Annotated in this window: 377 protein-coding genes, 4 pseudogenes and 1 riboswitch (1 of these 382 cut by a window edge); of the genes and pseudogenes, 182 read left to right on the top strand and 199 right to left on the bottom strand. The window is 64.0% G+C overall.

Annotated features, from left to right (window positions below; translation table 11 throughout):
* From LB564_RS14555 to LB564_RS14545, 3 genes are all read left to right on the top strand, one after another.
* The coding region (locus tag LB564_RS14555) for a beta strand repeat-containing protein (protein WP_224538686.1) at positions 1-3,269 on the top strand (3,269 nt) is incomplete at its 5' end.
* 62 nt (positions 3,270-3,331) lie between these two features.
* Entirely contained in the window at positions 3,332-5,026 is a 1,695-nt protein-coding gene (locus LB564_RS14550; protein ID WP_224538684.1) for a type I secretion system permease/ATPase, read from the top strand.
* A gap of 19 nt (positions 5,027-5,045) precedes the next feature.
* Entirely contained in the window at positions 5,046-6,383 is a 1,338-nt protein-coding gene (locus tag LB564_RS14545) for an HlyD family type I secretion periplasmic adaptor subunit (protein WP_224538682.1), read from the top strand.
* Positions 6,384-6,530: 147 nt separating this feature from the next.
* On the opposite strand, the gene LB564_RS14540 is transcribed toward LB564_RS14545, so the two are convergent.
* From LB564_RS14540 to LB564_RS14500, 9 genes are all read right to left on the bottom strand, one after another.
* On the bottom strand, positions 6,531-6,998 hold the full coding sequence (locus LB564_RS14540) for a metallophosphoesterase family protein (protein WP_224538680.1): 468 nt from the start codon (positions 6,996-6,998) through the stop codon (positions 6,531-6,533).
* Between the two features lie 10 nt (positions 6,999-7,008).
* On the bottom strand, positions 7,009-7,917 hold the full coding sequence (locus tag LB564_RS14535) for an MBL fold metallo-hydrolase (protein WP_224538678.1): 909 nt from the start codon (positions 7,915-7,917) through the stop codon (positions 7,009-7,011).
* 352 nt (positions 7,918-8,269) lie between these two features.
* The gene (locus LB564_RS14530) at positions 8,270-9,082 is read right to left on the bottom strand and encodes an SDR family NAD(P)-dependent oxidoreductase (protein ID WP_224538675.1); all 813 of its coding nucleotides are present in this window, start codon (positions 9,080-9,082) and stop codon (positions 8,270-8,272) included.
* A 19-nt stretch (positions 9,083-9,101) separates the two neighbouring features.
* Positions 9,102-10,079: a sugar phosphate isomerase/epimerase family protein gene (locus LB564_RS14525; protein WP_224538672.1), complete on the bottom strand. Its 978-nt coding sequence runs from the start codon at positions 10,077-10,079 to the stop codon at positions 9,102-9,104.
* Positions 10,080-10,108: 29 nt separating this feature from the next.
* Positions 10,109-10,876, bottom strand: coding sequence for an SDR family NAD(P)-dependent oxidoreductase (locus tag LB564_RS14520; RefSeq protein WP_140710862.1), 768 nt, complete (start codon positions 10,874-10,876; stop codon positions 10,109-10,111).
* 48 nt (positions 10,877-10,924) lie between these two features.
* Positions 10,925-12,031, bottom strand: a complete 1,107-nt coding sequence (locus LB564_RS14515) for an ABC transporter ATP-binding protein (protein ID WP_224538669.1) — start codon at positions 12,029-12,031, stop codon at positions 10,925-10,927.
* Positions 12,032-12,098: 67 nt separating this feature from the next.
* Positions 12,099-12,911, bottom strand: coding sequence for a carbohydrate ABC transporter permease (locus tag LB564_RS14510; protein ID WP_411910233.1), 813 nt, complete (start codon positions 12,909-12,911; stop codon positions 12,099-12,101).
* Positions 12,912-12,996: 85 nt separating this feature from the next.
* The gene (locus LB564_RS14505) at positions 12,997-13,932 is read right to left on the bottom strand and encodes a carbohydrate ABC transporter permease (protein ID WP_224538666.1); all 936 of its coding nucleotides are present in this window, start codon (positions 13,930-13,932) and stop codon (positions 12,997-12,999) included.
* 66 nt (positions 13,933-13,998) lie between these two features.
* Entirely contained in the window at positions 13,999-15,252 is a 1,254-nt protein-coding gene (locus LB564_RS14500; protein ID WP_224538664.1) for an ABC transporter substrate-binding protein, read from the bottom strand.
* Positions 15,253-15,469: 217 nt separating this feature from the next.
* Here LB564_RS14500 and LB564_RS14495 point away from each other — a divergent pair, with 217 nt between their 5' ends.
* Positions 15,470-16,615, top strand: a complete 1,146-nt coding sequence (locus LB564_RS14495; RefSeq protein ID WP_263493350.1) for an ROK family transcriptional regulator — start codon at positions 15,470-15,472, stop codon at positions 16,613-16,615.
* Between the two features lie 365 nt (positions 16,616-16,980).
* Here the strand turns inward: LB564_RS14495 and LB564_RS14490 are convergent, their stop codons facing one another.
* The 4 genes from LB564_RS14490 to LB564_RS14475 all read right to left on the bottom strand — a co-directional run bounded on the left by LB564_RS14490 (position 16,981) and on the right by LB564_RS14475 (position 19,881).
* The gene (locus tag LB564_RS14490; protein ID WP_140705086.1) at positions 16,981-17,613 is read right to left on the bottom strand and encodes a class I SAM-dependent methyltransferase; all 633 of its coding nucleotides are present in this window, start codon (positions 17,611-17,613) and stop codon (positions 16,981-16,983) included.
* A 99-nt stretch (positions 17,614-17,712) separates the two neighbouring features.
* Entirely contained in the window at positions 17,713-18,312 is a 600-nt protein-coding gene (locus LB564_RS14485; protein ID WP_140705088.1) for an NADPH-dependent F420 reductase, read from the bottom strand.
* Positions 18,313-18,344: 32 nt separating this feature from the next.
* The gene (locus LB564_RS14480) at positions 18,345-19,097 is read right to left on the bottom strand and encodes an SDR family NAD(P)-dependent oxidoreductase (protein ID WP_140705090.1); all 753 of its coding nucleotides are present in this window, start codon (positions 19,095-19,097) and stop codon (positions 18,345-18,347) included.
* A gap of 49 nt (positions 19,098-19,146) precedes the next feature.
* Positions 19,147-19,881, bottom strand: a complete 735-nt coding sequence (locus LB564_RS14475; RefSeq protein ID WP_140705092.1) for an SDR family NAD(P)-dependent oxidoreductase — start codon at positions 19,879-19,881, stop codon at positions 19,147-19,149.
* Positions 19,882-20,208: 327 nt separating this feature from the next.
* On the opposite strand from LB564_RS14475, the gene LB564_RS14470 reads away from it, so the two are divergent.
* Positions 20,209-21,105, top strand: a complete 897-nt coding sequence (locus tag LB564_RS14470; protein ID WP_140705094.1) for a LysR family transcriptional regulator — start codon at positions 20,209-20,211, stop codon at positions 21,103-21,105.
* A 231-nt stretch (positions 21,106-21,336) separates the two neighbouring features.
* Here the strand turns inward: LB564_RS14470 and LB564_RS14465 are convergent, their stop codons facing one another.
* The 6 genes from LB564_RS14465 to LB564_RS14440 all read right to left on the bottom strand — a co-directional run bounded on the left by LB564_RS14465 (position 21,337) and on the right by LB564_RS14440 (position 27,808).
* Positions 21,337-22,077 carry a ribonuclease activity regulator RraA gene (locus LB564_RS14465; protein ID WP_140705096.1) on the bottom strand — a complete coding sequence of 247 codons (741 nt, stop codon included), beginning with the start codon at positions 22,075-22,077 and terminating at the stop codon, positions 21,337-21,339.
* Between the two features lie 23 nt (positions 22,078-22,100).
* Positions 22,101-23,264, bottom strand: a complete 1,164-nt coding sequence (locus LB564_RS14460) for a mandelate racemase/muconate lactonizing enzyme family protein (protein WP_140705098.1) — start codon at positions 23,262-23,264, stop codon at positions 22,101-22,103.
* Between the two features lie 33 nt (positions 23,265-23,297).
* The gene (locus tag LB564_RS14455) at positions 23,298-24,395 is read right to left on the bottom strand and encodes an ABC transporter ATP-binding protein (RefSeq protein ID WP_140705100.1); all 1,098 of its coding nucleotides are present in this window, start codon (positions 24,393-24,395) and stop codon (positions 23,298-23,300) included.
* 10 nt (positions 24,396-24,405) lie between these two features.
* The gene (locus LB564_RS14450; RefSeq protein ID WP_140705102.1) at positions 24,406-25,296 is read right to left on the bottom strand and encodes a carbohydrate ABC transporter permease; all 891 of its coding nucleotides are present in this window, start codon (positions 25,294-25,296) and stop codon (positions 24,406-24,408) included.
* Complete coding sequence (locus LB564_RS14445; protein ID WP_140705104.1) at positions 25,293-26,252, bottom strand: carbohydrate ABC transporter permease; 960 nt, start codon at positions 26,250-26,252, stop codon at positions 25,293-25,295. The genes LB564_RS14450 and LB564_RS14445 overlap by 4 nt, the downstream gene beginning before the upstream one ends.
* Before the next feature lie 77 nt (positions 26,253-26,329).
* A complete protein-coding gene (locus LB564_RS14440; protein WP_224538661.1) occupies positions 26,330-27,808 on the bottom strand; it encodes an ABC transporter substrate-binding protein in 1,479 nt (492 codons plus the stop codon).
* Between the two features lie 184 nt (positions 27,809-27,992).
* Here LB564_RS14440 and LB564_RS14435 point away from each other — a divergent pair.
* The 5 genes and pseudogenes from LB564_RS14435 (at position 27,993) to LB564_RS14415 (ending at position 32,967) form a co-directional block, all read left to right on the top strand.
* Positions 27,993-28,701 (top strand): annotated as a pseudogene (locus LB564_RS14435) (GntR family transcriptional regulator).
* 48 nt (positions 28,702-28,749) lie between these two features.
* The gene (locus tag LB564_RS14430; protein WP_224538657.1) at positions 28,750-29,916 is read left to right on the top strand and encodes a mandelate racemase/muconate lactonizing enzyme family protein; all 1,167 of its coding nucleotides are present in this window, start codon (positions 28,750-28,752) and stop codon (positions 29,914-29,916) included.
* Positions 29,917-29,972: 56 nt separating this feature from the next.
* Positions 29,973-31,331: a mandelate racemase/muconate lactonizing enzyme family protein gene (locus tag LB564_RS14425; protein WP_224538656.1), complete on the top strand. Its 1,359-nt coding sequence runs from the start codon at positions 29,973-29,975 to the stop codon at positions 31,329-31,331.
* Positions 31,332-31,431: 100 nt separating this feature from the next.
* Positions 31,432-31,758, top strand: coding sequence for an NIPSNAP family protein (locus tag LB564_RS14420; protein WP_224538654.1), 327 nt, complete (start codon positions 31,432-31,434; stop codon positions 31,756-31,758).
* Positions 31,759-31,767: 9 nt separating this feature from the next.
* On the top strand, positions 31,768-32,967 hold the full coding sequence (locus LB564_RS14415; RefSeq protein ID WP_224538652.1) for a mandelate racemase/muconate lactonizing enzyme family protein: 1,200 nt from the start codon (positions 31,768-31,770) through the stop codon (positions 32,965-32,967).
* Between the two features lie 124 nt (positions 32,968-33,091).
* Here LB564_RS14415 and LB564_RS14410 read toward each other — a convergent pair whose 3' ends face one another.
* Positions 33,092-33,982 carry a LysR family transcriptional regulator gene (locus tag LB564_RS14410; protein ID WP_224538650.1) on the bottom strand — a complete coding sequence of 297 codons (891 nt, stop codon included), beginning with the start codon at positions 33,980-33,982 and terminating at the stop codon, positions 33,092-33,094.
* A 101-nt stretch (positions 33,983-34,083) separates the two neighbouring features.
* Here LB564_RS14410 and LB564_RS14405 point away from each other — a divergent pair, with 101 nt between their 5' ends.
* Entirely contained in the window at positions 34,084-34,878 is a 795-nt protein-coding gene (locus LB564_RS14405; RefSeq protein ID WP_224538648.1) for an SDR family NAD(P)-dependent oxidoreductase, read from the top strand.
* Between the two features lie 189 nt (positions 34,879-35,067).
* Here the strand turns inward: LB564_RS14405 and LB564_RS14400 are convergent, their stop codons facing one another.
* Together LB564_RS14400 and LB564_RS14395 are read right to left on the bottom strand one after the other, a co-directional pair.
* The gene (locus LB564_RS14400; protein ID WP_140705122.1) at positions 35,068-35,661 is read right to left on the bottom strand and encodes a DJ-1/PfpI family protein; all 594 of its coding nucleotides are present in this window, start codon (positions 35,659-35,661) and stop codon (positions 35,068-35,070) included.
* Between the two features lie 147 nt (positions 35,662-35,808).
* Complete coding sequence (locus LB564_RS14395) at positions 35,809-36,510, bottom strand: GntR family transcriptional regulator (RefSeq protein WP_224538646.1); 702 nt, start codon at positions 36,508-36,510, stop codon at positions 35,809-35,811.
* Between the two features lie 151 nt (positions 36,511-36,661).
* Here LB564_RS14395 and LB564_RS14390 point away from each other — a divergent pair, with 151 nt between their 5' ends.
* From LB564_RS14390 to LB564_RS14330, 13 genes are all read left to right on the top strand, one after another.
* Positions 36,662-37,888, top strand: coding sequence for an iron-containing alcohol dehydrogenase (locus LB564_RS14390; RefSeq protein WP_224538644.1), 1,227 nt, complete (start codon positions 36,662-36,664; stop codon positions 37,886-37,888).
* Positions 37,889-37,905: 17 nt separating this feature from the next.
* Positions 37,906-39,393, top strand: a complete 1,488-nt coding sequence (locus LB564_RS14385) for an NAD-dependent succinate-semialdehyde dehydrogenase (RefSeq protein WP_224538642.1) — start codon at positions 37,906-37,908, stop codon at positions 39,391-39,393.
* Between the two features lie 10 nt (positions 39,394-39,403).
* Positions 39,404-40,219, top strand: coding sequence for an alpha/beta hydrolase (locus tag LB564_RS14380; RefSeq protein ID WP_224538640.1), 816 nt, complete (start codon positions 39,404-39,406; stop codon positions 40,217-40,219).
* A gap of 302 nt (positions 40,220-40,521) precedes the next feature.
* Positions 40,522-41,553: a substrate-binding domain-containing protein gene (locus LB564_RS14375; RefSeq protein WP_224538638.1), complete on the top strand. Its 1,032-nt coding sequence runs from the start codon at positions 40,522-40,524 to the stop codon at positions 41,551-41,553.
* A 97-nt stretch (positions 41,554-41,650) separates the two neighbouring features.
* Positions 41,651-43,186, top strand: coding sequence for a sugar ABC transporter ATP-binding protein (locus LB564_RS14370; RefSeq protein WP_224538636.1), 1,536 nt, complete (start codon positions 41,651-41,653; stop codon positions 43,184-43,186).
* 19 nt (positions 43,187-43,205) lie between these two features.
* The gene (locus LB564_RS14365; RefSeq protein ID WP_224538713.1) at positions 43,206-44,192 is read left to right on the top strand and encodes an ABC transporter permease; all 987 of its coding nucleotides are present in this window, start codon (positions 43,206-43,208) and stop codon (positions 44,190-44,192) included.
* A gap of 24 nt (positions 44,193-44,216) precedes the next feature.
* Positions 44,217-45,197: a sugar-binding transcriptional regulator gene (locus tag LB564_RS14360; RefSeq protein WP_224538634.1), complete on the top strand. Its 981-nt coding sequence runs from the start codon at positions 44,217-44,219 to the stop codon at positions 45,195-45,197.
* The gene (locus tag LB564_RS14355; RefSeq protein WP_224538631.1) at positions 45,194-46,189 is read left to right on the top strand and encodes an aldo/keto reductase; all 996 of its coding nucleotides are present in this window, start codon (positions 45,194-45,196) and stop codon (positions 46,187-46,189) included. Before LB564_RS14360 ends, LB564_RS14355 begins: the two co-directional genes overlap by 4 nt.
* A 22-nt stretch (positions 46,190-46,211) precedes the next feature.
* Positions 46,212-47,903 (top strand): glycerol-3-phosphate dehydrogenase/oxidase, encoded by a 1,692-nt coding sequence (locus LB564_RS14350; RefSeq protein ID WP_224538629.1) that lies wholly within the window; start codon positions 46,212-46,214, stop codon positions 47,901-47,903.
* Positions 47,894-48,736 carry a class I fructose-bisphosphate aldolase gene (locus LB564_RS14345; protein ID WP_224538627.1) on the top strand — a complete coding sequence of 281 codons (843 nt, stop codon included), beginning with the start codon at positions 47,894-47,896 and terminating at the stop codon, positions 48,734-48,736. The genes LB564_RS14350 and LB564_RS14345 overlap by 10 nt, the downstream gene beginning before the upstream one ends.
* A gap of 17 nt (positions 48,737-48,753) precedes the next feature.
* Positions 48,754-50,268 (top strand): FGGY-family carbohydrate kinase, encoded by a 1,515-nt coding sequence (locus LB564_RS14340; protein ID WP_224538625.1) that lies wholly within the window; start codon positions 48,754-48,756, stop codon positions 50,266-50,268.
* The gene (locus tag LB564_RS14335; protein WP_224538623.1) at positions 50,265-51,884 is read left to right on the top strand and encodes a GMC family oxidoreductase; all 1,620 of its coding nucleotides are present in this window, start codon (positions 50,265-50,267) and stop codon (positions 51,882-51,884) included. Before LB564_RS14340 ends, LB564_RS14335 begins: the two co-directional genes overlap by 4 nt.
* Complete coding sequence (locus LB564_RS14330) at positions 51,884-52,555, top strand: hypothetical protein (RefSeq protein ID WP_224538621.1); 672 nt, start codon at positions 51,884-51,886, stop codon at positions 52,553-52,555. Before LB564_RS14335 ends, LB564_RS14330 begins: the two co-directional genes overlap by 1 nt.
* A gap of 24 nt (positions 52,556-52,579) precedes the next feature.
* Here the strand turns inward: LB564_RS14330 and LB564_RS14325 are convergent, their stop codons facing one another.
* The 10 genes from LB564_RS14325 to LB564_RS14280 form a co-directional block, all read right to left on the bottom strand.
* A complete protein-coding gene (locus tag LB564_RS14325) occupies positions 52,580-53,143 on the bottom strand; it encodes a hypothetical protein (RefSeq protein ID WP_224538619.1) in 564 nt (187 codons plus the stop codon).
* A complete protein-coding gene (locus LB564_RS14320) occupies positions 53,140-53,712 on the bottom strand; it encodes a L,D-transpeptidase (protein WP_224538617.1) in 573 nt (190 codons plus the stop codon). The genes LB564_RS14325 and LB564_RS14320 overlap by 4 nt, the downstream gene beginning before the upstream one ends.
* Entirely contained in the window at positions 53,699-54,862 is a 1,164-nt protein-coding gene (locus LB564_RS14315) for a CpaE family protein (RefSeq protein WP_224538615.1), read from the bottom strand. Before LB564_RS14315 ends, LB564_RS14320 begins: the two co-directional genes overlap by 14 nt.
* On the bottom strand, positions 54,859-55,467 hold the full coding sequence (locus LB564_RS14310; protein WP_224538612.1) for a TadE/TadG family type IV pilus assembly protein: 609 nt from the start codon (positions 55,465-55,467) through the stop codon (positions 54,859-54,861). The genes LB564_RS14315 and LB564_RS14310 overlap by 4 nt, the downstream gene beginning before the upstream one ends.
* 38 nt (positions 55,468-55,505) lie before the next feature.
* Entirely contained in the window at positions 55,506-56,063 is a 558-nt protein-coding gene (locus LB564_RS14305) for a TadE/TadG family type IV pilus assembly protein (RefSeq protein WP_224538610.1), read from the bottom strand.
* Positions 56,064-56,068: 5 nt separating this feature from the next.
* Positions 56,069-57,517 carry a Tad domain-containing protein gene (locus LB564_RS14300; protein WP_263491216.1) on the bottom strand — a complete coding sequence of 483 codons (1,449 nt, stop codon included), beginning with the start codon at positions 57,515-57,517 and terminating at the stop codon, positions 56,069-56,071.
* A 124-nt stretch (positions 57,518-57,641) separates the two neighbouring features.
* Positions 57,642-57,866, bottom strand: coding sequence for a hypothetical protein (locus tag LB564_RS14295; RefSeq protein ID WP_224538606.1), 225 nt, complete (start codon positions 57,864-57,866; stop codon positions 57,642-57,644).
* A 55-nt stretch (positions 57,867-57,921) separates the two neighbouring features.
* Entirely contained in the window at positions 57,922-59,364 is a 1,443-nt protein-coding gene (locus LB564_RS14290) for a type II and III secretion system protein family protein (RefSeq protein ID WP_224538604.1), read from the bottom strand.
* 55 nt (positions 59,365-59,419) lie between these two features.
* Complete coding sequence (gene cpaB / locus LB564_RS14285) at positions 59,420-60,457, bottom strand: Flp pilus assembly protein CpaB (protein ID WP_140705162.1); 1,038 nt, start codon at positions 60,455-60,457, stop codon at positions 59,420-59,422.
* Between the two features lie 92 nt (positions 60,458-60,549).
* Positions 60,550-60,765 (bottom strand): Flp family type IVb pilin, encoded by a 216-nt coding sequence (locus LB564_RS14280; protein ID WP_140705164.1) that lies wholly within the window; start codon positions 60,763-60,765, stop codon positions 60,550-60,552.
* Positions 60,766-61,308: 543 nt separating this feature from the next.
* On the opposite strand from LB564_RS14280, the gene LB564_RS14275 reads away from it, so the two are divergent.
* The 6 genes from LB564_RS14275 to LB564_RS14250 all read left to right on the top strand — a co-directional run bounded on the left by LB564_RS14275 (position 61,309) and on the right by LB564_RS14250 (position 66,250).
* Entirely contained in the window at positions 61,309-62,697 is a 1,389-nt protein-coding gene (locus LB564_RS14275) for a CpaF family protein (RefSeq protein ID WP_224538601.1), read from the top strand.
* Positions 62,697-63,665: a type II secretion system F family protein gene (locus tag LB564_RS14270; RefSeq protein ID WP_140705168.1), complete on the top strand. Its 969-nt coding sequence runs from the start codon at positions 62,697-62,699 to the stop codon at positions 63,663-63,665. Before LB564_RS14275 ends, LB564_RS14270 begins: the two co-directional genes overlap by 1 nt.
* A gap of 18 nt (positions 63,666-63,683) precedes the next feature.
* Entirely contained in the window at positions 63,684-64,634 is a 951-nt protein-coding gene (locus LB564_RS14265; protein WP_140705170.1) for a type II secretion system F family protein, read from the top strand.
* A 54-nt stretch (positions 64,635-64,688) separates the two neighbouring features.
* Positions 64,689-65,249 carry a tetratricopeptide repeat protein gene (locus LB564_RS14260; protein ID WP_224538598.1) on the top strand — a complete coding sequence of 187 codons (561 nt, stop codon included), beginning with the start codon at positions 64,689-64,691 and terminating at the stop codon, positions 65,247-65,249.
* A 2-nt stretch (positions 65,250-65,251) separates the two neighbouring features.
* Entirely contained in the window at positions 65,252-65,791 is a 540-nt protein-coding gene (locus LB564_RS14255; protein WP_224538596.1) for a prepilin peptidase, read from the top strand.
* A 294-nt stretch (positions 65,792-66,085) separates the two neighbouring features.
* Positions 66,086-66,250 (top strand): hypothetical protein, encoded by a 165-nt coding sequence (locus LB564_RS14250; RefSeq protein ID WP_224538593.1) that lies wholly within the window; start codon positions 66,086-66,088, stop codon positions 66,248-66,250.
* Positions 66,251-66,272: 22 nt separating this feature from the next.
* Here LB564_RS14250 and LB564_RS14245 read toward each other — a convergent pair whose 3' ends face one another.
* From LB564_RS14245 to LB564_RS14215, 7 genes are all read right to left on the bottom strand, one after another.
* Positions 66,273-66,548 (bottom strand): hypothetical protein, encoded by a 276-nt coding sequence (locus LB564_RS14245; RefSeq protein ID WP_224538591.1) that lies wholly within the window; start codon positions 66,546-66,548, stop codon positions 66,273-66,275.
* Between the two features lie 82 nt (positions 66,549-66,630).
* The gene (locus LB564_RS14240) at positions 66,631-67,149 is read right to left on the bottom strand and encodes a ferritin-like domain-containing protein (RefSeq protein ID WP_140705178.1); all 519 of its coding nucleotides are present in this window, start codon (positions 67,147-67,149) and stop codon (positions 66,631-66,633) included.
* 137 nt (positions 67,150-67,286) lie between these two features.
* Positions 67,287-68,300 carry an ATP-dependent DNA ligase gene (locus LB564_RS14235; protein ID WP_411910157.1) on the bottom strand — a complete coding sequence of 338 codons (1,014 nt, stop codon included), beginning with the start codon at positions 68,298-68,300 and terminating at the stop codon, positions 67,287-67,289.
* A 43-nt stretch (positions 68,301-68,343) separates the two neighbouring features.
* Complete coding sequence (locus LB564_RS14230; RefSeq protein ID WP_224538586.1) at positions 68,344-68,787, bottom strand: PPC domain-containing DNA-binding protein; 444 nt, start codon at positions 68,785-68,787, stop codon at positions 68,344-68,346.
* 25 nt (positions 68,788-68,812) lie between these two features.
* Positions 68,813-69,130: a plasmid stabilization protein gene (locus LB564_RS14225; RefSeq protein ID WP_224538584.1), complete on the bottom strand. Its 318-nt coding sequence runs from the start codon at positions 69,128-69,130 to the stop codon at positions 68,813-68,815.
* A 107-nt stretch (positions 69,131-69,237) separates the two neighbouring features.
* On the bottom strand, positions 69,238-70,950 hold the full coding sequence (locus tag LB564_RS14220; RefSeq protein ID WP_224538581.1) for an HAD family hydrolase: 1,713 nt from the start codon (positions 70,948-70,950) through the stop codon (positions 69,238-69,240).
* A gap of 10 nt (positions 70,951-70,960) precedes the next feature.
* Positions 70,961-71,932 carry an SDR family oxidoreductase gene (locus LB564_RS14215; protein ID WP_140705188.1) on the bottom strand — a complete coding sequence of 324 codons (972 nt, stop codon included), beginning with the start codon at positions 71,930-71,932 and terminating at the stop codon, positions 70,961-70,963.
* Positions 71,933-72,502: 570 nt separating this feature from the next.
* On the opposite strand from LB564_RS14215, the gene LB564_RS14210 reads away from it, so the two are divergent.
* From LB564_RS14210 to fghA, 7 genes are all read left to right on the top strand, one after another.
* The gene (locus LB564_RS14210) at positions 72,503-73,222 is read left to right on the top strand and encodes a Crp/Fnr family transcriptional regulator (protein WP_140705192.1); all 720 of its coding nucleotides are present in this window, start codon (positions 72,503-72,505) and stop codon (positions 73,220-73,222) included.
* Between the two features lie 136 nt (positions 73,223-73,358).
* Entirely contained in the window at positions 73,359-73,649 is a 291-nt protein-coding gene (locus tag LB564_RS14205) for an ArsR/SmtB family transcription factor (RefSeq protein ID WP_140705194.1), read from the top strand.
* A 32-nt stretch (positions 73,650-73,681) separates the two neighbouring features.
* Entirely contained in the window at positions 73,682-74,797 is a 1,116-nt protein-coding gene (locus LB564_RS14200; RefSeq protein ID WP_140705196.1) for an alkene reductase, read from the top strand.
* 152 nt (positions 74,798-74,949) lie between these two features.
* Positions 74,950-76,275, top strand: coding sequence for an LLM class flavin-dependent oxidoreductase (locus LB564_RS14195; protein ID WP_140705197.1), 1,326 nt, complete (start codon positions 74,950-74,952; stop codon positions 76,273-76,275).
* Between the two features lie 26 nt (positions 76,276-76,301).
* Positions 76,302-77,321, top strand: coding sequence for an NADP-dependent oxidoreductase (locus tag LB564_RS14190; RefSeq protein ID WP_140705199.1), 1,020 nt, complete (start codon positions 76,302-76,304; stop codon positions 77,319-77,321).
* Positions 77,322-77,520: 199 nt separating this feature from the next.
* Positions 77,521-78,081 carry an FMN reductase gene (msuE, locus tag LB564_RS14185; protein ID WP_140705201.1) on the top strand — a complete coding sequence of 187 codons (561 nt, stop codon included), beginning with the start codon at positions 77,521-77,523 and terminating at the stop codon, positions 78,079-78,081.
* A 148-nt stretch (positions 78,082-78,229) separates the two neighbouring features.
* The gene (gene fghA, locus LB564_RS14180) at positions 78,230-79,087 is read left to right on the top strand and encodes an S-formylglutathione hydrolase (RefSeq protein WP_224538579.1); all 858 of its coding nucleotides are present in this window, start codon (positions 78,230-78,232) and stop codon (positions 79,085-79,087) included.
* Here the strand turns inward: fghA and LB564_RS14175 are convergent.
* From LB564_RS14175 to LB564_RS14150, 6 genes are all read right to left on the bottom strand, one after another.
* Positions 79,084-80,016, bottom strand: a complete 933-nt coding sequence (locus tag LB564_RS14175) for a nucleoside hydrolase (RefSeq protein ID WP_140705203.1) — start codon at positions 80,014-80,016, stop codon at positions 79,084-79,086. The genes fghA and LB564_RS14175 overlap by 4 nt on opposite strands.
* A gap of 11 nt (positions 80,017-80,027) precedes the next feature.
* Positions 80,028-81,041 (bottom strand): nucleoside hydrolase, encoded by a 1,014-nt coding sequence (locus tag LB564_RS14170; protein ID WP_140705205.1) that lies wholly within the window; start codon positions 81,039-81,041, stop codon positions 80,028-80,030.
* A 10-nt stretch (positions 81,042-81,051) separates the two neighbouring features.
* Positions 81,052-82,038 (bottom strand): ABC transporter permease, encoded by a 987-nt coding sequence (locus LB564_RS14165; RefSeq protein WP_140705207.1) that lies wholly within the window; start codon positions 82,036-82,038, stop codon positions 81,052-81,054.
* The gene (locus LB564_RS14160) at positions 82,026-83,066 is read right to left on the bottom strand and encodes an ABC transporter permease (protein ID WP_140705209.1); all 1,041 of its coding nucleotides are present in this window, start codon (positions 83,064-83,066) and stop codon (positions 82,026-82,028) included. Before LB564_RS14160 ends, LB564_RS14165 begins: the two co-directional genes overlap by 13 nt.
* Positions 83,063-84,631: an ABC transporter ATP-binding protein gene (locus tag LB564_RS14155; RefSeq protein ID WP_224538710.1), complete on the bottom strand. Its 1,569-nt coding sequence runs from the start codon at positions 84,629-84,631 to the stop codon at positions 83,063-83,065. Before LB564_RS14155 ends, LB564_RS14160 begins: the two co-directional genes overlap by 4 nt.
* Before the next feature lie 103 nt (positions 84,632-84,734).
* Positions 84,735-85,739, bottom strand: coding sequence for a BMP family protein (locus tag LB564_RS14150; RefSeq protein WP_140705213.1), 1,005 nt, complete (start codon positions 85,737-85,739; stop codon positions 84,735-84,737).
* A 254-nt stretch (positions 85,740-85,993) separates the two neighbouring features.
* On the opposite strand from LB564_RS14150, the gene LB564_RS14145 reads away from it, so the two are divergent.
* Positions 85,994-86,578, top strand: a complete 585-nt coding sequence (locus tag LB564_RS14145; protein ID WP_140705215.1) for an amino acid synthesis family protein — start codon at positions 85,994-85,996, stop codon at positions 86,576-86,578.
* A complete protein-coding gene (locus LB564_RS14140; protein ID WP_224538577.1) occupies positions 86,575-87,159 on the top strand; it encodes an amino acid synthesis family protein in 585 nt (194 codons plus the stop codon). The genes LB564_RS14145 and LB564_RS14140 overlap by 4 nt, the downstream gene beginning before the upstream one ends.
* 58 nt (positions 87,160-87,217) lie before the next feature.
* Here the strand turns inward: LB564_RS14140 and LB564_RS14135 are convergent, their stop codons facing one another.
* Genes LB564_RS14135 through LB564_RS14125 form a run of 3 tightly spaced genes read right to left on the bottom strand, consistent with a single transcriptional unit; the run spans position 87,218 to position 89,690 of the window.
* Positions 87,218-88,411, bottom strand: a complete 1,194-nt coding sequence (locus LB564_RS14135; RefSeq protein WP_224538575.1) for an amidohydrolase family protein — start codon at positions 88,409-88,411, stop codon at positions 87,218-87,220.
* Positions 88,412-88,452: 41 nt separating this feature from the next.
* The gene (locus LB564_RS14130; RefSeq protein ID WP_140705221.1) at positions 88,453-89,001 is read right to left on the bottom strand and encodes a MarR family winged helix-turn-helix transcriptional regulator; all 549 of its coding nucleotides are present in this window, start codon (positions 88,999-89,001) and stop codon (positions 88,453-88,455) included.
* Positions 89,002-89,045: 44 nt separating this feature from the next.
* Complete coding sequence (locus LB564_RS14125) at positions 89,046-89,690, bottom strand: cysteine hydrolase family protein (RefSeq protein WP_224538573.1); 645 nt, start codon at positions 89,688-89,690, stop codon at positions 89,046-89,048.
* On the opposite strand from LB564_RS14125, the gene LB564_RS14120 reads away from it, so the two are divergent.
* Genes LB564_RS14120 through LB564_RS14110 form a run of 3 tightly spaced genes read left to right on the top strand, consistent with a single transcriptional unit; the run spans position 89,689 to position 91,582 of the window.
* On the top strand, positions 89,689-89,886 hold the full coding sequence (locus LB564_RS14120) for a hypothetical protein (RefSeq protein WP_224538570.1): 198 nt from the start codon (positions 89,689-89,691) through the stop codon (positions 89,884-89,886). The genes LB564_RS14125 and LB564_RS14120 overlap by 2 nt on opposite strands.
* A 38-nt stretch (positions 89,887-89,924) precedes the next feature.
* Positions 89,925-90,779 (top strand): NAD-dependent epimerase/dehydratase family protein, encoded by an 855-nt coding sequence (locus tag LB564_RS14115; RefSeq protein WP_224538567.1) that lies wholly within the window; start codon positions 89,925-89,927, stop codon positions 90,777-90,779.
* Positions 90,776-91,582 (top strand): SDR family NAD(P)-dependent oxidoreductase, encoded by an 807-nt coding sequence (locus LB564_RS14110; RefSeq protein ID WP_224538565.1) that lies wholly within the window; start codon positions 90,776-90,778, stop codon positions 91,580-91,582. Before LB564_RS14115 ends, LB564_RS14110 begins: the two co-directional genes overlap by 4 nt.
* 103 nt (positions 91,583-91,685) lie before the next feature.
* Here LB564_RS14110 and LB564_RS14105 read toward each other — a convergent pair whose 3' ends face one another.
* The 7 genes from LB564_RS14105 to LB564_RS14075 form a co-directional block, all read right to left on the bottom strand.
* A complete protein-coding gene (locus LB564_RS14105) occupies positions 91,686-92,756 on the bottom strand; it encodes a Gfo/Idh/MocA family oxidoreductase (RefSeq protein WP_224538563.1) in 1,071 nt (356 codons plus the stop codon).
* Position 92,757: 1 nt separating this feature from the next.
* Positions 92,758-93,651 (bottom strand): carbohydrate ABC transporter permease, encoded by an 894-nt coding sequence (locus LB564_RS14100; protein WP_224538562.1) that lies wholly within the window; start codon positions 93,649-93,651, stop codon positions 92,758-92,760.
* On the bottom strand, positions 93,651-94,583 hold the full coding sequence (locus LB564_RS14095; RefSeq protein WP_224538559.1) for a carbohydrate ABC transporter permease: 933 nt from the start codon (positions 94,581-94,583) through the stop codon (positions 93,651-93,653). Before LB564_RS14095 ends, LB564_RS14100 begins: the two co-directional genes overlap by 1 nt.
* Complete coding sequence (locus tag LB564_RS14090) at positions 94,580-95,518, bottom strand: sugar phosphate isomerase/epimerase family protein (protein WP_224538557.1); 939 nt, start codon at positions 95,516-95,518, stop codon at positions 94,580-94,582. The genes LB564_RS14095 and LB564_RS14090 overlap by 4 nt, the downstream gene beginning before the upstream one ends.
* Before the next feature lie 96 nt (positions 95,519-95,614).
* Entirely contained in the window at positions 95,615-96,964 is a 1,350-nt protein-coding gene (locus LB564_RS14085) for an ABC transporter substrate-binding protein (protein WP_224538555.1), read from the bottom strand.
* Between the two features lie 257 nt (positions 96,965-97,221).
* Positions 97,222-98,505, bottom strand: coding sequence for an NAD(P)/FAD-dependent oxidoreductase (locus LB564_RS14080; RefSeq protein WP_224538552.1), 1,284 nt, complete (start codon positions 98,503-98,505; stop codon positions 97,222-97,224).
* A gap of 132 nt (positions 98,506-98,637) precedes the next feature.
* Complete coding sequence (locus tag LB564_RS14075) at positions 98,638-99,741, bottom strand: histidinol-phosphate transaminase (RefSeq protein ID WP_263491219.1); 1,104 nt, start codon at positions 99,739-99,741, stop codon at positions 98,638-98,640.
* A gap of 215 nt (positions 99,742-99,956) precedes the next feature.
* On the opposite strand from LB564_RS14075, the gene LB564_RS14070 reads away from it, so the two are divergent.
* From LB564_RS14070 to LB564_RS14030, 9 genes are all read left to right on the top strand, one after another.
* On the top strand, positions 99,957-100,730 hold the full coding sequence (locus LB564_RS14070; RefSeq protein ID WP_224538550.1) for an SDR family NAD(P)-dependent oxidoreductase: 774 nt from the start codon (positions 99,957-99,959) through the stop codon (positions 100,728-100,730).
* A gap of 83 nt (positions 100,731-100,813) precedes the next feature.
* On the top strand, positions 100,814-102,136 hold the full coding sequence (gene hisD / locus LB564_RS14065; protein WP_224538548.1) for a histidinol dehydrogenase: 1,323 nt from the start codon (positions 100,814-100,816) through the stop codon (positions 102,134-102,136).
* A gap of 14 nt (positions 102,137-102,150) precedes the next feature.
* Complete coding sequence (locus LB564_RS14060) at positions 102,151-103,176, top strand: zinc-dependent alcohol dehydrogenase (protein WP_224538708.1); 1,026 nt, start codon at positions 102,151-102,153, stop codon at positions 103,174-103,176.
* 32 nt (positions 103,177-103,208) lie between these two features.
* The gene (hutC, locus tag LB564_RS14055) at positions 103,209-103,940 is read left to right on the top strand and encodes a histidine utilization repressor (protein ID WP_224538546.1); all 732 of its coding nucleotides are present in this window, start codon (positions 103,209-103,211) and stop codon (positions 103,938-103,940) included.
* Between the two features lie 104 nt (positions 103,941-104,044).
* On the top strand, positions 104,045-105,337 hold the full coding sequence (locus tag LB564_RS14050) for a hypothetical protein (RefSeq protein ID WP_224538544.1): 1,293 nt from the start codon (positions 104,045-104,047) through the stop codon (positions 105,335-105,337).
* Between the two features lie 240 nt (positions 105,338-105,577).
* Positions 105,578-106,588 (top strand): ABC transporter substrate-binding protein, encoded by a 1,011-nt coding sequence (locus LB564_RS14045; protein ID WP_224538543.1) that lies wholly within the window; start codon positions 105,578-105,580, stop codon positions 106,586-106,588.
* 121 nt (positions 106,589-106,709) lie between these two features.
* Positions 106,710-107,477, top strand: a complete 768-nt coding sequence (locus LB564_RS14040) for an ABC transporter permease (RefSeq protein ID WP_210242270.1) — start codon at positions 106,710-106,712, stop codon at positions 107,475-107,477.
* A gap of 10 nt (positions 107,478-107,487) precedes the next feature.
* Positions 107,488-108,270 (top strand): ABC transporter ATP-binding protein, encoded by a 783-nt coding sequence (locus LB564_RS14035; RefSeq protein WP_140705255.1) that lies wholly within the window; start codon positions 107,488-107,490, stop codon positions 108,268-108,270.
* Between the two features lie 293 nt (positions 108,271-108,563).
* The gene (locus tag LB564_RS14030) at positions 108,564-109,988 is read left to right on the top strand and encodes a DHA2 family efflux MFS transporter permease subunit (protein WP_224538541.1); all 1,425 of its coding nucleotides are present in this window, start codon (positions 108,564-108,566) and stop codon (positions 109,986-109,988) included.
* 53 nt (positions 109,989-110,041) lie between these two features.
* Here the strand turns inward: LB564_RS14030 and LB564_RS14025 are convergent, their stop codons facing one another.
* The 3 genes from LB564_RS14025 to LB564_RS14015 all read right to left on the bottom strand — a co-directional run bounded on the left by LB564_RS14025 (position 110,042) and on the right by LB564_RS14015 (position 115,405).
* On the bottom strand, positions 110,042-111,934 hold the full coding sequence (locus LB564_RS14025) for an ABC transporter ATP-binding protein (protein ID WP_224538539.1): 1,893 nt from the start codon (positions 111,932-111,934) through the stop codon (positions 110,042-110,044).
* Entirely contained in the window at positions 111,934-113,814 is a 1,881-nt protein-coding gene (locus LB564_RS14020) for an ABC transporter ATP-binding protein (RefSeq protein ID WP_411910158.1), read from the bottom strand. The genes LB564_RS14025 and LB564_RS14020 overlap by 1 nt, the downstream gene beginning before the upstream one ends.
* Positions 113,815-113,974: 160 nt before the next feature.
* Positions 113,975-115,405 (bottom strand): NAD-dependent succinate-semialdehyde dehydrogenase, encoded by a 1,431-nt coding sequence (locus LB564_RS14015; RefSeq protein ID WP_224538534.1) that lies wholly within the window; start codon positions 115,403-115,405, stop codon positions 113,975-113,977.
* Positions 115,406-115,517: 112 nt separating this feature from the next.
* Here LB564_RS14015 and LB564_RS14010 point away from each other — a divergent pair, with 112 nt between their 5' ends.
* From LB564_RS14010 to LB564_RS13965, 10 genes and pseudogenes are all read left to right on the top strand, one after another.
* Positions 115,518-116,198 (top strand): GntR family transcriptional regulator, encoded by a 681-nt coding sequence (locus LB564_RS14010; protein WP_140705262.1) that lies wholly within the window; start codon positions 115,518-115,520, stop codon positions 116,196-116,198.
* A gap of 3 nt (positions 116,199-116,201) precedes the next feature.
* Positions 116,202-117,192: pseudogene (locus LB564_RS14005) on the top strand (proline racemase family protein).
* Positions 117,193-117,222: 30 nt separating this feature from the next.
* Positions 117,223-118,065, top strand: coding sequence for a transporter substrate-binding domain-containing protein (locus LB564_RS14000; RefSeq protein ID WP_224538532.1), 843 nt, complete (start codon positions 117,223-117,225; stop codon positions 118,063-118,065).
* Between the two features lie 50 nt (positions 118,066-118,115).
* Positions 118,116-118,799: an amino acid ABC transporter permease gene (locus LB564_RS13995; protein WP_411910159.1), complete on the top strand. Its 684-nt coding sequence runs from the start codon at positions 118,116-118,118 to the stop codon at positions 118,797-118,799.
* Positions 118,796-119,650, top strand: a complete 855-nt coding sequence (locus LB564_RS13990) for an amino acid ABC transporter ATP-binding protein (protein ID WP_224538531.1) — start codon at positions 118,796-118,798, stop codon at positions 119,648-119,650. Before LB564_RS13995 ends, LB564_RS13990 begins: the two co-directional genes overlap by 4 nt.
* Before the next feature lie 87 nt (positions 119,651-119,737).
* On the top strand, positions 119,738-121,216 hold the full coding sequence (locus LB564_RS13985) for an aldehyde dehydrogenase family protein (RefSeq protein ID WP_224538529.1): 1,479 nt from the start codon (positions 119,738-119,740) through the stop codon (positions 121,214-121,216).
* Positions 121,217-121,230: 14 nt separating this feature from the next.
* Positions 121,231-122,925: a GMC family oxidoreductase gene (locus tag LB564_RS13980; RefSeq protein ID WP_224538527.1), complete on the top strand. Its 1,695-nt coding sequence runs from the start codon at positions 121,231-121,233 to the stop codon at positions 122,923-122,925.
* A gap of 17 nt (positions 122,926-122,942) precedes the next feature.
* A complete protein-coding gene (locus LB564_RS13975; RefSeq protein ID WP_224538525.1) occupies positions 122,943-123,725 on the top strand; it encodes an HpcH/HpaI aldolase family protein in 783 nt (260 codons plus the stop codon).
* Between the two features lie 22 nt (positions 123,726-123,747).
* Positions 123,748-125,013 carry an NAD(P)/FAD-dependent oxidoreductase gene (locus LB564_RS13970; protein WP_224538523.1) on the top strand — a complete coding sequence of 422 codons (1,266 nt, stop codon included), beginning with the start codon at positions 123,748-123,750 and terminating at the stop codon, positions 125,011-125,013.
* 55 nt (positions 125,014-125,068) lie between these two features.
* Positions 125,069-126,511, top strand: coding sequence for an NAD(P)-dependent oxidoreductase (locus tag LB564_RS13965; RefSeq protein WP_224538521.1), 1,443 nt, complete (start codon positions 125,069-125,071; stop codon positions 126,509-126,511).
* A gap of 17 nt (positions 126,512-126,528) precedes the next feature.
* Here LB564_RS13965 and hutH read toward each other — a convergent pair whose 3' ends face one another.
* The 5 genes from hutH to LB564_RS13940 form a co-directional block, all read right to left on the bottom strand.
* A complete protein-coding gene (hutH, locus tag LB564_RS13960; protein ID WP_224538519.1) occupies positions 126,529-128,025 on the bottom strand; it encodes a histidine ammonia-lyase in 1,497 nt (498 codons plus the stop codon).
* A gap of 130 nt (positions 128,026-128,155) precedes the next feature.
* Positions 128,156-129,259, bottom strand: coding sequence for an alcohol dehydrogenase family protein (locus LB564_RS13955; protein WP_224538517.1), 1,104 nt, complete (start codon positions 129,257-129,259; stop codon positions 128,156-128,158).
* Positions 129,260-129,268: 9 nt separating this feature from the next.
* Positions 129,269-130,648: an aspartate aminotransferase family protein gene (locus LB564_RS13950; protein WP_224538515.1), complete on the bottom strand. Its 1,380-nt coding sequence runs from the start codon at positions 130,646-130,648 to the stop codon at positions 129,269-129,271.
* Positions 130,649-130,684: 36 nt separating this feature from the next.
* Entirely contained in the window at positions 130,685-132,178 is a 1,494-nt protein-coding gene (locus LB564_RS13945) for an NAD-dependent succinate-semialdehyde dehydrogenase (protein WP_224538513.1), read from the bottom strand.
* A gap of 129 nt (positions 132,179-132,307) precedes the next feature.
* Positions 132,308-132,799 (bottom strand): Lrp/AsnC family transcriptional regulator, encoded by a 492-nt coding sequence (locus LB564_RS13940; protein ID WP_140705286.1) that lies wholly within the window; start codon positions 132,797-132,799, stop codon positions 132,308-132,310.
* A gap of 83 nt (positions 132,800-132,882) precedes the next feature.
* Here LB564_RS13940 and LB564_RS13935 point away from each other — a divergent pair, with 83 nt between their 5' ends.
* From LB564_RS13935 to LB564_RS13860, 16 genes are all read left to right on the top strand, one after another.
* On the top strand, positions 132,883-134,268 hold the full coding sequence (locus LB564_RS13935) for a PLP-dependent aminotransferase family protein (RefSeq protein ID WP_224538512.1): 1,386 nt from the start codon (positions 132,883-132,885) through the stop codon (positions 134,266-134,268).
* A gap of 125 nt (positions 134,269-134,393) precedes the next feature.
* Positions 134,394-135,185 (top strand): ectoine/hydroxyectoine ABC transporter ATP-binding protein EhuA, encoded by a 792-nt coding sequence (ehuA, locus tag LB564_RS13930; protein ID WP_263491225.1) that lies wholly within the window; start codon positions 134,394-134,396, stop codon positions 135,183-135,185.
* A gap of 70 nt (positions 135,186-135,255) precedes the next feature.
* Entirely contained in the window at positions 135,256-136,107 is an 852-nt protein-coding gene (ehuB, locus tag LB564_RS13925) for an ectoine/hydroxyectoine ABC transporter substrate-binding protein EhuB (protein ID WP_140705292.1), read from the top strand.
* Positions 136,108-136,267: 160 nt separating this feature from the next.
* Positions 136,268-136,927, top strand: a complete 660-nt coding sequence (gene ehuC / locus LB564_RS13920) for an ectoine/hydroxyectoine ABC transporter permease subunit EhuC (protein ID WP_140705294.1) — start codon at positions 136,268-136,270, stop codon at positions 136,925-136,927.
* 34 nt (positions 136,928-136,961) lie between these two features.
* On the top strand, positions 136,962-137,621 hold the full coding sequence (gene ehuD, locus LB564_RS13915) for an ectoine/hydroxyectoine ABC transporter permease subunit EhuD (RefSeq protein ID WP_224538510.1): 660 nt from the start codon (positions 136,962-136,964) through the stop codon (positions 137,619-137,621).
* 3 nt (positions 137,622-137,624) lie between these two features.
* Positions 137,625-138,404 carry an ectoine utilization protein EutA gene (eutA, locus tag LB564_RS13910; RefSeq protein ID WP_140705298.1) on the top strand — a complete coding sequence of 260 codons (780 nt, stop codon included), beginning with the start codon at positions 137,625-137,627 and terminating at the stop codon, positions 138,402-138,404.
* A 5-nt stretch (positions 138,405-138,409) separates the two neighbouring features.
* Positions 138,410-139,402 carry a hydroxyectoine utilization dehydratase EutB gene (gene eutB, locus LB564_RS13905; protein ID WP_224538507.1) on the top strand — a complete coding sequence of 331 codons (993 nt, stop codon included), beginning with the start codon at positions 138,410-138,412 and terminating at the stop codon, positions 139,400-139,402.
* Positions 139,399-140,391 (top strand): ectoine utilization protein EutC, encoded by a 993-nt coding sequence (gene eutC, locus LB564_RS13900; RefSeq protein WP_224538505.1) that lies wholly within the window; start codon positions 139,399-139,401, stop codon positions 140,389-140,391. The genes eutB and eutC overlap by 4 nt, the downstream gene beginning before the upstream one ends.
* A gap of 137 nt (positions 140,392-140,528) precedes the next feature.
* On the top strand, positions 140,529-141,707 hold the full coding sequence (gene doeA, locus LB564_RS13895) for an ectoine hydrolase DoeA (protein ID WP_224538503.1): 1,179 nt from the start codon (positions 140,529-140,531) through the stop codon (positions 141,705-141,707).
* 5 nt (positions 141,708-141,712) lie between these two features.
* Positions 141,713-142,714, top strand: coding sequence for a N(2)-acetyl-L-2,4-diaminobutanoate deacetylase DoeB (gene doeB / locus LB564_RS13890; RefSeq protein ID WP_224538501.1), 1,002 nt, complete (start codon positions 141,713-141,715; stop codon positions 142,712-142,714).
* Positions 142,711-143,550 (top strand): GntR family transcriptional regulator, encoded by an 840-nt coding sequence (locus tag LB564_RS13885; protein ID WP_224538499.1) that lies wholly within the window; start codon positions 142,711-142,713, stop codon positions 143,548-143,550. The genes doeB and LB564_RS13885 overlap by 4 nt, the downstream gene beginning before the upstream one ends.
* A 216-nt stretch (positions 143,551-143,766) precedes the next feature.
* Complete coding sequence (locus LB564_RS13880) at positions 143,767-144,069, top strand: hypothetical protein (RefSeq protein WP_224538497.1); 303 nt, start codon at positions 143,767-143,769, stop codon at positions 144,067-144,069.
* A gap of 19 nt (positions 144,070-144,088) precedes the next feature.
* The gene (locus LB564_RS13875; protein ID WP_224538495.1) at positions 144,089-144,388 is read left to right on the top strand and encodes a hypothetical protein; all 300 of its coding nucleotides are present in this window, start codon (positions 144,089-144,091) and stop codon (positions 144,386-144,388) included.
* 1 nt (position 144,389) lies between these two features.
* Complete coding sequence (locus LB564_RS31635; protein ID WP_224559157.1) at positions 144,390-144,971, top strand: hypothetical protein; 582 nt, start codon at positions 144,390-144,392, stop codon at positions 144,969-144,971.
* A gap of 126 nt (positions 144,972-145,097) precedes the next feature.
* Positions 145,098-145,886 carry a DeoR/GlpR family DNA-binding transcription regulator gene (locus LB564_RS13865; protein WP_224538491.1) on the top strand — a complete coding sequence of 263 codons (789 nt, stop codon included), beginning with the start codon at positions 145,098-145,100 and terminating at the stop codon, positions 145,884-145,886.
* Positions 145,887-145,968: 82 nt separating this feature from the next.
* Complete coding sequence (locus tag LB564_RS13860; protein ID WP_224538489.1) at positions 145,969-148,446, top strand: FAD-dependent oxidoreductase; 2,478 nt, start codon at positions 145,969-145,971, stop codon at positions 148,444-148,446.
* Between the two features lie 7 nt (positions 148,447-148,453).
* Here LB564_RS13860 and LB564_RS13855 read toward each other — a convergent pair whose 3' ends face one another.
* A complete protein-coding gene (locus LB564_RS13855; protein ID WP_224538486.1) occupies positions 148,454-149,323 on the bottom strand; it encodes a LysR substrate-binding domain-containing protein in 870 nt (289 codons plus the stop codon).
* A gap of 261 nt (positions 149,324-149,584) precedes the next feature.
* Between LB564_RS13855 and LB564_RS13850 the strand changes: the two genes are divergently transcribed.
* The 9 genes from LB564_RS13850 (at position 149,585) to LB564_RS13810 (ending at position 160,340) form a co-directional block, all read left to right on the top strand.
* Complete coding sequence (locus tag LB564_RS13850; RefSeq protein ID WP_140705902.1) at positions 149,585-150,784, top strand: 2-aminoethylphosphonate--pyruvate transaminase; 1,200 nt, start codon at positions 149,585-149,587, stop codon at positions 150,782-150,784.
* Between the two features lie 24 nt (positions 150,785-150,808).
* Positions 150,809-152,065, top strand: coding sequence for a phosphonoacetate hydrolase (gene phnA / locus LB564_RS13845; protein ID WP_224538484.1), 1,257 nt, complete (start codon positions 150,809-150,811; stop codon positions 152,063-152,065).
* A 261-nt stretch (positions 152,066-152,326) separates the two neighbouring features.
* Positions 152,327-153,784 carry a phosphonoacetaldehyde dehydrogenase gene (gene phnY / locus LB564_RS13840; protein WP_140705315.1) on the top strand — a complete coding sequence of 486 codons (1,458 nt, stop codon included), beginning with the start codon at positions 152,327-152,329 and terminating at the stop codon, positions 153,782-153,784.
* Between the two features lie 70 nt (positions 153,785-153,854).
* Positions 153,855-155,213: an aspartate aminotransferase family protein gene (locus tag LB564_RS13835; protein WP_224538482.1), complete on the top strand. Its 1,359-nt coding sequence runs from the start codon at positions 153,855-153,857 to the stop codon at positions 155,211-155,213.
* Between the two features lies 1 nt (position 155,214).
* A complete protein-coding gene (locus LB564_RS13830) occupies positions 155,215-156,225 on the top strand; it encodes an NAD(P)-dependent oxidoreductase (RefSeq protein WP_224538480.1) in 1,011 nt (336 codons plus the stop codon).
* 254 nt (positions 156,226-156,479) lie between these two features.
* Positions 156,480-157,508 carry a 2-aminoethylphosphonate ABC transporter substrate-binding protein gene (locus LB564_RS13825; protein WP_224538478.1) on the top strand — a complete coding sequence of 343 codons (1,029 nt, stop codon included), beginning with the start codon at positions 156,480-156,482 and terminating at the stop codon, positions 157,506-157,508.
* Between the two features lie 32 nt (positions 157,509-157,540).
* Entirely contained in the window at positions 157,541-158,686 is a 1,146-nt protein-coding gene (locus LB564_RS13820; protein ID WP_224538476.1) for an ABC transporter ATP-binding protein, read from the top strand.
* Positions 158,679-159,539 (top strand): 2-aminoethylphosphonate ABC transporter permease subunit, encoded by an 861-nt coding sequence (locus LB564_RS13815; protein ID WP_224538474.1) that lies wholly within the window; start codon positions 158,679-158,681, stop codon positions 159,537-159,539. The genes LB564_RS13820 and LB564_RS13815 overlap by 8 nt, the downstream gene beginning before the upstream one ends.
* Before the next feature lie 291 nt (positions 159,540-159,830).
* A complete protein-coding gene (locus LB564_RS13810) occupies positions 159,831-160,340 on the top strand; it encodes an ABC transporter permease subunit (protein ID WP_224538472.1) in 510 nt (169 codons plus the stop codon).
* Between the two features lie 11 nt (positions 160,341-160,351).
* On the opposite strand, the gene LB564_RS13805 is transcribed toward LB564_RS13810, so the two are convergent.
* From LB564_RS13805 to LB564_RS13770, 8 genes are all read right to left on the bottom strand, one after another.
* On the bottom strand, positions 160,352-160,801 hold the full coding sequence (locus tag LB564_RS13805) for a MaoC/PaaZ C-terminal domain-containing protein (protein WP_224538706.1): 450 nt from the start codon (positions 160,799-160,801) through the stop codon (positions 160,352-160,354).
* The gene (locus LB564_RS13800) at positions 160,798-161,874 is read right to left on the bottom strand and encodes a Gfo/Idh/MocA family protein (protein WP_224538469.1); all 1,077 of its coding nucleotides are present in this window, start codon (positions 161,872-161,874) and stop codon (positions 160,798-160,800) included. The genes LB564_RS13805 and LB564_RS13800 overlap by 4 nt, the downstream gene beginning before the upstream one ends.
* The gene (locus LB564_RS13795; protein WP_224538467.1) at positions 161,867-162,196 is read right to left on the bottom strand and encodes an L-rhamnose mutarotase; all 330 of its coding nucleotides are present in this window, start codon (positions 162,194-162,196) and stop codon (positions 161,867-161,869) included. The genes LB564_RS13800 and LB564_RS13795 overlap by 8 nt, the downstream gene beginning before the upstream one ends.
* Before the next feature lie 9 nt (positions 162,197-162,205).
* A complete protein-coding gene (locus LB564_RS13790; RefSeq protein WP_140705335.1) occupies positions 162,206-163,318 on the bottom strand; it encodes a mandelate racemase/muconate lactonizing enzyme family protein in 1,113 nt (370 codons plus the stop codon).
* A gap of 1 nt (position 163,319) precedes the next feature.
* The gene (locus tag LB564_RS13785; RefSeq protein WP_224538466.1) at positions 163,320-164,417 is read right to left on the bottom strand and encodes an ABC transporter ATP-binding protein; all 1,098 of its coding nucleotides are present in this window, start codon (positions 164,415-164,417) and stop codon (positions 163,320-163,322) included.
* A gap of 3 nt (positions 164,418-164,420) precedes the next feature.
* The gene (locus LB564_RS13780; RefSeq protein WP_224538464.1) at positions 164,421-165,287 is read right to left on the bottom strand and encodes a carbohydrate ABC transporter permease; all 867 of its coding nucleotides are present in this window, start codon (positions 165,285-165,287) and stop codon (positions 164,421-164,423) included.
* A 17-nt stretch (positions 165,288-165,304) separates the two neighbouring features.
* Positions 165,305-166,201 (bottom strand): carbohydrate ABC transporter permease, encoded by an 897-nt coding sequence (locus LB564_RS13775; RefSeq protein ID WP_140705341.1) that lies wholly within the window; start codon positions 166,199-166,201, stop codon positions 165,305-165,307.
* A 126-nt stretch (positions 166,202-166,327) separates the two neighbouring features.
* Positions 166,328-167,647: an ABC transporter substrate-binding protein gene (locus LB564_RS13770; protein ID WP_140705343.1), complete on the bottom strand. Its 1,320-nt coding sequence runs from the start codon at positions 167,645-167,647 to the stop codon at positions 166,328-166,330.
* A 167-nt stretch (positions 167,648-167,814) separates the two neighbouring features.
* Between LB564_RS13770 and LB564_RS13765 the strand changes: the two genes are divergently transcribed.
* Positions 167,815-168,600 carry an IclR family transcriptional regulator gene (locus LB564_RS13765; RefSeq protein WP_224538462.1) on the top strand — a complete coding sequence of 262 codons (786 nt, stop codon included), beginning with the start codon at positions 167,815-167,817 and terminating at the stop codon, positions 168,598-168,600.
* 64 nt (positions 168,601-168,664) lie between these two features.
* Positions 168,665-169,504: an amidohydrolase family protein gene (locus LB564_RS13760; protein ID WP_224538460.1), complete on the top strand. Its 840-nt coding sequence runs from the start codon at positions 168,665-168,667 to the stop codon at positions 169,502-169,504.
* Positions 169,505-169,569: 65 nt separating this feature from the next.
* On the opposite strand, the gene LB564_RS13755 is transcribed toward LB564_RS13760, so the two are convergent.
* The 8 genes from LB564_RS13755 to LB564_RS13720 form a co-directional block, all read right to left on the bottom strand.
* Positions 169,570-170,538 carry an ABC transporter permease gene (locus LB564_RS13755; protein ID WP_224538458.1) on the bottom strand — a complete coding sequence of 323 codons (969 nt, stop codon included), beginning with the start codon at positions 170,536-170,538 and terminating at the stop codon, positions 169,570-169,572.
* 1 nt (position 170,539) lies between these two features.
* Entirely contained in the window at positions 170,540-171,484 is a 945-nt protein-coding gene (locus tag LB564_RS13750; RefSeq protein WP_224538455.1) for an ABC transporter permease, read from the bottom strand.
* Positions 171,481-172,224 carry an ATP-binding cassette domain-containing protein gene (locus tag LB564_RS13745; RefSeq protein WP_224538452.1) on the bottom strand — a complete coding sequence of 248 codons (744 nt, stop codon included), beginning with the start codon at positions 172,222-172,224 and terminating at the stop codon, positions 171,481-171,483. The genes LB564_RS13750 and LB564_RS13745 overlap by 4 nt, the downstream gene beginning before the upstream one ends.
* Complete coding sequence (locus LB564_RS13740) at positions 172,217-172,954, bottom strand: ATP-binding cassette domain-containing protein (RefSeq protein WP_224538451.1); 738 nt, start codon at positions 172,952-172,954, stop codon at positions 172,217-172,219. Before LB564_RS13740 ends, LB564_RS13745 begins: the two co-directional genes overlap by 8 nt.
* A gap of 82 nt (positions 172,955-173,036) precedes the next feature.
* Positions 173,037-174,224: an ABC transporter substrate-binding protein gene (locus LB564_RS13735; protein ID WP_224538449.1), complete on the bottom strand. Its 1,188-nt coding sequence runs from the start codon at positions 174,222-174,224 to the stop codon at positions 173,037-173,039.
* A gap of 24 nt (positions 174,225-174,248) precedes the next feature.
* Positions 174,249-175,418, bottom strand: a complete 1,170-nt coding sequence (locus LB564_RS13730; protein WP_224538447.1) for an extracellular solute-binding protein — start codon at positions 175,416-175,418, stop codon at positions 174,249-174,251.
* Positions 175,415-176,575, bottom strand: coding sequence for a CaiB/BaiF CoA transferase family protein (locus LB564_RS13725; protein ID WP_224538445.1), 1,161 nt, complete (start codon positions 176,573-176,575; stop codon positions 175,415-175,417). Before LB564_RS13725 ends, LB564_RS13730 begins: the two co-directional genes overlap by 4 nt.
* A 2-nt stretch (positions 176,576-176,577) precedes the next feature.
* The gene (locus LB564_RS13720; protein ID WP_140705363.1) at positions 176,578-177,129 is read right to left on the bottom strand and encodes a MaoC family dehydratase; all 552 of its coding nucleotides are present in this window, start codon (positions 177,127-177,129) and stop codon (positions 176,578-176,580) included.
* 201 nt (positions 177,130-177,330) lie between these two features.
* On the opposite strand from LB564_RS13720, the gene LB564_RS13715 reads away from it, so the two are divergent.
* Positions 177,331-178,428: a lactonase family protein gene (locus LB564_RS13715; RefSeq protein ID WP_224538443.1), complete on the top strand. Its 1,098-nt coding sequence runs from the start codon at positions 177,331-177,333 to the stop codon at positions 178,426-178,428.
* A gap of 25 nt (positions 178,429-178,453) precedes the next feature.
* Here the strand turns inward: LB564_RS13715 and LB564_RS13710 are convergent, their stop codons facing one another.
* Positions 178,454-179,446 (bottom strand): Tim44 domain-containing protein, encoded by a 993-nt coding sequence (locus tag LB564_RS13710; protein ID WP_224538441.1) that lies wholly within the window; start codon positions 179,444-179,446, stop codon positions 178,454-178,456.
* Between LB564_RS13710 and LB564_RS13705 the strand changes: the two genes are divergently transcribed.
* The gene (locus LB564_RS13705) at positions 179,369-179,542 is read left to right on the top strand and encodes a hypothetical protein (protein WP_224538715.1); all 174 of its coding nucleotides are present in this window, start codon (positions 179,369-179,371) and stop codon (positions 179,540-179,542) included. The genes LB564_RS13710 and LB564_RS13705 overlap by 78 nt on opposite strands.
* On the opposite strand, the gene LB564_RS13700 is transcribed toward LB564_RS13705, so the two are convergent.
* Both LB564_RS13700 and LB564_RS13695 read right to left on the bottom strand, forming a co-directional pair.
* A complete protein-coding gene (locus LB564_RS13700) occupies positions 179,516-179,815 on the bottom strand; it encodes a zf-TFIIB domain-containing protein (protein WP_140705369.1) in 300 nt (99 codons plus the stop codon). The two genes, LB564_RS13705 and LB564_RS13700, sit on opposite strands and share 27 nt — an antisense overlap.
* A 182-nt stretch (positions 179,816-179,997) precedes the next feature.
* Positions 179,998-180,987 (bottom strand): zinc-dependent alcohol dehydrogenase family protein, encoded by a 990-nt coding sequence (locus LB564_RS13695; protein ID WP_224538439.1) that lies wholly within the window; start codon positions 180,985-180,987, stop codon positions 179,998-180,000.
* 102 nt (positions 180,988-181,089) lie between these two features.
* Between LB564_RS13695 and LB564_RS13690 the strand changes: the two genes are divergently transcribed.
* Both LB564_RS13690 and LB564_RS13685 read left to right on the top strand, forming a co-directional pair.
* On the top strand, positions 181,090-181,992 hold the full coding sequence (locus LB564_RS13690) for a LysR family transcriptional regulator (RefSeq protein ID WP_224538436.1): 903 nt from the start codon (positions 181,090-181,092) through the stop codon (positions 181,990-181,992).
* A gap of 93 nt (positions 181,993-182,085) precedes the next feature.
* The gene (locus LB564_RS13685; protein WP_224538434.1) at positions 182,086-183,732 is read left to right on the top strand and encodes an acetolactate synthase large subunit; all 1,647 of its coding nucleotides are present in this window, start codon (positions 182,086-182,088) and stop codon (positions 183,730-183,732) included.
* A gap of 37 nt (positions 183,733-183,769) precedes the next feature.
* On the opposite strand, the gene LB564_RS13680 is transcribed toward LB564_RS13685, so the two are convergent.
* The 8 genes from LB564_RS13680 to LB564_RS13645 form a co-directional block, all read right to left on the bottom strand.
* Positions 183,770-184,939, bottom strand: a complete 1,170-nt coding sequence (locus tag LB564_RS13680) for a substrate-binding protein (RefSeq protein WP_224538432.1) — start codon at positions 184,937-184,939, stop codon at positions 183,770-183,772.
* A 41-nt stretch (positions 184,940-184,980) separates the two neighbouring features.
* Positions 184,981-185,682: an ABC transporter ATP-binding protein gene (locus LB564_RS13675; RefSeq protein WP_224538430.1), complete on the bottom strand. Its 702-nt coding sequence runs from the start codon at positions 185,680-185,682 to the stop codon at positions 184,981-184,983.
* Positions 185,683-185,684: 2 nt separating this feature from the next.
* Entirely contained in the window at positions 185,685-186,389 is a 705-nt protein-coding gene (locus tag LB564_RS13670) for an ATP-binding cassette domain-containing protein (RefSeq protein ID WP_224538428.1), read from the bottom strand.
* Positions 186,386-187,372 carry a branched-chain amino acid ABC transporter permease gene (locus LB564_RS13665; RefSeq protein ID WP_224538427.1) on the bottom strand — a complete coding sequence of 329 codons (987 nt, stop codon included), beginning with the start codon at positions 187,370-187,372 and terminating at the stop codon, positions 186,386-186,388. The genes LB564_RS13670 and LB564_RS13665 overlap by 4 nt, the downstream gene beginning before the upstream one ends.
* Positions 187,369-188,226, bottom strand: a complete 858-nt coding sequence (urtB, locus tag LB564_RS13660; protein ID WP_224538424.1) for an urea ABC transporter permease subunit UrtB — start codon at positions 188,224-188,226, stop codon at positions 187,369-187,371. The genes LB564_RS13665 and urtB overlap by 4 nt, the downstream gene beginning before the upstream one ends.
* A 4-nt stretch (positions 188,227-188,230) precedes the next feature.
* The gene (locus LB564_RS13655; protein ID WP_318012800.1) at positions 188,231-189,352 is read right to left on the bottom strand and encodes a class II histone deacetylase; all 1,122 of its coding nucleotides are present in this window, start codon (positions 189,350-189,352) and stop codon (positions 188,231-188,233) included.
* A gap of 82 nt (positions 189,353-189,434) precedes the next feature.
* Positions 189,435-192,149: a LuxR C-terminal-related transcriptional regulator gene (locus LB564_RS13650; RefSeq protein ID WP_224538420.1), complete on the bottom strand. Its 2,715-nt coding sequence runs from the start codon at positions 192,147-192,149 to the stop codon at positions 189,435-189,437.
* A complete protein-coding gene (locus LB564_RS13645) occupies positions 192,146-192,793 on the bottom strand; it encodes a GNAT family N-acetyltransferase (RefSeq protein WP_224538418.1) in 648 nt (215 codons plus the stop codon). Before LB564_RS13645 ends, LB564_RS13650 begins: the two co-directional genes overlap by 4 nt.
* Positions 192,794-192,969: 176 nt before the next feature.
* On the opposite strand from LB564_RS13645, the gene LB564_RS13640 reads away from it, so the two are divergent.
* The 4 genes from LB564_RS13640 to LB564_RS13625 are packed head-to-tail and all read left to right on the top strand — an operon-like array spanning position 192,970 to position 197,304.
* The gene (locus LB564_RS13640; protein ID WP_224538416.1) at positions 192,970-194,271 is read left to right on the top strand and encodes an ArgE/DapE family deacylase; all 1,302 of its coding nucleotides are present in this window, start codon (positions 192,970-192,972) and stop codon (positions 194,269-194,271) included.
* Positions 194,268-195,326: a phosphotransferase gene (locus tag LB564_RS13635; RefSeq protein WP_224538414.1), complete on the top strand. Its 1,059-nt coding sequence runs from the start codon at positions 194,268-194,270 to the stop codon at positions 195,324-195,326. The genes LB564_RS13640 and LB564_RS13635 overlap by 4 nt, the downstream gene beginning before the upstream one ends.
* Entirely contained in the window at positions 195,327-196,634 is a 1,308-nt protein-coding gene (locus LB564_RS13630; RefSeq protein WP_224538413.1) for an aspartate aminotransferase family protein, read from the top strand.
* Positions 196,635-196,647: 13 nt separating this feature from the next.
* Complete coding sequence (locus LB564_RS13625) at positions 196,648-197,304, top strand: GntR family transcriptional regulator (protein WP_224538410.1); 657 nt, start codon at positions 196,648-196,650, stop codon at positions 197,302-197,304.
* Positions 197,305-197,325: 21 nt separating this feature from the next.
* Here LB564_RS13625 and LB564_RS13620 read toward each other — a convergent pair whose 3' ends face one another.
* Genes LB564_RS13620 through LB564_RS13600 form a run of 5 tightly spaced genes read right to left on the bottom strand, consistent with a single transcriptional unit; the run spans position 197,326 to position 202,055 of the window.
* Positions 197,326-198,630, bottom strand: a complete 1,305-nt coding sequence (locus LB564_RS13620) for an NAD(P)/FAD-dependent oxidoreductase (RefSeq protein ID WP_224538408.1) — start codon at positions 198,628-198,630, stop codon at positions 197,326-197,328.
* The gene (locus LB564_RS13615) at positions 198,627-199,610 is read right to left on the bottom strand and encodes a branched-chain amino acid ABC transporter permease (protein ID WP_224538405.1); all 984 of its coding nucleotides are present in this window, start codon (positions 199,608-199,610) and stop codon (positions 198,627-198,629) included. Before LB564_RS13615 ends, LB564_RS13620 begins: the two co-directional genes overlap by 4 nt.
* The gene (locus LB564_RS13610) at positions 199,607-200,515 is read right to left on the bottom strand and encodes a branched-chain amino acid ABC transporter permease (RefSeq protein ID WP_224538403.1); all 909 of its coding nucleotides are present in this window, start codon (positions 200,513-200,515) and stop codon (positions 199,607-199,609) included. Before LB564_RS13610 ends, LB564_RS13615 begins: the two co-directional genes overlap by 4 nt.
* On the bottom strand, positions 200,512-201,258 hold the full coding sequence (locus tag LB564_RS13605) for an ABC transporter ATP-binding protein (protein WP_224538401.1): 747 nt from the start codon (positions 201,256-201,258) through the stop codon (positions 200,512-200,514). The genes LB564_RS13610 and LB564_RS13605 overlap by 4 nt, the downstream gene beginning before the upstream one ends.
* Positions 201,255-202,055: an ABC transporter ATP-binding protein gene (locus LB564_RS13600; RefSeq protein ID WP_224538400.1), complete on the bottom strand. Its 801-nt coding sequence runs from the start codon at positions 202,053-202,055 to the stop codon at positions 201,255-201,257. The genes LB564_RS13605 and LB564_RS13600 overlap by 4 nt, the downstream gene beginning before the upstream one ends.
* A gap of 127 nt (positions 202,056-202,182) precedes the next feature.
* Between LB564_RS13600 and LB564_RS13595 the strand changes: the two genes are divergently transcribed.
* From LB564_RS13595 to LB564_RS13565, 7 genes are all read left to right on the top strand, one after another.
* Complete coding sequence (locus LB564_RS13595) at positions 202,183-202,917, top strand: GntR family transcriptional regulator (RefSeq protein WP_224538398.1); 735 nt, start codon at positions 202,183-202,185, stop codon at positions 202,915-202,917.
* On the top strand, positions 202,914-203,396 hold the full coding sequence (locus tag LB564_RS13590) for a DUF3830 family protein (protein ID WP_224538396.1): 483 nt from the start codon (positions 202,914-202,916) through the stop codon (positions 203,394-203,396). Before LB564_RS13595 ends, LB564_RS13590 begins: the two co-directional genes overlap by 4 nt.
* Entirely contained in the window at positions 203,397-203,756 is a 360-nt protein-coding gene (locus tag LB564_RS13585) for a TIGR04076 family protein (protein ID WP_224538394.1), read from the top strand. It abuts the gene before it with no gap.
* Positions 203,753-204,808 (top strand): aldo/keto reductase, encoded by a 1,056-nt coding sequence (locus LB564_RS13580; RefSeq protein WP_224538392.1) that lies wholly within the window; start codon positions 203,753-203,755, stop codon positions 204,806-204,808. The genes LB564_RS13585 and LB564_RS13580 overlap by 4 nt, the downstream gene beginning before the upstream one ends.
* 4 nt (positions 204,809-204,812) lie before the next feature.
* On the top strand, positions 204,813-205,235 hold the full coding sequence (locus LB564_RS13575; RefSeq protein ID WP_224538389.1) for a DUF4440 domain-containing protein: 423 nt from the start codon (positions 204,813-204,815) through the stop codon (positions 205,233-205,235).
* A 47-nt stretch (positions 205,236-205,282) separates the two neighbouring features.
* On the top strand, positions 205,283-206,542 hold the full coding sequence (locus LB564_RS13570) for an ABC transporter substrate-binding protein (protein ID WP_140705413.1): 1,260 nt from the start codon (positions 205,283-205,285) through the stop codon (positions 206,540-206,542).
* Positions 206,543-206,755: 213 nt separating this feature from the next.
* Positions 206,756-208,150, top strand: a complete 1,395-nt coding sequence (locus LB564_RS13565) for an FAD-binding oxidoreductase (RefSeq protein ID WP_224538387.1) — start codon at positions 206,756-206,758, stop codon at positions 208,148-208,150.
* Positions 208,151-208,153: 3 nt separating this feature from the next.
* Here LB564_RS13565 and LB564_RS13560 read toward each other — a convergent pair whose 3' ends face one another.
* From LB564_RS13560 to LB564_RS13525, 8 genes are all read right to left on the bottom strand, one after another.
* Complete coding sequence (locus LB564_RS13560) at positions 208,154-208,954, bottom strand: ABC transporter permease (RefSeq protein WP_224538385.1); 801 nt, start codon at positions 208,952-208,954, stop codon at positions 208,154-208,156.
* The gene (locus LB564_RS13555; RefSeq protein WP_224538383.1) at positions 208,951-209,784 is read right to left on the bottom strand and encodes an ABC transporter permease; all 834 of its coding nucleotides are present in this window, start codon (positions 209,782-209,784) and stop codon (positions 208,951-208,953) included. Before LB564_RS13555 ends, LB564_RS13560 begins: the two co-directional genes overlap by 4 nt.
* A 35-nt stretch (positions 209,785-209,819) precedes the next feature.
* Positions 209,820-210,923: an ABC transporter ATP-binding protein gene (locus tag LB564_RS13550; RefSeq protein ID WP_224538381.1), complete on the bottom strand. Its 1,104-nt coding sequence runs from the start codon at positions 210,921-210,923 to the stop codon at positions 209,820-209,822.
* 76 nt (positions 210,924-210,999) lie between these two features.
* Entirely contained in the window at positions 211,000-212,025 is a 1,026-nt protein-coding gene (locus LB564_RS13545) for an ABC transporter substrate-binding protein (protein WP_224538379.1), read from the bottom strand.
* 53 nt (positions 212,026-212,078) lie between these two features.
* Entirely contained in the window at positions 212,079-213,077 is a 999-nt protein-coding gene (gene araD1 / locus LB564_RS13540) for an AraD1 family protein (RefSeq protein WP_224538377.1), read from the bottom strand.
* A 29-nt stretch (positions 213,078-213,106) separates the two neighbouring features.
* Complete coding sequence (locus LB564_RS13535; RefSeq protein WP_224538375.1) at positions 213,107-213,886, bottom strand: SDR family NAD(P)-dependent oxidoreductase; 780 nt, start codon at positions 213,884-213,886, stop codon at positions 213,107-213,109.
* 9 nt (positions 213,887-213,895) lie between these two features.
* Positions 213,896-215,623, bottom strand: coding sequence for an IlvD/Edd family dehydratase (locus LB564_RS13530; RefSeq protein WP_224538373.1), 1,728 nt, complete (start codon positions 215,621-215,623; stop codon positions 213,896-213,898).
* Entirely contained in the window at positions 215,620-216,411 is a 792-nt protein-coding gene (locus LB564_RS13525) for a FadR/GntR family transcriptional regulator (protein WP_224538370.1), read from the bottom strand. The genes LB564_RS13530 and LB564_RS13525 overlap by 4 nt, the downstream gene beginning before the upstream one ends.
* Positions 216,412-216,472: 61 nt before the next feature.
* On the opposite strand from LB564_RS13525, the gene LB564_RS13520 reads away from it, so the two are divergent.
* Positions 216,473-217,402 (top strand): aldose 1-epimerase, encoded by a 930-nt coding sequence (locus LB564_RS13520; RefSeq protein ID WP_224538368.1) that lies wholly within the window; start codon positions 216,473-216,475, stop codon positions 217,400-217,402.
* 22 nt (positions 217,403-217,424) lie between these two features.
* On the opposite strand, the gene LB564_RS13515 is transcribed toward LB564_RS13520, so the two are convergent.
* From LB564_RS13515 to pcaQ, 8 genes and pseudogenes are all read right to left on the bottom strand, one after another.
* Positions 217,425-218,870, bottom strand: coding sequence for an aldehyde dehydrogenase (locus tag LB564_RS13515; protein WP_224538366.1), 1,446 nt, complete (start codon positions 218,868-218,870; stop codon positions 217,425-217,427).
* 41 nt (positions 218,871-218,911) lie between these two features.
* Positions 218,912-219,694 (bottom strand): annotated as a pseudogene (locus LB564_RS13510) (coniferyl-alcohol dehydrogenase); the annotation flags it as partial.
* A 2-nt stretch (positions 219,695-219,696) separates the two neighbouring features.
* Positions 219,697-220,755 carry a branched-chain amino acid ABC transporter permease gene (locus LB564_RS13505; RefSeq protein ID WP_224538365.1) on the bottom strand — a complete coding sequence of 353 codons (1,059 nt, stop codon included), beginning with the start codon at positions 220,753-220,755 and terminating at the stop codon, positions 219,697-219,699.
* On the bottom strand, positions 220,752-221,648 hold the full coding sequence (locus LB564_RS13500) for a branched-chain amino acid ABC transporter permease (protein ID WP_224538364.1): 897 nt from the start codon (positions 221,646-221,648) through the stop codon (positions 220,752-220,754). Before LB564_RS13500 ends, LB564_RS13505 begins: the two co-directional genes overlap by 4 nt.
* Positions 221,645-222,367 (bottom strand): ABC transporter ATP-binding protein, encoded by a 723-nt coding sequence (locus LB564_RS13495; RefSeq protein WP_140705436.1) that lies wholly within the window; start codon positions 222,365-222,367, stop codon positions 221,645-221,647. Before LB564_RS13495 ends, LB564_RS13500 begins: the two co-directional genes overlap by 4 nt.
* Positions 222,364-223,107, bottom strand: a complete 744-nt coding sequence (locus LB564_RS13490) for an ABC transporter ATP-binding protein (RefSeq protein WP_224538705.1) — start codon at positions 223,105-223,107, stop codon at positions 222,364-222,366. Before LB564_RS13490 ends, LB564_RS13495 begins: the two co-directional genes overlap by 4 nt.
* Positions 223,108-223,128: 21 nt before the next feature.
* Positions 223,129-224,445 carry an ABC transporter substrate-binding protein gene (locus tag LB564_RS13485; RefSeq protein WP_224538362.1) on the bottom strand — a complete coding sequence of 439 codons (1,317 nt, stop codon included), beginning with the start codon at positions 224,443-224,445 and terminating at the stop codon, positions 223,129-223,131.
* A 138-nt stretch (positions 224,446-224,583) separates the two neighbouring features.
* Positions 224,584-225,501, bottom strand: a complete 918-nt coding sequence (pcaQ, locus tag LB564_RS13480) for a pca operon transcription factor PcaQ (RefSeq protein ID WP_224538360.1) — start codon at positions 225,499-225,501, stop codon at positions 224,584-224,586.
* Between the two features lie 93 nt (positions 225,502-225,594).
* Here pcaQ and pcaD point away from each other — a divergent pair, with 93 nt between their 5' ends.
* Genes pcaD through pobA form a run of 6 tightly spaced genes read left to right on the top strand, consistent with a single transcriptional unit; the run spans position 225,595 to position 230,407 of the window.
* Complete coding sequence (pcaD, locus tag LB564_RS13475; protein ID WP_224538358.1) at positions 225,595-226,401, top strand: 3-oxoadipate enol-lactonase; 807 nt, start codon at positions 225,595-225,597, stop codon at positions 226,399-226,401.
* Positions 226,394-226,804, top strand: coding sequence for a 4-carboxymuconolactone decarboxylase (gene pcaC / locus LB564_RS13470; RefSeq protein WP_224538356.1), 411 nt, complete (start codon positions 226,394-226,396; stop codon positions 226,802-226,804). Before pcaD ends, pcaC begins: the two co-directional genes overlap by 8 nt.
* Positions 226,797-227,549, top strand: coding sequence for a protocatechuate 3,4-dioxygenase subunit beta (pcaH, locus tag LB564_RS13465; RefSeq protein ID WP_224538354.1), 753 nt, complete (start codon positions 226,797-226,799; stop codon positions 227,547-227,549). The genes pcaC and pcaH overlap by 8 nt, the downstream gene beginning before the upstream one ends.
* A complete protein-coding gene (gene pcaG / locus LB564_RS13460; protein WP_140705450.1) occupies positions 227,549-228,163 on the top strand; it encodes a protocatechuate 3,4-dioxygenase subunit alpha in 615 nt (204 codons plus the stop codon). Before pcaH ends, pcaG begins: the two co-directional genes overlap by 1 nt.
* 19 nt (positions 228,164-228,182) lie before the next feature.
* Positions 228,183-229,235, top strand: a complete 1,053-nt coding sequence (locus LB564_RS13455) for a 3-carboxy-cis,cis-muconate cycloisomerase (RefSeq protein ID WP_224538352.1) — start codon at positions 228,183-228,185, stop codon at positions 229,233-229,235.
* Entirely contained in the window at positions 229,235-230,407 is a 1,173-nt protein-coding gene (gene pobA / locus LB564_RS13450) for a 4-hydroxybenzoate 3-monooxygenase (protein WP_224538351.1), read from the top strand. The genes LB564_RS13455 and pobA overlap by 1 nt, the downstream gene beginning before the upstream one ends.
* Before the next feature lie 30 nt (positions 230,408-230,437).
* Here pobA and LB564_RS13445 read toward each other — a convergent pair whose 3' ends face one another.
* Positions 230,438-231,109 (bottom strand): FadR/GntR family transcriptional regulator, encoded by a 672-nt coding sequence (locus tag LB564_RS13445; RefSeq protein ID WP_224538348.1) that lies wholly within the window; start codon positions 231,107-231,109, stop codon positions 230,438-230,440.
* Positions 231,110-231,331: 222 nt separating this feature from the next.
* Between LB564_RS13445 and LB564_RS13440 the strand changes: the two genes are divergently transcribed.
* The 11 genes from LB564_RS13440 (at position 231,332) to LB564_RS13390 (ending at position 245,246) form a co-directional block, all read left to right on the top strand.
* A complete protein-coding gene (locus tag LB564_RS13440) occupies positions 231,332-232,210 on the top strand; it encodes a fumarylacetoacetate hydrolase family protein (protein ID WP_140705458.1) in 879 nt (292 codons plus the stop codon).
* Positions 232,207-232,986: an alpha/beta fold hydrolase gene (locus tag LB564_RS13435; protein WP_140705460.1), complete on the top strand. Its 780-nt coding sequence runs from the start codon at positions 232,207-232,209 to the stop codon at positions 232,984-232,986. Before LB564_RS13440 ends, LB564_RS13435 begins: the two co-directional genes overlap by 4 nt.
* A gap of 52 nt (positions 232,987-233,038) precedes the next feature.
* Positions 233,039-234,367 carry a metal-dependent hydrolase family protein gene (locus LB564_RS13430; RefSeq protein WP_140705462.1) on the top strand — a complete coding sequence of 443 codons (1,329 nt, stop codon included), beginning with the start codon at positions 233,039-233,041 and terminating at the stop codon, positions 234,365-234,367.
* Entirely contained in the window at positions 234,364-235,410 is a 1,047-nt protein-coding gene (locus LB564_RS13425; RefSeq protein WP_224538346.1) for a branched-chain amino acid ABC transporter permease, read from the top strand. The genes LB564_RS13430 and LB564_RS13425 overlap by 4 nt, the downstream gene beginning before the upstream one ends.
* On the top strand, positions 235,407-236,432 hold the full coding sequence (locus tag LB564_RS13420; RefSeq protein WP_224538344.1) for a branched-chain amino acid ABC transporter permease: 1,026 nt from the start codon (positions 235,407-235,409) through the stop codon (positions 236,430-236,432). The genes LB564_RS13425 and LB564_RS13420 overlap by 4 nt, the downstream gene beginning before the upstream one ends.
* 53 nt (positions 236,433-236,485) lie before the next feature.
* Entirely contained in the window at positions 236,486-237,733 is a 1,248-nt protein-coding gene (locus LB564_RS13415) for an ABC transporter substrate-binding protein (protein WP_224538342.1), read from the top strand.
* Between the two features lie 25 nt (positions 237,734-237,758).
* A complete protein-coding gene (locus LB564_RS13410; protein ID WP_224538340.1) occupies positions 237,759-238,544 on the top strand; it encodes an ABC transporter ATP-binding protein in 786 nt (261 codons plus the stop codon).
* A complete protein-coding gene (locus LB564_RS13405; RefSeq protein ID WP_224538338.1) occupies positions 238,537-240,753 on the top strand; it encodes an ABC transporter permease in 2,217 nt (738 codons plus the stop codon). Before LB564_RS13410 ends, LB564_RS13405 begins: the two co-directional genes overlap by 8 nt.
* Before the next feature lie 89 nt (positions 240,754-240,842).
* Positions 240,843-243,029 (top strand): flotillin domain-containing protein, encoded by a 2,187-nt coding sequence (locus tag LB564_RS13400; RefSeq protein ID WP_224538336.1) that lies wholly within the window; start codon positions 240,843-240,845, stop codon positions 243,027-243,029.
* A gap of 255 nt (positions 243,030-243,284) precedes the next feature.
* Positions 243,285-243,722: an SRPBCC family protein gene (locus LB564_RS13395; protein ID WP_224538334.1), complete on the top strand. Its 438-nt coding sequence runs from the start codon at positions 243,285-243,287 to the stop codon at positions 243,720-243,722.
* Positions 243,723-243,731: 9 nt separating this feature from the next.
* Positions 243,732-245,246, top strand: a complete 1,515-nt coding sequence (locus LB564_RS13390) for a zinc-binding dehydrogenase (RefSeq protein WP_224538332.1) — start codon at positions 243,732-243,734, stop codon at positions 245,244-245,246.
* Between the two features lie 9 nt (positions 245,247-245,255).
* Here the strand turns inward: LB564_RS13390 and LB564_RS13385 are convergent, their stop codons facing one another.
* A complete protein-coding gene (locus LB564_RS13385) occupies positions 245,256-246,539 on the bottom strand; it encodes a D-tagatose-bisphosphate aldolase, class II, non-catalytic subunit (RefSeq protein ID WP_224538330.1) in 1,284 nt (427 codons plus the stop codon).
* Positions 246,536-247,489, bottom strand: coding sequence for a sugar kinase (locus LB564_RS13380; protein WP_224538329.1), 954 nt, complete (start codon positions 247,487-247,489; stop codon positions 246,536-246,538). The genes LB564_RS13385 and LB564_RS13380 overlap by 4 nt, the downstream gene beginning before the upstream one ends.
* Before the next feature lie 247 nt (positions 247,490-247,736).
* Here LB564_RS13380 and LB564_RS13375 point away from each other — a divergent pair, with 247 nt between their 5' ends.
* Entirely contained in the window at positions 247,737-248,771 is a 1,035-nt protein-coding gene (locus tag LB564_RS13375) for a LacI family DNA-binding transcriptional regulator (protein WP_224538327.1), read from the top strand.
* Here LB564_RS13375 and LB564_RS13370 read toward each other — a convergent pair.
* From LB564_RS13370 to LB564_RS13360, 3 genes are all read right to left on the bottom strand, one after another.
* Positions 248,759-249,709, bottom strand: coding sequence for an alpha/beta hydrolase (locus LB564_RS13370; protein ID WP_224538325.1), 951 nt, complete (start codon positions 249,707-249,709; stop codon positions 248,759-248,761). The genes LB564_RS13375 and LB564_RS13370 overlap by 13 nt on opposite strands.
* Positions 249,710-249,729: 20 nt before the next feature.
* On the bottom strand, positions 249,730-250,878 hold the full coding sequence (locus LB564_RS13365) for a Gfo/Idh/MocA family protein (RefSeq protein ID WP_224538323.1): 1,149 nt from the start codon (positions 250,876-250,878) through the stop codon (positions 249,730-249,732).
* A gap of 268 nt (positions 250,879-251,146) precedes the next feature.
* Positions 251,147-251,908, bottom strand: coding sequence for a DeoR/GlpR family DNA-binding transcription regulator (locus LB564_RS13360; RefSeq protein ID WP_224538704.1), 762 nt, complete (start codon positions 251,906-251,908; stop codon positions 251,147-251,149).
* Between the two features lie 161 nt (positions 251,909-252,069).
* Here LB564_RS13360 and LB564_RS13355 point away from each other — a divergent pair, with 161 nt between their 5' ends.
* The 12 genes from LB564_RS13355 to LB564_RS13300 all read left to right on the top strand — a co-directional run bounded on the left by LB564_RS13355 (position 252,070) and on the right by LB564_RS13300 (position 263,647).
* Positions 252,070-252,870, top strand: a complete 801-nt coding sequence (locus tag LB564_RS13355) for a class I fructose-bisphosphate aldolase (protein WP_140705494.1) — start codon at positions 252,070-252,072, stop codon at positions 252,868-252,870.
* A 3-nt stretch (positions 252,871-252,873) separates the two neighbouring features.
* A complete protein-coding gene (locus LB564_RS13350; protein WP_224538321.1) occupies positions 252,874-253,857 on the top strand; it encodes a PfkB family carbohydrate kinase in 984 nt (327 codons plus the stop codon).
* A gap of 54 nt (positions 253,858-253,911) precedes the next feature.
* Complete coding sequence (locus tag LB564_RS13345) at positions 253,912-255,057, top strand: ABC transporter ATP-binding protein (RefSeq protein WP_224538319.1); 1,146 nt, start codon at positions 253,912-253,914, stop codon at positions 255,055-255,057.
* Between the two features lie 109 nt (positions 255,058-255,166).
* The gene (locus LB564_RS13340; RefSeq protein WP_224538317.1) at positions 255,167-256,414 is read left to right on the top strand and encodes an ABC transporter substrate-binding protein; all 1,248 of its coding nucleotides are present in this window, start codon (positions 255,167-255,169) and stop codon (positions 256,412-256,414) included.
* A gap of 137 nt (positions 256,415-256,551) precedes the next feature.
* Positions 256,552-257,448, top strand: coding sequence for a carbohydrate ABC transporter permease (locus LB564_RS13335; RefSeq protein ID WP_224538315.1), 897 nt, complete (start codon positions 256,552-256,554; stop codon positions 257,446-257,448).
* A 5-nt stretch (positions 257,449-257,453) separates the two neighbouring features.
* Entirely contained in the window at positions 257,454-258,296 is an 843-nt protein-coding gene (locus LB564_RS13330) for a carbohydrate ABC transporter permease (RefSeq protein WP_224538314.1), read from the top strand.
* Positions 258,297-258,358: 62 nt separating this feature from the next.
* Positions 258,359-259,180, top strand: coding sequence for a sugar phosphate isomerase/epimerase family protein (locus LB564_RS13325; protein WP_224538311.1), 822 nt, complete (start codon positions 258,359-258,361; stop codon positions 259,178-259,180).
* Positions 259,181-259,184: 4 nt separating this feature from the next.
* Positions 259,185-260,261 carry a Gfo/Idh/MocA family protein gene (locus LB564_RS13320; RefSeq protein WP_224538309.1) on the top strand — a complete coding sequence of 359 codons (1,077 nt, stop codon included), beginning with the start codon at positions 259,185-259,187 and terminating at the stop codon, positions 260,259-260,261.
* Entirely contained in the window at positions 260,261-261,079 is an 819-nt protein-coding gene (locus LB564_RS13315; RefSeq protein ID WP_224538306.1) for a sugar phosphate isomerase/epimerase family protein, read from the top strand. Before LB564_RS13320 ends, LB564_RS13315 begins: the two co-directional genes overlap by 1 nt.
* Positions 261,079-261,912 carry an alpha/beta fold hydrolase gene (locus LB564_RS13310; protein WP_224538304.1) on the top strand — a complete coding sequence of 278 codons (834 nt, stop codon included), beginning with the start codon at positions 261,079-261,081 and terminating at the stop codon, positions 261,910-261,912. Before LB564_RS13315 ends, LB564_RS13310 begins: the two co-directional genes overlap by 1 nt.
* Positions 261,909-262,631 (top strand): ribulose-phosphate 3-epimerase, encoded by a 723-nt coding sequence (locus LB564_RS13305; protein ID WP_224538302.1) that lies wholly within the window; start codon positions 261,909-261,911, stop codon positions 262,629-262,631. Before LB564_RS13310 ends, LB564_RS13305 begins: the two co-directional genes overlap by 4 nt.
* Positions 262,628-263,647 carry an ROK family protein gene (locus tag LB564_RS13300; protein ID WP_224538299.1) on the top strand — a complete coding sequence of 340 codons (1,020 nt, stop codon included), beginning with the start codon at positions 262,628-262,630 and terminating at the stop codon, positions 263,645-263,647. The genes LB564_RS13305 and LB564_RS13300 overlap by 4 nt, the downstream gene beginning before the upstream one ends.
* Positions 263,648-263,781: 134 nt before the next feature.
* Here the strand turns inward: LB564_RS13300 and LB564_RS13295 are convergent, their stop codons facing one another.
* A complete protein-coding gene (locus LB564_RS13295) occupies positions 263,782-265,110 on the bottom strand; it encodes a dicarboxylate/amino acid:cation symporter (RefSeq protein WP_224538297.1) in 1,329 nt (442 codons plus the stop codon).
* 308 nt (positions 265,111-265,418) lie between these two features.
* On the opposite strand from LB564_RS13295, the gene LB564_RS13290 reads away from it, so the two are divergent.
* Genes LB564_RS13290 through LB564_RS13280 form a run of 3 tightly spaced genes read left to right on the top strand, consistent with a single transcriptional unit; the run spans position 265,419 to position 269,046 of the window.
* The gene (locus tag LB564_RS13290) at positions 265,419-267,239 is read left to right on the top strand and encodes an ATP-binding protein (RefSeq protein ID WP_263491251.1); all 1,821 of its coding nucleotides are present in this window, start codon (positions 265,419-265,421) and stop codon (positions 267,237-267,239) included.
* The gene (locus LB564_RS13285; RefSeq protein ID WP_224538292.1) at positions 267,236-268,588 is read left to right on the top strand and encodes a sigma-54-dependent transcriptional regulator; all 1,353 of its coding nucleotides are present in this window, start codon (positions 267,236-267,238) and stop codon (positions 268,586-268,588) included. The genes LB564_RS13290 and LB564_RS13285 overlap by 4 nt, the downstream gene beginning before the upstream one ends.
* A gap of 29 nt (positions 268,589-268,617) precedes the next feature.
* The gene (locus tag LB564_RS13280) at positions 268,618-269,046 is read left to right on the top strand and encodes a GNAT family N-acetyltransferase (protein ID WP_224538289.1); all 429 of its coding nucleotides are present in this window, start codon (positions 268,618-268,620) and stop codon (positions 269,044-269,046) included.
* Here the strand turns inward: LB564_RS13280 and LB564_RS13275 are convergent.
* The 9 genes from LB564_RS13275 to murA form a co-directional block, all read right to left on the bottom strand.
* Complete coding sequence (locus tag LB564_RS13275) at positions 269,043-270,158, bottom strand: anhydro-N-acetylmuramic acid kinase (RefSeq protein ID WP_140705523.1); 1,116 nt, start codon at positions 270,156-270,158, stop codon at positions 269,043-269,045. The genes LB564_RS13280 and LB564_RS13275 overlap by 4 nt on opposite strands.
* Positions 270,158-271,165: a serine hydrolase domain-containing protein gene (locus LB564_RS13270; protein ID WP_224538287.1), complete on the bottom strand. Its 1,008-nt coding sequence runs from the start codon at positions 271,163-271,165 to the stop codon at positions 270,158-270,160. The genes LB564_RS13275 and LB564_RS13270 overlap by 1 nt, the downstream gene beginning before the upstream one ends.
* Positions 271,166-271,394: 229 nt before the next feature.
* Positions 271,395-273,143 (bottom strand): ABC transporter ATP-binding protein, encoded by a 1,749-nt coding sequence (locus LB564_RS13265; RefSeq protein ID WP_224538284.1) that lies wholly within the window; start codon positions 273,141-273,143, stop codon positions 271,395-271,397.
* The gene (locus LB564_RS13260) at positions 273,140-273,979 is read right to left on the bottom strand and encodes an ABC transporter permease (protein ID WP_224538281.1); all 840 of its coding nucleotides are present in this window, start codon (positions 273,977-273,979) and stop codon (positions 273,140-273,142) included. Before LB564_RS13260 ends, LB564_RS13265 begins: the two co-directional genes overlap by 4 nt.
* Positions 273,979-274,938, bottom strand: coding sequence for an ABC transporter permease (locus LB564_RS13255; RefSeq protein ID WP_224538279.1), 960 nt, complete (start codon positions 274,936-274,938; stop codon positions 273,979-273,981). Before LB564_RS13255 ends, LB564_RS13260 begins: the two co-directional genes overlap by 1 nt.
* A 37-nt stretch (positions 274,939-274,975) precedes the next feature.
* Positions 274,976-276,487: an ABC transporter substrate-binding protein gene (locus LB564_RS13250; protein ID WP_224538277.1), complete on the bottom strand. Its 1,512-nt coding sequence runs from the start codon at positions 276,485-276,487 to the stop codon at positions 274,976-274,978.
* A gap of 120 nt (positions 276,488-276,607) precedes the next feature.
* Complete coding sequence (gene murQ / locus LB564_RS13245; protein ID WP_224538274.1) at positions 276,608-277,531, bottom strand: N-acetylmuramic acid 6-phosphate etherase; 924 nt, start codon at positions 277,529-277,531, stop codon at positions 276,608-276,610.
* 93 nt (positions 277,532-277,624) lie between these two features.
* Positions 277,625-278,515: an N-acetylglucosamine kinase gene (locus LB564_RS13240; RefSeq protein WP_224538272.1), complete on the bottom strand. Its 891-nt coding sequence runs from the start codon at positions 278,513-278,515 to the stop codon at positions 277,625-277,627.
* Positions 278,512-279,768 (bottom strand): UDP-N-acetylglucosamine 1-carboxyvinyltransferase, encoded by a 1,257-nt coding sequence (gene murA / locus LB564_RS13235; protein ID WP_224538270.1) that lies wholly within the window; start codon positions 279,766-279,768, stop codon positions 278,512-278,514. The genes LB564_RS13240 and murA overlap by 4 nt, the downstream gene beginning before the upstream one ends.
* Before the next feature lie 132 nt (positions 279,769-279,900).
* Between murA and LB564_RS13230 the strand changes: the two genes are divergently transcribed.
* Positions 279,901-280,761: a MurR/RpiR family transcriptional regulator gene (locus tag LB564_RS13230; RefSeq protein WP_224538268.1), complete on the top strand. Its 861-nt coding sequence runs from the start codon at positions 279,901-279,903 to the stop codon at positions 280,759-280,761.
* 5 nt (positions 280,762-280,766) lie between these two features.
* Here the strand turns inward: LB564_RS13230 and LB564_RS13225 are convergent, their stop codons facing one another.
* From LB564_RS13225 to LB564_RS13215, 3 genes are all read right to left on the bottom strand, one after another.
* Positions 280,767-282,122 (bottom strand): glutamine synthetase family protein, encoded by a 1,356-nt coding sequence (locus tag LB564_RS13225; protein ID WP_224538266.1) that lies wholly within the window; start codon positions 282,120-282,122, stop codon positions 280,767-280,769.
* Between the two features lie 541 nt (positions 282,123-282,663).
* The gene (locus LB564_RS13220; RefSeq protein ID WP_224538263.1) at positions 282,664-283,362 is read right to left on the bottom strand and encodes a GntR family transcriptional regulator; all 699 of its coding nucleotides are present in this window, start codon (positions 283,360-283,362) and stop codon (positions 282,664-282,666) included.
* A gap of 199 nt (positions 283,363-283,561) precedes the next feature.
* On the bottom strand, positions 283,562-285,604 hold the full coding sequence (locus LB564_RS13215) for a N,N-dimethylformamidase beta subunit family domain-containing protein (protein ID WP_224538260.1): 2,043 nt from the start codon (positions 285,602-285,604) through the stop codon (positions 283,562-283,564).
* A gap of 390 nt (positions 285,605-285,994) precedes the next feature.
* Between LB564_RS13215 and ftsZ the strand changes: the two are divergent.
* From ftsZ to LB564_RS13120, 19 genes and pseudogenes are all read left to right on the top strand, one after another.
* Positions 285,995-286,951, top strand: a pseudogene (gene ftsZ / locus LB564_RS13210) (cell division protein FtsZ); the annotation flags it as partial.
* Positions 286,952-287,217: 266 nt separating this feature from the next.
* Positions 287,218-288,603 carry an SWIM zinc finger domain-containing protein gene (locus LB564_RS13205; protein ID WP_224538257.1) on the top strand — a complete coding sequence of 462 codons (1,386 nt, stop codon included), beginning with the start codon at positions 287,218-287,220 and terminating at the stop codon, positions 288,601-288,603.
* A complete protein-coding gene (locus LB564_RS13200; RefSeq protein WP_224538255.1) occupies positions 288,600-290,039 on the top strand; it encodes a DUF5691 domain-containing protein in 1,440 nt (479 codons plus the stop codon). Before LB564_RS13205 ends, LB564_RS13200 begins: the two co-directional genes overlap by 4 nt.
* A gap of 20 nt (positions 290,040-290,059) precedes the next feature.
* Positions 290,060-291,139, top strand: coding sequence for an ATP-binding protein (locus tag LB564_RS13195; RefSeq protein ID WP_224538252.1), 1,080 nt, complete (start codon positions 290,060-290,062; stop codon positions 291,137-291,139).
* Between the two features lie 4 nt (positions 291,140-291,143).
* Complete coding sequence (locus LB564_RS13190) at positions 291,144-293,393, top strand: DUF5682 family protein (protein ID WP_224538250.1); 2,250 nt, start codon at positions 291,144-291,146, stop codon at positions 293,391-293,393.
* Positions 293,386-294,621, top strand: coding sequence for a VWA domain-containing protein (locus LB564_RS13185; protein WP_224538249.1), 1,236 nt, complete (start codon positions 293,386-293,388; stop codon positions 294,619-294,621). Before LB564_RS13190 ends, LB564_RS13185 begins: the two co-directional genes overlap by 8 nt.
* 253 nt (positions 294,622-294,874) lie before the next feature.
* The gene (locus LB564_RS13180) at positions 294,875-295,849 is read left to right on the top strand and encodes a sugar-binding transcriptional regulator (RefSeq protein WP_224538247.1); all 975 of its coding nucleotides are present in this window, start codon (positions 294,875-294,877) and stop codon (positions 295,847-295,849) included.
* Between the two features lie 45 nt (positions 295,850-295,894).
* Entirely contained in the window at positions 295,895-297,340 is a 1,446-nt protein-coding gene (locus LB564_RS13175) for an extracellular solute-binding protein (RefSeq protein ID WP_140705558.1), read from the top strand.
* Between the two features lie 157 nt (positions 297,341-297,497).
* The gene (locus LB564_RS13170; RefSeq protein ID WP_015318968.1) at positions 297,498-298,421 is read left to right on the top strand and encodes a carbohydrate ABC transporter permease; all 924 of its coding nucleotides are present in this window, start codon (positions 297,498-297,500) and stop codon (positions 298,419-298,421) included.
* Between the two features lie 9 nt (positions 298,422-298,430).
* The gene (locus LB564_RS13165; protein ID WP_140705560.1) at positions 298,431-299,288 is read left to right on the top strand and encodes a carbohydrate ABC transporter permease; all 858 of its coding nucleotides are present in this window, start codon (positions 298,431-298,433) and stop codon (positions 299,286-299,288) included.
* Between the two features lie 2 nt (positions 299,289-299,290).
* A complete protein-coding gene (locus tag LB564_RS13160; RefSeq protein WP_224538245.1) occupies positions 299,291-300,409 on the top strand; it encodes an ABC transporter ATP-binding protein in 1,119 nt (372 codons plus the stop codon).
* Positions 300,406-301,530: an ABC transporter ATP-binding protein gene (locus LB564_RS13155; RefSeq protein WP_224538243.1), complete on the top strand. Its 1,125-nt coding sequence runs from the start codon at positions 300,406-300,408 to the stop codon at positions 301,528-301,530. The genes LB564_RS13160 and LB564_RS13155 overlap by 4 nt, the downstream gene beginning before the upstream one ends.
* The gene (locus LB564_RS13150; protein WP_224538241.1) at positions 301,530-303,083 is read left to right on the top strand and encodes an FGGY-family carbohydrate kinase; all 1,554 of its coding nucleotides are present in this window, start codon (positions 301,530-301,532) and stop codon (positions 303,081-303,083) included. The genes LB564_RS13155 and LB564_RS13150 overlap by 1 nt, the downstream gene beginning before the upstream one ends.
* 10 nt (positions 303,084-303,093) lie before the next feature.
* Positions 303,094-304,134: a 2-hydroxyacid dehydrogenase gene (locus LB564_RS13145; protein WP_224538239.1), complete on the top strand. Its 1,041-nt coding sequence runs from the start codon at positions 303,094-303,096 to the stop codon at positions 304,132-304,134.
* Between the two features lie 46 nt (positions 304,135-304,180).
* Positions 304,181-305,698: a glycerol-3-phosphate dehydrogenase gene (locus LB564_RS13140; protein ID WP_224538236.1), complete on the top strand. Its 1,518-nt coding sequence runs from the start codon at positions 304,181-304,183 to the stop codon at positions 305,696-305,698.
* A 48-nt stretch (positions 305,699-305,746) separates the two neighbouring features.
* Positions 305,747-306,688 (top strand): sugar phosphate isomerase/epimerase family protein, encoded by a 942-nt coding sequence (locus LB564_RS13135; RefSeq protein ID WP_224538234.1) that lies wholly within the window; start codon positions 305,747-305,749, stop codon positions 306,686-306,688.
* A 265-nt stretch (positions 306,689-306,953) separates the two neighbouring features.
* Entirely contained in the window at positions 306,954-307,787 is an 834-nt protein-coding gene (locus LB564_RS13130; protein ID WP_224538231.1) for a substrate-binding periplasmic protein, read from the top strand.
* A 2-nt stretch (positions 307,788-307,789) separates the two neighbouring features.
* Entirely contained in the window at positions 307,790-309,154 is a 1,365-nt protein-coding gene (locus LB564_RS13125) for a dicarboxylate/amino acid:cation symporter (RefSeq protein WP_224538229.1), read from the top strand.
* A complete protein-coding gene (locus tag LB564_RS13120) occupies positions 309,151-309,945 on the top strand; it encodes an aspartate/glutamate racemase family protein (RefSeq protein ID WP_224538227.1) in 795 nt (264 codons plus the stop codon). The genes LB564_RS13125 and LB564_RS13120 overlap by 4 nt, the downstream gene beginning before the upstream one ends.
* A gap of 51 nt (positions 309,946-309,996) precedes the next feature.
* Here the strand turns inward: LB564_RS13120 and fba are convergent, their stop codons facing one another.
* Complete coding sequence (gene fba, locus LB564_RS13115) at positions 309,997-311,061, bottom strand: class II fructose-bisphosphate aldolase (RefSeq protein WP_140769184.1); 1,065 nt, start codon at positions 311,059-311,061, stop codon at positions 309,997-309,999.
* Between the two features lie 269 nt (positions 311,062-311,330).
* Here fba and LB564_RS13110 point away from each other — a divergent pair, with 269 nt between their 5' ends.
* Genes LB564_RS13110 through LB564_RS13100 form a run of 3 tightly spaced genes read left to right on the top strand, consistent with a single transcriptional unit; the run spans position 311,331 to position 313,345 of the window.
* On the top strand, positions 311,331-312,101 hold the full coding sequence (locus tag LB564_RS13110) for a DeoR/GlpR family DNA-binding transcription regulator (protein ID WP_224538225.1): 771 nt from the start codon (positions 311,331-311,333) through the stop codon (positions 312,099-312,101).
* 18 nt (positions 312,102-312,119) lie between these two features.
* On the top strand, positions 312,120-312,878 hold the full coding sequence (locus tag LB564_RS13105) for a triose-phosphate isomerase (protein WP_224538205.1): 759 nt from the start codon (positions 312,120-312,122) through the stop codon (positions 312,876-312,878).
* Positions 312,879-312,904: 26 nt separating this feature from the next.
* A complete protein-coding gene (locus LB564_RS13100) occupies positions 312,905-313,345 on the top strand; it encodes an RpiB/LacA/LacB family sugar-phosphate isomerase (protein ID WP_224538203.1) in 441 nt (146 codons plus the stop codon).
* Here LB564_RS13100 and dhaL read toward each other — a convergent pair.
* From dhaL to LB564_RS13080, 4 genes are all read right to left on the bottom strand, one after another.
* A complete protein-coding gene (gene dhaL / locus LB564_RS13095; RefSeq protein ID WP_224538201.1) occupies positions 313,342-313,977 on the bottom strand; it encodes a dihydroxyacetone kinase subunit DhaL in 636 nt (211 codons plus the stop codon). The two genes, LB564_RS13100 and dhaL, sit on opposite strands and share 4 nt — an antisense overlap.
* A gap of 10 nt (positions 313,978-313,987) precedes the next feature.
* Positions 313,988-314,995, bottom strand: coding sequence for a dihydroxyacetone kinase subunit DhaK (locus LB564_RS13090; protein WP_224538200.1), 1,008 nt, complete (start codon positions 314,993-314,995; stop codon positions 313,988-313,990).
* Positions 314,996-315,070: 75 nt separating this feature from the next.
* Positions 315,071-315,544, bottom strand: a complete 474-nt coding sequence (locus tag LB564_RS13085) for a 6,7-dimethyl-8-ribityllumazine synthase (protein WP_224538198.1) — start codon at positions 315,542-315,544, stop codon at positions 315,071-315,073.
* A gap of 77 nt (positions 315,545-315,621) precedes the next feature.
* Positions 315,622-315,769, bottom strand: a riboswitch (FMN riboswitch).
* A 100-nt stretch (positions 315,770-315,869) separates the two neighbouring features.
* The gene (locus LB564_RS13080; protein ID WP_224538196.1) at positions 315,870-317,045 is read right to left on the bottom strand and encodes an MFS transporter; all 1,176 of its coding nucleotides are present in this window, start codon (positions 317,043-317,045) and stop codon (positions 315,870-315,872) included.
* 48 nt (positions 317,046-317,093) lie between these two features.
* On the opposite strand from LB564_RS13080, the gene LB564_RS13075 reads away from it, so the two are divergent.
* The gene (locus tag LB564_RS13075; protein ID WP_224538193.1) at positions 317,094-317,633 is read left to right on the top strand and encodes an Lrp/AsnC family transcriptional regulator; all 540 of its coding nucleotides are present in this window, start codon (positions 317,094-317,096) and stop codon (positions 317,631-317,633) included.
* Here LB564_RS13075 and LB564_RS13070 read toward each other — a convergent pair.
* Both LB564_RS13070 and oiaX read right to left on the bottom strand, forming a co-directional pair.
* Positions 317,630-318,958 carry a four-carbon acid sugar kinase family protein gene (locus tag LB564_RS13070; protein WP_224538191.1) on the bottom strand — a complete coding sequence of 443 codons (1,329 nt, stop codon included), beginning with the start codon at positions 318,956-318,958 and terminating at the stop codon, positions 317,630-317,632. The two genes, LB564_RS13075 and LB564_RS13070, sit on opposite strands and share 4 nt — an antisense overlap.
* A gap of 2 nt (positions 318,959-318,960) precedes the next feature.
* Complete coding sequence (oiaX, locus tag LB564_RS13065; protein ID WP_224538189.1) at positions 318,961-320,211, bottom strand: 3-oxo-isoapionate-4-phosphate decarboxylase OiaX; 1,251 nt, start codon at positions 320,209-320,211, stop codon at positions 318,961-318,963.
* Between the two features lie 264 nt (positions 320,212-320,475).
* Here oiaX and LB564_RS13060 point away from each other — a divergent pair, with 264 nt between their 5' ends.
* Positions 320,476-321,189 carry a transcriptional regulator NanR gene (locus tag LB564_RS13060; RefSeq protein WP_224538187.1) on the top strand — a complete coding sequence of 238 codons (714 nt, stop codon included), beginning with the start codon at positions 320,476-320,478 and terminating at the stop codon, positions 321,187-321,189.
* Between the two features lie 4 nt (positions 321,190-321,193).
* Here the strand turns inward: LB564_RS13060 and LB564_RS13055 are convergent, their stop codons facing one another.
* The 10 genes from LB564_RS13055 to LB564_RS13010 all read right to left on the bottom strand — a co-directional run bounded on the left by LB564_RS13055 (position 321,194) and on the right by LB564_RS13010 (position 334,251).
* Positions 321,194-323,032 carry a hypothetical protein gene (locus tag LB564_RS13055; protein ID WP_224538184.1) on the bottom strand — a complete coding sequence of 613 codons (1,839 nt, stop codon included), beginning with the start codon at positions 323,030-323,032 and terminating at the stop codon, positions 321,194-321,196.
* On the bottom strand, positions 323,029-324,063 hold the full coding sequence (locus tag LB564_RS13050; protein ID WP_224538182.1) for a Gfo/Idh/MocA family protein: 1,035 nt from the start codon (positions 324,061-324,063) through the stop codon (positions 323,029-323,031). The genes LB564_RS13055 and LB564_RS13050 overlap by 4 nt, the downstream gene beginning before the upstream one ends.
* A 2-nt stretch (positions 324,064-324,065) precedes the next feature.
* On the bottom strand, positions 324,066-325,130 hold the full coding sequence (locus LB564_RS13045; protein WP_140705602.1) for an ABC transporter permease: 1,065 nt from the start codon (positions 325,128-325,130) through the stop codon (positions 324,066-324,068).
* Entirely contained in the window at positions 325,130-326,698 is a 1,569-nt protein-coding gene (locus LB564_RS13040) for a sugar ABC transporter ATP-binding protein (protein ID WP_224538180.1), read from the bottom strand. Before LB564_RS13040 ends, LB564_RS13045 begins: the two co-directional genes overlap by 1 nt.
* A complete protein-coding gene (locus tag LB564_RS13035; RefSeq protein WP_224538177.1) occupies positions 326,695-327,357 on the bottom strand; it encodes a DUF2291 family protein in 663 nt (220 codons plus the stop codon). The genes LB564_RS13040 and LB564_RS13035 overlap by 4 nt, the downstream gene beginning before the upstream one ends.
* A 144-nt stretch (positions 327,358-327,501) precedes the next feature.
* Positions 327,502-328,443 carry a D-ribose ABC transporter substrate-binding protein gene (locus LB564_RS13030; protein WP_224538175.1) on the bottom strand — a complete coding sequence of 314 codons (942 nt, stop codon included), beginning with the start codon at positions 328,441-328,443 and terminating at the stop codon, positions 327,502-327,504.
* Between the two features lie 268 nt (positions 328,444-328,711).
* Positions 328,712-329,539 carry a phosphogluconate dehydrogenase C-terminal domain-containing protein gene (locus tag LB564_RS13025; protein WP_224538172.1) on the bottom strand — a complete coding sequence of 276 codons (828 nt, stop codon included), beginning with the start codon at positions 329,537-329,539 and terminating at the stop codon, positions 328,712-328,714.
* A gap of 108 nt (positions 329,540-329,647) precedes the next feature.
* A complete protein-coding gene (locus LB564_RS13020) occupies positions 329,648-330,682 on the bottom strand; it encodes an ABC transporter permease (RefSeq protein WP_224538170.1) in 1,035 nt (344 codons plus the stop codon).
* Complete coding sequence (locus LB564_RS13015) at positions 330,679-333,153, bottom strand: ATP-binding cassette domain-containing protein (RefSeq protein WP_224538168.1); 2,475 nt, start codon at positions 333,151-333,153, stop codon at positions 330,679-330,681. Before LB564_RS13015 ends, LB564_RS13020 begins: the two co-directional genes overlap by 4 nt.
* 75 nt (positions 333,154-333,228) lie before the next feature.
* Complete coding sequence (locus tag LB564_RS13010; protein WP_140705611.1) at positions 333,229-334,251, bottom strand: ABC transporter substrate-binding protein; 1,023 nt, start codon at positions 334,249-334,251, stop codon at positions 333,229-333,231.
* A 346-nt stretch (positions 334,252-334,597) separates the two neighbouring features.
* Here LB564_RS13010 and nanR point away from each other — a divergent pair, with 346 nt between their 5' ends.
* The 4 genes from nanR (at position 334,598) to LB564_RS12990 (ending at position 338,417) form a co-directional block, all read left to right on the top strand.
* The gene (gene nanR / locus LB564_RS13005; RefSeq protein ID WP_224559168.1) at positions 334,598-335,311 is read left to right on the top strand and encodes a transcriptional regulator NanR; all 714 of its coding nucleotides are present in this window, start codon (positions 334,598-334,600) and stop codon (positions 335,309-335,311) included.
* Positions 335,312-335,384: 73 nt separating this feature from the next.
* A complete protein-coding gene (locus LB564_RS13000) occupies positions 335,385-336,680 on the top strand; it encodes a ribulose-bisphosphate carboxylase large subunit family protein (protein WP_224538162.1) in 1,296 nt (431 codons plus the stop codon).
* A gap of 39 nt (positions 336,681-336,719) precedes the next feature.
* Positions 336,720-337,565, top strand: coding sequence for a phosphogluconate dehydrogenase C-terminal domain-containing protein (locus LB564_RS12995; RefSeq protein WP_140705614.1), 846 nt, complete (start codon positions 336,720-336,722; stop codon positions 337,563-337,565).
* A 54-nt stretch (positions 337,566-337,619) separates the two neighbouring features.
* Positions 337,620-338,417: a sugar phosphate isomerase/epimerase family protein gene (locus tag LB564_RS12990; protein ID WP_224538160.1), complete on the top strand. Its 798-nt coding sequence runs from the start codon at positions 337,620-337,622 to the stop codon at positions 338,415-338,417.
* Between the two features lie 11 nt (positions 338,418-338,428).
* Here the strand turns inward: LB564_RS12990 and mtnA are convergent, their stop codons facing one another.
* On the bottom strand, positions 338,429-339,523 hold the full coding sequence (mtnA, locus tag LB564_RS12985) for an S-methyl-5-thioribose-1-phosphate isomerase (protein ID WP_224538157.1): 1,095 nt from the start codon (positions 339,521-339,523) through the stop codon (positions 338,429-338,431).
* A complete protein-coding gene (gene mtnK / locus LB564_RS12980) occupies positions 339,520-340,794 on the bottom strand; it encodes an S-methyl-5-thioribose kinase (RefSeq protein ID WP_224538154.1) in 1,275 nt (424 codons plus the stop codon). The genes mtnA and mtnK overlap by 4 nt, the downstream gene beginning before the upstream one ends.
* A gap of 137 nt (positions 340,795-340,931) precedes the next feature.
* Here mtnK and LB564_RS12975 point away from each other — a divergent pair, with 137 nt between their 5' ends.
* The 3 genes from LB564_RS12975 to LB564_RS12965 all read left to right on the top strand — a co-directional run bounded on the left by LB564_RS12975 (position 340,932) and on the right by LB564_RS12965 (position 344,621).
* A complete protein-coding gene (locus LB564_RS12975) occupies positions 340,932-342,443 on the top strand; it encodes a sugar ABC transporter ATP-binding protein (protein WP_224538153.1) in 1,512 nt (503 codons plus the stop codon).
* Positions 342,444-342,524: 81 nt separating this feature from the next.
* The gene (locus LB564_RS12970; RefSeq protein WP_224538151.1) at positions 342,525-343,520 is read left to right on the top strand and encodes an ABC transporter permease; all 996 of its coding nucleotides are present in this window, start codon (positions 342,525-342,527) and stop codon (positions 343,518-343,520) included.
* A 48-nt stretch (positions 343,521-343,568) separates the two neighbouring features.
* Positions 343,569-344,621 (top strand): substrate-binding domain-containing protein, encoded by a 1,053-nt coding sequence (locus LB564_RS12965; RefSeq protein WP_224538148.1) that lies wholly within the window; start codon positions 343,569-343,571, stop codon positions 344,619-344,621.
* Between the two features lie 70 nt (positions 344,622-344,691).
* Here the strand turns inward: LB564_RS12965 and LB564_RS12960 are convergent, their stop codons facing one another.
* The 4 genes from LB564_RS12960 to LB564_RS12945 form a co-directional block, all read right to left on the bottom strand.
* Positions 344,692-344,967 carry a type II toxin-antitoxin system RelE/ParE family toxin gene (locus tag LB564_RS12960; protein ID WP_224559173.1) on the bottom strand — a complete coding sequence of 92 codons (276 nt, stop codon included), beginning with the start codon at positions 344,965-344,967 and terminating at the stop codon, positions 344,692-344,694.
* Complete coding sequence (locus tag LB564_RS12955; RefSeq protein WP_140705629.1) at positions 344,968-345,243, bottom strand: type II toxin-antitoxin system ParD family antitoxin; 276 nt, start codon at positions 345,241-345,243, stop codon at positions 344,968-344,970.
* Between the two features lie 95 nt (positions 345,244-345,338).
* Positions 345,339-347,393, bottom strand: a complete 2,055-nt coding sequence (locus tag LB564_RS12950; RefSeq protein ID WP_224538146.1) for a bifunctional aldolase/short-chain dehydrogenase — start codon at positions 347,391-347,393, stop codon at positions 345,339-345,341.
* 84 nt (positions 347,394-347,477) lie between these two features.
* Entirely contained in the window at positions 347,478-348,443 is a 966-nt protein-coding gene (locus LB564_RS12945) for a sugar-binding transcriptional regulator (protein WP_224538144.1), read from the bottom strand.
* A gap of 203 nt (positions 348,444-348,646) precedes the next feature.
* Here LB564_RS12945 and LB564_RS12940 point away from each other — a divergent pair, with 203 nt between their 5' ends.
* The 4 genes from LB564_RS12940 to LB564_RS12925 all read left to right on the top strand — a co-directional run bounded on the left by LB564_RS12940 (position 348,647) and on the right by LB564_RS12925 (position 355,919).
* Positions 348,647-350,287 carry an acyl-CoA synthetase gene (locus LB564_RS12940; RefSeq protein ID WP_224538142.1) on the top strand — a complete coding sequence of 547 codons (1,641 nt, stop codon included), beginning with the start codon at positions 348,647-348,649 and terminating at the stop codon, positions 350,285-350,287.
* A 447-nt stretch (positions 350,288-350,734) separates the two neighbouring features.
* Positions 350,735-351,340 (top strand): TetR family transcriptional regulator, encoded by a 606-nt coding sequence (locus tag LB564_RS12935; RefSeq protein WP_224538139.1) that lies wholly within the window; start codon positions 350,735-350,737, stop codon positions 351,338-351,340.
* Between the two features lie 48 nt (positions 351,341-351,388).
* Positions 351,389-352,531: an efflux RND transporter periplasmic adaptor subunit gene (locus tag LB564_RS12930; protein WP_140705638.1), complete on the top strand. Its 1,143-nt coding sequence runs from the start codon at positions 351,389-351,391 to the stop codon at positions 352,529-352,531.
* Between the two features lie 241 nt (positions 352,532-352,772).
* A complete protein-coding gene (locus LB564_RS12925; RefSeq protein WP_224538137.1) occupies positions 352,773-355,919 on the top strand; it encodes an efflux RND transporter permease subunit in 3,147 nt (1,048 codons plus the stop codon).
* Positions 355,920-355,995: 76 nt separating this feature from the next.
* Here the strand turns inward: LB564_RS12925 and LB564_RS12920 are convergent, their stop codons facing one another.
* The 16 genes from LB564_RS12920 to LB564_RS12845 all read right to left on the bottom strand — a co-directional run bounded on the left by LB564_RS12920 (position 355,996) and on the right by LB564_RS12845 (position 373,915).
* Positions 355,996-357,705: an APC family permease gene (locus LB564_RS12920; RefSeq protein WP_224538136.1), complete on the bottom strand. Its 1,710-nt coding sequence runs from the start codon at positions 357,703-357,705 to the stop codon at positions 355,996-355,998.
* Positions 357,706-358,061: 356 nt separating this feature from the next.
* A complete protein-coding gene (locus LB564_RS12915) occupies positions 358,062-360,431 on the bottom strand; it encodes a DUF1989 domain-containing protein (protein WP_224538133.1) in 2,370 nt (789 codons plus the stop codon).
* 350 nt (positions 360,432-360,781) lie between these two features.
* Positions 360,782-361,402: a sarcosine oxidase subunit gamma gene (locus tag LB564_RS12910; protein WP_224538130.1), complete on the bottom strand. Its 621-nt coding sequence runs from the start codon at positions 361,400-361,402 to the stop codon at positions 360,782-360,784.
* The gene (locus LB564_RS12905; protein WP_224538127.1) at positions 361,395-364,376 is read right to left on the bottom strand and encodes a sarcosine oxidase subunit alpha; all 2,982 of its coding nucleotides are present in this window, start codon (positions 364,374-364,376) and stop codon (positions 361,395-361,397) included. The genes LB564_RS12910 and LB564_RS12905 overlap by 8 nt, the downstream gene beginning before the upstream one ends.
* A 226-nt stretch (positions 364,377-364,602) precedes the next feature.
* Entirely contained in the window at positions 364,603-364,878 is a 276-nt protein-coding gene (locus LB564_RS12900) for a sarcosine oxidase subunit delta (protein WP_224538126.1), read from the bottom strand.
* A gap of 14 nt (positions 364,879-364,892) precedes the next feature.
* On the bottom strand, positions 364,893-366,146 hold the full coding sequence (locus LB564_RS12895; RefSeq protein ID WP_224538124.1) for a sarcosine oxidase subunit beta family protein: 1,254 nt from the start codon (positions 366,144-366,146) through the stop codon (positions 364,893-364,895).
* Positions 366,147-366,183: 37 nt separating this feature from the next.
* A complete protein-coding gene (gene glnT, locus LB564_RS12890) occupies positions 366,184-367,491 on the bottom strand; it encodes a type III glutamate--ammonia ligase (protein ID WP_224538122.1) in 1,308 nt (435 codons plus the stop codon).
* 30 nt (positions 367,492-367,521) lie between these two features.
* On the bottom strand, positions 367,522-368,850 hold the full coding sequence (locus LB564_RS12885; protein ID WP_140733753.1) for an FMN-binding glutamate synthase family protein: 1,329 nt from the start codon (positions 368,848-368,850) through the stop codon (positions 367,522-367,524).
* Positions 368,851-368,856: 6 nt separating this feature from the next.
* Positions 368,857-369,579 carry a GXGXG domain-containing protein gene (locus tag LB564_RS12880; RefSeq protein WP_140705657.1) on the bottom strand — a complete coding sequence of 241 codons (723 nt, stop codon included), beginning with the start codon at positions 369,577-369,579 and terminating at the stop codon, positions 368,857-368,859.
* Between the two features lie 4 nt (positions 369,580-369,583).
* On the bottom strand, positions 369,584-370,480 hold the full coding sequence (locus tag LB564_RS12875) for a class II glutamine amidotransferase (RefSeq protein WP_140705659.1): 897 nt from the start codon (positions 370,478-370,480) through the stop codon (positions 369,584-369,586).
* Between the two features lie 85 nt (positions 370,481-370,565).
* Entirely contained in the window at positions 370,566-370,895 is a 330-nt protein-coding gene (locus tag LB564_RS12870; RefSeq protein WP_140705661.1) for a hypothetical protein, read from the bottom strand.
* Complete coding sequence (locus tag LB564_RS12865) at positions 370,892-371,581, bottom strand: hypothetical protein (protein WP_224538120.1); 690 nt, start codon at positions 371,579-371,581, stop codon at positions 370,892-370,894. The genes LB564_RS12870 and LB564_RS12865 overlap by 4 nt, the downstream gene beginning before the upstream one ends.
* Positions 371,582-371,626: 45 nt before the next feature.
* Positions 371,627-373,030, bottom strand: coding sequence for an APC family permease (locus tag LB564_RS12860; protein WP_140705662.1), 1,404 nt, complete (start codon positions 373,028-373,030; stop codon positions 371,627-371,629).
* A gap of 14 nt (positions 373,031-373,044) precedes the next feature.
* Positions 373,045-373,206 (bottom strand): hypothetical protein, encoded by a 162-nt coding sequence (locus LB564_RS12855; RefSeq protein ID WP_224538118.1) that lies wholly within the window; start codon positions 373,204-373,206, stop codon positions 373,045-373,047.
* Between the two features lie 32 nt (positions 373,207-373,238).
* Positions 373,239-373,616 (bottom strand): hypothetical protein, encoded by a 378-nt coding sequence (locus LB564_RS12850; RefSeq protein ID WP_140705664.1) that lies wholly within the window; start codon positions 373,614-373,616, stop codon positions 373,239-373,241.
* A gap of 11 nt (positions 373,617-373,627) precedes the next feature.
* A complete protein-coding gene (locus LB564_RS12845; RefSeq protein ID WP_140705666.1) occupies positions 373,628-373,915 on the bottom strand; it encodes a hypothetical protein in 288 nt (95 codons plus the stop codon).
* Positions 373,916-374,202: 287 nt separating this feature from the next.
* Between LB564_RS12845 and LB564_RS12840 the strand changes: the two genes are divergently transcribed.
* The 4 genes from LB564_RS12840 to LB564_RS12825 are packed head-to-tail and all read left to right on the top strand — an operon-like array spanning position 374,203 to position 377,987.
* On the top strand, positions 374,203-375,336 hold the full coding sequence (locus LB564_RS12840; protein WP_224538115.1) for an aminomethyltransferase family protein: 1,134 nt from the start codon (positions 374,203-374,205) through the stop codon (positions 375,334-375,336).
* A 42-nt stretch (positions 375,337-375,378) separates the two neighbouring features.
* The gene (locus LB564_RS12835; RefSeq protein WP_224538114.1) at positions 375,379-375,975 is read left to right on the top strand and encodes a dimethylamine monooxygenase subunit DmmA family protein; all 597 of its coding nucleotides are present in this window, start codon (positions 375,379-375,381) and stop codon (positions 375,973-375,975) included.
* On the top strand, positions 375,972-376,937 hold the full coding sequence (locus LB564_RS12830; RefSeq protein ID WP_224538112.1) for a PDR/VanB family oxidoreductase: 966 nt from the start codon (positions 375,972-375,974) through the stop codon (positions 376,935-376,937). The genes LB564_RS12835 and LB564_RS12830 overlap by 4 nt, the downstream gene beginning before the upstream one ends.
* A gap of 9 nt (positions 376,938-376,946) precedes the next feature.
* Positions 376,947-377,987, top strand: coding sequence for a heme-dependent oxidative N-demethylase family protein (locus tag LB564_RS12825; protein ID WP_224538110.1), 1,041 nt, complete (start codon positions 376,947-376,949; stop codon positions 377,985-377,987).
* 167 nt (positions 377,988-378,154) lie between these two features.
* Here LB564_RS12825 and LB564_RS12820 read toward each other — a convergent pair whose 3' ends face one another.
* The gene (locus LB564_RS12820; protein WP_140705676.1) at positions 378,155-378,874 is read right to left on the bottom strand and encodes a helix-turn-helix domain-containing protein; all 720 of its coding nucleotides are present in this window, start codon (positions 378,872-378,874) and stop codon (positions 378,155-378,157) included.
* 259 nt (positions 378,875-379,133) lie between these two features.
* On the opposite strand from LB564_RS12820, the gene LB564_RS12815 reads away from it, so the two are divergent.
* A complete protein-coding gene (locus tag LB564_RS12815; RefSeq protein WP_224538107.1) occupies positions 379,134-380,492 on the top strand; it encodes an NAD(P)-binding domain-containing protein in 1,359 nt (452 codons plus the stop codon).
* Between the two features lie 19 nt (positions 380,493-380,511).
* On the opposite strand, the gene LB564_RS12810 is transcribed toward LB564_RS12815, so the two are convergent.
* The 7 genes from LB564_RS12810 to LB564_RS12780 form a co-directional block, all read right to left on the bottom strand.
* Positions 380,512-382,491: an ABC transporter permease gene (locus LB564_RS12810; protein ID WP_224538104.1), complete on the bottom strand. Its 1,980-nt coding sequence runs from the start codon at positions 382,489-382,491 to the stop codon at positions 380,512-380,514.
* Complete coding sequence (locus LB564_RS12805) at positions 382,488-383,567, bottom strand: glycine betaine/L-proline ABC transporter ATP-binding protein (protein ID WP_224538102.1); 1,080 nt, start codon at positions 383,565-383,567, stop codon at positions 382,488-382,490. Before LB564_RS12805 ends, LB564_RS12810 begins: the two co-directional genes overlap by 4 nt.
* A 78-nt stretch (positions 383,568-383,645) precedes the next feature.
* Positions 383,646-384,620 carry an ABC transporter substrate-binding protein gene (locus LB564_RS12800; RefSeq protein ID WP_224538100.1) on the bottom strand — a complete coding sequence of 325 codons (975 nt, stop codon included), beginning with the start codon at positions 384,618-384,620 and terminating at the stop codon, positions 383,646-383,648.
* 28 nt (positions 384,621-384,648) lie between these two features.
* Positions 384,649-384,804: a hypothetical protein gene (locus LB564_RS12795; RefSeq protein ID WP_224538098.1), complete on the bottom strand. Its 156-nt coding sequence runs from the start codon at positions 384,802-384,804 to the stop codon at positions 384,649-384,651.
* Positions 384,805-385,084: 280 nt separating this feature from the next.
* Complete coding sequence (locus LB564_RS12790; protein ID WP_224538096.1) at positions 385,085-385,849, bottom strand: SDR family oxidoreductase; 765 nt, start codon at positions 385,847-385,849, stop codon at positions 385,085-385,087.
* Between the two features lie 85 nt (positions 385,850-385,934).
* Positions 385,935-386,801, bottom strand: a complete 867-nt coding sequence (locus LB564_RS12785) for a DUF427 domain-containing protein (protein WP_224538093.1) — start codon at positions 386,799-386,801, stop codon at positions 385,935-385,937.
* Between the two features lie 208 nt (positions 386,802-387,009).
* Positions 387,010-388,665, bottom strand: coding sequence for an ABC transporter substrate-binding protein (locus tag LB564_RS12780; RefSeq protein ID WP_224538091.1), 1,656 nt, complete (start codon positions 388,663-388,665; stop codon positions 387,010-387,012).
* Between the two features lie 116 nt (positions 388,666-388,781).
* On the opposite strand from LB564_RS12780, the gene LB564_RS12775 reads away from it, so the two are divergent.
* Positions 388,782-389,684 (top strand): LysR family transcriptional regulator, encoded by a 903-nt coding sequence (locus LB564_RS12775; RefSeq protein WP_224538089.1) that lies wholly within the window; start codon positions 388,782-388,784, stop codon positions 389,682-389,684.
* 37 nt (positions 389,685-389,721) lie between these two features.
* On the opposite strand, the gene LB564_RS12770 is transcribed toward LB564_RS12775, so the two are convergent.
* The 9 genes from LB564_RS12770 to LB564_RS12730 all read right to left on the bottom strand — a co-directional run bounded on the left by LB564_RS12770 (position 389,722) and on the right by LB564_RS12730 (position 401,906).
* The gene (locus tag LB564_RS12770) at positions 389,722-391,764 is read right to left on the bottom strand and encodes an ABC transporter ATP-binding protein (RefSeq protein WP_224538087.1); all 2,043 of its coding nucleotides are present in this window, start codon (positions 391,762-391,764) and stop codon (positions 389,722-389,724) included.
* Complete coding sequence (locus tag LB564_RS12765; RefSeq protein WP_140705694.1) at positions 391,757-392,635, bottom strand: ABC transporter permease; 879 nt, start codon at positions 392,633-392,635, stop codon at positions 391,757-391,759. The genes LB564_RS12770 and LB564_RS12765 overlap by 8 nt, the downstream gene beginning before the upstream one ends.
* Entirely contained in the window at positions 392,632-393,585 is a 954-nt protein-coding gene (locus LB564_RS12760; RefSeq protein WP_224538702.1) for an ABC transporter permease, read from the bottom strand. The genes LB564_RS12765 and LB564_RS12760 overlap by 4 nt, the downstream gene beginning before the upstream one ends.
* 2 nt (positions 393,586-393,587) lie before the next feature.
* Entirely contained in the window at positions 393,588-395,948 is a 2,361-nt protein-coding gene (locus LB564_RS12755) for a molybdopterin guanine dinucleotide-containing S/N-oxide reductase (RefSeq protein ID WP_224538700.1), read from the bottom strand.
* 137 nt (positions 395,949-396,085) lie between these two features.
* Complete coding sequence (locus LB564_RS12750; RefSeq protein ID WP_224538085.1) at positions 396,086-397,744, bottom strand: ABC transporter substrate-binding protein; 1,659 nt, start codon at positions 397,742-397,744, stop codon at positions 396,086-396,088.
* Between the two features lie 242 nt (positions 397,745-397,986).
* The gene (locus LB564_RS12745) at positions 397,987-399,171 is read right to left on the bottom strand and encodes a mandelate racemase/muconate lactonizing enzyme family protein (RefSeq protein WP_224538082.1); all 1,185 of its coding nucleotides are present in this window, start codon (positions 399,169-399,171) and stop codon (positions 397,987-397,989) included.
* The gene (locus LB564_RS12740; RefSeq protein ID WP_224538081.1) at positions 399,168-400,277 is read right to left on the bottom strand and encodes a mandelate racemase/muconate lactonizing enzyme family protein; all 1,110 of its coding nucleotides are present in this window, start codon (positions 400,275-400,277) and stop codon (positions 399,168-399,170) included. The genes LB564_RS12745 and LB564_RS12740 overlap by 4 nt, the downstream gene beginning before the upstream one ends.
* Before the next feature lie 32 nt (positions 400,278-400,309).
* Positions 400,310-401,002 carry a GntR family transcriptional regulator gene (locus tag LB564_RS12735; protein WP_224538078.1) on the bottom strand — a complete coding sequence of 231 codons (693 nt, stop codon included), beginning with the start codon at positions 401,000-401,002 and terminating at the stop codon, positions 400,310-400,312.
* A gap of 115 nt (positions 401,003-401,117) precedes the next feature.
* Positions 401,118-401,906, bottom strand: a complete 789-nt coding sequence (locus LB564_RS12730) for a 2OG-Fe(II) oxygenase (RefSeq protein WP_224538076.1) — start codon at positions 401,904-401,906, stop codon at positions 401,118-401,120.
* Between the two features lie 114 nt (positions 401,907-402,020).
* Here LB564_RS12730 and LB564_RS12725 point away from each other — a divergent pair, with 114 nt between their 5' ends.
* A complete protein-coding gene (locus LB564_RS12725) occupies positions 402,021-402,929 on the top strand; it encodes a LysR substrate-binding domain-containing protein (protein ID WP_224538073.1) in 909 nt (302 codons plus the stop codon).
* Positions 402,930-402,973: 44 nt separating this feature from the next.
* Here LB564_RS12725 and LB564_RS12720 read toward each other — a convergent pair whose 3' ends face one another.
* The 3 genes from LB564_RS12720 to LB564_RS12710 are packed head-to-tail and all read right to left on the bottom strand — an operon-like array spanning position 402,974 to position 407,688.
* On the bottom strand, positions 402,974-404,128 hold the full coding sequence (locus LB564_RS12720; protein WP_224538071.1) for an efflux RND transporter periplasmic adaptor subunit: 1,155 nt from the start codon (positions 404,126-404,128) through the stop codon (positions 402,974-402,976).
* Between the two features lie 15 nt (positions 404,129-404,143).
* Positions 404,144-407,320, bottom strand: coding sequence for an efflux RND transporter permease subunit (locus LB564_RS12715; RefSeq protein ID WP_140705920.1), 3,177 nt, complete (start codon positions 407,318-407,320; stop codon positions 404,144-404,146).
* The gene (locus tag LB564_RS12710) at positions 407,314-407,688 is read right to left on the bottom strand and encodes a hypothetical protein (RefSeq protein WP_224538069.1); all 375 of its coding nucleotides are present in this window, start codon (positions 407,686-407,688) and stop codon (positions 407,314-407,316) included. The genes LB564_RS12715 and LB564_RS12710 overlap by 7 nt, the downstream gene beginning before the upstream one ends.
* A 123-nt stretch (positions 407,689-407,811) precedes the next feature.
* Between LB564_RS12710 and LB564_RS12705 the strand changes: the two genes are divergently transcribed.
* Entirely contained in the window at positions 407,812-408,402 is a 591-nt protein-coding gene (locus LB564_RS12705; RefSeq protein WP_224538698.1) for a TetR/AcrR family transcriptional regulator, read from the top strand.
* Between the two features lie 326 nt (positions 408,403-408,728).
* Here LB564_RS12705 and LB564_RS12700 read toward each other — a convergent pair whose 3' ends face one another.
* The 9 genes from LB564_RS12700 to LB564_RS12660 form a co-directional block, all read right to left on the bottom strand.
* Positions 408,729-409,751, bottom strand: coding sequence for a LacI family DNA-binding transcriptional regulator (locus tag LB564_RS12700; protein WP_224538067.1), 1,023 nt, complete (start codon positions 409,749-409,751; stop codon positions 408,729-408,731).
* Positions 409,752-409,778: 27 nt separating this feature from the next.
* Complete coding sequence (locus tag LB564_RS12695; protein ID WP_224538065.1) at positions 409,779-410,555, bottom strand: ATP-binding cassette domain-containing protein; 777 nt, start codon at positions 410,553-410,555, stop codon at positions 409,779-409,781.
* Positions 410,556-410,558: 3 nt separating this feature from the next.
* The gene (locus LB564_RS12690) at positions 410,559-411,545 is read right to left on the bottom strand and encodes an ABC transporter permease (RefSeq protein ID WP_140705708.1); all 987 of its coding nucleotides are present in this window, start codon (positions 411,543-411,545) and stop codon (positions 410,559-410,561) included.
* A 117-nt stretch (positions 411,546-411,662) separates the two neighbouring features.
* Complete coding sequence (locus LB564_RS12685; protein WP_140705709.1) at positions 411,663-412,598, bottom strand: substrate-binding domain-containing protein; 936 nt, start codon at positions 412,596-412,598, stop codon at positions 411,663-411,665.
* 326 nt (positions 412,599-412,924) lie between these two features.
* Positions 412,925-414,010, bottom strand: a complete 1,086-nt coding sequence (locus tag LB564_RS12680; RefSeq protein WP_224538063.1) for an ABC transporter ATP-binding protein — start codon at positions 414,008-414,010, stop codon at positions 412,925-412,927.
* Complete coding sequence (locus tag LB564_RS12675; protein ID WP_224538060.1) at positions 414,000-414,608, bottom strand: helix-turn-helix domain-containing protein; 609 nt, start codon at positions 414,606-414,608, stop codon at positions 414,000-414,002. The genes LB564_RS12680 and LB564_RS12675 overlap by 11 nt, the downstream gene beginning before the upstream one ends.
* 295 nt (positions 414,609-414,903) lie before the next feature.
* Positions 414,904-415,974: an ABC transporter substrate-binding protein gene (locus tag LB564_RS12670; protein WP_224538058.1), complete on the bottom strand. Its 1,071-nt coding sequence runs from the start codon at positions 415,972-415,974 to the stop codon at positions 414,904-414,906.
* A gap of 28 nt (positions 415,975-416,002) precedes the next feature.
* A complete protein-coding gene (locus LB564_RS12665; protein ID WP_224538055.1) occupies positions 416,003-416,824 on the bottom strand; it encodes an ABC transporter permease in 822 nt (273 codons plus the stop codon).
* Positions 416,821-417,705 carry an ABC transporter permease gene (locus tag LB564_RS12660; RefSeq protein WP_224538053.1) on the bottom strand — a complete coding sequence of 295 codons (885 nt, stop codon included), beginning with the start codon at positions 417,703-417,705 and terminating at the stop codon, positions 416,821-416,823. Before LB564_RS12660 ends, LB564_RS12665 begins: the two co-directional genes overlap by 4 nt.
* A 208-nt stretch (positions 417,706-417,913) precedes the next feature.
* Here LB564_RS12660 and LB564_RS12655 point away from each other — a divergent pair, with 208 nt between their 5' ends.
* Positions 417,914-418,842, top strand: the 5' portion of a protein-coding gene (locus LB564_RS12655; protein ID WP_224538050.1) for a fumarylacetoacetate hydrolase family protein. The gene runs 235 nt beyond the window's last position; the window shows 929 of its 1,164 coding nt (coding positions 1-929); it begins with the start codon at positions 417,914-417,916; its stop codon lies beyond the right edge, outside the window.

Here is a 418,842-nt window from a genome sequence, read left to right as displayed (position 1 = left end):
ATGGCGCAACCTCGGTCGCCTCGCTCACCATCACCGTCAACGGCGTCAACGACGCACCGGTCGCGGTGGCCGACACCAATTCCGGCCTCGAGGACACCACCATCACCGGCAGCGTCGCCACCAACGACAGCGATGTCGATGACGGCGCCGTCCTCAGCTACAGCCTCAATGCGCCGATCGCCGGCCTGACCCTCAATCCCGATGGCAGCTACAGCCTCGACGCCAGCAATGCCGCCTACCAGCACCTGGCGGCCGGCGCCTCCACCGATGTCGTGGCCAGCTACACCGTCACCGACGAACATGGCGCAACCTCGGTCGCCTCGCTCACCATCACCGTCAACGGCGTCAACGACGCACCGGTCGCGGTGGCCGACACCGCTTCGGTGAAAGAGGACACAGCGCCCAATCCGGTCAGCGGCAATGTGCTGACCAACGACAGCGATGTCGACACTGGCGATACCCGCAGCGTCACCGCCGTCAACGGTTCGGCCGGCAATGTCGGTGCCAACCTAGTCGGCACTTACGGCACGCTGCATCTCAACAGCGATGGCACCTACACCTACACGCTCAACAACGCCCTGGCCTCGGTGCAGGCTCTGGCAGCAGGTGCCACAGCCACCGACGTCTTCACCTACACCAACGCCGACAACCATGGCGGCTCATCGAGTTCCAGCCTGACGGTGACCATCAACGGCACCAATGATGCCCCGATCGTGGTTGCCGACACCGCTTCGGTGAAAGAGGACACAGCGCCCAATCCGGTCAGCGGCAATGTGCTGAGCAACGACAGCGATGTCGACACTGGCGATACCCGCAGCGTCACCGCCGTCAATGGTTCGGCCGCCAATGTCGGTGCCAACCTAGTCGGCACTTACGGCACGCTGCATCTCAACAGCGATGGCACCTACACCTACACGCTCAACAACGCCCTGGCCTCGGTGCAGGCACTGGCTCAAGGTGCCACAGCCACCGACGTCTTCAGCTACACCAACTCAGACAACCATGGCGGCTCTTCGAGCGCCAACCTGACGGTGACCATCAACGGCACCAATGATGCTCCAGATATACATCTTGTGGCGACAGGGACGCCGGACACAGCGTCCGCGACCCTGACAGAGACCAATGCCGGCCTGTCGAGATCGGGCACGCTGACGGTGACCGATGCCGATGTTGCCGACACTGTCAGTTCCACGGTCACAGCTGTCGTGGCGTCAGGAACGACGGCTGGTCTCACTTCAAACGCGGCCCAACTTCTTGCCATGATGGCTGTTTCGCCGATATCGGGCTTGGCCGCCAATCCTGCGGACACCCACAACCTTAACTGGACCTTCAACTCCGGCACGCAGGCATTCGATTACCTTGCTGCCGGTCAGTCCCTGACGCTCACCTATACTGTCCAAAGCACCGACAATAACGGTGCGTCGGATACCCAGACCGTCACCGTCACCGTCAACGGCACGGACGAGGCGAGCAACACGCTTATCAGTACGGTCGCTGCGAGCAAGCAATCAAGCAATAACAGTCCAAGCACAGCTCAAATAACTTTCAATACCACGAGCATACATGCAAACTTCGTCGACATCACATCGGCAATCCATGTGTCGAATGCGACCAATGACGCGTTCATAGTTGCTGGCAGCGGCCATTTTGACGCGGCGACACAAACGTATTCGTTTGACGTAAATAAGGGTTCTGGCAACAACGGATCAACTTACAGCGTTACTATCGATGCTGGAGCGTTCTCGGATAATGCAGGTCATACAAACGCAGCCGCGACCCAAGGCGGCCTCAAGCCCGCTGGCACCTCCGGCGAGCCCATCAATCTCGCCTTGACCGACCCCTCGCACGAGGACGCGCTCATCACCGTCACCGTGAAGGACGTGCCTACCGGCTGGACGATCGACGGCGCGACGCACAACGCCGATGGATCCTGGACGGTTCAGTCCAGCGCCATCCACGAACTGACGGTGACAACGCCGGCCAATTTCGTGGGCGCCGCAGTGCTCGACGTGCAATTGACCTGGATCAATGCCGACGGCACCTTGGGCAGCGCATCGATCGCCGACAATGTCGAGGCCTACGCTCCGGGATCGCCGATCTTTGCCTGGTCCAGTGACGACGTGCTGACCGGCTCGCACGGCAACGATCTCTTCGTCTTTTCGCAACCGATCGGCGCCGACACGGTGCACAATTTCGACGCGGCAGCCGACCAGATCGACCTCATCGGCTATAACGGGTTGGCAGACTTTGCCGACCTCCAGTCGCATATCGCCGACGACGCCAACGGCAATGCGGTGATCGCGCTCGGCGACGGGCAGTCGATCACGTTGGAAGGCGTGCATTCCTCAACGCTTGGCGCTGGCAATTTCGTCTTCGATCAGACGCCTGTGGTCGCCAATTCAGGCACCATGACGATCGGCGACGGCGCGTTGCTGCCGCTCAGCGGCATTATCAACAACAGCTGCCTCATCTCGCTCGACTCGACCGGCGGCGATACGCTGCTGCAGGTCGTTCAGCACGGCGTGACCTTGCAGGGCGGCGGGCAGATCCTGCTGTCCGATAGCGCCGCCAACATGATCTCCGGCACCGGGCCGGACGTCAGTCTGGTCAATGTCGACAACACGATCTCCGGCGCTGGCCAATTGGGCGGCGGGATGCTGAGCCTCGACAACAGGGGGACAATCATCGCCTCGGGCTCGAACGCGCTGGTCATCGACACCGGTGGCAGCGTCGTCGTCAACTCCGGAACGCTGGAAGCAACGGGTTCTGGCGGTCTGACGATCACCGGCGGCCTGGCGAATTCAGGCATGCTCTGGGCCAATGGCGGCAACATCGTCATCCACGGCCAGGTTACCGGCGACGGCGATGCCACGATCGGCAATCTGTCGAAGCTCGAGTTCGGCGGCGCCTCATCGACGGATGTCACCTTCGGACACGACGCTGCCGGCACGCTGCAACTCGACGATTCTTTCGATTACAGCGGACGGATCGGCGGCATCACCAATGATGACAGACTGGACCTCAGGGACATCCTGTTCGGTGCGGGAACGACGGCCGTCTATCAGGCAAACCAGGATGGCAGCGGCGGAACGCTGACCGTTTCGGATGGCACCCATGGCACCGCGTTGCATCTGGTCGGCAGCTATGATGCGAACGCCTTCAAGCTTGCCGATGACGGCCAGGGCCATACCGTCGTTTCGTATAATCCGGCGGAATTCACGCTGACCGGCATCGGCAATGGGGCGATTTCAAGCGACTTCGTGGTGTGAGCGAAAACGGCCGCCGGCTGTGGCGCTCCCTGACCTGACGAGTATCGAGTGGGGTTCTGGAAGTGGATAGCAAGTCTCGAATTGTAAAGGATGCGCTCCGGGCATGCCGCCGCTATTTCCTGCTTGCGGCGGCATTCAGCCTGGCGATCAACCTGCTTTACCTCGCCTCCCCACTCTACATGCTGCAGATCTACGACCGGGTTGTCACCAGTGGCAGCGAAACCACGCTGGTGATGCTGACCCTGGTGTTGCTGGCGGCCTTCCTTTCGCTGGCGGGTCTCGACCTGGTCCGCGCCTGGATCCTGACGCGTGCCAGCGCCCGGCTCGACCGGTTGCTCTCGGCAAGGATCCTCGCCGCGTCTGTCGAAACCCCGTCGCCCGGCTCCTCGCCGAGCCAGCCGATCCGCGACTTCGATACGTTCAGGCAGGTCATCACCGGCAGCGGCATCCACGCCCTGTTCGACCTGCCGTGGTCGCCCATCTACATCGGCATCATCTTTCTGCTGCATCCTTGGCTCGGCTTCTTCGCATTGGGCTGCTCGCTGCTCTTGATCGGCATGGCCGTGCTCAACGAGTATCTCGTGCGCTCGCCGCTGAAACAGGCCAACGAGCTGGCGACGAACAACTATAACTTCACCGAGATGAGCCTCAGGAACTCGGAAGTTGTTCGCGCCATGGGGATGATTGACGGTCTCATCCGTCGCTGGGGGCGCGACCGAAACCTGGCGCTGCGGCGCCAGGCGGAGGCAAGCGACCGTGCCGCCCTGATGTCGGGCCTTATCCGGTTTCTGCGGCTGACCATGCAATCGCTGATCCTCGGCCTCGGCGCCTATCTGGTCATCGAACGGCAGATTACCGGCGGCACCATGTTCGCGGCGAGTCTCCTGCTGGGCAGGGGGCTGCAGCCTGTCGAGCAGATCGTCGGCCTCTGGCGCAGCCTGATCCTGGCGCGGGCAGCGTTGGCAAGAGTGGAGAAGCTGGTCGACGGGGGCGCGCGGAACGAAAGAGCGTTCAACCTGCCCAAGCCCAGCGGCACGATCTCCGTCGAGCAGGTAAGCTTTGCAATTCTCAGCCAGCAAAAGGTGCTTCTGCGGGAAGTGTCGTTTCGGCTGGAGGCTGGCGAGGCGCTCGGAATCGTTGGCCCCTCCGGCGCCGGCAAGTCGACCCTGGCGCGCCACCTTGCCGGCGTCATGCAACCCAGTCGCGGCACAGTCAGGCTGGATGGCGCCGACCTGTCGCAATGGGGGCACGACGCATTAGGTGATCACATCGGTTACCTGCCGCAGGATATCGAACTCTTCTCCGATACCGTCGCCGCCAATATTGGGCGCTTCAAGACCAATGTCGACCAGGAGGTTATCGAGGCCGCGCGGCTTGCCGGCGTGCACGAGATGATCATTCGCCTGCCGCAGGGCTACGAGACTCAGATCGGCGAGGGCGGCGCCGTGCTGTCAGGAGGATATCGGCAGCGGATTGCTCTTGCCCGGGCGGTGTTTGGAACGCCGAAGCTGATCATTCTTGACGAGCCGAGCTCCAATCTCGACGCCGACGGCGACCGCGCGCTGAGCGACTGCGCGATCGAGCTCAAGCGCCGCGGCAGCACGGTTATCATCGTCTCGCATAGGCCCTCGACCTTGGCGAATGTCGACAAGATCCTGCTGTTGCGCGATGGCGCCGTCGAGGCGTTCGGCATGAGAAACGAGATCGTGGCGCTGCTCAATCAGCGCGCGGCTCCAATGGCGGTGGCAACGCAATGAGCTGTGGTCGGAGAGATCGATGAGCGACAGCGCCCTCACTTACCATAGCCTGCCCGGCGAGGTCGGCCTCGTGGCTCCGGATTCAATCCGCGTGCCCGCCTATATCGGCCTGCTGATCATAATGGGCTTTTTCGGCATTTTCGGCGGCTGGGCGGCCTTTGCCCCTCTGAACGGCGCCGTGCTCGCCGACGCCATCGTCAAGGTGGAAGGCAATCGCAAGAGCGTCCAGCACTTCGACGGCGGTACAGTGAAGGAGATCCGGGTAAAGGATGGCGACGTCGTCAGGAAGGGCGACATAATGCTGAAGCTGGACGACACCAGGATTCGGTCCGAGTTCAATCTCTATGCCCAGCAATACGCGCTGTTGCGCGCAACCGATGCCAGGATCCGTGCCGAACTGGACGGCAGCGAGGCTGTCGCCTTTCCCAAGGACATCCTCAAAGAGCACGAGGACTACCTCAAGGACGCAATGGCAAACCAGATCGCCGACCTGGAAAGCCAACGCGCCTCGATGGCCGGCGCCAGGCAGATTCTCGAGCGGCGCATTGCCGAGCTCGAGGAGCAGATGCGGGGCAAGCAGTCTCGGGTCGAATCCTACCAGGCTCAGCTTAAATCGACGATCGAGGAGAAGGCCAGCCTGTCGAAGCTGCTCAAGGCCGGTTTGACGACTCGCCCACGCATCCTGGAACTGGAAAGGTCGGCCTCGGATTTGCAGGGCTTGATCGACGATAATCTCGGCGCCATCGGCGGCAGCCAACAGAGCAAAGCCGAACTTGAGAGCCAGATCGCACAATTGACCAACGAGCGCCGGACCAAATTGTCGGCCATGCTGATCGATACGCAATCGAACCTGTCCGATCTCATACCCAAGATGTTCGCCGCCCAGGCTGCCATGGATCGGGCCGAAGTGCGTGCGCCCTATGACGGCCAAGTGATGGATTTGAGCGTCTTCTCGATCGGTGCGATCGTGGCGCCGGGCCAGACCATCCTCGACATCGTGCCGACCGAGAATTCGCTGATCGTCCAGGCGCAGGTTCGCGTCGAGGACATATCGAACCTGCGTCCCGACATGGCCGCCGAAGTGCGTTTCACATCATACAAGCAGCGTTCGATACCCATAATTCATGGACGCGTCACCCGCATTTCGGCGGATCGCATTACCGATACCAAGACCGGCTTTCCCTATTATCTCGCGGACGTAGCGGTCGATCCGGTGGAATTGGCAGCGGCCCCGCAAATCGCGCTTTATCCGGGCATGCCGGCGTCGGTCATGATCGTTACCGAGCAACGCACGGCACTCGACTACATTTTAGGCCCGCTGGTTGTATCGTTCCACTCAGCGTTTCGCCAGAAGTGACGGAAATCCAACACGCACGCGCCGATAACTCCAGCTAACCAGTCGTGAATATCCTTCCCTCCGCATTGCGGCGCTCCTGGCCATGAAAAATCCAGGAGACCGTTGGATATGGGCGTGGACGTATGTTAAGGGGTGTGCTGAATTGGTTCAGCCGCTTACCAAGCTCCACATCGAGGGCTGCATGCTGTCGCGAGTGATGTCGATGGTCGCAAGGGTGACAGGCAGCTTAAACCGTCGTGGGCCAGCGCTGCCCGGATTCAAATAGAGCACGCCATCCACTGTCTCCATCCTTGGCACGTGCGAGTGACCGGACACGATCAAATCGATGCCCTGGACAACCGGGTTGATCTGCAGCGTCTTGAGATCATGAAGCACGTAGATTGCTCGTCCAGCGAGGCGGACGAGCTCGGTTTCCGCGTATTCCACTGCCCACCCACCGGTGTCCACGTTTCCTCTGATTGCGGTAACCGGTGCGATACCGCGAAGCGCTGCGATGATCTCAGGGCGACCGATATCTCCTCCATGAATGATGTGGTCGACCCCGGCTAGGCAGCGCACTGCCTCCGGCCTCAGCAAGCCGTGCGTGTCCGAGATGACACCAATCCTGAATGTCATAGCTCTGCCATCAGACGGTGAGGGTGGACAAATCCGTTGCGATAAGGCTGTTCGTAAACGTCCGGACCGCTTCCGCGAGAATTTCTTCGTCAGAATAGCGGCCGGAGATGTGCGTAAGAACGAGTTGCTTTACATCACTGGTGGCTGCCAGCGATGCCGCCTCCGCAGCCGTCAGATGTCCATAGTCGCGCGCCATGGTCGCATCTCGTTCCAGGAATGTGGCTTCGATGACAAGCAGGTCGGCGCCGCCCACCTTGTCGGCCAATCCATCGGTGGTTTCGGTGTCGCCTACAATGACCAGCTTCTTGCCGGCTTCGGGTGGTCCGAGGACTGCTTCGGGAGCAATCGTCCTGCCGTCTGGGAGAGAAATTGAACGTCCTTCGGCCAAGTCCCTCCGGATCGGACCGTCTGGCACACCGAGAGCTACCAAGCGGTCCGAACGGAGGTGACGACGCGCCGGCGTCTCGAAGACGAAGCCATAGCTGTCGGTGTCGCGATGGCGAACTTGAAAGCAATCGACCGTGAACTCATCCACCTCGAACACGCGTCCGGGGACAAGCGGCACGAGTTGCAGCGGGATCGGCGCGCGTCCTTCACCCCAAAGGCCAGCGAGCATGCGGGCGACGACGTCGAGCGTGTCTGCGCTGCCATGAACGGTTACAAGGTCCTCGCTCTGCCGGAGCCGAAGCGTCGAGAACAAGCCCGGAATCCCGAGCACGTGGTCGAAATGCGCGTGGGTGAGGAGCAGCCGATCAAGTCGCCTGAATCCGGCACCACCGCGCAGAAGCTGACGCTGGGTGCCTTCCCCGCAATCGACCAGCACCCGTTGACTACCGGCTTCAACGAGCAGCGCCGGATGATTGCGCTCGGCCGAGGGCACGCTGGCCGAGGTCCCGAGGAAGATGAGCCTGAAGGTCATGTGAGCAGTCTACATCGCGGACAATGAGACCTCAAAGCGGGGGAGGGAGCGGTCTTGGATAGACTTCGCGTAACGGCTTGGCGTCCGATCTCAGTCATCGAAATCGGGGTTTTACCGCCTGAAAGCAGGCATCTCGGATATTGTGCATAGTCCGCTCCAGCAGATGTGACCCGCTCAAGTTGACGGTGGTTTTGGCGGCAAGCCAGAATGTTCAGCGACTGCCCGTCCCATGGCGACAACACGCGCGCGGCAGCGTGAAAGTGGCGCCGGCCGCGTTGTCCGCTTTCTCGCGCGGTCTGCAAGCCGACGCCGGCTTTCGATCCTGAAGCGAACGGCGGCTTTGCGCGGCCTTTCAACCTGGAAAGATCGTGAAACCACCATCGACGCGGATGACCTGACCGTTGATGAAGCGCGCGCGCGGACCGGCGAGAAAGGCCACCGCCTCGGCGATCTCTTCCGGCTCCGCATAGCGGTTAAGCGATTTGCTGCTCGAATCCATGCGCTTCGGATCGACCACTCGGGTCGCCTGGAACCGGGCCGTCTTGGTGGCGCCGGGGCTGACCGCATTGATGCGCACGCCGTCGTCGATCAGTTCCTTGGCGAGGCAGCGCGTGTAGTGCACGACCGCGGCCTTCAACGTCGAGTAGACGACCTCGGGCGAGCAGCCGAGATGTGCCGCCGCCGACGCGATGTTGATGACGGAGCCGCCCCCGCGCTGCTTCATTGGCGGCACGAAGGCCTGGCAGACCAGCATCGTGCCGATCAAATTGTTCTCGGTGAGCACGCGGATGTCCTCGAGTTCGATGTCGAGGGCGTTGTTCGGGTTCGGCTTGCCGCCCTTGGCGCCGATGTCGCCGCCGGCACAATTGACCAGCACATGCACCTCACCGAGATCGGCCTCGATCTTGCGCTTCATCTCGGCTACCGCCTTCTGGTCGCCAATGTTGCCGGTCACCGACGTGACCTTCGTCCCATGACGCTTCAGGCGCTCGACCACCTCGCCGAGATTGGCGAACTCTCCATATTTGGCCGGCGCTGTTTCGTCCATGTCGTGGATCGCGACATTGGCGCCGAGTTCCGCCAGGCGCTCGGCCATCACGCGACCCAAGCCACGGCCGGAGCCGGTTACGAAGGCGGTCAATCCATCGAGTTCACGTGTCGTCACCAGATCTTCTCCACTTTCATCAAATCAGATTGCGCATGTTGGCGGCGCTGCGCCGGATCATGTCGAGCTCATAGGAAACCAGGGAACCGTCGTCTTCGCGCTCCCAAGGAGTGCGGTAGTCCGCATCGTCGGGCAGCCGATTGCGCTGCGCGGCGCGCAGGCAGGCGGCAAAGTCGCGTGCCGTCTTCGGCGGATAGCCGTGCCACCATTCGTCGCTGAGAAAGCGGACATGCCTCGCCTCCAACGCGCCCGGTTCCAGGACGGCGGTCATGCGATCGTGGTGTTCAGCAAGAATTGCCAACAGCTCGGCAAACGGCACTGCTCCATCGCCGACGGCACAACGGATCAGCCGGTAGCCTTCGGCCGTGAACTGCACGCGGTAATCCTTCAGGTGGATATGGCGGACATAAGGTGCGATCCGCCTGACAAAATCGAGCGGTGCTTCGCCGACCGGGAATGTGTTGCCGGTGTCGAAGGTGACGCCGACGCCTTCGCCGCCGAGCGCGCAGAAATCGGCGAGTTCTTGGCTGGTGAAGTCCTGGTGGTTTTCGATCGCAAGGACATGGCCCTCGGCCATCGCGCGGGGACCCCATTCTCTCAATCTGTCTCGAATAATACCGACGAACTCGCCCCATTTCTCGCCAGCGGCATTACGGTCGCCACACAGAACCGGCGTCAGCGCGGTTCGGATGACTTTGGCCCGCAGCAGGCGTGCGGCCCGGAATGCCTCGTCGAGCGGTTCGCCCACCAAAAGACCGCCGCTGACGATCGGTGTGATGCCGAGGCCGGCGAGCTTTTCGCCCAGTTCGATCACCGCGTCGTCGGAAAGCTCGGTCAGCCACGGCACCCAGATCTCGAGAACCCGCGCGCCGAGTTCGGTCGCCAGCGCGATGAACCCTTCGAGCCCCGCCGGCCTCGGATTGGCGCGTGGCGTGCCGCGGCCCTGCAGGCCGAGATGATAGGTCAGACCGTAGGGGTTGAGGCCGACCTCGATCATGGGGCGATCCTTTGAAGGGAGTTTTGCGGTCATCGCAGGCCGGCATCCACGGTGATCGACTGCTTGGTGATCATGCGGCTGTCGTCGGCGGCGAGGAACAGCACCGTCCGGGCGATCTCGTCGCCCAGCAGAACTTGGCGGATCAACTGGCGCTGCACGACCTGGTCGACCGACGCCTCCGTCTTGTACCAGAGCTGCCTCTGCCGGTCGGTGATGACAGCGCCCGGCTCGATGGCGTTGACGCGGATGTTGTCAGGGCCAAACGCCCGCGCCAACGCGAATGTCAACCCGACCACCGCAGCCTTGGCCGTCGCATAGGGCGCCATCTCGGCCGCGCCGAAGCGCCAGGCGATCGAGGAAAAATTGACGATCGAACCAAAGCCCAACTCCTTCATGTGCGGATGCACGGCCTGGGCGGCAAAGAAGTGGTGCCGGAGGTTCACGTCCTGGGCATGGTCCCAGTACTCCTGCGTCACGCCGGCGACTGGGTGGCGATTGTCGTCGCCGGCGTTGTTGACCAGAACCGCGACGGATCCGAGGCGGTCGCGCACCGTGCCGATCGCCGCCTGGAGCGCGGGAATATCGGTCACGTCGCAGCGGATGAATAACGGCTTGTGCGCTGCCGTGGCGCCGACTTCTCGTGCGAGTTCTTCGCCGGCCTCCTGCCGCAGATCGAGAAACGCGACGCGTGCGCCATTGGCGGCGAAGGCGCGAACCGTGTCGGCGCCGATGCCAGACGCGCCGCCGGTAATCAGCACCACGCGGTCGGCCAGGCTCGGATAGGTGGCAAAGGGCAAATTCGGAACTCTCTTCAGATCAGGGGTTGGGTCAGATCAGGGGTTGGGTCAGATCAGGCGTTGGGTTGTCGGGTCGAACAGGCACGCACGCGCCATGTCGATGCCGAGTGTCACCGTCTCACCCATCCGGGGCGTGCCGTCGGGGTCGAAACGACCGGTGATTTCCTTGGCGCCCAGGCGCAGAACGGCCATGGTCTCCGCACCCGTCGGTTCGACCAGTTCGACCACGGCATTGATTTGAGCGATGCTTGGCTTGCGACGCTGAAGATCGGGATCAAACCGGTAGATGTGCTCCGGCCGTATGCCGAGCAAGAGCTGTCGCGGCGAATCGGAGGCAAGCGTCTGGACGATCGGCAGGCTGGCCGTCTTGCCGTCGGCGGCCTGCAAGGCGACGGAGGGGCGCCCGTCTTGTTCGCCCAGTTCGGCCGGCAAAAAATTCATCGCCGGCGAGCCCATGAAGCCCGCGACGAACATGTTGGCCGGACGGTTGTAGATCGTGGCCGGCTCGTCGAATTGCTGGACCGAGCCCTGGTTCATCACGGCGATGCGTGAAGCCAGTGTCATCGCCTCGACCTGGTCGTGGGTGACGTAAACCGTCGTCTTTCCGACGCGGTGATGCAGCTTCTTGATTTCGGTGCGCATGTCGACGCGCAGCTTGGCGTCGAGATTGGAAAGCGGCTCGTCGAACAGGAACAGTTTCGGATCACGCACCAGCGCCCGGCCCATCGCGACGCGCTGGCGCTGGCCGCCCGAAAGTTGTCCGGGCTTGCGCCCAAGCAGCGGTTCGATCTGCAGGAAAGCTGCAACCCGCTTGACGGCCTCGTCCTGCTGCGACTTCGGTACGCGGCGGCTTTCCATGCCGAAGGTGATGTTCTCGCGCACCGTCATCGTCGGGTAAAGTGCGTAGGACTGGAACACCATGGCGATGTCGCGGTCCTTCGGAGCAACCGAATTGACCAGCCGGCCGTCGATGCGGATCTCGCCGGAGGTGACAGATTCCAGCCCGGCGATCATCGCGAGCAAGGTCGACTTGCCGCAGCCGGACGGTCCTACCAGCGCGATGAACTCACCGTTCTGCGCCTCGAGATCGATGCCCTTCAGCACCTCGACCGCGCCGTAGTTCTTGCGCAGGGATCGGATGGTCAATGTCGACATGCGATGCCTTTCTTGGCGGTCGGGGCGATCGGCGACATGCGACAGGCTGCGCTCACTTGATCGCACCTCACTTGATCGCACCCTGGGTCAGGCCGCGGACGAAATACTTGCCGCCGAAAAGATAGATCAGCAGCGGTGGCAGCGCGCCGATCAGCACCGCGGCGCTCATGACATCGTAGGCGCGTACATTCGTGCCGCTTGCCGTCAGCGCGACGAGTGCGGCCGTGATCGGCTGTTGCTGCCCGGAGGTGAAGACGACACCGAACAGATATTCGTTCCAGATGCCGGTGAACTGCCAGATCACCGTGACGATCAGGATCGGTGAGGAGAGCGGGAGAATGATCTTGCGGAAGATGCGCCAGAAGCCCGCGCCGTCGATGCGTGCCGCCTTGATCAGATCGTCGGGGATGCTGACGTAGTAGTTGCGGCAGAACAGGGTGGTGAACGAAATGCCCTGGATGACGTGAATGACGATGAGCCCGTAGGTCGAATTGCTGAGGCCCAGATTGCCGAGGATGAACGCCCAGGGCATCAACGAAATCTGGCCCGGGATGAAGACGCCGAGCAGCATGCAGGTGAACAACGCTTCCGAACCCTTGAAGCGCCATTTCGACAAGATATAGCCGTTCATCGCACCGACCACCGTCGAGATGATCGTCGCCGGGATCGTCATTTTCAGGGAATTATAGAAGTTGCGCTGCATGCCCTCGCAGGTGCCGCCGATGCAATAGGTGCTCCAGGCCTGGCCCCAGGCTTCGAGGCGGAAGCTGCGTGGCAGCGAGATCAGCCCGTTGCGCGCTATCTCTTGCTGATCGCGGAATGAATTCAGCACCACGACCAACAACGGGATCAGGTAGATCGCCGCGAAGATTACCAGCATCCCATAGATGACGAAGCGGGTGAGGAAGTGCCTGCGTGCCGCGACTGTGGCAGCGTGATGGTCCTGCGCCTGGTCCAGCGAAACGTCAGCCATGGCCGGCTTCCTTGCGCCGGCGCCAGACCACCCAGAACGAATAGGGCACAAGCACCACGGCAAGAGCGGCAAGCATCATGATGGCCGCCGCGGCGCCTTCGCCGATCTGGCCGCGTTGGAACATCAGGTCATAGACGTAAATGGCGGGGAAGGTGGTCGAGATACCCGGCCCCCCTTTGGTGAGGGCCGCCACGAGGTCGAAAGTCTTGATGGCGAATTGGATCTGGATGACGGCGACCGCCAGGAAGATCGGCGCAATCGTCGGCAGAAGCACTTTGCGATAGATGCGGAAGGTCGATGCGCCGTCGATCTGCGCGGCCTTGACGAGGTCCGAATCCACCGAGCGCAGCCCCGCCAGGAAGAGCGCCATGGCAAAGCCCGACGACTGCCAGACACCGGTGATGATCACCGCATAGATTGCATAGTGTCGGTCGCTGGCGAGTGCGAAACTGAAATTCGTCCAGCCCAATCCGCGCACCATCGCCTGGATACCGTCGGTCGGGTTGTAGAGCCAACTCCAGACCGTGCCGGTGACGATGAAGGAGACGGCCAGCGGATAGAGAAAGATCGTGCGCCAGACCGCTTCTGCGCGCACACGCTGGTCGATCAGGATCGCCAGCAGCAGTCCCACCGCCATCGAGCCGACAATGTAGAAACCGCTGAAGAGAAAGAGGTTGTTGTAAGCGATGTTCCAGCGCCGGTTCGCCCACAGGGACGCGTAGTTGTCCAGGCCGACGAAGCCGTAGGTCGGGAGTAGCGAGGAGTCCGAGAGGGAGATGTAGAGCGTCCAGCCCGTGAATACGAAGACGTAGACGAAGCTCGCCACAAGCGAGGGGCCGAGCACCAGCAATGGCATCGCCGAGCCCAGCCGCTCTCGCCAGGGGCGGGCGGGCGCCGGGGTCGATAGGATCAGGTCGTGATTTGACATTTGCGGCGCGGGACTGGGATCGAGGATGGCCGGGCGCGGATAGAATTTGCGCCCGGCCGTTCCCGTCTACTTCTGTGCTTCGGCCGCGTCGGCCATCGCATTGGCGCCGTCCTCGGGTGACATGTCGGGAGTCGCCACGAACTCCGTGATGGCGTCCATGATCGCGCCGCGCATCTTCTGCGGGATGGTCATATTGTGCGCCATCGAGCGGACCAGCGTGCCGTCCTTGATCGAGGCCTGCAGATCCTTCTGCGAGAGCTGCTGGCACGGATTGAATCCGTTCGAAAGATCGATATCAAGTCGCGCGGGGATCGAGCCCTTGGCCTGGTTGAAGACCGTCTGGAAGTCCGGCGACAGAATCAGGCTGGCAAGCAGCTTCTGGCCGTCGATGTACTCCTGGTCCTTTTGCTTGAAGAACACGACCGAGTCCGAGTTGAGGATGAAGCCGGGTTTGCCCCAATCGGTCGGTGCCTGGGCGCAGACATAGTCCGTGCCTTCCTTGAAGCCGGCGGCGGTCAGCAGGCCGATCGTCCAGTCGCCCATGATGTGGAAGGCCGCGTCGCCCTTGCCCACGAGCGCCGACATAGAATCCCAGTCGCGGCCAACCATGCCCGGATCCATGTACTTGGTTGTCATCAGGCGCATCTGCTGGAAAGCCTTGACCATCCCGGGGCTGCGCATGGATTCGACGTCGCCCTCGACGAAGGCCTTGCGATAGAGATCGATGTCCTGGCCGTAGAGCACGACCTCGAACACCGTCGAATCCGTCCAGTCGGCGGTCGAATGCGAGATGCAGATCTTGCCGGAGGCGACGATCTTGTCGCAGGCTGCATTGAATTCGGCCCAGGTCTTGGGCATTTCCTTCACACCGGCGGCCTGCATGACCTTCGGCGAGGCCCAGAGCCAGTTGATGCGGTGGATGTTCATGGGGGCGGCGACCCATTTGCCTGTCGGCTTCATCACCGGAAGCAATTCCGGCGCGACCACTTTCTCCCATCCTTCCGAAGCCGCCAGCTCGTCGAGATCAGCGGTCATGCCGGTCTTGTTCCACTCGGCGATTTCCGGACCTTTCAACTGCACGGCGGGTGGGGCATTGCCGGCGATCACGTCGGCGCGCAGCTTGGCCAGCGTATTGGCTGTGTGACCGGCGATCGAGGTCTGTTCCCACTTGCCGCCCTTGGCGGTGAACATCTCGCCGAGCTTGGCGATCGCCTGGGCGTCCGATCCAGTCGCCCATTGGTGCAGCAGGTTCGTCTTGGGCTCGGCGAAGGCTGCCCCGGCGGCAAAGGTGCATGCAAGAGCGGCCGCGAGGGCGGTCATGACGCATTTCATAGTTTCACTCCCATATGGTGTTGCACGGTTCGTATCGACCGCTTATGGCCGCGGTTTGAGGCCGCCGCCGGCGAGATGCGTTAATCTCGAGTTCTTTCCAACATGACATATTGGAGCTATCAGTCAACGATGTTTATGTTGGTCCATGACAAAACCCTCGCTTAGAGCCTGGCTGATCGACAGGCCGTCCGCATCGCCGGAGAGCATGATCGTGCGCTGCCTGAGCGAGCGCGGCGCCCTCTCGGCGTCGCAGATCGCACGCGTCACCGGCCTGGCGCGCTCGACGGTCTCAACCGCGCTCAATGGCTTGAGAAAATCGGGCATGGTGATCGACACCCCGACCAGTCGCGAGGGGATCAGGGCTATCGGGAGGCCAGCCGCGGCCGTGACGCTCAATCCGACGGCGGGTACCTGCGTCGGAATTCACCTGGGACTTCACGAGATGCGGCTGATCGTTGCCGATGTCTCGCATTCCGTCATCGTCGAACAAACTATCCCCATGGCACTGGACTACCAACCGCAACAGGCGGCCCAGATGGCCAAATCGGCAATTGCGCAATCTTACGAGGAAAATGGTCTGCCGGTGGCGGGGCTCCTGGGGGTTGGGATTTCCGTCTCTGGTCCTGTCAGTCGCGATGGAATGGTCCTGCGCGCGAGCATCGTTCCAACATGGGCCGGCGTCAACATACCAGATGTGTTCGGACCCATCTTGGAGCAGCCCATCTTCGCCGACAACGAGAGCAATTGCTCGGCCATTGCGGAACTGATGTGGGGTGCGGCAGTCGGCCATGACGATTTCGTGCTGTTCAAGATCGATCTGGGGGTCGGTGGCGCCATTGTCCAGAATGGCCGGCTGGTCACGGGCATTGCCGGCGGCGCCGGCGAATTCGGGCACATCAGCATCGATCCTGGCGGCGATCTTTGTCGGTGCGGCAATCGCGGATGCCTGGAACTCTATGCGAGTTTTGCCCGGCCGCTGGAGCAGATTTCGCGTGTTGTGCGGCGGCAGGTCACCATGGACGATGTCATCATGATGGCCAGGGAGGGCGACGTCAGGGCGTTGCGGATGATCGAGGACACCGCCGAGATCGCCGGCCGGGGTCTCGGCTTGATCGGCTCGGTGCTCAATCCGCCGCTCATCATCATCGGGGGCCAGATGGCGTTGGCGGGCGACATTCTGTTGACGCCGCTGATCGCTTCCTATGAACGCCACACGCTCATCAAGTCCCGCGATATCGCTCCGGCGCTTCGCACGCGCATAATCGTTGGCAAGCACACCGAGAACGATGCATTGCTGGGCGCGGTCGGCCTCGTCCTGAGACACCAGACGAAGGAACTCTCGCTCGGCTGATCGGCTTGGGTCACGTCGCGACATGCCTGGGGCCGTCGATCGCCCGCCGACGTCCACGCGGAGATTATGGGCAGCCTGAATGCGGCCATTCATACCAAATGCGCCGGCCGGGCTCTGGACGTGCGCCGGCATGACCGGGGTCGGGGATCGCCGCCAGCCAGACTTCCAACGCCTGCGAGCCACGGACCAGGATTTCGGGTATGGGCCACGCGCTCGTCAAGGTCCCGACTTCACGGCGTTCAATCGAGAGGAGATATGGCCCCGCACCTTTGCTCACGAACGGACAGCCAAAGTCCGTCGTGTCCAAGCACCAACGCTCTCACGCTTGCGGAAACCACGCTCACTGTAGGGCGGATGGCTGACCGTCAGAGCCTCACGAACCGATAGACGAGGCGATCGGTCTCGCCCTTGATCGAGGGATCGAACACCTTGATCGAGTGCGGATCGTCCTTGTTCGCGAGCATGGTGCTTTCCGCGTCCAATACGAAGCCGGCCGCCTCCACCTCCTCGCGAACGGATGCAGGCTCAATCCGATGCAACGACTGGGCGTCGCTCGTGCCGGCCCCTAGGGCGGCGGCGTGATCCACGATGACGTAGGACCCGCCGGGCTTGAGCCGCTGATGGACGGCTCGATTGAAGTCGGCCGCCGTAGCACCCCTGGCCTGGATCAGTGCGGTGTGGAGATCGTGGTAGAACAGGTGCAGCCACAGGACATCCGCTGGCTGCGTGACATCCGGCATCGCCACAAGGTCCGCCGAGACGGCTTCGACGTTCTCTCGGCCCGGCTCCTTCGCCAGCGTCCGCATGCGGCCAACCGGATCGTTCTTGAAATGAGCGACTTCGGCCGGCACGAAGCTGTAGACTCGTCCTTGGGGGCCCACGATGTCCGAGAAGAGACGGGTCCAGTCGCCGTCGCCTGGATAGACGTCAATGACGGTGGAGCCCGCATCGATGCGTGCGAACCGGATCAACTCGGATAGCTTGGATGGGTCGTACATCGGGATCTCCTTTCGGTCTGGACGTTCTTTTCGCTACCCATGGAGATTCTCCATTTCCCACGGATCGGATCGCGCGCGATCCGATCCGTGCGTCCTTCCTCAGTCAAACTTGATCAGATCCTTGAAGATCAGATGGCCCCAGCTGTTTCCGCGGGCCTGGACCAGCAGCCCACCTTCCGACAGCCCGCCAAGTTTGATCGGCGAGAAGCCGAGATTTTCCGCGAGCGCACCAATCTCCGCCGCGGCAGCGTCATCGTCGCTCGCCAGGAACACCACTCTCCTGCCACCATGCACGGCCGGGGCTTGGTCGAGGGTGGCAGCGATCAAATGGTTGAAGCCTTTGACCAGCCTTGCACCAGAGAATGCCTGCGCGATGAACTTGGAAGAAGGCTGTCCTCCCAGTTGCTCAGGGGGCACGCCATAGGCATTGGTTACATCGACGATGGTCTTCCCCTGCCAGGTGGGCAGCGCCTTCGCGACGTCCGGATGCGACTCGAAACGAACTGCCAAAAAGATGATGTCCGCCTTGACGGCTTCCGCCAGTGTTTTGGGAATGATCGTGGGTCCGATCGCGGCGGCCGCGGATGCAAAGCTTTCGGGGTCGCGCGTGGTTGCCACGGATACTTCGATGCCGTTGCGGGCAAACGCCTTGGCCAGGGCCTTGCCGATATTGCCGAAGCCGATGATTGCGTAGCTCATGATGTTTCTCCGATCGTGTGTGATGCCAGGGGTCAGACTTGCGCCAGCCCTCCGTCGACGGCGAGATCCACGCCGGTGATGTAAGAACTTTCATTGGAGGCGAGGAACGTGACAGCAGCCGCGATTTCCTCTGGCTGGCCCCTGCGGCCCATGGGGACCTGCGAGGCGAATTGGGCGGCCGCCTGCTCAGCTTGCTCAGGCGTAAGGCCCGTCGTTGTCGCCAGGGCGGGGGTCTCGATCGGTCCCGGGCTCATCGTATTCACCCTGATCTTGCGGTCCTTCAGCTCCAGTGTCCAAGCGCGCGCGAAGTTGCGCACAGCCGCCTTGGTCGCGGCGTAAACGCTGAACCCGGGCAGCCCCATCACGTTCGAAACCGAAGAGGTCAGGATAATCGAACCGCCGTCCCGGAAGAGGGGAAGGGCTTTCTGCACCGTAAAGAATAGCCCCTTCACGTTCACATCGAAGGTCTGGTCGAAATGCGCCTCCGTCGCCGCAGCGAGCGGAGCGATTGTCCCCGCGCCCGCGTTCGCGAAGAGAACGTCGATGTGACCATGTTTCTCTTTCACGACGGCGTAGAGCCGGTCCAGATCGTCCAGGCGCGCCACGTCGCCGACGACCGCCGTAACGTTTTCTTTGATGGCGGCGGCGGCCTCCTTCAGCTCTTTCTCGCGTCGGCCGGTGATCACGACGTGCGCGCCTTCTTCCACGAAGCGCTTGGCCGTGGCCAACCCGATCCCGCTGCTGCCGCCGGTGATGACTGCGATCTTACCTGCAAGTCTTTCCATGATGTTTATCCTTCGTTGTGCGTGTGCCGGGCTTGGGACCAAGAGGGGGTCAGAGCTGCGCCAGGCCGCCGTCGACGGCGACTTCGCTGGCGGTCATGAAGCTGCTGTCCGACGATGCGAGAAAGGCGGCCACGGCCCCAATCTCCGCCGGATCCGCCATGCGCTGGAGCGGAGTCATCGAGGCGAAGGCCTTCTGGCCCTCCTCGCCCAGCGCTTCCTTCGCGAGTTCGGTCGCCGTCGCCCCGGGCGACAGCACGTTTACACGGATGCCGGTTCCCTTCAGGTCCTCTGCCCAGGTCCGCGCGAGATTGCGCACCGCCGCCTTGCTCGCGCTGTATGCGGTGAATGCGGGCGCGCCCGTCGTGCCGGCGCTCGATCCGGTCAGGATGATCGAACCGCCCTTGCCCATCAGCGGCAGCGCCTTCTGGACCGTGAAGATCGTACCCTTCACATTGGTGTCGAAAGTTTCGTCAATGTGCTCGGGGGTGATCTTGCCGAGCGCAAGCGGGCTTCCCGTCCCGGCATTGGCGAAGACGATGTCGAGGGTTCCGCGCTCGGCCTTCACCGCCGTGTAGAGCCTGTCGAGGTCGGCCAGATCGGACACAGAGCCGTTCACCGCGCGGGAATTGGACCCGAGGTCGGCCACAGCGGCGTCAAGCGCTTCCTGCCGACGACCGAAGATGAAGACGAAGGCGCCCTCCGCGATGAAGCGCTTTGCAGCGGCGAGGCCGATGCCGGTAGCGCCGCCGGTGATCACGGCGGTCTTTCCATTCAGTCTGTTCATGTCATGCATCCTTCGTGGACTTGCTCAGAAACCGGAGAAATGCTTGCCCTCAAGCTTTCCCATGCCTTCTCTTGTCGTGGGTCGGGACCGCATCTGGCCCGAGACCCTCGAAATGGGTCCGGCGGCATCAGTTGTTGAGTGCGCAAGCACGCACATCGGTGGTGCAAAATCGATCCGGGTGACCGACTGACGCCAGCCGCGGCGATCGGTTTCTGCCGTTCGAAATTGGGCCGCGCTCGTCGACAAGGCTATGATGACGGCCGTACTGCTGTACGATGGGCTGGATAAGGGCTTTGAAAGGCGCACCGCGCGGTGCCGGATTGCACCATGATCGACTGGGATGACGTTCGCTACTTTCTTGCCGCCGCACGCGGAGGCTCGGTGCGGGCTGCCGCCAAGCGGCTCGGTGTGAACCACGCGACCGTGCTGCGACGCATCGCTCATCTCGAGGAACGCCTCGGGGCGCAGATGTTCGAAAAGCTGCCTTCGGGCTACCGCCTGACGGCTGCGGGCGAGGAGGTCCTCGATCTCGCGCACCAGATGGAAGCGTCGTCGCACTTGCTGGAGACGCGCGTCTTCGGTCGCGACCAGAGCGCGCGCGGGCTTTTGCGGGTGACGCTTCCACCGTTCCTCGCCACACACTTGCTCATGCCGGATCTTGCCGACTTCGCGCGTTTGCATCCGGACATCGAGATGGAAATCTTGACGTCCGGCGAGGTGGCGAATCTGACCAACCGAGAGGCCGACGTCGCGATCCGCATTGTCGCCGACCGCAAAACCCTGCCGCTCAATCTTCACGCCCTAAAGGGACCGCAGTTGTTCAGCGGCGTCTACATGTCTCGCGATCGACTAGTCGCATTGCGTGCGGGCACGCCTGATCCCATCCGTTGGATCGTCATAGACAGTCATGGAATTCCGGACTGGGCGCGTGACGGAGAAGTTCACACCACGGGAGCTCCGTTCAGGACGCCGGACGCCGAGACGCAGATCATCGCGGCACAGCAAGGGATCGGGATGACGAAACTGCCGTGCTTCGTCGGAGATACCGACCCCCTGCTGGTGAGAGTGCCGGGCACCAATCTGCCCATGCATGGGACACTCTGGCTTCTCACGCAAGGGGAGACGCGCAAGACGAAGCGCGTGCGGCTCTTCACCGAGTTCGTATCCCGCAGGCTCGCCGCGCACGCTCCGCTTCTCGCCGGGCTGTCCATGTCGCGCGACTGACGCCTGGAGCAATTCCAGGAAAAGTGTGTACGGTTTTCCCGGGAGAAGCGCGTAGCGCTTCCCCTTGGGAATTGCGTGAAAACAAAGAGTTAGAGCGGGTCGGCGATTCCATCAGACGCTGAACCGCTCTAGCGGGTCACAGGCGACGCCGGTTGCGGAACCGAGCAAGCAAATGCGGGGATTTGCGTCGAGTGAGCCCTTGCTGAACGAGGGAGAGAGCTCGTCCGTCAATCAAAATTTCGGGTTGGCTTTCCGCCAAGCCTCATACTCGTCATTGGCACTTGGGTGCAGCGGATAATAGCGTTGCAACGACCCGCCTTCCATGAGCTTCGCGCGCGAGAATTCCTCCCAATCGTGATGCTTCCGGGATTCCTCGATCACCTTCGCGGCCATTGCGACGGGAAGCACCACCACCCCGTCGTCGTCGGCGACGATGATGTCGCCGGGGATCACCGTGACACCGCCGCAGGCAATGGGAACGTTGACGGCGTTGGGATAGATGCTGGTTTGCACATGGTAGTTGGGCGTCCAGCCGCGCAGCCAGAGGGCCAGATCGAGCTTTTCGACATTGGGCCGGTCGCGCATGCACCCGTCGATGACGATCCCCGCGCCGCCTCTGCCCTTGAAGTAGGTCGACATCATGTCGCCGAAGACGCCCGAACTCATGTCGCCGCGCGCGTCGACCACGACCACATCGCCCTCCTGCGCATGGTAGAGCACGTGCCGGTGCAACTGTGTCTCCGGATCGGCATATTCTCCCTCGTTGAAAAGGTCGGGCCGCTGCGGCAGGAACTGCAGCGTCAGCGCCGGCCCCACGATCGACTTGCCGTGGTTCTGCGCCACCGGGCCGACCATGTGCGGATTGCGGAAGCCCATATGGCCAAGCGTGCCGGCAACCGTCGCGGCGCCGATCTCGCTTAGCGCGTCGATCAGGTCCTTGGGCGGCCGCGTGATGTCGGAAGTATGGGTCATTGTGGACTCCGATTGAAAGGAAACTACCAGTTCGTGACAGAACCATCGCGGCGCTTGAGGTGGGGCGCTTCCCAGAAACGGAAGCTCTGCGCCTGGACCGCCTCTTCGTTGACCTCGACGCCGAGCCCCGGCAGATCGGTAACGGGATAATCGGGGCCGTCGAGCCGTGGTTGCACCGGAAAGAATTCGGAATTGTCGAAGCCCAGCTTTGTTTCGGGCGCCCTGGTCTCCAGCCACGCGAAATTGGGTACCGCGGCGGCCAGATGCACGGTCGCGGCCGTGCACACCGGACCGAGCGGATTGTGCGGCATCAGGTCCACATAGTGCGCTTCGCTCCAGCCGGCGACTTTCATCGCTTCGGTGAAGCCGCCGACATTGCAGATGTCGAGCCGGTTGAACTGGTGGATGCCGCGCTCGATATAGGGCAGGAACTGCCACTTGCTGGCAAACTCCTCGCCGATGGCAAAGGGGATGTCGATCATCTTGCGCAGGGCCTCGTAGGCTTCCGGCGTCTCGTCGCGTATCGGCTCCTCGAGGAAGTCGAGCACGCCGCGGTCGAGCTTGTTGCAGAAGCTCGCCGCCTCCGCCACCGACAGCCGATGATGATAGTCGATGCCGAGCACGACGTCGTCGCCGAGCGCCCGGCGCGCCTTGTTCAGCATCGTCGCCGTAGGGCCGATCGACTCGCGGGGCTCGAAGATGTCCTTGCTGTCTTGCCCAACGGGAAAGAAGCGGATCGCCTGCCAGCCCTGCGCGCGCAATTCGCGGGCCCGTTCGACGGCCACGTCGCCCTCGGCCTCGTCTCCCGTCGAGGCGAAGGTGGGGATTCGGTCACGCTGCTTGCCACCGAGCAGCTCGTAGACCGGCACCCCCAGCGCCTTGCCCTTGATGTCGTGAAGGGCGATGTCGATGGCCGATATCGCCGCCTGGAGAACGCGTCCGCCCTCGAAATACTGGCTGCGATAAACCTCCTGCCAGATCCGCCCGGTCTGCATCGGGTCGCGGCCGATGAGAAACTCGCGATAGTGCTCGACCGCGCCAGCCACGGCCTTCTCGCGACCGCTCAAGCCGCTCTCGCCCCAACCAGAGATGCCCTGGTCGGTCTCGATCTTGACCAGCATCTGGTTGCGCGTTCCCACCCACACCGGATAGGGCTTGATCGCGGTGATCTTAAGCTTCGTAGTCATCCACGCCCACGTCCCACAAGCGTCCGCCCTGTCTCAGTCGGCCTCGAGGGCCATTTCGGTTTCACCGTCGAACAGATGCATCCGCTCCTGGTCGAACTCGAGCCAGATCCGCTCGTCGGGCGCCACGGCAATGTTCGGCGGCACGCTGACATTGACGATGGCACCGGACAGGAACGCCTGCACGAAGGTGACGTCTCCGGTTGGCTCCACCGTGTAGACCTTGGCCGGGATGCTGCCTGGCACCGCGCTCTTGTGCAGCTTGATCGTCGAGTGGCGTGCGCCGAGCACGACCTTTTTGGTCGCTGCCTTCGTGACCTTCTGGACGTTGCGCGGCGAGAGCCCGAGGCTCCAGCCCTCCGCGCTGGTCAACGCGGTGCCGCCGTTTGCCGTCGATGTTTCCAGCGGAATGAGGCTCATTGCCGGGCTGCCGATGAAACTGGCGACGAACATGTTCACCGGATGGGCAAAGACCTGAGCAGGCGAGTCGTATTGCTGCAGGAAGCCACCGTTCATCACCGCCATCTTGTCGGCCATCGTCACGGCTTCGAGCTGGTCGTGCGTCACATAGATGATCGTCGCCTTGAGGTCCTGGTGGAAGCGCTTGATCTCCGACCGCATCTGTACGCGCAGTTTGGCGTCGAGGTTGGAGAGCGGCTCGTCCATGAGGAACACGGCTGGGTCGCGCACGAGGGCGCGGCCCAGGGCCACACGCTGCTGCTGGCCACCCGAAAGTTCGCGAGGCTTGCGCTCGAGCAGGTGCGTCATGTCGAGCACCCGCGCCGCCTCCTTGACCTTCTTGTCGATCTCGTCCCTCGGCAGTTTGCGCATCTGCAGCGGGAACGCCAGGTTCATGTAAACCGACTTTTGCGGATAGAGCGCATAGTTCTGGAACACCATTGCGATGTCGCGGTCCTTGGGATCGAGGTCGTTGACCACCCGGTCGCCGATGACGATGTCGCCCGAGGTGATCGAGGTCAGCCCCGCGACAAGATTGAGCGTGGTTGTCTTGCCGCAGCCCGACGGGCCGACGAGCGCAACGAACTCGCCGTCGTTGACCGTCAGCGAAACGTCGTTGACGGCCTTGAAGCTGCCGTAGGTCTTGACGAGATCTTTGAGGACCACGTGGGCCATTGGCAACTCCCTAATGCTTGACCGCGCCTTCTGTCAGGGCGCGTACGAAGTATCGTTGCAGGACGAGGAAAAGCACCACGACGGGCACGCTCATCATGAAGCTCGCCGCCATCAGGCCTGGAAAGTCCGTCGTATTTTCCGAGAAGAAGCGCTGGATGCCGACCGGCAGCGTCAGCTGCTCGTTCTTTGAGAGGAAGGTGTAGGCGTAGATGTACTCGTTCCACGCGCCGATGAAGGAATAGATCGCGGTGGCGATGATCCCCGGCGTCGAAAGCGGCATCACGATCATGATGAATGCCTGGAACCGTGTTGCCCCGTCGATGCGCGCCGCCTGCTCGAGCTGCACCGGGATGTTGTCGTAAAACCCCTTGAGCAGCCAGATCGCCAGCGGCAGGCCGAAGGTGAGATAGGTCAGGATCAGCGAGCCATGCGTGTTCACCAGCCCGATCGCGCGCATCAGGATGAAGAGCGGTACGAGAAAGATCACCGCCGGGAACATGTTGCGCAGCAGCACGGCGAAGAACAGGAAGTTGCGTCCCGGGAACGTGAAGCGCGAAAATGCGTAGGCCGCGGGGACAGCCACGATCACGGAAAGGATCGTCGTGACGGTCGACACGAAAAGGCTGTTCCAGAAGAAGCGCAGGAAGTCCTGGCCGACGCTGTTCTGCGGATCCAGCAGCTTCTGGTAGCTGGCAAGCGTAGGCTCGTCCGGCCACCATTGCGGCGGGAATTGCGTCGCCGCGAAGCCGGACTTGATCGAGGTGATCAGCATCCAGATCATTGGCACGGCGGTGTAGAGCAGCATGAACAAGAGGAAGATCCGCCCCGCCCACCGCCATCCGTCGATGCGCATACGGCGACGGGTCTGGCCCCGAGCGGTGGCCTCGGCGATCGTGCTCATGCGCTCCCCTCTTTCCGCTCGTTGCCGCTCAGTGCACGGACGTAGAAGTAGCCCAGCGCCATCAGGATGAGGAACAGGAGCACCGAATAGGCCGACGCCACGCCCCAGCGCTGCCGGCCGAAGGCAAGCTCGTAAATGTGGGTTATCCAGATATGCGATGCGTTCGACGGCCCGCCCGCGGTCATGATCCAGGGGATGATGAAGGAATTGAAGTTGGCCACCGCAAGCAACAGGATCGTGACCACCGAGACGTTGCGCAAGTGCGGGAAGGTGACGTGCCAGAAGCGCTGCCATGCGTTGGCCCCGTCGACCTTGGCGGCGCGCAACAACTGCTCGGGGACTGTCTGGAGGCCGGCCATCATCATGATCATGGCAAACGGGAATTCGCGCCAGATGTTGACGACGATCAGGGAGGGCAGCACCGTGCTGACGTTGTCGATGAAATTGGGCGGCCGGTCGGTCAATCCGAGGCCGACCAGCACCGCGCCGATGATGCCGAAATCCGAATGGTAGATCCACTTCCAGATATAGGAGGCGGCGACCGCGCTGATCACCCAGGGAATGATCAGGATGGCGCGCAGGACGCCTCGGCCGACAAAGTCCCGGTGCAGCGCCAGCGCCGTGGCAAACCCCAGGACAAAGGAGATGAAGGTGGACCCGAATGTCCAGATCAAAGTGTTCCAGGTGACTTTCCAGAACACCTCGCTGGTCAGGATGGTGGTGTAATTGTCGAAGCCGATGAAGGTCTTGTCGCGGAGCTGCAGGCCGGGCGGCGTCTTATAGAACGACAGCTCGATCGTGTAGTAGATCGGATAGGCGATGACGACGAGCATCACGGCGATCGCCGGGAGCACGTATGCGTAGTCGGCGCGATGCGCCCAGATATTCCGCAACGCACCGGATCTGACGGGTTGTAATTTTCGGCGAGCCTCGGTCTTGCCGGTCACGATCGTCACTGTGGCGTGCCCTTGTTCTTCGGAACGAACCGGCCGCGCTCTCGGCGCGGCCGGCCAGATCGGAGGTCAGGTCCGGACTAGAGTCCGCCCATCAGGTCTTTCACCTTCTTGGCCGCGTCGTCCGCTGCCTGATCGACCGTCATCGCTCCGGTCAGGGCATTCTGCAGCATGTCCGGGACGATGATGTTCATGATCTCGGGGGACTCCGGCAGCGCCGGGAACGGGATGCCGTACGGAAGCATGGAGGTCGTGACGTCGAGGAACTTGATATGCTCCAGACGTTCCTTCATCCATTTGGTCTTGAAGCCGTTGAGGTTGCCCGGGTTCGAGCCGGCATAGGCCATCTTCAGCGACCATTCCGGACTCGCCCACATGCAGATCATCGCCTTCGCGGCCGGCTCGTCCACTTTTCCGCCCTCGACATATTCTGGCTTCAGGATGTGAATGTTCGAGCCGCCGAACACGACGGCGCGCTTGCCGTCGGGGCCAGTCGGGATCAGGCCGTAGCGCATGTTGTCGATGACGGTCTGCGCCTTTTCCTTGTCGGTGCCGGTCGCCTTCGCCTGCAGGTCGAGCATGACGTTGTAGTCGGACGGGTGCGAGACCATCATGCCCAACTGGCCGGCGACGAACAGAGGCTGGTTGTCGGCCTGCTGGTTGGTAAGTGCCGAGACCGGGACCGACTTGTCGCGGACATACATATCGTAGGAGGCTTGCAGCGCCGCCTTGCTCTGCGGGCTGTCGAGCTCCACCTCCTTGTAAGTCGGATTCGCCGTGGCTTCGTCGAAGACGCCGCCGCCATAGGCCCACAGCTGCGGCATGAAGCGATAGGGCGTGTTGCCGGCATTCTTGCGAGCCACGAGACCGTAACCGGCAATGCCGAGCTTGTCGTGGATCTGCTTGGAATATTTGACGACGTCGTCCCAGGTTGCCGGAGCCTTGTCCGGATCGAGACCCGCACGCTTGAAGATGTCGGCATTCCAGATGAACGCCATCGTCTCGTTGTTCGTCGGTACGCCGTAGGTAACTCCATCCCAGGTCACGGCCTTCATGGCGCCGGGCCAGAAATCCTCGGTCGAATAGCCAACATCCTCCGGCTTGAGCGGCTGCAGATAGCCCTTCGAGGCAAATTCGGTACCGCCCAGGATTTGCAGACGCACCGCCATCGGCGCGGCATTGCCCAGGAGTGCCGTGCGGAATTTGTCGAGAAGGTCGTTATAGGTGAGGGCCTGTTCCTCGAGCTGGATGTTTGGATAGGTCTTGCGGAAAGTCTCGAAGAAATCCTTGTGGTATTGGCGCAGGAGGTCGGGATCGCCCTCGAACACGCCCTGATACCAGAAGGTCAGTCGCCCCTTGTAATCCAGCGGGGTGACCTTGGCGCAATCGCCGGCCGTATCGAAATCCTGAGTTCCGGCGATGGAGCGCACATATTCGGGCGACCACTTGCTCAGGTCGACCGGTGGCGCACCCAGCGCGGATGTGGACATAAGCGATGTCGTCAAAATACCGACCACAGTGCCGCGCAGGACCGCACTGCCGAGCATGATCCTCGTCATAGGTATCCTCCCTGGTTCTCCGCCCCGCGATCGCGAGGGCGGTTCTTTCAGCATAGTGTATCCTCCCGATCATTTAGTACGTTTTCAGAACATGGATTGCCTGTCAACGCACCAGATCGTACATTGTTTATGGAAACCATGCGTGATATCGGGCAGACTGTGTGTCAATTTGGGGAGCCCGGCCTTGGCCGAAACAGACGATTTCAAGGCAAAACCACCTGCGGGGATCGACGCTATCGGAGCCTCGAGCGAGGGCGCCTCCCTTTACGAACTGATAAGGGAAGACATCATCGAGGGACGGCTCGCCGCCAATGAACGGCTTGTCGTCACCGATCTCGCCCGCCGCCACGGCACTTCGACCAACCCCGTGCGCGAGGCCCTCCAGCTGTTGCGGGGCGAGGGGTTCGTCATCTTCTCGCCCAACCGCGGCGCGCGCGTGAGACCCATCGATCAGGATTTCGTCCGCGATATCTACGAGATCGGCGTTCTGATCGAGCCGGCTCTGACGCGATGGTTCGTGGGTATGGCTACCGGCGAGGACATCGCCGAACTGGAACGTATCCAAGGCCTGATTGAAGAGAACAATTTCGCCGACACGCTCAGGCACAGCGAGTTGGATACCGCTTTTCACACCGTGATGTACCAGCGGCATTATAACCGCCATGCCGCCGAGCTCTGGTGGAAGCATCGCGAAGTGCTGCGGGCGGTGAGCCGGCGTTTCAATTTCACGCTGGCGCGGCGTGCCGCGATCATTCGCGAGCACCGCGAACTCATCGCGCTTATCAAAGCGGGGGAGGCGGACAAGGCGGCCGAACTCATTGCCCGCCATGTCGAGGGTTCCGGCCGGCATGTTCTCGAACAGATGCGTGCGCAACGCCGCTCGGGCCGGATAAGACGGGCCCAGTCAGAATGGCCCGCCCATTCCAGACAAAGGAGTTGAGATGAAAATCACGAGCGTTCGGCCGTGGCTGATCAAGTCCGGTGCTTCGTACTGGGGGGAATTCCTGTTCGTCGAGGTGACGACCGACGAAGGCGTGAGCGGCTGGGGGGAGATCACCACGACCACCAAGCTCGCCAACCGCGCCCTCTGCACGATCCTTCGGCAGATCGGAGCTGCGGTGACAGGCGAGGATCCGGCGCGCATCGAGTATCTCTGGCACAAGATCTTCCGCGGCTTCACCTATATGGGCAGTCGTGGCGCCGCGGTCGAATGCGTGAGCGCGATCGACATAGCCCTCTGGGACATCAGGGGCAAAGTCCTCGGCAAGCCGATCCACGAGCTGTTGGGCGGGCCGGTCCGCGATGAAATCGCGCTCTATACCCACCCCAACCAGGCCAAATTCACCAGCAAGGAGGCTGTGGTGCGCGAAATCCTGGACATCGTCGAGTCCGGACACACCGCGCTCAAGTTCGATCCTTTTCCCCACCAGGGTCGCTACGCCGACGGCGTGTCGCGTGAACAGCGGGACGGCTATCTCGAGGGCGGCATGGCCCGCAAGGACGAGCGCGAGGCGGCCGAACTCACGGCTCTGATCCGCGAAACGGCGGGCCCGGATGTCGACATCCTCATCGACGCGCATGGCCGTTTCGACGTGCCCACAGCCATTCGGCTCTGTCGCGGCCTCGAGGAAGCCGGCCAGATCGACTGGTTCGAGGAGCCCTGCCCGCCAGAGAGCCTCAACGCCCTCAAGCAGGTGCGCGAGAAGGTCAGTGCCGCTATCTCGTGGGGCGAGCGCGGCCACACGAAGTGGGATTTCGTGCCGGTCCTCGAGAACAAGCTCGCCGACTACATCATGCCCGACGTCACCTGGACCGGCGGGATCACCGAACTCAAGAAGATTTCCGCTCTGTGCGAAGCTTACTACATCCCGGTCTCACCCCATGATGCCGCAGGGCCGATAAACGTGGTTGCGGGAGCACAGGTGATGATGACCGTTCCCAACTTCTACAAGCTCGAAACGTCGGAGTGGAATTTGGGCAAGTACGATCATCTTATCGACAGGCCGCTCGACGTTTCGAACGGCAGCCTGAAGCTGTCGTCGAGGCCGGGTCTCGGCATCGAGATGAACCGCGATTACCTGCAAGCCCATGAGATCGAACTGGGCTAGCAGCATCATCGGCAGTATGCGGGCGACAGGTCCGCCGACCAGAACGAGGATCAATCATGCCAAAGACGGATGGAGCCGACGAGGCCCTCAACCGGGTCAGCACCAACTCGAAGCCGTCCGAGCTTCGCATCACCGACATGCGGGTGGCCGAAATCGTCGGCGCGCCGTTCACCTCGGCGCTGCTCAAGATCTACACCAACCAGGGCATCGTCGGGCTTGGCGAGGTGCGCGATGGCGCAAGCGCCACCTACGCACTGATGCTGAAGAGCCGGCTGCTTGGCGAGAACCCTTGCGACATCGACCGCCTGTTTCGCCGGATCAAGCAGTTCGGTGGGCACGGCCGGCAAGGCGGCGGCGTTTCGGCGGTCGAGATCGCCCTCTGGGATCTCGCCGGCAAGGCCTATGGCGTCCCCATCTACCAGATGCTTGGAGGACGGTTCCGCGACAAGGTGCGGGTCTATTGCGATACCGACGCCGAGAAACCGAGCGGCACCGAAACCGGCAAGCGCCTCAAGCAGCGCATGGACCGGGGTTTCACCTTCCTCAAGATGGACCTGGGCTTGATGCAGATCGCCCATGTCCCGGGCGCCGTGGCCGCGCCGGCCGGCGCGCTCGAAGGGTTTCATGCCAATCCGCGCGGCCGTGGCGGCACGCTCGAGGAACGCAAGGCCCGCAATCTCGCCTACGATGCGCAGAACGTGCAGCACCCGTTCACGGGCCTGCATTTCACCGAAAAGGGGATCGATCTGCTCGAACAGTACATCCACGAGGTTCGCGAGGTGATCGGATACGAGATCCCGCTCGCCATCGACCATGTCGGCCACATTTCGCTGCAGGATGGCATACGTCTGTCGCGCCGTATCGAGAAATACGTTCCGGCCTGGCTGGAGGACGTGATCCCCTGGCAATACACCGAGCAGTACCGGCAATTGCAGCAGGCTACCACGGTGCCGATCTGCACCGGCGAGGACATCTACCTCAAGGAAGGCTTCGAGCCGTTGCTCAAGAGCGGCGGCCTCTCGGTCATCCACCCGGACCTGCTCACCAGCGGGGGCATTCTCGAGACCAAGAAGATCGGCGATATGGCGCAGGATCACGGTGTCGCCATGGCGATCCATATGGCCGAAAGTCCGATCGCCGCGATGGCCGCCGCGCACGTCGCCACCGCGACCGAGAACTTCCTGGCGCTCGAATACCACTCCGCCGATGTCGACTGGTGGGACGATATCGTCACCGGCCTTCCCAAGCCGCTCGTCAAGGACGGCTTCATCACCGTGCCCGACAAGCCGGGGCTGGGCATAGACGATGTGGTCGACGAGGTGATCAGCCAGCATCTGCAGCCTGGTGTCACCGGGATATGGCAATCCACCGAGCATTGGGACAATGAATATAGCTGGGACCGGACCTGGAGTTAGCCCAGACCTCTGCCCGCATTCCCAGGCTAACAGGGCCAACGACCGACCATTCGTGTCGACCTCTCCGAAGGGAGAGGCGAAGAAAGAAACGGACGAAACCATGATCTACGAACTGCGTATCTACGACTGCCTGCCGGGCAGGCTGCCGGCTTTGCTCAAGCGCTTTTCCGAGCAAACGCTGGCCATCTGGGAGAGGCATGGCATCCGCCAAGCCGGGTTTTTCACCACGGCGATCGGCGAAAACAGCAATCGCCTCACCTATTTCCTGGCCTGGGAATCGCTGGCCGAGCGTGAGGCGAAATGGACGGCTTTCGTCACCGATCCGACATGGCAGAAGGCCCGGGACGAGTCCGAGCGCGACGGGCAGATCGTTGCCAATATCAGCAGCCAGCTGCTCACGCCGACAGCTTTCTCGTCCGTGAAATAGGACTGCGCCATGAAGATCACCGACCTTCGCTGTGCCGTCATCGGCAAGCATCCCATCGTTCGCGTCGTAACCGACGAGGGCCTCTACGGCCTGGGAGAAGTCGAGTTCACCAAGACCTATCTCAAGCCTTGGGTGCTGCATTTCCGCGAGGCGCTGATCGGCGAGGATCCGACCGACGTCGAGCGGGTGATGCTGAAGATCCGCCAGCGCGGCTCGTTCAAGCCGTATGGCGCGGCGGTCAGTGCAATCGAGCATGCGCTTTGGGACATTGCCGGCAAGGCCGCGGGCGTGCCGGTATACAAACTGCTCGGCGGCAAGGTGCGCGACAAGGTGCGCGTCTATAACGGCTCGATCCGCCAGAAACGCACGGGTGACCGGCCGGAGGACTACGCCGCCGACGTCAAATGGATGATGGAGCAGCCGCAGAACTTCTTCATGGTCAAGCAGGGGATTTCGTTCCATTCCAACATGAAGGACACCGTCGAGGACTTCCATTACGGCGTGACGCAGAAGAAGGCCGGCTATCACGGCGCCATGGATCAGGGCATGATCAGCGAGCGCGGTTTCAACCACATGCTCGACTGCGTGATCGCGATGAAGGAAGTGCTGGGCGATAAAGTCAGCCTGGCCCTCGACTGCGGCCCGGGCTGGATGCTGCCCGACGCGATCAGGTTCGCCCGCGCGGTCGAGAAGTACAATTTGATGTGGCTCGAGGACATGCTGACCGGCGATTATGTGCCGTGGGTCAATCCGCAGGCCTACCGGGAACTGACCACCTCGACCTCGACGCCGATTCATACCGGCGAGCAGATTTACCTGAGGCACAATTTCAAGGAGTTGATCGAGACCCAGGCCGTGCGCGTCATCGGCCCCGATCCTGCCGACATCGGCGGTATCGCCGAGCTCAAATGGGTCGCCGAGCACGCCTATATGCATTCGATCCTGATGGCGCCGCACGGCACCGCGAACGGCCTGCTGGGCCTCGGCGCGCTGATCAATGTCTGCGCGACCTTGCCCGCCAACTACGTGGCGTTCGAATATCCCAGTGCTTCCGACCCTTGGTGGGAGGAACTGGTGATCGGTTTGCCGCCACGGATCGTCACGGACAGCATGGTGGACCTGCTGGAAGCGCCAGGGCTGGGCCTCGATATCGATGCCGAAGCGGCCAGGAAGTATCTCGCGGCGGCGGACGCGGGCTTCTTCGACTGAACCCACTCTTCGAGCGATAGCCGTGCTTGACCTTCGGGCATCGTCATCGCGGTGTCGCGTGGCGCCGCTCTCGACGCGCGTTATCGATCCCGGGAGACACTTCGAACCATCGCTGAACATTCTGCTACGTTCGCCGGGGAATGGCCTCCGCGAAGAAATCGGTCACTTGGCGGACGCGGGCCGGAACGAAACGGCGTTTCGGCCAGACGAGACTTATATCCCTGACATCGCCCATAAATCCCTCGAGGATGGTAATGACGTCGGGATGGCTGAGTTCATCAGCAAGAGAAACCTTGGCGAACAGGCCAATTCCAACGCCGGCCAGAACAGCGGCCCGGATGGTTTCGACACTGTTAGACCAGAGGTTCCCCCGGACCGGCACGCTGAATCGACCTTCTTGCCCCACGAACGGCCAATTCGCCGCCTCCGTCAGGCCGCCATACAAAAGGCAATTGTGCTCGACGAGCTCCGCCGGGGTCTTTGGGATTCCATGGCGCTCGAAATAGCGGCGGGATCCGACGCAGACGAGGGGAGTGATCGCCACGCGCCTGACAACCGCGTCGGGTTCGGTGACAGGTCCAAGTCGTATCGCCAGGTCGATCCGGTCTTCCACCATATCTCGCACGATGTCCGAGAGAACGAGATCCACCTGAAGGCCAGGGTTGAGCGACAACAGGTCGGGGATGAGCGGCAAGACATGAAGACGGCCAAAAGTGCCAGATACGGCGATCCTGATTAGACCCGAAACACCCAACGCGCTGCTGGTCAGTTCGCTATCGGCGTCCTGCATCTCGTCAACAAGCGGCTTTGTCCGGTCATAGTATCTCCGCCCTTCATCCGTAAGGGTCACCCGGCGTGTGCTCCTGTTGAACAGCCTCACGCCCAGGCGTTTTTCCAACGCAGCGATGGCTTTACTGATGGCCGCCTGTGAGTCCCCGGTAATGCGGGCCGCGGCGGAAAAACCACCTGCTTCAACCACGGCTATGAAGGCGCTCAGTTCGTTGAACCGGTCCATCCAATTCCTCCTGGGAATTAATGTTATGGCAATTTAGGCCATTATCTCTGGTTCGGACATCACCCACATACAGGTTTCTCCGCAACCAAAGGAAGGGTGTCATGAATATCGAACTTACTGGCCGCGCGGCGGTCGTTACCGGGTCCACGGCAGGTATCGGCCGAGCCATTGCGGAAGGGCTGGCGCGCGCCGGTGCCGCGGTCGTGATCAACGGCCGCCGCGAGGACAGGGTCGCCGCAACGCTTGGTGAGTTGCGCAAGCTTTTCCCAAAGGGTGAGTTCACCGGCGTTACCGCCGATCTTGCTACCCCGGAAGGCGCGGCGGAGTTGTTCGCGCGGGCGCCGGACGCGGACATTCTCGTCAACAATGTGGGCACGGGGCGCCCGAAGTCGTTCTTCGAAATTGGCGACGGCGAGTGGATCGATCTTTTCGAGCTGAACGTCATGAGCGGCATTCGCGCCGCCCGTCACTATGTGCCGAACATGACGAAGCGCGGCTGGGGGCGTGTTGTCTTCATCAGCAGCGAGTCCGCGCTCGCAATACCCAAGGACATGATCGACTACGCCATGACCAAAACCGCCCAACTCGCCATTGCGAGGGGCTTGGCCGAGGAGGTCGGCGGGACGGGCGTCACCGTCAATTCGGTTCTCCCTGGTCCGACGAATTCGGAAATCATGAGTGGTTGGATGAAGGCGGCCGCGAAAGAGCAAGGCATTACGCAACAGGAAGCCGAGCAGCAATTCTTGAAGACGTTGCGCCCGACATCGCTCCTCAATCGCTTTGCGACGACTGAGGAAGTCGCGAACTTGGTCGTCTATGTCTGCTCGGAGCAGGCATCCGGGACAACCGGCACTTCCTTGCGTGTCGACGGTGGTGTCGTTCGGACAATCGCATAGGGCGCCAGCTTTCCACGCGTTCAACGGCCCGGCGGCGGCGGCCTTTCGGGCCTTATCGCAACCGGCGCGAGGGCCACACTACCGACGGCGACGGACCACTGACTTCGACCGCGTCTTGGCGGTAGACCCCGGTCGCGTCGAAGTGGAAAGCGACCGGCGCATCCAAGAATGCGCCGCTCGGCAAATGTGTCAGCTATGCCGGATCTCGGTCCCCAGAACCTTCAGGCACTCGCGTATGAAGGCGGCGAGGGCTGTCCAGCCCTTGGCCGACACCATCGTTCCATCGACATAGGCCTCCGTCGGCGAGAGGTCGACATAAGTGCCTCCGGCCAGCGTCACTTCGGGTTCGCAAGCAGCGAGCGCGCCGACCTTCTTGCCGCGCACGACGCCGTCCACGGCAATCAGAATCTGAACCCCATGGCAGATCGTGAAAATCGGCTTCTGGGTATCGTGGAAGTGGCGCACCATGGCTTGCACCCGCTTGTCGGTGCGGATGTATTCCGGGCCGCGACCGCCGGCGCAATAGACGGCGTGGTATTGATCGAGCTGCTTTTCCGCCTCCGCGAACGTCTTGTTGATCACCTGAAAATGGCCGAGCTTTTCGGTGTAGGTCTGGTCGCCCTCGAAGTCGTGCAGGGAGGTCTTGATGAGGTCTCCCGCCTTCTTGTCCGGGCAGACCACGTGGACGGTGTGGCCGACGGCTTCCATAGCCTGCTGGTAGACGAAGATCTCGTACTCCTCGGTGAACTCGCCGGTGAGCATCAATATTTTCTTGCCTGACATAGTCGGTTCCTCCGTCGTGTGAAAAGGGCGGGGCGAACCCATGCTGCGCCCCGCATTGGCTTTGTCCGTCCTCGGAATGGAGAGTTGGGGACGTGGTATTCCTCGGTGCTGTGTTTGGTGGTCAGCGGCGCGGACATCGGTTTCGCCTCAATCGAAGGCCGGCAGCAGGCGATCGCGCGAGTGCTCGATGTGGGCGCGCATGGCTTCCGCGGCGGCATCGGGATCGGCCGAGCCGAACGCGGCCAGGATCGCCTCATGCTCGTCCAGCGCCTCCTCGGTCACGCGGGAGTGGTACATCAGCCGGAATATGTGGAAGTGGGTGTGTTGATAACCCAGCGTCTCGCGAATGAGTTCGTTTTCGGCGTATTCCATGATCTTGTCGTGGAAAATCGCGTCCTGGCGGGCGAAGTTTGAATAGCGCAGGCGCTCGTCCTTGCCTTCGCGGCGCGACATCACGCCTGCCGCCTCGAGCAGTGTGCCGAGTTTGGCCTCATCCATCGCCGCGGCGGCCTTCGCCGCGCCGTGCGGTTCGAGCAGGAGACGCATTTCGTACAATTCGTCGAAACGGCGCCGGGTGATCTGCGGTGCGGCGCGGTATCCGATCAGATGCGTCTTCAGAACCAGGCCTTCGCCTTCGAGACGCCCAAGCGCCTCGCGGATCGGCGTATGGGAAACGTCGAATTCCTTTACCAGGTTGTCGACGGTGATGCGTGAACCGGGCGCGATCTTCAGCGACATCAGCTGCGCGAAAATGGCCTCGTAAACGTCCTCTGAAAGGCTGCTCGCGCGCTGGATGCGACCCGCTCCCGTGGGCGTCTCACCATTATTGCTCAAACTGACAGGTTGCATCTTTCGCCTCTCGACAGGGGACTGCTAACACGAGGGTTTGACCGATGCAATACTATATCCTATACGATCTTATCGGCACCGCTCAGTTCGGGACCTTCGGTGCGGATTTACAACGCGAGTTTTCCGACACCCTCAAGGGATGCAGCCTGCCATGAGCCTTCTCACAGCCCTCCGGCTCCCCCGCGAAATTCTGTTCGGAAAGGGGCAGCGTCATGCGCTGCCGGCCGTGGCCGGTCGCCTTGGCCGACGTGCCCTGGTCTGCACCGACGAGCGTTTCGCCGGCACGCCCCTGTTCGCTGAAATCATGGAATCCCTGCAGGCCGCGTCCATCGACGTGCTGGTTCACGACGGCGTCCTCCCGGACGTGCCGCGCGACTCGGTGGCGGCCGGCGTCGAGGAAGCGAAAGGCTTCGAGCCCGACATGGTGATCGGCATCGGTGGCGGCAGCTGTCTCGATTTCGCCAAATGCGCCGCCTTGCTGATCAGCCACGGTGGCGAGCTGAAGGATTATTACGGCGAGTTCAAAGTCCCCGGACCGACGCTGCCGCTGATTGCCGTGCCGACCACGGCCGGTACAGGATCGGAGGTGACGCCCGTCGCGGTGATATCCGATCCGGACCGGACGCTCAAAGTCGGCATATCGAGCCCCCATCTCATTGCCGCAATTGCCATCTGCGACCCCGAACTGACGATGACCTGTCCGCCGGGCCTGACCGCGATCGCCGGCGCCGACGCGCTCACCCATGCGATCGAGGCCTTCACGGCCATGCGCCGGGACGGGGACTTCAGCCTGCCGCAGCGCCACGTTTTCATCGGCAAGACGCCGTTGACCGATCATTTCGCGCTGCTGGCCGTCAAACTTCTCGGCCGTAGTCTGGAGAAGGCGTGCACCGACGGCGGCGACGCCGAGGCGCGCGCCGACGTGATGATGGGAGCGCTGGCTGCGGGTTGCGCGTTCGGCACCGCCGGCACGGCGGCGGCGCATGCGGTGCAATACCCGGCCGGCGCGCTGACACACACGCCGCACGGGCTGGGGGTGGCGACAATGATGCCTTATGTGATGAGCTACAACAGCCGTGTGGCCGCGGCGGAAATCGCCGAGATAGGGATCGCCCTTGGCCTTGAGCCGAACGGCCGAAACGCCGACGAAATGGCGCGCGCCACCATCGAGGAGATCAGGCGCTTGTTTGCCGCGATCGGGATAACCCCGACGCTGGCCGGGCTGGGGCTTCCGGCCGACAGGCTCGACTGGACCGCCGAGCAGGCGCTCGGTATCGATCGCCTGATCAAGAACAACCCGCGCCCATTCGACCTCGCCGCCATGCGCCGCCTTGTCCAGGCGGCCTATTACGGCGATCTCACCGCTTGCGCCATGTGAACGTCAGGAACAAGACGATGAACCTTCCCTACAATGCCTTCCATCTCGATCAGGATCCCTACGATGTGCGGGGTTTCTCGCACCGGCTCTACATTGGCGGACAATGGCTGCCGTCGTCAGACGGCGGGCTCATCGAGGTCACCGATCCATCCTCCGGCGCCGTAATCGCGGCGGTCCCCGATGCGACCCTGGAGGATGCCGCCGCCGCGGTGGAGGCCGCGGCCAAAGCCGCCAACGGGTGGCGCGAGACCGCGCCACGCAAGCGCTCCGAGATTCTGAGGCGCTGCTTCGAACTGATGGTCGAGCGGTCGGAGACGCTTGCCATGCTGATCTCGCTGGAGAACGGCAAGGCCCTGCGCGACGCGCGCGGCGAGGTGGCTTACGCGGCCGAATTCTTTCGCTGGAACGCCGAGGAAGCCGTTCGCATCACTGGCGAGTTTGGCACCGCTCCATCCGGTACCAACCGGATCGTGGTCGACTACCAGCCGATCGGCATCTGCGTCCTCATCACGCCTTGGAATTTCCCAGCCGCGATGGCGACACGCAAGATCGCGCCGGCCCTCGCGGCGGGCTGCACGGTCATTCTGAAGCCGGCCAGCGAGACCCCGCTGACCGCCTACGCACTCGCCGCGCTCTACAGCGAAGCCGGCGTGCCGGACGGTGTCGTCAACGTGCTGACGACGTCGGCACCTGGGCCCTTGACGTCGGCCATGCTGGCCGATCCGCGCGTCAGGAAGCTCTCCTTCACCGGTTCGACCGGCGTCGGCCGCGCCTTGCTCGCCGAAGCCGCCAAACATGTGATTTCCTGTTCCATGGAGCTTGGCGGCAATGCACCCTTCATCGTCTTCGACGATGCCGATCTCGATGCGGCCCTCGACGGCGCCATGATCGCCAAGATGCGCAATGCCGGCGAAGCCTGTACGGCCGCCAACCGCATCTACGTCCAGTCGGGTATCCATGATGCGTTCGCCGACGGCCTGTCCCGGCGCATGGCCGCGCTCAAGATCGGCGCCGGCACCAAGGCGGACACCGAATGTGGGCCTATGATCACCAAGAAGGCGGTCGACAAGATCGACCGGTTGGTCAGGGACGCGGTTAACCGGGGGGCCAAGGTACTCTGCGGGGGCTCGGTGCTTGAAGAAGATGGCTTTTTCTATCCTCCGACGGTCCTGTCCGAAGTCTCGCCGGACGCCGACATGGCGCATGAGGAAATCTTCGGCCCGGTGGCGCCCATCACCCGCTTCGAGAGCGAGGCGCAGGCCATCCTCCATGCCAACAATACCGAATACGGCCTAGCCGCCTATCTCTACACGCGCGATGTGGCGCGCGGCATGAGGGTGGCCTCGGAGATCGAGGCCGGCATGATCGGCCTCAACCGCGGATTGATGTCGGATCCCGCCGCGCCCTTTGGCGGAGTCAAGCAAAGTGGCCTCGGGCGGGAAGGGGGCCAGCACCACGGCATGGCCGAATTCATGGAGGCCAAATACATCGCTGTAACCTTCTGAGTGGGACTCCATGTCGAAAGATCCTTTTCGCACCCGCGACCACGTTGCCGATTTCGATGACATCGTGGCCGATATCGTTGCCCGCAGCGCTACGACGCGGACTTCGTTGCCCATGCTGGCGGATGTCGCCTATGGGCCGCACGAGGCCGAACGCCTCGACCTGTTCTTTCCGCAGGGACCGCGTCACGACCTCCCGGTGCACGTCTTCATCCATGGTGGCTATTGGCGCATGTTCACCAGAAGCGATTATTCCTACGTTGCCGAAACGGTAACGGGAGCCGGGGCAATCGCGGTCGTGATCGACTATGCGCTGATGCCTGCCGTGAGGATGGCGGCAATCGTCGACCAGATCCGGCGCGCGAGGCAATGGGTGCGGGATAATATCGCCAGCCATGGCGGCGATCCCGGTCGGCTAAGCGTCAGCGGCCATTCCGCCGGGGCGCATCTGGCGACTTTTTTGTTCAACGAGGGTTCGGCATATCCGCCCTCGGCGGCACTTCTGCTCGGCGGGCTGTATGATCTGAAGCCCCTTCAGCATTCCTTCCTCGAGCCTTTGATAGGTCTCACCGACACGGAAGTTGAGGCATTTTCGCCGATGAGCAAGGTCCACTCGTCGCAAACAAAGGTAGCGGTATTGGTCGGCGAACGGGAAACGGAACCGTTTCACCTGCAGGCCAGATTGTTTGCCGATCGCCTGACGGAGCAGGGTCTGACAGCCTCGAGGGGCATCGTCGGGGGGCGCAATCATATGGATAGCGTCCGAGATTTGGGGCTGCGCGGGACAATCGCGGGCGACTGGCTTCGCCAGCTCATCCTGGCCGGATGAACTCGACCCGAGTCGGCCTACCTGCTCCTGCCTGCCTGAAAGTTCCCGCGGTTTGCGCATGAGCAGGCCCATGCCGAGCACCAGCCTCTTCCTTGGCTTGTTGACGACCTCTTCCTTGAGCACCTGCTGCCCAGCACGTGAAATATATTTCACTATTTGAATTATATTGACACTGCGCGCCGGGGCTGTAATGTCCCGATCGTCGGCTTTCGGAGGAAGGCCGGCTTCATCAAATCCATACGGCAGCGCTCGCAGGGCGCCTGCGACGGTCATTGAGGATGGCTTCGGCCAAGGGAGGAAACTTGCGCAAATTTCTGAGCACGCTCGCAATCGCGGCGGCTGCATCGACCTGCTTTGGGCCGATGCTGGCACGCGCCGAAACCGCCAACCCGTTCAAATGCGAGCCGGGTGAAAAATACGTCATGAACGTCATGGTTTCGGGTGTCGAATATTGGTTCCCGGTCTATGAAATGTTCAAGCAGGCCGGCCAGCAGTTCGGCTGCGAGACCGCCTATACCGGCACGCCCGAATATGACGTCAACAAGCAGATCGCCAGCTTCGACCAGGCGCTGGCACAGAAGCCCGCCGGCATACTGGTGCATCCGATGAACTCCGATCCGTTCATCGAACCGATCAACCGCGCCATCGAGCAGGGCACCGCCGTGGTGACCTTCGCCGCCGACTCGCCGAATTCCAAGCGGGTCTCCTACATCACCTCCGACAACAATGCCGAGGGCACCTATGCCGCCGACGCCGTTGCCAAGGCGATGGACGGCAAGGGCGAATATGCCGTGCTGGAGAACCCTGGCCAGGACAATCACGACAAGCGCGTCAACGCCTTTGTCGCCCGCATGGAAGCCAAATGGCCCGAGATGAAGCTCGTCGGCCGCGCCGCTTCGAACCAGGATCCGACCAAGGCCTATCAGGCCGTTCTGAGCCTGGCCCAGGCGCATCCTGATCTCGGTGCCGTGTTCATGCCGGAAGCCAATTCGGCCATCGGCGCCGCCCAGGCCGCCAAGGAAGGCGGTGGCAAGATCCGCGTCATGCTCGCCGACGTCAACGCCAAGATCCTCGACATGATCAAGGCCGGCGAGATCTTCGGATCGGTCAATCCAAACCAGGGCATGCAGGGCTATATGGGCTTCATGCTGTTGTGGATGGCCAAGCATCCCGGCCTGATCGACCCGATGAACGACGCCAAACGCTCGGGCTTCAATCCGATGAGCGTGCCCTTCGTCGACAATGGCTTCTCCATTGTCTCCAAGGACAATGCGGATGACTTCTACTGGGACAAATACCTGAAGCGTCGCGGCACCAAGGGCATCGAGGAATAGTCTCGATTTCCCTCTCCGATCCTCGCGGGTCGGACCAAGCCGGGAAGGAGGCCTTCGCCTCCTTCCTCCCCGCAAGCGTCCATCGCAGGAGCATGGCGTGACCCACGCGCCCATTCTTGAAATCCGTGGCCTGTCCAAGGCGTTTGGCCCTGTCAAGGCGCTGAGCGACGTACAGTTCACGCTGCGACGCGGCGAAATCCACGCGCTGTGCGGCGAGAATGGTGCTGGCAAGTCGACGTTGATGAATATGATCGCCGGTGTGCTGCAGCCCGATGAGGGCGACATACTGATCGATGGCGAGCGTGTTTCGATCCACTCGCCCGCCGCCGCCCAGCGCCTCGGTATCGCGCTGGTCCATCAGGAGATCGCCCTCTGTCAGGACGCGACGGTCGCCGAAAATATCTACATGGCGGCGATCAACGTCCGGCGCGCGCCGCTGATGAATTTCCAGAAGCTCCACGCCGATGCCCAGAAGGTCATGGACCTGCTTGCGCCCATTCCGGTGCGCACCAGGGTCGCGGATCTTTCCATTTCCAACCAGCAGCTGGTCGAGATCGCCAAGGCGCTGACGCTCGACTGCAAGGTGCTGATGCTCGACGAGCCCACGGCGGCACTGACCGAGAGCGAAGCGCGCCGCCTGTTTTCGATCGTGCGCGGCCTCAAGGAGCGCGGCATCTCGGTGGTCTATATCAGCCACCGCATGGCGGAAATCTTCTCGCTATGCGACCGCGTCACCGTCTTCCGCGATGGCCGCTACGTGGCCACCGACCCGATCGCCGCCGTTTCGCCCGATGACGTGGTGCGCAAGATGGTCGGCCGCGAAATCACCCAGCTCTATCCTGACAAGCTGGCACCGCAAGAGCCAGGGCGGGTGATCCTGTCCGTAAAGGGGCTATCCGACGGCCGCCGCTTCACGGATGTCGATCTCGAGCTTCGCGCTGGCGAGATTCTGGGCATGGGCGGCCTGATCGGCGCCGGCCGCAGCGAGATCGCGCAAACGATCTGCGGCCTGCGGCCAATGACGTCAGGAACCGTCGCGCTCGATGGAAAGCAGCTGCGTCCGCGCGGCTATGGCGATGCGGTCAAGGCGGGGCTGGCCTATCTCTCGGAGGATCGCAAAGGCTCCGGCGTGTTCCTCGATCTGCCGATCGCGGCGAACATCTCGGCGCTCGACCTCGCCAGGCTGACCGGGCCACTCGGCCTGCTCGACCGCAAGGCGGAGGATCGTCAGGCGCGGGAGTTGACCGGCAGGCTCGGTGTGCGCATGGCCGGCATCGAGGCCGCCGTCTCGACACTGAGCGGCGGCAACCAGCAAAAGGTCGCCATCGCCAAGCAGCTGTCCGTCAGTCCCAAGGTCATCATCATGGACGAGCCGACACGCGGCATCGATGTCGGCGCCAAGGTCGAAATCCACCGGCTACTGCGCCAACTTGCCGGCAGCGGTGTCGGCGTCGTCGTCATCTCGTCGGAACTGCCGGAGCTGATCGGCCTGTGCGACCGCGTCATGGTTGTGCGCGAAGGCAGGATCGCCGGCGAACTCGCCGCCGACGAACTCGGCGAGGAAGCCATAATCATGCTCGCCTCGGGCGTCCAGGACAGTTCAGATCAAAGGCAGGCCCAGAATGTCGCCTAGGGAATCGGGGGAAGCGCTCGTGCATGCCGAGATCAAGGCCGCCGGTGATGTGCGGCGCATCAATTTCGCCGGCCTCGCATCGATGCGCGAGGCCGGGCTGATCGTCATCATCCTGGCGCTGTGCATTGCCATGAGCTTTGCCTCGCCGCACTTCCTGACATGGGGCAATTTCCGCGCCATGCTGATGAGCTTTTCCATCGAAGGCATCGTCGTCGTCGGCATGACCATCCTGCTCATCGTTGGCGGCATCGACCTGTCGGTTGGCTCGGTCGTGTGCTTCTCGATGGTGGTCTCCGGCGCGCTGTTCCTCGCTGGACTCGATCCCTGGATGGCAAGCCTGATCGGCATTGGCGTCAGCGCGCTGATTGGCGCGGCGATGGGCTTCTTCGTCACGGTGATAGGCCTCAATCACTTCATCACGTCGCTCGCGGCCATGGTCATCGTGCGCGGCATGTGCCTGATCGTTACCAAGGGCACGCCGCTGTCGCTGTTCACGCTGCCGTCTTCGTTCAAGGCGGTCGGCCAAGGCAGCTTCAACGGCTTGCCCTATGTCATCATCATCTTTGTCGTCGTGGTGGCGATCTTCGACTTCCTGCTGCGCCGCGCCACCGCCTTCCGCAAGGTCTTCTACACCGGCTCCAACGAGAAGGCCGCGCAGTTCTCCGGCATCCGGACCAAGCAGGTGAAGTTCTGGGTCACGGTGCTGTGCTCGACGCTGGCCGGTCTGGCCGGCGTCATCTACATGGCGCGCTTCGGCGCGGCGACGCCGACCTTCGGCGCCGGCATGGAACTCAACATCATCGCCGCGGCCGTCATCGGCGGCGCCTCGCTCAACGGCGGCTCCGGCACCATCTTCGGGGCGATCCTCGGCATGGCGCTGCTCTCGGTGGTGACCAGCTCGCTCATCCTGCTCGATGTATCGGTCTATTGGCAGGACATGATCAAGGGATGCATCCTGCTCGCAGCCGTATCGATCGATCACTTCCTGCACCGCAAGAAGTCCTGAACTTCAAAGGCACCGAACAAGGCCATGGCCCCTCCCAACACCCGCGATGACATCGCCGCTGTCCGCCAGATGCACCAGGCGCTCGTCCTGCATTATGTCGAAGGCAAGACCCAGGCCGAGATCGCCGTCGAACTCGGAATCTCGCACGCCACCGTCAACCGGCTCATCAAGCGCGGCCACCAGCTCGGTCTCGTCGAAATCAAGATCAAGTCACCGATCGACCATCTGGTCGAGCTGGAGGCGCGGCTGGTGGCGCTGGGCGGCATCGAGCGGGCGGTGGTGGTGCCGTCCGTCTCCGAAAATCCGCACACGGCCCTGCAGCGGGTCGGCGAGGCGGCGGCTGGGCTGCTGCTCGACACCATCAAGGATGGCGACACCATTTCGATCACGGGTGGCAAAGGTGTCAGCGCGCTGGTCGCGGGTCTCAAGCCGGGACGCCGATACGATGTCGAGATCATCCCCGCCACGGGACTGGTGCAGGGCAAGCACTATACCGACGTCAATCACGTCGCCTCGCTGATGGCCGACAAGCTTGGCGGTCGTGCCTTCCAGATCCATGCGCCGCTGTTTGCCGATACCGCGCAGCAGCGCGAGATGTTGATGGGGATCAGCTCCGTCGCCGACGTCTTTCGCAAGGCGCGCGAGGCCGATGTGGCGGTGGTGGGTGTCGGCTCCATCCTGACCGACGATTCGAGCTATTACGATCTGCATCCGTCCTCGAATGCCGACCGCCAGGCGATCGAGAAATCCGGGGCGACGGGCGAGCTGCTCGCCCATCTCATCGATCGCCGGGGCAAGCTCTGCAACTACTCGCTCAACCGTTCGCTGGTCTCGCTGACCCTCGACGAGTTCGCCAGCATCCCGCGCTCGATCGGCATCGCGAGCGGACCCAGCAAGGTCGCGCCGATCCTCGCCGCCATGCGCGGCAACCATCTAGACACCATCGTCACGGACGAGGCCTCCGGGCTCCAGATCCTCGAGTTGGCGAAACAGGAGGCAGCATGAATTCTCGACAGATCCAGCGACAGATCGGCACGTCAGGCATATCGGCGTCGGCTGTAGGCCTGGGCACATGGGCGATTGGCGGATGGATGTGGGGCGGCACCGACGAGCAGGAATCGGTGCGCGCTATCGAAGCCTCGATCGACGCCGGCCTCAGCCTGATCGACACCGCACCGGCCTATGGCCTTGGCCGCAGCGAGGCGATCGTCGGTGCCGCCATCAAGGGCAAGCGCGATAAGGTCGTGATCGCGACGAAATGCGGACTGAACTGGCATTCCGGCAAGGGCGGCTATTTCTTCGACCAGGACGGCAAGCCGGTGCATCGCTACCTCGGCGCCGATGGCATCGCCTATGAAGTCGAGCAGAGTCTGCGGCGTCTCGGCACGGATCATATCGACCTCTACATCACCCATTGGCAGGACCCGACGACACCGATCGCCGAGACGATGACGGTGCTGGAGAGACTGAAGGCGGCCGGCAAGATCCGCGCCATAGGTGCCAGCAATGTCAGTGCCGACGACCTCGGTCATTATATCGCCGCCGGCCAGCTCGATGCGATCCAGGAACGCTACTCGATGATCGACCGCGAAATCGAGAGCAGCCTGCTGCCGATCACGCGCCGCCATGACATCGCCACCCTCAGCTACTCATCGCTGGCGCTGGGCCTGCTCACCGGCACGGTCGACGCGGCGCGCGCATTCGGCGGAGATGACCAGCGCAAGGACAACCCGCGCTTCTCAGCGGCCAACCGGCAGAAGGTGGCAAGGCTGAAAGCGGCCATCGCCCCGATAGCCGCCCAACACCAGGCTTCGATGGCTCAGATCGTCATCGCCTGGACGCTCGCCCAGCCTGGCATAACTTTCGCCCTGTGCGGCGCGCGCAATCCCGCGCAGGCGCTCGACAATGCGCTGGCCGGCGAGATCACGCTTGCGGCAAGCGAGCTCCAGGCAATCGACGCCGCGGTCGCCGCGCATCTCACCGCGATGGATGCCTGAGCAAAAAAAGGCAGCAGCCCCGATGAACCGTAGCCAAATAACAGCCGGTCTGCGCGACCGGCCAGACATTGCCGTGCTCGTCATCGGTGGCGGCATCAACGGCATCAGTGTCTTTCGCGAACTGGCTTTGCAAGGTGTCGATGTCGTGCTGGCGGAAAAGGGCGACTATTGCTGCGGCGCCAGCGCCGCGCTTTCGCGCATGGTGCATGGCGGCCTGCGCTATCTCGAGAACGGTGAGTTCAAGCTGGTGCGTGAATCGCTTCTGGAACGCGATCGGCTGCTGAGGAACGCGCCGCACTATGTCGCCCCCTTGCCGACGACGGTGCCGATCTTCGATATTTTCTCCGGTCTCGCCAATGGCGCGGTCCGGTTCCTCGGCCTGACGCGGCGGCCGAGCCGGCGCGGCGCGCTCGTCATCAAGACCGGACTTGCCATGTATGACCTGTTCACCTCCGCGCGGCGTTTGATGCCGACGCACAGATTCAGGGGGCGCACCGAGACCTTGAAGACCTGGCCGGCGATCAACCCGGCGATCCGCAATTCGGCGACCTATTACGACGCCTGGGTCAGCCGACCCGAACGCCTCGGCCTGGAGATGCTGCTGGAGGCCACGGCAAGCGGCGCGCGCGCTCTGAACTATGCGAAAGTGTCGTCGAGCGGCGAGGGGCTCGCCATCACCGACACGCTGACGGGCGAGCGATTGCCGGTGCGGCCGCGGCTGATCGTCAACGCCACGGGCGGCTGGATCGACCTCACCAACCAGGCGATCGGGGCGTCGGCTCCCAGGATGATGGGCGGTACCAAGGGCTCGCACCTCATCGTCGACAATGCCGAACTCCATGCCGCGCTTGGCGGACATATGGTCTACTACGAAAACGAGGACGGGCGCATCTGCATCCTGTTTCCCTATCTCGGCAAGGTGCTGATCGGCTCGACCGATATCAGGGTCGACGACCCGGACCAAGTTCGCTGCGAGGAAGACGAGCAACGCTACATCCTGCAGTCGCTTGCCTTTGTCTTCCCCTCGGTCAAGATCGGCGAAAACCAGATCGTGTTCCGCTTCGCCGGCGTTCGCCCCTTGCCCGCCAGCGACGACAGCTTCACCGGCCGCATACCGCGCGATCATTTTTGCGAGTTCGTCGAGGCGATCGGGCATCTGCCGGCCACGCTCTGCATGATCGGTGGCAAGTGGACGACGTTTCGTTCGTTCGGAGCATTGGCGGCTGACAGTGTGCTGGAGCGACTGGGGCTCGAACGCAGTGTGGGTACGGAGGATATGGCCATTGGCGGCGGCCGCGACTTCCCGGCCGATCCGGAGCGCTGGTGCGCGTCGTTCGCGCTTGAATACGGCCTGTCGGTCGAGCGCGCACGAATGCTTCTGCAGCGCTACGGCACGTCGGCCCGGAAGGTCGTTGCGCATCCGGCGGGCGAACAGATGCTGCCGCGGTCCGATTACTCGGCTGGCGAAATCCGGCAGATCATCGAGCATGAGCAGGTCGAATGCCTTGCCGACTTGTTCCTGCGCCGCACCACCATCGCCATTTCGGGCGGCCTGAGCTTCGACCTTATCAACGCCGTTCTCGACATGCTGGCGGCCCACAAAGGCTGGAACGCCAGCGAGGCCGCCGCCGAATGCTCGACCTTCCTCGCCTTGCTGGCCGACCGGCACGGCATCGACCTCCAGACGCATCAAAGGAGCGCCCTATGCGCGTGAACAAGAAAGTCCGCATGAACCGGCTGTTCGGTGGTGGCCGCTGCCTCGACGTTGCCATCGATCATGGTGTCTGCAACGAACCGGGCTTCCTTGCCGGGCTCGAGGACATGGCCGCCGTCGTCGATCAGCTGGTCAAGGCCAGGCCTGATGCCATCCAGATGAACTATGGCCAGGCCGACCTGCTGCAGGACGTCCCGGGCAAGGACAAGCCGGCGCTGGTCATGCGCATCGACATGGGTAATCCCTACAACAAAACGCGCCACCGGGCGATGTGGGCGGTGCTGCAGAACGAGGCCGAGCCGTTGCTAGGCGCAATCGAGATGGATGCGGCCTGCGTGGTCGTCAATTTGTTCATGTTGCCCGACGAGCCGGACCTGTTCAGGCAATGCGTGCAGAACATCGCCCGGGTGCGCGCCGATTGCGAGAAATACGGCCTGCCGTTGATGATCGAACCGTTGGCCATGCTGCCGGTCGCCGAGCATGGCGGCTACATGGTCGACGGCGACGCCGAAAAGATCGTTACCCTGACCCGGCTGGCCCGCGAGATGGGCGCCGATATCATCAAGGCCGACCCGACCACCGATCCCAACGATTTCCACCGTGTGGTCGAGGCCGCACGCTGCCCGGTATTGGTGCGCGGCGGCGGCAAGGAAGAGTTGCGCGCCGTGTTCAACAAATCGGCGGCACTGATGGCGCAGGGCGCGCTCGGCATGGTCTATGGCCGCAACATCTACCAGCATGCCAATCCGAGCGCGGTCGTGCGCGGGCTGATGGCGATCATTCACGACGACGCCGATGGCGCCGCCGCCTGGGACCTGTACAAACAGGCATAGGCCGGCAGGAGGAGCCAATGGGGAAATACATTCTTGGCCTCGATGCCGGCAACACCGTCATCAAGGCCATTCTCTTCGATCTCTCGGGGCGCGAGCTGGCGCAGTCCGCACGCGACGGCCGCTCATCCATGCCGAAGCCCGGCCATGTCGAGCGCGATCTCGACGAGCTGTGGCGCAACGCGGTTGCGGTCATCGGTCATTGCATCGCCGAGGCCGGCGTCGACGCCGGCGAGATCGCCGCCATCGGCTGTGCCGGTCACGGCAATGGGCTCTACGCGCTCGATCGTGAGGGCGCGCCGCTGATCGGCATCCAGTCGCTCGACACGCGCGCGGTCGGCATCGTTGCCGAATGGGCGGAGCGGCATGTCGGCGACCGCACCTATGTCCACTGCCTGCAACGGCCATGGGCAGCACAGACGCCGACCCTGCTTGCCTGGCTCAAGCGCTTTTCACCGGCGCTGTTCGCAAGGATCGGCACGGTCTTCCTGTGCAAGGATTTCGTCGTCAACCGCCTGACCGGCGCGCGCGGCAGCGACACATCCGACATGTCGGGCTGCGGCCTGCTGCGGATGCTGGACCGGCGCTATGAGCCGGATCTGCTTGCCGCCTACGGGCTTGACGATTGCATGGAGCTGCTGCCCCCGGTGCTGGAATCCGCCGATATCGCCGGCCATGTCACGGAGGAGGTGGCGGCTCTGACGGGCCTGCGCGCCGGCACGCCGGTCGTGGCCGGCCTGTTCGACGTCGTCGCCAGTGCCGTCGGTTCCGGCGTGACCAGGACAGGTGCCGCCTCGGTCATCGCCGGCACCTGGAGCATCAACCAGGTCATCACCGACGAGCCGATCCGCGACCCTTCGATCTTCATGCTGTCGACCTTCGATCGTGAGCGTTATCTGGCGATCGAATCCAGCGCGACCTCGGCCGCCAATCTCGAATGGATCGTGCGCGAATTCCTCGAGCATGGCGGCGAGGCCGGCAAGTCGCCGTTCGAATCGTGCAGCGAACTCGTCGCGTCCGTCGACCCCGACGGCGATATCCCGATCTATCATCCCTTTCTTTACGGTTCGCAGCAGAATGGCCACGCGCGCGCCGGTTTCTATGGCATTGCCGGCTGGCACGGCCGCGCGCATTTGCTGCGCGCGCTGTTCGAGGGGGTTGCCTTCGAACACAAGCGCCATGTCGAGACGCTGCACAAGGCAGGTGCCGATTTCGACGAGGTGGTGCTGTCCGGGGGCGGCTCGCGCAGCTGGATCTGGGCGCAGATCTTCGCCGATGTGCTCGGCGTGCCCGTTACCGTGGCGCGCAGCCGCGAGACCGGAGCGTTGGGGGCGGCGATCGCGGCGGGCACCGGCGTCGGCATCTTCGCGGATTATAGCGCCGGCGCTACGGCCATGACGGCGGCGGACCGCCACTTCGTGCCCAACGCGGCAGTTGCCGAGGCCTACGCACGGCGGTATCAGCTCTACAGCGAGATCAACAGCGCGATGGTGTCGCTGTGGGAGCGCTTCGCCGGACTGCAGGCCCGCCCGTGACCGAAGCTTTGCCCTCTTCATTCGGCAGTTACGACTACGTCATCGTTGGCGCCGGCTCGGCCGGCTGCGTGCTCGCCAACCGGCTTTCGGCCGACCCGCGCAACCGGGTCCTGCTCATCGAGGCCGGTGGCAGCGACCGCTATCACTGGGTCGATATCCCGATCGGTTACCTCTTCTGCATGGGCAACCCGCGCACCGACTGGATGATGAAGACCGAGCCGGAGGCCGGCCTCAACGGACGCAGCCTCAATTATCCGCGCGGCAAGGTGCTCGGCGGCTGTTCGTCGATCAACGGCATGATCTACATGCGCGGCCAGGCCGCCGACTATGACGGATGGCGCCAGGCCGGCAATGCCGGTTGGGGCTGGGACGATGTCCTGCCCTACTTCCTCAAGTCGGAAGATTACCATGGCGGCAAGGGCGCCATGCATGGCAGCGGCGGCGAATGGCGGGTCGAACGGCAACGCCTGTCATGGCCGATCCTCGACGCGTTCCGCGACGCCGCCGAGGAACTCGGCATTCCCCGCATCGACGATTTCAACACCGGCACCAATGAAGGTTCGGGCTATTTCGAGGTCAACCAGCGGCGGGGCGTGCGCTGGAACACATCGAAGGCGTTTTTGCGCGGCATCGCGGCGCGCAAGAACCTGCGCATCGTGACCGGAGCCGAGACGGAACGGCTCGAATTCGAGGGCCGGCGCGTCACCGGACTGGTCTTCCGCCAAGGCGACCGGCTGCACAGGGTCAGCGCCGGGCAAACGATCCTTGCAGCGGGTGCCATCAACTCACCCAAGATCCTCGAACTCTCCGGCGTCGGCCGTCCCGACCTGCTTTCGGGCATTGGCATCGATGTTCATCATGCCTTGCCCGGTGTTGGCGAAAACCTGCAGGACCATCTGCAGATCCGCACGGTCTTCAAGGTCTCGAATGCCGCCACGCTCAACCAGCGCTACCACAATCTGGCCAGCCGCGCGTCGATGGGGCTGGAATATGCGTTGAAGCGCAGCGGGCCGTTGTCGATGGCGCCGAGCCAGCTCGGCATCTTCGCCAGGAGCGATCCGCGCCTCGCGGCACCCGACCTCGAGTATCACGTGCAGCCGCTGAGCACCGACCGGCTGGGCGAACCGCTGCATCGCTTTCCCGCGGTCACCGTCTCGGTCTGCAATCTGCGTCCGGAAAGCCGGGGCAGCGTGCATATGGGATCGCCCGATCCGCGCACGGCGACGAAGATCCGGCCGAACTATCTCTCCACGGACGGCGATCGCGGCGTCGCCATCGCGTCGCTGCGCCATGTCCGCGCTTTGATGAAGGCAAGGGCGGTGGCCCGCTTCGCGCCCGAGGAGATGCTGCCCGGCACGCAATATGACAGCGACGAAGACCTCATCCGCAAGGCAGGCGATATCGGTACGACGATCTTCCACCCCGTCGGCACTTGCAAGATGGGTTCCGACACGATGGCGGTGGTCGACGATCGGCTGCGTGTTCACGGGCTTGCCGGACTGCGCGTGGTCGATGCCTCGATCATGCCGACGATCGTCTCGGGCAACACCAACTCTCCGGTCGTGATGATCGCCGAGAAGGCCGCGCAGATGATCCTGCTGGATTCGCGCCAGTAATGTTCCGGCGACGTCGGGTGCGCCGCGCCCGGCGTGCCGGTCGATGGGCGGCTGCCGTCGATCTGGCAGGCAAAGCCTCGTTAAGCCTCTCGCAACTCCTGCGGCGTAATCTATCCGCCAGATTGCGAGGCACCATGAAACGCAAATCCCTATTGCTTTTCGCCTTCCCGGCTTTTGTCCTGCTGATCCTGGCGATGGAGAGAGTGGCCACGCTCCTGCTCGGAGCCTATCCCGCAAGCCCCGATATGTGGAAGATCTGGCTTACCTTGCACCAGTCGTCGGGAATGGTCTGGCAGCAGGTTGATCTCTATCTGGGCGGATCGATGGGCCTGGATTTCGCCTTGCTGGGCGCGGCGCTGGGGATCTGCTGGATGGCATGCCGGGCCAGAAGGTCGGCGGCTTTCTTTCTGGCCAACCATGGCGCGCTGATCCTCGCGGCGTCGATGATTTTCATCGGCGGCCGCTCGCAGACCGCCAGCACCATTGCCGCGTTCACGGCGCCGAGCGGCTTTCAGTTCTCGCTGATGATGGACTTCACCTGGCTGAACTGCCTGCTGGCGGTGGTCGGGATGGCGACGTGCGCCTATTGCCATTTTGCCTATATCGGCGAACTCGGCATGCGCGCTGAAGCGCGGCGCGTGCGGATCATGGCACTGCAGCGGGATTTCTAGCGCATCCGCCGCGCCGAGGCCCAGCTAATTTATCTTGTGATAGGTGACCTTACCTTCCGGGGATACGGTCCGCTGGTAGTTGGAGCTTGGCGCGGGAGGCGCTGCCGGCGCCTGCCGCCTTCGCGACACACGCGGCATGTCCTCGACAGCAGGTTCCGCCTCGGTGGCGCTGGCAACCGCGGCCGTGTCTTCGGCGGGCGAGGGGAGCTCCACCACGCGCGGTTCGTCGCCGCCGTGATTTCCCGACATGTCCGGCGCCTGCCGGCCAAGGTTGGCGTTGACCTCGCCGAAGCTTGCCCGCAGCCGGTCGTCCAGCGCCTCGAACCGGCTTTGAAATCCGTTGTTGACGGTGTCCAGCCGCGCGCTCATGCGCTGCTCGAACTGGCCGAGGTCTTCCAGCCGCGCCTCGATCGCGCGCAGGTCGTTGATGCCACGGTAGAGAAAGACGGCCGCGGTGGCGTTCAGAAGGGCAAACAGCGTCAGGCCGACACCGACGGCAACGGCAAGTCTGGACCGGCTCTTCTCCCTGTCGAGCAAGGGCGCCTCGATCGCCACCACCAGTTCGTCCGGATCGCTGATCGTCGTCATTGGACCACCACCTTGGTGCCGACAGGCACGCGCCTGAAAAGATCGATGACATCGGTATTGGTCAGGCGAAAACAGCCCGACGTACCGTCGAAACCCACGCCGGAAGGGTCGTTGGTGCCGTGGATGCGATAGAGCGTGTCGCGACCATCCCGAAGCAGATAGAGCGCCCTTGCGCCGAGCGGATTGTAGGGCCCCGAAGGAACCATGTCAGGCAATTCCGGCTGGCGCGCGCGCATCTCCCTGGGCGGGCGCCACGCCGGCCATTCCATCTTCGCCCCCACCTGGACAGTACCCGTCCAGCCGAAGCCGTCGCGTCCGACGCTGATCCGGTAGCGCAGGGCCTCGCCCTTGCCGGTCACCAGATAGAGCGCCTTTTCCTGCTTGCGGATGATGATGGTTCCGATCTTCTCGGCGGTGGGAAACGCCACGGTCTTGCGCAGGCTGGGACCCATGGCCGGCAGAGGCGGGCGGCTGTCCGCCCACGCGGTTCGTCCGTCCGCCGGCGCCAGCGCCAGGCCGAGGAGGCAGGCGGCCGTCAGCCGAAAGCGATGGCGGCTAGCGGGCCGCATCGTCGAGCCGCTCGCGGAACATCTTCTTCAGATCCTTGTTGAAGCGCGCCCGCCCGTCCACTTCGGACGGCAGCATGGCGCGGTTCAGGGCGTCGGCCAGCAGCGCGTTGTCGAGCGCGACCGACTTGATGTTCGGCGCCTTGAAGATCTTCTCCAGCTCGCCGCGCGAGAAGTGGTTGCCGAACCATTTGCGCTTGTGCTTGTTGGCCACCAGGGTGATCGAGACGGCATTGCCGCGCAGCTCGCGGATCTTCTTGTAGAGCCGTTTGCCTTGCCGCAGCGAGGCGACGTTGAGTTCGAAGACGATGAAGATCTCGTCGCTCGTCGACAGCACGGAATTGTGCCAGGGCGTCTCGATGTTCGGCAGATCGATGACGATGTCGTCGAACCGGTAGGCGACGAGGTCGAGCAGCCGGAAGACGAAATCGGCGCCCTGCGGCTCGAACGGCAGTTGCGGCCGCTCGAAGGCATAGAGCGTCAGGCCGGACGGTCGCGACAGCTTGATGACGTCCATCAGTTCGACATCGAGCCGTTCCGGCTGGCCGATGATGCCGGCAAGGTCGAACTGGTTGAACAGGTTGAGATAGGCGCCGCAATTGGCGCTCTGGAAGTCGAGGTCGACCAGGCAAGTCGAGGCACCGCGCTCGGTCGATTTCGACGCCAGGAATTCGGCCGCCGATAGCGCCAGCGTCGTGGCGCCAGCGCCGCCGCTGGCGCCGATGAAGGTGATGATACGGCTCTTGGTGCCCTGGTTGCCGCTGTCGTGGAAGGTGACGGCGTTGAGCAGCTCCTTGCCGTCGAGCGGCTTGTGCAGCCAATCGGAGGCGTTCATGCGCACCAGCACGCGCGTCCGCTCCGATGTCAGCTCGTCGGAAACCGCGATCAGCGGCACGCTGGCCCACAGCGCGCGCGCCTCGACGATACCCGGATTGCCAAGCAATTCGCCATTGCCGAGATCGAGGATGACGATGCCCGGGCGGGTCTCGGCCGGCGGCCCCTTGAGGAAGTCGCTGGTCTCGGCAACCCGCACATCATAGATCGCCAGCGCGTCGAGCCGCGTCGCCACCTCGCGCTTGAAATTCGCATCGGAAGAAAACAGCGCGACCTGCTTGCGCTTGGTGGGCAGGACCTTGGTGCTGATGGCGTTCATGATGGCGCGCTCGTTTTCAGGTCTTCGCCCGTGACCGTGCTCAGCATGGAGGGCATGTTGATATTGCCGAACCCGAGCAGTCCGCCCAGGAAGAAGAACTGGAAAGTCCGGTTTTGCAGATTGACCGTTATGGTCGGCACAGGACCGCTGAGCCTGGTCTGGAATCCAAGTCCTGTCGCCGCATAGGTAATGACGACATTGGTTCGCAGGAGGTCCGGAAAGAAGTGGCACATACCAGGCCGCTGAGTTCCTGTGGGCGCCGGGCAGGCATCGTCGTTGGTGACGGCCGTATCGCCTCTGAAGATGCGACTGAAGGCATTGGCGTCGAAGTTGGCGGAGCTGCCATTGCAGTCCCCGATGCTGCCGGTATATTTGCAAACGAACGGGGGGTAAGCGCCAGCCGCAACCGGCGCGCCCGGGACCGAGATTGGCGCCGCGGCGGCAAGCACCGTTGCGGGCACCACGGGATCTGAAATCGAGGCCAGCCTTGCGCCGACCTGGACGGCCTTGGTTGCACCATTCCATTGATATAGGGCGTAACCGAAATCGACGAAGCCGAGCGTCAGCGCAAAAAGTAAAGGCGCCACGATGGCCATCTCGACCATGGCCGTGCCCTGTTCTGATTTTGCGAAGCGTCTCATCATCAGAACCGGATCAGCCGCTCCTGATGGGAGCCGCTCAGGGTGATCGGTCCGATGTTGAGAAACGCCAACATGCCCACACCGCTATAGGGATAGGTCCCTGTCGCACTGACGATGCACACTTGGGGAGTCACCGATCGATATTGGGTAACGCCCGCAACCACGGCGTCGTGGCAAGAGCCGCTGGCGCCTATGGTCACTGTTACATTCGCTGTCTGCCAGCCACTAACGCGCGGGTTGGTCGTCACCACGCCGTTAACGACAGTCGGTGCGGCCGTGCCGTATACGGCGATGTTCTTCGCAACATTGGTACAGTCGATCGCCGAAAAACCCGAACTCGCATAATCGGTGTACAACTGGCTGTTACAGCGAGCTCCGAATCGGGCAGCGTCGGTCAGGCCCGCTTCCATCAGCAGTTTGTCGTGTATCAGATTGCCAAACTCGAATACCCCGGCCGACAGCAACAGCATCAACGGGGCGACGATCGTCATTTCGACAAGCACCGCGCCACGCTGGTCTCGACGGAATTTCGTTAGATGACGTCCGACGTTTCGAGACATCGCCGTCACCTGTAGAGCTGCGCTTCGTCGCGCAGGAAATTGTCAAGTGTGCCACTCCCACCTTTGCCGGTGATGTCGACGAGTTCGACATAGATGTTCTTGCCGGTGTCTTTAATGGGCTCGGTGATGAAGAAGCTGGCGAATCTGCGAGCAGGAACGGTGGCGCGGCCCTTGAAGCTTGTGCCGCTAGCCTGGAGGGCTTTGCAGTCGAGGATCGCGCCATAGAGCAGGCGCCGATCAACCGTCGTGATTGGAGAGCCTGCCGCCCCGGGAGGCGTGCCTTTTTCACCACTGACGGCGGCGTCACCGACAATGTTGTCGGAGGTGTTGCCGTCGCCATTGGGGTCATTCTCGTACCGGTAGGTTTCGTATCGAGTTGGAAGGTCGTCGCCAGTGCCGGCGAGGGCGGTCGGCAAATTGCCAGCGCCATTGCCCGAATTTCGTAACGGATGGTTCGCTTTCCAATATCGGGAAGGATTCCAGTCGCCTGCTCCCATCCGGCCGCCCATCATGGTGCAATTGCCGGTGATCTGGCAAGAATCACGCTCGAGGCCGACGCCCTTGGTGGGGTCGGTCTCATAGTTGACCTTGTTGCTCGCGACATATTGGTCCCAGTTTGTCGCACCCTTGCGCACGTTGAAGGCTGGCCCGTCTGAATAGTTCGACGAGTTGATGCCGAAACGCGAGTTGATGCCATCTTGCACTGGACCAGCGTTCTGGCCCGGCTCGGTCTGGACGCCATCGCGCGAATAGCAATTTTGCGGCTTGGAATCGGCGAGCATCTTTTCCAACTCGTTCGCGCCGGTGCCAAATGGCGAGGATAGGAAGGCGAAGTTCCCTGGCGCGTAGGAACCGTCGCCGCGCAGCACGATTTGCCTGCGACGATACTTTCTTGTCTGTGCGGCCTGCTCCAGCGTCACGCCGCCAGTGAGGCTGGTGTCTTCATAAGGGTTGCACATAAAGACCGGCGTGTAGTCGCAAACGCTCGATCCGAAGCCCGCGACAGCGCTGGCGCCGATGTTCCAATTCCCGCTGCTTCCGGGATTGAGGAAAGACACAGGAAAAATCGCTGCGAAGCCGACCGGCTTAACATCGATCTGGACGAATCTCGCCGTCGAGGCATAGGTTACCTCGTCGGTGATGACATAATTGGCAGGGATTGGCGCGTTGTCGGCGGGCAGGGCGTTGAGATACCGTCTCGTGACGCCAGCGGCAGCAAGCGTCTGTGGTCCTGGCGTCGCAGAATCGGAAAAGCTGTACTGGTTCGAGACGAGCGTCTGAATGGCGCGGTCGGCTCGGACGATGCTGTCGGAACTGCCGTCGAGCTCCGCCGCGCCAGCCAAGGAAAATGCATCCGCCCCCTTCTGCAGGTCGAAATGCATGTTGTTGACCCGGCTCGTGTCGATGACGAGCAGCGAGAAACCTATGATTGCTGGCAGCGTGATGCTGACCAAGATGAGCGCTATCCCCCTCTGATCTTTCCAGAACGCGCGAATGGTCCCCAACATGACCTTACTCTCTGCTTTCCTGCGCCAAGGCCCTCGCATGCCAGGCGCCCTCCGCATCCTTCCGTTCAGTTCACGGCGTCGTCACGCCCGTCCCGCCGACATTGACCGTGATAGCCGGCGGTGGCGGTGGCGGCGGTGGGAATTTGTAATTGCGGGCTACAGCGGCGGCACGCGTGCCGTCGCCTTCTATGTGTGTGTTCTTCGAAGCCGGATTGAGCGGGTTGACGGTCTGCAGCATCGAGTTGAATTTCTGCGTGTCGCCGGCGGCCAAGGTCACTGAATCATAGTGGTTCAAATAGTCCGCGGCACAGCCTGAGAGCGACCCGGCGCACAGAATGAGAATCAAGGCGCTATTTCTTGACATAGAGCATCTTGTCCTTCGACTTGAAGTCCAGCATGTGGCCATAGGGCCCGGTGACGCCGTCGCCTTGCTCGTACTTGCGGATCATGTCCTTGTTGACTTCGAGCTGACCGAGCACGAAGAATTCGGGATCGTTGGCGGGCCGTGTCTTGTCGAAAGGCGTCGCCAGCTGCTCGCCGGGCTTCACCGGCCGCACGATGTGCGGCGTCACGATCACGACCAATTCGGTCTCTTCCTTCTGGCTGCTCGAATTGCGAAACAGCGTGCCGATCACAGGTACCTGGCCCAGCCACGGCACCTGGTTCTGAAGCTTGGTGGTCTTGCTTGACAGGAGCCCACCGACCGCGAAGCTCTGGCCGTCGCGCAGTTCCACGACGGTTTCCAATTTGCGGTTGGTGAAGATCGGATCGCCTGCGGTTGTGAAGCCGGTCAGGTCGCTGACCTCAGGCGCCAGCTGGATGTGGATCTTGTCGTCGGCGAGCACGACCGGCGTGAACAGAAGATTGACGCCGAATTGCTTGTACTCGATCTGGATCTCGCCATCCTTGTTGACGCTGCGGATCGGGACCTGTCCCCCCGCGTTGAAGCTGGCCGGCTCGCCGGAAAGCGTGGTCAGGTTTGGTTCAGCCAGCGTGCGCACCACGCCCTTGGCCTCCAGCGCCTCGATGATCAGGTCCACCTTGATGTTGCTGTCGATGACGCGGGTGATCAGCGCTGCGAACGGATTGGTGTTGGACAGCAGGCCACTGACAAGGTCGCCGGCCCCGAGTTCCGCGCCGTCCTTGTCCACGGTGGCAATACCAGTTCCGACCCGAGTTGTGCCTCGGCTGTTCGTGCTCTTGATCGACACGCCAAGATCACGGCCGGCATTGCGCTTGGCTTCCAGCACGCGCACTTCGAGATTGACCTGCTGGCTGTCGTCGACTGTGACGGCATTGATGATGGCATCGGGACCATATTGCTGCGCCACTTCCATGATGGCCGCCAGCGTCGCGCCGTCCTTGACATGACCGCCAAGCCGAACCCGTCCATTGACCGAGCCGATCTCGATACGCGACCTTGGCGAAACCTGGCGGATTGCCGCCGCCATGTCGCTCACGTCGACGCCGACCTCGATCTGCAGGGCGCCGAGCGAGCGCTTGTCGGTGGAAAACAGGTTGACCGTGGTGGTGCCGGCGCCCTTGCCGATGACATAGAGGGTACGGTCGGTCATCGGCTGCGCATCGGCGATCTTCTCGTCGCCGACGACGATGTCGCCCAGATTGGCGCTCACCTGGATTGTCACCGATTGCGACATCGGCAGGAAAATCCGATGCACGCTGGGGGTCGACACGTCGATGAAACGGTCGGCCGCCTTGGCCCCGAGGCTCGATAGCACTACCGTCGCTATACAGGACAACGCGGCGGCCGCTATCCTCCAAAAACCCTGCATCCCCGTCTCCCCAATTGCTGCCGGCGGCAGCCCCCCTTTTATTAGCCGTAGCTTATCATGGTTGTCGCGGCACGTCATATGTCTCGAGCTTCACGCCTCGAAAAACCCCGACCGTCGCCCGCGCCGGTGGCTCAGGCTGCACATATTTGACGACTTCCTTGACTGCTTGCTGCGGTGCGGCCGTCACCACGACCGGAGCGGGCTTGACCTTCCCCAGCTCGTCAAGGCGGCTTCCGACTCGTTCAACAGCCTGGGTTAGCCCTGCAATCTTGTCGTCCGCACGCTTGCGCTCTTCGGCCGCCGCCGCTTCCTCGGCTGCTTTCTTGTCCAGTTCGGCCTGCCTTTTGGCAACGTCGTCGGGCGTTTCGCCGGTCAGATCGGAAAGCGTTACCCGTTCGGTAGTTTCGCCCTTGCTGGCGGCGGCCTGGCGCAGCGCCAGGGACAATTGGCCGGCGCCAGCCGCCAAGGTCAGCTTCTGCGCATCCTTGGTACTAGCCTCCAGGGTCACCGACTTCACGACTGTCGGGCTATCCTTGCTCACATCGGCCACCTGGTCGATCGCGAGCACCTTCATGCTCTGCAGCAGTACGTCGACGAAACTCCGGTCCGCGCCGTCATCGCCGCGCACGCTGCGGGTCAGCAGCACGTCCACACGATCGCCAGGGAAGACGAAACCCGCAACGCCGAGAACGTCGTTCACCCTGATGGAAACGGCCTTCATGCCTTCGCCGAGCACTGCCGAAAGCGTGGCGCGCTGGCCAGGTCCAGTAATCTTGCTGGCCAGGACAGGTTCGTTGGCACTAATGGTTTGAAGAGCCTGCCTCGTGCCTTCGCCTGCCAAGGCTTCCTTCGTTGTCTTGAAGGCGCCGGTTGGAACCGCGCCTGCCGGCCAAGCCACTTCGCGCAATTTATCCGCGGTGAGCGTGTCGCCGAACTTCAGCGGCATTGCCGCCACGACGACCGTACTACCTTGAACGAGGCCCGTTTGCGCCATGGCACTACGCTGGCCGGCCAGCCAGATATTGACCAGCACAACTGCCAGAACGCCGAACACGCCGGCGAGGACGATCATGATAAGCGTATTGGCGCGCATGCCCAAAGCCCCAAGCCCCAGCGCGGGATTCGCCCGCTGCGATTGGATTCAGGCCCGGCTCGAACGAGCCGGGCCTGAATGTACTCAGGCGATCAGGTGCCGACGCCCGTAGATGCGACGCAGGTGCCAGTCCCCTTGTCGAGTGCGGTGCAGAGATCCGAGAAACGAGCGTTTACCCAGGCACCAATGGCGATGACTGTCAGGATCGATGCAACGGCGATAATGCCGATAAGGATGGAATATTCGACCATGGCAGCGCCGTTTTCATCGTCGCGGAACTGCCGGGTCATCGTCATGAGCTTGTTCATGTCAATTTCTCCCTTTGGAGGTTACAACCCGACGAGACAGAGCACGGGATGAAATCCATACCCAAGCATCCCCCGTCATCTCGATCCTAGGTCCCGAGAAAACACGGAGTCAAACCGGATTAACGGTTCCTTAACTTTCCAATACATGAACCTGCGAGTAGAATCCGCTCCTGAAAACCAGCAAGAGCTTGATTCGTCTGATTTTTCAAGCGCCCTTAACCATTCGTTCACAATTATGCGTCCTAGCTAATGAAGGTAGTCGTACTTTAGCAATCTAGCATATCCCTTTATATCTAAGGGGTTACGGCCGGTCCTAGGGTGGATTCCCATGCCTGCTGTCGCCGGGCGCAGAGGACGCTTTAAAGTCTAGATCCCGCTTCTGCGTCCGAGGCTGATAAGCGGCGAATAAAAACGATATTCTTTTCCGCTGGCTCTTAACTATGTTGAAAGTATTGACCAGGGGCGGATCGTTCGGGCGCTTGTGCCCCGGGTGGTTAACGTTTAGTTTCCACTAATATAAGGTTTAGGGGAGCATACGGGATTATGCTGGGGCGGTTCATCAAGGGGCAAGGCGCCCAGCCGGGCGTGGCAAACGCGGAGACGCTGACAGTTCTGCCTGTCGCTCCCGCCCTTTCTCCAGCAGCCGATATCGAATCCCACGGCGACGCTTTCCTGACGCTCAAGGTCGAAATCCATCGCCATCTGATCGATAGGTTCAACCTGACCGCGCTCGAAAGTGCTTCCAAGGATGAGATCCTGAACGAGATCCGTCCCATTGTGCGCGAGTTCGTTCGCGGCCGAAACGTACCGTTGAATGCGCGCGAACTCGATCAACTGACCAGCGACACGGCGGACGAAATGCTCGGACTGGGGCCGATCGAGCCTTTGCTCAAGGACGAATCCATCACGGATATCCTGATCAACACCCACAAGCGCGTTTTCATCGAGCGGCGTGGCATCGTCGAGGAAACGCCAATCCGGTTTCGGGATGAGGCGCATCTGCTGCGCGTCATCAACAAGATCGTTTCGGCTATCGGCAGGCGTGTCGATGAATCGTCGCCGATGGTCGATGCGCGGCTGGAAGACGGCTCTCGCGTCAACATCGCGGTGCGGCCGATTTCGGTGGATGGCCCGCTGGTGTCGATCCGTAAATTCTCGAAGAACCCCTATTCGCTCGAGCGTTTGATGGCATTCAATTCGATCCGGCCGCCGATGATCGAATTGCTGCGGATCGCCGTCCAGGCGCGCAAATCGATCCTGGTTTCGGGCGGCACCGGCAGCGGCAAGACGACGTTGCTTAATGCCTTGTCGAGCTACATACCCTCGAAGGAACGGCTGATCACCATCGAGGATGCGGCCGAACTGCAATTGCAGCAGCCGCATGTCGGCCGGCTGGAGACGCGCCCGCCCAATGTCGAGGGCAGGGGCGAGGTGCGCCAGCGCGAATTGCTGAAAAACGCGCTGCGCATGCGGCCGGACCGCATCATCGTCGGCGAGGTGCGCGGCGAGGAAGCCTTCGACATGCTGCAGGCCATGAACACTGGCCATGAGGGGTCGATGACCACCATCCACGCCAACACGCCGCGCGATGCGATATCGCGGCTGGAACAGATGGTCGGCATGGCCGGAATGCCGATGACGCATGAGTCAATCCGGGCGCAGATTGCCTCCGCCATCGATATTATCGTGCAGACACAGCGTCTTTCGGACGGCGGCCGGCGTGTCACCTCCATATCGGAGCTGACTGGCATGGAGGGCAATGTCGTCCAGCTTCAGGAGATCTATCATTTCGTCCGCCGTGAGGTCACAGCCGAGGGCAAGGTCATCGGAGACTTTCGCGCAACGGGTGTCCGTCCGCGCTTCGCTCCGGAGGCCGCGACGCTTGGCCATCACTTTGCCAAGGACGCCTTCAACCCGCAGGTTGCCCTCTGATGCTGACTGGTCAAGCTCTGCTGTATTTCATCTATATGCTGGCGGCAGCCTCGGTCATTCTCACCGGCGAAGCCCTTTATCTTTCATTTGCCGGCCGCCGCTCCCGGTCTCTGGCAGTTAATCGTCGATTGAAGCGGCTCGCCGGCGAGGTTCCGGCCGAACAAACGTTGCAGGGGTTGCTGCGAGAACGCGGCCTCACGGACTCCGGCGACTTTCTTTTTGGACTGGTCTGGCTGAACAGGCTCTATACCCAATCCGGTATCACCGGAAATCCATTGACTTTCGCTGCGACATTTCTGCTTGCAGGGCTGGCGATGGCGTTGCTGCTGTTACTCTTCAATTCTTCCGCTTTGGCGTCACTTCTTATCTTTCTGATCTTGGGGCTTGTCCTGCCACTTGTCGTCCTCCGGCGCGCCCGCAACAAACGAATCCGGAAGTTTGCCAAGCAACTGCCGGATGCGCTCGACATGATCGTTCGTTCGCTGCGCGCCGGACATCCAGCTTCCGTGGCAGTTGGTCTCGTCGCCCGAGAAATGCCCGATCCGCTCGGCACCGAGTTCGGCATCGTCTCCGATGAAATCACCTTTGGCCTCAGCATCGAGCAGGCGGTGCGAAAGCTTTCGCAGCGTGTCGGATTCGAGGGCCTTCAGCTGCTGTCGGTATCGCTGTCGATCCAGGCCAAGACGGGCGGCAATTTGACCGAAATTCTGACCAATCTTTCCTCGGTCCTGCGTGAACGGCAGAAATTGCGAATGAAAATCAAGGCGCTTTCGGCCGAAGGTCGCGTCTCCGCGTGGATCATCTCCTTGTTTCCTGTTGTGATGTTCTTCACGCTTCAAATCCTGGCCCCGGCCTACTACGGCGGTGTCTGGGGCAACCCGCTCGTTTTCCCGATACTTCTGCTCTTTGGTTTGTGGGCGCTGCTTGGCGACTTCATCATGTACCGGATGGTTACTTTCGATTTCTGACTGGGAGCGACGAACAAATTGTTTTCGAACATTCAGGACCTGGGCTTCTTGGTGTCCATTGCCGTCTTTGTGGCGGCGATGTCCCTTTTCCTGTTCGGTGCGCTTGTCTTTTTACCGGCCCTTCAAACACGAAAGCTCGTCGCGCAGAGCCTCAAAAGCGAAGGAATGACCGATCGCCGCTCGATGCTCGGACAAGACCAGCTTGCCAAGCTTGCCGCGCAACGGCCGGTCGAGGCGTACTTCAAGTCGGTCGAGAAGGAGCGGGAAGAGCCGAACGCCTTGGAAGCGAAACTGTTTCGCGCCGGCTTTTATAAATCGAGCGCACCGCTGATTTATACGTTGTCCCGCCTTGTCGCGGTCTGCGTCGGTTTTCTGGCGATGTATGCACTCCTGTCGCGGGTTCTGCCGCCGCAACTGCCCGGTTTCATCACTCTTGCCGGTTCTGCCCTGTTCGGCCTTGCCACCATGGTGATTCCCTCGATTCTGCTCGACCGTTTCGAGAACAGCCAGAAACAGATCTATCGTCGAGCCTTCCCCGACTTCATGGACATGATGATCACCTGCGCCGATGCCGGTATGAGCTTGGAGGGGGCAGTCGAACGCGTCAGCCAGGAAATGGCCGCCACCCACAAATGGCTGGGCATCCAGCTGTCGATCATGAATTTGCAGCTGCGTGCTGGCAAGCCGTTGCGGGAAGCGCTGCGCGAACTTTCAGATCGCATCGGGCTTGACGAGGCGCGGGCACTGGCTGTCCTGTTCCGTCAATCGGAAGAACTCGGCACCAGCCTCACCGATGCCTTGCGTGTTTATAGCGCCGAGATGCGTGGGCAAAGGATTCTGAGTGCGGAGGAACGCGCCAACTCTCTTCCCGTCAAAATGATGATCCCGCTGGGCCTGTGCATCTTCCCGGTCGTCATGATGGTTATCATGTTGCCGGTGATCATCCGGATGAAGGGCATTTTCTTCTAAATGGGTATATGCTTTGATTCTAAAATAGAGTCGCAGGACTCTTGGGGGATAAAAATGACAGGGCCAATGCGCCTCGCAACCGTCGTCGCTGCCAGTCTGCTGATGGCGGCGCTTGCCGGCTGTCAGACAAACGCCGTGGACGCCACTGGCGGTGTCGTGCGCACCAACGAGCCCTCGAAAGGTGACGTGACCTCCTTCGGCGATGCATTCGACGGGTTGAAGACTGTCGGCGACGTCGAATACTACGCTTCGGACCAAGCCGTCGCGGAGGCCAAGAACCAGTTTCGCGCCGAAAACTACGGCAATTCCGGCGCCTTGTTCTTCAAGGCGACGCAGCTTGCGCCCAATGACGGCGGCGCATGGATGGGCTTGGCGGCTTCCTGCGACCGCATCCACCGCTTCGACCTTGCCGATCGCGCCTATGGCAGGGCGTTCAAGTTGATGGGACCGTCGCCCGAATATTACAACAATGTCGGCTATTCCTATCTGCTGCGCGGCAGGCTGCAGGACGCTCGCGGCAATTTCCTCAAGGCCTATGAGTTGGCGCCCAACGATCCGACCGTAGCCAACAATCTGAAACTGCTCTCGTCAAGCGTGCAAAACATCGAGCGCTGAACGTGCTGCTGACCGAAGCGATAGTGCTGAAGCTACTGGCCGCGGCCCTGCTCGCGCGGATCGCCTGGCTCGACTTTACCACCCAGAAAATATCCAACCGCGACGTGCTGCTGCTGCTCTGCCTCGGGCTCGGATCGCTCCTGCTTGTGTCGCTTCAATCCGCATCGTGGTGGGATATGGGCTTGAGCGCGGTGGCCGGCCTGTTGCTGTTTCTGGCGCTCTTCCCATTCTGGTTGCTGCGCAAGATCGGTGCCGGCGATGTCAAGTTGCTGGCGGTCGTGCCGCTTCTGATCGGCGGTAGTGGGTTGACGATATTTTCGCTGCTGCTGCTGGTTTTTGCCCTGGCCACGGCCCTGGTCGTGAAGAACCCGCTGCTGCTGCCTCAAAGTGCCTTCCGCGTCTACGTCCAGCATCTCGACAAGAGAGGCGTGGTGCCTTTCGGCGTGCCGATCTCGGCGGCCGCGATCTGCACGATAGCGCTGCAGATCTACTGGAGTTTTGTCCTGGCCAACAGCTCCGGAATCCTTGGCCAGCTCAATTAGCTCCTCGTTGCTGCGATGCCGCTCGGCGTTACGGTCCGACGATCTTGTAAGCACACGTCCAAATCGTAGAAACGATAGCGATTTCGTGCCACGACAGGGTGGTTGCGGACAGGCCACAACGGCCCGCCTCCACCGAGTTCCGAAAGCGAGCGGAAACATGGCTCGGGTCCGCACGAAATATTACGTGACGGAACGTCTGGGCCGCCAGTTTATTTGGCCATGGAGCCGGGTCGCCTCGGGCAAATCCCCGAGTAGATGGGATGCGGCGCCTCACCAACAGAGAGAGACAGATTTATGCCCGATCCGAGAGACCCCGATCCCAACCGCGACGTGCCCATGCCGGCTCCCAATTGGAAGCCCAAGCCGATCGGCGAACCGGAGCCGGAAGAATTGCCCGATGAGGCGCCGTTACCCAATCCTGACGAAAACGAAGAGCCCCCGATGCATGCGATCGGCTGAGCGGAAGCCGACCGTCATTTGGTCATTCCTCGTCGAAGCGGCCGCCTTCCCTGGAGGGATCGCGTGAAAGGACCGCCTCCTCGACATCGTCGGGCAATGCCTCGTCGCTTTCCTGGTAGGCGTTGTCGTCATCTTCCTCGGGCAATTCGCCGTCAGCCTCGTCTTCCACCTCGACGTCGTCGGGAAGGATTTTCGCACCTGCCAGGGCGTCCCAGTCCTGCTGCTCGATTACGGGACCTTCCGTTGCAGCCGGGTCGTCACTCTGAACCGCGGGTTGTTCTGTTTTGCGGGGGGCCATCGTCGTTCTCCGAATCGTCGTTCCCCGAGTCCGGGGAGTTTGCCCCGGATCGCCTGAGGCGCCCGGGGCAACAGCTCGCCAGCTAGGCGGCCTGTTCCAGGGCACGCTCGTTGACGCCGCCCTCGCCAAGGCTGGAAAGCGCCTCGTCGGTCGCCGTCTCCTCCTCCAGGGTTTGATTGAGGAGTTTGACCACGTCGCTCTTGCCGAGCTGTTCGGCCCAGGCGATCAGCGTCCCGTAACGCGCGATCTCATAATGCTCGACGGCCTGCGCTGCGCCAACCAGCCCGGCGTCCAGCGCCGGGGCGCCCTTGTATTCCTCGAGGATTTCCGAACCTTCCTCGAGAATGCCGTCGATGGCGGGACAGGTCTTGCCCCGGGCCGGCTTGTCGAGAAGCTCGAAGACCTGTTCGAGCCGATCGACCTGGCCCTCGGTCTCCGCCAGATGTTTCTGGAACGCCGCGACAAGATCCTCGGATTCGGCGCCCTTCGCCATTTTCGGCAGCGCCTTCAGGATTTTCTTCTCGGCGTAATAGATGTCCTTCAGCCCGTCGAGGAACAGGGCTTCAAGATCTTTCGTTGCCGCTTTCTTCGCAGTCGCCATGATTGTCTTCTCCAATTGTCGTGAAGCTCACCAGCGCGGTGTAGCTGGGGCACAACTTGCTATCGTGGCGGTTGTTCCAACCGCCTCGCAAACAGGCTGCCGCCAGCTCGCCGAGCGCGCCCGCGGGGCGAACTTCCTCACCGGATCTGCCGCATGGTGCACTGGCGCGGCGCCTTGTCCGGCCGCCAGCGCAGCAGCTTGGTGCCATGGCGGAACCTGTTGCCGGTGACGTGATCGAAGCGGACCTCGACCACAAGCTCCGGCCGCAGGGGCTCCCATTCGCCGCTGCGTTCGGTGCTCCAGCGGCTCGGTCCCCCCGGTGCCTTGCCGGTGAAACCGGGTCCGCCTCGTAACTTCTCCAGCGTTCGGGTGACGCCGGCCCGGTCATCCCTGCCGATGGTCGAGGTAAAGCCGACATGGTCGAGTTTGCCGCCCTCATCGTAGAGGCCGAGCAGCAGCGAGCCGACCTCCTTACTGCCGGTCAGATAGCGAAATCCGCCGACCACGCAGTCGGCCGTTCGCAGCCGTTTGACCTTGACCATCGCGCGTTCCCCCGGCCGGTAGGGGTCGGCCAGCAATTTGGCGACCACGCCGTCGGTGGGACCGTGGCCGGCACCCTCCAGCCAGCGCCTGGCCGCAGCTGGATCGGTCGCGCTGGGCGAGAGCCGCAAGCCAGGCTCGGCGCAATCCCGAACGAACCCCTCGACCGCCCGGCGGCGGCGCGACAACGGCTCGCCAAGCAGGCTCGTGCCGCCCGGCGCGGCCAGCATGTCGAACAGGATCAGCCGGGCCGGCGTTTGCGCGCTCAGCTTGCGTATGCGGCTTTCGGCCGGGTGAAGCCGCATCTGCAGCGCGTCGAAGGAAAGCTGGCCTTCGAGTTCGATGACGATTTCGCCGTCCACAACGAAGTTGCGGGCCTCGACCTGCCGCAGCATGGCGACGAGTTCGGGGAAGTAACGGCCGAGGGGTTTGCCGGATTTGGCGCGCAAATCAACGTCCCTGTCGCCTTTGAAGGCGAGGCAGCGAAAGCCGTCCCATTTGGGTTCGTATTGCCAAAGGCCTTCCCCTTCCGGCAGCGCATCGGCGGCCTTTGCCTCCATGGGAGGCGTGTCCAGGGGAAGGGCAAAGCTGTCCGTCATTGGCTCTACCATGGCTCTCCGGGGCGTTGCGCCCGCACGATGCGCCGCGGCGGCTTCAGGCGCCGAGATCGATCAAAGCCACCCCGAATTCGGCCCGTTTGCGGCGGCGCAGGTGGACCGGCGCTTCCACCACCGTGATTTCCAATGTCGGCAGAACGGTGCCCTCGAGGAGATGACCGCCTCTCGTCGTGCCATCGCTCAAGCCAAGTACAGTGTGGACATGAAGACTTGGTTTGCCGTCATCGCCCGTGGCAACGTCGCCGATCGCGCTTAAGACCTCGCATTGTTGCTCGACCGGGATTTTTCGATAGTTCTTTGCCTCCAGGTCGAACCAGCCCACGATAGCCCGTTGGAACGCGCCTATCGCCGTCAGGGAAGCGCTGCCGATCTTCTGGTCCACCGCGAAGCTGGTCAGCGCCGAAAATGCCTCTTCGCCCGGGTCGAGCACCACCACGAATGTCCGTTGGCCGTTCGCCTCGTTGATGCGTCGCGATTTCATGGCGGCGTCCGATCCTGGAGGTCGTTCAATGGGCGTGGTGTTCGGCGTTCCTTTTGCGCGTCGCCGCCGCCTTCTTTGCCGATTCGGATCGGCTGGCGGCCGATCGGGAAGCCGACGCCTTGCCGCCGGTCTTGCCACCCTTGTGCGCCGCTGGATGACCGGTGTGCTTGCCGCGCCCGGAGCCGCCTTCTTTCTTGCCGCCACCATCGTCCTTGTTGACCGTCGCCCATGCGCGTCGCTCGGCTTCCTTGTCGGAGACGCCGCGCTTCTCATAGCCTTCGGCGATATGGTCGGCCTTGCGTTCCTGCTTGTCGGTGTACTTGGATTTCTCGCCTCGGGGCATGATCGTTTCTCCTTCTCGATGGAGGTTGAACGTCAGGTTAGCGCCAGGGTTCCAACGCGGGCGGCGAACCGGCCGTTCCTGACATCGCCCAGGACCGTGGCCGGCTGTTACGCCTCGGGCGCCGTCGCGGGTGCCGTGTAGCGCCGGCGGACAGCATCCAGAACCCGCTTGCGGCTCTCCTCGGCCGAGAGCTTGCTGTCCTTTTCCGCCTCGGCGGTTTCGCGGGCGAGGTCCTTATCCCTGATCTGCTGCCGGAACCATTTCGAATAGTCGCCCGCGCGCAGATGAAACTCCCAGGTCTTGTCGTCTATGCCTTCGGCCATCTGGGCAAAGATCATCAGGTTGTGGGCCCTCAGGTTCATCGCGTCGTCGGGACCACGGAAATAGAAGCTGCCGGTCTCGTCGAGCTGGCCCTCGGCATATTTGCGGCTATGGCGCTTGAGCGACTGGCGAGGTTCGATCACCTTGACCGTCTTGATTTTCTTGCCCGCTCCCGGCCGCCAGAACAGAACCCGGTAGCCCTTCGGGGTGGGAATGTCCTTGGGCGCCTCGATGCCGGTCTCGCGGCAGAAGGCCTTCACCACGTCCTTCGCCTTCGGGCCAAGGGCGATGACGGCCGTAACCAGACGCAGGGCGTCGGTCGAAATCGCTTCGGGATGGACGGTGATCAGGATCGTGCCCGGCAGTTCCAGGGAGAGCACCGAGCGCGTGTCGTCGCGCCGCTTCGGAAGAAGATGGTGCGCCTCGTCGATGACCAGCCAATGCGGCCTTGCGGTGCGGCGGCGGAAGCTGCCGAGGCCAGGCAGCAGGTCGGCAAAGAAATCGGGCCGTTCGTTGACACGCAGCGCCAGCCCGTTGACGACGACATTGCTGTCGGCCTTGGCGATCAGATCCAGCACCTGCGCCTTTGTCGGCGCGCTCGATCCGTCCCCCAGCCGAACGGCACCCTCGAGGCCATCATAGTCGCCCTCGGGGTCGAAGACGCAAAACTGGAACCGGCTCTCGACGAAGCGTTCCGTCAGTGCCGTGGCCAGCGTGGATTTGCCGATGCCCGAACTGCCGGCGATGAGCACGGTTTCGGTTGGCGACAGATAGATGTCATCGCCACCCGACGATCCCAGGACAATGCCGTCATGACGCTTCGGCACAATCCCGTGGTCGCGCTTGATGAGCTTGTCGATCAGTTCCTCGACGCCTTTGCCGCGTGCGCCGCGCGTGACCAGGTTTGCGGTGCTCTTGACCGCGGGAATGGCATTGTCGACCGCAACGCTGCAGCCGCAGGCCTGCAGGAAGGCATGATCGTTCTCGGCGTCGCCCACACCCACCACATTGTGCGGCGACAGGCGAAGTTCCTCGAGCGCGGCCGCCAGCCCGGTGGCTTTGTTGACGCCGCTCGGCAGGATCATCACCGCGCCTTTGTTGAAGATGATTTCGAGTTCGAGCCCCATCTTCTTGATGACGTCGAGCACGGTCGCCTGATGTGGCTCCCAGGTGGCGACGATCGACCGTCCCACCGAAAGCGGCTTCACCCCCTGCTTTTTCAGTCCGGCGACGAATTTGGGCTCCGGCGACGGCGAGATCACCCGCTCCTCTTCGCTCGCCGGCGTGTAGATCAGGGCGCCGTTCTCGGCGACGACCTTGTCGAACAGGCCGATCTCGGGAAACACGCGCTTGAGGTCGGGCAATTCGCGTCCGGTCACCAGAAGCAGTTTGCGGCCGCTTTTCTTGAACCGCTCCAGCGCGGCGAGCGTCTTCCCTGAAACAGTCCCGTCATGCGCGAGCGTTCCGTCATAATCCGTCGCCAGGGCAATGAAATACATTGCGCCGACCTCAATAGCCGCCGACGATCGGCAGGATTTCGCCGGTGATGTAACTCGAGCAATGCGCAGAGGCGAGGAACACATAGGCGGGAGCCAGTTCCTCCGGTTGTGCCGGCCGTTTCATCGGCGTGTCGGCGCCGAATTTCGAGACGTCGTCGGCTTCCTTGTCGGACGGATTGAGCGGCGTCCACACCGGACCGGGCGCGACCGCGTTCACCCGGATGCCCTTGGCGATGAGATTGCCCGAAAGCGCACGGGTGAAGGCATGGATGCCGCCCTTGGTCATCGAATAGTCGACCAACTGCTTCGAGCCGTCTATGCCCGTAACCGAACCGGTGTTGACGATCGCCGAACCCGGCTTCATGTGCGGCACGGCTTCCTGCGCCATATGGAAATAGCCGTAGAGATTGGTCTTCAGCGTCGTGTCGAAATGTTCTTCGGTCAGGTCGCCGAAGTCGCTGGAATGGATCTGGAAGGCGGCGTTGTTGACCAGCACGTCGATGCGGCCGAATGTCTTGACCGTGGCCGCCACGGCATCGTGGCAATCCTGCCGTTCGCTGACGTCGGCCTTTATCAGAATGCAGCGCCGGCCTTCTTTTTCGACGGCGGATTTCGTCTCTTCGGCGTCCCTGTCCTCGGCCAGGTAGACGATCGCGATGTCGGCGCCTTCGCGGGCGAACAAAACCGCCACCGCGCGGCCGATGCCTGAATCGCCGCCTGTGATGAGGGCCACCTTATCCTCGAGTTTGCGCGATCCGAGATAATAGGGCGCATCATAGAGCGGGGCTGGCTCGATCGCCCATTCGTGCCCGGGTTTGGCGTGATGCTGCTTGGGAAAGGGTGGCTCGGGATAGGCCCGCGCGCCAGCCTGCATGGCGTGCTCGACCTTGCCATTGCGCTTGGCTTTGTCCTTGGCATCGATGCCGCGCTGGATATGGCGCTGCTTGGCGGCTTCACCGCCCGTTTGTGACTTCGTCTGCATGGTCTTGACCTCGGCTAAAGAGAGTTCACGCGCGGCAGACGACGGGTCTGCGCGACGCATAGGCAGTCAGGGGTATCGCCGCACGCCCTTGTCAGTCCTTGACGTAGGCGCCGGGTTGGCGGCCCGACCTTGGAGCCTTCGCGTCCTTCGAATGCTCGGAGATCGCCGGGCCCGCGCCGGATGTCTTCTCCGTTGCGGGGCTGGGTGTCGCCTTGCGAGGCGGGTTCTGTCCTTCTGACTGATGTGTCTCTTCATTTGTCTGGTCCGCCGGTCGCGTAAGCCCCATTCCGCCTGCCGGCGGCTTGTTGCCGGCTGCGTCAGACGAGAAATCATCGTTCGGATCCGGGCCGGTCCTGGCGGGATACTTCCGCGCGCCGGTTTCATATTCGGTTCTGTCGCGTGCCATGGCTTCCTCCGTTTGTGGCTGAACGGAAAACAGCCGCCGGGCGATCAGGTTCCGAACAAACGGTTATGGTCACCCCTTTTCGCCAACGGTCGCCGTCGCGTGCAACGGCTGCAACCACCTGATGGCCTGGCACGTTGAGCCCGAACCCCGGATCGGCCCCTCGCATGCTCGAAGCGCTTTATCTGAACCTTGGTCAGCACGACGCCCTCTCGGATGGAGAGAAGGCGCAGCTCGCCGAAGCCATGTCGATTGAAAGGAACTTTGCCACCGGCGAAGACATCGTCGTGGAAGGCTCCCGGCCGACCTACAGCACGCTGATCGTCGATGGCCTCGCCGCGCGCTACAAGGTGCTGGAGGATGGTGGCCGGCAATTCACCTCCTTGCAGGTACCTGGCGATTTCGTCGATCTGCATGCCTTCCTCCTGAAGACCATGGACCATGGCATCATCGCGCTATCGCCATGCCATGTGATCGCGGCCGACCACAGCAAATTGCGCGCCATCACCGAGCAGGCGCCGCACCTGACCCGGCTCCTGTGGCTGGACACGCTGGTCGACGGCGCCATCCACCGGGAATGGATCGTGGCCATGGGCCGCCGTTCCAAGACCGCGCATCTGGCGCACCTGCTGTGCGAGCTCTTCGTCAGGCTTCAGGTGGTCAAGCACACAAGAGGCATGACCTTTCGGCTGCCGCTGTCGCAGGCGGAACTCGCCGACGTCCTCGGCCTTTCGGTGGTTCATATGAACCGGGTCATCGGTGCGCTGCGCAACCTTGGCGCCATCGGCTGGACGAGCCACATGGTCACGATCCTCGACTGGGAGCGGCTGATGACTATAGCCGAGTTCGATCCGACCTATCTCAGCATGCGACGCGAGCCCAGATGATCACGAGGCTGGTTCGGCCTCTGCGGCTGTCTCGGCAGGGCGAGTGTTCCGCGTCAGCGTCCAAAAACAGAATGCCATTCCTTACACATCGCATGGGAGCGATATAAATATCGGCTGTTGGCGATATAGGAAGTCCATGGATCACGATGCCATCCTGAAGGCACTGGCCCATCCGGTTCGGCGCGAAATCCTGAACTGGCTGAGAGAGCCGGAAAAGCATTTCACCAGCCAGGAACATCCTCTGGAGATGGGGGTTTGCGCGGGTCAGTTCGAGCGTTGCGGTCTCTCGCAATCGACCGTGTCGGCCCATCTCGCCACGCTTTCATCGGCGGATCTGGTGACCACGCGCCGCCTCGGTCAATGGGTTTTCTACAAGCGCAACGATGAAACGATCGCCGCTTTCCGCGCTTCGCTCTCCGATATCTGAACTTGCACTTGCTTGAGAATGAAAGGCATCCGATGACCACACTTTTCGACCCGATTGCGGCCGGCGACCTCGCCCTTGCCAACCGCATCGTCATGGCGCCGCTGACGCGCAACCGCTCGCCGAACGCGGTTCCGGGTGATCTGTCCGTCACCTATTACCGCCAGCGGGCGACGGCGGGCCTGATCGTGACGGAAGCGACGGCGATCTCGCATCAGGGCCAAGGCTATGCGAACGTTCCGGGTCTTTACGCGCCCGAACAGCTCGCCGGGTGGAAGAAGGTCACCGACGCCGTGCACGCCGAAGGCGGCAAGATCGTCGTTCAGCTCTGGCATGTGGGCCGCATTTCGCACACATCGCTGCAGCCGGGTGGCGGCAAGCCTGTCGCGCCGTCGGCGATACGCGCGAAGTCCAAGACCTTCCTGGTCGCGGAGGACGGCAGCGGCAGCTTTGCCGAGACGTCGGAGCCGCGGGCACTGGAGGAAAGCGAGATCCAGGGCATCGTGCAGGACTTCCGGCGCGCCGCGAAGGCGGCAATCGAGGTCGCCGGTTTCGACGGCGTCGAAATCCACGCGGCCAATGGCTATCTTCTTGACCAGTTCCTGCGTTCGGGCAGCAACCATCGCACCGACGCTTATGGCGGTTCGATCGAGAACCGTGCCCGCTTCCTGTTCGAGGTGGTGGAGGCGGTCGTCGCTGAAGTCGGCGCCGGCCGGACTGGCATTCGGCTCTCGCCGGTGACGCCGGCAAACGACTCCTCCGATCCAGAACCCCAGCCCTTGTTCGAACACGTGGCCAAGGAACTTGGCCGCCATGGATTGGCCTATGTCCACGTCGTTGAAGGCGCCACGGGCGGGGCGCGCGATTTCCAGCAGGGCGAGCGGCCGTTCGACTACGCCTCCTTCAAGGCGGCCTATCGCGATGCGGGCGGCGCCGGCGCCTGGCTGGTCAACAATGGCTATGACAGGGAACTCGCGGCAGCTGCCGTGAAGGAGGGGCGTGCCGATCTGGTTGCCTTCGGCAAATTGTTCATTGCCAATCCCGATCTCGTCGGCAGATTGCGGCAGGGCACCGCGTTGAACGCGCCTGACAGCAATACATTCTACGGAGGCAGTTCGAAGGGATATACGGACTATCCGACAGCGGCATAGCGGCTTGCCGACTGAGCCGAAGATCCGGCGGATAGCGGTCGATCCCGCCGTGCCGGACCTTCGGCCGATCGACCCTTCGGGCAAGGCGATCTCTGTGGATCGGCAAGCCGTTGGCGCGATAATTTGAGCAATACCGGCCGGATGCGTAGCCCATGACACACAAGAAGCAGTTGCGGCTCGGCGCCTTCATGCGCCCGGTCAGTTTACACACAGGCGCCTGGCGTTATCCCGGCGCCTATCCCGATGCCAATTTCAACTTCGCCCATCTGAAGCGCTTCGCCCAGACGCTGGAGGCGGCGAAGTTCGACGCCTTCTTCATGGCCGATCATCTGGCCGTGCTCAACATGCCGATCGAAGCGCTGCGGCGCAGCCATACGGTGACGTCGTTCGAACCCTTTACCCTGCTATCGGCCCTGGCCGCCGTCACCGATCATATCGGGCTGGTCGCCACGGCATCGACGACCTTCGACGCGCCCTATCATGTCGCGCGCCGCTTCGCTTCGCTCGATCATATCAGTGGCGGCCGCGCCGGCTGGAATATCGTCACCACGTCCAATCCCGACGCGGCGCTGAACTTCGGTCTCGACGATCATGTCGAGCATGACGAGCGCTACCGGCGGGCTCGGGAGTTCTATGATGTCGTGACCGGCCTGTGGGACAGCTTTGCCGACGACGCATTCATCCGCGATGCCGAAAGCGGGCTCTATTTCGATCCGGCCAGGCTGCATGTGCTGGATCACAAGGGCGAGCATCTTTCAGTACGGGGCCCGCTCAACATCGCGCGGCCGGTGCAGGGCTGGCCGGTCATTGTCCAGGCCGGCGCGTCGGAAGCCGGACGGCAACTGGCGGCCGAGACGGCGGAGGTCATTTTCGCCGCCCATGCCGACCTCGCCGCCGGACAGCGCTTCTTTGCCGACGTCAAGGGCCGGGCGCAGAAACTCGGCCGCTCGCGCGACGACATCAAGATCCTGCCCGGAGCCTTCGTCATCGTCGGCGACAGCGCCGAGGAAGCACAGGCCAAGCGGGCCAGGCTCGACAGTCTCGTCTATTACGAAAGCGGCATCGCCTCGCTGTCGATCGCGCTCGGGCATGATGCGTCGGGCTTCGACCCGGACGCGCCCCTGCCGGAAATCCCCGAAACCAACGCCAGCAGGAGCGGCCGTGAGCGCGTCATCGAACTGGCGCGCCAGGAGAAGCTCACCGTCAGGCAGCTGGCGCAAAGGCTGGGCGGTTATTCCGGCCTAGCCTTCGTCGGCACGCCACAGGCCATCGCCGACGAAATGGAGGAATGGCTCGTCGCCGAGGGCTCCGACGGGTTCAACATCATGTTTCCCTACCTGCCTGCCGGGCTTGACGATTTTGTCGGGAAGGTCGTGCCCGAACTGCAGCGACGGGGCATATTCAGGCAGCAATATGAGGGATCGACGCTGCGCGAGAATCTCGGCCTGAAACGGCCTCCCAACCGGTTCTTCGGGTAGGACGTCATTCGAGGGGAGCTAGGGCAATGACGACGCTGACGAACACCCGCATCGTGCTTGCGGCGCGGCCGCAAGGCCGGCCGAAACCGAGCGATTTCCGCGTCGAGTCCGTCGCCATCGGCGAGCCGGGGGAGGGCGAACTGCTCTTGCAGATTCTCTATCTGTCGCTTGATCCCTACATGCGCGGCCGCATGAACGCCGCCAGCTCCTACGCCAAGCCGGTCGAGATCGACGGCGTGATGGAGGGCGGCACGGTGGCGCGTGTCGTCAAATCCCGCCATGCCGGCTTCGCGGAAGGCGATATCGTGCTGTCCCACTCGGGGTGGCAGAGCTTTGCCGTGTCCGACGGCGTCGGGCTGCGCAAGCTCGATCCTGCGGCGGCGCCCGTCACCACCGCGCTCGGAGTGCTTGGCATGCCGGGCTTCACAGCTTATGCCGGCCTGCTCACCATAGGACGGCCAAAGGCCGGCGAGACCGTCGTCGTGGCTGCCGCCAGCGGCGCGGTCGGATCAGCTGTCGGGCAGATTGCGCGCATCAAGGGGGCTCGTGCGGTCGGCATTGCCGGCGGCGCCGAAAAATGCGCTTTCGTGCGCCAGGAACTCGGCTTCGACGCGGTCGTCGATCACCGCGCCGATAATTTTGCCGAGCAGCTGAAGGCTGCCTGTCCCGAAGGCATCGACGTTTACTTCGAGAATGTCGGAGGTGCTGTATGGGACGCGGTGTTTCCGCTGCTCAACGAGTTTGCGCGCGTGCCGGTCTGCGGGTTGATCGCGCAGTACAACATCCCTGTGGATACCGGCGCCGACCGGCTGCCGGTGCTGATGCAGCAGGTGCTGCATCGCAGCCTGACGATAAGGGGCTTCATCCAGCGCGAGTTTGTCGATCAGCGCCCAGCCTTCTATCGCGAGATGGCCGAATGGATAGCGTCCGGACGTGTGCGGTACCGGGAGGATATCGTGGACGGCATAGCGAATGCGCCGCAGGCTTTTCTGGGGCTTCTCGAAGGAAAGAATTTCGGCAAGCTCATCGTGCGGGTGGCCGGATAGTCATCTCCCGGGATCGGGCCATTCACGGAGGTGGCTGCCGGAACCGCAAATCGCCTTCTTTAAGGGCGGCCCCCCTGGAAGAAAAATCTTCTCCGAATTCGTCCAATGGCGACCATCAATTCCTTTCGTTCAGCAGCAATGTCTATAAAAACTATGGACATTCTGGTAACCGGTTCGAACACGGAACAAGGCATCCATCATGACCAATTCGGCCATTGTCGGCTTCTCCGGCAATTTCACGCGGCCCTCAAAGACCCGCGGCTTCGTGGACCATATCGTGACCGAGATCGCCGGGCGATACGGCCTCTCCGCCAGCACCCATGACGTCGTCGATCTCGGTCCCAGCCTTGGCAATGCCAAAGGGACGCGCGACCTGGACGAACAGGCTCGCGCCGTTCTCGAGCGGATCCTGGCCGCCGATGTGCTGGTGGTCGGCTCGCCCACCTACAAGGGCAGCTATACTGGTCTGTTCAAGCATTTCTTCGATCTCGTCGACCCGGCGGCCCTCAAGGGCAAGCCGGTGCTGTTGGCAGCGACCGGCGGCGGTGACCGCCACGCGCTGATCGTCGAGCATCAGCTGCGGCCTCTGTTCGGCTTCTTCGAAGCCTTTACGCTGCCGACGGCCGTCTACGCCTCGGAGAAGGATTTCGTCGACGGCGTGCTGGCATCCGAGGCGATCCGGGCCCGCGTCGGCCTCGCGGTGGACGATGTCGGCGTGGCGCTCTTCGGACGGCAGCGCGCCAGGATCGCCGCCGAATAGTGCGCTCCGGAAATATCCACCTCGCACTTGAGGCGCCGGCGATCGATCGCACCGGCCCCGGGACGCGATCTCCAATCCGCCAAGGTTGCCGTGGTCACGGCCGATGCCGTAGACAAGCGGCGGTGAATCACGTTGGCGGAGAAGAAACATGTCGGATCGGATGATAGTCATCTCCGCTGCCAGATCGCATGGTGGTGTGCAGGGCGTCTATTCCCATGCTTCGGATGCCTGCGCCTGCGACATGACTTTTGCCGTGTTCGTGCCGCCGCAGGCCCGTGAAAAGCCTTGCCCCGTCGTCTGGTATCTCTCCGGCCTCACCTGCACCCACGCCAATGTCATGGACAAGGGCGAGTACAGAAGGATGGCCGCGGAGCTTGGCCTGATCGTCGTTTGTCCCGATACCAGCCCGCGTGGCGCCGACGTCCCCGACGAGAAGGACAATTGGCGGTTCGGCTGCGGCGCCGGTTTCTATCTCGATGCGACGCAAGAACCCTTCGCCAGGAATTATCGCATGTATTCCTATGTTACCGAGGAATTGCCGGCGCTGATCGCGGCGGAATTTCCGGCCGACATGACGCGTCAGGCGATCTTCGGCCACTCGATGGGCGGGCATGGCGCGTTGACGATAGCACTGAGGAAACCCGAACGCTTCAAGAGCTGCTCGGCCTTCGCGCCGATCGTGCAGCCGAGCACCGCCGGCTGGTCGAAGCCGGCCTTCGAGAAATATCTCGGCGCGGACAAGGAATCATGGCGACGCTACGATGCCACCTTGCTCATCGAGGATGGTCACCGCTTCCCGGAATTCTTCGTCGATCAAGGAACATCGGATGGATTCCTCGATGACGGGCTGAGGCCGTGGCTGCTGGAGGCGGCCTGCGCCAAGGCCGGCGTTGCGCTGACGCTTCGCATGCAGGACGGCTACGATCACTCCTATTTCTTCATTTCGACATTCATGGACGACCATCTGAAATGGCACGCCCAAAGATTGTTGGATGCTGAGGTCTAATCCCGCAGCAGGTCGAACATCAGCTTGAAGAAGCGGTCCGCGTCGACTTCGTGGGCGATGCGCGCATTGTCCTTTTCACCGCGCTCGCCCCAGAAATCGGCAACCGTCGCGCCGAAAGCATAGGTGCCCGACAGATCGACGCCGATATGGGCCGGACGCGTGCGCACCAGCGTCGGGTCGATGGCGAGCGCCAGCGCCAGCGGGTCGTGCATGGCGCCGCCGACACCCATCGAGTTGCGGTGCAGCTTCTCGTAAAACAGCAGCCAGTCGTTGACGAGCTTGCCGAGCGGCGTGTCGATCGTGGCGAGTTCGGCATATTGCGGCGCCTCGATCAGCACCTGCATGGTGACGTCGAGGCCGACCATCAGGATCGGCACGCCGCTGTCCAGCACGATCTTCAGCGCCTCCGGGTCGCAGAAGGCATTGAATTCCGTCGGCGTGATGATCTCGCTCTTGCGATAGAACACTCCGCCCATCCAGATCAGTTCCTTGATCTTGGGCAGCACATCGCGATGCTTGAGGATCATCAGGCCGATATTGGTCAGCGGTCCGGTGGCGACGACCAGGATCGGTTCCGGCGTGGCACGGAGCTTGTCGGCCAGGAAGTCGACAGCGTGCTGGTCGACCGGCTTGATCGTGGCCTGCGGCAGATAGGGCGAGCCCTCGAGGCCGCTCGGGCCATCGGCGGTGCCGAGCACCAGCGGCCGCGCCAGCGGACGGTGACACCCTTGAGCGACAGGCACGTCGCCGGCGCCGATATATTCGAGGATGCGCAAGGCGTTGGCGGTCGTCTTCTCGACCTCGGCATTGCCGCATGTCGTGGTGACGCCAAGCAATTCGATGGCCGGAGAGCGGTGCGCCATGACCAGCGCAATGGCGTCGTCGTGGCCGGGGTCGCAGTCGAACAGGATGGGAGTTGCAATGGTCATTTTGTCGGTCCTCACGCCGCTTGTTCGTAGCGCGCGATGGTTTGCTTGAAGATGTCCAGGAAGCGGCGGCCGTCGAGATCGGTGCAGATGCGGGTGGTCTTCGGACCGCCGCCGGGCAGCAACTGCCGGCCGCGATGGGCAACCGTCTGTCCGCGAGCGAGGCGCCCGTCCAGCACGACGTCGACGAAGAGCGGTTCGGTCATCGTGGCAAGGGCAGGGTCGAAAGCCAGCGCCACGGTGATGACGTCATCCATCGGGAAGCCGACGAGATCGAAGAATTCGCGCCAGATGTCGATGTAGATCGGAAAGCTGTCGGCGATCATCTCCAGCACGGAATTCTTCCGCGCCACGGCTTGCATGTCGGCGATGTCGTCGCGCGTCAGCATCGAGGCGGCGACGCGGTTGTCCTCGCAGATGTCGAGCGGCACCAGGATCTTGTCGACGTCGGCGTTGAGCACGATGCGCGAGGCTTCCGGATCGGCCCAGATGTTGTACTCCGACAGCGGCGTGATGTTGCCCGGCGTCTGGAAGTTGCCGCCAAGCACCAGGAGCCGCTTCAGCGCGCCCGTCAGGCGCGGCTCCTGCAGCAGCGCCATCGCCGCATTGGTCAGCGGCCCCGTCGTCACCAACGTGATCTCGCCGGGGTTTGCCATCACCGTCTCGATGATGAAATCAACCGCGTGCCCCGGTGTCGCCTGGCGTGACGGGGTCGGCGCCGGCGGATTGAATTTCTTCAGCCGGTCGCCGAAGCGGGCAACGAGCCGCTTCTCGAAATGGACCGGCGCTTCCATGTCGGCCTTCGAATTGCCGACGATCGGCCGCCAGGCGCCGGCATGAACCGGAATGTCGTCGCGCCCGGCCAGCGTCAGCGTGTTGAGCACGACATTGGTGACCTGCTCGATCGGGCCTGCGGCACCTGTAACCGTGGTCACGCCTTCGAGCCGGACATTGGGATTCGCCGCGGCAAACAGCACGGCCAGAATGTCGTCGCCGGCAGAATCCACGTCGAGGATTATGCTTTCCATGAGAGTTCCTTCATTGCGGATTTTTGTCGACCGGGGCGCTGTTCCTGTCCACCGACAAGAGTTTCTGCATCGACGCCAGCGTCTCCTTGATGATTTTTGGCCGCGCCCGGTAGGACAGCGCGAACAGTGCCGTCAGCGCCACCACATAGGGCACGGTCAGCACCAGGTAGGACGGAAACCCGAAGGTCTGCAGGCGCAGCGAGAAGGCATCGGCGAAGCCGAACAGCAGGCAGCCGGCCAGCACCTTCAGCGGGTCGCCATTGGAGAAGATCAGGATCGCCACCGCCATGAAGCCGCGACCCGAGGACATGTTCTCGGTGAACATGGTGATGTAGCCGAGCGACAGATGCGCGCCCGCCAGTCCCGCCAGCAAACCGCACAGCAGCGAGGCGATGTAGCGGACGCGGGTGATCGAGATGCCGAGCGCTTCGGCGGCTTCGGGCTTTTCGCCGACGACGCGGATGTAGAGCCCGAGCCGGGTGCGGTTGTAGAACAGCACCAGCAGCGGCACGGCGATGAAGGCGACATAGACGATTGGCGTGAACCCCGAGATCAGTGGTGCCCATGAGCCGAGCAGTGCCTGCGCGCCGGGTATCTGCACCTTGGGCAGGCCAACGATGCCGTGACCGACGATCGATCCGCGCGTGCCGAAAATCGCTTTCATCAGCGAGATCGTCATGCCGCCGGCAAGGATGTTGAGCGCCAGCCCGACGACCACTTCATTGGCCCGGAACGTCACCACCAAAACGGCAAAGGCGAGCGCGAAGGCAAGGGCCGCGGCAACGCCACAGGCAACCCCCGCGAAGGCCGAACCCGTCCAGATCGAGCCGATGACGGCGAAGAAGGCGCCGACCAGCATCTGGCCCTCGAGGCCGATGTTGAAGATGCCGGCCTTGGTGGTGAACGATCCGCCGAGCGCCACCAGGAGAATGGGCGCGGTGGTGCGCAGCGTCGCCGCGATGAGCGCGACGTTGATGAGCTTGTCTAGAATTTCCATCGCCGCTCCCCCGCCTGGCTGTCGCCGCGGCGCCTGATCAGAACCTGCGCCGATACGCTGAGAATGATCAGCGCCTGGATCACGGTGATGATTTCGCGTGAGGCGCTGGTGTCGACCTCGAGCAGCAGCGACCCGCTGCGCAGCGCGCCAAAGAACAGCGCCGTCACGATGGTGGCAACCGGCGAGCCGTTGGCGAGCAGGGCCGCGATCAGCCCGTCGAAGCCGAAGCCGGGCGCGAAGCCTTCCATGAACCGGTGATGCACGCCGAGCGTCTCGACACCGCCGGCCAGCCCGCCGACGGCGCCCGAAAGCAGCAGCACGATGAAGCCCTGCCGTTTCACGTTGACGCCGCCATATTCGGCGAATTTCGGCGCCGACCCAACCATGGTGACGCCGTAACCCCAACTGGTGTAGCGGAAGACCAGCGCGACGCCGACCGCCAGCAGCAGACCGATCGCCAGCCCCCAGTTCAGCCGCGAGAATGAAAAGATCTCCGGTAGATAGGCTGTGGCCAGGATCGGTGGCGTCTCCGACCAACCGCCGGGCCGCTTGAACAGGAAGATGGTGAAGTAGGAAGTGAGCAGCACGGCGATGTAGTTCGACAGGATCGTCGAGACCACTTCGTTGGTGTTGTAGCGGGCACGGAAATAGGCGGGGATGGCAACCCAGGCAGCGCCCGCGACGATCGCGAGCGCCAGTGCTGCCAGCGTGTGGATGCCCGCGGGCAGGGAAAAGCTGAAGCCGACCCAGGCGGCGGCAAATCCGCCAAGGAAAAGCTGGCCTTCGATGCCGACATTGAACATGCCGCCACGCAGGCCGATGCAGGCGGCGACGCCGCAGATCAGGATCGGTGTCGTCTGCAGCAAGGTGCCGGCAATCTTTTCCTGGTCGCCGAAAGCGCCGCGCAGCAGCGTCATCAGGACACGGACCGGGCTTTCGCCGACCATGAGGATGATGATCGCCCCCAGCAGCAACGCAACGCCTACGGCGATGACCTGACCGGAAACGGCGCGCAAACGGTCACTCATTGTGCGGGCTCCAGCTCAGGCGATACGCCCGCCATCATCATGCCGATCCGGTCCTCGTCGGCATCGTCGCCGGCGACTTCGCCCATGATCCGCCCGTTGAACATCACCAGGATGCGGTCGGCAAGTGCGGCCAGTTCGTCAAGCTGCACGGAAATCAGCAGGATCGCACGGCCGGCCGCGCGCTGGCGCATGATCTCGTCATGGATGGCCTCCTGGGCGCCGATATCGACGCCGCGCGTCGGCTGGTCGATCAGCAGGAAGTCGGCGCCGTTGGTGAACTCGCGCGCCAGCACGACCTTCTGGATATTGCCGCCCGACAGCCGCTTGACGGCATCGCCGGACCCTTGGGCACGGATGTCGAAGCTCTTGATCAGCGCTCCGGCGTTGCCGGCGATCGCCTTCCAGTCGAGCACGCCGCCGCGGCTCCACGGACCGCGATGCTGGCGGCCCATCAGCGTGTTTGCCGCGATCGATGCGTTGCGATCGACTCCGCGCACCATCCGGTCGCCCGGCACATGGGCAAGACCCGTCTCGCGTATCGCGGCCGGCGAAAGCGTGGTGAGATCCTGGCCTTTGAGCCATGCCTCGCCGTGGCTTGCCGGCCGCAGGCCCGAAAGCACCTCCGCCAGCTCCGTCTGCCCATTGCCGGCCACGCCCGCGATCCCCACCACTTCGCCGGCACGAACCGTGAAACTGGCGCCGCGAACAGCCGGCAGCCGGCGGTCGTCGCGCGCCCAAAGATCCTTGACCTCGAGGACGGCGTCGCCGTGTAACTGGGCGCGCGGCCGGCGGTCGAAACTGACCTCGCGGCCGACCATCATGCGCACCAGTTCGTCCTTGCTGAGCTCTGACGTCGGACGGGTCGCCACCTTTCTGCCGTTGCGCAGCACCGTCACCGTGTCGGACACCTCCATCACCTCTTCCAGATGGTGCGAGATGAAGATCACCGTCATGCCCTCGGCCACGAAGCTGCGCAGCGTCTGGAACAGTTCGCGGCTTTCCTGCGGCGTCAGCACGGCGGTCGGCTCGTCGAGGATGATGATGCGGGCGCCGCGAACCAGAACCTTGAGGATTTCGATGCGCTGCTCGATTCCGACCGAGAGCAGTCCGACGCGCTCCGTGGGGTCGACATGCAGCCCGAAACGCTTCGAGAGCTCATGCGTGCGCGCGATCTGCGCCGCATGATCGATCAGCCCGTGACGGCGGATTTCCATGCCGAGAAAGACATTGTCGGCGACCGAAAGCGAAGGCACCAGCTTGAAATGCTGATGCACCATGCCAAGCCCGGCCTTGATGGCGGCGGCAGGGTCGGCGACCACGGTCGTCTCGCCATTCAACCGGATCGAGCCTTCGTCCGGCTGGAGCAGGCCGAAAAGGATGTTCATCAGCGTCGTCTTGCCGGCACCGTTCTCGCCGATGATGGCGTGAATTTCGCCCCGGCGCACGGCCAGGTCGATGCCGTCATTGGCGATGAAGGCGCCAAAACGCTTGGTGATGGCAGCCAGCTCGACGGCCATCGCGGCAGTGTTTTGGGGGGGCGGTGACCCCGGCGCGTTCGACACGATGCTCTCCCAGATTGGGGGCTCTGATAAACTGGACGCTGATCCGTCGCGGCAAGCCGCGGCGGATCAGCGTAGCGCTTTCTTGGGAGGGATGCGCTGTTGCTGCCTACTTCGCCTTCGCGATCGCGATCTTGCCGTCGACGATGCCCTTCTTGATCTCGTCCAGCTTGGCGGTCACGTCGGCTGGGATCTTGGCGGCGATATCGTCGCAGACCTTGAACTCGACGCCGCCCGAAGCGAGGTCGAACGTGCGGGTGCCGGCAGTCACCTTGTGGCCTCCGACTTCGTCCTTGATCAGCGTGTAGACGGCGATGTCGCCGCGCTTCAGCATGCTGCCGAGCACATTCCCGGGAGCCGTGCCGCACATGTCGATGTCGACGCCGATCGAATATTTGTCGGCGGCGGCACTTGCCTGCATCACGCCTTCACCCGTTGGGCCGGCGACGTTGTAGACGATGTCGGAGCCCTGGCCGTAAAGCGCTTGGGCAAGCTCGCTGCCCTTGGCCGGGTCGTCGAAGGTTCCGGCGAACACGGAGTTTACCTTCACATCTGGCGCCGCATGCTTGGCGCCCTGTTCGTAGCCGCCAAGGAAGTTGCGGATCACCGGGATGTCGCGGCCGCCGACGAAACCTATCGCCTTGCCGTCGCCGATCTTGGGAAATTCGCTGCCCTTGGCCTCGATCATGCCGGCCAGCGCGCCGGCGATGAAGGAGCCCTGCTCCTCGGCGAAGTTGGCGTAGATCATGTTGGGATTGTCGAGCACGCCGTCGATGAACACGAAGCGCTGGTCGGGATATTCCTTGCTGACCTTCTGCAGCGAATCCACCAGCTCCCAGCCCATCACGAAGATGAGGTCGTACTGCTTGCCCTTGGCAAGGTTTTCGAACTGCTCCTGATAGTCCAGTGCGCGATTGCCGGTGTCGACCAGCTTGAGGTCGATGCCGAAATCGGTCTTGGCCTTGTTGAGACCGTTGACGATCGAAACGCCAAAGCCCTGCGCGAAGTATCCCGAGATGGCGGCCACGGAAACCTTGGCCTGTGCGGCGGCCGATCCCAACGAAATGGCCAGCATCGTGCCGGCCAGAAATAAACTCTTGAGCGCCCTTGTCATATCATTCCCCTTCAGCTTTTTTCAGCTTTTGAAGCCACGCCTTGACCATCCCCACATATTACCGGAATACCGGCGAGTTCGTTGATGGTCATATGAGTTTATGAGCGGTCATACAGGCTGTCAATCGCCCTCCGGTGCAGTTTTCTTGCGGCTTTCCCTGCATCGTCGGTGTCGGCGCTTGACAAACACCGGTGATGCATAATTGTTGATACTCTAACGAGTTTTCATGAGTGACGGGACGAAGGATACGCGCGATGCCGGCTGTTGTGGTCAGGAAATTTCTGGTTCAGGTCGAAGAAATCTTCCATGAGGGCGGCCCGCTTTCGGCGCGCCCGCCCAAGCGCGGCGCGATCGTGGCCGTCATCGCCAACCCCTTCGCCGGGCGCTACGTGGAGGAGATCACCGGATTCATGGAGGATCTGAAGCCGCTCGGCCTCGAAATGGCGCGGCGCCTGATCGATGCCATGGGCGAGGGGACCGCGGCCATCGAAGGCTATGGCAAAGGTGCCGTCGTCGGCGCCGCCGGCGAACTCGAACACGGTGCGCTCTGGCACAATCCGGGCGGCTACGCGATGCGCGAACTTCTCGGCAACGCTAGGGCTATCGTGCCCTCGACCAAGAAGGTCGGTGGCCCCGGAACCCGCATCGACATTCCGATCACGCACATAAACGCCTCCTATGTGCGCAGCCATTTCGACGCCATCGAGATCGGCGTCGGCGACGCGCCGCGCAGCGACGAGATGGCGGTCATCCTGGCGATGACCACCGGTGCGCGTGTCCACGCACGCGTCGGCGGCCTGGCGGCGGCCGACATCAAGGGCGAGGATGGATTGCGATGAGCCCGGAAATCCGCCGCATCATCACCATCGTCGAGGAAACCCTGATCGAAGGCGGCCGCCCCGTCGATCCGCCAACGCGGCGCGCCGCGGCGATAGCGGTGATCCGTAACCCTTATGCCGGCACTTTTGTCGAGGATCTGTCGGCCCTTAGTGCCGTTGGCGAGGCGTTGGGCGACATCTTGCCCAGACGTGCCGTCGCCGCTCTCGGCATCGCCGGCGGTGAGGTGGAGAGCTTCGGCAAGGCCGCCGCCGTCGGCGCCGACGGCGAACTTGAACATGCCGCCGCCACCCTCCATCCACAGCTCGGCGCCCCGTTCCGTGATGTGCTCGGCAAGGGTGCCGCGCTCATTCCCTCCTCCAAGAAGCGCGGCGGGCTCGGCGTGCCGCTCGACATTCCGCTCGGCCACAAGGACGCGGCGAGGGTGCGCAGCCATTTCGACGGCATGGAGGTTCGCGTTCCCGATGCACCGCGCGCCGACGAGATCGTCATCGCCATCGCCGTCACCGATTCAGGCAGGCCGCATCCGCGCGTCGGTGGGCTGACCACGGACAAGATCGTCGGCAAGGACGGCGTGAGCTAATCCAGCGCAATTGCGGAGGACCTTCGCGGAGGTTCTCCATCTGTATGCCCAAACGTCGTTAGGCAGCCCTGACTTCCGGCACCCGCATCGCCGGCGGGGTGTTGCGGCTGCGACCGGTCCGCACCTCGCCGTCGATGAGCACCATGCCGATGCCCGGCAAATTGCCGAGCGCCACGCTGTCGAGCAGCCCTTCGCCGGCGCCGCCGATCGCCTGATCGATGAAGATCAGATCGGCGGCGCGGCCGACCTCGATGATGCCGCGGTCAGCCAGCCCGCGCACGCGCGCCGTGTTGCCGCTGGCAAGACAGAACGCCACTTCCGGGGCGATACCGCCCAGCGAAGCCAGCATGGTCAGCGTCCTCAGGATGCCGAGCGGCTGCACGCCCGATCCGGCCGGGCTGTCGGTGCCGAGGATGACGCGCGAAAGTTCGCCGCGCTGCCTTGCCAGGTCGAGCACGAATAGGCCGGTGCGCAGATTGCCGTTGTGGACGATTTCCAGCGCGCGCGAGCCGTTCTCGCAGATCTGCCGGATCTCGGCTTCCGGCAGTGCCGTGGGTCCGCCATTGACGTGAGCCACGATGTCGGCGTCGACCTCCAGCACGACATCGGCGCCGATGCGGCCGGAGCCGGGCAGGGACGGGCCGCCCGTATGGGTCATCGAGGTCATGCCGTATTTGCGCGCCCAGCCGATCATCTGGCGGCCGGTCGGACCGTCCTTGACGCCGCCAAGCCCGACCTCGCCGACAAGTGTCACGCCGGCCTCGGCGAGGGTACGGAAATCCTCCTCGACCAGGCCCGGTTCCAGAATGGGGGCGCCAGCCAGGATCTTCATGCCGTTAGGCCGGAAGTTGGAGAAGGTGCGCTGCGCCGCGATCGCCAGCGCCTTCAGCCCGACAAGATCACGTGGGCGGCCCGGTGTGTGGACCTCTCCCGCTGAAATCATGGACGTGACGCCGCCATGCACGGTCGAATCCATCCAGCCGATCTGGTTCTGCCTGGGCGTCCAGTCGCCAGCGACCGGATGGACATGGTTGTCGATGAGCCCCGGCGCCACGGCGCAGCCCATCGCGTCGATGATCGTCGCCGCACTGCCGCTGTCGACCTCGCTGGCCTTGCCGATGGCGGAAATGCGTCCGTCGGCAACGACAATGGTGTCGGCATCGATGATCGGTTTTGAAAGGTCACCGCTCAGCATCAGGCCGATGTTGCGGACGACGAGCGTGTTGGCAGGCGACTTGGGGTCGGACGACATCGGGTCTCACTTCTGCTGCTATGGAAAAGTCCGGACGCGGCCTATTTGCCGCTGTCGCCATTCGATGGATTGTCGTCGTTGATGCGCGTGAGCAGTCGGAGCAACGTCGCCTGCTCGGCGGGTGAAAGCGGCGACAGGAAGCGCCGTCCGACTTCAACGCTGCGTTCCAGCCGCTCGAGCGTGTATTCGGTTCCTTTCTCGGTCAGGGCGATCATCGACAGGCGCTGGTCTGTGTCGGAAGCGCTGCGCGTGATCAGGCCGTGCTTGAGCAGCTTGCGCATCACAATGCTGATGGTCGACGGGTCCATCGCCGTCAGCCGGCCGAGATGGTTCTGCGAGACCTCGCCATGTTTGAGGATGGTGGCGAGCGCCGCGAACTGGGTCGGTGAAAGGTCTTCGCCGGCCATCACCTGCTGGAAACGCAGCGTCGCGCGCTGATGCGCCTTGCGGATGACGTGCGCCGGGTGGAGGTCCAACGCGTATCCGGTGTCCGCGTATCGCTGCAGCACTTGCTCGCGGCTCAACGGCGCCGCCTTGTCGCGCTGCCGCTTCGGTGTCGCGTCTCTCTCGGATTTCTTTTCGGTCGTCAAACCGGACTCCTGTTGGCTGTCTTGGATGCTGCCGATACCGGGGCTCAAGCCGCGACTTCAGCCGGTTGCAGCGAAGTCCCGTCGCGAAGCGCCGCGACGACGTCGGCCGAATCGCTGACCACGCCGAAATGCGTCGCTATGTCGTAGAGCGAACTTTCCTGCTCACGCGGTCCTGTCGCCGCGCAGCAATCGCTCGGCACCACCACTTCATAACCCTGGAAAAACGCGTCGTGGACGGTCGAGCGCACGCAGATGTTGGTGACCACGCCGAAGATGACCAGCTGGTCGACCTGCATGTCCTTGAGCGTCAGGTCGAGATCAGTCTGAAAGAAAGCCGAGTAGCGCCGCTTGATGACGTGGATCTCGTCATCGCGGGCGCCGAGGTCCTCGATGATTTCCGGTCCCCAGCTTCCTTCCACGCAATGCGGCGTGCGCTTCACCCACTCGCGCTCGCGGCGCATGCCCGGCCGGTGCGCGTCGTGAACCCAGATCACCGGGACGCCGGCGGCGCGCGCGGCTTCGATGACGGCCAGTTGCGGTGCGACCAGCGTCTCATAGCCCGGCAGGACCATGGCCCCGCCGGGCTTGCAGAACTCATTGACCATGTCGATGACGATGATCGCCGCACGATGCCGATCGAGGCGCACCGTGTCGTCGTGCCTGTGTGAGGAAAAAACGTCCACGGCCATGGCGATCTCCTTTGGTCGATCGTTGATGCTCATACAAAAAACCTTGGCGGGTGCCAAGTCAATCCCGTTCGACGCAAAGCTGTGGTCGCCAGCCTGGCGCGCGCCGCTCGCACCAGCGTATGCGCTATTTGTCCGGCGCGACATGCCCTTGACAAGGGATGGCAATCATGTGCTCGATTTGTATGACCATCAATGATATCAAATCGCCTGTCTTGTCGGGTCGAGGGCCATGATATGAAGACAATCGTCACTGGGGCCAGCGGTCTGCTTGGCCGCCACGTGGCCGAGGCCCTGGTCGCGGCCGGCCACGATGTGCTGGGCATCGATGTGGTGGCGCCGGCCAGCGGCGCATGGCGGCACTTCACCGCCGACCTGACGGATCTGGGATCCACCCTGCAGCTGGTGCGCGATTGCGATGCCGTGGTGCATGTGGCGGCCATCCCGAGGCCCACCGGGCGAGCCGGCGGCGAGGTGTTCAAGACCAACATCACGACCGCCTACAATGTCGTCGAGGCCGCCGCCCTGGCCGGCGCCAGGCGCTTCGTCTATGCCTCGTCCTTCAGCGTCTTCGGCTATCCCTTCTTCGAGAAGGCGGTCATTCCGCCCTATCTGCCGGTCGATATGAACCACCCGGTCGGCGCGCAGGACCCCTACGGCCTGTCGAAATGGCTGGGCGAGGAGATCGTCGACGCGGCGGTGCGCCGCGGCGCTTTTTCGGCGGTCAGCATCCGCATGCCGTGGATCCAGACACCAGACTCTTTTTTCGCCAGCGTCGGTCCGCGCCGCGCCACCGCCGACAGCGCCCGTGACCTGTGGGCCTATCTCGACGCGCGCGATGCCGGACAGGGCTTCCTGCGGGCACTCGAATGGCTAGGTGAAGGCCATCTGCGCGTGCTGCTCAGCGCCGCCGACACCTTCATGGAGGAGGAAACCGGGCCGCTCGTGCGCCGGGTCTATCCAGCTGTCCCCCTGTCGCGGCCGATCGCCGGTTTCGGTTCGGTGCTCGATACGGCTCATGCGCGCGAAACGATCGGCTTCGAGCCGGAGCATTCATGGCGGTCCTATCCAAAGCCGGAGACCCAGGGATGAAACGGTTCGACCAGAAGAAAGTCCTCGTCACCGGCGGCGCCGGCGCCATCGGCAGTGCGGCGGTCCGGCGTTTCCTCGACGAAGGCGCGCGGGTCGCCATCGTTGACCGCAACGGCTTGGCGGCACGGCAACTGGCAAGCTCGCTTGGCGAAAAAATCATCGCCATCGAAGCCGACGTCACAGACGAGAACAGCGTGCGCGGCGCTGTCGAAACGACCGTCGAGGCGTTGAGCGGGCTGGATGTGGTGTTCAACAATGCCGGTATTTCCGGTGTCGTCGCTCCCGTGCACGAGCTGCCGGTGGAGGATTGGGACACCATCATCCGCATCAATTTGCGCGGTATCTTCCTTGTCCTGCAGGCCTCGCTCCAGGCCATGATCAAGGCTGGAACCAGCGGCTCGATCGTCAATATGGGGTCGTCCATGGCCGGATGGGACGTGCTGTCAGGCGGTGCCGGCTATGTCGCCTCCAAACATGGCGTGGTCGGGCTGACGCGGGTCGCCGCACTCGATGCCGCGCCCTACGGCATCCGCGTCAACGCTATCTGTCCTGGTGTCATCGAGACGACGCTCGGCGTACCGGCTTCCGGCGACGGCGATTTCAAGAGCGGCGTCCAGCATTTCGCCGACCGGATTCCCTTACGCCGGATCGGCCAGCCGGAGGATGTCGCGGCCGCGGTCGCCTTCCTCGCCTCCGACGAGGCAAGGCACGTCACCGGCGTCGACTGGCTGATCGACGGCGGCCAGACCTTGCAGAGCTGGGCCAATGCCCCGGCCGGCGGCGTGTTTCCGAAGTATCGCTAGTCTAGAGCAATTCCAGGAAAAGTGTATAACGGTTTTCCGTCCGGAATTGCGTAAAAACAAAGGGTTAGAGCGGTTCAGCAATTCCACCAAACGCTGAACGGCTCTAAAGCCGCTTTGGCGGCATCGCCTGGATGATCTGGACGGCAAGGTCGAGATCGGCGAGACCGCCTGAAAGCGGCGTGCGTGGCTTTGCTCCGGCCAGGATGCAATCGGCGAAGTGTTGCCATTCCCGGCGAAACGAGGTGTCGGGGAGACCTGGTATGACGCGCTCGGACGCCGTTTCGCCTGTTGCCTCACGCAGGCGCACCGTTGCCGAGGCATTGCGGTAATAGGGGTTCTGGAATTCGATCCGCACTTCGTCACGCTCGCCATGCACATGGATCCACTCGTCCCACCACTCATACTGGGCGAGCGCCATGTCGAAGAGGCAAGGGACGCCGCCATAGTCGAGCACGGCCAGCAACTGGTTCGGACCGGTCTGCTGGGCATGGACCACGCGATCGGGCGTGCCGAAGGCGCCGCGCATGACCGCAAGGTCGTGGCTGCCGAGGCCAAGCAGCAGCAGATAGAGGTCGCGGTAGCCGGCATGATCGGCACCGAGTGCGGCCTCGACGCGCCGCGCGACCGCATCGCGCCCCGCCGCAAGCACGTCGGTTGGAACGTCGGTGACCCGGATCTGCGTGTAGAGCTTGCCATAGCGGTCGAAACGGCCGGCGAAATCATGGACATGGATCGACTTCGGCCGCCCGATGGCGGCAATGTGCTCCAGGCCGACCTCATAGCCCGGATCGTAAAATTTCATGTAGCCGACAAGGGCAGCGAGGCCGCTGCGCTCCGCCTGCTCGACCAGAGGGCGTGCCTCGTCGGGCGTAAACGCGAGTGGCTTCTCGACGATCACGTGCTTGCCGGCACGGATCGCGTCGGCGACCATCTCGCCATGGTCGTAGGTGCAGATCACCACCGCATCGACATTGGGATCGGCGAGCAGGGCGCGATGGTCCGTATAGCGCGCGGCGATGCCATAGTGGTCGGCGACCTTGGCGACCGTGCCCGGCGAGATGTCGCACAAAGCGGCGATGCGAAACCCCGGCAATTCCATGAGATACGGCAAATGCATCAGCTGGGCGATCTCGCCGCAACCGATGACGCCAACGCCAATGACGCGATCCTGCATGTCAACCCTTCACGGCGCCGGCCGTCAGGCCGGCGATGAACTGCCGTTGCATCGCGAGGAACACGACGATCACCGGCAGGGTCGTGATCGTCAACGCGGCGAAATAGAGCGTCCAGAGCGAATCGTACTGCTGGAAGAAGGAGACCAGGCCGAGCGGGATGGTTTGCACGGAGGGGTCGCGCAGCAGCAGGAAGGCGAGGAAGAAATCGTTCCAGATCTCGATGAAACCGAAGATCACGATCAGCGCGACGCCCGGCCGGACCAGCGGCAGCATGATGTGGATCAGGATTTCGAGCCGGCTCGCGCCGTCGACGCGCGCGGCGTCCTCGAGGTCGGCGGGCAGGGTGACGAAGAAGCTGCGCAGGATCAACACTGACAAAGGCAGCGACGTCGCCGCATAGACGAAGGCAACGCCGAGCCGGTTGTTGATCAGGCCAAGGTCGCGCGCCACCATGAACAGCGGAATGGCCATCACCTGCGGCGGCACCAGCATGGCCGCTACCGCCACCGCGAGCACCAGGCCGCGCCCGGGAAACCGCAGCCGCGCCAAGGCATAGGCGCAGGGCGTTGCCACGACGACCAGGATAACCAGGGCCGAGCCGGTGACCAGCACGCTGCTGACGATGCGCGATCCCATGCCGGCGATGCGCCAGGCATCGACATAGTTCTGAAGCACCAGGCTCGACGGCGGACCCCAGATGTTGCTCAGCATCTCCTCCTTGGTCTTGAGCGAGCCGAACAGCACCCAGAGCAAGGGATAGAGCGTCTCGATGAGCACCAGGGTGAGCGCCGCGTAGAGGCCGGCGACTTCAAGCAGGCCGCTCGCGCCGAGGCGCCGGGGACGGCGCGCCGCGTCACTATCGAGTGTAAGCGAAGGCTTGGCCGCGCTGCTCATCAGATATCCAGCCTCTGTCGCCGCATCAGGGCAAGCAGGCCGACGCTGGCCAGCCCGACGATCAGGAACAGCACGTATCCGATCGCCGCCGCGTAGCTCATGGCCCCGTCCTGAAAAGCCTTGCTCATCATGTAGGTGAGCACCACCTCGGTGGCGTGGTTCGGGCCGCCCTTGGTCAGCACATAGACGATGTCGAAATTGCGCACGAAGGCGCCGGAAAGACCGAGAATGGTGTTGATGAAGACGATCGGCATCATCATCGGGATGGTGACATGCCGGAAGCGCTGCAGTGGACCAGCACCGTCCATCTTGGCCGATTCATAGAGTTCCGAAGGGATCGTCTGCAGGCCGGCCAGATAGATGACGGCATGGAAGCCGAGCCATTTCCAGACGTCGACGACGATGATCGAATAGAGCGCGATGTCGGCATCGCCGAGCCATGACTGTTTCAGTCCGCCGAGACCGAACAGATCGAGAGCGCCGTTGAGCAGGCCGAAGACCGGATTGTAGATCCAGGACCAGAGCAGCCCGACGGCGACGAAGGACATCGTCACCGGGACGAAGGCGGCGGCACGAAAAAAAGCGCGGCCGACCAGCGCCCGGTCGAGAAGCAGCGCCAGCCCGAGGCCGAGCACGTTCTTCAGGATGACGACGGCGACGACGAAGATCAGATTGTTGCGCAGCGCACCGAGGAAGATGCGGTCATGCGCGAGGCGTGTGTAGTTGGAAAAACCTGCCCAGGTCGGGTCGGAAAACCCGTCCCAATTGTGCAGGCTGAGCCAGAAACCGTTGACGAAGGGCCAGAGGTAGAAGAGGCAAAACAGGATCGCGGCGGGCAGGATCATCAAGAAGGCAACCGCACCGTCCCCGGCAAGAAAGCGCCAGGGATCGGAACGGCCAGAAGCAGCAGCCTCTCGTGATCGCAAGGTCATGCGGCCTTGGTGCCTTGCGGCGTCAGCACCAGCCCGAGCGTGTCCCTGACATAGGCAATGCTTTCCAGCGTGCTTTGCTCCGCCGTCTTCTTCGACGCATCCAGTTCGATGATGGCGAGGCCGTCGTAGTTCGCCTCCAGCAGGACGTCGACGATGCCGGCAAGATCGACGACGCCAGCGCCGAGTTCGCAAAAGGCTCCATAGCGGTCATAGCCTTTCAGAGCCGGATCGACCCTGGTGTCCTTGAAGTGCATGTATCGCACCGCCGACATGTAGGTCCTGACCGCGTCGACCGGATCGGAATTGGTGTGGGCAAGGTGGGCCGGATCGATGCACAGCCCGGCGAGATCGGTGTCCAGTTCATCCATCATGCGGTCGAGCTGGTCGCGGCGCTCGATGAAGGTGTCGAGATGCGGGTGATAGACCGTCTCGATGCCAAGGTCTTTTGTCCGTCGGCCGATATCCTCCAGGGCCCGGCAAAAGGCGCGGTAGTCGTCGGGAGTGTGAGGCCCGGCGATGGCTTCCGAGGGACCGCCGCCGAGAACCAGCACCGGTGACCCAAAACCCTTCAGCATCCTGGTTAGCGCCACCAGCACGTCGCGCTCATAGGGCCATGCGACCGGATTGGTGAAGATCGCATTGACGTAGAAGGATGAGAGCTTGATGCCATGCTCGCTCTGGCCTTCCGAGAGCAGCGCGTAGCGCCGCAATATGTCGGTGTCGGTGGTGACCCCCATCGGCGCCTGATTGCCGAGCTGCATGTATTTGCGGGCGTACTGGTCCGACAGGCTGGTGAAGGCGAGGATCTCGAACCAGCCAAACCCCTGTTCGGCCAGGAATTTGATGGCCGGCCCGAGCGGCAGGCCGGTGAGGTCCCAGCTGTTCAGATGATAGCCGATCGAGAAGCGCTGCCGGTCGGCGCGGGTCTGCGTCATGTGTTGTCTCCGATTGATGAGGCTGCCCGAAACGGGCGGCCTCTGTTTGTTTGTGCCTCGCTGATGGCTTGGCAGGGGCGCGCGCGCCTGGATGCCCTATTTGGGCGGCCAGTTGCCCTGGGCCTTGAGGTCGTCGAAGGTGGCCTGGATCGAGGCGGCGGCGTCCTCCGGCGTCGTCGTGCCGCCGACGATGCCGGCGATGGCCGAAGCCGTGGCGGTCGCGACTTCCGAAGGCCAGATCCAGTCGAGGAACTTGATCGTGCTCGGGAAGGCCTGCTTGCGCAGTTCGACGGCATAGGCGTCGTCGACTTGCGGCACGCCCTTGATCGAGGCGGCGATCGGCTGCTCCGGCGCAAGATAGAGCGTCGCCACCTCGGGCCTTGTCAGATATTCGATGAACTTGACCGCCGCATCGAGCTTCTCGGGGGGGATAGACGAGGAGACGCACATACCGTTGTCGGCGCCGCCGCCATGGCCCGGCGCGCCCGGCGTTCCGTCCATTTTCGGAAAGGCAAAGACACCCCATTTGAACGTCTTCACGCTGGCCTGGAGCGATGGGATTTCCCACGTGCCGCCATAATACATGGCGCTCTTGCCGGCGGCGAAGGCGGCCCGCATGCCGTCCTGGTCGACCGAAAGCGAATCCTTGGACAGGATGCCGTCGTCCACCCATTGCTTGATCAGCTTGAACCCTTCGACATCGGGCGCGTCGGTGAATTTCGCCGTGCCTTCGAGGTTCTTTTGCGTCTTGCCGACGGCGTCGCCCGAGGCCTGCGACAAGGTCTCGAAGTACCACATCGGCCACATCACGGTGTTCGAACCCTGATGCAAGAGCGGGATCACGCCTTCGGCCTTCAACTTCGGCACGGCTGCCTTGAGGTCGTCATAGGTCGGCGGAACCGGGACGCCGAGCTTCTGGAACAGGTCGACATTGTAGAAGATCGTCGATGTCGACAGCGTCGAGATCGGCACGCCGTAGACCTGTCCGCTGATGGTGAAGGCGCCAAGTGCCGCGGCGTCGATCCGGTCCTGGAACGGCTTGATCTTGTCGGTGATCGGCATGATCAGCTTGCGCCTGACATAGGCGCCGTTGGTGTAGAAGGCCGGGCAGGCGATCAGGTCCATTTCCTGGTTCGCCAGCTTGACGGTCATCAGGCGCTGGATCGAATCGGTCTGCGGTCCCTGCGCGTCCCATTCGACCGCGGTCACGTCGGGATTGGCTTTGAGGAAACCGTCGATGACCTGCTGCTGGATTTTCTTCTGTTCGTCCGGCGGTTGGCGCGGTGCGAGTTCGTCAAGGGCTGAGCCGCCGAAAACCTTGAGCGTGATCCCGTCGGCATGGGCAATGCCGGGTCCGGTGATCAGGCCGAGGCTTAGCGCGGTGGCAAGGATGAAGCTGACGGGGCTTTGTTTCGAACGATGGGTCACTCTCTGCTGAACGGGCATCTGGCTCTCCTTTTCGCCAATGCCGAGGGGCAACCTCGGGACCAAGATCGTTGATGGTCATATGATCTTGGTCGCCTGTTATGATTTTTGTCAATCGGCAAGTGTGCCTATAATTTGATCGGCCCGTGGCGGGCGCCTGGAGGGGCCAAAAATGGCTCAGCCTCGCGTTCGCGTACTGGAACGACGTTGCAACAAACCGATCGCGGCCTAGCCAGGCTGCGATCCCATGGGCCGTCAGGCCGGGCCGGCTTGTCTCGTCAGAGGCCGAACCGGTCCTTCACCCGGCCCGAAAGGATCGCCGCCTTGACGCCAAGCGGCCAGAAGCGATGGAACCGGATGGGCTTCAGTCCCGATATCGGCATGGGGAAGGGAGCGGTCGCGTCGCCGCGAAGGCGATTTGCCAGCGCCTTGCCCATCGCCGAGGCCATGGCGACGCCACGGCCGTTGTAGCCAAGGCAGATCAGCACGCCGTCTTCCGGCTCGTGAACGTGCGGGAGATGATCCCCGGTGATCGCGACCCGGCCGTTCCAGCCATGTGTCCACGCAGTTCCCGCGAGCGCCGGCCAGAGCCGCGGCGCATAGTCGGTGAGGTAGCGGATGGCGGAAGCATCCCCGATGGGTCTCATCGGTCCCCGGCCGCCCATGAGAAGCCGGTTCCGCGCGTCGATCCGGTAATAGACGGTGATGTTGCCCGCCTCGTAGACGACGGGCCTGTGCGGGAGAATTGCCGCCGCCACCGCCTGCGGCAGCGGTTCGGTCGCCGCGATGGCGCTGAACACCGGCACCAAAGATTGCTCCAGGCCCGGCCACAGGGCTCCGGTATAGCCATTGGTCGCGACAAGAACCTTGTCGGCGCTGACGGACCCGCTTGCCGTCTTGAGGAGCCATCGCCCGGCCTCGCGGCCAAGCGAGAGGACTTCGCTATCGCCGAATATCCGCGCGCCGTCGTTCTGGGCCGCCGCAGCAAGGCCCAGCGTGTATTTCAGGGGATGGAGATCGCCGCCGCGGGCGTCGAACATGCCGGATATGTATCTGTCGGTTCCGGTTCGCGCCGCCATGGCCTCGGCGTCCAGCATTTCGACGGGCATCCCCCGTCGCACGCATTGCGCCGCTGTGGTCCGCACCGCGACTTCCGGCTTCGGCCGGACGGCCGCGCGTATGGTGCCGTTCTGCCGGGCCTCGCACTCGATCGACAGGCGCTTGATGAGGTCGAAGGTGAAATCTGGCGCACTGTAGGAGAAGTCGATCATCCGCGACCCGAGGTCGGAGCCGAACATCGCCTCGATCGTGTCGGGATCGTATTTGAGCCCGGGATTGACCTGGCCGCCATTCCTGCCCGACGCACCAGAGCCCGGCTGGTGGGCCTCGAGCACACAGACGTCGTCGCCGGCTTCCGCCAGATGCAAGGCGGTCGACAGGCCCGTGAAGCCGCCGCCGACAATGGCGACCCTTGCGCGCTGCGCACCGGCCAGGGAAGGATAGTTGCCGGTGCCGCTGGCCGTTTCGCGGTAGAGGCTCCTGGGCGGGCTGCTTTCCAGCATATGACGGGCTCTTACGATAGGGCGGCGGGCTTGACGGGCAAGCTGGTTTTCAATTGCCCGATATCGTGCACGCGCGGCAGACCCAGACTTTGGTGTCGGGTGCGCCAGGCAATTCCGCCGGGGCTCGGGAGATCACAACAATTGCGACAGCGCGGTCATGAAGTGGTCGTTCTCCGACGGCGAGCCGATGCTGACGCGCACATAGGTGTCGAAGCCTTCCTGCTTCCAGGGTTTGACGATGACGCCGTCCCGCAGCAGGCCTTCGACGAAGGCGGTGGCATCTTGCCGGCAGTCGAAGAACAGGAAGTTGCCCCGGGACGGAGCGACTTCGAGGCCTTTGCCGGTCAGGAAACTCTCGACGCGTGCCCGCTCCGTCCTGGCCAGCGCGACGACCTTGGCCAGGTGCTCGTCATCCGCGAGCGCCGCCAGCGCGGCGGCCTGCGCGACGCCATTGGCGTTGAACGGCGTGCGCACCCTGTCGAGCAGCGCGCGCAATTGCGGGTCGCCGACAATGCCGAAGCCGATCCGCAGCCCTGCCAGGCCGAACGCCTTGGAAAATGTCCGCAGCACGATCCAGGGTTGATCGCGTTTGCTCAGATGGGGCAGGGACGAGACATAGTCGTCGCCCTCGGCATATTCGGCATAGGCCTCATCCATGACGATCAGCGTCTCGTCGCTGACAGCATCCAGGAGCTTCGACATTTCGCCGCCGGAGAGCCAGCTGCCGACCGGGTTCATCGGGTTCGAGAACAGGAGCATGCGGGGCCGTTCGCGCACGGCCTCAATGAGCGCGTCGACATCGATGCTGAGATCGTCGTTGACGCCGACACGTTTGACGCTCGCGCCCATCAGCGTGGCATAGTCCTCGTGCAGCGGGAACGATGGATAGAGGGTGACGACGGCATCTTCCGGCCGCAGGACGGCACGGCTGATGACGGAGAGAAGATCCTCCGAACCGTTGCCGAGAATGACCTGGTCTTCGCCGACCGCATGTCTGGCGGCGATGGCCTGCCGCAGTTCGCGCCCGGTCGGATCCGGATAGAGCCGGAACATTTCGGAGCCGCCCTGCATCATCCTGGCCAGGGTCGGGCTCGGGCCGATGGGGTTTTCATTCGAGCCCAGCTTGGCGATCCTGGCCGGGGCGTATCGCAGCATCACCTCGCCGATGGTCAGCCCGGAATTGTAAGGTGACAGACGCTTGACTTCGGTTCTGACCATGTCTGAAGCTTTGGACAAGTTTGGTCTCCTCCATCGCGGGCCGATGCTGTTGTCCGCAAGCCTCGAACAAATCGCCGCCGCGGGATCTCGTCCGGGCGAGCCAAGCATGCGATCGAGCCCGGGGGCGGACGACGTAACCACTATCGCACTCAATGTCGTTTGTATATGCTTGTATATGTAAGTTGACCTGATAGTCTCTGCGCAACGCGACCGGAGCGGCCAAGGAGGATCATATGCGCAACGCTGCTCTTTTCGACCTCTCCGGCAGGAAAGCACTCGTGACCGGCGCAAGTCGTGGCATTGGGCGCAGCCTCGCCGAGGCGCTCAGCGCGGCCGGCGCCGACGTCGCGGTCACCGCGCGCAGCCTGGACTCGCTCGACGAGACGGCGGCGGCCATCCGCGCCGCCGGCGGGGTCGCGCATGCCATTGCCCTTGATGTGACCGATGTCGAGCGCTGCCGCGCGGCCGTTGGCGAGGCAGCCCGCCTGCTTGGCGGGCTCGACATCCTCATCAACAATGCCGGGGTGGAGGAGGTGCGCCCCTCGCTTGGTGTCGACGAGGCGCTGTGGGACCGGATCGTCGACACCAATCTCAAAGGGGCGTTCTTCTGCGCCCAGGCCGCGGCGCGGCAGATGCGGGATGCCGGTCGGCCCGGCGCCATCATCAACCTCTGCTCGCTGACGTCGGAAGTCGGCATCCCGACGGCGGTGCCGTACGGCTCGTCCAAGTCGGGCCTGCTCGGCATGACCCGGGCGCTGGCGGCGGAGTGGGCGCAGCTTGGCATCAGGGTCAATGCCATCGCCCCGGGCTACTTCAGGACGGCGATGACGGAGGCGTTCTACGACAACGAGACCTGGCGGCAATCCATGCTGGCCAAGATCCCGCAGCATCGTTTCGGCGACCTCCGCGACCTGCACGGCGTCGCCGTGTTCCTTGCCTCGGATGCCGCCGCCTACATAACCGGCCAGTCCATTCCGGTGGATGGCGGTTTCCTCGCCTCGATCTGAGGGGGATCGCCGATGTTTCGAATTGAATGTCTTCCGCGATGTGACCGGTCGGCACAATGCGCTCTGAACTGAAGGAAAAATCCATGTCCGACATCAGCTTCCACGATCTGTCGTCCCTCGATGCCACCCAGCGGGCCGGGTTGCTGAAACGCGCCGAGGGTGATCTGTCGGTCTTTGTCGAAAAAGTCCGCCCGATCATCCAGGCGGTCAGGGACGAGGGTGACGCCGCCCTGATCCGCTTTGCCAGGGAACTCGACAAGGCCAATGTGGCCGAAGGCGAACTGAAGGTGTCGGAAGCGGAATTCGACGCGGCATTCGACAAGGTCGAGAAGGAAGTCGTGGAGAGCATCGGCTTCGGCATCGACAACATCAGGCGCTTCCACGAGGAGCAGAAGCCGGAAACCATGTGGCTCAAGGAGGTCCGGCCGGGCGCCTATGCCGGTGACAGGTATACGCCGATCGCCTCCGTCGCGCTTTACGTGCCGCGCGGCAAGGGCGCCTTTCCCTCGGTGACGATGATGACGTCGGTCCCGGCCGTCATTGCCGGCGTGCCGCGGATAGCGATCGTGACGCCGCCGACAGCGGACGGTTCCGTGGATGCGGCCACGCTGGTCGCTGCTCGTCTCGCCGGGGTTGACACCGTCTACAAATGCGGCGGCGCCCAGGCCGTCGCCGCCGTCGCCTACGGCACCGAGACGGTGAAGCCGGCGCTCAAGATCGTCGGTCCCGGCAGCCCGTGGGTGGTGGCGGCCAAGAGCGTGTTGTCCTCGATCATCAACACCGGTCTGCCGGCCGGACCGTCGGAAGCCATCATCTTTGCCGACGACAGCGTCGATGGCGGCCTTGCCGCGCTCGATCTGCTGATCGAGGCCGAGCACGGACCGGATTCCTCGGCCTATCTGGTGACGCACAGCCGCAAGGTTGCCGAGGCAGCACTTGCCGCACTTCCCGAACACTGGTCGCGCATGACCGAACAGCGCGTCGAATTCTCGCGCGTGGTGCTGACGGGAAAGCGCGGCGGCATCGTGCTGACCGCTTCGCTGGAAGAGTCCTACCGCTTCATCAACGACTATGCGCCCGAACATCTCGAAATCCTCTCGACGGAGCCATTCGCGCATCTCGGCCACATCACCGAGGCGGCCGAGATCCTGATGGGCCCGCATACGCCGGTGACCCTTGCCAACTTCGTGCTTGGGCCCAATGCCGTGCTGCCGACCAGCCGCTGGGCTCGCACCTATGGGCCGCTTTCGGTGACGGATTTCGTCAAGCGCTCGTCGATCGGCTATGTCACCTCGGCCGCCTATCCTGAACTGGCGCTGCATGCCCGCAGGCTCGCCCGCTATGAGGGTTTCAGCTCGCACGAAAACGCGGTCTCGGAAATCCGCGACCGCTATCTCGCCGGCTGAGCGGAGCGATGGCGATGAAGGCGGCAAGGCTTTATGGACCTGGGGATCTGCGCGTCGAGGACATCGCGGCACCTGGCATTCCAGATGCCGGCTGGGTGAAGCTCAGCGTCGATGCCGCCGGCATCTGCGGTTCGGACCTGCACAATTTCCGCACCGGCCAATGGATAAGCCGGTCGCCCTCGACGGCCGGCCACGAACTGACCGGCACGGTGATCGCTGTCGGCGAGGGCGTCGGTACAATCGCCGTCGGCGACAGGGTGGTCGCCGATTCCCGTTTCTGGTGCGGAGACTGCGCGCAATGCCATGCCGGCAGGCGGCATCTCTGCGTCGCGCTGGGCTTCGTTGGCGAAATCTGCGATGGCGGTTTCGCCGAACAGGTGGTGTTGCCCGCACGTTTGCTGCACGTGATCGACGCCGGCCTTGACGAACGGGTCGCCGCCATGGCCGAGCCGCTCGCGGTCGCGCTGCACGCGGTGCGGCGTCTGCCGAAGACGGCGGGCGCGGTACTTGTCGTCGGCTGCGGGCCGATCGGTGGTCTTGCCGCGCTGCTGCTTTCCCGAACTTTCGCCGGCACCGTGCTTGTCGCCGACCGCAACCAGGCACGTTGTGCCCGCGTGGCGCGGGTGACGGGCGCCACGATCGTCGATCTCGACCGTGATGCCATTGCCGCCGCAACAGCCAGCACTTCGCTGCTGGCGGCCGTCGAAGCGACCGGCAGTATAGCTGCCTTCAATCAGTTGCTCGGCGTGCTCGATTCCGGCGCCACGGTGGCCATGGTCGGCATCTTCCACGGCCGTCTCGACATTGATCCCAATCTTCTGGTCGAACGCGAAATCGCTTTGCTTGGATGCCATGCCTTTGCCGACGAATTGCCCGAGGCCGTACGGATACTGGGAGAACTCAGTGAGCCGCTGCTGGCGCTGATCGATCGTGAGATCGGCCTCGACGAGATTCCAGCCGCCTATGAGCGGCTGCTTGCGGGCAAGAGCGATGGCTTGAAAACAATCATCCGCATGCGGCAACCTGCCGAACATCGTTGATTTCCGATAGTTTGCCGGAAAGGACTTTTGAAATGATCGATTTGCCCGACACGGCGAGCCCCCTTTACGAGAAGGTGAAGGACTACATCCTGACCAACATCGGAACAGGCCGGTGGGGCAAGGATCGCAAGCTGCCGTCGGAGAACGAGCTGGTGGTTTCGCTGGGCGTTTCGCGGATGACGGTTCACCGGGCTCTGCGAGAGCTGACCGCCGCCGGATTCCTGATCCGGCTGCAGGGCGTCGGAACGTTCATCGCGCCACCCCGGCCGCAATCGACGCTGATCGAGATCAACAACATCGCCGCCGAGATCGTCGAGCGCGGCAACAGGCATCGTTCCGAAGTCCTCGTCCTCGAAACCATCATGCCGACCAAGGAACTCGCTCTGTCGTTCGAGTTTGCGAAACGGGTTTCGATCTATCACTCCGTCGTCGTCAATTTCGAGAACGACCTGCCGGTGCAACTGGAGGAGCGCTTCGTCAATCCGGGCCTGATACCCGACTATGACAAGCAGGACTTCGCCAAGACGGCAACCTATGACTATCTCATGCAGAAGACCCCGGTGACCGAGGTCGAGCATATCATCTCCGCCATCCCGGCCGACAAGGAGACCGCGCGGCATCTGGCAATCGATGTCGGCAGTTGCTGCCTTCTACTGCATCGCCGGACATGGACGGGGGCGGTCGTGGCCACGATCAGCAAATTGACCTATGCCGGCAGCCGCTATTCGCTTGGCAGCCGCTACTCGCCTTCCAGGGCAAGCTGAATCAACGAGCGAATGCAAGCCGTCGAGGTTTCACCCAAAATGTATATACATGTCTTCATAACAGTGCCTCAGCTGGCAGATGCGATGGCTTGCGGAGGCCGGAGATGACGCCGGCATCGAGCCGCACGGCGCGCATACGGGCTCTCGCGCAGCATGATGTCGCCGAAGCGCAACGCGCGCTGTCGGCGTTGCTGGGCGATCTGTTTGGAATGAACCCCGGCAATGTCCGCATCAATGTCGACAAATACAGCCTTAATTCGTTGAACGGCTTCTTCGACAGCGAGGGTCAAGCATACTTCTTCAAGTTTCATCAGGAGGAACGGGAAGAGGCGATGACCGGCGAATATTATCGCGCCGAAATCCTGTCGCGCGCCGGCCTGCCGGTCGACCAACCCGTGCACATGTCCGCCCAGCCCGGCGAGCAGATCCTTGTCTATCGCCGGCGTACGGATCCGAGATTTTCGGATGTGCTGTTCGCGCTGGATACCAGGGACGATGCCGGCGGACGGCGCGAGGCGATTCTTGCCGAGCGCGACCTGTCCGCCAGGCTGCTCGATGTCTATCTGGAAACGCTGCATCCGGTGACCGTCGCGCAGGTGTCGGCGGAGCCGATCCATCGGCTGTTCCACGAGCGGCTGATCGACGCCGATACGCGTTTGTCGCCAGGGGGCCGCCTGGCCGATTTCTATGTCGGCAAGCCGTTTGTCTTTCCCGGCGTGGAACTTGGTTGGGACCAGTTCTCCCGGCTGAAGTTCGTCATCAACGGCCGGCGCTACATCAGCAGCATCGGCGAACTTTTCGACGCCGCCGCGGAGCGCCTGCGGCCGGACAGGCTTGCCGATGCCGGCGGTGTGGTGGCGCATGGCGACGCCCACAATGCCAATGTCTGGTACGTGGAGAAAGCAGGCGGGGCGGAACTGTCCTTCTTCGATCCCGCCTTTGCCGGCTCGCACATCCCCACGCTGTTGGCCGAGGTGAAGGCGACGTTCCACAACATCTTCGCCCACCCGTTCTGGCTCTACGATCCGGCCATGGCGACACAGGCTTTTCAAGCGCGAGCGCGGCTGGATGGCGACTTTCTGCATGTCGACACGGACTGGGATTTGAGCCCGGTCCGCGGCGACCTTCTGGAAGTGAAGGCGGTCGACCTGTGGCGGCCCTTGCTGCTGGAACTCAAGCGTCGCGGCATGCTGCCGGCGGATTGGCGAACCGTGCTGCGCTTGGGGCTGTTCCTGTCGCCGACCCTGGTCATGAACCTGCGGGCCGGCGCGCGAAGCCACACGCCGGTCTCGTCTCTCATTGGTTTTTCAGTCGCGGTCATGGTCGGCAGCGAGCCCGATGGCGGAACCGACCGGGTGACCGGTTTCTTTGACCGGATCGATCCCGAAAAAGCATAAGGGGTCGGGTTGAGGACTCGCGCCGATCAACGCAAAATTCTAGCCGCTCCAACTTGTATATGCATGTATGTATTTTAGCCTTGACATCCGCTGCCGCTGACGCTGAAATGTGTCAGCACTTCAACCATGAAGTGGCGGGCAAGACGCCGAGGCACAATGCCGCAAGAGCAGAACCCCGCAGTCTCACCAGACCGGATGCCCTGGGTAGAAAAGCGGTCTGATCATCAAGGGGAACGAAAGATGACGCTTAACATAGCAGGACAATTTCGCGCGTTGGCCATGGCGGTTGCCGTCGGGCTCGCCGCCGCCCCCGCGGCCTATGCTGCCGATGCGGCCATTCCCACGACGCCCGAGGCGGGATCGTTCAAGATCGGCATCGAGCCCTGGCTCGGATATGGCCAGTGGCACGTCGCCGACGCCAAGGGCCTGTTCAAGACCAATGGCCTGTCGGACGTCCAGATCGTCAATTTCGCCGAGGACAAGGATATCAACGCCGCACTCGCCAGCGGCCAGCTCGACGCCGCCAATATCGCCACCCACACGGCGATGGGCATGGTCGCGGCCGGTCTGCCGGTGAAGATCGTGCTGCTGCTCGATGTCTCCATGACGGCCGATGCCATCGTCGCCGGCAAGGACGTCACCTCCATCGCCGATCTCAAGGGCAAGCAGGTCGCTTTCGAGGAAGGCACGACGAGCGACATCCTGCTCAAATACGCGCTCGCCAGGAACGGCATGTCGGTCGCCGATATCCAGCCGGTACCGATGCCCGCCGCCGATGCCGGCGGCGCCCTGATCGCCGGCCGCGTACCGGCCGCGGTCACCTACGAGCCATATCTCACCGTTGCCATGGCGCAGAACAAGGACGTCAAGCTGCTGTTCACCGCCGGCGAGGATCCCGGCCTGATCAGCGACGTGCTGGTGGTGCGCGACGAGGTGATCAAGTCGCGGCCCGGCCAGGTGCTGGCCATGATCAAGAGCTGGGACGCCGCGCTCAAGGACTATAACGCCGACACGCCTGGTGGTCGCGCCATCATCGCCAAGGCGGTCGGTTCCGACGTCAAGGACCTCAACACCGCTTTCGACGGCGTGCGCTACTACTCGCTCGCCGAAAACAAGACGGCGCTCACCGGCGAGTTTACCACCAAGACATTCGCCGATGTCGAAGCGGCCGCCAAGAACGCCAAGCTGCTCCAGGCCGATGTGACACCCGAGCAGATGATCGATCCGTCCTTCGTCAAGGCGGCGCAGTGACGAGATCCGGATCGCGGTGGTAACGCGGATGACCGGGGCGCCTCCCGCGAAAACCGGCTTGGCCCGCACGGCACCGGCGCCGGCCGCAAGACCGGCAAGACGCCGATCCTCCGGGATCGGCGTGCCCATCGCGAGGGCGCGCTTCCTGACCATAGCGGTGGCCGTCTTTGTTGGCCTTGGCCTTGCCTGGTGGGCGGCGACCGGGCTCGGATGGGTGAAACCCATCTTCCTGCCGTCACCCGGCAGCGTCGCGACCCAGATTGCCAAGCTCGCCGCCGACGGCACCTTGTGGCTCGATCTCAGGGCCTCGATGTACCGTATTTCCATCGGCTTCCTCCTCGCCTCGGCACTGTCCATACCGATCGGCGTGCTGATCGGCAGTTTCCGCTCCTGGGAGGCGGCCATCGAGCCGCTGGTGGATTTCATCCGCTACATGCCGGTCGTCGCCTTTGTGCCGCTCTCCATCCTGTGGGCAGGCACAGGCGACACCCAGAAATTCCTGATCATCTTCATCGGCACGTTCTTCCAGCAGGTGCTGATGATCATGGACAATGTGAAACGGGTGCCCGCCGATTTCATCGGTCTTGGGCGAACGCTCGGCCTGCCGGACCGCAAGATACTGACGCGCATCGTCGTGCCCAGCGCCTTGCCGGGCATATGGGACACGCTGCGCATCAGTCTCGGCTGGGCGTGGACCTGGCTGGTGCTGGCCGAACTCGTCGCCGCGACGTCCGGTCTGGGCTATCGCATCACCGTGTCGCAGCGCTATTTCCAGACCAACACCATCATCGGCTACATCCTGCTGCTCGGCGTGCTCGGCCTCATCACCGACCAGGTCATGAAGGCATTGGAGAAGGTGCTGTTCCGGCAGGACGGCCACTCGCAATGAGGAACCGCCGATGACTGTTCCCAAATTGCGGATCGCCGGTCTCGACAAGAGCTTCGGCACTGGCGAGCGGCGTACGCAAGTGCTGCGCGACATCAATCTCGACCTTGCCGACAATGAGTTCGTCTCGCTCGTCGGCACGTCGGGCTGCGGCAAGAGCACGCTGCTGTCGATCGTCGCCGGACTGCAGGATTTCGACGCCGGCGATCTCAGCATCGACGGCGCGCCGATCCTGCAGCCGGGCCTCGACCGCGGCGTCGTCTTCCAGTCCTACACGCTGCTTCCCTGGCTGACGGCGCGGCAGAATATCGAGTTTGCCCTCAAGGCCGCCGGTTATGATCGCACGAGCTGTCGCGAGATCGCGCTCGAGCATCTCGATCTCGTCAAGCTGTCGCAAAGTGCCGATCGCTTCCCGTCGGAACTTTCGGGTGGCATGAAGCAGCGCGTCGCCATCGCGCGCGCGCTCTCCTATCGCCCCAAAATGCTGCTGATGGACGAGCCCTTCGGCGCGCTCGATGCCTTGACCCGGCATCAGATGCAGGAACTCCTGACCCAGATCTGGGAAGAGCACCGGCTCACCGTGCTGTTCGTCACGCATGACGTCGAGGAGGCCGTCTATCTGTCGGACCGCATCGTCGTCATGGGCATCGGCCCGGGACGCATCATGAAGACGTTCAACGTCGACATCGAGCGCCCGCGCCGGGAAGAGGTGATGGAAACGCCAGCCTTCATGGATTTGCAGCGCGAGGTGCACAAGGCGATCCGCGAGGCATCAAGACGACCTGAAATGGCGTAGTCCCTGGCATCTTGAAGACGACCCAAGACGGCATCCGCCAAAAACGGCAATGTCTTCGCGCGGCGTCGTGGCACCGTCGACTGTCTTGCCGATGCCCGTCAATTCACGGCGCCGGTCAAGATTTGTTGACTTCCCGCGAAGCGGAAATGACTACCGCTCGTCTGTTTGTGGGACCATAAGACGGCCTGCGATCGGGCCGGCTGGCCCATACAAGGCAATCTTGCCTTTGATCCGGGATGCGCCACTTTGGCCAGGGCATACAAGCCACCTGCATGACGGAATTGGCCAGAGTATTGGACCAGCCTCAATTTGCCACCGAGCGCGACCCGAGGCTGAGGCTGATCATCCCGATCATCGTTGCCATCGCCTTTCTGATGGAGCAGCTCGATTCCACCATCATCACCACCGCGATCCCGGCCATCGCGCACAGCCTGGACACGACGCCGGTCAGGCTGAACCTTGCGATCACCACCTATATACTGACGCTCGCCGTGTTCATTCCCGTTAGCGGCTGGTTCGCCGACAGGTTCGGCGCGCGCAGGGTGTTCGCACTGGCGCTTTTCACCTTCACCCTCGGCTCGGCGCTGTGCGGCATGGCCGACAGTTTCGGCATGCTGCTGGCGATGCGCGCCCTGCAGGGGCTGGGCGGTGCCATGATGACGCCGGTCGGTCGGCTGATCCTGCTGCGCAGCTTTCCGCGCAGCGGCCTGATCACCGCCATGACCTACATGACCTTGCCGGCCATCATGGGGCCGGTCATCGGGCCGTTGCTCGGCGGCCTGCTGACCACCTACGCGTCGTGGCGCTGGATATTCTACGTCAACGTGCCGTTCGGCTGTGTCGGCATTCTGGCCGCGTTGCGCTTCGTCGACGACTTCCACGAGGAAGCGGTCCAGCGGTTCGACTTCGCCGGATTCCTGATGGTGGGATGCGGCGTGGCGCTGCTGCAATTCGGGCTGGAAAACATCGGCCGGCCGATCATTCCCGTGTCCGCGACGGTTCTGGTGCTGGCCGCTTCCGTCCTGCTGCTGCTCGCCTTCGGGCGCTATGCGCGCCGCGTCGTGGCGCCGGCCGTCGACCTGACGCTGTTCCGGTTTCGCTCGTTCTGGGTCGGCACGCTGGCGGGCGGCCTCTGCCGCGTGGGTCTCAACGGCGTTCCGTTCCTTTTGCCGCTGATGCTTCAGGTCGGCTTTGGCATGAGCCCGGTTACCTCAGGCTCGCTGACATTCGTCGGCAGTTTCGGCGCGCTGCTCATGCGGCCGCTGCTGTCGCCACTGCTGCGCCGCTTCGGCTTCAGTGTCGTGCTGATCGGCAGCGCCATAGTCGGCTCGGCCACCGTGGCGGGCTTTGCCCTGATGAGCCCCGATACGCCGCATTGGCGGATCGGTTTCTATGTCTTCCTGTTCGGCATCGTCCGGTCGGCGCAGTTCATGACCTCCAACACTTTGTCCTATGCCGATCTGCCGGCCGACAAGCTCAGCCGCGCCACCAGCCTCGGCGGCGTGCTGCAGCAGCTCAGCGTGTCGCTCGGCGTTTCGATCGCAGCCATGCTGCTGGGGCTGATTGCCGGCGAAAGCCACGTGCTCACACCGGAACGCTTTCACCAGGTATTCCTGCTGACCGCGATCATCCCGCTGATTTCCATTCCCGGCTTTCTATACCTGCGCGCCGAGGACGGCGTTCAGGTCAGCGGCCACGTCAGGGGATCTCGCAAGTAGGCCCTCTCGGGAAGGGCTTGGAGGCATTCCCGGTCGAACCCAGCCGATACCGCTCACGTCGCTTTGCCTGCCGCCGCATCCATTCCCATCTCTTCCTCGGAAATGTCGTCGAAGGAAGCGTAGTTCATGTTGTAGAGGCGGGCATAGAGGCCTTTCCTCTTCATCAGCTGCTCATGATTGCCGCTTTCGACGATCTCGCCATTCTGCAGGACGATGATGCGGTCGGCGCCGCGGATGGTGGCCAGGCGATGCGCGATGACCAGCCCGGTGCGCCCTTCGAGCAGTTTGATCAGCGCCTTCTGGATCAGCATCTCGGTGTAGGAATCGATGCTGGCGGTGGCCTCGTCGAGCACCAGGATTTTGGCATCGGCCACCAGCGCGCGCGCAAAACTGATCAGCTGGCGCTGGCCGAGCGAGAGATTGCCGCCGCGCTGCTCGAGTTCGGTGTCGTAGCCGTCGGGCAGGTCTTCGATGAAGTCGTGAGCGCCGACGGCAACTGCTGCGCGCACCACTTCTTCGCGGCTGGCGCCGGTCTTGTGATAGCGGATGTTCTCCAGCACCGTGCCGGAGAACAGGAACGGCTCCTGCAGCACCATGGCCACCTGGTCGCCCAGCGAATCCTGCGTCAGGTCGCGCACATCATGGCCTCCGACCAGGACTTCACCCGACCAAACGTCGTAGAATCGGTGCACCAATGCCATCGAGCTCGACTTGCCCGATCCCGTCGGGCCGACAAGCGCGACGGTCTCGCCCGGATTGACACGGAAGGTGATGTTCTTCAGCACCGGCTGGTTCGGCCGGTAGCCGAAGGTGACATTCTTGAACTCGACCGACCCGTCCATGTCGCGCGACAGCGCCACCGCGTTTTCCCTGTCGCTGACATCCACCGGCACGTCGAGCACTTCGGAGATGCGCTGGCCCGAAGCCATGGCGCGCTGCATGACGGAGTACTGCATGGTGAGCGAGCGGATCGGGTCGAAGAAGCGCTGGATATAGAACAGGAACGCCACCATGACGCCGACGTCGAGACTGTGCGACAGCACCATCGAACCGCCGACGACGATGACGGTCGCCATGGCGATGCCGGTCAGCGTATCGACGATCGGCACCATCACCTGCGCGTATTTCGCCGATCGCAGATGTGCGTTGAGATTGGCCAGCACCTTCTCGTCGTAAAGGTCGAAATTGACATGCTGTCGCTCCAGGCTCTGCACGGTGCGCACGCCGTGGATGCCTTCGGCCAGCGCGCCATTGGCGATCGAGTTGGTTTCGTGCGCCGCCATGAAGGCGACCTTGGCGCGCGGCAGCCAGAACAGGCGCACGATGAACAGCATCGGCATGGTCGACAGCGTCAGCAGGCCAAGCCGGAAGTCGAGCCACAGAAGCACTGTGACGATGCCGAAAAGAAGTACGATATCGCCGACGGACATGACCGACGTTTCGAGGAATTCCTGCATCGAATTGACGTCGCCCTGGAGGCGCGACATCAGCCGGCCGACCTCGGTCTTGTCCATGAAGCTCAGCGAGACCCGCTGCAAATGGCTGAACATGGCGCGGCGCAGGTCGGACAGCACATTCTCCGCCACCTTGCCGACGACGCTCTCCTGCACATGGCTGGCCGCGTAATTGATGAGGATGATCACCGTGAAAGCGATGATCGCGGTGATCATCACCGAGCCGTCGAGCCTGCCAGGGGCCATGCCGTGATCGATGGCGTAACGGATGACCAGCGGGATCGCCAGTTGCGTCAGCGTGAACACCAGCACGGTGGCGACCGAGATGAAGATCCGGCCCTGATACGGTCTGACGAAGCCCCAGATGCGCCTGACGATGCGCGGATCGTAGACCTTGCCGAAAACCTCTTCCTCGTCGCGGTGCGAGCCGACGACAGCCTTGGTCGGGCGACCGCTTTTATCGTCCTTTTCGTCGTCGTCCTGCGTCGACATCAGGCGGCTCCCTCGAGCCGGTCGTCGTCCGGCCGCAACTGCAGGTCGTGGAGCGCGCGATAGCGACCGCCCAGCGCCAGCAATTCCTCATGCGCGCCGCGTTCCACGATCCGTCCGCCCTCGACGAACAGGATTTGGTCGGCATGCATCAGCGAACTCAGCCGGTGCGAAATGATGAGCGTCACGCGATCCCTGGCGAAGCGCTTCATCGCCGCCCGGATCCGCTGCTCGGTGCCGGCGTCGACGGCGGCCGTGGAATCGTCGAAGACCAGCACCGATGGCCTAAGCATCAGGCTGCGCGCGATGGTCAGGCGCTGCCGCTGGCCGCCGGACAGCGAGGCGCCGCGTTCGCCGACGACCGTGGTATAGCCGGCCGGAAGCCCGATGATGTAATTGTGCAACTGGGCATATTCGGCGGCTTGCCCGATGCGGGTCTCGCGCGCCCAGGGGTTGCCATAGGCGATGTTGTTCTCGATCGAGGTGGTGAACAGGAACGCGTCCTGCTGCACGACGCCGACCGCCTTGCGCAGCGATTGCAGCGTGACCCCGCGTATATCCTGGCCGTCGATGGTGATCGCGCCCGAGGTGACGTCGTAGAAGCGCGGGATCAGATGCGCAATGGTCGACTTGCCGCTGCCTGGCGGGCCGACGATACCGACGGTCTCGCCAGGCCTGGCTTCGAAGGAAATGCCGGAAAGCGTCGGCCGCTCGCCCGCGCCCTCATAGCGGAAGCCGACATTGTCGAAGCGCAGCACCCCTTCGGTGATGACGAGCTCCCTGGCGTCGGGCGCGTCCTCGATGTCGAGTTCGGCATCGAGCAGTTCGAACAGCCGCGTGCCGCAGGTCGAGGCGCGCGCGAAGGAATTGACCATCAGGCCGAGCTGGCGCACCGGCATCTGCAATATGGTCATGAAGGTGAGGAACTGGGCTAGCGTGCCGACGCTGATCTGCCCCGCGATCACCTTCTGGCCGCCGAACCAGAGGACAAGTCCCATGGCGGCGAGGAAGGAGAAGTTCATGGCGCCGGTGTTGGAGACGCGGATGTCGACGCGCTCGTTGGCGAGGTCCAGCGCAGCCTGCTTGGCGCGGTCGAATTTGGCCAACTCATGCCGCTGTGCCGCGAAGGCGCGCACGACACGGATGCCGCCGAGATTCTCGTCCATCACCCGGCTCAGCACCGACAGCCGCTCCTGCAAGGTGAGCCAGGTGCTGCGCAGCCGGAGCTGCGTCACAGAAGAGCGCCAGGCGACGAACGGCACGAAGCTGAGGCTGAGCAACCCGAGCACGAGATCGATGCTGATCAAGAGATAGGCGCCGACACCGATCAGCACGCCAAGCAGGACCACGCGCAGGATGCCTGTCGAAAAGAACATGCGCACGCCGTCGAGATCGAGCAGCCCGAGCGTGATCAGGTCGCCGGTATGGACCTTGTCGTGGTAGGAAAAGCTCAGCCGCTGGATCTTCTCGTAGAAGGCGAGCCGCAGCTCATAGCCGGTCTGGTGGCCGACGGCCTCGCCATAATAGTTCTGCGCCATGGTGAAGAGACCGCGCAGAATGCTGACGACCAGCAGTGTCAGCGCCGTGTTCCACAGCGCCTGCTCGGCCGCGGTGCCGGCACCGGCGGCCATCACGCCTTGCGCCTGGTCGATGGCGCGTCCCAACAGGCGCGGAATGAAAAGCTGCAGCGTCGCGGCGATGAAGGTCGAGATGAGCGTGATGGCGACTTGCCAGGGGTGGCGCAGCGTCATGCGCACGATGCGCAGCAAGGTGCTGAGGCCCTTGCCCCAGGAGGCCTCCGCCACATGGGCAAATGATTTGCCGCGCTTGGCCGCGCTGGTTGCATCCGTTTGCAAGGAAAATACCCAGACCGTTGCGGACATTAGCCCGAACGAATGTAGCAGACTCAATCAGATAGCGCGATTTTACGCGCGTCCGACTTGCCCGTTCAAGGGGCCAATGGCGGCATCGCACTGTACCTGAAAGGCGATGCCCGCCATTTGCCGTCACCATCGCCACGAAATGTGGTCCGGCGCGGCGGCCTTATATCTCGGTGACGAATTTCGTCCTGAGATAGGCGTCGAGGCCTTCGATGCCGCTCTCCGAGCCATAGCCGGATTCGTTGACGCCGCCGAACGGCGTTTCCGGCGTCGACACCATCATATGGTTGACCCCGACCATGCCGGCTTCCAATGCCGCCTCGGTCTTCTGGGCAAGACTGAGATTGCGGGTGAAGACAAACGAAGCCAGACCGTAAGGCAGCGAATTCGCCCGCTCGATCATGTCGTCGAAGTTGGAGAAGGTGGTGGTCGGCGCGATCGGTCCGAACGGCTCCTCCGACATGATGCGCGCCGTGTCCGGAACGTCCCGCAGCAACGTCGGGGCGAAGAAGTAGCCCTTGTTGCCGATCCGCTTGCCGCCGGTGACGATGGTTGCTCCCTGTGCCGTCGCGTCGCCGACCAGGGCGTCCATGGCATCGAGCCGCCGCGGCGCGATCATCGGTCCCATCTGCACGCCGGTGTCGAGGCCGTTGCCGATCTTGAGCTTTTCGGCGCGCGAGGCAAATCCATCGATGAAGCGGTCATAGACGGCTTCATGCACGTAGAAGCGGGTTGGCGAGGTGCAGACCTGGCCGGCATTGCGGAATTTGAAGGCGACGACCGTGTCGAGCGTCTTGTCGAGATCGGCGTCGTCATAAACGATGACCGGGGCGTGACCGCCAAGCTCCATGGTGCAGCGCTTCAGCGTATCCGCGGCCTGCTTCTGCAGCAGCTTGCCAACCGCCGTCGAACCGGTCAGCGAGACCTTTTTGGGGATCGGCGAGGCGATCAGGTGGGACGAAACCTTCGCCGGTTCGCCGAAAACGATGTTGAGGACACCTGCCGGAAGACCCGCGTCCTGGAAGCAGCGGCCAATGGCCACGGCCGTTCCCGGCGTTTCCTCCGCCGGCTTCAGGATGATCGAGCAGCCGGCGCCAAGCGCGCCCGCGATCTTGCGGATGACATTGCTGGCCGGAAAGTTCCATGCGGCGAAGGCGACGACCGGCCCCACCGGTTCCTTGAGCACCATCTGCCGCACGCCGGGCAGCCGGGCAGGGACGATGCGGCCATAGGCGCGTTTGCCTTCCTCGGCATACCAGCGGGTCGCATCCGCCGCGAACTGCACCTCCCCGGTGGCCTCGGCCAGCGCCTTGCCGTTTTCCATGGTCAGCGTGCGGGCGATCGTGTCCTTGCGCTGCTCGATCAGATCAGCGGCCTTGTCCATGATCGCCCAGCGCTGCATGGCGGTCATCGTCTTCCATAGCCTGAAGCCTTTGAGCGAGGCCGCGAGAGCGCGGTCGAGATCGGCCTCCGTGGCATGCGGCACGGTTGCCAACGCCTCTTCGGTGGCGGGGTTGACCAATGTTTCGGACTTGCCGTCCGACCCCTGGCACCACACGCCGTCAATCAGCAACTCGATCGTCTCTGGATACATGTCCTGGCCCTTTCCGGTCCGGCGGTGCGCGGAAAGCCGCCGGCAGATTGCACGTCACAATAAAGTTTCCGCGACGGCTTGACCTGTACATTGTATACAGTATGGTGTCGACATGATTTTAGCGCGCATCCAGAAATTGTCGGTCGCGATTCCCGAGAACCTCGCTGAGATGCTTGAGGAGGAGATCATCTTCGGTCGCCTCAAATCCCTGGAGCGTTTGACCGAGGAGACGGTCGCCGCGCGCTACGGCGTCAGCCGGTCGCCGGTGCGCGAGGCGCTGAGGCTGCTTGAGCGCGACGGTCTGGTGATGCGTGAGGCCAGGCGCGGCATCTGGGTCTCGCCGATGACGCAACGGGATTTCGACGAGGTCTACACTTGCCGCATCGAGCTCGAGGGGTTGGTCGCCAAACAGGCCGCCGAATCCGCCGACATTGAAAAGAAGGCCGAGTTCAAGAACCTTCTGTCGGAGCTGAAGCAGGCTCAGGCCAGGAACGATGCGCGACAGTTCTTCATCGTCGACGTGCGCGGCTCTCTGCTGACCTACACGCTGGCAGGCAACAAGACCCTGACACGCTTGCTGGGCGGCCTGGAAAAGCAGGCCCTGCGCTATCGCTATCACGCCTACGAGCAGGATCCCAAGATCATCCAGCTGTCCCTGGACGACACGGCCCGCATCTATGACGCGATCACCGCGGGCGATGGCGAAAGCGCCAAGGCGATGACCGAAAACCTCATCCGGGAAATCTGGCAGAGCATGCGGGCCGGCATTCGCGACGCCTTCGGAGAGGGCTAGGTCGTGTCCAGCTTCTCGTCAGCGTTCAGCGTCATCGATTCCCACACCGCCGGCCACCCCACCCGAGTGATCCTGAGCGGCGTGCCGAAACTGTCCGGTTCGAGTGTGCGCGAGAAGCGGGACGATTTCCGCCAGCGCTTCGACCATCTCCGCCCGGCGCTTCTGCATGAGCCGCGGCCATGCGGCGATGGTCGGCCTGGTGCCGGTCGCCTCGGATTTGGCCGACTACGGCGCGTTCTTCATCTCGTCCTATGTCTATCTCGACATGTGCGGTCACGGCACCATCGGCCTTGCCCGGACGCTGGCCTTCACCGGGCAGATTTCTGCCGAGACAGGTGACAGCTTCACATTGGAAACGCCGGCGGGCGTCGTTTCGGTTCATCTGGTCTGGAACCAGGACGGCTCGCTGGACCGCGTGCGGATTGCCAATGTGCCGAGCTATGTCGGGCTGGAGCATCTCGGCGTTGCCGTCGAAGGTGTCGGCCAGGTCGATACCGCGATCGTCTATGCCGGCATGTGGTACGCGCTGGTAGACGCGGCCCCGCTCGGCTTCAGGCTGGTCCCGGACAATGCGTCGGCCTTGATGCTGGCTGGCTCCAGGATCAAGGACGCGATCAAGGCGGCAACCAGGGACATGCCGCTGCTGGCGGGCGCGGCCGCGCCGAGCGTGCTGTTCTACGATGCCGACAGCGAAACCTCGGCGACGCATTTTCTCGTCCTGGAATCCAACAAGTTCGACCGCTCGCCTTGCGGCACGGGCACGTCGGCGCGCCTGACCCATCTGCTTGGGAAGGGGCTGATCAGCCCCGGCCAGACTTATCACGCCAAAAATATCTTCGGCATTCCGTTCGAGGCGCGCCTGCAACGGCGCGTCGAGGAGCAAGGCCGCGAGGCGATGATCATCGAGATCGAGGGCGCCGCCTTCATCACCTCGACCCAGACCATTTACTTCGAGAAGAGCGACCCTCTCTCGCAGGGATTTCTAAGCCGGTAATCACCAATAAACTCAGAAAAGGGGAATGAGATGAAACTGACAGTACTGCGTACGTTCATGGCCGCTTTGACCATTGGCCTCGGCCTGCTCACGGCACCGATCACCGCTTCGGCCGACGACAATCCATCCGCCGTCATCGACCAGATCCGCGCCAGCGGCGTGCTCAAGGTTCCGGTGATGACCGGCGAGGAGCCGGGCTACATCAAGGATCCGGCCACCGGCCAGTGGAGCGGTTTCTACTACGAATTCCTGGGCGAGATCGCGACCCAGCTCGGCGTCAAGCTCGAACCGGTCGAGACGACCTGGGGCAATTTGGCCGCCGATTTCCAGTCCAACAAGATCGACATCGCCATCGGCGTCAATCCGAACCCGAAGCGCGGCCTCGTCGTCGATTATCTCTGGGAGCCGCTGTTCACCGACGCCTGGGCCGTGCTGACGCCTCCCGGCAAGCCGGTCAAGACCTGGGCCGAACTCAATTCGCCGGACAAGACCGTCGTCGTGCAGAAGGGCAGCACCATGCAGGTCGTCGCCGAAGCGTTGCTGCCGAAGGCCAAGGTCACGCCGGTGGAAGATCGCGGCCTGGCGCTGATGGAACTCCAGGCTGGCCGCGCCGATGGTGTCGTGCTGTCCATTTTCGATGCGCTGCAGATCACCAACCAGAAGATCGGCAATGTCTCGCTTCCCGAGCCGATCCTGCGCAACCCGGCAACGCTTGCCGTCGCACGCAAGCCCGGCAATGCCGGTTACATCAACTTCCTGACCAACTGGATCCTGCAGGAACGTTCGCTCGGCCTCGCCCAGGGCAAGCTTGCCCGTTCGTGGGAAGCCCGGGGCATCGACCTGTCGATCCTTCCGGCAGGTTTTTCCTTCTGATCGCAACGGCCTGACCGCCGCCTGGTGCGGCGGTCAGGCCGCCACTGGACGTGCATCGCACCAGTGAGGACAACATGCTGTTCGACTACACCGTCATAACCAACAATATCGGGCTGCTCTGGCAGGGCCTCCTGATGACGCTCTACTTCACCGTGATCACCATCGGTGCGGGCATGCTGATCGGCTTGTTCATCGGGCTTATCCAGCTGAGCACGTTCAAGCCACTGGTCGTCCTCGGCCAGATCTATGTCGAGTTTTTCCGCAACATTCCGCTGCTCGTCACGCTGTTGTGGGTCTACTACGCATTCCCGATCTTCGCCGGCATCAATGTTACGAAATTCTGGGCCGGCTTCATCGGGCTGAGCTGCTATGTCGGCTCCTTCTACGCCGAGATCCTGCGCGCCGGCGTTCAGTCGGTCGATCCCGGGCAGACCGATGCGGCGACGGCGATCGGCATGTCCTACGGCCAGCGCATGCGGCGCATCATCCTGCCGCAGGCTTTCCGCAAGATGATCCCGCCGCTGGCTGGCCAGTCGATCATCCAGATGAAGAACACGACGCTGCTGTCGATGATCACGGTCCCGGACCTGCTCTATCAGGCGAGCTACATCTCGAGCTTCACCTATCGGCCGATGGAAGTTTACACCGCCGTCGGCGTCATCTTCCTGATCATCCTGGTGCCGCTGACGCTCCTGTCGCGGAAACTCGAAAAGAGCGGGGCCAGCGTAAAATGAGCATCACCCAATCGAATAACCCCGAAAAAAGCGGCAAACCGGTCCTGCGGCTGGAGAGCATCTGCCTGAAGTTCGGCGACAAGCGGGTGCTCAACGGCATCGACCTGTCGGTCGTCGAAGGCGAGGTGGTCGTGCTGATCGGCGCCAGCGGATCGGGCAAGACATCGCTCCTGCGCTGCATCAACCTGCTCAACGTGCCGAGCAGCGGCGGCATCGTTATCGATGACGAGACGCTGTTCATGAGGCAGGCCGATGGCAAGAGCGTCGCCCAGATACCGGCCCAGGAGGTCAACCGTATCCGCTCCAAGACCGGCATGGTTTTCCAGCAGTTCAACCTCTTCCCGCACATGACGGCGCTGGAGAACGTCATGGAAGGCCCGGTCATCGTCAAGAAGAAGCCGAAGGAGCAGGCACGCCAGAAGGCGATGCAACTGCTCGATCTGATGGGCCTGGCGCAGCACGTGGACAAATATCCGCGCCAGCTTTCCGGTGGCCAGCAGCAGCGTGTGGCCATTGCCAGGGCCATGGCCATGCAGCCCAAGGTGATGCTGTTCGACGAGCCGACCTCGGCGCTTGATCCAGAACTCGTCGGCGAGGTCATGAAGGCGATGGTGGAACTGGCCAAAAGCGGCATGACCATGGTGATCGTCACCCATGAGCTCGGCTTCGCCTTCGAGGTCGCCGACCGGGTGGTATTCCTCGATCAGGGACTGGTAGCGGAACAGGGCCCGCCCGCCAAGGTATTGCTGCATCCTGAACATCCGCGTCTGAAGACGTTCGTCGGCCGCTTCCATGAAGCGGCCGACCTGCTTCGCCCGTTCCTCGAGGCGCGTGAGGCCGAGAAGGCCTGATCGCTGCCGCAACCATCAAGCGACATCGCCGATGCGATGTTCGTTCCAGCCCATGCGATCGCCTCGGCCGCAGAAGGAAAGCATTCAATGACACTGAGTTTCGACCCGGCCGCAGTCGCCATCCCCAGGGGCCATCACATAGGCGGCCAATATGTCGAGCTGCCCGGCGCGGAGATCGAGGTTCTGCGCCCCTCCGATCTTCAGCATATGGGCATGATCACCGACGGCGGCGAAGCCGCGGTGCAGTTAGCCGTCGACGCCGCGAAGATGGCTCTGGCGCAAAGCCGCTGGGCGAGGATCGCGCCGCGCGACCGCGCCGCCGTGCTGATGCGTTTCGCCGCATTGATCGAAGAGAACGCCATTTATCTCGGACAATTGGAAGCGATGGGGTCGAGCCGCCTGATCTCGATGACGATTGTCCGCGACGCGGTCCGCACCGCCGGCGTCGTGCGCTACTACGCCGAATTCTGCGACAAGATCGAAGGCACCGTAACCTCGACCGAGGCGAATGCGCTGAGCATCGTCAAGCATGAACCCTATGGCATTGTCGGCGCGATCGTTCCCTGGAATTTTCCGATGATCACCGCAGCCTGGAAATTCGCCCCGGCGCTGGCCGCGGGCAATGCGGTGGTGATGAAGACGTCGGAACTGACCCCGCACAGCCTTCTGGCGCTGGCCGAGCTCGCCGCCAAGGCCGGCCTTCCCAAGGGCCTGTTCAACGTCATCAATGGCTACGGCCACACGACGGGCGCGGCAATCGTGCGCCATCCCGATATATTGAAGATCTCGTTCACCGGGTCGACGCAGACCGGCGCCGCCATCATGACGCTTGCCGCCCAGTCCGGCATCAAGCCGGTCACGCTCGAACTCGGCGGAAAGAGCCCGCAACTGGTGCTGGCCGATGCCGGCGACATCGACGCGGTCGCCGGCCGTGTCGCCGCTGCCTTCATGGACAATGCCGGCCAGGTCTGCACGGCGGGTTCGCGGCTGATCGTCGAGGACAAGATCGCCAACCAGCTTGTCGAACGCGTCATCGCCCGGACGAAGGCGATCAAGGCCGGCCCGACCTGGGACGAGGCGACCACCTTCGCGCCGATCATCAGCCGCAAGCAGCTCGATCGCATCGACACGATGGTTCGCGAAAGCGTCAGCCAGGGCGCCTCCGTCGTCACCGGCGGCACGGTTCTGGAAGGCCGCAACGAAGGCAGCTTCTACGCGCCGACGATCCTGGAAAACGTCTCCGACGACAATATCGGCTTCAAGGATGAGTTCTTCGGCCCGGTTCTGACGGTGCGCAGTTTTTCCGACCTGGAGGAGGGGCTCGCGCAGGCCGCGCATCCGGTCTACGGGCTTGCCGCCAGCGTCCACACCACGGACCTGAAGAAGGCGCTCAAGGCGGCGGATTCGATCGAGGCCGGCATGGTCTGGATCAACCAGCATGGGCGCGGTCCGGAATTCACCTATCCGGCCGGCGGTTACAAGGGCTCCGGCTTTGGTAAGGATATGGGCCGTGCCGGCATCGAGGCGTTCCTGCGCCAGAAGGCCATCTGGGCCAATTACGCCTGAGCGAGCTGAAGTCCATGCAATTCGATTACATCATTGTCGGCGGCGGCTCGGCTGGAGCCGTGCTTGCCAGCCGTCTTTCGGAAAACGGCACCAAAGAGGTGGCGCTCTTCGAAGCCGGACCCGACACCCCGCCGGACGATGTTCCAGACGTGATCGCCGACAGCTATCCCGGCCTTTCCTATTTCGACCCGAAATACCACTGGACGGAACTGCGCGTCTTCAACCGCTCGCCCAAGCAGAACGCGCAAGTGGTCAAGACGGCCAAGCTCGAACAGGCCAGGGTGATGGGCGGCGGCTCCAGCATCAACGGCCAGTTCGCCGTGCGCGGCCTGCCGCATGACTATGACGAATGGCAAGGGCTCGGCCTGCCCGGATGGGGGTGGGACGGCATGCTGCCCTACCTCAAGAAGCTCGAGCGCGATCTCGACTTCGACGGCGAGCTTCATAACAAGACCGGACGCATTCCGATCCGCCGCGTCTTTCCCCAGGACTGGGCGGGCTTCACCCGCTCCGTCCTTAAGGTAACGGAAAGCGAATATCCCTATAGGCCGGACTACAATGCCAGCTTCGAAGATGGCTCGTTCCCGCTGCCGCTGTCGAACGAGAACGACCGCCGCGTGTCGACGGCGATCGGCTATCTCGACAGCGCGGTGCGCGCCCGCAAGAACCTGCACATCTTCGCCAATGCCTTCGTCGAAGGGCTGGTGACCGAGGGAACGCGCATCACCGGCGCCAGGGTCACGATATCAGGCCAGACCAGGACCTACAGTGCCGGTGAGACGATCGTTTCAGCTGGCGCCCTGCATTCGCCGGCCATCCTGCTGCGCGCGGGCATTGGGCCGGCGGCGCAGCTGAAGCGGCTGGGCATCGACGTGATCGCCGATCGTCCCGGTGTCGGCGAGAACCTCACCGACCATCCGCATCTGGCCGTCGGCGCGCATTTCAGGAAATCCGCGCGCCTTAAACCCGGTCAGCGGCGCCATATCTTCCTAGGCGTCAGATACTCTTCCAACCACGCCGACTGTCATCCGGGCGACATGCTCCTTATGCCGGTCAACCGCGCCGGCTGGCATCCTCTCGGCAAAGCGATGGGGGCACTCAATGTCTGCGTCAACAAATCCTATTCGCGCGGCACCGTGACGTTGAAGTCGTCGGTTCAGACCGACGAGCCGATCGTCGATCTGAACTTGGCTTCCGACGGCCGCGATCTGATGCGTCTGGTCGACGGCTTCAAGCGCATCTGCAGGATCATGCAATCGCCCGACGTCCAGCAGCACGTCAACACCTGGTTCCTGGCGGGCTACAGTGACGAGGCGCGTGCGCTCAGCGTCCGCAAGCCGTCGAACTGGATCAAGACCGCGACCGCGGCCTACCTCTTCGACTATGCGCCGTTTTTCCGCGAAACCTTGCTCAAGCGCAAGTTCGGCACCACCGACCGCATCCAGGCGATGCTCGGCAATGAAGAGCTGATCACCGATTGGGTCAAGCAATCCGTCTGGTCGGGCTGGCATGTCTCGGGCACCTGCAAGATGGGCGCCGACGGCGATCCGCTGGCGGTGCTTGACGCCGAATGCCGCGTGCGAGGCGTGCAGGGCCTGCGCGTCGTCGATGCCTCGATCATGCCGACGATCGTCGCCGCCAACACCAACATCACCACCATCGCCATCGCTGAAAAGGCGGCGGACCTGATCCTGAATTCCCGACAGTAGCAAAGGACCTGAATTCCATGCGCAAGAACAAGGTGAAAGACATCTGGGCCGCTGGCGGCGAAGTGGTGACCGGCTGGCTTGGCATCCCCTCGTCGATCTCGGCCGAACTGATGGCCCAGCAGGGCTGGGACGCGCTGACCATCGATCTCCAGCACGGCGCCACCGACTATGTCGACATGGTGCCGATGCTGCAGGCGATCTCGATCACCGACACGACGCCGATGGTGCGCGTGCCGTGGAACGATCCGGCGATCATTGGCAAGGTGCTCGATGCCGGCGCCTATGGCGTGATCTGCCCGATGGTCAACACGGCGCAAGAAGCGGACGCGTTCGTCAAGGCCTGCCGGTATTTCCCCAAGGGCGGCCGCAGCGTCGGCCCGCTGCGCGCCTCGCTCTACGCCGGCGCGGATTATTTCCAGCACGCCAACGACACCGTCATCACCATGGCGATGATCGAGAGCGAGCAGGCGGTGAAGAACCTCGAAGACATACTGAAGACGCCCAACCTCGACGCCATTTTCGTCGGCCCCTCGGATCTCGCGGTAACGATGGGCGAGGCGCCCGGCTTCGATCCGCGCTATCCCGCGGTCTACGAGGCGATCGAATACATCGCCGCCAAATGCAAGGAGGCCGGCGTCATTCCGGGCATCCATTGCGGCTCGGTCGCCTATGGCGTCGACATGCGTAAGCTGGGCTACCGCTTCATGGCCTATCTCTCCGACTTCCGCATGTTGCAGCAGATGGTCTCGCGCTCGCTGCCGGCCTTCCGCGCCGGCACGCCGAGCGCGATCGCGCCCTGATCGGGACTGCGGATCGATCGCCATGACATCGACAGGCACGCCGCGCGGCAAGGTCACGGTCATCGGCGCCGGCATCATCGGCGTCTGCACCGCGAACTATCTGATCGAGCAGGGTTTTGCCGTCGAGGTGGTCGATCCGGCCTTGCCGGGCTCGGAGGAGCAATGCTCCTTCGGCAATGCCGGCGGCATCTGCCCGGGATCCTGCATCCCGAATTCGATGCCGGGCGTGCTTCACAATGGGCCGAAATGGCTGATGGACCCGGAAGGACCGTTGATCGTGCGGCTGGCCTACCTGCCGCACGCGCTGCCCTGGCTGCTGCGCTTCCTGGCCGCGAGCCGTAAACCGCGCGTCGAGCAAATCTCGGCAGCGATGCGTGCGCTGCACCGCTACACATTCGAGTGCTACGAGCCGCTGATCAAGGCCGCCGGCTGCGAAGACCTGTTGCAGAAACGCGGCCAGCTCTTCGTCCATGAAACGGCCGATGGACCGGCAAAAGGTGCATACGGCCTCGGCCTGCGGCGCGAGCATGGCGTCAAGGTCGATATCCTCGACGCCGACGAAATCCGGCAGCTCGAACCGGCCCTGGCGCCGATCTTCAAGAGCGCCGTCTATCTGCCCGAGCAGGGACAGTGCCCCAACCCCGGTCGGCTTGTCGCGAAACTCGCCGAGCATGCGGCGCGTCAAGGTGCGCGTTTCGTCAGGGCAAAGGTGATCGGCTTCGACATGGCCGCCAATGGCCCCTCGGCGCTGCGGCTCGAAGATGGAAGGCGCATGCCCGTCGAAACCGTGGTGCTGTGCGCCGGCGCCTGGTCTGGGGAGCTTGCCCGCAAGCTGGGCGACCGCATTCCGCTGGAGAGCGAGCGCGGCTACCACATCATGGCCAGGGGCGCCGATACGGGCCTGCGCATCCAGACCATCTCGGCCGACCGCAAATTCGTCGCCTCGCCGATGGAGGACGGCTTGCGGATCGCCGGCAACGTCGAGTTCGCCGGCCTGAAGGCGCCGGCGAACATGAACCGCGCGGATGTGCTCCTCAAGCAGGCGCGGCCGATGTTCAGGAGGCTGGAGGTCGGCGAGGTCACCCGTTGGATGGGTCATCGCCCCGGCACGCCCGACAGCATACCGGTCATCGACCGCGCGACGCGGGCCAGGAACGTCATCTACGCCTTCGGCCATGGCCATCAGGGCCTGATCGGCGGCGCGGTCACCGGCAAGATCGTGTCGCAACTCGCCGCTGGTCTGCCGCCGGTGATCGATCTCACGCCGTTCCGGGCGGATAGGTTCTGAGTGCTCAGAGCCTGCTTCACCAGCAGGCCTTTCCGTCCTGCATGAAGGGAACGACGTGACCGCGACCACAGACACACACGCCGTCGAGTCGATCGATCCGCAACGCGCTTACACCGTTTTGATCTGCGATCTGATCGGCCTGCGTTTCGACGCCGACGGAAAGCCCGACCCTTCGGAGGTGCGTGCCCATATCGAAGCCAAGGGCGGCCGCTTTCATGCGACCGGACTTGCCGACAAGGATGCTCTCGAACGCGGGCGCGTTCATTTCTTCTACCAGCCGGATCTCAGCACCCGCGAGGAGCTGATCGTAGCCGCCGGCGACGGCCGCTATGATGCCGTCATTGCCGCCGCGACCTTCCTCCCCGCCGAAACCGTCTTCCCGCTGGCCGGCGTGCGGATCGGCGCCGGCACCGGCAATATGGGCTCGCGCTCGTGGGGTGGCGGCAGTGGCGAGGGCGGCACCGCCGTGCTGATGAACACGCCCGGCATCAACAGCCGCGCCACCGCGCAGATGGTGATGAAGGCGATCCTGAAAGTGCTGCCGGATCTGCCGGTCGACACGCTGCACAGCCGTGTCGCGCGAGGCGCCTTCGACACCGGCAGGGAACTGCGCGATTTCCCCACCGAAAAGCTCGAAGGCAAGACGATCGCCGTCATCGGTTACGGCAATATCGGCCGCGAGGTGGCCAAGCTCGCCCGCGCCTTCGGCATGCGGGTGGTGATCCATGCGCGGCCTCGGCATCGCGACTGGATAGAAGTCGAGGGCTTTGCCTTTGCGCCGAACCTTGTCGAAGCAGCTGACGGCGCCGATGTGCTCAGCGTCCATGTCGGCCTGGGCAAGCAGGATGCGCAGACCGGGCGCTACGCCAATGCCGGGCTCATCGGCGCGGACGTCCTGTCACGCATGAACAAGGGCGCCGTGCTGGTCAACTACGATCGCGGCGAGCTTGTCGACATCGAGGCTCTTGATGAAGCTCTGAATACAGGCCGGCTACGCCACGCCGCCATCGATGCCGATCTGTTCAGGGATGCCTCGACCGGCAGCCTGTCCGGCCCGATGCTGCCCTATCTCGGCCTCGTCGAGAAGCATGGCGCCAGGCTTGAGCTGCTCCCGCATGCCGCCGCCGACACCGATCATCCCTCGCGCGTCGCCGGCGCCAAACAGGCCGTCGATCAGATCTTCGATGTCGTCCGCCGAAACGCGGTGACGAATGCGAAAGGCACCGTGCCGCCGGGCTATCTTTCCCTTGGCGCGACCACGCCCCCCGGCATCGGGCCGGTGACGGCGGACCATTTTTTGAAACTGGCCGCCAGCGACTGCGCTGAATTGGCCGATGTCTGCGATCGGCAAAGCCGGTTGTGGAAAGCGCTCTCGGACACCCCGCCTGCCGAACGGGGCAAGATTGCCGCCGGACAGGGCGACGAGCTTGTCCGGTTGATCGACCGTTTCTGCCTTCTGGCCGAGAACCTCAATCTCAGGGGGCCGTTTCAGCAATAGGCCGTCGCTGGAGTTTCTCAGTCCCGGGGACCGGCCACCATGCGGGCGACCCGCGTCATGTCGGTGCTCATCTCGCGGTCATCGTCGAGCGGACTGACGAGCGCGCGCACGGCGGCGAAGGTGCGTTGCGGTCCTTCGCCCATGCTGTCGACGACCCCGCGCAGCTCCACGCCCGTCGCCGCGAAGATCAGCTCCATCGCAACGAGGTAGCGCAGCCGCTCGACGATCTCGGTCGTCTTTGCCACCACGCGCGGCGCCATCGACGACTGGTCCTCGATGCCGTCCGAGACAGCCAGCGGGCTGAGCGACATCGGATTGGCCAGATGCCGGATCTCGGCTTCTAGCGCTGCGAGCGGTTTCTGCAGTTCCGCGTAGCCCTGGCGGCTGCCGCCTTTGGCGGACAGGAAGCGCGGCAGCTCGGCGATTGTCGGCGACATCAGCTTCATGCAGCGGTTGGCTGTACCGACCGCGCAATGCGCGAGCGCCTGGCCGAGATGCTCCCAGGCCAGCGTCATCGCCGTGAGGTCGAAATTGCCGTTCGAGACGACGCGTTCGTCTCCAGGCAGGATTACGGGGTTGTCGCCCGAATGGATGAGTTCGATTTCGGTCGCCAGCTTCGCCTGTTCGAATGCATGCAGCAGGCCGCCCCAGACCTGCGGCACACAGCGATAGCTGAGCGGATCCTGAAGCCGCCGCGCCGCCTTGTCCTTCCACAGACCGCTTCCGGCGAGTTCTGCACGCAGCCGCGCACCGATCTCGCTCTGACCGAAGGCCGGCCGGGCGGCGAGGGCATCCTCATCGATCGCGGTGAGGGAAGAACGAAACGCCTCGTAGTTGAGCGCCACCGCGGCCAGCGCCCAGTCGATGAGGTTGGCAACGTCTTCGAGACACAGGCATGCCGTGCCGGTCGACAGGCTGTTGGCGACGATGATGGCGTGGCCGTCCTTCTCGCGCAGATCGAGCGGTTCGAGCCCGGCCAGCGCGAGCGCCTCGGCGGAAGGCATGATCCTGCCCTGGAATTCTATCTCGCCGTCGCCGCGCAGCGCCCGCGCCATGTGGCCGAGATGGGCGAGGTCCGCCGCCCCTATCGAGCCCCAGGTCGGGATCACCGGATGGACGCCGGCGTTGAGCGCCGCCACGAGGCCCAAGACCACGCGTTCGGACGTGCCGGTGCCGCCGGCGGCCATGCCTGAAATGCGCGCGGTCATCAGCGCCCGCACCGCCTCGGTCGGAAGGGCGGGGCCGATCCCCATGCTGTGGCTGAGCGGAACGCTATGCTGGAAGGCGATCAGATCGGCCTGCGCGAGCGGCGTGTCGACACAGGCGCCGAGGCCCGTCGTGACGCCGTACATCGGCTTGCCGAGCCCGGTGAGGTGCTCGATGAGCGCGCGGCTCGCCCGGATGCGGCGCATCGCCTCTTCGCCCAGCACCAGCCGCGCGTTGCGCCGTGCGATCTCGGCAACGTCGGCCGCGCTGAGCGGCTTGGCGTCGAGCAGTATCATTCGAACTGTCATGTCCCGCCTGTATCCCGTGACCGGATGCCCGGGCCGATGGCGCGGCGGGCGTCACTGTTTGTGGCGGCTTGCTGGCTGGACAGCAAGCCATTCCGATTATGACAGTGGCAGGCGAGGGGAGATTCTGGACTCAGACGGATCGCTCCGCGACGGCGTCGGGAACCACCACCAGCTTGCCGACGAAATCCTTGGCGATGAAATCGGCCTGCGCCTGGTGGAAATCGGAGAGCTTGTAGACGCCGCCGACCAGCGGTCGGATCTTGCCTTCCTCGATATACCCAACGATGCGGCGGAAATCGGCGCGCGTGCCCTGGCTCGAACCATGCAGTTGCAGCTGCTTGAGATACATGGTCCTGAGATCGAGCTGGACGACCGGGCCTGCAATCGCGCCGGCCGTGGTGTAGCGGCCCTCTGGTCGCAGGATGCGCAGCAGGTCGTTGAAGATCGCGCCGCCGACGAGATCGGCGACAACATCGATCGGTTGCCCGCCTGTCGCCTCCGCCACGGCTTGCGGCAGGTCGGCGACGCCACGGGTGATGACGGCCTCGGCGCCGATGTCGAGTACGGCCTGTTCCTTGCCCTTGCCGGCGACCGCATAGGGGATGGCGCCACGCGCCCGCGCCAGCTGCACGATGCCGGAACCGACGCCGCCCGAGGCGCCGGTGACCAGCACGCGCTCGCCGGCCTTGAGCGCGGCGCGTTCCAGCATCTGCTCGCCGGTAAGGTAGGCGCAGCAGAAAGTGGCGAGTTCGACGTCGCTCATATCGGTGTCGACGACATGCGCGTTGTCTGCTGGCACCACCTGATACTCGGCATAACCGCCATCGCGGCCGTGGCCCATATAGTCGATGTCGGCCAGCGAATCGTCGTCGCGGTTGTAGATGGAGAAATCGACCATCACCCGTTCGCCGATACGGTCGGGCGATACGCCTTCGCCGACGGCGGCAATGGTGCCGACAGTATCGGTGCCCTGGATGCGCGGGAAAACAAGCGTATTGCCCTGCCTTCGCCAGGTCGACACCGCGCCGGCATCTTCCTCGGTGCCATAGGCGCCCTGGCGCACCCAGACATCGGTGTTGTTCATCCCGCAAGCGCTGACCCTTATGAGCACTTCACCTGAAGCGGGGACAGGCACTTTGACATCGGTGCGGTAGACGAGTTTTTCAGGTCCGCCATGCCCTGTGAGCAGCACGGCGGCCATGGTGGCGGGGAGCGTCTTGGTCATGGCATTCATGGGTCGGTCTCAGAGATTGGCAAATACGCTGTTCACGGCATCGGCGGCCTTGGCCACCACGATGTCGGCTTCCTCGCGGGTCAGGCAGAGCGGCGGCGCGAAGCCGAGAATGTCGCCCTGCGGCATGGCGCGGCCGATGACGCCGCTGGCGGCAAGGGCCGTGGCGACCTGCGGTCCGATCTTGAGCGAAGGATCGAAGAAGACACGGTCGTCGCGGTCTTTCACGAATTCCACCGCTGCCAGCATGCCGTCGCCGCGCACCTCGCCGACGTTCCTGTGACCGCCGACGGCCTTGGCCAGTTCGGCACGGAAATAAGCGCCGGTCTCGCCGGCATTTCGCACAAGGTCCATCTCATCGATCAGTTCGAGATTGGCCACGCCTGCTGCGACGCAGATCGGATGCGCCGAATAGGTCCAGCCATGGCCAAGCGAGCCGAGCTTGTCTGAACCCTGCACCAGCACCTGCCACATCTTGTCGGCGACGATGACGCCCGACAGCGGCGCATAGGCCGAAGTCAGGCCCTTGGCGATGGTGATCAGGTCAGGCTTGATGCCGTAATGGTCTGAGCCGAACATGGTGCCGAGCCGGCCGAAGCCCGTCACCACTTCGTCGGCGACCAGCAGCACGTCGTACTTCTTCAGCACCGCCTGGATCTCCTCCCAGTAGCCGGCGGGCGGTGGCACGATGCCGCCAGTGCCGAGGATCGGCTCGCCGATGAAGGCGGCGACGGTTTCAGGCCCTTCGGCGAGGATCATCTCCTCCAGCTTGTCGGCGCAATGCTGCGAGAACTGCTCCTCGCTCATCGAACGGTCGGCGCGGCGGAAATAATAGGGCGCTTCTGTGTGCAGGATCGGCGCGCGCGGCAGGTCGAAGGCGTTGTGGAACAGGTCGAGCCCGGTCAGCGATCCCGTCATCACGCCCGAGCCGTGATAGCCGCGCCAGCGCGAGATGATCTTCTTTTTCTCCGGCCGGCCGAGCACGTTGTTGTAGTACCAGATCAGCTTGACGTTGGTTTCGTTGGCATCCGAACCGGAGAGGCCGAAATAGACCCTAGACATGCCCTTCGGCGCGCGGTCGATGATCATCTTGGCAAGCGTGATCGAGGCCTCGGTGCCATGCCCGACATAGGCGTGGTAATAGGCGAGATTCCTGGCTTGCGCGGCGATGGCGTCAGCGATCTTCTGGCGGCCATAGCCGACATTGACGCAATAGAGGCCGGCGAAGGCATCGATGCTCTTCTTGCCATTGTTGTCCCAGACGGTCACGCCTTCGCCACCAGCCATGATGCGCGTCGGCGATTCACCCCGCGCATGCGTGCCCATATGGGTGGAGGGATGGAAGAAGTGATCGCGATCCCAGGCGGAAAGTTCGTTGGACTGGTCGAGCATCTTTTTGACTCCTGAGGAAAATGCGGCCCGCGCAGCTTACGCTACATCGAGGCAGAGGTATTTGAGGTCGGTGAAAGCTTCGAGCCCGTGGCGTGAGCCTTCGCGGCCGATGCCGGACTGCTTGACGCCGCCGAACGGGATCGGCGCGCCGGTGATCTTGACGCGGTTGATGGCGACCATGCCGTAGCCGAGCGCGCGGCCCATGCGCTGCTGGCGCGCGCCGTTCTCGGTCACGACATAGGCGACCAGCCCATACTCGGTTGCATTGGCGCGGGCGATGATTTCGTCCTCGCTGTCGAAGGGCGTGACGGCGGCAACCGGACCAAAAGTCTCCTCGCGCATGATCAGCGCCTCGTCAGGGACGTCTACCATCAGTGTCGGCTGGTAGAACAGCGGCCCGGCCTGATGGCGTTTGCCGCCGGCAAGGCAGCGCGCGCCAAGGGCTACGGCGTCGGCAACCTGCTCCTCGACCTTCTTGACGGCGCGCTCATGCATCAGCGGACCAATGTCGATGTCATCGGCCAAGCCATTGCCGGCCCGCAGCGTCTCGATGCGTCTGGAAAATGCGGCGCAGAAGCGGTCGTAGAGCGGACGCTGGACATAGATGCGGTTGGCGGCGAGGCAATCCTGGCCCGATGTGGCGAATTTGGCGTCGACGGCAATGGTCACCGCCTTGTCGATATCGGCATCGGCAAAGACGATCAGCGGCGCGTGGCCGCCGAGCTCCATCACCAGCCGCTTCATCGTCGGCGCGCTCTGGGCAGCGATCAGCCGGCCGATCTCGGTCGAACCGGTGAAACTCATGGCGCGCACGCGCGGATCTTCGCACATGCGGCCGACGATCGTCGCGGCCTTGCCGGTAATGATGTTGAAGACGCCGGCGGGCAGGCCGGCGCGCTCGCCGAGTTCGGCCAGCGCCAGCGCCGACAGCGGTGTTTCAGAGGAGGGATGCGCCACGATGGTGCAGCCGGCGGCCAGTGCTGCGGCCGCCTTGCGGGTCAGCATGGCCGACGGAAAATTCCACGGCGTAACGACGCCGACAACCCCGAGCGGCTCGCGCCGCACCATCATTTCCGCGTTCGGCAGATGGCTGGTGACACTCTCGGCGTTGAGACGCTTTGCCTCTTCGGCATACCATTCGACGAAGGAGGCGGCATAATCGATCTCGCCCAGCGACTCCTTCAACGGCTTGCCCTGCTCGAGCGTCATCAGCAGAGCCAGATCATCCCTGGCGGCGACCATCAGCTCGAACCATTTTCGCAGGATTTTCGAACGTTCCTGCGGCAGGAGCGCTCGCCAGGCCGGGAAGGCGCGAGCGGCGGCATCGATCGCTCTCGTCGTCTGCCCTGAGTCGAGCGCGGCGACGAAGGCGACCGTTGCGCCGGTAGCCGGATCGGTGACCTCGTAACTCTCTGCCGTCTCGCTCGCCGTCCAATGGCCATCGACATAGGCAAGTTCGCGCAGCAGCCGGCGGTCGGCGAGCCGGTCGAGCGCTTCATGGCGATGCGAGCGGGCGAAATGCGCGGACATGGTCGAAGCCTCCCGGTTAGGTTTGATCCGGGAAGACTACCCATCACCGGCAGACAGAGAGGCTGTTTGGACGCCCGACCGTAGAGAGAATCTCTCTATTGCGACGAGAGGGCAGTCGATCTCTCCGGTCTACGTCAACGGCGGCAACAGGTCCGCTATGGGCAGGGCGATATCATCCTTCACCGTCTTGATGACGATGTAGGTGAAGTAGCGGTCGATGCCGATCTCACGCTCGAGCAGGGAATCCACCAGGCGCTGGTAGGCGTCGATGTCGCGCGCCATCACCTTCAGCACATAGTCGACGCCGCCGCCCACCGACCAGCAGGCGACGATCTCCGGGATGTCGCGGATCACGCGCTCGAAGCGGTCGAAATCGGCCTGGCGGTGGCTGGCCAGCGTCACCTCCATCAGCACCGTGGCGACAGGCGCTACGACGCGCATGGCGATGCGGGCGTGATAGCCCGAGACGATCCCGGCTTGTTCCAGCTTGCGCAGCCGCATCCAGCACGGTGTCGGCGAAAGCCCGACCTGCTCGGCCAGCGCCAGCTTCGTGATGCGCCCGTCACGCTGGATGGCGTCGAGGATTTTGAGGTCGATCGCGTCGAGTTTCGCAGCAGTCATCAGCGCCCACTTTTTCGTCCATCGTACCATGAGGGCGCATTATTTCGATTGTCAATTGCACTGATTTCGATCTCTAATAAGTCATGACATTGTGGCAACCCGATCCCGCGCTGATCCGTCGGCCAGCCTATCAATCATTGGCCGACCAGTTCGCGCGCGCCATCCATGACGGGCGCCTGGCCAATGGCGCGCGGCTGCCGACGCATCGCCGGCTAGCGGACGATCTCAAGCTCTCGGTGCAGACGGTCAGCCGCGCCTATGAGGAACTGATCCGGCGCGGCCTGATTTCGGGCGAGATCGGCCGCGGCAGCTTCGTCCAGACACAGCGCCGCGAACCCGAGCCGCCCTATCTGCCCGAACGCCTTGGCGAGGTCATCGATCTTTCCATCCTGAAGCCGGTCTGCGAGCCGATGCATCTGGAGCGGATGAAGCAGGCGCTCGGATGGCTGGCCGAAAACCTGCCGTCGAGTTCGGCGCTGTCGTTCCGGCCAAACATGGTGTTTCCGCGCCACCGCGCCGTGGCGGTCGAATGGCTGAAACTTTGTGGGCTGGATGCCTCCGCGCAGAACATCAGCCTGACCAACGGCGCTACCGCCGGCATGACGGTAGCACTGATGAGCGTCGCGCCGCCCGGCTCGACCGTTGCCACCGAGGCCATTGGTCACCACACGCTGGTGCCGCTCGCCCGCTATCTCGGCTTCAACCTGCAGGGCCTGCCGATCGACGGCAACGGCCTCATTCCGGAAGCGCTGGACGAGGCCTGCAAGCTGTCCGACATTCGCGCTGTCTTCGTGCAGCCGTCGGTGATCAATCCCACCGCAACGCTGATGGATGCACGGCGGCGCGAAGAGATCGCGGCGGTGGCGCGCAAGCATGACATCGCCATTATCGAAAACGATGTGCTGGGCCCGCTGGTCGAGGACCGGCCGCCTCCGGTCGCGGCCTTCGCTCCGGAGCGGACGCTCTACGTCACCTCCTTCACCAAAATCACCGTGCCCGGTCTACGCATCGGCTATCTCGCCTCGCCCGACCGTTACGTCGCCGCCGTCGCCAACCGGCACCTGGTCTCGAACTGGATGGCGACACCGATGGTGGCAGAGATCGCCACCAAATGGGTGACCGACGGCACCGCGATGGAACTGGTGCGCTGGCAGCGCACGGCGCTGCGGCGGCGGCAGGACATTGCCGCCGAGGTGCTTGCCGGCGTCGACTACCGTGCCCGCCGCGATGGATTGCATATCTGGCTGCAACTGCCGGCCGACCGTTCCGAGGAGAGCTTTGTCGCCCAGGCCAGGTTGCAAGGCGTGGCCATCGCACCAGGCACCTCGTTCCGCATTTCGGATGCGCCCTGGCACCCGGCGGTGCGCATCTCGCTGGGATCGACCACCGAGGGGGAACTGCGCGCCGGTCTCGGCGTTGTCACCAAGCTGTTGCTTGGCGATCCGGAGCATCTGCTGCTGGCGATTTAGGCTCGCAATGCTCCGAAATTGTGCGGAATCACAAATATTGTCATGATATTATTTTATCAATTGACATGATTTGGCGCGTTCCCCATCGTTAAGGGCACAGGCTTCTCCTGCACGGGGAAATTCATTTGTCCGCAACCACGCCCATCATCAAGATCGACGGCATCTCGAAGAGCTTTGGCAGCTTCAATGTGCTGGACGGCCTGTCGATGCAGGTCATGCCGCGCGAAAAGTTGGCGCTGATCGGCCCTTCCGGTTCCGGCAAGACGACCATCCTGCGCATCCTGATGACGCTGGAGCGTATCGACGGAGGCCATATCGAGATCGAGGGCGAGCAGCTCTACCACATGGAACGCAACGGCCAGCTGCTGCCGGCCGACGAGCGGCATCTCGCGCGGATGCGCCAGAAGATCGGCATGGTCTTCCAACTGTTCAACCTGTTTCCGCACAAGAGCGTCATCGACAATGTGACGCTGGCGCCGATGCTGACCAAGGGCACGCCGCGCGCCGCCGCGCAGAAGCGGGCGATGGAACTGCTCGACATGGTCGGCATGGCCGACAAGGCCAAGGCTATGCCGGCGCAACTGTCCGGCGGCCAGAAGCAGCGCGTGGCGATCGCCCGTGCGCTCGCTTTGCAGCCCAAGATCATGCTGTTCGACGAGGTGACATCGGCGCTCGATCCGGAACTGGTCGAGGAGGTGCTCAACGTCTTGTGGCGGCTCTGCGCCGAGACAGACATGACCATGCTGCTGGTCACGCACGAGATGGGGTTCGCCCACGACTTCGCCGACCGGGTGCTGTTCTTCGATCGCGGCCGAATAGTCGAGGAAGGCAAGCCCGACGAGATTTTCCGCAATCCCAAGCAGGAACGCACACAAGGCTTCCTGAAGAAGATCATCGCGGCCGGACACCGTGTCTGACCGCATGCCAAGGCGGCGAATGCCGACCTGAAATCACGCAAACCAAGACAAGAACAAGGAGTTGGGAACAATGAAGAAACTTGGCATTCTGGCCGGCGTCGCCGGTCTTGCACTGACGGCGGTTCTGGCCGCCTCGATCCCGGGTTCGGCTGATGACAGCAAGCTCGAGCAGCTCAAGTCGCAGGGCTTTGCCCGCCTCGCCATCGCCAACGAGCCGCCCTATACGGCGGTCGCCGCCGACGGCAAGGTTTCGGGTGCGGCGCCTGACGTGGCGCGCGAGATCTTCAAGCGCCTAGGCGTCGCCGATGTCGCCGCCTCGATCTCGGAATATGGCGCCATGATCCCCGGCCTGCAGGCCGGCCGCTTCGACGTCGTCACCGCCGGCCTGTTCATGAAGCCGGAGCGCTGCGCGGCGGTTGCCTATTCCGAGCCGGTTCTGTGCGACGCCGAAGCGATGCTGGTGAAGAAAGGCAATCCGAAAGGCTTCAAGAGCTACGAGGATGTCGCCAAGGACACGTCCGCCACGATCGGCGCGCCCGGCGGCGGCACCGAGGAGAAGCTGGCGCTCAACGCCGGCGTGCCGCGTGAACGTGTCATCGTCGTGCCGGATGGCCAGAGCGGCCTCAAGATGGTGCAGGACGGCCGCATCGACGCCTACTCGTTGCCCGTGCTCTCGATCAACGACCTGATGAAGAAAGCCGCCGATCCGAACCTCGAAGTCATCGCGCCGGTGCAGGGCGCTCCGGTCTATTGCGACGGCGCTGCCTTCAAGAAGGGCGACGAGGCCCTGCGCGACGCCTTCGACGTCGAACTGGCCAAGATGAAGAAGTCGGGTGAGTTCGCCAAGATCATCGAGCCCTACGGCTTCTCGGCCGCCGCCGCGATGTCGACCACGCGCGACAAACTCTGCGCCGCGAAGTGACTTTTACCTTCTCCCCGTTTCACGGGGAGAAGGTGTCACGAAGTGACGGATGAGGGGCGGCGCCAAGTTTGGAGAAGCTAGCGCTGCCCCTCATCTGCCTGCCGGCATCTTCTCCCCGTGAACGGGGAGAAGGAAGCCAATCGCCAACGTTGGAACCCGGATGACCCAGTGGTCCGGCTATTTCGGCCTGATAATGCAGGGAGCGCTTGTCACCATCGAGCTGACGCTGATGGGGTCGGTGCTTGCCCTGGTCATGGCCTTTCTCGCCGGCATGGGGCGGCTGTCGCGCTTCTTCGTGCTGCGCGCGCTTGCCACCGCCTATATCGAATTCTTCCGCGGCACCTCGATCTTCGTGCAACTGTTCTTCGCTTACTTCGTCTTGCCCCTGGTGGGTTTCGAGCTCACCCCGTTGCAGGCCGGCGTGTTGGCGCTCGGCCTCAATGTCGGCGCCTATGCCGCCGAAGTGGTGCGCGGCGCCGTGCAATCGATCGGTCGCGAGCAGCACGAGGCCTGCATCGCCCTCAATCTCGGCCGCTGGCAAGGCATGCGCCATGTCATCCTGCCGCAAGCGTTTCTGGTGATGCTGCCGACCTTCGGCAACAATGCCATCGAGTTGCTCAAGGCGACATCGGTCGTCTCGCTGATTTCGCTCGCCGACCTGACTTTCCAGGCGCAAGTGGTGCGCGCCCAGACCGGCAACACCATGGTGCCGTTCACCACCATTCTCGTCATCTATTTCATCCTGGCGCTGCTCATCTCATGGGGTGTGCGCTCGCTGGAACGCCGCATGGCACGCGGCCTCGACGGAGTGCGCGTCTGATGGCCAGAGCATTCCTGATGAATCGGGCCCGCTGATGGATTGGGATTGGAATTTCGTCTGGGAGATCATGCCGACCCTGATCCAGGGGGTGAAGATCACCATCCTGGCGACGCTGCTCGGCTCGGTGCTGGCGGCGATTGTCGGGTTGGGCATCGCGCTGGCGCGCCGCTCGCCCAACAAGGCCTTGTCGCGCGGCGTTGGCTGGGTGGCCGAATTCATCCGTGGCACACCGCTCCTGGTGCAGCTCTATTTCATCTTCTACGTGCTGCCCGACATCGGCATCCTCTTGCCGCCGCTGGTCGCCGGCGTCATCGGGCTCGGCCTGCACTACGGCACCTATACGGCGGAGGTCTATCGCGCCGGCATCGACAATGTGCCGCGTGGCCAGTGGGAAGCCGCCAAGGCCTGCAATCTCAGCGCCCGGCAGACCTGGTCCCACATCATCATCCCGCAGGCCATTCCGCCGATGATCCCGGCCTTGGCCAACTATTTCATCGCCATGTTCAAGGAGACGCCGCTGCTCTCGGCGATCACCGTTCTGGAGCTGATGAACCAGGCCAAGAGCGTCGCCAACACCTATTATCGCTACCTTGAGCCGATCACACTGGTCGGCGCCTTCTTCCTTGCCATCAGCCTGATTTCGGTCGTGCTGCTGCGCTGGCTGGAACGCCGCTATGGCAAGATCGAAAGATAGAAGATGAAGCCCTTGCCCCAGATCAAACTTGTGCCCAACCGGCCAGCGCTCGATGAGCGTCCGCTGGAGCGGCGCGTCGGCCTCATCATCCTGGCCACCGACCATACGACGGAGCCGGATTTTCGCCGCATGGTGGCCAGCGAACGGATCGGCGTCTATGTCGCGCGCACTCCCTATGCCAATCCGACGACGCCTGAGAATTTGCGCAAGATGCAGCCGGCGCTGACGGCGGGCGCGGCCTTGATCCTGCCTGACGAGAAGCTCGACGCCGTCTGCTATTCCTGCACGTCGGCCTCGGTGGTGATTGGCGATGCCGAGATCGAGACGGCGATCCAGGCCGCCAAGCCAGGCGTGCCTGTCGTCACACCAACAATGGCCGGTGTGCGCGGGCTGAACGCCTTCGGCGTGCGTCGGATCAGCATCCTCACGCCCTATACGGTCGAAACCTCCAGGCCGATGGCGACCTATTTCGCCGAGCGAGGTTTCGAGATAGTCAGCTTTACCTGCCTCGGCTTTGAGGACGACCGCGAGATGGCGCGCATTGCCCCGGCAGCGCTTGTCGACCTCGCTCGTCAGGCGATGCATCCGCAGGCCGATGCGCTGTTCGTGTCCTGTACGGCGCTGCGCGGTGCACTTGCGGTCACCGGCATGGAAAAGGCGATCGGCCGTCCGGTGGTGACCAGCAACCAGGCGACCGCTTGGAACTGTCTGCGGCTGTGCGGTGACGAGACGGCCCATCCCGAATTCGGCAGTCTGATGACGCTGCCCTTGCCGGCCGGCTGACGACCATGGCGACAGTGACCTTTGGCGATATCCGTGCCGCGCGCGAGCGAATTGCCGGCAAGGTCGAGCGCACATCGACCGTGCTTTCGGCGAGTCTTTCCGAACGACTGGGCGTGCCGGTTCATCTCAAGCTCGAGCATCGCCAGACCACCGGCAGCTTCAAATTGCGCGGTGCATCCAACGCCGTTGCATCGCTTGACGCCGCGGAGAAGGCGCGCGGCGTCGTCGCGGCATCGACCGGCAATCATGGCCGTGCGCTTGCGCATGCGGCGAAGCTCGAGAGCATGCGCGCGGTGATCTGCATGTCGCGTCTGGTGCCTCAGAACAAGCTCGACGAAATCCGCCGCCTCGGCGCGGAAATCCGAATTGTCGGCAACAGCCAGGACGACGCGCAGCAGGAGGTCGATCGGCTGGTGGCGGAGGAGGGACTGGTCATGCTGCCACCCTTCGACCATCCCGCGATCATCGCCGGGCAAGGCACGCTCGGCTTGGAGATGATCGAGCAGGTCCCGGATGCCGCTCTGGTGCTGGTGCAACTCTCCGGAGGTGGGTTGGCCTCGGGTGTAGCGGCCGCAATCAAAGGCGTTAGCCCCGGCACAAAAATCATCGGCGTGTCGATGGCGCGCGGCGCGGCGATGAAGGCCAGCCTCGATGCCGGCCGTCCCGTTCTGGTCGAGGAATTGCCGACGCTGGCGGATTCGCTCGGCGGCGGCATCGGCCTCGACAACCAGCTGACCTTCGCCATGTGCCGCGACCTGCTCGACGATGTCGTCCTGCTCAGCGAGGACGAAATCGTCGCCGGTATTCGCCATGCCTATGAACAGGAACGCGAGATCGTCGAAGGAGCAGGTGCGGTAGGCATCGCGGCGCTGCTCGCCGGCAAGGTCAAGGCGAGCGCGCCGGTGGTGGTTCTGCTGTCCGGCCGCAACATCGACATGGGCCTGCACAGGAAAATCGTCTGCGGGGAAATGCCGTCAATTTCGGAGCGCGCCGCATGAGCCGGATGACCATCCTCACCGAGGCTGAACTGCGCGAGATCGTGACATTGGATCTCGATGCCGTCGCCTGTGTCGAAAATGCCTTCCGCGCGCTTGCCACATTGCCGGTGGCGATGCCGCCGATCCTGCGGCTCGATATCCCCGAGCATCGCGGCGAGGTCGACGTGAAGACCGCCTATGTGCCCGGCATCGACGGCTTCGCCATCAAGATCAGCCCCGGCTTCTTCGACAATCCCAAGCTCGGCCTGCCCAGCGTCAATGGCATGATGGTACTTTTGTCAGCGAAGACCGGTCTGGTCGAAGCGCTGCTGCTCGACAATGGCTATCTGACAGACGTTCGCACCGCTGCCGCCGGAGCCGTCGCGGCCAAACATCTGTCGCGACCGGACGCGTCCGTCGCCGCGATCTTCGGCGCCGGCGTCCAGGCGTCACTGCAACTCGAAGCGCTGAAGCTGGTGCGGCCGATCACGCAGGCCCGCATCTGGGCGCGCGATGCCGCCAAGGCGGAAGTGACCGCAGCCGCCTTGCGCGAAAGGCTCGGCATCGACGTACGCGCTGTATCAGACGCGGCCAACGCGATTGCCGGTGCCGACATCATCGTCACCACAACGCCATCGACCGAGCCGCTGATCAAGGGGGGGGGTGTCTCGGCCGGCCAGCACATCACCGCCATGGGCTCGGATGCCGAGCACAAGAACGAGATCGCGCCTGCCATTCTGCGCATGGCCGATCTCTATGTCGCCGACAGCGCGAGGCAGACGCGGCGGCTGGGCGAACTCCACCATGCCATCGCGGCCGGTGTGATGGCTGGAGAGGCTGATGTGATCGAACTCGGCCAGATCATCGCCGGCCAAAAACACGGCCGGCGCTCGGCCAGCGATATCACCATTGCCGATCTCACCGGCACCGGCGTGCAGGACACCGCGATCGCCACGCTCGCCCGCGATCGCGCGCTGGCGGCCAATGCCGGAACCATTTTCGAAAGCTGATGCTAGCCGCGGGAGCATGATCCGGAAAAGTGGCAAACCGGTTTTCCGATCGGATCATGCTCCGACAAAAGAATACCTGGAGACAGATTCAACAAAGTTGAAGCGGGTTCCAGGCCCAACAAACGAGGACCAACAAAATGCAGCCGAACCTGAAATTCTCGCGAAGCGAATACGCGGATCGCCTCGCCAAGACGCGCAAGGCGATGGAAGCCAAAGGCGTCGATCTCCTTGTTGTCAGCGATCCCTCCAACATGGCCTGGCTGACCGGATATGACGGCTGGTCCTTCTATGTGCATCAGGCAGTGATCGTGCCGCCGTCGGGCGAGCCGGTGTGGTACGGCCGTGGCCAGGACGCCAACGGCGCCAAGCGCACCGCTTACCTCGCCCAGGACAACATCGTCGGCTATGCCGACCACTATGTGCAGTCGACAGAACGCCACCCGATGGATTTCCTGTCCAGCGTGCTGAGCGATCGCGGCTGGGGCAAGCTTACCATCGGTGTCGAGATGGACAATTACTGGTTCTCGGCCGCCGCCTTCGCCTCTTTGCAGAAGCATCTGCCCAACGCCCGTTTCGTCGATGCCACCGCGCTGGTCAACTGGCAGCGCGCGGTGAAAAGCCCGACCGAAATCGACTATATGCGCAAGGCAGCCCGTATCGTCGAGGCGATGCATCAGCGCATCGTCGACAAGATCGAAGTTGGCATGCGGAAATGCGATCTGGTCGCCGAGATTTACGATGCCGGCACACGCGGCGTCGACGGCATCGGCGGCGACTATCCCGCGATCGTTCCGCTGCTGCCGTCGGGCGCCGACGCCTCGGCGCCGCACCTGACCTGGGACGATAAGCCGATGAAGCGGGGCGAGGGCACCTTCTTCGAGATCGCCGGCTGCTACAACAGGTATCATTGCCCGCTGTCGCGCACCGTCTTCCTCGGTAAGCCGACGCAGGAATTCCTCGATGCCGAGAAGGCGACGCTGGAAGGCATGGAAGCAGGCCTCGCCGCCGCCAAGCCGGGCAATGCCTGCGAGGATATCGCCAATGCCTTCTTCGCCGTGCTGAAGAAATACGGCATCGTCAAGGACAACCGCACCGGTTACTCGATCGGCCTGTCCTATCCGCCGGACTGGGGCGAACGCACGATGAGCCTGCGTCCCGGCGACCGCACCGAACTCAGGCCGGGCATGACCTTCCATTTCATGACCGGCCTCTGGCTGGAGACGATGGGACTGGAGATCACCGAATCCATCCTGATCACCGAAACCGGCGTCGAGTGCCTGGCCAATGTGCCGCGCAAGCTGGTGGTGAAGGATTGAGCCCGATGTCCAGTCTCCGCCCGTCGCCGATCGCGCCGACCGTCGACTTCGACCGCGACGGCATCCAGCATGGCTTCCTGCGCTTGCCCTATAGCCGCGACGACTCGGCCTGGGGCTCGGTGATGATCCCGATTTGCGTCATCCGCAACGGCAAGGGGCCGGCGGCGCTGCTGACCGGCGGCAACCATGGTGACGAGTATGAGGGGCCGCTCGCGCTCTACGAACTCGCCCGAACGCTCGATCCAAGCCGGATCAGCGGCACGGTGATCATCGTGCCGGCGATGAACTATCCGGCTTTTCGGGCCGGCACACGCACCTCGCCGATCGACAAGGGCAACATGAACCGCAGCTTTCCCGGCCGGCCGGACGGCACGGTGACGCAGAAGATCGCCGATTATTTCCAACGCGAGTTGCTTCCCCGCGCCGACATCGTCTTCGACTTCCATTCCGGCGGCAAAACGCTGGATTTCTTGCCTTTCTGCGCCGCGCACACGCTGCCCGACAAGGCGCAGGAACAAAAAGCCTTCGCGGCGGTCGAGGCCTTTTCGGCGCCGTTCTCGATGCGCATGACCGAGATCGATGCGGTCGGCATGTATGACACGGCGGCCGAGGAGATGGGCAAGGTCTTCGTCACCACCGAACTCGGGGGCGGCGGCACATCGCGCGCCGAGACGGTGCGGATCGCCCGGCACGGCATCCTCAATGTGCTGCGCCATGCGGGCATTGTCGATGGTGCGGTCGAGAAGACTCGAACTCAATGGCTGGACATGCCTTCGGGCGATTGTTTCGCCTTCGCCGAGGACGACGGCATGATCGAAACCATGGTCGATCTCGGCGAGTCCGTCGAAGAGGGCGCGGTGCTGGCTCGGATCCATTCGACCGGCCGCACTGGTGTCGCCCCCCAGGATATCCGCGCGAAAATGTCGGGCATGCTGGCGGCGCGACATTTCCCCGGACTGGTCAAGGCCGGCGACTGTGCCGCGGTGGTCGCCGTAAAGGTCGATTGACCAATTCCGCCCCGACCACACTGGGGCGGACCGCTCCATCGACAATCCCTGGTTTCACTCTTCTGGCCCCGAAACCAAAGCGCTCCCGTACACGGGGATACTTATATCCGCTGATGTTTTCCACTACGCTGGGGATCGGTGGCAAGGAGCATCGATTGCGCGGATTTATGGAAGGCCTGATCGAGAGGCCTCAGACGGTGGCGGAACAGGTTGCCAATGTCCTGCGCGAGGCCATAGCCAGTGGATCGCTGAAGGCAGGCACAACGCTGCGTCAGGATGAACTGGCCGAGCAGTTCGGCTTCAGCCGCATGCCGATCCGGGACGCGCTTCGCCAATTGGAAGCCGAGGGCATCGTTTCCATCCATCCCACGAAGGGCGCGCATGTCGCCGGGATGGATGGAGCCGAGATCGCCGAAATATACGCGGTGCGCGAATTGCTCGAATGCGAGGCGCTCCGGCTGTCGGTTCCGGTCCTGCCCGGCGCCAAGCTTGAAGAAGCCGAGCAGGCTCTCGACCAGATCGATGCCGAGCGCAATGTCGGTCGCTGGGGCGCCCTGAACAGGGTCTTTCACCTGTCGCTCTACGATGCCTGCGGCAACCGCCGTTTGCTTGACCTGATCGAAGCGCATCACAACGCGGCCGACCGCTATGTCCGCATCCTGTTGTCGAATTTGGACTACCGCACCCGCTCGCAGACGGAGCATCGCGACCTACTGGCCGCTTGCCGCCAGCGCGACGGCAAGAAAGCCCTGGGCGTTCTGAGGCAGCATCTCCGCGAGGGAAGTGAGACGCTCGTCAATGCGATAGAGCGCGGCGGGCTGGCGCGAAAATCGTAGGCCGAAAGAGTGGTTCGAATGCCTTGACAGTCTGAATAGGGTCTCGGAGATCGACGACACTGCCTTCGGCGCTGGTGGACTAAGCCGCCCTTCATCCGGTCGCTTGCACTGAGGCGGGCAACTCGCACTCCTTGCATCGCAGCCTTGGTCGATTAACATGGTTTCATGGCGGTTAGGGCGCGGACGATCTCGATGGCAAGGCGGGCAGCGCGATAGATGTGGGTCAAGCGGCTTTCCTCTGACGAGAAACTGATCATCACCGCTGCCTGCGAGCGTTTCATCGCGGATGTTCTGAAGCCTCGATTCATCGCCAGCCAACCGAATCGGCTCGATCATCCAAGGCCGGCCGAGATGGCGACGCCGAGGCGCATTTGTGGCGTGCCTTCGAGAAGGCGCCGAGCCTCGAACTTTATCAGCGTCTGTGTAAGGCTGCCGGGGGGCGGCACGCGACAAAGCCATCAAGCATCTTCAATCCAGGCTGACACGCGCGAAGTCTTCCGCCTGGCATTTTCCGGCTGATCTGCTCATCAGCATCCTGATGGAGGAGAAGCAGTTTGAAAGGGCTTGGCTCAATGTGCACGACCATGGCGCGTCGGAAGGGCTGAAGCAGAAACTCGCGCGGTCCAGCGAGGCGACGCATCCGAGAGAGGCACTGATGGTTTACACCGCAAGCGTCGATCAAATGGCCCAACTGGGCGGTGATGGCGCATATGCGGAGGCGGCAGCACTGATCGGTCGCATGGCCGGGCTGCACGGTGCATCGGCGCATGCCGCCTATCTGGCGGATGTGAAGGTCCGCTTCGGTCGCAAGCGCAATTTCATGAAGCTGTTGGCCTGACATGCGCCGCGCGGCCATCGAGCAACAGGACCGCTATATGGTGGAACGCCAGCGGCAGTTTCGTGCCGCGGCGGATATAGTCACCGATGCCTGGATGCGCTTCCAGGAGGTGGTTGCGGTGGCGGTAATCGGCTCTGTCGCCAAGCCGCTCTGGAAAGAAGTGCCGCGTTTCTCCGAATTCCGGCGTTCGCGGATCGAGGTCTGGCACGAATGTGGCGATCTTGACCTGGCGCTCTGGCTCGATTCCCAGCAGCGGCTTGGCGAACTGCGTCGCGCCGGCGCTCTTGCCTTGCGCGAAGCGTTCGAGAAAGGCATGGGGATCAGCGTCGCCGATCATCAGCTGGACGTTTTTCTGATCGAACCCAGCAGCGATATCTATCTCGGCCGGCTGTGCAAATTCAGCCAATGCCCCAAGCAGAAGATCGACTGCATGGTACCAGGTTGCGGCGAGGTTGCTTTCAACAAGCGCATCGCTGAATTCACGCCGCATGCCGATCTGCTCGCCCCAGCCGAAGGTGCGATGCTCTACAGGCGCGGCGTCGGCCGGGTGCGCTCCGCGCTCGATCTGCCGCAGACCCGTTGAACGTCCTTCACGGTCTGTCGGCCCGCACCTCGAGGCTGGAAAATCGCGTGAAGCCTGGCGACAATTTGCTTCTGCTCACATTCGCTGCCACATATTGCAACATCAATGCTTGACACGAGGATCGCCATGTCTCCAGTCAGCCATCTGCCGGCACGTGCCCTTGCCCCGCGCCGCCATGATGAGATCATGCGGCGGCTGAGTGCGCAGGGTTCCGTCAGCGTCGCCGAACTGGCCGGGTTCTTCGATGTCTCGCGCGAAACCATCCGCCGTGACCTGAAGCTGCTTTCGGACCAGGGCAGGCTCGGCATCGTCCATGGCGGCGCCGCCCGCTTCGAGCCCAGCGAACCGGCGATGAGCTTGCGCAGCCAGGAAAGTGCCGCCGGCAAGGCAGCGATCGGCAGGGCCGCCGCTGGTCTGGTCAGGAATGGCATGGTGATCTTTCTCGATTCCGGTACCACCACCTTGGCTGTCGCGCATGCCCTCACGGATCTGCGCGATCTGACGATCTGCACGGCCAGCCTGAAGATAGCGCTGCACCTATGCCACGTTCCCGGCATGCGCGTGCACATGCTGGGCGGCGAAGTCGACCCGGGCGAGGAGGCAGCTTCCGGCATCGACACTCTCGATGCGATGGCCCGCTTTCGCGTCGACATCGCCTTTCTCGGGGGCGGCGCGTTGTCCCCTGACGGTGAGGTCACCGACTTCACCCGCGCCGGAGCCGAGCAGCGCGGCCGCATGATCGCGCTCGCCGGCAAGGCCTATTTCGTGCTCGACGCCAGCAAGTTCGGCAAGCTGACGCCGCTCAGGATTCCGAATTTCGAACGTGCCGCCGGGGTGATCGTCGACGCCGATCCCGAACCAGCGCTTGCCGCTGCGCTTTCGCAAAAGGGGCCCGAACTCCTCGTTGCGGATTGATGTGATATTTTGTGACTTTATGAGTTTATATTTGGTTTTTCCGTGATAATGTCTCGGCCATCCCTCAAATGGCGGAACGGTCATGGCACATGCATTTCCCACCCAGGCTCGAATCGTAATTGTCGGCGGCGGCATCATTGGCTGTTCGGTCGCCTACCATCTGACAAAACTCGGCTGGAGCGATGTGGTGCTGCTCGAGCAGGGACAGCTGAGTGGCGGTACCACCTGGCACGCGGCTGGTCTTGTCGGCCAGTTGCGCAGCCATTCCAACATGACCAGCCTGATCCGCTATTCCACGCAGCTCTACAGCGAACTCGAGGCCGAGACCGGTCTTGCCACAGGCTGGAAGAATTGCGGGTCCCTGTCTGTTGCGCGCACCGCCGACCGCATGACGGTGTTGAAGCGTACGGTCGCGTCGGCGCGCGCCCAAGGGGTCGAGATCGATGTCATTTCGCCGAGGGAAGCCGGCGATCTCTGGCCTGTCATGGCAACCGACGATCTCGTCGGCGCCGTCTGGCTGCCCGGAGACGGGAAGGCCAATCCGACGGATCTCACGCAATCGCTGGCCAAGGGCGCACGCAATCGCGGCGCCAAAATTTTCGAGCGGGTCAAGGTCACCGGCATCACGGTGAAAAACGGCGTCGCTTGCGGTGTCGAGACCGACCATGGCAACATTGCAGCCGAGATCGTCGTCAACTGCGCCGGCCAGTGGGCGCGCAAGGTCGGGCTGATGTGCGGCGTCTCGGTGCCGCTGCATTCGGCCGAGCACATGTACATCGTCACTGGCCGGATCGAGGGCGTCCATCCGGATCTGCCCGTGATGCGTGACCCCGACGGCTTCATCTACTTCAAGGAAGAGGTCGGCGGCCTGGTGATGGGCGGCTTCGAGCCGCATGCCAAACCGTGGGGTATGAACGGCATTCCAGAGAATTTCGAGTTCGCTCTGCTGCCGGATGATTGGGACCAGTTCGAGATACTGATGGAAAACGCGTTGGTGCGCGTGCCGCAATTGGCGCAGGCCGAGGTCAAGAAATTCTACAATGGTCCCGAAAGCTTCACGCCCGACAACAATTTCCTCCTCGGCGAGGCGCCGGAGCTGAAGAATTTCTATGTCGGCGCCGGCTTCAACTCGATGGGCATCGCCAGCGCCGGTGGCGCGGGCCGGGCACTGGCCGAATGGATCGTCAACGGCGCGCCGACCATGGATCTTTGGCCGGTCGACATCAGGCGCTTCGCCGCCTTCAACAACAATCCGCGCTGGCTGCATGACCGGGTCAAGGAGACGCTTGGCCTGCATTACGCGATGCCGTGGCCGAACCGTGAGTTGGACACAGCACGGCCATTCCGCCGTTCGCCGCTTTACGACCGGCTCGCCGCCAAGAGCGCATGCTTCGGCTCCAAGATGGGTTGGGAGCGCGCCAACTGGTTCGCGGCAGCGGGAGAGAAGGCCGAGAATGACTACGCCTTCGGCCGCCAGAACTGGCACGAGGCGGTGCGGCGCGAGATGAAGGCGACGCGCGAAGCGGTCGCCATCTTCGACCAGACCTCCTTCGCCAAGCTTCTTGTCCAGGGCCGTGATGCCTGCGTCGTGCTGAACAGGATCTGCGCCGGCGACATCGATGTGCCGGTCGGCACGTCGGTCTACACCGGCGTGCTCAATGCGCGCGGCGGCTACGAAAGCGATCTCACCGTGATGCGGCTTGGCGCGGAAAAATTCCTCATCGTCACCGGCTCAGCCCAGGCAGTCCACGACGCCGATTGGATCGTCAAGAACATCCCGGCGGACGCGCATGCCATTCTCACCGACGTCACCTCATCCTATGCGGTGCTGGCGTTAATGGGTCCGCGTTCGCGCGACCTCCTGGGCAAGCTGTCATCGGCGGATCTTTCCAACACCGGCTTCCCCTTCGCCACGATCCGCGAAATCGATATCGGCTATGCCACGGCCTACGCCAACCGCATGACCTATGTCGGTGAACTCGGCTGGGAACTGATCGTGCCGACCGAATTCGCCGTCGGCGTCTACGAAGCGCTGCATGAGGCCGGCCGTGAATTCGGACTGACCGATGCCGGTTACTACGCGCTCGATGCCTTGCGCATCGAAAAGGGTTTTCGCGCCTGGGGCCGCGAGCTGACGCCCGATATCAACCCCTGGCAGGCTGGGCTCGGCTTCGCCGTCGCGATGGACAAGCCGGGCGGCTTCATCGGTCGCGATGCACTCATCGCCGCGAAGTCGGCGACAGCGCCGGCCAAGCGCATCGTGCTGTTCACGCTAGACGATGCCGAACCGATGCTGTGGGGTGGCGAGCTGATCCTGCGCGACGGCAGGCCGGTCGGCGAAGTCCGCTCAGCGGCCTATGGCCATACGCTCGGTCGCTCCGTGGCGCTTGGGCTAATCGAACAGGAGACGGGCGTAGACGTCTCGTTCTTGAGCGATGGCCATTTCGAGATCGATCTAGCCGGAATACGCCATCCAGCCACAGTGCACCTGCGCAGCCCTTACGATCCGAAATCGGAACGGGTGAAGGCGGATGCAACGGAGATGCAGGCGGCGGCCTAGAAAAATTCTAATCCGCCGACATCGAGCGCGCCATGTCGAGAAAGGCGCGCACCAGTTTGCCGCCGCTGCGCTCGCGCAGGCAGATCAGCGCTTCGTCCATCAAGGTCTCGGGCGCGTCGATGGCGATCGGGACGAGCCGCGAATCCTGGCCGAATTCGGCCGCCGAGACAAAGCCGATGCCGGCGCCCGAGGCGACGATCTCGCGCACGGCCTCGCGGCCCTCGGCCTCGATCACTGGCCTGAGCTCGACCTTCGACGCCGCGGCCAGGTCTTCGAGCTTCTGGCGCGTCTTCGAGCCGCGCTCGCGCATGACGAGTGATTCCTGTGCGAGCTGCTTCAAGGTCAGCGACTTCTTCCCCGCCAGCGGATGATCGATGGAGGTGAAGGCGATGATCGGCGTCGAATTCAGTTTCAGCACCTCGAAGTCGCGCCCGGCGGGCACTTCGCCCAGCACGCCTATATCGGCATCATAGCTGTAAAGGCTGCTGATCACCGTCTCGGTGTTGCCGGCGCGGACCGAGACCTGCACGCCGGGATAGCGGGCCCGGAAGCTGCCGAGGATGTGCAGCAGGTGGTGCGCGGCATCGGCGACGATGCGCAGCGTACCGGAACGCAAAGCGCGCGACTCGGTCAGAAGCTCCAGCGCCTGCTGCTCGGTGTCGAACATGCGGTGGGTTATTTCGAGCAGTTTCTGGCCCGAATGGGTCAGCGTGACCTGCTTCTTGTTCCGGTTGAACAGGAGCACATCATACTCTTCCTCCAGCTTGCGCACCTGGTCCGATATCGCCGGCTGCGTCAGGAACAGAGCTTCGGCCGCCCGCGAAAAACCGCCGGAGATCGCCACCTGGTGAAAGGCCCGCAACTGGACGTAGCGCATATCTGTGCCTTTCAGGTGCCCGAAACCGCACCTTATCATAAGCCTTGCTATCCAAAAGCCGGGAATAAACGATTCCCCTGATGTCTGGGGATGAAGGCGCTGATGTTCACAGTCGTGTCATGACCAGCAGGCAGCCTGTCCAATGCGTTTTTGACCATCGTTCTAATCGATACATCGATACAAAATAACGATTTTACAAATATATCGTCCGGACCAACAATGACGCCACATCAAAGAAGCAGCGACCTGTCGGAGGACACCATGCGCGCCGAGACGATATTTGCCGCTGAGCCGTTGGCCAGGCCGGCACTGGGCGAGCCCTATCTTTTGACCCCCGGGCCACTCACCACGGCCTATTCGGTCAAGCAGGCGATGCTGCGCGACTGGGGATCGTGGGACGGTGACTTCCGCGCCATGACATCAGACATGCGCCGCCGCCTGCTGGCGCTGACCGGCGACGTGAAAGGCGAGTTCGACTGCGTGCCGATGCAAGGCTCGGGCTCCTTCTGCGTCGAGGCGATGCTGGGCTCGTTCGTGCCCAGGGACGGCAAGGTTCTGGTGCTAGCCAACGGCGCCTACGGCCTGCGCGCCGCGCAGACCATGCAGTATCTCGGCCGTGCCTATACGTTGATCGACAAGGGCGATTACCTGCCGCCGCGCGGCGACGAAGTGGCGGCCGCGCTCGAGGCTGACCCCGCGATCACGCATGTCATCGCCATTCATTGCGAGACCAGCTCCGGCATTTTGAACCCTGTCGCCGAGATCGCCGAAGCCGTCCATGCCAAGGGCCGCAAGCTGCTGGTCGATTCCATGAGTGCCTTCGGCGCCGTCGCGCTGGACGTCAACGAGATCCGCTACGAGGCGATGGTTTCCTCGGCCAACAAATGCATCGAGGGCGTGCCCGGCTTCGGCTTCATCATCGCCCGCAAGAGCGAACTGGAAGCCGCCAAGGGGCGCAGCCATTCCCTGTCGCTCGACGTCCATGCGCAGTGGGCGCATATGAACAAGACCGGGCAGTGGCGCTACACGCCGCCGACCCATGTCGTCGCAGCCTTCCTCGAAGCGCTTCGCCAGCACGAGGCCGAAGGCGGCGTCGCCGGCCGCGGCGCCCGCTATGTCAGGAACCGCGACGTCATGGTGGCGGGCATGCGCGAACTCGGCTTCGAGACGCTGCTCCGGGACCGTTGGCTGTCGCCGATCATCGTCACCTTCTTCAACCCGGCCCACGCCAACTTCGCCTTCGATCGCTTCTACGAGCTGATGAAGGACAAGGGTTTCATCATCTATCCCGGCAAGTTGACCGTCGTGGATTCCTTCCGCGTCGGCTGCATCGGCCAGATGGACGAGCATGTCATGCGCCGCGTCGTCGAGGCGGCGGCGCAGTCGCTTGATGAAATGGGCGTCGACACCGCCGCTCCACCCGCCGCGGCAATCGCCGAGCGCGCCAAACTCGCCGCCTGAAGCGGCCGATTTCGAGGATACCAGATGAACCAGATGTCTCCCATCAATGTCGCGGTCAATGGCCGCACTTATGCCTGGCCGCGCGTGCCCGCCATCGCCATCTGTCTCGATGGTTGCGAGCCGGCCTATCTCGACGAAGCGATCAAGGCCGGACTGATGCCGGCCCTGGTCAGGATCAAGCAGAAGGGCACGGTGCGCTTTGCGCACTCGGTCATTCCGAGCTTCACCAACCCCAACAACCTGTCGATCGCCACCGGTCGTCCGCCATCGGTGCACGGCATTTGCGGCAACTATCTCTACGAGCGCGAGACCGGCAAGGAAGTGATGATGAACGACCCGCGCTTCCTGCGCGCGCCGACCGTCTTCCAGGCCTTCTACGATGCCGGCGCCAAGGTCGCGGTGGTGACCGCCAAGGACAAGCTGCGTGCGCTGCTCGGCAAGGGCCTCGCCTTCGACGAAGGCCGCGCGCTGTGCTTCTCGGCTGAAAAGTCGGACACCACGACAGTGGCCGAGCACGGCATCGACAATGCCTCGAAGCATTTCGGCCTGCCTGTGCCGGAAGTCTATTCGGCCGAACTGTCGGAATTCGTCTTCGCCGCCGGCGTTCAGCTGCTCAGGGAATACCGCCCCGACATCATGTACCTGACGACGACCGATTATGTGCAGCACAAATATGCGCCCGGCGTGCCGCAGGCCAATGCCTTCTACGAAATGTTCGACAAGTACCTGACCGAGCTCGATGCGCTGGGCGCGGCGATCGTCGTCACCGCCGACCACGGCATGAAGCCCAAGCACAAGGCCGATGGTTCGCCCGCCGTGGTCTACGTTCAGGACCTCCTCGACGAATGGCTGGGCAAGGACGCCGCCCGCGTCATCCTGCCGATCACCGACCCCTATGTCGTGCACCACGGCGCTCTCGGCTCTTTCGCCACCGCCTATCTGCCTGATGGCGCCGACCAGGCCGGCATCATGGCGCGGCTTGCCGAGGTCGACGGCATCATGCTGGTCCTCGACAGCCCCGATGCCTGCGAGCGCTTTGAACTGCCGGCTGACCGCATCGGCGACATCGTGCTGATCTCGACCGAGAACAAGACGATCGGCACATCAGAGCATCGTCATGATCTCGCTGCCCTCAATGAGCCGCTGCGCTCGCATGGCGGGCTGACCGAGCAGGAGGTGCCGTTCATCGTCAATCGCGTGCTGCCGGATCTGCCCAATGAGCCGACCTTGCGCAATTTTGACGCCTTCTACTACGCGACGATGGCGGCGGCGCTGGCGTAGCTGAGTTGGACCGCCGGCAAGATGTGTAGCCATCGATGATAGTGCTGGTCGACCCCCACTCCGGCCCTTCGGGCCACGTCTCCCCCGATCGACGGGGGAGAGGAAAGGTGCCGCTTCGCCGGCCTTGGCTCCCTTCCTCTCCCTCCGGAGGGGGGAGAGGTGGCGCCGCGAAGCGGCGACGGAGTGGGGGAAGCCATTGGAGGACGCGATGCCATTCCCTACGAAAAATCGACCTGGCTCTCTGAGCATCTAGGAATCGACATGACCAAACTCGATACTTCCATCACAGTCCGCCACGAGCCGATGCGGATCGCCGGGCGCAAGGTTGACGCCGACGATGTCGTCCCCGTCCACTACCCCTATACCAATGCTGTGGTCGGCACCGTCCCCGCCGGCGGGGCCGAACACGCCCGTCAGGCCTTCGAAATCGCCGCCGGCTACCGGTCGAAGCTGACGCGCTACGAGCGCCAGCAGATATTGTTTCGCACGGCGGAAGCGCTGGCGTCGCGCCGCGAAGAAATCTCCGATCTCATCACGCTCGAACTCGGTATCTCCAAGGCGGATTCGCTCTACGAGGTAGGCCGCGCCTATGACGTGTTCACGCTGTCGGCGCAGATGTGCATCCAGGACGATGGCCAGATATTCTCCTGCGACCTGACCCCGCATGGCAAAGCGCGCAAGATCTTCACCATGCGCGAGCCGCTGAAGGCGATCTCGGCGATCACGCCTTTCAACCACCCGCTCAATATGGTCTCGCATAAGGTGGCGCCGGCGATCGCCACCAACAATTGCGTGGTCGTCAAGCCGACCGAACTGACGCCGATGACGGCGCTGCTTCTGGCCGACATCCTCTACGAAGCCGGCCTGCCGCCGGAAATGCTGTCGGTGGTGACCGGCTGGCCGGCCGACATCGGCAACGAGATGATCACCAACGGGAACATCGACCTGATTACCTTCACCGGCGGCGTGCCGGTCGGCAAGATGATCGCCCGCACCGCCGGCTACAAACGCCAGGTGCTGGAACTCGGCGGCAACGATCCGCTGATCATCCTCAACGATTTGTCGGACGAGGATTTGGCAAAGGCGGCGGACCTGGCAGTGGCCGGAGCGACGAAAAACTCCGGCCAGCGCTGCACCGCTGTGAAGCGCATCCTCGTCCAGGAAAGCGTCGCCGACCGTTTCGTGCCGCTGGTGCTGGAGCGGGCGAAGAAGATCCGCTTCGGCGACCCGATGGACCGGTCGACCGACCTTGGCACCGTCGTGCACGAGAAGGCGGCCGCACTCTTCGAAACCCGCGTCCACATGGCCGCCGAGCAGGGGGCTGAGATCCTCTACAATCCGGGCCGCCAGGGCGCGCTGCTGCCGCCGATCGTCGTCGACCGCGTGCCGCACACATCCGAACTGGTGATGGAAGAGACCTTCGGGCCGATCATCCCGATCGTGCGTGCGCCCGACGATGACGAGGCGCTGATCGCGCTCTCGAACTCGACCGCCTTCGGCCTGTCGTCGGGCGTCTGCACCAACTCGTTTCCGCGCATGCAGAAATACATCGCCGGCCTTGAGGTCGGCACGGTCAACATCTGGGAAGTGCCGGGCTACCGTATCGAGATGTCGCCCTTCGGCGGCATCAAGGATTCGGGCAATGGTTACAAGGAAGGCGTCATCGAGGCGATGAAGAGCTACACCAATGTGAAGACATTTTCGTTGCCGTGGTCCTGACCGGACGCGACTGACGGACAGAAACAGAGGGAGCGGCCAACGCTCCCTCATTCGCGTTTTGGAGAGGGCGATGGCCGCGATATCCGAGCTTGTGCATACAGAGGGCGATTCCAACACCACGGCGGCGCGCGGCCGCTGGGATGCCGGCCAGGACGATCCCCGCATTCGCGGCCTGCTCGACCGCGACGCGGCCGCCTTCATGCACCAGAGCCTGTCCAGCCCCTGTCTTTCGACGATCGCCAAGGCTGAGGGCATCTGGATCGAGGACACCGCCGGCCGCCGCTTCATGGATTTCCATGGCAACAGCGTCCACCATCTCGGCTACGGCCACCCCAGACTGGTGGCGGCGATCAAGAAGCAGCTCGACGATCTCTGCTTCGCGCCACGCCGCTTCACCTGCGAACCGGCCGTCGAACTGGCGGAGAGACTGGCGGCCCTCGCGCCGGGCGATCTCGGCAAGGTGCTGTTCACCACCGGCGGCTCCGACGCCATCGAGGTCGCGCTGAAGATCGCGCGCGCCGCCACCGGCCGCTTCAAGACGGTGTCGTTCTGGGATGCCTTTCACGGCGCCGGTTTTGGCGCCGCCAGCGTCGGCGGCGAGGCGACCTTCCGCTCGCACATATCAGGTCCGATGATGACCGGCACCGAGCATGTCGCGCCCTGGGACGGCTATCGCTGCCCCTATGGCCACGATTCCCTGGAGGCATCGGGCCTCGCCTGCGCCAACATGATCGCCTATGTGCTCGGCCGCGAGCAGGATGTGGCGGCTGTTATCGCCGAGCCGATGCGCGCGACGCCCAATCCACCGCCGCCCGGTTTCTGGAAGCGGGTGCGCGAGGCCTGCGACCGGCACGGCACGCTGCTGATCTTCGACGAGATTCCGACCGGCCTCGGCAAGACCGGCAAATTCTTCGCCCACGAGCATGACGGCGTGACACCAGACATCATCGTCCTCGGCAAGTCGCTCGGCGGCGGCATCTTGCCGATCGCCGCCGTCATCGCGCGCAGCGATCTCGACGTCACCGGCGGCTTCGCCATCGGCCACTACACCCACGAGAAAAACCCGGTGACGACGCGTGCCGCGCTGACCACCATCGACATCATCCTGGAGGAAGGGCTGGTCGAGCGTTCGGCTGAACTCGGCCGCCATATGCTGGGGCGGATGCAGGACCTGATGGCGCGCTCGCCCCATGTCGGCGATGTCAGGGGCAGGGGGCTGATGGTGGGCGTCGAGTTGGTCGAGGACCGCGCTTCGCGCGCGCCGGCGCGCGATCTTGCAGAACGCGTCTTTTACGCTTGCCTGGAACAGGGCCTGAGCTTCAAGATCAGCCAAGGCAATGTGCTGACGCTGTCACCGCCATTGGTCATCTCTGAGGCCGATCTCGATCGCGCCCTCGATATTGTCGAGACGGCGGTTCTGGCGGCCTGACATGAAGGCCATCCGCACCGACCGGGAACTCGAATGCCCCGGCATTGACGCCGGCCTGCGGGCGAGGGGCGTCGACCTGGTGACGCTGCCGGATGGCATTCCCGAAGCCGATCTCATCAAGGCGGTGGCCGACGCCGATCTTCTGCTCATGTGCTATACGCCGATCACCGCGCGAGTGATCGATGCGGCGCCGAAGCTGAAGGGCATCGTCAAATACGGCGTCGGCATCGACGCCATTGATATCCCCGCCGCGATCCGACGTGGCATTCCTGTCGTCAACGTGCCCGAATATGCCGAGGAAACCGTTGCCGAAGGCGCCTTCGCGCTGATGATTGCGCTCGCCAAGCGGCTGCCGGCGATCACACGGGCAATGGCGCGCGATGGCTGGATCTGGCCCGAGCAGCGCTGGCTGGGGCGTGATATTTCCGGCGCCACGCTCGGGCTCGTCGGCTGCGGCAAGATCGGCCGCAGCATGGCGCGGATGGCCGGCCAGGGATTTCGCGCCCGCGTGCTTGGCTTTGATCCCGGTGTCGATGCCTCGACGATGCACGCCGCCGGCATCGAGAAGGCGGACGATCTCCATGCCATGCTGGGCGCCTGCGATTTCGTCTCCATCCATTGCGTGCTGAACGACCAGACACGCGGCCTGATCGGCAAGCACGAACTCGCCTGCCTCAAACCCTCGGCAATCATCGTCAATGTCTCGCGCGGCGCGCTGATCGATGAGGCGGCCCTCGTCGAGGCGATCGTTGCCGGGCGCATCGGCGGGGCCGGCCTCGATGTTTATTCGGTGGAGCCGCTGTCGAAGTCAGGCCATCCGATGAGCGCGCTGTTCGGTCGCGACAATGTGATCCTGTTTCCGCATCTTACTTTCTTCACCCACGAGGCCATGCGCCGGCTGGAAGACGACACGCTCGCGCGGTGCTTCGAGATTCTCGACGGGCGGCCGGTGACCATTCGCTCACATGATCCGCGATTGCGGGCGCAGACGGCAGGCATTACGTTCGGCTGATAACCGATATTTTTCAAGCTCATAGCCGGTCTCCGCCCGGCCACGTTTCTATCCACGACGTGGATGCGACAGTTCCATGACAAATATCAGAGGAAGTTTGGCTCTCATAAAATAAATAGATTTTACTTATCGATCCCCGATCCCCAGAGTTGTCACAACGAAGACATCCAACCGGCTCAACGTCCATAAGAGACCCAAGGCCGGTTGGTCCTAGTGCATCGCAGAATGTGCCTTCAATCAAAGGGGAACTCGCCATGAAATCACGAAACGCAACCATGGTCGCGGCCTTCACCGCATTGCTCGCATCGGCGGCTCTCGTCGGCCCGGCGCTCGCCGACGGCGTCGTCACCGTCTACTCCGCCGACGGCCTGCATGACGGCAATGGCAGCTGGTACGAGACCGAATTCGCCGCCTTCACCAAGGCCACCGGCATCACCGTCCAATACATCGAGGCAGGCTCGGGTGGCGTCGTCGAGCGCGTCGCCAAGGAGAAGTCGAACCCGCAGGCCGACGTGCTGGTGACCTTGCCGCCCTTCATCCAGCGCGCCGCCGCGGATGGCCTGCTGCAGGACTACAAGCCCGAAGCCGCGTCCCAGATCGACGGCGGCACCGACAAGTACCGGCCGCTGGTCAACAACTACATGAACTTCATCTACAACAGCGCCGTGCTGTCGGAAGCGCCGAAGAGCTACAACGACCTGCTCGATCCCAAATTCAAGGGCAAGATCCAGTATTCGACCCCCGGCCAGGCCGGCGATGGCACCGCCGTCATGCTGCAGATCATCCATGCCTTTGGCGGCGAGGATGCCGGCTTCGAATTCATGAAGAAGCTGCAGGACAACAATGTCGGCCCGTCCGCCTCGACCGGCAAGCTGACCGCGCTGGTCAACAAGGGCGAACTGCACGTCGCCAATGGCGACCTGCAGATGAACATGTCGCAGATGGCCGACAATCCCAACATCAAGGTGTTCTGGCCTGCCGGTCCCGACGGCGTGCGCTCCACCTTCGCGCTGCCATATGAAATCGGACTGGTCACCGGTGCGCCGAATGGCGACAACGGCAAGAAGCTGATCGACTTCCTGCTGTCCAAGGAAGCCCAGTCGACCGTAAGCTCGATTGCCATCGGCATGCCCGCCCGCAAGGACGTGACGCCTGATGACGCCAATTTCGCCAAGCTGCAGGAGGCCATGAAGGGTCTGACCATCTGGTCGCCGAACTGGGACGAGGCGCTGAAGAAGCTCCCCGACTACGTCAAGAAGTGGAACGAAGCGACCGGAAGCTGACACCCGAGGGCAGAAATCCGGAGGACCAAGCCATGTCGGCCGTCGCTTTCACAGGTCCCAGTGTCATGGACATCGACGCCGCGAAAATTCGCGGCGCCGGCTCCAACGTCCACTTCGACAAGGTCAGCGTCGCCTATGGCGCCCATGTCGTCCTGCATCCGCTGACCCTCGACATCGCGCCGGGCGAAATCCTTGCGATGATCGGCCCGTCCGGTTCAGGCAAGACCACGGCACTACGCGCCGTGGCCGGGTTCGTGCGGCCGGCAAGCGGCCGCATCCGCATCGGCGCGACCGACGTCACCGACCTGCCGCCCTATGAGCGCGGCCTCGGCATGGTGGTGCAGAACTACGCGCTGTTCCCGCATATGCGCGTCGAGGACAACGTCGCCTTTGGCCTGCGGGCACAAGGCGCCGACAAGGCGTTGATCGGCGAACGGGTGAAGGATGCGCTCGCCACCGTCGGCATGGCGACATTTGCCCGGCGTTATCCGCGCGAACTTTCGGGCGGCCAGCAGCAGCGCGTCGCAATTGCCCGCGCCCTGGCCGTGCGGCCGCGCGTGCTCCTGCTCGACGAGCCGCTGTCGGCGCTCGACGCGCAGATCCGCCGCAACATGGTGGAGGAGATCGCCCGGCTGCACCGCAGCCTGCCCGGCCTGACCATCCTCTATGTCACCCATGACCAGACCGAGGCGCTGACGCTTGCCGACAAGATCGCCATCATGCGTGACGGCAGGGTCTGTTCGCATGGGCCGACGACCGAACTCTATCGCCGCCCGCCAAACCGCTTCACAGCCGAGTTCCTCGGCCGCGCCAACCTGCTGCCGGTGACGGTTGCCGAAGCTGCCGGCCCGAAGGGCTTTGCCATGGCAAGGCATGGTGATGCCGTGCTCACCGGGGCCGGCCGCGACGAGAAGGCCGGCGACAAGAGCCTGCTCTGCATCAGGCCGCAGCATCTGAGCCTGACGGCAGACAGCGAGCACACCAACCGCATTGTCGGCACGCTGAGCGAGGTGCACTGGCAGGGCGAACTTACCCATCTGGTTCTCGATGTCGACGGCACGCCGGTGCGTGTCTCGGCGACGAAACTGCCTGTCGCCTTGCCCGAACCCGGCGCAAAGGTGCCGCTGTTCTTTGCGCCGGCCGATACGTCGCTTCTTCCGGAAGACGCCAGTGTCTGAAGCGCTCGCCATTGCTGCGCCGACGGCGAGGAAGCGAGAGCCGGGCCGGCTATGGATCGTGCCACCGGCGGCGCTGCTGGCGCTGCTGTTCTTTTACCCGCTGGCGCTGATTATACGTCAGGCCTTCCTCGACGACACCGGTGTCGCCAATGTCGCGGAGATCATCCGCGTCCTGCATTCGCGCTTCTTCGTCAACGCGCTGATCAATACGGTGACGATCTCGGTCACCGCGACCGCCGGTTGCCTGATCGTCGGCCTCGTGCTGGCGCTGATCCTGGCCTTCGTGCCGTTCCCCGGTAGCGGCTTCATCGCCCGGCTGATCGACACCTTCATCGCCCTGCCGACCTTCCTGGTGACGCTTGCCTTCACCTTCCTTTACGGTTCCGCGGGCATGCTCAACTCCGGGCTGATGGAGGCCTTCTCGCTGCCGCTGCCACCGGTCGATTTCCTCTATTCGACCTGGGGCGTCGTGCTGGCGGAAGTCACGGTGTACACGCCCTTCATCCTGCGACCGCTGCTCGCCGCTTTCTCGCTGGTCGATCGCGGCCAGATCGAAGCGGCAAGCGTGCTTGGCGCCAGGCCGTTCCGCATTGTGCGCCAGATCATCCTGCCGGCGGCAATTCCCGCGCTCATCGCCGGTGGCAGCCTCTGCCTGCTGCTCACTGTCAACGAATTCGGCATCGTGCTGTTCATCGGCGCCAAGGGCGTGATCACGCTGCCGTTGCTGATCTATGGCAAGGCAATCCAGGAATCGGCCTACCAGGTCGCCTGCATCATCGCCGTGGTCAACATCGCGCTGTCGCTCGGCCTGTTCGGCCTCTACCGTTTCGCCGCCGGCCGGTTGGGAGTCTAGCCATGCTGGTCTGGTCGCGCTCCGGCCGCTTGGTGATCTGGGTGATCTTCGCGCTGATCTTCGGCGTGCTGTTTCTGGCGCCGCTGGCTGTCATCCTCTTGTCCAGCCTCGCCGACCAATGGAACGGCGTGCTGCCAAATGGCTTGACCACGGAGCACTACGCCGATGTCGCCAAGGGCGCGGCCTGGAACGCGGTCAAGGCGAGCCTCGTCACCGGCTTCGCGGCAAGCGCATTGGCGCTGGTCAGCGGCACCTGGGCGGCCTTGTCGCTTCGTCTTCAAGGGCCCTGCTTTGAAGCGGCTGCTCGGCCTTTTGTTCTTCATCCCGAGCGCGGTGCCTTCGGTGTCCATCGGCCTCGGCCTGTTGGTGGCCTTCAGCCATCCGCCGCTGCTGCTCAACGGCACGATCGCCATCGTCATGATCGCGCATTTCGTGCTGATCTCGGCTTTCACCTTCGGCAATGTCTCGGCCGGGCTGGCGCGGCTGTCGCCCGACTTCGAGCAGGTCGCGTCGAGCCTCGGCGCACGGCCGGCCTACCGGCTCTGGCATGTCACGCTGCCCTTGCTCGCGCCCTATCTGGTCGCCGCCTTCGGTCTGAGCTTCGCGTTGTCGATGGGTGAACTCGGCGCAACCGTCATGGTTTATCCGCCGGGCTGGGTGACGCTGCCAGTGTCGATCTTCTCGCTCACCGATCGCGGTGATATCTTTGCCGGTGCCGCGCTCACCATGATCCTGGTGGCGGCGACGCTGGTCCTGCTGCTTGGGCTGGAGCGCATCACCAAGCGTGCCACCGGTGCATAGCGGACATTGCCTCAGGCCGGCTTGCGTTCAACGATGTAGATGTGGTCGGCAGCCAGCACCACTTCGCCGCGCTGGTTGATCACCTCGCAGCGCTCGATCACGCGTCCTGAATTCGGCCGCTTCGGATCGTCTTCCTTGGCCGCGATGGTGGTGCGGGTGCGGATGGTGTCGCCGATGAACACCGGCTTGATGAAGCGCAGCCGGTCATAGCCATAGGAAAAGGCAACGGGATTGATGACCGTCGCCGTCAGCCCGATGCCGACCGAGAACACCAGCGTGCCATGCGCGATGCGCTGGCCGAACGGGGTCGTCTTCATGAACTCGGCGTCCATATGGTGCGGGAAGAAATCGCCGGTGTGGCCGGCATGGACGACGAAGTCGGTCTCGGTGATGGTGCGGCCGCTGGTGAGGCGTGACGAGCCGATCTCGTAGTCCTCGAAATAGGTGATCTGTTCCATCAGGGCCTTTCCGCGATCGGCGTCGCTGGCGCCGCGCTCGAGCGATAGGCCGCTTCCACCAGCGCCATTGTGTTCCAGGCGTCCTCGACCGAGCTGACCAGTTCGGCGTCATCGCCCGATGCAAAGCGCTGGACATTGGCCATCCGCGCAACAAAGGCGTCGGGAAACCATTCGCCGGCCAAAGGCACTGCGATCCAATCGCTCCCGCCTTTCGGGTAGATTTCCAGAATGTCCGGCTCGCCTCGGGGATAGTCGAGGTTGAGACCGAGCTTGAGATAGGCCGCACCCTCGGTGCCGCTGATGCGGAACTCGCAGGCCTGGTGCCGGCGCCCGAACTTGTGGTCGTGGTTGATCGACAGCGCGCAGCGCACCGTGTCGCCATAGTCGAGAATGGCGCTGGTGCGCGTCTGCGCCACTCTGTGATTGGGATGGCCAAGCGTCTTGGCGTGAACACCCTTGGGGTCGCCGAGCAATTGCCGGATCAGGTCGAGATAGTGGATCGAATGCATGGCGATCTCGACGCGCGGCGCCTTGAGCAGGAATTCCCACAATTGCCACGGCGTCGCCAGTGCCAGCCAGGCGTCGAAGTCGACGACCTCGCCGAGCCAGCCCTTGGCGACGGCGTCCTTCAGCGCCAGCATCATCGGCGCGAAGCGAAGCTGGAAATTCACCGCCGCTCTGAGATTCCCGGCGCGGCAGATTTCGAGGATTTCGGTTGCTTCGCCGAGATAGTTGCCCATCGGTTTCTGGATCAGGGCGACCGCGCCGTCGGGCAGAGCCTTCAGAATCTCGGCATGCCGTCCCGGTGGCGTCGCCAGATCGAAGATCGCGTCGTTCACTCCAGCGGCCTCCTCCACCGAGCGGAAGACGGAGACGTCCCATTTTTCGGCCAGGGCCCGCGCTTTGGCGTGGTCCGGGTCGTAGAGACCGGCGATCGGAAACCCCGCCTTCCGGTAGGCGGGAAAATGCGCGTCGCCGACGATCGACCCTGCGCCGAAAGTGACGATCGGTCGGGGTTGTGAGGGTTTGGCCCAGGCCTGGACAAGTGAGGCAGGGTCGAAACCGCCTTCAGTCATGGTGAAAGACCTCGTCCATGGAAGCCCACCATTCACCCTCTTTGCGGGTCGCAAGCGGCTCCTGGCAAGGTATGCAGACGGCCCACCATTCCTGCGTCTTCGGGTCCGCCGCCATTTTTGCCATGTCGGCCACGTAGTCGGTGCCGTGGTACTCGAAGGTGCTGAACAGCAGGTTCTCCGGCCGCTTCAGGTAAATGGAATAGTTCTTGATGTTGCAGGCCGAAATCATGGTCAGCACGTCGGGCCAGACGGCGGCATGCAGGCGAACATATTCCTCGACCTTCTCCGGCTTCAGCCCGAGTACAAATCCCATCCGCTGCATATCAGCTCCTTATGTGGTGATCGCCGTGGTGAATTCGGCGATGCTCATGGCCTTGACCGCGTCCCAGTCCCAATCGATGCCGATACCGGGCTCGTCGGGCGCCAGCGCATGCCCATCCTCGATGCGCATGCGCTTGCCGGTCAACTGGTCGAGTTGAGGAATGTACTCGACATATCTGCCGTTCTGAACAGCGCAGGTCAGGCTGACATGCAATTCCATCAGGAAATGCGGGCAGACCGGAATGTCGAAGGCCTCCGCCGCATGGGCGATCTTGAGCCAGGGCGTGATGCCGCCGATGCGGCCGACATCGACCTGTACGATCGAGCAGGCGCCTTTCTGCATGTATTCGCGGAAATGGCGCATGGAATAGAGCGACTCGCCGATGGCGATCGGCGTCGGCGTTGAGTTGGACAGCCTGATGTGTCCGTCTATGTCGTCGGCGGGCAACGGCTCCTCGATCCAGGCGAGGTCGAGTTCGCGCAACCTCGCGGCGCGCCGGATCGCCTCGTCGACGGAAAAACCCTGGTTGGCGTCGGTCATGATCTCGTAGCCGTCGCCGACCGCCTTGCGCACTGCCGCGAGCCGCGCGAGATCCTCCGATCCATGCGGCCTGCCGATCTTTACCTTCGAGCCGCGAAACCCCTTGGCCTTGGCGGCCAATGCATCATCGACCAGCGCCTGGGTCTCGATGTGCAGCCAGCCGCCTTCGGTCGTGTAGAGCGGGCAGCGGTCCTTGGCGCCGCCGGCGAGCTTCCACAGCGGCAGGTTCTGCTTCTTCGCCCTGAGATCCCACAGTGCCGTGTCGATCGCCGCGATGGCGATGGCCGTGATGGCGCCGATCGTGGTCGCATGGGTGGCGAATTCCAGATCGTGCCAGATCGCCTCGATCATGTCAGGGTCGCGGCCGACGAGACGTGGCGCGAGATGGTCGGAGAGCAGCCGCATCACCGACGAGCCGCCGGTGCCGATCGTGTAGCTGTAACCCGTGCCGACCGCGCCATCGGAATCCGTGATGGTGACGATCGGCGTTTCCTGGCTGACGAAACTCTGGATGGCGTCGGTGCGCTTGACCTTGGGGACGAGGTCGACCATCCGCAGTTCTATCTTTTCGATCCTGGCCATTTCAGCTCCGCAATGTCTTGCCGGTGTCGACGGCAAACAGATGCGCTTGCGACAAGTCCAGGCTCATCGTCACCCGCTCGCCAGGCTTCAGTGGGCGCGGGTTCAGCATGCGCGAAACCCAGTCGCTGCCGTTGAACTCGACGAACACCAGCGTCTCGTTGCCGAGCGGTTCGGTGACGGTGATCGGCAGTTCGATCTGGTGCACGTCCGCGGCACCGCCGGAGCTGATGCCATGGCCGGTCGGATAGATGTCATCGGGCCGCAGCCCGAACACCACCTTGTCGCCGGCGGCGACATTGGCCTTGAACTGACCGGGCAGGGGCAGCTTGGCGCCGCTGGCGAAGACCAGTTGGCCGTCACTGACCGTGGCCTCATGCAGGTTCATAGGCGGCGAGCCGATGAAGCCGGCGACGAAGCGCGTCGCGGGCCGGCGGAACACTTCGTCTGGGGTGCCAACCTGTTCGATATGGCCGTCGCGCATGATGACGATGCGGTCGGCAAGCGTCATCGCCTCGACCTGATCGTGGGTGACGTAGATCACCGTCGACTGCACCTTGGCATGCAGCTTCTTGATCTCGGTTCGCATCTGCGTGCGCAGTTTGGCGTCGAGATTGGAAAGCGGCTCGTCGAACAGGAACACATCCGGGTCGCGCACGATGGCACGGCCCATGGCGACGCGCTGGCGTTGCCCACCGGACAGTTGCGAGGGGCGGCGGTCGAGCAGCGTGTCGAGGCCGAGTATGGCCGACGCCTCCGCGACGCGTCGGTCCATATCGTCCTTGGCGGCGCCCGCGATCTTGAGCGAAAAGCCGAGATTCTCGCGCACCGTCATGTGCGGATAGAGCGCGTAGGACTGGAACACCATGGAGATGTTGCGTGAACGCGGCGGCAGATCGTTCACGACGCGCCCGCCGATCTCGATCGAGCCGGCGCTGATTTCTTCCAGCCCGGCGATCATGCGCAGCGTCGTCGACTTGCCGCAGCCGGAGGGCCCGACCAGCGCGATGAATTCGCGGTCGGTGATGTCGAGGTCGATGCCATGCACGATCTCGATGTTGCCGTAGCGCTTGGTCAGTTTTTTTAGGGAAACCGTTGCCATGGATCAGCCTTTCACCGCGCCGGAGGTCAGGCCGCCGACAAGGTGTTTCTGGACGATGAAGGTAAGCGTGAGTGCCGGGATGATCATCACGACGGCGAGCGCGCACATGCCGCGCCAATCGATGGTGAATTCGGCCGTATAGTCGAGCAGGCCGACCGGCAGCGTCTTGGCGCTGACCGAGCGGGTCAGTTGCGAGGCCAGCGCGAACTCGTTCCAGCAGGTCAGGAAGGCAAAGATCGCGGCAGACGCGATGCCCGGACCGGCGAGCGGAAACTCGACCTGCCAGAAGGCCTGCCAGCGCGTGCAGCCGTCGATCTGGGCGGCTTCGGCGAGATCCTTGGGCACCTGGCGGAAGAAGCCGTCGATCAGCCAGATCGTGAACGGCACGTTGAGTGCGACATAGGCCAGGATCAGGCCGAAATGCGTATCGATGATGCCGAGCCGCACATAGAGGAAGAACAGCGGCAGCGACAGCGCGATGCCTGGCACCGTGCGGGTCAGCATCAGCCCGAGGAACACGCTCGACTTGCCGCGGAAGCGGTAGCGCGCGAAGGCATAGCCCCCCGCCATGCCGATGGCGACCGCGATCACCGTCGAGGTTACCGAGATGATCAGCGAATTGCGAAAATATTCGATGACCGGGATGCCGCCCTTGCCGATGCCTGAGAACATCGCGACATAGGCGTCGAAGGAGATTTCCTGCGGGATCCACACCGGCGGTTTGGCCATGATCTCGACTGTCGGCCTGAGCGACGACAGCACGATCCACAGGCCAGGCAGGCAGATGGTCAGCATCGCCAGGAACAGGCCGATACGATAGACGATGCCGAGCAGCCGGCGCTTCAGGCGGGCGGAAGAATTCTCGTCCATCTTCACCACCCCGCCCTTCACCACTCGGCGCCGATTTGCGTGCGCGCCGCGGCGAGCTTGTTGAAGAAATAGACGGTGAAGGCGATCGACAGCAGGATCGAGAAATAGGCCATGGCGTTGGCCATGCCCATGCGCCCGTCGCTATAGGCGGTGCGCGCCACCAGCGTCCACAAAAGCTCTGTGCGGCCAGCCGGTCCGCCATCGGTCATGATCTTGACGATGTCATAGGCGCGCGCGACGTCGAGCGAGCGGATGGTCATGGCGATGTAGGCGAAGGGCATGACGAACGGCCACGTCACATAGCGGAATGTCTGCCACGGCGTGCAGCCATCGACGCGCGCCGCCTCGATCGGCTCCTTGGGCATGGCGAGCAGCCCGGCGAGGATGAGAATGGCAAAAATCGCCGTCGACGACCAGATCTCGGCAACCGAAATGGCGATGAAGGCGAGATGGCCTTCGATCAGCCACGGGATGGCATCCCTGGTGATGCCGAGCGACTGCAGGGCGTTGTTCACCAGGCCGATATTGTCGTTGAACATGAATTTGAACTGGAAGCCGACCAGGATCGGCGAGAACATCATCGGGAACATCATCAGCGTGCGTAGGATGCGTTGCCCGCGCGTCGCCTTCTCGACCAGCATCGCCAGGCCGAGGCCAAGCAGCATTTCGAGATTGAGCGCGATCGTCAGCAGCAGAACCGTGCGCCCGAACGCCCACCAGAAATCGGTGTTGGCCAGGATCGAGAGATAGTTGCGGAAACCCACGAAGACGAAGAACGTCTCGGGCTTGGTCAGGCGGAACGGCGTGAAGCTGGAATAGAGCGACAGAAGCAGCGGCACCACGACGACCGCCGCCAGCACGACGATGGCCGGAAGCAGCAGCAGGAACGGCGCGGATGGCTTGAGGCCCTTCATCGGGCTCCTCTGGTGTCTGGCATTCAAATCTTGGGCCGAGGCCCGATATGGTGAAACGAACAGTGCCGCCAAAAGGCGATCGCCTCCCCCATTTGTGAATGGGAGAGGCGGCGTTGGGAGCAATGCCTAGAGTTTACCGGCGTCCTGAAGGATCTGCGTCGCCTTGGCGGCGGCTTCGTCCAATGCCTGCTTGGAAGTCTTGTCGCCGAGGATCGCCGCCTGCAACTCGGGATAGACGGCGTTCGAGATCTCGATCCATTCAGGCGTCTGCGGCACGGCGAAGGCGTGCTTGGCTTCTTCCTGGAAGGCAGACAGAACCTCCTTCTTGTAAGGATCACTCGCCGCCTGCTGCAGGTCCCAGTCCCAGACCGCGGTGCGGGTCGGTAGCGGACCCGCGGCGGCCTCGAGCTTCTGGCTGTCCTCATTGGTCAGCCACCACACCAGCGACGCCGCGGCCTCCTTGTTCGGGCAGTTCTCGGTCACCGAGAAGCCATGGAAGCCCGACCAGCCGGTGCGCTTGCCGGAAGAGCCCTTCGGTGCGACCTTGACGCCGACATTGCCGGCGACCTTCGACGACTTCGGGTCGTTGAAGAAGCCGGCCCAGCCCGGCCAATCGAGGTTGATGGCGACGGTGCCGGAGGCGAAGCCCTGGCCCAGATCGTCCCAGAGGTAGTTGGTGGTCCCGGCCGGCACCGCCTTGGCCTTGTAGAGGTTGACGAACCAGTCGAGCGCCCGGATGCCGGCCTCGGAGTTGAAGACCGGCTTGCCGTCCTTGTCGAGATATTCGCCGCCCTCGGCGACCACCATCTCATAGAAGCGGCCATTGATCGCCTCTTCCTTGCCGGCGAACTGCGTGCCGTAGAAATTGGGCGGGTTGGCGAAGAACTCGGCCTGGTCGGTGACTTCTTTCCAGGTGTCCGGCGGCACCAGGTCATAGCCGTATTTGGCCTTGAACTTGGCTTTGTTGTCGGCGTTCTCGTAAAGGCTCTTCTGGTAATAGAGCGCAGAGACGTCGAACTGCGCACGCGGCAGCATCTCCAGCTTGCCGTCGATGGTCGCCGCCGTGATCGTCGACGGCACGAAGGCGTCGATCTCCGATTTCGGCAGGAGCTTGCTGAGGTCGGTGTAGAGCCCGGTATATTGTGGCGCGAAGGAGGAATGGTTCCAGCCGACGCACCAGTTGGTGCTGCCCGAGGCGATGTCGGACTTGAGCTCCTTGTCGATATCGAAGCCGTTCTTCTTGGTCAGGATGTTGACCTTGGCGCCTGTCGCCTTCTCCCATTCGGGGATGCGCTCGTAGAGCTTTTCATATTGCTGGCCGCCGATCAGTTTCACGTCGACGGTCACGCCTTCGAATTTGCCGGGCAGGTCGCCGGCAAGGGCGGTGCCTGCGCCTGACGCAAGCACCAATGCGCCGGCGCAAACGCCGGAAAGCAGTCTGTTCATTGGTATCCTCCCTGGGTGCGCCTTGGCGGCGCCGGCAACTCGTCACGTGACAAGAAGTGCTACATTCATATACAAACAAAACATTCATCCATACGTCAAGGCGAAATTTGTTTCCGCCGGCCGCGTTCCTGCGTATATGAAGAATCGAATTCACTAAGGGATGAGCCATGGACGACAGCGAAGACGAGCGGTACCGCGCGCCGGCGCTTGACAAGGGCCTAGACATCCTCGAACTGCTGGCCGGCGTCGACGGCGGTCTGACCCAGGCCGAGATCGCCAAGAAGCTCGACCGCAGTCCCAATGAATTCTATCGCATGCTCGACCGGCTGGTGCGGCGCGGCTATGTCACGCGGCTTGACGGCGACCGCTATTCTTTGACGCTCAAGCTGTTTGGCCTGGCGCAGCTGCACGCGCCGGTGCGCAGGCTGGTTTCCTACGCGACACCGCTGATGCGCGAACTGGCCGAAACCTCGCAGCAGGCTAACCAACTCGTTGTTTTTGATCGCGGTTCCGCTGTCGTCATCGGCCAGCAGGAGGCCCCGAATTACTGGGGCATCTCGATCCGTGTCGGCTCCCACATCAGCCTTTTCGACACCGGTTCGGGCCATGTCCTACTCGCATTCCGTTCACCGGAAGAGCGGCGGATGATGATTTCGGAGCACGTCCGCAGCACCGACAAGACGGCGCAGCCGGCCGAGTTCTTTACCCGGCTCGATCAGATCCGCGACCGCGGCTACGAGATGATGGCTTCCATGCAGACGGCAGGCGTCTTCAACCTGTCGGCACCGGTGCGCGGGTCCGACGGCAATGCCATTGCCGCGCTGTCGATCCCCTACATCACCGTAGTCAATGCGCCGTCCGCGCCCGACATCACGCGGACCATCGAGCTGTTGCTGGCAACCTGCGAAAAGCTGTCGCATCTCGCCGGGTCGGCTGTAGGCTCATCGGTCTAAATTCTTATTTGAATGAAGAATTCCTCCGTGAGATGATCCGGAGAGCCTAGGGGAGGAGCCCGCCATGATCATCGACACCCATCTGCATCTCATCGATCGCTCGGCCTTGCGCTATCCCTGGCTGGCCGGTGTGCCGGCGCTGAACCGCGACTTCTCCTACGAGGAATACGCCGCGGAGGCGCAGCGGGCAGGTGTTGGGCGCGTGCTGCACATGGAGGTCGATGTCGATCCGACCGATATCGAGGCGGAGACCGCCTATGTCGAGGGCCTGTCACGACAGGCGGGCAGCATGCTGGTCGGAGCGATCGCATCTTGCCGGCCCGAGGAGGCGGATTTCCCGGCCTATCTCGAACGCCAGCAGGCAAATCCCTTCGTCAAGGGCTTCCGCCGCGTCCTCCACGTCGTCCCCGACGATCTTTCGGAAGGCGCACTGTTTCGGGACAACATCAAGCGGCTTGCCGGCACCGGTCTGACCTTCGACCTCGTGGTGCTGCCGCGTCAGATCCCCAAGGCGATCGCGCTGGCCGACCTGGCGCCCGACGTCCAGTTCGTGCTTGATCATTGCGGCGTCCCCGACATCAAGGGCAAGAGCGAACACCCCTGGCGCGAGCATATGAGCGAGATCGCGCGGCGCCCGAACGTGATGGCCAAGATTTCAGGCGTTGTCGCCTATGCCGATGCCTCCAGCTGGACCGTCGAGACGCTGCGGCCTTACGTCGAACACACCATCAATGCATTCGGCTGGGACCGTGTCGTCTGGGGAAGCGACTGGCCGGTCTGCACGCTTGGCGGCGGCCTGTCGACCTGGGTGGCGGCGACCCATGCGCTGCTTTCCGGCTGCAGCGTTGCCGAGCGCGATAGGCTGTTGTCGGGAAATGCCCGCAAGTTGTGGCGGTTGAAATAGTGCAATCCAGGAAAAGTGCGTAGCGGTTTTCCGTCGGGAGTTGCGTGAGGCAAGACCCGGCGCCCTCAGATGGTCGTCGAGACGTGCCGCTCGCGACCGTACAGCGAGACCAGCAGCACGATGATGAAGCCCAGCGCCGCCTGCACCGCCGAGGGCTGGAAGCCGAGGCCGATCAGCAGCGTGTTGATTTCGGTCAGCACCAGCACGCCGGCGATCGTGCCGAGATAGCTGCCGCGGCCTCCGACCAGTGCCGCGCCGCCGACGACAACGGCTGCGATGGTCTGGAACAGATAGGGCTGGCCGACATCGCCATAGGCCGAGCCGGTGAAACCGAGCAGCAGCACGCCCGCCACGGCGGCGAAGAAGGCGCTCGCCGCATAGGTGACCACCCACATGCGCACCGGGTCGATCAGCGCCAGCGGCGCGGCGCCAGGATTGCTGCCCAGCGCGTATAGCCGGCGACCGTAAGCCGTTCGTTCCAGCACCAGGACGACGAGCGCCGCCAGCACGATGAGGCTCGGCACCAGCCACGGCACCGGCAGCGGTCCGGCCGATCCGCCGATCGAGACGAAGCTGGAGACCGCTTGCGGTGCCGAGCCCGAGGGGAAGCCGGCGGTCCACAGCAGCACGAGACCCTGCACGACCATGCCGATGCCGAGCGTGACGATCAGCGGCTGGATATCGAGGCTGCGCGAGATCAGCCCGTTCAGCCCGCCGATAAGCAATGCCAGCACGCCGACGAGGCCGCAGACAAGGACAAAATTCCAGCCATCGCCGTAGAGCTGTGCGGCCACGACATTGGCGAAGCCGATGACGAAGGGAATCGACAAATCGATACCGCCCATGATGACGACGAGCGTCTGGCCGATCGAGGCGACGGCAAGCAGCGAAGCAAGCACCAGCATGGCGCGCACGGCAAATGGCGAGGAGTAACCGGGAATGAGGATCGTGCCCGCGAGATGCAGGAGCGCTGCCACACAGAAGGCGCCGACGACGCGGGCGTTGGTTGTCGCGAACAGATTTCGGCCCGCCATGTCAGCGCCCTCTCATGGCAAGACGCTCCTGCGCTGCTGTCAGCATCACCGCCAGCACGAGGATGGCGCCGTAGGCGATCTGCAGCACGAAGGTCGAGACATTGAATGTCGTCAGCACGCTCTGCAAAAGGAAGATGTCGATGGCGCCGATCGCGGCACCAGCGACGCCGCCACGCCCGCCTGCCAGGCTGACGCCACCGAGAGCGACCGCGGCGATGGCGATCAGCGTATAGGTCGGCCCGATATTAGGGTCGGCCGAGCCGATCAGTGCCGTCAGCATCAGCCCGGCACAGCCGCCGAGAATGCCTGACATGACATAGGCGATGAAGCGCACGCGCGTGACGTCGACGCCGGCGGTGTAGGCGGCACGGTCGTCGCTGCCGACCGCCATCAGCTGGTCGTAGTAAGGCGTGCGCCGCACCAGCCCCCAGGCAATGAACATCAACAGCAGCGGCAGCATCGACCAAGGACCCGCCAGCGCCTTCAGCCAGGTGGGCGCCGGGCCGATCGGTGCGGGCAGGATCGTCAGCGTCACGCCGGTGAGGATCAGATAGGTGCCGAGCGTGGCGACGATAGGCTGGATACGCACGACGGTCGCCAGAAAACCGTTGGCCACGCCGACCAGCGCGCCGATGAGCAGAGCCGCCGGGACAAGCAGCAGAGGCGACGAGATGCCGACCTTGAGGAACAGCACCTCGATCACGGCGGCGTTGACGAAGCCCATCAACGGCCCGACCGAGATATCGATGCCGCCCCGTCCGGCAAGGATCGCCGGCGTCGAGGCGATGGCCGCGCCGATCAAAGGTGCCGCCAGTCCGATCAGCGCGCCCCACGACCCCGGCTGGAAGCGTGCCGGATTGAGGATGAGATTGACCGCCAGCAGGAGGACCAGCAGCACGACGGCGAAACCGACGCTCCGCCAAAGAGACAGAAGGCGTGTACTCATGCCGCACGTCCGAACATGGCCGATATCACGCCATCGGTGTTCATGGCTTCGCCGGCAATTTCCGCTGCAACCTCGTGTTCCCTGAACACCAGCACGCGATGGCAGAGGAGCAGGATCTCCTCGATCTCGCTGGACAGGATGACAAGCCCCATGCCGTCGGCGGCCAGCCCGCGAAAGACATCGTAGAGAACATGGCGGGTCGCCACGTCGACGCCGCGCGTCGGGTCGTTGAGAAGCAGGATCGCGGGTTCCAGCGCCAGCGCCCGCGCCAGCAGCACCTTCTGCTGGTTGCCGCCCGACAGGGTGGTTATCGGCGCATCGGGCCGGGGCGCCACGATCGACAGCTTTTCGCGGTAGAGTTCGTAGCGCGCCTTGCGCGCCGCTGGACTGATCAAGCCAAGGTGGGTATCGCGCGACAGGGTCGATACGGCGAAATTGTCGAGCACCGACTGTGTGGGAAATATGCCGTTCGCGCGTCGGTCACGCGGCAGATAGGCGACGCCGCTGGCGACGGCCTTGCGGAACCCGATGATCTTGTGCGGCCCGCCGGGCAGGTCGAGCGTGATCGAGCCGCCAAGCGGCGGTACCAGGCCGGCGAGCATTTTCAGGAACAGTTCTTGGCCGTGTCCGTCGAGACCGGCAAGGCCGACGATCTCGCCCGGCGCGATGGCCTGCGTGATCGGGCTGGCGCCGGGCGCGATGACGAGGTTGCGAACGGTGAGGGTGCCGCGATCAGCCATGCGCCAGCTCCGCCGCCGTGCGTGGCGCCATGGCTTTCAACAATTCGGCCGGCGTCGAGGTCCCACGCTCTTCGGTGCGCACCACGTTGCCGCCGCGCAGGATCGAGATGCGATCCGACAGCGACATCACTTCATCCATTCTGTGGGTGATGAACAGGATGAGGCAACCTTCGGCGGCGAGCGAGCGCATCAGCAGAAACACCGACTCGCGGTCGGCGAAATCGAGCGCGGCGGTGACCTCGTCGAGGATCAGAATTTTTGGGTTACGCACGACCGCACGTGCGAGGACGATGAGTTGCTGCGCGGCGAGCGGCAGCAGGCCGGCGGGCGTGTCGAGCGGAACGTCGGTGACGGCGAAGCGTTTGAGCGCGGCGGCAGCCCTGTCGCGGCGTTCGTTGCGCGGCACCGTGCGCCGCACCAGCCCATCGAGACCAAGCAGAATGTTGTCGGTCACGCTGCGGTCCGGCGCGATCAGCACTTCCTGGAAGACGGTCGCGAAGCCCTGCGCCTGGAAGGCCGAGGGGTTGCTCCCCGCGAACGGCTGGCCTTGCAAAACAATCGCGCCGCTGTCCGGCTGTACGATGCCGGACAACAGCTTGACCATCGTGCTCTTGCCTGAGCCGTTCTCGCCCAGGATGGTGTGAATGGTGCCCGCCCGGAACGCAATCGAGACATCCGCGAGCGCGACCGTCTCACCATAGCGTTTGGATATGTTTCTGATTTCAAGCATGCCGTGTTTCGAAGCTGGCTGGCCGGCTTCCCGAGGGGAGCCGGCTAGCTGGGTCTGTCGCGGGCGTCACTTCGAGCGGGCGCTATTTTGCACAGGCATCCGGCACCTTCGAATAGTCCCAGCCCTTGGTCGGTGCCGGGTTGGAGAAATAGGCGTCGAGCCATTCCTCCGGCATCGGATCCTTCGGCGGGATCGGGAAGATCGAGACGGCATCCGTCGTCATGCAGTCCTTGTACCAGGCGCCGAGATCGGCGTTGTGTACCGGCGGGATCGGGATCAGCAGCGTGTTCAGCTTCGGCTTCTGGCCGTCGAGCATGCGCTCACCGACGCGAAACAGCGTCTGCGCGGTCCAGTGCGGCAATACCGCATGGCCCTCGAAACGGTATTTGTCCGGGTTGGCCTTCCAGTAGCCCAACGCATCACCCGTGATCGAGCCGGTGATCAGCGGCGCTGGCCGGCCGGCCTCGGCAAAGGCCTCCGCGACGACGCGGCTTTCGCTGCCGGTTGTCCACACAGCATCGATCGGCGCCGGGTTGGTCGCGATCGCCTGCAGCACCACGGTCTTGGTGACGTTGGCCGTCCAGTTGCCGTTGACGTTGCGCGAGATCTTGAGTTTGGGGTTCTCGGCAAGCGCCTTGTCGGCGCCCTGGCGCTCCTGCACGACGATCGGGTGGCCGGCAATGCCTTCGACCAAAAGGATGCTGGCCCCATCCGGCTCAGCCTTGCCGATCGCCGTCATCATGTCATAGCCCCAGCGCGCATAGTTGGAATCGACATTGATCGCGTTCGGGCTGGTCACCGACCCGGCCGCCGTTATGAACGGAATGCCTGCCTTGGCGGCGGCGTCGATCGCATCGTCAAGTGCCGTCGCCGAGCCCGGGATCGAGGTGATGATCGAGCACTTCTTGTCGATGAAGGCGCGGATCTGGTTGATCTGCTGGCTGGCGTCGTTGTTGGAGTCCGATACTTCGAAGCTGGACACGGTGCCGTCGGCGATCAGCCCGTCGACAAGCCGCTTCAGTTCCTTGGTGACGGTCACCCGCCACGGATTGCCCTGGTAGGATTCCGAGTGGCACCATTTCCACGGCTTGGGCGGCGGGGTGAAATTGTCCCAGGCCGAAGGCAGCACCTTCTGTGGCGCGCCGTCATATTGCGCCTTGAGTTCATCAGGCAGCCCACCGATGACGCCTTGTACATCCTGGGCAAGAGCATTTGTCGCAAGCGAGGCCAGCGCGGTTGCGGCCAACAGGCCGCGGATCATGTTCTTCATTTTGTCTCCTCCGTTCGGTTTGGTTCAGGCTCCTCCACCGGCAGCGCCGGACACCTGCGCCGGAGAGTTGTCCCGGAACAGGCTGATGAGATCGGCGACGACCTGGCCAGCCGAATGGCCCGATGTCATGCCGGAATTGATGCGATCGGACGCCGCTTGCTGGAACGCCATGTAGCCGTCATGGCGCGGCCGCACCCATGCGCCCTCCAGCGTCGCGCGCGTGTCCCGATAGAAGTTGCCGGCCGCTTCGTTGATGGTCCGGTCTTCCCAGGCAGCCGCATGGCCGGGTTGACCGCCGGCGGCGGCATAAGGCCCACGCTGGACATCGCCGCTGGCGATCCAGTAGGCAAAATCGATCGCGGCCGCCTTGGCTTTCGAGAAGGCCGACACCGCTATTCCGGTGCCGCCGAGCGCCGAGCCGATAGGGCCGCCGGCACCGACAACCGGCATGTCCGCGAAGGCCAGGCGATGGGTGCGAAAACCGGCAGCGGCGTAGGGAACATAGCCGTAGATCAGCGGTGCGCAGACGAACCGGGAGTGGGCCTCCGCCATCCGTTCAAAAACGGCGATCGGGTCCATCTCGAGACAGGCTGGATCGACCAGCGCCGCGATCTCACGCATCCTTTCGAAGACTTCTGTGCCTGTCTCGACATCGATGAGATCGTGGGACGGATCAGTCCCGCAAGGGCGTCCCAGATTGCCGGCCAGCGTGTAGAAGGTCATCAGCGAGTGAGGCGGCCGCAACGGCAGCAGCACACGGCCCTGCCGTGCGAGATCGAGCACCTCGCGCCAAGTCGCCGCCGGCGCTTCGAGCGCGTCCGGCCGCCAGGCCTGCACCTGCGCCGCCGCGTCGATCGGAAACGCCCATTGCCGGCCCTGCCAGCTATAGCTCGGATAGGACTGGCCGACGCTGCCCGAGGCGAGCGCCGTGCGCTCCGCCTCGCGGCCGGCGACGTCGAGCGGTTCAAGGCAGCGCTCCGCCGTGATCTGGCCGACATGCGGATGATCTATGACGATCAAATCATAGGCGCGCGCCAGTTCCTCGACCGGGAAGGATTCGAAATCCTGCAGCGAGCGCTTGTCCCACGCGACGGCAACGCCGGTTTTCCGCTCCCACAGGGATGAACACGCGACCATCGGATCGTAGCCGCGTGGGTGGCTCCAGGTCATGCCCTTGAGTTTACGCACGCTCACAGGCCGAACTCCGCGCGGATTTTCGCACTGTGCTCGCCGATACGCGGTGCCGCCCGATCGACCTTGGCCCTGATGCCGTCGACCCTGAGCGGCGAACTGGTGGTGAGGATCGACACGTCGTCCTCGCGCGTCACCGTCTGCAGCATGTCGAGCGACTGGAAGCCCTCGCTTGCGAGCATCTCGGGCCAGGTCAGCACCTTGGCGCACCAGATGTCGGCCGGCTCCAGGATGGCGAGCCACTCGTCGATGCTCCTGGTCGCAATCCTCTGCGCGATGATCGCCTTGATGTCGTCGCGCGCGGTGAACCAGGATGCCGGTCTGTCGCGATAGGGGGCCAGTTCGCTGAGCGACAACAGATCGGCGAGCTTGGGGATCGGCGTCATTGCGATGGCGAGGTAACCGTCCTTGGCCGGATAGACGCCGTAAGGCGCCGACAGATAGGCATGCGCGCTGCGGAAGCTGGAGCGCCTGGGCAGGCGGCGGCCATCATTGAGATGCGTGGTCAGCACCTCGAACTGGAAATCGACCAGCGCCTCCATAAGGCTGGTCTCGATGTGGCTGCCCTGGCCGGTAATGCCGCGCCGCACCAATGCGGCCAGTATACCTTGGGCGCAGGCCGCGCCCGCCAGCATGTCGCCAATGGCGAGGCCGAACGGCACCGGTCCCTGGTCCTCGTCGCCGTTCAGCCACATCACGCCCGAACGCGACTGGGCCAGCAGATCCTGGCCGGGCCGCTTGACCCACGGACCTTCCTCGCCATAGCCGCTGATCGAGGCGTAGACCAGGCGCGGATTGATCTGGCGGACGGCTTCGTAATCGAGGCCGAGGCGCTCGATGACACCCGGCCGGAAATTCTGGATCAGCACGTCGGCCTTGGCCAGCAGGCCGCGCAGTGCCGTGAGGTCCGCCTCGTTCTTCAAATCGATGGCAAGACTTTCCTTGGCCCGGTTGATGGCGTGGAAGATGGTGGAATCGCCGCCGATCTCGGTGTCGCTGAGATAGAGCCGGCGCGACAGGTCGCCGCCATCGGGCCGCTCAATCTTGATCACGCGGGCGCCGAGGTCGAGCAGTCTGAGCGAGCAATAGGGTCCGGACAGGAACTGGCTCATGTCGACGACGACGAGACCAGCGAGCGGCAAATCGGCTGCTGCCGGCATTGCTATTTCTCCGTCTTTCCGACGAAATCGGCAGGGTTGCGGTACTTCACCGTCTGCAGATGCTCGCAATAGAGAACGAGTTCGCCTTCGCCCTTGAATACCTCGTAGCTGGCGCGGATCAGCCCCATCTCCTTGTAGCGGGGCTGCTTGTCGAGATTGGAACGGATCGAATAGATCGTATCGCCAATGAAGACGGGCTTGATGAAGCGCAGCTTGTCGTAGCCATAGGAAAAGGCGTTGACGCAGTTGGTGGCGACCAGCCCCAGCCCCGCCGAGAAGACGAACGCGCCGGCAATCAGCCGCTTGCCGAAAATGCCCTCGCTCTCCGCGAACATCTGGTCCTGCACATAGGGATGGATGTCGAGCACCAGCGTGTTGAAAAGGTGGCTGTCGCCCTCGGCCATCGTGCGCCGCAGCGAGCGGATTTTCTGGCCAACCGGCCAGTCTTCGTAAAACCAGTTCTCGGCGTTCCATACCGGCAACGCGGCATGATCGGCAGGCATATTGCTGGGGTGCGTCGAGGCAACGCCGACGGTCGGCGCGAAATCGTTCATGGCTCAATCCACCGGTCTCGTGAGAGAGGCCGGGCAAGCATTCGAGCACGCATCAAGGCGCCTGATTGCACGACGTCTCCTCCCGTCAATCTTCTTTTGTAAATACTATTTTCACATATGGGGTTGCGTTGCAAGCGAGGACAGGCGAAATTTTGGCTGTTCCGACAGCACTTCGAGGCTGGCGGGCAGGGGAGGAAAAATATGCGCAATGCCAGTCTGGTCTTCGTCGGCAGCCTGAACCGGGAGGCGCCTTATTTTCAGGGCGCGCGCGGCGTCGGCCTCGGGGTCTACAGCTTCGACGAGGAAACGCTGGAAACACGGAAACTGGCCGAGACCAACGACGTCGACAATCCGACCTTCCTGTCGGTGACGCCGGACGGCTCGCGCATCTACGCCAATTCGGAAGTGTTTGCCTGGCGCGAGGGAACTGTGTCGGCCTACAGCTTCGATCGTCGCTCGGGCAGGCTCGCCTATCTGAACAAGCAGCCGTCGCTCGGCAGCATCACGGCGCACAACACCATCACGCGTGATGGTACGAAATTGCTGGTCGCGAATTACGGTATGGGCGAGGGTGGGCCGGACCGCGCCGTGGCGGTCTATGGTTTCGACGGGGATGGCGCCTTGTCGGCCCCGTTGGCCGGCGTGTCGCACAAGGGCACCGGCCCCAACGCGGCGCGCCAGGAGCGTTCGCACGCCCACAGCGTCACCGAAACCATCGCCGGCGGAGTGGCCATCGTTGCCGATCTCGGCATCGACCGGTTGGTCTCCTATCGGATCGAGCAGGATGGCAATCTGACCAGACTTGCCGAATCCGCTCTGCCGCCCGGTGCAGGCCCACGCCATCTCGCGCTGCATCCGAACGGCCGCTTCGTCTTTGTCATGAACGAGCTGGATTCGACCATCATTTCGATGGCGTTCGACGAAACCATCGGCAAACTGTCGATCCTCGACGCCAAGCCGGCAGTGCCAGCCGAAGCGCGCAACGACAACCATTGCGCCGACATCCAGATCTCGCCGGATGGCCGTTTCGTCTACGGTTCAAACCGCGGCCATGACAGTGTCGTCGTCATGGCCGTCGATCAGGAGACCGCCGGCTTGAGCCTTGTCGACTATGTTCCTTGTGGGGGTGCCACGCCGCGCAACCTGGCGCTGACGCCATCGGGAGGCCATCTGTTTTCCGCCAACCAGAACGCCGACCGTATCTCGATCTTCGCTCGCGACCCCGGCAGCGGCATGCTGACCGACACCGGGCGCGTCATCGAAATCGGCACGCCGATGTGCGTCAGGATCGTGGCTTGACCGCCCGCCGGTAGACTCGCTGGGATCAAGCCTGTTGGATGGCCGAGAGTTTCCAGCTCGAGCCATTCTGACGCGTGAACGTCCACAACTCGGTCGTCTCCGTGGGATGATCCTCGTCGCCGTCGACGACCTTGCCGCTGGCCCGTTCGCGCGTCACGTCGCGCGACTCGTAGCGCAATGCGGCGGTCGCATAGTCGCGGTCGTCCTCGCGCCAGCTTTCCGCGATGTCGGCCTGCAGCAGGTGGATGTCCGATACCTCGTTCCTGAGACCTTTCTGGGCGTTGTCGGCCAGTTCCTCGGACAGATAGGACACCATCTCGGGCGTCACCGACCGGCGCAATGCGGCATGGTCTTCGCGGCCGAATGCTTCCTGGACCTCGGTCAGCAGCTGCTGGAACGCGTCGAGGTCGGTCTGGGCCAGCGTGATCTCCTCGGATTCGGTGGCAGCGGAGCCTCCGCCCGCCTCCCCGCCAAAGCCCGGAATCGTGAAGGAGCCGGCGCTGCCCGCGTCCTGCCGTTCCGTTGCGCGGTTCTCGAACCGTGAAGCCTGGGCATTGCCCATGCCGGCGATCGCGGGGACGGGGCCTCGGGCGGATTGCGACCGGAAGAACCTGATGGCCAGCATGATTGCGCCACCGATCAGCAGGGCCTGAAGCAGGAATCCAAACATGCCGGCGAGGCCGCCGAAACCTTGGCCCAGGAGCAGGCCGATCAGGCCGCCGATCAGCAGGCCGCGCATCATCGTTCCGCCGAAGCCGCTCATGAAACCGGGCCTCTGCGGGCCGGCCTGCGGCTGCCGGACCGCATTGTTCACACCGGTGTTGGGCGTCATTGAACGCTCGACCGGCGCGGCCGGAGCCGGCGCCGTCCTGGTCGGCGGCGCCGACTGGAAGGTGCGCGTGCCGCGGCTGCCGAAACTGCCGCCACGACGCGCCTCGGCATGATCGATCGCGACCATGGAGAAAGCGAGGAACAGGCCGGCAAGGAGGGTGACGAATCGGCTTGTGCGGGAAATCATCGGGGGACCTTTGTCGATGTGGTTTCGGAAATTCAGCAAGACGCCGGCCGTGTGGCGGGCGTCATATGGTCAATCGAACAACTCTTCGAAGAATGACTTTTTTCGCTTGGGATAGCGTTGGCCATGCGAGCGGGAATAGTCGTCGTCACGGTCCCGGCCATGGTGTGGCTGGGAGAACGCTGCCGGCTGTGGCTGCGGCGCGGGCGACGCCTCCCTGCCAGACCGTTCGACGATCTTGTCGAGTTCGCCTCGATCGAGCCAGACGCCGCGGCACTGCGGACAATAGTCGATCTCGATACCCTGGCGTTCGCTCATCACGAGCGCGACGCGGCAGGAGGGGCAAACCATACCAAGGAGGGAAGATGTCATGCGGGGCTCCTAACCAGAAAGAAGAGCCCTTGACCGAAAAGAATGGAAACGGGCCCGTTGAAGCGGTCCGACATCACGGTCGCCAGAAGCGACAGTCAGAGGGGCCCGGCCCGCACGGGAAAGCTAGGAATGCGAAGCGGCACCTTCAAGGGCGGTTCTTGTCCGCAAGCGTGATTTGTTGCTCACACCGTCACCACGATCTTGCCGAACTGGTCGTTCGATTCGAGATAGCGATGCGCCTCGACGATCTGATCGAAGGCAAAGGTCCGGTCGATGATCGGCTTGAGTGTGCCGGTCTCCAGCCCTTCAAGGACGAACGTCTTGGCGGCCTCCAGCTTTGCGTGGTCTCCAGTGATTTCGTGGACGAGGTAGCCGCGCAGCGTCAATGTCTTGCCTAGCACGGCAGGCAAGGGGAACGGCGTCGGTTCGCGGCTGAGGCCGCCATATTCGATCAGGATGCCACCCTTCGACATCGCCGCCGTCAGTGGCTCGAAGATCGGACCGCCGATCGGGTCGAAGACCACGCGCACGCCTTGCGGCCCGGCGATTTCTTTCAGTCGTGCAGCGAGATCTTCTTCGGCCAGGACCACGACTTCAGCCGCTCCTGCGTCGAGTAGGGCCTGCTTCTTCGCCGATGTCCGCGTCACCGCGATAGCTGTCGCACCAATGCCGTTGGCGATCTGGATCGCCGCAAGCCCGACGCTGCTCGACGCCGCCGTGATGATGATGAAATCCTCTGCGCGCAGCCCGGCGATCTCGATCAACGCACCATAGGCGGTGAGGTACGGCATCCAGATCGCCGCCGCCGATTGCCAGTCGAGGGACGGCGGATGCTTGACGACGAGCCCGGCGGGGAAGGTGACAAGCTCGCCGTAAGCCGGCCAGCGAACCATCGATCGAGGCGGGATGACACTGACGGCATCGCCAGCCGCCAACTCCGTGACGCCTTCGCCAATTGTCTCGATAACGCCCGCCGCTTCCAGCCCGAGGCCGGAGGGGAGGGTGGGTGTCTCGATATAGCTGCCCGCCCGCAGCAGCGCCTCGGCGCGGTTGAGCCCGAGCGCCTTGACGCGGATTTGCACCTCGCCCGACCCCGGAAGGGGAAGGTCGATATCCTCGATGCGCAGAACCTCGGGGCCACCATGCTGGTGAAAGCGCACGACACGTGTCATTCGGTTGACTCCAAATCATATTAACCGAATGAGCTATGTCGCGTGCGTCGCAGGCGATAAATGGTGATACGGATAGAACAGTAGAAACCAGGAGTTCCGAATATGGATAGGCTCGAGAGCATGGCCGTGTTCGTCAGGGCGGTCGATCTCGGCTCGTTCGCGGCCGCGGCGGTCGCGCTGGATATGTCCGGGCCGATGGTTGGCAAGCATGTCCGGTTTCTCGAGGAGCGGCTGGGCGTGCGTCTCATCAACCGCACCACGCGCCGCCAGAGCCTGACCGATTTCGGTCGTGCCTATTATGAACGCTGCCGCTTGGTGCTGGCCGAGGCCGAGGCCGCCGATGCGCTCGCCGCCGACCAGCTCTCAGAGCCGCGCGGAAAATTGCGCGTCACCATGCCGGCGCATTTCGGCCGTCACTGCGTCACCCCCGTACTGTTGCAACTGGCGCGGCGGTATCCGACGCTGGAGCTCGACCTGTCGCTCAGCGACCGCTTTGTCGATCTCGCCGAGGATGGCTACGATCTGGCGATCCGGACCGGGGATCTCGACGACAAGGCCGGCGTGATCGCGCGCCGCGTTGCGCGTCAGGACATGGTCGTCTGTGCCGCGCCTTCCTATCTGCAAATCCAAGGCGAACCTCGGCGGATCGGAGACCTCGCCGATCATCAGGCGATTGTCTACCGCCGGCTTGGCATGATCGTTCAGCCCTGGCTGTTTCCGTGCGAGGGACAAACCGCGCTCGAGGTCATGCCAACCGGCCGGCTGCGGCTCGACGATCTCGACGCCATCGCCGATGCCGCGGTCGACGGCATGGGGCTGGCGTGGCTGCCTCATTGGCTGGTGCGCGAACGCATGCGGGCCGGCACGCTGGTCGAGCTGTTGCCGGAGCAGCCGCGTTATCCCTACGACTGCCATGCGCTCTGGTTGCGGACACCGCGCCTGCCGCTCAAGGTCCGGCTTGCCGTCGACGCGCTTGCCGCGGGCTTGCCGAAAATGATGGCGTGAGCGGTGATCGAGAAATTTGCGCTCTTTGAGGTGTCGCGCTCCAATGCCATATGAAGGTGGCTGACGGAATGCGCATCGCAGGAGAGACGGTTCATGACCAAGGGTTCGGATCTGTTCGTGGCGGCTCTGGAGAACGAAGGGGTCGATCGGATCTTCGGCATTCCGGGCGAAGAAAATCTCGACGTCGTCGAATCCATCCGCCGCTCCTCGATCCAACTGATCCTGACCCGCCACGAGCAGGCGGCCGCCTTCATGGCCGCCACCTATGGCAGGCTTACCGGCAAGCCGGGCGTGTGCATCACCACGCTTGGCCCGGGCGCGCTCAATCTGACGACGGGTGCTGCCTATGCGCTGCTCGGCGCCATGCCGATGATCATGCTCACTGGCCAGAAGGGCATCCTTTCGTCGCGCCAGGCGCGCTTCCAGATCGTCGACATCGTCGCGGCGATGAAGCCGCTGACCAAGCTGTCGCGCCAGATCGTCTCGCCCAGGATGATCCCCTCGCTGGTGCGCGAAGCCTTCCGCGTCGCCCAGGAGGAGCGCCCCGGCCCCGTGCATCTGGAACTGCCGGAAGACATCGCGGCGGCGCAGTGCGATCCGGTCGCGCTGGTGCCGACGCACCCGGTCGACCTGCCCATAGCCGGCGCGGACGCGCTCGACCGCGCCGCTCGCATGATCATCGAGGCCAAGCGTCCGCTGCTGATGTTCGGCGCCGCGGCGTCGCGCCCGCGCGTCACCCCCGACATCGCCCAGTTCGTGCTGCGCACGCAGATTCCCTATTTCACCACGCAGATGGGCAAGGGCACCGTCCCTGGCGGCACCGAACTCTACATGGGAACGGCCGCATTGTCGGAACGCGACTATGTCCACGAGGCCATCGAGCAGGCCGACCTGATCATCACCATCGGTCACGATACGGTGGAGAAGCCGCCCTTCATCATGGGCGCCAACGGGCCGAAGGTCATCCATGTCGGCTATCACTCAGCCGATGTCGAGCAGGTCTATTTCCCGCAAGCCGAGATCGTCGGCGACCTTGGTCCGTCGCTGGCGCTGCTGGCCGATCGCGTCGAAGGCAGGATCCCCAACGCGCAGGCCTTGCTGCCGCTGCGCGAAGGCATTTTGAGCCGCATCGCCGCGCGCGCCACCGAAGACCGCTTCACGCCGCAGCGCATCGTGCACGACGTGCGCGCCGTGATGCCGGCCGACGGCATCCTCGCGCTGGACAACGGCATGTACAAGATCTGGTTCGCGCGCAACTACCGCACGCGCATGGCCAACACGCTGCTGCTCGACAACGCGCTGGCCACCATGGGCGCCGGCCTGCCGTCGGCGATGATGGCGGCACTGCTCTATCCCCAGCGCCGTGTCATGGCCATCGCAGGCGACGGCGGCTTCATGATGAACAGCCAGGAATTGGAGACCGCCGTCAGGCTCAAGCTCAACCTCGTCGTCCTGCTGCTGGAAGATCATGCCTATGGCATGATCCGCTGGAAGCAGGCGGTCGACGAATTCCCGGATTTCGGCATGACCTTTGACAATCCCGACTTCGTCAAATACGCCGAAGCCTATGGCGCCAAGGGGACCAGGGTCGGCGCGATCGCCGACCTGCAACCGACGCTGGAACAGGCCTTCGCCGGCGGCGGCGTGCATCTTGTCGTCGTGCCCATCGACTATTCCGAAAACACCAGGGTGCTTGTCGACGAATTGCACGAGCGGTTGCCGGCGCCAAAGGCGAGCTGACGGCAGCGGCAACGCCGCCGTCAGGCTTTGTCGAGGGCTACAGCGTGCAGTAAGGCGTTACCGGCGCGATGGTGCCGAAATCCTTGGCGATCTCGTAGCCGATGCCGTCCGCCGCCGCCTTGCCGACATAGGAATGGCAGAGCGTGTGGTTGTTCGAGGCATCGACGCGGATCTTGCCTTGCGGCGCGTCGAACTCGATCGTCGGCAGAGCTTTCAGCACATCGTCGTCCTTCAGCGAGCCGGCTTTCTCGGCGGCCAGCGCGTAGAGATGCAGGCCGTTATAGCCAGCCTCACCGATGCCGTTGACCATCTTCTCCTGGCCGAATTTTTCGCGGAAGCTCGCGATGAACTTCTTGTTGACCGGATTGTCGAGTGCCATCCAGTAGGGTTGCGGCGCGTAGGTGCCGGCGGCGACACCCGGCGGCAGCGCATCCTTGTTGAAGACCTCGTCGAGCGGCGCGATCAGCGGCTGCTTGATGTCGAAGCTACGATACTGCTTGAGCTGGGTGACGGCGTCATTGCCGACCACCATCGACCAGACGACATCGGGCTTCAGCGATTTGATCTTCTGGAAGGCCGGGCCGAAATCCGTCGTACCGAACGGATAGTAGTCGGCGCCGATGATCTTGCCGCCGGCCTTTTCGTAGGCAGCGGTGATCGCCTCGGTCATCTTCTGCGGCCAGGCATAGTCGGACGCCATGACGTAGATCGTCTTGCCGAGATTCTCGGCCACCCACGGCATCATCGGGTCGACCTGCTGCATCGGGATCGGGCCGGTGGCGACGAAGTAGCGGTTGCACTCCCCGCCCTCGAAATTGGTCGGGTAGAAGAACAGCTTCTTGGCCTTCGACGTCACCGACAGCGTGGCGCTGCGCTCGGGCGAAATGATCGTGCCCATGATCACGTCGACCTTGTCCTCGTTGAGGAGCTTGCGCGCCTTGTCGATCGAGCCCTTGGTCGTGGTCTGGTTGTCCTCGATGAACAGTTCGACCTGGCGGCCGCCAATGCCATTGGCGGCGTTGAGTTCGGCGGCGGCGAGCTTGTAGCAATTGAGCAGCGTCTCGCCGAGGATCGCTTGCAGGCCGGTGATCGGAATCGACAGCCCGACCTTGACCGTGTCGGCGGCGCGCAGGATCGACGGCGCGCCGACCATGGCGAAGGCGGCCGCCGCGCCGCCGGATTTCAAAACAGTTCTTCTGCTTATCATTGTTGTGTTCCCTTCCAGTCCAGGCGCGCCCCATGCACGCCTTACAAAGCCAGGAGATCCTTCAGCAGGCTCTCGTCGGCGAATGCTTCCGGCGTGCCCTCGTGCACGATCCTGCCCTTCTCCATCACCAGGCAGCGATCGGCCGCCTTGAGAACGAGATCGAGATTCTGTTCGACGAGGACGATCGCGATGCCCCGCTCGCGGGCGATGCGCGGCACCAGTTCGGCGATCGATTGCACGATGTTGGGCTGGATGCCTTCCGAGGGCTCGTCGAGCAGCAGCACCGACGGCAGGCCGCACAGCGCGCGGCCGATCGCCAGCATCTGCTGCTGGCCGCCGGAGAGCGTGCCGGCGATTTGCGCCTCGCGTTCGCGCAGGATCGGAAAATATCCAAAAATGTCGTCCGGAATGCCGCCGTCGCCACGGTCCCTGGCGGCGCGGGTGCCGACCTCCAGGTTCTGTCGCACGGTCAGCTGGTTGAAGATGCCGCGCCCCTGCGGCACATGCGCGATGCCAGCGCGCGCGCGGCGGAAAGCCGGCGCGCTGGTGAGATCCTGGTCGCCGAGAACCACCGCGCCGCCGCTCGCCTTTAAGCCGCCGGCGATGACGCGCAGCAGCGTGGTCTTGCCGGCACCGTTGCGGCCAAGCAGGCCGACGACTTCGCCCGGCGAGACGCTGAGGTCGATGCCGTTCAGCACCGGAAGCAGGCCGTAGCCGGCAGAGACGGCAAGCGTGCGCAACATGGTCAGCGCCTCCCCAGATAGACGTCGCGGACCATTTCGTCGGCCTCGATGTCGTGGAAGGGACCGCTGCGCAGCCGACGCCCCTGATGCAGCACCAGCGTCTCGCAGTTCAGCGCCCGCACGAAGCGGATGTCGTGTTCGACGGCGACGATCGAGAATTCGCCCTTCAGCCGCAGCAGCATTTCGGCTGTGGCAAGCGTTTCCTGCGGCGTCATGCCGGCGGTCGGCTCGTCGAGCAACAGCAACCGTGGTTCGATCGCCAACGCCATGCCGATTTCCAGCCACTGCTTCTGGCCATGCGCGAGCTCGCCGGCTAATGTGTCGGCACGGTTGGTCAGCGCGACCAGCTCCATCAACTCGCCGATCGGGCGAGCCGGCGAGGGGGCGCCCCACCGTGCGACCTTGAGGTTGTCCTCAACCGAGAGGCTGGGAAAGACGGAGGGAATCTGGAACTTGCGGGCGATGCCGAGCCGGGCGATGCGATGCAGCGGCAGGCCGGCAATGTCGTGGCCGAGGAAGCGCACGCTGCCGCTGGTTGGCCGAAGCGTGCCGGTCAGCACGTTGAGGAACGTGCTCTTGCCGGCGCCGTTCGGCCCGATGATGCAGCACAACTCCTTGTCGCGCACCGTCAGGTTCAACCCTTCCAGCGCCTGCAGCCCGCCGAAGCGGATGCCGACATTTTCGGCCTGGAGCAGGACGCCGCTCATCGCGCCTGCCTCCGGCCCTTGAACAGGCTCTTCAGCCGCGCATGGATCGATAGGATGCCGTCCGGCAGCACAAAGACGATGATGACGAAGACGCAGCCGAGCAGCAGTGGCCATAGGCTTGGATTGAAGCTGCTGATCGTCTGCTGCGCGCGCTGGATGAAGATGGCGCCCAGCACCGGACCAAGCAGTGTACCGCGTCCGCCAACGGCCACCCAGACGATGACTTCCGTCGACAGCAGCAGCCCGGAGAGATCTGGCGCCACAAGCCCGGCCATGCAGACATAAAGCGCACCGGCAAGACCGGCGATGGCTGCTGAAAGGATGAAGGTGACGAGCAGCCGCAGCGGCGCATTATGGCCGAGTGCCGCCGCCCGGATTTCATTGTCCTGGATCGCGGTCAGCACCGTGCCCCAGCGGCCACGGCTGATCGACCACAGCACCAGCACGACCACCGCGACAATGGCCGCGACGAAGATGTAGCTCGGCAGATCCTGGCTGAGATCGACATGCAGGCCGCCGAGATCGAACGCGATCGGCGGGATGCCGATCAAGCCGCTGTCGCCGCCGGTGACCGAACTCCAGGAGACAGCGGCCTGCTGGCAGATCACGCCCATGGCGAGCGTGACGATGGTGAAGTAGCTGCCGCGTATGCCGCCGAAGAACAGGAAGTAGCCGATGATGGCCGCGACGAAGGCAGCGCCTGATATAGCGCCCATGATGCCGAGCAGGCTGCCGAAAGGAACGGCGTCGTTGAGCGTTACCAGCGCCATGATGTAGCCGCCAATGCCGAAGAAGGCGGCGTGGCCGAAGCACAATATGCCGGTCCGAGCCCAGAAGAAATCGAGGCTCGCCGCGAACAGGCCAAAGATCAGCGCATCGCGGATCACCGTCAGCTGGTAGCCGTCGGCGATGAAGGGATAGAGAACCGCGAGCGCCACGCAGACGGTGAAGATCAGCAGCCAGTTGCGGTCGCGGGCGATCATCGCGACGCTCCATTGAACAGGCCGTTCGGCCGCAGCCGCACGGCGACGATGGCCGCCAGCAGCACGATCGCCTGCGCCAGCGACGGCGAGATCTGGTAGTTGAGGATGCTGGTCAGCCCGCCGACGAAGACGCTGCCGGCGACGAGGCCGCCGATCGAGCCGACGCCGCCGACGATGACGACGAAGAAGGCGTTGGCGAGATAGTTCACCCCCATCTGCGGCAGCACGATCGCCAGCGGCGCGACCAGGCCGCCGGCCAGGCCCGCGATTGCCGCGCCGAAGGTAAAGGCGATGGCGTAGGTGCGGCGCGTGTTGATGCCGACGCCCTCGGCCATTTCGCGGTTCTGGATGACGGTGCGGATGTCGAGCCCGAAGGATGTCCGGCTGATCAACAGGATCACGCCGAGCAAGGTCGCCATGGCGATGCCGATCAGGATCAGCCGGTAGGCGGGATAAACGGTGAAGAACAGGTCGAACGTGCCCTCGATCGGTGGCGTCACCGGCTTGGCGCCGAGGCCGAAGGTCAGTTCCAGCCCTTGCTGCAGGATCAGGCTGACGCCCCAGGTGGCGAGCACGGTCGAGACCGGCCGCGAATAGAGATGGCGGATGATGGCAAATTCCAGGATACAGCCGACCACCGCGCCGGCGATGGGGGCGGCAAGCAGCCCCAGCCAGAACGAGCCGCCGATGCTCTGGACGAAATAGACCGCGAAGGCGCCGACGGTGACGAATTCGCCATGCGCCAGATTGGTGACGTTCATCAGGCCGAAGCTGATCGCCAGCCCGAGTCCGACCAGCATCAGGATGCTGATCAGCGTCAGCGCGTTGAGCAGCGTGGTGACGGCAAAGTCCATCGCGTCAGGCCGCGCTGGCGAGGCGTTGGCGCAGGCCCGCGAGCAGGCCCTCGGCGGCGTCGATCACCTTGGCTTGGTGTGGTTGCAAATCCTGCCCGGCCCATTCGTCGATATGGTCCGACAGGGGATCGACCACTTCGGTGCGATGGTTGGCCAGCGTCTCTATGACGGCATGACCGCAGAACGGCACATAACCTTCGGAATAGCCGCCTTCATGCGTCATCATCAGGCGCCCGTTCGAGACTTCGGCGGCCAGCGCCACCATGCGCGCGGCCAGGCGGCGGAAGCATTCGCTGTTGAGCATCATGCGGCCGAGCGGGTCGAAGCCCGACGCGTCGAAGCCGGAGGCGACGATGACGAGGTCGGGCTTGTAGGCGCGCAGTGCCGGGGCGACGACGCGGTCGAAGCTCGCTTCATAGGCGCCGATGCCGCTGCCCGCCGGCAGCGGGATGTTGATGTTGTAGCCTTCGCCTGCGCCCTTGCCATTGTCGGCCAGCGCGCCGCGTCCGGTCGGATAGAGATTGTCCTGGTGCAGCGAAATCGTCAGCACCGACGGGTCGGCATAAAACACCGTCTCGGTGCCGTTGCCGTGATGCACGTCCCAGTCGACCACCGCGGCGCGGCCGAGCAGGCCTTCATGCTGAAGCCGGCGCACGGCCACGCCGATGTTGGAGAACAGGCAGTTGCCCATCGCCTGGTCGGGTTCGGCGTGGTGTCCTGGCGGGCGCGCCAGCGCATAGGAATTGTCGACGCGGCCCGTCAGCACCGCACGCATCGCCGCATAGGTGGTTCCGGCGGACAACAGCGCGATGTCGAAACTGTTGACGCCGATCGGTGCCTGAGGCCCGGCGAAACCAGACCCGCCTTCGCTCAGCGTCCTGATATCGTCGACATGGCGCTGCGTATGGACGCGCAACAGGTCCTCGACCGTCACCGGTTCGGCAATGATCGGCACCAGATGGCGCGCCAGGCCGCTGACCTGGATGAGGTTGTTGAGCCTACGCTTCGATCCGGGCGATTCCAGATGGCGACCGGGCTCCACGAAGCGGCCGGGAGGCATCATGTCGGCGCTGGAGCCGGTATCATGCCACATTAGCTGTTCGTGAAAAACGTACCCTGTCGCCATCCGCAGCGTCCTCTACCAACCAGACGACGCTAGCAGGCTAACAATCACATGACCCGACCCAAAAGAGGGGTTTGGCGGATGTCTATGCCCCTCCTTTCGGAGGGGCGAGCAGGTTCAAGGCGGCCGGTGCGGCGCGCACGGCCTGGACGCGGTTCGAGACCGAGAGCTTGCCGAAAATGTTCTTCAGATGCCATTTCACCGTCGTCTCGCTGACAGACAAAGCGAGCGCTATATCGCGGTTGGACATGCCTTCCGACAGGCAGCGCAGCATTTCGGATTCGCGCTGTGTGAGTTCCTCTTTTTCGGCTGCCGGCATGGCCGGCTTGCGCGTCGCGACAGGCATCGTCTGCGCGGCATCGATGATGCGCGTCGCATAGGCCGACAATGCCGGTTCTGTCTTTGCCTGTGCCGCGCGCAGCCGCATCAAGGCCTCGACGATGGGCCTGCCCTCGTCGACGAAGGAGCGAATGAAGCCCGAGGGCTGGGCAAGGCGCAACGCTTCGAGCAGATGACGATCGGCCTCGCGCGGGTCATGGCCGGCACTCTTGGCGCGCAGGATCAGCGCCAGTATGTGGCGGCGCATGCGCCCACCGCTTTTCGTTCGCTCCAGCAGCGCGTCGAAAATCGCCGCCGCAGCGGCATAGGATTTCTCCGCCGTCAGCAGCCGGCCCTCGGCGAAGAACTCGAATTCGTTGGCGACGGTTGGGGTGGTCTCGCCCTGGTCGCGGCGGTGTTCGTCGAGCAGCGCGCGCGCTTCCGGTATGCGGTTCTGGTCGATCAGCAGTCGGATGCGATCATGCACCAGCACCGAAGCGAGGCGGCGGTAGACGGAGCCGCGCACACGCTGGTAGACGCGCTCCAGCATGTCGAGGGCCGCCTCGCTCCGACCGGTCAGTTGCAGCACGCGGGCATAGGTCGGCACGCTGGCCAGGGGATAGACGATGACCGCGGCGCCCTCGATCAGCGGCCCGAGATTCTCGACCAGCGCCAGCGCTTCGCCGGACGCGTTGGTCTCGTAGGCGAGTTCGGCAAGCAGCGTTCCGGCGAGCGCCTCTGCATAGGAGTTGGCGCCGATGCGCGTCCTGGCCTCGATGATCGCGTTGCGCAGCAGCCGTTCGGCGGCGGGCAAGCGGCCGGCCGAGCGTTCGATGACGGCCATGTAGCAATTGGCGATGGTGACGCCGAGCAGGCTGCCGCTGCGCTCATGGGCCTTGCGTGCCGCGTCCACCGCCGAGCGCGCGCCTTCGAGGTCGCCCAGCGCATAGAGGTTGTAGCCGATGACGTTAGCGGTCGCCCCTTCCATGAACCAGGCATCGGGCGCGATGATGCGCAGGGCGGCCAGTGCGGTGTCGCGTGCGTCCTCGAACTGTTCCAGCGTGCTGTGCACCGCCGCGGCAAGAACCTCGAGTTCGGCCTCGATCGTGGTGCCGGTCAGCGTGCCCGGGTCATTGCCATCAGCCGGCCCGGCCTCCACCAGCTTGCGCGCGTTGGCGAGCGTCTGCCGGGCAATTTCAGGCTGGCTCGAGTGCACCGCAAGCCAGAGCACGACAAGCTGCAGCCGGATGCGCTGGTCGATCAGTTTTCTCGGCAGCAGCGCCAGCAACTGGCGCACATAGAGAAGCTGGCACTGGGCGATGAGTTCGAGCGCGTTGTTCTCGACGAACACCGCGGCGCGGGCCTGGTCGCCGGCGGCGAGCGCATGGCCGATGGCTTCGGTCAGCATCTTGCGTTCGCCGAACCATTCCGAAGCCGCCAGGTGCAGCGGCGCGATCATCTCCGGTTCGCGCCGTTCCATCTCGCGGCTGAGAAAGTCATGGAACAAATGATGATAGCGGAACCAGCGCCGCTCCTCGTCGAGCGGCACCAGGAACAGGTTGCGAGTCTCGATCTCGGTGATATCGGCCTCGGCGTCCGCCGTTCGCATCACCGCCCGGCAGGCCTCGGCGCTGAAGCGCTCGAAGATCGAGGAATGGCGCAGGAATTTCGCCAGCGCCGGCGGCAGTCCCAAAAACACTTCCCCCATCAGGAAGTCGGCGACATTGCGGTTGGCGCCGGTGAAATTGCCGATAACGGTTTCGGGCGCATGGGCGGCACTGAGCGACAGTGAAGCGAGCTGCAGGCCGGCGGCCCAGCCTTCGGTGCGCGAGCACAAGGTCTCCACCGTGCCGCTGCTGACGGAGAGGCCGAGCTTGTCGTTGAAGAAGGCTTCGGCCTCGGACGAGGCGAAACGCAGATCGTCCGGGCCGATTTCGAAGACATCGCCGAGCACCCGGAGCTTGCCGAGCTGCAGGTCGGGCAGGTTGCGCGAACCGATGACCAAGGCGACGTTGGCGGGCGCCTGCCGCGTCAGGCGCTCCATGAACCGCTTCACCGCCGGTTCTTCGATGGCATGATAGTCGTCGAAGAACAGGGTGATGTCGGCGCGGCGTGCCGCAAACCCCGCCAAAAGGGCCGCGAGCACCACGTCGAGCTGCGGGATGGGACTCGACTGGAAGGCGAGATCGAGTTCGGCCGGGTTCTGCACGAGATGGCGCAGCGCTCCCACCAGATGCGACAGGAAGGCGCCTTCGTCATTGTCCGTCGCTTCGCAGGACAGCCATGCCGTCAGCCGGCCATGGCGCGCGACCTCGATTGCCCATTGCGCCATCGTCGTCGACTTGCCGAAGCCGGCGGGCGCGGCGAACAGCACGATGCGTGTGTCGACATGCCGCTCCAACCTCGACAGGATAGCCTCGCGCCGCACCCACCGGCGGTGGTGGGGCGATGCCTGGCTGTCGGGTTGCGAAGACGGTCTCATCTGGCGCCGGACACCCATTCGGTTTCGATCAGCGGGATTTGCGGTGCGCAATCGCGCGGCAGGGTTCCCTTGACGCGCGGATCGTCGGTGATCTCGAAGCCGGCCGCGAAGGGTTCAAACCCGCACGCCCTGTAGAAGCCGATGACGCTGTGGTGATCGAAGCTGCTGGTGTGCAGCCAGATGCGGTCGGGTTTTAGGCGCCAGGCCTGATCGAGCGCGCCCGCCATCAGCCGCTTGCCAAGGCCTCGGCCGGTCGAGGAGGGGAAGAGGCCGAAATAGGTGATCTCGATCTCGTTGCCGTCGCCGGCAACGAATTCGACCATGCCGACATGGCCGCCGCTTTCATCGTGACCGTAATAGAGATGCTGGCGCGGGTCGGCGAAATGCGCCGCGATGTCGGCGTTCGACATTTCCGCGGCGCGATCCCAGAGCCAGGGAGCGCCGATCTCGAGAAAGACCGAACGGTAAAAGGCGGGCTCGGGCTCGATGACGCGGGTCATCGCCAGCGGATGCGCGAGACCCTGCACCGGCGCGCGCGCCTCCATCCACGTCACCGCGTTGACGATCTTGCCGGCCGGAATGCGCCGGTAACCCGACGACAGGTCGGTGATTTCATCCGGCAATGTACCTTCGGTGACTTGCATTCGTCCTCGATCTCCGCCGCGTGGCCTCGCTGGCACATCAGGAAGCTGATGCCAACTCCGCGGCCGCCTGCCAAGAGGCTGCAGGGGTGGGCCATGATTTTGCCCGCCTGTCTTCTTGCCTTTTCGAGAAATGGCATATGAGATATGATACACCATTCACGGAGAAGCGGAATATCATGCCGGAGCGAATTGCGGACGAGGCCATTTTGCGGGCGGTCGACGATGGTTTCGACCGCCAGCTCGCCTTTTTGGCCGATCTCGTGCGCTTTCCCTCCCAGCGCGGCGAGGAACATGCCGCGCAATCCTTCATGGCGGCGGCCTATGAAGCCGATGGCTATGCGGTCGATATGTGGCGTGTCGATGTCGACGCGATCCGTGACTTGCCCGGATTTTCACCCGTGGCGGTTTCCTATGATGACGCCTTCAATGTCGTCGCCACCCATACGCCGAAGAACGCTACCGGCCGATCGCTGATCCTCAACGGCCATATCGATGTCGTGCCGACGGGGCCGCTCGACCGCTGGGTGCGCGATCCCTACGATCCCGTGATCGAGGACGGCTGGATGCATGGCCGGGGCGCCGGCGACATGAAGGCCGGACTGTCGGCCTGCCTCTATGCGCTGGCCGCCTTGCGGAGCCTCGGTTATCAGCCGGCCGCGAACGTGTTCCTGCAGTCCGTGGTCGAGGAGGAGTGCACAGGCAATGGCGCGCTCGCTTGCCTGCAACGTGGCTACCGCGCCGACGCCGCCTTCATTCCCGAACCGCTGGAGCCAAGGCTGATGCGGGCACAGGTCGGCCCGATCTGGTTCAGGGTCGAGGTCGATGGCGATCCGCAGCATGCGTCGGGCGCCTTCTCGACCGGCGCCAATGCCATTGAAAAGGCGTTCCTCATCATCCAGGCGCTGAAGCAACTCGAAATCGTCTGGAACGCGCGCAAGGTCGATGACAGGCATTTCTGCGATCACCCGCATCCGATCCGCTTCAACCTCGGCAAGATCGAGGGCGGCGAGTGGACGTCCAGCGTTCCGGCGCGTTGCGTGTTCGAGATGCGTGTCGCGACCTATCCCGGCCAGAAGCTCGAGGACGCCCGGGCCGAGCTGGAAGCCTGCATCGCGGACGCGGCGCGCGCCGATCCGTTCCTCGCCAATCGTCCGCCGAGGATGACCTATAACGGCTTCATGGCCGAGGGCTACGTGCTTGAAGGGGCCGACGAGATGGAAGCCGTGCTGCGTCGCAGCCATACCGCCGTGTGGGGCGAGCCGCTGACGGAGCACGTCACCTCGGCCACGACAGATGCGCGTTTCTTCGGCCTCTATGCCGACACGCCGGCCATCGTCTATGGCCCGATCTGCCGCATGCCGCATGGCTATGACGAGGCCGTCGATCTCGACTCCGTGCGCAAGGTCACGCAGACCATCGCGCTCTTCATCGCCGACTGGTGCGGCCTCGAACCCATCGATGCGGAGGTCGGGCCATGAACGAGGCGGTAACGGATGCCTTCGGCGAGACGCTCGCGGAGGATGCGCCCGACGTTTCGATCGCCGAGGCGCTTGCCCTGTTGCGTCGCCACTACGGAATTATCGGTAGCGCGCGTCCGTTGCCGGGCGAGCGCGACCACAATTTCCATATCGAGACCGAAGGCGAGGGCGCGTTCGTCCTGAAGGTCTCGCATCCGGCGGAAGAGGCCGGCTTCACCGATTTCCAGAACAAGGCGCTAGACCATATCCTGGCGGTCGACCCTTCCTTGCCCGTTCCTTCGGTGCGCAAGAGCCTCGAAGGCGAAGCACAGTTCATGGTCAGCGTCGGCGGATCGGCGCCGCGCATCGTGCGGCTGGTCACCTATCTGCCGGGCCAGCTGCTTTCGCGCTCGCCCACATCGGCGGCGCAGGACCGCAATCTCGGCATCTTCCTCGCCCGGCTTGGCCGGGCGCTGCGCGGATTCTTCCATCCGGCCGCGGGCAGCGACCTTTTGTGGGACATCCGCAAGGTCGCCAAGACGCGGCCGATGCTGGCGCATATCGCCGATCCCCGTCACCGGGCCATGGTCGAGCGTGTGATGGACGCCTTCGAGGCGCACGCGGCGCCGGTGATCCCCGGCCTGCGCGCACAGATCGTCCACAACGACATGAACTCCTACAATGTGGTGATGGATGCCGCGCGGCCGGAAGTGGTCAGCGGCATCCTCGATTTCGGCGACATGATCCATTCGCCGCTGATCTGCGACCTCGCCATCGGTGCCGTTTACCGCTGGCCCGCCGAAGGTTATCCGCTGGCGCCTGCGGCTCGCTTCGTCGCCGGCTATCAGTCCGTGCAGCCGCTCGAAATCGAAGAGCTTGGTATCCTCTTCCATCTCATTCGCGCACGGCTCGCGCTCATCGCCAACATCGCCAGCTGGCAGGCCGAGCGGTTTCCGGCCAAACGCGACTATGTGCTGCGCCTCATCACCGAGGTCTGGACCTCGCTCGAACGGCTGGACGGTCTATCGCCCGCTGACGCCCGCCGCTATTTTCTCGACCATTCCAAGCCGGAGTAGATGCCCGTGTCCCAGTCCTCGCCCTATCCTGCAAACGCCGGCTCGGCGGCATCCGAGCGAGCCCTGCTCGATCGCCGTGCAAGATTGCTCGGGCCGACCTACCGCGCCTTCTACCGCAACCCGATCCATCTGGTGCGCGGCAGCGGCGTCTGGCTCTACGATGCCCAGGGCCGAAAATACCTCGACGCCTATAACAATGTCGCCTCCGTCGGGCACTGCCATCCGCGCGTCGTCGAGGCATTGTCGGGACAGGCCGCCACGCTCAACACGCACACGCGCTACCTCAGCGAGATCATCCTCGACTACGCCGAGAAGCTGCTTGGCACGCTGCCGCCCCATCTCGGCCATGCCATGTTCACCTGCACCGGCAGCGAGGCCAACGACCTTGCCATCAGCATTGCCCAGCACTCCAGCGGCAACACCGGCGTGATCATCACCGACTTCGCCTATCACGGCGCCACCATCGCCACCGCGCAGCTATCGCCGGCGGCGGTCGGGGCGAAGGGCGTGCCCGCGCAACACCGGACCGTGACGGCGCCAGACACGTTGCGCGACGGCGGCCGCGCCGCGCATGATTTCGCCAGAAATGTCGCCGCCGCCATCGAGAATATGCGCGCGCAAGGCATCCGTCCGGCGGCGCTGCTGCTCGATTCCGCCTTTTCCAGTGACGGCATCTTCTTCCCCGGTGCCACTGTCATGCGCGAGGCGGCCGATCATGTCAGGAAAGCGGGCGGCATCATCGTTGCCGACGAGGTCCAGTCCGGTTTCGGCCGGCTCGGCCAAGGCATGTGGGGCTTCGCAAATTACGGCCTCGAGCCCGACATCGTCACCATGGGCAAGCCGATCGGCGACGGACATCCGATGGGCGCGGTCATCGTGCGGCCACGGCTTGTTGCCTCCTTCGGCTCGAACACCGGCTACTTCAACACCTTCGGCGGCAATCCGGTCGCGGCCGCTGTCGGCATCGCGGTGCTCGACGTCATCGAGGGCGAAGGGCTGATCGAGAACGCGCGCACGGTCGGCGCCTATACCGGAGAACTGCTGGACGCCTTGAAAGGCCGCCACGGCATGGTCGCCGACGTCAGGCACAACGGCCTCTATTTCGGCGTCGAACTGACGGCGGGGGATGAGGCCACCGCCGCCGCCAAGACCTCGTCCGTCGTCGAAGCCATGCGCGAGGACGGCGTGCTGATCTCGTCCTGCGGTCCGCGCGGCAATGTGCTGAAGATCAGGCCGCCGCTGCCCTTTGCCAGGGACAATGCCGAGCAGTTGGCCGAGACGCTCGATCGCGCACTGTCGAAATGGTGAGCTGAGCGGGCGCATGCTGAAGCTCGAACATCAAACCCTCAACGACCGCGCCTATGGCGCGCTCAAGCAGGAATTGATCTCGGGCGGTTTCAGCCCGGGCCAGACACTGGTCATCCGCAAGCTCGCCGAGACCTTTGGCATTTCGACCACCCCGATCCGCGAGGCGCTGCAAAGGCTGGTCGCCGAGCGGCTTCTGGAAATGCAGAACAACCGCTCGATCATCGTGCCCTTGTTGTCCGAGCCCGCTTTCGAGGAGCTGACGCGCATCCGCATCGCCGTCGAGGGATTGGCGGGCGAGATGGCCGCCACGCGCATGAGTGAGAGCGCGCTGATTGACATACAGGCCGCGCTCACCGGCATGCAGCGCGCCATCGAGGCCGGCGACGCCAGGGCCTATCTCGCGCTCAACGAGGCTTTCCACTTCGCCATCTACAGGCATGCCGGCGCGCCGATCCTCTTGAATATGATCCACGATCTCTGGGGGCGCGTCGGACCCTATCTCAAGCTGCTGATGAAGGCCGACCGTTACATTCCGCAGTCGAACGACGCGCATCTCAGGATTGTTGCCGCGTTGGAGCAGCGCAATGGCCCCGCCGTCCAGGCGTCCCTCGCGGAGGACATCGCCGTGGCCGCCGCAATTCTCTCCGAAAATCTTCGCGCGGCGCACTGACCGCACGGCAGGCTCGGTCGCCTATGCCGTTTCGTCCATCCGGTCGCGCAGCATGCTCCAGCCGAGCAGGATGTTGGGCGCGTGCCGCAGCAGGGCGTGGAACGGGATCGGCGCCGGGGGCGCGAACGGCAGCGGCAACTCTTGGGCGTCGGTCCCAGCGGCCCAGTCGGCCAGCACCTTGCCCATCGCCGTGGTCATGGCAATGCCGCGTCCATTGCAGGCGCGGCCGGCGATCAATCCGGGGCCGAGGTCCAGGAGGTGCGGCAGGAAATCCGGCTCGACCGCTGCCATTCCTGACCAACCATAGGCAAGCGGCGGCAAATCAGGCAGGTCGAGGTGCCGGCCAAGCCGTCGCCAGATCGTTTCCGGCACGCGCGTGTCGGCGCCGGCGCCAAGGATATGCATGCCGCCGCTGATCAGCCGGTTGTCGGCATCGAAGCGGAAGGTGAAGAGATTGCGCCTGGTGTCGCCGACGCCTTGCCCCCCGGGAAGCAGACGCGTGCGGATTTCGAGCGGTAGCGGCGCCGTGGCGATCTGGAAAACCTTCAGTGGAATATAGGTTCGCCGCAGCAATGGCTCGAGCGGCCCGCCATAGGCGTTGGTGGCGATCAGGACCCTGGCCGCGCGCACCGATCCCGATGGCGTTTTTAGCGCCCAGCCGCCGGCCACGCGATCGACCGACGTGACGCGTGTCTGCTCGAAGATGTGCGCGCCGGCTTTCTCCGCCGCATCGGCGAGCCCCCGCGCATAGGCGACGGGATTGAGCACGCCGCCTGAACGATCCATCCAGCCGCCGAGATAGCCGCGCGCGCCCGTCAGCGTTTCGACATCCGGCCGATCCAGGGTAACGGCAGGCCGGCCGCGCCGCGCCCATTGTGCGGCCCGTGACTTGACCTTCTCCAGGGCTGCGCGCGAGTGCGCCGGCTGGACCCATCCGTTTTGGACCGCGTCGCAGTCGATGCCGTGCCGCCGGATCAGGCCGAAGACGAGGTCGGCACTGCCGGCGGCAAAATCAATGAGGCGTTCGCCGCGTTCGGGGCCGAGATGCGCGAGGATGCTATCGGGCTCCATCTTGGCGAAGTTCGGTACGACGAAACCGGCATTCCGGCCGGTCGCGCCCCAGGCGATGATTTCGGCTTCGAGAACGGCGACGGAAAGTCCTTTTCCGGCGGCGTGCAGTGCGGTTGAAAGCCCGGAAAAACCGCCGCCGACAATGGCGAGGTCGACATCGAGGTCGCCATTCAGCGCGGGCCGCTCGCGACGATCGCGGCTGACGGCGTGCCAGAGCGAAGCGCCATGCGCCTCCTGCCTGACCACGGCATTCATCCGTTGGAACCGCTTTTGGCCGTGGCGATCCGCTTACGCTTGCCAAGGCGCGTCCGCAGGGGCCTGTCGCCGAACAATCCGTTCGGCCTGATCAGCAGGATGACACAGAGCATGACACCGATGGCGACGATCTGCAGCGAGGCGGCGCGCGCCTGCTGCTCCGGCGGGAAGAACACGCTGGTCAGCGTGCCCGATCCCGCCCATATCGCCCAGACCAGAATGCTGCCGATGACGGCGCCGAGATTGCTGCCGGAGCCGCCGACGATCAGCATGACCCAGACCTGGAAGGTGAGGATCGGCAGGTAATTGTCGGGCGCGGTGAAGCCGGTGAAATGCGCCTGCAGCGCGCCTGCCAGCGCCATGATGGCGCCGCCGACGGCGAAGGCCTGGACGCGGTAGAAACGTGCGCTCTTGCCGAGCGAGATCGCCGCCCGCTCGTCCTCCCGCAGCGCCTTCATCACGCGTCCCCAGGGGCTGCGCGACAGATGCTCCAGGGCGAGATAGGCAATCAGCGTCACCGCGCAGACGACCGCAAGGTTGGACAGGTTGAACAGCAGCGGCGTTTCGGCCAGGCCGCCGAACGGGCGTGGGATGAAACCGATGCCGAATGGTCCGCCGGTCAGTTTCTGCGCGTTGAGTGCGACCAGTTGCACGACGACGGCCACGCCAAAGGTGGTGATCGCGAGATAGTCGGATCTGAGACGCAGCGTGGCCATGCCGGTAAGTGCCGCGGCAATGCCGCCAACCACCATGGCGCCAATCCAGCCGACAAGGATCGGCAGGCCGAAGCCGCCGAGGCGCGTGGGATCGTCCGGCGTCGTCAGAAGGGCCGAGGTGTAGGCGCCGATGGCGACGAAACCGGCGAGGCCGACATTGAACAGGCCGGTCAGCCCCCACTGCAGATTGAGCCCCAGCGTGACCAGCGAGAAGATCAGCGCCGTGGTCAGGAAGAAGGCGCCGTAGCCGACGAGATCGATCATCTTTCCCGAACTCCGAAAAGGCCGATCGGCCGCACGAACAGCACTGCCATCAGGATGATGAAGGAGACGGCGGCGCGCCACTCCGCACCGATCAATTGCACCGCGCCGGCTTCGGCGAGCCCGATGATCAAGCCGCCGAGCACCGCGCCCGGGATGCTGCCGATGCCGCCGAGGATAGCTGCGGCGAACATCGGCAACAGCATGTCGAAGCCCATGAACGGGCGGATCTGTACTAGGACGCCGATCATGACGCCGGCGACGCAGGCAAGCGCGCCACCGATGATCCAGGTGACGCGCACCACGCTGGCGACGTCGATGCCGACGATGCGGGCCAGTGCCGCGTTCTGGCTCAGCGCCTGCATCGAGCGGCCGGTCTGCGTGCGTGTCATCAATAGATGCACGCCGAGCACGAGTGTGGCGGTCAGCAGCAGCAGGGCGATCTGGTCAGGCGTGATGCGGATGCCGAAGCCGACCGGCATGGCGATCTGGATCGCCCGGCTGAAATAGGTCGGCCGGGAGGTGAAGGTGAACTCCAATAGGCTGCGCAGTGCCATCGAGGCGCCGAAACTCGCCATCACCACGATGATCGCCTGCCCCTGCGAGCGCAGCCGCGAAAACAGCACCTTGTCGAGCAGCAGCGCCAGCAGTGCGGTGAACGCCATGCCGACGACCAGGGCAACAAGCAGCGGCCAGCCGAAGGACAGCGGCCCGATCGGCGCCACCTTGCCGAACATCGCGCCGATGGCGCTGACCACGGCCAGCGTCGCATAGGTGCCCCAGGCCATGAAGTCGCCATGGGCGAAGTTGGAGAAACGCAGGATCGAATAGGTGAGCGTCACGCCGATGGCGCCGAGGCCGATCATCGAGCCGCTCAGCAATCCGTCGACGACAAATTGCAGGCTCATGCCGCGCCTCCCTTGTGAACCTGAGGGCGTTGGCCGAGATAGAGTTCGGCGACGACCGGGTCGTTCCACAATTCGGAGGCGATGCCTTCGTGCCGGTCCTTGCCTTCGACCAGGACATAGGCGCGGTCGCCGATGGCAAGTGCCGCCTTGGCGTTCTGCTCGACAAGCAGGATTGTGACGCCGGACTTGCGGATGCCGGCCAGCATCTCGAACACCATCGACACGAATTTCGGCGACAGGCCGGCGGACGGCTCGTCCAGCACCAGCACCTTGGGGTGGACGATCAGCGCACGCGCAACGGCGAGCATTTGCCGCTGGCCCCCCGAAAGATTGCCGGCGGCCGTGCGCCGCTGGCGGACGAGGTCGGGGAAGGCGGCATACATTTCCTCGATGCGGCCGGGAATTTCGCGCCGCTCGAGGATGCCGCAGGCAACCTTGAGATTGTCCTCGACCGACATCAGCGGAAAGATGTTCTCGGTCTGCGGCACGAAGGCGAGGCCAAGCCGCACCATGGTGTGGGCCGGTGCGGCGGTGATATCCCTGCCGTCCAGGAACACCGTGCCGCCGGTGATCGGCACGAGGCCGGCGATCGCCTTGATGAAGCTCGATTTGCCGGCGCCGTTGGGGCCGAGGACGACGACGATCTCACCTTTTCTGACCGTGATCGAGGCGCCGCGCACGATCGGCACGCCGGGCTCGTAGCCGGCTTCCAGGTCGCGGACGTCGAGGACAGTCTCACTCATGCCGCGCCTCCGAGATAAGCCTCGATGACGCGTGGATCGCGGGCGACCTCTTCCGCCGTGCCTTCGCTGAGCAATTGGCCGCTCGCCATCACCAGGACGCGGTGGCAGAGCCGGGTCACCATGTCGATATTGTGCTCGATCAGCAGGAAGGTGATGCCGCGCGCATTGATGTCGCGGATGCGGTCGATGATGACTTCGAGCAGCGTCGCGTTGACGCCCGCCGCCGGTTCGTCGAGCAGGATAATCGCCGGATCGGCCATCATCACCCGGGCAAGTTCGAGCAGCTTGCGCTGGCCTCCGGACAGCACGCGCGCCGGCTCATGCGCGAGGTGGGTGAGGGTGACCAGGTCCAACAGGTCGAGCGCCTTTGTCCGAGCGGCTCTTTCCTGCGCCGCCACCCGCCACGGCGTGACGAAGTTGGCGAGCAGCCTTTCGCCCGCCTGGCCCTGTGCCGCCAGCATGATGTTTTCGATCAGTGTCAGTTTGGGCAGCGGGCGCGGGATCTGGAAGGTGCGGCCGAGCCCTCGGCCGATGCGCAAATGAGCGGCTTCGCCGGAGACGCGCACGCCGTTGAGCATGATATCGCCGCTGGTGGGCAGGATGCTGCCGGCAAGCAGGTCGAACATCGTCGTCTTGCCGGCGCCGTTGGGTCCGATCAGGCCAAGGATTTCGCCTGCCTTGACGTCGAACGAGACATCGTTGACGGCGACAAGGCCGCCGAAACGCCTGACGACGTTCCTTGCCGTCAGGACCGGCGCACGGGTCTCCCACCCTTGCCGTCTGCTTGCCTCGCTCATCAAACCCTCTGGCCGAAGACGATCGTCGCCGTCTCCTGATTTTTGATTTGTGATCACACTTGCTTTGATCACGCTATTCGGCTTTAATTTCCTCCGCAAGCCGAAATCCGGCCAAGAACGGAATCCCATGCAAAAGGCTGCCATCGAAAGGAACAACGAGGCGATCGCGGCCCAGCTTGCGCCGGTTGGCCGCGAAACGGTGCAGGATCGGGTCTATTCCGAACTGCGACGCGCCTTGATCGGCGGCCTGTTCGAGCCAAGCCAGGTGCTGACCATCCGTGGCCTGGCCGATGCGCTGGTTACCTCGACCATGCCGGTGCGCGAGGCGCTCGGCCGGCTGATCACGGAAAAGGCACTGGAGGCGCTGCCCAACCGTTCGGTGCGCGTGCCGCCGATCACGCTGGAACGTCTCGACGATCTCCTGCGGGCCCGCGTCCTGATCGAGGGCGAGGCGATCGCGCTTGCCGCGGCGCGCATGGGGCAGCGCCAGATCACCGCCATCGAAACCATTCTGGCCGAATGGGACGAGATGCGGGCGCTGAAGCACAAGAAGGATGTCGACCGCGAAGTGACGCTCAACCAGAGCTTTCACTTCGAGATCTACCGCTCCTGTGGCTCGGCCGTGCTGATCCCGATGATCGAGAGCCTGTGGCTGCAATCGGGGCCTTGCATCCGCGTCGCCATCTACGCCTTCTCGGAAGCCGGCGAAGTCGACACCGCCCAGTATCACCGCCGCATCGTCGAGGCATTGGCCACGCAGGACGCGCGGGCGGCGCGCGAAGCGCTGGCCGCCGACATCAGCCGGCCCTTCACCTTCCTGCGCAGCAAACTGCAATCCGCCGCCGCGAAAGGCCAGCCATGACCGCCATCAGGATCAGCGAGCCGCGCTCGAAGCTTTCCGTCACGGCGCTGCTGCTGCCCGGGAAGGCGCCGGAAAACGCCGCCTTTCTCACGGCCTATCTCGACACGCCGCGTGTCGTCCCAGGCATCCACGCCATGTGGACGGGACCGGAAATTTCCTGCCCGGTTCCCGCTGCCGATCTTGAAGGCCAAACCTATGCCCACCCGCTGCCGGCGGAGAACGCGACGCTGACGCCGCAGCCGGGCGATATCGTACTGTCCTATGTGCCGCCGCGCATGTGGGGCGGCAATCCAAATGCGATCTTCGACATCGGCCTGTTCTATGGCCAGGGCGCTCGGCTTTTGTTCCCGATCGGCTGGCTGGCTGGCAGCGTGGTGGCGCAGGTCAAGCCCGAGGAGCGCGATCAATTCGCGGCCGCCTGCGGCATCATCCGCCGCAACGGCGCGTGCGACATCACCTTCAGTCTGGCGGAGGCTTGAATGGCTGAACGCGACGACAGTTTCGAACTCTTCGACCTCCGCGTCGAGGCGGTCATCCCGCAGGGCAAACCGATCTATTGCGGCGCCAAATCAGGCGATTATTTCGAGCTCAAGGGTGAGATGCTGTCGATGCCGGCGGGGCAGGGCTTTTCGATCTATTCGCTCGCCGCGGTGCTGCCTCTGCTCGCTGCAAAGCAGCGCCCGACCGACGCCAATGACTGGATGACCTCGGATGCCGAGATCGCCTGTCCCGATCCCAATTGCGGCAGCCGGCTGCGGATCGTCAGGCTGGCCAAGCGACGGTTCAGCCATGCCGAAACCACGGCCGTGCCACTGCCGAAGGAGAATGACCTGACATGACCGCCAGGACCTTCGAACTCGGGCCCGGCTACACGATCTCGCGCGTCATTCGTGGCGGCTGGCAACTGGCCGGCGGGCATGGCGCCATCGATCGTCAGCAGGCTGTGACAGACCTGATCGCCACCTTCGATGCCGGCATCTGGACCTACGATTGCGCCGATATCTACACCGGCGTCGAGGAGCTGATCGGCGCCACGCGCCTGCGGCTGGCCAATGAGCGCGGCCTCGATGCGGCGGCCAAAATGAAGGTGCACACCAAGCTGGTGCCTGATCTGGAACGGCTGGCCAATATCAGCCGCGATTATATCAGGGGCATTGTCGACCAGTCGCTGCGGCGGCTGAAGACCGAGCGGCTCGATCTCGTGCAGTTCCACTGGTGGGACTATGCGATGGCCGGCTATGTCGATGCGATGGGCTGGCTCGACGAGCTTCGGCGCGAGGGCAAGGTGCGCAATCTCGGCACCACCAATTTCGACACGCCGCGCCTCGCCGAAATCCTCGCCGCCGGCATCCCGCTGGTCAGCCAGCAACTGCAATATTCGGTGCTCGACCAGCGCCCCGCGAACAGCCTTGCCGAACTGGCCGCGAAGAACGGCGTCAGCTTCCTCTGCTATGGCTCCGTCGCCGGCGGCTTCCTCAGCGACAAATGGCTCGGCGTGGCCGAACCCGCCACCCCGCTCGAAAACCGCTCGCTGGTCAAGTACAAGCTGATCATCGATGATTTCGGCGGCTGGGACCTGTTCCAGCAACTGCTCCAGGCACTCAAGGCCGTCGGCGGCCGCCACGGCGTCGATATCGCCACGATAGCCAGCGCCTGGGTGCTGGAGCAGCCGCAAGTGGCCGCCGTCATCGTCGGCGCCCGCAACCAGGCGCATGCGCTGGCCAATGTCAAAATCATGGATGTCGTGCTCGACGCCGATGACCGCGCGCGGATTGCCGCCGTCATCGCCCAGGGCAACGGCCTCGAGGGTGACGTCTACACGCTGGAGCGTGACCGCCAGGGCCGCCACGGCTCGATCATGCACTACAATCTGAACGCGGGCCGGGTGTGAAACCATGGACGACAGGCTGTTTTCGCAGGCCAGCGCCGAGATCATCGACCTGCACCGCTTCTTCGTAGACTGGTTCGTCGCGGCGCGCGCCGACAAAGTGGATTTCGGCCGCTTCGAAGCCGTCATGGGCGCAGGCCTGACCATGGTCGCGCCAGGTGGCCAGGTGCTCGACCGCGATGCCGTGATCGACCATGTGCGCTCCAGCCGCGCCACCTGCGACGACGGCTTCGCCATCTCGATCGAGGACATCAAGCCCGGATGGCAGGACGGCGATACGATCGTCGTCCTCTACGTCGAGGCGCAGTCGCGTGGCGGCAAACATAGTCGTCGCCAGTCGAGTGCTGTTTTCACCACCAGTTCATCGGCGCCCAATGGCGTTCAATGGCGGCATCTGCATGAAACCTGGCTGCAGGTGCCGGAACACTGAGACTTTCCAGACGTCAAATCAGTTCGTGTAACTCAAGGGGAACAACAATGAGAAAGACGATACTCCAACTCACCACCGCACTTGCTCTTGTCACGATTGCCGGTGCTGCCCAGGCCGCCGACTGCAAGATCACCGTCGGCCTCGTCATGGAATTGACCGGTCCGGCTGGCGAATACGGCCAGGCCGGCGCCAAGTCGGTCGAAATGGCCTTCCGCGACATCAACGATGCCGGCGGGGTGCGCGGCTGCGATCTCGTCACCGACACGCGCGACAGTCAGAGCCAGGGCAACATCGCGGTCGATGCCGCCACCCAGCTGGTTCAGGTCAAGAAAGTGCCGGTCATCATCGGCGGCATCATCTCCTCGGTGTCGATCCCGATCCTGACCTCGGTCACGGCGCCGGCCAAGATCGTCCAGGTCTCGCCGGCGTCGTCCTCGCCGACGCTGACGACACTCGGCCGCGACGGCAAGACCAACGGCATCTTCTTCCGCACCATCACCTCGGATGCGCTGCAGGGCGTCGCCGCCGCCAAATACGCCGTCGACAAGGGCTTCAAGAAACTGGCGATCATCCACGTCAACAACGACTTCGGCGTCAACATGGTGGCCGAATTCTCGCGTGCCTACAAAGCGCTCGGCGGCACCATCGTCTCCGACACGCCCTACAACGAGAAGCAATCGAGCTATGCCTCCGAGGTCACCGCCGCGATGGGAGGCGAGCCGGACGGGCTTTACCTGGTCAGCACGCCCGTTGACGGCGCCACCATCGCCCGCACCTGGATTTCGCAGGGCGGCGTGCAGAAATTCCTGCTCAATGACGGCATGAACAGCCCCGATTTCATCGAGTCGGTCGGCGCCGACTACCTGAAGGACGCCTATGGCACGTCGTCCGGCACCAGCCCGACCGCCTCGACCGAGTATTTCACAAAGAACTACAAGGCATTCTCCGGCATCGAACCGTCGAACCCGGCGGCCGACCGTTCCTACGATGCCGGCGCCATCGTCGGCCTGGCCATCGCCATTGCCGGCTCCGAGGATCCGGCCAAGATCAAGGATGCCATGTACAAGGCGGTCGACCCTGCCGGCACGCCGATCTATGCCGGCAAGGAGGAGTTCGCCAAGGCGCTCGGCCTGATCAAGGATGGCAAGCCGATCCGTTACGAAGGCGTCATCGGCCCTGTCGCCTTCGACAAATTCGGTGACATCACCGGCCCGTTCCGGCTGTGGAAGATCGCCGACGGCAAGGTGACGACCGATGGCGAAATGACCACCGACGACGTCAACGCGCTGCAGGCCAAGCTTCAGTAAGCCGATATGGTGCTTCCGGCATCGATCTCGCTCGTCGCGATCGGTGCCGGCATCGCCTGGGCCTAGTCAATATTGCTTGCACGGCATGCGATCACGAATAGGATCGGCCGGCTGCAATTCTGGGATGGCGAGCGTGTCGGACGGAAATACTCATCGTGCCATCCGATCGGTGGGTGCTGATGACGCGCCTCGCCACACAGGCGCCTGAGCGCGATGTCGCCTGAAACGGAACGACTTCTGTCTGCTCTCGGCGACCGGCTGGGCGCAGGCGGCATCCTCGCCGGCTCCGACGTCGACCAGCGCTATCGCGACGATCCCGACGGCAAGCTTGGCGCACTTCCCGAAGCCGTGCTGCGGCCGCGCGACACAATTGGTGTCGCGGCTGTCCTTGCCGGGTGCAACGCTGTCGGTCAGTCGGTCGTCGTCCAGGGCGGACGCACCGGCCTGGCCGGCGGCGCCCGCGTCCAGCCGGGCGAGATCGTGCTGTCGCTGGAGCGCATGACCGGCCTTGCCGCGCCAGACATCCAAGCCGCCAGCATCATTGCCGAAGCCGGTGCCACGCTGCAGGCGGTGCAGGAGGCCGCCGACGGCGCCGGGCTGATGTTCGGCGTCGATATCGGCGCGCGCGGCTCCGCCACGGTCGGCGGCAACATCGCCACCAATGCCGGCGGCATCCGCGTGCTGCGCTATGGCATGTACCGGGCGCAGGTGCTGGGGCTGGAGGCGGTGCTTGCCGACGGCAGCGTGCTGACGTCGCTGAAGGGCCTGCCCAAGGACAATTCCGGCTATGATCTAAGCCAGCTCTTCATCGGCGCGGAAGGGACGCTTGGCGTCGTTACGCGCGCCGCGCTCCGGCTTCATCCGAAGCTATCCTCCGAGGTGAACGCCTTCTGCGCGCTGCCCTCGCTCGATGCGGCGATCGCCCTGCTTGGTCTGCTGCGGCAGAAACTCGGTCCGCTTCTGTCCGCCTATGAGGTCAACTTCGCGCCGCTCTATGACCTCATGGTCGCCAGCATGGCCATGCCGGCGCCGCTGCCGGCTGGCGCGCCCGTCTATGTGCTGGCGGAGATCCAGGGCAGCGAGCCGGACCGCGACAGCGAGCGCTTCGCCGAGGTTCTGATGCAGGCGGTCGATGACGGCGTCGTCGACGATGTCGTCGTCTCGCAATCGCCGCGCGAATTCCGCGCGCTCTGGGACGTGCGCGAGGACGCCAATCGTATCCTGTTTGCGATCAAGGGCCTGATCGGTGTCGACATCAGCATCCCGCTGGCGCGCATGGGAGCCTTCCTGCAGGAAGCGGATGCCGCTATCCATGCCGTCGATACCGGCGCCGACATCTATGTCTTCGGCCATCTCGGCGACGGCAACCTGCACTACCAGGTTCTGACGGCGGATCCGGCGGCGGCCTACGGCATCATCTATCGCGGCGTGGCGGCGGCCGGAGGCGGCGTGTCGGCCGAGCACGGCATCGGCCTCGACAAGAAGCAGTGGCTGCACCTGGTACGCAGCGACGCCGAAATCGCCGCGATGCGGCGGCTGAAGACGGCGCTCGATCCGAAGAACATTCTTAACCCGGGACGGGTCTTCGACCTCGGCCCATCGGCTTGAACCTCAATTCCGTTCCGTCGCCATCTGTCTGGGAATGAGAAAACGGGCGGCGAGCACGCACAGCAGCACGGTGAACATGAGGATCAGCGCCACCAGCGCGTTGATGTCGGGCGAGAAGCCAAGCCGCATCATCGCCCACAGCCTGACCGGCAGCGTGCTTTGCGTGCCGGTGACCAGGATGGTGATCATGGTCTCGTCGAAGGACAGCGCGAAGGCCAGGATGGCGCCGCCGACCATCGCGCTCGACAGGTTCGGCAGGATGATGCGCCAGAAGGTCTGCCAGCCGTTGGCGCCGAGATCGTAGGACGCTTCGACCAGCGTGCGGCTCATCGACTGCAGCCGCATCAGCACAGTGCGATAGACGATCGCCAGCACGAACACCGTATGGCCGATGACGACCGTCAGCAACGAGCGTTCGAGGCCGATTTCGCGAAAGAAGATCAGCAGCGCCAGCCCGCTGATGATGGGCGGCATCAGGAAGGGCAGGAAGATGATGAACTGCAGGATCGAACGGCCTGAGCGGCGGCCGTGATAGTAGAGTGCCAGCAGCGTTCCGCTGACCACCGAGAGGATGACGGTGCAGACGCCGACGATCAGCGTGGTGCGCAGAGCGGCCAATATGTCGTCGTTTTCGGCCAGCGCCACATAGGTCGAAAGGGTTGGCGACGACCAGTCGACATTGCCATGTGAAATGATGAAGAACGACGACACGATCGGCACGAACAGCGGGCTGTAGAGCAGCACCGCGACCAACGTCGTGATCGCGGCGAGGAAGATCGTGGAAGGCCGGGGTAGGGCACTCATACCGACGTCCCCCGGCTGCGTCCGAACCGTTCGCCGATGAGAATGGCGGCGATCACCACGATCGCAAGCGCCACCGACAGCGCCGCGCCGAACGGCCAGTTATAGGCCGTGCCGAACTGGCTGTAGAGGATACGCCCGAAGGTGAAGCCGCTGATCCCGCCGACCATCTGCGGCGTCAGGAAATCGCCGATCGCCAGCACGAAGACGAAACTCGCCGCCGAGGCGACGCCGGGCAGGCTGAGCGGCAAGGTGATGCGCAGGAATGTCTGCAGGCCGCTGGCGCCCAGATCGTCGGAGGCGCGCAGCAAGGTCTGCGGGATCCGCTCCAGCGAGAGGAAGATCGGCAGGATGGCGAAGGGGATCAAAAGCAGGCTCAGCGTCAAAAGGATGGCGTTCATGTTGAACACGAACAGCGTCGAAGGCTGATCCAGGATGCCGAGCGCCACCAGCGCCTTGTTGAGGAAGCCGTTGAGGCCGAGGATGCTGCGGATCGCGTAGATCTTGATGACGTAGCTCATCAGCAGCGGCACCAGCAGCAGCATCAGCAAGGCATAGCGCCACCGCCCTTTCAGCGTCGTCAGGAAATAGGCGGCGGGATAGGCGAGAAGGATGCATATGACGGCCACCGACACGCACAGCACGATCGTGTTCCAAAACACCGGCAGAAAGATCGGATCGGTGAAGAACCTGACATAGTTGCCGAGCGTCGGCGCATGGACGATCGTGCCCTGGTCGACGCTGAAGAAGCTGTAGACCAGGAAGATCGCCAGCGGCACGAGGACGAAGACCACTGGCAAGGCGAAGGCCAGCACCGTGATCAGCTGCGACAATCGCCGTTCCGCGGCATGTGTCGACCCGGCTCCGCTCATGCCAGCACCAGATGGCCTTCATGCGGCGCGAACGAAAGCGAGACCGTCTCGCCTGATTTCAAAATACTGCCGTCGATCCGGCTCGGCATGCGCAACCGCAAGCGTTGCGCGGCGTTGTCCTCGCCCGCCATGATCGTGGCGACCGTCGACGAACCGGCAAAGGCCAGGTCGGCGATCGTGCCGGAAAAGCGATTGCCGCCATCATTGGCATCCGCAAGGCGCAAGGCTTCGGGACGGAACGCCGCGAAGGCGCTGGCGCCGTCCGGTGCGGTTTTCAGATGCGGCTGATCGCTGATCGAGCAGACCAGGCGCCCAAGCGCGGTCTCGATGAGCCGCTGCTCGCCCTGCACGGGACCGAGTTCTCCGGCCACCAGATTGTTCTCGCCGAAGAAGCGCGCAACGAACTCGCAATTCGGTTTGTAGTAGAGCTCGTGCGGCGTGCCGAGCTGGCGGATATGGCCGGCCTGCATGACGCAGATCCGGTCGGCCATGCCGATCGCTTCTTCCTGGTCGTGGGTGACGAACAGGAAGGTGGTCTTGATCTCGCGCTGGATGGACTTCAGGAATTCCTGCATCTGCCGCCGCAGTTCGAGATCGAGCGCCGCCAGCGGCTCGTCGAGCAGGATCAGGCGCGGCTGGCAGATCAGCGCCCGGGCGAGCGCGACGCGCTGCCGCTGGCCCCCGGAAAGCTGCGCCGGGAAGCGCTCGGCGAAACGTCCGAGCTGGACCAGTTCGAGGGCTTGCGCGACACGGCGCGCGATCTCCTTGCGCTTGATATGGCGCACCGAAAGCCCGTAGCCGACATTGCCGGAGACGGTCATGTGGGGGAACAGCGCATAGTCCTGGAACACGGTGTTGAACGGCCGCTTGTTGATCGGCATGCGGCTGATGTCCTGGCCGTCCAGCCGGATCTCGCCCGCGGTCAGCGGTTCCAGCCCGCCGATCAACCGCAGCACCGTGGTCTTGCCCGAGCCTGACGGTCCCAGCACGGTGAGGAACTCGCCGTCCCGGATCGATAGGTCGATGTCGTGCAGCACGGGAACCGTGCCGTAGGATTTCGAGACGGACCGCAGCGTCAAGAGGTCGGTGTTCTGGCTCATGGAATAGTCTCGCATACGCCGCGGCGGCCCAGAACGTCCGGACCGCCGGGTCCTTCGAAATCAGGTGCGGAAAGGATCAGGGTGTCGCCTTGACCTCGTTCCACAGATCCGAGCGCTTGAGCGGATCCTCGACATTGTTGAGCCAGACCAGCTTGTCGTTGCCGCCGGCGCTGCTCGACTCGACCACGGTGTTGCCGAAGCCGGTGCGCTCGGAAAGCTCGCCGCCGATCTTCTTGCTCAGCATGAAGTCGATCCACTTCTCGGCCGCCGCATTGTCGCGGACGCCCTTGGAGATCACCCAGTTGTCGAGCCAGGCAAGCGCGCCTTCGCTCGGGTTGACGTAGGCGACATGGGCGCCGATCTTCTGCAACGCCTTGACCTGCTGCTGGCCGTAATTGGCCCAGATCAGGGCGACGTCATTGTTCTGGTAGATCTGCTGCGCCTCGTCGGCGGTGGTGTAGAAGCTCAGCACATTGCGCTTGAGTTCGACCAGCTTGGTCTTGACCGCCGCCATCTGCTCCGCATCGAGGTTGAACGGATCCTTGTAGCCGAGCGTCAGCGCGGTGAACGAGAAATTGTGCTCGCCATTGTCGTAGGCCAGGATCTTGCCCTTGTAGGCCGGATCCCACAGCACCGACATCGAGGTCGGCGCCGGCTTGACCTTGTCGGTGTCGTAGATCAGCCCGATGGAATCGAAGCAGAATGGAATGCCGTAGACCTTGCCGTCCTTGGTGTCGCCGCTGACCTGCGACAGATCGCGGAAGCGCGGCAGCACCTCCTTCTGGTTCGGCAATTTCGTGATGTCGATCGGCGAGACCAGATCGGCCTTGATGTAGCGCTGCAGCTGGGCGGTGTTGACGGCGAAGACATCGAAGTCCTGGCCTTCGCTGCCCTTGATCTTGGCCCAGATCTCGTCATCGCTGCCGATGAAGACGACATCGACGCCAATGCCGGTGGCGGCGGTGAAGTCCTTCACCCAGTCCGGATCGGCGTAACCGTCCCAGGCCAGCACGCGAAGGTTCGCGGCGAGCGCCGCCGATGTCATCAGGCCGATGCCGAGCCCGATCGTCGCCAGTCTCAGAAATGCTTTCTTCAGTCCCATTTTTAATCTCCCATTGTCGTTCTGGTGGACCGCAATTTCCGGGGCTCTTGCCGTCACAGTTGGGTGACGGTGACCAGTCCCTCGTCCGGCGCCGAAACCATCCGGTTGCGCAGTGGCTTGCCGAATGCCGGTGCCTGGATTTCATACTCGTCGCCGGAGGCCGTCTTGATGCCGGAGGCGTAGCTCATCACCGCCGCGCCGAAGAAATAGGCGTGCAGGTCGCCCGCCCTGCGGTGCATCGGGTACCGGAAATGAAAGTGTTCGAGATTGGCGATCGAGTGCGACATGTGCGCTTCGCCCGACAGGAATTCCTGTTCCCAGACGACCGCGCCGTCGCGCAGGATGCGGGAATGGCCGCGCACTTCTTCGGGCAGGTCGCCTACCAAAAGCTCTGGGCCGATCGAGCAGGAGCGCAGCTTGGAGTGGGCGAGGTAAAGGTAGTTCTCGCCCTCGGTCACATGGTCGGAATATTCGTTGCCGAGCGCATAGCCGATGCGGTAGGGGCGGCCATCCGGCCCATTGAGGTAGAGCCCGACGATCTCGGCCTCTTCCGCGCCAGCTTTCGCGAATGCGGGCATCGGCAGGTCGGCGCCAGGCGGAACCACACAGGTACCAACACCCTTGAAGAACCATTCGGGCTGGATGCCGATCTTGCCTGCGCCAGGCTTGCCGCCTTCCAGGCCCATCTTGAAGATCTTCAGCGAATCCGATTCCTCGGCCTCCTCGCCATGTGTCAGCAAGTGCATCTGGTTGCGCGCGGCGGCACTTCCGGTGTGGGTCAGGCCGGTGCCTGTGACCAGGAAGCGCGCCGGCTCCGGATGGTCGACGGGGGCGAGCACGCGGCCATCGCGCAGCAGTTCGTCATAGTCGACCGTCGTGGTGCCGGTCCGCTTCTCGGCCAGCGCCGCGATGGACGTGCCCTGGGCGATCGCTGCTTCGGCGAGCTCCAGCACGCTGCTGGTCTTGTCGAGCGTGTGTAGCCGATTGCCGTCATCGGAAACGCGGCCGACCCGCCTGCCGCCATCGAGCGTTGTGTACTGAACGAGACGCATGAAAAACCTTCTCCTTGAGACCGTACGGATCACACCCAGCCGGCATCGACGATGAACTGCTGGCTCGTGCACATCAGGCTGTCGTCGGCGGCGAGGAACAGCGCCATGCGCGCGATATCGGAAGGCTGCAGCCGGTCGGGCAGGCATTGCCTCTCCGCGATCTGGCGTTCGCCGGCCGGGTTCAGCCACAGCCGTATTTGGCGCTCGGTCATGACCCAGCCAGGCACCATGCAGTTGACGCGGATCCGCTCGGGGCCGAGTTCGCGAGCCAGCGCCCGCGTCATGCCGTAGACAGCGGCTTTGGCGGTGACATAGGCCGGGCAATCGGGATCGCCGACCATCCAGGTGATGGAGCCGAAATTGATGATCGAGCCGCCGCCCAGCGAACTCATTTGCGGGCGCACCGCCTGGGCGGCGAAGAACTGGTGGCGCAGATTGACCGCCATGCGGTCGTCCCAATAGGCTACCGTAACGTCCTTGGTCTGGTGGCGGTCGTCATTGCCGGCATTGTTGCACAGCACCTGGATCGGGCCGTTGTGCTGCATCGCCTGCACGGTTGCCGCCTGCAGCTGCTCGACATTGCGCAGGTCGCAGGCAATGAACAGCGGCGCGGGGTGTCCCTCGGCCGCGATCGCATCGATCAGGCGCCGCGAAGGCTCCTCGGCCAGATCGACGAAGGCAACGCGGCTGCCTTGCGCGCAGAAATGGCGCACCAGGCTTTCGCCGATGCCGCTGCCGCCGCCGGTGATGAACACGCTACGGTCCTTGAGGCTGGGGTAGGTCGCGTAGCTACCGATCTGATCCGTCATCGCGCGCCTCTAATGGGAATGCCGGGGGATACCGGCATCGCGCCGGCCGACGAGAAAGTCGAAGTCGCAGCCCTTGTCGGCCTGCAGCACGCGCTCGACATAGAGGCTCTGGTAGCCGCCCTGCGGCGGCGCCGGCGGCTTCCAGTCACGGCGGCGGATCGCCAGTTCCTCATCCGACACCAAAAGCTCCAGCCGGCGGCCGGCGACGTCGAGCTCGATGATATCGCCGTCACGAACCAGGGCCAGCGTACCGCCGGCCGCGGCCTCGGGCGCCACATGCAGCACGACGGTGCCATAGGCCGTGCCGCTCATGCGCGCGTCCGAAATGCGCACCATGTCGGAGACGCCTTCCCTGAGCAGCTTGGCCGGCAGCGGCATGTTGCCGACCTCGGCCATCCCGGGATAGCCGCGTGGCCCGCAATTTTTCAGCACCATCACCGAGGAGGCATCGATATCCAGTTCCGGATCGTCGATGCGGGCATGGTAGTGCTCGATGTTCTCGAAGACGACGGCCTTGCCGCGATGCTGCATCAACTCCGGGGTCGCGGCCGACGGCTTGATGACGGCGCCATTGGGCGCCAGATTGCCGCGCAGGATCGAAATGCCGCCCTCCTTGGTCAGCGGCTCGCTCAGCGGCCGGATGACCTCACGGTTGTAGTTGGGCGCGCCGTCGATCAGTTCACCGATCGTCTTGGCGCTGACGGTCATGACGTCGCGATGAAGAAGCCCAACTTCATCAAGCGACGCCATGACCGCAGCTAGCCCCCCGGCATAGTAGAAATCTTCCATCAGGAACCGGCCCGACGGCATCAGGTCGACAATGGTCGGGACGTCGCGGCCAAGGCGGTCCCAGTCATCGAGGCCGAGATCGACACCGACCCGGTTGGCGATGGCGATCAGATGCAGCACCGCATTGGTCGAGCCGCCGATCGCGCCATTGACGCGGATGGCATTCTCGAAAGCCTGCCGGGTGAGGATCTGCGCAATCGTGACGTCCCGATGGACCAGATCGACGATCTGCCGTCCGGCCAACTGGGCGAGCACGCCACGGCGCGAATCCACCGCCGGGATCGCGGCATTGTCCGGCATGCCAATGCCGAGCGCTTCCACCATGCTGGCCATGGTCGAAGCGGTGCCCATCGTCATGCAGCTGCCCGCCGACCGGCTCTGGCCCTGCTCGGCGGCGAGGAAGTCGGCGACCGGCATGCGGCCGGCCTTGACCTCCTCGGCGAATTTCCAGACATGCGTGCCCGAGCCGATATCCTGTCCGCGGAACTTGCCGTTGAGCATCGGCCCGCCGGAGACGGCGATGGTCGGCAGGTTGCACGAGGCAGCCCCCATCAGGAGCGCCGGCGTGGTCTTGTCGCAGCCGACAAGCAGGATGACGCCGTCGATCGGATTGCCACGGATGGATTCCTCGACATCCATACTGGCCAGGTTGCGGAACAGCATGGCGGTCGGGCGCATGTTGCTTTCGCCCAGCGACATCACCGGAAACTCCAGCGGCAGGCCGCCGGCCTCGTAGACGCCCCGTTTGACGTGGTCCGCCAGCGCGCGCAGATGCGCATTGCATGGTGTCAGTTCCGACCAGGTGTTGCAGATACCGATCACCGGGCGACCGTCGAAAGCATCCGCGGGAATGCCCTGGTTCTTCATCCAGCTGCGGTGCATGAAGGCGTTCTTGCCTTCACCGCCGAACCAGGCTTCGGACCGCAGTTTGCGTTTGGTCTCGGTCACGATTGCTGGCCCCGGTCGTTGCGGCGTTTGTTGCGGTTCTCGACGCTGCGGCGCACGTCTTCTTCCGCATTGTCGATGAGCACCAGCAGCGCCTTCTGCGCGCCGGCGTCGTCGCCGGCGGCAATCTTCTCGGCGACTTCCCGGTGCAGCGGCAAGGAATGGCGCTGCCCTTCCGGATTGTCGTTGGAGAGGCGAAAGCTCATCACCAATGCGGTCTCCACCAGCGCCGCCAGCGAGCCGATCAACTCGTTGCCGGTCATGCGCAGAATAGTCTGGTGAAACACAAGGTCAGGCTTGGCGAAGCGGTCGCCGTCGTCGACAACCGCCTCCATCTCGGCCAACGCCGCATGGATATCGGCGATCTGCGCCGGCGTCGCGCGCTGCGCGGCAAGGGCCGCCGACATCGGCTCGATGGCGCGGCGCAATTCGAACAGCGCCCGCACATCCTCGGCGCTGACACCGCCGGCATAGCGCCAGGACAGGACGTCGGGGTCGAGGAAATTCCAGTCGGAGCGCGGACGCACCCGCGTGCCGGTCTTCGGTCGCGATTCGACCAGCCCCTTGCCCGCCAGCACCTTGATGGCCTCGCGCAGCACCGTGCGGCTGACGCCCAGCATCTCGCTGGAATCGTCGGCATTGGGCAGCGCCTCGCCGGGCAGGAAATCGCCCTGCACGATGCGCAAGCCGATCTGCTCGACGACGGTGGCGTGCAGCGCCGTGGAGCCGCTGGAAACCGCCACCGCGACCCTTGAGGTGCGAGCCGTGCTGAACGTTTTGGTATTCTTCATACTATTCATATGATATGTCTTATAGCCGTGGCACTTGGAGTCAAGGGATCGGAGAGAGCCAATGACAAAGAATTCCGCCGTGGCCGTCTCGCAGGAGACGGAGCTGCTCTCGATCAGTGACGGCATCGCGACGGTCGACATTGCTCCAGCCGCTGGCGGAGCGCTGGCGTCTTATCGCTGGTGGCCAAATGGCACTGCCGTGGATTGGCTGCGGCCCGCCGATCCGGCGGCGATCAGCCGTCGCGATGCCGGCGCCATGGCCTGCTTTCCGCTCGTGCCCTACTCCAACCGTATCAGAGGTGGCCGCTTCGAATTCGCGGGGCGTTCCATCCAATTGCCCAGCCAGCCTGACGATCCACATCATGAGCACGGCCATGGCTGGCGTCACCCATGGAGCGTCGTGAGCCACCAAGCCAGCGCGATCGTCCTGCGCTACCGCCATGCCGCCGATTCCTGGCCATGGAGCTATGAAGCCGAGCAAGCGATCTCGCTGGCCGATGGCAGGCTTTGCATGACCATTGCGGTGCGCAACCTGTCGGACGCGCCGATGCCCGTCGGCTTCGGCCTCCATCCCTATTTCCCGTCGACACCGTGGACGCATGTCCAGGCCCGGGTGTCAGGCATGTGGGAAACCGATGCGGAGGTCCTGCCTGTCCGGCATGTCCAGCCGCCTGCCGGGGCCGATCCATCCATCGGCTTTGACGTGTCGGAAGTGGACTTCGACACGATCTTCACCGGATGGGCGCGCCGCGCCCGGATTTCTTGGCCGGAGCAGGGGCGGGAGTTGAACATAGAGGCGGAGGCGCCGCTCGATTGTCTCGTCCTCTACACGCCGCCGGGCGAGCCGTTCTTTTGCGCCGAGCCGGTCAGCAACATCACCGATGCTTTCAACCGGATGGATGACGAGCAGATCGAAACCGGCTGCATCGTGCTGGCGCCCGGTCAGATAACATCCGCCAGCGTTCGCTTCACGCCGTCACTGGGTGTTTGAGCCTCGGCAGCCCGAAGCTGGGTCAGAACGGATAGTGCTGGCCCGGATCTTCGATCGTCACCCAGCGCAGGTCAGTGAATTCCGCGATCGAGGCTTTGCCGCCGAAGCGGCCATAGCCGGAGCCCTTGACGCCGCCGAACGGCATCTGCGCCTCATCGCCGACCGTCGGTCCGTTGATGTGGCAGATGCCGGCCTCGATACGGGCGGCGACCGCCATCGCACGTTTGATGTCGCGGCTGAAGACGGCTGACGACAGGCCATATTCGGTGTCGTTGGCGACCCGCACGGCCTCATCCTCGCCCTTCACCCGGATCACCGGCTTGACCGGCCCGAAGGATTCTTCCGAATAGACGCGCATCGCCGGTGTCACGTGGTCGAGCAGCGTTGCCTCGACCACGGTGCCCGTACGCTTGCCGCCGGCGACAAGCTTGGCGCCTTTGGCCACCGCATCGGCAACGAGTTCCTCCATCTTGTCAGCCGCCTGGCTGCTGATCAGCGAGCCCAGCACGACATGACCGCGCGGGTCGCCCGCCGGCAGCTGCGAGGCGCGGGCGGCGAGCTTGGCGACGAACTCGTCGGCGATCCCTTCGTCGACGATCAGCCGCTCGGTCGACATGCAGATCTGGCCCTGATGCATGAAAGCGCCGAAGGTCGCGGCGTTAACAGCCGCGTCGATGTCGGCATCGTCCAGCACCAAAAGCGGCGCCTTGCCGCCGAGTTCGAGCAGCGCCGGCTTGAGGTGCCGGCCGGCGAGCTCGGCGATGATCCGGCCGACCTTGGTCGAGCCGGTGAAGTTGACGCGCTTAACCGCGGGATGCGCGACCAGCGCCTCGACGATACCGGCGGCGTCCCTGGGGTCGTTGGTGACGACATTGATGACGCCCTTGGGCAGGCCCGCCTCGACCAGCACCTGGCCGATCAGCCGGTGCGTCCCGGGGCACATTTCGGAGGCTTTCAGCACCACCGTGTTGCCGCAGGCGATCGGCATGGCGATGGCGCGGGTACCGAGAATGACCGGCGCATTCCATGGCGCGATGCCGAGACAGACGCCAGCCGGCTGGCGGATCGCCATGGCCAGCGTCCCCGGCTTGTCGGAGGGGATGATCTCACCAGAAATCTGCGTCGTCATGGCGGCCGCCTCGCGCAGCATGTTGGCCGCCAGCATGACGTTGAAGCCGGCCCAGGGGCCGGTCGCACCTGTCTCTTCCATCATCAGCCTGGTGAATTCGCCGACTTTCGACGCCATGACGTCGGCCGCCTTGGAGAGCAGTGCGCGGCGCTCGCCAGGCCCGGTCTTCGACCAGGCGGGAAAGGCAGCGGCGGCCGCGTCGACGGCGCTGTTGGCATCGGCGATGCTTGCCGCCGCCGCGCGCGTCGCCAATTTGCCGGTGAACGGGTCCATGCGCTCGTAGGAAGCCTTGCCTGTTGCCGCCTTTTCGTCGCCGTTGATCAGAAGTCCGATATCCATTGTTCTTTCCCTCGCTCTCGATGGAGCTTCTCAGGATGTTGGAAGCCGAGCACTTCGGCATTGATCGATGCTTCGAGGCCACCGTCAACCGGCACATTGGCGCCGTTGACCCAGCGCGCGCCATCCGAGCACAGGAACAGCACGACGGGCGCGATATCGCCCGATGTGCCGGCACGCCCGACCCGGGCGATGTCGCTGTCGACGCGGGCATCGCCGAGCACGCCGCGGAACTGTTTCAGGATAGGCGTCTCGACCGGACCGGGGCTCACCGCATTGACGCGGATGCCTCGGCGCCTGAACAGCTCCTGATGCGCGGCGCGCATGGTCCACAAGAGCAGCAACTCCTTGGAGACGGGATAGCCTTCCTCGTTCCTGACCGCGTGGTCGGCGACCACTTTGGCGATATCGGGAAAACCCCCGATGCCGACCATCGAGGCGGCGCGGTTGAGGTTGGCGCGCCAGCCATAACCGGCGATCGAGGCGACGTTGACGATGGCGCCGCCTTCGCGAAGTCTCGGCGCAAGCCCTTCCGAGAGCGCCCGCAGCCCGAAGAAGTTGACGGCCAGCGTCGAGGCCGCACCGGTGTTGCCGGAGAGGCCGGCGACATTGCAGAGTGCATCGATGCGCTGCGGCAGGCGCGCGATGAGCTCATCGACGCCCGCTTTGGACGAGATGTCGGCCTTGACGAAACTGTCGACCGGTGCGGCCGGCTCGCGTACATCGACGCCGATCACGTCGGCGCCGAGCTGGCCGGCGAGTTCCGCCGTCCGCGCGCCGATGCCGGAGGCAACGCCGGTAATGAGAATCGTCTTGCCGAAAAGCATGGTCATGCCTTCTCCCGATGCGTTGTGGCTTGCCGTGGCGACGGCGTCTTGCCGTCTTCGGCGACGTCCGCCGGCAGCCTGACCCGGTAGCCAACGGGCAGCAGGCGCAGGCCGAAGCGCTCCTCGATCGTGCCCCACAGGCCGCGCGGCAGGAACAGCGAGAACAGCACGGCGATAGCGCCGAGGCCGACCAGGTACCAGACGCCCGCGCCGCCAAACCACGTCTCGATGAGGAAGAACACCAAGGCACCCAGAATGGCGCCCTCGAAAGTGCCGATGCCGCCGACCAGCACCATGAAGATCATGTAGGCGGTCCACTGCACGTTGAAGTAGGTTTTCGGCTGGAAGGTGATCGACGTCGCCAGCCACAGCGCGCCGGCAATGCCGATGCCGAAGGCGGCCAGCACGAACAGCAGCCGCTTGGTGCCGGTGACGCGCACGCCGACCGAAGCGGCGGCGTCCTCATTGTCTCGGATGGCGCGGATCGCGGCCCCCGTGCTGCCGCGCAGCAGGCCGAACAGGACGGCAAGCAGGGCGGTCATCGACACCAGCGCCAACCAGTATATCGTGGTTCGTCTCGTGCCAGCATCGTAGACGTTGAGCGAGATCAGCGAGGTGCCGGTCTCGCCCTGCACCAGCCGGTCGAGATTGACCAGCAGATGGGTCAGCGCCGCGATTACCCACATGCCGATGGCGAACTCGCCATTCCTCAACCGCAGCATGAACAGCGACAGCGGCCAGGAGACGGCGCCGACGATAAGTCCCGATGCAAACAGCGCCAGGAGAGGGTTGAGGCCGGCATCGGCCAGCCGGATGGCGAAATAGGCGCCGAGCCCGAAGAACAACTGCTGGCCGACCGAGACCAGCCCGCCGAAGCCGGCCAGCGCGTTCCACATCGCCGCCAGGATTACATAGATGAACAGCGCCGTCATCCGGTCGACCGCGCCGGCCGAGAGGAATTGCGGCGCCGTCGCCAGCAGCGCGATGATGAGTGCGACGGCGATCGCCGCGATCCGCGATGTCGCCGTACCGCGCTCGATGATCGGCGAAACCGCGCTCATGGCGCGCTCCGGGAAGGCAGACGCAACAGGCCGCGTAGGCCAAGGCCCGACCCCGAGAGCCGCACGAACAGCACGACGAGGAACACGGCATGGCCGCCGATCAGAAATCCCTGCGGATGCACCTGCGCGCCGAGTGTCTGGGCCAGCGCCAGCACGATGCCGCCGATCAGCGTTCCCCACAGCGACCCGGCGCCGCCGATAACCGCCGCCTCGAAGGCAAACAGCAATTGCGGCGCGCCGGCATAGGGATCGAAGGTGGCGCGCATGCCGAGGAAGGCGCCAGCCAGGCCGACGGTGACCATGGCGATGGCCGCGGCGATGGCGTTGGCACGCCGTGCATCGACGCCGACCAGGCCGGCGGTGTCTGGGTCTTCCGACGTGGCGCGGATCGAGCGGCCGAGCCGGGTGCGGGTCAGGAACAGCTGCAGCCCGCCAAGCAGGATCACGGCGGTGGCGAACATGATCACCGCGAGCTTGCCGACATAGATGCCGCCAGGCCATTCCCAGGAATCATAGGACAGGCTGCCGATGAAGGGCGCCAGCGACCGGGTGTCGGCTCCGAACTGCTCGAACAGCATATTGTCGATGACGATGGCGAGGCCGAACGTGGTCAGGATCGGCAGTAGCGCGCCGCCGCGCGCGCTACGTTCGAGCAGGAAGCGCTGCAACGCCCAGCCGATCACGGCCATCACGGGCAAGACGATGAGCAGGCCGAAAAACGGCGGGATGTGGAAGCGCGAGGCGAGCCACCACAGTGCATAGGCTGCGAACACGGCAAGGCTGCCATGGGCGAGATTGATGATGCGCATCACCGAAAACATGAAGGACAGGCCGCAGGCGATCAGCGCGTAATAGCCGCCGAGCAGCACGCCCTGGATGATCTGGTTGGTCATGCCGGCTCGGCTTTCTGCCTATGCAGGCCGAAATAGGCTTTCGTCACCTCGTCGCGCGAAACGCTCTTGCTGTCCGCGGCGAGCGCGATGCGCCCTTCCAGCATGCAAATGACCTTGTCGGAGACCGACAGCGCGCGGTTGAGATCCTGCTCGACCAGGATGATCGTGGTGCCTGAAGCGATCAGCCCCTGCAGTGCCGCATAGACGCGGTCGACGATCAGCGGCGAAAGACCAAGCGAAACCTCGTCGAGCAGCAGGACATCCGGATTGCTCATCAGCGCCCGGCCGATCGCCGTCGCCTGCTGCTCGCCGCCCGACAGGTAACCCGTCCTGGCGTGGCGGCGCGGTTTCAGATTGGGAAACATCTCGAGCACCTTGTCGACGCTCCACTCGCCTGGCCGCCCAGCGGTCCTGCCGAGCAGAAGGTTCTCCTCGACCGTCATCCGCACGAACAGTTTTCGCCCCTCCGGCACCAGCGCGATGCCCATGCCGACGCGGCTGTGCGATGGCACGCTGGTGAGATCGGCACCATCCAGCAGCACGCGGCCGGCCGCCGGCTGATGCGCGCCGGCGATGGCCCTGAGCAGCGTCGTCTTGCCGGCACCGTTGGCGCCGACCAGCGCCAGCGTTTCGCCGCGTTCGACGCTGAAGCTCACGCCGCGCACCGCCTGCAGCAGGCCGTGCCGGACAACCAGGTTCTCCACCGACAACAGGCTCATTTTGGGCCTCCGCCGAGATAGGCGTGGATCACCTGTGGGTCGGCCATCACCGTTTGCGGGTCGCCATCGGCGATGATCTTGCCCGCATCCATGCAGATCAGCCGCTCGGCCACCTGCAGCAGGATGTGCACGATATGCTCGATCCAGACGATGCCGATCTTGCGCCGGCGCAATTCCTTGATCGTGTCGACGAGCTCGCCTGCTTCGCCATCGGTCAGGCCACCGCCGATCTCGTCCAGCAGCAGCAGCGTCGGCCGGGCCGCCAATGCGCGCGCCAGTTCCAGCCTCTTGCGATCGAGCAGCCCTAGCGTCTCGGCGCGCCGGTTGGCGACCCCAAGCATGCCGCACAGCTTCAGCGAGCCGAGCGCCTCCTCATAGGCCTCGTCGCGGGCGAGGCCGGCGCCATGCGAGGCGGCGACGAAGACATTCTCGAAGGTGGTCATGCCGCTGAACGGTTTTGGCACCTGGTGCGTGCGCACCAGGCCGAGCCGGCAGCGCTGCGTCGCCGGCAGGGACGTCACGTCGCCGCCCTTGAAGCTGACCGTCCCCGAGCTTGGCGGAAAGGCGCCTGAAAGCACGCTGAGCAGCGTCGTCTTGCCGGCACCGTTCGGCCCGACAATGCCGACCGCCTCATCGGTCGACATGGTGAAATCGACGGCATCCAGCACCACCAGCGCGCCGAAGCGCTTGTGGATGCCGGCGGCGGCGAGAACGGCCTGTTGTTGCGGATGGGTCACCAGACGGTCCTCGTCAGCGGTCCATCAGCCGTTGTAAGGCAGAAGCTTGGCCTCGACCGGCACCTTCGGGTCAGTGGCGTTCTCGGTCACGACATAGTCGAGCGGGAACTTGCTGCCTTCCTTGGCGGCAATCCATTGCGTGCCGATGATCGGTCCGGGCGAGACATTGGCCACCGGGCCGCTGGTGAAGTCGACCTTGCCGATCATCGTCTCGGTCTTGAGCGTGCTCAGCGCCTTGGCGACCGCCGCCTTGTCCTTGGCGTCGGTGCTCGCCTTCAAAGCCTCGAAGCCGGCGTCGAGCAGCGACATCGATGCGCCGAGTTGCTGCGTCCATTGCTTGCCGCTCGCCGCCTCATAGCCGTCGGCAAGCTCGGTTCCCGAAACGCCGGTCAGCGGGGACTTGTACGGGAAGGCCTTGTGCCAATAGGCGGCGCTGGAAATCTTCGCGCCGAGATCACCGAGCGCCTCGATATCCGAGGGAAACAGCCCGGTCTTGGCGACCTGGCAGATCTTGATCTGCTTGATCAGCCCTTGCTGTGCCGCCTGACGCCAGAAGGCGGCGAAGTCAGGCGGGATCGGGAAGGAGTTGAAGATCTCGACGCCTTCCTGCTTGAACAGCGCGATCTGCGAGGAATAATCGGTGGTCCCGGTCTCGTAGGCGCCCGGGTCGACGATGGTGAAACCCTGCTTGGCCAAGAGCGGCGCCAGATTGGCGCGGATGGCGTTGCCGTCGGCGTCGTTGGGATACATGACGCCGACCTTCTTGTTGGTCTCGATCAGATTCCACTGCGAGATGTAGGTCTTGAAGAACTCGCCGACGCCGAAGCCGAAATGATAGGTCCATTTGAACGGCGAGGGCGCGCCCGGCTTGGCGCCACGGCCGAAATACCAGGCTTCCCATGGCATGACCGTCGACAGGCACGGCACACCGGCGGCTTCGCAGGCATCGGCCACCGGATTGATCACCTCCGGCGTCGAGACGGCCAGCATCAGGTCGATGGCCTGGTTGTTGATCAGGTCCTTGGCCAACTGGCCGGCGCGGGAGGGATCCGATTGCGTATCCTGGTCGAGGATTTCCACGCTGTATTTCTTGCCACCGATCTCAAGACCGCCGGCGAGCGCCTTGCGGGCGAGATCCAGCACATAGCCGTCGGTCTGGCCGAAGCCGGCCAGCGGCCCGGTGCGCGGGCTGACGAAACCGACCTTGAGCGTGTCGGCGGCCTGCGCGAAGGCCTTCTTGCCGCCGAGTGCCAATGCCGCGCCGCCGGCGATCGAGGTGGCGATGAACTGGCGCCGCGACACGTCACGAACAATGGATCTGCTGCCGATAAATTGGGTCATGTGTTCCTCCCTTATGGCTCCTCCATAGGTACAGTGCACCAGCGTTTTGGTTCGGTAAAATGATATTTTGCCGCATTTCATTAACCTCTGGGTTAACAGATTTTCGATGGCCCGGAGGGCCTGTCGGCCGTCCAGGGCTCAATTGCCCGGCCTTGCCGCCTCGCGAATGGTTTGCAGCAGGATGGAGAAAGCGGGCGAGGGGGCTGTATCGGTGCGCATCGTCAGCCCGACCGGCCCCTTGGTTTCCTCGGTGTCGACCGGCAAGGCCACGAAAGCGCCGCTGGCGATCTCGTTGGCGACCACGCCGGCCGAAATGATCCACACCGCATTGCTCTGCCGCATGAACGCGCGGCCGAACGAATCCGAGACCGTCTCGATCTCGGTGGCCGGCGCGGTCATGCCGTTGGTTATGAACAGGCGATCGACAAACGGGCGGATGACGGATTCGCGTGTCGGCATCAGCACCGGGAAGTCGTCGAGGCTGGCGAAGATGTCGGCCTCCGGCTCCAGCAACGGATGTCCGGCCCGCACCACGAACAACACCTGTTCGGAATAGAGATGCTCAAAGAAGAAGCCGGTCATGTTCTCGGGCGCCGCCAGCCGCCCGACGACGAGGTCGAGCGCGCCGGTGCGCAACTGTTCGAGCAGAACGGCGTTCTCGCCGGTGACGATCTTGAGCGCGGCTCCGGTATTTTCCCTCAGGAACAGGCTCATGGCCCGCGGCATGACCTTCGCCGATACGGTCGGCAGCGCGCCGATGCGGATCGGATGGCGATTGACGGCGCCGTCCTGGCGCACGGAATCGACACCACGCTTCAGAGCCGTAATCGCCGAGCCGGCATGGCCAAGGAAAATCTCGCCAAGCCTGGTGAGGCGGATGCCGCGCCCATCCCGCTCGACGATGGCGACACCGAGCGCCTCTTCCAGTTCACGCAGCGTCTTGGTCACCGCCGGCGCGCTGACATGCAGAAAATCGGCGGCGCGGGCCACGCTGCCCTGCCGGGCGACTTCCAGGAAGGCCTGCAGGTGACGGAACCGGATGCGGCTCTCGGCCATGAGTTTGATAACCCCTGAGTTAATGAAACGGCGCAAAATATCATTTTACCGAACCAAATGCGTTGTGCAATGTGGGGATGGAGGATTGAAACCGTGCCATTCGTCACCCTTGGCGGCATCACGCTGCATCACCGATATGTCGCGGCGAACGGTAGCACGCCACCGCTGGTATTCATCAATTCGCTCGGCACCGACTTCCGCATATGGCACGAAATTGTCACCGCACTTGAGGGGCAAATGCCCTTGCTGGTCTACGACAAGCGCGGCCACGGGCTGTCCGACATCGGCGACATCAGGTCGATCGACGATCATGTCGACGATCTCGCGGCGCTCATCGATCATTTCGGGTTGGAGAAGGTCGTGCTGTGCGGCCTGTCGGTCGGCGGCATGATCGCGCAAGGGCTTTACGCCAGGCGACCCGAAATCGTCGAGGCCATGATCCTGTGCGACACCGCCCACAAGATCGGCACGATGGAAAGCTGGAATACACGCATCGCGACGGTCGAAAGCAAGAGCATCCAGGAGATTGCCGATGCCGTGCTCAAAGTGTGGTTCACCCCCGCCTTCCACGCGGCGCGGGTGGCCGAGCTTGACGGCTACTGGAACATGATGACCCGGCAAGCGCCCGCCGGCTATATCGGGACTTGCGTGGCGGTTCGCGACGCGGATTTCACCGACGCGGCTCGCCGCATCGCGGTGCCGACGCTGTGCGTCGCCGGTGACCAGGACGGCTCGACGCCTCCCGATCTTGTCCGCTCGCTGGCCGCTCTGATCCCCGGCGCGCGCTTCGAATTGATCCGCGACGCGGGACATATCCCGTGCGTCGAACAGCCCGAAGCGCTCACCACCTTGATCCGCGACTTCGTCGCCTCGCTTCCCTGCGGAGAAACCCATGGATGAAGTCCCCGGCAACGCAGCCAGGTACCGCACGGGCCTTGCCGTGCGGCGGTCAGTGCTCGGCGATCGCCATGTCGACCGGGCCGAGGTCGCCGCCACCGATTTCGACCAACCCTTCCAGGACCTGATCACCGAGGCGGCCTGGGGAACGGTATGGGCCAGACCAGGCTTCAGCAAGCGCGAGCGCTCGATCGTCACGCTGGCGCTGCTGGCGGCACTCGGCCATGATGAGGAGGTCGCCATGCATGTGCGCGCCACCGCCAACACCGGCGCGACGCGCGAGGATATCTGCGAGGCGTTCCTGCATGTCGCCATCTATGCCGGCGTGCCGGCCGCCAACCGCGCCTTCAAGATTGCCAAGGAGGTGTTTGCGGAAATGGACGCAGACAAGGCTGCCCATGGCTGAGCCCCGCTCCAACCGGACGCCGGAAACCGGCGCCTTCTTCCAGCGCGACCGCCAATGGCATCCGCCGGCCTTGACGCCGGGCTACAAGAGTTCGGTGCTGCGGTCGCCGCAAAAGGCATTGCTGTCATTCGACAACACGCTGTCGGAACTGACCGGCCCGGTGTTTGGCCATGCCATGATCGGTGAACGCGACAACGACCTGATCCACAATTTCGCCAGGCCAGGCGAGAGCGCCATTGGCGAGCGCATCATCGTCCATGGACGGGTGCTCGACGAGCGCGGAATTGGCGTCCCCGGTGCGCTGCTCGAATTCTGGCAGGCCAATGCCGGCGGCCGCTATCGCCACAAAAAGGACGGTTATCTGGCGCCGCTCGATCCGAATTTCGGCGGCTGTGGCCGCACCATCACGGGCGAGGATGGTTCCTATGCCTTTCGCACCATCCGGCCCGGTCCCTATCCCTGGCCGAATGGCCCGAACGATTGGCGGCCGGCGCACATCCACTTCTCGGTTTTCGGCCACGGCTTCGCGCAGCGGCTGATCACGCAAATGTATTTCGAGGGCGATCCGCTGATCTGGCGCTGTCCGATCGTCGGCGGCATTCGCGACAAGGCGGCCGTCGAAGCACTGATTGCCGCGCTCGACATGCAGTCGACAATCCCGATGGATGCGCTTGCCTACAAATTCGACATCGTCCTGCGCGGGCGCCGCTCGACGCTGTTCGAGAACAGGCCGGAGGGCAATTGATGGCGCAGTCGCCCGACCGGCCGAAGGAGAGCCCTTCGCAGACCGCCGGACCTTATGTCCATATCGGGCTGACGCCCAATTTCTGCGGCATCGACGGCGTCTACGCGAGCGATCTTGGCGCGACCATGGTCAACGACAGGACCAAGGGCGAACGCATCGGCCTGCGCATTCGCGTGCTCGACGGCACCGGCGCGCCGTTGAAAGACGCGTTGATCGAGATCTGGCAGGCGGATGCCGACGGGCTCTACAATTCGCCTTCGGAGATGCGCGGCGCCGCCGATCCAAATTTCCACGGCTGGGGCCGTTCCCCGACTGACATGGAAACCGGGCTCTGCTCGTTCGAGACCATCAAGCCCGGCCGTGTGCCGTTCCGCGACGGCCGCCTGATGGCGCCGCACATCACGCTCTGGATCGTCGCGCGCGGCATCAACCTCGGTCTGCATACACGGCTCTATTTTTCCGACGAGGAAGAGGCCAATGCGCAGGATCCGATCCTGGCGCGCATCGAGCACCGCGTTCGCGTGTCGACGCTGATCGCCGAGCGCCAGGGCGACGCCTATGTCTTCGACATCCATCTCCAGGGGGAGAAGGAAACCGTCTTCTTCGACAGTTGATGGACACAACGAGCAGGACATGACCGTATCGCCCTTTGACCATCCGCTGCTTTCGGGCCTGCTCGGCGACGAGGAGGCGGCGCGGCATTTTTCGATGGAAGCCGACATTGCCGCCATGCTCGCCTTCGAGCGTGCGTTGGCCGAAGCCGAGGCCGACTGCGGCATCATTCCTCAAGAGGCCGCGGCGGCGATCGTCAAGGCGATTGCCTCGTTCCGGCCGGATACCGGCAAGCTGCGCGCCGGCGTCACCAGGGATGGCGTCGTCGTGCCGGAGCTGGTGCGCCAGATCAAACTGGCCGTCGGCGAACCACATGGCGGTTCGGTTCATTTCGGCGCGACCAGCCAGGACGTCATTGACACCAGCCTTGTGCTGCGGCTGAAATCCGTCGTCGAGCATCTCAGCCTGCTGCTGACCGAGACCATCATACGTTTGGTGTCTCTGGAGGACCGCTTCGGGGGCAGGGCACTGACCGGCATGACGCGCATGCAGGCGGCAATCCCGATCAAGGTGGCGGATCGCGTCAATGCCTGGCGCGCACCGCTGCAGCGGCATCAGGAAAGACTGTCACAGCAATCGGCACGCCTGCTCGTCGTGCAATTCGGCGGTGCCGCCGGCACGCTGGAAAAACTTGGCGACCAGGGGCCCGCGATACGCGCTGCGCTTGCGGCGAAGCTGGGTCTCGCCGACGCGTCGCAATGGCACAGCCAGCGTGACGCGCTCGCCGACTTCGCCAATTGGCTATCGCTGGTGACAGGCAGCCTCGGCAAGTTCGGCCAGGACATCGCGCTGCTGGCGCAAGGCGGCGCCGACATCGCCCTATCCGGCGGCGGTGGCTCGTCGGCCATGCCGCACAAGCTGAACCCGGTGAAGGCAGAGGCGCTGGTGGCGCTTGCCCGTTTCAACGCCACGCAGCTTTCCGGCATGCATCAGGCGCTGGTGCATGAGCAGGAACGCTCGGGTGCTGCATGGACGCTGGAATGGCTGTTGCTGCCGCAGATGGTCGTCGCGACGGCCGCATCCTTGCGGCTCGCCGCCGAACTGGCCGCGCGGATCGAAAGTCTCGGCCACTGATGCGCACCCAGGTTCTGATCGTTGGCTCGGGGCCGTCCGGCCTGCTGCTCGGCCAATTGCTCGCCACAACAGGCGTCGAGACCGTGATCCTCGAGCGGTCGAGCCGCGAGCACGTGCTTGGCCGCGTGCGCGCCGGCGTGCTCGAACAGGGCACGGTCGACCTGCTTGGCGAAGCGGGCGCCGCGGACCGCCTGCATGCCGAAGGCCTTCCGCATTCCGGCATCTCGCTCGCTTTCGACGACCGCCTGCACCGCATCGACCTTTTCGCGCTGACCGGCGGCAAGCATGTCACCGTCTACGGCCAGACCGAGGTGACGCATGATTTGATGGACAAGCGCGAAGCGGCGGGGCTCGTCACCGTCTATGAGGCAGCCAATGTCGCGCTGCACGATTTCGACGGCGCCGCGCCTTTCGTCACCTACGAGAAGGACGGCATCACTCACCGTATCGACTGCGACTTCATCGCCGGCTGTGACGGCTATCATGGCGTCAGCCGCAAATCGGCCCCGGCGCGGGCGCTGAAAACCTTCGAACGGCAGTATCCGTTCGGCTGGCTCGGCGTGCTGGCCGAAGTGCCGCCGGCCGATCATGAACTGGTCTACGCCAACCATGAGCGGGGCTTCGCGCTGTGCTCGATGCGCTCGACGCATCGCAGCCGGTACTACGTGCAGTGCCCACAGGATGATCGTGTCGAGGCATGGTCCGACGACCGCTTCTGGGATGAACTGCGCCGCCGCTTGCCGGAGCGGACGGCAGCAGGCGTCACCACCGGGCCGTCCTTCGAGAAGTCGATCGCGCCGCTGCGCTCCTTCGTTGCCGAGCCGCTGCGCTTCGGCCGGCTGTTCCTGGTTGGCGATGCCGCCCACATCGTGCCGCCGACGGGCGCCAAAGGTCTCAACCTCGCCGCCAGCGACGTCCGCTATCTCTTTGCCGGTTTGCGCGACTTCTACCGCGAAAAATCCATGGCCGGCATCGACGCCTATTCGGGCAAGGCGCTGGCGCGGGTCTGGAAGGCGGTGCGCTTTTCCTGGTGGATGACGACCATGCTGCATCGCTTTCCCGACACCGGCGATTTCGGCCAGCGCATCCAGGAGGCCGAGCTCGATTACCTCGTGCACTCGCGCGCGGCATCGACCGCGTTGGCGGAGAACTATGTCGGCCTGCCCTATTGAAGGCAGCTATTCCGCGCCTTCCCGGTGCGGTCACCGTCCCAAAAGATTGCGCTCGACGGTTTTGAGATGCGCCAGCATGGCCTGGCTGGCGCTCTCGGGGTCGCGGCGCAGCAGGACATCCAGGACCGTCTGGTGTTCGCTGCAATAGATGCCGCGGCGCTCCTCGGAAAAGGAACGTTTCTTCATTTCGAACCACGGTGCCTGATTGCGCAGGATGCGCATCAGATTGTGGATCTCCTTGAGGAATTCGTTGCGCGAGCAGGCGAAGATGCGGTGGTGGAACTCGGCGTCCCAGTGTTCGAAGGTCGGCATGTCCTGCGCTTCGCAGGCAATTCTGTGCGCCTCGCGCACCGCATTGAGCTCCATGGCGCTGGCGTTGGTGGCGGCGAACGATGCCGCCGCCGGCTCGAGCAACTGCCTGATTTCCATCATGTCGGCCGGGCTGGTGCCCTCCATGCGGCCGACGACCGCCGCCATCGAAGCCGGATTGGTGGCGGTCAGGAAGGTGCCGCGCCCGACATGGCGCACCACCGTTCCTTCGTCCTCGAGGAAGGAGACGGCGCGCCGCATCGTGTTGCGCGCGACGCCAAATTCCCTGGCCAGATCGCGCTCCGGCGGGATGCGGCCATTCTCGATCCACTCGCCGGAAGATATCCGCTTCTTCAGCGCGGTGGCGATGTCACTGGCGACAAGCTTGGGCATTTCTGGTCGCTTTTATCTGATCCAATATTGAACCATCGATAGCAGCTTCCGGCGCTGCCGTCCATGACCGGCCCTCACTCCATTGTGAGGCGGCATATGCCTCCAGCTCTTGATTCTTTTGATGGCGCCAGTTCAGATTCCGCTTGCGGCCTAAACCAATCGACGATAGCGTGTAACAAAAGAGCAAGAAATTGGCTCAACATTGGTTCAGGGAGGAACTGGATGCGGGTCGCGACTTTCTCGATCGCTGGCGAACGCCGAGTGGGCCTTGTCGATCTCGACGCCCAGACTATCGCGCCTTTCGATTTTTCGGTCGACCAGGCCAGGTCGGGCATCCTGGCGCTGATCGAGCGCAATGGCGCCGGTGTTCCGCGCACCTTGTCGCCGATCCCTCTGGCGCAGGTCGAGATCGAGGCGCCGATCCCGCAGCCGCGCCGCAACATTTTCTGTGTCGGCAAGAATTATCACGAGCACGCGCACGAATTCGCCCGCTCGGGCTTCGATTCCAGCGCCGGCGCCGGCGCGGTCCCCAAGCACCCGATCATCTTTTCCAAAGTGCCGGAATCGGTGGTCGCAAACCATGCCAGCGTGCTGATCGATCCTTCGGTCTCGACAGCCATCGACTATGAGGCGGAACTGGCCGTCATCATCGGCAAGGGCGGGCGCGGCATTTCGAGGGAAAACGCGCTCGACCATGTCTGGGGCTACACCATTGTCAACGACGTCACCGCGCGCGATCTGCAGGGCAAATACAGCCAGTGGCTGATCGGCAAGTCGCAGGACACGTTCTGCCCGATGGGGCCCTGGGCGGTGACAAGGGACGAGCTCGACCTGGCGACCGCCGGCATCAGGTGTTTCGTCAACGAGGATCTGCGCCAGGACTCCCGCATATCGCTGTTGATCTTCGATATCCCGACCATCATCGCCACGCTGTCGCAAGGCATTACGCTGAAGCCCGGCGACATCATCGCCACCGGCACGCCGGTCGGCGTCGGCATCGGCTTCGATCCGCCGAAATACCTCAAGGCCGGCGACGTCGTGCGCATCGAGATCGATGGCATCGGCACGCTGGAAAACCGCTTCGCGGAGCACGCACGATGACCACGGTGACGGTTGGCCAGGTTGTTGCCGAAACAGTGGGCGACGGCGCCGCCGTGGTGATGATCCACGGCCTTGGCGGCACCTCGAACATGTTCCAGCCGCAGATGGCGGCATTGTCGGCCTATCGCGTCATCCGGCTCGATTTGCCGGGCTCCGGCCGTTCGCTACGCCCGATCGAGCCGCTCCCCATCGAAGGCATGAGCGAGGCGGTGATCCGTGCCTTGGTCGGCATGGGCGTTTCCACGGCGCATTTCGTCGGCCATTCGATGGGCACCATCGTTTGCCAGCAGATCGCGGCGGCGCAGCCTTCGCTGGTCAGGTCGTTGGCGTTGTTCGGCGCCCTTGCGGAGCCGACCGAGGCGACGCGGCAAGGGCTGGGCAAGCGGGCGCAACTGGCGCGCTCTGGCGGCATATCGGACATAGCCGACCAGATTGTCGCCAACGCCATCTCGGCACACACGCGGGAGACATCTCCGGCCGCCGTCGCCTTCGTGCGGGAATCGATCACCCGCCAGGATCCGGAATCCTATGCCCGCACCTGCGAGGCGCTGGCCAAGGCGACCGCCGTCGATCTCAGGCGTATCTCTGCGCCGACGCTGCTGGTCACCGGCGATGCCGACACCGTCAATCCGCCCGGCGTCGCCCAGGCGCTTGCCGATAAAATCAAGGGCGCCGTGCTCTCGTCGCTGGATCGGTGCGGACATTGGGCAACGGTGGAAAGCCCACGCGAAAGCAATCAAAAGCTCGCCGATTTTTTGAGACGGGTTGATAGGTGAGGAATTCAGATCGGGCGTAAACTCATGCGCTCGGCAAGTTGGGAGGCTTGTGATGGCAGACGACAGCTGGAACGGAAACGGTTCGACCGGCACGCTGTTCACCAATGTGCGCGTGCTCGACGCGACAGGTGAATATCCCTACACCGGCGAGGTGCTGGTGCAGGGCAACCGCATCAAGCAGATCACCAAGGGTTCGTCGCGCTTCGGCTCATCCTCGTCGTCCTCCTACAGCGGCGGCGCAACCGTAATCGACGGCATGGGCGCGACGCTGATGCCGGGCATGATCGACGCCCATCTGCACCTGTCGTGGAACAACGCGCCCGGCATCGACCCCATCCAGATGATGGAGGTCGAGGAGCACATGCTGGTTACCATGGAGATGGCCAAGCTGGTGCTCGACGCCGGCTTCACCGCTGGGCGCGGTGCGGCCGCCGCCAAGCCGCGCCTCGATGTGGTCGCCAAGAAATTCATCAACCAGGGCCGCTTCCCCGGGCCGCGCTATCTCGCGGCCGGGCCTGAGATCACCACGGTCGGCGGCCTCGGCGATTCCGCCCCGTCGCACATTCCGCATGAGGGGCTGAACCTCGGCCTCGTCGTTTCCGGCCCGGAGGAAATCCGCCGCACGGTCCGCCAACTGATCAAATACGGTGTCGACTCCATCAAGCTCAATCTGTCGGGCGAAAGCATCACCGGTATGGGCGCCGAGGAAACGCCAATGTCGGAGGAGGAGGTCGCCATGGCCGCCTCGGAAGCCCGCTGCCGCAACAAGGTGCTTTCGGCGCATGCGCGTTCGTCCGGCTCGGTCAAGCAATGCGTGCGCCACGGCATCCAGAACATCTACCACGCCTCCTTCGCCGACGAGGAAGCGCTCGACATGCTCGAGGCGGTCAAGGACAAGCATTTCGTCGCGCCCGGCATCGCCTGGCTGATCAACACTGCCCGCCATGCCGAGCAATGGGGCATCAAGCCCGGCTCGCCGCTCTCGCTCGAATATGAGCGCGAACTCGAAATGTGCGTCGACACGATGAAGAAGATGCACCGGCGCGGCATCCGCGTGTGCATCGGCGGCGACTACGGCTTTGCCTGGACGCCGCAAGGCACCAACGCCAAGGACATCCAGACCTTCGTCGAAATGCTCGGCTTCTCGCCTATGGAAGCGATCCAGGCCGGCACCAAATATGGCGGCCAGATCATGAACATGGGCGACGAACTCGGCCTGATCAAGGAAGGCTATCTCGCCGATATCCTGCTCATCGACGGCGACCCGATCTCCGATGTCCGCATCCTGCAGGACAAGAATCGCATCCTCGCCATCATGAAGGACGGCAAGTTCCACAAGGCGCCGCGCATGAACGAGCAGCGCCGGCGGCTGACTGCATGAGCCTGCTCGACCGGCCATCTCAGACGCTCTCAAGCGGCGGCATCACGGGCCGGCAGGCCTGGGGCCTTGTCGGTCTGCTGGCCGCAGCGATCGTCGCATGGCTGGTCTTCGCCGTCTGGCCCGATTGGCTGAACGCCATCCTGATTTCCAAGAAGGCTTTCGTCAGCGCCATCCTCAACGGCATTACGCTGGCCGGCCTCTACTTCCTCGTCGCCTCGGGCTTCACTCTGATCTTCGGCCTGATGCGCAACGTCAATCTGGCGCATGGCTCGCTCTATCTGCTCGGCGCCTATATCGGCTACGAGGTCACCAACCGCACCGGCTACTGGCTGCTCGGAGTCGCCGCCGGCTTCGCGGTGCTGGCCGTCGTCGGCGTCATCATGCAGGTCTTCGTCTTCCGTCGGCTGGAAGGCGACGATCTGCGCCAGACGCTTGTCAGTATCGGCATCTCGATCGTCGCCGCCGACCTGATGCTGGCGGTGTGGGCCGGCGGCACTTACCAGATCACCACCCCGGAATGGCTCGATGGCGCCTTGACCTTGCCTGTCATCACGGCGGTGCGGTCCAACGGCGCCTCGGTCTTCCTCACCTATCCGCTCTACCGCGTCGTCGTGCTGGCGGCGGCGATCGTCATCGGCGTCGGCCTCTGGCTGATGCTGCACAAGACCCGCGTCGGCATGATGATCCGAGCCGGCGTCGACGACCGCGCCATGCTGCAGGCCTCAGGCGTCAACGTGCACGCGGTGTTCGCCATCGTCTTTGCCGTCGGGGCGGGCCTTGCCGGCTTTGCCGGCGTCGTCGGCGGTTCGGCGCTGTCGGTCGCGCCGGGCGAGGACGTGCGCTATCTCCTGGCGTCGCTGGTCGTGGTCATCGTCGGCGGCATGGGCTCGATCACGGGCGCGGCCATCGGCGCGCTGCTTATCGGCCTCGCCGAGCAGATCGGCCTCGTCTATTTCCCCACCTACGGCATCGTCCTCACCTTCGTCATCATGGTGGTGACGCTCGCGGTCAGGCCGCAAGGCATCATGGGGAAGGCAAGATGAGCTTCGCCATCGCCACGGACGGCACGACGCAGCGGAACTGGCTGGAGAAGCTCGGCGCCGGCCACGTCATCCTTGGCGTCGCGCTGGTGCTGTACCCGCTCGTGGCGTCGGACTTCTTCCTGACCCAGATCGGTGGATATTCGCTGATCTTCGGCATGCTGGGCCTCTCGCTTATGCTGCTCGCCGGCTATGGCGGCATGGTCAGCCTGGCGCAGATCACCGTCGCCGGCATATCGGCCTACGCAATCGCCATACTCGGCAACAACAATTCCAACATTTTAGGTTTCGGCTGGCCGTGGTGGCTGGCGGTGCCATTCGCCGTTCTCGCGGCGGCGCTGGCTTCGGCGCTGATCGGCTGGATCTCGGTGCGCACCGAGGGCATCTACACGATCATGATCACGCTGGCGATCGCCACCGCGACCTACTATTTCGCCCAGCAGAACTACGCCATTTTCAATGGCCATTCCGGCTATGCCGGCATCCGCGCGCCGGCCTTCTGGGGCATAGGCTGGCGCGACGCCAAGCCCTTCTACTATCTCTGCCTCGGCCTGGCGGTGCTGTCCTACGCGGCGGTGCTCTACGGTTCGCGGTCGACCTTCGGCATGACGTTGCAGGCGATCCGCGACAACCCCCGCCGCATGCGCGCACTGGGCTACCATGTCACCGCGCACAAGGTGTTCGCCTGGCTGCTTTCCGGCGTCATCGCAGGTCTGGCCGGTGTGCTTCTGGTCTGGTTCAACGGCCGCGTCTCGCCCGGCACCATCGGTGTCGATGCGGCGATCGACGTGCTGATCATCGCCGTCATCGGCGGCCTGCGCCATCCGATCGGGCCGTTCCTCGGCGCGCTCGTCGTCGTGCTGATGCAGACCTTCGCCATCGACATCGTCGGCGCCGAGCGCTTCAACACGCTGATTGGCATGGTGTTCCTGATAATCGTCTTCGTCTCACCGGACGGAATTCTTGGGTTGTGGGGGAGGATCAAGCCACATCTTGCCCAGGAGTCCTTGCGTCCCGGACCGTAAAAAAACCGGGACGAACAAACCACTGCAAAACCAAATCAACGGGAGGAAAAAACATGAGGATGCATAGACGTACCTTACTGGCGCTGGCGGTGTTCACCGGGCTGACCGCGCCGTCGATGGCGCTGGCCGCCGACGACACCATCAAGATCGGCCTGCTCGCCACTTTCGAGGGACCGTTCACCGTGCTCGGCGAAGATGGCGAGCGTGGCGCCATGACCGCGGTTGCCGAGATGAACGGCACCGTCGCCGGCAAGAAGATCGAGATCGTCAAGGGCTCGTCCGACGCCTCGCCTGACAGCGCCGTGCGCGCGGCGCGCAAGCTGGTCGAGCAGGACGGCGTCAAGGTGCTGGTCGGCCCGCTGTCGGGCGACGAAGGCATCGCCGTCAAGGACTACGCCAAGACGCAGCCAAACGTGACCTTCATCAACGGCACCTCGGCCGCGCAGGACACGACTTTGCGCGATCCGGCGGAAAACTTCTTCCGCTTCTCCACCGACGGCGCCCAGTGGATGGCCGGCCTCGGCACCTACGCCTTCAAGGACAAGGGCTACAAGAAGGTCGCCACCGTCGCCGAGGATTACTCCTTCCCCTACACGCAGGTGTTCGGCTTCATGGCCGAGTTCTGCAAGGCCGGCGGCCATGTGCCGTCGAAGTCATGGGTGCCGATCGGCAACAAGGATTTTTCGTCGGTCATAGCCGCCATTCCCGAGGATGTCGACGCGATCTATGTCGCGCTAGGCGGCGCCGACGCCGTCAATTTCCTGACCCAGTACCAGCAGGGTGGCGGCACCGCGCCGCTGATCGGCGGCTCGATCACCGTCGACCAGACGGTGCTGACCTCGAAGGGCAAGTTGAAAGACGTGCTCAAGGGCACGCCGTCGGCCGGACCAACCGCTGACACCAATGACGCGCCGGCCTGGAAGGCATTCGTCGAGGCCTACAAGAAGCAGCCCGGCGCCTTTCCGTCGCCCTCGCTCTTCGCCCATGGCTACTATGTCGACATGAAGGCGACATTGCTCGGTCTCGACCAGGTCGGCGGCGATGTCTCCGACGGCGGCAAGAAGTTGCGCGACGCGCTGTCGAAGCTCTCCTTCGATACGCCGACCGGCAAGGTGTCGCTCGACAAGAACCGCAACGCCATCGCCGACATCTTCCTGACCGAAGTCACCGAGGGTTCGGACGGCAATCTCCTCAACAAGCTGGTCAAGGTCGTGCCGCAGGTCAACCAGACGCTCGGCATTCCCGAAGACGAGTTCATGAAGCTCGGCGCGGTCAACCGCGACAATCCGAGCTGCCCGTAACAGCCGATATCGAATGCAGCCGCCAGTGACCGAAAGCCTCGCAGCAAACCGTCTTCAGAGCACCGGCGCCTATGCGCTGGAGCTCGATGGCGTGGCGCGGCACTTCGGGGCGCTGGTGGCGCTCTCGGGCATCACCATGAGGATCGCGGCCGGCGAACGGCGCGCGGTCCTCGGCTCCAACGGCGCCGGCAAGACGACGCTGTTCAACGCCGTGACCGGCGACTTCATGCCGACGTCAGGGCGGATCCGCTTTTTCGGCGAGGACATCACCGACCTGCCGCCGCATGAACGCATCCGGCGTGGCCTGCGCCGCACCTATCAGATATCGCAATTGTTCAAGGGCCTGTCGGTCCTCGATTCCATTTTTCTCGCCTGCCGTGGCGTCTCGCGCCGGCGGTTCTCGTTGCTGCGGCCGGCGGCATCGGACGTCAACATGGCGCAGGCGGAATCGATCCTCAACGCCGTGCATCTGGAAACCTATCGCGACACGCTGGTGGCGACGCTGAGCCATGGCCAGCAGCGGCAGCTGGAGATTGCGCTGGCTCTCGCCGGCGCGCCGCGCTTCATCCTGTTCGACGAGCCGGCGGCGGGCCTGTCGCCGACTGAGCGCCGCGACCTTGTCGCCATCCTCAACGCGCTGCCGAAACACATCGGCTACATCATCATCGAGCACGATCTCGATGTGGCGCTGCGCGTCTCGGAATATGTCTCGATGATGCACAATGGCCGCCTGTTCAAGGAAGGCACGCCACGGGAGATCGAGGCCGATCCCGAGGTGCAGGAGATCTATCTCGGGGGCAAGCATGGCTGAGCGTCCCGGGAAAATCGCCAAGGCAATCCTGCGCATAGAAGACCTGCAGGTCTTTTATGGCGAAAGCCATGCGCTGCAGGGCGTTTCGCTGACGCTGGAAAGCGGTGTGCTGTCGGTGGTCGGCCGCAACGGCATGGGCAAGTCGACGCTCTGCAACACCATCGTCGGCCTGAAGCGGGCGAAGTCGGGGTCAATCCGCGTCGACGGACGCGAAATCACCGCGCTCGAGCCACACGAGATTCACCGTCTCGGCGTCGGCTATGTGCCGCAGGGGCGCCGCGTCTGGCCTAGCCTGACCGTCGACGAGCATCTGCGGCTCGCGGCCGGTAGCCGCCGCGACGCCTCCTGGACGGTCGAGCGCGTCTACCAGACCTTTCCGCGCCTGGCCGAGCGCCGCACAAACGGCGGCTCGCAGCTGTCGGGCGGCGAGCAGCAGATGCTGGCGATTTCGCGCGCGCTGCTGAGCGATCCCAAACTGCTGGTCATGGACGAGCCGACGGAGGGGCTGGCGCCGGTCATCGTCGATCAGGTCGAAAAAATGCTGGTCGATCTCGCCGCCGAGGGCGAGATGGCGGTGCTGGTCATCGAGCAGAACATCGGCGTGGCGACCTCGGTGTCGAACCAGGTCGCCATCATGGTCAACGGCCGCATCAACCGGCTGATGGAGGCCAAGGCGCTTGCCGCCGATCGCGAATTGCAGCAGCGGCTGCTCGGCGTCGGCCGCCACGCCGAGGAGGCGCCCGTCACGCCGGCGGAAGCCGCGCAGGCCAGGGAACAACTGGCGGAAGTCTATCGCGTCGACCGCACCGGCGCCGCATCGGGCGAGTCGATGCCTCAAAACGGCATCTACCGCCCGGTCACCGAACTGCCCAACCGCTGGAACGTCCCGGTCACCGAATTGCGCCAGGCGGCGGTCGACAAGACCGCCCCGCAGGACGATGCGAAAAAAATCTTCGCCATTCCCTTTGCCGAGCGTATCGGCAGGACCGTGCTGGTCGTCGGCACCTTCGACACCAAGGGCAAGGAACTGCGCTTCATGGCCGACCGGCTGAAGGCGCTGGGGCTGCCAGTCCGCACCATCGACCTGTCGACCTCGGGAAAACCGACCAGCGCCGACGTGCCGGCCATGCAGGTCGCCGGCATGCATGTGCGCGGATCATCCGCCGTCTTCACCAATGATCGCGGCGGCTCGGTCAGCGCCATGGCGGAAGCCTTCGCGCGCTGGATCGAGCGCGAGCCGCGCATCGGCGGCGTGATTTCCGCCGGCGGCTCCGGCGGTACCACGCTGGCGACCGCGGGTATGCGCGTGCTGCCTGTCGGCATCCCCAAGCTGATGGTGTCGACGGTGGCGGCCGGCGATGTCGCCCAATATGTCGGCGGCGCCGATATCATGATGTTCCACTCGGTCGCCGATGTGCAGGGGCTGAATTCGATCACCGAACAGGTCCTGTCCAACGCCGCGCACGCCATGGCCGGCATGGTCGCGCAATTGCCCAATGCCGAAGCCTGGGAAGCCAAACGCAAGCTGGCGCGGCCGGCCGTCGGCATCACCATGTTCGGCGTCACCACGCCTGCCGTGCAGGCGGTGACCAGACGCCTTGAGGCCGATTACGACTGCCTTGTCTTCCATGCCACCGGCATTGGCGGGCGCGCCATGGAAAACCTCGGCGATTCCCGGCTGCTGTCGGCCTTCCTAGATCTCACCACGACGGAAGTCGCCGACATGATCGTCGGCGGCGTCTTCCCGGCGACGCAGGATCGGTTCGGTGCGGCGATCCGCACCGGGCTGCCCTATGTCGGCTCGGCCGGCGCGCTCGACATGGTCAATTTCGGTCCGCGCGACAGCGTGCCGGAGAAGTTCCGCGGCCGCAAATTCGTCATCCACAATCCCAATGTGACGCTGATGCGCACGACGCGCGACGAGAACCGCGCGATCGGCGAATGGATCGGCGCGCGGCTCAACGCCATGAACGGCCCGGTGCGCTTCTTGCTGCCGGAAGGCGGCGTCTCGATGCTCGATGCGCCGGGCCAGCCCTTTCATGATCCCGACGCCGACAACGCTCTGTTCGAGGCGATCGAGAAGACGGTGCGCCAGACGCCGCAACGTAATGTCGAGCGGGTGAGGGCCAACATCAATGACGCCGCCTTTGTCGATGCGGTGATTTCCGCGTTCCACGCCATTACGCCGAAGCTGCGGAGGCGGGCATGAAGAATTGGACTTCGCCACCGCGCGGGTGGATGTTTGAGTTTGCTGCCGGTCGCCTCTGGCCGACCGCATTGTCTTGGGGAGGATAGATCATGGACGCGCAGACCTTTGGCGCTTTCCTGTTGTGGTTGATCATTGCCGCGGTCGTCGTGGTGATCGCCGTCTACATCTTGCGCTGGCTCTATCGCCGCTCGACCAAGGAGACGGCGTTCGTGCGCACCGGCTTCATGGGCGAGAAGGTGGTGGTAAATGGCGGCGCCTTCGTCATCCCGGTGCTGCATGAGATCACCCCGGTCAACATGAACGTGCTGCGCATCGAGGTGCGCCGCGAGGACGGGCTGGCGCTGATCACCAGGAACCGCATGCGCGTCGACCTGATCGCCGAGTTCTTTGTTCGCGTCGGCGCGCATCGCGAACTGGTCGCCGCCGCCGCGCAGACGCTCGGCCGCCGCACGCTGCAGCCGGACAGCTTGCGCGAATTGCTGGAAGGCAAATTCGCCGGCGCCCTGCGCACCGTCGCCGCCCAGATGACGCTGGAAGAAATGCACGAACTGCGCGGCGACTATGCCGCCAAGGTGCGCCGGCTGGCCGAGGAATCGCTGGCCGCCAACGGTCTCGAACTGGAAAGCGTCGCCATCGTCGACCTCGACCAGACCAGCCTTGAATATTTCGACCCCTCCAACGCCTTCGACGCCGAGGGCCTGACGCAATTGACCGAATCGATCGAGACCCGGCGCCGGATGCGCAACGAGATCGAGCAACGCACGCTGGTCGACATCCGCAACCAGAACCTCGACACCCAGCGCAAGGTGCTGGAGATCGACCGCGACACCGAATATGCGCGCCTCGAACAGGAGCGCGAGGTCGAGATTCGTCGCGCAGCCCAGCGCTCGGAACTCGCCATCGAGCGCGCGTTGCGCGACCAGGAATCGGAACAGGCGCAGCTTTCCTCGCGCGAGGCGGTCGAGAAATCGCGCCTCAACCAGGAGCGCAACATCACGCAGGAGCGGATCAACAGCGAGGAAGAGACGCAGCGCCGTGAGATCGCGCGCCGCCGCTCGCTCGACGAGACCGAGATGAAGATGCGCGAACTGACAGAGCGCGAACAGATCGCGCTCGAACTGTCGCTGGAGAAAGCTCGCATCGAACGCGAAGGCACGCAGCGCGAACTCGAGGTCGAACGCAAGAAACTGCTCGAGGTCGCCGAGCTGGAACGCCAGATCGCACTGGCCGAAAAGGCGCTGGAAGTGACCCGGGCCGAAGCGGAAAAGCGCCGCGCCGAGATCGTCGAAAACCAGGCGACGGAGACGGCCCGCATCGCCCACGAGCGCGCCGTCGACGAGGTTAGGGTTGAACGCGAGCGCCATCTGGAGGCGCTGCAGATCGCTAAGCGCCAGGCCTTCGAGGAAGCCGAGATTTCGGCCAGCGAAGAGGTCGAGCGCGCCCGCATCACCACCGAGCGCGGCATCGAGGAAGCCCGTCTGATCAAGGAACGCGACATCCGCCAGCTTGGCGTCGACCGCGACCAGAAGATCGAAATCGCCGAGATCCAGAAGGCGATCGACATCGCCAAGAAGACGCAGGAGCGGTCTTCGGCCATCGCGGCTTCCGAAGCCGTGCGCGCCAAGGCGGTCCAGGCGGAGGAACAGGCCTTCACCGCCCGCGAACGCGAAATCGCCGAGCGCCGCAAGCTGACCGACCTGATCGGCGCGCAGCGCGAGGCCGAGCGCGAAGCTTTGCGCATCACATCCGCTGCCGATGCCGAGATGAAGGCGGCCAAGAGTCTGGCGGAAGCGCAGAAGATCGCGGCACTGGCATCGGCGGAAGCGGAGAAGATCCACGCCCTTGCCGCGGCACAGCGTTACGAAGTCGACGCCGCCGGCAACCGCCAGCTCAACGAGGCCGAGAACCTGTTGTCCAGCGAGGCACGCGCCGGCCGTCTGCGCGGCAAGCTGCTCGACCATATGGAAGGCATCATCCGCGAAAGCGTCAAACCGATGGAGAAGATCGACGGCATCAAGATCCTGCATGTCGACGGCATCAATGGCGGGCAGGGCGGCAACCGCAACGTCACCGATGAGGTCATCGACTCCGCGCTGCGCTACCGGGTGCAGGCGCCGATGATCGACAATCTGATGAAGGAGATCGGCATCGAAGGCGGCTCGCTCGGCCGCATGACCGACGTGCTGCGCGACGCCAAGGACATTTCCAGCCTGACCCGCGACAAGAAGGGCAAGGGCAAACCCGCCAAGGACGACGATGACGACCGCGACCATTGAGGTGAACGTCGGCGCTGCCCCTCACCTGCCTGCCGGCATCCTCTCCCCGTATAGAGACGGGGAGAGGGACGCGGTCATCGACGATTTCGCAAATCACCAACGTTGCGAGATTGGCGCCGAGGCTGCGGCCAGCCCCTTTGTCCCCGTCACTATACGGGGAGAAATGTCCGGCAGGACAATGAGGGGCGGCGCTGGCGTCAACAGCCGAGGTGCACCCAAGTGCGGCCTCTATCGTTGCATCCTTGGCCAGCAAGCATGACAAAGATCTATGTCTCCTCCGTCATCCCCGCACCGGCGGCGGAGGTCTGGAAGCTTGTCCGCAACTTCAACGCATTGCCAAACTGGGCGCCCTTCGTCGTCGAAAGCCGCATCGAACAGAATGCGCAGGCCGACCAGATCGGCTGCATCAGGAGTTTCACGCTCAGGGATGGCGGGCGCATCCGTGAAAGGCTGCTGGCGCTGTCCGATTACGACCTCTCCTGCAGCTATGCGATCCTGGAAAGCCCGATGGCGGTGGAGAACTACGTCGCCACGCTTTCGCTGACGCCGATCACCGACGGCAATCTGACGCTCGCCGAATGGCAGGCGGAGTTCGACTGCGCGCCGGACCGTGAGGCGACCTTGATGCAGCAGATCGGCAATGGCGTGTTCCAGACCGCCTTGACCGCGCTGAAATACCGGTTCGGGCGCTGACGCCGGCCGATGGTCAGGGTCTGCCAGAGCACCATCATCGATGCGCCGATCGACGAGGTCTGGGCGATCCTGCGCGATTTCAACGGCCATGAGCGCTGGCACCCGGCGATTGCCTTCAGCGAGATCGAGGGCGGCGAGCCGGTCGATGCGGTAGGCTCGGTGCGCCACTTCAGGCTGAACGACGGCGGCGAGTTGCGCGAGCAATTGCTGGCGCTGTCCGACAAGGACCGGCGGCTGAGCTATTGCCTGCTCGAAGCGCCGCTACCGCTGATGGGCTATGTCGCCTCGCTGCGACTGAAGCCGGTGACCGATGGCGACGCCACTTTCTGGGAATGGCGTTCCGAATTCCACCCGCCGCCACATCGCCGCGACGAACTGGTCAGGCTGGTCACCGAAGGCATCTATCAGGCGGGCTTCGCGGCGGTGCGCGCTCTTCTGCGGCGGCGCAACGCCGGCGCGCCGGTTGAGGCGAGGCCGTTGCCGGCCAGCGTCGCGCCGGCTTCATCAGCGAGCGCGCCGCGCGTTGCCGCAAAGGCTGCCGAAACGACCCGCGCGATCGTCGTCGAGCGTTACGGAGGACCGGAGGAGTTGCAGCCCAGGGACATCGCCCTGCCGCCGCCGGCGCCGGACGAGGTGCGGATCCGTCACACGGTGATCGGAGTCAATTTCATCGACGTCTACTGCCGCACCGGCTTCTTCGACCTGCTGCAGCCACCCGGCGTGCCGGGCATGGAAGCGGCCGGCATCATCGAAGCGGTTGGTCCAGCGGTAACGGGTTTCTCGATCGGCGACCGTATCGCCTATGCCTGTCCGCCCGTCGGCGCCTACAGCGAACGGCGCAACATGGCGCCCGAACTGCTGGTTCGGCTCTCCGACGATATCCCGGACGAGACCGCCGCCGCCGGCCTGCTCAAGGGCGTCACCGCGAGTTTTCTGCTGCACGATGTCCATGCCGTGAAGCGCGGCGACATCGTCCTCATCCACGCCGCCGCCGGTGGCATCGGCCAGTTGCTGGTGCAGTGGGCGCGCCATCTCGGCGCGACGGTCATCGCCACCGTGTCGAGCGACGACAAGGCGCGCATCGTCGAGCGGCTCGGCGCGCATCATGTGATCGTCTATTCCCGCGAAAATTTCGCCGAGGCGGTCATGCGGTTGACCGGTGGCAGGGGTGCCGACATCGCCTATGACGCGGTCGGCAACGACACGTTCGCCGGCTCTCTGGCGGCGCTTGCAGTGCGCGGCCATCTCGTCAGTTTCGGCCAGGCTTCCGGGCCGGTCGGCAATTGGGACATCGGCCGCTTCGCCTCGAAATCGATCACGGTTTCGCGCCCCAACTATGCCCACTACACCGACACGCCGGAAAAGCTCGCGCCGCATGTCACCAGTTTTTTCCAGGCGCTGCGCCAGGGCGCGGTCAGGGTCGAGGCGCCGACCCGCTACGCCCTTGCCAACGCCGCCGACGCGCACCGCGATCTGGAATTGCGCCGCACCACAGGTGCCCTGGTTCTGGTGCCACGGGCGTAACTGTCGGGATCAGCCGGTTGCGCTGCTATAGATGTCGAGAACATCCGTCACGGCTGCAATCAGGAGTTCCCTGGCTTTTGGCGCGACGGATCCGCTCGCCACCACGCCGTCGAGACGGCCGAGATACTGGCCGACCAGAGGTGAGGGGATATCGCGCTCGCCCAACGCCAGCATCAGTGCGTCCACGGCCTGCCGCGCCGCCGGCGCCGGCCAGTAATAGCGGATGCGGTCGCTGTAGGAGAAATGGCGTTCGATCCGCTGCTCGGCCTCGGAGCCGTGATAGTAGTTCTTCCAGTTGCCCGGTGCGGCCAGCATGGCGCGCTCCATCGCCGCCGGCAGGTTCTCACGCCCCGGGTCGGGAACCAGAATGTCGGCGATGTGGCTCAGCCCGTAAAGCGCCTCGCGCAGCGCGAAGGTCAGCCACGGCCCGACCTTGAGGATGGCGAAACCGTCATCGACCAGAGCGCTCAGCGCTCCGATCGGCTGGTAGTCGGTCGAGTGCGCCTCGAAGACGAATTGCGGCAGGTCTCGCAGTGTGCCGGCCAGCGCCCGGGCGCGTTCCGGGCGATAGGCGATCACCTCGGCATTGCCGAACTCGACACCCGGCTGCACCACGACGCCGATCGCCCGCGAGAAGGCGGTGTCGAGGCCTCGCTGGCCAAAGGCCTGCTGATGGATGCGTACCGTCTCACGTGCCGCTTCCGGAGACGTCACCGTCAGATGGTCCATCGCCTCCTGTGCGCCGCCCGGCACAGGCACTTCGGTGCCGATGACATAGACAGGCCTGGCGCCGCCTGTTCGTTCAACCGCGGCCTCCGCCACTCCGGCTAGGTCGGCGGCGCGCGCGGCAATCGTGGCGTCGGGAGGCGCGGCACCTTCGCCGGCGCAGCCCATGCTGGCATCCAGATGGATCTTGGTGAATCCGGCTTCGGCATAGGCATCCACCATGCGCGATGCCCTTTCCATGGCCTCTGGCGCCGGCAGATGCTTCCACGGATTGGGACCGAGATGGTCGCCGCCGAGCACCAGCCTGTCCAGGGGAAAGCCGGCCTTGCCGGCGATCGTCTCGACGAAGCGGCGGAAATCGCCTGGCGTCATGCCGGTATAGCCGCCCTCGTGGTTGACCTGATTGCAGGTGGCCTCGATCAGCACGTCGACACCGCGCGCCTTGCCATGGCGCAGTGTTGCTTCGATGACCAGCGGATGGGCCGAGCAGATCGAGGCGATGCCGGCGCGTTCGCCGGCCGCACGACGCTTTGCTATGGCGGCCAGCCTGTCGGTCGCCTGGCTCATGCCGGTGCTCCGGTCGTGGCGGTCGCAATGAACGCCTCGACGGTGGCGAGCGAGGCGATGCCTTCCATCGGGCCTTTCTTCGTCACCGCCAGCGCGCCGCAGCCATTGGCGATCTCTAGCGCCCTCACAGGCGCTTCTCCACGCAGCCAGAAGGAGACGAAGGCCGCCGCGAAACAGTCTCCGGCGCCGGTCGGATCGATTTCCTCGACGACGAAGCCGGGTGAAGCGGTGCGCCCTGACCGGTCGTAGTGGACGGCGCCCTGCGCGCCCTTCTTGACGACCACGGCGGAGATGCCGCGGTCCAGCATTTCGCGCGCCGCGGTTTCCTCGTCGGTTGCCTCGGCGAAGGTGAAGAGTTCCGGCCCGCTCGGCAGGAACACATCGGTTTTCGAGAGCACGAAATGCAGCGCGTCGCGCATGCCCGGCAGATCGAGCATCTCCTTGCGGATGTTGGGATCGAAGGAGACCGTGCCGCCGCGTGCCTTGACCGCCTCGATCCCGTTGCGGGCAACCTCGATCACCTCGGGCGAGAACAGCGATGTGCCCATGACGTGGAAATGGTCGGCACCGGCCAGCAGCGCGCGCGCTTCCGCGCCGATCTCGATCAGTCCGGCGGCACTCTGCTTGATGTTGTAGACGAAGTGCCGGCTGCCATCGGCCTCATAGGTGACGAAAGCGGTTCCGGTCGCGGCACCCTGGTGGACCTTGATGGCCGAGATGTCGGCGCCATCGGCGCGCAGGCGCTCGATGTTCAAATGACCGAAATCGTCGTCGCCCACCGCCGCGATCAGCCCTGCCGGCTGCCCGAGCCGCGCCGCCTGGTCGATGAAGATGGCGGGGGCGCCTGATGGAAACGGGCCGACCAGCGGGCCAGGAGCGCGAAAACTCTGGCCGATCCGCTCGGCCATGATCTCGACCAGGATCTCGCCGGCGCAAACCAGTTTCTTCATGTCCTCACCATCTGCCGGACTCTGGTTGCCGTACGCTCTCCATGTCCGTGCGAGTTCAAAACCTAAGTTGTGATTTTCAGAGCGTCAATAAATAATTTGACGTGCGCAATTCTTTTGCGATGTAATGGAAACATGGAAATTTGACTGAACAAGTTCGGTCAAGCAATGCTGCCTCATCGCGACGGTCGCAAGGCTGATTCTGGCCAGAGTTCGGCTGGCGTTGAGGGTAAAGGGGCCTGAAATATCGATGGCGGAGAAGACCCACCGGACGATGGATGATTTCGCCAGGGCGTCCGGCGTATCGCGGCCGACCCTGTCGAAATATTTCGACGATCCGGCCAGCGTGAAGCCGGCGACGCGGGCACGCATCGAGGCCGCGCTTCGTTCCTCGGACTATCAGCCGAATGTTTTTGCCCGCAATCTCAACCGCAAGCGCACCCGCAATGTCGGCATCGTCGTGCCGACGATCGCCGATCCGTTCTACGCCGAGATGGTCAGCCGCATCGAACTGCGCTGCCGCGATGAAGGGTTTTGGCCCATCGTCATTTCCTCGCACGGCTCGCCGAAACTGGAGGCGGAATCGGTCAGGACGCTGATGTCGCTGAAGGTCGCCGGCGCCATTGTCGCCCCCTTGGGGCGGGTTTCCGAGCCCGGCGTCTTCGAGCGAATGAGCGAGGACATCCCGATCGTCTATTTCGATACTTACATCGAAGGTGACACGCCGTTCGTCGGCAATGACAACCACCAGAGCACCTCGACCATCGTCGACTATCTCTGCCGGTCCGGCGAGCCCCCGGTCTATGTCGACATTCCGCACGTCAACCACAATTCGGGCGAACGCCTGCAGAGCTATATCGACACGATGCAGGCCGCGGGCCTGGAGCCTGTCGTTCTCAAGTCGGCGGGCGACTATAACTGGGATTTCGAGCGCATCGGCCATGAATGGATGGACAGGACGCTCGAGAAAGGCGGCCTGCCGGCCCGCACGCTGCTGTGCGCCAATGACCGTCTCGCCTTCGGCGTGATGTCGGCCGCCTTTTCGCGCGGGCTGAAGATCGGCCGCCGGCCCGATTGCGACTTCCGTGTCGCCGCCCATGACGATCATCCGCTGAGCCGCTACACCTGTCCCGCGCTGACCACCATGGCGCAGGATTTCGCCGCCATGGCCGGCCGCAGCGTCGAGATCCTGCTGGCACTGCTGGACGAGGCCGATCCGCCCGGCCAGGATCTGGCGCGCAACGTCAAGCTCGGCGCGACCCTGGTGATGCGTCAGTCGGCCTGAGCACGCGTCCGCAGCTGGAGCCAGGCCGCCGCCTCGCTCACCGCTTGCCGCGCGGCCAGGATGTGGCGGCCCATCGAGACGAAGCCATGGATCTGACCCGGCCAGTGCCGCAACACCAGTGGCACTGCGTCGGCGCGCAGGCGCTCGGCATAGGCCGTGCCTTCGTCGGCAAGGATGTCGTGCCCGGCTGTCACGACAAAAGCCGGCGCCACGCCGGCAAGGCTGGAGGCCAGCAGCGGCGAAACGCGCCAGTCCGCGATGTCGTCGGGCGTCCGCACATAGTGGTCGCGGAACCAGGCCATGGTGGCGGCGGTGAGGCCGAAGCCGTCACCGAACCGTCGGTAGCTGTCCGCCGTCTGGCGGGCATCGGTGTTGGGATAGATCAGGATCTGGGCGGCAAGCGGCGGCGCTAGCCCGTCGCGGGCAAGCAGCGCCAAAACGGCGGCAAGGTTGCCGCCGGCACTGTCGCCGGCAACGGCGATGCGGGCAGGGTCGATGCCAAGGTCTCCGGCATTCCCGGCCATGAAGCGCAGCGCCGCCGCGCAATCCTCGAGCCCGGCGGGAAACTTGTGCTCCGGCGCCAGCCGGTAGTCGGGACAGACGATGACGGTATTGCCGAGATTGGCCAGCCAGCGGCAGATCTCGTCATGCGAGGAGAGATTGCCGATCACCCAGCCGCCGCCATGCAGATAGAGCACGGCGCGCGCGCCAGAGCGTGGCGCGCCGATGCCGCGATGGATGCGGATCGTCACCAGGCCGTTCGGCCCGTCGATCTGCTGTTGCGAAGTCGCCGCCACCGGCTCGTGCTCGCCTTGCTGCGTCGGGAAAGAAGCGTTGTAGGCGGCCCGCGCCGCCGCCACGCTGCCATTCTCGAACGGCTCGCCGCAGGCGGCCCGGGCGATTTCGAGGATGCGTAGCGCGTCCGGATCGAGTGTCATCGTCATCTCCGCCACGGGGATCAGGCGAGCAAGGCGCGCGCCTCGTCTTCGCCGAGCAGGGCCGGCTGGACGACGTCACCGGCAATGGCGACCGAGCTTTTCGTCTCGCCCGACCGCAGAATCGCTTCCATGATCTCCAGCACATGCAGCGCCAGATTGCCCGACGCACGCGGCGCTGCTCCCGTCTCTAGGGAGCGCACGAGATCGGCGACCCCGAGCATGCGGTAATTGGCGCGGTCGGGCGCGGCGTAAGGCCAGTTGCGGGCGCCGTAGAGTTCGCCTTCGCTGGCGAAATCCTTCCAGTCCGCGCCGCGTTCGGACAGCGAGACGGTGCCGCCGAACGTGTCCGGGTCGGGCAGGCGCAGCGAACCTTCCGTGCCGTGCACTTCGATCGGATGGTTGGAATGCCTGAAGACGTCCCACGAGGCGCCGAAGGTGACGGTGGCGCCGGAGCGGAATTCGAGCAGCGACAGCACATTGGTCGGGGTGCCGACCTTGAACGTCGTGTTCTTGAACGGCCCTTCGGCCGATATCAACCGTTCCTCCTGGCCCTTCGTCGCCATCGCCATGACGCGCGCGACCGGGCCGAGTAGGTTGACCAGCATGGTCAGGTAGTAGGGCCCCATGTCGAACACCGGACCGCCGCCAGGCTGGTAGTAGAATTGCGGATTGGGATGCCAGTGTTCCATGCCGCGTCCCATCATGAAGGCGGTGCCGCTGACCGGGCGGCCGATCGCGCCTTCGTCCATCAGGCGGCGCGCTCTGCGTCCGGCTGCACCAAGGAAGGTGTCGGGAGCCGAGCCGAGTAGCACGCCGCGCTTCGCCGCCTCCGCCACCAGGCGGCGCCCGTCGCTGGCCGACGTCGCCAGGGGCTTTTCGGTGAAGACATGCTTTCCCGCCGACAGGGCTGAAATCGAAATATCGAAATGCGCCGCCGGAATGGTCAGGTTGAGGACGAGGTCGATCTCGGGGTCGGCCAGCAGCGCATCGACGCCAAGGGCACGGATGCCATATTCCTTGGCTCGCAGCGCCGCCATTTCGGCCGAGATGTCGGCGCAGGCGCGAAGCTCGACCCCGCCAAACAGCGCGGCGTTGCGCAGATAGGTCATCGAGATGTTGCCGCACCCGACGACGCCAATGCCGAGTTTGGCCTCTGATTTCGCCTGCATTTCCTGTTGTACCTCCCAATACGCTCACGGGCCTGCCCGATCCGTCGCGACGATGCCGGATCATTTTCGAAGTCGCTATACAACATTTTAAATATTGACGCGCGTAAAATTTTTATAGAACATGCGGAAATGCTGGCGCGACTTCGGGAGGTTGCCGGCCCTAGGAGGAGGAAATGACAGGCATGAAAAACCGGCCGGGCGCCGACGCGAATGTCGTGGGTCAAGCGCGCAGTGGATCTCTGCCTTGCGGCCAGGGGTCGCGACGGGTTCAGGCGTAGATCACCTTGGCCACGGTCCTATCGAGCTGGCTGCGTATCGGGCCGGCCAGGCCATCATCGGTGATCACCACATCGACGCTCGACAGCGAAAATGCCTTGGAGGTCCCGCTGACGCCCCATTTGCTCGAATCCGCAAGGAGGACAACGCGCCGGGCCATGCGTACGAGGTTTCGCTTCGTTCGCGCCATGTCCTCGTTGACGTCGACGACATCCAGTGACGAGTCGATCGCATGCGCTCCGACAAAAACCTGATGCGCCACCAAGCCGCCGAGAGCGGTATCGGCGTCGGTGATCAGCGTGCTCACCGTGTCTGGATAGACCCGGCCGCCGATCATGTGAACGTCGAGCCCGGGCCGATGCATCAGATGCTGCACGATATTCATCGCCGTGGCGGCGACCACGACATTGCTGAGCGGGGGTAGCTGCATGGCAAGCTGCATCAATGTCGAGCCGCCGTCGAAGATGACGGATTGGTTGTCCTCGAACAGTTCTACCGCTGCCCGGGCGATGCGTTTCTTTGCATCGAGGTTGGTTTGCATCCGTCGGGCGAACGCGGCCGTGGTCGAATCCGTGGTCCGTGTCACCGCGCCTCCGCGGGTCTTGGTCAGCAGTCCCTTTCGATCCAGTATTTCGAGGTCGGAGCGCACGGTGACTTCCGACACGCCAAAATCGTCCGACAGGTCCTTGATGCGAACCTGTCCGCTGCGTTGCACCTCACCCAGGATCGATTGGCGTCTCTGCTCCGACAACATTGCCCTGTCCTTGTCTCCATGTGCCAGGCGATCGCTATGGCCTCGATTCACTCTATCAAAAATACGCGAATTCGAAAGATTTCGAAAGATTGCATTTGTTCTTTCTTTCGAAAACACTGGGTCTGGATTTTAAAGTCAATCGATTGGAGATTTTTGGACTCATGAGCCTCGGAACCCAGGTGCGCCTTGCGCGCCTCTTCTCACATCCATCGGGCAACCTTTTCGGCGGCGCGGTCGACCACTTCGTCGGCTATGGCGACGTGCGCAAAGGCGGTCTTGCCGACCTGCCGGGCGCGCTAGCCCGCGTCATGGTGGGCAAACCCGACTATGTCAGCATCCAGCCTGGCACCGCGCGCCATCTGTGGCCGCAATACGCGGGCAAGGCTTCCCTGGTGATCCAGGCCGGCTGCTTCACCCCGGACGACCGCATCAGTGAACTGATTGCAACGCCCGAGGATGCGGTGCGCGCTGGCGCAGATGCATTGGCCGTGGCCATTCCGGTACGCGGCGCGACCGAGGGCAAGTACATACGCTGGCTGACCGATTCGGTGAACGCGGCGGCCCGCTACGGCATGCCTGTCGTCGCGCACGTCTACCCTCGCGATTTCACCGACGGGACAAAGATCGTCTTCACTCCCGACGAGATCGCCTATGCGGCGCGCATCGGCTACGAGTCCGGCGTCGACGTGATCAAGATCGGTTACACCGGCGATTTCGAGTCGTTTCGAGAGACCGTTCGGACCTGCCCGGTGCCGGTCGTGATCGCGGGTGGTCCGAAGACCGACACGCTGCTCGGCGCCCTTCAGCAGACCGCGGACGCCATCCGTGCCGGCGCGCGCGGCGCCGTGGTGGGCCGCAATCTCTGGGGGCATGGCGATCCGCAGAAGGCGGCCATTGCCTTCCGAGGCGTCATCCATGACGGCCTTTCGGCGCAAGATGCCCTGGCAAGGGCGGGTGCCTGAACGATGCCCACCGTCCCTTCAATCCTCGGCTTCGGAGCTATTGCGATCGACGACATCGTCTATGTCGATCAGCCGTTGTCGGCGGGCAAGGGGAAGGTTCTGCAAAGTGCCCGGGCTTTCGGAGGAAATGTCGCGACGGCCCTTGTCGCCGTCGCGCGGCTCGGCGGAAGCGCCGGCTTCGTCGGATGGCTGGGTAGTGCCGCCGACGACGCCGTGCTGTGCGATCTCGTTGCGAGCGGCGTTGAAACCGTGTTCGCGCCGCGCCATTCCAACGCACGCCCGGTGCGCTCGCGGATCACCGTCGGCTCGGATGGGGAGCGGTTCATCGCGTATGACGACGAAGCGATGCTGGGCACCGCGCCGAACTTTCCGGACGAGGTCCTCAGCCGCGCGACCGTCCTGATCGTCGACAGTTACGCGATCGGTTCGCTGGATGTCGTGGCTCGGGCTCGCGATCTCGGTCTTGCGATCCTCTGCGATGTCGAATGGAGCAGCGGCCCAGCCACCGAAAGGCTGATCGCGCTCTGCGACCATCTCATTCTCCCGCTCGGCTTTGCGCGCATCGCCACGGGCCGCCGATCGCCCGCCGAGATACTCGATGCATTGTGGTTGCCGTCGCGCTCCGCCGTGGTTCTGACGGATGGCGGCAGGGGCGTCTACTATCGTGGACGCGGCGAGGCCGGGCTCTGGCACCTGCCTCCGCACCGGGTTGAAGTCGTCGACTCGACCGGCGCAGGCGACTGCTTTCACGGCGCCTACGCCCTTGCACTGACGCGCGGCGCCGACACCGCGGGCCGGGTCGCATTCGCGGCCGCGGCGGCGGCCCATTCGCTAACGGGACGAGGCGGGCGAGAGGCGCTTCCGACCGACGACCAGGTCACGGAACTGCTGGCATCGACGAACGCGCCGTCGCCGGTCGAACTGAAGCATGCGCGGCTCGATGCCGCGACAGAGCCCGAACTATCCGAGGAAATATCTCGCAGGTGATCATAAGCCGAGGAAACTATAAAATCAGTGGCTTAGACTTGTGGAGGGAGGAAAATGGCAGAGGTCGTTCTTGAGAATATCTGCAAGACATACGGGAACAATTTCCACGCGATCGACCAGTTGAATCTGTCGGTCGAGGACGGCGAGTTTTTGATTCTCGTCGGGCCGTCCGGCTGCGGCAAATCCACCGCGTTGCGGATGATCGCGGGATTGGAGGACGTCACCAGCGGCAGCCTCCGTATCGGCGGTATCGACGTCGTCGACATGCCGCCCAAGGACCGCGACATCGCGATGGTCTTCCAGAGCTACGCGCTGTACCCGCATATGACGGTGTTCGAAAACATCGCCTTTTCGATGCGGCTGGCCGGCAAGCCGAAGGCCGAGCGCAAGAAGCGCGTCGACGAGATCGCCAAAACCCTTCAGCTGACGTCGCTGCTGGACAGCAAGCCCGCGAACCTTTCGGGCGGACAGCGTCAACGGGTTGCCATGGGCCGCGCCATGGTGCGTGAGCCGGCCGCCTTTCTCATGGACGAACCGCTTTCCAATCTGGACGCGAAACTGCGCGTGCAGATGCGCGCCGAAATCACCAGCCTGCAAAAGCAGCTCGGCGTAACGACCATATACGTGACCCACGACCAGACCGAAGCGATGACGATGGGAGACAGGGTCGCCGTGTTGAAAGGCGGCGTTCTGCAGCAGGTCGACACACCCAAGAGGCTCTATGAATCGCCGGTGAACGCCTTCGTTGCCGGCTTCATCGGGTCTCCTTCGATGAACCTTTTCGAAGCGACCCTGACGGGTGACGAACTGATGTCCAGCACCTTCGCCATCCGGCTGCAGGATGCGGCCTTCGTGCGCAGGCCGGACTTGAGGTCGTATGCGGGGCGCAAGGTCGTGTTCGGGATCCGACCCGAGGATCTCTATGACAGCAACCTCGAATCCGGCCGCAAATACCAGACGATACCGGCAAAGGTGACCTCGATCGAGGAACTCGGATCCGAACACATTGTCCATCTCAACATCGACGCGGTCCGGGTGGACTCCGGCGACCCGGACGCGGTGCGGGATTTCGGCCTGGCGTCGAATGCGGTGGCGAGATTCGAACCGGCCAGCACGGTCAGCTCCGGCGCGGAAATCCGCTTGGCCCTGGATGACGCCAAGCTCCATTTCTTCGATCCCGAGACGCATCTGGCGATCTGAGACCGAGGCAAGGCCCGCAGGCGAGGGTGAGGCGCCTGCGTAAGAAGACTTCTGAATAACCAGACGATCGTCCGCATTGTGCGGTCGATCCCCAAAGAAGGAGGAGAACATGACGTTTCGTATTAAACCCGCGATGCTGAAAATAGCCGCGGCCGCATGGCTGCTTGGCGCAACCGGCGCCATGGCGGACACGACGCTGGAATTCACCCAATGGTGGGAGCCCGAATTGCCGGCTGGCTCGCTCAGGGCAATCATGGATGAGTTCGAGGCCGCGAACCCCGGCATCAAGGTGACGCTGGTCAGCGGCCCCTATGCGACGACGCGCGACCAGATCTCGGTCGGCGCCGCGACCGGAACACTCAGCGACGTCGTCGGCCTCGACGGCGCTTGGGTGAACAATCTGAATGCGCAGAACGCACTCGCCGACATGAACCCGATGATGGATGCGAGCAAGTTCGACAAGAGCCAGGTCGCCGACATCATCAAGGTCGACGGCAAGGCGGTGATGTTTCCGGTCGCCTCGTTCGTCTATCCGGTTTTCGTCAATCTGGACCTCGCCGCCCAGGCAGGCGTGACCAAGCTGCCCTCGACCCGTGCGGAATTCCTCGAAGCAGCCAAGAAGATGACGCATGCCGACAAGAACCAGTATGGCTGGGTGCTGCCGCTGTCGCTGCAGACGCCGTCCGGCGTCCAGAACGACATGATGTCGTGGGTCTGGGCTTCGGGTCAGTCGATGATGGCGGACGGCAAGCCCGCCCTCGAGGGCAAGCCGGTGGTGGATATGCTCACCTTCGTCAAATCGCTCAACGACGCCGGCACCATCTCGCCCGGCATCGCCACCAAGACCGAACAGGAAAAGGTCGAGGAATTCGTCAACGACCGCGCCGGGATGATGATCGACTCGCTCGCGCATGTGAACCTCATCCGCAAGCGCAATCCCAAGCTGAACTTCGACCTCATCCCCGTTCCGGTCGTGGAGGGCTATACGGGCAAGCGCGGCCTTCCCTATGCCTCCTGGGGCATCGGCATCTCGGCGGCCTCGAAACATCAGGAAGAGGCCTGGAAACTCGTCCAGTATCTGATGAGCGAAAAGGTGAACGGCAAGCTCGTGTCGCTTGCCAATGCCTTCCCGGGCAACGTCAACGCCAAGCCCGATTTCGTGACCTCGGACAAGGCTTTCGGCAAGGCTTTCGAAATCTTCAAAACCGGCTATCTCGCCAATGAGTTCACGGGCCTGCCGGTGGCTGAAGACCTGATGACCCAGTTCGACGTGCAAGCCCAGAAGATGCTCGCCGGCGAGCAGTCTCCGGAACAGGCCGCAGCCGCCGCTCAGAAGGGCTGGATGGCGAAATTCTGATCGGGCTGTTCCCGTCTGCTATCTTCAACCGGGTGGCCTGGCTTCGGGCAGGCCGCCCGGCAACAAAGGATCGGCAATTGAGATGGATCCGTTTACGAAGCTCACCTTCTCTTGAAGGCGTATCCCAAGGCTGGCACATGACCCGACAGAAGCGCACCCACCACAGACTGAAACGGGCGGTCGCGCCCTATCTCTATCTGTCGCCTTCGCTGGTAATAATCGGCCTGCTGATGCTGCTGCCGATGGTGACGGTGATTGGCTACTCGTTCCAGAACAGCGCGGTGCTGCGTCGCGACCCGTCCTTTGCCGGACTGAAACACTACCAGGCGATCTTCGACGATCCCGTGTTCTGGGCTTCGCTGTGGCACACGCTCTACTTCACATGCATGAGCGTCGTTTTCCACATGACCATCGGCATGATCTTCGCGCTCATGCTGAACAGCGACCGCATCAATCCAACGCTGCGCAATATCCTGCGCGTGCTCTACATACTGCCCTGGCTGTTCACCGCGGTGATCATCGCGGTGATCTGGCGCCTCCTGCTCGAGCCGAACGGTGTCGTGAACAGCATTCTCCTGCAATTGGGCATCATCGGTTCCAAGGTCGAGTGGTTTTCCTCGCCGCAGACCGCGCTGCACGCCGTGACCTTCGCGAATATCTGGGCGGGCTACCCGCTCTTCATGGTCAGCCTACTCGCAGGCTTGCAGGGCATTCCCAAGGATTTCTACGAGGCCGCCGATATCGACGGGGCGAAGGCCTACCAGAAGCTGATCTTCATCACCATTCCGCAGCTGATGCCGATCATCATCAGCATCTCGCTGCTCGACTTCATCTGGACCATGCAGGTCTTCCCGTTGATCTGGATCACGACGGGCGGCGGTCCGATCTACGCGACCGAGGTGCTGAGCACCTACACCTACAAGCTGGCGTTTTCGAGCTACAACCTGTCACAGGCGTCGGCGAGCGCCGTGGTCATCCTGCTGATCTCTCTCTGTCTGACGCTGTTCTACATCCGCTATCAGAAGGCTCGGTAGTCACCATGAGGAAAAGGCACACGCCGAAAGACAGGCTGATCACCGTCGCGCTGCATGTCGCGCTTGCCGCGGGGCTGTTTTTCGCGGCCTTCCCGATCTACTGGATGCTGAGCAGCTCGTTCAAATCGAACACCGAAATCTTTGCCTTGCCACCAACCATCCTGCCGAAGGCCTTCACCCTGGAAGCGTATGCCGCCATCCTTGGCGACCCGGTAAAGCTGCGCTTCTTCTTCAACAGCTACTTCGTGGCGGGAGCGGTGACCGTGCTGACGGTGCTGATCGCCTTGCTGGCGGCCTATGGGTTCAGCCGCTTCAACTTCCGCGGCAAAGGCAGCCTGAATACACTCATCATCAGCACGCAGACGATCCCGCCGATCACACTTTTGATCCCCTTCTTCGGGCTTGTCGTCTCGTACGGCATCTTCGACACCTATGTCGCGCTGATCCTGACCTACCTGGTGTTTACGCTGCCCTACGCGATCCTTTTGATGACGGGATATCTGAACACCTTGCCCCGCGATCTCGACGAAGCGGTGGCTGTCGACGGCGGTAGCAGTTGGACAGCGCTCTGGCGGGTGATCGTCCCGATTTCACTGCCGGGCATCGTGGCGACGTCGGTCTACACCTTCCTGTTGTGCTGGAACGAATTTCTCTTTGCGCTGACGCTGACCAAGTCGACGTCCATGCGCACCGTTCCGATCGGCATCCAGCTGCTCATGGGGCAGCACGCCTTCGAGTGGAACCAGATGATGGCGATGAGCGTGCTCGGCTCGCTGCCGCTCTTGATCATCTACCTCGTTGCCCAGAGATACTTCCTCGCCGGCATGACCGCGGGCTCGGTCAAATAGATGTCCACTCCAGGGCGACGCTGAGCGGCATCAAGGAATAAGCGGTATCAAGGATTGAAAGGATGAACGTGAAAGACCTCAAAGTCGGCTGCCAGACCTTCACCTGGGAAATGCTAGGAGACCGGTTCACCGGCGGCCCCGACGATCTGTTGAAGGCGACCGCGGATGGCGGGTATGCCGGCATCGAGATCACCGACACCATGATCGGCCGCTACGCCGACAAACCCAGCGAGTTCGCTGCCGCGCTGAAGTCGTCAGGGCTGACACTGGTTTCCTTCGCTTTCGGCTCCGCGAGCGGTTTCACGCTCAAGGACGGCATCGGAGCCGACCTCGAAACCGCCAGGCGCTGGATCGATTTCGTGGCGAACTTTCCCGGCGCGCTGGTGTCGATGGGCTCGGCCACCGTCGTCTCCGAAGGACCGCGTGACGGCAAATTCGCCATCGCCGCGGAGGTCTACAACAAGGCCGGCGAGCTCGGCCGCAAGGCGGGCGTGCAAGTGGCGGTGCATCCGAGTTCGCACCACAACACGCTGCTCTTCGACCGTGCCGATTACGACGCGATCTTTGCCTTGCTCGATCCCGATCTGGTCGGCTGGGTTCCCGACACCGGCCATATCCTGCGCGGCCACAAGGACATGGCCGACACGCTCACCACCTACCGCGACCGCATCCGCTACATCCATCTGAAGGACGTCGATGCCAAGGGCAAGTGGGCCATGCTTGGCCAAGGCGTCTGTGATACCGCGCAGGTGATCGAGATCGCCGGTACCGCGCCGAACTTCAACGGCTGGCTGGTGCTGGAAGAAGAATCCGACACGGCCGCCGCCGATCCGGCCGGCGCGGTCAAGGTTAACCGTCAGACGATGCGCGGCTACGGGGCTTGAGACGATGATCAGGAAACAGGACAGACGGCTCAGGGTCGGCGTGCTTGGCTGCGGGCCGATCGCGCAGTTCGCGCATCTGGAATCCTGCGTCAAGGCCGGCAATGCCGACCTCTACGCCATCTGCGACGCGGCCCCCGACCTGCTCGCGCGCATGGGCGCCACCTACGAACCGCGGAAGATGTATGCCGACTATGACGCCATGCTCGCCGATCCGGAGCTGGAAGCGGTGATCGTCGCCACCTCGGATATCTACCACGTGCCGATGTCGATCAAGGCGCTCGATGCCGGCAAGCATGTTCTCTGCGAAAAGCCGATCGGCACCTCGATCGAGGAAGGCGAAGCGCTGGCGGCAGCGGTCAGGCGCTCCGGCAAGGTGCTGCAGGTCGGGCACATGAAGCGCTTCGATCCGGCGCTGGAAGCGGCGCGCGACTTCGTCCGCGACGAGATGGGGGAGGTGCTGGCACTGAAGGCCTGGTATTGCGATTCCACCCACCGCTACACCAACACCGACGCCGTGCAGCCGCTGCCCGTCACCAGCAAGCTAGCGAGGAAGCCGGGCGGCAACCCCAAGGCCGATCTCAGGCAATATTTCATGCTGGCGCACGGCTCGCATCTGGTCGACACGGCGCGTTTTCTGTGCGGGGAAATCCTTGCTGTCCGCGCGCGCCTCAACGAGCGCTTCGGCGCTTATTGCTGGTTCGTCGAGACCGAATTCGCCAGCGGCGCGCTTGGCCATCTCGACCTGACCGTCGCCGTGCGCATGGACTGGCACGAGGGTTTTCAGCTCTACGGCGAGAACGGTTCGGTCATCGCCAAGACCTTCAACCCCTGGTACTTCCGGTCGAGCGAGGTCGACATCTTCCATGAGAAGGACGCGACCTCGCGAAAGCCGCTCGGCGCCGACGGTCATTTCTTCCGCCGCCAGCTCGAGGGCCTTGCCGACACCGTGCTCACCGGCGCGCCGATGCGCGGCGCCAATGTCGAGGACGGCATCGCCTCGATCCGCGCCATGGTGGCGATTGCGCGTTCCGTCGAGACCGGCGAGCGGGTCGAGCTCGCCTCGGTTTCGGGTGCGGTCTGATGCGCCTCGGCATTTTCGCCAAGACTTTTTCGGGCACCGATCCGGCCGTCGTGTTGGCTGCCGTGAAGCAGGCCGGATATGAGACGACACAGTTCAATCTCGCCTGCGCCGGCCTGCCCTCGATGCCGGATGCCGTGCCGGCGGATGCCGTCGCCGCGATCGGGACGGCCACGCGATCGTCAGGCGTTTCGCTCGCCGCGCTATCGGGCACTTACAACATGGCGCATCCCGACAAGTCCGTGCGCGACGACGGCCTCCGCCGTCTCGCCGTCGTCATCGAGACGGCGGCTACCCTGGATATTCCCTTGGTGACGCTCTGCACCGGTTCGCGCAATGCCGCCGACCAGTGGGCCTATCACCCTGACAACGCCACACCGGCCGCCTGGTCCGACATGGCAGCCGAGATGGAAAAGGCGTTGGCGCTGGCCGAGAATGCCGGCGTCGATCTCGGCATCGAGCCCGAGCAGGCCAACATCGTCACCTCGGCTGGCGACGCCATCCGCCTGATCGCCGAGATGGGTTCGAGGCACCTGAAGATCGTGCTCGATCCGGCGAACCTGTTCGAACAGGCCACGCCGGACGAGGCGCGCACCATCGTCGCCGCGGCGATCGAAGAGGCCGCCGGTCGCATCGCCATGGCGCATGCCAAGGACCGCTTTGCCGACGGCCGCTTTGCGACCGCCGGGCAAGGCGTCGTCGACTTCGCGGATTTCGTCGCGCGACTGAAGCGGACGGGTTTCGTCGGCGCGCTCGTCACGCATGGGTTGTCCGCCGACGAAGCACCCGCCGTCGCCACTTTTCTGCGCGGGCTCGTCTGATGGGCACGGCGCCGACCACCATGCTTCGCGACGATGCAGCGCTTCGTGTCTTCGACACCGGGCAGGGCAGGCTTCCCGTCGTTTTCCAGCATGGGCTCGGCGGCGATGCCGCCCAGGTGGCGCTGAACTTTCCCGACAGTCCGTCGCGCCGCCGGCTGACCGTAGAATGCCGCGCGCAGGGCGGGTCCGGCACCGGTAGCGGCCGTCCGTTCTCGATCGCGATGTTCGCTGACGACGTGCTGGCCGCCGCCGATGCAGCCGGAATGGAGCGCTTCGTGGCCGGCGGTATCTCGATGGGCGCCGCCATTGCGTTGCACCTGGCGGCCCGCCACCCGGATCGCGTCGCTGGTCTTGTGGTGGTGCGCCCGGCCTGGACCTTCGACGCGGCGCCGCAAAACATGCAGCCTTACGTCGAGGCGGGGGAACTCATCAGCCGGCTGCCGCTGGACGAAGCGCGCGCGGCCTTCACGTCCTCCGCGACGGCTGCCCGCTTTCGCGACGAGGCGCCTGACAATCTCGCCTCCCTGCTCGGCTTCTTCGCGCGTGAAAACCCAGATGTCTTTGCCGAGGTGATGCAGGCGATCGCCAATGACGGGCCTGGCGTGACACGGGCCGAGGCCGCCGGCCTCGCAATCCCCACGCTCGTCATTGGCAGCGGCATCGATCTCGTTCATCCCCTGGCGACCGCCCGCGAATTGGCTGAGGTCATCCCGGGCGCGGCTTTCGTGGAGGTGACGCCGAAGGCCACCGACAAGAACAGCCACTTCGCCGAAATCCACGCCGCCATCGGCGGCTTCCTCGATAGAAATTTCAACAACCAGGACCAGTCATGATCTCGAAAACTTTGTCAGGCCCGGCCGCCATCGCCGCATTGCCGCGCGATCGTCTGATCGCCGAATTCTCATCGTGGTCGGCCAATCTCGCCAATTTCGAGAGCGATTTGCAGCGCATCGAACCCTATGTCGATCTGCATCATATCGATGTCGCGGACGGCCATTTCGCACCATCCTTCCTGTTCTTCCCCGATCTCGTCGCCCGTATTGCCAAGCTGACGGCCAGGCCCATCCATGTCCATCTGATGGTCGACGGTTCAATCGTCGAGGAACAGACGCGCCAGTTCATCGAAGCCGGCGCCGACATGATCAGCGTCCATGCCGAGAATGGCGAGGCGGGCCTGCGCGCCGTGCGGCTGGCACGCGAACTCGGCGCCGAAGCCGGGGTCGTGCTGAGGCTGGAGACGCCGGTCGAAACGGTGGCGCCTTTCGTCTCCGAAGTCGCCTTCGTCACGCTTCTGGGCACCGCGATCGGCGTCAAGGGCCAGGGCCTGTCCGAAAAAGCCTGCGACAGGCTGGGCGAGGCCCGCGCCATCCTGCGAAAGGCCGGCCGCGAGGCGGCTGTGGTGCTCGCCGCCGATGGCGGCATCCGCCACGAAACCGTGCCGCTGCTGCGCGCCGCCGGAGCCGAGACGGTGGTACTGGGTTCGCTCGCCTTCGGCGACAAGGACCTGGCCGGCCGGATCGCCTGGCTGCATGGTTTGAAGGTCGCGGCATGAGAATCGAAGCCGCCCTCGCGATCGATCTTGGCGGCACCGAGCTTCGTGCCGCCCTGGTCGACCGTGACGGCAAGATCCTGGCCTTCGCGGCGGTGCCGACGCAGGCGCAGGCCGGTCCCGACGTGGTGATCGGCCAGATCGAGGCGCTGGCCGCGACCGTCCATGCCGAGGCGCCGGCACTGTCGATCCTCGGCGTTGGCGTCGGCGCGCCGGGTCCGCTCGATCCGCTGGCCGGCATCGCGGTCGGACCGCCGACGCTCGCCGGCTGGCAGGACGTGCCGCTGGCCGACATACTCGAGCGGCGGCTTGGCCTGCCAGTACGGCTGGAGAACGACGCCAATGCGGCAGCGCTCGGCGAATGGCGCTTCGGTGCCGGTCACGGCGCGCGCTCGCTGGTCTTCGTCACGGTCTCGACCGGCATTGGCGGCGGTGTCGTCGCCGACGGCCGCATCCTGCACGGCCGCCGTGGCCTTGCCGCCGAGATCGGCCATATGACCATCACCAACGAGGGCGAGCGCTGCGTGTGCGGCGTCGTCGGCTGCTTCGAGGCCATCGCCTCGGGAACCGCGCTTGGCCGCCGTGCCAATGCCGCGACATCGCCCCTGGACGGCTCGACGTTGCGCCGCCTCTCGGCCAACGCCGAGGTCACTGGCCGCCACGTCGTCGAGGCGGCACGGCTGCAGGACGATCTCGCTGTGGCGCTGCTCGAAGAGGAGGCACGCTGGCTGGGTGTGGGTTTCACCAACCTCCTGCATCTCTATTCGCCCGACGTTCTGGTCGTCGGCGGCGGCATCGCCAATGGCCTCGACCTGATGGCGCCCGTCATCGAGGCGACCATCCGCCTGCGCGCCATGCGCGCCTATCGCGACGTTCCGGTCGTCCAGGCGCAGCTCGGCCGCCATGCCGGCCTTGTCGGCGCCGCAAGCCTCGTCCTGTTCGACGATGGCAGCCTGGCGGCTCGCATGCCTGTCGGCCCCAGCACATTTCCCGACACGAGGAGGGACTTCAATGGCTGAGCTCAAACCGCACAGCGATGCAGGCCGATCCGTTCCGCCGCCATCGCGCGCCGCCTGACATCGTCAGCGCATGAAAAATGGCCGGAGACAGCAATGTCCCCGGCCATTTTCCTGTTCTCGTGCGGTTGCGCGGCTCACTCGGCGGGAACGATGTCCGCCGGCATGCTGTCGTCGGCCGTACCCGCCAGGGCCCTGGCGAGCTTTGCCTCGTCGAGTTCGCCTTCCCAACGTGCCACCACCAGCGTGGCCACCGCATTGCCGACGAAGTTGGTCAGCGCCCGGCATTCCGACATGAAGCGGTCGACGCCCAGGATCAGCGCCATGCCGGCGACGGGCACCGAGGGAACCACCGAAAGCGTGGCGGCGAGCGTGATGAAGCCCGCCCCGGTGATGCCGGCGGCACCCTTCGAGGACAGCATCGCGACCAGCAGCAGCAGGATCTGGTCGCCGAAGGAGAGGTGGATATTCGTCGCCTGGGCGATGAACAGCGCGGCCAGCGTCATGTAGATGTTGGTGCCGTCGAGGTTGAAGGAATAGCCGGTCGGGATGACCAGACCGACCACCGAGCGCTTGGCGCCGGCCTTTTCCATCTTCTCCATCAGCGAGGGCAGGGCGGCTTCCGATGACGAGGTGCCCAGCACCAGCAGCAGCTCTTCCTTGATGTAGCGCAGCAGCGACAGGATGGAGAAGCCGTTGTACCGGCAGACCGCACCCAGCACGACGAAGACGAACAGCAGCGAGGTCGCGTAGAAAGTGCCGACCAGCATGGCGAGGTTGATGACCGAGCCAATACCGTATTTGCCGATGGTGAAGGCCATGGCGCCGAACGCGCCGATCGGAGCTGCCTTCATCAGCACGCTGACCAACTTGAACATCGGCGCCATCAGCGCCTGCAGGAAGTTGAGCACCGGTGCGCCCTTGTCGCCGACCAGCGCCAGAGCGATGCCGAACAGCACCGAGAAGAACAGCACCTGCAGAATGTCGCCATCGGCGAAGGCGCCGACGATAGTGCCGGGGATGATGTTCATCAGGAAGCCGGTGACCGACTGGTCATGCGCCTTGGCGGCATAGCTGTTGACGGTCGAGGCATCGAGCGTCGCCGGGTCGATGTTGAAGCCGGCGCCCGGCTGCACGACATTGGCCACGATCAGGCCGATGATAAGAGCCAGCGTCGAGAAGGTGAGGAAATAGAGCATCGCCTTGCCGGCGACACGCCCGACCTTCTGCAGGTCGCTCATGCCGGCGATGCCGGTTGCGACGGTCAGGAAGATGACCGGAGCGATGATCATCTTGACCAGCTTGATGAAGGCGTCGCCGAGCGGCTTCATGCTCTCGCCGATAGACGGATAATAGTGGCCGAGCAGGATGCCGGCGGTGATCGCCACCAGCACCTGCACGTAGAGCTGGGCATAGAGGGGCTTGCGCTGCGCGGTGGGCGCGGCGGATTGGTCTGCGATAAGCATCGAACTCTCCCTGGCCGGATGGAACGGACATGGCCGTTCTGCGTGACTTCTCCCATCGCGGCGCTCCGGTTGCCCGCCGCTGCAAATACGGTTGCAAACGCCGTGCCAGACGGTGGACGGCTGAAATCCCTGGGTTTCAGCCGTTCCGGCCCTGCTCTCGATAGTGAGTTGTGCGGATTTCCGCACAAGCCTTGTTTGCCCTGGCGGAATTTCGCATTAGACTGGAGACCAAAGCCGTGCAGGGAAGGGAGAGGCCGACGCCCCGACAGCGCATCGATAGCGAAGCTTCGGGCTTTCCCGGCCGCGACCTGCTGCGCGAAGCGGTAACGCGCCTGCGCGACGGCCGTTGGCTGCCTCTTGCGCTCGCGCTGGCGCTGCTGGCCGGCGCGGTTGCCGTCGCCGGGCGCATCGCCGAGGGGCAGGCGGCGGGCGACCTGCGCGACGGGGCCTTGGCCGCCTTGCCGCTGGCGGCGGGGACGTTGACCGGCGAGATCGAAAAGCAGCGCCTAGTCCCACTGGTGCTGGCGCGCGACGATGCGGTGCGCGATGCGCTGCGCCGCGCCGGAAAGGTCCAGGAAACAGCTCTTGACGCCAAGCTCAAGGCCATAGCCAGCGATGCGTCGGCCTCCGCCATCTATGTCATCGATACGGCTGGCATCGCGATATCGGCCAGCAATGCCGGACAGCCGGACAGTTTTGTCGGCATCGACTATAATTTTCGCCACTATTTCACCGGTGCGATGGCGAAGGGCGCCGCCAGCCAGTACGGCCTCGGCACGATCAGCGGCAAGCCGGGACTCTACCTTGCCAGCCGTGTCGACGATGGTGGAGAACCGCTTGGCGTCGCGGTGCTGAAGGTCGAACTCGGCGGTGTCGAAGCCAATTGGCGCGCAAGCGGCTTTCGCGTTTTCGTCACCGACGAGCGCGGCGTCGTCCTGGCCACCAGCCAGCCCGACTGGCGGTTCCATGCGCTGGCGCCGCTCTCCGCCGCGCACGCCGCCGCCGCGCGTGCCCAGCTTCAACTGGACGCCGCCGCCTTCGAACCGCTGCCGATACGGCGTGGCGCCGGTGACGGCCTAGCGACAATCGAGGAGGCCGGAAAATCGCGTCGCTTCGTCGAGGTGGTGCAGGATTTGCCTGGTGCCGTCCCCGGTTGGCGCCTGTGGCTGCTGACGCCCGCCGATGCCGCCTTGGCCGCCGCCGCCAACACGGCGCGCCTGACCACGCTGCTCGGACTGCTGTTGATGGGCCTGCTCGCTTATGTGCTCACCCGGCGCCGCCGCGCGCGCCGGCTGCGGCAGGAGGCGCTGGCGCGCATGAACACCGAGCTGGAAAGCCGGGTCAGCACAAGGACCGCCGAACTGACCCGTTCCAACAGCGCGCTCGCCGGCGAAATCGCCGAGCGCGAAAACGCCGAGGCCAAGGTCCGCCGGCTGCGCGACGATCTCGCCCAGGCCAACCGGCTCTCGATCCTCGGCCAGATCGCCGCCGGCGTGGCGCATGAGATCAACCAGCCGGTCGCCGCCATCCGCACCTATGCCGAGAATGCCGGCCGTTTTCTCGACGCCGGCAAGACCGAACCGGCGAGTGGCAATTTGACGTCGATCGTGTCGATGACCGAGCGCATCGGCGCCATTACCGGCACGCTGCGCACCTTTGCCCGCCGGCCGGGCACCGCCGCGTCGCCCTTGCCGGTGCGCGAGGCGATCGAGGGCGCGCTGTCGCTCCTGTCCGGGCGCATCCGCGATTCCGGCGTCACCATCGTCAAGCCGCGCGGCACCGCGTCGCCGCTGGTGATGGCAAGTCGCATCCGGCTGGAGCAGATCCTGGTCAATCTTCTACAGAACGCGCTGGACGCCATGAAGGACCGGTCCGATCCCCGCATCGAGATCGACCTCGCCGAACGCGGCGACCGCGTTCTGATCTCGGTGCGCGACAATGGTCCCGGCCTTGGGCCGGAAGCAGCCGGCAATCTGTTCATGCCGTTCCAGACCACCAAGGAGAAGGGGCTTGGCCTCGGCCTCGTGATCTCGCAGGAGATCGCCCAGGAATTGGGCGGCACGCTGCGGCTCGACCCCGGATATACCGGCGGCGCATCCTTCACCATCGACTTGCGGCGGATCGAATGACGGAAGCTACAGGGCTGGTGGCGCTCGTCGATGACGATGTCGACCTGCTGCATGCCACGACGCAACTGCTCGAACTTGCCGGCTTCACGGTGATTGCGCTGAAGGCCGCCGAAGCGGCGCTGGGCGTTGTCGACGAGAGTTTCGAGGGCGTGGTGGTCAGCGACATCAGAATGCCCGGCATGAACGGGCTGCAGCTGTTCGACCGGGTCAAGGCTGTTGATCCCGACTTGCCGGTGATCCTGGTTACCGGGCATGGCGATGTCGATCTTGCGGTCGCTGCGCTCAAGGATGGCGTCTACGATTTCATCCCCAAACCCTATGCGGGGGAGCGCCTGGTCGAGGCGCTGAAACGGGCGTCGGAGAAGCGGCGGCTGGTGATGGAAAACCGGCGGCTGCGCGAAGCCGCGGCACTTGCCGCCGACAGCATGCCGCTGATCGGCGAGGCGCCCTCCATCCGCCGCCTGCGCGAGACCTTGCGCCAGATCGCCGACATGGATGTCGACGTGCTGGTCGAAGGCGAGACCGGAACCGGCAAGGAAGTGGTGGCCGACCTCCTGCACAGATGGGGCCGGCGCCGTGCAAAGCCTTTCGTGGCGCTGAATTGCGGCGCCCTGCCGGAAACCGTGATCGAGAGCGAGTTGTTCGGCCATGAGGCGGGCGCCTTCACCGGCGCGCAGCGGCGGCGTATCGGCAGCGTCGAGCATTCCAGTGGCGGCACACTCTTCCTCGACGAGATCGAATCCATGCCCCCGGCCCTGCAGGTCAAGCTCTTGCGGGTGCTGGAAACACGCAGCCTCACGCCGCTGGGCTCGAACGAGACGAGGCGGCTCGACCTCAGGGTCGTCGCGGCAACCAAGATCGATCTCGGCCGGCCCGACCAGCGCGGCAATTTCCGCGAGGATCTCTATTTCCGCCTCAACGTGGTGACGCTGCGCATTCCGCCATTGCGCGAGCGGCGCGGCGATATCCCGATGCTGTTCGGCCATTTCCTCGGCAAGGCGGCGGAGCGCTTCGGCCGGCCCGTCGCCAGGGCGAATGCCGCTGTCAGCGACCATCTCCAGTCGCATGACTGGCCGGGCAATGTGCGCGAACTCGCGCATTTCGCCGATCGCGTCGCACTCGGCCTCGGTCCCGATGACGAGGCCGGCGTGGGCCCCGCGCGGCCGGAGCCTGACGTCGCGCTGCCCGAAAGGGTAGGGCAGTATGAGGCGCGGCTTATCCGCGACGCACTGCGCGATCACGGCGGCGATGTGCGCGGCGCCATCGAAGCACTCGGCGTGCCACGCAAGACGTTCTACGACAAGCTCAAGCGCTACGGCATTGCCGCATCGGATTTTCGTCCCTCCTGACGCTTGCAACCGCGCAATCCGGAAAAGCCATGAACATCACGCTCAAGACGACCGCCAATCCCCTGCCGGAAGACCTCGCCTTTCTCGGAGAGCGGCTGACCGCGTTCAACGACAGCGATGTCGGCGCTTCCGAAAGAAAGGCGCTGGCGGTGTTCGTGCGCGACGAGGCCGGCGCAGTGGTCGCAGGTATCTCGGGCTATACGGCCTGGGGCTGGCTCTATGTGCAATGGCTGTGGGTCGATGAAAGGCTGCGCGGCCAGCATATGGCGGGGCGTATGCTGGACGCCGCCGAACAGGAAGCCGTGGCGCGCGGCTGCGGCAATGCCTGGATAGACACCTTCAGTCCGCTTGCCGCCAAGGTCTATCAGCGGCAGGGCTATCAGCCTTTTGGTGCCTTGGCCGATTTCCCCGTCGGCCGCAGCCGCATCTTCCTGCGGAAGAAGCTTTCGGCCGCCTAACCGGCGAGCCTTCCGCCGCGCATGGGTTGCGGCGCGCCGGTGGTGCTTGGGAAACTGATCGGCAGACCGCGCAGGACGCGGACCGCGAGAAAGGCGAAGCACTCCGCCTCCACGGCGTCGCCGCTCCAGCCCAGGCTTTCGGCCAGCACCACCTCGACGCCGGCGCGGCTGGCAAGCATGGCCATCATCGTCGGGTTGTGGCGGCCGCCGCCGCTGACCACCAGCTTTTTCGGCCGGCTGGGCAGGAGGTCGAGCGCCTTGCCAACGGCGCCGGCTGTGAAGGCGGTGAGCAGGGCCGCGCCATCCTCGGCGCTCAGGCCGTCGGCCATGGCCGCGCCGAAGTCGAACCGGTCGAGCGATTTCGGATAGGCCTTGCTCAGATAGGGATGCTGCAACAGCTTGGCGAGCCGGGTTTCGTCCACCTTGCCCGCGCCGCCAAGCGCGCCGTCGCGGTCCATTTCGCCGAGGCCTTTCGACTTGATGAAATCATTGAGCGGCGCGTTGGCGGGGCCGGTGTCGAAGGCGATGACATTGTCGGCGCCGTCCCACCAGGTGATGTTGGCGACGCCGCCGAGATTGAGCACGGCCACCTCGCCACTGGCGCCGGCGCTGCGCATCAACGCGGTGTGATAGACCGCCGCTAACGGTGCGCCCTGTCCGCCGGCGCGCATGTCGGCCGAGCGGAAATCATAGGCGACCTTGGTGCCCAATATCTCGTGCATCAGTTCGCCGTCGCCGAGCTGCCGGGTCTGGCCGAGCCGACCGACCTGCGGCGCGCGGTGCAGCACGGTCTGGCCGTGAAAGCCGACCACACCGATATCGGCTATGGTCATGCCGTGGCCCTCGACCAATTCCTTGACCGCTGCCGACTGCGCACGCGTCAGCGCTTCCTCGGCGGTGCGGAAGATCGTCGGTTCGGGGCCGACAAAATTCCAGGCCCGCGCGGCCGTCAGCGTCTCTTCGAGCAAGGAGCGGATCGACGCGGGATAGGGCATCAGCCGGTAGGTGCCGAAATCCTCGATCCGCTCGCCGTCGGTCTTGATCAGCGCGACATCGATGTTGCCGTCAAGCACCGTGCCGGTCATCAGGCCGACGGCCCAGATTGGTTCCATTATTGAGCTCCATTCACGATGTCGCCGACCGTCTGCCGCAGCGAAACGATTCCGCTGTCGAAATGACGTGTCGGATGAATGCGGTTGGTGAGCAAGGTCCAGGCCTTGCCCCTGTCGAAGTCGATCCACAGGCCGGTGCCGGTAAAGCCGGTATGGCCGATGGTTCCCGCGCTGCACAAGGACCCGCCCGACCAGCCTTCGTAGGGGCGTTCCCAGCCATGGGTGCGGGTGGCCGACAAGGGCGTGCGCATCAGCGCGATCGACTGTTCGGACGCGCCTGTGCCATCCAGCAGCCCTTGCGCGAAATCGAGCACCGAAGCGGCCGTGCCGAACAGGCCGGCATGGCCGGCGCCTTGCAGCGCCGAGCAATTGTCGTCATGCACTTCGCCGGACAGCACGCGATGGCGCCAGGTGCAGTCCTCGGTCGCGGCGGCGGCATCCGGTTCCGTCGCCCAGGCAAAGCCCTGGCCGGGTTCCAGGTCGCGGATGCTCTTGCCCGACAGCCGCTCCAGCGCGAAGCCGAGCAGGATGAAGTTGATGTCGGAATAGACGGGATCGCGCGCCCGCCATTCGCGCTGCAGGATAAAGGCGCGCAGCAATTGGGGATCGCGTCCATAGGTGTAGATCGGCTCGACCGCCGGGAAGGGCGTCTGGTGGCCGAGGCACTGGCGGAAGGTCACCTTCCGCTCCCAGGCGTTCGCGTCATACTGGCGAAGGTCGGGAAGCAGGGAGATCAGCGGCGCGTCGAGATCGATGGTGCCGGCTTGCGCCAGTGCCAGGATGCGCGGCGTGGTGAAGATCACCTTGGTCAGGGACGCCAGGTCGAACCAGATGTTTTCCCGCATCGGCCTGACCTTGGGCACGAGCTGTGCCGAGCCGATTGCGCGGACGATGCGGTGGCCGTCTCTGTCGACAATGCCGAGCACGCCGCCGGGAATACGCTTGGCCGCCACTGCGGTTGCGAGGGGCTGGAACGCGCGATCGAAAATCTTGGCGAGGTCGGTCAATGCCGGCCTCCTTCGGAGAGGTAGCGCCCTACGGCGCCCCCCTCTGTCCTGCCGGACATCTCCCCCTCTAGGGGGGAGATTGGCAGTTCGTGCGCGGCGCCGGCCCTCAAACGTTGAAGATTGGCGAAGGCCAATGTGACATCCGATCTCCCCCCTAGAGGGGGAGATGCCCGGCAGGGCAGAGGGGGGCGCTGTCCCGCCGACCCCTCGTATTCCAGCGCACCGTCCATCACGCCTCCACCCTCGCCATATGATCCACCCCAAACTGCTCCCATCTCGCAGGCCCTGGCTCAAATCCCTGCGGCCTGACCAGCGAAGGCACCTGGCGCGTGTCGATCTCGAAATGCTCGTGCCGCCGGTCGATGGCCGGAACGGCGGCAATGAGTTTCCTGGTATAGGAATGCCTCGGCTGCGACAGCACGGATTGCGCGTCGCCGATCTCGACGATCTGGCCGGCATAGATGACCGCGATGCGGTGGGCGATCCGTTCGACCACCGCCATGTCGTGCGAGATGAACAGATAGGCCAGCCCAAACTCGCGCTGCAGGTCGACCAGCAGCTCCAGCACCTTGGCCTGCACCGAGACATCGAGCGCCGAGACCGCTTCATCGAGAACCAAGACGGACGGGTTGAGCATCAGCGCACGCGCAATGCACAGCCTTTGCCGCTGGCCGCCGGAGAATTCGTGCGGGTAGCGTTCGAGGCTGTTCCTGGGCAGGCCGACGCGTTCGAGCAGGCTCGCCATCCTGGCCCGTATCTGGGCATCCACCCGCCCAACGGTGGCGATCACCGGTTCGGCCAGGATGCTCTCGACGCTGAGCCTCGGGTTGAGCGACGCGTAGGGGTTCTGGAACACCATCTGCACCGGCTTGGCGCCGCGCTGCGCCGACGCCATTCGGCTGGCGACGGAGAAGCTGCCGCGCGTCGACCGTACCAGCCCCAGCACCGCCTTGGCGGTGGTGGATTTGCCCGAGCCGCTTTCACCGACGATGGCCAGCGTCTCGCCCTGCATCAGGTCGAAGTCGATGCCATCGACGGCATGCGCTGCCCCCGTTGCACGGCTGAAGAAACTGCTCTTGAGGGGAAACCGCACCACCAGGCCTTCGACCTTCAAGGCCGGTTGCGGGTTCTCGGTCTTTTCGCGCTGTCCGTCCGCGCGTGCCGCGCCGCCGCCGGCGAAATGCGGCACGTCCCGCAGCAGATGCTGCGTGTAGGGATGCTGGGGGCTGTCGAGAATCTGGTTCAGTTCGCCCTGTTCCACGGCCTGCCCGTTCTGCATCACCATCACCTTGTCGGCGATGCCGGCGACCAGGCCGATATCGTGGGTGATGAAGATCATCGACATGCCGCTTTCGCGCTTCAGCTCGGCCAGCAGCGCCATGATCTGCGCCTGCACGGTGACGTCGAGCGCCGTCGTCGGCTCGTCGGCGATCAGCAGACGCGGATTGCAGGCGAGCGCAATGGCGATCATCACCCGCTGCAGCATGCCGCCGGACAGCTGGTTGGGCGTGTATTTCAGCCGTCGCGCGGCGTCGGGAATGCGCACGCGGTCGAGCGCTTCCCTGGCTGCCACCGTCGCCTGCCGGTTGGTCAGCCCGCGATGCAGCCGGAACGATTCCTCGATCTGCGTGCCGATGGTCAGCACCGGGTTGAGCGATGTCATCGGTTCCTGGAAGATCATGCCGATTTCGGCACCGCGAATGCCGGTCAGTTGTGGCTCCGTGGCGGTTGCCAACTCGAATACGGTCCCATCGGCCCGCTTGAGCTTCATCGAGCCACCCGTGATGCGGCCGCCGCCGAAATCGACGAGCCGGTTGATCGACAGCGCGGTGACGGATTTGCCCGAGCCGCTTTCGCCGACAATGGCCAGCGTCTCGCCGTCGGCGACATCGAAACTGACGCCGCGCACCACTTCGTTGGCGCGGGGATCGCGGCCGAAGCCGACGCGCAGGTCCGAAACCGACAGGAGCGCGGTCATGCGAATGCCCTCCGCATCCTTGGGTCGAGAATGTCGCGCAAGGCGTCGCCCAGAAGGTTGAAGCCCAGAATGCTGATCATGATCGCCAGGCCCGGGAAGATCATCAGCCAGGGCGCGGTTTCCATCAGATTGCGGCTGTCGCTCAGCATCAGGCCGAGCGAGGCAGCGGGCGGCTGTGTGCCCAGCCCGAGAAAACTCAAGCCGGCTTCGGTCAGCAGCGCCCAGGCCAGCGCCAGCGTCACCTGCACGGTCAAGGGCGCCACAAGGTTGAGCAGCAGATGGCGCGTGACGATATAGCTCGAACTGCTGCCGAAGGTGCGCGCGGCATCGACGAATTCGCGCGCCTTGAGCGACAAGGCAGGACCGCGCACCACCCGCGTGAAGATCGGCGTGTAGACGATGCCGATGGCCACCACGCTGGTCCATGTGCCGGGTCCGGCGACCGTGACGATGAGCAGCGCCAGGAGGATCGCCGGAAAAGCCAGCAGCACATCCATGATCCGCATCACCACGCCGTCCCAGCGGCGCCCGAGCCATGCGGCGGCAAGCCCCAGAACCGTGCCGGCAAGGGCGGCAAAGGCCACCGAGAAGAAGGCGACCGTAAAGGACTGGCCGATGCCCGCCATCAGCCGGCTGGCCACGTCGCGGCCGAACAAATCGGTGCCCATCCAGTAGGTGGAGCCCGGCGCATGCAGACGGTCGATGCGGTATTGCGTGATCGGATCGTGCGGCGTCAGGCCGAGCAGGCCGAGGAGGGCGAGCAGCAGATAGACCCAGACGATGACGCCGCCGATGCGGCCGCTGCCATGCCCGAAGATGGCGCGCAGGATGCGCATCACTGTTCCCCCAGCCGGATGCGCGGGTCGAGCGCGACATAGGCGAGGTCGACCAGGAGATTGACGATCATGAAGTTGAAGGCGATGAACAGCACGCTTCCCTGCACCAGCGCGTAGTCGCGTTGCAGGATGGCGTCGAGCACCATCCGTCCGAGGCCGGGCAGGGCATAGATCTGCTCGACGATGACGGCGCCGCCCAGGAGGTAGCCGAATTCTATTCCGCTCAGCGTCACCACCGGGATCAGCGCATTGGGAAGCGCATGCCGCCAGACGACGCTGCGCGCCGAGGCGCCCTTGCTGCGGGCCGTGCGCACATAGTCGTCGCTCAACACGTCGAGCATGGCCGAGCGCGCAATGCGGGTGACGGAGGCGGCGAAGGCGAAGCCGAGCGTGATGGCGGGCAGGATCAGTTGGCTGAGATTGCGCAAGGGATCCTGCCAGAGCGGCGCGAATTCGCCCATCGCCGGCAGCACGCCGAAGCCGGCCGACAGCGTGTAGATGATCAGCAGGCCAAGCACGAAGCTCGGCGTCGACTGGCCGATCATGGCGACGATGCGCACAACGAGATCGGACGGCTTCTCGTTGTGGGTTGCGGCGTAGATGCCCGCCGGCATGCCGACGGCGAGGGCGATGATCATCGACAGCAGAGCCAGTTCCAGCGTCAGCGGGAAGCGCTCGAGGATGACGTCGAGGACCGGCCTGCCATAGGTGACGGAAATGCCGAAATTGCCGTGCAGAATGCCGCCGATCCAGCGCCAGTATTGGACGAACCAGGGCTGGTCGATGCCGAAATAGGCGGCGAGCGCATCCCGCTGTGCCGGCGTCAGCAGGCCGGCCTCGGTGCCCAGCATCGCCGTGATCGAATCGCCGGGCACCATCCGGATCGCCACGAAGACCAGGATGGACACGCCAAGCAGGACGAGAGGAAACGTCGCCAGCCGCCGCAGGAGATAGTTCACGCCAGTAAGACCTCTCGTCCCGTTGCCGAAGCCGCCACTACTGGATGGTCACCTTGCTCAGGCTGAACAGCGTGCCGGTCGGCGTCGGCACGAAGCCGGCGATGTTCTTCTGCTGCGCCGTATAGCTGTAGGAGGTGTAGAGCCAGATCCAGGGCGAGACCTCGGCGAGGTGCTTCTCGAACGCGGCGAAGATCGCCTTGCGCTTTTCCGGATCGGTCTCGGCGCGGCCCTGCTGCATCTGGCTGTCGAGCGTGTCGTCGATGTAGTTCGCCACCTTCTGCAGATTGCCCGCCTTGGTCCAGTAACGGTTGTACATGGTGTAAGGGTCGGCACGGCCGCCATTGAGCGCGATCGCCATGTCGAAATCGCCCTTCAGCCAGGCATCGACATAGACATTGAGCTCCATCATCTTGATATCGAGCTTGACGCCGATCTCGGCGAGCTGCGACTGGATGACCTGGGCTTCCGCCGCCGCCGTCGGCGGCTCGCCGGTGGCGCCGATCACGGTCGCCGAAAAGCCGTCGGCAAAGCCGGCCTCGGCCATCAGCTTCTTGGCCTTGTCAACGTCGCGCTTGTAGCAGAACAACTGGGTCGGATCGGTCGCCAGCGCCGGAATGGTCAGCGGCCCGGTGACCTTGCCTTCGCCGAGCGAAGCGGTGTCCAGCACTTCCTGCCGGTCGATGGCGCAGGAGATCGCCTGGCGCACCTTGAGCTCGGTCATCGGCTTGCGCGATGGATTGAGCTGCAGCACGTGATAGGCCAGCACCGGCACGCGGTTGAGCTGCAGGCTGGCCTCCTTCGGCACCAGCGTGGCGACGAGCGGGTCGTTGAGCAGGGCGAAATCGATCTGCTTGGTACGCATGGCGGCCAGGATCGCCGCCTCGTCCGGCAGCACGCTGATCTCGATGCCGTCGACGCCGGTGGCACCGCCGGCCCAGTCCTTGTTGGCGCTCAGGACTTCCTTGGCGTTGGGGTCCCATTTGTCGAGCTTGAACGGACCGGAACCGACCGCCTTGGTGCCGATCGATCCGGCCTTGATCTCGGCCGCCGGAACGATGGCCGCGTTGACGTCGCTCATCGCCGTCAGGATCGGCGCGTCGGGCTGCGAGAGGTGGAACACGACGGTCGCTGCATCCGGCGTGTCGATGCTCGCGATGGACAGGAAATTGGCGCGGGCCGCCGCTCCCGTCTTCTCGTCGAGGATGCGCTCGAACGACGCCTTGACGTCGGCGGAGGTTACGGCCGTGCCGTCCTGGAATTTCGCCTTGGGGTCGAGCTTGAAGGTCAGCTCCTTGCCGTCCTTTGAGAATTCCCAGGAGGTGGCGATGGCGGGGATGATCCGCAGGCTGGCATCGACCCGCACCAGCGGCTCGTAGATCAGCTCCAGAAGCCGCAGCGACGAGAACGCCGTCTGTTTGTGCGGATCAAGCCCGGTAGCGTCCTGCGACCAGGCCATGTGCAGCGTCGCCGCCTGAGTAGAAACCGTCGCGATGCCGAGCATCGCGGCAAGGGCAATGCCCGAAAGCAGCCTTCTTGTAAGATGAACCATTCTCGTCTCCCATTATTGAACTCGATGCCTTGCAGTTTTCGCGGGCTGCTTCCAAGGCACACATGCTTTGGAGTATCGGCCCAGTCTATGCGGCTTGACGCCGTCTTGTCCCATGCGGCTTCAGGTCGCTTCGTCGCCGATCGCCTTTCGCAGGAACCCTCCGGCCCTGGTCAAAGCGGCCCGCGCCGCGTCCACGTCGAGGCCGGTGATGGTCACCAGGATCGCCAGCTTGACGTCATTGCCGGTCCGGTCGAGCGACTCTCGTGCCTGTTGCGGAGTACAGCCGGTGGTCTGCATGATGATCCTGATCGCCCGGGCCACCAGCTTCCTGTTCGACGGGTTCAGGTCGACCATCAGATTCTGGTAGCTCTTGCCGATCCGGATCATCGAGGCCGTGGTCAGCATGTTGAGCACCAGCTTCTGCGCGGTTCCCGATTTCAGCCGCGTCGAGCCGGTCAGCACCTCGGGCCCGACGACGGGCGAGATGGCGATGTCGGCGATGCCGGCAATGGCCGATGCCGGATTGCAGGAGAGGGCGACCGTCGTCGCGCCCACCCGCTTGGCATAGTTCAGCGCGCCGATGACGTAGGGCGTGCGTCCGCTGACCGCGATGCCGACCACCACGTCGTCGGGTGTGAGACCGATCCCCTGCAAGGCCTTGGTGGCCATCTTCGGGTCATCCTCGGCGCCTTCGAGCGAGCGCACCAGCGCGTCGGGCCCGCCGGCAATCAGGCCGACCACCATGCGTTCGGGCACGCCGAATGTCGGCGGGCATTCCGAAGCGTCGAGCACGCCAAGCCGGCCGCTGGTGCCGGCGCCGATGTAGATCAGGCGCGCACCTTTCTGGAAGGCAAGCACGATGCGATCCACCGCGGCGGCGATTTCCGGCAGCACCTTTTCGACGGCCGCCGGGACAAGCCTGTCCTCGTCATTGATCCTGCGCAGCACGTCGATGGTCGGCAGCAGGTCGATGTCGACGGTGCTTGGGTTCCGGCCCTCGGAAACCAGCCGGTCCAGCTCAGACATCAACCCTTGTTCGGTCATTCCGGTGCTTTCAACCTGCCGCCACTCTTCGTTAACTTTTTAGAATTCGATATTCGAGCGGTCAACAGAAAACTGGAATAAAATATTCCTCACCTATCGAACCTGGTCCTGGGCGAACGATCGCCTGGCAAGAATGATCGCGCCGGACACGGCGTCGCCGTCGGCGGGCTTCAGACGGCGGCGCACATCGGGAGAAAGCCAGGGTTCGAGCGGGCTGGCGAGGCCGCCGAGCAAGGTTACGCGCGGCGCACCCTTCTCGAACAGCACCCGCACCAGCGTGTCGATCTGTTCGGCGGCGCTTTGCACGATGCGGCGTCCGACAGGGTCGCCCTGGTCGGCGTGACGCATCACCATGGGTGCAAGCGCGGCATAGTCCGTCGCGCTGGCGCGGTCCATCCAGGCGACGGCCTCCATCGGGTCGCCGGCGAAGCGCTGCATGACCTCCGCCAGCAACGCGGTCCGTTCGTGGCGACCGTCATGGGCGCGCAGCGCCAGCTGTACGGCTTTCAGTCCGAGGTCGGCACCGCTGCCCTCGTCGGAGATCGGAAATCCATAGCCGCCGGCGCGCAGGTCGCGGCCCTCGACGAAGCCAAGGCCGATCGAGCCTGTCCCGGCAATAACGATGGCGCCGTCCCGACCCGAATGCGCGCCAAGGCAGGCGCCGACGCCGTCGCTGACAAAATCGATGCTGGCAAAGGGATGCGCGATTGCCCGCAGCGCTTCCAGTGCGCCCTTGCGGCCGATACCGGCAAGGCCGATGCCGGCATGGATCCGGGCGGTCTCGGCCGGTCCGAACCCACTCTCCTCAATTGCAACGCCAAACGCCTTTGCGATCGAGGCCCAGGCCGCCTCGATGCCGAGCCGCGTCGTCGCCGGGCCGGACAGGCCCTGTCCCAGCACCATGCCTTGCGCGTCCTCGAGGCGGGCGCGGCAACCGGTGCCGCCGCCATCGACGCCGAGGAAATAATGCGCCCCGGTATTCATGCGCTCAGCCGCTCGATGTCGGCGCCGCACAGGCGCAGCTTGCGGTCCAGTTGCTCATAGCCGCGGTCGAGATGGTAGACCCGGTTGATCGTCGTCTCGCCTTCGCTGACCAGCGCCGCCAGCACCAGCGACACCGAAGCGCGCAGGTCTGTGGCCATCACCTGCGCGCCGTGCAGGCTCTCGCCGCCGCGCACCAGCGCCATCGTGCCTTGCAGCTTGATGTTGGCGCCGAGCCGCATCAGTTCGGGCACATGCATGAAGCGGTTCTCGAAGATGGTCTCGCGCAGCAGCGAGGCGCCCTCGGCACAGCACATCAGCGCCATGAACTGCGCCTGCAGGTCGGTCGGAAAACCGGGATAGGGTTCGGTCGTCAGGTCGGCGGCCTTGAGCGGGCGGTCGCGCGACACGATCAGCCCGCGATCGCCCGGCCAGACGGTCACGCCCGTCGCTTCCAGCAATTGCACCACCGAGGCCATGTGTTCGAGCCGGGCATGGGTGAGTTCGAGCTGGCCGCCGGTGATGGCGGCGGCGATGGCATAGGTTCCGGCCTCGATCCGGTCGGGGATGATGTCGTGCCTGGCGGCGCGCCAACTGGTGTCGCCCGCGATCAGGATGCGGTGCGTGCCGGCGCCCTCGGTGCGCGCGCCCATGGCATTGAGGCAAGCGGCGAGATCGGCCACTTCCGGTTCGCGCGCGGCGTTGAGGATCTCGGTTTCGCCCTTGGCCGTGGTCGCCGCCATCATGGCTGTTTCCGTCGCCCCGACCGAGGGCGAGGGCAGCACCATGCGGGTACCGGTCAATCCGTTCGGCGCCGAGGCGACGATCAGGCCGTTTTCGATGGCGATCCTGGCGCCGAGCGCGGCGAGTGCGGCGACATGCATGTCGACCGGCCGGGCGCCGATGGCGCAGCCGCCCGGCAGCGAAACCCTGGCATGGCCGAAGCGGGCGAGCAGTGGCGCCAGCACCAGCACCGTCGCCCGCATCTTGCGCACCGTGTCATAAGACGTTTCCTTCGAAACGGCGGCACTGGTGTCGATCGTCGCGGCATGGGCGGACCGCCTCACGTCGGCGCCGTGAAGCCGCACCACGCCCAGCATGTTCTCGACGTCGGTCACGTCAGGCAAATTGGTCAATTCGAGCGGGTAGGGGCTGAGCAGCGCGGCGGCGATCTGCGGCAAGGCGGCATTCTTGGCGCCGGAGATTGTCACCGCGCCTTCCAGCCTGCGTCCGCCGACGATGCGCAATCTGTCCATGATATGGCTCCGTCCCGACTCCCGCCCAGGGGCCGGCTTATGGTCGAGAATTAATTCTGCGTTCTTGGCTGTCAATCAAATTTGGAATATTTTATTCCTCAGTCGTGGAATGCCGAACGCTCGAGAGGACCCATGTCCGTTCTGAAGAAGATCGCCGCGAAGCTAGACGGCATGGCGGCCGGCGACCGCGAGATCGGCCGCTATATCGTCGATCATCCCGACCAGATGCTGCGCCTGTCGACAGCGGCACTCGCCGCCGAGATCGGCCGCAGCCAGTCGAGCGTCGTCAAGTTCAGCCAGAAGCTCGGCTATGCCAGCTACCAGGAGCTCAAGCTCGCCGTCAGCGAGGCGAGGTCGCGGGACTGGCAGATGCCGGCCGGCGTCATTCATGGCTCGATCGAGGTCGGCGACGGCTTTCCCGTCATCCTGAAGAAGCTGATCGGCTCCAAGCTGCTGTCGATGCAGCAGACCGTCGCCGCCAACAGCGACCGCATCCTCACGCGGACGCTGGAACTGCTCGATGGCGCGCGGCGCATCCATCTGGTCGGCGTCGGCGCCTCCTCGCTGGTGGCGCGCGATTTCTCCTACAAGCTGATGAAGCTCGGCCGAAACGTGCTGCATGACAGCGACAGCCACATCCAGATGGCCAATGCCTCGACGCTCGGGCCCGACGACGTGCTGTTCGCGCTGTCCTATTCCGGCGCCAGCATCGAAACCCTGCGCATTGCCGAGCTTGCGGCCAAGCGCGGCACGATGGTGATCGCCGTCACCGGCCTGCACGACAATCCGCTGAGCCGGGTCGCCGACATCCGCCTCTACACCATCGCAGACGAGGAGCGTGCGCGCTCCTCGTCCATCACCGCGCGCGACGCGCAGCTGACGCTGACCGACCTGTTGTTCATCCTCTTGGTGCAGCGGCAGCCGGACGCCAACGACTATGTCCACAACAGCGAGGCTGCCGTCTCGGTGCTGAAGGCCGAGCGGCCGTCGTAAAGGCCTCAGACGCTTTCGAGATAGGTCTCGATCTCGAAGTCGCTGACGTTGAGGGCAAACGTGTTCAGTTCCTGGCGTTTGCAGGCGACGAACGAATCGCGCAGGATTGCCGGGAAGATTTCCGCCACATGCGTCCCGCCTTCAAAGGCCGCGATCGCCGACGCCCAGTCCGGCGGCAGCTTGGCGGGGACAGCGCCTTGCCCGTCATTGCCGGCCGGATCGCCCGGCGACATCTGCTTCTCGATGCCGATCAGGGCGGCGCCCAGTATGGCGGCAAGCACCAGATAGGGATTGGCGTCGGCGCCCGAAACACGATGTTCGATGCGGCGCGCGGCGGTCGGGCCGCCGGGAATGCGGATCGCGACCATGCGGTTCTCATAACCCCAGGCGACCGCGGTCGGCGCGTAGGATCGCGGGCGCAGCCTGCGGTAGGAATTGAAGTGCGGCGCGAACACCAGCGTGCTTTCGGCCATCGCCGCCAGCAGCCCGCCCACCGCGTGGCGCATGGTGTCGGAGCCCTGGTCGGTGGCGTCGTCGAACACGTTGCGCCCATCGGTGTCGACCAGGCTGAAATGGACGTGAAAACCATTGCCGGCGCGGTCGCCATAAGGCTTGGCCATGAAGCAGGCGGCAAAGCCGTGCTTGCGGGCAATCCCCTTCACCGTGCGCTTGAACAGGACGGCGTCGTCGGCCGCCCGCAAGGCGTCAGCGACATGGTTCAGGTTGATCTCGAACTGGCCGACGCCGTTCTCGGCGATCGCCGTGTCGACGGGAATGCCTTGCGCGCGGCAGGCTTCGTAGATGTCGTGGATGAAGGCTTCGAAATCGTCGATCTCGTCGATCGACAGCGCGGCGTCGGAATCGAGCCGCCGCCCGGTGACAGGTGAGACCGGCCCGACCGGTCGCTCCGATTGCGGATCGACCAGGTAGAATTCGAGTTCGGTCGCAGCCACCGGAGTGAGCCCGAGCGCCTTGTAGCGATCGAGGATGCGGGCCAGTGCCCGCCGCGGATCACCGAGATAGGGTGCACCGCTCTCGTCGGCGAGCCACAGCGGCACGAGCGCCGTCGGATGCGCCGTCCATTCGACCGGCAGAATGCCGCGTCCCGTCCATTGGCAAAGGCCATCGGCGTCGCCGGTCGAGAAGACCAGGCTATTGCCTTCGATGTCCTCGCCCCAGACATCGAGCCCGATCAGCGAATAGGGCATGCGCAGCTTGCCCTCCAGCGCCTTGCGCGCCTGCTCGACCGGGATGCGCTTTCCCCGCATGATGCCGTTGAGATCGCACACCGCGGCGCGCAGGCTCTGGATGTCGTTTCGGCTCTCGAGCCAGCTCAGGACGTCCGCAATTGCATCGCTCAATTTCCGTTACCTCTGGTTCCCTGCGGTGCCGCGCCCGAGGCGGCCACCCTATTTCACGACAAGACAGATGATCAGTTCATGAAGGCACATCCGACATCAGTCGGAAGAATTTCCTTCATTTTTTCAAATCATTAGTCGGGATGTCGGGAGGCATTTCAGGAACCAATTGCGCGATTTGCGATCGCAACATAGAGGCTGGAAGCCGGAAAGCCAAGGGTATTTCTGGCGCTTGCGTTGCCGGACCGCGGCCCTTGATGACTGGCAGAAACATCCGTCGCGTCGTCATCCACGGGCGAAGCAAGGAGCGAAGCGACGCGGCGCAGACCCGAGGATCCATGCCGGGACTTCAAAGCACCGCTGCGGTCCAGAAATTCTGCTCCGGTGCACCCGTCAGCAAGATCGCGGCATGGATCCAATGGTCTGCGCCGCGTCGCTGCGCTCCTTGCTCCGCCATAGGATGACGAAGTTGGAACGGCGACCGCCAATCTCCAAAGTCTGCGACAGTCCACTGGACGGAACGTAGGCGCCTTTCGCCCCAATCCTAGCCCCTCGCTTTCGGAAACCTGGCCTGCCGCAGGATATGCGCGGCGCCCTCGTCGATGTCGCGAACGATGGCCGCCCGCGCCCGCGCGCCGTCCTGTGCCTCGATCGCCGCGACGACTTCCTCGTGATAGTCGATGTCCAGGATCGAGGAGAGGTCGTCCTCGAACCCCGTGGCGAGGTTTCTCAGGAAAGGGCCGACCTGCATCCAAACCGTCTCGATCAGAAAAATCATCTGCTCGTTGCCGCAATGGCGATAGATCGAGAATTTGAAATCGTGGTTCTTTCTGAGATAGTCGCCGATGTCGCCCTTGCGCGCGGCCAGGGTCAGGTCGGTGCAGTGGCGCCGGATCGCCCGCAGATTGTTGCCGTTGATCAGTTTCGTCGCAAGCTCGGTCGCCGGGCCTTCGAGGATCGTGCGCACGGCGGTCAATTGCGAGAACCGCTCGGCCGAAATCACCGGCACCTCGACGCTGCCGTTCGGCATCGGGCTCAGCGCCCGCAAGGCCTGCAACCGCATGAAGGCGCTGCGCACCGGCATGTCGCTGGTGCCCAATTCCTTGGCCAGTTTGCGCGAGGTCAGCTTCTGGCCGGGCAGGAATTGGCCTGACATCAAAGCCCGCACAAGCTCCAGATAGACCTTCTCGTGCAGGGGCACGGTGTCGACGGCGGTCAAACCGAAATGTGTTCTGTCGGCCATTGGCGGGGGCGTTGCTTCTGCATTCTGAAATTGACCTGACGACACGCGCCGCGGACAAACCTTGAGCCGGGCACGGCGGGGACACCCAAGCCGCCGATTGATCATGCATGATAGACGCTTCGGTCGTTGCGCGGCAAGCCTAGTGCTGGAACCGGCGCGGCGGCGGGCTGCCTTCCTTTCCAGGCTATCGATCCGAGGCCTACCGGCTCCTTGCCGCCAGATGCGTCAGCAAATTCCTGGTGATCCGGCCGACGTCGTTCATGGCATCGCCGGCCGGCAAGGCGCCGCACCAGGCGACCGAACTGGCGCAGAAGATCAGGCCGCCCGAAGACAGATGGCGCAGCGTCATCTCCGCGCAGCGGCGGCCGTCGCGCTCGCTGTCGCCTCCCTCGTACCAGCGCGTCGCGTCATGGACGAAGCTGTCCGGGAAGCCGGTCGCCCGCGCAATGACCATGGTGTCGGGGGATGTGCCCAGATGCGGGTCGGTGGCATCGACCTCGTAGCCGGCAGCGCCGCCAAGCACGATGCCCTCGTCGCCGAAGGTCTCGTTGGCGACGCCGTCGAACAACCACGCGGCCGAGGGTTGATGGCTTTCCGCTGTGCGTGTGAAGGGCCGTGCACTGTCGAACCCCATCAGCGAGATGGCGACGCCCGTCAGCGAGAACTCGCCGCGCCCGCTGGCGCGCAGATAGCCGCCCGGCTGGTTGGTGATCGACAGCGACTGCTCGGCGACCGGTCCATCCCAGGTGCGGCCCGCTTCGAGCGGCGAGCGGCGCAGTTCCATCAGATCGTCCTGGAATGCGACCTTGCCGGCAAAGCCATTGCCGCCGAGATAGGCGATGCCGCCGCCCGCAGCCGCGAACTGGCGCAGCGCGTGCTCCATCTCGACCGACACATATTCGGGATGGCTGCCGGTGATGACCGCCTGATAGCCCTGCAAGCCGGCAAGGCCCCGCTCATGCAGGTCGCGGTCGGTGATGAGATCGAAGGCGATATCATTGTTGTGGCAGAAGCGCAGAAAATGCAGGTCGACCGGCAGATTGTGCGGGCAGCCGCACAGCGGATAATTGTAGTCGTCGCGCAGCGTCGCCTTCGGCTTCCTGGTGGAACAGATCGACACGCCGCTGAGATCACTATGGTAGTCGTAGAGCGACTTCAGATTGTTATCGATCGCGAAGCGATGGCCGCGATCCTCGCACATCCATTCGTAGAGATGCGCCGGCAGGAATTCATCCGCATAGGCGAGATAGGTGGCTGTCGGCACCAGGAACAACAGCGGCGCCCGGCGCACCGACGAAGTGATGAAGAAGACGATACGCTCCGATCCTCCATCGTGACCGACCTCGAAGGCATAGACCCCGGCCGGCGCCTCGGCGGGAACCTGTAATCGGTAGGAGGCGGGCCACTGCAACGCGCCCATGTCGTCGTCGTGGCAATGCACCGCGTCGTAATGCGACGGCACCAGGCGGGGATCGAAACTCGATCCATCCCAGCGGCGCGAGGTCATGCAGAAGGCGGGCTGGTTGACCGTTTCCAGGAGGAGGACGCGATCGGTGCCCATGGAGGCGATAGGGCCGCTCGGCAGCAAGGTCGGAAACGTCCAGGCGATACGACCGGCCGCGGTTCGCAAGGAGATCGCCGAGAATTTCGCATTGAGCGACCTGACATCGTTTGCCGTGCTGGTGCCGAAAATCATAGCGCCGGGCAGGGGCCGCCACGGCAGGTCGAAGCGATGATCCAGGTGAAATGGCGACAGGAGATCGTCCGAGTCGATCCGCACCATGGTCGCGCCATCAATCGACGAAATCTCGACCCTGAGCCAGGTGTTTGCCGGCAAGGCCACGCCGGTCTCGAGCGGCTTGCCGTCGTGGCCTGACGTCAGCCGCCCGTCCTGCAGGCCGAGGCGCAGGTTTCCGCTCTCGAAGAGCACGCGGGCGCCGTCGTTGCGGGTCAAATACACTTCGAAGGCGACGCCTTCGATCTCGGTGGCCTTGGCCAGTTCCGCCGCCGCGACCCTGAGGAAGGATCCATGATCGAAATCGCGGTGGGACACGGCATTTCCCGTCGGCTCGACGCGCCAGTCCATCGGCTCGACCGCTTGCGTGTCGAGCCGCACGACGCGCACGTCGCGTGGCTGCCGCGACGACGACACGTGAAGGGCGACCGGTGTTCCGGCCGCTGTGTGCCAGGGAACGGTATAGCCCGAGACGGCCATGGCGGCGTGGTCGACGGGGCGCTTCATCGCCGCGAAACTCCGCGTCGCGATACCGGCGGCCGCATTCCCGTCGATGGCGAACTGGACAATTCTTTCATACCCTTCGATGCTGGAGGGGCGCCCCCTCGGCCGTGATTGCCGACGAAGTGCGTGGAGATCTTGCTCAAGCCATGGAGGCCATCGGCGAATCCACAACGACAGTATCGCGATCGCCCGAAACCGGACAGTCGTTCTCGCAGGTCGGCCTCTTCATCACAAATCTTGACCCGAGCGCACTTGCACGTGCGGCCGCTCTCTGGCTTTTTGGGGTACCCATCCGAACGGACTGATTCGCGTCATGCCGCTCGATTGCAATGTCCCGCGGGCAGTTTGCTTGTGGGTCGTGAAGCGCACGCAATTGGCGAAGGAGAAGCAGGCATGGCCGAGTTCAAGAAGCCGGAAATCTCCGAGATGAGACCCAAGATCACAGTGATCGGCGTCGGCGGCGGTGGCGGCAATGCGATCAACAACATGATCGTGGAGCAGCTTCAGGGAACCGAGTTCATTGCCGCCAACACCGATGCCCAGGCGCTGACGATGTCGAAGGCGACGCGGCTGATCCAGCTTGGCGCGCATGTCACGGAAGGCCTTGGCGCCGGCTCGCTGCCCGAGATCGGCCGTGCCGCGGCCGAGGAATCGCTCGACGAGATCATGGATCATCTGGCCGGCACCCATATGTGTTTCGTCACCGCCGGCATGGGCGGCGGCACCGGCACGGGTGCGGCTCCGATCATCGCCCAGGCGGCGCGCAAGGCCGGCATCCTGACGGTCGGCGTCGTCACCAAGCCGTTCACCTTCGAGGGCAGGCGCCGCATGCAGATGGCCGAAGAGGGCATCGAGCGGCTGCGCGAGGCCGCCGACACGGTGATCGTGATCCCCAACCAGAATCTGTTCCGCATCGCCGATGCCAAGACCACCTTCGCCGATGCTTTCGTCATCGCTGACCGGGTGCTTTATGCCGGCGTCAGCTGCATCACCGATCTCATCGTCAAGGAAGGCCTGATCAATCTCGACTTCGCCGACGTCAAATCGGTGATGCGCGGCATGGGCCGCGCTATGATGGGAACCGGCGAGGCGTCCGGCGACGGCCGGGCGATGAAGGCGGCGGAAGCCGCGATCGCCAACCCGCTGCTCGATGAAATGTCCATGAAGGGCGCCAAGGGCGTCCTGGTGTCGATATCGGGCGGCAGGGACATGACCCTGTTCGAGGTCGACGAGGCGGCCACGCGCATCCGCGAGGAAGTCTACGAGGACGCCGACATCATCGTCGGCGCCATCTTCGACAAGAGCATGGAAGGCCGCTTCAGGGTCTCGGTGGTGGCGACCGGTCTGGACCGTGCGCTCGGCGAGGGGGAGGTCCATGCCGATATGGCACGGGACCATCCAGGCCACGCGCCGACGCGGATCCTCCAATAGGATTTATTGGCGGGCCTCGCCAATAGCGCCGTATTGCGTGCGCAGGGGGCTGGTCGGGACAATCGGCACGCAGCGTCTGTATTGATCTCCAGTCCGCCGCTGCTACAAGAATCCGTCACAGACTGCCATCTATACTGGCAACTGGCATTCGTTCTGGCGACCAGAGGCGCGGCTTGGAATTTGACTTGAAAACGATCGAGGCGCTTGCCCCTGACCAGGCATCGCTGAGCGCCGCTTCCAAGCTGACCAAACGATCGAACTGGCCACGCCTCGAAAAGAACGAAGCGCTGGCCCTCATGTGGGGCGAGTGTCAGGGATCCGGCTCCAATCCCTACCGCGTGGTCGTCGACACCGGCGATCATGGCTATAAATGCACGTGCCCGTCGCGAAAATTTCCCTGCAAGCATAGCCTCGCCTTGATGTGGATCGCCGCCACGGTGCCGACCAGTTTCACCCCGGCCGATTCGACGCCGGAGTGGGTTAATGACTGGCTCGGCCGGCGCAGGAAAACCACGCCGCCGCCCACGCAGCCGGCCTCGGGTGCCGGCGGCAAGAGCATCGGTGAGGCCGCGCGGAGCGACGAGAGCACCGAGGTGGAAGACGCGGCGGCCGTGGAACGCCGCGAATCGGCACAGCGCAAGCGGGCCGAGGAGACGCGATCCTCAGTGTCGGCGGCGCTGGACGAGATGGACCAGTGGATATCGGATCAGTTGCGGCTTGGCCTTGCCGGATTTGTCGACAACAGCAGCGACCGTTGCCGCCGGATTGCCGCGCGGCTGGTCGACATGAAGGCGACGGCCCTTGCCGGCCGTATTGATGAAATTCCATCGCGCCTGATGTCGCTGCGCAGCGAGGAACGGCCCGACGCGGCGATCCGCGAACTTGGCAAGCTGGTGGTGCTGGCCAAGGCCTGGCGTGCCGCACCCGACGATCCCGAACTGAAGCGGTTGGTGTCGACTTCCGAGACGCGCGACCAGGTTCTGGCGAGCCCCCACGCGGTCCAGGTCGAAAGTACTTGGGAGGTTCTTGGCGAGAAGATCGAGACCCGCCGCGATGGCCTCGTCAGCCATTCGACCTGGCTGCTCGATCTCAGGAGCGCCGCTCCGCGCTTTGCGCTTCTGCTCGATTATTTCCCGGCTTCGGCCGGCCGCCGGTCCAACGCCTTCACGCCAGGCGACCGCTTCGACGCGCGGCTGATCTTCTATCCGTCGCGGCAGCCGCTGCGTGCCCTGGTGATGGACCGCAGGGGTGACGTCTCTTCGGGCGAATGGCCCGCTGTCGCGTCGAGCGAACCGGATCCGCTCACCACGCATCTTGCCTGTCAGGACGCGGCGCCGTGGCTCACCGATTGTCCTGTCATGCTGCCGCAAGGCGCGATCCTGCTCGACGACCGGGGCGCGCCCTGGTGGCAGGCGGCCGGCGACCCGAACGGCATCGCCTTGCCGATCAACGAGGCTGTCAGTCCAACCCTGCTCGGTATCGATCTCGCGGCCACGGCCGCGCTTTGGAATGGCAGCCGGCTTGACCTCCTGGCGGCTCAGAGCAATTTCGGGAGGCTCGATTTGTCGTGAACGAGCTTGAGCAGATCGGCCTGGCGACGATGCGTGACTGCTGGATCACCGGCGGAGCGAGCTTCGACCTGGCCCCGGCCGCGTGGCGGGAAATCGGCGGCGGTTCGGACGCCGACGAGAAGGAGCGCCGGCTGCTGGCGATCGCCGCGCAGGCGCTTGAGATCGCCTTGCGGCCCGCCGCGCCATCGACGCTGAAACGCCGCCCCCCGTTGCCGGAACTCGCTTTGCCGATGTTGCCCGACCGGCTGCGGCCGCTTGCCAGAGCCGCACTCAAACAGGCGGTCGACACAAGGGGCAAGGCACGGGTGGTGACGCTTGTCGCCAGCCGTGGCCTGGTGCTGCATCCGATGGACTGGATGCCTTCTGCCTCCGATCAAGACAGTCCTGATGTCTATGCCCCCTGGGTCGACTGGCAAGCGGGCGTCGAAGGGCAAAGCCATATTAGCCAGGACAGGCTGACGGCGCAAAACTGGGATGATTTCTACCCCGCGGCGCGGCGTACAGCGCTGGCCGAGATGCGGCGCCGCGAACCGGCTTTGGCCCGGCTGCTGATCGAGGCCAAGGGATCGGGCGAGCCGGCGGAGATCAGGCTTGCCCTTATCCAACTCATGCATTTCGGGCTGGGGCCGGATGATGTGCCGTTCCTGAAGGGGCTCGCCGCCGACCGTTCGGGCAAGGTGCGCGAACTGGCCGGCCGGCTGTTGGCAAGGTTGGGTCAGCACGGCCTTCCAGGTGAGGCCGGAGGCGAGGATCCGGTCACCGAACTCGCGGCCTTCATCGGCGCGGGCAAATCCGGGTTCATCCGCCGTCGCACGACCTACACGCCGGTGAAACCGAAATCGCCGGCACAGGACCGACGCCGTGCCGAATTGTTCGGCACCTGCAATCTCGTCGATCTCGCCGCACGCTTTGGCGTTGGCGAAACCGAATTCATCGCCGGTTGGCAGTTCGGCGCCGACAGCAATGCCGATGTCTCTTTCGCGCGCATGGTGGCCGCCTCGGGCAGCGATGCCGCGGTGACGCACATGGCCGACACGCTCGTCGCCGAAGGCGGTAGGCCCGCGCTTTTCGTCCTCCACCTGATGCCGCGCCTGGACATCAGAAGAAAACAGGCCCTCATCCGCCTGATCCTGAAAGACGTGACATATCTCGCCTCGCTCAACCTGCTCGAAGCCGCCGAGGCGGGCTGGGTGGAGTGGGGTGACGTCGGGCAAGTCCTGCAGGCGCTGCGTTCGGCCGTTGGCGGAAGCGATGACGGCGCCAGGCGGACCGCCGACAACGTCCTCGAAATGCTTGGCTTTCTTGCCACGTCAGCCACCGCAACGCGGCTGATCGACGAGATGGTGACAGCCGGCATGCCGCCGGCCGCCCCTTCGCTCGGCTTGCTGCGCCTCAACGCGGCGCTGGGCGAATATCAGTCCGAATCTCGAAAATGATCAAATCCGGAGAACAGCAAATGAACGCAGTCATCCGTCTTCCGGTCGAGCAGTCCTATGCCGGCGAGTTGCAGGCGCTGGCGCGCAACGACGATCGGCAAAAGCCCGCCGGCTGGAGCCTGTCGCCAAAGGCGGTGCTGACCTATCTCCTCGGCGGAAAGGCCGACGATGGCACGCTGATTACGCCGAAATATGTCGGCCGTCGCCGATTGATGGAAACCGCCGTGGCGACGCTCGCAACCGACCGCGCCCTGCTGCTGCTTGGTGTTCCGGGTACCGCCAAATCCTGGGTGTCGGAGCATCTCGCCGCCGCCATCATGGGCGACTCGACGCTGATCGTGCAGTGCACCGCCGGCACCGACGAAAACCAGATCCGCTATGGCTGGAACTACGCACAGCTTCTGGCCAAGGGCCCGAGCGAGGAGGCGTTGGTGCCGACACCGCTCTATCGCGCCATGCAAGGCGGCAAGCTCTGCCGCCTCGAGGAACTGACACGCATGGGTTCGGACGTGCAGGATACGCTGATCACCGTGTTGTCCGAAAAGATGATGCCGATCCCCGAACTCAACACCTCGATCTACGCGCAGCGCGGCTTCAACATCATCGCCACCGCCAACAACCGCGACAAGGGCGTCAACGAATTGTCCTCGGCGTTGAAGCGCCGCTTCAACGTCGTCGTGCTGCCCTTGCCCGAAGACATGGCGGAAGAAGTGGCGATCGTCTCCAAGCGCGTCGGCGAGATGGCCGGCGGCCTCGACCTGCCGGTACCGAAGAATGTCGGCGACGAGATCGCTCGCGTGCTGACCATTTTCCGCGAGCTTCGCTCGGGCGCGACATCGGACGGCAAGGTGACGTTGAAGACGCCGTCCGGGTCGCTGTCCACGGCCGAGGCGATCGCCACCATGGTCGGTGGGCTCAGCCAGGCGGCATGGTTCGACGGCGGCAAGCTGGGCGCCGAAGGCCTGGCCGCCAGCCTCGTCGGCGCGATCGTGAAAGATCCGGTGCAGGACAAGCTGGTGCTTGAGGAATATCTGGAGACGGTGCTGAAGAAGCGGCCCGATTATGCCGGTTACTATGCGGCCTTGAACGCGGCGATCTGACGCCATGTCGCAGGGCGAGGTTTCCTATTTCGGCATACGCCATCACGGGCCCGGCTCCGCCGACAGCCTGGTGCAGGCGTTGCAGGATTTGAAACCGGTCGCCGTGCTGATCGAAGGTCCCGCGGATGCTTCCGCGCTGCTGCCATTGCTCGCCCGCCCTCAAATGCAGCCGCCGGTGGCGCTGCTGTGCTATCCCGAAGACGATCCGGCTTCGACCAGCTTCTGGCCGTTCGCCGAGTTCTCGCCGGAATACCAGGCGGCCCTGTGGGCCGTCGGCAACAGCGCTGCATTGCGGTTCATCGACCTGCCGTCATCGGCCCGGGTGGCACCGGTTGAAGATGTGCAGGACGCTGCCGCTGACGAAGCGGAAGCCAAGGTCGAGATTGAAACGGCGCCGCATCTGCGTGACCCGATCAGCGCACTGGCACAAGCCGCCGGCTACGAGGATGGCGAAAGCTGGTGGGCCGACATCATCGAACAGAACCCGGAGCCAGGGCCGATCTTCGCGGCCATAGCCGATGCGATGACGACACTGCGCGAAGGCGAAGGCCCGCTTGCCGAATTCGAGGCCAGACGCGAAGCGCATATGCGGGTTGAGATCGCCGCCGCGCGCAAGGAATTCGACGGGCCGATCGCTGTCGTCTGCGGCGCCTTCCATGTGCCGGCACTGCGGGCGACACGTCCGCAAAAAGAGGATCAGGCCCTCCTGAGAGGGCTAGCCCGGCGCAAGAACACGATGACCTGGGCGCCTTGGACCGGGCCGCGCCTTGCGCTTGGCTTCGGCTATGGCGCCGGGGTCGTCGCCCCCGGCTGGTGCAAGCATCTTTGGCGCACCCGTGGCCGGCATGACGCGGCGACCTTGTGGCTCGCCATGATCGCCGCCGTGCTGAGGGCGAAGGGGCATATGGTCTCGACCGCCTCGCTGATCGAAGCCGAAAGGCTGGCCCGCGCGCTGGCTGTGATCCGCGAACGGCCAAAGCCCGGCTTCGAGGAATTGCGCGACGCCGCGATCGCCGCCTTGTTCAACGGCGAAGCCATCCTGTGGGCGCTGGTCGAGGCCGAACTGCTGTTGGGGGCGGATGTCGGCGAAATTTCGCCTGATACCCCGTTGGCGCCGCTGATCGGGGATCTGCAGCGCAACCAGAAGGCGGCGCGGCTGAAACCCGAGGCGCTGGAGCGCGAATTGTCGGTCGATTTGCGCAGCGAAAGCGGGCTGTTTCGCTCGACCTTGCTGCACCGGCTGAATGTGCTTGGTGTGCATTGGGGCAAGCTGACCGACGCAGGCCGCAGTCGCGGCACGTTTCGCGAGCGCTGGACGCTGTCATGGGAGCCTGAATATGCCGTTCGCCTGGTCGAGAACCTGGTCCATGGCCCAACCATCGAGAAGGCCGCCAATGGCCGGCTGATCCAGATGATTTCCACCGCGTCATCCCTCGATGCGTTGGCGGGCCTGGTTCAAGGCGCCATCACGGCGAACCTGTCGGAAGCCTCGACCATCGGTCTCGCGACGCTGGAGGAACGCGCCGCGCACAGCAGCGAATGCCTGGAAATCCTGGCATCGGTGCCGCCGCTCGCCGACATCATCCGCTATGGCGAAGCCCGCAAGACCGAAACCGCCCGCCTGTCCGGTCTTCTGGCGCGGCTGATTGTCGAAGGCGGGATCGCACTCCCCTATGCCGCCCGTGATCTCGATGCGCAGGCTTGCTCCGCGCTGGTCGGCGCCATGCGCAAGGCCGACGACGCGATCAGGCTGGTCGAACCGGAACAGGACGTTCTGGATGCCTGGCGCAACGGACTGGCGGCCGTGCTCGACGGGTCGCGCTCGACGGCGCTGGTAGCGGGATGTGCCGCGCATCTGCTCTACGAGGCCGGCCATCTGTCGGCTGAAGCAGCGGCCGGCCTGATCGCGCGGCGCCTGTCGCCGGGCACGGCGGTCACCGATGCCGCGGGGTTCTTCGAGGGCTTCTTCAGCACCGCCGGCCAGCGGCTCATTTACGATGAAGGGTTGCGCGGAGCAGTGGACGCCTGGCTCAAATCGCTCGATGAGGAGGCATTCGTCGCGCATTTGCCGCTGTTGCGCCGGGTCTTTTCGCACCTCGACTCGATGGAGCGGCGGCGGCTGATCGAAGTGGTGCTCGGCCGCGCCAGGCGCCTGCCGGTCGGGCTGACACCAACGCCTGATGGCGGCGAGGCGTGGCGCCGGCATCTCGATCGGCTCGCGCCATTGCTCAGCGGCGAGAATGGCCATGGATGACGGGATCGACATGAGCGAGTCCGGCCAGGCGGGCGACGAGCGCGAGCGCCGCTGGCGCCTGGCGATCGGCGCCGATGATCCGTCATCGGCAGCGCTTTCGGAGACCGACAAGCGGCTTTCGGCGGCGCTCGATGCGCTCTATGGCGACGGGGCCAGCGACGCGGCTGCCGATCCGCGCAAACGGCGCGGCGGTCTAGGGCGCTCGGCGCCGAAAGTCGCGCAATGGATGGGCGATATCAGGTCGTTCTTTCCCGCGCAGGTGGTCCAGATCGTCCAGAAGGATGCCTTTGAACGGCTGAACCTGAAGCAGATGCTGATGGAGCCGGAATTCCTCAAGGCGATCGAGGCGGACGTCAATCTAGTCGCCGATCTGATCTCGCTGCGCTCGGTCATGCCGGCCAAGACCAGGGATATCGCCCGCACGATCATCGCCGACATCGTCGCTAAGCTGATGCAACGGCTGGAGCAGAAGACCGCCGGGGCGATACGCGGTGCGCTCGAGCGCTCGCGCCGCACCAACCGCCCGCGCCAGCGCGACATAGATTGGCCGCGCACCATTTCGGCCAACCTTCGCCACTATCAGCCCGAGCACAAGACCATCGTGCCGGAAAGATTGATCGGCTTCATGCGCCAGCAGCGTCGGCTGGTCGATCTGGACGAGGTCGTGCTGTGCGTCGACCAGTCCGGGTCGATGGCCAGTTCGGTGATCTATGCCTCGATATTCGCCGCCGTCATGGCCTCGCTGCCGGTGGTGAAAACCAAGCTGGTCTGCTTCGACACGGCGATCGTCGACCTGACCGAGGAACTCAGCGACCCTGTCGAAGTGCTGTTCGGCGTGCAGCTTGGCGGCGGCACCGACATCAACCAGGCGGTCGCCTATTGCGCCGAGCGTATCGAACGGCCGACCAAGTCGCACATGGTGCTGATCACAGACCTCTATGAAGGCGGCAGCGGCCAGGAATTGCTGCAGCGGCTGGCCGCACTCGTTCGCTCGGGCGTCAATGTCGTGGTGCTCCTGGCGCTGACCGACCAGGGCAGGCCGGGCTATGACCCCAAAATGGCCGGGTCGGTTGCGGCACTCGGCATTCCCGTCTTTGCCTGCACGCCGGATCTGTTTCCCGACATGATGGCGGCGGCACTGCGTCGCGAGGATATCGGCGCCTGGGCTGCCGGGGCCGACATCAAGCTGGTACGCGCCGAGGCCGACGGTACCATCACTGGCGCGTAAGGCGCGATTCTTCATCCCGCCTGGAACGCGCCTGGCGTCGCCAGAGCGGGACCCAGAAGCAATTCTGAAAGGCCCGGTGCTGACAGGGCACGGCGGAAGGGCCGCTTCGCATCATCATAAGCTGACATCGCCAGAAGGCCGGCCGACGCCGGCCTCGGCCGTCATGTCGTGAATTGCGCGCAGCGACCGCTTGACTCCCATCGCGCCATGTGAAAAATTTTGCAGCAACTGATAAAAATATCAAAGGGTGGAAATGGTAGGGTTCGGCAACGGCCTTTTGCGCGACGATGATGCCAGCATGGCGGCGCGTGCCGCCTGGCTTCATTACGCCGGCGGGCTGACCCAGTCCGAGGTCGCCAAGCGGCTCGGGCTGACCAGCCTCAAGGCCCATCGCCTGATCACCAAGGCCAACCAGGAAGGGCTGGTGAAGGTCTATATCGACGGCGAAGTGTCGGAATGCGTCGAGCTCGAGGACGAACTTTCCCGCCGCTACGGCCTCGACTATTGCGAGGTGGTCCCCGATTTCGATTCCGAGGATCTGCCGCTCAAGGCGCTCGGCATTGCCGGCGCGCAGTTCCTCAAGCGCGAGATCGAGCGCGGTGAAGAGGCGCTGATCGGCGTCGGCCACGGCCGCACGCTGGCTGCCTGCGTCGAATATCTGCCGCGCACCACCACCGACCGGATCCGCTTCGTTTCGCTGCTCGGCGGCCTGACGCGGAAATTCTCGGCCAACCCGCATGACGTCATCCATCGTCTCGCCGAACGCACGGGCGCCGAAGCCTATGTGATGCCGGTGCCGATGTTCGCCAACACGGCGGAGGACCGCATCGTTCTGCTCGGCCAGAAGGGCATCAGCGAGGTCTTCGATCTCGCGCGTTCCGCCGACCTGTTGTTCGCCGGCATCGGGACCGCCGAACGCGAGGCGTCGCTGGTCGCCACCGGCATGATCGAGAAGGGCGAGATGGAGGAGATCCGCCGCAATGGCGGTGTCGGCGAACTGCTCGGCCATTTCTTCGACGAGGCCGGCAAGGCGGTGGCGACGACCGTTTCCAACCGGGCGCTGGCGCTGGCGCGCGAGGATATCGCCAACCGCCGGATCGTCGCCGTCGCCGGCGGCAAGATCAAGGTTCGCGCCATCAAGTCGGTGCTGGAGGGGCGCTATCTCAAGGGCCTGATAACGGACGAGCGCACGGCGCGATCGCTCGTGGAAGAGACGCCGGTCGGGTAGCCGGCAACAGTTCAGTTGAAACTACCCTGTGGAGGAGAAGACGAAATGCATGAGAAAGAGAAAGACCTCATAGACGCCTTCCTGCGCGGACAAGTCGACCGTCGCGGATTGATCAAGGGCCTGGGTGCGATGGGCCTTGCCGCCGGCACCGCCGGCACGCTGCTCAACCTGGGCCAGACCCGCGCGCTTGCCGCCGACTTCGATTGGCAGGCGCATAAGGGCAAGACCATCAAGCTCCTGCTCAACAAGCATCCCTATGCCGATGCCATGATCGCCGACCTCGAGAACTTCAAGAAGCTGACCGGCATGAACGTCGTCTATGACGTCTTCCCCGAAGACGTCTATTTCGACAAGGTCACGGCGGCACTGTCGGCAAGCTCGCCCGAATACGACGCCTTCATGACCGGCGCCTACATGACCTGGACCTATGGCCCGGCCGGGTGGATCACCGACCTCAACGAATGGATCAAGGATCCGGCCAAGACCAATCCGAACTATGCCTGGGACGATATCCTGCCGGGCGTGAAATCGTCCTGCGCCTGGAACGGTAAGCCGGGTGGCGCGCTGGGTTCCGAGGATGCCAAGCAGTGGTGCATTCCGTGGGCGTTCGAACAGAACAACATCACCTACAACAAGGGCATGTTCGACAAGGCCGGCGTCGGCGTCCCCGGCAATCTGGACGAGATGATCACCACGGCCGCCAAGCTGCAGAAGGATATCGGCAGCGGCGTCTACGGCATCGGCGTGCGCGGCTCGCGTTCCTGGGCGACGATCCATCCGGGCTTCCTCTCGGCCTACTCGAACTTCAACGAGAAGGATCTGACTGTCTCGGCCGACGGCAAGCTCGCCGCGGCGATGAACACCGCCGGCTCCAAGGCCTTCCACGCCAAATGGGTGCAGATGATCCAGGAGAGCGGCCCCAAGGACTGGTCGACCTACACCTGGTACCAGGTCGGCACCGATCTCGGCGCCGGCGCCTCGGCGATGATCTTCGACGCCGACTGCCTCGGCTACTTCATGAATGGCGGCGACAACAAGATGGCTGGCAAGCTCGCCTATGCCGCCTTCACCGCCAATCCGGAAGCCAAGGCCTCGACGCCCAACATCTGGATCTGGTCGCTGGCGATGTCCAACTTCTCCAAGGACAAGGACGCGACCTGGTACTTCCTGCAATGGGCTTCGGGCCCTGAGCACGGCCTGTTCGGCGCCACCAAGATGGATTTCGTCGATCCGGTCCGCCAGTCGGTGTGGAAGGACGAGATGTTCCGCGAGAAGCTCAACAAGAGCTACCCCGGCTATGTCGAGATGTTCGACGCTTCGGCCGCCGGCGCCTCGATCAAGTTCACCGCGCAGCCGCTGTTCTTCGACCTCACCACCGAATGGGCGGCGACGCTGCAGAAGATGGTGGCCAAGGAAGTGCCGGTCGACGAGGGCCTCGACAAGCTCGCCGAGAGCATCAACGGCCAGCTCAAGGAAGCCGGTCTCGGCTAAGTCGCAATAAGGGCCGGCCTGCCTGGCGGGTCGGCCCTCGTCAACTTTTCATGTTTGCGATGCGGTGCCGAAAGGTGACCGCCATTTCGCCCGACCGGCCGCCTTGCTCCCTTGGGCGGCCGGCAGGGCGAAGCGACAGCAACAACGGAGCAGCTCGATGACCGCAGTGGTATCGCAAAGGCTCAAGCCATCCGGCTTCAGGATCAGCAAGCGGGTGCTGCCCTACGTGCTCAGCCTGCCGGCTCTGCTGGTCTGCATCGGCATCCTGATCCCGTTCCTGACCTCGGTGGTCTATTCGTTCCAACGCTACCGGCTGAGCCAGCCTTGGGCGCGGCAGTTCAACTGGGGCGACAACTACATCTCCTTCTTTACCGATCCAAAATTCTGGAACACGCTGAAGGTCTCGCTGCTCTATGCCGGCACCACGGTCGTGCTGGAACTGCTTTTGGGCCTTGCCATCGCGCTGCTGCTGCAGAAGCGCTCGACGCTGAACAACTTCATCTCGATCATGCTGTTGATGCCGCTGATGACGGCACCGGCGCTCGCCGCGCTGATGTGGAAGCTGATGACCAATCCCGGCTTCGGCGTGCTGAGCTATCTCGCCAGCCTGATCGGGCTGCAGGATTTCCGCTGGGCTTCGTCGCCGTCGACGGCGCTGTTCACCGTGGTGCTGGTCGACATCTGGGTCTACACGCCCTTCATCATGATCCTGCTGCTCGCCGGCCTGCGCAGCCTGCCGACGCAGCCCTTCGAAGCGGCGGCCCTCGACGGCGTGCCGAGAAGCTTCGTCTTCTTCCGCATCACGCTGCCGATGCTGACGCCCTACATCCTGACGGCGACCTTGTTTCGCCTGCTCGATTCCATCCAGCAGTTCGACATCATCTATGCGATGACCCAAGGCGGGCCCGGCGACACGCTGACCGTCTTCCAGGTCGAGGCCTATCTCAACTTCTTCCAGTCGACCAATGTCGGCCGCTCGGCGGCGCTGATGATCATCCTGTGGGCGATCACCTATTTCCTCTCCAACATCTTCATCAAGAACTGGCTCAGGCTGCGCGAACGCGCCCGTGGCCAGGCATAGGAGGCGGCCATGGAACACACCTCCCTGCTCGAACGCATCCTGCGCGGCATCGCACTGACCCTGGTCGTGATCTTCTTCATGTTCCCGATCCTCTGGATCTTCATGATGTCGTTCCAGACCAACGAGACCATCCTGCGCATCCCGCCGCAGCTCATCTTCGAACCGACGCTCGCCAACTACACGGCACTGATCACCGGCAAGCTGATGACCGCCGCCGGCACGCTCGACATCGCCTTCATGCGCAACCTCTGGAATTCGGTGTTCCTGTCGGTGACCTCGGTCGCGGTATCGCTGCTGCTCGGCGTACCGGCGGCCTACGCCTTCGCCCGCCACAAATTCCGTGGCTCGGAGGACATCGCCTTCACGCTGCTGTCGTTCAAGTTCGCGCCGGCGCTCTTGGTGCTGTTGCCGCTGACCCTCTATTTCCAGAAGCTGGGCTTGGCCAACACCTATATCGGTCTGATATGGGTCTACCAGTTGATCTGCCTGCCGCTGATCCTGTGGATCGTGCGCGGCTATTTCGAGGATATTCCGGCCGACATCGAATATGCCTACCGCATCGGCGGCCATTCCTGGTTCGCCACCTTCCGCAAGATCGCGCTGCCGCTCGCCGGCCCCGGCATTGCGGCGGCCGGCCTGCTCGCCTTCATCTTCGCCTGGAACAATTTCGTCTTCGCGCTGGTGCTGGCCTCGGCCGACAAGCAGCCGGTGACGGTCGGCGCGCTCGCCTTCATCACCTCGTCAGGAATCCAGTACGGCCAGATCTCGGCGGCCATCGTGCTCTCGATCACGCCGACATTGGCACTCGCCCTCTACGCACAGCGCTATCTGGTCGAAGGCCTGTCGCTCGGCGCGGTGAAAGGATAGACATGGCCAGCCTCGAACTCAGAAATGTCGTCAAGCGCTACAAGAGCCAGACCGTCCTCGACAATCTGTCGTTGACCGTGGCTGATGGCGAAACGCTCGTGCTGTTCGGTCCGTCCGGCGCCGGCAAGACGGTGCTGCTGCGCCTCGTCGCCGGCGTCATCGATCCAGATGAAGGCAAGATCCTGATCGGCGGCGAGGACATGACTGATGTCGACGCCGAGTTCCGCGGCGTCGGCATGGCGTTCCAGAATTTCGCGCTGTTTCCGCATATGAGCGCCTTCGACAACATCGCCACGCCGCTGGCGGCCAAGCGTTCGTCACAGAGCGCGATCAAGTCCGGCGTCGAAAGCGTCGCCAAGCTGTTGAAGATCGCGCATGTGCTCTCCCACAAGCCGCGCGCGCTCTCCAACGGCCAGAAGCAGCGCACCGCGCTTGCCCGCGCGCTGGTCGGCTCGCCGCCGTTGCTGCTGCTCGACGATCCCTTGCGCAATGTCGACGCCAAATTGCGTTTCGAGATGCGGCTCGAATTGCCAAGGCTGCTCGCCGATCGCGGCGCCACCGTCGTCTACGTCACCCAGGACTACAAGGAGGCCATGGCGCTCGGCGACCGCATCGCTGTCATGTCGCAAGGCGTCATCCGGCAGCTCGGCACGCCCGAGCAGATCTACCGCGAGCCGGCCAACATCGAGATCGCGCGGCTGTTCGGCGATCCGACCATCAATCTGCTCGACGTCAAGCCCGCGCGGGATGCCAGGGGTATCTATGTCGGCCTGTCCAATGTTCAGGTCCATCTCCCGGATGCTCCCGAGACAGCCATCGGTCGCGACTGCATCATCGGGCTCAGGCCCGAGGCATTGCATTTCGTTGGCGACAACGAGCCCGGCGCCATTCCGGTGACGGTCGAGGCCGAGACGCCGCTCAACGAGAAGATCGTCACCTTGGTGCGTACCGTGCGCGGCCGTGAAATCCTGGTCTCGCGCCCGGCCGGAACGCCGGGCCGCGGCGAAGGCAAGGCCCATATCGCTGTCGACGGCAAGAGCGCCTTGCTGTTCGATCACGCCAGCGGCGAGCGTATCGGCGCCAAGAACATCGTCAAATTGCGCAGCGGAGAAGCGGCATGAGCGCCAGCGCACTCACCATATCAGGCGTCGACAAATTCTATGGTCCGATCGACAGGGGCGTTCACGCCGTCAAGAACCTGACCATGGAAATCGGCAAGGGCGAGATCGTGGCGCTGCTCGGCTCGTCCGGCTGCGGCAAGACCTCGACCTTGCGCATGATCGCCGGCTTCGAGGAGGTCTCGCGCGGCGCCATCGCGGTCGCCGGCCGCAAGGTGCACACCTTGCCGCCGGTCAAGCGTAATGTGGCGATGGCCTTCGAGGGCTACTCGCTGTATCCGCCGCTGACCGTGCGCGAGAACATGGCCTTCGCGCTCAAGGCCGCAAGGCTGCCCAGGAGCGAGGTCGATGCCAAGGTCGCCAGCATCGCCAAGCTGCTCGAGATCGAGGACATATTGGAGCGCTATCCCAGTTCCATCTCGGGCGGCCAGCAGCAGCGCGCCAGCCTTGGCCGGGCGCTGATCCGCGAGGCCGACCTGCATCTGCTCGACGAGCCGATGGGACAGCTCGAGCCGCAGCTGCGCGCCGTGCTGCGCGGCCGCATCAAGCACTTCATCAAGGAGCGTGGCTTGACCGCGATCCTGGTCACCCACGACCAGACCGAGGCCAATGCGCTCGCCGACCGCATCGCGGTGATGGAGGGCGGCGTGCTGCAGCAGTTCGACACTCCGGACCGGATCAAGGAGCGCCCGGCCAATCTGTTCACCGGCACCTTCGTCGGCGAGCCGCCGATGAACGTCTTCGAGGCCTTTGTCGGCACCGCCGCCGGCCGCATCAACCTGCGGCTGCCCGACGGCCTGTCGCTCGACTACGACAAGGATGCCTTCAGCGCCCCGGTTCGCGACCAGTTGCTCAGCCGCGAACGGGTGGTCATAGGCATCAGGCCCTACGCGGTCCGGCGCTCGAAGGAGGGTGTTCCGGCCAGGGTCTCGGCCAATCAATGGCTCGGCGACCAGACCCACATCGCCGCCGACTTCGCCGGTGGCTCGCTGGTTCTGGTGGAGCATGACCGCACGCGGCTTGACCTCGGCGCGCCGATCAATGTCAGCATCGATCCGAAAAACCTGCATGTTTTCGACCAGGTGAGCGGCAAGGCCATCTCGCACGGCATGGAGCTCGCGTGATGCGCGACATATTCATCGGCATCGACGCCGGCACCTCCGTCATCAAGTCCATCGCCTTCGACACGAAGGGCCGGCAGATTGCCGCCGCGGCAACGCCGAACCATTACGAGACGCTGCCGGGCGGCGGCGCCGAACAGGATCTGGCGCGCACATGGGCCGATGCCGCCACGACGCTGCGCCAGCTTGCCGACAAGGTGCCCGACCTCGCCAGCCGCACCGTCGCCATCGCGGTGACCGGGCAGGGCGACGGCACCTGGCTGATCGACGCCAAGGGCGAGCCGGTGGCCAAGGGCTGGTTGTGGCTCGACGCGCGCGCCGCCGGCGTCGTCGAGGAGATCCGCGCGCGGCCCGATGACCGGCTGCGTTTCGAAAAGACCGGCAGCGGGCTCGCCGCCTGCCAGCAGGGCTCGCAGTTCGTCTTCATGAAGCGCGCCATGCCCGAAATGCTCGGCAAGGCGGCCACCGCGTTCCACTGCAAGGACTGGCTTTATTTCAAGCTGACCGGCGAGCGCGCCACCGACCCCTCCGAAGGGACCTTCACCTTTGGTGATTTCCACACCCGCGACTATAGCGAGGATGTGCTCGACGTGCTTGGCGTCACCGATCTCAGGCACCTTTTGCCGCCGATCGTCGACGGCACCAGGCACAGCACCGGACTGTCGCCGGCCGCGGCCGCCGTCACCGGCATGCTGGCCGGTACACCCGTCGTGCTCGGCTATGTCGACGTCGTCTGCACCGCGCTCGGCGCCGGCCTGCTCGACCGCGAGCGCAAGCCCGGCTGTTCGATCATCGGTTCCACCGGCATGCATATGCGGCTGGCCGAGACCTCAGACGATGTGCAGCTCAACGAAGCGGCGACCGGCTACACAATGGCCATGCCGGCGCCCGGCGTGTTCGCGCAGATGCAGTCCAACATGGCGGCGACGCTCAACATCGACTGGGTGCTTGGGCTTGCCTCGGGCATTCTCGCCTCGCAAGGCATAAGCCGCAGCAATGGCGAGATGATCGCGCTTGTCGATGCCTGGATCGCGGCCTCGCGGCCGGCCTCGCTGCTCTATCAGCCCTATGTGTCCGAAGCCGGCGAGCGCGGGCCGTTCGTCGATGCCAATGCCAGGGCCGGTTTCGTCGGCATTTCCTCGCGCCACGGCTATGCCGATCTCGTCCGCGCCGTCTTCGAAGGCTTGGCCTTCGCCGCGCGCGACTGCTACGCCGCCATGGGGCCGCTGCCGCGCGAAATCCGCCTGACCGGCGGCGCCGCCAGAAGCCCGGCGCTGCGCAAGATCCTTGGCGCGGCCATTGGCGCCGACACGCGCACCAGCGCGCGTGAGGAGGCCGGTGCGGCGGGTGCGGCGATGATCGCCGCCGTCTGCGTCGGTCAATACGCGTCCATGGACGACTGCGTCGGCGAATGGGTGACGCCGCTGCTCGGCGAGGCCGAGCCGAGCGACCCGGACCTCGCCGCGATCTACGACAGGATGACACCGTCCTACATGCTGGCGCACCAGGCCTTGCGGCCGGTCTGGCGTGCCATGGCCACATCGCAGGAAAATTGAGAAGACGAGTATGCGTAAAAAAATAGCGATCATTGGCGACAACTTCATGCTGCCGGAGGTGTTTCGCGCCAAAATCGAGAAGGTCGCCAGTGGCGACCTCGATATCAGGACATTGCAGACGGCCTGGCCCGACGAGCCGATGGAGTTCGGCAATGCGGCGCTCGGCCTCGACAAGGTCAAGGAATATTTCGGCGATCCCGACGAGGTCGTCGATTTCATCGGCGACGCCGAAATCCTCGTCACCCAGCTGGCGCCCCTGTCGGAACGCATGATGCGGCGCCTGCCTGATCTCAAGCTGGTCGCGGTGTCGCGCGGCGGGCCGATCAACATCGACATGGAAGCGGCCAAGGCGCACGGCATCGCCGTGGTCAATGTGCCCGGCCGCAACGCCACCGCCGTGGCCGAATTCACCATCGGCGCCATCCTGGCCGAAACGCGGCTGATCCGGGTCGGGCATGAAGCCCTGCGCAAGGGGGAATGGCGCGGCGATCTCTACCGCGCCGACCGCACCGGCCGCGAGCTCAACGAGATGACCGTCGGCGTCGTCGGCTACGGCAATATCGGCACGAAAGTTGTGCGGCTGCTGCGTGCCTTCGGCTGCCACGTTCTGGTCAGCGATCCCTATGTGCAGTTGAGCGCCGATGACCGCAACGCCGGCGTCGAACTGGTCGCGCTGGACGATCTCCTGTCGCGGTCCGACGTGGTGACGCTGCATTCACGGGTGACGCAGGAGACACGCGGCCTGATCGGCAAGGACACGATCGCGCGGATGAAGCCGGGAGCGATCTTCGTCAATACGGCGCGCGGGCCGCTGGTCGACTACGACGCACTCTACGAGGCGCTGGTTTCAGGGCAGATCGCCAGCGCCATGCTGGAAACCTTCGCGGTCGAACCGGTGCCCTCGGACTGGCCCTTGCTGCAGCTGCCCAACGTGACGCTGACCCCGCATATCGCCGGCGCCTCGGTCCGCACCGTGACCTATGCCGCCGAGCAGGCCGCCGAGGAGGTGCGCCGCTACCTGGCCGGCCTGCCTCCGGTCAATCCGTGCTGAGAATGATGGCTATGCAACGCAAATCGCTCAGCGAGGCCACTGGCAAATGAACGACGGCCCTGACATCGTCGACCTCTTCGTCATCGGCGGCGGCGTCAACGGCGCCGGCATCGCGCGCGATGCCGCCGGACGCGGCCTTTCCGTGATCCTGTGCGAAAAGGACGATCTTGCCGAAGGCACCAGTTCGCGCTCGGGCAAGCTCGTCCATGGCGGCCTGCGCTACCTCGAATATTACGAATTCCGCCTGGTGCGCGAGGCGCTGATCGAGCGCGAGGTGCTGCTGGAATCGGCACCCCACATCATCTGGCCGATGCGCTTCGTGCTGCCGCACAGCCCGGATGACCGGCCGGCATGGCTGGTGCGGCTCGGCCTGTTCCTCTACGACCATCTCGGCGGCCGCAAGCGGCTGCCCGCCACCCGCACGCTCGACCTGCGCACCGCGCCCGAGGGGGCGCCGATCAAGGACAGTTTCAAGCGCGGCTTCGAATATTCCGACTGCTGGGTCGACGATGCCCGCCTCGTCGTCATCAACGCGCTCGACGCCTTGGAACGGGGAGCCAAGGTCTTCACCCGCACCGCCTGCATCGCCGCCCGCCGCGAGGGCGGCGTCTGGGTTGTCGAGATGCGGGACGTCAGGACCGGTATCAGGACCGTCGTTCGGGCGCGCGCGCTGATCAATGCCGCCGGTCCCTGGGTCAACGACATCGTCAACCGCGTTGCCGGCCAGAATTCCAGGCGCAATGTACGCCTGGTCAAGGGCAGCCATATCGTCGTGCCCAAATTCTGGGAGGGCCGGCAGGCCTATCTTGTCCAGAACAGCGACAAGCGCGTCATCTTCATCAATCCCTACCAGAACGATCTCGCTTTGATCGGGACCACCGACATTCCTTACGAAGGTCGGCCCGAGGATGTAACGGCGGATGAGAGCGAGATCGACTACCTCATCAGAGTGGTCAACCGCTATTTCAAGCGCGGCCTTGCGCGCAACGACGTGGTCTATTCCTTCTCCGGCGTCAGGCCGCTCTATGACGACAACGCAGACAATCCGAGCGCGGTGACCCGCGACTATATTTTCGAGCTCGACGCGCCGGAGGCGCAGGCGCCGCTGCTCTCCGTCTTCGGCGGCAAGATCACCACCTTCCGCAAACTGGCCGAGCATGCGCTGGACAGGATCGCACCGTTCTTTCCTCGCATGGGGAAGCCCTGGACAGCGAAGGCGCATCTGCCCGGCGGCGACATCGCCAATGCCGATTTCGAACAGTTTCTCGGCGATCTCGCCAATGAGTATCCATGGATGCCTGCGTCGCTGCTCAAGCATTACGGCCGGCTCTACGGCACCAGGACGCGGGCCGTGGTTGGCGGCGCTCGATCGCTCGCCGCGCTGGGGCGGTGCTTCGGCAAGGATTTCTTCGAGCGCGAGGCGACCTATCTCTTCGAACAGGAATGGGCGCAAGACGCGGCCGACATTCTCGAACGGCGCACCAAGCATGGCCTGCATCTGTCCGCCGAGGAGAAGTCGGCCTTCGAGCATTGGTGCGCGAGCCGGCAGGCGAGGGCAGGCTGATGGCTCTCATCGCTCCTGTCCGGCGACGGCGCTGAAGGGATCGCGACCTTGGCCTTCACGCTCTCCCTCAACACCAATCCGCTGGTCAACCGCTTCGCCGAGCCGGACGATCTCATCGACACCATCGCCTACGAGATTGGCATTCGCGACGTGCAGCTCACGCATGAATTCGTCAATCCGGGCTGGCCGGCGGCGACGATCGTCAAATTCGTCCGCCTGTTCCGCAACGCCTTGAACCGCACCGGCGTGCGCGTCACTTCCGGCATGACCGGCCCCTATGGCCGGCTCAACCATTTCGGCCATCCCGATGCCGATGTGCGCCGCTACTATGTCGACTGGTTCAAGACCTTCGCCGATATTTCGGCGGAGCTTGGCGCTGGCGGCATGGGCACGCAGTTCGCCATCTTCACGCATCGCGACTATGACGACCCCGCCCGCCGCGCCAGGCTGTTCGACATCGCACTGGACTGCTGGCGCGAGGTCGCCGAACACGCACGGGCGGCAGGCCTGACCTATTTGTTCTGGGAGCCGATGTCGGTCGGCCGCGAATTCGGCCACACCATCGAAAGCTGCCGGCTGCTGCAGGACGCGATCGACGCGGCCGGCATGGCCATTCCGCTTGAGATGATGGTCGACATCGACCATGGCGACGTCACGTCCTCCAACCCGGCAGACGTCGATCCCTATGCCTGGGCCGAGGCCTTCCCCCTGAAGTCGCCGATCATCCACATCAAGCAGTCGTCGATGAACAAGGGTGGCCATTGGCCGTTCACCGCAGCCCACAACAAGGACGGCCGCATCACGCCTGAGAAGCTGCTGGAGACCGTGCGGCGCGGCGGCGGCACCGACAACGAAATCTGCCTCGAACTGTCGTTTCGCGAGCGCGAGCCGGTCGATCACCAGGTCGTCGCCATGATCCGCGAATCGGTCGATTACTGGGCGCCTTTCATCGACGCCGGCAGGCCTGACCTGCTGCCGAAGGCTGGTTGAAATCGGGCAGGAGCCGATACAGTCCCGCCCGTTTGAAGAGGCCACGGCTCGAAATATTCCGACGATCCAACCGCCCGCCCGCCGGCGGAAAGGAATGCACCCTTTAGCGAATGTATATTAGGCAGGTCGAATGTTTTGTCGGCCTGCGAAGCTTAACTATGAGCAAAGGCAAACTATAAAAGATACTTTTGTTTAACTTCGCCATGCATACTGCGAACTGGCCAGATTTGCTTGTCCGGCTTTCCCGCCTGAATTGAGAATTCGTATGTCGGTTACACGTCGCACATTGCTCACGGCCGGAGGCGTCGGATTGCTGGTCGCGCAGGCGCGGGCGGCCAATACTCCGGGACAGCAAATGGAGAACGCCTCCGTTGTGAGCAATAATGCGCTGCGCATCGCAATGCCGGCCTTTGCCGCCAATCCATTTTTCCCGGCCGATGGATCGGGGGACACCGGTATAGACATGGAACTGGCCCGCGGCATAGCTGGCGAGCTTGGCGTCGAGCCGGTGTTCGACCGATCCGCCGTAACATTCGACGGCATGGTGGAACAGCTGACATCGGGCCAGGCGGACATCGCGATCGGCAAGCTCAGCCGCACCCTTCGCCGTGGTCGATCAATCCTCTATTCCCGACCTTACGCCGTGCTGCACCAAGGGCTGCTGGCCAACCGTCTCAGCCTGGCGCGCATCACGCAAGGCAAGCCGCCCGAGCAGATCATCCGCGATTTCTCGGGCGATCTCGGCGTGATCGAGGGCTCTTCATTCGCTACCTATGCCGCCAAAACCTTTCCGCATGCGCAACTCCATCGTTTTGCAGGCTGGGACATGGTTGTCGATGCGATCCGAAACGGGACGATTGACATGGCCTATCGCGACGATTTCGAGATCAAGAAGCTGATGGTCGACGATCCGTCGATGACGGTCGCCGCGCGCTCGATCACGCTGACGGACAAGGTGGACACGATCGCAATCGGCGTGCGGCCGGACAATCCGCATCTCGCGGCCTTTATCGACCTTTATCTCGATCTCGCGCGCGGGCAGCAGGTTCTCAACACCGATGAGATCATCGCCCGCTATCGATTGGGGAGCAAAGCCTGACGATGGCCATCTCGGAGGTAGCCGGACACCTGTCTTTCGATTGGCGCCTGGCGGCAAGGCGCGTATTGCGCTCGCCCGTGACGACGATCGCGATGATCGCGGCCGGGATCCTGTGCGGTCTCTACCATCCGGAGTTTTCTCATGCGATCAGCCCGATCGCGCAGCTCTATCTGAATTTCCTCAAGATGGTCGTCCTGCCCTATCTGGTCTCGTCGGTCATCTTCTCGATCGCCGCCATGGTCCAGGACCCGAAATCGGTCCGCTACCTGGGCAAGGTCGGCATCGCCGTGCTGGTCGTGTCGTTCCTGGCCGTGCTGGTGAGCGGCACCTATTCGCTGATCCTCCAGCCGGGCCAGATCGAGAACCCTCAGTCGCGCATCGAGCTTGGCGAGTTCATCAATTCCCAGGGCAGCGTATCCACCGATCTCGCATTTCCGTTCCAGCCGCCGCCATCCAACGCGGACCCAAATAGCGGACATTCGATCTTCCTGGATCTGGTGCCGAACAACGTCTTCAACGCGCTGGCCTCGGGCCAGACCATCCAGGTCCTGCTGTTTTGCCTGCTCTTCGGGCTCGCGATGGGCAAGATCCCCCAGCCCTCGTCGATGAGCCTGACGCAGGCGCTCAACGCGGTCTACCGCGCCTGCACCGTGCTGACCAACTGGTTCATCTGGGGATTGCCCTTTGCAACTTTCATCCTGATCGCTGACCAGACCGCGTCGACCGGCACCAAGCCGCTGACGCTGATGGGCGGCTACCTGCTGGTGATGGGGCTTTCCTGCCTGACATTCCTCGCCGGCGCATTCGCCATTATCGCCATCCGGTCGCGCCGAAGCTACTGGTCCACGATCAAGACCTGCCAGCCCCTTCTGATGGTGGCCATCACCACGCGCTCCTCGGTTGCCTCGCTTCCATGGGTCATCAACCTGTTGAGCGAGCGGTTGAGGTTCAACCTGGTGGTCGTCGAACTGCTCGTGCCGCTGCAGGCGGCATTGCTGCGGACGGGTCCGGCGCTGGTCTACACCTCGGGCGCCCTGTTCATCGCGCAGCTCTACGGCCATCCGCTGGCAATCCCGGATCTGCTGCTCGTCGGCATTGTCTCGGCGCTTCTGGCGCTCACCACCGGCGGCATGGGAAGCCTGCTCATCCTGTCCCAGATGTCTATCGTCTGCGGCTACCTGAAGCTTCCCTTCGAGGCGGCATTTGCCCTGTTCGTCGCCGTCGATGCGGTCGTGGACACGTTCATGACGCTGGCCAGCGTCTGCACCGTGGCGGCGAGCACCGCAATGATCGCACCGGGCCATAGGGAGGTAACGCAGCCTGCCGAAGCAGTTCCCGGAGAGCTTGAAGCCGAGTCCGTCCGATGACCGACCAAGGGATCAGCCTTCAACTCGGCATCATCGGCGGCCTCGGGCCGCTGGCATCGGCCGACTTCTACTTGAAGCTGACCCGGATAACGCAGGCAGTCCGCGACAACGAACATGTGCCCGCCGTCATCCTCAGCGTGCCACAGCTGCCCGACAGGACCGAGGCTATCCTTGCGGGCCATGACGGGCCGCTGGCGTCGTTGAAAGCCGCGGTCTCGACACTCAACACGCTCGGCGTCGCCTGTATCGCAATTCCGTGCAACACGGCCCACCACTGGTATGGCCAGCTGACGGCGATCTCGCGAGCCGAGATCATCCACATCGGCGATGCGGTCGTGGCGGAAACCCGTCGCGGCCTGGACCGGGGCCAGGTCGCGATTCTCGCGACCCGGGGCACACTGGTCTCCGGCTTTTATCAGGACAGGATGTCGGCGGCGGGATTTGAACTCTGCTTTCCCGCGAGCACGGAATTTCAGGAGCGCGTCGACAGCGCGATCGGCCTCGTCAAGGCGGGTTCGATCGCGGAGGCCGCAGCCGAGACCGGGCGCGCGCTCGAGATCGTGCGATCGGCCGGCGCCGACACAGCCCTCCTCGGCTGTACCGAACTGTCGGTAGTGGCCGCCAGCCTTGACGATACAAACGGATTGGTCGTCATCGACAGCAATGCGGCCTTGGCGCGAGCCTGTCTGGCACGATTGGGCTTCGCCGCGCAGGAAGCGCGCGGCTTGCCAACCGTGTCGGAGCTGCGGGGACATGACCGATTTCCCTGGCAGTCGGCGCGGCGGGCCTAAAGCAGTCCAGCGTTTGACAGAATCGCTGAACCGCCCGGGGGCCGCGGTCGTTCAGCCGAATTTCGGATCGAGGCTGCCCGATTTGTAGCGCTTGGCCATTTCCGAGACCGGCAGCGGCTTGATCTTCGGCGCGTTGCCGGCGGTGCCGAACTGCTCGAAGCGCTCCTTGCAGAGCTTCCTCATCGCCGCCATGGCCGGCGTCAGGTATTTGCGCGGGTCGAACTCGCTCGGGTTCTCGGTCAGCACCTTGCGGATCGCACCGGTCAGCGCCATGCGGTTGTCGGTGTCGATGTTGATCTTGCGCACGCCATGCTTGATGCCGCGCTGGATCTCTTCCACCGGCACACCCCAGGTCGGCTTCATCTGGCCGCCATATTTGTTGATGATCTCCTGCAGATCCTCCGGCACCGAGGACGAGCCGTGCATGACGAGGTGCATGTTCGGCAGGCGGCGATGGATTTCCTCGATGACGTTCATCGCCAGCACCGCGCCGTCGGGCTTGCGCGAGAATTTATAGGCGCCGTGGCTGGTGCCCATGGCCACCGCCAGCGCATCGACATGCGTGTCCTTGACGAACTGCACCGCCTGCTCGGGATCGGTCAAGAGCTGGTCGTGGCTGATCGCGCCTTCGACGCCGTGGCCGTCTTCCTGCTCGCCGCCGCCGCTCTCCAATGAACCCAGCACGCCGATTTCGCCTTCCACCGAGACGCCGCCCCAATGCGCCATGTCGACGACGCGCTTGGTGATACCGGAATTATAGGCATAGTCGGCCGGCGACTTGCCGTCCTCCTTGAGCGAGCCGTCCATCATCACCGAGGTGAAGCCGTACTGGATGGCGGTGACGCAGGTGGCTTCGTTGTTGCCGTGGTCGAGATGCATGCAGACCGGGATGTCGGGGTGGATTTCGACCAGCGCGTCGATCAGCTTGGCCAGCACCACGTCATTGGCATAGGCACGCGCGCCGCGGCTCGCCTGCAGGATGACCGGCGACTTGGTCTCCTCCGCCGCTTCCATGATGGCGAGGCCCTGTTCCATGTTGTTCATGTTGAAGGCCGGCACGCCATAGCCATATTCGGCGGCGTGATCGAGCAATTGTCTCAGTGTGATGCGAGCCAACGATTAGTCTCCCGTATCTGGTTTCAAAACCCGTGGTTGCGGACTGTCCGCGCATCGTCCAGCCCACCGATGCTTCTGGCCGGAATTCCGCGCAACCGCAACCGTGACAGACCGTCCCGGCCGCAATTCTTGTTACAGCGTCGCGATAAAAGCCGGCGAAATATCCCAAGGAAATATCCCATTATCACAAAAATAATGATACTTGTGCGACGATATCTGTTATATCTGGCTCGATCAAGGCGCCAGGGTTCTGCTTTGGCGGGTCGGGCATGAAGAGCGACAACAGGCGGCAAGGCATAATGGATTTTTTGGTGGACGCCGGCGCGGCAACCGTCGACGACCTTGCCTCGCGCTTTGGCGTCTCCAGGATGACCGTGCACCGCGACCTCGACGAGCTCGAGGAAAGCGGCTTCCTGCGCAAGGTGCGCGGCGGCGCCTCGATCCAGCCGAGCAGACTGTTCGAAAGCGATTTCCGTTACCGGCAGAAGCAGGCGATCGGGGAAAAGCAGCGCCTTGCGGCGGCGGCCGTGGCCATGATCGAACCCGGCCAGACCGTCATCATCGACGACGGCTCGACGGCGGGCGGCATTGCGCGCCATTTGGCGGATCTCAGGCCGCTGACGGTGATTACCAACAACCTCGCCGTCATCCAGGATCTGGCCGGTGCCGGAGGCATCAACCTGATCGCGCTGGGCGGCCAGTACTCGAAGAAATTCCACGGCTTCTTCGGCCTGCTCGCGGAGGCCTCGCTGCGATCGCTGCGTGCCGACGTCGCCTTCCTGTCCTCGTCCGCAATTCATGGCGCCTCCGCCTTCCATCAGGACCAGGAAGTGGTGCAGGCCAAGCGGCTGATGATGGCGGCGGCGACGCGCAAATATCTGCTGGTCGATCACGGCAAGTTTGGTCGCAGCGCATTGCATTTTCTGACCGATCTCAACGCGTTCGACGCCGTCTTCACCGGGCGCGAGCCGGAGCCCGGAATGCGCGCCACGCTGGATGCGGCCGGGGTTTTGCTGACCGTGGTCGCCGACAAGGATTGAGGATCAAGGAGAGTACGCGTGGTTTACTGGGTCGGTACAAGCTGGAAGATGAACAAGACGCTCGCCGAGGCGCTTGATTTTGCAGGCGCGCTGGCCGGCTTCGTGCCGGGTTTCGACGATCGCATCCAGCCTTTCGTCATCCCGCCTTTCACGGCCGTGCGGGAGGTCAAGCGGGCGTTGTCGGCGACACGCATCCAGGTCGGTGCGCAGAACATGCATTGGGCCGATGCCGGCGCCTGGACCGGCGAGATCTCGCCGGTGATGCTGAACGATTGCGGTCTCGACCTGGTCGAACTCGGCCACAGCGAGCGGCGCGAGCATTTCGGCGAAACCGACCGAACGGTCGGGCTGAAGACCGCGGCGGCGGTCAGGCATCGATTGATACCACTGATCTGCGTCGGCGAAACGCTGGCCGAGCGCGAAAGCGGCAAGGCCGATGCGGTGTTGAGCGCCCAAGTCGAGGGTGCATTGCAATTCCTCGAAGGCGAGGCGAAAGGCGCAAAGATCCTGTTCGCCTACGAACCGGTCTGGGCGATCGGCGACAAGGGCATTCCGGCCAGCTCCGACTATGCCGACAGGCAGCAGGCGTTGATCAAGCAGGTCGCCGGCGGTCTGCTGCCGTCCGTGCCGCCGGTGCTCTATGGCGGCAGCGTCAATCCCGGCAATGCCGCCGAGCTGATCGGCCAGCCCAACATTGACGGCCTGTTCATCGGCCGCTCCGCCTGGCAGGCCGAAGGTTATATCGACATCCTGCGCCGCGCGTCGGCCGCGATCTGAATCAATCGAACTGGAAAGGATAAAAAATGAAAATAGCCATTGGAGCCGACGGCGCCGGCAAGCCGCTGCTCGACGTTATCGCCGCTCACCTCGCAACCAAGCCCGGCCTTACCGTCAGCGACCTCAGCCAGGCAGGCTTCTATGCCGACCTGTCGCAAAAACTCGCCCAGACGATCGTCGACGGCGAGAACGAGCGCGGCATCCTGTTCTGCGGTACCGGCATCGGCGTCTCGATCTCGGCCAACAAGGTGCCGGGCATCCGCGCCGCGCTCACCCATGACACTTACTCGGCCGAGCGCGCCGCGAAATCCAACAACGCCCAGATCATCACCATGGGCGCGCGCGTCATCGGGCCGGAACTGGCCAAGGCCATTGTCGACACCTGGCTGGCCTCGGAGTTCGACGAGAAGGGGCCGTCGGCCGGCAACGTCCAGGCGATCAACAAGCTCGACGCGGCAAAGAGCTAAGCGAGACTTTTCTGCATCGCGCCGATGACGGTGACGGCCGATGCCGCGCCCGGGTCCATGTGCCCGAGCGACCGTTCGCCGAGCCGCGACGAGCGGCCCTTGGTGGCGATCATGTCCTTGGTCGCTTCGGCGCCGCGCTCGGCGGCGGCGAGGGCAGCCTGCAGGCTTTCGGCAAGACTTTTTCCCGCTGCGTTGCTGGCGCCAGCCGCTTCGGCCGCGGGTTGCCAAGCATCGACCATGGTCTTTTCACCGATCTCGGCCTTGCCGCGATCCCTGATGCCTTGCGCCATCGCTTGGAACAGGGCGACGACATCGCTATTCGCCAACTCGGCCTTGCCCTTGACGGCGGCGGCGGCGCGCATGAAGGCCGTGGCATAGAGCGGGCCCGACGACGCACCGACGGCGTTGAGGAACGATTTCGCGGCTGTGTTGAGCAAGCCCGTGGGTTCGGTCGCCGCCAGGTCGAGCGATGCCAGTGCATCGCGCACGGCGTTGAAGCCGAGCGCCATGGCAATGCCGTGGTCGGCGTCGCCGATCACGCCGTCGAGCTGGCAAAGCCGGTCCCTGTCGGCCTCGATTGCCACCGCGATCGCGTCGAACATTCTCTTCAGGTCGGAGGCGCCGATGGTCATGGAGCGCTCCTCAGCCGGCACGGAACATGGCGCAATCGCAGGGGTGGTCGAGCATCGCCTGCAATTCTTCGTCGAGATGGCAAAGCGTCACCGAGGCGCCGGCCATTTCCAGCGACGTGCAGTAATTGCCGACCCATGTGGCGTGAATGGAAACGCCGATCGCATCGAGCCGCTGCTTGACCCGGCGGTTCATGATGTAAAGTTCCATCAGCGGCGTCGATCCCAGCGAATTGACCAGCACCGCGACCTTGTCGCCATGCTTCGGCGCCATCTCGGCGAGGATCTTGTCCAGCATCTCGTCGGTGATCTCGTCGGCGGTTCCGAGCTTGCCGCGCGCGATGCCGGGTTCGCCATGGATGCCCATGCCGATCTCCATCTCGTCGCCGCCGATCTCGAAATTCGGCCGCCGCGTCTGCGGCAGCGAGCATGGCGACAGCGCCACGCCCATGGTGAAGGTATGGTCGTTGGCCTTCCGGGCGACGCGCTCGACCTCGTCGAGGGGGAGCATGAGGTCGCAGGCCGCACCGGCCGCCTTGAAGATGAAGAAATTGCCGGCGACTCCACGGCGCTTCTGTCGCTGGTCAAGCGGCGCCGAGGCGACGTCGTCGGTGGTCAGCACGGTGCGCACCTCGATGTCGTCCATGCCGGCCATCTCGGCCGCCATGTCGAAATTCATCACGTCGCCGGCATAGTTGCCGTACATGAACAAGACACCGGCGCCGCCGCTGACCGCCTTGGCGCATTCGAGGATGGGATCAGGCGGCGGCGAGGCAAAGACGTTGCCGACGGCCGCCGCGTCCGCCAGCCCCTTGCCGACAAAGCCGAGAAAGGTCGGCTCATGGCCGGAGCCGCCGCCGATCACCAGCCCGACCTTGCCAGGCCGTGGCCCATCGCGGGCGATGATCGAGCGCGGGCTGCCGTCTACGCTCCTGAGATGGCGAGGATGCGCGGCGAGGATCCCTTCGAGCATCTCGTCGACGGCGCGGTTGCCGTCATTGATGATCTTCTTGGTCTGCACCGGCATCCTCCCGAACTTGCGTATTTCGCGAGATACTACAGGCTGTTACCGGGATTTCCACCCGGCTTCGTTGCTTCAGGCCGCGATCTTTTCTCGCGCGGCGAGAATCTCCACGCAGGCGTTGGCCGCCTCCTTCCCCTTGACCGTGAAGTGCTCGAAGAAGAAGCGATGATGCTCGGCGCTGTCGTGGAAATTGTGCGGCGTCAGCACCGCCGACAGCACCGGCACGCCGGTCGACAGCTGCACGTTCATCATGCCGTCGATGACGGCGCCGGCGACGAAGTCATGCCGGTAAATGCCGCCATTGACGACGAACGCCGTGCCGAGGATCGCGGCATAGCGGCCGGTCCCGGCTAGCGTCTTGGCATGCAGCGGAATTTCGTAGGCGCCGGGCACGTCGAAGACGTCGACGGCAAAGCGTCCTTTGCCGATCTCGGCCAGTTCCGCCTCGAACGCCTTCACGCACTGGTCGACGATATCGGCGTGCCAGCGCGCCCTGATGACGGCGATGCGGATTGTTTCGTAGTCTTTGGGGGAATGCTGATTCATGGGTCCATCCTTCCGTTTCGAACCAGAATCAGGACGCACGATACGAAATCCGGCCCGCCGGGGCGGTCCGTTTTCCGTTTCGTTCTCTTTCATCCGGACTCTGACCGTCGGCTCCGGAATCACACCGGATCTGCTGACCTTTCCAATTGTCTCGGAAAGCGCTCGCGGGCTTGGGCCGAAACCGTCACCGCCGGTGGGGACTTTCACCCCGCCCTGAGAACATTAACGGCTCTGTATGGAAGGGCAGGGGTGCTGCTGTCAACGCGGCAGGGGCCATTGGCCAATCACGTTTTGCCGACTGGAGCAACGCGGCAAGCGGATCGTTCTAGCGGGTGCGCCAGGCTGCAGCCAAAGCGGCAACCAGCATCAGCAAGGCCGCGACTGCCGCGCATATGGCAAAGCCGAAGCCGGAATAGAGCGGCCCGAAGCCGGTGGTGCCGACGAAGACCGCCAGATAGGTCACCGCGCTGTTCAGCCCCATGATCGTGCCGCGCCGCGAGGGGTCGAGCGCCGACAGGCGCATCACCAGCACATTCAGCCCGAAATGGTTGGCAAGCCCCCAAGCCGCGACCATCGCGAGGGTGAGGCCATAGCTGCCGCTGGTCGCCGCGATCGCCACATAGACGATGGCGACGAGCAGATAGGCGAAAGGCATGACGCGCCGGGCGCCCAGGCGATCGATGACGCCGTCGAAGAGCGCCGCCGTGCCGAACCCCGCGCCATAGGCAAGGGCGGCCAGGCCGTTGGCGCTGACCGGCTGCCCAAGCCCGCTGTGGAGATGGTCGCCGAGATAGCCATAGACACCGTAGAAGGCGGTCATGAACGCGCCGCAGGCGATGAGAAGCGGCACGATGCCGGGGATGTTCAGCGCCGCGAGCGGGGCAGGCGCCGGTCCAGCCTTCCTGACATCCGGCAGCGACGATGCCGTGAGGCCGCCGAGCGCCAGCGCGGCCAGCAGCGCCACCGCGGCGAAGACGGCGCGCCAGTGGACGAGATCGGCAAGCACCGCCGACAGGGAAACGCCGGCCACCATGCTGAGCGTCCAGCCGGTCAGCACCACGCCGATCGTGCCGCTTTCGCGGCCGGGCGGAGCGATGGCCGCGGCACTGGCATAGATTGCCGGCATGGCGATGCCGGCGGCGATCCCGGCGACAAGCTGTGCCGCAACCAGCGCGGTCACCGTCGGCGCCGCCGCGCTGGCGACCAAGGCCAATGCCAGCAGCAGCAGGGCTGCCTGCAACATCCGGCGGGCGCCTACCCGGTCGATATGGCGTGCCAGGAACAGGGCGCTCGCCGACGTGCCGAGGCCGAAGGCAGCTGCCGCCATCATCACCATGGGAACGCTGGTCGAAAACGATACGGCCACGGCCGGCGCGATCGGACCCAGCACCAGCGAATTCGAGCCGATCACGGCGATGCATCCGGTCAGGAGATAGGCCAGCGCCGGGATGGACGGCCTGGTGTTCGCGCTCAAGGTTGCGGCTTGATCGTTGTTCGACATATCAGCATAATGGCCGTATTAAATTCCGTGACAATCGGGAATACCGCTATGGATGAAGAAACAGATGGCATTCCGCGGAACAGGTCGGCGGCTCGGGATGTCGACGCGATTGACCGAAAAATATTAGGCGTTCTGGTCGATGACGCGACGGTCAGCTATGCCGAACTCGGCGATCGCGTCGGCCTGTCGCCGCCGGCAGCGCATGAGCGGGTCAAGCGGCTTCGGCGCAGCGGCGCCATCCGCAGCACATCAGCCATCATCGATCCAAACGCGGTGCGGAAGCCGCTGCTCACCTTCGTCCATATCGACACCAGCGGCTGGGGCAAGACCCCGGAACTGATGGCGATCTCGCAATACCCGGAAGTCGAGGAAATCCACACCGTCGCCGGCGACACATGCGTGTTGCTCAAGGTACGTACCGAGGACACCAAGGCGCTTGAAGGACTGCTGTTGCGTCTCTACGAGACCCCCGGCGTCACCTCGACGCGCAGCTACGTGGTTCTGGCGACCTATCTCGAACGGCCGGTGCAGCCCGGCATCACGACGCAGTGGCCATCGCCAAGGCATATGGCCAAGCCGCTTTACTAGCTCCCCAGCCGGATCGTCTCGAAATAGGCGTCTGTGCCGACCTGGCCGCCCTTCAGCGCGATCTCGAGGCCGTCGATCGCGCCGCCGCCATGGGCGACGCAGAGCGGTGATCCCGGCGATTGCGGCAGAGGCATGCGCACGGTCAGCGCGTCGATGGCCAGTTGTCCGAGCGCGTGGCTGGACGTGTCGCCACCGGCGATTACCGCGCGCTTGAGTTTCTGCTCGGCGATCAACCGGCGCAGGATCGTCCCCAGCGCCCGCCCGAGCGTGTTCCTGGCGCCCTCGATCCGGTCGATCTCGGCGCCGCGATCGGCCTGCGGCCCGAGCGCGGTGTAGAGGATGACGCTGCGGCCCTTGGCTAGGCTCGCCAGTCCGGCGGCGACCGCCTGCTCGATCGCTTTGCCCGCACTTTCCGAGACCAGTCGCATCGCATCCATCTCGACACCGTCGAAGCCATGGGCAAGGGCGTGGCGGATCTGCTTTTCCGTGGTCGGCGAGACGCTGCCCGACACGACGGCGAGCCGATCGACCGGGCCGGGCGGTGCGAATGTGGCATGCCCCGACACGATGCCCTTGGCGGCCCACTCGGCAAGCAAGGCATATTCGGCGCCGGAGGATCCGACGACGAAACCATGGCCCGTCCCGTGGATGCGCCAAAGCTGTTCGCCGACCCGTTTCTGCGTCTCACGGCTGTCGACGTCGAACAGGACGACATCCTTGTCCTGCAGCAATCGGTCGACCGTTTGCGCGAGATCGTCCGCCTGCAATGTCGCGAGGTCGACGAGGCTCGAGCTGAGGCTGGTCTGGCGCGAAAGGTGGACGAGCAGGTCGGCCTCGTCCATCGGCGTCACCGGATGCCTGCTCATCACCGGATGCCGGTCGATGCGGAAATAGGCGCCGCGGAAGGCCGCGAAGAGATTGCCGAAGGCGGTGTAGCGCTTGAGCTGCGGCGCCCCGACCACCATCGGCACGCTCGCGCCGCCGAAAATGCGCCTGCCGATCTCGGTGGCGCGGCCGATATTGCCGACCGCCGGGCTGGAATCGAAGGTCGAACAGATCTTGTAATGGCAGAGCGCCGCGCCGAGGCCTTTCAGCCATTCGAAGGCCGGCGTCAGGTTTTCCTCCATCCATTGCGGCGTTTCGCTGCGGCTGGTGCCCGCCAGGCCAATTGCGCGGCAATGGGAAAACCGCGCCAGCAGGGACGGGTCTGGCTGGCGCATGAACAGCGCGGTCGGCACGCCGCCGAGTTCGAGCGCCTCCATCACGTCGGTCGAGCCGGTGAGGTCGTCGCCATAGTAACTGAGGAGCAGGTTCCGCGCGGCCATGCTCATGCCGCCTTGCCGTCGCCGAATTTCTCGATCGATCTCGCCAGTTCGGGGTGACCGCGGGCATAGTCCGCCAGCGCGATGCCCTCAACCGCCGCCTGCCAGGCTTGCAGAACGGCTCGCACGCCGGCGCCGGGGCCATCCGGATGGCTGACGATGCCGCCGCCGCAGAGATAGAGGAGATCGAGCGTGCGGCCGGTACGCTCATAGGTTTCGGGCGCCTGACCGCCCCATTGGCCGGAGCAGGCCACCGGCAGCGCGCAATCCTCAGGCGAAAACAACGGCGTCGTCACCGCCTCGAAGGAGCGGATGAAGGAATCGTCCGGCTCCCAGTATTTTGAGCCGATGCCGTTGATCTGGAACTGGTCGACGCCGAGCAGCCGCCAGAATTGCTGCCAAACGCTGAAATCCATGCCGAGTCCGGGATGGCGTGTCAGGATGTCCCAGCCATTGCGATGGGCATGCAGCACCAGCCCGGAGCGCTTTCTCAGATAGGCCATGCCGCCGAAGCCGATGGAGTTGATGTTGACGACGGCGCAATTGCCGCCGGCTTCGAGCACCAGATCGTGGTTGCGCATCATCTCGTCGGGATCGGCATGCGAGATGCCGAAAGCATACATCACCTTCTTGCCGGTCTTCTGCTCGTGGTCGAGGATGAGGGGCATGATCGCCTTCACCCGTTCGGCAAGCGGCGAATAGGCCGGGCTCATCAGCTTCTCGTCGTCCTTGATGAAATCGACGCCGGCCTCGATCAGTTCGCCCACCATTTCGGCCGTCTCGTGCGGCCTGAGGCCCAGCGCCGGCTTGACGATGGTGCCGATGATCGGGCGGCCTTCGACCCCGGTCAGCCTGCGGCTGCCGGCGGCACCGAATTGCGGGCCCGGATGGGCGCCCCTGAATTGTTCTGGCAGCTTCATGTCGATGACGCGGATGCCGGACAGACCCCGGATCGAATAGGTGCCGCCGATGGCGATGGTCATCAACGCCGACAGGTCGGTGCCGATCGCGTCGAACGGGAAGCCGATGTCGACGTCGGCGCGTCGGAAGGGGCCGTTGCCGGACCCCGGCAGCGATGGTTGCCCGGCATCGGGCAGGTGTCGGATCGCCAGCACGCGCGCCGCCACGCGCGCCTTCAGCTCCTCGGTCTCGCCCGGCAGCGCGACGAAGGTGCCGGTCGACTGGTCGCTGGCGATCTTGGCGGCCAGCGCCTCGATGCTGCCAGGGGTTTCGATGCGATAGGTAAGCGTGATCATGGTTGGCCGGCCGCTCGAAAAGGGTTCGAAAAAAGTTTCGTCGCGCAGGAAATCTGGTATAATGAGTACATAAGTATTGCAAGAAATATCCTCGCCTCGACAAGAGCGGACGGGCTGCGGCAATTCCAAGAAAACTGTACAACGGTTTCCGTTCGGAATTGCGTGAGACCACAGAGCTGGAGCGACCCCGCTCCAGGCGCGGGCATTCCGGTAATCCCGCCGGGAATGCTAAACAGGAACCGGGCCAGGGAGTGATTCGTCACGATGAACCGTTCGGAGCCGATCGTCCGGCGCAAACTTTCCGACGAAGTCTTTGCAAGACTGAAGCGGCTGATCACCAGCGGCGAATTGCAGCCGGGCGACGACATGCCGTCCGAGCGCGAACTGATGGAGCGCTTCGAGGTCGGCCGGCCGGCGATCCGCGAGGCCATGCAGGCGCTGAGCAATATGGGCCTGGTCGCCATCTCGCATGGCGAGCGCGCCAAGGTGCTGCAACTGACCGCCAAGTCGATCATCAGGCAGGTCGACGGCGCGGCCAAGATCATCCTGTCGTCGTCCAGGGACACGCTGGAGCACCTGAAGACCGCGCGCATCTTCTTCGAGCGCGGCATGGTCAGGGAAGCGGCGGAAAAGGCTACATCGGAGGATGTGCAACTGCTGAAGGCGACCGTGGCCGAGCAGCGCGCCGCGCGCGGCGATTCCGAAGGCTTCATCTCCGCCGACATGAAGTTTCACACCCAGATCGCGACCATTTCAGGCAATCCGATCTATGTCGCCGTCAGCGAAGCCACGCTGGGCTGGCTGAAGGAATACCACACCGAAATGCTGATCTGGACCGGCAAGGAAAAATACACGCTGACCGAGCATGAGGAGATCATCGACCGCATCGAGCAACGGGATGCCGACGGCGCCGAGAAGGCGATGATCAAGCACCTCGAACGCTCGCGTGCGCTCTATGTGATGAATTCCGAGAAGTGATGCCCTAGCCGACGCGGGCAATGGCGTAGGGCGACATCACCAGATCGCCCTGGCCAATCACGGAAACATCGACTGGGACATTGTTCGCCGTCAGGTTCGCCAGCCAGACGATGGTCTCGCCCGAGACAGAGCGGCCGGCCAGCGCCAGCACCCGCGTCTCGTCGCTCGTCGTGGCGCAAACATGCGTCAGCCCAGCCAACGCACAAAGCCCTTCGATGGCCCGGAAGATCGGCCGCGGCGTTCCCTCTGCGACGGGTTCGCCCGGTCCCGCGACCACGCCGAAAGGCCCGGCGAAGCTGGACAGTGTCAGCATCTCCAGCCCCGCCGGCGCGACGCGCGCGGCGTAGCCGATGGTCCATGCGGCGGCGAATTGCGCGGCATGGCGGGGATCGCGGTTGGCCATGGCGATGCGCTGTCCCCGCGAATTGTCCTTGGTCGCGCCGCCATAGGGGTTCTGGCGCATGGCGATCGTCGATGGCCCGATCCGGTAGGGCTTTGCCCCGAAGATCGCCCGGGTGGACCGGGTGATGAAGGGCAGCGCCTCCAGCGACTGCATGACGCTGAGATCGTCGGCGGCATGCACGATCGGGTTGGTGCAGTGGGTGATGAAATCGAGCTGGCTAGCCGGAACGCGCTTGCGGTTGAGCTCGGTGAAATAGCTGAACATGCCGCCGCCAAGGCGGAGGCCGGGAAAGGCGCGCCGCGCCGCCGCGTAGACGTCATCGAGCGGCGGACATGCCGGCCAGGCGCTGCCCGGCGGTGTCGACTGACGGTCGACCGCGGGCGATACCGCGAGGGCGTCGAGCCGCAACCCTGCGTGACGCACCATGTCGGCGACGTCGGAAAGTTCGGCGTCGAGGTCGCCGGTGCAGGCGACCACGCATTCCAGCGTCGTCGAAACGGGATAGGCGGCGGCGAGCCGGGCATGGGCACGCAGCGCGTCGAGGCCATGGCCGCGCGTCGGATCGAAATGGAAAAGCAACTGCCGGGGACCGAGCCTTGCCAGCAGCGGCAGGTCGGCGAGGGTTGCCTCGACGTCCTCGGGATAGATCACCACGCCGATGTCGGACAGCTTGGAGCCGGCTTCGCCGAGTTCGATGCGGACCGGTTCGGCCGCCGCTGCCGAGGCAGGCACATTGGTGTCGCCGGCAATGCGCAGGCTGATCGTCTGGCGCACTGGCTCTCCGGCCGGCAGCACATAGGGCCATGGCAGCGCCAGCGGCCGCACATAGGTCTTGTAGGAGGCGTCGGACCAGTTGCGCTGGTCTTCCATCTCGAATGTGTCGCCTTCCATCCGGCATTGCGCGGTAACGCCGGGCCGCACCCGATGCGTGATGGCGCGCAAATCCTTGAATGGCTGCCACGGGTCGATCAGATCGGGCAGTTCCGTCTCGACCACGCTGCCGTCGATGTGCTCGACCGTCACCGGGCTGCCGGCAAGGCCGGCGATCGGGTGCAGGATGCAGAAGCCGCAGCGGTTGGTTTCGAAATCGCTCTCGGGGAGCGCGGTCACATCGAAGATCAGCCGCCCGTCGGCGGTGCCTTCGATCGTCGCGCGGAAGCCAAGCCGGCTGCCGGCGGGGCCGAGGCAGCGTGCCGCGTAGCCGACGGAGAAACGGTCGTCCCTCTGGTCGATGGTCAGCTCCGTCAGCTCAGGCTCATACGTGCCCCAGTCACGGTCGCGCACGATATAGGCGACGGCGCGCAGCACTTCGGTTCCGCCATGGCGGATGGTGCGCAGATTGCCGTTGACCAGCTCCGCGCTCAGCGTGCCCGCCTGCAGCAGGATCGGCGCCGCTTCCGCCGTCCGTGTGCCGTAAAGATCGAAAGCGTCTGATGTCATCTGAGCAAGGCGTCGATTTGCACCGGTTCGCCGCTGGCGGCGCCGGCATAGGCGGCTTCGACGAGCGCGAAGGTTTTCAGATTGTCGGCGCCCGAGGTCGCCGGTTCCTTGCCTGATGCAAGGCTGTCTATCCAGTGCTTCTGGATCGCCAGCACACTTTCCTGGATGTTGTGCCATGGCCGCGAGGCCCAGGGCAGCAGCGGCGGCGAGACATCGCTCACCTTGGTCCCGCTCTTGCCGGTGACGGTCAGCCGGTAGCCTTGCGCCAGCCGGATCGTGCCGTCGCCGCCGTCGAGTTCGATCAGCGTTTCCGGAAATGGCTCGACGGCAAGCTTCGTGGCATAGCTGCAATCGACGACGGAAGTGGCGCCGCCGCCATGGTCCATCAGCATGGTGGCGACATCCTCGCCGACGATGGCCGGGTTGATGCGCGCCGTGCGGGCGGTGAGGCTCGACACGTCGCCGAGCAGGAAGCGGGCTATGTCGAGGATGTGGATGCCAAGATCCTCGATGATGAAACGCTTGCCCGTCGCCAGATAGGGCTGGCCGGAAAACACGTCATAGCCGGAGCGAAAGGAGATGCGGCCGAAGAAGGGCGTGCCGATCTCGCCGCTGTCGAGCACCGCGCGCACCGCCTGGATCGGCGACTGCCAGCGAAAGTTTTCGTGGATCATCAGCGGCACGCCGGCATCGGCGCAAGCCTTCACCATCGCCTTGGCATCGCTGAGCGTCGGCGCGAACGGTTTCTGGCAGATGACGGGAACCCCGTGCGCGGCGGCCATTTCGACCAGCGGCCGATGGCTGCCCACCGTGGTGGCGATGTCGACGAAGTCGAGTTTCTCCGCCGCGAACATCGCCGCCGCATCGGCGTAGCGCCGCGCCACGCCGAATTGGTCGCCGACGATCCTGAGCCGTTCCGGATCGCGGTCGCAGATGGCGACGATCATGGCGCCTTCGATGTCGCGCCAGGCATGCATCTGGTTGACGGCGAAGAAGCCGCAGCCGATCAGCGCTCCACGCAACGCAGCCATTCTCAACCCGCCTTTGCCATCTGCATCAGGGTAACACGCTGCTGCAGCCGGCGCTGCGCCTGGTCGACGACGACGGCGACGATGATGACCAGGCCTTTGATCACCATCTGCCAGAAGGAGCTCACGCCCATCATCACCAGGCCGTCCGACAGGATGCCGATGACGAAGGCGCCGACGATGGTGCCGCCGATCGTGCCGCGCCCGCCAGACATCGAGGTGCCGCCGAGCACCGCCGCGGCGATGGCGTTCAATTCGAAGCTTTCGCCGGTCGCCGGATGCGAGGCCATCAGCTCCGACGAGATGATCAGGCCGACGATCGCCGCGCAGAAGCCGGAGAACATGTAGACGAACATCTTGACCATGTTGACGCGCACGCCCGAAATCCGCGCCGCGCGCTCATTGCCGCCGACGGCGAAGATGTGGCGGCCGAGCGGCGTGTAGCGGGCGAGATAGGCCGCACCCAGAGCCACCACGATCAGGATCCAGATCGACACCGGCAGGCCGAGCAGCCGGCCGGCGCCGAGGAAGCCGAAGCCGGTGGTGCCGAGTTCCGGCTTGCCGACGAGGTTGGGGAAGGTGCGGCCGTCGGAGGACAGCAGCGCGAAACCGCGCGCCACATAGAGTACGCCGAGCGTGGCGATGAAGGGCGCGACGTTGAGCCTGGTGATCAGCAGGCCGTTGACCGCGCCGATCGCTATGCCGACCAGAAGCGTGATCAGGGCAATCTCGACCACGTTGAAATAGACGGTGTACCCCATCTGCAGGTCGATGCCGTTGAGCACGAGATAGCCGGCCACCATGCCGCACAGGCCGACGATCGAGCCGACCGAAAGGTCGATGCCGCCGGTAATGATGACGAAGGTCATGCCCATGGCGAGGAAGGCGTTGAGCGCGACGTGCTTGGCCATAAGGATCAGATTGGCGGCCGACAGGAAGTTGGGCGCCGCGATCGAGAAGAACACCAGCACGGCAATCAGCGCGATGAAAGTCCGGAGCTTCATCAACGTCAGCAGCGCGGAGCCGCCGGAGGCGGAGGGAGCGGCCGCCTTGGCCGGAATGTCAGTCATCAGCGTTGCTCTCCATGTGCGGGGGCAAGATGTGCGGGGGCAAGATGTGCCGGTCCGTGGCCCAGCGCCGACGCCGCGACGATAGCCGCTTCCGTCGCTTCGGCGCGGTCGAACATGCCGGTCAGCCTGCCATTGCTCATCACCGCGATGCGGTCGGACAGCGCCATCACCTCGTCGAGATCGGAGGTGGCGAACAGGATGCCGAGCCCATCGCGCGACAGCTTGCGCATGGTGCGGAAGACGTCGGCCTTGGCGCCGACATCGATGCCCCGGCTGGGTTCGTCCATCAACAGCACTTTCGGTCCGGTGAGCAGCGCCTTGCCGATCACCACCTTCTGCTGGTTGCCGCCCGACAGCGACGAGACTTCCTGCGCCGGATCGGCGACCTTGATCGCCAGTTCCCGCACCATCCGCACGACGGCCTGCCGCTCGGCGGCGCCCCGGATATGGAACAGGCGCACGAAGCGCGACAGGCTCGCCAGCGTCAGATTGCTGGCGACCGAGAGGATCGATACCAACCCTTCGCGCTGGCGGTCCTCGGGGATCAAGGCAAGCCCGCGCCGAATGCGTCGCGTCGTATCGCGCTCCTTCACCAGCTTTCCGGCGATGAAGATCTTGCCGCTGGCATGGCCGTGACGGCCCATGATGCAGTCGAACAGCTCGCTGCGCCCGGCGCCCATCAGCCCGTATATGCCGAGGATTTCGCCGGCGCGCAGCGACAGCGAGACATGATCGACCGCCAGTCCGCCGGTGACGCGCGGCAGGCAGATCTCCTCGGCGCGGAAGATTTCCTCGCCGGGCTGATGCCCGTCGGCCTTGGCGAAATCCTTGGCGTCCGAGCCAATCATCTGCCGCACGATCCACTGCGTGTCGACGTTCTTCATCTCTTCCTGGCCGGTGATGCGGCCGTCGCGCAGCACGGTGATGTAATCGCCGATGCGGATCAGCTCTTCCAGCCGGTGCGAGATGTAGACAATGGCGACGCCGCGCGCCTTGAGGTCGGCGATCACCTTGAACAGGATCTCGACTTCCGCCGCACTCAGCGCAGAGGTCGGCTCGTCCATGATCAGGATCTTGGCATCGAGCGAAACCGCCTTGGCGATCTCGACCAGCTGCTGCTGGCCAATCCGCAGATCCTCGACCAGCATGTCGGGCCGGATACCGGCTTCGAGCCGGTCGAGAAATTCGCCCGCCCGCTTTTCCTGCGCCTTGCGGTCGATCTTGCCCAGCGGGTTGGTGATCTCGCGCGTGGCGAAGATGTTCTCGGCGACGGTCATGTTGCCGAACAGGTTCAGCTCCTGGAACACCATGCCGATGCCGCGCGCCACCGCGTCTCCAGACGAGGAGAAGGAAACCGCCTCGCCTTCGAGCAGGATGCGGCCGGCGGTCGGCTGCTCGACGCCGGCGATGATCTTCATCAGCGTCGACTTGCCGGCACCGTTTTCGCCGACAAGCACGTTGACGGCACCCTTGCGAACCTCGAAGTTTGCCTGCTTGACCGCGACCGTGCCGGCATAGACCTTCGAGACATCCTCCAGCTTGAGGATGACATCGTGAGCGGGGCTCATGGCTTGGGCCCGATCTCGGCCTCCGCCGGCGTCACCAACGGCAGGTCCTGGCCGCCTTCGATCGTGTAGGCGCCGAGCACCTTGGCGGTGCGGCCCTCGAGTGCCTCGCGCGGCAGTTTGGAGAGCACGGTCTTGCCGGCATAGGCGTTGAAGGCCTTGCCGAACTGGGCGAAGTCGATCTGGTTGGTGAAGTCGTTGAACTGGACGAAATCGAGGCTGTCGCGCAGTGCCGTGCCGCGCATCGCCGGTCCGATCTGGATGCGCGCATCGGCCTTGCCGTCGCCGTCGACGTCGATATCCATCGTGCCCGCGCGCGACTGCGTGTTGGCGGCGACGATCTTCCCCTCGACACGGACCGCGAAGGTCCATGGCGAGTTCGCCTGCTTCCTGGGATTGCCGTATTTGGCGCCGGCCGCCGCCGGATCGGTTTTCGCCAGCGCCTGGATCTCTGCGAACGGCCCGGCCTTCTGGTTGAGATAGGGTATGACCTTCGAGGCCCAGATGTCCTCGACCATCTTGTCCGGATTGAAGGCAGGCGCGCTGTTTTCGCTCTGCGCCACGGGCGTCGGCAGGATCTTGCAGCCGCCAAGGCCAAGGCCCGCGAGCGCGGCAAGCGCCAGCCAGCTAAAAGGGGTCTGCCAGGTCAATGTCTTCGGCATGGCGGTCAAAAGCACCCGGAACGTGAAGTCGCGCAATTCCAGGAAAAATGTGGAACGGTTTTTCCGTCCGGAACCGCGTCAAAACAAAGAGTCAGGCGAGGGGCGAACCCGGAGGTCCACCCCTCGCAATCATATCGCGCCGGCTCAGTTCTTCAGCGCGAAGGTTTCGAGCTTGGCGGCATTGTCGCCGTTGATGAGCACGCAGTCCATCAGCTGCTTTTCCTTCTCTGGCGACTTCTTGTTCTTGATGAAGTCGTTGGCCTGCTCGACCGCCATCTGCGCCTGGGCGTAGGCCGGCTGCAGCACCGTCGCCTTGATGCCGCCGGAGGTGATGGAATCGCGCACGTCGTTCGAACCGTCGAAGCCGACGACGATGACGTCCTTGCGGTTCGCTGCCGCGAGCGCCGCATAGGCGCCCATCGCCATCGTGTCGTTGCCGGAGATGACGCCCTTGATGTCGGGATTGGCCTGCAGGATCGATTCCATCTTGGAATAGGCCTCGGTCTGGCTCCAGTTGGCCGACTGCTGCGCGACCATCTTCAGGTCCGGATAGTCGTCGATGACGTCGTGATAGCCCTTGGAGCGGATGCCGGCATTGGTGTCGGATTCCTTGCCGACCAGCTCGACGAAATTGCCCTTCTCGCCCATCAGCTTGACGAACTCCTGCGCGCCGAGCTGGGCGCCCTGGTAGTTGTTGGAGACGATCTGCGCCACCGCAACGCCGGTGGCGTTGATCTCGCGGTCGATCAGGAAGGAGGGAATGCCTGCATCCTTGGCCTTCTGCACTGCGGCGACGGTCGCGTCGGCGCCGGCATTGTCGAGGATGATCGCCTTGGCGCCGCGGCCGATCGCGGTGTCGATCAGTTCGGACTGCTTGTTGGCGTCGTCGTCATGCACCAGCACCAGCGCCTCGTAGCCGAGTTCCTTGGTCTTGGCCTCGGCGCCGACGGCTTCCGCCTTGAAGAACGGATTGTCGTGCGAGGGAGTGATGATGGCGATCAGGTCCGCCGCGTAGGCGGGTATCGCCGTGCCGAGTGCCAGCACGCCGGCGAAGGCGGCAAGCGTCATTCTGCGTGTCAATTTCATGAAGTCCTCCCGTTGAAAAAATGCCTTGATCGATCAAGGCCGCTGTCTGCGTCTGAATTCGTCAGGCCGCGGAGAATGCGGACCACTTCGGCTCAAGCCGTCGATCGGCTTTTTCAGAGCCGATCAGCACTCCCGTTCCCCGCCATCCTCCACTCGTCCGGGCTTCGAACTCCCAGCGAAGCGTGCCCGATCCAAGCCAGCAACAACTTAGCCAACTGGTATAATGAGTCAACCACAAATTCAGGTGATATGTACTTGATGAGCTGGCTCAGGTGATCCGCCGAATGCTGGCCGCGATCTCTTCGGGCTCGAAGACGCGCTTCCAGTCATCGCGCATCAGCACCGGCTTGCCGAATTCGATCGCCTTGTTGCAGGCGTCGGAGAACACGCCCTTGGTTTCGCCGAAGATGACGGCGCCGAGCACGTTCATGTGGCCGAGCAGAAAGTCGAGTGCCGCCTGCTGGTCGACACCGCGCGCCACCACCTCGTCGACCGCTTCCTTCATGACGACCAGCAGCGAGGCGCACACCGTTTCCGAAAGGCCGGGCTCGAGCAGCGCCATCTGTTCGACGGAAACGCGGTGCGAGCGCATCACCGGCGCCCAGATGATCTTGGCGATGGCCTCGCCCTTGGCGTAGTCGGCTTCCGGTCCCTGCATCAGCGCGCTGACCATGTGCTGCTTTGCCTTGACGCCGCCGAAATAGTCCTTCTTGGCCGCCATGTCGGTCTCGTCGTTGAAGATCGGCGGATGGCAGGGATGGGTGACGAAGTAGGTCAGGTCGGGACGGTCGGGCAGATGGCCGGCGAAGGGTGCTGCCGCGTCGAGCACGATGACCATCGTGCCCGGCGCGAGCTTGCTCTCGATGCTGGTCGCGACCTTGCCGATATGGGTGTCCGGGACCGCCAGGATCACCACGTCGGCGCCTTTCAGCGCCTCGTCGGCGCTGACCGTGTCGAAGCCCAATCCGGTCTTCAGCCGCTCACGCCCGGCCTCGCTGACCTCGACATGGCGGATCGTGTAGGGCGAGCCGCGGAAATTGGTTGAAAGGCGGTAGCCCATTTTGCCGCCGGCACCGAACAGCGCGATCGTCGTCATCTAGCCCTTGCTCCCTGGTCCTGGACGATTGGCGTTGCCGATCGTCACCTTGTCTACTGGTATGATCACTCTACCATAGATTGGCAAGAGAAATCATCATCCATGGTGTCATTCCGGTCGGATGGCCACGGCATTTTGTTCGGGTTTCAGCGTGCCGTCGTCGCCTGCGTGATCGACGGCGGCTCGTCGCGACAGCACCTGCCGGCCGGCCAGCGCCAGGACGAAGATCACGACGATGCCTTGCACGATGTCCTGCGCGCCTGGCGGCAGGCCGACGATCTGCATGGTGGTGACGATCAGGATCAAAAGGATGCTGGCGAACAGTGTGCCGACGGCGCTTGCCGAGCCGCCGAAGATCAGTGTGCCGCCCAGCACCACCGCGGCGATCGACTGCAGGAGGTAGGGCTGGCCCATTTCGAGAAAGGCGCCGCCTATATAGGCGCCGAGCAGCAGCCCGTTGAGCGAGGCCAGCACCGATGAGATGATAAAGGCCGAAGCGATAACGCGGTTGTTGCGGATCGCCGCCAGCCGCGCGGCGGCGCGGTTCTGGCCGACCGCCGACAGCAATTGTCCGAACACCGTGTAGCGCAGCACGAAGGCGGTCGCGGCCACGCCGGCGATGGCGATAACGGCCATGATCGGCACGCCGGAGACGCGGCCCGTCGCCAGCGTCTTCAACAGCGGGCTGACGGCAAAGCCGGATATGGCGCGGTTCGACAGCAGCGTTGCCGTCGCCAGCACATAGCCCGTCGCCAGCGTGGCGATGATGGCCGGTATGTTGAGCCCGACCACGAGCAGCGAGTTCAGCGCGCCGACCGCGAGGCCGAGCAGGATCGCCGCGCCGACGCCGATGGCTAGGTTGGCGTCCTGGCCCTTGATGGTGAGCAGCGCCACGAAGGCGCTGAGCGTAATGACGGAGGCCACCGAAAGGTCGATATTGCCACGCCCGGTGGTGACGACGAACATCTGGCCGATGCCGACGACGGTCAGGAACGAGGCCGACAGCATGATGCCCGACAGGCTGTTGAGGCTGAAGCGGTTGGTCACCACCGAAAGCACCAGCCAAAGCACGAGCACGCCGATCGCCGACCAGACCCAGCGGTTCTTCTGCGCCCAGAGGCTGAAGGCGGCGAGGCCGTTCATTGTTCGCTCCTGCGGTCGGCGGTCAGGCTGCGCAGCGTCAGCAGGGCGATGAGCACCAGCCCCTGCGTCGCGGCGTTGAAGTCGCTGCTGACGTTCAGCGTGCCGAGCAGGGCGCCGATCAACGACAAGGTGACCGCGCCGGCGATAGCGCCGACCGGAGAGATCACACCGCCGAGTAGCGAGCAGCCGCCCATCACCACGGCGGCGACGCTGAGCAGCGTGAACGAACTGCCGGAATTGATGTCGCTTGCCGTGTTGATCGCCGTCAGCGACAGGCCGGCGGCGGCCGCGAACAATCCGGCGACGAGGTAGCGCACCAGCGCATAGCGGGTCGGCGACCAGCCGGAGCGGACCATGGCGGTCGGATTGTTGCCGAAGCCGCGCAGCACCACGCCGAGCGGCAGCCGGTCGATCACCAACACCACCAGCGCGACCGCGGCGATGAGGATGATGGAGGTGGGCAGGAAGCCAAGCGACCAGTTGAACATGGCCGACAGCCATTCGGGGCTGGCGCCGCCGGGTGTCGGCTGCAAGGCGTAGCCCAGTCCCATCCAGATGAAGGAGGCGCCGAGCGTGACGACGATGGCCGGGATCTTGCGCGCCTGGATCAGGCCGCCGAGCCCGGCATAGGCGGCGACCGCCGCCGCCAGCGTCAGCGCGCCGAGCCATGGCTGATCGTAGAGCAGCGTGGCGGAGAGCACGCTGACCAGGCCGGCAAAGGCGCCGACACCGAGGTCGATCTCGCTGCCGCCGACGATGAACATCTGCGCCGCCGTCACCAGCACCAGCGACAGCGCCGGCATCAGGAGCAGGTCGATCCCGAAGATCGAGGCGACCGCCGGATTGGCCGAGATCATCACCGCCAGCACGGCGGCGAGACCGATGAAGGGGGCCGCGTTGACCAGCCGGCGGGCAAGTCCGGCGCCGGGGGCGCTTTTCCCGGAGCCGACGCGGGTGTCCGCCTGCTGGGCGAAGGAGGCGCCAACGACGGCCGATTCCGTGATCGCCTCGCCGCTCAATTCCTTGACGATGCGTCCGCCCGAAAACACCAGCACGCGGTCGCAGGCCAAAAGCTCGGCATCCTCGGTGGTGTGCCAGATCAGCGTGCGTCCGCCGCGCGCGATGTCGTTGCAGAGCCTGTAGAAATCCTGCTTGGTGGCGATGTCGACGCCGCGCGTCGGATCGTCGAGCAGCAGGATCGGTGTGTCGGCGACGAGCGCGCGGGCAACCAGCGCCTTCTGCTGGTTGCCGCCGCTGAGTTCGAGGATGTTGGAGCCGAAGCGTTTGTCGTCGAGCCGCAGCCGGCCGGCCGCATCGGCCGCCACCTCGCGGTTGGCGCGCTCCGAAACCAGGCCCAGTGCCGGACGGCGGGCAAGGCTGCCGATGCTGATGTTTCCAAGCACGCTCCACAGCGGGAACACGCCTTCCTTCTGGCGGTCGCCGGCGATGAAACCGGCGTCACCGCTCCTGGTCACCGCGGCACCCCTGGCGGTATCCGGCTCGAAGATGGTGTGCAGCAACTCCTTCTGGCCGCTGCCCTCAAGCCCCGCCAGCCCGATGATCTCGCCGCGGCCGATCGCAATGTCGTGGCCGAGCCCCGCTGTCAGGAATCCCGACAATCTGACCAGCGCCTCGCCCCTGCTGACGGCGGCGGCACTGTGCTGGTGGATCGAATTGGCGTCGCCGCCCATGAGTTGCACAAGTTGGCCGATCGAGGTGGCGGCGACATCGCCGCGCCAGGCGGTGCGACCGTTGCGCAGCACCATCACCTGCGTGGCGATATCAATGATTTCCTGCAGCTTGTGGCTGATGAAGATGAAGGCGAGGCCGGATCTGGCCCGTTCGCGGATGAAGGCCCGCAACTGCCTGGAGCGATCGAGGTCGAGCGATGAGGTCGGCTCGTCGAGTACGATCAGCTTGACCCCGGGCGTCGCGGCGGCGCGCGCGATCTCGACCATTTGCCGCTCGGCGATGGAGAGGTGGCCGACCTCGGCATTTACGTCGATGCCGTTGGCGGGAAAGACGGCGTCAAGCGCCGCGCGGGCGCGAGCCCGGTAGAGTGCGCGCCAGCCGGGCCGGTTGGCCGCCTCGCCAGGCGTCTCCAGGAAGAAGTTCTCGGCGACGGAAAGGTTGGCGCACAGCGACAGTTCCTGGTGCACCATGCGGATGCCGCGCCGTTGCGCCTCTGCCGTGTCGTAGTCAACGAAGCTCACATCCTGGCCGGCGAACGAGATCGAGCCCAGGGTCGGCGACGTTGCCCCGCACAGGATGCGCATCAGCGTCGACTTGCCGGCGCCGTTGCCGCCGACCAGGCCGATGATTTCGCCGGCCGAGACGGCGAGGTCGATCGCCGCATTCGCCAAGGTCGGCCCGAAACTCTTGGTGATCTTCGACAGCGAGACGACGTCCGACCGCGCGGCCGGCATCGTGGCGGCGGCATCTTCCGGGTCGGCTGCGGCAAGATGGGACATTCGTCCTCCGTTTCTGGACGGGCAAGGACCGGGCGCGGCCGTTTGGGGGCGCCCGGTCCTTGGGCATTCGCGACCTTACTTGGTGAGCAGGTTCTGCTTGACCCAGTCGAGCGAATAGCTGGGGCTGATGATCTGGCCGCCCGGCAGTTTCGCATACTCCTTGAGATTGCTGGCATCGACGGTCGCCACCGGCATGATCATCAGCTTCGGCGCCTTGCCGCCCTTGAGCAAGGAAAGGCCGAGCCAGAACGCCGCGCCGCCAATGCCCGGCGTGGTGTTCATCGAGACCGTCTGGTAGCCGTTTTTGGCATTCTCGTCGGCCCACCATTTGACGAAGTCGGTGCCGCCGCCGCCTTCGATGATCGGCATCTTGCCGGCATAGTCGCCGCCATACTGGACGAAGGCCTGGGCAATGCCGACATCGTCGCTGCCGCCCTGGCCGAGCACGGCGTCGACATGCGGCAGCGAGGGCAGCACATTGGCGATCGCCGCCTGCGCGACCGAGGCTGTCGCTTGGCCGTAGACGGTGGCGACAACCTTGATGTCGGGATATTTCGCCAGCACCGACTGCTGCGCGTTGAACATGTCGTTGTCTGGCGCCGAGCCTTTCACGCCGCGCACCTGTATGACGTTGCCCTTGCCGCCGATCATCTTGAAGACGGCCTCGGCCTGGGCCGCCTTGTAGCCCTTGAAGTCGAAGTTGAGCTGGTAGTTGCAGGGCGCCGAAGCAACCGAATCGAAGGAAACGACGATGATGCCGGCCTTGCAGGCCTTTTCGATGATGCCGTTGACCGCGGTTTCCGAGGCGGCGTCGACGGCGAGCACGTCGACCTTCTTGAGGATCAGTTCGGCGATCTGGCTGTTCTGCTGCGCCACCGAGCCGTCACCGTTCATGACGATGTAGTCGGCGATCTGACCGGCCGCCTTGGCTTCCTTGGCCGAGGCCTCGAAAGCCTCCACCATCTGATGGCGCCATGTGTTGCCGTAATAGGCGTTGGCGAGCGCGATCACCGGTTTGTCCGACGATGCCATCGCCGGCAAAACCGAAACACTGGCCAGCGCGGCGCCGGCAAGCGCCGTTACAATAGAAAACTTCATGTTGTCTCCTCCCAAAAAACACCAGCCGACCCTGATCGGCCCGTCTGTCATTTCGTTATGGCGCCTCTTCCGAAAGACACCATACCATCTACATGTTATACCAGCATACCAAATAGGCAAGCCGGTCCGGAACCCATTTGATTGCTTCGACGTCAGCCAGGCGCGGCCCGCCGGTTCGTCTGTCCTCACCCTGGCCAGTCGGCTGGCCTGTTCCGACAACCGCGTTGCCGTCGACCGATGACTGGACGTTATGTCATCATATATGTAATGTCAATTAATGGCGGGATTTTGCCTGTCGGTGCGACTCGGGATCGGGTATGCCTGGGAACGATCAGGAGAGATGCGGATGGAACCGGTCCAGAAGAAGAAGTTGTATGTCGAGGTGCTTGACCGGTTGATGGCGGCGATCTCGACGTCCGAATTTCCGCCCGGTTCCCAATTGCCGTCGGAAAAGGAACTGATGACGATGATCGGCGTCGGGCGCCCGTCGATCCGGGAAGCGATGCTGACGCTGCAGCAGATGGGGCTTATCCGGATTTCGCACGGCGAGCGTGCGCGCGTCATCAATCCGACGCCGGAGGTGATCGTCGATCAGGTCTCCGCGGCGATGGTGATGATGCTGGCAACGAATTCTCGCGGGCTGGAAGAACTAAAGGAAGTCAGGCTCTTGCTGGAAACCGGCTTGGTTCGGATAGCGACGCGGCGCGCCACGGCTAAGAGCCTGGAACGTCTTGCCGAGACCTTGCGCCACTTGCGCGACGCAAAGGGCGATCAGGCGCGATTTGTAACCGCCGACATGGAATTCCACGCCGTCATCGCGGAGATGAGCGGCAATTCGATGATCGCGGCCGTGGCCAAGGGCATGCTCGAATGGCTGTCCCGCTTCAAGCGCGATCTCGTGGCTGTGAAAGGCGCCGAGCGTCTGACCGTCGAGGAGCATGAACGGATCTACAAGGCGATCGCCAGCGGCGATGCGGAAGGCGCGAGCGCCGCCATGGCCGACCACATCGGCCGCGCCAATGAACTCTATTCGAAACTGGCTGGTGGCGGCGGGGGCTGACAGCGTACAAAATTTTTTGACGAGGAAAACTCATGTGATGACATGATATCTTTTTGGTGCTATCGCTCGCGCCATGAAGATCATTCCAGCCGGAACCTCTGCATTGACCGGTCGCCTCAGCGCCACTTATCTGATCGAAACCCGCTACCCGTTGGAGGCTGCCGCAACTGCGATGGCCGGCGAGCAATCGAGCGGGACGTTCCGCGCCATACCAGGGGAGACGCCAGAACTGCTGCGCAGGTTTGGGGCGCGTGTCGAATTCATCGAGGATATTGGCGAGGTCGAAGGTGAGGCGCTGCCGTTTTCGCGTGCGCCCAAAAATGCGACCTCCACCAGACCACGCCGGGCCAAAGTGGGTCTTTCCTGGAACATCGAGAATACGGGTACCGTGCTGGCTTCGGTCTGGTCGACGGTCCTCGGCAATCTGTTCGAGCTGCATCATTTGTCGGCCATGCGCCTGCTCGACGTCACCTTTCCCGACGCCTTCGCGGATGCCTATCCGGGCCCGGCCTTCGCCGTCGAAGGGACGCGTCGGCTGACTGGTGTCGAGGGGCGCCCGCTGATCGGCACGATCGTCAAGCCGAGCGTCGGCCTTTCGCCGGAAGAGACGGCGCGGCTTGCCGATACGCTGATCTCAGCCGGCCTCGACTTCATCAAGGACGACGAACTGATGGGAGATCCCCCGCATTCGCCGTTCGAGCAGCGGTTCGAGGCGGTCATGGCTGTCATCGACCGGCACGCCGACAGGACCGGGCGCAAGGTCATGTACGCGGCCAACATTTCCGGCGATATCGACCCCATGCGCCGTCAACTGGATCTGATAGAGCGCCGTGGCGGCACCTGCGCCATGCTGGTCCTGAATTCCGTCGGCCTCTCGGGTGTCGTCGAGATGCGCCGGCATTCTACTGTCGCGCTACACGGTCATCGGGCCGGCTGGGGCCTCTTCAGCCGGTCGCCTGATCTCGGCATGAGCTATCTCGCCTATCAGAAGTTCTGGCGCCTGGCCGGCATCGACCACATGCACGTCAATGGGCTGTCCAACAAATTCTGCGAGCCCGACGATTCGGTGATGGCCTCGGCCCATGCCTGCCTGACGCCGATGTTCGGCCGTGCCGACCGTCCCGATACGGTCATGCCGGTTCTTTCGTCCGGACAGACTGCGGTGCAGGCGGGTGAGACCTATGCAAGGCTCGGCTCGAACGACTTCATCTATTGCTGCGGCGGCGGGATCATGGCGCATCCCGGCGGGCCGGCCGCCGGCGTTCGAAGCCTGCATGATGCTTTCGAAGCCGCGGCCGCCGGCATTCCCGCGCGCGACTATGCCGCCACGCATCCAGAACTCGAAGCCGCGCTGCTGACGTTCGGCTGAACCGGCGCCAACGGCGCGCCATCAACATGGGAGAAAAAAATGACGATATCCGTGGCCGTGCTGGGAGCCGGCGGAAAGATGGGCTTCCGCGTCACTGGCAAGCTGATCGGGGCGGGCTATGACGTCCGTGCCGTCGAGGTCGGCGAGCCGGGCCGCAAGCGTTTGGCTGAGGCCGGCATCGCCGCCGTCGCCATGGAGGAGGGCATCCCCGGCGCCAGGGTCGTGGTGATGGCCCTGCCGGACAACATCATCGGCCAGGTCACGCGGCAAATCTCGCCGATGCTGGCCAAGGGCACCATGATCCTCGTTCTGGATGCCGCCGCACCCTATGCCGGCGACCTGCCGAAGGACCGGCCGGATCTCACCTATTTCGTCGGCCATCCCTGCCATCCGCCCTTGTTCGGCGACGAAACGGAATGGGCCGCGCGTCGCGATTATCATGGCGGCATCGCCAGGCAGTCGATCGTCTGCGCCCTGATGCAGGGCCCTGAGGAGCACTACGCGCTTGGCGAGGAGGTGTGCAAGGCGATGTGGTCGCCGATCATCGACAGCCATCGCGTCACGGTCGAGCAGTTGGCGATCCTGGAACCGGGCCTGTCCGAAATGATCGCCATGCCTTTCGTCGACACCATGGTCGAGGCGGTCGAGGAGTGCGAGCGCGAATACGGCATTCCCAGGCAAGCCGCGCTCGATTTCCTGATCGGCCATTTGAACGTCGAGATCGCCATGTGGTTCGGCTTCTCGCCGAAAGTGCCGTCGGATGCTGCGCTGCGCCTGATGCGGTTCGCCAAGGGCGTCGTGGTCCGTGACGATTGGCGCGAGGCGCTCTCGCCGGCCAAGGTCAAGGAAGCCTCCGAATTGATCGTCTACGGCAAGGGGGCCTGAGCCCTGCCTTCGCGCATCCTGTCGGTATCGACCGCGCTCTTCGACGGCTATTCCATGGACCTGGCCGTCGAGGAGATTGCGGCGGCGGGTGCGGCCCATGTCGAGCCGGCCTTCATCCGCGGCTATGTCGATTTCGATGAGGGCATGTTTGCCGAGGCGAATGGCCTCAAGCTGCGCCGGACGGCGCAAAATGCGGGGCTTGGCATCAATGCCGTGTCGGCCCATCTCGACCTGTCGGGGCCCGATGCCATCGAGGCCTTGTCCCGACGCATCGGCTTTGCCGCCGGTCTCGGCGCATCCTTCCTGATTACCAACGCCGGCCCGGCGGTGAACCGGGCTGCTATCCGCGCGACGATCGAGGCCGTTCTGCCGAGGCTGGAACAGGCCGATATTGTTCTGGCGCTCGAGAATCCTGGACATGGCAGCGGCGATCTGCTCGGCAGCGCGCGATCCGGGGCTGGCTTCGTCAGGGAAATCGGATCGCGGCACGTCCGCATGAACCACGACGCCGGCAACATTTTCACCTACAGCGGCGAGACGATGCAGCCGGCAGAAGACATCGCCGATGCCATCGACATGGTCGGCCATGCGCATCTGAAAGATGTCGTCAGCAGCGGGGCGGGATGGGCGTTCTGCGCCATCGGCGACGGCTCTGTCGACTATGCATCCTACTGGGCGATGCTGCCCGCCGCGCTGCCGGTCAGCGTCGAACTGCCCTTGCGACTGGAGCGCCCGGGGCGCCGCGCACCCCAGCGGCGCGACACGCCCGTCGACATCGCCACCATTCGGAGCACCTTGCGGCGCTCGCTGGATTTTGTGAACGCGCTGGAGGTCCCGAACGTCGAGCCGTGAGCTCGGTCCGCTTATCCCCGCTCGGGGAACATCGCCTTCAACCCCTCGCGCGATGCCTTGGCGACGCCGCGCTCGGTGATCAGCCCGGTAACCAGCCGCGCCGGCGTCACGTCGAAGGCGGGGTTCTTTGCCGGCGTCGCTTCGGGCGACACACGCACCTGGGCGATCTCGCCTGTGGCGGTCTTGCCCCAGACCAGCGACACCTCGTCGCCGGAGCGTTCCTCGATCGGAATTTCGGCAAGGCCGTCGCCCACCGTCCAGTCGATGGTTGGCGAGGGCAGCGCCACATAGAACGGCACGTCATTGTCGGCGGCTGCGAGCGCCTTGAGATAGGTGCCGATCTTGTTGCAGACATCGCCATCGGCCGTCGTGCGGTCGGTGCCGACGATGACCATGTCTATCGCGCCATGCTGCATCAGATGGCCGCCGGCATTGTCGACGATCAGCGTATGCGGCACGCCGTGGCCGGCCATTTCCCAGGCGGTGAGCTGGGCACCCTGGTTGCGCGGGCGTGTCTCATCGACATAGACATGAACCGGAATGCCGGCTTCGACGGCGAGATAGATCGGCGACGTGGCCGTGCCGTAGTCGACCGTCGCCAGCCAGCCGGCATTGCAGTGGGTCAGGATATTGACCGTCTCGCCCGGCTGTTTGCGCGCCGCGATCTGCTTGATGATTTCAAGGCCGTTCTCGCCAATGGCGCGGTTCAGCCCGACGTCCTCGTTGGCGATTTCACTGGCGCGCTTATAGGCGGCCGCGGCGCGTTGTGCCGTTGGCAGCGGCTTGAGGAAACGCCGCATCTCGTCCAGCGCCCAGCGCAGGTTGATAGCCGTCGGCCGCGTCTCGTGCAGCGTTTCCCAGACGTCGTTGAGAGCTGCATCGGAAGGATCGACCGCCATCTGCATAGCGACGCCATAGGCCGCGGTGACGCCGATCAGCGGCGCGCCGCGCACCCACATGTCGCGGATCGCGGTGGCGATGGCGGCGACCGTGCCGAGCTTCTCGATGCGGAACTCATGCGGCAGCCAGCGCTGGTCGATGATCTCGATCGAGCGCCCGTCGTCGCTCAGCCAGATGGTCCGGTAGTGGCGGTCACCGACGTTCAAATGCTGCTCTCCTGTTCGATCAGCGCGGCCAGGTTGTTGACCTCGTCGATGCTGTGAATCTGGCGCCGGTTGACGGCGATTTGACGGCCGAATTTCAGTGCCTTCGCCTCGCAAGTGGCGCGCACATCTTCATCGGCAATGGCTTCGAAGTCGGCATTGTGGGCGAGGCCAAGGATGCGCCTATGCACTTCGATGCCGGCAAATCCGAGCAGATCGTCCCAGATCTGGTGCAGCACATTGTCGAGCGCCTGCTCGGACCCCAGCCTGTCGCCCTGATCCTCGAACAGGCTCTTTTGATAGAGCATGCCGTCCCGCTCGGTGCGCCACATCAGCGAGAACTCGGCGCGAAACACGGCCCAGGTTTCGGCCGTGACGCCGAGCAGATAGGCGCGCATGGCGTCGCGCTTGCCGTTCTGCTCATGACCGCGCTGCGAGAAGAACGACATCCAGAAATTGGCAAGCAGCATGCCGACGTCGAACGCCATCGGGCCGTAGAAGGCGAACTCCGGATCGATCATCCGGGTCTCTGTATCGGTGACCATGATCGAGCCCGAATGTAGGTCGCCATGCAGCAGCGTCTCCGCGTTCGCGGCGAAGATATGCTTCAGCCGCTGCGCCTCCACCTTGAGGTCGCGGTCGGCGCGCAGTTCGGCGACCAGGCCGTCGAGTTGCGGCGATGTGTGCCGGTTCAGCTTGGCATCGAAATAGGGATCGGAAAAAACCAGGTTCTCGGTAATGTCGCAGAGTTCGACATTGTCGGCGAACAACGCCAGATCGGTTTTGCGCTCCCGAGCCACCATTGAAAGGTCCGAGCCGCGGAACAGCGTGCGGGCCATGAACAGGCCGATATCCCTGGCGATGTTGGGCAGCTGCCGGCCCTCGATCAGCGCCCGCCGCAGGATGATGTGCGGCGGCGCCAGATACTCCATGATGATCAGCGCCTGGCCTTCGTCGAAATGATAGATCGCCGGTACCGAGCCGGGCGCTCTGCGCTCCTGCCGGGTCAGCGCGTGGTATTCGAAGAAAGAGCGCTTCAGCGGCAGGGGCCAGCTGTCGCCGACGAGGCGGACATAGGGCAGGGCCTGCTTGACTATGGCGCCGCCACTGGCGCCTTCGACGATGAACACCAGGTTCAGATTGCCGTCCCCGACTTCGCGGACTTTCCAGGCGCTCGCGTCCTTGCCGATCTTCGCGCACAACGCCTCGTTCGTGCCGAGACGCGTTGCGAGCGTCTCCACCGACAATGCTTCGAACGGCAATTTTCCAGTCATCCTCGTCCCTCCCGCCTGTGTGCTCCGATCATAGGGGAGCCTTGGCGGCGGGTCCAAGCTAGGAAGCTGTCTGGCAATTGTCAATCGTGTTGACAATTGCCGATATTGACCATAGCGTCGGCGTTAGGGAGGAATGCATGGTCGGCAATGCCGTGTTCCGCGTAGAGGGACTGAGGAAATCCTTTGGCCGCAACGAGGTGCTTGGCGGCATCGCGCTGGACCTCCATGCCGGTGAAGTGACCGTGCTGATGGGCGCCAACGGCGCCGGCAAATCCACCCTGGTCAAGATCGTCAGCGGCGTCTACGAGCGTGGCGGCGGCACCATGACCCTGGCGGGTGCGGAGTTCGCGCCGAACACGCCGGCGGAAGCGATCCGCGCAGGCGTCGTCACCGTGCACCAGAACATCAATGACGGTGTTGTCGCCGACCTTGATGTCGCCACCAATCTCACTCTGGACAGGCTGAGCGGCCGTGGCGCGCCGACCCTGTTCAATCCTGCCCGCGTGCGCCGCGAGGCCAAGGCGGTCGCCGACCGCATGGGACTGGCCATCGATCTCAAGGCGCGCGTCAGCGATCTGTCGCTGGCTGACCGCCAGATGGTGGCGATTGCGCGTGCGCTCGCCCACCAGCCGAAAGTGCTGATCCTCGACGAGCCGACCTCCTCGCTCTCCAGTGCCGAGGCGGAGCGGCTGTTCGCGCTGGTCGACCGGCTGCGCGAGCAAGGCGTGGCGATCCTCTACATCTCGCACCGTATGTCGGACATCAGGCGGCTCGCCGACCGCATCGTCTCGATGCGCGACGGTGTCGTCTCGGGCGCCTTCGACACCAAGCCGCTCGACTATGAAGGCGCGGTCAACGCCATGCTCGGCCGCAAGATCCATCTCGACCAGATCGTCGCCAGGAGTTCGGCCAGGGCGGTCCTGAGCGTCGAAGGGCTGCGCATCGCCCAGGGCGCCAAGCCGATTTCGCTGACGCTTGGCGATGGCGAAGTCGTCGCCATCACCGGTCTCGTCGGTGTCGGCAAGACTGCTCTTGCCGAAACGCTGTTTGGTGTGCGCCGACCGCTCGATGGCGCCATGACGATGAACGGCAAGCCCTACGCGCCGCGCTCGGCGGGCGACGCGATCGCCGCCGGCGTGTTCCTCGTCGCCAAGGATCGCGCCACCAGCGGCATCATCGGTGGCTTCAACATCGAGCGCAATGTCAGCCTGCCTTTCCTGAAGCGTATGTCGAATTTCAGCGTGCTCAAGCGCCGCCTCGAACGCGCCACCGCGCGCCGGCAGATCGAGCAACTCGGCATCGTCTGCCGCTCGGAGAAGGACGAGATGTCGGCGCTATCAGGCGGCAACCAGCAGAAGGTGATGGTCGCCCGCTGGATGGCCCAGGATGCCGCGCTGTTCATCCTCGACGAGCCGTTCCAGGGCGTCGACATTTCGGCAAGGCGCGACATCGCAGCCAAGCTGAGGGCAAGCGCCAATGGCCGCGCCACGCTTTTGTTCGTCACCGAACTCGACGAGGCGCTGGAGACGGCCGACCGCATCCTGGTGATGTCGGAGCACACGATCGTCGGCGAACACCGCAATGCCGATGTCGACCTCGACCGCCTGTTGGCCGAGGTCGCCGGCGGACCGCTGCACGACGCTGCCTGAGCGTGGCGGTGAATGGAATTGGAATGGAGAGACAATGGCTTCGAGTTGGGTAAAAACGGCAGCGGCGCTGGAGTGCGCTGAATGACGCTGCGCGACTATGCCATACGCTATGGGTTCATCGTGCTGCTGTTCGGATTGGTCGCCTATTTCGCGATCGCCGCCGACGGGTTCGTCTCGCCGCAAAGTGCCGTCTTCATCTTCCAGTCGGTCGCCATCACCGGCGTGCTGGCGCTCGGCGTCACCGCCACGCTGGTGGTCGGCGGCTTCGACCTGTCGATCGGCTCGGTCGCGACCTCGGCCATGATGGCGGCGGCCTATGTCATGGTGGTGCTCGAGCAGAACGCTCTCGTCGCGGTCATCGCCTGTCTCTTGATCGGCGCTCTTGTCGGCCTGATCAATGGCTGGCTGATCGTCTACATGCGCGTGCCCGATCTCCTGGCGACGCTCGGCATGATGTTCCTGCTGGTCGGCCTGCAGCGTATCCCGACCGAGGGCCGCTCGATCGCCACCGGCATGACCATGCCCGATGGTTCGGTCGCCCACGGCAAGTTCTCCGACGCCTTCCTGGCGCTTGGTCGCCACCGCTTCGACTTCTTCATCCCGAACCTCATTCCGGTGTCGGTGGTCGTGCTTCTGGTGCTGGCGCTGCTGATCTGGTTCTTCCTCGAATACACGCGCTTCGGGCGCATGATGTATGCCGTCGGCTCCAATGAGCGCGCCGCCGAACTCGCCGGCGCGCCTGTCAAGGCATACAAGATCTGGGCGTACGTTATTTCAGGCGTTTTTGCCTCGATCGGCGGCATTTTGCTCGCTGCCCGGCTTGGACGCGGCGACATCGCCTCGGGTAATAATCTGCTGCTCGATGCGGTCGCCGCGGCGCTGATCGGCTACGCGGTGCTTGGCGCCGCCAAGCCGAACGCCTTCGGCACCGCCGTCGGCGCGCTGTTCGTCGGCATCTTGCTGCAGGGCCTGACGATGATGAACGCGCCCTACTACACGCAGGATTTCGTCAAGGGCGTGGTTCTGGTCGTCGCCCTTGTCTTCACCTTTGCCCTTTCGGGCAGGGGCAGGGGCTAGCATTCGGCCGGATTGGTTTTGGGCTCAACAAAAGTGGAGGAAAACAAGGTGAACATCACAAGACGACTTCTGGGGAAAGTGGCGCTCGGGCTGGCCGGCGCAACCATGCTGATGCAAGTCCCGGCGTTGGCCGCCGACAAGCCGGCGCCGTTCGACAAGCCCGGCGTCAAGATCGCGCTGGTGCGTTATCTTTCGACCGGCGACTTCTTCCAGGCCTATCTGTCGGGAGTCGAGGCGCAGTCGAAGGCGCTCGGCATCGACCTGCGCGTGCTCGACAGCCGCCAGGACGCCGCCCTCCAGTCCGACATGGTCGACCAGGCCATCGCGCTTGGCGTGCAGGGCATCATCATCCAGCACGGCCTGACGGAATCGATGAAGGATGCCGCCCAGCGCGCTGTCGATGCCGGCATCAAGGTGGTGGCTTTCGACGTCAACGTCGAAAACCCGAAAATCCCGCAGATCGAACAGTCGGACAAGGATCTGGCGCGGCTCGCCCTCGAGCAGGCGGTGAAGGACAATGGCGAAAGCTGGAACGCCGGCTATGTCTATGTCGCCGGCATCGCGCCGCTCGACCGCCGCAACGAGACCTGGGTCGACGTGAAGAAGAAATATGCCGGCATCAAGGAAGCCGCGATGTTCGGCACGCTCGACAATCCGATCGCCAATTCGGTCGCCAATCAGGCGCGCTCTGTGCTGTCGGCGCACCCCGACATCAACGTGATGTTCGCGCCCTATGACGAATTCGCCAAGGGCGTGAAGATCGCCGTCGACGAAGCCGGCCTGAACAAGAAGATCAAGATCTATTCGGCCGACATATCGACTTCAGACATCGCTGCCATGCGCGAGCCCGACAGCGCCTGGGCGGCGACCGCCGCCACCAACCCGGCCGTCGTCGGCCAGGTCTCGGTGCGCGCTCTGGCGCAACTGCTCGCCGGTGAAGATCCCGGCCACAACGTCATCGTGCCGCCGACGCTGATCACGCAGAAAGAGCTGATCGACAAGGACATCAAGAACATGGAAGACCTGTCTGTCAAGCTGCCGCAGTTCGCCCATGCCGATGTCGCAATGCCCGCCTGGATGCCGAACCCGAACGCGAAGTAAGCGCGGCTCCAATAGGAAGCAAAAGGGCGGCCACGAGCCGCCCTTTTTGCTTAACGCGCAGCCTTTCCGGTTACAGCCAGTGTTCCGGATCGCGCATCCCGTGGACAATCGCCACGGCCAGGATGCCATCTGTCTGCGGTTCATAGATGACGATATAGCGGCCCTCGATGAGCACGCGGGCGGTCACGCTCAACTCGGGCCGGGCGGTTCCCATCCTGGGATGCTCTGCCGCCAGTTCTAGTTTGTCGAAGATGCGTATCAGCAGCTTGTCCGCTGCCTTTTCATTGTCGATTGCAATTGTGTTCCAGATGTCCCGCAGATCCTGCGAAGCGGAGTAAGCCGGTATCTAGCCACGGGCGCGGCGTTCTGCCTTCAGGCTGCGCAAGAATTCAGCCGGTTCGACATCCACCGGCTTGCCGCTGGCCATGCCGTCGGCATAGGCACGTTTCAACTGATCGAGTTCAAGGACACGCAGCTCTTCGCGCTGCTCCCACAGGCGCAAGGCTTCGCGAACAACCTCGCTGTTGGAGGCGTATCCGCCAGCGTCAACGGCCCTCTGCAGGCGGGCGGCCTGCTGAGGCGTGAGCGATATGGTCAAGGTGCGCATCGGTTCGGTTTTCATCCCAGCCTTATAACACGCCCCACAAAAGCTAACATCTTTGTTAGGACCTCATTACCCCCTGCCACGTGCAGGGGTAGTGAGCGGCAACGTTTTGCCTAACGCAGCGCCGCGGCGATGTTGCCGCCGTCGACCGTCGTCACATCGGCGGTGGTGCGATCGGCCAGCGCGTGATGCAGGAAGGCCTGCGCCACATCCTGGGCCGTCACTTCCTGGCCGAGCAGATTGCCGGACATGTATTCCTTCTCCGATACGCCGCGCGCGCCGGAGCGGCTGGCGATCATGGCGTCGGTCAAGAGGCCGGAGCGAATGCGGTCGGCGTTGACGGCGTTGGAGCGGATGCCATGGGCGCCGTAGTCGAGCGCGTATTGCCTCGACAGGAACAGCGTCGCCGCTTTCGGTATGCCATAGGCACCGAATTTCGGGCCTGGATTGACCGCCTGTTTGGAGGTGTTGAACAGGAGAGCGCCGCCCGTTCCCTGTTCCAGCATGATGCGCACCGCGTTCTGCGCCGCCGACTGGTGGGCGAAGAAATTGAGCTCGAAGCTCTTGCGCAGCAGCGCATCGTCAAGTTCGCCGATGCGGCCTTCCCAGGCAGCGCCCGCATTGGACACCAAAATGTCGACGCCGCCGAACACGGCGACCGATCTGTCGAAGGCGGCGCGCACCTGCGCCGGGTCGGTGATGTCTGCCCCGACACCGATCGAATTGTTGCCGGCCTTCTTGGCGGCATCGGCGGCCTTTTCGGCGTCGAGATCGACGACCACCGCATGCGCGCCATTGTCGGCGAACAGTTTCGCGGTCGCCGCACCAATCGCGCCGGCGCCGCCGGTGATCAGCACGACATGGCCGGTGAGCGGCTTCGGCTTGTTGGAGGCGAGCTTGGCCTGTTCCAGCGACCAGTATTCGAGCGGGAACAGGTCCGCCTTGGAGAGCGGATGGAAACGCCCGACGGCCTCTGCGCCGCGCACCGCCTCGATCCACATCTCGCCGACATCCGACGCGATCCTGGCATCCTTCAGCGTGCGGCCATGGCCGAACATGCCGAGCCCCGGAACCAGCGTCAGCCGCGGCATCGGATCGAGCATGATGCGCTTGACGTCGTCGCGCGCGTCATTGGTCTCGAAATAGGCGCGGTAATCGCCGGCGAAGGCGTCGACATGGCTCTTGATGACGGCCTTGTAGTCGCCGGCCTTGTCGGCATCGGGCGCCGGCACGGCCATCGGTCCGGTCTTGATGCGGATCGACAGGTCCGGCGTCGACACGCCACGCCCGGCATAGTCGGCGATATCAGCCGAATTGATGAAATCGACGATCGCGTCCGAGGTCCGGAAATCGCTGATCATGCGGTCGAAGCGGCCTTCGCCGCGTGGCGCCGCGACAGCGCCGCGCAGCATGGGCGCGATAGAAGCCGGCGTCGCCAGCCTTGCCGGCAATGCTGCCTTGGCCTGCCGCGGCTTGGCGTGCCTGGCCACATAGTCTTCCGCCACGTTCACATAGTGGATCATCCGGTCATAGGCCTGCTTGGCATCGTCGCCGAAGGTGAAGATGCCGTGCTTGTCGAGGATCAAGCCTTCCACCTTAGGGTCGGCGTCGAAGACGTCGGCCGCCGCCTTGGCGAGATCGAAGCCCGGCATGATGTAGGGCACATAGCCCATCTTCGTCCCGAACACCTTTGCCACCAGCGGCTTGCTGTCTTCCTGGTCGACAATGGCCAGGATAGCGGTCGAGTGGGTGTGGTCGATGAATTTGTGCGGCAGGAAGGCATGCAGCAGCGTCTCGACCGAAGGGTTGGGCGAGGCGGGGTCGATCAGGTTTGCCCGCTGCAGGGCAACCATGTCCTCGTCGGAAAGCCTGTCCAGCTTGCGTGCCTTGAGCAGGGCGCCCATCTTGACCGCCGGCAGGCCCTGCGGCTCGATGATGGCCATGTCCCAGCCGCTGCCCTTGACGCACAGCACGTCCCACTCGTCGCCGACCAGGTCGGTCGCCTTGATCTTGCAGGAAGTGTTGCCGCCGCCATGCAGGACCAACTGTGGCACGCCGCCCAGAAGCCGTGTCGTGTAGACGCGCAAGGCGAGGTCGCGGCCGATACCTTTCTTCGCATAGTCGGCAACGAGTTTTTCGGCCGCGTCGTCGTTCCACAGGTTGTTCATGTTCGCTTCGTCCAGTTGCTGTCTTTAGGTGGTGAAACAGGAATGCCGCGACGCCTTGATGACAATGCGTCGGCAAAGGGTTTTTCAGGATGCCTTTTCTGCTGACGCTCCGGCATGATCGAGCAGCCGCTGCGCCATATGCGCGCCGACCACCAGATGCGTGCAGAGGCCGCCGGCGATCGCCGCGAGCAGCGGCTCGAATTTGCTGTCTTCCTGCACGACCATCAGCCGCTTTTCGATGACGCGCAGCGAGGCGAGCCCCGCGGAAATGACCCGCCGGTTGTAGCTACAATCCAGCAATTCGCCATCGGCGTCGATGATCTGCCCGGCGATGACGCCGGCGGCACCCTCCTTGCGCAATGCCGCCATCTCGGCCGCCGTCAGCGCGCCGCACTTCACCAGATGGCTGTCGGCATCGACCGCGCCGATGGAGTAGAGCGCAAGGTCGCAGTCGCTGATCCCGGCAAGCTGGTCGCGGATCACCGGCTCGGCGCGCAGGCCTTGCGCCAGTTCCTCGGTCGACAGCACCAGGGGCGCGTAGAAGTTGAGGCCCTTGGCATTGAGCCGGCGCGCGATTTCCATCGTGCACTGGTCGGGCCGGTAGGAGTAGGGCGCGCCGAGATTGCCGCAGAGCTGAACCACGGTGACGTCCTGCAGGTCGGCATAGGACATGATGTCGGCGATGGTGTAGACGGTACGGCCCCAGGCGACGCCGATGCGGTCGCCTTTCCCGACGAGTTCCAGGAAAACGCTTGCCGCCAGCACCGCGATATCGGTCGACGGGTCGGCGAGATAGGCGTTTTCAGGCGCGATCCAGACGGCGTCGAGCTTCAGGGCGTCTTCCAGCCTGCGCGCCATGACGTCGTCGGTGAAGAGCTGCGTCGAGGTCGAGATGTTGACGATGCCTGTCTCGCGCGCCTTGCGCAGATACATGGCGACCGAGGCGCGCGAAATATTGAGCTGATTGGCCACTTCGTCCTGGCGAAGCCCATGGGCATAGTAAAGCCAGGCCGCCTTGTGAATGAGCTGTTCTGCCGGTCGGATCGCCATGCCGCCTCCTCGGCTGACAATAGTCACGGCTCTCGACAAAAGTCAAATTTGCATGAGCAGGAAGCTAGCTCCCGCCGGCGCGGCTCAATCGAGATCACCATTCCAGCAAGTCGGCGCAGCATAGCATTTTCAGCCATTCAGGGGGGATAGCGTGACGACGAACCTAGGGTTAGAAAGCTCGAAAAGACTTTGGGGAGGACGGGATGGCCAATCCCTACGAACAGGATCTCGACAGGAACGCCGCCAACCACCAGCCGCTGACGCCGCTCACCTATCTGGAGCGCGCGGCGAAAACCTATCCCGACCATATCGCCATCATCCATGGCAGTCAGCGCATCAGCTACCGCGATTTCTGGCGCCGCTCGCTGAAGCTGGCTTCGGCGCTTGCAAAACACGGCATCGGCAAGGGCGATACGGTAACGGTCATGCTCTCCAACACGCCGCCGATGTTGGAGGCGCATTTTGGCGTGCCGATGACCAAGGCGGTGCTGCATTCGCTCAACACGCGCCTCGATGCCGCGGTCATCGCCTTCCAGCTCGACCACGCCGAGACCAAGGTGCTGATCGTCGACCGCGAGTTTTCCGATGTCGTGCGAGAAGCACTCGGTCTGGCCAAGGTCAAGCCGCTGGTCATCGACTACGACGATCCCGAATACGCCGCCGACGCGCCTTATCGCAAAGGCGAGCGGATCGGCAAGGTGGACTATGAGGCGTTCGTCGCCGGGGGCGACGAGGATTTCGCATGGTCGATGCCGGACGATGAGTGGGACGCCATCTCGCTCAACTACACTTCGGGCACGACGGGCAATCCCAAGGGCGTCGTCTATCACCATCGTGGTGCTGCGCTGATGGCCTACACCAACACCATCCATGCCGGCATGGCCAAGCATGCGGTCTATCTCTGGACCTTGCCGATGTTCCACTGCAATGGCTGGTGCTTTCCCTGGACGCTCGCCGTCCAGGCCGGCACGCATGTCTGCCTGCGCTGGGTGCGGCCGAAGCCGATCTACGACGCCATTGCCGATCATGGCGTCACCCATCTCTGCGGCGCGCCGGTCGTCATGTCGGTGCTGATCAATGCCAGGGAAGAAGACAAGCGCGCGTTTGCGCAGACGGTCACCTTCAACACGGCGGCCGCGCCGCCGCCAGAGGCGGTGCTGTCGGGCATGGCCGATGCTGGCTTCGCCGTCACCCATCTCTACGGGTTGACCGAGACCTATGGTCCCGCTGTCGTCAACGAATGGCATAATGGCTGGGACGCGCTCGACAAGGGGGCGAGGGCGGGCAAGAAGGCGAGGCAGGGCGTGCGCTATGCCGCGCTCGAAGGCCTGACGGTGATGGACCCCGAGACGATGACGGAGACATCAGCCGACGGCGAGACCATCGGCGAGGTCATGTTCCGCGGCAACATCGTCATGAAGGGCTATCTGAAGAACCGCAAGGCGACGGACGAGGCTTTCGCCGGCGGCTGGTTCCACTCCGGCGATCTCGGCGTCATGCACCCGGACGGCTACATCCAGCTCAAGGACCGCTCCAAGGATATCATCATCTCCGGCGGCGAGAACATTTCCTCGATCGAGGTCGAGGACGCCCTCTACAAGCACCCGTCGGTCGCCTCCTGCGGCGTCGTGGCGCGCGCGGATGAAAAGTGGGGCGAGGTGCCTGTCGCCTACGTGGAGCTGAAGCCGGGCAAAGCTGCCACCGAGGCCGAGATCCTCGAGCACTGCCGCGCGCTGCTTGCCCGCTTCAAGGTGCCGAAGGCAGTGGTGTTTGCCGAGATACCGAAGACGTCGACGGGCAAGATCCAGAAGTTTAGGCTCCGGGAAATGGCGAAGGTGGCGTAGCTGCACCGTCATTCTGCTGACCTCCTTGCCATGGCCTCGACAATTTGCCGCGGACCTCCGTGACTTCGTCATCCTAGGGTGGAGCAGTCGCGAAGCGACGTCGCGGAAACCCCCTAGGATCCATTCCGTGACCTCTCAGCCGTGCTCAACGGCTCCCCGCAGGCTGTCGGCGCTGATCTGTGTAACTCTTTGATTCGCCTCGTTCTTCGGCAGGCGTCACGGCATGGATCCTAGGGTCTGCGCCGCGTCGTTGCGCTCCTTGCGCCGCCTAGGATGACGACGGTACGGGCGTCATGGGCCAATCACCAACGGCGCTCATTGCCCTCCTTGTCACTGTCACCATCTGTCACCAATTATACGTGTACGTCGATTTGGCGTTGACTCCTCATGGCGTTCGATTTACGACTGACGAAAATTGAAATTCGTCACTCATCAAACGAAAGCGCCATGTCCGAAGCCGCCAACATTGTCGCCGATGCCGCCCGACAGGAGAATGTGACGCGCATCCTCGATTGCGCCGAGCGCCTGTTCCGGCACTATGGCTACGGCAAGACCAATGTCGCCGATATTGCCCGCGAACTCGGCATGTCGCCGGCCAACATCTATCGTTTCTTTGCCTCCAAGGTCGAAATCCACCAGGCCGTCTGCGGCCGCATGCTCGGCGCCAGCTACAAGATGGCCTACGAGATCATGCACCTGCCGGTCAGTGCCGAGGAACGGCTGCGGCGTTACGTGCATGCGCAGTACAAGATGACGATGGAGGTCATGCTCGACGACCAGAAGGTCCACGAGATGGTCATCGTCGCGCTCGAACGCGACTGGGGCGTCATCGACAAGCATGTCGACAGCATTCACGATCTCTTCGCCGAGACGATCCGCGATGGCATCGAGGCCGGCGAGTTCAGGAAACAGGACCCGGTGATCGCGTCGCGCTGTTTCGGCGCCGCCACCGTCATCCTGTGCCATCCGCAGATGGTGGCGCAGTGCCTCGCCAAGACCAACCGGGCGATGCCCGACGAGCTCATCGATTACGCCATCAGAGCCTTGAAATAGCCGCCGCCAACCGGTGTCGACAGTCCGCCTCCAGTCGGGAATACCAAGATGTTTTTGTCCAGTTCCATCCTTCGCAAGCTGCCGGTTGCCGGCCTGATCGTCGCATCGCTTGGGCTTGCCGGCTGCTCCCAGGAAAAAGCGGAGGTGAAGGACATCATCCGGCCGGTCAAGGTCGTCGAGATCGCAAAGGCGCATGACACCCGCACGCTGTCCTATTCCGGATCGGTGCGCGCCCGCACCGAGAGCGCGCTGGGTTTCCGCGTCAACGGCAAGATCACCGAGCGTCTCGTCGATATTGGCCAGCGCGTGGCGCCCGGCGATGTGCTCGCCCGCGTCGATCCCTCCGACTACGAACTGTCGGTCAAGAGCGCGCAGGCAGCACTCGATGCCGCCGAACGGCAGGTCGAGACGGTCGAACTCGCCCGCAAGCGCGCCGAACAGCTTTTCGCCAAGAATTTCGCGCCGAAATCGCAGCTCGAACAGGCGACGCTGACCTATGACCAGGCCGTCGCCACGCGCGACTCCGCCCGCTCGACGCTCGCACAGGCCAGGAACCAGGTCGGCTATACCGACCTCAAGGCCGACAGGGACGGCATCGTCACGGCGGTCAATGCCGATGTCGGCCAGGTGGTCGGCTCGGGTACGCCGGTGGTCACCGTCGCGGTCGATGGCGAAAAGGAAGTGCTGATCGCGGTTCCGGAAATGGAGATCGCGGAGTTCAAGCCGGGCAAGGACGTCAAGGCGGGCTTCTGGTCCGACGCGGCGCTGGCGCTCGACGGCAAGGTCCGCGAGGTCGCCGGCAGCGCCGATGCGCAGTCGCGCACCTTTGCCGTCCGCGTCAGCCTGCCCAACGACCCGCGCGTGCTGCTCGGCATGACCGCCAATATCGAGGCGTCGGCGGCCAACGAAAAGCAACTCGTCTCCATCCCGCTCAGTGCGCTCGCCGAGCAAGGCAGCCAGTCGATCGTCTGGACCGTCGATCGTGGCGCCGACACGGTTCATGCCCGTCCGGTCAAGGTCGCCGAGTTCGCCGCCGACGGCGTGCGTGTCGCCGAGGGGCTGAAACCCGGCGATGTCGTGGTCGCCGCCGGCACGCAGTTCATGACCGAGAATCTGAAGGTGAAGCTCGCCGGAGGCACGACGCAGCAGTCCGCCTCGGCCGAGGGCGACGACGCCAGCCAGCTGCGCTGACGACAGACAGGTCGGCCGCGCGTTCCCGCGGCCGCAGGTTTCCGGGCGGCGTGCCCGAAGGTCGAGACGTCAAGGCCGATGTTCCCCCGCATCGATCCTCGCGTCCCACCGCGATGAGTGTCTCCGCGCTCGGAAAGCTCGCCGCCCGGAAGCCAGTATCGAATGCAGATGATTTCGTTCCGCGCGCCGCGCTTCCTCGAAGCACCAGGCGCCGGCAACCAAGCAACGTGGACCAGCACCGATGACGACCTCCACTGAAGAAAAGCGGCCCTTCAATCTGTCGCGCTGGGCGATCGGCCATCCCTCGATCGCGCGCTTCCTGTTCGGGCTGATCATCATCGCCGGTGGGCTCGGCCTGATGCGAATGGGCCAGAAGGAAGACCCCGATTTCACCTTCCGCGTCATGGTCGTGCAAGCGATCTGGCCCGGCTCCTCGATCCAGGAGATGGAGGACCAGGTCGTCAACAAGATCGAGCGCAAGCTGCAGGAGACGCCGCATCTCGATTTCGTGCGTTCCTTCACCCGCGCCGGCAGCGCCATCATCACCGTGCAGATCAAGGGCGACACCAACGCCGCCGAGGTGACGGACGCCTTCTATCAGGTGCGCAAGAAGGTCGGCGACATATCAGGCGACCTGCCGCAGGGCCTGCTCGGCCCCTATTTCAACGACGAGTTCGGCGACACCTTCATCACGCTGCATTCGATCAGCGGTGACGGCTTCTCCTATCCGGAGCTGAAGAAGTTCGCCATCCAGGCGCGCGACATGCTTCTGACGACACCTGGCGTCGAAAAGGCCGTCATCATCGGCGACCAGCCGGAAAAACTCTATATCGACGTCTCGTCCAAGGCGCTGGCCGAACGCGGCCTGACGCTGACCGACCTGCAGAACGCGATCAAGGGCCAGAACAATGTCGACCCGGCTGGCTCCGTCGACACCGGCGTCAATTCGGTGCGCATCTCCGTCGAAGGCGACGTCGCCAAGGCCGCCGACATCAGGGAATTGCGCCTGCGCGCCGGCGGACAGGTCACCCGTCTCGGCGACATCGCCACCGTGACCTCCGGGCTCGAAGATCCCTTCCAGCGCAAATATCGCTTCAATGGTCACGACAGCGTGCAGCTTGGCGTCGTCATGGCCAAGGGTTTCAAGGTCACCGACGTCGGCAAGGATGTCGAAGCGACCTACAAGCGCTTCGAGGAGGCGCTGCCTTATGGCGTCTCGGTCGACCAGATTTCCGACCAGCCCGAAGTCGTCAAGGATGCTGTCAGCGAGTTCATGCATGCGCTCGGCGAAGCGCTGCTGATCGTGCTTGTCGTCTCGTTCCTGTCGATCGGCTGGCGTTCGGGCCTGGTCATCGCCATTGCCATACCGCTGGTTCTGGCCGCCACCTTCGCCATCATGTACGAGCTCGGCATCGATCTGCAGCGCATTTCGCTGGGTGCCTTGATCATCGCGCTCGGCCTGCTCGTCGACGACGCCATGATCGTCGTCGAGATGATGGAGCGAAAGCTGGAGGAGGGGCTGGTCAAGATCGAGGCGGCGAGCTTCGCCTATTCCTCGACCGCATTCCCGATGCTGACCGGCACGCTGATCACCACCGCCGGCTTCATCCCGGTCGGCTTCGCCGCTTCGACCGCGGGCGAATATGTGCGCACCCTGTTCTACGTTGTCGGCATCGCGCTGATCGTGTCGTGGTTCGTGGCGGTCTATTTCACGCCGTGGTTGGGCAACATGATCCTCAAACAGCGCAAGCACGCGGGCAGCCATCACGACGCCTTCGACACGCGCTTCTATCGCCGGCTTCGCTCGACCGTCGGCTGGGCGGTGCGCCACCGCATCATCGTGCTGGTGATGACGCTGGTGACCTTCGGCACCAGCCTGTGGGCCTTCCAGTTCATTCCGCAGAACTTCTTCCCGCAATCGTCGCGGCCGGAAATCCTGGTCGATCTGTGGCTGCCGGAGGGCACCTCGATCAAGGAGGTCGAGGCGCAGGCCAAGACGCTGGAAGCCAAGATGATGGACGACAAGGACAAGCGGTTCATCGCCACCTATATCGGCGAGGGCGCGCCGCGCTTCTTCCTGCCGCTCGACCAGCAACTGCGTAACCCGAACTTCGCCCAGATGCTTGTCATGGCCAATGACGAACCGGCGCGCGAGCGGCTGATCGTCAAGCTGCGCACCATCCTGGCCCAGGATTTCCCGTCGATCCGCGCCAAGGTCGACCGCCTCTTCCTCGGACCGCCAACCGGCTGGCCGGTACAGATGCGCGTCATGGGTCCGGACCGCCAGGAAGTGCGCCGCATCGCCGACCAGGTGAAGGCGAAGTTCCGGGAGGATCCGTTGCTGGGTGCCGTGCATGATGATTGGCTGGAGCCGGTGCCGGCGATGAAGCTGGTCATCGACCAGGACCGTGCCCGTGCGCTCGGCGTCACCTCGCAGCGCATCCGCCAGATGCTGCAGGCCGCGATGTCCGGCGCGCCGCTCGACGACTTCCGCGACGGCGAGGAGACGGTGTCCATCGTCGCCCGCGAGCCGGACGCCAGCCGCAGCCTGCTGTCCTCCGTCGACTCGGTCTATATCCCGACTGATTTCGGTGGCTTCGTGCCGCTGTCGCAGGTCGCCAAGGTGGTGCCTGTGCTGGAGCAAGGCATCGAATGGCGCCGCGACCGCTTGCCGACCATCTCGGTGCGCGCCACATTGCCCGACGGTGTGCAGTCCAACGACGTCGTCACCAAGATGTACAAGGACATGCAGGGCCTGCGCGATGGCCTCGCCCCCGGCTACAAGATCGAGATCCAGGGCGGTGCCGAGGACTCGGCTGAAAGCCAGGCCTCCATCGCCGCCAAGGCACCGATCATGCTGGCCATCATCGTCGTGCTGCTGATGATCCAGCTGCAGAACTTCGGCAAGGCGATGCTTGTGCTGGCGACTGGCCCGCTCGGCATCATCGGTGCTGCTGCTGCCCTGTTGATCAGCGGCGCGCCGTTCGGCTTCGTCGCCATTCTCGGCGTCATAGCGCTGCTTGGCATCATCATGCGCAACTCGATCATCCTGGTCGACCAGATCGACCAGGACATCGCCAGGGGCATGGAACGCTCGGAGGCCATCATCGGTTCGGCCGTGCGCCGCTTCAGGCCGATCGTGCTGACGGCGATGACGGCGGTGCTGGCGCTGATCCCGATCTCGCGCGCCGTCTTCTGGGGCCCGCTCGCCTATGCCATGATGGGCGGCATCCTGGTCGCCACCGTGCTCACCATCCTGGTGCTGCCGGCGGGCTACGCCCTGTTCTTCGGCCGCGAGCCGAAGAAGGCCAAGACCGATGAGCAGGCCCCGGAGCCAGGAGAGATCGAAGGCATCGAGCGGCCGCAACTGGCGTTGGCGGCGGAATGAGAAAAAACCGGCCGGTCGATTTGCGACCGGCCGGTTTTCCTTGATGCAGTGGCTTGGACGCCTCGCAGTCAGGCCATCAGATGACGAACACCCAATTGGCGATGAGCATGACCGCCACACCGGCGATCAGCGTCAGATACGGCAGTATGCCCGCCTTCTTGACCGAAAGGTCGGCGCCCGCCATGCCGAGGTCGGCCAGCATGTGGTCGGGGAACTTGCCCTTGTCCTGGATGTAGTGACGGAAGCAGAACACCGGGATGATCAGTGCCGCTGTGATCAGGCCGGCCCACAGCGCCATCGGGTTCCACACCTTGGCGCCCGCGCCCATGAAGATGGCGTTGACATAGGCGAAGATCGCTCCGATGCCGAGCAGCCAGGACGGCGCCCGCCACGGCCTGGCGATATGGCCGTTGTCGATGCGGTGGATCCAGCCGGCATTGAGGTTGAGGAAGTTGAAGATAATGTAGCCGCAGTTCGACACGGCAAGGATGAAGAAGAAGCTCGTCGCGTCGGCGGAGGCGATTGCCAGCACGATCAGGTTGAAGACGAGATCGGTCCACATGGCCCGCGTTGGGGCGCCATGTTCGTTGACATGGCTGAGATAACGCGGCAGCCAGCCATCGACCGAGCCCTGATAGAGCGTGCGCGAGGAGCCGGCCATCGCCGTCATGATGCACAGCACCAGGGCCAGGATCATCAGCATCACCAGCAGGCTATGGATGATCTTGCCGCCGCCGACCATGCCGGCCAGCGCATCGGCCACGCCTGACCCGTCGACGATAGGCGTTGCCAGCATGCCGTTCAGGCCCAGCACGCCCTGGAAGGTGAAGGGCACCAGGATGAACAGAAGCATGCACAGCAGGCCGGAATAGAAGATGGCCTTGAACGTATCGGTACCGGGATTCTTGAACTCCGACGTGTAGCAGACGGCGGTCTCGAAACCGTAGGTCGACCATGCGGCGATGAACATGCCGCCGAGCACCAGCGTCCAGCCGGCGATGTTCCAGGAGCCGGGGTCCGGCGCGTAGGCGGCCGCCAGCGGCACCAGCGGCGAGAAGTTCGCCCAGTCGATCTGGCCGGTGAAGATCGGCACCACGCCGACGATCAGCATTGGAATGATGACCAGCAGGCCGATATATTTCTGCACGCTGGCGGTGCCCAGGATACCGCGATGCTGGATCGAGAAGATGATCAGCATCAGCAGCGCGCCGATGAAGAAGGTGGCGTTGAGCGTGAAGGACACCGGACCCAGCGTATGGCTCCACAGCGTCCAGTTGCGGATCGCCGGTGTCGCGGCGGTGGTCACCGCGGTGATGGCGTCGGCAGGCGCCGTTCCGGCATGGGCGGCGATGTATGCGACGACATCGGGCGAGGTCTCGGTAAACAGCGGCACCGGCGCCAGCGCATTGAGGATATAGGCGGCGGCGATCGAGCAGCCGAGCGACAGCACCGGCGACCAGGCGAACCAGTTGCACCACACGGAGAGCGGCGCGATGAACTTGGAATAGCGCAGCCAGGCGGTGGCGCCGTAGATCGAGGCGCCGCCGGACTTGTTCGGAAACAGGCCGGCGATCTCGGCATAGGTGAAGGACTGCAGGAAGCCCATGATCATGGACACCGTCCAGATCAGGAAGGCCAGCTTTCCCGTCGTGCCGGCGATGCCGCCGATCGAGAACAGGACCAGTGCCGGAACGCCGCTCGCCACCCAGAAGGCGCCGCGCCAGTCGATATGCCTGAGCAGCTTGCTTTCGGCAGGCTGGTCCAGGACCGTGCTTATCGTGCTCATGTCGATGAGTTCCCCTTTTTCGATGTTCCCCGCCAGCGATGCCTCGGCTACGCGAAGCTTGCTCCCCGGCAAATGATCGTTCCGGCTGTGGTGTTTCCACTCAGTCGTATTTTTTTCTTAAGAGTGAAGATTGATCCGGCGCGCTTTCACGTCAAGCGATTTGTGAAACCGTGCACATCACGCTTGCAAAACATGCTCTTCCCTTCTCCCCCTGTGGGAAAAGGTGTCGCCGAAGGCGACGGATGAGGGGTGTTCCAGCGAAGTGAGGCGTTGGCGTTCCCTGGAACCCTCATCCGTCTCGGCGCTGCGCGCCGATCCACCTTCTCCCACAAGGGGAGAAGGCAAGGGTTGCCGCTCTACGAACGTGGTTTGGTCTTTTGCGGATCGTAGTGGGCAAAGGCGACGACGCGCGCCGGCAGCCGCTTGGCATGGCCGTCGAGCTTGCCGATCTCGACCTCGGTGCCGATGGCGGCGTGGGTGACGTCCAACCGCGCCAGCGCGATGTTTTTGTTCAGCACCGGCGAGCGCATGCCCGACGTGACGACGCCGATCTGGGCGCGTCCGACATGGACGCAGTCGCCATGGCCGACGGCGACATTGCTGTCTATGTCGAGGCCGACTAGTTTGGCCTGCGGATGATCCTTGCGCCGGATCAGCGCTTCACGGCCGATGAAATCGTCGGTCTTGCTCTTCAGCGGCACGGTGAAGCCGATGCCGGCCTCGAACGGGTCGGTCTGGTCGGAGAATTCATAACCGGCGAAGATCAGTCCGGCCTCGATGCGCACCATGTCGAGCGCCTGCAGACCCATCGGCTTCAGTCCATGCGGCTGGCCGGCTTCCCATATGGCGTCGAACACCTTTTCGGCGTCGCGCGGATGGCACCAGACCTCATAGCCGAGTTCGCCGGTATAGCCGGTGCGCGAGACGACGATGGGAATGCCGTTGCCGCCATCGATGCGCGCCACGGCGAAGCGGAACCATTCGAGTTCCTCGATCGAGGGCTGCAGCGGCGAGGTCCAGATCACCTGTTTCAGGATGTCGCGGCTCTTTGGCCCCTGCACGGCGACATTGTGCATCTGGTCGGTGGACGAGCGCACCAGCACGTTGAGGCCGAGCTTAGTCGCCGTCTCGCGCAGCCATTCGCCGGACAGATCGTCGCCGCCGACCCAGCGGAAATTGTCCTTGCCGAGCCGCAGCAGCGTGCCGTCGTCGATCATGCCGCCATGCTCGTAGCACATGGCGGAGTAGACGACCTGGCCGACGCCGAGTTTCCTGACGTCGCGCGTCAGAGTGTATTGCAGCAACGCTTCGGCATCCGGGCCGGTGACCTCGAATTTGCGCAGCGGCGACAAATCCATGATCACCGCGTCCTGCCGGCAGGCCCAGTATTCGGCGATAGGTCCTTCCTTGGCGAAGGAATTGGCCAGCCAATAGCCCCTGTACTCGACGAAGTCGCGTGTGTGCTTGGCAAAGCTCTGGTGAAAGGCTGTCTCGCGGGTCATTTTCGGTTCCGAATCGGGCGTCATGCGTCTGGCGATCGCTCGCGAGAATTTGTGCTGGCCGGAATAGGTCCGCACGTGGATGTCGGTCAGGTCCCAGCCATTGGCCGGCGTCGTGTCGTCGGGGCAGGCGGAGGAAACGCAGACGATGTCGGTCAGCGCGCGCAGCAGCACATAGTCGCCGGCGCGCGACCATGGCTCGTCCGACACCATCACGCCATGGGCGTCGATCGCCGTGTTGAAGAAGAAGTTGATCGCCATCCAGCCGGCGCGGGCGTTCACACCCTTGTCGGAGAGCGCGCGATTAAAATTCTCCGAGCAGTTGGTGTGGCCGGGATAGCCGATGTCGTCGTAATATTTCGCCGCACAGGCGAGCGCGAAGGCGTCGTGCCGGCCGCACGTGTCCTGCACCACCTCGACCAGCGGCTCCATGTCCTGGTCGTAGTATTTGGAATGCAGGCCGGGCATCGGATAGCTCGCGCCCATCAGCGTGCGCGTCGTCGTCACATCAAGCGGATGGTCGAGCCCCATGTCGAGCTTGCGCGCCGAGAAACACTGGAAGTCGGTGCACTGGCGCCCGTCGACATCGATGATCTGCAGATAATCGCCGGCCTTGACGAAATAGGATTCCGCCGTCGCCGAATGGACACGCAGGTCGAGCACCGGATCGGCGAGCGGATCGGCAAGCCGGGATCTTGATTTCAGGCGGATCGTGTTGCGCCGCACGATGATGCTCAGCGGCGTCGCCGTGTCATGGCCGTCGACCAGCATCGGCCCGCCGGGCGCGGCAATCAGCATCGCGCCATCGCGCTGGACGGAAAACGCTTGCTCGGTACCGGCAGGCGTCGAGCCGCCGAATACGCGCACCGCCTTGGGCTGATCAAGCTGAACCTGCCGGCGCTCGAGCCCGCGCCGCAGCGATGCGATGCTGTCATCGCCCTCGGCGAGCAGCGCCTTGATGCCGGCGGCATTGCTGTTGGGTTCCTCGCCGAGAATGCCTGGATCGGTGACGCCTGACTTGTCCCAGGCCAGCAACTCGCAGGCCTGGCCGCCTTCGACGTTGCGCACCGTAATCGCATCGCCGGCCTCGACTTCGATCAGCACAGCGCCATTGCCCTGGATCGTGTACCGTTCCATCCCCGGCGGCAGCGTGATCTGGCCGGGCCTCAAGATGAGGCTTGGCCTGGGCGGTCCGGCTGCGACTGTGGGGTAGGGCGACTGGCTCATCTCAGCCTTGCGGTTCGAGAAACAAGTTTGCCTGTGTGTGAAATTATTTTAGCAGCAAGAATAGCAGTGTCGGTGAGTTTGGCAAGCGGAGGCGCCGTTATTGGTGCTATCGTTTTGGTGCATCCTTGCCGGTCGCGTGGTCTTCGAACGTCAGCGCTGCCCCTCAGCTGGCTGCCGCCATCTTCTCCCCGTAAACGGGGCGAAGGGCGCAGCCGCCGTCGATTTCGCCAGTCGCCAACGTCACAGATCGGAGCGCCGCCGTTGCGGACAGCCCCTTCTCCCCGTCACTATACGGGGAGAAGATGCCGGCAGGCAGATGAGGGGCAGCGCCGAGTTCTGCTGATTGGCAGCTAAAGCTCCACGGAATGCCCGATAGCCACGCCATACTCCGCCGCCGAATCCAGCATCGTGTGCCACAGGCTTTCGGCGAAAGTCGCGAAGACCAGCAGATTGAACACCACCTGTCCGTCGCGATCCGCACCTCGCCATAGCGTAACGCTGGTATGATCCATCGAGGTCGCTGCGGCGGCACCCACGCCAAACACATCGGAATGCAGATCGATAGACGAGAGCTTGGCCAACATCGCGCGCGCCTTCGCGCCGGAGATGCTGATCAGCACGCGCGCATGCGACTGGTCCGACAGCGAGGCGCAGGATGCGAAAACGGGAGCGAGCGACTCCATCGTGTGCTTGCCGCCCTTCGACAGCACCATGAACTGATCCGGTCCCGACCAGATCAGCGTGGCGTCCGCCCTGCCGACCGCCTTTGGCGTCTCCGGCGCCGCGACGCCGAACCGCACCTGTGCGGCCGTCGCCATCTCGGCCGCCTTGCCGCGCCGCGCCATCACCTGGACGAGATCGAAATCGCGGATCTCGCTCAGCGACACGCCGGCGTCACCCTGCGCGCCGTGGCGGCCGGCAACGAGCGCGCGATGAAGCGGGCCGCGGGTCTCCCAGGAAAACTCAGCCACGCTGGCGCCCTCCATCCGGATCGTAGAAGACGGGATTGCAAATCTCGACATCATAGTCCTCGCCGCGCAACGGATCGTGCGCGTGCACGGTTTCGCCGATGCGCTCGCGGCCGCGCTCGATGAGCGCCAGCCCGATCCACTGGTCCAGCGTCGGCGAGAAGCAGACCGAGGTGACATAGCCCTGGTCATTGTCCGGGCCGGGAATCTCGCCTTTCGGAATGATGTGGGCGCCGGAACGCAAGCGCCGGGCCTTGTCGGTCGGCTTGATGCCGACCACCACCTGCCGGTCCGGGGCCACCAGCGCCTCGCGGCCGGCCATGACGCGGCCGATGAAGTCCTTTTTGGTCGACATCATCTTGCCGAGGCCGAGATCGGCCGCGGTTGTCGTGCCGCTGAGTTCCGGCCCGGCGACATGGCCCTTTTCGACCCGCATGACGCCGAGCGCCTCGGTGCCGTAAGGCGTCACGCCGAACGGCTGGCCCGCAATCATCAGATTGCGCGCCATCGCCTCGCCGTAGCGCGCCGGCACCGAAATCTCGAACGCCATTTCACCGGAGAAGGAAATGCGGAACAGCCGCGCTTTGACGCCGCCGCGCAACGCGACTTCGCGCGCGCCCATGAAGGGGAAACCTTCGTTGGAGAGATCTTCCGAAGGATCGACGATCTCTTTCAACAGGTCGCGGGTCTTGGGTCCGGCAATGGAGAACTGCGCCCACTGGTCGGAGACCGAAGTCAGTTGCACGTCGAGTTCCGGAAACAGCACCTGCCGGCAGAATTCGAGGTGCTGCATCACCAGCCCGGCCTTGGCCGTCGTGGTGGTCAGGAAATAGTGGTCCTCGGCCAGCCGCGACGTGGTGCCGTCATCATAGACGATGCCGTCCTCGCGCAGCATCAGCCCATAGCGCGCCTTGCCGACGGCAAGATTGGAGAAGGTGTTGATGTAGACGCGGTCGAGGAAGGCGCCGGCGTCCGCGCCATGCACGTCGATCTTGCCGAGTGTCGAGACATCGCAGAAGCCGACGCCGCCGCGCACCGCCTTGACCTCGCGGGTCACCGATTCCAGCCAGTCCTTCTCGCCCGCGCGGGGGTACCACTGTGCCCGTTTCCATAAACCGGTGTCGACAAAGATAGCGCCCTGTTCGGCTGCCCAGTGATGCGACGGCGTCAGCCGCGTCGCATGAAAATTCTCGTCGCGATGGTGGCCGGCAAAGGCACCGATGGCGACGGGCACGTAAGGCGGGCGATAGATGGTCGTGCCGGTCTCGGGAATGGATTTGCCCGTGACCGCCGCCATAATGGCGAGGCCGGCGACGTTGGAGGTCTTGCCCTGGTCGGTCGCCATGCCGAGCGTGGTGTAGCGCTTCAGGTGCTCGACCGATTCAAAACCTTCGCGTTGCGCCAGCTCGATGTCGGAAGCGGTGACATCGTGCTGCTGGTCGACAAAGGCCTTGCCCTTGCCGGCGACATGCCAGAGCGGCGTCAGCGAGAAGGCCTCGTCGTTGGCGACAGGCGCCGATCCCGCGTTGCCGGCGCGTCCTGCATCACGTGCAGCCGCCGCACCGGCCTCGAAGCCTTCGCGCAGGCAAGCGCCTAGGCCAAAGGCGCCGTTGGCCGCGCCTGCGGCAACCATACCCGGGGGCGCGCCATCCGGCACGAAGGCGGCGATGTCGTCGCGCCATTTCGGCCGGCCGCGATGGTATGAGGTGAGCCCGACCGCCGGGTTCCAGCCACCGGACACGGCAAGTCCGTCGGCCTCGACCTCGGCACGTGCGCCGCCGGTCAGCGAAACGGAAAGCTTGCGCACGCCGGTCTTGCCGCCGTCGACGCCGCTGACGGAGCCGTGCAGCACCGGGAAACCGCCCTTGCCGGCAAGCGAGCGATGCGCCGGCGAGATCTCCGCACGGGCGTCGATCACCGCCGCGACCTGCAATCCGGCGCCGAGTGCTGCCTCGACCGTGCGCCAGCCATCCTCGTTGTTGGCGAACAGCGCGATGCGCTTGGCCGGCGCTGCGGCGTAGCGATTGATGTAGCTGCGCATCGCGGACGCCATCATCACGCCGGGCGTGTCGTTGCCGGCAAAGACGATTGGCCGTTCGAGCGCACCTGCCGCGACGACGCAGCGCTTGGCCACGATCCGCCACAGACGCTGCCGCACCTGATGCTCGGGCGGCTGCGGCAGATGATCGTTGACCCGCTCGATCGCGCCATATGTGCCGCCGTCATAGACGCCGAACAGCGTTGTGCGCGTCATGATGCGCACGTCGGGCAGGGAGCCAAGTTCAGCCAGCGTTCGCGCCAGCCATTCGGCCGCCGGCAGCCCGTCGATCGTGCCACCATCGGCAAGCAGGCGGCCGCCGGGCACGAAATCCTCTTCGCACAGGATGACCCGCGCGCCGCTGCGGCCGGCAGCCAAAGCCGCAGCCAGGCCGGCCGGCCCCGAACCGGCGATCACTACGTCGCAATGCGCCCAGGCCTTGTCATAGTGGTCGGGGTCGGGAACCACGGCGGCACGGCCGAGGCCGGCGGCGCGGCGGATCGCCGGTTCGTAGATCGCTTCCCAGAACTTCGCCGGCCACATGAAGGTCTTGTAGTAGAAGCCGGCGACGAAGATCGGCGCGAACAGCTGGTTGACCGACATGACGTCGAAGTTGAGCGACGGCCAGCGGTTCTGGCTGGCGGCCTCAAGACCTTCATAGAGTTCGGCCGTCGTCGCCTTGGTATTCGGCTCGCGCCGCGCGCCGCTGCGCAGTTCGACCAGCGCGTTCGGCTCTTCCGAGCCCGCCGTCAGGATGCCGCGCGGGCGATGGTATTTGAACGAACGGCCGACCAGCTTGACGCCGTTGGCGACCAATGCCGAGGCAAGCGTGTCGCCTTTGAAACCGGAGAGGCTCTTGCCGTCGAAGCTGAAATTCAGTGGCGCCGCACGGTCGACGAGACCGCCCGATGCAAGGCGATTGGCTTGGGAAGAAGTCACGATGCCTGGCCCTCATGCGGGAGCGCCGCGCTGCCCCTCATCGCCCTGCCGGGCACTTCTCCCCGTATAGTGACGGGGAGAAGGAGGCTGGCCGCGGCTGCGGCGCCCTTCTTGCAACGCTGATGATTGGCGAAACCGTTGATAAGGGCGCCCCTCTCCCCGTCTCTATACGGGGAGAGGATGCCGGCAGGCAGGTGAGGGGCGGCGCTGACCTGGACAGAATAAGTCATCTCACAGCCTGCCTCGCCCCGGCACCCGGCGCCGGTTCAACCGCCGAAATCTCATGCGTCAGCGTGTTGCGGGTGACCTTCAGCCAGGCCCGGCAACCGCCGCCGTGATACCAACTCTCGTCCATGACGCCGGCGATATTGTCGCGCAGATAGACGTAATCGTAGACCTCGTCTTCCGACGCTCCAGGTGCCGGCCGCGCGGGCTTGGCGTCGCCGAGATAGGTGAATTCGCCAAGTTCGCGTTCGCCGCAGAAGGGACAGGTAATGCGCATGGTTCCAGCCGTCTTCAGTGCAGGTTAGGTTGGGCGCCCTGGCCCTTTTCGTCGATCATGGCGCCGGTCCGGAACCGGTCGAGGCGGAATCGGGCGGCCTCCTTGTGCGATTCGTCGCGCGCGATCAGGTGGGCGAAGACGAGGCCCGAACCCGGCGTCGCCTTGAAGCCGCCATAGCACCAGCCGGCATTGAGGTAGAGCCCGTCGACCGGCGTCTTGTCGATGATCGGCGAGCCGTCCATCGACATGTCCATGATGCCGCCCCACTGGCGCAACAGCCGCACGCGGCCGATCATCGGGATGATCGCCATGCCGCCCTCGCAGACATCTTCCATCACAGGCAGATTGCCGCGCTGGGCGTAGGAATTGTAGCCGTCGATGTCGCCGCCGAAGACGAGGCCGCCCTTGTCCGACTGGCTGACATAGAAATGTCCAGCGCCAAATGTCATGACGCCTGGAATGAGCGGCTTGATCGCCTCGGAGACGAAGGCCTGCAGCACATGGCTCTCGATCGGCAGGCGCAGGCCGGCCATCTCAGCGACGCGCGACGAGGACCCCGCGACCGCCATGCCGACCTTGCCGGCACCGATCCTGCCGCGCGAGGTCTCGACGCCGGCCACCTTGCCATTGGCGTCCCTGACAAAGCCGGTCACTTCACAATTCTGGATGATGTCGACGCCAAGTTCGCTGGCGGCGTGGGCGTAGCCCCAGGCCACCGCGTCGTGGCGCGCCGTGCCGCCGCGCCGCTGCAAGAGCCCGCCTTGCACGGGGAAGCGCGCATGGTCGAAGTTCAGGAACGGCAGCATCTTCTTCAGCGCTGCCTGGTCGAGCAGTTCGGCATCGATGCCGTTGATGCGCATCGTGTTGCCGCGCCGCGCATAAGCATCGCGCTGCGCGTCGGAATGGTAGAGATTGAGAACGCCGCGCTGGCTCACCATCGCGTTGTAGTTCAGATCCTGCTCCATCCGCTCCCACAGCTTCATCGACAATTCGTAGAAGCCGGTATTGCCGGGCAGGCCGTAATTGGAGCGGATGATGGTGGTGTTGCGGCCGGCATTGCCGGAGCCGATCCAGCCCTTTTCCAGCACGGCGACATTCCTGATGCCGTATTCGCTGGCCAGGAACCAGGCGGTGGCCAGCCCATGGCCGCCACCACCGATGATCACCACGTCGTAGCGGTCTTTCGGTGTGGCGTCGCGCCATGTGCGCTGCCAATTCTTGTGGCCTGAAAGGGCGGCGCGTGCGAGCGAGAAGATCGAGTATTTCATCAGTTCATTCCGAGGTCGCTCGCACCGCTAAAGACGATCAAATGTCCAGCGTGTGGTCGCGCTCCCATTGCGTGAAGTGCGAAGCATAGGAATTCCATTCCTGGTGCTTCAGCTTTAGGTAGGCCGACGAGAATTCCTCACCCAGCGCCGCCTTGAGCGATTTGTCCTTGTCGAACTCGCGTAGCGCGTCGAGCAGGTTGAGCGGCAGTTTCGGCGCACCCTTCACCGTATGCCCGTGCTGGTACATGTCGATGTCGTAGCGCTTGCCCGGATCGGCCTGCGAGCGGATGCCGTCGAGGCCGGCGGCGATGATCACGACCTGCAGCAGATACGGGTTGACCGCACCGTCGGGCAGGCGCAGTTCGAAGCGGCCGGGGCCGGGCACGCGCACCATGTGGGTTCGGTTGTTGCCGGTCCAGGTCACCGTGTTCGGCGCCCAGGTCGCGCCAGAGATGGTGCGCGGCGCGTTGATGCGCTTGTAGGAATTGACCGTCGGGTTGGTGATCGCGGCCAGCGCCGAGGCATGTTTCATGATGCCGCCGAGGAAGTTCCTGCCCTTGGCCGACAGGCCAAGCTCCATCGACTTGTCGGCGAAGACGTTGGTCTTGCCTGACTTGTCCCACACCGAAATATGGGCGTGGCAGCCATTGCCGGTCAGGCCCTGGAAGGGTTTTGGCATGAAGGTGGCGCGCAGGCCGTGCTTCTCGGCGACCGACTTGACCATGAACTTGAAGAAGGAATGCTTGTCGGCGGTCGCCAGCGCGTCGTCGAAGTTCCAGTTCATCTCGAACTGGCCGTTGGCGTCCTCATGGTCGTTCTGATACGGCCCCCAGCCCAGCGCCAGCATATGGTCGCAGATTTCGGCGATCACGTCGTAACGGCGCATCACCGCTTGCTGGTCGTAGCAGGGTTTTGACGCCGTATCGTACTCGTCGGAGATCGCCTTGCCGTCGGGCGAGATCAGGAAGAACTCGGCCTCGACGCCGGTCTTGACGTGCATGCCTTCGCTGGCGGCCTCGGCGATCAGCCTGTTCAGCGTGTTGCGGGGTGCCTGGTCGACCCCCTTGTCGTCCATGATGCAATTGGCGGCGACCCAGGCAACCTCGGGCTTCCATGGCAGCTGGATCACCGAATCCGGATCCGGAACCGCCAGCATGTCGGGATGCGCCGGTGTAAGATCGAGCCAGGTGGCGAAGCCGGCAAAGCCGGCGCCATCTTTCTGCATGTCCGATATCGCCTGCGCGGGCACCAGCTTGGCGCGCTGGCCACCGAACAGGTCGGTGTAGGAAATCATGAAATACTTTACGCCGTTCTTCTTGGCGAAAGCGGCGAGATCGTTCCCCATTATAGTTCCTCGCTTATGTCTGCTGAAGGCTTAGAAGGTGTTTTTTCCCGGTATCCAGTTGGTGCCGGCCAGCGGCACGCCGGCCATGGCGGCTGCCTCGATCGTGAGGGCGACGAGGTCCTCGGGTTCGAGATTGTGCAGGCTGTTCTTGCCGCACGCGCGGGCAATGGTTTGAGCTTCGAGCGTCATCACCTTGAGGTAGTTGGCGAGCCGCCGTCCAGCCGCGATCGGGTCGACCCGCTTCATCAACTCGGGATCCTGGGTGGTGATGCCGGCCGGGTCTTTGCCCTCGTGCCAATCGTCATAGGCGCCAGAGGTGGTGCCAAGCTCGTTATACTCCGCCTCCCAGCGGGGGTCGTTGTCGCCGAGCGCCACCAGGGCCGCCGTGCCGATCGAGACCGCGTCGACGCCGAGCGCCAGCGCCTTGGCGACATCGGCGCCGTTGCGGATGCCGCCGGAGACGATGAGCTGCACCTTGCGATGCATGCCGAGATCCTGCAGCGCCTGCACGGCCGGCCGGATGCAGGCGAGCGTCGGCTGGCCGACATTTTCGATGAACACTTCCTGCGTCGCCGCCGTGCCGCCCTGCATGCCGTCAACGACGACGACGTCGGCGCCGGCCTTAACCGCGAGTGCGGTGTCGTAATAGGGGCGGGCGCCGCCGACCTTGACGTAGATCGGCTTTTCCCAGTCGGTGATCTCGCGCAGTTCGAGGATCTTGATCTCGAGATCGTCCGGGCCGGTCCAGTCGGGGTGGCGCGAGGCCGAGCGCTGGTCGATGCCTTTCGGCAGCGTGCGCATTTCGGCGACGCGGTCGGAGATCTTCTGTCCAAGCAGCATGCCGCCGCCGCCCGGCTTGGCGCCCTGGCCGACGACCACTTCGATGGCATCGGCGCGGCGCAGGTCGCGCAGGTTCATGCCGTAGCGCGATGGCAGGTATTGATAGACCAGTTGCTTGGAATGGCCGCGCTCTTCCTCGGTCATGCCGCCATCGCCGGTCGTGGTCGAGGTGCCCGACAGCGTCGCGCCGCGCCCGAGTGCTTCCTTGGCCGGGCCGGACAGCGAGCCGAAGCTCATGCCGGCGATGGTGATCGGGATCTTCAGCTCGATCGGCTTCTTGGCGTGGCGCGAGCCCAGTACCACCGAGGTGTCGCAACGCTCGCGATAGCCTTCCAGCGGATAGCGCGAGATCGAGGCGCCGAGGAATAGGAGATCGTCGAAATGCGGCAGCTTGCGCTTGGCGCCGGCGCCACGGATATCATAGATGCCGGTCGCCGCGGCGCGGCGGATTTCGGAAAGCGTGTAGTCGTCGAAGGTCGCGGATTTGCGCGGTGTCGTCGGCGGGTTGCGGTACGTCATCTTGCCTCAATACGCGTCGGCGTTGTCGATATTGAAATTGTAGAGCGTGCGCGCCGAGCCGTAGCGCTTGAACTCCGACGGCTTGACGCCGGTCACGCCGGCGCGGTCGAGCAGGCCCTGCAGCAATTCCAGGTGCTCGGGCCGCATCTCCTTGACGATGCAGTCGGCGCCCAGGCTGTCGACCTTGCCGCGTACGAAGAGCCGCGCCTCGTAGATGGAATCACCGAGCGCATCACCGGCATCGCCCAGCACCACGAGGTTGCCGGACTGCGCCATGAAGGCCGACATGTGGCCGATATTGCCGTGCACGACGATGTCGATGCCCTTCATCGAGATGCCGCAGCGCGAAGACGCATTGCCCTCGATGACCAGCAGGCCGCCCTTGCCGGTGGCGCCGGCATACTGGCTGGCGTCGCCTTTCACCGTTATCGAGCCCGCCATCATGTTTTCGCCGACGCCGGGTCCGGCCGAGCCGTGCACGGTGATCGCGCTGCCCGAATTCATGCCGCCGCAATAGTAGCCGACGCTGCCGCGCACATCGATGCTGACTGGCTGGTCGACACCGACGGCGACCGAGTGGTTGCCTTTCGGGTTGAGCACTTCCCACGCCGTCTCGTTGGAACCGGGGGTGAGTTGGTGCAGCGCCTGGTTGAGTTCGCGCAACGACTGGACGTCGAGGTCGAAGACGCGCGCATGGCTTTCGCGCGTTGCCTTGGAGGTTGCCGGCATGAACTCAATGCTCCCAGAAATAAACGGTTGCGGGCTCCGGTTCCCAGACCCGCGCATTGTCGATGCCGGGTAGTTTGGTCAGCGCGCGATATTCCGAGCCGAAGGCGACATACTGGTCGGTTTCGGCCATCACGGCGGGCTTGCAGGCGATCGGGTCGCGCACCACGCCAAAGCCGTTCTTGGTGCCGACGACGAAGGTGAAGAAGCCGTCGAGGTCCGACAGCGTGCCTTCCAGCGCTTCGCCGAGGTTCTTGCCATGCGCCATCTGCGAGGACAGATAGGCGGCCGCCACTTCGGTATCGTTCTCGGTCTCGAACTTCATGCCTTCGCGCACCAGTTCGCGCCGCACATTGTTGTGGTTGGACAGCGAACCATTGTGCACCAGGCACTGATCGCCGCCGGTCGAAAACGGATGCGCGCCCATCGTCGTCACCGCCGATTCCGTCGCCATGCGGGTATGGCCGATGCCATGCGTGCCGGTCATCTTGCGCACCTCGAAGCGGTCGACGACGGCTTCGGGAAGGCCGACTTCCTTGTAGATTTCCACCGCTTCGCCGGCGCCCATGATGCGCACGTCGGGACGAAGCGACTGAAGGGCCTCACGCGCCGCGTCGACCTTGTCGGGCGTGGTCCTGACCACCGCATGTGTCGATTTCACCGCAATGCTCACCGGCGCCCCGAGAGCCTTGGCGAGTTCGGCGTCCAGCCCGCGAAAATCGCGGTCAGGCTTCGGCGACTGGATGGTGATCTTGGCTTCGTTGCCTGATGTCGCGCCATAGATGGCGATGCCGGCGCTGTCCGGCCCGCGATCGCTGAGCGATACGAGCATCTCCGACAGCATCGCGCCGAGCTTCGGCTCCAGCGTCTTGTCCTTCAGGAAAAGTCCAACGATTCCGCACATGTCAGCCTCCCGACGTTTGTGACCATGAGATGATGTACCGAATGAAATCCTCGAATTCAATGGTATGAAAAAAATTTTCCTCTGGTTACGTATGTGGCTCGATGCCGCTCTGCATGTCGTCGCTCCCCGGTCGGGCATTATGAGCCCATTTGGCGGTACGGATACGGGCGAGCTTGTAGGCGTCGAGGATCGACAGCGCATAGATCAGGAAGCCGCCGGCGTGCCGGCCGACGAAGCTGGCATCCGGCGGCGAGATCTTGGCGGTTACCCAGGCCAGGATGACCATGAAGAAAAGGAACTGCAATCCGCGCACGGGCACGCCAAGAATGACATGACCGCTGCCCGGCAGCGCGATAGCCGCGCCCAGGACGAGATAAGGGCTCACTGGCGCCGGCGAAGTGTTTGAAGTGCTCATGCGGCCTGCCGTTCGCTTCGGTTGATGGCGTCGCGCAGCTCGGACAGCGATACGAGCAGCCGCTCGATCAGCATCGCATCGATCCGTGTGTCGCCGAACGCGGCTTGCCGGAAGACACCGTAGCGCGCCCGTTCGGCCTCGGCCAGCAGCCAGACCATGCGTACGCCCTTGGGTGTGATCAGCAACTCCTTGGCGCGGCCATCCGAAAACACTTCGAGATGACCGGTGATGATGCCCTGCGGAAAACGCGTGCCCCTGTGGTCGGTCCGCAGCACCGCCTCGGCGGGAAAGCCCGGCGCCTTCGGCAGCGTGTGCGCAAGATGGTCGAAATTGGAGAATGTGGTCGGCGAGCCCGGCCGCATCATCATGTCGAAAGTGGCAGGCACGGCAACCTTTTCGGTGATCGAGACGGAAAGCCAGCGCGTCGGCAGCTTTCGCGTCGCCAGCGTGTCGACGATGGTGTGCACTTGCACCCGACGGCTGTTCCAGGAGCCTTCCCAGGTCAAAACACCCGCGGTGCCATCGGAGACATTGGCAGCGTCCACAATGACGGCGCGGATGCTGGCCGTATCGAAAGCCAGCGCGGCCAGCGCTTTGTTGTGATTGGCACGCGCCATGAAGGCGAGGTGGAAGACGAGAGCCAGGGCAATCGCCCCGACAAGCAATATGGATGTCACGTCACGCACCTCACGATGGCTCGCCCTGCTTCGGGCGAGCTTCCTTTGCTCCGATCAATAGCCCTGCGGTTTCGGCCACGGCATGGTGAACTGGTCGCCACGCCGCACGAATTTGTAGCGGTAGAAGTGGAACCACACGGAAATCAGGAAATAGAAGATGGTCATCGCGATCAACTGCGAACCGAAGCCGAGAAAGATGGCGAAGAAGGTCACCACGCACAAGCAGAACAGCACGATCGCCGGCAGCGGATGGAAGGGGTGCGTATAGCCGCGGCGGATCGAGCCCAGCGGCCACTTCTTCCTGAACATCATGATGTTGATGCTCATGAAAGTGTACTGCAGCACGCCCGACAGGATCGAGAAGGTGATCGCCTGGTTGAGGTCGGCGATGAAGGCGAAGGCGAGCGCGATCGGCAGCAGGAACAGGATCGAGCGGTAGGGCGTGCGGTATTTCGGATGCACCGCCGAGAACCAGCTTGGCAGATAGCGGTCGCGGCCGAGCGAGAACCAGGCGCGCGCGGCGTCGTTGATGCAGCCATTGGCCGAAGCCAACGCCGCCAGCAACGTGGCGACGAACAGAAGGTTCTCCAGCAACGGGCTGCCGGTCAGCTTGCCGGCGTCCCACAGCGGATAATAGGTGATGCCGAGATATTCCCAGGGCATCAGCGAGGCGCAGACATACCATGTCATGGCGGCTGCGATCAGCAGCGTGATCATTCCGGCCATGGTACCGTAGGGCAGCGAGCGGGCCGGCGAACGCACTTCCTCGGCCGCCTGCGTCGTGCCTTCGATGCCGAGATAGTACCAGATGCCAAACTGGAAGGCGGCGATGACGCCGATCCAGCCATAGGGCAGCGCATTTCCCGGCGTCACGAGTTCGTTGAGCTTCAGCACCGCCCCTTGCGTCCACGGGCTGACCGAAAAGAACAGGATGACGATCGAGACGTAGGCGATTGCCGTGATGACGAAGTTGACGTTGAGCGTCATCAACACGCCGCGATAGTTGAGCCACGCCAGCACCACGATGGTGGCGGCGATGAAGGAATTGTGGGTGAGCCCTTCGACGCCCGCCTTGGCGACGATAGTGTCGCCGAGCAGGATGGCGTCGGACACTTCAAGCATGGTGTAGGCAAACACCAGGAACAGCGCGACATTGAACGCCATCAACGGCCCGACAATGTGCTTGGCCTGTGCGTATTGGCCGCCGGCGGCGGCGACGGTCGAGGTGACTTCGGAATCGATCATGGCGACGGAGGTGTAGAGCAGCCCGACGATCCAGCAGACGATCAGCGCCGCCAGCGCGCCGCCCTTGTCGGCCGAGAAATTCCAGCCGGTGAACTCACCGACCAGGACGATGCCGACACCAAGCGCCCAGACATGGGCCGGGCCAAGCACCCGAAGCAGCGATACCCGGTCGCCGTGAATTGTGGTGGTGGTGTTTTCAAGCGCGACCGTCATCGATCAATCCCCACTCAGATCCGGTGTTTTTCGGAAGCGGCTTCAAGCTCGCCTTCACGCGACGAGGTCAGAACGTCCTCGGAGTAGTTTGTATCGACCTTGAACCAGTCGTAGAGCATCCACAGCGCGAGCACGATCGAAATGCCCCAGCATGCGTAAGAGAGCGCCATCCACATGATCGTGTCCCCAAATTCTTCGTCGTCAAACCTTATTTGTCGTCGAACTTTTCTTTGATGACGTCTCGATATTCGCGGTCGGATGCCCGGAACAGGAAGACGAAATAGCCGATCAGCACGGCCGCCATGATGATCAGTGTCGGCCAGTCGATGATGTAGTGGAACCGGTTCTGGATGATGTCATGCGCGGTCTCCGGCGTGTAGCCGAGCTTCTCCCAGATCGAGGCCATTGTCGGGTTCTGTCCAAGGGCTTCCCAGGTCTTGGCATCAAGCGCGTCGATGGACTTCGCCGCCCCGGCCAATCCCATTTTCAGCGGCAGCCACAGCGCCACGAAGATGGCGACCACGACAACGGCAATATCGAAAACCTGCCCAGCCTTGCTTTGCTCCGGCGGCGTATAACGCGGCATGTCTGTGCTCCTCAGGCCTTGCGATTGCGGGATGCGTCGGCGTTCTTGATGTCGAGCCCGTAGATGAAGTCCTTGTCTTCCTTGTAGTGCTTGACCATCGCCAGGATGGCCGCGGTGTTGAAGATCAGCACCAAGGCCGCGGCGATCGCCACGACGGCCTTGATGCCGCTATGCGGGATATAGGGCCACGTCATGAAGAGGACGAAGAGGATCGTCGCCCACAGGCAGATGATTAGGAGCGCGGAGCCGCGCACGTCGGAACGGTACAGCGCCTCGATGCGCTGCTGCAGGTCTGACATCGGTTTTCCCCTTCTTTGCCGACGCCCGGTTCCGAATTGACCGCCCGCCGCTCTCTTTCAAGAGAGTAAAATTTTTTTCATAAGCTCCGCCCGAATCCCGGACTTGTCAAGACGAATTTACGTAGAGTTAACCGCTCGCTTCGAGTGAACAATTTTGCCTGACAATGAAATTATTTGCTTCAAGGGGATTGCAGGCCTCCTGCGTTTGCGGTCAATATTCCATCCAAAGCTCCGCCCCCGGGCAAAGGAGCAGGGAACAGCAGGATTTTCGAACGGAGGACGAGCGGATGACGGCATCCTGGAGATTTTCAACCCTGGCGGATCGCCATCGCGCCTTGGGGTCGAAACTCGAAGACTGGAGCGGTATGGGCACCGCCTGGACCTACGACAAGGATGCCGATGAAGAATATGTCGCCATCCGCACCAAGGCCGGGCTGATGGATGTTTCCGGCCTGAAGAAGGTGCACATCACAGGACCGCACGCCTCGCATCTCATCGACCTCGCCACAACACGCGACGTCGAAAAGATCTATCCCGGCAAATCGGCCTATGCCTGCATGCTGAACGAAGCGGGAAAGTTCACCGACGACTGCATCCTCTACCGCACGGGGCCGAATTCCTGGATGGTGGTGCACGGCTCCGGCACCGGCCATGAGGAACTGCAGCGGGCGGCGATGGGCCGGGACGTGTCGCTGCGCTTCGACGACAATCTGCACGATTTGTCGCTGCAGGGGCCAACAGCCGTCGACTATCTGGCCAAGCACGTGCCCGGCATCCGCGACCTCAACTATTTCCACCATATGCAGACGCAGCTGTTCGGCTTCCCCGTCATGATCTCGCGCACCGGCTATACCGGCGAGCGCGGCTACGAGATTTTCTGCCGTGGCCAGGATGCCGGCGCGATCTGGGACAGGATCCTCGACGAGGGCAAGAGCGCCGGCATCATCCCCTGCCGCTTCACCACGCTCGACATGCTGCGCGTCGAAAGCTACCTGCTGTTCTATCCATACGACAATTCCCAAAAGTATCCGTTCGAGAATGAAGGCCCTGGCGACACGCTGTGGGAGCTTGGCCTCGACTTCACCGTCAGCCCCGGCAAGACCGGCTTTCGCGGCGCCGAGGAGCACTATCGCCTGAAAGGCAAGGAGCGCTTCAAAATCTTTGGCGTGCTGCTCGACGGCAAGGAGTCGGCCGATGAAGGCGCGCCGGTCTATCGCGACGGCAAAAAGGTCGGCGTGGTGACCTGCGCCATGTATTCGCCGCTGGTCAAGAAATCGATGGGCATCGCCCGCCTCGATGTCGACTGCGCGGTCAAGGACACCAAGCTCGAAATCCGCAACAAGAGCGGGTCGATCAAAGCGACGGCGCAGCCCTTGCCGTTCGACGATCCCAAGAAGACCAAGCGCACGGCGAAAGGCTGAGGCATAATCGACAGCGAAGGGTTTCAAGGCACGAAGCAGCGAATGGCAGCCAAGACCATCATCAGCCGGCCCATTTACGGAACTCTCTCTCCGCAGCCCGGCAAGCATCATCTGTTTATCGCCGACGCCGAAGGCGCGCTGGCGATTGCCGACATGGCCGCCAGGGCTCCTTCCGGGTTCTTTGACGGGGCCGAAATCGTCTTCATTCCCGGTCCTGACGGCAAATACGTTGCCGCCCTGGAAGCGCTGAAGCCGGCGCAATTTCACATCGCGCCATCCTTCGCCAGCCTGCTGCCGCGTTTGAAGCAGACGCTGACCAACGCCCATATGGGCTTGCGCCTCTATCTCGCAGGCACCGAGGGACTGATCGGGCAGGCCATGCAGGTGGCGCTCGAAGCCGGCATCGACCACACCTCCATGCAGACCGAACATCGCGGCTCGCTGGCCAGGCGCATGCAGTGTGTCCACTGCAAGGGCATCACCGAAAACGTGACGACGCAGCCGGCAACCTGTTCGCATTGTGGCCTGCTGCTGTTGGTACGCGATCACTATTCGAGGCGCCTCGCCGCCTTCCAGGGCGTCTGCATCAATGCCGAGGATCGCTCCGAGATTCCTCCCGTGGAGGAGGCCTTCCCATGAGCACCGGCACCACCAAGCTCGATGTCGTCGTCAGCGATGTCGTTCCGGTCAACGAGCTGGTCACCCGCTTTCATTTCCGCAGGCGCGACGGCGAGCTTTTGCCAACATTTTCCGGCGGCGCTCATGTCGTGGTCGAGATGCGCGACGGCGAGCGCACCAGGCTCAATCCCTATTCGTTGATGGGCTCGCCCCTAGACACGCGCGAATACACCATTTCGGTGCGCCGCGACGATGTCGGCCGCGGCGGCTCGCTGTTCATGCACAGGTCGGTCAAGCCGGGCCTGGAGATGGTGATCAGCTATCCGGTCAATCTTTTCTCGCTCGATCTCAGGGCGAAGAAACATTTGATGCTGGCTGGCGGCATCGGCATCACGCCGTTCATGGCGCAGACCGCGCAACTGGCGGGCGAGGGCGGCAATTTCGAACTGCACTACACCTGCCGCACCGCCTCGCTTGGTACCTATGCCGACGTACTCAGGGAACGCTACGGCCGTCGGGTCCGGCTCTATCACGATGACCTCGAGGAGCGCATCGAGCTCGACCGGCTTCTGTCGTCGCAGCCGCTCGGCACGCATCTCTATGTCTGCGGGCCGGCCGGCATGATCAACTGGGTGCGCGACCGCGCAGCAAGCCTGGGCTGGCCGCCGGAGACCGTACATTTCGAGCATTTCGCGGCGCCCCAGCCCGGCCTGCCGTTCGACGTGACGCTGGCCGTCAGTGGCAAGACCATACGCGTCGGCGAGCAGCAGAGCCTGCTCGAAGCCATCGAGGCCGCCGGCGTCGATCCGCCCTATCTCTGCCGGGGCGGCGTCTGCGGCCAGTGCGAGACCAACGTCATCTCGTGCGACGGCAAGTTCATCCACAACGACCATTGGCTGAGCGAGGAAGAGCACCGTGCCGGCAGGAAGATCATGCCGTGCGTGTCGCGCTTCGAGGGCAAATCATTGGTCCTGGAAAGATAGGAGGCGAGCTTGGGCATCACCTTTCGCAAGGAAAGCTTCCGTGACGACTTCACCTTCAGGAACAGCCCGGAGCACATCAGGCGGTTCCCGTTCCCGTTCCACGAAGACAGCTACATGTACGCGGTCAACATCGAGCCGCATGTCGTTGGCCCGAAGGGCTCGGTGCTGGAGAACCTGATCGACGTCGACGAACACTATGTCGCCGAAATGCAGGACCGCGCGATGGTGCTGGCCGAGGACCCGCTGCGTTGCCAGTCGCTGCCACACATGACGCTGGCCGGCTGGGACCTGCTGGAGCTCTTGATGGAGCAGCAGGCACTGGGCTACCCCGAGCATTTCACGCTGGAGCGAAACGGCGACCGCTGGCGCTGGATCAACCGGCCGCTCGGCATCGACGACACCTTCACCTTCGGCGATACCTCGACGCTGCCTTACGGGCCGATGGAATACATCACCCGCCAGAGCCAGGGCGATTTCTGCATCCTCGACCAGCGCGACGGCAATCTATGGATGGATGCCGGCATGGTCACCACCCAGGCCGACTGGTCGCTCGATTTCGACATCGGCATGAATTTCTTCGAGTGGCATGCGCCGGTGCCGCTGGCGCATGAGAAGGGGATTTTCGTCAGGGCGCTGAAATTCCTCACCAACATCCAGCAAGGCAAGCCGGCACGGCGCCTGAACTGGACGATGACCATCAATCCGCGCCTCGATACCAGCCCCGAAAACTACCACAAATGGGGTCCGGACCGCACGACCGTGACGCCCGAGAATGTCGGCGACAAGGTGCATCTGCGCGTCGAACTGCAGAGCTTCTGGCGACTGCCGCGCTCCAACGGCATCGTCTTCCCGATCCGCTGCTACCTGATCAAGATGGACGAGCTGGTGACGCAGCCGAAATGGGCACGGCGCCTGCATCGCGTCATACGCGACCTGCCGGAGGAACTCGCCACCTACAAGGGCCTGACGCGTTTTCGTCCCACGCTGGTGGAGTGGCTGTCGAAGTTTGATGATGGCAGTGCGACGTCACCCGGGTTTGGGCCGGACTAGGCAGGCCCCCTCATCCGGCCGCTACGCGGCCACCTTCTCCCCGAGGGGAGAAGAGATCGCCAAAGCTGGAGCCAGCTCCTCTCCCCTCGGGGAGAGGTCGGATTGCCCCGAATTGCTCTTTGCAATTCGGTCTTGGCAATCCGGGTGAGGGAGCAGCGGCGGCCCGCCTACCCAGCGCTATTCTGCGGATAACAGATAATCGAGAGATACCGCATCGGCAGTTTTGTCAGCTCTTCCGGCCCATGCGGCGCGTCGGCGTCGAAGAACAGGCTGTCGCCGGGCTTCATCGGATAGAGGTTGCTGCCGTGCCGGTAAACGACCTCGCCTTCCAGCATGTAGAGGAACTCCATGCCCTCGTGCTGGAAGGTCGGGAATACGTCCGAATCCTCGGTCAGCGTGATCAGATAGGGCTCGACCACGACGCCGCTGGTGTTTGACCCGATATGGCCGAGCAGATTGTACTGGTGGCCGGCGCGCGTGCCGCGGCGTTCGACATCGAGGCCCTGGCCGGCCTTGACGAAGACGGCGCTGCGCTCCTCCTCGAAGCGGCGGAAGAAGGCGGTGACCGGCACGCCGAGCGCCCGCGACAGTGCCTGCAAGGTGGTCAGCGACGGCGAGGTGATGCCGTTCTCAATCTTCGACAGCATGCCCAGCGAAATGTCGGTGGCGACAGCCAGATCGGCGACGGTGATGCCGAGCTTCTTTCGGAACGCCCGAACCTCGCGGCCGATCGCGACCTCCAGCACTTTTTCGCGGGTATCGCGAATGGCGTGCGGGTTCTGCGTCAGCGGTGCCCGGATGGTCTTTCCATCGGCCGAAACCTTTGGCTGCGGCTTTGCTTTCGCGGATGCGGGAGCAGTCTTGGAACCGGAATCTGTCTTCGCCATGTCTGTCCGAGCCCTCGAATATTTATTTCACCCTAGGTGAACTTATTCGCTGCCGATATAGGAGCGCAATGGCGACGGCAAGCCATCTTCTGTCGGGCGCGCCGGTCGTTGGAGCGCTGCCTTCGTCGGTTTTTCGCCAGGAATCCGTTGTACACAAACGCGTTCCCGCAGTTGGCTGTTGACAGCACGCAAGGGCTAATTATTGTCCTGTCAGTGAAATTTGTTTCGCTGGGGAAATCAAAAAAGTGGAGGCCCGGAAATGAAAACTCGCGTTGCCGTCATCGGAGCCGGACCGTCCGGCCTGGCACAGCTCAGGGCCTTCAAATCGGCCGCCGACAAGGGCGCCGACATTCCCGAGATCGTCTGTTTCGAGAAACAGTCGGACTGGGGCGGCCTGTGGAACTACACCTGGCGCACCGGCCTCGACGAGCATGGCGATCCCGTGCACGGCTCGATGTACCGCTACCTGTGGTCGAACGGACCGAAGGAGTGCCTGGAATTCGCCGACTACACGTTCGAGGAGCATTTCGGCCGGCCGATAGGTTCCTATCCGCCGCGCGCCGTGCTGTGGGACTATATCAAGGGCCGCGTCGAGAAATCGGGCCTACGCGAATGGGTGCGGTTCAACAGCCCGGTGCGCATGGTCACCTTCTCGGACGAGACGAAGAAGTTCACCGTCACCGCTCATGACCGCGGCAACGACGTCACTTATTCCGAAGAGTTCGACAATGTCGTCGTCGCCTCCGGGCATTTCTCGGTGCCCAACGTGCCCTATTTCGAAGGCTTCTCGACCTTCAACGGCCGTATCCTGCACAGCCACGATTTCCGCGACGCCATGGAGTTCAAGGGCAAGGACATCCTGATCATCGGCCGTTCCTATTCGGCCGAGGACATCGGCTCGCAATGCTACAAATACGGCGCCAAATCCATCACCTCCAGCTACCGCTCGAAGCCGATGGGCTTCAAATGGCCGGAGAACTGGAAAGAGGTGCCGCTGCTGCAGAAAGTCGTCGGCAAGACGGCGCATTTCAAGGACGGCACCACCAAGGACGTCGACGTTATCATCCTGTGCACCGGCTATCTCCATTCCTTCCCGTTCCTGACCGACGATCTGAAGCTCAAGACCGCCAACCGGATGTGGCCGCTGGACCTCTATGAAGGCGTCGTCTGGGAGAAGAACCCAAAACTGTCCTACATCGGCATGCAGGACCAGTTCTACACGTTCAACATGTTCGACGCGCAGGCCTGGTTCGCGCGCGATGTCATCATGGGCCGCATCAAATTGCCCTCCGCCGAGGCGATGGCGGCGCACGGCGCCAAATGGCGGGCGAGGGAAGAGACGCTGGAAGACGCCGAGCAGATGATCTGGTTCCAGGGCGACTACACCAAGGAATTGATGGACCAGACCGACTATCCCGGCTTCGACGTCGAGGCGGTCAACCAGACCTTCATGGAGTGGGAGCACCACAAGGCGGAAGACATAATGAGCTTCCGCGACCATTCCTACCGTTCGCTGATGACGGGCACCATGGCGCCGCTGCACCACACGCCGTGGCTGCAGGCGCTGGACGATACGATGGAGAGTTACCTCGAAGTGAAAAGCGTCGCGGCGGAATAGCCGCGGCGCATCTTCAGGATTACCCCAATCTTGCCCTGGCCTTGGCTGTCCATGCGCTGAACAGCCGGTCGGCGACGATGCCGATGAAGGCGATGGCCAGGCCGGCGACGATGCCGCGGCCGGAATCGGCCTTCGACAGCGCGATGAACACTTCCTGACCGAGATCGCGCGTGCCGACCATGGCGCAGATGATGACCATCGCCAGCGCCATCAGGATGGTTTGGTTCACACCCAGCATGATCTCTGGAAGCGCCAGCGGCAGCTGCACCCGAAAGAAGGTCTGGCGCGGCGTGCAGCCGGACACCTTCGCCGCCTCGATCAGCGCCGGCGGCACCTGCCGGATGCCGTGGTTGGTGTAGCGGATGGCCGGCACCACGGCGAAGGCGACCGTGGCGATCATGGCTGTGACGTCGCCAACCCGGAACAGCATGACCACGGGAATGATGAAGCAGAAGGACGGCAGCACCTGCAGCGTGTCGATGACGGGCGTGATTATCTTCTCGAAACGATCGCTGCGCGCTGCCGCGAGTCCGATCGGGATGCCGATCAGGCAAGCGATGAAGGCCGAGATGCCGCAGAGATAGACCGTCGCCATGGTCTTTTCCCAGAGTCCGGTGACGGCGCAGAAGGCGGTGAGTGCCGCGACAAGTGCGGCCAGCCGCAAGCCTGAGAGCTGGTAGCCGGCAAGGCCGAGCAGGAACACCGCGCCCAGCCACGGAAAGCCCTCGCAAAAGGCGCGTACCGGGTTGAGCACGTTGAGGATCAGCGCGACGCGAAAGGCTTCGATGATGTCGAAGAAGTTGATCGTCACCCAGTTCACCGCCGCCTTCCACAGCGGCGCGGTGGTGAAGGTGACCGCCTTCGGCACCGCCGCGAAGGCCGGCACGAACAGGCCAAGCAGCGTGGTGACGGCAAGGATCGCAATGGCCAGCGTCAGATTGGGATAGCGCCGCCACAAGCCCCTGTTTGCCTGCTGATGGAGATGGCCCTTGGCCTGCTTGTGCGCCATGGCCTGGCTCAGCCGGTCGAGCGCGATGGCCAGTGCGACGATGGCGAGGCCGGCTTCCATGGCTTCGCCGACCTTCAGCGCACGCAGCGCCAGAAGCACGTCATAGCCGAGCCCGCCTGCGCCGATCATCGAGGCGATGATGACCATGTTGAGCGCCAGCATGATCACCTGGTTGACGCCGACCATCAGTGTCGGCCGCGCCGACGGCAACAGGACGCGCCACAGTTTCTGCCGTGCCGTGCAGCCGGCCATGTCGCTGAACTCGCCGATCTCCAACGGCACGCGGTTGAGGCCGAGCATGGTTGCCCGCACCATCGGCGGCGTGGCGAAGATGGCGGTGGCGATCATCGCCGAGACCGGGCTGTTGCCGAACAGGAGCAGCATCGGGATGAGATAGGCGAAGGTCGGGATCGTCTGCATCAAGTCGAGGGCAGGGGAGACGACGAGCCGCTCCGCCCACGGCTTGCGCCATGCCCAGATGCCGGCGAACAGCCCGGTGAGAATACAGAACGGCACCGCGATCGAGATCAGCGCCAGGGTCAGCATGGCGCTGGTCCATTGGCCGAACAGCGCGATGTAGAGGAAACAGCCGCCGACCAGCAGGCTCAGCTTTCGGCCGCCCACGGCATGCCCGGCGAGGAACGCGACGGCGCAGACGCCGACCCAGGACAGGCGCGGCAAGACATAGGCGTCCACGCCATGGCCGAACTTGAAATTCTTGGCCAAGAGATTGAGCGCGAAATCGAGCGGCACGCCGAGCACCGTGGTGATCGAACGCGTCAGCCACGACAGGTTCGACTTGATCCAGCCCATCAGCGCGCTGACCCAGTCGGCGACGGGCACGACAGCCTCGGCCGGATAGTTGACAGCCCAGGGCAGCCTGTCCTGCAGCATGAACACCACCAGCACGGCGGCCAGTGCCAGGATCCAGATCAGCAGCCAACGCTGAACCGGCGGCCTTGCCTGGCTGGCGCTTGCCGTCACCGTCATGCGCCGGCTCTTGGCTTGTCGATGCCGGCCAGCAGCCCGATCACGGCTTGTGGCGTCACCTCGCCGATCGGCTTGCCGCTGCCGTTGACCACGGCGAATGGTTTGCCGGCGGCAACGATGCTGGCGGAAAAACTTGATATCTTGGCCTCGGGCGCCACCGTGCCGCCATGCTCGGCGCCGTCGCAGGTGCGCATCAGGCTGCGCGCCGAAATCACCTTGGCGCGGTCGACGTCGCGGGTGAATTCGGCGACATAGTCGGTCGCCGGATTGACCACCAGTTGCTCCGGCGTGCCGATCTGGATGACCTCGCCGTCCTTCATGATGGCGATGCGGTCAGCCAGCCTGATCGCCTCGTCGAAATCATGAGTGATGAAAACGATGGTCTTGTGCAGCATGGTCTGCAGCCGCATCAGCTCATCCTGCATCTCGCGGCGGATCAATGGATCGAGCGCCGAGAACGGCTCGTCGAGAAACCAGATTTCCGGCTTGGTGGCGAGGCTGCGGGCGATGCCGACACGCTGCTGCTGGCCGCCCGACAATTCGCGCGGATAGAAATGCTCGCGCCCGCGCAGGCCGACGAGTTCGATGACTTCCCGGGCGCGCGCCTCGCGTGTCGAACGGTCCTGTCCCTGGATGCTGAGCGGGAAGGCGATGTTGTCGAGCACGTTGAGATGCGGCAGCAAGGCGAAATTCTGGAACACCATGCCCATGCGGTGACGCCTGAGCTCGATCAGCGCGGCATCGGAAATCTTCAGCAGATCCTTGCCTTCGAACTCGACCTTGCCATGGGTCGGCTCGACCAGCCGTGACATGCAACGCACCAGCGTCGACTTGCCGGAGCCGGAGAGACCCATGATGATGAAGATCTCGCCCTGGCGGATTTCGAGGTCGACGGCGCGCACGGCCCCGACCAGACCGGCCGCGGTCACATCCGCCATGCTGGCCTTGCCATCGCGCTCGCGGATGAAATTGGCGGCGTTCGCTCCGAACAGCTTCCACACATTGCGGCAGGCAAGTTTGACAGGGCGGGCGTCCGTGCCCGGTTGCACCGCCCGCTGTTCAATCGCTTCCGTCATTCAGTCGTCCTTCTGGAGCATCAAGAGTTGAGACCCGGCTGGCCAACAGCCGGGTCTCGCGTTTTCCAGTCGGAGCGATCACTGCGCCCAGGCTTTCCAGTCTGCCTCATGGGCGGCGATCCAGGCGGCGGCGACGTCTTCCGGCGTCTTGCCGTCGAGGTCGATCTCGCCGCTCATCTTGTTGAGCTCGTCGGTGTCGATCGTGTAGGCCTTGGCCACCTTGTAGGCGACAGGCCATTTGTCCTTCATGCCGTTCCAGGCATATTTCCAGATCTCGCCATGTGGCTTGCCGCAGTCATATTTGGCGTCGGGGTTCACGCCCCATTTCGGGTCGTTGTAGCATTCGGGCGTGTATTCGGGGAACTGCACCCATTCGCCCTTGTATTTTGCAGGCGCCCAATGCGGCGAATAGATCCACAGCATGATCGGCGCCTTGCGCTGATAGGCGGAATCGAGTTCGGCGAACATCGCCGCGTCGGTGCCGGCATGGATGACGGTGAAGGGCAGTTTCAGGGCCGCTACACGCTCGTCGTCAAAGCCTTCCCAGGTCACCGGCCCGCCGAGATAACGCCCCTTCGGCGCCGTCTCGGCGGTCGAGAAGGCCTCAGCGCATTTCGGATCCTTCAGGGCTTCCCAATTGGGCAGGCCGGGGCACTTTTCCTTCATATATTCGGGAAACCACCATTCTTCCTTGGCTTTCGGACCGAGCTTGCCAAGCCGCTCGGTCTGGCCAGTGGCGTCGGAGGCTTTCATTGCCTCGCCGGCGGTGGTGTCCCAGAACTCCAGGCCGACATCGATGTCACCATTGGTGAGGCCGGTGGTCAGGCTGGAGAGGTAATCGGCGGTCGGGTATTCGACGGTGTAGCCGAGCTTTTCCAGGATGCCGCCGAGGATCTTGGCGTTGAGGTTGACGCTGGTCCAGTCGAACAGCGCGATCTTGATCGGGTCGTTGGATTCAGGCGCCGCTGCCTGCGCTGTCGGCGTCATGGCACTTGCCGCGGCAAGTGCAAAAGCTCCCATTGAGAATTTCGAAATCACACTGCGAAATGGCATTGCTTGGTTCTCCTTCAAGCTGTGACGGTTACTGGTCGTTCCCTTCTTGCGTCTTTTCTTGATTGTGTTGGAAAGGCTGGCTGTTGCGCAAGGCTGTTGTCGCCCGGGCGCCGCCAGGCGCGGCACGGGCGTGTTGATGCTCGATTTCGGTGATGACGGATGCTGCCTGGGCGGCCAGTCTCATGGCCGATGGATCGCCGCGATAGCGATCATCCGCGGATCGATTGCCAGTCCTGCGGCGCCCTGCAAGGTGCGAGCCATCAAGGTCCCATGATCCCGAGCATTCCGGCGGAAGTGCTTCCGGCCAGCGGCTTGGCAAGCCCCATCTCGCCAAGGCCGTTTCATGGGATGAAATTATATATACCAACGTTCATGCCGCGCAACGACTAACGCTACGTTCGCGCCGTAATTTCAGACTGCGGGCCAAGTGGGCCGGCACCGGCGGGACATGGCTCGCATCCCTGTTACCAGCAGACGTAGCCGCCATCGACGATCAGGTCGAGGCCGGTGACGAAGCTCGAGGCGCGGCTGGCCAGGAACACGGTCGGTCCGACCATCTCTTCTGGCGCCGCCATGCGTCCCATCGGCGTATCGCGCTTGAAGATCTTTATCTGTTCGGCCACCTCCGGCCGCTTGTTCATCGGCGTCAGCGTGTAACCGGGGCTGACGACGTTGACGCGCAGCCCACGATCGGCCCACTCCATGGCGAGGCTCTTCGACATATGAATGACGGCTGCCTTCGAGGAATTGTAGTGCGCCTGCGTCAGCCCGCGATTGACGATGGTGCCCGACATCGAGGCGATGTTGATGATCGACCCCTTGCCGCGCGCCAGCATCTTGCGCGCCTCGGCCTGGCAGGACAGGAACACGCCGGCGACATTGACCTCGTGCACCTTCCGCCACGTCTCCAGCGACAGTGTCTCCGCCGGTTCGGAGCCGGCAATCCCGGCATTGTTGACGGCAACCGTCAAAGCACCGAGTTCGGCTTCCACGCGATCGATGGCGGCAGCCAGATCGTCCTCCGACGTCACCGTACCGGTTAGCATCAGCGCGCGGCGGCCGAGTGCCGTGATCCGGTGGGCGGTTTCGTCCAGCCCGCCCTTCGACGCATGGCCGAAACAGGCGACATCGGCGCCGGCCTCGGCCAGCCCGATCGCGATTGCCTGGCCAATGCCGCTGCCGGCTCCGGTGACCAGCGCGACATCGCCGTCGAGTTTGAAAAGATCCATCGATAGCCCCTCCCTGGGTCCGGGGAAGGTATGCGCTACCCAATGCCTCGATCAAGCCACCACGCGCCTGACCGGTATCGTCCGTTCAGAAGTATCCGTCGGAGGCGGCCGTGGCTTCCTTCGGGATTTCGACGCCGTCGACCAGGATCTTGTCGACCAGTTCGTGGTGGAAGCAGACCAGGCCCTTGATGCGCTCCGCTTCGTGCACGGGTTCGGGATAATACCAGACCATGTTCTCGTGGCGCTTTTTCGCCGTCGTCACGTGATAGTAGTTGGAGATGCCCTTGTAGGGGCAGCGCGAAATGTAGCGGCTTGGCGAAAACATATCGAGCCGCGTGTCGGAAATCGGCAGGTAGTGGCGCACTGGATGGCCGGTCTCGAACAGGAACACGCCACGCCGTGAGTCGGCGACCTGCTCGCCGTCGAGGATGACCTGCACTCGCCGCGAGGAGGGCAGGCAGTCGACGCGGCGGAACGGATCGCGGGCGTGGACGAAGATCTCCTCGTCTTCCTCGAACCAGTGGCCCATCTTGCTCCACACGAACGACATGTAGCCCGAGATCGGCGGGCAACCCTTGACGGGATCGAGATAGCGCCATGCGCCATCCTCGACCAAGGTGATGCCTGTATTCAGCGAGTAGTGCGTGGCGACGCCCTTGTATGGATCTTCCGTCGTCGTCTTCGAGGGCAGCAGGAATTCCTCGCGCACGTCCTCGATCGGGAAATAGTAGACCGGCAGATGGTCGGATTCGTACAGCACCAGCGCCCTGGTGGTGTCGGCGACGGTCATCGATCCCACCTGCACCCGCAGTCGCTTCAACGACGGCATGGTGAAGGCGACATAGCCAGGCTCGAACTCGTACTGGACGATCTGGTCGAGCACGGGGAAATGCGGTCCGCGACCGCGCAGGTGAGGCTTGCGAATGGTAGTCTCCCGTTTCTTGTCTTTCATGGCCGGATTTCGGCGCATGGCTAGGGCGATATGAGGCCGGGCCGAGGGCCGGGCAGGGCTTCCGGGCGGCGGGCGTCGCCGGCATCGAGCCGCTGGAACGATGGCCCCCCATCGTTCGTCGCGGCCCTGCTGCCGGATAGCCTCACCGCCCGAAACACGGAACCGTCCGATCTGGCCTCCGCCCGTTCGAGCATGATCTCAGCAGCCTCTATCCCAGCGACACACGATCGAGCAGCAGCCCGGCGGCGATCGGCGGCAGGCCGCTGACATTCTTGCGCACCGGCACCAGAAGATCGGGGAAGTAGCTGAAGATCACCGGTGTCTCGTCGAGCAGCAGATTCTGGATGTCGGAGGCCGCCGCGCGCTGAGCGCCGATGTCGAGCGCCTTGAGATAGCTCGTCACCATGCCATCATAGGCAGGGCTCTTGAAATGCGCCGCGTTCCACGGGCCGTCGCTGACCAGCGGGCTCTTCAAAAAGACATTCGGCACGGAGCGATGCGCGTAGTCGGTGATCCCCAACGGGCTGTCCAGCCAATCCGACTGGCCGAACACCGCCTTGCCGTAATATTTGTCCTGGTCCTCGATGTTCAGCGAGATGCGGGCGCCGATCTCCTTGGCGAAATTCTGGAACAGTTGCGCATAGGCTGGAATGTCGGAATAGCGCAGCGTCGTCAGCGTGATATCGAAACCATTGGCCAGACCCGCGGCCTCCATCAGCTGCTTGGCCTTGGCGATGTCCTGCGCGCGCTGCGGCACCGATTTGTCGGTGGCCGGGAAAGCCGGCGCGAACGGGCTGTCATTGCCGGTCGCCGCCATGCCGCGGCACAGTCCGTCGACCAGCTTGGAGCGGTCGATGCTGAGCGCCAGCGCCTGGCGCACGCGCTTGTCGGTGAACGGCGCCATGTCGCAGCGCATGTGAAGCTGGCGGTGCGCGGTCGAGGCGACCCGCAGCACCGTGATGTCGGGGCTGTTCAGCACCACCTGGCTGACATCGAGCGGCACGGCGTCGAGAATGTCGACCTCTCCGGCCTGCAGCGCCAGGATGCGCGGCTGCACGTCACCATAGAACTTGAACTCGAGCCGGTCAGGCAGCGCCTTCTCACCCCAATAGTCCTCATTACGCACGAAGGTCGCGCCGACTTTCGGCGTATAGCTCTCCATCCGGAACGGCCCGGTGCCTTCGAAGGTCTTTTCGTAGTCGCCCTTGTAGCTCGCCGGCAGGATGACGGCGTTGTAGTTGTCGATCGACACCGAATAGGGAAAGCTGCCGTTCGGCGCGTCGAGATGGAAGGCGACGGTATGATCGTCGACTTTCCGGGCGCCACCCTTCGACAGCAGGCCCTTGAACACCGACAGCGCGTTGGATGCGCCGTTCGGGTCGGCCAGCCGGTCGAAGGTGGCGACGACGTCGTCGGCCCTGAAGTCCTCGCCATTGTGGAATTTCACGCCCTTGCGCAGCTTGAAGGTCCACACGCTGCCGTCTTCGTTGGGCGACCAGCTTTCCGCCAGCACCGGTTTCAGGGTCAGGTCCGGCTGGGTGATGCAGAGGAATTCGGCAGTCTGGAAGACCAGTTGATAGCTGCCGCTGTCATAGAAGGTGACGGGGTCGATGGCGCCGCCCGGCGTGGCGACGCCCGCGCGCACCGTGCCGCCCGGCTTGCCTTCGGCGCGGGCCTCTTGCGTGGAGAACCCCGCCGCTCCCAGAATGCCACCAAGGAACGGCAGCGAAAGGCCAAGCACGCTGCCATGGCGCAGGAAATCGCGCCGGTCGAGCCTGCCGGCCAGCAATTCGTCGACAGCGGAATTTTCGATTGCGGTCAGGCTTTTGCGGGCGGCGTCAATCGTCACGAAATGCCTTGGCATGGCTGCATTCCTCGCTTGCCCGTGGGAGATCGGCCATTTAGGGCATTGTTGACCGCGACCGGAAAGCGATATTTTTTGATAGGGTCCATCGAAATTTTCGATGGAGGAGTGATGGCATGGATACCGAAAACCTGCGCAGCTTCCTCGAGGTCGCCGAACATGGCAGCTTCACTGTCGCCGCCAATCGGCTCAATCTCGCGCAGTCCACCGTCAGCGCCCGAATAAGGGGGCTGGAGGAGCAGTTGGGGCGAAGGCTTTTCGTCAGGGATCACGATGGCGTCTCGCTGACGCCGGCCGGCCGGCAGTTCCTGCCGCACGCTTCCTCCATCACCCGCACCTGGGAACAATCGAGGCAGGACATCGCCGTTCCCGATGGCTATGAAACGCTTCTGCGCTTCACCGCCCCTGCCTATCTCTGGGAGCGCATGACCTCGCCATGGGTCGAGTGGATGCGCGCCAGAAGGCCGAACGTGGCGCTGCGGCTGGAAGGAAGTTTTCCAGACCAGGCAATCGACCAACTGGCGGAAGGCCTGCTCGACATTTGCATCCTCTATCTGCCGCGGCCGCATCCCGGCATCGTCTATGAGACGCTCGCCGTCGACCAGGTAGTGCTCGTCCAGCATGCCGCGCAGACCAGGCCCTGGACCGAGAACTACATCCTGATGGACTGGGGGCTCGAATTCCGCATCGAGCATGACCGGGCCTTCGCGGGCATGGTCAAACCGGCCATCTCGGCCGGACTGGTCTTCATCGGCCTGCAGCATCTCCTGTCGCAGCACGCCGCCGCCTATCTGCCGCTCAGCGCCGTCAGCGGCCATATCGAGCGCGGTGAAATGAGACGCATCGACAACACGCCGGTGTTCCGGAGGCCGATCTATCTTGCCTATCCCTCGAACCCGGTCTCGTCGGATGTGCTCGATGTTGCTTTGACCGGGCTGCGCACGCTGGCCAGGGACTGGACGGAAGGTCAGGGGTTTTCGGAAGGCGACCGTTCCCTGGGCATCGCCGGCCAAGTGTAACCGGCCAGGCAAATGCGGTCACCCATGCGGTGTCTCGCTATGCCGGTTCGGCCACGGCTGCCTTCTGCAGCCGCGCCAGTTCGGCATAGGGAATGTGGCAGCGGATCGAATGTCCAGGCTGCGCCTCGGCCAGCGGTGGCTCCTGCTGTTCGCAGATCGGTCCGATCTTGCGCGGGCAGCGTGTGTGGAAGACGCAGCCCGAGGGCGGGTTGACGGCGCTGGGGATTTCCCCATCGAGCCGGATGCGCGCCGTCTCGGTCTGGTCGAGCTTGGGCACGGCCGAAAGCAGCGCCTCGGTGTAGGGGTGATGCGGCCCGGAAAACACTGCTTCCGACGGCCCGATCTCCATGATGCGGCCGAGATAGAGCACGGCGATCTTGTCGGAGAGGTAACGCACCACGCCGAGGTCGTGCGAGATGAAGATGTAGCTGACGTCTTCCTTCGACTGCAGGTCGGCAAGCAAATTGAGGATCGCCGCCTGGACGGAGACGTCGAGCGCCGAGGTCGGTTCGTCGCAGACGACGATGCGCGGATCGCCGGCGAAGGCGCGCGCGATGGCGACGCGCTGCTTCAGCCCGCCCGACAGCTGGCGCGGCTTGACCGCGAGATGCCGGTCGGTGAGCCGCACCGAGCGGACGAGGTCGTCGAGGCGCGCTTCCCGCGCCTTGCCGGAGAGGCCAGCCAGCCGCTTCAAGGCGCGGCCGAGAATGTGGCGGATCGAGTGCGAACGGTTAAGCGCGGAGTCCGGGTTCTGGAAGACGATCTGCATCGCCTTGACCTGGTCGTCGCCACGGTTCTCCAGCTTCGGCGCAAGCGCCTTGCCCTCGAGCTCGATGGTGCCGCCGGCGTCCGGTGGCACCAGGCCGAGCAGGAGCCTGGCGAAAGTGGTCTTCCCCGAGCCGGATTCCCCGACCAGCCCCAACGTCTCGCCGGGCCCGAGATCGAGCGAAACGTCCTTGACGGCGCGCAAGGGATAGCCATGGCTGGCATAGGTCTTGTTCAGCCCGGCGACGCGCAGCACCGGCGCCGTTGCCGGCTTTGGTGCGGTGGCCACGTCCGCGGGCGTTGCGCGAGGCAGGGCCTGCGCCTGGTCGTGATAGTGGCAGCGCGATAGCCGCCTCCCGCGCTCGTCGGTGAGATCGTAGAGCGGCGGCAACTCCGTGCGGCAGCGCTCGGTGGCCAGCGCGCAACGGTCGGCGAAGGCGCAGCCCTTGATGACGGTGCCGATGCCGGGCAGGAAGCCCGGAATGGTGTCGAGCCGGCCCTGGTCCTTGCGCTGGCCGCCGCGCGGCAGGCAGCGCAGCAGCGCCACCGTATAAGGGTGGCGCGGATCGTTGAAGACGACGTCGGTCGGCCCTTCCTCGACCAGCATGCCGGCATAGAGCACGCCGACCCGGTCGCACATGTTGGAGACGACGGCGAGGTTGTGGCTGATGAACAGGATCGAGGCCGAGAGTTCCTGCCGCAGTTGCGCGATGAGGTCGAGCACCTCGGCCTCGACGGTCGCGTCCAGCCCGGTGGTCGGTTCGTCGAGGATCAGCATCGAAGGGTCATTGGCCAGCGCCATGGCGATCGCCACACGCTGCTGCATGCCACCGGAGAGCTGGTGCGGGTAGCGCTGCATGACGCTTGGCGGATCGGAGATGCGCACGCGGTTCAACATGGCAATGGCGCGATCGGTGGCCGCTTGGCCGGAAACGTCGGCAAGCTCGAAAATCTCGGTCAGTTGGCGGCCGATGCGGATCGACGGATTCAGCGCCTTGCCCGGATCCTGATAGACCATGGAGACGCTTTCGGCGCGGGCGCGCCGCAGCGCCTCGGCATCTAGCTTCATGACATCCTGGCCGTCGAGCGCGATGGCACCGCCTGATATCGAGCCATTGCGCGGGAGATAGCGCACCACGGCGAGCGCGGCTGTCGACTTGCCGCAGCCGGATTCGCCGACCAGCCCATAGGCCTCGCCCTGGCCGATGGTGAGGCTGAGATTGCGCAGCACCGCCCGGTTTCGGCCGCCGACGCGGTAGGCGACAGACAGGTCGCTGAGTTCCAATGCGTTCCTTGCCTTGGCGGGTTCAGTCATTGAACGCTCCATGCACGCCGTCGGCGGCCAGATTGACGCCGATCACCAGCGAGGCGATGGCGAGTGCGTCAAACAGCACCGTCCACCAGAAGCCGCCGCCGATCATGCCGTAATTCGAGGAGATGGAGAGCCCCCAGTCCGGAGACGGCGGCTGGATGCCGAAGCCCATGAAGGACAGCGTGGCGACGGCGAAGATGGCGTAGCCGAGCCGCACCGTGGTCTCGACCAGGATCGGCGGGATGACGTTGGGCAGGATCTCGACGAACATCGTATGAAGCGCGTTCTCATGTCTGAGTTGTGCGGCAGCGACATAGTCGAGTTCGCGCTCGGCCAGCACCGCCGAGCGCACGGTGCGCGCGATGATCGGCGCGAAGCTGAGGCCGATGACGACGATGACGGTGGTCTTGGAGGTGCCGAGCGCAACGATGGCGAGCAGCGCCACGATGACCACGGGGATGGCCATGAAGGCTTCCAGGATGCGGCTGACGACATCGTCGACCAGTCCGCGAAAGTAGCCCGTTAGCAAGCCGAGCGCGGTGCCCGCGACCGTCGCCAGCAAGGTCGCCAGCGGCGCGACGGTGAGGATATCGCGCGAGCCGACGATGACGCGCGAGAAGACGTCGCGGCCGATCTGGTCGGTGCCGAACCAGTGTTCGCGCGAAGGCGGCGCCAGCGCGTTGATGATGTCGTCGGCGAGCGGATCGTAGGGGACAAAATGTTCGCCAAACAGGGCGCAGACAACCCAGAACAGCACGATGGCTATGCCGACGAGGAAGGTTCGCGAGCGCAGCAGCGAGAACAGGACCTCGGCCAGCGGGCCGCGGCGCCGCGTGTCGTCCTGTGCGGGGGAGGGGGTCTGAACGGCGCTCATTGGTCTGACCCCAGCCGGATGCGCGGATTGAGCACGGAATAGAGGAAGTCGGCGACCAATGTCGCCACGGCATAGACGATGCCGATGGTGAGGATGCCTGATTCCAGCATCGGAAAATCCTTGCCGCGCGCGGCGGTGAAGATCAGTGAGCCGATGCCCTGGTAACGGAACAGCGTCTCGATCACGACGAGACCGCCGATGAGGTAACCGGTCTGGGTGGCGATGACGGTGATGGTCGGCAGCAGCGCATTTCGCAGCACGTGGCGCCAGATCACCGTGCGCCACGGCAGCCCTTTCAGCACCGCGGTCCGCGTATAGTCGGAATCGAGCGCCTCGATCATGCCCGAACGCGCCATGCGCGCGATATAGCCGAACAGCACCAGGAACAGCGGCAGGGCCGGCAGGATGAGGTAATAGAGCTGGGTGAAGAAGCCGGCGTCCTTCGGCCATGCCGCCGAGATCGGCAGCCAGCGCAGCCACACACCGAAGATCAGGATCAGGATGATGCCGGTGACGAATTCCGGCAGTACCGTCACCGACAGGCCGCCGAGGCTGATGATGCGGTCGAGCGGGCGGTTGAGGTTGAGCGCGGCAATCACACCGCCCAGGATGCCGATCGGCACCACCAGCACGAAGGCGACGGCCGCCAGCTTCATCGAATTGCCGAGCGCATCGATGACGAACGGCGCCACCGGCGAGCGGAAGATATAGGAGGTGCCCATGTCACCCTGGACGAAATTGGAAATCCAGCTCCAGTACTGGGTGAGAAGCGGGCGATCGACGCCGAGCGTGTGATTGAGCGCGTCGACCGCGCGCTGGTCGGCGAACGGTCCCAGGATCGCGCGCCCGACATTGCCGGGCAGGACCTGGCCACCCAGGAACACCATCACGCTGAGCAGGAACAGCGTCACCAGCGACAGCGAGACACGCCGGGCAAAGAAGGAGAGAATGGCTAGGCCTCCTTATGGTGGGGCTGGGGTTCGGACATGCCGGACACGTCGGCTAAACACACTGTGGCAGGTGGATCGAATGCTGTCACCGTTGGAACGGCGCCGTCAAATCGCGACACCTCGACCAGCGTCGAATTGCAGGTCGGCGATTGCGCAAGGCGCGATGTGCCTCGGTCGGCTGTCAGGACATTCGGATTGCCATGCTTTTCCAGGCTGTGCGGCCGTCCAGGCTCCGACGGATCGAACCAGGCACCCGTGGGCAACTGGACGACGCCCGGCATCAAGCCGTCCGTCAGCACGGCACCCGCAAGGCAGGAGCCGCGCTCGTTGAAGACGCGAACGACCGCTCCGTCCACGATGCCACGTGCCGCGGCATCCGCCGGATTGATCCACAGCGGTGCGCGGCCCGACACCTTGCCGGCGCGGCTGACCGAGCCATGATCGTGCTGGCTGTGCAGCTTGTCGGCCGGCTGCGGGGACAAGAGATGCAGTGGAAACCGGCCGGCAAGATCGCTTCCCAACCATTCCCGTGGTTCTCGCCACACGGCATGGCCAGGGCAGTCGTCATAGCCGAACGTTTTGATCGTGTCGGAGAAGAGTTCTATGCGGCCTGACGGCGTCGCCAGCCGGTGCCGCTCCGGGTCGGCGCGGAAGGCGCCAAGCAAGGTCTGCGACGTGACCTGGCGGACAAGATCGGCGTGGCCGTCCTGCCAGAAACGGTCGAAGGACGGCATCTCGACCCCGGCCGTGGCGGCAACTCCCCGGGCCTGCTCGTAAAGCAGCCGGATCCATTCGCCGGCATTGCGCCCTTCGGTGAAGGTTTCGCTGGTGCCGAGCCGCGCCGACAGAGCGGCGAAGATGGCGAAATCGTCGCGCGCCTCCCCGACGGGTCCGATCGCCTGCTTCATGGCGACGACCAGGTTTTCCCGGTTCGATAAGGCGAGGTCGTTCCGCTCCAGCGGCGTGGTGACCGGCAGCACGATGTCGGCATGGCGCGCTGTCGCCGTCCAGAAGGGTTCATGGACGATGACCGTTTCGGGACGTTGCCATGCCTCGACCAGGCGGTTCAGGTCCTGATGGTGATGGAATGGATTGCCGCCCGCCCAATAGACCAGCCTGGTGTCGGGGTAGGTCATCGCGGCGCCGTTGAATTCGAAAGCGCCGCCAGGATCGAGCAGCATGTCGGCCACGCGCGCGACCGGAATGAAGTCCGGCACCTGGTTCTTGCCTTGCGGCAGGGACGGCCAGCGGAACCCCATCTCCGGCCTGCCGGCGCCGTTTGTCGACGAATAGCCGAAGCCAAATCCGCCACCCGGCAATCCGATCTGTCCGAGCAGGGCGGCAAGCGTGATCGCCGCCCAGTAGGGCTGCTCGCCATGGTCGGCGCGCTGCAGCGACCAGCTGACCATCAGCATCGTGCGTTTGGCGGCCATCTCCCTGGCCAGGACGAGCATTGTCGCCTCGGCGACGCCGCTCAGCGCGGCAGCCCAGGCAGGGTCCTTCGGCTGGCCGTCGGTTTCACCCATGACATAGGCCCGCACCGCCTCGAAGCCCGTGCAGTAGCGAGCCAGGAACGCCTCGTCATGGCGGCCTTCGCTGATGAGGACGTGGCACAGGGCAAGCATCAGGGCGGTGTCGCTGTTCGGCCGCAGCCGCAGCCATTCGGTCTCGACGCCGCGCGGCGCGTCGTCGCGCACCGGTGAAACATTGATCAGCCGGGCGCCGTTGCCGACCGCGTTGCGCAAGGCCGCCGCCGCCTCGTGACGGGCCGCGCCGCCACCCTGGATCTGCGCGTTGCGCCAGGGCAGGCCGCCAAAGGCGACGATCAGTTCGCTATGTCGTTCGATCCCGTCCCAGGTGGAATGATTGCCCGTCAGGCCGTCCGTCCCGCCAAGCACATGCGGCAGGATGACCTCGGCCGCGCCGTAGGAATAGCTGAGCACCGAGCTCGTATAGCCGCCAATCGTGTTGAGGAAGCGATGGACCTGGCTTTGCGCGTGATGGAATCGCCCCGCGCTCGCCCATCCATAGGAACCGGCATAGATCGCGGCATTTCCGTGCTCGACGCGGACACGCTCCAGTTCCGCCGCCACGATATCGAGCGCGGTTTCCCAAGGGATTTCGACAAAAGCCTCGCCGCCGCGCCTGCCCGTGGGTTTGGACCTGCCACCCTCCAGCCAGCCGCGCCTGATGGCCGGGCGGGACACGCGCAGGTCGCCTTGTACCGTGTCGAGCATGGACTTGCCGATCGGCGAAGGATCGGGGTCGCCGCTCCACGGGTCGATGCCGACAAGCTTGCCGTTCTCGGCGCGGACTTCGTAGGTCCCCCAATGCATGGTGGTGAGCAGCGTCTCGGACTCCATGGGACGGGTCAACGATAGCTCGTCCCGCACAGCGAGGCTCGGCGTCTGGCGGGTGCGACGCACCTTGCCTTGACCGGCCGCGAAACCGCCAGCCCCGGCGGGGCTGGCCGTCGCGGGATGGGCTAGTTTCGGTCCACTTAGGCCTTCGATGCCTTTTCGAGGAACAGCTGCGACATCGCTGTCGGCTGCACCCCGGTCACGCCCTTGGCCGTCGCCGTCAGGTAGTCGTAGAAATAGCCGAAGATGACAGGCGTTTCCTCGAGCAGAAGCTTCTGGATCTTGCCAGCGTCGGCCTTCTGCGCCTCGAGGTCGAGTGCCGCGATATAGCTGGTCGCCAGCGCGTCGTAGTCCTTGTTCTTGAAGTGCGCCGCGTTCCAGGTGCCTTCGCTCTTCAGCGGCGCGGCAAGGTAGACGTTCGGCACGCCGCGGTGGCCGTAGTCGGTGATGCCCATCACCGAATCCAGCCAGTTCGATTTACCGAACACCGCATCGCCGTAATAGGCGCCCTGGTCGAGAATGTTCAGCTCGAGCTCGACGCCGATCTCCTTGACCCAGTTCTGGATGAGCTGGGCGTATTCGGGGATCTCGAGGTAGCGCTCGGTGGTCAGCGTCACCTTGAAGCCCTGGCCGACGCCGGCTGCTTCCATGAGCTGCTTGGCCTGGGCGATGTCCTGCTTGCGCTGCGGTATGGTTGTGTCGGTCGAGGGATAGACCGCGGCGAACGGGCTGTCATTGCCGAGCGCCGAGCGTCCCTTCATCAGGCCGGCGGCCAGCTTGTCGCGGTCGAGGCAGAGCGCGATGGCGCGGCGCACGCGCGCGTCTTTCAACGGGCCGTCGTCGCAGCGCATATGCAGCTGCTGGTGGGCGGACGACTTCAGGCTGATGATGTCGACATTGGGGTCGTTGAGCAGCGCCACACCTGACAGAACCGGCATCTGGTTGATGATGTCGATCTGCCCGCCCTGCAGCGCCAGGATCTGCGGCTGCATGTCGGCGAAGAAGGTGAATTCGGTGCGATCCGGCAACGCTTTCTCGCCCCAATAATCCTCGTTGCGGACGAAGGACGCACCGACCTTGGCGGTATATTTCTCGATCTTGAACGGCCCGGTGCCGTCGAAGCTCTTTTCGTAGTCGCCCTTGTAGGTCGCCGGGATGATGACGGCGTTGTAGTTGTCGGACGACAGCATGTAGGGGAAGTTGCCGTTCGGCGCATCGAGGTGGAACTCGACCGTATAGTCGTCGACCTTCTTGGAGGCGCCCTTCTGCAGGATGCCGGTGAACACCGAAAGCGCGTTGGACGAATTCGCCGGATCAGCGAGGCGGTCGATGCTGGCGACGACGTCGTCGGCCTTCATCTCGCCCCCCGAGTGGAATTTCACGCCCTTGCGCAGCTTGAAGGTCCACACCGTGCCTTTGTCGTTCGGCTTCCAGCTTTCGGCCAGCGCCGGCTTGAGCACGAGGTCGGGGCCGTCGACGCAGAGGAATTCAGCTACCTGCTGCATAACAAGCAGGCCGCCGGCGTCGGCGATGGTCACCGGATCGATCGTCGCGGCCGGCACGCTGCTGCCGACGCGGATGGTGGCGCCAGGCGCCCCGGCCCGGGCGAGCGACGGCATGGCGCCAAGGCCGGCGGCCGTGGTGATGCCGCCCAGAAGCGGCAGCGACAGGCCGAGCAGGCTGCCGTGGCGGATGAAGTCGCGGCGGCTGACGCGCCCGTCGACGAGGCCGTCGATCAGATGGTTTTCGAGCGGCGAGCGGCCACGCCGCAGCAGATCGAGAATGCGGTAATTCTTCATGGGTCTAAGCCCTTTCCCCAGTTGTTGTGGTTGGCGAGTGCAGTAAAATCGACGAGTTCCGTGGAGTTCTCCTGTCCCCGGGCCTCATCGGTATCGGTCGATGGACTGTAGCATGCGGCTCCGACCGGTCCATCCGCTCGTTGGGATGGAAAAGTCAGATTTTCTTGATGAATTGTCTGTCGGACAGGCGACCCGTAGTCGCCTTTTTCCCGATAAATCCTGCTTGCTTTTCGACATCCCTCCTAATTCAGCGGCAGTCTGCGGTAAGTCCCGGGTTTTTCCGGATCGTGATATTTGTTGCAGGGGCCGTTTTCGACGAAATCGCGATGACAGGCGGCAAGACGCTCCTGCGACAGCGTCACGCCGAGGCCGTGGCCTTCGGGGACCGGCACGGTGTTGTTCCTGGGCGCGAACGGGCCTTCCTCGATGATGTCCATCGGCTGCATGCGAAACAGCGACTGGTTGGGCTCCCGGATCCAGCCCAGCGCGGCGCACAGATGCAAGTAGCAGGCGCTGCCGACGCCGGTGTCGCCGCTGTAGCACCAATAGTCGATGCCGGCATGCTCGCAGGCGCCGACGAAGCGCAGCATGCGATTGATGCCGCCATGCGCCGTCGGGTTGCCGACAAAGGCGTCAGGCACTTTCAGCTCCGTGGCGCGGGCGATATCGATGTTGTGGGTCGAGAACGGGATCGAGGTGTGGCGCCGCAGCTCCCGCATCTCCTCGATGGTCGCCACCGGGTCTTCCCAGTTGCGCACGTCGAGCTCTTCCAGCGGCCGCGCCAACTGCCTGGCGGTCGCCAGCGAATAGGCCTGGTTGGAATCGATGCGGATCATCGCATCGTCGCCGAGCCTTTTGCGGATCAGCTCGACCATCTTCATCGACACCTTCGGGTCCTGTGTCGAGAACTTGCCTTCGAAGAAGGTCGTGCCGTGACGCTCATGGAGTTCGACACAGTAGTCGGCGACCGCTTCCGGCGTCTTCTCACCCGGCACCTTGGCCCCGTCGCCGCGCAGCGAGAAATAGTCGGTGAACGGGATGTCCTTGCGCACGGCGCCGCCGAGCAATTGGTAGAGCGGCTGCTTCCATGCCTTGCCACGCAGGTCCCACAGCGCCATTTCGATGGCGCCGAAGGCCATGATGCGGGTGCGGTCGTTGATCGATTGCACGCCGCTCCAGAAGGGCAGGCAGACTTCCTCGGCGCCGGCTATGTCGAAGGCGTCGCGGCCCGCGAGCCGCGGCGCCAGCACGTCGTTGATGACGGCGGCGGCTCCAGCCGTCGGCGCCTCGCCGATGCCGGTGAGCCCGTCTTCGGTCTCGACTTCGACAATGGTCGGTGAAAAACCGTCGAGTTCGCCGAACACCCAGACGTATGGCGCTTCCAGCCGGTAGTTAATCGGTGTTGCCTTGATGCGCTTGATCTTCATGTTCGGCCGGTCTCGAAGAAGGGTTCGCCGAGCAGGCTCGGATCGACATCGATGCCAAGGCCGTGGCCGTCGGGGATGCCCATGTGGCTGCCGGTCACCGGTGGTGCATTCCTGGCCGTGCGCACCGTCACCCATTCGTGGAAGGCGATGGCGTGCAGCCGGCGCTCGGCCGGCGTCGACAGCGACAGATGCGCCATCGCGGCCGTATCGATCTCCGCGCCGCCTGTGTCCTCGACCGTGATCATGAAGCCGAGATCGACGGCGACGTCGCGGATCAGCCGTGTCTGCGTCACGCCGCCCAGCCGCGAGATCTTCAACGTCAAACCATCGGCGGCACCGCGGCGGTGGATTTCCAGCATCTCGCCGAGCGAGGTGACGGATTCATCCAACACCATTGGCTTGTCGAGCATGCGGCGCACCGACATGTTCTCGTCGAGCGTCGTACAGGGCTGCTCGAACGTGTAGTCGATGCCGCGCGTTGCATCGGCGAACTGCCGCGCCTGATACGGCGTCCAGCCGGCATTGGCGTCACAGAAGATCACCGTGCCCTTCGGCACAGCCGAGGCCACCGTCGTTACGCGCTCGATATCGTCATGCACATTGCCGCCGACCTTGACCTGCAGGCGGCGGCAGCCTTCGGCGATGATCCGCTTGGCCAAAACCGCCATCTGATCGAGTGTGCCGTGGGTGACGACCCGGTAGGTCTCCGCCATGTCGCTTTCCTTGCCGCCGAGCAGCGTCACCAGCGGCACGCCGGCCGCGCGCGCGGCCAGATCCCAGCAGGCCATGTCGAGCGCCGATTTGACATAGGGATGGCCCTTGAACACGGTGTCCATCAGCCGTCCGATGCTGGCCAGCCCGCATGGATCCTGGCCGATGAGGTGTGGCGCGATCTCCGGCACGCCGGCCCGCGCGCCGGCCGGGAAGGCGGCCGAATAGAAATTGCCCAGCGGCGCCATTTCACCCCAGCCGGTGACGCCGCTGTCGGAGGTGATGGAGACGATCACGGCGTTGAAGCAGTCGGCCACGCGTCCCTTGGACATGCGGTAGGGGCCGTCCACGAAGGGCTGCACGACATGATAGGCTTTGATGGTTTCGATCTGCACGTCGGTATCCATTGTCCGCGATGAGGGAGGGATCAGGCGCCTTTCGACGGGCGCCGTTCGAGGCCGCGCGCATAGGCAAGAAGCTCTTCGAAATCGAGGTCGATATGCTCGCGGGCATGGCGCTGGGCGGCACGCATGTCGTGGCCCTTGAGCAGCGCCACATAGGTCTCGTGGACATCTTCGGCCGGCACGGCTTCCTTGCGCGCCTGCTGGTGCAGGGCGAAGTACATCTGCAAGCGGCTGGTCAGCCTTTGCCAGGTCTCCAGGAGCACCGAATTGTCGGCCCATTCATGGATCAGACCATGCAGTTGCAGCGCGGTTTCGATCTGCCTTGTGGTGTCGCGCTCGCGGGTCGCCTGCTTCACCGCCTCGTGGCGCTGGTCGAGCTCGTCGAGGAAACGCTGGTCGCGCTGCTTCCACATCCGTTCGATGGCGAATTCGTCCAGCACCTTGTTGAGCGAATAGGCATCGTCGATGTCCTTGGCCGTGACATTGATGACGAAGGTGCCGGCATAGGGGATGCTGGTCAGGATGCCCTCCTGCACCAGCTCCCGCATCGCCTCGCGCAGCGGCGCGCGGCTGACCCGCATCTGTTCGGAAATCCGGAGCTCGTTGAGTTTCTGTCCGGGCTCCAATTGTCCGGTCAGGATCGCGCGTCGCAACAGCGCGACGATCTCGGCGCGGCGCGTTGTATCAGCAATCGGGCTGAATTCCGTCTTCACCATCCGACCCACTCCAGCGAGACGAGAAGACAAGACAATCAGATTGTCGACAATCTAACAAGGGCTTTTTTGGATTTTCATCGTCACCGGGCAGCCCCGTCGGATGCCGTCGGGCTGGTCAAGCCGCGCGGCCGTAGAACCCGACACGCTCTTCCGCGCTGAACATCACGCCTGGCCTCTCATAGTAGGAGAACACCGAGATCATCCGTTCGCGTTCGCCTTCGACCGTGGTGACGCGGTGCGCGGTGTTCTTGCCGCGAAACACGTTCAGCGTGCCGGGCCTCATGCGCAGGATCCTGGCTTCGGGGTCACGCCCTTCGAGCAGTCTGGCGACGCCATCGTAGTTTGGATCCTCATCCGATCTGAGATTGGTGCGGTATTCCAAGTCGCCGCCGCGCTCCGCCTGTTGCAGGAGCAGCGTGGTGGTGAATTCCGAGCGGTCGAAGTGCCAGTTCAGCGCTTCGCCGGCGCGGTAGGCCATCACATTCGTGCGTGCCAGCGGATCCTGCATGACATGCAGCTTCGCCTTGCCCGTCGTCGCGGCGAGGAAACGCACCAGCGGGTGGTACTCGTAGATCGCCATCACCATGCTGCCGGGAATCTGGTCGGCACAGATGGTGTGGCCGATGGTTTCCACCTTGCGCAGCGCGGGGTGGTCTGGCGCCAATTCGGGAATGTTGGGTTTGAAGTAGATGTTGTGCATGCGCTTGTGGACATGCGACCGCGTGTCCATGACCGGCTTGATTTCCCGCACCGCTTGTTCGGCGACGCCGGGTCGCAAAAAGCCTTCGAGATTGAACATGCCGTCGGCTGCGAGCGCCGCGATGGACTGCTCGACGAGGCGATCCCATTCGGGGCTGCCTTCGCGGTCGAGCGGATAGCGGTCAAGGTCGAGAATGTCTTTCATGGCGTGTGCTCCAGTCGGGCGCCCAAAGGCTGGGCACAGAAGACGGCAAAAAATTCTTTCTCTCAACGGATAAAATTATTAGGATTGGCCAAGAAAAACTTCTGAAGGCCTGATATGGACCGGCTGCCGCCACTGAATGCGATCAAGGCCTTCGAGGTCGCCGCTCGCGCAGGCAGCTTCACCTTGGCCGCGAGCGAGCTTGGCGTCTCCTCGGCGGCGGTCAGCCAGCAGATACGCAATCTCGAAAACTGGTTCGGCAAGCAGCTGTTCGTGCGCACGGGCAATCGCATCGCGCTGACCGACGCCGGCCACGCCATCTATCCGCAGACGGCGCGGGCGCTTGGCGACATTGCCGCCATCGGCCAGCGCATGCTTGAAGGCGGCCTGAGGACGCGGCTTGTCGTCAGCGTGCCGTTCTCGCTGGCCGAGCTATGGCTGGCGCCGAGGCTGGCTCTCCTCCTAGATGCCTTCCCGCACATGGCGATCGACGTGCGCGCCGAGGATGACCCGATCGACCTGAGGCGCCAGAACGTCGACCTGCGCATCAGCTATGGCGACTATCACTATCCCGGCCTGCGGATGGTCCGCCTCGTCCATGACGATGTGCTGCCGGTCTGCGCGCCGGAATTCTGGCATCGGCACGGCAAAGGCGATGCGGCTCTTACCGATTTGCATGAGAGCCTGTTCATCCACACCAACTGGGGACCGAACTATGCCTCGCACCCGAGCTGGGCCGATTGGTTCGCGGCATCCGGATCCAACCGGTCGGCCGACCCATCGCAGGGGCGCCGCGTCGGCCTGTCAAGCCTGGCGATAGCCTCGGCTCGGTTGGGCCTCGGCATTGCCCTTGGACAGCGGGTGATGGCCCAGGCCGATCTGGATGCGGGCCGGCTGATTGCGCTCTCTTCCGTCTCGGTGCGCCTGGGGCACCCATATTGCGCCTTCATGCCGCCGGCTAAGGCCGACCGTGCCGACGTCGCCGCTCTGCTTGGCCTGCTCGTGAAAACGGCGCCCGCGACCTGAGAAAAGGTCGAGGGCGCCGCGCGGAAACCGGGCCTGCGGGGGAGTCAGGTGGCCGGTTTCTGTGGGAGAGGCGAGATCGGCATTCCGGGGCCGATCTTCTGCAGATTGCCTGTGATCACTTGGTCGCCTTCGGCGACGCCGCTGAGGATGGCGATCATGTCGCCATTGGTCGGCCCCAGCGAAACCAGCCGCTGGTCGACCGTATTGCCCTTGCCGACGACATAGACATATTTGCCGAGCTGGCTCGAGCCCAGTGCGACCTGCGGTACCATCAGCGCATCGGGCTGTTGTTTGACGTGCAGCCGCACGCGGACATACTGGCCGGGCAAGAGCGTGAACTTGGCGTTGCCGATGGTGGCGCGTGCGGTGATCGTGCCGGTGGAGTGATCGACCGTGTTGTCGATGAAGGTAAGTTCGCCCTTCTGGTGGGCTTCGGTCTCACCCGGAAGCAGGATTTCGACCTCGATCGGACCGGCGGCGCGCGCCTCTTCGATCTGGGCCAGATCCGTCTCGCTCGGATTGAAGGTGACGTAGATCGGATCGAGCTGCACCAGCGTGTTGAGCACGGTGCCGGCAACGCTGACCAGCGTTCCAACCGAAGCCTGGTTGCGGCCCAGGCGTCCTGGGAACGGTGCGTGGATTTCAGCGTAGCTCAGATTGAGTTCGGCGGTGCGCACGGCAGCCTGGTTGAGCGCCAGCGACGCCTGCGCCTCGCGCAAGGTCGAGGTGCGCTGGTCGAAGCTGTCCTTGTCCAGGTAACCGCTCTTGGCGAGCTCGGTACCGCGGCCGAGATTGGAACGCGCATAATCGAGCGTCGCCGTATCGCGCTGAACCTGTGCCTTCGCCTGGTCGAGCGCCGCCTGGAAGTCATCGGGCGAGATCTTGTAGAGCATGTCGCCCTGCCGCACATCGGCGCCATCCTGCGCCGTCTGTTCCTGCAGATAGCCGGGGACGCGCGCCTGCAGCGTGATGCTGCGGATCGGCTCGGTCCGCGCTGCGTAGTCGAGGTAGATCGGAATGGTCTTCTTGACGACGCTCGCCACCGGCACCGGCATCACGAACGCGGCTGGAGCCGGCGTCGCCGCTCCGGCCGTGCCGGCGCTGAGTCTGAGATTGCCCATGTCGAGCAGGTGGACGCTGGCCACCGAGATCGCACCCAGCGCGACAGCCGTTCCCAACGCGATTTTCCATTTACGCATAGTGATTCTCCAATCTTATTCAGCCGCTTGCGCCAGGGGAGGGAAGGCGGTTTCGGCAGTTGGTTCAGTGTGTTGAGAAGCGGGCTCGTCGCCGCCGCGCCGTTCGCGCAGCTGTTCGATGACCGCGTAGAAGACCGGCACGAACACCAGCGACAGTATGGTCGCCGCCACCATGCCGCCAAACACGGTGGTGCCGATCGACTGACGGCTTGCCGCACCCGCGCCGGTGGCGATCATCAGCGGCACCACGCCAAGGATGAAAGCAAACGCGGTCATCAGGATCGGCCGCAGCCTCAGCCGCGCGGCTTCCATCGACGCCTCAACGATGCTGAGGCCTTCCTCGCGCCGCCGTCTTGCGAACTCGACGATCAGGATGGCGTTCTTGGCCGCCAGGCCGATCAGCATGACGAAGCCGATCTGCGAATAGACGTCGATCTGCATGCCGCGTACCCAAAGCGCGGCGAACGCGCCGAACAGGGCGAGCGGCACCGCCAGCAGCACCATGAACGGCATCGCCCAGCTCTCATACTGCGCCGCCAGGATCAGGAAGACGAAGACGATGGCGAGGCCGAAGACAACCGACGCGATCGAGCCCGCCTTGAGCTCCTGGAAGGTGATGCCGGTCCATTCGAAGCCGAAATCCCTGGGCAGTGCAGTGGCGGCGGCCCGTTCCATCGCGGCGACCGCCTGTCCGGACGAATAACCGGGCGCGGCGCCGCCATTGATCGTGGCCGAGGCGTTGTTGTTGTAGTGCGGCACGGTTTCCGGGCCGACGAACGGCACCAGCTTGCCCAGCGTGCTGAGCGGCACCATGCCTCCGGAAGCATTGCGCACATAGAGCCGTGAGATATCGGCGGCACCCGCACGTGAATCTTTGTCGGCCTGGATGGTCACCCGGAAGGTGCGGCCGAACAGGTTGAAGTCGTTCACGTAGAGCGAGCCGAGGTAGATCTGCAGCGTGTTGAAGACGTCGGGGAGGTTGAGGCCGAGCAGCTTCGCCTTGGCACGGTCGAGATCGTAGTTGAACTGCGGCGTCGAGGTCGAGAACGGCGAGAACAGCTGCTGCGGATTGATTTCCGGTTGCTTGCGCGCCTCGGCGATCACCGCTTGCGTGGCGTCGTTGAGGGCTGTGCTGCCGCGGCCGGTAAGGTCCTCGACAACGAATTCGAAGCCGCCCGTGGTGCCGATGCCGGGGATGGAAGGCGGATCGAAGGAGAGCGCGAAGGCTTCCGGAATCTGCATCAGCTTGCCGCGCACGTCGGCGACGAGCTTCGATGCGCTCTGGTCGGGGCCACGCTCCTCCCATGGCTTGAGGATGGCGAACTCGACCGCCGAGTTCGACTGCGCCGCACTGGTCAGGAAGTTCAGGCCACTGATCGAGCCGACGATGTCGACACCGGGCGTCGCCTGCAGGATATCGCGCGCCTTCTGGGCCACCGCATCGGTGCGCTCCAGCGAGGCGCCGTCCGGCAACTGGATGACGACGAAGAAATAACCCTGGTCCTCGACCGGAAGGAAGGTCGAGGGCAGCTTTTGCCAGACGAAGTAGGTGGCGACCAGGCCGGCCGCGAACAGGCCGAGCATGATCCAGCGCAGCCGGATGAGAAAGCGCACGCCATGGGCGTAGGCATGTGACAGCCTGTCGAAGCCCGTATTGAACCAGCGGAACAGAACAAACTGCGTCTCGCCGCGATGGCGCAGGAAGGCGGCACTCAGCGCCGGGCTGAGCGTCAGCGAATTAAAGGCCGAGATGCCGACGGAGATCGCCACCGTCAACGCGAACTGGTTGTAGAGCTTTCCGGAAACACCGGGAATGAAGGCAACCGGCACAAACACGGCCATCAGCACCGCTGTCGTGGCGATGATCGGACCGGTGACTTCGGCCATGGCGGCTTTTGTCGCCGCCAGTGGTTTCAGTCCGGCCTCGAGCTGTCGTTCGACATTCTCGACCACGACGATGGCGTCGTCGACGACAAGGCCGATCGCCAGCACCATGCCAAGCAGCGAGAGCATGTTGAGCGAGAAACCCATCATCTCCATGACGACCAGCGTCGCCACCAGCGACACCGGGATGGCGATGGTCGGGATGATGGTCGTGCGCCAGCTCTGCAGGAAGATGAACACCACCGCCACGACGAGCACCAGGGCTTCGCCGAGCGTGATCAGCACGTCATGCATCGAGGCCGAGACGAAGCGCGTCGTATCGTAGTGCATCGCATAGTCGACGCCCTTGGGAAAACGCGCCGACAGTTCCTGCATCTTGTCCTTGACGCGCTGCTGCAGATCGAGCGCGTTGGAGCCGGGCATCTGATAGACGGCGAGCACCACGGTCGGGTCCTTGCCGAAGAAGGCCGACGACGAATATTGCAGCGCGCCGAGCTCGATACGGGCGACGTCGCGCAGCCGTACCAGCGAACCCGTATCGGTGTTGGCACGCACGACGATATCGCCGAACTCCTTGGGGTCGCTCAACCGCCCGACGGCATTGACCTGCATTTCGAAGGCGGTGCCGGCAGGCGCCGGCGACTGGCCGATCTTGCCGGCCGCCACCTGGACGTTCTGCTCGGCGATGGCATTTTGCACATCGACGGCTGTGATGCCGAGATTGGCGAGCTTGTCGGGATCGAGCCAGACGCGCATCGAATAGCGCCGTTCGCCGAAGATCTGCACGTCGCCGACGCCCGGCAGTCGCTTCAGCGGATCCACCACCTGCAGATAGGCAAGGTTGGAGAGCGCCACAGGATCGACGGAATGGTCGGGCGAGGTCAGGTTGACGATGAGAACGAAGTTCGGGTTCTGCTTCTTGATCGTCACGCCGCCCTGGTTGACGATCGCCGGCAGCGAGGAGGCGGCCTGCGAGACGCGGTTCTGGACGTCGACGGCGGCGGTGCTCAAGGAATAGCCGACATCGAAGGTGATGGTGATGGTCGACGAGCCGTCATTGGAGCTTGTCGACGACATGTAGGTCATGCCCTGCACGCCGTTGATCTGCTGCTCCAGCGGCGTTGTCACCGTATCGGCCACCACTTGCGCGCTGGCGCCTGGATAGTGGGCGCTGACCACGACTTGGGGCGGCGTGATGTCGGGAAACTGCGAGACGGGCAGCAGGAAATAACAAATCGTCCCGGCGAGCACCATGATGATGGCGATCGCCGAGGCGAAGATCGGACGATGGATGAAGAAGTTTACCACGACACGCACGCCTCTCCGGCCGCTCTTGCCCGCCCGAAGGCGCTGGCGACCCTGGACAACTGGCCCTGCCCGTCACGGGAGACTTCCCGTGAACGCAGCAACGGCACTTCGCGACGCTGCCCATCGGCGAGCGAGCGCAACATTTTCTCGAAGGCGCGGGGGTCGACCCCATCTGCTTTCATGACCAGCCGGATCATCGGATCCCGGACGGCCTCATCTATGGTAAGATCGCGGCGCTGTGGCATTGGCCGGCTCCTTGTCTGTCGATTCGCAGCCCATGCTCGCGAACCGTTTTTCATCTCGTCACCGGCCGAGGCCGCATGATTGGCAATCTCTTCGTCCATCTCGATCTGGTAGGACCAGTTCACGACCTTGTTATTGACGACGGACGCTATAGGTGTTACCAGTAAGTAACATGCTGGAAGTTACAGACCGGTAACACCCTAGTCAAGAGGTGGCCGAGGGTTTTTTGGAAACGAAAGGAGATCATGATGACAGACGGCGTCGTGGAGCGCTCTCGTCCCCGGGATCGGATCCTGGAGACGGCACGCGACATGTTCCACAAGCACGGCATCAAGGGCGTCGGCGTCGACGCCATCACCGAGGCCGCCGGCACGAACAAGATGACGCTCTATCGTCACTTTGAGTCCAAGGACGAACTGATCGTCGAATGCCTGCGTGCCAACGCGTTGAAAGCTGGCTCGATGTGGGAGGCGTTCGAGGCCGAGCATCCGGGCGACAAACTCGCTCAACTTCACGCCTGGGTCCGCAAGGCCGCCGCCATGCTCAACACCGACGGCCGCGGCTGCGACATGGCCAACGCCGCCGCTGAGCTGACCGAGCCCGATCATCCGGCAAGGCGCGTGATCAAGGAACTCAAGGAAGCCCAGCGCGAACGCCTGGTCGGCCTCTGCCGGGATGCCGGCATCGGCCAGGCCGAGCTTCTCGCCGATACGCTGTCGCTGCTGTTCGAGGGCGCGCGGGTCAGCGTGCAGACCGTCGGTGCCGAGGGTCCGAGCACGCAGTTCGTGCGTATGGCCGAAGGGCTGATCGTTTCCTTCAGGGGAACCGCGGCAGGCTGATATTTGCCCGACTGCCGACGACCGCGCGATCCCGTGGTCGAGGACTGGCGGAGCTATGTGCCGGCGGCGCTCGTGATTATGCCCGGAACGAAAAAAGCCCGCTGCCGGGAGGAGGTGGCAGCGGGCTCGATTTCGAATGTGGCGCGGGAGGAGGTGCACCCCATTCAGCGTCGGCATCGCATCTGGGAGGAGTAGATGGCCGACAACCAGAACCTACGAGTTGCCCAATGATTCGGCAACAATGAATTGTGCATAGCTGCTGTGCAGATTTGCCGTGCCAATTATCATACCAATATGGGAACGCGGTTTGCCCAGGCCGCCCGGTCTCACTGGACGGGCACATTTTCCCTGAAAATCAGTCGCGGCTCGATGAATTTGCGCGTGAGATAGGGCGCCGACGATGCGATCGAGCCGAGCAACTGGATGACCGACTGTTCCGCGATCAGCCTGGCGTTCTGGTCGATGACGACGTCGGCGAGGTCGTCGACGAGATAGCCGCGCGTTTCCCTGGTCAGGTCGTGGCAGATGAACACCGGCTTGCGGTTGGGCCTTGCTTCCCTGATCGCCTTGGCAATGCCGGAGCGCCCGGCGCCGACGCAATAGATGCCGAGCAGTTCCGGTTCGTTGCGCAACGCCTTCATGGTCTCCGCATAGCTGGCGTCAGGCTCGTCATTGATCTCGACGGCGCTGCTGACGGTGAGGTTGGGAAATTCCTCGCCAAGCACCGAGCGGAATCCCATCTCGCGCTCTTCATGGCCGCGATAGGAGCGCGAGCCGACCACCATCGCCAGCCGCCCCTCGCGGCCGCCGAGGAAGCGTCCCATCAAAAGCGCCGCCGTCCGTCCCGCCACGCGGTTGTCGATGCCGACATAGGCCGAGCGCGGCGCTGTCGGAATATCGGACACGAGCGTCACCAGACGGATGCCGGCCTCGACCACGTCGCGCAATATGTTGCGTGTCCTGGGATGATCGACGGCGATGACACCGACGCCATTGGCCCGCAGCGACAGTTTTTCGACCGCCGTCTGCAGGGCATTGGGCGAGATGCCGGCTAGATTGTGGATCCGGCAGGACGCCACAAGCGGCAGCCGTGAGGCGTAGTCCTCGATGTGCTTCGCCAGATCCTGCATGAAGGCGTTGGAGCCGATCGGCAGGAAGAATTCGAGGTTTGCGGGTTTCGATGGCAGCGTCACCTGGCCGGCGACCGGCAGGTAGCCGAGCTGCTTGGCGGCCTCCATGACACGTTGCCGGTTGGCCGCGCTCGCTCCGGGCCGATTGTTGAGCACCCTGTCGACCGTCGCGGTCGACAGCCCGCAATTCCTGGCGATGTCGGAGACGGTGGCCTTCATGCCGCGACCCTATGCGTCGATGCTCCCTCAGTGCCCGAGGGCGTCGCGAATGTCCTTGTCCGACATGCCGGTGATGATGCGCTCGACTTCCGTCACGGTGGTCGTCTTCGGATCGATGTTGTCGGCAACCACCTTGCCCCTGCGCATGACGACGATGCGGTCGACCACCTGGAAGACATGGTGGATGTTGTGCGCGATGAAGATGCAGGAATGGCCGGAATCGCGGGCACTGCGCACGAAGCTCAGCACGCCTTGCGTTTCGGCGACGCCGAGATTGTTGGTCGGTTCATCGAGGATGATGAGGTCGCTGTCGAAATGCATGGCGCGCGCGATCGCCACCGCCTGGCGCTCGCCGCCGGAGAGCGAGCCGATCGGCGTCGTCGGCGGGATGTTCTTGGAAATGCCGACCTGCTTGAGCAGGTCGCGGGCGACCGTGTTCATCGCCTCCTGGTCCATGCGGTTGAGGAAGCGCGGCGGCTTGATCGGCTCACGTCCCAGGAACAGGTTGCGCGCGATCGACAGTTGCGTGACCAAGGCGGAGTCCTGGTAAATGGTCTCGATGCCGTGGGCGATGGCATCGCTGGTGCTGCGCAAGGTGACCTTCTTGCCGCGGATGAAGATGTCGCCGCTGGTCAGCGGCACGGCGCCGGAGAGGACCTTGATCAACGTCGATTTGCCGGCGCCATTGTCGCCCAGCAGGCCGACGATCTCCCGCTCGTTGACATGGAAATTGGCATCCACCAGCGCCTGTACGCGGCCATAGGACTTGCGGATGTTCTGCATGCGGATCAATGGCTCGGCCATGGTTCAAGTCCCCGCCTGGTGCCGGCGTTCCAGCCATGAATGCAACGCCATCATGCCAAGGATGATGGCGCCGATGAAGATGTTGTAGGCAAGCCCGGGCACGCCGATCAGCACGATGCCGTTGCGCATCACGCGCAGGATCAGGATGCCGAGCACGGTGCCGATGATGGTGCCGCGCCCGCCGGTCAGCGCCGTGCCGCCGATCACCACCATGGCGATCACCTCGAGCTCGTAACCGGTGCCGCTGTTGGGGTTGGCGGCGGATGTGCGCAGCGAGGAGATGACGCCGGCAAGCGAGGCCATGACCGACGACAGGACGAACAGGCCGACCTTGACGCGGTTGACGTTGACACCGCGGGCGCGCGCCGCGTTGGGATTGCCGCCGGCCGCCTGGATCCAGTTGCCGGTCCGGCTTTGCGTCAGGACATAGCCGAGCGCGATCGCCGCTGCGATGAACCAGAACAGTGACATGTAGATGCGGAAGGGCCCGATGAAGAAGTCGCCGACCAGCGCCTCCGCCAGCCAGCTGCCCTCGGCGCTCCAGGTGCGCTGCGGAAATCCGTCGGTGATGAAAAGCGCACTGCCGCGCACCACCAAAAGCATGCCGAGCGTCACCAGGAAGGAAGGGATCTTGAGCTGCGTGACGAACCAGCCATTGACCAGGCCGATCAAAGCCGCAACCAGCAGCGCGACGACGAAGCCCATTTCCAGCGAGGTGACGCCGGCATTGAACAGCGTCCACATCAGCACCGGCGAGAAGCCGAACAGGGACCCAACCGAAAGGTCGAATTCGCCCGACGTCATCAGCAGCGTCATCGCCAGTGCGATCAGGCCGAGTTCGACGGTGAAGGCCAGCGTGTTGGAGATGTTCTGCGGCGACAGGAAGTCGTGGTTGAAACCCCAGAAAACGGCGATCTCGGCGATGAGCAGCACGAACGGTCCGAATTCCGGCCGCGCGATCAGGCGTTGGATGAGCGAATGATTTTCCACTGGGAACCCGCGACATGGTTGGAGCGGGCCGCACTCTCCACCGCATCGGGCGGACATGTCGCGGCGCAGGGAGATGTCTGGCGCCACGCCGAAATGCGCGGCGCCAGGGATCGCGGATTACTTGCCGGACAGGATCTTGTCGTAGACCGCCGCGGTGTCCTTCTCGTAGAGCGCGCCGGTGATGACGTTGAAGCCCGGAGGAATGCCGCTAGCCGCCATGTTGGCGAGCGACAGCGCGACATAGCTGGTCGCCTGTGGATCCTGCCACTGGCCGGCGTTGACATAGCCGTTCAGCACTTCCTGGGTGGTGTCGAGCGAGTTGCCCCAGCCGACGACCGGGATTTCGCCCGGCTTGACGCCGACCTGGTCGAAGACACGCTTGATCGAACCGGTGACGAGGTCGCCGAGGCCGATGATGGCGTTGACCTTGCCCTTGTGGGCGGTGAGGTAGTCGACCATGCGGTTGATCACCTCGGCCTGGTCCAGCGTCGCCTCGGTCACTTCATAGGTGATGCCAAGCGGTCCAAAGACGCTCTTGATGCCTTCCTCTTCCTGCACGCCGTAGGTGGCGCCGGGGATTTCGACCGGCATCCAGACGAAATCGCCCTTCTTCACCAGGCCCTTGTCGACCAGATACTGCGCCCAGTGCTTGCCGAAGGTGACGTTGTCGCCGCCGACATAGGCGTTGAAATTGGCCTTGGGATCGGGCGTGTTGAAGTTGATGATCGGGATGTTGGCCGCGCGCGCTTCCTTGACGATCTCGACAAGGCTGCCCGGATCGGGGCTGGTGGTGACGATGCCGTCGGCCTTGGCGGAGAGGGCGGCGCGAACCGCTTCCTGCTGCGAGGCGACGTCGCCATTGTGGAACGAGGTGTTGACGGTGTTGCCGGTGTCCTTGGCCCATTGCTTGGCGCCGGCAAGGAAGTAGGTCCAGACCGGGTCGGCCGGCCCGCCATGTGAGATCCAGTAGAACGTCTTGGCCTGCGCGGCTGCCGGAATGACGGTCAGCGCGATAAGCAGGCCGTAGAGCACAAGTCTCAGTCTTGTCAGCATTTGATTTCCTCCCGGTTGAAGATGATCCGTCCCTTGTTCCGGCTTCGGCCGGACCCGCGTCTTTTGCCAGCGCCGCTCGGAGCCTCAAGAGCATCCCCTTTTTCGACGAATGGCAAGCCTCCATCTGCAGATGTAGTTGGCGCCTGACGCGACGCCATCAACGACCCCATCAGATCGCATCAGTTGGGATGATTTTTCCCGGGCGGTCGGATGATTGTCGCCGAGGCTCAGCCGGCGGACTGTCCCGATCATGTTTGGGCGGTCACCTGGGGCGAAAGCCCCCGAAGAACCGCTTAGAGCAGGTGCGATCCCTATGCTTTCGGCAGTTAGCTGGGCAGCATGGGGCAGTTGGCGCCACGGCGGAGGCTGATATGCGCCACGTCGCCCGCGCTGAACTGAACGCCCTCGGCCTGGCGCGGCGCGTCGATGACGACGGGCATGCCTTGCCCCAATTCGGCATGCAGGCGCAACGTGCGGCCATGGAAGACGATGCTGTTGACCCGCGCCGGCGCCGTGCCGGGCGCGGCCTCGGCGGCCGCCAGCAGATCCTCGGGGCGCACGCCTATGGTGCGGACCTCGCCCTCCTGGGGCTGATCGGCCGTGTCGGGAACAGCTTCCAGCGGCAGGGCGCCGGCGGTGAACCTCAGGCGCTCGCCATCGCGGCCGACAAAGCGCGACTGCAGCAGGTTCATGGTGCCGATGAAACTTGCCACGAACTTCGTCGCGGGCCGGTCGTAAAGCGTCGCCGGCGGCGCGATCTGCTCGATGCCGCCCTTGTTCATGACAACGATGCGGTCGGAGATCGACAGCGCCTCGGTCTGGTCGTGGGTGACCATGACGAAGGTGGTGCCAAGCCGCGACTGCAGCCGCTTCAGTTCGACCTGCATCTGTTCGCGCAGATGTGCGTCGAGCGCCGACAGCGGCTCGTCGAGCAAGAGCACGCGCGGCTCGCAGACGATGGCACGCGCAAGCGCGACGCGCTGGCGCTGGCCGCCCGACAATTCGGAGACGCGGGCGCGCAGCTTGTCGGCAAGGCCGACCATGTCGAGAGCCTCGGCGACGCGCCTTGCCTGTTCGCCGCCGGTCAGCTTGCGCAGCGACAGGCCGAAGCCGACATTTTCGGCAACGTTCATATGGGGAAACAGGGCGTAGTCCTGGAACACGGTGTTGACCGGCCGGTCGAAGGGCCGGAGCGCGGTGATGTCGCGGCCGCCGAGCAGCACCTCGCCGCTCGACGGGCTTTCGAAGCCGGCGATGACGCGCAGGCTGGTGGTCTTGCCGCAACCGGACGGTCCCAGAAGGGTCAGGAATTCGCCGCCAACGATGTCGAGATCGACGGCATCGAGCCCGACGATGCCGCCCGGAAATACTTTCGACACCGCCCGCAGCCGCACGAGGGGATCAAGCGCCATCGCGAACCTCGGAGGGTTTGGTCGTGTTGACCCAGAGGATCTGGCACTGCTCCGCGCCGGGATTGCGGAAGGCGTGCAAAAGCGTGCTCTTGAACGCAAAACTGTCGCCGCTCTTCAGCCCGTATTTCGTCGAATCCACCACCAGTTCAACCTCACCCGAAAGCACGAAGCCGAACTCGTGGCCGGCATGCGCATAGGCTTCCGCGGTGCCGCCATTGGCCTCCACTGTCACCAGCATGCCGGTCAGCGTGGCGCCGGGCGGCGACAGCAGCGCCTTGGCGATGCCTTCCGACCTGACGGGGATCGACCGCCGCTTGTCGGCGCGCACGCAATAGAGATCGTTGACAGCGTCATTGCCGTCGGCGATCAGCGCCGACGGCTCGATGTCGAGGGCAGCCGCCAGCGGCCAGATCACCTTGACGCGCAGCGAGGACATGCCGCGCTCGATCTGACTAAGGGCGCCGATCGATATGCCGGCTTTTGCCGAGAGATCGGCCAGCGACAGACGGCGCTCCAGCCTGCGCGCCCGCACGCGCCGGCCGACGCGAATGTCGGCATCGTCCTTGGGTTCTTCGGCGGCTTCGTCCAGCATGTCCATGTGCACGTCCTCGTTGCGATATTTGCGGCTCGGGCCTGACTAAAGTCAGCTGCAAAATCGGGCCGAACCTTACCGCGACGTCAGCGCTGCCCCTCACCTGCCTGCCGGCATCCTCTCCCCGCATAGTGACGGGGCGAGGGGCACTGTGTCCCTCGTTTCGCCAATCGCCAACGCCGCAAGAAGCGAGCCGACATTGCGGCCAGCCCCTTCTCCCCGTCACTATACGGGGAGAAGTGCCCGGCAGGGCGATGAGGGGCGGCGCTGACTTCCGCAATTAACCCGACTCTGTCTCAGCTTACCCGCCAGCCTTCACCTTCTCGAACATCTTCGCCATATCGTCATTCTGTTTCATCGGGCCGGTGAAGATCGTGCTCTTCAGCATCACTTCCGGGTCGGAGGGCAGTTGCAGCTTCTCAAGCTCCTCCTTCGGCACGCCGGCGAAAGCGGTCGAGAGCGAGCTGCCATAGCCATAGGACTGGATCAGGTATTTGCCGGAGTCGGCATCCAGCCGGCTGTTGATGAAGTCGTAGGCGAGATCGACATTCTTGGCGTCCTTCAGCATGACGAAGCCGCAGGCCCAGGTCAGCATGCCCTCCTTCGGCTTCATGAACTCGACCGGCACGCCCTGCTTCTTCAGCGACGTGGCCGATGCGTTCCAGGTCATGGCGGCGACCAGCTGGCCGCTGGCCAGCGCCTGCTCGACCGAGGTCATGTCGGTGGTGTAGCTCGACAGCAGCGGGCGTTGCTCGCGCAGTTTCGCCGCCACCTTGTCCATCTGCTCGGCCGTCATGTCGAACGGGTTCACGCCGGCCAGAAGCGCGGCGACGATCGGCGTGTCGTGCACCGCGTCGATGGTCGCCATGCGGCCGGCATATTGCTTGTCCCACAGGAGGTTCCAACTGGTTTCCGGGTTCTTCACCAGATCGGTGCGGTAGAGGATCGAGGTGTTGCCCCAGTCCCACGGCACCATCCAGACCTTGCCGTCGCCGGCCTGCAGATCTGGCAGGTTCTTGAACACCGGGAAGATCGAATCCCAGTTCTTGATGCGCTTGGTGTCGATCGGCTGCAGCAAGCCTTCCTTGTTCCAGCGCGCCACCTTGTCATAGCAGGGATGGGCGATGTCGGGTCGGAAGCCAGCCTTGACCTTGGTGAAGGCATCGTCGTCGTCACCGAAGATCGAGGCCTCGACGCTATCGGGGTGCGCGGCAAGGAAGCTTTTGTTGAAATCGGGCAGTTCGTAGCCCGACCAGGTGAAGTATTGCAGCTTCTCGGCGGCGAGCGCCACGGTCGACGACAGTGCGAGCGCTAGGGCCGCGAGGCCGGCCCTGGCCTTGTGTCCGGTTAGCGATTTCAGGTGGAATGCCATTTTCGTTCTCCTCTCTGTTTGTTTTGGTTCAGGCTGGATTGCGTCGCGTGGCGCCAAGCCCGCGATGGCGCAGGATCTCGGCGGTGCCGGCGATGATGAAGGAAACTGCCAGGATCGCCGTCCCCAAGGCCATGACGGTCGGCAGCGAGCGGGGGAAGCGCAGCTGGCTCCATATGTAGAGCGGCAGTGTCGGCTCGGTGCCAGCGAGGAAGAAGACGACGATGAACTCGTCGAACGAAATCAGGAAGGCGAGCATGAAGGCCGACAGCACGGCAGGCAGGCTGAGCGGCAGCATGACGCGCCGGAACGTCGTCCAGTCGGAAGCGCCAAGGTCGAGCGCCGCCTCGCGAACGGTCTTCGGGATGGCGGCGAAACGGCTGCGCATGACGACCACGGTGGTCGGCAACGCGACCAGTATATGGCCGAGCACGATGGCGACACGCGATGGCCCGAGGCCGACGAGGTTGACTAGGATCAGCAGCGATATGCCGACGATGACGCCGGGAATGAGGATCGGCAATCGCGCGATGGCGCTAATCGTGGCGGCAAGCGGCGAGCGGCCATAGAGATCCATGTAGGACACGGTGATGCCGCACAGCGTGGCGCCCGAGGCCGCGATGGCGCCGATGACGAGACTGTTGACGAGCGCACCCGACAGTGCCGGATTGCCATGGAGCGTGGCATACCATTGCAGCGTGAAGCCCTGCAGGGGAAACGCGGCCTGGATGGAATCGTTGAAGGAAAACAGCGGGATCAGCAGCACCGGCAGATAGAGGAAGACCAGATAGGCAAGCACATAGAGGCCGAGCCAGCGGCCATCCCGTTTCATGCTGGCGCGCCCTGCGTTCATGTGCGGCTGCCAAACCGGCGGTCGGCGCCGCGCGCGACCAGCACCACGAGCAGGATCACCAGCATGACGCAGACCGAAAGCGCGGCGCCGAACGGCCAGTCATTGGCCTTGCCGAACTGCGACTGGATCAGCGAGCCGATCATGGTGCTGGCCGGGCCGCCGACCATGGCCGGTGTGACATAGTCGCCGACCGTCGGCACGAAGACGACGAGGGCAGCGGCCAGCACCCCTGGCATCGAATTCGGCAATACGACGCGACGGAACGCGGTAAAGGGTTTTGCGCCGAGATCGGAAGCGGCCTCGAGCAGGGATTTCGGGATCGTGTCCAGCGCCACGTAGATCGGCAGGATGGCGAACGGCGCATAGGCATGGGCGAGCGTGACGACGACTGCGGCCGGCGTGTTGAGGAAGGCCAGCGTCGGCTCGGACCAGATGCCGCTTTCGATCAGCGCCGAATTCAAGACACCGTTATAGGCGAGCACGATCTTCCAGGCGAAGACGCGCAGGAGATAGCTGGTCCAGAACGGCAGCGTCACCAGGAACAGCAGCAAACCGCGCCGGCGGCCGGCGTGGAAGGCCAGGTAGTAGGCGACGGGATAGGCAGTGACGACGGTTGCCACCGTCACCAGGCCAGCAATGATCAGCGAGCGCAATGTCACCGTCCAGTAGAGCGGATCGGTGGCCACGGTGAGGAAGTTTTCGCCGGTCAGCCCGACGCCGAGCAGCGAGCCGTCATTGCCGCGGAAAGCGAGAAACAGCACGAGGCCAAGCGCGAACAGGATCAGGAGGAAGGTGACCAGCGCGCCGGGCAGTAACATGGCAGCCCGGAAACCCGATGAAGACCGGGCCTCTGGCGTTCGGGCTGCAATGATGGCCGACATGACCTGCCTGAAAATTTGAAATCCGGTTAGATTTTTTCATATTCGTGAAACTGTCAAGCCAATTTATGTTTGATGGCGAGGCGGCGACCGACGCGCGGCACCAAGCTCTGGACCACTATCGATGGGATAGACCTTTGACCGAAATCCGGTGAAAGTGCCGCGCCGATCCGGCAAGCCGCATTTTTTCGATGATCAGAGGACCGCTGCCATGACCAATCCGACGCTTCTGCCCACCGAGGGCCTGTTTGTCGGCCGCGCCAGGAGCGGCGATGCCTCGCATCCCATGGTGGTCACGGTGCGCGACGGCACTGTCTTCGACATCACGTCGAGCGCTGCGCCGACGGTGCGTGACGTCTGCGAATTGGCCGATCCGGCCGGCCATGTGCGCTCGGCCAAGGGTACGTCGATAGGTTCGCTCGACGACATCGCGGCCAACAGTTTCGAAGCCACGCGCGACCGCGCAAAACCCTCTCTCCTTTCCCCGGTCGACCTGCAGGCGATCAAGGCATCGGGCGTCACCTTCGTCGTCAGCCTGCTCGAACGGGTGATCGAGGAACAGGCGCGCGGCTCGGCGGAAAAAGCCGACGCCATCCGCGCCGACATTGCCGGCCTGATCGGCCATGACCTGTCCAAGCTCAAGCCCGGTTCGCCCGAGGCGATGGAGATCAAGGCCAAGCTGATTTCACGCGGCGCCTGGTCGCAATATCTGGAAGTGGGCATCGGCCCGGATGCCGAGATCTTCACCAAGTGCCAGCCGATGGCCTCGGTCGGCTTCGGCGCCGATGTCGGCCTGCATCCGGTGTCGACCTGGAACAATCCGGAGCCGGAGATCGCCATGATCGCCGCCTCGAGCGGCAGGATCGTCGGCGCCACCATCGGCAACGACGTCAATCTGCGCGATGTCGAAGGGCGTTCGGCGCTGCTGCTCGGCAAGGCGAAGGACAACAATGCCTCGGCCTCGCTTGGCCCTTTCATCCGGCTGTTCGACGACACATTCTCCATCGCCGACGTTAAGCAGGCCGTCGTGCGCCTCAAGGTCGAGGGCGAGGACGGGTTTTCACTGGAGGGGGCGAGCTCGATGGCCGAGATCAGCCGCTCGCCGGAGGAACTGGTTGCCGCCGCCATGGGGCCGCATCA

Source organism: Mesorhizobium sp. ES1-6, assembly GCF_020164775.1.
Lineage (GTDB): Bacteria > Pseudomonadota > Alphaproteobacteria > Rhizobiales > Rhizobiaceae > Mesorhizobium.
This window is presented reverse-complemented; position numbering and strand designations above follow the sequence as displayed.

What these genes read in the sequence shown, in the direction of transcription:
- LB564_RS13395 (WP_224538334.1), top strand. Translation starts at nt 243,285, where the DNA reads ATGACAAAGATCTATGTCTCCTCCGTCATCCCCGCACCGGCGGCGGAG.
- LB564_RS14165 (WP_140705207.1), bottom strand. Translation starts at nt 82,038, where the DNA reads ATGGAAATTCTAGACAAGCTCATCAACGTCGCGCTCATCGCGGCGACG.
- LB564_RS12705 (WP_224538698.1), top strand. Translation starts at nt 407,812, where the DNA reads ATGACAGACGGCGTCGTGGAGCGCTCTCGTCCCCGGGATCGGATCCTG.
- LB564_RS13170 (WP_015318968.1), top strand. Translation starts at nt 297,498, where the DNA reads ATGACCGCAGTGGTATCGCAAAGGCTCAAGCCATCCGGCTTCAGGATC.
- LB564_RS14350 (WP_224538629.1), top strand. Translation starts at nt 46,212, where the DNA reads ATGAACCGTAGCCAAATAACAGCCGGTCTGCGCGACCGGCCAGACATT.
- LB564_RS14195 (WP_140705197.1), top strand. Translation starts at nt 74,950, where the DNA reads ATGACACACAAGAAGCAGTTGCGGCTCGGCGCCTTCATGCGCCCGGTC.
- LB564_RS14400 (WP_140705122.1), bottom strand. Translation starts at nt 35,661, where the DNA reads ATGTCAGGCAAGAAAATATTGATGCTCACCGGCGAGTTCACCGAGGAG.
- LB564_RS13985 (WP_224538529.1), top strand. Translation starts at nt 119,738, where the DNA reads ATGACACTGAGTTTCGACCCGGCCGCAGTCGCCATCCCCAGGGGCCAT.
- dhaL (WP_224538201.1), bottom strand. Translation starts at nt 313,977, where the DNA reads ATGACCATCGGCGCCTCCGACCTGAAGAGAATGTTCGACGCGATCGCG.
- phnA (WP_224538484.1), top strand. Translation starts at nt 150,809, where the DNA reads ATGAACCAGATGTCTCCCATCAATGTCGCGGTCAATGGCCGCACTTAT.
- LB564_RS13015 (WP_224538168.1), bottom strand. Translation starts at nt 333,153, where the DNA reads ATGTCCCATCTTGCCGCAGCCGACCCGGAAGATGCCGCCGCCACGATG.
- eutC (WP_224538505.1), top strand. Translation starts at nt 139,399, where the DNA reads ATGAGCCGGATGACCATCCTCACCGAGGCTGAACTGCGCGAGATCGTG.
- LB564_RS13630 (WP_224538413.1), top strand. Translation starts at nt 195,327, where the DNA reads ATGCCCGTGTCCCAGTCCTCGCCCTATCCTGCAAACGCCGGCTCGGCG.
- LB564_RS12815 (WP_224538107.1), top strand. Translation starts at nt 379,134, where the DNA reads ATGAAAACTCGCGTTGCCGTCATCGGAGCCGGACCGTCCGGCCTGGCA.
- LB564_RS14225 (WP_224538584.1), bottom strand. Translation starts at nt 69,130, where the DNA reads ATGCCCCGAGGCGAGAAATCCAAGTACACCGACAAGCAGGAACGCAAG.
- LB564_RS13710 (WP_224538441.1), bottom strand. Translation starts at nt 179,446, where the DNA reads ATGATTTCCCGCACAAGCCGATTCGTCACCCTCCTTGCCGGCCTGTTC.
- LB564_RS12800 (WP_224538100.1), bottom strand. Translation starts at nt 384,620, where the DNA reads ATGCCATTTCGCAGTGTGATTTCGAAATTCTCAATGGGAGCTTTTGCA.
- LB564_RS14410 (WP_224538650.1), bottom strand. Translation starts at nt 33,982, where the DNA reads ATGGACCGGTTCAACGAACTGAGCGCCTTCATAGCCGTGGTTGAAGCA.
- LB564_RS14325 (WP_224538619.1), bottom strand. Translation starts at nt 53,143, where the DNA reads ATGACGACGATCAGCGATCCGGACGAACTGGTGGTGGCGATCGAGGCG.
- LB564_RS13705 (WP_224538715.1), top strand. Translation starts at nt 179,369, where the DNA reads ATGATCGATCGCGACCATGGAGAAAGCGAGGAACAGGCCGGCAAGGAG.
- LB564_RS13535 (WP_224538375.1), bottom strand. Translation starts at nt 213,886, where the DNA reads ATGACGGATCAGATCGGTAGCTACGCGACCTACCCCAGCCTCAAGGAC.
- LB564_RS12995 (WP_140705614.1), top strand. Translation starts at nt 336,720, where the DNA reads ATGACGATATCCGTGGCCGTGCTGGGAGCCGGCGGAAAGATGGGCTTC.
- LB564_RS14450 (WP_140705102.1), bottom strand. Translation starts at nt 25,296, where the DNA reads ATGAGCACGATCGCCGAGGCCACCGCTCGGGGCCAGACCCGTCGCCGT.
- LB564_RS14140 (WP_224538577.1), top strand. Translation starts at nt 86,575, where the DNA reads ATGAGCCCGGAAATCCGCCGCATCATCACCATCGTCGAGGAAACCCTG.
- LB564_RS14470 (WP_140705094.1), top strand. Translation starts at nt 20,209, where the DNA reads ATGATCGACTGGGATGACGTTCGCTACTTTCTTGCCGCCGCACGCGGA.
- LB564_RS14465 (WP_140705096.1), bottom strand. Translation starts at nt 22,077, where the DNA reads ATGACCCATACTTCCGACATCACGCGGCCGCCCAAGGACCTGATCGAC.
- LB564_RS13330 (WP_224538314.1), top strand. Translation starts at nt 257,454, where the DNA reads ATGAGGAAAAGGCACACGCCGAAAGACAGGCTGATCACCGTCGCGCTG.
- LB564_RS14425 (WP_224538656.1), top strand. Translation starts at nt 29,973, where the DNA reads ATGCCAAAGACGGATGGAGCCGACGAGGCCCTCAACCGGGTCAGCACC.
- LB564_RS13595 (WP_224538398.1), top strand. Translation starts at nt 202,183, where the DNA reads ATGCAAAAGGCTGCCATCGAAAGGAACAACGAGGCGATCGCGGCCCAG.
- ehuB (WP_140705292.1), top strand. Translation starts at nt 135,256, where the DNA reads ATGAAGAAACTTGGCATTCTGGCCGGCGTCGCCGGTCTTGCACTGACG.
- LB564_RS13645 (WP_224538418.1), bottom strand. Translation starts at nt 192,793, where the DNA reads ATGCAAGTCACCGAAGGTACATTGCCGGATGAAATCACCGACCTGTCG.
- LB564_RS12950 (WP_224538146.1), bottom strand. Translation starts at nt 347,393, where the DNA reads ATGAACAACCTGTGGAACGACGACGCGGCCGAAAAACTCGTTGCCGAC.
- LB564_RS14035 (WP_140705255.1), top strand. Translation starts at nt 107,488, where the DNA reads ATGACTGTTCCCAAATTGCGGATCGCCGGTCTCGACAAGAGCTTCGGC.
- LB564_RS13315 (WP_224538306.1), top strand. Translation starts at nt 260,261, where the DNA reads ATGCGCCTCGGCATTTTCGCCAAGACTTTTTCGGGCACCGATCCGGCC.
- LB564_RS14025 (WP_224538539.1), bottom strand. Translation starts at nt 111,934, where the DNA reads ATGTCGACGCAGGACGACGACGAAAAGGACGATAAAAGCGGTCGCCCG.
- LB564_RS14190 (WP_140705199.1), top strand. Translation starts at nt 76,302, where the DNA reads ATGACGACGCTGACGAACACCCGCATCGTGCTTGCGGCGCGGCCGCAA.
- LB564_RS14420 (WP_224538654.1), top strand. Translation starts at nt 31,432, where the DNA reads ATGATCTACGAACTGCGTATCTACGACTGCCTGCCGGGCAGGCTGCCG.
- LB564_RS12755 (WP_224538700.1), bottom strand. Translation starts at nt 395,948, where the DNA reads ATGGAGTCCGAGACGCTGCTCACCACCATGCATTGGGGGACCTACGAA.
- LB564_RS12680 (WP_224538063.1), bottom strand. Translation starts at nt 414,010, where the DNA reads ATGGCGCTTGATCCCCTCGTGCGGCTGCGGGCGGTGTCGAAAGTATTT.
- LB564_RS14500 (WP_224538664.1), bottom strand. Translation starts at nt 15,252, where the DNA reads ATGACCGCCCTCGCGGCCGCTCTTGCATGCACCTTTGCCGCCGGGGCA.
- LB564_RS12870 (WP_140705661.1), bottom strand. Translation starts at nt 370,895, where the DNA reads ATGAGCACTTCAAACACTTCGCCGGCGCCAGTGAGCCCTTATCTCGTC.
- LB564_RS13175 (WP_140705558.1), top strand. Translation starts at nt 295,895, where the DNA reads ATGCATGAGAAAGAGAAAGACCTCATAGACGCCTTCCTGCGCGGACAA.
- LB564_RS13300 (WP_224538299.1), top strand. Translation starts at nt 262,628, where the DNA reads ATGAGAATCGAAGCCGCCCTCGCGATCGATCTTGGCGGCACCGAGCTT.
- LB564_RS14340 (WP_224538625.1), top strand. Translation starts at nt 48,754, where the DNA reads ATGGGGAAATACATTCTTGGCCTCGATGCCGGCAACACCGTCATCAAG.
- urtB (WP_224538424.1), bottom strand. Translation starts at nt 188,226, where the DNA reads ATGGACTTTGCCGTCACCACGCTGCTCAACGCGCTGACGCTGATCAGC.
- LB564_RS13715 (WP_224538443.1), top strand. Translation starts at nt 177,331, where the DNA reads ATGCGCAATGCCAGTCTGGTCTTCGTCGGCAGCCTGAACCGGGAGGCG.
- LB564_RS13405 (WP_224538338.1), top strand. Translation starts at nt 238,537, where the DNA reads ATGGCTGAGCGTCCCGGGAAAATCGCCAAGGCAATCCTGCGCATAGAA.
- LB564_RS13335 (WP_224538315.1), top strand. Translation starts at nt 256,552, where the DNA reads ATGACCCGACAGAAGCGCACCCACCACAGACTGAAACGGGCGGTCGCG.
- LB564_RS14510 (WP_411910233.1), bottom strand. Translation starts at nt 12,911, where the DNA reads ATGCTGGTAATCTTCGCGGCGATCTACCTGATCCCGTTGTTGGTCGTG.
- LB564_RS13150 (WP_224538241.1), top strand. Translation starts at nt 301,530, where the DNA reads ATGCGCGACATATTCATCGGCATCGACGCCGGCACCTCCGTCATCAAG.
- LB564_RS13195 (WP_224538252.1), top strand. Translation starts at nt 290,060, where the DNA reads ATGAACGCAGTCATCCGTCTTCCGGTCGAGCAGTCCTATGCCGGCGAG.
- LB564_RS13370 (WP_224538325.1), bottom strand. Translation starts at nt 249,709, where the DNA reads ATGACACTCGATCCGGACGCGCTACGCATCCTCGAAATCGCCCGGGCC.
- LB564_RS12810 (WP_224538104.1), bottom strand. Translation starts at nt 382,491, where the DNA reads ATGACGGTGACGGCAAGCGCCAGCCAGGCAAGGCCGCCGGTTCAGCGT.
- LB564_RS13765 (WP_224538462.1), top strand. Translation starts at nt 167,815, where the DNA reads ATGGACGACAGCGAAGACGAGCGGTACCGCGCGCCGGCGCTTGACAAG.
- LB564_RS13505 (WP_224538365.1), bottom strand. Translation starts at nt 220,755, where the DNA reads ATGAGCGCGGTTTCGCCGATCATCGAGCGCGGTACGGCGACATCGCGG.
- LB564_RS13565 (WP_224538387.1), top strand. Translation starts at nt 206,756, where the DNA reads ATGTCGCCTGAAACGGAACGACTTCTGTCTGCTCTCGGCGACCGGCTG.
- LB564_RS13250 (WP_224538277.1), bottom strand. Translation starts at nt 276,487, where the DNA reads ATGGTTCATCTTACAAGAAGGCTGCTTTCGGGCATTGCCCTTGCCGCG.
- hisD (WP_224538548.1), top strand. Translation starts at nt 100,814, where the DNA reads ATGTCCGACATCAGCTTCCACGATCTGTCGTCCCTCGATGCCACCCAG.
- LB564_RS13700 (WP_140705369.1), bottom strand. Translation starts at nt 179,815, where the DNA reads ATGACATCTTCCCTCCTTGGTATGGTTTGCCCCTCCTGCCGCGTCGCG.
- LB564_RS13220 (WP_224538263.1), bottom strand. Translation starts at nt 283,362, where the DNA reads ATGGCCGACAGAACACATTTCGGTTTGACCGCCGTCGACACCGTGCCC.
- LB564_RS13000 (WP_224538162.1), top strand. Translation starts at nt 335,385, where the DNA reads ATGAAGATCATTCCAGCCGGAACCTCTGCATTGACCGGTCGCCTCAGC.
- LB564_RS13385 (WP_224538330.1), bottom strand. Translation starts at nt 246,539, where the DNA reads ATGAGCCAGGCGACCGACAGGCTGGCCGCCATAGCAAAGCGTCGTGCG.
- LB564_RS12860 (WP_140705662.1), bottom strand. Translation starts at nt 373,030, where the DNA reads ATGACGGTCGCGCTTGAAAACACCACCACCACAATTCACGGCGACCGG.
- LB564_RS14015 (WP_224538534.1), bottom strand. Translation starts at nt 115,405, where the DNA reads ATGTATCCAGAGACGATCGAGTTGCTGATTGACGGCGTGTGGTGCCAG.
- glnT (WP_224538122.1), bottom strand. Translation starts at nt 367,491, where the DNA reads ATGGGGAACGATCTCGCCGCTTTCGCCAAGAAGAACGGCGTAAAGTAT.
- LB564_RS14080 (WP_224538552.1), bottom strand. Translation starts at nt 98,505, where the DNA reads ATGCTGGAAAGCAGCCCGCCCAGGAGCCTCTACCGCGAAACGGCCAGC.
- LB564_RS13550 (WP_224538381.1), bottom strand. Translation starts at nt 210,923, where the DNA reads ATGAGCCAGAACACCGACCTCTTGACGCTGCGGTCCGTCTCGAAATCC.
- mtnK (WP_224538154.1), bottom strand. Translation starts at nt 340,794, where the DNA reads ATGACTGGAAAATTGCCGTTCGAAGCATTGTCGGTGGAGACGCTCGCA.
- LB564_RS13795 (WP_224538467.1), bottom strand. Translation starts at nt 162,196, where the DNA reads ATGCAGCGGATGGGATTTGTACTCGGGCTGAAGCCGGAGAAGGTCGAG.
- LB564_RS12775 (WP_224538089.1), top strand. Translation starts at nt 388,782, where the DNA reads ATGGATACCGAAAACCTGCGCAGCTTCCTCGAGGTCGCCGAACATGGC.
- LB564_RS14215 (WP_140705188.1), bottom strand. Translation starts at nt 71,932, where the DNA reads ATGCAGACGAAGTCACAAACGGGCGGTGAAGCCGCCAAGCAGCGCCAT.
- LB564_RS13605 (WP_224538401.1), bottom strand. Translation starts at nt 201,258, where the DNA reads ATGAGTGAGACTGTCCTCGACGTCCGCGACCTGGAAGCCGGCTACGAG.
- LB564_RS14440 (WP_224538661.1), bottom strand. Translation starts at nt 27,808, where the DNA reads ATGACGAGGATCATGCTCGGCAGTGCGGTCCTGCGCGGCACTGTGGTC.
- LB564_RS13615 (WP_224538405.1), bottom strand. Translation starts at nt 199,610, where the DNA reads ATGATCGATCTCGTCGGCTACGGCGCCTTCTTCCTGACCACGGCGCTG.
- LB564_RS14125 (WP_224538573.1), bottom strand. Translation starts at nt 89,690, where the DNA reads ATGGCCGTGGACGTTTTTTCCTCACACAGGCACGACGACACGGTGCGC.
- LB564_RS12745 (WP_224538082.1), bottom strand. Translation starts at nt 399,171, where the DNA reads ATGAAGATCAAGCGCATCAAGGCAACACCGATTAACTACCGGCTGGAA.
- LB564_RS13025 (WP_224538172.1), bottom strand. Translation starts at nt 329,539, where the DNA reads ATGACGACGATCGCGCTGTTCGGTGCCGGCGGCAAAATGGGCTACCGC.
- LB564_RS14480 (WP_140705090.1), bottom strand. Translation starts at nt 19,097, where the DNA reads ATGGAAAGACTTGCAGGTAAGATCGCAGTCATCACCGGCGGCAGCAGC.
- LB564_RS13010 (WP_140705611.1), bottom strand. Translation starts at nt 334,251, where the DNA reads ATGAAGTTTTCTATTGTAACGGCGCTTGCCGGCGCCGCGCTGGCCAGT.
- LB564_RS13485 (WP_224538362.1), bottom strand. Translation starts at nt 224,445, where the DNA reads ATGACCCAATTTATCGGCAGCAGATCCATTGTTCGTGACGTGTCGCGG.
- LB564_RS14010 (WP_140705262.1), top strand. Translation starts at nt 115,518, where the DNA reads ATGATTTTAGCGCGCATCCAGAAATTGTCGGTCGCGATTCCCGAGAAC.
- LB564_RS13675 (WP_224538430.1), bottom strand. Translation starts at nt 185,682, where the DNA reads ATGTTGCGCACGCTTGCCGTCTCTGCCGGCTACGGCCTGCTTCCGGTG.
- LB564_RS13880 (WP_224538497.1), top strand. Translation starts at nt 143,767, where the DNA reads ATGTGGGTCAAGCGGCTTTCCTCTGACGAGAAACTGATCATCACCGCT.
- LB564_RS14235 (WP_411910157.1), bottom strand. Translation starts at nt 68,300, where the DNA reads ATGGTAGAGCCAATGACGGACAGCTTTGCCCTTCCCCTGGACACGCCT.
- LB564_RS14280 (WP_140705164.1), bottom strand. Translation starts at nt 60,765, where the DNA reads ATGAACAAGCTCATGACGATGACCCGGCAGTTCCGCGACGATGAAAAC.
- LB564_RS13935 (WP_224538512.1), top strand. Translation starts at nt 132,883, where the DNA reads ATGACATTGTGGCAACCCGATCCCGCGCTGATCCGTCGGCCAGCCTAT.
- LB564_RS13500 (WP_224538364.1), bottom strand. Translation starts at nt 221,648, where the DNA reads ATGACCAACCAGATCATCCAGGGCGTGCTGCTCGGCGGCTATTACGCG.
- LB564_RS14315 (WP_224538615.1), bottom strand. Translation starts at nt 54,862, where the DNA reads ATGAACGCCATCAGCACCAAGGTCCTGCCCACCAAGCGCAAGCAGGTC.
- LB564_RS13455 (WP_224538352.1), top strand. Translation starts at nt 228,183, where the DNA reads ATGACCGTATCGCCCTTTGACCATCCGCTGCTTTCGGGCCTGCTCGGC.
- LB564_RS14320 (WP_224538617.1), bottom strand. Translation starts at nt 53,712, where the DNA reads ATGCGGCCCGCTAGCCGCCATCGCTTTCGGCTGACGGCCGCCTGCCTC.
- doeB (WP_224538501.1), top strand. Translation starts at nt 141,713, where the DNA reads ATGTCCAGTCTCCGCCCGTCGCCGATCGCGCCGACCGTCGACTTCGAC.
- LB564_RS12700 (WP_224538067.1), bottom strand. Translation starts at nt 409,751, where the DNA reads ATGAAGGCCACCGTCTCCGACATCGCCAGGAATTGCGGGCTGTCGACC.
- LB564_RS13620 (WP_224538408.1), bottom strand. Translation starts at nt 198,630, where the DNA reads ATGAATGCCGTGGTCAGGCAGGAGGCGCATGGCGCTTCGCTCTGGCAC.
- LB564_RS13240 (WP_224538272.1), bottom strand. Translation starts at nt 278,515, where the DNA reads ATGAATACCGGGGCGCATTATTTCCTCGGCGTCGATGGCGGCGGCACC.
- LB564_RS13110 (WP_224538225.1), top strand. Translation starts at nt 311,331, where the DNA reads ATGAAGAGCGACAACAGGCGGCAAGGCATAATGGATTTTTTGGTGGAC.
- LB564_RS12770 (WP_224538087.1), bottom strand. Translation starts at nt 391,764, where the DNA reads ATGACTGAACCCGCCAAGGCAAGGAACGCATTGGAACTCAGCGACCTG.
- LB564_RS13760 (WP_224538460.1), top strand. Translation starts at nt 168,665, where the DNA reads ATGATCATCGACACCCATCTGCATCTCATCGATCGCTCGGCCTTGCGC.
- LB564_RS14380 (WP_224538640.1), top strand. Translation starts at nt 39,404, where the DNA reads ATGTCGAAAGATCCTTTTCGCACCCGCGACCACGTTGCCGATTTCGAT.
- hutH (WP_224538519.1), bottom strand. Translation starts at nt 128,025, where the DNA reads ATGACAGTTCGAATGATACTGCTCGACGCCAAGCCGCTCAGCGCGGCC.
- LB564_RS13750 (WP_224538455.1), bottom strand. Translation starts at nt 171,484, where the DNA reads ATGAGTACACGCCTTCTGTCTCTTTGGCGGAGCGTCGGTTTCGCCGTC.
- LB564_RS13580 (WP_224538392.1), top strand. Translation starts at nt 203,753, where the DNA reads ATGACCGCCAGGACCTTCGAACTCGGGCCCGGCTACACGATCTCGCGC.
- LB564_RS13125 (WP_224538229.1), top strand. Translation starts at nt 307,790, where the DNA reads ATGGCCATCTCGGAGGTAGCCGGACACCTGTCTTTCGATTGGCGCCTG.
- LB564_RS13165 (WP_140705560.1), top strand. Translation starts at nt 298,431, where the DNA reads ATGGAACACACCTCCCTGCTCGAACGCATCCTGCGCGGCATCGCACTG.
- LB564_RS13825 (WP_224538478.1), top strand. Translation starts at nt 156,480, where the DNA reads ATGAAATCACGAAACGCAACCATGGTCGCGGCCTTCACCGCATTGCTC.
- LB564_RS12975 (WP_224538153.1), top strand. Translation starts at nt 340,932, where the DNA reads ATGGTCGGCAATGCCGTGTTCCGCGTAGAGGGACTGAGGAAATCCTTT.
- LB564_RS13600 (WP_224538400.1), bottom strand. Translation starts at nt 202,055, where the DNA reads ATGAGCGAGGCAAGCAGACGGCAAGGGTGGGAGACCCGTGCGCCGGTC.
- LB564_RS13190 (WP_224538250.1), top strand. Translation starts at nt 291,144, where the DNA reads ATGTCGCAGGGCGAGGTTTCCTATTTCGGCATACGCCATCACGGGCCC.
- LB564_RS12730 (WP_224538076.1), bottom strand. Translation starts at nt 401,906, where the DNA reads ATGAAAGACATTCTCGACCTTGACCGCTATCCGCTCGACCGCGAAGGC.
- LB564_RS14460 (WP_140705098.1), bottom strand. Translation starts at nt 23,264, where the DNA reads ATGACTACGAAGCTTAAGATCACCGCGATCAAGCCCTATCCGGTGTGG.
- LB564_RS13650 (WP_224538420.1), bottom strand. Translation starts at nt 192,149, where the DNA reads ATGAGACCGTCTTCGCAACCCGACAGCCAGGCATCGCCCCACCACCGC.
- LB564_RS14305 (WP_224538610.1), bottom strand. Translation starts at nt 56,063, where the DNA reads ATGTCTCGAAACGTCGGACGTCATCTAACGAAATTCCGTCGAGACCAG.
- LB564_RS12915 (WP_224538133.1), bottom strand. Translation starts at nt 360,431, where the DNA reads ATGAGCCAGTCGCCCTACCCCACAGTCGCAGCCGGACCGCCCAGGCCA.
- LB564_RS12685 (WP_140705709.1), bottom strand. Translation starts at nt 412,598, where the DNA reads ATGCTGACAAGACTGAGACTTGTGCTCTACGGCCTGCTTATCGCGCTG.
- pcaQ (WP_224538360.1), bottom strand. Translation starts at nt 225,501, where the DNA reads ATGGCCGAGAGCCGCATCCGGTTCCGTCACCTGCAGGCCTTCCTGGAA.
- LB564_RS13365 (WP_224538323.1), bottom strand. Translation starts at nt 250,878, where the DNA reads ATGCAGGCGAAATCAGAGGCCAAACTCGGCATTGGCGTCGTCGGGTGC.
- LB564_RS13340 (WP_224538317.1), top strand. Translation starts at nt 255,167, where the DNA reads ATGACGTTTCGTATTAAACCCGCGATGCTGAAAATAGCCGCGGCCGCA.
- LB564_RS13945 (WP_224538513.1), bottom strand. Translation starts at nt 132,178, where the DNA reads ATGTCCGCGCATTTCGCCCGCTCGCATCGCCATGAAGCGCTCGACCGG.
- LB564_RS13445 (WP_224538348.1), bottom strand. Translation starts at nt 231,109, where the DNA reads ATGCCCAAGCTTGTCGCCAGTGACATCGCCACCGCGCTGAAGAAGCGG.
- LB564_RS12820 (WP_140705676.1), bottom strand. Translation starts at nt 378,874, where the DNA reads ATGGCGAAGACAGATTCCGGTTCCAAGACTGCTCCCGCATCCGCGAAA.
- LB564_RS14345 (WP_224538627.1), top strand. Translation starts at nt 47,894, where the DNA reads ATGCGCGTGAACAAGAAAGTCCGCATGAACCGGCTGTTCGGTGGTGGC.
- LB564_RS13060 (WP_224538187.1), top strand. Translation starts at nt 320,476, where the DNA reads ATGAACCGTTCGGAGCCGATCGTCCGGCGCAAACTTTCCGACGAAGTC.
- LB564_RS14145 (WP_140705215.1), top strand. Translation starts at nt 85,994, where the DNA reads ATGCCGGCTGTTGTGGTCAGGAAATTTCTGGTTCAGGTCGAAGAAATC.
- LB564_RS12875 (WP_140705659.1), bottom strand. Translation starts at nt 370,480, where the DNA reads ATGTGCGGAATCGTTGGACTTTTCCTGAAGGACAAGACGCTGGAGCCG.
- LB564_RS14045 (WP_224538543.1), top strand. Translation starts at nt 105,578, where the DNA reads ATGACGCTTAACATAGCAGGACAATTTCGCGCGTTGGCCATGGCGGTT.
- LB564_RS12885 (WP_140733753.1), bottom strand. Translation starts at nt 368,850, where the DNA reads ATGACGTACCGCAACCCGCCGACGACACCGCGCAAATCCGCGACCTTC.
- LB564_RS14115 (WP_224538567.1), top strand. Translation starts at nt 89,925, where the DNA reads ATGAAGACAATCGTCACTGGGGCCAGCGGTCTGCTTGGCCGCCACGTG.
- LB564_RS13180 (WP_224538247.1), top strand. Translation starts at nt 294,875, where the DNA reads ATGGTAGGGTTCGGCAACGGCCTTTTGCGCGACGATGATGCCAGCATG.
- LB564_RS14110 (WP_224538565.1), top strand. Translation starts at nt 90,776, where the DNA reads ATGAAACGGTTCGACCAGAAGAAAGTCCTCGTCACCGGCGGCGCCGGC.
- LB564_RS13610 (WP_224538403.1), bottom strand. Translation starts at nt 200,515, where the DNA reads ATGAGCCTGCAATTTGTCGTCGACGGATTGCTGAGCGGCTCGATGATC.
- LB564_RS14415 (WP_224538652.1), top strand. Translation starts at nt 31,768, where the DNA reads ATGAAGATCACCGACCTTCGCTGTGCCGTCATCGGCAAGCATCCCATC.
- LB564_RS13130 (WP_224538231.1), top strand. Translation starts at nt 306,954, where the DNA reads ATGTCGGTTACACGTCGCACATTGCTCACGGCCGGAGGCGTCGGATTG.
- LB564_RS13425 (WP_224538346.1), top strand. Translation starts at nt 234,364, where the DNA reads ATGAGCCTGCTCGACCGGCCATCTCAGACGCTCTCAAGCGGCGGCATC.
- LB564_RS13400 (WP_224538336.1), top strand. Translation starts at nt 240,843, where the DNA reads ATGGACGCGCAGACCTTTGGCGCTTTCCTGTTGTGGTTGATCATTGCC.
- LB564_RS13260 (WP_224538281.1), bottom strand. Translation starts at nt 273,979, where the DNA reads ATGCGCATCCTGCGCGCCATCTTCGGGCATGGCAGCGGCCGCATCGGC.
- LB564_RS14485 (WP_140705088.1), bottom strand. Translation starts at nt 18,312, where the DNA reads ATGAGCTACGCAATCATCGGCTTCGGCAATATCGGCAAGGCCCTGGCC.
- LB564_RS12790 (WP_224538096.1), bottom strand. Translation starts at nt 385,849, where the DNA reads ATGGATCTTTTCAAACTCGACGGCGATGTCGCGCTGGTCACCGGAGCC.
- LB564_RS13875 (WP_224538495.1), top strand. Translation starts at nt 144,089, where the DNA reads ATGGAGGAGAAGCAGTTTGAAAGGGCTTGGCTCAATGTGCACGACCAT.
- LB564_RS13040 (WP_224538180.1), bottom strand. Translation starts at nt 326,698, where the DNA reads ATGAGCCCCGCTCACGATGTCATCCTCAAGCTGGAGGATGTCTCGAAG.
- LB564_RS14220 (WP_224538581.1), bottom strand. Translation starts at nt 70,950, where the DNA reads ATGTATTTCATTGCCCTGGCGACGGATTATGACGGAACGCTCGCGCAT.
- LB564_RS13345 (WP_224538319.1), top strand. Translation starts at nt 253,912, where the DNA reads ATGGCAGAGGTCGTTCTTGAGAATATCTGCAAGACATACGGGAACAAT.
- LB564_RS12805 (WP_224538102.1), bottom strand. Translation starts at nt 383,567, where the DNA reads ATGACGGAAGCGATTGAACAGCGGGCGGTGCAACCGGGCACGGACGCC.
- LB564_RS12990 (WP_224538160.1), top strand. Translation starts at nt 337,620, where the DNA reads ATGGACCTGGCCGTCGAGGAGATTGCGGCGGCGGGTGCGGCCCATGTC.
- LB564_RS14000 (WP_224538532.1), top strand. Translation starts at nt 117,223, where the DNA reads ATGAAACTGACAGTACTGCGTACGTTCATGGCCGCTTTGACCATTGGC.
- LB564_RS12930 (WP_140705638.1), top strand. Translation starts at nt 351,389, where the DNA reads ATGTTTTTGTCCAGTTCCATCCTTCGCAAGCTGCCGGTTGCCGGCCTG.
- LB564_RS13350 (WP_224538321.1), top strand. Translation starts at nt 252,874, where the DNA reads ATGCCCACCGTCCCTTCAATCCTCGGCTTCGGAGCTATTGCGATCGAC.
- LB564_RS13575 (WP_224538389.1), top strand. Translation starts at nt 204,813, where the DNA reads ATGGACGACAGGCTGTTTTCGCAGGCCAGCGCCGAGATCATCGACCTG.
- murQ (WP_224538274.1), bottom strand. Translation starts at nt 277,531, where the DNA reads ATGACCGAACAAGGGTTGATGTCTGAGCTGGACCGGCTGGTTTCCGAG.
- LB564_RS14395 (WP_224538646.1), bottom strand. Translation starts at nt 36,510, where the DNA reads ATGCAACCTGTCAGTTTGAGCAATAATGGTGAGACGCCCACGGGAGCG.
- LB564_RS14085 (WP_224538555.1), bottom strand. Translation starts at nt 96,964, where the DNA reads ATGCCCGTTCAGCAGAGAGTGACCCATCGTTCGAAACAAAGCCCCGTC.
- LB564_RS12925 (WP_224538137.1), top strand. Translation starts at nt 352,773, where the DNA reads ATGACGACCTCCACTGAAGAAAAGCGGCCCTTCAATCTGTCGCGCTGG.
- LB564_RS13695 (WP_224538439.1), bottom strand. Translation starts at nt 180,987, where the DNA reads ATGACACGTGTCGTGCGCTTTCACCAGCATGGTGGCCCCGAGGTTCTG.
- LB564_RS13835 (WP_224538482.1), top strand. Translation starts at nt 153,855, where the DNA reads ATGGCCGCGATATCCGAGCTTGTGCATACAGAGGGCGATTCCAACACC.
- LB564_RS12955 (WP_140705629.1), bottom strand. Translation starts at nt 345,243, where the DNA reads ATGAAAACCGAACCGATGCGCACCTTGACCATATCGCTCACGCCTCAG.
- LB564_RS14210 (WP_140705192.1), top strand. Translation starts at nt 72,503, where the DNA reads ATGCTCGAAGCGCTTTATCTGAACCTTGGTCAGCACGACGCCCTCTCG.
- msuE (WP_140705201.1), top strand. Translation starts at nt 77,521, where the DNA reads ATGACCAATTCGGCCATTGTCGGCTTCTCCGGCAATTTCACGCGGCCC.
- LB564_RS13855 (WP_224538486.1), bottom strand. Translation starts at nt 149,323, where the DNA reads ATGCGCTACGTCCAGTTGCGGGCCTTTCACCAGGTGGCGATCTCCGGC.
- LB564_RS13590 (WP_224538396.1), top strand. Translation starts at nt 202,914, where the DNA reads ATGACCGCCATCAGGATCAGCGAGCCGCGCTCGAAGCTTTCCGTCACG.
- LB564_RS14250 (WP_224538593.1), top strand. Translation starts at nt 66,086, where the DNA reads ATGCCCGATCCGAGAGACCCCGATCCCAACCGCGACGTGCCCATGCCG.
- LB564_RS13080 (WP_224538196.1), bottom strand. Translation starts at nt 317,045, where the DNA reads ATGTCGAACAACGATCAAGCCGCAACCTTGAGCGCGAACACCAGGCCG.
- LB564_RS14100 (WP_224538562.1), bottom strand. Translation starts at nt 93,651, where the DNA reads ATGAGCAGCGCGGCCAAGCCTTCGCTTACACTCGATAGTGACGCGGCG.
- eutB (WP_224538507.1), top strand. Translation starts at nt 138,410, where the DNA reads ATGGCGACAGTGACCTTTGGCGATATCCGTGCCGCGCGCGAGCGAATT.
- pcaH (WP_224538354.1), top strand. Translation starts at nt 226,797, where the DNA reads ATGGCTGAGCCCCGCTCCAACCGGACGCCGGAAACCGGCGCCTTCTTC.
- LB564_RS14020 (WP_411910158.1), bottom strand. Translation starts at nt 113,814, where the DNA reads ATGTCCGCAACGGTCTGGGTATTTTCCTTGCAAACGGATGCAACCAGC.
- LB564_RS14060 (WP_224538708.1), top strand. Translation starts at nt 102,151, where the DNA reads ATGAAGGCGGCAAGGCTTTATGGACCTGGGGATCTGCGCGTCGAGGAC.
- LB564_RS14540 (WP_224538680.1), bottom strand. Translation starts at nt 6,998, where the DNA reads ATGACATTCAGGATTGGTGTCATCTCGGACACGCACGGCTTGCTGAGG.
- fghA (WP_224538579.1), top strand. Translation starts at nt 78,230, where the DNA reads ATGTCGGATCGGATGATAGTCATCTCCGCTGCCAGATCGCATGGTGGT.
- LB564_RS14230 (WP_224538586.1), bottom strand. Translation starts at nt 68,787, where the DNA reads ATGAAATCGCGACGCATCAACGAGGCGAACGGCCAACGGACATTCGTG.
- LB564_RS13295 (WP_224538297.1), bottom strand. Translation starts at nt 265,110, where the DNA reads ATGCTTATCGCAGACCAATCCGCCGCGCCCACCGCGCAGCGCAAGCCC.
- LB564_RS13120 (WP_224538227.1), top strand. Translation starts at nt 309,151, where the DNA reads ATGACCGACCAAGGGATCAGCCTTCAACTCGGCATCATCGGCGGCCTC.
- LB564_RS12970 (WP_224538151.1), top strand. Translation starts at nt 342,525, where the DNA reads ATGACGCTGCGCGACTATGCCATACGCTATGGGTTCATCGTGCTGCTG.
- LB564_RS14170 (WP_140705205.1), bottom strand. Translation starts at nt 81,041, where the DNA reads ATGGAAAGCATAATCCTCGACGTGGATTCTGCCGGCGACGACATTCTG.
- LB564_RS13625 (WP_224538410.1), top strand. Translation starts at nt 196,648, where the DNA reads ATGCTGAAGCTCGAACATCAAACCCTCAACGACCGCGCCTATGGCGCG.
- LB564_RS14290 (WP_224538604.1), bottom strand. Translation starts at nt 59,364, where the DNA reads ATGCAGGGTTTTTGGAGGATAGCGGCCGCCGCGTTGTCCTGTATAGCG.
- LB564_RS13155 (WP_224538243.1), top strand. Translation starts at nt 300,406, where the DNA reads ATGAGCGCCAGCGCACTCACCATATCAGGCGTCGACAAATTCTATGGT.
- phnY (WP_140705315.1), top strand. Translation starts at nt 152,327, where the DNA reads ATGACCAAACTCGATACTTCCATCACAGTCCGCCACGAGCCGATGCGG.
- LB564_RS13665 (WP_224538427.1), bottom strand. Translation starts at nt 187,372, where the DNA reads ATGATCGCCCGCGACCGCAACTGGCTGCTGATCTTCACCGTCTGCGTG.
- LB564_RS13635 (WP_224538414.1), top strand. Translation starts at nt 194,268, where the DNA reads ATGAACGAGGCGGTAACGGATGCCTTCGGCGAGACGCTCGCGGAGGAT.
- LB564_RS14120 (WP_224538570.1), top strand. Translation starts at nt 89,689, where the DNA reads ATGGCGATCTCCTTTGGTCGATCGTTGATGCTCATACAAAAAACCTTG.
- LB564_RS12855 (WP_224538118.1), bottom strand. Translation starts at nt 373,206, where the DNA reads ATGTGGATGGCGCTCTCTTACGCATGCTGGGGCATTTCGATCGTGCTC.
- LB564_RS12945 (WP_224538144.1), bottom strand. Translation starts at nt 348,443, where the DNA reads ATGGCGATCCGACCGGCAGAACAGCTCATTCACAAGGCGGCCTGGCTT.
- LB564_RS14515 (WP_224538669.1), bottom strand. Translation starts at nt 12,031, where the DNA reads ATGTCGACATTGACCATCCGATCCCTGCGCAAGAACTACGGCGCGGTC.
- LB564_RS13145 (WP_224538239.1), top strand. Translation starts at nt 303,094, where the DNA reads ATGCGTAAAAAAATAGCGATCATTGGCGACAACTTCATGCTGCCGGAG.
- LB564_RS14405 (WP_224538648.1), top strand. Translation starts at nt 34,084, where the DNA reads ATGAATATCGAACTTACTGGCCGCGCGGCGGTCGTTACCGGGTCCACG.
- murA (WP_224538270.1), bottom strand. Translation starts at nt 279,768, where the DNA reads ATGGACAGATTGCGCATCGTCGGCGGACGCAGGCTGGAAGGCGCGGTG.
- LB564_RS14205 (WP_140705194.1), top strand. Translation starts at nt 73,359, where the DNA reads ATGGATCACGATGCCATCCTGAAGGCACTGGCCCATCCGGTTCGGCGC.
- LB564_RS13020 (WP_224538170.1), bottom strand. Translation starts at nt 330,682, where the DNA reads ATGAACGGCCTCGCCGCCTTCAGCCTCTGGGCGCAGAAGAACCGCTGG.
- LB564_RS13185 (WP_224538249.1), top strand. Translation starts at nt 293,386, where the DNA reads ATGGATGACGGGATCGACATGAGCGAGTCCGGCCAGGCGGGCGACGAG.
- LB564_RS13030 (WP_224538175.1), bottom strand. Translation starts at nt 328,443, where the DNA reads ATGAAATTGACACGCAGAATGACGCTTGCCGCCTTCGCCGGCGTGCTG.
- LB564_RS13800 (WP_224538469.1), bottom strand. Translation starts at nt 161,874, where the DNA reads ATGACTGAAGGCGGTTTCGACCCTGCCTCACTTGTCCAGGCCTGGGCC.
- cpaB (WP_140705162.1), bottom strand. Translation starts at nt 60,457, where the DNA reads ATGCGCGCCAATACGCTTATCATGATCGTCCTCGCCGGCGTGTTCGGC.
- LB564_RS13775 (WP_140705341.1), bottom strand. Translation starts at nt 166,201, where the DNA reads ATGAAGGGCCTCAAGCCATCCGCGCCGTTCCTGCTGCTGCTTCCGGCC.
- LB564_RS12785 (WP_224538093.1), bottom strand. Translation starts at nt 386,801, where the DNA reads ATGAAAGACAAGAAACGGGAGACTACCATTCGCAAGCCTCACCTGCGC.
- LB564_RS14270 (WP_140705168.1), top strand. Translation starts at nt 62,697, where the DNA reads ATGCTGACTGGTCAAGCTCTGCTGTATTTCATCTATATGCTGGCGGCA.
- LB564_RS12850 (WP_140705664.1), bottom strand. Translation starts at nt 373,616, where the DNA reads ATGCCGCGTTATACGCCGCCGGAGCAAAGCAAGGCTGGGCAGGTTTTC.
- LB564_RS13050 (WP_224538182.1), bottom strand. Translation starts at nt 324,063, where the DNA reads ATGGCTGCGTTGCGTGGAGCGCTGATCGGCTGCGGCTTCTTCGCCGTC.
- LB564_RS13570 (WP_140705413.1), top strand. Translation starts at nt 205,283, where the DNA reads ATGAGAAAGACGATACTCCAACTCACCACCGCACTTGCTCTTGTCACG.
- LB564_RS31635 (WP_224559157.1), top strand. Translation starts at nt 144,390, where the DNA reads ATGCGCCGCGCGGCCATCGAGCAACAGGACCGCTATATGGTGGAACGC.
- LB564_RS12765 (WP_140705694.1), bottom strand. Translation starts at nt 392,635, where the DNA reads ATGAGCGCCGTTCAGACCCCCTCCCCCGCACAGGACGACACGCGGCGC.
- LB564_RS13970 (WP_224538523.1), top strand. Translation starts at nt 123,748, where the DNA reads ATGACATCGACAGGCACGCCGCGCGGCAAGGTCACGGTCATCGGCGCC.
- LB564_RS13435 (WP_140705460.1), top strand. Translation starts at nt 232,207, where the DNA reads ATGACCACGGTGACGGTTGGCCAGGTTGTTGCCGAAACAGTGGGCGAC.
- LB564_RS13440 (WP_140705458.1), top strand. Translation starts at nt 231,332, where the DNA reads ATGCGGGTCGCGACTTTCTCGATCGCTGGCGAACGCCGAGTGGGCCTT.
- LB564_RS12840 (WP_224538115.1), top strand. Translation starts at nt 374,203, where the DNA reads ATGACGGCATCCTGGAGATTTTCAACCCTGGCGGATCGCCATCGCGCC.
- LB564_RS14525 (WP_224538672.1), bottom strand. Translation starts at nt 10,079, where the DNA reads ATGATCGAGGTCGGCCTCAACCCCTACGGTCTGACCTATCATCTCGGC.
- LB564_RS14275 (WP_224538601.1), top strand. Translation starts at nt 61,309, where the DNA reads ATGCTGGGGCGGTTCATCAAGGGGCAAGGCGCCCAGCCGGGCGTGGCA.
- LB564_RS14360 (WP_224538634.1), top strand. Translation starts at nt 44,217, where the DNA reads ATGGCCCCTCCCAACACCCGCGATGACATCGCCGCTGTCCGCCAGATG.
- LB564_RS14430 (WP_224538657.1), top strand. Translation starts at nt 28,750, where the DNA reads ATGAAAATCACGAGCGTTCGGCCGTGGCTGATCAAGTCCGGTGCTTCG.
- LB564_RS12845 (WP_140705666.1), bottom strand. Translation starts at nt 373,915, where the DNA reads ATGTCAGACCTGCAGCAGCGCATCGAGGCGCTGTACCGTTCCGACGTG.
- LB564_RS13265 (WP_224538284.1), bottom strand. Translation starts at nt 273,143, where the DNA reads ATGACCGCGCTCCTGTCGGTTTCGGACCTGCGCGTCGGCTTCGGCCGC.
- LB564_RS13680 (WP_224538432.1), bottom strand. Translation starts at nt 184,939, where the DNA reads ATGATAAGCAGAAGAACTGTTTTGAAATCCGGCGGCGCGGCGGCCGCC.
- LB564_RS14175 (WP_140705203.1), bottom strand. Translation starts at nt 80,016, where the DNA reads ATGACCATTGCAACTCCCATCCTGTTCGACTGCGACCCCGGCCACGAC.
- LB564_RS13430 (WP_140705462.1), top strand. Translation starts at nt 233,039, where the DNA reads ATGGCAGACGACAGCTGGAACGGAAACGGTTCGACCGGCACGCTGTTC.
- LB564_RS13820 (WP_224538476.1), top strand. Translation starts at nt 157,541, where the DNA reads ATGTCGGCCGTCGCTTTCACAGGTCCCAGTGTCATGGACATCGACGCC.
- LB564_RS13560 (WP_224538385.1), bottom strand. Translation starts at nt 208,954, where the DNA reads ATGAGTGCCCTACCCCGGCCTTCCACGATCTTCCTCGCCGCGATCACG.
- LB564_RS13745 (WP_224538452.1), bottom strand. Translation starts at nt 172,224, where the DNA reads ATGGCTGATCGCGGCACCCTCACCGTTCGCAACCTCGTCATCGCGCCC.
- LB564_RS13785 (WP_224538466.1), bottom strand. Translation starts at nt 164,417, where the DNA reads ATGGCAACGGTTTCCCTAAAAAAACTGACCAAGCGCTACGGCAACATC.
- LB564_RS14135 (WP_224538575.1), bottom strand. Translation starts at nt 88,411, where the DNA reads ATGTCGTCCGACCCCAAGTCGCCTGCCAACACGCTCGTCGTCCGCAAC.
- LB564_RS13780 (WP_224538464.1), bottom strand. Translation starts at nt 165,287, where the DNA reads ATGGACGAGAATTCTTCCGCCCGCCTGAAGCGCCGGCTGCTCGGCATC.
- LB564_RS13320 (WP_224538309.1), top strand. Translation starts at nt 259,185, where the DNA reads ATGATCAGGAAACAGGACAGACGGCTCAGGGTCGGCGTGCTTGGCTGC.
- LB564_RS13075 (WP_224538193.1), top strand. Translation starts at nt 317,094, where the DNA reads ATGGATGAAGAAACAGATGGCATTCCGCGGAACAGGTCGGCGGCTCGG.
- LB564_RS12735 (WP_224538078.1), bottom strand. Translation starts at nt 401,002, where the DNA reads ATGGTGAAGACGGAATTCAGCCCGATTGCTGATACAACGCGCCGCGCC.
- LB564_RS13380 (WP_224538329.1), bottom strand. Translation starts at nt 247,489, where the DNA reads ATGAAGAAACTGGTTTGCGCCGGCGAGATCCTGGTCGAGATCATGGCC.
- LB564_RS13830 (WP_224538480.1), top strand. Translation starts at nt 155,215, where the DNA reads ATGAAGGCCATCCGCACCGACCGGGAACTCGAATGCCCCGGCATTGAC.
- LB564_RS13850 (WP_140705902.1), top strand. Translation starts at nt 149,585, where the DNA reads ATGCGCGCCGAGACGATATTTGCCGCTGAGCCGTTGGCCAGGCCGGCA.
- LB564_RS14475 (WP_140705092.1), bottom strand. Translation starts at nt 19,881, where the DNA reads ATGAACAGACTGAATGGAAAGACCGCCGTGATCACCGGCGGCGCTACC.
- LB564_RS13525 (WP_224538370.1), bottom strand. Translation starts at nt 216,411, where the DNA reads ATGAAGAATACCAAAACGTTCAGCACGGCTCGCACCTCAAGGGTCGCG.
- LB564_RS13280 (WP_224538289.1), top strand. Translation starts at nt 268,618, where the DNA reads ATGAACATCACGCTCAAGACGACCGCCAATCCCCTGCCGGAAGACCTC.
- LB564_RS13355 (WP_140705494.1), top strand. Translation starts at nt 252,070, where the DNA reads ATGAGCCTCGGAACCCAGGTGCGCCTTGCGCGCCTCTTCTCACATCCA.
- LB564_RS13305 (WP_224538302.1), top strand. Translation starts at nt 261,909, where the DNA reads ATGATCTCGAAAACTTTGTCAGGCCCGGCCGCCATCGCCGCATTGCCG.
- LB564_RS13310 (WP_224538304.1), top strand. Translation starts at nt 261,079, where the DNA reads ATGGGCACGGCGCCGACCACCATGCTTCGCGACGATGCAGCGCTTCGT.
- LB564_RS13515 (WP_224538366.1), bottom strand. Translation starts at nt 218,870, where the DNA reads ATGGATATCGGACTTCTGATCAACGGCGACGAAAAGGCGGCAACAGGC.
- LB564_RS14355 (WP_224538631.1), top strand. Translation starts at nt 45,194, where the DNA reads ATGAATTCTCGACAGATCCAGCGACAGATCGGCACGTCAGGCATATCG.
- LB564_RS13390 (WP_224538332.1), top strand. Translation starts at nt 243,732, where the DNA reads ATGGTCAGGGTCTGCCAGAGCACCATCATCGATGCGCCGATCGACGAG.
- LB564_RS13950 (WP_224538515.1), bottom strand. Translation starts at nt 130,648, where the DNA reads ATGCTCGACCAGTCCAACGAACTTTCCGCCTGGGATCGCGATCACTTC.
- LB564_RS13790 (WP_140705335.1), bottom strand. Translation starts at nt 163,318, where the DNA reads ATGGCCAGGATCGAAAAGATAGAACTGCGGATGGTCGACCTCGTCCCC.
- LB564_RS14260 (WP_224538598.1), top strand. Translation starts at nt 64,689, where the DNA reads ATGACAGGGCCAATGCGCCTCGCAACCGTCGTCGCTGCCAGTCTGCTG.
- LB564_RS13520 (WP_224538368.1), top strand. Translation starts at nt 216,473, where the DNA reads ATGACAAAGAATTCCGCCGTGGCCGTCTCGCAGGAGACGGAGCTGCTC.
- LB564_RS12900 (WP_224538126.1), bottom strand. Translation starts at nt 364,878, where the DNA reads ATGCGCATTACCTGTCCCTTCTGCGGCGAACGCGAACTTGGCGAATTC.
- LB564_RS14535 (WP_224538678.1), bottom strand. Translation starts at nt 7,917, where the DNA reads ATGACCTTCAGGCTCATCTTCCTCGGGACCTCGGCCAGCGTGCCCTCG.
- LB564_RS12795 (WP_224538098.1), bottom strand. Translation starts at nt 384,804, where the DNA reads ATGAGACTGGCCGCCCAGGCAGCATCCGTCATCACCGAAATCGAGCAT.
- LB564_RS13690 (WP_224538436.1), top strand. Translation starts at nt 181,090, where the DNA reads ATGGATAGGCTCGAGAGCATGGCCGTGTTCGTCAGGGCGGTCGATCTC.
- LB564_RS13285 (WP_224538292.1), top strand. Translation starts at nt 267,236, where the DNA reads ATGACGGAAGCTACAGGGCTGGTGGCGCTCGTCGATGACGATGTCGAC.
- LB564_RS13160 (WP_224538245.1), top strand. Translation starts at nt 299,291, where the DNA reads ATGGCCAGCCTCGAACTCAGAAATGTCGTCAAGCGCTACAAGAGCCAG.
- LB564_RS13215 (WP_224538260.1), bottom strand. Translation starts at nt 285,604, where the DNA reads ATGAAGCGCCCCGTCGACCACGCCGCCATGGCCGTCTCGGGCTATACC.
- LB564_RS13990 (WP_224538531.1), top strand. Translation starts at nt 118,796, where the DNA reads ATGAGCATCACCCAATCGAATAACCCCGAAAAAAGCGGCAAACCGGTC.
- LB564_RS13860 (WP_224538489.1), top strand. Translation starts at nt 145,969, where the DNA reads ATGGCACATGCATTTCCCACCCAGGCTCGAATCGTAATTGTCGGCGGC.
- LB564_RS12695 (WP_224538065.1), bottom strand. Translation starts at nt 410,555, where the DNA reads ATGGCCGAGCCATTGATCCGCATGCAGAACATCCGCAAGTCCTATGGC.
- LB564_RS12660 (WP_224538053.1), bottom strand. Translation starts at nt 417,705, where the DNA reads ATGTCGGCCATCATTGCAGCCCGAACGCCAGAGGCCCGGTCTTCATCG.
- LB564_RS14495 (WP_263493350.1), top strand. Translation starts at nt 15,470, where the DNA reads ATGATCGTGCGCTGCCTGAGCGAGCGCGGCGCCCTCTCGGCGTCGCAG.
- nanR (WP_224559168.1), top strand. Translation starts at nt 334,598, where the DNA reads ATGGAACCGGTCCAGAAGAAGAAGTTGTATGTCGAGGTGCTTGACCGG.
- LB564_RS12920 (WP_224538136.1), bottom strand. Translation starts at nt 357,705, where the DNA reads ATGAGCACGATAAGCACGGTCCTGGACCAGCCTGCCGAAAGCAAGCTG.
- LB564_RS13230 (WP_224538268.1), top strand. Translation starts at nt 279,901, where the DNA reads ATGTCCGTTCTGAAGAAGATCGCCGCGAAGCTAGACGGCATGGCGGCC.
- LB564_RS13045 (WP_140705602.1), bottom strand. Translation starts at nt 325,130, where the DNA reads ATGACTGACATTCCGGCCAAGGCGGCCGCTCCCTCCGCCTCCGGCGGC.
- LB564_RS14095 (WP_224538559.1), bottom strand. Translation starts at nt 94,583, where the DNA reads ATGACCTTGCGATCACGAGAGGCTGCTGCTTCTGGCCGTTCCGATCCC.
- LB564_RS13140 (WP_224538236.1), top strand. Translation starts at nt 304,181, where the DNA reads ATGAACGACGGCCCTGACATCGTCGACCTCTTCGTCATCGGCGGCGGC.
- LB564_RS14160 (WP_140705209.1), bottom strand. Translation starts at nt 83,066, where the DNA reads ATGAGTGACCGTTTGCGCGCCGTTTCCGGTCAGGTCATCGCCGTAGGC.
- LB564_RS13725 (WP_224538445.1), bottom strand. Translation starts at nt 176,575, where the DNA reads ATGCCGGCAGCAGCCGATTTGCCGCTCGCTGGTCTCGTCGTCGTCGAC.
- LB564_RS13360 (WP_224538704.1), bottom strand. Translation starts at nt 251,908, where the DNA reads ATGTTGTCGGAGCAGAGACGCCAATCGATCCTGGGTGAGGTGCAACGC.
- LB564_RS13415 (WP_224538342.1), top strand. Translation starts at nt 236,486, where the DNA reads ATGAGGATGCATAGACGTACCTTACTGGCGCTGGCGGTGTTCACCGGG.
- LB564_RS13085 (WP_224538198.1), bottom strand. Translation starts at nt 315,544, where the DNA reads ATGAATCAGCATTCCCCCAAAGACTACGAAACAATCCGCATCGCCGTC.
- pcaC (WP_224538356.1), top strand. Translation starts at nt 226,394, where the DNA reads ATGGATGAAGTCCCCGGCAACGCAGCCAGGTACCGCACGGGCCTTGCC.
- LB564_RS13275 (WP_140705523.1), bottom strand. Translation starts at nt 270,158, where the DNA reads ATGGAACCAATCTGGGCCGTCGGCCTGATGACCGGCACGGTGCTTGAC.
- araD1 (WP_224538377.1), bottom strand. Translation starts at nt 213,077, where the DNA reads ATGCGTCTCGTTCAGTACACAACGCTCGATGGCGGCAGGCGGGTCGGC.
- LB564_RS14105 (WP_224538563.1), bottom strand. Translation starts at nt 92,756, where the DNA reads ATGCAGGATCGCGTCATTGGCGTTGGCGTCATCGGTTGCGGCGAGATC.
- LB564_RS12750 (WP_224538085.1), bottom strand. Translation starts at nt 397,744, where the DNA reads ATGAAGAATTACCGCATTCTCGATCTGCTGCGGCGTGGCCGCTCGCCG.
- LB564_RS13070 (WP_224538191.1), bottom strand. Translation starts at nt 318,958, where the DNA reads ATGGCCGCGCGGAACCTGCTCCTCAGTTACTATGGCGACGACCTCACC.
- LB564_RS12830 (WP_224538112.1), top strand. Translation starts at nt 375,972, where the DNA reads ATGAGCACCGGCACCACCAAGCTCGATGTCGTCGTCAGCGATGTCGTT.
- doeA (WP_224538503.1), top strand. Translation starts at nt 140,529, where the DNA reads ATGCAGCCGAACCTGAAATTCTCGCGAAGCGAATACGCGGATCGCCTC.
- LB564_RS13545 (WP_224538379.1), bottom strand. Translation starts at nt 212,025, where the DNA reads ATGGGACTGAAGAAAGCATTTCTGAGACTGGCGACGATCGGGCTCGGC.
- LB564_RS12935 (WP_224538139.1), top strand. Translation starts at nt 350,735, where the DNA reads ATGTCCGAAGCCGCCAACATTGTCGCCGATGCCGCCCGACAGGAGAAT.
- LB564_RS12895 (WP_224538124.1), bottom strand. Translation starts at nt 366,146, where the DNA reads ATGAAATACTCGATCTTCTCGCTCGCACGCGCCGCCCTTTCAGGCCAC.
- LB564_RS12675 (WP_224538060.1), bottom strand. Translation starts at nt 414,608, where the DNA reads ATGGACATGCTGGACGAAGCCGCCGAAGAACCCAAGGACGATGCCGAC.
- LB564_RS13755 (WP_224538458.1), bottom strand. Translation starts at nt 170,538, where the DNA reads ATGGCGGGCCGAAATCTGTTCGCGACAACCAACGCCCGCGTCGTCGGC.
- LB564_RS12670 (WP_224538058.1), bottom strand. Translation starts at nt 415,974, where the DNA reads ATGGCATTCCACCTGAAATCGCTAACCGGACACAAGGCCAGGGCCGGC.
- LB564_RS13375 (WP_224538327.1), top strand. Translation starts at nt 247,737, where the DNA reads ATGGCGGAGAAGACCCACCGGACGATGGATGATTTCGCCAGGGCGTCC.
- LB564_RS13035 (WP_224538177.1), bottom strand. Translation starts at nt 327,357, where the DNA reads ATGCCGAAGACATTGACCTGGCAGACCCCTTTTAGCTGGCTGGCGCTT.
- LB564_RS14070 (WP_224538550.1), top strand. Translation starts at nt 99,957, where the DNA reads ATGCGCAACGCTGCTCTTTTCGACCTCTCCGGCAGGAAAGCACTCGTG.
- LB564_RS14545 (WP_224538682.1), top strand. Translation starts at nt 5,046, where the DNA reads ATGAGCGACAGCGCCCTCACTTACCATAGCCTGCCCGGCGAGGTCGGC.
- LB564_RS13495 (WP_140705436.1), bottom strand. Translation starts at nt 222,367, where the DNA reads ATGAGCCTGTTGTCGGTGGAGAACCTGGTTGTCCGGCACGGCCTGCTG.
- LB564_RS13640 (WP_224538416.1), top strand. Translation starts at nt 192,970, where the DNA reads ATGCCGGAGCGAATTGCGGACGAGGCCATTTTGCGGGCGGTCGACGAT.
- LB564_RS14330 (WP_224538621.1), top strand. Translation starts at nt 51,884, where the DNA reads ATGTTCCGGCGACGTCGGGTGCGCCGCGCCCGGCGTGCCGGTCGATGG.
- LB564_RS13585 (WP_224538394.1), top strand. Translation starts at nt 203,397, where the DNA reads ATGGCTGAACGCGACGACAGTTTCGAACTCTTCGACCTCCGCGTCGAG.
- pcaG (WP_140705450.1), top strand. Translation starts at nt 227,549, where the DNA reads ATGGCGCAGTCGCCCGACCGGCCGAAGGAGAGCCCTTCGCAGACCGCC.
- LB564_RS13735 (WP_224538449.1), bottom strand. Translation starts at nt 174,224, where the DNA reads ATGAAGAACATGATCCGCGGCCTGTTGGCCGCAACCGCGCTGGCCTCG.
- LB564_RS12940 (WP_224538142.1), top strand. Translation starts at nt 348,647, where the DNA reads ATGGCCAATCCCTACGAACAGGATCTCGACAGGAACGCCGCCAACCAC.
- oiaX (WP_224538189.1), bottom strand. Translation starts at nt 320,211, where the DNA reads ATGATCACGCTTACCTATCGCATCGAAACCCCTGGCAGCATCGAGGCG.
- LB564_RS12665 (WP_224538055.1), bottom strand. Translation starts at nt 416,824, where the DNA reads ATGAACGCAGGGCGCGCCAGCATGAAACGGGATGGCCGCTGGCTCGGC.
- ehuD (WP_224538510.1), top strand. Translation starts at nt 136,962, where the DNA reads ATGGATTGGGATTGGAATTTCGTCTGGGAGATCATGCCGACCCTGATC.
- LB564_RS12880 (WP_140705657.1), bottom strand. Translation starts at nt 369,579, where the DNA reads ATGCCGGCAACCTCCAAGGCAACGCGCGAAAGCCATGCGCGCGTCTTC.
- LB564_RS12780 (WP_224538091.1), bottom strand. Translation starts at nt 388,665, where the DNA reads ATGCCAAGGCATTTCGTGACGATTGACGCCGCCCGCAAAAGCCTGACC.
- LB564_RS13100 (WP_224538203.1), top strand. Translation starts at nt 312,905, where the DNA reads ATGAAAATAGCCATTGGAGCCGACGGCGCCGGCAAGCCGCTGCTCGAC.
- LB564_RS12835 (WP_224538114.1), top strand. Translation starts at nt 375,379, where the DNA reads ATGGCAGCCAAGACCATCATCAGCCGGCCCATTTACGGAACTCTCTCT.
- LB564_RS13955 (WP_224538517.1), bottom strand. Translation starts at nt 129,259, where the DNA reads ATGAATGCCATGACCAAGACGCTCCCCGCCACCATGGCCGCCGTGCTG.
- LB564_RS13975 (WP_224538525.1), top strand. Translation starts at nt 122,943, where the DNA reads ATGCGCAAGAACAAGGTGAAAGACATCTGGGCCGCTGGCGGCGAAGTG.
- LB564_RS13720 (WP_140705363.1), bottom strand. Translation starts at nt 177,129, where the DNA reads ATGAACGATTTCGCGCCGACCGTCGGCGTTGCCTCGACGCACCCCAGC.
- LB564_RS12725 (WP_224538073.1), top strand. Translation starts at nt 402,021, where the DNA reads ATGGACCGGCTGCCGCCACTGAATGCGATCAAGGCCTTCGAGGTCGCC.
- LB564_RS13940 (WP_140705286.1), bottom strand. Translation starts at nt 132,799, where the DNA reads ATGACTGCTGCGAAACTCGACGCGATCGACCTCAAAATCCTCGACGCC.
- eutA (WP_140705298.1), top strand. Translation starts at nt 137,625, where the DNA reads ATGAAGCCCTTGCCCCAGATCAAACTTGTGCCCAACCGGCCAGCGCTC.
- LB564_RS13055 (WP_224538184.1), bottom strand. Translation starts at nt 323,032, where the DNA reads ATGACATCAGACGCTTTCGATCTTTACGGCACACGGACGGCGGAAGCG.
- LB564_RS13670 (WP_224538428.1), bottom strand. Translation starts at nt 186,389, where the DNA reads ATGAGCGGCGTCCTGCTCCAGGCCGAAAATGTCGGCATCCGCTTCGGC.
- LB564_RS12720 (WP_224538071.1), bottom strand. Translation starts at nt 404,128, where the DNA reads ATGCGTAAATGGAAAATCGCGTTGGGAACGGCTGTCGCGCTGGGTGCG.
- LB564_RS13770 (WP_140705343.1), bottom strand. Translation starts at nt 167,647, where the DNA reads ATGAACAGACTGCTTTCCGGCGTTTGCGCCGGCGCATTGGTGCTTGCG.
- LB564_RS13740 (WP_224538451.1), bottom strand. Translation starts at nt 172,954, where the DNA reads ATGCTTGAAATCAGAAACATATCCAAACGCTATGGTGAGACGGTCGCG.
- LB564_RS13865 (WP_224538491.1), top strand. Translation starts at nt 145,098, where the DNA reads ATGTCTCCAGTCAGCCATCTGCCGGCACGTGCCCTTGCCCCGCGCCGC.
- LB564_RS14240 (WP_140705178.1), bottom strand. Translation starts at nt 67,149, where the DNA reads ATGGCGACTGCGAAGAAAGCGGCAACGAAAGATCTTGAAGCCCTGTTC.
- LB564_RS14505 (WP_224538666.1), bottom strand. Translation starts at nt 13,932, where the DNA reads ATGTCAAATCACGACCTGATCCTATCGACCCCGGCGCCCGCCCGCCCC.
- hutC (WP_224538546.1), top strand. Translation starts at nt 103,209, where the DNA reads ATGATCGATTTGCCCGACACGGCGAGCCCCCTTTACGAGAAGGTGAAG.
- LB564_RS14090 (WP_224538557.1), bottom strand. Translation starts at nt 95,518, where the DNA reads ATGACGCAGACCCGCGCCGACCGGCAGCGCTTCTCGATCGGCTATCAT.
- LB564_RS14385 (WP_224538642.1), top strand. Translation starts at nt 37,906, where the DNA reads ATGAACCTTCCCTACAATGCCTTCCATCTCGATCAGGATCCCTACGAT.
- LB564_RS14200 (WP_140705196.1), top strand. Translation starts at nt 73,682, where the DNA reads ATGACCACACTTTTCGACCCGATTGCGGCCGGCGACCTCGCCCTTGCC.
- pobA (WP_224538351.1), top strand. Translation starts at nt 229,235, where the DNA reads ATGCGCACCCAGGTTCTGATCGTTGGCTCGGGGCCGTCCGGCCTGCTG.
- ehuC (WP_140705294.1), top strand. Translation starts at nt 136,268, where the DNA reads ATGACCCAGTGGTCCGGCTATTTCGGCCTGATAATGCAGGGAGCGCTT.
- LB564_RS14245 (WP_224538591.1), bottom strand. Translation starts at nt 66,548, where the DNA reads ATGGCCCCCCGCAAAACAGAACAACCCGCGGTTCAGAGTGACGACCCG.
- LB564_RS13980 (WP_224538527.1), top strand. Translation starts at nt 121,231, where the DNA reads ATGCAATTCGATTACATCATTGTCGGCGGCGGCTCGGCTGGAGCCGTG.
- LB564_RS14150 (WP_140705213.1), bottom strand. Translation starts at nt 85,739, where the DNA reads ATGACAAGGGCGCTCAAGAGTTTATTTCTGGCCGGCACGATGCTGGCC.
- LB564_RS14455 (WP_140705100.1), bottom strand. Translation starts at nt 24,395, where the DNA reads ATGGCCCACGTGGTCCTCAAAGATCTCGTCAAGACCTACGGCAGCTTC.
- LB564_RS14490 (WP_140705086.1), bottom strand. Translation starts at nt 17,613, where the DNA reads ATGTACGACCCATCCAAGCTATCCGAGTTGATCCGGTTCGCACGCATC.
- LB564_RS14310 (WP_224538612.1), bottom strand. Translation starts at nt 55,467, where the DNA reads ATGGTCGAGATGGCCATCGTGGCGCCTTTACTTTTTGCGCTGACGCTC.
- LB564_RS13655 (WP_318012800.1), bottom strand. Translation starts at nt 189,352, where the DNA reads ATGGCGACAGGGTACGTTTTTCACGAACAGCTAATGTGGCATGATACC.
- LB564_RS13325 (WP_224538311.1), top strand. Translation starts at nt 258,359, where the DNA reads ATGAACGTGAAAGACCTCAAAGTCGGCTGCCAGACCTTCACCTGGGAA.
- LB564_RS13685 (WP_224538434.1), top strand. Translation starts at nt 182,086, where the DNA reads ATGACCAAGGGTTCGGATCTGTTCGTGGCGGCTCTGGAGAACGAAGGG.
- LB564_RS13420 (WP_224538344.1), top strand. Translation starts at nt 235,407, where the DNA reads ATGAGCTTCGCCATCGCCACGGACGGCACGACGCAGCGGAACTGGCTG.
- LB564_RS14050 (WP_224538544.1), top strand. Translation starts at nt 104,045, where the DNA reads ATGACGCCGGCATCGAGCCGCACGGCGCGCATACGGGCTCTCGCGCAG.
- LB564_RS14390 (WP_224538644.1), top strand. Translation starts at nt 36,662, where the DNA reads ATGAGCCTTCTCACAGCCCTCCGGCTCCCCCGCGAAATTCTGTTCGGA.